Origin of the sequence: Streptomyces sp. NPDC002886, assembly GCF_042888445.1 — a bacterium.
Classification (GTDB): domain Bacteria; phylum Actinomycetota; class Actinomycetes; order Streptomycetales; family Streptomycetaceae; genus Streptomyces.
The window spans coordinates 228,242-682,447 of the sequence record NZ_JBIAPV010000003.1 but is presented as its reverse complement, the minus strand read 5'-3'; the positions used below and the strand labels follow the sequence as shown (position 1 = coordinate 682,447).

Sequence of the window (454,206 nt, the reverse complement as noted above, 5' to 3'; positions counted from 1 at the left end):
GCACCGAAGGCACCGAAGGCCCGGTGAACCCGTCCGCCCCGACCGCCCCCGCGGGGGCGGCTGCCGTACGGCAGCCCCTGCGCGTGGTCCTCGCCGAGGACTCCGTGCTGCTGCGCGAGGGCCTCGTCGGGCTGCTCGCCCGCTTCGGCCACCGCACGGTGGCGGCCGTCGGGGACGCCGCCGCGCTCGAAGCGGCCGTCGCCGAGCACCGGCCGGACATCGTCGTCACCGACGTGCGGATGCCCCCGGACCACACCGACGAGGGGCTGCGGGCGGCCGTGCGGATGCGCGAACTCCGGCCCGGCCTGCCCGTCTTGGTCCTCTCCCAGTACGTGCAGCGCTCGTACGCCGCCGAGTTGCTCGACTCGGGCGACGGGACGGCCGTCGGGTACCTGCTCAAGGACCGCGTCGGGCAGGTGGAGGAGTTCCTCGACGCCGTCGCGCGGGTGGCGGCGGGCGGGACCGTGGTCGATCCCGAGGTGGTGCGCCGGCTCATCAGCCGCCGGCGCGACCCCCTGGAGCGGCTGACGGTCCGCGAGCGGGAGGTGCTCGCCCTGGTCGCGGAGGGCCACTCCAACGCCGAGGTCTGCCGCCGGCTCACCCTCTCGGAGGCGGCGGTGGGCAAGCACATCGGGAACATCCTGATGAAGCTCGACCTGCCCCCGGCGCAGGAATCCCACCGCCGGGTCCTCGCCGTCCTGGCCTACCTGCGGGGCTGAGGGCCCCCGGAACCCCGGAGCCCGCGGAACCCCGGAGCCCGCGGAGCCCGGCCGCGGATCAGAAGCCGCGGACCGAGGCGACCGTGAAGACGGTCGGCGCGCCGGTGGAGGGCAGCAGCACCCCGCCGTCCTTGTCGAACTGGGACCGGACCACCAGCGTCCGCCCCGGGACCCGGACCAGCGTGGTCGGGATCTGGAGCGAGGGGTCCGTGACGGTGCGGACCAGGCGGGCCCGGGTGCCGTCGGCCGACACCTGCCAGCGGCTCAGGGTGTTGCGCGTGTTCTGGGCCGCGCGCAGGACCCCGCCGGGGGCGAGGTCGAGGCCGTCGGCGGTCTTCAGGTCCCCGCCGGTCAGGGCCACGCGGGACACCGCGCCGGAGGCCGGGTCGATGCGGTACAGGTCGCCCGCGGTCATGTCGACGGTGAGCAGGAACCGCCCGGCCGGGTCGGCCGTGATGCCGTTGAGGCTGAAGCTGCCCGCCGGGGACGGGGTGAGCCGCCCGCTCAGGTCGTACGCGGGCTGCAGCGGGCCGGATCCGGCGGCGAGCTGCTCCGGGGTGACCCGGTAGACCACCGCGCGGACGCTGTCGGTGAGGTAGGCGGTGCCGTCCGGGGTGACGGCGAGGTCGTTGAGGAAGCGCGGCGCGCTCCCGGGTATCTCGAAGTGGGCCAGCCGGGCCCCCGAGCGGGTGTCGTAGACCGAGACGCCCGCGGTGGAGTCGGTCACCCAGAGCCGGCCGTGCCCGTCCACCCGCAGCCCGTTCGCGGTGTGGCGGCCGTCGGTGCCCGCGGGCAGGAAGACCCGCGCCGCGCGCTCGCCGGGGCGGGCCCGGTAGACGGCGCCGGTCGTATAGGAGCCGACGTAGACCGTGCCGGTGCGGGGGTCGGCGGCTATGCCCTCCGGGAAGACCTTCTCGCCGGGCAGGGCGAAGGCGGTGGAGATGGCGGGGGAAGCGTCCGTACGGGCTCCCTCGGCCGGGGCCGCGCCGAGGGTCAGGGCGGCGGTCAGGGTCAGCAGAGCGGCGGGCAGGAACTTCTTCGCAGGCAGCATCATCAGACGTCCTCTTCTCTCTGGATGAGCACGAATGTAAGTTAGAGCTCTAATGCACGCAAGGGCTTTATGATGCGGGGATGACTTCGATGCCCGTCGAGCAGCGCCTCGGCTCCCACATCAAGCGCGCCGAACAGGCGCTCGTCGGGGCCAAGCACGCGGCGCTGAAGCCGGCCGCAGTAACGGTTCCGCAGTACGCCGCCCTGCTCTGGCTCGCCGAGAAGCCCGGGATCTCCGCCGCCTCGCTCGCGCGCCTGTGCGGGGTGACGCCGCCGACGATGAACACGGTGCTGAAGAACCTCTCGGAGCGCGGCCTCGTCGAGCGGACCCCGCACGAGCTGCACCGCAACGTCCTGGAGACCCGGCTCACCGACGAGGGGCGCTCCGTGATGGAGGTGGCCGACGCCGGGGCGGTGGCGGTGGAGCGGGCGCTCGCCGCCGAGTTCAGCGGCGAGGAGCGGGAGCTGCTGGTCGGCCTGCTCGGGCGGTGCGCGGGGGTCCTCGACGGGCTGAGGTGATGTGTCCCGGATTCGGATCATGATTTTGCGCTGATTTGGAACTTTCCGGGGGATTCACACATCAGGACTAGGGGAGCCCAGTCCCTTCTGTCCCACCGGGGGGCAGTCATGACCGTTCGGAGCGAAGTTCGTGCACCAGAACCCGCAGCGCCCGCGGCCCGATGACCAGCCTGACCAGTCGCACCTGCCGTACCCGTCGCACCAGTCGTACCCGGCGTACCAGCCGCAGCCGCCGCAGCCATCCGAGGGCGACCCGGCACACCGCGACGACGCGTACGTCCCCCCGCACATACCCGGGCCCCCCGGCGGCCCCGTTTCCCAGGAGCCCCCGCGCCGCTCGCGCCGCGCCGGTGGCCGCCCCCGCTCCCGCCGCGTGCTGTGGACGAGCGCGGGCCTCGCCTTCGTGCTTCTCGTCGGCGGCGGTGGCTTCGCCGCCTGGAAGCTGGACTGGTTCTCCGGCAACGGCTCCTCGGTGAGCTTCGGGCAGCCCTCGCCCCCCGCGGGCCCGGGCGCCGAGCGCGGAAACCCGGGGCAGACCCCCGCGAGCCCGTCCGCCCCGACCGGCGATCCGGACGTACAGCCGGCGACCGGCCCGGTCGCCGCGTTCAAGCAGACCGCCAAGCTGGACGACGGCACGGTCATCGCCAAGACCCGCCTCAAGGGCGCCAAGTCCGGTTTCGAGGGCGACGTCTGGGTGTGGACGCCGAAGGAGTACGGCGACCCGAAGTACGCCAAGAGCGGCTTCCCGGTGCTCATCGCCCTCCCCGGCGGCAACGGCTTCCCGGACAACTACTGGGCCGACCGCAGCCTCGGCCTCCAGAAGGCCATCGGCGAGGGCGTCAAGGCCGGCACCAGCCTGCCCTTCATCGTGATCATGCCGGTGCTCAACCCGGACGCGAAGTACTACTACGACGGCTCCGACATCCCGGGGAAGCCCAAGATGGGCACCTGGATCGCCGAGGACGTCCCGGACTTCACCCGCGCCAACTTCCGTACGTACAAGTCCCGCGACGGCTGGGCCTTCATGGGCTCCTCCTCCGGCGCCTTCGTCGGCATGAAGCAGGTGCTCCAGCACCCGGACCGGTTCAAGGCCGTGATCGCCAGCGGCGGCGAGATCCGCCCCGACTCCCCGTTCTGGAAGGGCCACCAGGCGGAGATGGACGCGAACAACCCCGAGAAGCTCGCCCAGAAGCTGATCGACACGGGCGGCCCCGAGGTCTACATCAACTTCCAGGTCGGGACCCGGGAGACCGGCAAGGAGCTCATGGCGCAGTTCCGGCAGAAGTACGGCAAGGGCCCGGTCAAGGTGACCATCCGGGACATCCAGAACGGCGAGCACAACGGCTGGCACTACGTGCGCGGCATGAAGGAAGGCTCACTGGAATGGGTCAGCAAGGTCCTCAAGGGTCCGAAGCCCGAAACGGGCTGACCGACGTGGCCCTCGCCACGTCCGCCCGTCCCGGGCAACCCATCCGGTCGTTCATACCTCTGTTAAGGATGTAAGGGGGGACCAATCGGTCCAGCCCGCGCTCCCAGGGGGCGCCGGAGAAGGAACGGGAACGATCCGTGCACCAAGACCTGCAGGGTGACAGGGCCGCCACCACCGGGGACGCCCCTGTCACGACCGAAGGCGCCCCCGCGACCTCCGCGGCGGACGGCGCCCCCGCGACCGCGGCCCGCCGCCCCCGGCGCCGGCTCCGCCGGATCCTGATCGGCGGGGGCCTCGGGCTCACCCTCCTGGCGGGCGGCGGGGCCGCCTACCAGTTCGGCCTCTTCTCCGACATAGGCGATCCCGTCTCCTTCGGGCAGCACCCGGCCGAGGCCTCCGCCGCCTCCGACACCGGGGCCGCGCCGGGCGTGCGGATGCCGACGGGGCCGAAGGCCTCGTTCGTCCGGACCTCCCGGCTGCCCGACGGCACCCAGATCGCCAAGACCACCCTGACGGGCAAGAAGTCCGGGTTCACCGGCGACGTCTGGGTGTGGGTGCCGAAGGAGTACGACGACCCGGCGTACGCCGACAGCGCCTTCCCGGTCCTGATCTCCCTGCCCGGCGGCCGCGGCTACCCCACGAACTACTGGGGCACGGGCCCCGGCCTCGGCCTCCAGCAGGCCGTGAGCGACGGGGCGAAGTCCGGCAAGAGCCTGCCCTTCATCCTGGTCATGCCGGTGCACAACGCCGACACCAAACACCACTTCGACGCCTCGGACATCCCCGGAGAGCCCAAGATGGGTACCTGGATGGTCGAAGACGTGCCGGATTTCACGAAGGCCAATTTCCGGACCTTCACCTCCCGCGACGGCTGGGCCTTCATGGGCTCCTCGGCGGGCGGATTCGGCGCCTTCAAGCACGTCCTGAAACACCCCGACCGCTTCAAGGCGGCCATCGCGAGCGGGGTCGACATCGTCCCCGATTCCCCGCTGTGGAAGGGGAACAAGCAGGCCATGGACGCGGACAACCCCGAGAAGCTCGCCGCGAAGCTGATCGCCGCGGGCGGCCCGGACGTCTACATCAGCTTCCAGATCGGCACCGCGGAATCCGGCCGTGAGAAGGCCGAGCAGTTCATGAAGGAGTACGGCAAGGGTCCCGTGCACACCACCCTGCAGGTGATCCAGGATGGTCAGCACAACGGGAAGTCCTACGTACGCGGGATGAGGGAGGGCGCACTGGAGTGGATCAGCAAGGTGATGTCCGCACCCACCCCGAAGCCCCGGCCGGCCCCGAGCGGCGGCGCGAGCGGCGCCGCCGCCCCGCGGTGAGCCCCGGCCTCAAGGGGATCGGGATCGGCTCGGCCGCCCTCGCGGGGGTCGCCGCGCTGCTCGCCGCGGTGTTCCTCAGGGACCCCGGCGGCTACGAGGACCACGGCGCCCTCGCCTTCCCCACCGTCGGCGTCCTCATGGCGGGCGGCGAGCACTGGTGCACGGCCAGCGTCGTCGACAGCCCGCGGGGCAACGTCGTCGCCACCGCCGCGCACTGCGTGGCCCCCGCCGGCGAGGACGGGCGGCCGGGCGAGGCCGCGCACGACGGGCTCGCCATCGGCGAGCTCGCCTTCGCCCCCGCCTTCACCGGGGAGGGCTCCGGGAAGCAGCCCCTCGGGGTGTGGAAGGTGCGCTCCGTCCAGGTCGACGAGCGCTGGACGAAGTGGGGCGAGGACACCGCCGATTTCGCCTTCCTCAGCGTCGAACCGGACGCGGACGGGCGCAGCCTGCAAGAGGTCGTCGGACGCGGGGAGGCCCCCAAGCCCGTCTGGACCTCCGGCTACGAACGCGAGGTGACCGTCGTCGGCTATCCGGAGTCCGAGCACAACCCCGAGAACAAGCCCGTCGCCTGTACGACGCAGAGCCGGCACGACGAGGACGACCCCGCCATGCTCTACATCAACTGCTCCGGGTTCTGGACGGGGACGAGCGGCAGCCCGTGGATCGCGGACCGGGGCGGGCCGGGACGGCCGGGGCAGCTCATCGGGGTGCTGAGCGGCGGGGACACCGACGTGGACTCCACGGCCGCCCTGTTCGACGACCGGGCCAAGGCCCTCTACGACCGGGCGGCGAAGTCCGCCGGCTAGGGCGTGTCCGGCGGATCATGGCGATGGCAGAGTGTGCCCGTGAGTTACGCCATCTTCCTGGTCCGGTTCGTGGACGGCGAGGTCGTCGCCCTGGACGCCGAACGGTTCCGGCAGGTGACGGAGCCGTACGTGGTGGCGGGCGGCCCGGAGGACGGCTTCTCCCAGATCCGCGCGGAGGACGGGGGCGAAGCGGACCTCCACCACGAGTCCCGGACCGGGGCCGGGATGCCGTGCGTGGCGGCGACGCGCTTTGCCCCCGGCGCGATGCTCGGCGTGCTTGTCCGGCTGGCGGCGGCTCTCGGAGCCTCGATCGTCCCCCAGAGCGGTGGCGCGCTGATCTTCCACGAGGAGGACCGCGGGCACCTCTCCGCGGACCTTCAGGAGACCGCGGTCGTCATCGCTCCCACGGCGGACGGGTTGCAGGCGGCGTTCGACGCGCGATGAGCGTCCGCGCCCCGACGGCGGATCATGGACGGACCCACCAGCGGATCGCTCGGGCGGCGAAGCCCGCCGGCTAGGCCGTCTCTTTCGGATCTTGCCGGGCCCGCGACGCCTGGCACCGCGCCTGGCCGCACTGCCGAGGCGCCCCCGTACGCCCAGTACGCGAGCGCCCCGACAGCACGCCCGGGCACGGCACCAGACGACGCGGACTCGGCCGACAAGATCCGAAAGAGACGACCTAGGGCGTGTCCTTCGGGTCGGGGCGGCGCTCGGTGCTCACGATGACGCACACCGCCGCCACGACGATCACGCCGCCGAGCAGGAGCGGCCAGGTCAGGGCCTCGTCGAGGATGAGCCAGCCGAGCGCGACGGCCACGACCGGATTCACGTAGGCGTACGTGGCCACCAGTGAGAGCGGAGCCGCGCGCAGCAGCCACACGTACGCGGTGAAGCCGACGAGCGAGCCGAACAGCACGAGGTAGCCGAGGGCCAGCCAGGACCTGGTGGAGTACGAGGTGAGGTCCAGCCCGTGCTGTTCGCCGCGGCACAGACCGACGAGGATCCCGCCGGTCCCGCCGGCGAGCATCTGGTACGCGCTGCCGGTGAAGGGGTTCGCCGGCAGGGTCAGCTTCGAGCCGGAGAAGGAGCCGAGCGACCAGCACACCGAGCCGGCCAGCACCAGGAGCACCCCGCCGAGCGCGATCTCCCCGCCGAGCCCCGGGCTGGTCAGGACGGCGAGCCCGCCGAGCCCCAGCAGCACCCCGGCCACGGTGCGGGGCGAGGGGCGGTCTCCGGAGCCGGCGCGCAGGACGACCAGCCACATCGGGACGGCGGCCACCAGGAGGGCGGCGAGCCCGGAGGGGATCGAGGTCTCGGCGAGGACGACGAGGCCGTTGCCGCCGAGCACCAGCAGCAGCCCGACCAGCACGGCGGAACGCACCTGCGCGCCGGTGGCCCTGAGGGCGGCCGGTCCGTCGCGCCAGGCGACGAGGCCGGCCAGGAGGAGGCCGGCGGTGATGAAGCGGGCCCCGGCCGAGAGGAACGGGGGCATGGTCTCGACGACGATGCGGATGCCGAGGTAGGTCGAGCCCCAGACGACGTAGACGAGGGTGAGGGCGAACCAGACACGGGCCGATGGGGTGCGCATGACGCGGAGCCTATGTCGTTGGCCCGTGCACCCATCGCGGGGTCCCCGGAGCGGGGCGCCCCGGCCGGGAGGCCGTCGGGCGGTCGGTCGGACGCCCGCCCGCCCCGGTCGGTCGGACGCCCGCCCGCCCCGGTCGGTCGGACGCCCGCCCGCCCCGGTCGGTCGGACGCCCGCCCAGGGCAGTCGGACGCCGCTCCGGTCGGCCCCCCGTCAGCCCGCCGGCGCCGCCAGGCCCGTCTTGGCGCCCGCCCCGCAGAGCGGGACGACGGCGGTGCGGCCCTGGAGGGGGTCCTCGGGGGCGGTGGGCCCGACCGCGGCCCAGCAGGCGGCGGCCGTGGGTTCCACGAAGAGCCCGCGCCGGGCCAGGTCGAGCTGCGCCGCACGGACGCGGTCGTCGGTGACGGTCAGGAAAGTGCCGCCCGCCTTCCGGACGGCCGCCAGGATCTGGCGGGCCCGCGGCGGAGCCGGGATCGCGATCCCCTCGGCCAGGGTGGGGAGTTGGGGTACGGCCGCGGCGTCCTCGGCGCCCGCGTGGAAGGCGGAGGCCAGCGGGGCGACGGCCGCCGACTGGACGGCGATCAGCGTCGGCGGGCGGACCCCGCGGCGGGCCAGCTCCTCCACCGCCAGCGCGGCCCCGAGCAGCAGCGTGCCGTTGCCGACCGGGACGACGATCACCTCCGGGAGGTGGCCGCCCAGCGCTTCCCAGATCTCGTAGACGTACGTCTTGGTGCCGTGCAGGAAGTACGGGTTGAAGACGTGGCTGGCGTAGAACACCCCCGGCAGGTCCGCCGCCTCGCGGGCCGCCACCGCCGCCGCCTCGCGTCCGCCCGGCACCACCGTCACCGTCGCGCCGTGCGCGCGCATCTGCTCCGTCTTCTTCGCCGAGGTGCCCTCCGGCACGAAGACCTCGCAGCTCAGCCCGGCCCGTGCGCAGTAGGCCGCGAAGGCGGTCCCGGCGTTGCCGCTGCTGTCGGCCACCACCCGCTCCGGTCCCAGCCGGCGCGCGACCTCCGCGAGCATCACCGCGCCGCGGTCCTTGAAGGACAGCGTGGGCATCAGGAAGTCGAGCTTGGCGTGCACCCGCTCCGACAGCGGTACCAGCGGGGTGTTCCCCTCGGCCAGCGTGACCGAGAACGCCCCGGTGAGCGGCAGTGCGGGGCCGTAGCGCCAGAGCGAGTGGGGGCCGGCCGCGGGATCCAGCACGGCGTCCGGGTCGGGGACGAAGTCGAGGTCCCACGGGCCGCCGCACATCGGGCAGCACCAGGGGGCCGTCCGGGCGTCACCGCGGGTGCCGTCTTCGGCGCAGACGTAGCCGGGTAGTGCGTGCGTCATGTGCGGTGAGCCTTTGCTCGTTCATGGCCGAGGTATGGCACGGATGTTACGCGTTCGTTGTCCTCTTGTGGTGGAGCGACTCCGTGGGTCAACCTTTCGTCAGCGGCGCATCGTTGGGCCGAATTGATTGACATGGGCATGTCTAAAAACATGCCCTGACGGCATCGCCCACCGGCCGCGCACCCCCCGCAGCGCACCACCTATGAGGAGGACCCTCACATGTCCGCGACGCGTCACACCCGCCGGAGGATCGCCGGCATCGGAGCGACCGCCACACTGGCCCTCGCCCTCGGAGCCACCCTCGCCTTACCCGCCTCGGCGGCCCCGAGCGCCCCGCAGGGCGTCATCGAGAACGCCGGCGCCGAAGGCACCGTCTCCGGCAGCTACATCGTGACCCTGCACGACTCCGCGGCGCGCTCCACCGCCGCCAGCGGGAAGGCCGTGGCCAAGCGGTACGGCGCGCGGATCGACCGGACCTACAGCGCCGCCCTCAACGGCTACTCCGTCGAGGTCTCCGAGGCGCAGGCCAGGAAGCTCGCCGCCGACCCCGCCGTCAAGTCCGTCGTGCAGAACCGGGTGTTCACCGTCGACACCACCCAGCCGAACCCGCCGTCCTGGGGCCTGGACCGGATCGACCAGACGGCCCTCCCGCTGAACCAGAGCTACACCTACCCGGACAAGGCCGGGGAGGGCGTGACGGCGTACATCATCGACACGGGCGTCCGGAAGACCCACCAGGACCTCGGCGGCCGCGCCTCCGACGGCTTCGACGCCATCGACAACGACAACACCGCCCAGGACGGCCACGGCCACGGCACGCACGTCGCCGGCACCGTCGCGGGCACCTCGTACGGCGTGGCCAAGAAGGCGAAGATCGTCGGCGTGCGCGTGCTCGACAACAACGGCTCCGGTACGACCGCCCAGGTCGTCGCCGGCATCGACTGGGTGACGGCGCACGCCGTCAAGCCGGCCGTGGCGAACATGTCCCTCGGCGGCGGCGCGGACTCCGCCCTCGACACCGCGGTCCGCAACTCCATAGCCAGCGGCATCACCTACGGCGTCGCGGCGGGCAACGAGTCCACCAACGCCAACACCAAGTCCCCGGCCCGCGTGGCCGAGGCCATCACCGTCGGCGCCACCACCAACACCGACGCCAAGGCCAGCTACTCCAACTACGGCGCGATCCTGGACCTCTTCGCCCCGGGCTCCAACATCACCTCCTCGTGGGGCACCGGCGACACCGCCACGAACACCATCTCCGGCACCTCGATGGCCACCCCGCACGTGGTCGGCGCCGCCGCCCTCTACCTCGCGGCCAACCCCGCCGCCACCCCGGCCCAGGTCTCCACGGCCCTGGTGAACGCGGCCACGCCGAACGTGGTGACCAGCCCCGGCACCGGCTCCCCGAACCGGCTGCTCAACATCGGCACCTCCACCACCCCGCCGAACCCGGGCACCCGCTTCGAGAACCTCGCCGACTACGCGATCGCCGACAACGCCACCGTCGATTCGCCGATCACCGTCAGCGGGATCTCCGGCAACGCCCCGGCCGCGCTGAGCGTCTCGGTCGACATCAAGCACACGTACATCGGTGACCTGAAGGTCGACCTCGTCGCCCCCGACGGCACCCTGTACAACCTGCACAACCGCACCGGCGGCAGTGCGGACAACATCATCAAGTCCGTCACGGTCAACGCCTCCTCCGAGGTCGCCAACGGCGTGTGGAAGCTCCGGGTCAACGACAACGCGAACGTCGACACCGGCAAGATCGACTCCTGGGCGCTCCAGTTCTGACGCCCGGGCGCCAGTGACATGCGATGACGTGACGCGATGAACCTCGGGGGCGACCGTTTCGGCGGTCGTCCCCGATGCGTACCATTCGCGCATTCGTTCGCCCCGTTCCTGGAGCCCCGTGAGCACCCAGCCCCCCTACCAGTGGCCCGCCCCGCCCCCGCAGGGGTACGCGTACGGTCCGCCGCCGCTCAACGGCTTCGCGCTCGCCTCCCTGCTCGTGGGGCTGCTCTGCTTCCCGCCCCTCGGGATCGTCTTCGGGATCGTGGCCCTCGTGCAGATCGGGAAGAAGGGCGAGCGGGGCAAGGTGCTCGCCGTCCTCGGCCTGGTGGTGTCGGTCCTGATGTCCGGTGTGCTGGTCCTCGGCGCGGAGCGGGCCGCGGACACCTTCTTCGCGCGGGCCCGTGCGATGGGCGCGGCCGAGCCCTACGAGGACGTCGAGGGCCGGCCGGCCGACCTCGGCGAGCTGGCCGTCGGCTCCTGTTTCAACGTCCCCGGCGGGGACCTGCTCGACGAGAACCCCTTCGTGTACCGGATCGCCTGCTCGCGGGTCCACGACGCCGAGGTCACCCTCGCGCGCGAGCTGGGCGGGACGCGGTTCCCGGGCGAGGAGGAGCTGAAGGAGTCGTCGGCCGAGGACTGCTGGCGCGCGCAGGACGCGTACGCGATGGACACCTGGGCGCTGCCCCCGTACGCGGAGATGTTCTACTTCGCGCCCTCGCGCGAGCGGTGGGAGGGCGGGGACCGGCTGCTCGTGTGCGTGATCGGCACGGCGGAGCAGGAGCAGCGGGGCAGTCTGCGCAAGGATGCGGGGGTGCTGGCACCGGACCAGGTGGCCTTCCTGAGGGCGATGAACGCCGCCGATCTGGCCCTGGGCCACGCGCCCGACGCGGAAGTGGACGAGGCGCTGGAGGAGTACCGGGCCTGGGCGCGGGAGATGGACGGGGTGCTGGCCGCGGAGTCGCGGATGCTCGACGGGGCGACGGCGGCGCGGCCGCAGGTGGCCGGGCCGGCGGGAGTGCAGCGCGAGCGCGTGGAGGCGGCGCGGCAGGAGTGGCGGCGGGCCGCGGAGGCGAAGACCGGGGACGGCTTCACGAAGGCCTGGGACCGGGCGCTCGCGGAGCTGCCGGTGGCGCCGGAGAAGGCGCTGCGCGGGGCGTACGGTCTGTCGACGACGGTGCCGGAGTGGCTGGAGGAGCCGCAGGGCGACGCTTCGGGCGGGCCGTCCGTGGAACGGGCGTCGGCGTGATTGGTGCTGCTGTGACGCGTGGGTTTGAGTGACCAGGCTTCATCACTTCGGGTGAAACTCTGGCCCTTGCTTGCGGGGGACAACCGTCGGTTGCCAGGGTGTAGCTGTCTGTCAACCTGATGGGAGTGGCCTGTGACTTTCGGCGAGCAGCCGGCCTATCTGCGCGTCGCCGGTGATCTGCGACGGAAGATCGTCGATGGGTCCCTGCCTCCGCACGCCCGGCTCCCTTCGCAGGCCCGGATCCGCGAGGAGTACGGGGTCTCCGACACGGTGGCACTGGAGGCGCGCAAGGTCCTCATGGCGGAGGGCCTGGTCGAGGGCCGGTCCGGATCCGGCACGTACGTACGAGAGCAACCCGTCCCGCGGCGCGTCGCCCGTTCCGGCTACCGCACCGGCGGGGTCTCGACCCCCTTCCGGCAGGAGCAGGCGGAGGCGGGCGCGCGCGGCACCTGGGACTCCAGCAGCGAACAGGCCGCCGCCCCGGAGGACATCGCGAAACGGCTCGGCATCGAGCCGGGCGAGCGGGTCATGCGGACGCGGTACGTGTACCGCGACGCGGGCGAGGCGATGATGCTGTCGACCTCCTGGGAGCCGCTGACCGTGACCGGGCGGACGCCGGTGATGCTGCCGGAGGAGGGACCGCTCGGCGGCGCGGGGGTCGTGGACCGGATGGCGGCGATCGACGTGGTCGTCGACAACGTGGTCGAGGAGGTCGGGGCGCGACCGGGCCTGGCGGAGGAGAGCATGCAGCTCGGCGGGGTGCCGGGGCACGTGGTCCTGGTGATCGGCCGCACGTACTTCGCGTCCGGCCGCGCCGTGGAAACCGCGGACGTCATCGTCCCGGCCGACCGCTACCGCCTGGCGTACCACCTGCCGGTGAGGTGAACCCGGCGCCCGCAACGGCGGCGAGCCGGGACGCAGCGGCGGAGCCCGCCGCACCGGACAGCGGACAGGGGGTCCGCGGGGTGTAACCCCGCCGTGACGCGGAGGCCGTGGGCGTAACCGCCGGGCAACGCCGGAGGGTGAGGGGCCGTCACGCGCGGGCCCTACCTTCCGGCGGTATGACCGATACCGTCACCCCGGCCCCGGCGCCCGCGCCACCCCGCCGGAGCTACGCCAAGCTCGCCGCCGACGAGAGCCGCGAGGACTACTCGCTCAGATACGCGCCCCACTCCTTCCGCCGCTGGGGCCCCGGCACCGTCGCCGGCACCGCCCTCGGCGGGATCGCCTACCTCGCCGACTTCGCCATCGGCGCCTCCATCGTCTTCGCCTACGGCTTCACCAGCGGGGCCGCCGCGATCCTGGCCGCGGCCGTCGTCATCTTCCTGACCGGCATCCCCATCGCCCGCGCGTGCGCCAGGTACGGCCTGGACATGGACCTGGTGACCCGGGGCGCGGGCTTCGGGTACTTCGGCTCCACCCTCACGTCCCTCATCTACGCCTCCTTCACCTTCATCTTCTTCGCGCTCGAAGGCTCGATCATGGCCCAGGCCATGCACCAGGCCGTCGGACTGCCGGTGGAGATCGGGTACCTGCTCACCACGCTGATCGTCATCCCGATCGTCTTCAAGGGCATGGGCGCCCTCGCCAAGGTGCAGGCCTGGACCCAGCCGATCTGGCTGATCGGGCTGGTCCTGCCCTTCCTCGTGCTCGCCTTCGAGGCCCCCGACTCCTGGGGCGCCTTCGCGCACTTCGGCGGGACGGAGGGAACCGGTTCCGGGTTCTCGTGGATCGGCTTCGGATTCGGCACCGGCATCGCGCTCTCGCTCATCGCGCAGATCGGCGAGCAGGCCGACTACCTGCGGTTCATGCCCGCCAAGACCCCGGCCAACAGCCGCCGCTGGAACCTCGCCGTGCTCGCCGCCGGCCCCGGCTGGGTGATCATCGGCGCCGCCAAGCAGCTCGGCGGGGCCTTCCTCGCCTTCGTCGCCCTGGAGGCCGTCGGCAAGACCCACGCGCTGGAGCCGATCGCCCCGCAGCTGGAGGCGCTGCGCCCCTGGCTCGGCGGACTCGCACTGCCCGTCGCCGCGCTGTTCGTCATCGTGTCCCAGATCAAGATCAACGTCACGAACGCCTACAGCGGCTCGCTGTCCTGGTCGAACTTCTTCTCCCGCGTCACCCACCGCCACCCCGGCCGCGTCTGGTACATCTTCCTCAACCTCGGCATCGCGCTGACGCTGATGGAGCTGAACATGTTCGCGATGCTCGGCAAGCTGCTGGGCTTCTACTCCAACGTCGGCATCGCCTGGATCGTCGCCGTCGCCGCCGACCTCGTGATCAACAAGCGGCTCGGGCTCAGCCCGCCGTACATCGAGTTCAAGCGGGCCTACCTCTACTCGGTCAATCCGGCCGGTTTCGGCTCGATGGTGATCGCTTCCACCGTTTCGATCCTCGCCTTCTTCGGCCTTTTCGGGACATACGCGGAGGCCTTCTCCACCTTCATCGCGGCCGGACTCGCGCTCGTCCTCTGCCCGTTGATCGCCTGGGCGACGAAGGGGAAGTACTACCTGGCCAGGCCGAACACGGTCAACGGCCCCGACGTGGTCGTCGAGGACGTCACCGCCACGCACGTCTGTTCCGTCTGCGAGTCCGCGTACGAGCTCCCGGACATCGCCGACTGCCCCGTCGTCTCCGGCGCGATCTGCTCGCTCTGTTGTTCCCTCGACGCCACCTGCGGGGACGTCTGCCGCAAGGGGAACCCGGGCGGCGCCGTGATCCTCCCGCTGCCGACCGTGCGCGGGGTCTGAACCGGCGCGCACGGCCCACTCGTACGCATGGCCGGATGCGTACGCCTGCGAGGTACCTCTTCGTGAAAAACCGTATCCGCTGAGTAAAGGTCGGGCGTAGGCTCGGGCATATGCGCAATGCGGTTTCCCGGGCAGGTACGTCGGCGGAGGGTGAAACGCGATGAACGACAGCGGTGCCCTGCTCCCGTGGCTGGTCATACGTGAGGACGACAACGGCAACCGCTACCGGGTGGGCCGGTACGCCACCCGGGCCGAGGCCCAGAAGGTCGCCGACAGCCTCGAAAGCAGAGGACACAAGCAGCTCTACTGGATCGAGCGGTTCGGCCAGCTCGGCCAGGACACCACCGCCGGCCGGACCGGCACGAGGAACTGAGCGGTGCGGCGCACCGTCGCCGCTGCCATAGGCTCCGTCCCATGACTGTACGAGTGGTCGTGGGCGGAGCCCTTTGTCATGAGGGGCGCCTGCTGGCCGCCCGCCGGAGCGCGCCCCCCGAGCTCGCCGGCCGCTGGGAGCTTCCCGGCGGCAAGGCCGAGCCGGGTGAGTCCGTACCCGAGGCGCTCGTGCGCGAGCTGCGCGAGGAGCTCGGCGTGGAGACCGAGGCGCTGGAGCGGATCCCGGGGGAGTGGCCGCTGAAGCCCGGCCTCGTCCTGCACGTGTGGACGGCCCGGCTGCTCTCGGGCGATCCGCTCCCGCTGGAGGACCACGACGAGCTGCGCTGGCTGGGGCCGGAGGAGCTGGACTCGGTGGACTGGCTGGACCAGGACCGCCCGGCCGTCGCCGAGGCGGGCCGCCGGCTGAGCGCCGAAGCCCGGGACGGCGTCCGCGGGGGCGCGTGACGCGCACGCGCTAGGCCGTCTGCGCCACAGTGCGCCGTTCCGTGGGGGACCGAGTGGTACGACGCCCCGAATATCGGGTATGTCGCTATTAATCCCTATCTTCAACGTGTACGCGAGGCTCTGTTCTCCCTGTCGAACCGGACTGGGGTCGCCAGCCGGCCCGGGAAGTGATCGGCGTGATCGACACAGACGGTGAATGCGCCGAATGGGCCTTTCCCGCCGAACCGGGTGCCGTCCGCACCGCCCGCCACGCGGTGCGCGGCACGCTGCGCGACTGGGGTCTCGACTCCGTCGGCGACGTCACCGTCCTGCTGGTCAGCGAGCTGGTCACCAACTCCCTGCGGTACGCCTCCGGCCCCATCGGAGTCCGTCTGGTACGGCGCAATCCAGCCGTCGCGGACGCTCCTTCGGGTCCGGCACTTCTCGTGGAGGTTTCGGATCCGCTTCCGGATCCACCCCGCGAACGTGTGGCCGAGCCCGACGATGAGGGGGGTCGCGGGCTCCACCTCGTGGCCGTCTCCGCACAGCGCTGGGGGACCCGTCACGGGAAGTCGGGCAAGACCGTGTGGTTCGAATTGGCTCTTCCTGGTGAGTAACAAGGTGAGGGCCCGTCGACGATCACAAGGGTTGGCCGGAAAACAACGGGATCTTTTTGTGATCGCGAAGGCCGTGTCGTAGAGCGCCGTGGTGCTGAATACTTCGGTCATGGCCGGTCCGGTTGCGGTGAGCTGGAGGGGACGGTCGCGTGAGCGAGATACCTGTACAGGCACATCAGGCCCGTGTGCCCGGGGACGCGTCGGGGGAGACCTGGCGCGACTCCCTGTGGCACAGCAGCCCGCCTGGCTCGATATATGACTACATAAAGGTCGCTTCCTTCTCGATCGGGCCCGACGGGCTGATCGACCAGTGGAGTCTGCGCGCCGAGGAACTCTTCGGGCTGACCGCGGCCGAGGCCGTCGGCCGCGACCCCGTCGACGCCTTCATGCCCCCGGAGCTGCGCGCCGGCGCGCACCGCCGGGTGGCCGAGATCCTCGACGGCAAGGAATGGACCGGCCTGATCCCGTTCCGGATCCCCGGCGGCGATGGTGCGCACGGGGTGGCCGAGATCTATGTGATGCCGACCCAGACCGAAACCGCCGAGCGGGCCGCGCTCTGCGTCGTGGTCGACGTCCGCGCGCTGCGCCGGATCGAATCCGATCTGGCCGCCTCGCAGGCGATTTTCGGTCAATCTCCCTTCGGGTTCCTGCTCTTCGGTACGGACCTCACCGTGCAGCGGGCCAACCGCCGCTTCGCGACCGTCTTCGGCGGCGCCGCCGAGGAGCACCGCGGCCGCACCGTCCACGACTACCTCCCCGCGCACGAGGCCGACCGGATGGCCGAGGCGCTGCGCCGGGTCCTGGAAACCGGCGACTCGGTCAACGACCTCCAGATCACCGGCGCCGCCCCCGGCAGCCGGGACAACCGTCACTGGTCCATCAACCTCTACCGGGTCCACGGCGGCACCGGCCGGCCCATCGGAGTCGCCGGCATCGGCATCGACGTGACCCGCCGCCACCTCGCCGCCCGCGAGGCCGCCGGGGTCCGGCGCAACCTGGCCCTGCTGAACGAGGCCGGACACCGCATCGGCAACTCCCTCGACCTGGAGACCACCGCCCGCGAACTCCTCGACGTCACCGTCCCGGGCTTCTGCGACCTGGCCGCGGTCGACCTCTACCAGGGGCTGCTGCTCGGCGACGACGACCGCCCCGCCCGCCCCCAGGGCCCGGGCGTGCCCAGCCTGCCCGGCTACGGACCCGGACGCGCCCCCTCGGCGCCGCTGCGCCGGGTGGCCTTCTCCTCGGCCGTGTCGGACGCGCCGCTGTCGGGTCCGGGCGCGCTGGTCTCCGTAGGGGAGGTGCACCGCTACCCGGCCGGCTCGCCGGGGGCCTTCGCCCTGCGGACGGCGCGGCCCCGGCTGGTGGAGGGCGGCGGACCCGAGTCCGGGGACCTCGTGCAGTCCACGCTCGTCGTCCCGCTGGTCGCGCACGACACGGTCGTCGGGCTCGCGCAGTTCTCCCGCACCAAGGGCAGCGAGCCCTTCGGCGAACGGGACCGGGCGGTCGCGGTGGAGCTCGCCGCGCGAGCCGCCGTGTGCATCGACAACGCCAGGCTCTACCGGCGCGAACACGAGCGCGCGCTGATACTCCAGCGCAGCCTGCTGCCCCCCGGCGACCCGGAGGCCGCCGGCCTCGACATCGCCTGCCGCTACCTGCCGGGCAACGCCGCCACCGAGGTCGGCGGCGACTGGTTCGACGTCATCGAACTGCCCGGGCACCGTACGGCACTGGTCGTCGGCGACGTCATGGGCCGCGGACTGCGGGCCGCCGTCGCCATGGGCGAACTGCGCACCGCCGTACGGACCCTCGCGCTGCTGGACCTGGAACCGGCGGAGGTGCTGACCGCGCTGGACGAGATCGCCCGGGGCCTCGGCGCGCCCGGCGGCTCCCAGCAGGCCTCCCGGGCCGCACTGCACTCGCGGGACGCCGACCGCTCCGAGGTGTACCTCGCGACCTGCGTCTACGCCGTCTACGACCCGGTCACCCGGCGCTGCACCATCGCCAACGCCGGCCACATGCCGCCCGTGCTGGTGGAACCGGTCGAGGAGGGCGGCACGCCACGCCCCGGACTGCTGCTGGAGATCCCGACCGGGATGCCGCTGGGCGTGGGCGGCGAACCCTTCGAGGAGGTCGAGGTCGAACTCCCGGAGGGCGCACTGCTCGCGCTCTACACCGACGGGCTGGTCGAATCCCGGACCCACCCGCTGGAGGAGGGACTGCGCGGCCTGCGGGACGCGCTGGCCGACCCCTCGCGCCCGCTGGAGGAGGTCTGCGACCACGTCCTGAACACCCTGGACACCCGGCACGGCGAGGACGACATCGCGCTGCTGATGGCCCGGGTCCAGGGCCTTCCCGTGGACGCGGTCGGCGACTGGCAGCTCCCGCGCGAGGCCCGCTCGGTGGGCCGGGCCCGCGAGCTGGCCCGGGCGAAGCTGCCCGCGTGGGGCCTGGAGGGACTGCTCGACACCACGGAACTCCTGGTGAGCGAGCTCGTCACGAACGCCCTGCGGTACGGCGAGGGCGAGATCCGGCTGCGCCTCCTGCTGGACCGGACCCTGGTCTGCGAGGTCTGGGACGCCAACCTGGTCCAGCCCCGCCGGCGCCGGGCGCGGGACACCGACGAGGGCGGCCGCGGCCTCCAGCTGGTCGGGCTGCTGTCCGCCGGGTGGGGCACCCGCCGCACCCACCGGGGCAAGACGGTCTGGTTCGAACTCCCGCTCCCGGGCGCGGTGGCGGAATCGGTGGCGGAGCTGTCGGCGGAGCAATTGCTGAGCATGTACGGGTGAGGCCCGGCCGGACACGGGTGCGGGCCGCCCCCGGTGGGAGCGGCCCGCACCGGCAGGACGGTCAGGCGGCCTTGCCGGCCTTCAGGGCGGCCAGCCGGGCCTCGATCTCCGAGGTCTTGCCGAGGTCGTCCAGGGACTCGAACTGCGCGTCCAGGGAGGAGGCGGCCAGCTCCTGCTTGCCCAGGGCCATGGCCTCCTCGCGCCGGACCTTCTCCTCGAAGCGGCCGATGTCGCTGGTCGGGTCGAGCACGTCGATGTTCTTGACCGCGTCCATCATCGTGTTCTGGGCCTGAGCGGTCTTGGCCCGCGAAACCAGCTCGTCGCGCTTCGCCGTCAGCTCCGTCAGCTTGGTCTTCATCGAGTCCAGGCCCGACTTCAGCTTGTCGACCACCTCGGTCTGGGCGGCGATCGTCGGCGCGGCCGTGTTCGCCTCCTTCTCCGACTGCATCTGGCGGCCGAGCGCGACCTTCGCGAGGTTGTCGAACTTGTCGGCGTCGGCCGCCGACCCGGACGTCCGCAGCTCGTCGGCCTTCTTGCTCGCCGCGAGGGCCTTGCCGCCCCACTCCGCGGCCGCGTCCACGTCCTCCTTGTGGTCCGCCTCCAGCATCCGCAGATTGCCGATGGTGGTGGCGACGGCCTGCTCCGCCTCGGAGATGTTGTTCGTGTAGTCGCGGATGAGCTGGTCCAGCATCTTCTGCGGGTCCTCCGCCTGGTCCAGCAGCGAGTTGATGTTGGCCTTGGCGAGCTGGGTGACGCGGCCGAGGATGCTCTGCTTGCTCATGTGCTCTGTCTCCTTGGGAACCGGGGAGGGGGAGGGGGGAGTGGGTGTGAAGAGGGAGTGCGTGTCAGAAGCGGCCGCCGCCGCCCATGCGGCCGCGGGTGCCGCCGCCGCCGAAGGAGCCGGGGCCGCGTCCGCCGCCCCCGCCGAAGCCGCCGCCGAAGCCTCCGCCCCCACCGCCGCCGAAGCCGCCGCCGCCCCGGCCGCCGCCCAGGATCTCGCCGAGGATGATCCCGCCGAGCACCGCGCCGCCCATGCCGCCGCCCTGCTGCCGGCCGCCACCGCCGTACGGGTTCTGGTAGCCCCGTACGTCCTGCTCGGCCAGCTGCTGCGCCTGGCGCGCCAGGGAGTCCGCCTGCTGCGCCTCGGCGAGCGCGCCCGCCGGGTCCGAGGCCGCCAGGGACGTGGACCGCTCCAGGTGGCGCTGGGCCTCCGCCAGCCGGGTGCGGGCCTGGCTGCCGATCGCGCCCCGGCTGGTGGTGATGTAGTCCGTGGCCGCGCCGATCGCGCTGCGGGCCGTCAGCAGGGCCTGGTCGAGCAGGGCCGCGGCGCGCTGGCGGCCCGACTCCCGTTCGCGGGCCCCGGCCAGCGCCTCGTCGAGGGCCGCGTCGGCCTCCTCCACGCGGCGCAGCGCGTCCATCGGGTCGTACCGGCCGGCGCCCTGCTCCTGCCGTACGCCGGCCAGTACGGCCTCCGCCCGGCTGATCCGGCCGCGCAGATCGCCGGTCGAGCCCTCGGTGGTGCCGGTCAGCAGCCCGCGCGCGTCGGCGAGGTCCGTGTCCGTCTCGCTCAGTGCGCCCGGCAGCTTCCCGGCCGCCTCCGCCAGCTCCTGCGCGCGCCGCTCCACCGCGTCGACCAGGGTGGCCGCCTGGTCCACGGCGCCCTCGGCCGCCCGGACGTGCACGGCGGCCTTGCCGTTGTCGCCGGAGTCGATCGCGGCGCGGGCCTCGCCGAGGCTGGTCGTCGCGAACAGCAGCCGGTCCTTGGCCTGTTCGGGGTTGGCGGCCACCGGCGCCGCCGCGGAGTCCGCGTACTGGCGGCCGAGCGCCGTCAAGGTGGCCTCCGCCGTGGTCGTACGGCCCGTCAGGGCGCGGAAGTGGGCCTCCACGGTCGCCAGTGCCTGCGGGGCGTTCTTCTCCAGGTCCCGCAGCCGGTCGAAGTCCGCGGTCTCGGCGTCGAGCCGCCGGCTCGCCTCCGTACAGCGGGCCACGATCTCGTCGAGCATCCGGCGGCGGGTGGCGTCGTCCTCCGGGTACGCGTCGTCGAGCTGCTGGCGCAGCCGGAAGGCGGCCGTCAGCTCGCCCTTCCCGAACTCCACCGCCTGCGTGAAGGCCGCCACCGCCTCCTCGCCGAACTGCGCGGTGGCGAATCCCAGTTCCTCGGTGCTGGTGCGGATCGCGTCGTCCGTCTCCACCAGCATGGCCTTGGCCTTGGCGTCCAGCTCGGGCAGCGGAACGGGGGCGGGCCCCTGCCCCGGCCAGCCGGTGGTCTTCGAGCCGCCGCTGCCGCCGCCCGCCTGCTTGCGCTTGCGGCGGGTGTACGCGTACGCCCCGAGGGCGCCGGCCGCGCCGACCGCGACCACCGGGAGGACGAAGTCCCCGGCGCCGCTCTCGCCGCTCGCCGCGGCTCCTCCGGGATCCGCCTCGCCGGGGACGATGGCCGGCGCCGGTACGGGCAGCCCGCCCAGGACCGCGTCGTATCCGTTGGCGGCGCCGATCGCGGCGCCCGCCCAGTCGTTCTGCTTGAGGGCCGGCTCGATGGCGGTCTGCGCGACCGCCGCGAGCTGTGCCTCGGTGAATCCCGAGTCGACATCGGCCGAATAGGCGTACTGCCGGGCCCCGGTGGCGACGGCCAGCAGGACGTCGTTCTGGCCGAGGCCGTTCTTCTGGGCGGTCGCGTCGGCCCAGCTCTGCGCGGACCGGCCGGAGAAGTCGCGCACGTACGTGACGAACAGCTGGACCTTCCGGTCGGCGTAGAGCTTGTCCAGCGCGGCGGTGACCTCGGGCTTGCGGTCGCCCAGGGCGCCCACGCGGTCGGTGATCTGCCCCTGCTGGGACAGCGTGACCGGATCGTCGGCTCGGGCGGCCGGAGCGACGGCCGTCGCCCAGCCGCCGAGCGCGAGGCCGGCGGCGGCCAGGGCGAGGGCGGCCCGGAGGGATATCGCGGTGGTGGTGCGTCTCTTTGGCGGCGTCACATTTGGGAGCGTATGGGCCGTTTCATACACCCGCACCCGGAGATCGCCGCACGGGCCGGGGTCACGGCAGGGCGTACCCCGTGAGTTCGGGACGGGACAGGACGAGGCGGTCGCCGACCAGGAGGGTGTCCCCCTGGGCGAGCGCAGGCTCTTCCCACTGGCGGCGGGATTTGCCGGTCGCCGGGTCCAGGACCGTGACGAAGGGGTCCGCGGAGCGGCCCAGAAGGCCGCGCCGTCCGCCCCGCGGGACCTTGACGTACAGGCCGCCCGGGCGCAGCCCCAGCAGGTCGAGGGCGCACACCCGGCCCTCGCGCCGGGTCAGCGCCCGCTGCCAGCGCAGCGCACCGGTCCCGGCGTCGAGCGCGAAGACCAGGTCCGCGCCCTGGTCCGGGCGGTGCGCCGCCGCGTACACCGTGCCCCGCTCGATGAGCAGCCGCTCCGCCGGCGTGCCCAGCGCGAACCGCCACAGCTCCCGGCCGGTGGCCCGGTCCAGGGCCAGGAGCGCGCCCCCGTCCAGCAGGTGCACCGGGCCGCCGGACAGCTGGTGCCCGTGCAGCGCGCGCTCCTCCGGGCGGGCCCGGGGGAAGGACCACACCGGGCGGCCGGTCGGCAGGTGCAGGGCCTGGACCAGCCGGTCGTCCGCCAGTACCAGGCAGTCGCCCACCGCCGCGGGGGAGCGGGTGGCGGGGTCCGGGAGCGTCCGCCGCCACAGGACCTCGCCCGTCGCGGCCCGCAGCGCCGTCAGATCACCGGGCGCACCGAGCACCAGCACCGGCCCGGCGCTGCGCAGCGGCCGCTCCGCGGGCAGGTCCCGCCACCACCGCACCCGCCCGTCGCGCGGATCGCGCGCCAGCAGCCGCACCCCCGCCGCGTCGTCCCGCCGGACCTGGACGTACACCGTGGCCGCGTCCGCCTCGCAGGACACCAGCAGCGGCCCGGTCCCCGGCAGCGGCGGAGCGGCCGCGCCCTCGTCGGCGTACGCCGTCCAGAGCGTCGCGCCCGCGTCCACCCGTACGCAGCCCACCTCGGTCCCCTTGCGCCACACCACGCGCGCACCGGCCGCGGACAGGCCGGCCGGCCGGGCGCTCGTGTGCCACGCCCGAACACCGGGGGCCGCCGCGCGCCCGCGCAGCACGGTCCCGTCGCGACCGGTGACCGTCGTACCCGCCGGCAGGGGGCTCCCGGCATCGGCGGCGGTCTCCGGCAACCAGGGCACCCCGGCCGTCGCCACGCACTCCCGGGCGATCCGGGCCAGCGAGCGTGCCCGTTCCGCCGCGTCGGGCAGATTCCGGGCCCGTCCCGCGCGCTCCCGCGCCACGGTCGGGTCCAGCGGCGGCCGGCCCTCCCGCTCGACGGCGGCGCGGGCCGAGGCCACTGAGTCCAGGGCGTGGCGGGCCTTTTCGTCGGCGGCCTCCTGCGGGTGGCGGCGCAGCAGGCCGGAGGCCTGGTTCCGCAGCCGCTCCGCCTGTACGAGCCGTCCCTGCTCGGTGTGGTGCGCGGCCTCCTCGCGCAGCCAGGCCGCCCGCTCCTCCAGGAACCGGGGCAGCTCCTCCTCGGCCTGCTTCGGCGCCCGGGACCCGCCCGCCGCGTCCCCGGCCGCCGCGCGGTCGCGCGCCACCTGGCACAGCGCCAGCAGCCGGCCCCCGGCGGAGCCGATCCGCTCGCTCAGCCGCAGGGCCGCCGCCAGATCGTTCGGGGCGACGGCCAGCACCGTGTCGTAGGTGGCGGCCCCGCGCAGCCCGGCGTCCTGGATCAGCGCGAGGCGCAGTTCGGCCTCGGCGGGGTCGGCCGCCGCGACGGCCGTGGCGATGCGGGCGCCGAGCCGCTTCTCGGCCGGGCTGTCGGCGAAGTGGTCCGCCGCGATACGCGCGGCCTGCTCCGGCGCCACCCGGGCCAGCTCCTCCGCCACCGCGCGCAGCGGGCCCGACCGGTTGGAGCCGAACACCGTGAACAGCGCCTGCTGCGCGTCGGTCAGCAGCCGCCGGGCCCGGGCCGGGGCGTGCGCGGAGACGTCCTTGGCCAGCCCGGTCAGCAGCCGGGCCGCCCGAGCCCCGTCGCCCCCGTCGCCGGCCCACGCGGCGGCCTCGGCGTCGGCCAGCAGCCGACCGGCGAGCCCGCCGTCGAAGCGGGCCGCGGCATCGGCGGCGACGGCCAGCACCTCGATCCGCGCCTGGGCGCCGGCGGGCAGGGCCCGGAGCGACTCCTCGGCCTCCAGCAGCAGTTCCCGTACGAACTCCCGTACGGGAACGGGAACGGCCCCGGTGTCCGGCACGGCGGCCGCCGCGGGCACGCCCCCGGTGTCCGGCGCGGACACGGAGGCGGGCCCGAAGCCGTTCCCGGTGTCCGGGACGGACACGGACACGGGCCCGAAGCCGCCCCCGGCAGCGCCCGCCGGTGCCGGCCGGTCCGGCACGGCCCCCGGAGCCGCCGCACCGCCCGTCGCCGCCGGAGCCGTACGCCCCGCGGGCACCTCCGAGCCCACCGCAGCGCCCGCCCCCGCCCGCAGTAGCGCCCGCAGCTCCGCGGCCACCGCGTCCGCCGACTCCGGCCGGTCCGCCGGGGCCTTCTCCAGCAGCTGCCCCACCAGCCGCTCCACCTCCGGCGGAACCGGCGGGCCGGCCTCCCGCAGCGGGCGCGGCCGGTCCTCGATGTGCCGGCGCATCAGGACGTAGGGGACCTCCGCCTCCCCGAAGGGCGGCTCCCCGCTCAGCAGCGCGTACAGCACGCCCCCCAGCGCGTACAGATCGCACCGGGCGTCCACCCGCTCGCCCCGCCACTGCTCGGGGGCCATGTACGGCGGGCTGCCGAAGATCCGGCCGGTGACCGTCCAGCCGGCCGTGGCGTCCGAGGAGTGCGCGATGCCGAAATCGCAGATCTTCAGCCGCCCTCCGGGCAGCAGGAAGAGGTTGGCGGGCTTCAAGTCCCGGTGAATCACGGAGCGTTCGTGCGCGGCGGCCAGCGCCTCGGCGGTCTGGGCCGCGAGATCCAGTGCGACCGCCACCGGCAGCCCGCCCGGAGCCCGGGTCAGCGCCGTGCGCAGGTCCTCACCGGCGAGCAGCTCCATGACGATGAAGAGCCGCTCGTCCTCTTGGCCCACGTCGTGCACGACGGTGATGCCGGGATGCTGGAGCCGCGCCCCGATGGTGGCCTCGCGCCGGAAGCGGGCGACCGCCTCGTCGGACATGGCCGTCTCCAGGAGCACCTTCACCGCCACGGCCCGGTCCAGTGCCGTGTCGAACGCCCGCCACACCTCGCCGAAGCCGCCCTTGCCGAGCCGCTGTTCGAGGCGGTACCGGCCCGTCAGCTGATCCCCCACCCGCACCGCGAATGCCCCCTGACTCCACGTCAACGACGTTGCTCAGGGGGCATTCTGTCCTGCCAAGTGAACGATTGGGGGCGGCTATCGACCGGAGCGACGCCCGATCTTGCTCCCCAGCCACACGAGCGGGTCGTACTTGCGGTCCACGGCCCGCTCCTTCAGCGGGATCAGGGCGTTGTCGGTGATCTTGATGCCCTCGGGGCAGACCTCCGTGCAGCACTTGGTGATGTTGCAGAGGCCGAGCCCGTGCTCCTCCTGCGCCGTGCGCTTGCGGTCCAGGCCCGCTTCGGCCGCCGCGTCCAGCGGGTGCATGTCCAGCTCCGCCACCCGCATCAGGAAGCGCGGACCGGCGAAGGCGGGCTTGTTCTCCTCGTGGTCGCGCACCACGTGACAGGTGTCCTGGCACAGGAAGCACTCGATGCACTTCCGGAACTCCTGCGAGCGCTCCACGTCGATCTGCTGCATCCGGTACTCGCCGGGAGCCACCCCGGCGGGCGGCACGAACGCGGGCACCTCGCGCGCCTTCTGGTAGTTGAAGGACACGTCCGTCACCAGGTCGCGGACCACCGGGAAGGCCCGCAGCGGGGTCACGGTGATCGTCTCCTCGCGGGAGAAGGTCGACATCCGCGTCATGCACATCAGCCGCGGCCGCCCGTTGACCTCCGCGCTGCACGAACCGCACTTGCCCGCCTTGCAATTCCACCGCACCGCGAGGTCGGACGCCTGGGTGGCCTGGAGCCGGTGGACGATGTCCAGGACCACTTCCCCGTCGTTCACCTCCACGGTGAAGTCGCGCAGCTCACCGCCCTCCGCGTCGCCCCGCCAGATCCGGAACGCGGCATCGTAGCTACTCACTCGTACAGCTCCTCTTCGGCGAGGTACTTGACCAGCTCTTCCTTCTCGAAGAGCGCGAGCAGGTCCGGTCGGATGGGGTCGGTCCGCACCCGGGTCAGTTCGATCCGGTCCGCGGCCGGGTCGGCGGGAGCGAGGTTTCCCTCGGGCACGGCCACCGGCCGGCACAGCAGGTTCACCGGCCGCCAGGACCGCTCCATCGCCGGGCAGTCCTCACGGGTGTGCCCGCCCCGGCTCTCGGTGCGCTCCAGGGCCGCGCGGGCCACGCACTCGCTGACGAGCAGCATGTTGCGCAGGTCCAGGGCCAGGTGCCAGCCCGGGTTGAACTGCCGGTGCCCCTCGACCCCGGCCCGGGAGGCCCGTACGCGCAGGGTCGCGAGCTTCTCCAGCGCCTGGGCCATCTCGCCCTCCCGGCGGATGATCCCGACGAGGTCGTTCATCGCCGTCTGGAGCTCCTGGTGGAGGGTGTACGGGTTCTCCGCGCCCTCGGCGGCGTGGAACGGGGCCAGCGCCTCCGCGGCGGCCGCGTCGATCTGCGCCTGGGACACCTCGGGGCGCCCGCCGACGGCCGGGGCGTCGCGGGCCGCGTACTCGGCCGCGTGCAGCCCGGCCCGGCGCCCGAAGACCAGCAGGTCGGAGAGGGAGTTCCCGCCGAGCCGGTTCGAGCCGTGCATCCCGCCCGCGACCTCACCGGCGGCGAACAGGCCCGGTACCCCGAGGGTGGCGGCCGTGTCGGACTCGACCGCGATGCCGCCCATCACGTAGTGGCAGGTCGGGCCGACCTCCATCGGCTCGGCGGTGATGTCCACGTCTGCCAGCTCCTTGAACTGGTGGTACATCGACGGGAGCCGCCGCTTGATCCTCTCCGCCGGCATCCGGGTGGACACGTCCAGGAACACCCCGCCGTGCGGGGACCCGCGCCCGGCCTTGACCTCGGAGTTGATGGCCCGGGCCACCTCGTCGCGGGGGAGCAGCTCGGGCGGGCGCCGGTTGTGGTCCGGGTCCTCGTACCAGCGGTCGCCCTCCTCCTCGGACTGCGCGTACTTCTCCTTGAACACGTCCGGGATGTAATCGAACATGAACCGCTTGCCCTCGCTGTTGCGCAACACCCCGCCGTCGCCGCGCACCGACTCGGTGACGAGGATGCCCTTGACCGAGGGCGGCCAGACCATGCCGGTCGGGTGGAACTGCACGAACTCCATGTTCAGCAGCGGGGCCCCGGCGAGCAGCGCCAGCGCGTGGCCGTCGCCCGTGTACTCCCACGAGTTCGACGTGGTCTTGAAGGACTTCCCGATCCCGCCCGTGGCCAGCACCACCGCCGGGGCCTCCAAGACGAAGAACCGCCCGGTCTCCCGCTCGTAGCAGAAGGTCCCGGAGACCCGCTCGCCGTCCTTCAGGACGCGCGTGACCGTGCACTCCTGGAAGACCTTGAGCCGGGCCTCGTAGTCCCCGTACTCCTTGAAGTCCTCCTGCTGGAGCTGGACGATCTTCTGCTGGAGGGTGCGGATCAGCTCCAACCCGGTCCGGTCGCCGACGTGCGCGAGCCGCGGGTACTCGTGCCCGCCGAAGTTGCGCTGCGATATCTTCCCGTCCGGCGTGCGGTCGAAGAGCGCGCCCCAGGTCTCCAGCTCCCAGACCCGGTCCGGGGCCTCCTTGGCGTGCAGCTCCGCCATCCGCCACTGGTTCAGGAACTTCCCGCCGCGCATCGTGTCGCGGAAGTGCACCTGCCAGTTGTCGCCCTCGTTGACGTTGCCCATGGAGGCGGCGATCCCGCCCTCCGCCATCACGGTGTGGGCCTTGCCGAAGAGGGATTTGCAGATCACGGCCGTACGGGCGCCCCGCTCGCGCGCCTCGATCGCCGCCCGCAGCCCGGCACCGCCGGCCCCGACGACGACCACGTCCCACTGCTGCCGTTCCACTTGGGTCATTTAGAAGAACCTCGGATCGGTGAAGGCGCCACTGGCCACCAGGTACACGTAGAAATCGCAGGCGGCGACGCTGATCAGCGAGGCCCAGGCCAGCTGCATGTGACGGGTGTTGAGGCGGCTGATCCAGCCCCACAGGCGGTAGCGCACCGGGTGCTGGGAGAAGTGCTTCAGGCGGCCGCCCATGATGTGCCTACAGGAGTGGCAGGACAGGGTGTACGCCCAGATCAGCCCGATGTTGACCAGGAACAGCAGCGTTCCCAGGCCCATGTGGCCCCACGCGTAGTGCTCGTCGCGGAAGGTCAGCACGGTGTCGTAGGTGAGGATGCCCGCCACCGGCAGCGCCGCGTAGAAGAAGTAGCGGTGCATGTTCTGGAAGATCAGCGGGAAGCGCGTCTCACCGCTGTACGAGGCGTGCGGCTCGGCGACGGCGCAGGCGGGCGGCGAGGCCCAGAAGCCCCGGTAGTAGGCCTTGCGGTAGTAGTAGCAGGTCAGCCGGAAGCCGAGCGGGAAGACCAGGATCAGCAGCGCGGGGGACAGGCCCCACCAGCTGCCGAAGAGGTCGAGGTTCGGGCCGCCGCGCATGTCCGCGCAGTTCTCCGCGAGGCACGGGGAGTAGAACGGGGAGACGTACGGCGCCGCGTAGTAGTCGGCGTTGGCGAAGGCCCGCCAGGTCGAGTAGACGATGAAGGCGAGCAGCCCGGCCGCGGTGCCGGCGGGCGAGAGCCACCACCGGTCGGTCCGCAGGTGCCGGGCCGGTATCGCGGCCCGCGAGGCGTCGTGGACGCCGCCGGGCCGCTGTGGCGATGGTTGGGTGCCTGTGGCCAAGAGGGACTCCGGGTGGAGTGATGAGGGGTGCCCCGGGGGACCCGGCCGCCGTCGCTGCGGGTGACCGGGTCCGGTGGGGCGGTGGGGTGTGCGGGAGGCGCGCGTCAGGGGGCGCGGCGGTCGCGGGCTCCGAGACCTTCGTCGTCGGCGTCCGTCCACAGCGTGCTGTCGTACGGGGTGTCCGGGACGCTGATCATCCCGCCCTCCCCGGGAGGCCGGGAGGCGGCCGGTGCCTGCCGGGCAGCGCCCTTGAGGCCCTGCTCCAGCTGCTCCACGGAGCGGACCAGCTCGTTCAGGTTGCGCCGTACGGCGGTCAAATCGTCTTGCAGGGACATGACTTGCCCTCACTTCCGCTGGGTGCGGTGGCAACGCTCATGTGCGCCTGCGAGTGTCGCGCCTCACATCCCCCGTTGTGAAGGGACGTGCAGCGATTGCGGGCGTGCGGTCGCGAACCGTGCGCCCCTCCCGTACCCGTTCCCGTCCCTCGTACGGGGGAACGCCGGCCCGGAAAGCAAGCCGGATTGGTCCGCACGGGTGGGGTTCGCGGCGTGGCGAGGGTCGGCTGCGGTGGGTGCGGCGGGGTGTCGATTTCAGTGGGTTTCGGCACCCAGTGTGATCAGCTCCATATACCGCCGAACGTGATCAAAACATCCCCTTTCACGGCTCCCCCCACGCCCCGTCCCGGAGGTACCACCCATGTCCCAGAGAAGGCGCAGGTCCTTGGCGCTCCTGACCTCGGGAGTTCTTGCACTGCCGCTGCTCGCGGGCTGCGGCGCGGGTGACGACGAGGGCGGCCCGGCCGCCGCCGGGCAGGACATCGCGGCCACCACCCGCGACAAGGTCAAGGACGGCGGGGTGCTGCGGTGGGCGGTGGACTCCATGCCGGGCACCCTCAACGCCTTCCAGGCCGACGCGGACACCACCACCAACCGGATCGCCGGGGCGGTACTGCCCCAGCTGTTCGTGCTGGACGGCAAGGGGCGGCCGGTGGCCAACCCCGACTACCTGGAGAAGGCCGAGGTCGTCGAGCGGGAGCCCAAGCAGGTCGTCCTGTACAAGCTCAACCAGCAGGCGGTCTGGAGCGACGGCCGCGAGATCGGCGCCGCCGACTTCGTCTCCCAGTGGCGGGCGCTGAACGGCAAGGACTCCGCGTACTGGACGGCGCGCAACGCCGGGTACGACCGGATCGAGAAGATCGAGCGCGGCAAGACGGACCTGGAGGTCAAGGTCACCTTCGTCCGGCCGTACGCCGACTGGCGCTCCCTCTTCAGCCCCCTTTACCCCAAGCAGGTCACCGGCACCCCGGAGAGCTTCAACGAGGGGGCCCGGGGCGCCCTGAAGGTCACCGCGGGGCCCTTCGGGCTGGGCGCCATCGACAAGAAGACGGGCACGGCCTCGCTGACCCGCAACCCGCGCTGGTGGGGCAGCCCCGCCAAGCTCGACACCCTCGTCCTCACCGCGGTGCCCCGCTCCGAACGCCCCGCCGCGCTGGCCGCCGGCAAGCTCGACCTGGCGGAGATCGACCGCACCGGGGCCGACCGGATCGCCCTGGCCCGCCGCGACGCCGCCAAGGCCGACGGGGCCCACGGCCCGGCCGCCTCGGTGACGGCCGCGCAGGCCACCCTCTCGTGGGCGCTGGCCTTCGGCCTGGACGAGGACAAGGCCAAGGAGGCCCAGGCCACCCGCCAGAAGCACGCGGAGTCGGTGAAGCGGTACGCCGAGGAGCAGGGCGCCCTGCGCGGGTTCACCGTCCGCAAGTCCCTCGAGCCCGCCTACACGCAGCTCGCGATGAACGGGGCGAGCGGCCCCCTCGCGGACGAGCGGGTGCGCCGCGCCGTGGCCCGCGCCCTGGACCGTCAGGCGCTCGCCGACATCGTCCTCAAGCCGCTCGGCCTGCCCGCGAAGCCGGTGGGCAGCCACCTCGCACTGGCCGGGCAGCAGGCGTACGCCGACAACAGCGACGCCCTGGGCGGCCAGGACCCCCAGGCCTCGCAGGCCCTGCTCGCGGACGCCGGCTGGCGCCGCGGCGGCAAGATCACCGAGCCGGCCGGCGCGAAGGCGGGCTCGGAGGCCTCCAAGGAGACGGACGACTCCAAGACTCCCTCCGTCCCGGCCGCGGGCCCGGGCACCGGGAACGACGGCCTCTACATCGTCGGCCAGGACGACGGACGCAACGGCGACGGGCAGCCCGACGGGCAGCCCGACGGGGAGATCGTCGACGCCGACGCCTTCGCGGCGGAGGGCCGGAGCGGGCAGAGCCACCCCTCCCCGGTGCTCGCCCCGGCCCCCTTCGCCGACCTCCAGGAGCAGCACCTGCGCGCCCAGGCCGAGGCCCAGTCCCAGGCCGACGCCGCCAACGCCGTGGACGACGGCAAGCGCAGCCCGGCCCTCGACGCCGAGACCGCGGCCGAACCGGCGGACCCGGCCAAGGCCAGCCCCGCCCCGGCCCCCGCCAAGCAGGCCGTGCGCACCTCCGGGAACATGCTCGCCAAGGACGGCAAGCCCCTCGCCCTGCGCTTCGTCCTGCCGGCCGGCCCCGGCTCGGAGGCGCTGCGCACGGTCGGCGAGCGGATCGCGCAGATGCTCCACAAGGTCGGCGTGCAGACCGAGCTGGTCAAGGTGGCCGACGAGAGCTTCTTCAAGGACCACATCGCCTCGGGCCAGTACGACCTGGCGCTCTACTCGTGGCCCGCGACCGCCTACCCGGCGACCGACGCCCGGCCCATCTTCGCCAAGCCGGAGCCGGCCGCCGACGGCTCGCTCCTGGTCGAACAGAACTACACCCGGGTCGGCACCGACCACATCGACCAGCTCTTCGACCAGGCGCTCGGCGAGCTGGACGAGGCGGCCTCCCGCGACCTGATGCGCAAGGCCGACGCCCGGATCTGGGCGACGGCCGGATCCATCCCGCTCTACCAGCGTCCCGAGCTGGTGGCCGTGAAGCCGGGTCTCACCAACGCGGGCGCCTTCGGCCTCGGAGCTCCGCGCTACCAGGACATCGGCTGGAAGAAGCCGGCGCAGGCGGCCAAGGACAAGAACGCGAAGAACTAAGACGGGAAGCAACGCGAAGAAGTGATGACGAACGGGTGCATCCGGGGTTGATTCGAGGATCTCAAGCTCAGATGTGACTCAAGTCCCTTGCCCGCCGGAACACCCGGCGGGCAAGGTCGTACGTACCCGTTGACCCGCGTGTTTACAGGTTCCACCCAGGGCCGAGTCCCCCCACCCAGGACCCGGCCGTGCTCAGTCGTCCGGCCTCTTGACAGACCCCCCGGCAGGCAGTTCCCGCCAGCCGACGTACGATGGGGTAAGGCCGTGGCAGGTTTTCCGCCCGGTCGAGGCGCGCGTGCCGGACCGTACGCGTCGCCATCCACGATCCCGGGAGAAGCGCCGAAGTGCCCACGCGCCACGACATCCGTAACGTCGCCATCGTCGCCCACGTCGACCATGGCAAGACGACCATCGTCGATGCCATGCTCAAGCAGGCCGGTGCCTTCGCCGCCCACCAGCACCTCGACGACCGCATGATGGACTCGAACGACCTGGAGCGTGAGAAGGGCATCACGATCCTCGCCAAGAACACGGCGGTGAAGTACCACCCCAAGGACGGCGGGGCGCCCATCACGATCAACATCATCGACACCCCCGGCCACGCCGACTTCGGTGGTGAGGTCGAGCGCGGTCTGTCCATGGTGGACGCGGTCGTCCTGCTGGTGGACGCCTCCGAGGGTCCCCTGCCCCAGACCCGCTTCGTCCTGCGCAAGGCCCTGCAGGCGAAGATGCCGGTCATCCTCTGTATCAACAAGACGGACCGCCCGGACTCCCGGATCGACGAGGTCGTCAACGAGACGTACGACCTCTTCCTCGACCTGGACGCCGACGAGGACCAGATCGAATTCCCGATCGTCTACGCCTGTGGCCGTGACGGCGTGGCCTCGCTGACCAAGCCGGAGGACGGCACCGTCCCCGCGGACAGCGACAGCCTGGAGCCCTTCTTCTCCACCATCCTGGCCCACGTCCCGGCCCCGGTGTACGACGACGAGGCGCCCCTCCAGGCCCACGTCACCAACCTGGACGCGGACAACTTCCTCGGCCGCATCGCGCTGGTGCGCGTCGAGCAGGGCGAGCTCCGCAAGGGTCAGACCGTCGCGTGGATCAAGCGTGACGGCACCATCTCCAACGTCCGCATCACCGAGCTGATGATGACCGAGGCGCTCACCCGCAAGCCGGCCGAGGTGGCGGGCCCGGGTGACATCTGCGCGGTCGCCGGTTTCCCCGACATCATGATCGGCGAGACCCTGGCCGACCCGGAGAACCCGATCGCGCTCCCGCTGATCTCGGTCGACGAGCCGGCGATCTCCATGACCATCGGTACGAACACCTCCCCGATGGTCGGCCGCGGCGGCAGCGGCAAGGGCGCGGACGCCAAGTCCGCGGTCAAGGACCGCAAGGTCACCGCCCGCCAGGTCAAGGACCGTCTGGACCGCGAGCTGGTCGGTAACGTCTCGCTCCGCGTCCTCGACACCGAGCGTCCCGACGCCTGGGAGGTCCAGGGCCGTGGTGAGCTCGCGCTCGCCATCCTGGTCGAGCAGATGCGCCGCGAGGGCTTCGAGCTGACCATCGGCAAGCCGCAGGTGGTCACGCAGGTCATCGACGGCAAGGTGCACGAGCCGGTCGAGCGCATGACGGTCGACGTCCCCGAGGAGCACATGGGCGCGGTCACGCAGCTCATGGGCGTCCGCAAGGGCCGCATGGACAACATGTCGAACCACGGCTCCGGCTGGGTCCGCATGGAGTTCGTCGTCCCGTCCCGCGGCCTCATCGGCTTCCGTACCGAGTTCCTGACCGGTACGCGCGGCACGGGCATCGCCCACTCGATCCACGAGGGCCTCGAGCCGTGGTTCGGCCCGCTGGTGACCCGTAACAACGGTTCGCTGGTCGCCGACCGCTCCGGTTCGGTCACGCCGTTCGCGATGATCAACCTGCAGGAGCGCGGCGTCCTGTTCACCGAGCCCGGCACCGAGGTGTACGAGGGCATGATCGTCGGCGAGAACTCCCGCGCCGACGACATGGACGTGAACATCACCAAGGAGAAGAAGCTCACCAACATGCGTGCGGCTTCGGCGGACAACACCGAGAACGTGGTGCCCCCGCGCAGGCTCTCCCTGGAGCAGTCCCTGGAGTTCTGCCGCGACGACGAATGCGTCGAGGTGACCCCGGAGGCCGTCCGCATCCGCAAGGTCGTCCTGGACCAGAAGGACCGCTCGCGCACCGCTTCGCGCGCCAAGTCCGGCAAGTAGTCGCCTGGGACCTAGGTCACACTTGGGTCCTGCCCGGCGTCGACTCAAGTGAACAGCCCCCTCCGTCACGTTCACCGTGACGGAGGGGGCTGTTCGCTTTTGTCAAGCGGATTATTTCGGTCCGGTGTCCGCATACCGACCGTGACACTCCGGAAGAAGAGCTAACAGTCCGTTTCGTTCATGTCTGTCTCCTATCCGTTTGTCCGGATTTCGGGTTTTAGCCGTAGTGCGATGTTGTGAAAACGAGACCACTTAAGTGTGGTTTACGGTCAGGACGTCCTCGAGGATGGCTCCATTGAGCTCGGGTCAATGGGTCACACGCTGTGGGGAGCGTCGACTCACGAGCACACTCGGGGCACCGGTCCTATCGCCGTCAGGGGTGTCGGCGAAACACACCTGTGTCCTTCACATCAGACAGTGGACTCATGAGGAGGAAACCCATGCGCGGTGCCAAGAGCGCCAAGTGGGTAGCGGGCGCGATTGTCGTCGCCCTGGCAGCGACTGCCTGTGGCGGCGGAGATGGCGACAACGCCGGCGCCAAGGGTGAGGTTGACCCGAACGGCATCTACTCGATCGAGGTCGGCGAGCCGGAGAAGCTTCTCCAGCCGGCCGACACGATGGAGTCCAACGGCTCGATCGCGATGTCGGGCCTGTTCGCCCAGCTCGTCGACTACGACGCCGACGGCAAGATCGTCAACGTGAACGCCGAGTCGGTCACGAGCACGGACAGCAAGCTGTGGACCGTCAAGCTGAAGCCGGGCTGGACCTTCCACGACGGCACCAAGGTGACCGCCGAGTCCTACGTCAAGGCGTGGAACTGGGCCGCGAACATCAACAACAAGCAGGGCAACGCGTCCTGGTTCGCCGACATCAAGGGCTTCGAAGCCCTGCACCCCGAGGCGGAGGGCGCCAAGCCCACCGGTGACGCCCTCGAGGGTCTGAAGATCGTCGACGAGAACACCTTCACCATCGAGCTCGCCAACGCGGTGCCGTACTTCGCGTACAAGCTCGGCTACGAGGTCTTCTCCCCGCTGCCCGCCTCGTTCTACGCGGACCCCGCGGCCGCCGGTGAGAAGCCGATCGGCAACGGCCCGTACAAGTTCAAGTCGTGGGAGCACAAGAAGCAGATCGAGCTCACGCGCTTCGACGACTACAAGGGCGCGGACAAGGCGAAGAACGGCGGTGTGATTCTCAAGAACTACACCACCCTCGAAACCGCCTACGAGGACCTGAAGTCGGGCAACGTCGACGTCCTGCGTCAGATCAGCCCGAAGGACCTCCCGGTCTACCGTGCCGACCTCGGTGACCGCGCCGTGGACCAGGCGTACTCCGCCGTCCAGACGCTGGCCATCGCGTACTACGCCGACCAGTGGAAGACCCCGAAGAAGGTCGACCCGAAGGTCATCCAGGGTCTGTCGATGGCGATCGACCGCGACACCATCACCAAGACCGTGCTCCAGGGCACCCGCGAGCCGGCGACCGGCTGGGTCGCCAAGGGCGTCCTCGGCTACACGCCGACCGGCTCCGGTGACGTCACCAAGTTCGACCCGGCGAAGGCCAAGGCCCTCATCGCCGAGGGCGGCGGCGTTCCGAACAACGAGATCTTCATCCAGTTCAACTCGGATGGCGGTCACAAGGAATGGGTCGAGGCCGTCTGCGGCAGCATCACCCAGGCCACCGGCGTCAAGTGCACCGGTGACGCCAAGCCGGACTTCCAGGCCGACCTCCAGGCCCGCAAGTCCAAGCAGGTCAAGTCGATCTACCGCTCCGGCTGGGTCCTCGACTACCCGGTGAACGCCAACTTCATCAGCGACCTGTTCCGTACGGGCGCCGGCGGCAACCAGGGTGGCTTCACCAGCCCCGAGCTCGACGCCAAGATCGCCGCGGCCGACAGCGCCGCGACGCTCGACGAGTCCGTGAAGGCCTACCAGGCCATCGAGAAGGACCTCGTCAACTACATGCCTTCCATCCCGCTCTGGTACTACAAGGTCAACGCGGGCTACTCCGAGAAGGTCCAGAACGTGAAGTACGCCCAGGACGGCGACCCGATCCTCGACCAGGTCGAGGTCAAGAAGAAGTAAGTCCTACCGCGTAATTCCTTTCGACGGATGTGGGCCGGCGGGGAGCCGGCCCACATCCGGGCCTACATGCAGCGCCCGGGGGGCCCTTTCGCGACGCAGTGACGGAACCGTCACGCGCGTGCGTGGCGAAAGGGCCCGTCCGGCTGCGCCTGCCGCATCTTCTACGGAGGCATGATGGGGCGCTATGTCGCACGACGACTGCTCCAGATGATCCCGGTCTTCTTCGGGACGACCCTGCTCATCTTTTTGATGGTGTACAGCCTGCCCGGCGACCCCGTGGCCGGACTCTTCGGGGACAAGGGCACCGACCCCGCAACGCTGGCCGCCCTGCGTCACCAGCACGGTCTGGACCTGCCGCTGTGGCACCAGTACTACAACTACATAACCGGCATCCTGTTCCACTTCGACTTCGGGTCCCAGATCCGCAGTGGGCGTGAGATCACCGAGGTCGTCGGGGCCGCCTTCCCGGTCACCCTGCGCCTGGCCTTCCTGGCCTTCGCGATCGAGATCGTCCTGGGCCTGGCCCTCGGCATCGTGGCCGGCCTCAAGGCCGGCAAGTGGGCCGACAACCTGATCCTGATCCTCACGCTGCTGATCATCTCGATGCCGGTCTTCGTCCTCGGCTTCATCGTCAAGTCGGTGTTCGCCTTCCAGCTGGGCTGGATCGAGCCGAACGTCAGCAACGACGAGACCTGGGGTGAACTGGTCGCGCCGGCCATCGTGCTGGGCTCGCTCTCGCTCGCCTACGTGGCCCGCCTGACCCGCACCTCGATGGCCGAGAACCTGCGCGCCGACTACGTCCGCACCGCCGTCGCCAAGGGCCTGCCCAAGCGTCGCGTCATCGGTGTGCACCTCATGCGCAACTCGATGATCCCCGTCGTCACGTTCCTCGGCACCGACATCGGCGCCCTGATGGGCGGTGCCCTCGTCACCGAAGGCATCTTCAACGTCCACGGCGTCGGCGGTCTGATCTACGAATCGGTCGTCCGCCGCGAGGGCCAGACCGTGGTCGGTGTCGTCACCGTCCTCGTCGTGATCTACCTGATAGCCAGCCTGCTCGTCGACCTCCTCTACGCGGTCATGGACCCGAGGATCCGGTATGCCTGATCTGACCAAGACCGACATCGTGGCGGCCGAGACCTCCGCGGCGCCCGGCGCCCCGGTGGAGCCGGTGAAGGCCGAGAAGGCCCGCAGCCTCTGGGGCGACGCCTGGGCCGACCTGCGTCGCAACCCGTACTTCGTCGTCTCCTCCGGGCTGATCTTCGTACTCCTCGTGATCGCCGCCTTCCCGGGCTGGTTCACCAGCATCGACCCCACCAAGGGCGACCTGGTCCACCACTTCCTCGGCAAGCCGGAACTGAGCAAGGTCGGCTCTCCCGAGTGGCTCGGCTGGGACGGCCAGGGACGCAGCGTCTACGCGCGCCTCATCTACGGCACCCGCGCCTCGGTCATCGTCGCGATCTCCGTGACCGCGATCGTCACCGTGCTCGGCGGCATCACCGGAATGATCGCCGGCTACTTCGGCGGCATCACCGACGCGATCATGTCGCGCGTCACCGACATCTTCTTCGGCATCCCGTTCCTGCTCGGCGCGATGGTCGTCCTCCAGGCCTTCACCGACCGCACCGTGTGGACGGTCGTCTTCGCCCTGGCCTTCCTCGGCTGGACGCAGATCAACCGCGTCATGCGCGGCGCGGTCATCACCGTGAAGCAGGCGGACTACGTACACGCCGCCAAGGCCCTGGGAGCCGGCACCACCCGGATCCTGTTCCGGCACATCCTGCCGAACGCCATGGCCCCGGTGATCGTGGTCTCCACGATCGCGCTCGGTGGTTACATCGCGGCGGAGGCCACCCTGTCCTACCTGGGTCTCGGCCTCGCCTCCCCGACCATCTCGTGGGGCGTGGACATCTCCGCCGGTGCTTCGCAGATCCGAGTGGCCCAGCACATCCTGCTGTACCCCTCGATCATGCTCAGCATCACCGTCCTCGCCTTCATCATGCTCGGCGAAGCGGTCCGCAACGCCCTCGACCCCAAGCTGCGCTGAGGAGGGCGTAAGTGATCACCATGGACAACACCTCCAGCCTTCCCTCCCCGCGTGACGGGGACCCGCAGACGCCGCTCCTCGAAGTGCGCGACCTGCACGTCGAGTTCCACACCCGCGACGGTGTGGCCAAGGCAGTCAACGGCGTCAACTACTCGGTGAGCGCCGGCGAGACCCTCGCCGTCCTCGGCGAGTCCGGCTCCGGCAAGTCCGTGACGGCCCAGGCCATCATGGGCATCCTCGACATGCCCCCCGGCAAGATCCCGCAGGGCGAGATCCTCTTCCGCGGCCAGGACATGCTCAAGATGAGCTTCGAGGAGCGGCGCAAGCTGCGCGGCCGGAAGATCGCCATGATCTTCCAGGACGCCCTGTCCTCCCTGAACCCGGTGCTCACCGTCGGCTACCAGCTGGGCGAGATGTTCCGCGTCCACGAGGGCATGTCGAAGAAGGACGCCCGGCTCAAGGCCATCGAGCTGATGGAGAAGGTCAAGATCCCGGCGGCGAAGGAGCGGGTCGACGACTACCCGCACCACTTCTCCGGCGGTATGCGCCAGCGCATCATGATCGCCATGGCGATCGCGCTGGAGCCCGACCTGATCATCGCGGACGAGCCGACCACCGCTCTGGACGTCACCGTCCAGGCCCAGGTCATGGACCTGCTCGCCGAGCTCCAGCGCGAGCTCAACATGGGCCTGATCCTGATCACCCACGACCTCGGCGTGGTCGCCGACGTCGCGGACAAGATCGCCGTCATGTACGCGGGCCGGATCGTCGAGACCGCTCCGGTCCACGAGATCTACAAGCGCCCGGCGCACCCGTACACCCGGGGCCTGCTGGACTCGATCCCGCGCCTGGACCAGAAGGGCCAGGAGCTCTTCGCGATCAAGGGCCTGCCGCCGAACCTGCTGCGCCTGCCCACCGGTTGCTCGTTCAGCCCGCGCTGCCCCGCCGCGCAGGACATCTGCCGGTCCGAGATCCCCGCCCTGCAGCCCGTCAGCGAGCAGGACGGCAGCGAGCTGGCCGGCCGTCACAGCGCCTGCCACTTCTGGAAGGAGCAGCTCCATGGCTGAGCTCACCAACGCCCCCGCACGGGAGCCGATCCTCCAGGTCCGCGGCCTGGTCAAGCACTTCCCGCTGACCCAGGGAATCCTGTTCAAGAAGCAGGTCGGCGCGGTCAAGGCCGTCGACGGGATCTCCTTCGACCTGTACCAGGGCGAGACCCTGGGCATCGTCGGCGAGTCCGGCTGTGGCAAGTCCACCGTCGCCAAGCTGCTGATGAACCTGGAACGCGCCACCGCCGGCGAGGTCTTCTACAAGGGCCAGGACATCACCAAGCTGTCCGGTCGCGCCCTGAAGGCCGTCCGCCGCAACATCCAGATGGTGTTCCAGGACCCGTACACCTCGCTGAACCCGCGCATGACGGTCGGCGACATCATCGGCGAGACCTACGACATCCACCCCGAGGTGGCCCCCAAGGGCGACCGGCGCCGCAAGGTGCAGGAACTCCTCGACGTCGTCGGCCTGAACCCGGAGTACATCAACCGGTACCCGCACCAGTTCTCCGGCGGCCAGCGCCAGCGCATCGGCATCGCCCGCGGCCTCGCGCTCAACCCGGAGATCATCATCTGCGACGAGCCGGTCTCCGCGCTCGACGTATCGGTGCAGGCCCAGGTCATCAACCTGATGGAGAAGCTGCAGGAGGAGTTCAACCTCTCCTACATCTTCATCGCGCACGACCTGTCGATCGTCCGGCACATCTCGGACCGCGTCGGCGTCATGTACCTCGGCAAGATGGCCGAGATCGGCACCGACGAGCAGATCTACGAGCACCCGACCCACCCGTACACCCAGGCGCTGCTCTCCGCGGTGCCGGTGCCGGACCCGGCCGCCCGCGAGGGCCGCGAGCGGATCATCCTCACCGGTGACGTCCCCTCGCCGGCCAACCCGCCGTCGGGCTGCCGCTTCCGCACCCGCTGCTGGAAGGCCGAGGAGAAGTGCTCCGTGGAGGAGCCGCTGCTCGCCATCCCGGAGCGCTTCAAGGGCTCCAAGTCGCTGGCCGCGCACGACTCGGCCTGCCACTTCGCGGAGGAGAAGGCCGTCCTGGCCGTCTGACCTCCCCGAAGGCACACAGCGACACAGCGACACAGCGACACCACGGGCGCCCGTCACCGGATCCTTTCCGGCGGCGGGCGCCTTGGCATCGGCGCACCCCGGCGTTCGCGCGCCGTGCGCCCCCGCCGGGCTGACGGAGCCCCGACGGCCCGCATGGTCTGATGGCCCGCATGCTCACCGTACGGCCCGCCGGGCCCTCAGACGCCGGGGACATCTGCGGGCTCCTCAACGCCATCGACCGCATCGAGATCGGCCGCCCCGAAACCGACCTCGGCGCGGTGGAGGCCGATCTGCACCACCCCGACGTGGACCTGGAGGCGGACTCCTTCCTCGCCTTCGAGAGCGGCCGCCTCCTCGGCTACGCCCTGGTGTGGGCGGACTCCGGCCCCGGCCGGGCCGACTGCCACTTCCGGGTCCTGCCGGGGCGCAGCGCGGCCGCCGTCCGGCTGCTGGAGCGGGTGGAGGCCAGGGCCCGCGAACTCACCGCCGGAGCCCCGCACGCCTACCTGTGGCTCTCGCCCAGCGGGGGGCGCACCCTCGACCCCGACCTGCTCCCCGGCCGCGGCTACCGCACGGTGCGCAGCTTCCGGGTGCTGACCCGCGCGCTGGGACCCGCCGACACGCCCCCGGAGCCGCCCGCCGGGCTCGTCCTTCGCCCCTGCGACGGCGACGAGAGCGAGCGCCGGCGCGCGCACGCACTGATCGAGGAGACCTTCGCGGAGCACTTCGGGCACGTGGAGCGCCCGTACGAGCCGTGGCTGGACCAGATCGACGGCCGCGGCCTGGACTGGTCGCTGGTGTGGATCGCGAGCCTGCCCGTACTGGGCGACGTAGGGGTACTGCTCACCCGCGACGACCGCACCAGCATGGGCTGGCTCAGCTACCTCGGCGTACGCGCGCAGGCCCGCGGCCGGGGCGTCGGAGCCTTCCTGCTGCGCCACTGCTTCGCCGCCTACGCCGCCCGGGGCCGCGCGACACTGGGCCTCGACGTGGACGCCGCCAACGCGAGCGGAGCGCTGCGGCTGTACGAGGCGCACGGCATGACCACGCACCACACGGTGGCCACCTGGGAGCTGACGCTTCGACGGTCCGCTTTGCACTCGCAGGGGTGACAGGCGGGGGGCGCGAGGGTGCAATCGGTCCAACCAGGAGTGTGCGGGACCCCACATAGGGTGACATTGGGCCCTAAGTGAGTCTTGGGATCCATGAGGAGGCACTCCATGCGCGGAGCCACCCACGCCAAGTGGGCCGCATGTGCGGCGGCCGTCGCCCTCGCGGCGACCGCCTGCGGCGGCGGAAGCGACAGCGGCGGAGGCGGCGCGGACGGCATCGTCAGCTCCTCGTGGGGAGACCCGCAGAACCCGCTGGAGCCCGCCAACACCAACGAGGTGCAGGGCGGCAAGGTCCTCGACATGATCTTCCGGGGGCTCAAGCGGTACGACCCCGAGACCGGCGAGGCGAAGAACTTCCTCGCCGAGAAGATCGAGACCACCGACAGCCAGAACTTCACGATCACGCTGAAGGACGGCTGGAAGTTCAGCAACGACGAGCCGGTCACCGCGCAGTCCTTCGTGGACGCCTGGAACTACGGCGCGGACGTCACCAAGAAGCAGAACAACTCGCCCTTCTTCTCCGACATCGTCGGCTACGCGGACGTCCACCCGGAGAAGGGCGACCCCAAGTCCAAGACCATGTCCGGCCTGGTCGTCAAGGACCCCAAGACCTTCACGGTCGCCCTCAAGGAGAAGTTCTCCACCTGGCCCGAGACCCTCGGCTACCAGGCGTTCTCGCCCCTGCCCAAGGCCTTCTTCACGGACCACGACGCCTGGCTGAAGAAGCCCGTCGGCAACGGCCCGTACACGGTGGACTCGTACACCAAGGGCACCGGCATGAAGCTGCGCACGTGGGACGCCTACCCGGGCGAGGACAAGGCGGTCAACGGCGGAGTGGACCTGAAGGTCTACACCGACAACAACACCGCCTACACCGACCTGATCTCCGGCAACCTCGACCTGGTCGACGACGTCCCGGCGCAGCAGCTGAAGAACGTCGCGAACGACCTCGGCGACCGCTACATCAACCAGCCGGCCCTCATCATCCAGACCCTCACCTTCCCGCTGTACGACCCGCAGTGGAGCAAGGAGGGCATGGACAAGGTCCGCCGGGGCATCTCGATGGCGATCAACCGCGACGAGATCACCAAGCAGATCTTCCGCGAGACCCGCACCCCGGCCAAGGACTGGACCTCCCCGGCCCTCGGCGACAAGGGCGGTTTCTCCGCCACCGCCTGCGGCGAGGCCTGCTCCTTCAACCCCACCGAGGCCAAGAAGCTCATCCAGGAGGCCGGCGGCCTGCCCGGCGGCAAGGTCTCGCTGACCTCCAACGTGGACACCGGCTCGCACCGCGAGTGGATGGACGCCGTCTGCAACAGCATCAACAACGCGCTCGGCGAGGGCCCGGTCTGCACGGTCAACCCGATCGGCACCTTCGCCGACTTCCGCAACCAGCAGAGCAGCTTCAAGCTGACGGGCCCGTTCCGCTCCGGCTGGCAGGCCGACTACCCCCTGATCCAGAACTTCCTGGAGCCGCTCTACTACACCGGCGCGTCCTCCAACTACGGGAAGTTCAGCAACCCGGAGTTCGACAAGCTCGTCGACGCGGCGAACCGCGAGAGCGACGCCGCCAAGGCGACCGGCCTCTTCAAGGACGCCGAGAAGATCCTCGCCGAGCAGATGCCGTCGATCCCGCTCTGGTACCAGAACGGCAGCGCGGGCTACGGGGAGCGCGTCTCGGACGTGAAGCTCAACCAGTTCAGCGTCCCGGTGTACGACCAGATCAAGGTCAGCTGACCCTTCAGACGGATCGAACCTGGAGCAGTCCATGGGACGTTATGTGATCCGGCGACTGCTCCAGATGATCCCCGTGTTCATCGGCAGCACGTTCCTGATCTTCTTCATGGTGTACGCGCTCGGTGACCCGGTCGCCGCCCTCTTCGGCGACAAGGCCCCCGACCCCGCCACCGCCGCGCGCATCCGCAAGGACCTCTACCTCGACCAGCCCCTGTGGAAGCAGTACCTGCACTACATGGGCCAGATCTTCCAGGGCGACTTCGGCACCGCCTTCAACGGCCAGAAGGTCACCGAACTCATGGCCTCGGCCTTCCCGGTGACCCTGCGCCTGACCATCGTCGCCATCGCCATCGAGATCGTCGTCGGCATCACCCTCGGCGTGATCAGCGGCCTCAAGCGCGGCAAGTCCATCGACAGCGGCGTGCTGGTGCTCACCCTCGTCGTCATCTCGGTGCCCACCTTCGTGACCGGCTACCTCCTCCAGTTCGTCTTCGGCGTCAAATGGGGCTGGGTGCGCCCCACCGTCTCCCCGGACGCCCCCTTCAGCGAACTGATCCTGCCCGGCATCGTCCTCGCGCTGGTCTCCCTCGCCTACGTCACCCGGCTGACCCGGACCTCCATCGCCGAGAACGTCAAGGCCGACTACGTCCGCACCGCCGTGGCCAAGGGCCTGCCCCGCCGCCGGGTCATCACCCGCCACCTGCTGCGCAACTCGCTGATCCCCGTGGTCACCTTCATCGGCACCGACATCGGCGCCCTGATGGGCGGAGCGATCGTCACCGAGCGGATCTTCAACATCCACGGGGTCGGCTACCAGCTCTACCAGGGCATCCTGCGCAACAACTCCCCGACGGTGGTCGGCTTCGTGACCATCCTCGTGATCGTCTTCCTGCTGGCGAACCTGCTCGTCGACCTGCTCTACGCGGTCCTGGACCCGAGGATCCGTTATGCCTGAGCCCGATCCCGAGCGCGCCGCCTACGATCCGCTGGCACCCGGCCCCCACGAGTCCATCGCCCCCACCGGACAAGGGGGCGCCATGGATCTCGCCCTGGAGGAGGGGGAGTCCCTGGAGAAGGAGCTCGGGGGAGGCCCGGCGGGCCCCGCGGGGGCCCAGGAGAAGCCCCGCTCCCTGTGGTCCGACGCCTGGCACCAGCTGCGCCGCAACCCCGTCTTCCTCGTCTCCACGCTGCTGATCCTCTTCCTCGTGGTCATCTCCATCTGGCCCCAGCTCATCGCGAGCGGCGACCCGCTCCAGTGCGACCTGTCCAAATCGCAGCAGGGCTCCTCGCCGGGACACCCCTTCGGCTACGACACCCAGGGCTGCGACGTGTACACCCGTACCGTCTACGGGGCCCGCGCCTCCATCACCGTCGGCATCTGCGCCACCCTCGGCGCGGCCCTCCTCGGCTCCGCCCTCGGCGGGCTCGCCGGATTCTTCGGGGGCTGGGGCGACGCGCTGCTCTCCCGGGTCGCCGACATCTTCTTCGGCATCCCGGTGGTCCTCGGCGGCCTGGTCTTCCTGTCCGTGGTCACCAGCACCACCGTCTGGCCCGTCGTCGGCTTCATCGTGCTGCTCGGCTGGCCCCAGCTGGCCCGCATCGCCCGCGGCTCGGTCATCACCGCCAAACAGAACGACTACGTCCAGGCCGCGCGGGCGCTCGGCGCCGGCAACGGCCGGATGCTGCTGCGGCACGTGGCGCCCAACGCCATCGCGCCCGTCATCGTCGTCGCCACCATCGCGCTCGGCACCTACATCGCCCTGGAAGCCACCCTGTCCTTCCTCGGCGTCGGCCTGCGGCCGCCCACGGTCTCCTGGGGCATCGACATCTCCAACGCCGCCTCCCAGATCCGCAACGCCCCGCACATGCTGCTCTACCCGGCGGGCGCGCTCAGCATCACCGTGCTCGCGTTCATCATGCTCGGCGACGCGGTGCGCGACGCCCTCGACCCCAAGCTGCGCTGAGGAGCCCCGCACATGCTGCTCGAAGTGCGCGATCTGCACGTGGAATTCAAGACGCGGGACGGCGTCGCCAAGGCCGTCAACGGGGTCAACTACTCCGTGGCCGAGGGCGAGACGCTCGCCGTGCTCGGCGAGTCCGGCTCCGGCAAGTCGGTCACCGCCCAGGCCGTCATGGGCATCCTCGACATGCCGCCGGGCCGCATCGCGGGCGGCGAGATCCTCTTCAAGGGCAAAGACCTGCTGAAGATGAAGGAGGAGGAGCGCAGGAAGGTCCGCGGCGCCGAGATGGCCATGATCTTCCAGGACGCCCTGTCCTCCCTCAACCCGGTCCTGAGCGTCGGCGCGCAGCTCGGCGAGATGTACGAGGTCCACCGCGGGATGTCCCGCAAGGACGCCCGGAACAAGGCCGTCGAGCTGATGGACCGGGTGAAGATCCCGGCGGCCCGGGAGCGGGTGGGGGACTACCCGCACCAGTTCTCCGGCGGCATGCGCCAGCGCATCATGATCGCGATGGCGATGGCCCTGGAACCCTCGCTCATCATCGCGGACGAGCCGACCACCGCCCTGGACGTCACCGTCCAGGCCCAGGTCATGGACCTGCTCGCCGAGCTCCAGCGCGAGCTCAACATGGGCCTGATCCTGATCACCCACGACCTCGGCGTGGTCGCCGACGTGGCCGACAAGATCGCCGTCATGTACGCCGGCCGGATCGTCGAGGCCGCGCCCGTCCACGAGATCTACCGGAATCCCGCCCACCCCTACACCCGGGGCCTGCTGGACTCCATCCCGCGCCTGGACCAGAAGGGCCAGGAGCTGTACGCCATCAAGGGCCTGCCGCCCAACCTGCTCGCCATCCCGCCCGGCTGCGCGTTCAACCCGCGCTGCCCGATGGCCCAGGCCGTCTGCCGCACCGACGTACCGCCGCTGGCCGAGGTCGGACCCGACCGCGCCAGTGCGTGCTTCTTCTGGAAGGAGTGCCTCGGTGGCTGAGTCCATCCTCGTGGTGGAGGACCTGGTCAAGCACTACCCGCTGACCCAGGGCATCCTCTTCAAGAAGCAGGTCGGCGCCGTCAAGGCCGTCGACGGGGTCTCCTTCGACCTGCGGGCCGGCGAAACCCTCGGCATCGTCGGGGAGTCGGGCTGCGGCAAGTCCACCGTCGCCAAGATGCTGGTCAACCTGGAACGCCCGACGGCGGGCTCGATCACGTACAAGGGCGAGGACCTCGCCAAGCTGTCCGCCAAGGGCCTCAAGGCCGCGCGCCGCAACATCCAGATGGTGTTCCAGGACCCGTACACCTCGCTGAACCCGCGCATGACGGTCGGCGACATCATCGGCGAGCCGTACGAGATCCACCCCGAGGTGGCCCCCAAGGGCGACCGGCGCCGCAAGGTGCAGGAACTCCTGGACGTGGTCGGCCTGAACCCGGAGTACATCAACCGGTACCCGCACCAGTTCTCCGGCGGCCAGCGCCAGCGCATCGGCATCGCCCGCGGCCTCGCCCTCCAGCCCGAGATCATCGTCGCCGACGAGCCCGTCTCCGCCCTCGACGTCTCCGTCCAGGCTCAGGTGGTCAACCTCCTGGAGCGCCTCCAGGACGAGTTCGACCTCTCCTACGTGTTCATCGCGCACGACCTCTCGATCGTCCGGCACATCTCCGACCGGGTCGGCGTCATGTACCTGGGCCGGATCGTCGAGATCGGCACCGACACCCAGATCTACGACCACCCCACCCACCCGTACACCCAGGCACTGCTCTCCGCGGTGCCGGTCCCCGACCCGTCGGCGCGCGCGGGCCGCGAGCGGATCATCCTCTCCGGCGACGTGCCCTCCCCGGCCAACCCGCCGTCGGGCTGCCGCTTCCGCACCCGCTGCTGGAAGGCCGAGGCGCGCTGCGCCTCGGAGGTCCCGCTCCTGGAGATCCCGGCCTTCCTCCCGGGCGGCCCGACGGCCCATCCCTCGGCGTGCCATTTCGCATCCGAGCGGGTCGTCCCGCCGCCTTCGGGGCCGTCCTCGGCCCCGCCTTCGGACCCGCCCTCGGACCCGCCTTCGGGGCCGCTGACCAAGGAGTGAGCCAAGGGCCCCCGGGACCGCTCATTTCTCGCCACAGCTGTGAACGGCACTCCGCATCCCGGTAACTCGGTTTACACGCAGGCAACTTGACCGTTTCTGTCCCGAGATCTGGGCCGGGCAGCCTGGATTCGTGCGGCCGTGCGGGTGCCGACAGCCGGCCGGGGAGGCACACAGCTGCCCCGGCCGGCACTTCTGTGACCCCGGGCGTGCGCGGCGTGCGCCCCTCGTGCTGCCGGAATCGATCGATGTGGCGGTACGGATAGTTATGATCCGTAGCGCACGGTGGGTATGACTCTGCCGAGCACCGAGTTGCGAGTACGCGAACCCGATGTCCGCTCGACGTGGAGGTGAAACGCCGTGGCACTATCGATCTCGGCCGTGGTGCTGCTGGCAGTCGTCGTCTTCCTGTTGGTCCGGCGTTCGGGCCTGAAGGCGGGTCACGCAGTGGTCTGTGTACTGCTCGGCTTCTATCTGGCGAGCTCGACCGTGGCTCCGACGCTCTCCCAGCTGACCAGCAACGTGGCGAGCATGATCAGCGGCCTCAAGTTCTAGCGGGGCCCCGGTTCGGGGGACGGAGCCGCCGTTTCTCGTAGGGTGACCCCCATGAACGGTCTTCCCGCCCGTCGGCTCCTGCTCGTGCACGCGCACCCGGACGACGAGTCGATCAACAACGGCGTCACCATGGCCAAGTACGCGGCCGAGGGCGTCCATGTCGCGTTGGTGACCTGCACCCTCGGCGAGGAGGGCGAGGTCATCCCGCCCGGCCTCGCCCACCTGACGGCCGATCGCGACGACACCCTCGGCGCCCACCGCGTCGGCGAACTCGCCGAGGCCATGAAGGAACTGGGCGTCACCGACCACCGCTTCCTCGGCGGCCCCGGCCGCTTCCGGGACTCCGGGATGATGGGCGCCGAACAGAACCGCCGGCCCGGCGCCTTCTGGTCGGCCGACGTGGACGAGGCGGCGGGGTACCTCGTGGAGGTGATCCGCGAACTGCGCCCCCAGGTCCTCGTCACCTACGACCCGGACGGCGGCTACGGCCACCCCGACCACATCCAGGCCCACCGCGTGGCCACCCGCGCCGCCGAACTGGCCGCGGAGCCCACGTACCGCCGGGACCTCGGGGCGGCGCACGCCATCCAGAAGCTCTACTGGAACCGCGTACCGCGCACGGTCGTCGAGGAGGGCTTCGCCCGGCTGCGCGAGGCCGGGGGCGAGGTGCCCTTCCCGGCGCCCGCCGCGCCGGACGACGTACCGGGTGTGGTGGCCGACCAGCGGATCACCGCCGAGATCGGCGGGGACGAGGCCGCCGAGCAGGCGTTCGTGGCCGCGAAGACGGCGGCGATGCGCGCCCACGCCACCCAGATCGCGGTGGACGGGCCCTTCTTCGCGCTCTCCAACGACCTCGCGCAGCCGCTGTTCACCCACGAGTACTACGAGTTGGCCGCCGGCCGGCCGGGCGTCCCGGCGGGCGAGCGCGAGCGCGACCTCTTCGCGGGGGTACGGGCGTGACCGGGGCGGCGGCCCTCGGGAACGGGGCGCGGATCGCCGTCCTGCTGGGCCTGTTGGCGGCCGGGGTGCTCACCGGCGCGGCCGGCTGGCTCGTGGTCGACCTGTGGTTCCCCGGCGGACTGGCGCTCGCACTCCTCGCGCTCTTCGGCCTGTTCCTCGGCTCCCGGCTCGCGCTGGGCACCGGCATCGGCGTGGGAGCGGCGACGGCCGGCTGGTTCCTCTCCTACGTGCTCCTCGGTGTGCCCCGGCCTGAAGGGGACTTCCTGCTTGGTTCGTCCGGAATCGGCATGTACGTCTACCTTTTGGGTGGAGTCGTACTCGCTGTGATGTGCGCCACGATGAACCTCCCGGGGGACCGGCCGCTTTCGGCCGCCGGGAAGGCCAAGTGACGCGGCGTCGGCCGCGCCCGACGCCTTGACGAGCGGCTCGGCCGGTGCGTGCGCGCGCCCCCGGCAACCGGGCGACAGGTGCTCAGAAGGGGTACGGAGGGGGCGCGCAGGAGCTCAAGGGGAACCCTTCGTTCCCGGCGGCCGGGTGCACGCGGGCGGTGGCCAGTATGGTGGACCGGCCGCCGAGCTGCCCGCGCACGCTATGACGGGCGGCGGAGCCGATCGGGAGAACCTGCCTTGAGCCGTGAAACTGACAGTCCGCCCGCCGGGCCCAACGGGCGCGGCGAAGCCGCCCACCCCTCAGGTGGGCCGCCGTACGGATCAGGCCAGTATCCGACCACGACAGTGCCCCCCGGTCCGGGTCCGGGCACGGCGACCATCCCGGAGGAGAGTTCAGTGACCGCACCGCCCGCGAAGCCGTCCACACCCGATTCCGACGGGCCGAAGACGGAGACCCAGCTGACGACCCGGATCCGGATCAACATCCCGGGTTCGCGGCCGATTCCGCCCGTGGTCGTACGCCAGACCATGCCCGAAGCCGAGGCGACCGCGCCCGAGCCCGCGGCGGCCCCGCCGGCCGCCCCCGAACCGAGTACGGGCGAGGAGACGGCCAGCAACTGGTTCGCTCCGCGCAAGGCGGCCCCCGCGCCCGCCCCGGCCCCCGCGCCCGCCCCGCAGCAGGCTCAGGCCCCGGCGCGCGGCCCGGCTCCCGCCCAGCCCGGCGGCCCGCGCTTCGACGGGCCCGCGCAGCAGGGCTTCGCCCAGGGCCCGGCCGGTCCGCGCTCCGGCGCGCCGATGGGCCCCGGCCCCGGTGCGCCGATGGGCCCCGGTCCGGGCGCGCCCATGGGCCCCCGCCCGGGTGGTCCCGGGCCCGCTCCGGCCCAGCCCGGCGGCCCGCGCTTCGACGGGCCCGCGCAGCAGGGCTTCGCCCAAGACCCGGCCGGTCCGCGCCCCGGCGCGCCGATGGGCCCCGGCCCCGGTGGCCCCGGCGTCGGCACCGGGCCGGGCGCCGGTTACCCCGCGCCGCCCGCCGGACCCGGTGGTCCCCGTACGGGTGCGCAGGGCCCCGGCCCCGGTCCCGCCGGGCCGCCGCCCGGCGCCGGAGCCGCGTACGGCCCCGGCTCCGGTCCCGTCGCCCAGGCCCTGGGCACCCCCGTGCCGCCGGCTCCCGCCTGGCCCGGCACCGGCCCGGGCCGCGTCCCGGACGGACCGACGGGCGGGCCCGCGCTGGGCTCCGTACCCGGGGGGCAGGAACCGAGCTGGCCCGGCCCCGAGCTGGACTCCACCGGACAGCTTCCGCACGTGCCCGCCCCGGCGCCCGCGAACAAGGCCAGGCCGCAGGCTCCCGCGCCCGCCCCGGCCCGGCCCGCCAAGAAGGGCCGCAACAAGCTGGTCCTCGTCGGCGGAGCCCTCTTCGGGCTGATCGGCGTGGCCTACGGAGCCGGGCTGCTCCTGAACCACTCCGACGTCCCCAAGGGCACCACCGTGCTCGGCGTCGAGATCAGCGGTACCCGCGACGAGGCCGTCGCCAAGCTCCAGACGTCCTTCGGCAACCGCGCCGCCGCCCCGCTCAAGCTCACCGTCGGCGGCAAGGAGGTCGAGCTGAAGCCGGAGAAGGCCGGCCTGAGCCTGGACAGCCAGACCACCGTCCGCAACGCGGCGGGCAGCGACTACAACCCCGTCACGGTCATCGGCTCCCTGTTCGGCAGCGTGCGCGAGGCCGAGGCGGTCATGCCCACCGACGAGGAGAAGCTGCGGGTCGCCCTCCAGGAGCTGGCCGGCACCGCCGGCTCCGTGACCGAGGGCACCATCACCTTCGACACGGGCAAGGCCGTCGCCGTGCCCGGCAAGGCCGGTTCCACGCTCGACGTGGACGGCTCCGTCACCATGGTGACCAAGGCCTTCCACGACATGGTCGCCAGCGGCAAGTCCGACCCCGTCGTCCTCCCGGTCGCCACCAAGGACCCGGTCGTCGACAAGGCCGAACTGGACCGGGCCATGAAGGAGTTCGCCCAGCCCGCGATGTCGGCCCCGGTCCTCGTCAAGGCCGGCGGCAAGTCCATCCCGCTCGGCGCCAAGTCCCTGCCGAAGATCCTGAGCATGCAGGCCGTGGACGGCCACCTCGTCGAGAAGTACGACCTGGAAGCCCTCAAGACGGCCTACGGGAACACCTTCGACGGAGTCCTCATCATGCGCGGCACCGGCCAGAAGACCGCCGTCACCCCGCAGGACGTCGTCGGAGTCCTGGGCAAGGCCCTCCGCGGCAAGACCACCGCCGAACGCACCGCGGTCATCGAAACCAACCCGAGCTGACCCGCACAGCCCGCGAACCGGAGCCCCTCCCCGAACCCGGGCGAGGGGCTCCGGGCTTGCCCTCCTCAGCCGCCCGGCGCTGGAGCCCCAGGGGCTCCGGGTGCAGCCAGGCACTCCTTCCAGCCGTCCGGCGCTGGAGAACCGGGGTCCTGGGCGGAGCCCCAGGGGGTCCGGGCGCAGCCCGGCACTCCTCCAGCCGTCCGGCGCTGGAGAACCGGGGTCTGGGGCGGAGCCCCAGGGGGTCCGGGCGCAGCCCGGTACCCCGCTCTCCAGCCGGTCCGGCGTTTGAGGACCGGGGTCCGGGCAGCGCCCGGGGAACGGTGGAAGGGCGGGTAGGGGAACTCCGGCCCCGCGCAGCGGCAAGGGTCGCAGCAGGGGACTTCGCCCCGCGCAGCGGCACACTCGCAGCCGGGCCGACGGCCTAGTTCAGCAGGGACCGCGCGGCCAGCGCCTCGGCACGAATCCGCACCGCCGACGGCGGATCGATCACGTCCACGACCACCGCGTAGGACTCCATCTCCGCCGCCCCCGCCGCGAACTCCCCCCGCTCCACGAGCAGCTTCGCCCGCTCGTACCGCAACGCCGCCGGATGCGAGGGCAGCAGCAGCGCCAGGTCCAGCGCCCACAGCGCCACCCCCGAGTGCTCGGGCCGCGTCGATGCCCAGGCCCGGATGTTGTTCAGGATCCGCAGGACGATGTCCATCGTGCGCGCCGCGGTCCGCGGCCCCGCCGCCAGCTCCGCCGGACCCGCGCCCAGCGAGGCGCCCCCCGCGAAGGGGTCGACGACCACGCCCTCCTCCGGATCCCCGAAGCCCACCACGAAGTGCCCCGGCAGAGCCAGCCCGTACACCGGAGCACCGGCCCGCCGGGCGACCTCCAGCCACACCACGGACAGCAGGATCGGCAGCCCACGCCGCCGCCGCAGCACCTCGTGCAGCAGCGAGGACGAGAGCCGGTCGTAGTCGGCCGGGGTGCCGTGGAAACCCATCCGCCCGCCGAGCAGTTCGGACACCGCCGAGGCCCACGCGCGAGCGCCCCGCAGCCCGTACGGCAGCATGCCCGCCAGCCGGTCCAGCTCGATCTGCGCCCAGTCCATGGCCCGTTCGTCGAGCTCCGGGTCCCCCTCCGCGGCCAGCAGCAGGCACAGCGTGGCCAGGTCGGGCCGCTCCGCCCGCGCCTCGGCGGCGAACCGCTCGCGCCAGGGCGAGGTCACAGGGCCGCCCGGCGGTAGTGGTGGTACGTGTGGTGCGTCCCGAAGCCCATGCGCCCGTACAGCCCCAGGGCCCCGGCGTTGTCGCTCTCCACCTGGAGCCACGCGGCCGACGCGCCCTCCTCCAGCGCGCGCCGCGCCAGCGCCGCCATCACGGCCGAGGCGAGGCCGCGGCGCCGGTGCTCCGGGTCGACCTCGACGGCCGCGAACCCGGCCCACCGGCCGTCCACCACGAGCCGACCGATCGCCCGGCCGGGTACCGTCGCGAACCACACCGAGGGCCCGGCCGTCAGGACGCGGCGCGCGGTCTCCGGGTCCTTGACCCGTCCGTAGCGGGAGAGCCAGTCCTCGTCCGGAGCACGGGTCAGCCGTACGCCCGCGACCACGGCGTCGTCCACGTCCAGGTCCGCCACCGCCGCCAGCCCGCCGACCTGGACCTGCGCCGACACCTCGCGGACCCAGCCCCGGTCCTCCAGGCCCGCGCACAGCGACTCCTGCGTGCCGGCGGCCCCCGTGGAGGTCTGGAGGTAGGCCGGAAGACCCCGCCGCGCGTACCAGGCCGTCACTCGCTCGAGTGCATCGTCCAGCGGAACCCCGGGATCGCCGAGCGGCAGTACGGAGTTGGCCCGGCGGGTGAATCCGCCGGCCGCGCGCAGCGTCCACTCGCCCAGCGGCTCGCTCTCCAGCGGCACCCAGGCCCGTGCGCAGACCCGCGCGAGCTCCTCGAAGGAGGCCGCGGGCCCCCTGCGGCGGGCCGGCGCGGCCGGTACGACCTTGCCCGCCACCAGCGATGATTCCGCGATGCGGACGGACTCGCCGGTCTTTCGTGTGATCGTCACCACACCGTCGTTCCAGGATGTGAGAACCCCTACGGTGTCCGTGAAACAGGGGGCCCCGGTCGAGCCGCCCTCCACCCGTCGCACAGAGACTCGTTTACCCACGTCAGCGGGTGTAATCCGGATCTCCAGCCGTCCACCGGCAGTGATTTCCACAGCTCTGTCCGCCCCTCCTGTTCGGATCGTGCCCGGGAACGGAGATACTAGAGCCGGGCATCGACGACGCCGCGCTCCCGCGCGATATGGAAAGCCCTTATGAGGAGGAACGAGAGCGTGACCTACGTCATCGCGGAGCCTTGTGTCGACGTCAAAGACAAGGCATGCATCGAAGAGTGCCCCGTCGACTGCATCTACGAGGGCCAGCGGTCCTTGTACATCCACCCGGACGAGTGCGTCGACTGTGGTGCGTGTGAGCCGGTCTGCCCGGTCGAGGCCATCTTCTACGAGGACGACACTCCGGAGGAGTGGAAGGACTACTACAAGGCGAACGTCGAGTTCTTCGACGAGCTCGGTTCGCCCGGTGGTGCCTCCAAGCTCGGCCTGATCGAGCGCGACCACCCCTTCGTCGCAGCGCTGCCCGCCGGCATCAACGGCGAGCACTGACCTCTCAGGCAGGAGCGCCCCTCGGTCCCGTACGGCTCTCAGCCGCACGGGACCGAGGTGTTTCGACCCTTTCGACAGCACAACGAAGACCTCCTGGAAAGCACGTAATGCCCGGAAAGCGAGAGCACAGCGTGGCCGCAGTCTCAGCCCGTCTCCCCGTCTTCCCCTGGGACAAGCTGGAGCCGTACAAGGCGACGGCGGCGGCCCACCCGGACGGCATCGTCGACCTCTCCGTCGGCACCCCCGTCGACCCGGTGCCGGAGCTGATCCGGCGCGCCCTGATCGAGGCCGCGGACTCCCCGGGCTATCCGACGGTGTGGGGCACTCCCGCCCTGCGCGACGCGATCACCGGATGGGTGCGCGGCCGCCTCGGCGCGAGCGACGCCGGGCACCGCAACGTCCTGCCGGTCGTCGGCTCCAAGGAACTGGTGGCCTGGCTGCCCACCCAGCTGGGCCTCGGCGCCGGCGACCAGGTGGCGTACCCCCGGCTCGCCTACCCGACGTACGAGGTCGGCGCGCGGCTGTGCGGCGCCGAGCCGGTGGTCTACGACGACCCCACGACCGATCTCGACCCGGCCCGCGTGAAGCTGCTGTGGCTCAACTCCCCGTCCAACCCGACCGGCAGGGTCCTCCCCAAGGAGGAGCTCGCGGCGATCGTGGCCTGGGCGCGCGAGCACGGGATCCTGATCTTCAGCGACGAGTGCTACCTGGAACTGGGCTGGGAGGCCGAGCCCGTCTCCGTCCTGCACGACGAGGTCTGCGGAGGCTCCTACGAGGGCATCGTCGCCGTCCACTCGCTCTCCAAGCGGTCCAACCTGGCCGGCTACCGGGCGGCCTTCGTCGCCGGTGACGCCGACGTCCTGGGCGAGCTGCTCCAGATCCGCAAGCACGGCGGCATGATGACCCCGGCGCCCGTGCAGGCGGCCACGGTCGCGGCCCTGGGCGACGACGCGCACGTCGAGGAGCAGCGGGTGCGCTACGCGGCCCGCCGCGCGGCGCTGCGCACGGCCCTGGAGGCCCACGGCTTCCGCGTCGAGCACAGCGAGGCCAGCCTCTACCTGTGGGTGACCCGCGACGAGCCCTGCTGGGACACCGTCGCCCACCTGGCCGGCCTGGGCATCCTGGTCGCGCCGGGCGACTTCTACGGCGAGGCGGGCGCGCGCTTCGTCCGCGTCGCCTTCACGGCCACGGACGAGCGCGTCGAGGCGGCGGTCAAGCGGCTGGCGCCGTAGCCGCAGGACACGCCCGAGGGGCCCGGGAGTTCGTGCTCCCGGGCCCCTCGGCGTTCGTGGCGGCGGCTGCTAGCCGAGGCCGGGCAGCCCGCCCGGGAGACCCGCGGGGACGCCGGCCGGGAGACCGCCCGCCAGCCCGCCACCGGCGAGCGGCAGCCCCGCCAGCAGGCTGCCCGCGGCGCCGGTCACCTCGCCGGCGGGTGCGGGGGCGGGGGCCGGAAGGGTGGAGGCGGCGGTGTCGCCCGCGGCGGAGACCGTCGCGTCCGGCGAGGTGAGCGCGCCCAGCTGCGGCACGGACTCCAGGCCCGCGGCACTGGCCGCGCCGGCCGCACCGACCACGGGCGCTGCCCCGGCTGCCAGCAGCAGCGCGGCACGGGCGATCCGACGGGTCAGGGAGGTGGACATGTTGCTCCTAAGCGGTAGCGGCTGAGTACGCCGTGACAACCGCTCGCAGGGGGGCGCGAGTTGCGGAGCCGGTGGGTAAAGGATCAGTAACGGATCGTTTAATCGGCTTCCGGTCCGACCGCTCGGAACAGGCGCCGACCTGCGGTTGCGTGCCCGCCGGAGCCCTCGTGTCCGCCGTACGGGTCACCCCCGAACGGGTGATGTCCCGTACGCCCGTCCACCGGGACAACCCCGGACATCGGGCGCGCACGGAGAGCGGCCGCGCAGGGGGATCAGCCGCGCATGAGGGTCGGCCGCGCACGGGACTCAGCCGCGCACGAAGATCCGTACCTGGCCCGGACCCGCGGCGGCGGGATCCCCGGCGCCGTTCCCGCCGGCCGCGGCGCCCCGCTCCCGCCAGCGGTCGCCGTCCTTGCCCGCGACCCAGGACTTCCCGTCGTACGAGACCCGCGTGATCCCCAGCTCGCGGGAGCCGGCCACCGCCCACTGCGCGAGCACCCGGCCGGTCCGCGCCGCCGGATCCCCGCCGCCGGGCTTCGCCACCAGGGTCACCTCGGACTCGGCGCCCTCCCCGGACCGGTCGCCCGCGGGCGGCAGCGCGTACAGGGGGTTCTTGCCGAGCAGCCGGGTCAGCTCCGCCCGGACCTTCGCCGGATCGCCGGCCCGGACGGGCGCGGGCCCGGTGCAGGTCAGGTGGCCGGCGCCGGTGAAGGCCGCGGTCAGCACGGTGGCGTCCGGCTCGTGCTTCGCGTAGGCCTGCGGGAAGCCGCTCAGCTGCACCTTCTGCGCCGCCACCGTCAGCGGGAGCCGCGAGTACCCCTTGATCTCGGCCAGCCGGTCGTAGAAGATCCCGGCCGAGTACACCGGGTCCATGATCTGATCCGGCGTGCCCCAGCCCTGCGAGGGCCGCTGCTGGAACAGGCCCAGCGAATCGCGGTCGCCGTGGTCGAGGTTGCGCAGGGCCGACTCCTGCATCGCGGTCGCCAGCGCGATGGTCACGGCCCGGTCGGGCATCCCCTTGGAGACCCCGACGGCGGCTATCGTCGTCGCGTTCGCCGCCTGCTCGGGGGACATCTCGTCGAACTGGCCGGAGGCCTTCGCGCCGCTCGTCCCGTCGGCCGAAGCCGTGCAGTACGGCACCCCGGCGTTGTCGTTCGACGCGCGCTGCACGACGAAGTACCCGGCGACCGCCACCAGCACCAGGAACCCCGCGGCCCAGCGGAACGGGCGCCGGCGGCGGCGAGGGCGGGAGCGATCGGTCTGCGGCACGCCGCCCACCGTACTTGAGCCATATGACGCGTCCATCGGCCGGACGGACAAGGCTTCGCCGCAGTCCGGGGCGTTAGGGTCAGCTCCATGTCCGAATCCGAGCTGGACCTCACCCTGGACGCCGCCGAGCTGACCGCCCGGCTCGTCGACATCCCCTCCGTGAGCGGCGACGAGAAGGTACTCGCCGACCTCGTGGAACACACCTTGCGCGGCCTGCCGCACCTGACCGTGGACCGCTTCGGCAACAACGTGGTCGCGCGCACCCACCTGGGCCGCGCCGAACGCGTCGTGCTCGCCGGGCACCTCGACACCGTGCCGATCGCCGACAACGTGCCCTCCCGCCTCGACGAGAACGACGTCCTGTGGGGCTGCGGCACCACCGACATGAAGTCGGGCGTGGCCGTGCAGCTGCGCATCGCCGCCACGGTCCCCGAGCCCAACCGCGACCTCACCTTCGTCTTCTACGACCAGGAAGAGGTCGCCGCCGACCTCAACGGCCTCGGCAAGGTCGCCGAAGCCCACCCCGACTGGCTGACCGGCGACTTCGCCGTCCTCCTCGAACCCTCCAACGCCGAGGTCGAGGGCGGTTGCCAGGGCACCCTGCGCGTCCTGCTCCGCACGTCCGGCGAGCGCGCCCACTCCGCGCGCAGCTGGATGGGCTCCAACGCCATCCACGCGGCGAGCCCGATCCTGGCCACGCTGGCGGCGTACGAGCCCCGCAAGCCCGTGATCGACGGCCTGGAGTACCACGAGGGCCTCAACGCGGTCCGCATCGACGGCGGCGTCGCCAACAACGTCATCCCGCACGAGTGCACGGTGACGGTCAACTTCCGCTTCGCCCCCGACCGCACCACGGACGAGGCGATCGCCCACGTCCGCGAGGTCTTCGCGCACTGCGACATCGACGAGTTCGTGATCGACGACCTCTCTCCCGGCGCCCTCCCCGGCCTCTCCCACCCCGCGGCCGCGGCCTTCATGGAGGCCGTCGGAGGACACGCCATGCCGAAGTTCGGCTGGACGGACGTCTCCCGCTTCAGCGCCCTGGGCGTTCCGGCGGTCAACTACGGCCCGGGCGACGCCCTGCTGGCCCACAAGGCCGACGAGCGAGTGGAAACGAAGGCGATCCTCCACTGCGAGGAACGACTCCGCGCCTGGCTGACCTCCTGAATTCCGCTTCTCGTCACCTTTGTGCGCCTAACCTGATCCAACGATCAGCAGGAGGGAGCACATCATGGGCAACCCTGAAGGGTCCGCTCGTCGTCGGCCCGAGGAGCAGCAGCTCGGGCCGGTGCTGAGGAGGCGGGGCCAGGTGCAGGCCGGCAGTACGACGGACCAGCGGCTGCTGGATTCGGCCGGGCCCTCCGAGTGGGTGCACACCGATCCGTGGCGGGTCCTGCGCATCCAGTCGGAGTTCATCGAGGGCTTCGGCACGCTGGCGGAGCTGCCGCCGGCGATCAGCGTGTTCGGCTCCGCCCGGACGCCGGTGGGCTCCGCGGAGTACGAGGCGGGCGTGCGGATCGGCGGCGCGCTCGTGGAGGCCGGCTTCGCGGTGATCACGGGCGGCGGCCCGGGTGCGATGGAGGCGGCGAACAAGGGCGCGCGGGAGGCGAACGGCCTCTCGGTCGGCCTGGGCATCGAGCTGCCCTTCGAGCAGGGGCTCAACGAGCACGTCGACCTCGGGCTGAACTTCCGCTACTTCTTCGTCCGCAAGACGATGTTCGTGAAGTACAGCCAGGGCTTCGTGGTCCTGCCGGGCGGACTCGGCACCCTCGACGAGATGTTCGAGGCCCTGACCCTGGTCCAGACGCAGAAGATCACCCGCTTCCCGATCGTGCTGTTCGGCACGGCGTACTGGAGCGGGCTCATCGACTGGCTGAAGAACACGGTCATCGCCCAGGGCAAGGCCTCGGAGAAGGACCTCTACCTCTTCCACGTCACCGACGACGTGGACGAGGCGATCGCGCTCGTGACGAAGGAAGTCGGCCTGTAGCAGCCGCCGACGACTACGCCAGCCCCCGGCGGGCGACCGCCGGGGGTCGGTGGCCCTGGATCGCCCGGACCATGTCCAGGACCTGCTTGGTTTCCGCGACCTCGTGGACGCGGTAGACCTGGGCGCCCAGCCAGGCCGAGACGGCCGTCGTGGCCAGGGTGCCCAGGAGGCGCTCCTTGACCGGCTTGTCGAGGGTCTCGCCGACGAAGTCCTTGTTGGAGAGGGAGACCAGGACGGGCCAGCCCGTCTCCGTCATCTCCGAGAGGCGGCGGGTGGCCTCCAGGGAGTGGCGGGTGTTCTTCCCGAAGTCGTGGCCCGGGTCGATCATGATCGACTCGCGGGGTACGCCCAGGGCCGCCGCGCGCTCGGCCAGGCCGACCGTGACGCGGAGGATGTCCTCCATCACGTCCTCGTACGCGGTCCGGTGCGGCCGGGTCCGCGGCTCGACCCCGCCCGCGTGCGTGCAGACGATGCCCGCGCCGTACCGCGCGGCGACCTCCGCGAGCTTCGGGTCGACCCCGCCCCACGCGTCGTTGAGGAGGTCCGCCCCGGCCTCGCAGACGGCCTCTCCGACCTCGTGGCGCCACGTGTCGACGCTGATCACCACGTCGGGGTGGCGGCGGCGTACCTCGGCGACGAAGCCCACCGTGCGCCGGGCCTCCTCCACCGCGTCCACGTGCTCGCCGGGACCGGCCTTCACCCCGCCGATGTCGATGATCGCCGCGCCCTCGGCCACCGCCTGCTCGACCCGGTCCAGGGCCGGCTCGTCGCGGAAGGTCGCTCCCTGGTCGTAGAAGGAGTCAGGGGTCCGGTTCACGATGGCCATGATCACCGGCTCGTGGTCGTCGAACTCGCGCCTGCCCAGTCGCAGCATCCCGCTCTTTCCTCCTTCGGCGACCCTCGCGCCTCGCCTGCGACCTTAACCTGGTGGCCGGAGTCTCTCAGGGGAGTTGATCGTGTTCGCGTTCTTGCTCATCGCGCTGGTCGTGGTCGTCGCGGGAGTCACCCTCGCGGTGGCCGGCGGGGGGTCCGAGGCCGTGCTGCCGGATGCCGAGCCCGACCGGCTGTCCGACGCCCTGCCGGAGAACCGGCCCGTCGTACGGGCGGACATCGACGAGCTGCGGCTGCCCGTGGCCCCGCGGGGCTACCGGATGTCCGACGTGGACGACGTACTGGAGCGGCTGGCGGCGGAGCTGGCGGAGCGTGACGCCCGCATCGCCGAACTCACCGGGGCGGCCGCGCCCGCGCCCGCCGCCGGGCCCGCCGAGGGCGCCGTGGACCTGATCAAGGGCGACGGGCAGTGAGCGGAGTGCTCGCCGGCCCCGACGGGGGTCTGCGGTGTCCCTGGGGGCTGGCCACCGAGGACTACATCGCGTACCACGACACGGAGTGGGGCCGGCCGGTCCACGGGGACGACGCGCTGTACGAGCGGCTGTGCCTGGAGGCCTTCCAGTCGGGGCTGTCCTGGCTGACGATCCTGCGCCGGCGCGAGGGGTTCCGGGCGGCCTTCGCGGGCTTCGAGATCGCCCAGGTGGCGGAGTTCGGGGCGGCGGACGTGGACCGGCTCCTCGCCGACGAGGGGATCATCCGCAACCGGGCCAAGATCGAGGCGACCCTCGCCAACGCGAAGACCCTGGCCGGGTGGGAGGCGGGCGAACTCGACGCCCTCGTCTGGTCCCACGCCCCGGCGCCGGGGCGGGCCCCGAAGAGCACCACCGAGATCCCGGCGGTGACCCCGGAGTCCACGGCCCTGGCCAAGGCCCTGAAGAAGGCCGGCATCCGCTTCGTGGGGCCCACGACGGCCTACGCCCTCATGCAGGCCTGCGGCCTCGTCAACGACCACTTGTCCCGCTGCGTGTCCCGCGACCTGCCCTGACCGGGCCCGGCCCGGTCCGGCCGGGCCCCGCCGGGTGATGCGGTCGGCGGAGCCGCTAGCGGCCCAGGTAGCGCGGAGCTTCCTTCGCGAGGAAGGCGGCCACGGCGATGCCGTGGTCCTCGGAGGCCCCGGCACGGGCCTGGAGGACGTCCTCCTGGTCCAGCGCCTCGGAGAGCGAACGGGAGGCCCCGTACGCCAGGGACTCCTTCAGCGCCGCGTAGGCGACCGTCGGACCTTCGGCCAGCCGCCGGGCCACGGCAAGCGCCTCGGCCGCGAGCTCGTCCGAGGGAACGACGCGGTTCGCGATGCCCAGGTCCAGCGCCTCCGGGGCCTTCACGGACCGGGGGAAGAGCAGCAGATCGGAGGCGCGGGAGCCGCCGATCAGGCGGGGCAGCGTCCAGGAGACGCCCGAGTCGGCCGTCAGGGCGACCCCCGCGAAGGAGGTGTTGAAGGAGGCGGTGTCCGCGACCACGCGGAAGTCCGCCGCCAGGGCGAAGCCGAAGCCCGCGCCCGCCGCGACGCCGTTCACGCCCGCGACCACCGGCTTCGGCATCTCCGTCAGCGCCCGGACGATCGGGTTGTAGTGCTCCGCGACGGTGTTCATGGTCAGCGAGGAGCCGTGCTCCCGGTCGGCCGCGAGGAACCCGACGTGTTCCTTGAGGTCCTGGCCCACGCAGAACGCCCGGTTGCCCGCCGCGGTGAGCAGGACCGCCCGTACCGCGGGATCCGCGGCCGCCGCCCGGGCCGCGTCGCGCAGGGCGACCTTGGCCTCGGTGTTCATGGCGTTCATGGCCTCGGGACGGTTGATCGTGATGGTCGCGAGTCCGTCTGTCACTTCGTAGAGCACGCTGTCGGCCATGGCGGGGGTCCCCCTTCGTCGCGGGCTGGCTACCGGCCGGTACCGGCCGGTGCAAAGGTCAGCATGGCGGACCGGACGGGGGTCGCACATGTGATGTGCGTCAAATAAACGGAAGGGCAGAGTCGTGCCGCGGCGGCGAAGTATCGCAGGCGTGTCCCCGAAATGAGTGGTTTTGGTCAAGCGCGTTGCACAAGCGTTCCCGGCCGATGTTGGTCATCGGGTCCTGACATGCGGGATAATGGCCTGGAAGCAATGTGTTCGATGCCGGGTATTAGGCGCCTGAATGGGGCCGTCGGCTGACGATGAACTGGTTTCAGGAAGGGGAACGAGCATGGCGGCCATGAAGCCGCGGACGGGCGACGGCCCGCTCGAGGTCACCAAGGAGGGGCGGGGCATCGTCATGCGCGTACCGCTCGAGGGCGGCGGTCGGCTCGTCGTCGAGCTGACTCCGGACGAGGCGGACGCCCTGGGTGACGCCCTGAAGAAGGTCGTCGGCTGATCCCCAGGTCCACCAGGGATGACTGACAGTACTTTCGCTGCATTCTCTGCACTGCCCCGGCCGCGATCTGCGGTCGGGGCAGTGTTGTGTGCCCGAGCCGAACCAGCCCCTGCTGGAACCCGACCGTGATCGTGATCGCTGGAGCCGCGCCGTGTCCTTCTCCCCGCCCGCCCCGCCCGCCTTCGCCGACTGCACGCCCCGCGAGAGGACGGCCCGGGTCCTGACGGAGGCCCTGGCACCGGCGAACCTGGTGGTGGCCCAGCTCTTGCTGATCGGCTGGCACAGCACGGGATCGTGGTCCGGTCTCGGCTGGGGGCTGCTCGCCGCCCTGTTCTGCGGAGTGGTCCCGATCGGGATCGTCATGCTCGGGGTCCGGCGCGGCGCGCTGACCGACCAGCACATCCGGGTCCGGCGCCAGCGGGTCGTTCCGATGGGGCTGAGCCTGGTCTCGGTCGTCGCCGGGATCACCCTCCTGCGGGTGCTCGGCGCCCCGGCCGACGTCTTCGCGCTGGTCGTCGCGATGCTGGTCGGCCTCGTCTCCTCGCTGCTGGTGACGGTCGGCTGGCAGATATCCATCCACATGTCGGTGGCCGGCGGCACCGTGATGGTCCTGCTGCTGGCCTTCGGCCCGGTGGTGCTCCCCGCCGTACTGATCGCCGCCGGCGTGGGCTGGTCCCGGCTGGTCCTGAAGGCGCACACCGCGGCGCAGCTCCTCGCCGGCACCGCCCTGGGCGGTACGGCCGCGCTGACCTTCGCGCTACTGCGCTGACCTGAGCCGACCTGCTGCGCCGACCTTCGAGCTGTCGCGCCGACCCGCCCGGCTCAGCGCCGGACCGCGCACAGCAGGCCGTCGCCCACCGGGAGCAGTGCGGCCTCCAGGGCCGGGGTCTCGCGGACGGTGCGCAGCAGTTCGCGGACGCGGAGCACTTCCACCGGCTGGGCCGCGGAGTCGACCGTACGGCCGTCCGAGAAGACTCCCTCGAAGCAGACGAGTCCGCCGGGGCGGAGCAGGCGCAACGATTCAGCGAGGTAGTCGAGGGACTCGGACGGGTCTCCGTCGCAGAAGACGAGGTCGTATCCGCCGTCGGCCAGCCGGGGCAGTACGTCCAGGGCGCGGCCCGGGATGAAGCGGGCGCGGTTGCCGGCGAAGCCGGCCGCGCGGAAGGCCTGGCGGGCGAAGGCCTGCCGGTCCGCTTCGGGATCCACCGTGGTCAGGACCCCGTCCGCACGCATTCCGTGCAGGAGGTGGATGCCGGACACGCCGGTTCCGGTGCCGATCTCGGCGACCGCCTTGGCGTCCGCGGTGGCGGCGAGCAGGCGCAGCGCTGCCCCGGTGCCGGGAGAGACGGAACGCAGTCCCGCTTCCCTGGACCGGTCGCGGGCCCATCGCAGAGCGTCGTCTTCGGCGACAAACGCGTCGGCGAACGCCCAGCTCGTCTGCCGGTTGCCGGTAATGACCCTCTCCTGTCCCCATAGTTGGCGCAACGGTGACTGTATCCGCTGGAGTCGGGAACCCGCAGATGGGACCGGGCGTTGAGAGCAGTAGAGACGCAAGAACGGCCTGGGGCCCGGAGCCCGTGCAAAGTTACTGCAAAAATGCTTATCCAGAGCTGACGGGAGGGGTGGCTATGGTAGGGATTCCGCTGGACACCACCAGAGCCGACAGGGGAGGTGCGGCTGCGCCTGTGGATCGTGGGGGTGTCCTCCGACGCCTCTTCTGGTCGGCCGGTGAGCCGAAATCCGTGACCAACATTGCTGACCGTTTCCGCACCGTAGACACCGCAACCACCGCGACGTTCGCCGCCGATGCGGGCTCCCAGGCGTGGACCCCTCCCTCGTGGGAGGAGATCGTCAGCACGCACAGTGCGCGGGTCTACCGCCTCGCCTACAGGCTGACGGGCAACCAGCACGATGCCGAGGACCTGACGCAGGAAGTGTTCGTCCGCGTCTTCCGCTCGCTGTCCACGTACACGCCCGGCACGTTCGAGGGCTGGCTGCACCGGATCACGACGAACCTCTTCCTCGACATGGTCCGCCGTAAGCAGCGGATCCGTTTCGACGCCCTCGCCGACGACGCCGCCGAGCGGCTGCCGAGCCGTGAGCCGTCTCCGCAGCAGGTGCTGCACGACACGCACTTCGACGCCGACGTGCAGCAGGCGCTGGACACCCTCGCGCCCGAGTTCCGCGCGGCCGTGGTGCTCTGCGACATCGAGGGTCTGTCCTACGAGGAGATCGCCGCCACGCTCGGCGTGAAGCTCGGCACCGTGCGCAGCCGTATCCACCGAGGCCGTTCCCACCTGCGCAAGGCGCTCAAGCACCGGTCTCCCGAGGCCCGTGCGGAGCAGCGCGCGCTGGCCGGTGTGGCGGTGGGCGCCCCCGGCGCCGGGGGAGAGGGCGGAGCCGAGTGAGCGGGATCAGTCCGTCCTCCCCGTCGCCCGCCGAACAGGCTTCCTCCGCCGAACACCATCTGGGCGACCGGCTCGCCGCCCTCGTGGACGGGGAGTTGAGCCACGACGCGCGCGAGCGGGTCCTGGCGCACCTGGCGACGTGTGCCCGGTGCAAGGCCGAGGCCGATGCGCAGCGGCGTCTGAAGACCATGTTCGTGGAGAGCGCGCCGCCTCCGCTGTCGGCCGGGCTGCTGGCGCGGTTGCAGGGGCTGCCCGGAGGCGGCCCCGAGGGCCCGAGCGGGCCGTCAGGGCCTGCCGGCCACTTCGGTTCGCCTGTGGGCGCCGACCCCTTCCCGTCCTTCGGCTACGCGCCGCCCGCGGCCGCCGCGCCGCAGCAGCAGGGCTTCCGGATACACGAGGTGGGCCGCCAGCGGCGCCGCTTCGCCTTCGTGGCCGCCGGAGCGGTGTCGCTCGCCGCGATCGCGCTGGGCGGCTCGCTGCCGATCGAGTCGGTCGAGCCCAATGCCCGGGGCGAGGCTCCGGCCGCGCGTCCGGGACCCGTCGTCCCGGTGTTCGACGCGGTGGTCCGGGAGAACCGGCTGCCGAAGCCGGGCACCATCCCGACGCTCCACCCGGTCAACCCCCTCGCGACCCCGGCACCGTCCCGACCGACCGCGACGGCCTCCGCCCGCCCGGTCTCCCTGTACCGCTAGGCCGTCGATTCCGGGCCGTGCCCGTCCTGGCCGTCCGGTGCGCCCCGTCCCGTTCGGGTGCCCGTGCCGCCCGCCGGGGCGGGCGGCACGGGCGACCTGGTTGAATCTCCGCCAGATGCGCCGCCCCGGGCGGCCGGCGGAGACCGACAGGTAGGCGGGGAGCGCCCATGTCCGACAGTCAGCAGACCGATCCGGCGGCGGATCCGGTCCCCGCCCTGCTGCCCCGGTGGTGGAGCCGGCCCGCGGCGCCCGCCGGCGCGCAGGAGGCCTCCGTACCGCCTCCCCGGTCCGCGTCTCCCACCGGTCCGGATCCGGAGACGGCCCCGGCCCCCGCGCCGGTGCCCCAGTGGTGGAGCCGGCCCGCGCAGCCCGTCCCCGCGCGCGAGGAACCCGTACCGCCCCCGCCGGCCGTGCCGGAAGCGGCGACCGAGCCGCGGTACGACCCGTGGGGTGTGCGGCCGCTCCAGCCGGTGGACCACGGCAGGACGGGCTCCCGTCGGCCGCGGCTGCGCCACAGCGTCCTCCTCGCCGTCGGGATCGCCCTCCTGGCCGGCGGCATCGGCGGCTACGCCGGCGTCCTCGCCGAGCGGCAAGCCGGCACCCGCCTCGAACTCCCGCAGGCGGCCCCCGCCGACCGCGGCCGCGCTCCCGACAGCGTGGCCGGGATCGCCGCCACCGCGCTGCCCGGCGTGGTCACCCTGCACGTCAACGGCGCGGAGAGCAGTTCGACCGGCACCGGCTTCGTCCTCGACGGGCAGGGCCACATCCTGACCAACAACCACGTGGTCAACGGGGCCCGGACGATAACGGTCACCTTCAGCACCGGCGAGAGCGTCGCCGCCGAACTGGTCGGCGGCGACACCGGCTACGACCTGGCCGTGGTGAAGGTCGACGGGGTACGGGGCCTGCGGCCGCTCGCGCTCGGCAACTCCGAGAACGTCAAGGTCGGAGACCCGGTGGTGGCCATCGGGGCCCCCTTCGACCTCTCCAACACGGTCACCGCCGGAATCATCAGCGCCACCGGCCGCCCCATCACCGCGGGCGGCGACAAGGGCGACGGCAGCGACGTCAGTTACGTCGACGCGCTCCAGACCGACGCCCCCATCAACCCCGGCAACTCCGGCGGGCCGCTCCTCGACGCCAGGGCCCAGGTCATCGGCATCAACAGCGCCATCCGCGGAGGCGACGGCGGGGACAGCTCCGGACAGCAGCGCGGCAGCATCGGCCTCGGCTTCGCCATCCCGGTGAACCAGGGCAAGCGCGTCGCGGAGGAGCTGATGCGCACCGGCCGCGCCACCCATCCCGTCATCGGCGTCACCCTGGACATGGACTACTCCGGCGAGGGGGCCCGGGTGGGGGAGAAGGGCGAGGGCGGGAAGCCGGCGGTCACCGCGGGCGGGCCCGGAGCCCGCGCCGGGATCCGGCCGGGCGATGTGATCACCAAGGTCGACGGGGTACGGGTGCACGGCGGCGACGAACTCGTGATCAAGATCCGGGCGCACCGGCCGGGCGACCGGCTCACCCTCACCGTGCTGCGCGAGGGACGGGAGCGCACGCTGGAGGTGGTCCTCGGATCGGCGAACGGTTCGTGACGGGCGGGTGAAAGCCGAACCCGGCCGGTAATCAGCCGGTCCTGGTGTATTGGCCTGTGGACCCGGCCGGGTACCGTGTGACAGGCCTGACGTGAAGAGAGCCGAGGAGCGGGGCAAGGTGTTCAACGACATAGGCGCACTCGAGCTGGTCACGATCGTGGTGCTCGGCATTCTCATCTTCGGCCCGGACAAGCTGCCCAAGGTCATCCAGGACATCACGGGCGTCATCCGGAAGATCCGCGCGTTCTCCGACAGCGCGAAGCAGGACATCCGCTCCGAGCTCGGCCCGGAGTTCAAGGACTTCGAGTTCGAGGACCTGAACCCGAAGAACTTCATCCGCAAGCAGCTGACCGAGAACGAGGACCTCAAGGAGATCCGGAGCAGCTTCGATCTCCGCAAGGAACTCAACGACGTCACCGACGCGGTCAACGGCACGGAGGCCGACGCGGCCGCCGGCCCCCTCCCCGCCGCCACGCCGGGCGCCGGACCGGACATGGTCAAGAAGCCCGCGACACCGGCGCAGGAGCAGCTCACGCGCTTCGACGCCGACGCGACCTGACGCCACCCGGGACCACGCGCGCGCCCGCCTGCCCGGCGAACCGCGGTCCGGTGGCTATCCTCCTTTGAGTCCGGATCCAGGACGCCCGAGGGGGGTGGGCCGTTCCGGAGCCCACGGAACGAGAGGCCGTATCGATGGAGACGACGCGCAGTAGCCGGGTAGGCACGCAGCCCGCCGAGGCGCAGACGCCCGCCCCCGCACTAGCAGAAGACCCTCAGCAGTCCCCGGACGCGGCTGCCCCGCCCGTCCCTGCCGCCCGCCGGGCGGCCGAGGGGTACCTACGGGCGGACTTCCCCTGGTACGGCCTGGACGGGGCCTTCACCGGCCCCCGCTGGCTGATGCAGGTCGCCGCCGGTGCCGACGGCAGCGTGGAGCACGGCTCGACCGGTCACGGGGACGAGCCCTCCGCCCGCGGCGAGATCGCCACCGGGGAGAAGGAGCGCTTCGCGGTGGTCGTCACCGTGGCCAGCAACCCGCTGCGGCGCACCCCCGACGGCACCGGCGTCTTGGAGGCCACCTCGGTCTCCTCGGCGGCCTGGCTGGCCGGCTCGGGGCTGCTGGCCTACAGCTGGCCGGGGCAGATGGACCACAGCTTGCGCGACGACTGGCTCGACCAGCAGACCGAGGCGGCGTGGGAGCTCGCGGACGATCTCGCGGGGCCGGACTGGTCGACGCTGTCGCTTCCGGTGGACGGGGAGCCGACGCCGTTCCACTACCGCGAGTCGGAGTTCGGGTGGGTCCTGGCCGGATCCACCGGGAGCGGGGTGCACCTCGGAGCCTACGGGCGCGGGATGAGCGCGTACGGGCTCGGCTTCTCCGTGATCGGGGACCTGGCGACGTACGAGTAGGACGCGTGAGGAAGGGGCCCGCGGCCATGGAATTCCATCGCCGCGGGCCCCTTCCTCATGTCAGAACTTGTTGCGCGGGGTGATGCCCAGGGACATGCCGGCCAGGCCGCGGGCGCGGCCGCCGAGCTTGCCCGCGATGGCGCGCAGGGCCGCGCCGGCGGGGGAGTCGGGGTCGGACAGGACGACCGGGGTGCCGTCGTCGCCGCCCTCGCGCAGGCGGACGTCGATCGGGATCGAGCCCAGCACGGGTACGGCCGCGCCGACCGTCTTGGTCAGGCCGTCGGCGACCTTCTGGCCACCGCCGGAGCCGAACACGTCGACCATCTCGTCGCAGTGCGGGCAGGGCAGCCCGGACATGTTCTCGACGACGCCGACGATCTTCTGGTGGGTCTGCACGGCGATCGAGCCGGCCCGCTCCGCGACCTCGGCCGCGGCCTGCTGCGGGGTGGTCACGACGAGGATCTCGGCGTTCGGCACGAGCTGGGCCACGGAGATCGCGATGTCGCCCGTGCCCGGCGGCAGGTCGAGCAGCAGCACGTCCAGGTCGCCCCAGTACACGTCGGCCAGGAACTGCTGGAGGGCCCGGTGCAGCATCGGACCGCGCCACACCACGGGCGCGTTGCCCGGGGTGAACATGCCGATGGAGATGACCTTCACGCCGTGCGAGGACGGCGGCATGATCATGTTCTCGACCTGGGTGGGGCGGCCCTCGACCCCGAGCATGCGCGGCACGCTGTGGCCGTAGATGTCGGCGTCGACCACGCCGACTTTGAGGCCGTCGGCCGCCATCGCCGCCGCCAGGTTCACGGTGACCGAGGACTTGCCGACGCCGCCCTTGCCGGAGGCGACCGCGTAGACGCGGGTCAGCGAGCCGGGCTGGGCGAAGGGGACCTCGCGCTCGGCGGTGCCGCCGCGCAGGGTCGCCGCGAGGTCCTTGCGCTGCTCGTCGCTCATCACGTCCAGCGTGACGGCGACCGAGGTGACGCCGGGTACCCGCTGCACGGCCTCGGTGACGAGGTTGGTGATGGTCTCGCGCATGGGGCAGCCCGACACGGTCAGGAACACGGTGACGGCGACCTCGCCGCCGTCACCGATCTCCACCGATTTGACCATGCCCAGCTCGGTGATCGGCCGGTGGATCTCGGGGTCGTTCACCGTCGCCAGCGCGTCCAGGATCGCGTCCTGTTCGGGCAAGGCAGCGGCGGAGGCGGAGCTTGTGTCGGTAGCCATGCCCCGATGGTACGGCGCGGTGGCGGGCCTCAGGAAAGCCTGCTAGCGGTCGCCTTCGTCACTCTCGGCGGGGAATAGCCGCCGCTCGTCCATCTCCTTGATCAGATCCTGGAACTCGGACCTGATCCAGTCGCGCGTGGCGACCTCGCCCAGACCCATCCGCAGGGCCGCGATCTCCCGGGTCAGGTACTCGGTGTCGGCCAGCGAGCGCTCGTTCTGCTTGCGGTCCTGCTCCAGGTTGACCCGGTCCCGGTCGTCCTGGCGGTTCTGCGCCAGCAGGATCAGGGGGGCCGCGTAGGAGGCCTGGAGCGAGAGCATCAGCGTCAGGAAGATGAAGGGGTACTGGTCGAAGCGCACGCTCTCGGGCGCAAAGATGTTCCACAGCACCCAGATGATGATGACGACGGTCATCCAGACGATGAACCGGCCCGTGCCGAGGAACCGCGCGACCCGCTCCGAGAGCCGCCCGAAGGCCTCCGGGTCGTATTCGGGCAGCAGTCGCCGGCGGGCCGGACGCGGCAGGTCGAGCCGGGTGCGCGAGCGCGTCAGCGCGCTCGACCCGGTCGACTGGCCGGCCTTCGCCCGCTCGCCGCGTTCGAAGGAGGAACGTTCCGCCCGCTCCGCGGCCGCCTCCGCCAGCCCGTGCTCGCGGGCCTGCGCCCGCGCCTGGTCGCGCCGCTCCCGGATCTGCTCCCTGCGCCGCTCGCGCGGCTGCTCGCCGCGCCCCCGCTCAGTCCCCACGGAGGGCCCCTTCCGCACGCTCGGAATCCTCGGGACCCCCGGGGCCCTCCGAATGGAAGTCCGTCTCCCGCCAGTCGTCCGGCAGCAGGTGGTCCAGTACGTCGTCCACGGTGACCGCGCCCAGCAGCGAGCCGCTCTCGTCGACGACCGGGACCGCGACCATGTTGTACGCGGCCAGGTAGCTGGTCACCACCGGCAGCGAGGAGTCCGGCCGCAGCGGCGCCAGGCCCGTGTCCACGATCGAGCTGACCAGGGTGAACGGCGGATCGCGCAGCAGCCGCTGGAAGTGCACCGTGCCCAGGTACTTGCCCGTCGGCGTCTCGTCCGGCGGCCGGCACACGTACACCTGCGCCGCCAGCGCCGGCGACAGGTCCGACTGCCGTACGCGGGCCAGCGCGTCGGCGACCGTCGCGTCGGGGCGCAGCACGATCGGCTCCGTGGTCATCAGACCGCCCGCGGTGTTCTCCTCGTACGACAGCAGGCGCCGCACGTCGGCGGCGTCGTCCGGCCGCATCAGCGTCAGCAGCCGCTCCTTGTCGTCCTCCGGCAGCTCCGAGAGCAGGTCGGCCGCGTCGTCCGGGTCCATCGCCTCCAGGACGTCGGCGGCGCGCTCCTCCTTCAGCTTTCCGAGGATCTCCACCTGCTCGTCCTCGGGGAGCTCCTCCATGACGTCCGCGAGCCGGTCGTCGTCCAGCGCGCTCGCCACCTCGGCACGCCGCTTCGGCGTCAGGTGGTGCAGGACGTTCGCCACGTCCGCGGGCCGCATCTGCTCGAAGGTGGCGACCAGGTTCTCGGCGCCCTGCCCGTGCTCCTCCAGCGAGAAGCCCGTGACCGCCGACCACTCCACGGTCAGGGTCTCGCCGCGCCGCCGCAGCGCGCCCGACTTGCCCTTCCGTACGAAGATCCGGTCGATCTCCCAGTCGCGCCGGGCCGGCAGCTGCTGGATGGCCACGTCCAGGACGGTGACCTCCTCGTCGTCCGCGACCAGGCGCACCCGCCGGTCCAGCAGTTCGCCGAGGATCAGCCGCTCGGTGGGGCGCTGCTCGAAGCGCCGCATGTTGACCACGCCGGTGGTGATGACCTGGCCGGACTCGACGCCCGTGACCCGGGTCATCGGCAGGAAGATCCGGCGCCGGCTGACCACCTCGACCACCAGGCCGAGCAGCCGGGGCGGCCGGCCGCCCACGCGGAGCATCGCGACGAGGTCGCGGACCCGGCCCACCTGGTCGCCGTTGGGGTCGAAGACGGGCACACCCGACAGATGCGAGACGAAGATCCGTGGGGCGCCTGCCGCCATCCGAGCGCCTCCTACGAGCTGCGTCATCCGTCGATCACCGGTACTGCCGTCCCTCAGGTTAGCCCGTACCGCACACAACCTCCTGGTGGGGCCGTCCGCCCGGGCATGGCCCCGGCGGCCCCGCCCCGTCCGCGCCCCGTCCGCACCCCTTCCGCGCCCCGCCCCCGCCCCGCACACGAGACCTCCGCACGCGCGTCCCCACGAGCTGTGTGCGGGCGCCGCGCGGGGGTCCGAGTACGGGCGGGTACGCTGCCAGCTGCTCGCCGACGCAACGAGAGGGGCACCTGCCCGTGACCGCCTATTTCCCCGCCCCGCGGCTGCGCCGGGCCGCCTTCGTCAGTGCCCTGTGCGCGGGCCTGGCCGTCGTCGGCACGGGGTGCGGAGCGGACCCCGACGAGGGGACGAACGGAGTCGGGAAGCTGTCCGCCGAGCAGATCCAGGACAAGGCCAAGACGGCCGTCACCGGGGCGCAGTCGGTCCATCTCTCGGGCACGCTCGTCAGCGGGGGCAAGTCCTTCACCCTGGACATGCGGCTCGGCGCGGACGGCGGCTCCGGCGAGGTGAAGTCGCAGGACGACACCACCTTCCAGCTGCTGCGGGTCGGGGAGCAGCTCTACCTCAAGGCGGGCGCCGCCTTCTGGGGCCAGTCCGAGGCGGCCGGCAAGCTCGGTGACAAGTTCGTCAAGGTGCCCGAGGGCGACCCCTCCTACAAGCAGTTCCGCGGGTTCACCGACATGCAGGTCATGCTCGACGGGCTGCTCGGACTCGACGGGAAGCTCACCAAGGGCGAGGACTACACCAAGGTCGGCCTCACCCGGGCCGTCCAGGTCTCGGCGGACAAGGGCAAGGGCGGCAAGCTCTCGGTCTCCCTGGAGGGCACCCCCTACCCGCTCCTCATGGAACGCGCGGGCGGCGCGGGCCGGGTGACCCTCGCGGAATGGGGCGCGCCCGTCGAGCTCACCGCGCCGGAGCCGGACCAGACGGTGGACTACGGAAACCAGCTGCCCACGACCAAGGGCCAGGAGGGCGGCTCCGGCCAGGGATCCGGCCAGGGCGCCAACCCGCAGGGCTAGGTCGTCTCTTTCGGATCTTGTCGGCCGAGTCCGCGGTGCCAGGCGTCGCGGGCCCGGCAAGATCCGAAAGAGACGGCCCAAGCCGTGCGGCGGGAGGAGACCCGGCCTAGCGGTCGGCCTTCTTCTTCCGCTTCAGCAGCAGCTTCGGCAGTCCGGCCGGGATGGGCCGCCGGGTCGTCGCGGGGGAGCCCAGCGGAGCCGCCGCCAGCGAACCCCCGGGGAGCTCGGCCCGGACCGACTCCGGCTCCAGGCGCAGCAGCCGGCACTCCCGGGCCCAGCGGTCGGTCATCTCGGCGGAGTCGGGCGCGTTGAGCCGCTTGCCCTTGAGCTCGGCCACCGCCGCCTCCCAGGGCTCGCTGCCGGGCACGAGCTCGCGTACGGTCGCCGTCCACGCGACGAGCCGGCCGCCCTTGTCCTTGCTGCGCACGGTCACCTCCGCCGCCGCGCCGTCCGCGAGCCCCGGGAACGGCTGCTCCCCGGGCCCGTCGCCGAGCACGTGCGCCGCGCCGTCCACCCAGGCGTGCCACAGGCCGCGGTCGGCCCCGGAGCCGCGGACCCAGATGAGGCCGGACTTCTTGGTGGCCTCCTCGACGAGGGCCAGTTCGAGCGCGCTGAGAGTCATGCGCACAGGGTAGCCAGCGGCCTCCGGCCCCTCACAGTCAGTGCGTCACAGCCGGTGCGCTCGCGGCCGGTGCGCTCAGAGCCAGCCGTGGCGGCGCAGGGCGCGGTGGATGGTGAAGCAGGTCCCGGCGATGGTGACCATCACCATCGGATAGCCGTAGCGCCACTGGAGCTCCGGCATGTGCTCGAAGTTCATCCCGTACACCCCGCAGATCATCGTGGGCACGGCGATGATCGCCGCCCAGGAGGTGATCTTGCGCATGTCCTCGTTCTGCGCGACGGTCGCCTGCGCCAGGTTGGCCTGCAGGATGGAGTTCAGCAGCTCGTCGAAGCCGACGACCTGCTCGTGCACCCGGGCCAGGTGGTCGGCGACGTCGCGGAAGTACTTCTGGATGTCGGGCTCCACCAGCCGCATCGGGCGCTCGCTGAGCAGCTCCATGGGGCGCAGCAGCGGGGAGACGGCCCGCTTGAACTCCAGCACCTCGCGCTTGAGCTGGTAGATGCGGCCCGCGTCGCCTCCGCGCGCACTGCCCTTGGCGGGGGCGGCGAAGACCTCGCTCTCCACCTCGTCGATGTCGTCCTGGACGGCCGCGGCGACGGCGATGTACCCGTCGACCACGTGGTCCGCGAGGGAGTGCAGGACGGCGGACGGGCCCTTGGCGAGGAGCGCCGGGTCGTCCTGGAGGCGGTGGCGCAGGCCCTTGAGGGAGCCGTGTCCGCCGTGCCGGACGGTGATGACGAAGTCGGGGCCGGTGAAGCACATCACCTCGCCGGTCTCCACCACCTCGCTGGTGGCGGTGAGCTCGGCGTGCTCGACGTAGTGGATCGTCTTGAAGACGGTGAAGAGGGTGTCGTCGTAGCGCTCCAGCTTCGGCCGCTGGTGTGCGTGCACCGCGTCCTCCACCGCGAGCGGGTGCAGCCCGAACACCGCGGCGATCCCGGCGAACTCGGCCTCCGTCGGCTCGTGCAGGCCGATCCACGCGAACCCGCCGTCCTCGCGGACCTCGCGCAGCGCCTCACGGGGCGTCAGGCAGGAACCGCCCTGCGCGCGTCCGCCGCGCCGCCCGTCGCGGTAGACGGCGCAATCGACCACCGCGCTGTTCGCGGACGGGTCACGGGTGGTGTCGTAGCCGGGCTGGGCGGGCGTGGACCTGCGCAGCGCGGGGCGGACGGCGGCACGGAGGTAGGGCAGCATCGACATGGCAGGCTCCTTCGCGCGCACGGCTGCGGACCGTACGGGTGGGAGGTCCTTCCGGATGACGCGCTCACCGCGGTCGGCGGGCCGGGCGGGCAGGCGGAAGGATCAGGACGGGAGGACACAGTTCTTCCGTCGCTCTTCGACCGATCCGGCGTGTGGATCCGAAAACGCGCGGATCAAAGCGGGCGCGGCGCGCCCGTCGGCGAAGTGGAAGAGCGAGAGGTACCGCACGTACTGTGCGATCGACTTCGATGCACCGCAGCCCCACCTCCTCCGGCCGGTCCCCCGTAAGGGACGTCCTGTCGCCGGGGCACTGAAACTTCTCTTCTGAGAGCGTCCCCGACCAGCGGTCAACGATATCAGCCGACGGATGGTCAAGAGCCGCTCTTTACCCGGCTGATACGAGTTCTATGCTCGCTCCATGGCAGAAATTCTGGCCCTTGTGGAAGCCCGGCTGCGCGCCGCGCTCGGCGAACCCGACGCCCGCGCCGCCGTCACCTTCCTGGGCACCGACCGTTTCGAAGTCCTGCGCTTCACCGAGGGCGACCTGGTGCGGTACGCGACCCTCGGTATGTCCGCCCACCCCATGGGTGACCCCACGGTGGTGGTCGCGGATCCGCTGCGCGGCCCGCGCGCGGAGCTGGTGCTGACCGTACGGGGCGGGCTCGCGCCCACCGACAAGCTGCTGCGGCCGCTCGCCGTACTGGCGGCGTCGCCCCAGGTGGAAGGACTCGTCGTGTCGCCCGGCGCCTCACTGGACGTGGGCGAACCCCTGTGGGACGGGGCGCCGTTCACCTCCGTGCTCGTGGCGGAGCCCGGCGGCCTGGTCGAGGACGTCGTCCTGGACGACCCCATGGACCCCGTCTCCTTCTTCCCCCTCCTGCCGATGACGGCGAACGAGGCGGCGTGGAAACGCGTCCACGGCGCGGCCGCCCTCCAGGAACGCTGGCTCGCCCGCGGCACGGATCTGCGGGACCCCCTGCGCACGGCGGTCGCACTGGACTGAGCCTCCGGCCGCCGGCGCCGGCCGCCGCCCGGCCGCCCGGACGGGTGACCACGTCTTGACGGGGCGCGCGGTGGGGAGGAGCGTGGCTTCTTATGAGGGGCGAACCGAGTTGCCCGAAGTGTGGTGGCCGGGTCAGGGCGCCCGGTCTTTTCGCCGACTCCTGGCAGTGCGCGGCGCACGGCACCGTCCACCCCCTGCAGCCCGTGATCCCGCCGAGCGTCGAAGGCCTGGGCGTGGTGGTGAACCGGGCGCAGGTACCGGTCTGGATGCCGTGGCCGCTGCCCGTCGGCTGGCTGTTCACCGGGATCGCCTCCGCCGGTGACGACCGCAGTGGCGGTCGGGCCACCGCCGTGGCCTGCTCGGGTCCCGGTCCGCTCGGCGGCATCGGCGAGCTGCTGCTGATCGCCGAGGAGCTGGGCGTCGGCCTGGGCGCGCGGTTCGCCGGCCTCGACGCCCCCGACCCGGGCCCCTTCATGAACGTCTCCGCCGCGCCGCACGCCAAGGTGGTCGCCGCGGGGCGCCCGACACCGCTCTGGCACGTCACCGGCGTCCCCGAGGACCGGGCCGTGTTCGCGGGCGAGGCGCGCGGGCTGTGGCTGTGGGCGATCGTCTGGCCGGAGCAGTCGGGCCTGCTGATGTACGACGAGCTGGTGCTGACCGATCTGCGCGACGCGGGATCCGAGGTCGAGCTGCTGCCCTGCGGAGCCCTGAGCCCGCGCATCCTCTCCTCCTGACGCACCGCTCGCGCGGCTCGGCCCTGGCGGGCCTCCCCGGCTTCGCGGTGCTGCGCCGGACTCCGTCCGGCGGTCCCGGCGCGGTGAGCCCGTGCGACCCCCGGCGCGGCCATGCAGGTGGGGGCCCGTAGAGGGAAAAGCGGACGGTATCCTGGAGTGTCCCCCCGTCCGCGTGTGAACCCTGGAGTTTGGCTGTGCGCATCGACCTGCACGCCCACTCCACGGCCTCCGACGGTACGGACAGCCCTGCCGAGCTGGTGCGCAATGCCGCCGGTGCGGGGCTCGACGTGGTGGCGCTGACCGACCACGACACCGTCGCCGGATACCGCGAGGCCGTCGCCGCGCTGCCCGCGGGGCTGACCCTGGTGACCGGCGCGGAGCTGAGCTGCCGTCTCGACGGCATCGGCATGCACATGCTGGCGTACCTCTTCGACCCGGAGGAGCCCGAGCTCTTCCGTGAGCGGGAGCTCGTGCGCGACGACCGCGTTCCGCGCGCGCGGGCCATGGTGGGCAAGCTGCGGGACCTCGGCGTGGAGATCACCTGGGAGCAGGTGGACCGGATCGCCGGTGACGGCTCCGTGGGCCGCCCGCACATCGCCGCGGCCCTCGTCGAGCTGGGTGTCGTGCGCACCGTGTCGGACGCGTTCACCGCGGACTGGCTCGCCGACGGCGGCCGCGCGTACGCCGAGAAGCACGAGCTCGACCCCTTCGACGCGATCCGCCTGGTCAAGGCGGCCGGCGGGGTCACCGTCTTCGCCCACCCCGCCGCCGTCAAGCGCGGCACCTGCGTGCCCGAGAGCGCGATAGCCGCCCTCGCGTCGGCCGGCCTCGACGGCATCGAGGTCGACCACATGGACCACGACGCCGCCACGCGCGCGCGCCTGCGCGGCCTGGCCGCCGATCTCGGTCTGCTGACCACCGGGTCCAGCGATTACCACGGCAGCCGCAAGACCTGCCGCCTCGGGGAGTACACGACCGACCCCGAGATCTACGGCGAGATCACCCGCCGTGCCACCGGGGCGTTCCCGGTCCCCGGCGCGGGTGGACGCGTAAGCGGCTGACCGGCTGATCCCTGCCGCGGCCCCCTCCCCCTTCTGCCCTTTTTCGTGACACCCCTCTCCTGCAAGGCATCACTGTGCTCGATTTCGCCGTCTTCGGATCCCTCTTTCTCACGCTTTTTGTGATTATGGACCCTCCGGGGATCACGCCCATCTTCCTCGCGCTGACCTCCGGCCGCCCCGCCAAGGTGCAGCGCCGCATGGCCTGGCAGGCCGTCTGCGTCGCCTTCGGCGTCATCGCCGTCTTCGGGATCTGCGGCCAGCAGATCCTCGACTACCTGCACGTCTCCGTGCCGGCCCTGATGATCGCGGGCGGGCTGCTGCTCCTGCTCATCGCCCTCGACCTGCTCACCGGCAAGACCGACGAGCCGAAGCAGACCAAGGACGTGAACGTCGCGCTCGTCCCGCTCGGGATGCCGCTGCTCGCCGGGCCCGGCGCGATCGTCTCGGTGATCCTGGCGGTGCAGAAGGCCGACGGGTTCACCGGTCAGTTCTCCGTCTGGGCCGCGATCGTCGCGATGCACGTCGTGCTGTGGGTGGTGATGCGCTACTCGCTCGTCATCATCCGCGTGATCAAGGACGGCGGCGTGGTCCTCGTGACGCGCCTGGCGGGCATGATGCTGTCCGCGATCGCCGTCCAGCAGATCATCAACGGCGTGCTCCAGGTGATCGAGAGCGCGTAGCGCCGAGCGCCGCGCATGCGAACGCCCCCGCACCGGATCGGTGCGGGGGCGTTCGGCGAATAGGTGGACGCGGTCAGTTGGACACGGTCTCAGCCGGTCGGATCAGGATGCGCTGGCCTACGGCCGCGGCCTGCTGCACGATCCGGTTGACGGAGGCCGCGTCCACGACGGTGCTGTCCACGGCAGATCCGTCGACGTCGTCCAGGCGCAGAATCTCGAAGCGCATGGGGCTTCTCCCTTCGTCAGTGTTTCTTCCTTGTACAGGGTTAACGAAGTGTAAGCCGCAAACATTCCCTACGCTAAGGAAATTTTTTCCTTGTCTAACTACTAACGGGTGTCGGAGACGTCAGAGGACCCCTCGGAGCCCCTCCAGAACGCCGCCACGGCGGCCGCCGTGGCCGCCGGATCCTCGGCGTTCGGAGAGTGTTCCGTCCCAGGGATGACCACCCGCGCCGCGCCCAGCCGCCGGGCCATCGCGTCCATCTCCGACACCGGCCACACCGGGTCCGACTCCCCGGACAGCACCAGCTTCGCCGGCCCGGGCGCCGCGGCGGCGAGCTCGTCGATCCGGTCCGGCTCCTCGATCAGGGCCCGGCCGGTGACCATCAGCTGCTCGGGTACGGTCCCCAGCCAGCGGGCGCGCAGGAAGGCCGCCAGGGCCGGGTCCTCGGGCGGCGCGTCGCGCGGATCCATGGCGCGCATCGCCGCCCAGATGCCGGGCATGTCGTCGCCCATCGCCTCCAGCGCCGAGATCAGCAGCTTCGTACGGCCCTGCTGTTCCGCGCAGACCGCGCCCGGGCCGCTGCTCAGCAGCGTGAGGGTGGCGTAGAGGGCCGGGTCGCGGACCACGGCCGCCCGGACGATCAGCCCGCCCAGCGAATGCCCGAGGAGGTGCACCGGACCGGCCGCGCCCAGGGCGGCGGTCTGCGCGAGGACGTCCCGCGCCAGTTCCGCCAGGGCGTACGGGGCCTGCGTGCGCGGGCCGCCGCTCTCGTGCTGCCCGCGGCCGTCGACGGCGACCACCCGGTACCCGGCGGCCGCCAGCGGCCCGAGGAGACCGATGAAGTCCTCCTTGCTGCCGGTGTAGCCGGGCACCAGCAGGGCCGTGCCGCGGGCCGGCCCGGCGGGCACGGCCTCGTGCGCGGCGAACTCGCCACGGGCCGTGGCCAGGCGGTACGCGCGGGCGCAGGGCGGGAGCGTGAGGGTCGGCGGCTTGCTCATGGCCCGAGGTTACCGGCCCGTACGCCCGTAGGGGAGCTCCGCAGGGCCCCGGGTACGCCGATGGCCCCGGCCCCCTCGAAAGGGGACCGGGGCCATCGGAAGGGCGTTACGCCTCCGGGGTCTCCACCGCGGCGACGGCCTTGCGGGTCCGCGTGCGCTTCGGCTTGACCGGAGCCTCCTCGGCGGCCGGAGCGGCGGCCTCGGCGGCCGGAGCCTCCGGGGCGGCGGCCGCGACCTTGCGGGTGCGGGTGCGCTTCGGCTTGACCGGAGCCTCCTCCGCCACCGGAGCGGCGGCTTCGGCGACGACCTCGGCGGCCGGGGCGGCGGCGGCGACCTTGCGGGTCCGCGTGCGCTTCGGCTTGACCGGGGCCTCCTCGACCGCGACCGCGGCGACGGCCGGAGCCTCGACGACGGCGACCGGAGCCTCGACCACGGCGGCCTGCGCCACGATCTCGACCACCGGGGCGGCGGCCGGAGCGGCCGCGGCCTTGCGGGGGGCGCGGGCACGCGGGGCGCTCGAGCGGGGTGCGCTGGAGCGGGGCGCGCTGGAGCGGCGCTCCCGGACCGGCTCGACCGGCGGGGCGATCTGGAAGTCGGGCTCCGGCTCCCTGACGAACGGGGCCAGGGGCTCCAGCTTCGCCGCCGCCGGGGCGACGAAGGTGGCGGCCGGAGCGGCCGACCGGGTCCGGCGACGGCGCGGCTTGCGTGCCTCGTCGGAGGCCGGAGCCTCGGGGGCCGAGACCGCCGGAGCGGCGGCGACCGGGCTGACCGGAGCGGCGGCGACCGGGCTGACCGGGGCGGCCTCGGTGGTCACCGGGGTCAGGAGCTCGGCGCCCTGGTCCGAGCCGCTGCGGGTACGGCGGCGCTGGCGCGGGGCACGGGCGGGACGCTCCTCGGCGGCGACCGGGGCGGCGGCACCGCGGCCACCGTCGCGGCCGCCACGGCCACCATCACGACCGGAGTCACGACCACCGTCGCGGCCGCCACGGCCACCGCGACCGCCGGTCTCGCCCAGGTCTTCCAGGTTCTCGGCCTTCAGGCCGGCCCGCGTGCGGTCGGCGCGCGGCAGGACACCCTTGGTGCCGGCCGGGATGTTCATCTGCTCGTACAGGTGCGGGGACGTGGAGTACGTCTCCACCGGGTCGTGGAAGTCCAGCTCCAGCGCCTTGTTGATCAGCTGCCAGCGCGGGATGTCGTCCCAGTCGACCAGGGTGACGGCGATGCCCTTCTTGCCCGCGCGGCCGGTGCGGCCCACACGGTGCAGGAAGGTCTTCTCGTCCTCGGGCGTCTGGTAGTTGATGACGTGGGTGACACCCTCGACATCGATGCCGCGCGCGGCGACGTCGGTGCAGACCAGCACGTCGACCTTGCCGTTGCGGAAGGCGCGCAGCGCCTGCTCGCGGGCGCCCTGGCCCAGGTCGCCGTGGACGGCGCCGGAGGCGAAGCCGCGCTTCTCGAGCTGCTCGGCGATGTCGGCCGCCGTGCGCTTGGTGCGGCAGAAGATCATGGCGAGCCCGCGGCCTTCGGCCTGCAGGATGCGGGAGACGAGCTCCGGCTTGTCCATGTTGTGCGCACGGAAGACGTGCTGCGTGGTGTTGGCGACGGTCGCGCCCTCACCGTCCTCCGAGACGGCGCGGATGTGCGTCGGCTGGGTCATGTACCGGCGGGCCAGTCCGATGACGGCGCCCGGCATGGTCGCCGAGAACAGCATCGTCTGACGCTTCGCGGGCAGGTAGGACATGATCCTCTCGACGTCGGGCAGGAAGCCCAGGTCGAGCATTTCGTCGGCCTCGTCGAGGACGAGGGCCTTGACCTTGGAGAGGTCGAGCTTCTTCTGCCCGGCCAGGTCGAGCAGGCGGCCCGGGGTGCCGACGATGACGTCGACGCCCTTCTTGAGCGCCTCGACCTGCGGCTCGTACGCGCGGCCGCCGTATATGGCGAGGACGCGGACGTTGCGGACCTTGCCCGCGGTGAGGAGGTCGTTGGTGACCTGGGTGCAGAGCTCGCGGGTCGGAACCACCACGAGGGCCTGCGGGGCGTCGGTCAGCTGCTCCGGAGTGGAACGGCCGGCCTCGACGTCCGCGGGGACGACGACGCGCTCCAGCAGGGGGAGGCCGAAACCGAGCGTCTTGCCGGTACCGGTCTTGGCCTGGCCGATGACGTCCGTGCCGGACATGGCGACGGGGAGGGTCATCTCCTGGATCGGAAAGGGGGACACAATGCCGACGGCCTCAAGGGCTTCGGCCGTCTCGGGAAAGATCCCGAGGTCTCGGAACGTAGTCAGGGTGCTGCCTCTTCTGTGAGACGCGGCGCGAGGCGGCGAAGGGGGTCGTACCGTGCCGGGCTTGCAGTACTACTACGTACGTACGAAGCTGCGCGGGACCACGAGCCATCGCTCAGGCGCTTTATGCCGCTGAGGGGGCCCCTCGTGGGAGGCGGTACGTATGAACGTACGCATCACGCCGAGGGCGGTCGGGTGGAGCCGATCGGGCCACCGACCGGGCATCCTCATTCGGATGGCCCGCCGAGTGTTCGGCAGGCGCATTACCACTGTACCCCGGAATCTCGCAGCTGTGTCGGGTGAATTCACCAGGTAGGCGCGTTTACGTGGACTGAGCAGGTGGTTCACGGTGCCTTTCGGCGAGCTATTGTGCGGTGCATGTCGACCGTTGAAAACGCATCGCCCGCCGACGAAAGCGCCCCCGCCGAGGCAGTCGGCATCGCCGCCCAGGACTGGGCCACGGCCTCCGCCTCGCCGCAGTACCGGGCGGCCGTGGTGGATCTGCTCGGTGCGCTCGCGTACGGCGAACTCGCGGCCTTCGAACGCCTCGCGGAGGACGCGAAGCTCGCGCCCACCCTCGGGGACAAGGCCGAGCTCGCGAAAATGGCCTCCGCCGAGTTCCACCACTTCGAGCGCCTGCGCGACCGGCTCGCCGCGATCGACGAGGACGCCACCGCCGCGATGGAGCCCTTCGCGAAGGGCGTCGACGACTTCCACCGCCAGACCGCGCCGTCGGACTGGCTGGAGGGCCTGGTCAAGGCCTACGTCGGCGACTCCATCGCCAGCGACTTCTACCGCGAGGTGGCCACCCACCTCGACACCGACACCCGCGGGCTCGTCGTGAGCGTGCTCGACGACACCGGCCACGGCGGTTTCGCCGTCGAGAAGGTGCGCGCCGCCATCGAGGCCGACCCGCGCTGCGGCGGCCGGCTCGCGCTGTGGGCCCGCCGGCTGATGGGCGAGGCCCTGTCGCAGGCCCAGCGCGTGGTCGCCGAGCGCGACGCGCTCTCCACCATGCTCGTCGGCGGCGTCGACGGGATGGCGGCCGGCTTCGACCTGGCGGCCGTCGGCGAGATGTTCACCCGGATCACCAAGGCGCACACCAAGCGCATGGCGGCCCTGGGCCTGGCGGCCTAGCCCGACCGGGACGGGCGTAGACGTACCTCGGCCCCCGCGCGGAAACTCCGCGCGGGGGCCGACGTCATGCGTCAGTGGGGCCGTCTAGCCCCTCGTCGGAACCGAAAACGGAGTCCGGACGGACGGCCTCGCAGTCCGGCCCGGGGGCCGCAGCAGCAGGGACACGACCACCGCCGACACCAGGGCGCCGCCGATGAAGGTCGCGAAGAGGTTGTTGTGCCCGGGGCCCAGCGCGGTGTGCGTCAGATAGGCCCCGAAGAGGGCGCCCGCCACCGCGCTCACCAGCACCACCCGCGAGGAGGGCAGCCGCGGGCCGAGCACACGGACGGCCGCCCCGGCCAGGGCGAGGCCCAGGAGAGCGGAGCCGAGCGCCTCGATCAGCAGCATGGGGGTTCCTCTCGGACGGCGGATGGACCGGGTCGTACGGGAAGCGTGTCTCACACCGGTCCTACCCGAAGCGGAGGAAACGGAAACGGCCCGGCGGAGTGGTCCACCGGGCCGTTCTCGGTACTTCTGGGTACTTCGTGGTGCTCGGAGCCCTCGGCTCGGAGCCCTCGGCTCAGAGCGCGCCGAAGCCGACCTTGCGCACGCTGGGCTCGCCCAGGTCGACGTACGACAGGCGCTCGGACGGCACCAGGACCTTGCGGCCCTTGATGTCCGTGAGGCTCAGCAGCGGCGCCGAGCCGGACAGGGCGGCGGTGACGATGCTCTCCAGCTCCTCGGCACTCAGGTCGCTCTCGAGCACGATCTCCCGGGGTGCGTGCTGCACGCCGATCTTGACCTCCACGGCCTTGTCCCTCCGACGGTCCGGTTCGCGCGATCAGCCGCGCCGTTACCCGGTCCACATTAGCCCGGAGAGAGGACGTGTCCGCCGCGCGGCGAAAACGCTCGCAGCGAACAGCCGCCGGTCAGGCCGTCGGGGACCGCCGCGACCGGCCCGGCGAGCCGGGCCGGCGCAGGTCAGACGTCCGTCAGACGTCCGTCGGGTGCAGCGGGAAACCGGCGATTCCGCGCCAGGCCAGCGAGGTCAGCAGCCCCACCGCGGTGTCACGGGCGACCGGGCTCTCGCTCGACAGCCAGTACCGGGCCACGACCTGCGAGACCCCGCCCAGGCCCACGGCCAGCAGCATCGACTCGTCCTTCGACAGGCCGGTGTCCTCCGCGATGACCTCCGAGATGGCCTCGGCGCACTGCAGCGAGACGCGGTCGACGCGCTCGCGCACCGCCGGCTCGTTGGTCAGGTCCGACTCGAAGACGAGCCGGAAGGCGCCGCCCTCGTCCTCGACGTAGGCGAAGTAGGCGTCCATCGTCGCGGCGACGCGCATCTTGTTGTCGTTCGTCGACGCGAGCGCCGTGCGCACGGCGAGCAGGAGGGCCTCGCAGTGCTGGTCCAGGAGCGCCAGGTAGAGGTCGAGCTTGCCGGGGAAGTGCTGGTAGAGCACCGGCTTGCTGACTCCGGCACGCTCCGCGATGTCGTCCATGGCCGCGGCGTGGTAACCCTGCGCGACGAAGACCTCCTGGGCGGCGCCCAGGAGCTGGTTGCGCCGGGCCCGGCGCGGAAGTCGCGTGCCCCGCGGACGCGCTGCCTCGGTCTGCTCGATGGCTGTCACGCCGCCTCCCACTTTCTCTAGAACACAGTGCGCCTTGCGCCGCGCGGCCATCGTACTTTTCGGTAACCGAATCTGGTGGGGCAAGCCGAGTTTTCTCGCGGTACGGACCGTCGGTTACACGCCGGACATGCTGGTCAGCGCTGGCTCAGCGGTAATCGTCCTCGTCCAGGGTCACCACCCGGGTCTGCTCGGCCGCGTCCCCGGCGGAGGCTTCGCGCTGGCCCACGGGGGTGAGCGGATCGTCATCGACCGGATTCAACTCCGCGTTCTGCTCCGCCGCGTCCGCCTCGGGGGCTTCCACATCGAGGCTTTCCCGCAGCTCCGACTGGAAGGTGTCCGGTTCCGCAGGGTCGACAGTCATGGAGCACCCCTTTCCACTTCCCCTTACGAGCCTAGGAGGCTCGCGCATACCCCGCTAGGCGGTTCCGCAAGCATCTGTGACCGCGAACACAAGAGGAGCCGCGTGATCGTCTCGTAACATTGCCCCATGTCTTCGACCGAGCTGCCGGGTGTACGGTCCGCCGACCCCTCGTCCTCCGGCCAGTCCTCCCAGGTGGGAGCCGTGCGTCTGGCCGAGGGTGAGCGGCTGCGCACCGACCGGCTGCCCGGGCTGGAAATGAACGTACGGGTACGCCACGCGGCCCGTGCCGGTCTGCCGGCCGCGCTGTTCGTCCACGGGCTCGGCGGATCCTCGCAGAACTGGTCCGCGCTCATGGCGTGCCTGGAGGATTCCGTCGACGGCGAGGCCCTGGACCTGCCCGGCTTCGGCTGGTCCCCGCCGCCCGCCGACCGGGACTACTCCGTCACCGGGCACGCGCGCGCCGTCATCCGTTACCTCGACGCCGCCGGACGCGGACCGGTGCACCTGTTCGGCAACTCCCTCGGCGGGGCCGTCTCCACCCGGATCGCGGCCGTCCGGCCCGACCTGGTGCGCACGTTGACGCTGGTCTCCCCGGCCCTTCCCGAACTGCGCGTACAGAGGTCGGCCGTGCCGACCGCGCTGCTCGCCGTACCCGGCATGGCCGGGGCCCTGGACCGGCTCACCCGCGGCCTGAGCGCCGAGCGGCGCACCCGGGGGCTGACGGAGCTGTTGTACGGAGACCCCGCGCGGGTGAAGCCCGAGGTGTTCGAGGCGGCCGTCGAGGAAATGGAACGGCGGCTCGCGCTCCCGTACTTCTGGGACGCGTTGACCCGTTCCTCGCGCGGCATCGTCGACGCGTACACCCTCGGCGGCCAGCACGGACTGTGGCGTCAGGCGCAGCGGGTGCTCGCTCCGACGCTGCTGGTCTACGGTGGCCGGGACCAGCTCGTCTCGTACCGTATGGCGCGCAAGGCCGCCGCGGCCTTCCCGGGTTCGCGGCTGCTGTCCCTGCCGGAGGCGGGACACGTGGCGATGATGGAGTACCCGGACGTGGTCGCGGCCGCCTTCAGGGAGCTGCTGGCCGCAGATGGCGGCAGCGTGAACGGCGCGAACACCGTGAAGACCGTGAAGACCGTGACCACCGTGCACACCGACGAGGACGGCAAGGGCTGAGGACGTGGGACGACATAGTCGCAAGGAGCCCGGCCGGGCTCCCGGCCCCGGCTCAGGCCATCCGGAGCCGGCCGAACAGGCCGGCGCCCGGGCCGCCGCCCCGGCCCCGGCCGGGTGGGCCGAACCGGCCGCCGCCCCCCGCGGGCAGGCGGCCCCGCCGCGCCGCGAACCGGTGTCCGGCGTGCGCGGCGGCCATCCCGAACAGCACGAGTCCGGCGGAGCCTGGGGCGCGAGCGCCGGTACCGGTGTGACCTACGGGGACTGGCGCGGCGTCCCGCGCACCCCGGTCCATGACGGCCCGGTCCATGACGGCCCGGCCTATGACAGCCAGGCCTACGACAGCCCGGCCTACGGAACTCCGCTCTACGAGGCCCCGGTCTACGAGACCCCGGCCTTCGGTACTCCCGCGGTCGGCTTCCCGCAGGTCGGCTTGGACTCGCCGATGACCGCGACGGGTTCGCACCGCGCGGTCCCCGTCGCCGAGGACCTCTTCACCACGACCGGTCCGCACCGCCGGATCCCGGTCCACGAGGACGTCTTCGCCACCACGGGCTCCTTCCACGCGGTCCCGGTCGCCGAGGACGCCTTCACCGCGACGGGTTCGCACCGCGGTGTGTTCCCGGCCGCCGGGGACGTCTTCCCCGAGGACGCCTTCACCTCCAGCGGTTCGCACCGCCGGATCCCCGCGCCGCGCGCGCCGGTCGTCGCCCCCGCCGAGGAAGCACCGGAGGCGCCGCCCGCGGCCGGACGGTCCGGCAAGGGCCGCACGTACGCCGGGATGGCCGCCGCGGCCGTCACCGTCGCGCTCGCCGTCATCGTCGCGGGCCAGGCGGCCTCCGAGAGCGACAGCGGCAAGAACACCGTGCGCGCCTCCGACGAGGGCAACAGCCACACCGCACAGGGCAACTCCGCCGCCTCCCGCTCCGACGACCGGCCCACCCCGGACGCCTCCGCGGCGATCAAGGCCGCGCCGGAGCTCACGTACGACCAGAAGATGGCGCAGCAGTTCCCGATCGACGAGAAGCTGAAGGGCCCCGGTGCCTTCGACACCGTGCCCGGTGTGGCGAAGGCGCCCGGCAAGGGGAAGGTGGTCCGCTACCGCGTCGACGTGGAGCAGGGACTCGGCCTCGACGCCCAGCTGTTCGCCGAGGCCGTGCACCGCACGCTGAACGACGACCGGAGCTGGGGTCACGGCGGTACGAAGACCTTCGAGCGGGTGCCGGGCGGCGAGGCCGACTTCGTGATCACCCTGGCCAGCCCCGGGACCACGGGGGTCTGGTGCAAGAAGTCCGGACTCGACACCACGATCGACAACGTCTCCTGCGACTCCGCGTCGACCGACCGCGTGATGATCAACGCGTTCCGCTGGGCACAGGGTTCGGTGACCTTCGGCCCGGACCAGATGTTCGCCTACCGCCAGATGCTGATCAACCACGAGGTCGGCCACCGGCTCGGCCACGGCCACGTGAGCTGCCAGACACCGGGCGCACTCGCCCCGATCATGCAGCAGCAGACGAAGTCCCTGGACATCAACAACATCCACTGCAAACCCAACCCCTGGGTGTATCCCGGGAATTGATCAATCGCTTTGACAAATTGTTCGATGGTCGGTCATTGTTCTCCGCATGTCGCACATTCACACCACCACCGCGAGCGCCGCCATTGAGCTGGCGCTGCTTGGTGTGACCGCGCACAGCGTGGCCGACATCCTCTGTCGCTGACGCCTCCCTGAGCGCGCGACGTCCCTTTCTCGATCGTTTTTCCGATCGTTCCGCCGCGCCCGGGGCTTCCAGCCCGCAGGCGCGGCTTCTTCCGTTCTTCCGTCCCCGCCGTCGGCGCGCCGCCGACCGCCCCGACGTGGACCGCTGCCCCTCGCGTGGCCTTTTCCGCATCTCCCTTCACGCCGAGAGGTCCCTTTTCCCATGGCCCGTCAGTCCCTCATATCGCGCCGCGTGGCCGCGGTCGCCGTCAGCGTCGTTCTGGCCGGGGGCGCCGCCGCCTGCGGGCCCAAGGACGGCACGGACAAGGCGTCCGCCGGTGACAAGCCGGGCGCCGCCGGGGCCGCCCCGCAGAAGGGCGGCACCCTGACCGTCCTCAACAACGAGCCGCAGAGCGACTTCGACCCGGCCCGCCTGTACACCTCCGGCGGCGGCAACGTCCCCTCGCTCGTCTTCCGCACGCTCACCACCCGCAACCGCGAGGCGGGCCCGGCCGGCGCCAAGGTGGTGCCCGACCTGGCCACCGACCTGGGCAAGCCCAACGCCGATGCCACCGAGTGGACGTACACGCTCAAGGACGGGCTGAAGTACGAGGACGGCTCGCCCATCACCAGCGCCGACATCAAGTACGGCATCGAGCGGTCCTTCGCCGCCGAGCTGTCCGGCGGAGCGCCGTACCTGCGCGACTGGCTGGTCGGCGGGGACACCTACGAGGGCCCGTACAAGGACGGCGGCAAGGGGCTCGACTCGATCACCGTGCCCGACGCGAAGACGATCGTCTTCAAACTCCGCAAGCCCGAGGGGGAGTTCCCCTTCCTCGCCACGCAGACGCAGTTCGCGCCGGTGCCCAAGGCCAAGGACACCGGGGTCAAGTACGAGGAGCACCCGGTCTCCTCCGGCCCGTACAAGGTCGTCAAGAACGAGAACGACGGCGAACACCTCACCCTGGAACGCAACGAGAACTGGGACGAGAAGACCGACGAGGAGCGCAAGGCCTACCCGGACAAGATCGACGTCCGCTCCGGGCTCGACGCGGCGGTCATCAACCAGCGCCTGTCCACCAGCTCCGGCGCCGACGCGGCAGCCGTCACCACGGACACGAACCTCGGGCCGGCCGAACTCGCCCAGATCGGCGACAACAAGGAGCTGAACGGGCGGGTCGGCACCGGGCACTTCGGCTACGTCAACTACCTGGCCTTCAACCCGAAGGTCGCCCCCTTCGACAACCCGAAGGTCCGCCAGGCCATCTCCTACGCGATCAACCGCACCAGCGTGATCAACGCCGCCGGCGGCTCCGCCCTCGCCGAGCCCGCCACCACCTTCCTGCCCGAGCAGGAGGCCTTCGGCTTCACCCCGTACGACCACTTCCCGGCCGGCAAGACCGGAGACCCGGCCAAGGCCAAGGCGCTGCTGGCCGAGGCGGGCTTCAAGGACGGGCTGACCATCACGCTCACCCACTCCAACGCCCAGAACCGGCAGACCAGCCCCGAGGTCGCCACCGCCGTGCAGCAGGGCCTCGCCGCCGCAGGGATCACCGTCAAGCTCGAGGGGCTGGAGAACAACGCCTTCAACGAGAAGCGCTGGGACGTCAAGAACACCCCCGGCTTCTTCCTCTCCCGCTGGGGCGCCGACTGGCCGTCCGGCGCACCCTTCCTCGCGCCGATCTACGACGGCCGCCAGATCGTCACCAACGGCTCCAACTACAACCACGCGCAGCTCAACGATGCGGCGGTCAACACCGAGATCGACGAGATCGCCAAGCTGACCGACCTCGCGGCGGCCGGCAAGCGCTGGGGCGCCCTCGACAAGAAGATCGGCGAGCAGGCGCTCGACGTACCGCTCTTCCACCCGGTCTACAAGCGGCTCGTCGGCAAGGACGTCAAGAACGTCGTCATCAGCGACTGGACCGGCGTCCTCGACGTCTCGCAGGTCGCGGTCAAGTGACGCTCCTCGCCCAGCGGTCGGCGCCCGGACCCGGGGTCACCACCCCGGGTCCGGGCGCCGGACGGCAGGTCTGGCGGCGGCTGCGCGCCCGGCCCTCGGCCGTGGCGGCGGCCGCCGTCCTCGCGCTCCTCGTCCTGCTCGCCCTCACCGCCCCGCTGTTCGCCCACCTCACCGGCCAGGACCCGAACGCCTACCACGACGAGCTCGTCGACTCCGCGCGAGGGGGCGTCCCGCTCGGCTCCTTCGGCGGGATCTCGGGCGAGCACTGGCTCGGCGTCGAACCGGGCACCGGCCGCGACCTGTTCACCCGGCTGCTCTACGGAGCCCGGGTCTCCCTGCTCGTCGCGCTCGGCGCCACCGCCGTCCAGGTCCTCGTCGGCGTGGGCGTCGGGCTCGCCGTCGCGCTCGGCGGGCGGTTCGCGGGCCAGGTCGTCAGCCGGTTCACCGACGTGATGATCGCCCTGCCCCTGCTGGTGATCGCCATCGCGCTCACCGCCGTCGTCCCGCCCGGGTTCCCGCGGCCGCTGCTGCTGATCCTCGTCATCGGGCTGCTCGACTGGGGCGGCGTCGCCCGGATGGTGCGCGCCCAGACCCTCTCCCTCAAGGAGCTGGACTTCGTGGACGCCGCCCGGCTCTCGGGCAACGGCACGCTGCGGATCGCCCGACGGGAGCTGCTGCCCTCGCTGGCCGCGCCCGTCATCACCCTCGCCGCGATCAAGGTCCCGACCGCCATGGTGGTCGAGGCCTCCCTGTCCTTCCTCGGGGTCGGCGTGAAACCGCCCACCCCCTCGTGGGGGCAGATGCTGTCCAGCGCCCAGACCTGGTTCCGCGCCGACCCCGCCTACGTCCTGCTCCCCGCCGGGCTGCTCTTCGTCACCGTGCTCGCCTTCACGGTGCTCGGCGACGCCGTCCGTACGGCCCTCGACCCGCGCGAGGACTCGCGGCTGCGGGTCGGCACCAGAAAGGAGCGCAAGGCGTGACCCGCTTCGTGCTCAAACGGACCGGCGGCGCACTGCTCGTGCTGCTCACCCTGTCCGTCGTGATCTACGCCCTCTTCTACCTGGTCCCCGGCGACGCCGCCCGCCTCGCCTGCGGGGAGCGCTGCAACCCGGCGCAGATCGCCCAGGTGCGCGAACAGCTCGGGCTGAACGAGTCGGTGGTCGCGCAGTACCTGCACTTCCTCCAGGGCCTGCTCGTGGGCCGCGACTCCTCCGGCGGCGCCGGGCTCGTCCTGCACTGCGACGCGCCCTGCCTCGGATTCTCGTACCAGAACGACCAGCAGGTCACCGAGCTGCTGCTGGAGCGGCTCCCCGCCACCCTGTCGCTGGCGCTGGGCGCGCTGGTCATCTGGCTCGTGATCGGCGTCGGCACCGGACTGCTGTCCGCGCTGCGCCGCGGCGGCTTCACCGAGCGGGCCCTGACCGTGGTCACCCTCGCCGCCACCGGCACCCCCGTCTTCATCCTCGGGCTGCTGCTGCTCATGGCCGTCTGCGCCTACCTCCAGTGGCTGCCCTTCCCCACGTACGTACCGCTCGGCGACGATCCCGAGCAGTGGGCGTGGAACATGCTGCTGCCCTGGGTGACCCTCGGCTTCTTCGAGAGCGCCAAGTACGCCCGGCTGAGCCGCAGTTCCATCCTGGAGACGCTCGCCGAGGACCACATCCGCACCTTCCGCGCCTACGGGGTGGGGGAGCGGGCCGTCGTGACCCGGCACGCCGTGCGGGGCGCGGTGGCCCCGGTGATCGCGCTCAGCGCGGTGGACTTCGGCACGATGATCGGCGGCGCCGTGCTGACCGAGTCGCTGTTCGGGATCCCCGGACTCGGCAAGACCCTCATCGACGGCGTACGCGTGGTGGACCTGCCCGTCGTGGTGGGCGTGGTGCTCGCGATCGGCGCGGCCGTCGTGCTCGCGGGCGTCGTCGCCGACGTGCTGTACGCCGTCGCGGACCGAAGGGTGGTTCTGGCATGACCGACACGACGACCGGTACGACCGGTTCGCTGGTGGACGTCACCGGCCTCACCGTCGACTTCCCGGTCGGCCGGCCGGGGGAGTACCTGCGGGCCGTCGACGGGGTGTCCTTCACCCTGGAGCCCGGCCGCGCCCTGGCCATCGTGGGCGAGTCCGGGAGCGGCAAGTCCACGGTCGCCGCGGCCCTGTTGGGGCTGCACCACGGCACCGGAGCACGGCTCGGCGGCACCGTCCGGGTCGGCGGCACCGACGTGGGCACGGCCTCCCCGGCGCAGCTCCGGGAGCTGCGCGGGGCCGTCGCCGCGATGGTCTTCCAGGACCCGCTGAGCTCCCTGGACCCGTACTACGCCATCGGCGACCAGATCGCCGAGGTGTACCGGGTGCACGCCTCCGTCTCGCGGCGGGCGGCCCGGGCCCGGGCGGTGGAGGTGCTGGACCGGGTGGGCATACCCGACGCGGTACGCCGCTCCCGCGCGCGGCCGCACGAGTTCAGCGGGGGCATGCGGCAGCGGGCCCTGATCGCGATGGCGCTGGCGTGCGAACCGAAGCTGCTGATCGCGGACGAGCCGACCACGGCGCTGGACGTCACCGTCCAGGCGCAGATCCTCGACCTGCTGCACGGACTGCGGGAGGAGCGGGGGCTCGGGCTGCTGCTGGTCACGCACGACGTGGGGGTGGCGGCGGAGAACGTGGACGCGGTGCTGGTGATGCGGGACGGGGGTGTCGTGGAGCGGGGCCCGGTGGAATCGGTGCTCTCCGCTCCGGCCGATCCGTACACCGCGGCGCTGCTGGCGGCCGTGCCGCGGCTCGACGCGGTGCGGGTGCCCCGGCCGGGGGCGGAACGGGCGCTGCCCGTGCCGGTGCCCGTGCCCGCGCCTCAAGCGTCGGCGGGGCTGGAATCGCCCCGGGCGAGGCGGGAGGCGGCGCCGCTGGAGCCCGCGCCCGTCGTCGAGGCGTTCTCCCTGCGGAAGGAGTTCGGGCGGGGGAAGCGGCGGGTGGCGGCCGTGGGCGGGGTGTCGTTGTTCGTGCGGGGCGGGGAGACGCTGGGGATCGTCGGGGAGAGCGGCAGCGGCAAGAGCACCCTCGGGCGGATGCTCGTCGGGCTGCTGGAGCCCGGTTCCGGGCAGGTGCGGCGGGACGGGGTCGAGAGCGTCGGGGTGGTGCCCGGGGTGCAGATGGTGTTCCAGGACCCGGTGTCCTCCCTCAACCCGCGCCGCTCCATCGGCGAGTCCATCGCGGATCCGCTGCGCGCGGCGGGGGAGCGGGACCAGCGCGCGATCCGGGCCCGGGTCGGTGAACTGCTGGTCCGGGTGGGCCTGGAGGAGGCGCACTACGACCGGTACCCGCACGAGTTCAGCGGAGGCCAGCGCCAGCGCGTCGGCATCGCCCGGGCCCTCGCGCCCCGGCCCCGGCTGATCGTCTGCGACGAGCCCGTCTCGGCGCTCGACGTGACCACACAGGCGCAGGTCACCGCCCTGCTGGCCGAACTCCAGCGGGAGCTCGGCATCGCGCTGGTCTTCATCGCGCACGACCTCGCGGTGGTGCGTCAGGTGAGCGACCGGGTCGCGGTCATGCGGGGCGGGGTGATCGTGGAGGAGGGCCCCGTCGACGAGGTCTACGACCGGCCGGCGCACGCCTACACCCGGGAGCTGCTGGCCGCCGTCCCGTCCCTCGATCCGGCCCTGGCCGCCGCCCGCCGGCTCGGCCGGCGCCGCTCCGGGGGCGTGCTCGCGGGAGCCTCGTAGACCGCTCCGCGCGGCCCTTGTGTCTTCTTAGCGCGCTCGAACGCGAACCGTACGGGAAAGTTACGACTCTTCACCCCTTCCGGTGGCGCGACGGACAACCGTCCGTCGCGCCTTCGGCATATCCGCTTGAGTTCGTATCCGGCGGGTCGCCGGACCGACGGAGACCGCCTGAAACGGGAGATCGGGGGTGCCACTCGTGCGGATCGGACTGCTCACGGAAGGTGGTTATCCGTATGCCACGGGGGAAGCGAGGCTGTGGTGCGACCGGCTCGTGCGCGGGCTTCCCCAGCACGAGTTCGAGCTCTACGCCCTGAGCCGCAGCGCCGAGCAGGAGGAGCGCGGCCGGGTGCCGCTGCCCTCCCACGTCACCCGGGTGCGGACCGCCCCGCTGTGGGCTCCGGCCGACGACGGGCGCAGCTACCGGCGCCGCGAGCGCCGCCGCTTCGCCGCCGCCTTCACGGAGTTGGTCCGCGGGATCTGCGGAGCCGACCCCGTGCGGTTCGCGGACGGGCTGTACGGGCTGGCCGCCCTCGCCTCGGAACAGGGCGGGCTGTACGCGGCACTGCGCTCCGAGACGGCCGTACGGGCGGTGGAGTCCGCCTGCCGCGCCCCGGAGGCGAGCAGGGAAGTGCAGCGGGCGCAGGTCGCGGACCTGCTGGAGTTCGTGGACGAACTGGAGCGGATGCTGCGGCCGTTGTCCCTGGACTGGTACGAGGAGCTCAGCGAGGTCGACGTCTGCCACGCCGCCGCGGGCGGTGTCGCGGCGCTGCCCGGGCTCCTGGCCAAACGCTTCTTCGGAGTACCGCTCCTGGTCACCGAGTACGGGGTCCAGCTCCGGGCCCACTACCTCGCGCAGTCCGCGCGGGACGAGCGGCCGGCCGTACGGGCCCTGCTCGCGGCGTTCCACACCCGGCTGGCCGGCGAGATCTACGCCCAGGCCGACCTGCTCACCCCCGGCAACGCGCATGCCCGGCGCTGGCAGGAACGCTGCGGGGCCTCCCGCGAGCGGCTGCGCACGGTCTACCCCGGGATGGAGGCGGACCGATTCGCCGCGGTGGGCGAGGACCCGGCCTGCGGGGACCCGCACACGCTCGTCTGGGTCGGCCGGGTGGACCCCGCCAAGGACCTGATCGCGCTGCTGCACGCCTTCGCCGAAGTGCGCAGGGCCGAACCGCGCGCCCGGCTGCGGATCTTCGCGACCTCGGTCGGGACGGGCCCGGGCGGTGCGGGCCCCGGTGCGGGTCCCGGCGGCGGGCACCACGAGGTCGGGCACGGCTACCTGGCCGACTGCCGCTCGCTCGCCGCGCAGCTCTTCCCCGACGAGGCCGCCGACGCGCACGCGGTCGGCGAGAACCCGGTCACCTTCGAGGAGATCGGCGGCCCCGACGTGCCGTCACCGGCCCACGCGTACGGCTCCGGGCGGGTGGTGGTGCTCTCCTCCGTCATCGAGGGCTTCCCCATCACCCTGGCCGAGGCGATGTTTTGCGGCCGGGCCACGGTGTCCACCGACGTCGGCGCCGTCGTCGAGGTGATCGGCGGGACCGGTCTCGTGGTGCCGCCGCGCAATCCGCGCGCGCTCGCCGAGGCCTGCGTCACGCTGCTGCGGGACCCCGAGCGGGCCCAGCGGCTCGGGTCGGCCGCCCGGGCACGGGCCCTCGAACTGTTCACCGTCGAGCAGAACGTCGCCGCCTTCCAGGACGCCTACCTGCGACTGCTGGCCCACGGCCCGGCCCGCCCCGACGGCGCGGGGGTGCCCTTCGAGCAGCCGCCCGAGGCCCGGGTCCCGGGCCACTGGGCCACCCCCACCTGGGCCGCGCCCCACTCCGGATCCGTACCCCCGTCCGCCCCTTCCGAGGGCCGGGCCGCCGGTCCGGCCTCGGATCCGGCCGCCGGTCCGGCCTCGGCTCCGGTCTCCGGTCAGGTCGACGCGCCGGCCGGGGGCGCCGCCGCCGGCCCGCAGGCCGACGTGACCGGGGCTCCCGACCCGGGCCGGGCCGCCGTCCCGGGGCCGGGCAGTGCCCCCGACGCCGGCCCCGCCGGGCACGGCGCAGGCCGGGCCGCCGACCGGGCCCCGCACGCCGACCAGGTCTCGCACCCCGACCCGGCCCCGTACGCGGACCGCGTCATGGTGCCCGCCGCGCGGGCCGCGCGCGCCGCCGGTTCGGAGGCCTCCGCGTGACCGTGCCCCTGGACGCAGCCATCCCCCCCTTGGACCCGCCCCCGCCCCGCCGGGCCCGCTCCGCCGGGGATCCCGTCAAGGCGCTGCTCCACCGCCACCGGGAGCTCTGCGAGCACGCCGTGGACCCGCTGGAGATCGCCGCCGGGCTGGAGGCGCACGGCATCACCGACCGTACCGCCGCCCGGTTCCGCCACCGCGACGTCTTCTCCCTCGCGGAGGAGCTCTACGCCCGGACCCCCCGCGACGGCACCCCGCCCGCCCCGCCGGCCGGGATCCCGGACCGCGCCAGGGCCGTACGGGGCTTCGGCTACGCGCTGCTGCCCGGGGCCCTCGCCCTCGGCACGGCCGCCGCCGGGGTGCCCTGGGCCGGAGCCCTGGCGGTGCTCGTCACCGTCGCCGCGCTCGGCCGGCCCGGCCGAGCCGCCGGAGGCCGGTTCCCCGCCGCCGTGTACCTCCTGGCCGCCGCCGCCCTCGGCTGGGCCGTGCACCGCCACGGCACCGCGCTCGGCGTCGCGTTGGCCGTGGCCGCCGCCCCCGGACACCTGGCCGGCGCCGTCTTCGCGGCCCGCGCCCGGAGCCGGCTCGCCGGGAGCCGGGCCCTGGAGGACTTCGCCGACGGGGTGAGACCGCTGCTCCTCGGGACGCTCGCGCTGTACGCCGCGGCCGCCGCGGGAGCGGCCGCCCTGGCCGGGACCCCCCTGGCGGTGGCCGTACCGCTCGCGGTGCTGCTCCTCCTGACCCGGCTGCTGCTCGGCCACGGAGCCCCCCGCGGAGCCCTCGCGGCGGCCCTGGCCCTCGTACTCGCCCTGCTCCCGGTCCCGGCGGCGCCGTTCGCCGCCGCGGTGGGAGTCCTCGTACCCGCCGTCCTCGCGCTGTCGCGGGCCTCCGCGCACGCGCAGCGGCCCTGAAACCTTCGGAAGCAGACACCGAAGCGCCCTACCCCCCCACCCCCTATCCACCCATCCAGCAAGGAGACACAGGACATGACCGGCCAGCCAACCAACCAAGGGGCCGCGCGATGAGGGTGCTGCTGATCGGAGCCAACGGATACCTCGGACGCTACGTCGCGGACCGGCTGCTCGCCGACCCCGCGGTCCAGCTCACCGCGCTCGGCCGCGGCGACGACGCGGACGTGCGCTTCGACCTCGCCACCGGCAGTCCCGGTGCGCTCACCCGGTTCCTCGACGCCGTCCACCCGGGCGTCGTCATCAACTGCGCCGGAGCCACCCGGGGCGGTGCCCGCGAACTCACCCGGCACAACACCGTCGCGGTGGCCACGATCTGCGAATCGCTGCGCCGCAGCGGCTGCGGTGCCCGGCTCGTCCAGCTCGGCTGCGCCGCCGAGTACGGGCCCAGCCAGCCCGGGTCCTCCACGGCCGAGGACGCCGTCCCCAGACCGGGAGGGCCGTACGGAGTCAGCAAACTGGCCGCCACCGAGCTCGTGCTCGGCTCCGGGCTGGACGCCGTCGTCCTGCGGGTCTTCTCGCCCGTCGGCCCCGGCACCCCCGCCGGATCCCCCCTCGGCCGGCTCGCCGAGGCCATGCGGCGCGCGATGCAGTCCGGGGACGGCGAGCTCAAGCTCAGCGGGCTCGGCGTGCAGCGCGACTTCGTCGACGTACGGGACGTGGCGCGGGCGGTGCACGCCGCGTCGCTGTCGGCGGCCCAGGGCGTCGTCAACATCGGCACCGGCCGGGCGGTCCGGCTGCGCGACGCGGCCGGGGTGCTGGCACGGGTCGCCGGGTACGGAGGCTCGCTGCACGAGATCGACGTACCGCAGCACGCCCAGCACCCGCAGGCGCACGGGCACCTCGGGCGGCCCGCCGGGCTCGCCGCCATCGGCTCCCCGCGCTCCGAGGCCACGGCCGAGCAGCTCGCCGCCGCGACGGCCCAGCCCCCGTACCCCTACCCGGACGGGTGCGGAGCCTGGCAGCAGGCGGACGTCCGTACCGCCCGCGACCGGCTCGGCTGGCGGCCGCGGATCAACCTGGAGGAGTCCCTCGCGGACATCTGGATGGAGGCGGCGTGCCGCATCTGACCACCCCGCCGGTCACCGGCCAGGCGGCCACCGAGGCGGGCAGGCTGGGGTTGGGGGTCCCCGGGTACGCGCATCCGCTGCTCGCCCCGGTGGAGTGGGCCGAGCTGACCCGGCCCGGCACCCCCCTGCACTGGGCCGTCCTCAACGTCACGGACGGCCCGGGCGGCCGGCCCGACCCGCACTGCACGGAGGCCGCAGCGAAGCTCCGTCACGCGGGCGGCGAGGTCCTCGGCCATCTCGCCATGCGAGACGGCGAGCGGTCCTTCGGGGAGCTGATCTCCGACGCCCACCGCTTCCGGGACTGGTACGGAGCCGACGGCTTCTACCTCGCCGACGCCCCGGCGGGGAAGGCGGAACTGGCCTCCGTGCGCCGGGTCGCGGACACCCTGCGGGGCCTCGGCGAGGACCTGCGGATCGTCCTCGGACACGGCACCCATCCCTACGAGGGATATACGGAGACCGCCGACCAGCTGGTCACCTTCTCCGGGAACTGGGCCGACTACCGCTGGTCGCAGGTGGCGGAGTGGACGGCGGACCACCCGCCGGAGACGTTCTGTCACCTCGTGCACGGGGTACCGCGCACGCATCTGGAGGAGGCGCTGCGGATCGCTCGCTGGCAGGGCGCGGGGACCATCTGGTTCACCGACCGGCGCGGGGCCGCGGACCGGGATCCCTGGGCGTCGATGCCCGGGTACTGGGACGAAATCGTCTCGCGGATCGGACCGGGTGTCTCGGAATGAAGGAGGGCGTGGCAGTGTTACGGGAAGAACCACCGTTAAGACTTAATCATCTACGGAGTCCCCGTGTCGCTGCCACCCCTGGTAGAGCCAGCTGCTGAGCTCACCGTTGACGAGGTCCGTCGGTACTCCCGCCACCTGATCATCCCCGACGTGGGGATGGACGGCCAGAAGCGCCTGAAGAACGCCAAGGTGCTGGCCGTGGGCGCGGGCGGCCTCGGCTCGCCCGCCCTCATGTACCTGGCCGCGGCCGGTGTCGGCACGCTGGGCATCGTGGAGTTCGACGAGGTCGACGAGTCGAACCTCCAGCGCCAGATCATCCACAGCCAGGCGGACATCGGCCGTTCCAAGGCCGAGTCGGCCCGCGACAGCGTGCTGGGCATCAACCCGTACGTGAACGTGGTCCTTCACGAAGAGCGGCTCGAAGCCGACAACGTGATGGAGATCTTCAGCCAGTACGACCTCATCGTCGACGGCACGGACAACTTCGCCACGCGCTACCTCGTGAACGACGCCTGCGTGCTGCTGAACAAGCCGTACGTCTGGGGCTCGATCTACCGCTTCGACGGCCAGGCCTCGGTCTTCTGGTCCGAGCACGGCCCGTGCTACCGCTGCCTCTACCCGGAGCCGCCCCCGCCGGGCATGGTCCCGAGCTGCGCCGAGGGCGGCGTGCTGGGCGTGCTCTGCGCGTCCATCGGGTCCATTCAGGTCACCGAGGCCATCAAGGTCCTCACGGGCGTCGGCGAGTCGCTGGTCGGCCGCCTGATGATCTACGACGCCCTGGAGATGCAGTACCGCCAGGTCAAGGTCCGCAAGGACCCCGACTGCGCGGTCTGCGGTCCGAACGCGACCGTCACCGAGCTCATCGACTACGAGGCCTTCTGCGGCGTCGTGTCGGAGGAGGCCCAGGAGGCCGCGCTCGGCTCGACGATCACTCCCAAGCAGCTCAAGGAGTGGATCGACAACGACGAGCCGATCGAGATCATCGACGTCCGCGAGATCAACGAGTACGAGATCGTCTCGATCCCCGGCGCGAAGCTGATCCCCAAGGGCGAGTTCCTGATGGGCACCGCCCTCCAGGACCTGCCGCAGGACAAGCGCATCGTCTTGCACTGCAAGACGGGTGTCCGCAGTGCGGAAGTCCTCGCGGTCCTGAAGTCCGCGGGCTTCGCGGACGCGGTCCACGTCGGCGGCGGCGTCATCGGCTGGGTCCACCAGATCGAGCCCGAGAAGCCGGTCTACTAGAAGTCACCGGAAGGGGCCGTACCTCGCTCGCGCGAGGTACGGCCCCTTCGCCGTGTTCCGGTGCGTTCCGTGTGTCGCGGGCCTAGGGTCTGTTGCGAAAGTGGATCTTGTTCCTTCATGATCACGTCTCGTGGGACGTGGAGATCTGACGAACGGCCAGTGGGCCCGGCTTGAGCCGTTGCTGCCGCAGGGCATCAAGTCGGGCCGGCCGCAGGTGTGGACGCGCCGGCAGCTGATAGACGGCATACGGTGGCGGACCCGGACCGGTGCTCCGTGGCGGGACGTGCCCGAAAGATACGGGCCCTGGGACCGGGTTTACGACCTGTTCCGACGCTGGCAGCGGGATGGAACCTGGACCGGGATCCTCACCCGGCTCCAGGCCGAGGCGGACGCGAAAGGCCTGATCACCTGGGACGTGAACGTCGACTCCACCGTCTGCCGGGCCCACCAGCATGCCGCCGGGGCGGCGAAAAGGGGGATCTCCAGAAGGAGCCGCCCGGCGGAGTCTTCATTGAGCCCTCCGACCACGGCATCGGACGTTCCCGCGGCGGGCTGAGCACCAAGATTCACCTGGCCGTCGAGCAGGGACAGAAGCCCTTGTCCCTGGTGATCACGGCCGGGCAACGCGGCGATTCCCCGCAGTTCGAGCCGGTCATGGAAGCGATCCGGGTGCCCCGGCTCGGCCTGGGCAGGCCGCGCAAGCGCCCGGACCGAGTGCGGGCCGACAAGGCGTACGACTCCCGCAGCAACCGCTCCTACCTGCGCAGACGCGGGATCAAGGCCACGATCCCGCTCCCGGCGGACCGGATCCGCAACCGGCAGGGACGTGGCTCGCACGGAGGTCGGCCGCCGAAGTTCGACCGAGACGACTACAAGCAGCGGCACGCGGTCGAGTGCGGGATCAACCGCCTCAAGCGCCACCGAGCCGTCGCCACCAGGTACGACAAACTCGCCGTCCGCTACGAAGCGACCGTCCTGGTCGCAGCCATCAACGAGTGGCTCTGACACTGCCGACCGGAAGTAGATCACCCATTCCTTCCCCGCCTGCCGTCGGCCAGGATGACCGGGTGATACTCCATGTTGTTCTCGCTGGCGACCACGTCCGCCTTCCGGAGTCTGCCCCCCTTCCTGCAGATTTCGCCCCCAAAGGCATCATCCCCGCGGCGGTCATACGGGACGCCGACCCGGATGTCTCCCCACCGGAGATCCGGACTGTCTCGGGAGAGACCGTCTTCGTCTCGGCCAAACGGCGTACCGAACTGGAACGCTTCTGCATCGACAACCGGATTCCCCGACGGTCCAGGCCCGACGTGTGGGGCGACCTTCTCGAGCCCTTCCTCGACACCGAGTTCACCAACGAGCGCCAAGCCGCCACTCAGGCCCGCCTGGACCAGGCCGGCCTGGGACCCGACGAAGTGGCCGGCATCCGGTACAAGGTCGCCCCACTGATGCGCGCCTACAACACTTTCTACGAGGACTGGCACCACCTCGGCCTGGCGGACCTCCTGGACGCTGCAACCGCAGACTCGGTTCCTCAGCACCAGCAAATGAAGCCCAGCGAGATTGCCGCCTTCTGTGCGTGGGCGATGAAGATTGCGGACCTCGGCCACTTTCACAACAGGCCCTAGACGGGTGCGGTCGGCGTCGGGGACTTCGACGCCGTGCAGACCGTGCCCCCGCCTGGCACCTTCCCGTCGAGCAGGTAGGAGTTCACGGCCTGTTGCACGCAGGGGTCGCCGCTGTTGTAGGCGCCGTGCCCCTCGCCCTTGAAGGTGAGCTCCACGCCGACGCCGGGGCCGAGCCGCTCGACCATCTTGCGGGCGCCCTCGTACGGGGTCGCCGGGTCACCGGTGTTGCCGATCACCAGGATCGGCGCCGAGCCGGGGGCGGAGACGTCCGGGGTGTTCCAGGCGCCGGCGACGGGCCAGTCGGTGCAGCCCATCATGGCCCAGCCGAGGAAGTCCCCGAAGACGGGCGAGGCGGCGCGGAACTCCGGCAGCTTCGCCTTGGTCTGGGCGAGGGTGTACCGGTCCTTCGAGTCGGCACAGCTGATGGCGGTGTTGGCCGATCCGATGTTGCTGTAGGTGCCCTTCGGGTCTCGGCCGTTCAGCGCGTCGGACATGGCGAGCAGCAGCTGCCCTTGGCCGCCTTCGGCCTCGTCCAGGCCCTGTTCCAGCAGGGGCCAGGCCTCCTTGGAGTACAGGGCGAAGGCGATGCCGTTGGTCGCGGCGTCGTCCGTGAGCAGCCGGTCGCCGGAGCCGGGGATGGGCTTGACCGCCAGCTCCTTCTGGAGCTTGATGATGTTCGCCTCGATCTCCTTGACGGTGCTGCCCTGGAGTTGGCAGGAGTCGCCGCGGTTCACGCAGTCCTGGGCGAAGTTGTCGAGCGCGAGCTGGAAGCCCTTGGCCTGGCCGAGGGCGCTCTGCTCGGAGTTCTTGGTCGGGTCGACCACGGCGTCGAAGACGGCCCGGCCGACGTTCTTGGGGAAGAGGTGGGCGTAGACCCCGCCGAGCTCGGTGCCGTAGGAGATGCCGAAGTAGTTCAGCTTCTCGTCGCCGAGGGCCTGGCGGAGCCGGTCCAGGTCACGGGCCGCGTTCTCCGTGCCGACGTGCGGCAGCACCTTGCCGGACTTCGCCTCGCAGGCTTCCTTGTACTTCTTGGAGGTGGCGAGGAACTGCTTCTCCTCCTCCGGCGTCGTGGGGCTCGAGTCGGCGGCGTAGTACGCGTCCAGCTGCTTGTCGTCCTCGCACAGCACGGGCGCGCTGCGGCCGACCCCGCGCGGGTCGAAGCTGACCAGGTCGTACCGCTCGCGCAGGGCGCCGTAGTCCTTCGCCGCGCCGGGCAGGGTGCTGATGCCGGAGCCGCCGGGGCCGCCGAAGTTGAAGACGAGCGAGCCGATCCGCTTGTCCTTGTCGCGGGCCTTGGCCCGGATCAGCGCCAGCGGGATCGTCTCCCCTTCCGGCTCGGCGTAGTCGAGGGGCACGTCGAGGACGGCGCACTGCCAGTCCTTGCCGGGAACCTGCCCGACCCCCTCGGCGGGGGTGGGGGCCTCGCACTCGCCCCACTTGGGCTTCTTGATGCCCTGAGCGGCGCCGTCCTTGCCCCTCTTCTCCTTGCCTCCGCCGTCGGAACAGGCACTGGTGGCGAGCAGCGCGGCGGCAGCGGCGGCGGCAGCGGCGACCCGCAGGGCGTGTGTGGGCATGTCTTCATCCTGTGCGCGTGTCGCGCGCCCCGCCCCCGCGCTGACCCATCCGGGTCACGGGGGCGGGGCGCGCGGTCGGTCACGTCCGAGCGGTCAGGTCCGATCGGTCACTGGGCGGCCGTGGCGGCGGGGATGTCGACACCGGCGGCCCGGCGGGCCGGCCACAGGGAGGCGAGCAGGGCGCCGGCCAGGGCGAGCAGCACACCGAGGGCCAGCTGTCCCCAAGGGATGACCAGGGCGTATCCGGCGACGCTCTCCTGGAGGGTGTTGCCGAGGGCCCAGCCCGTGAAGACGCCCATCACGGTGCCGACGGCCGCGCCGAGCGCGCCGACGAGCAGGGCCTCGATGCGGATCATCCGGGTCACTCCGGCGCGGTCCAGGCCGAGGGCGCGGAGCGTGCCGATCTCCTTGCGGCGTTCGAGCACGGACATCGCGAGGGTGTTGGCGATGCCCAGGGCGGCGATCACCAGGGCCATGCTGAGCATCGCGTAGAAGATGCTCAGCTGGTCGCCGATGCCGCTGGTGTCCTCCGCGCGGATGGCCTCCTTGTCGAGGACGGACAGGGCGGGGTTGTCGCCGAGCGCCTTGACCAGGCTCGCGAGCTGGGCCCGGCCGGGGCCGCCCGCGGTGGCCACGACGATCGCGTCGGTGTACGGGGTGGCGTCGAAGCGGGCGACCAGGGAGTCGGGCGCGGTGATGCTGGGCAGCACCTTGCTCTGCTCCTCCGCGTGGTAGATCGCCCCGATGGTGACCTCGCCCTGCTTGTCCTGCCGCTTCACGGGGAGGCTCTGGCCGACCTTCCAGCCGTTGGCCTTGGCCTTGTAGTCGGCGACGGCGACCTTGCCCTGGCCGAGGCTGTCGAGGGAGCCCGCGGTCACCTCGTAGCGCAGGAGGCGGCCGATGGCGGCGGGGTCGACGCCGGTCAGGACGGAGCGGACGCCGCCGATCTCGTACTCGGTGGACTGGTTGAGGGGGCTGAAGGTGGCGCCGGTCAGCTTCTTGAGGGGCTCGGCGGTGGCGGGGGTCAGCCGCTGCCCGCCCGAGGGGGCCTGCACCAGGTAGTCGCCGGTGATGTCCCGGGTGGTCGCGCCGTCGAGGTACTGGGTGGCGGAGGCGCCGAGGACGGACAGGCCCGAGGCGAGCGCGAGGGCGATGGCGAGCGCCGAGGCGGTGGCGCCGGTACGTCGCGGATCGCGCACGGTGTTGCGGGCGGCGAGGTCGCCGTGCACCGGGCTGAGGCGGAGCAGCAGCGGGCGGAGCAGGGCGGTGAACGGCCGGGACAGCAGGGGGATGAGGGCGAGGGCGCCGGACAGGGTGAGGGCCGCGCCGAGGGCGATGACGGTGCGGGCGTCCTTGGTGTCCGACGCCGTGAGGGCTCCGTACAGGGTCGTGGCCAGGCCGGTGAGCAGCAGGGCGGCGCCGATCCCGGTGCGCAGGGAGCCGGCCCGCGCGGGGGCGGCGGGTTCGGCGGCGCCGAGCGCGGCGACGGGCGGGATGGCCATGGCCCGGCGGACCGGTACCCAGGCGGCGATCACGGGCAGGGCGGTGCCGACCAGCAGCGCGATGATCACGGTGGAGGGGAGCAGGGTCAGCGGGGCGTCCGGGCTGTCGGCGGAGGAGAAGACGGCCTGGAGCAGGGCGGCGACCCCTGTGCCGGTCACGATGCCGGCCACGGAGGCGATCAGGCCGACGAGGACGGACTCGGTGAGCAGGATCCGGCGGACCTGCTTGCGGGTGGCGCCGACGGCCCGCATCAGGGCCAGCTCCCGGGTGCGGCGGGAGACCAGCATGGTGAAGGTGTTGGAGATCAGGAAGGTGGCCACGAACAGGGCGACCGCGGCGAAGCCCACCATGATCTGACTCATGGTGTCGCTGCCGGTGGAGGCCATGTTCGCCTGGATCCGGGCGAGCTGGGCACCGGTGACCGCGGTGGAGTCCTTGGGGATCACCGCTTGGACCCGGCCGAGGAGCTCGGTCACGTCGGTGCCGGGGGCGGCCGTGATCTCGATGTCGGTGTAGTGGCCGGGCTGGAGGAACAGCTTCTGCGCGGTCGTGTCCGCGAACAGCACCAGGCTGCCGCCGGGCGACAGCTTCGAGGCGTCGGTACGGAAGACGCCGCTGAGCCGGTAGGACGCGGCGCCGGTGCTCGTGCCGACGCGCACGGTGTCACCGACGCGGTAGCCGCCCTTGGTGGCGGAGGCCTCGTCGAGGGCGACGGCCTTGCCGTCGCCCGGGCCGGAGCCCTCCGTGAACGCGTAGGCGGGGTCCTTTCCGTCCTTGGCCGGGGCGAAGTTGCCGCCCTTGCGGAAGTCGGCACTGCCCAGCAGCCGGCCCTCGGGGTCGGCGACGGCGGCGAAGCCGTTGACCCGGCCCGCGGCGGCGGCGACGCCGGGGACCTCGGCCAGGGAGGCCGCGGTACGGGAGTCGAGGGTGGTGGGCGGGCCGCCCGGCACGGCGTTGGGCGAGACGTTGAGGGAGATGCGGTCGTAGCCGGCGCTCGCCCGGTCGGTGTTGGCCTGCTTCTGGCTGTCGCCGTAGACGAGGCTGCCGGTGACGAAGGTGACGCCGAGCATGACCGCGAACACGGTCATCAGCAGGCGGGCCTTGTGCGCGAGCACGTTGCGCAGGGCGGTACGGAACATGGGATGCGGATCCTGGAGGGGCGGGCCCGGGGGGAGCGGGCGGGCGGCTGGTTCGGTGCGGGACGCGGAGGGGTCAGCTCGTGCGCGAGCGCGCGTCGAAGGCCTTCATCCGGTCCAGGACCCGGTCCGCGGTGGGCTGCTGCATCTCGTCGACCAGGCGGCCGTCGGAGAGGAAGACCACCCGGTCGGCGTAGGCGGCGGCGACCGGGTCGTGGGTGACCATGACCACGGTCTGGCCCAGCTCGCGCACGGAACTGCGCAGGAAGCCCAGGACTTCGGCTCCGGCACGGGAGTCGAGGTTTCCGGTGGGCTCGTCGCCGAAGATGATCGCGGGGCGGGAAACCAGCGCCCGGGCCACCGCCACACGCTGCTGCTGCCCGCCGGAGAGCTGCCCGGGACGGTGGCCGAGCCGGTCGGCGAGTCCGGTCATCGACACCACGTGGTCCAGCCACTGCCGGTCGGGCTTGCGGCCGGCGATCGTCAGCGGCAGCGTGATGTTCTCCAGCGCGGTCAGGGTCGGCAGCAGGTTGAACGCCTGAAAGATGAAGCCGATCCGGTCCCGGCGCAGCCGGGTGAGCTGCTCGTCGTTCAGGGAGCCCAGCTCGGTGGTGCCGATGCGCACGGAGCCCGCGGAGAAGGAGTCGAGCCCGGCGGCGCAGTGCATCAGGGTGGACTTGCCGCAGCCGGAGGGGCCCATGATCGCGGTGAACTCGCCCTCGCGGAAGGCGATGTCGACCCCGTCCAGGGCGACGACCCGGGTGTCACCGCTGCCGTAGACCTTCGAGAGGCCGGTGGCGGCGGCCGCGACGCCGGTCGGCGCGTGGTGCGGGTGCGGGGCAAGGGGGGCGGTCACGGGGACTCCTCTTCGGGCGCGGGAAGCTGCACTTCGAAGGGTGTCCGGGGGAGGTATCGGGGCTTGGACCGCGTCGTATCGGCGTCCGCTCCGGCCTGTATCGATCGTGTAGCCGACGGGCTCTCAGCCCGGCAGGCGCAGCGTCGCGACGGCGCCGCCGTCCGGGGCGTTGGCGAAGCGGAGTTCGGCTCGGAGCACCCGGGCCTGGCCCGCGGCGATGGTCAGTCCCAGGCCGTGGCCCGTACCGCGTTCCGCCGCGCCCGTCTGGAACCGGCGCGGGCCGTCGCGCAGCAGGTCCGGGGGGAATCCCGGGCCGTGGTCGCGTACGACGACCGTACGGTCCTCGACGGTGACCCGCACCGGGCCCTTCCCGTGCCGGTGGGCGTTGACGACGAGGTTGCCGACGATCCGTTCGAGGCGGCGCGGGTCGGTCTCCACGTGCTCGCCCTGCCCGGTGACGTCGACCTCGGTGGTCAGGCCGGTGCGCGTCACCGCCTCGGCGACGACCGCGCCGAGCGGAACCCGGGCGTGCACCGCCCATTCGGCCCCGGCGTCGAGCCGGGAGATCTCCAGGAGGTCCTCGACGAGGCCGCGCAGATCGCGCACCCGGGCGCGGAGCAGATCCTCGGTCTCCCCGTCCGGGAGCAGATCGGCGGTGACGAGCAGGCCGCCGACCGGCGTGCGCAGTTCGTGGGCCACGTCGGCGGTGAACCGGCGCTCGTCGCGCAGGCGGCGGCCGAGGGTGTCGGCCATGCGGTCGACGGCCACGGCGATGTCGGACACCTCGTCGCCGCCCCTGGTGGGTCCGGTCCGGGCGTCCAGGTCCCCGTTGGAGACCTGCACGGCGGTCTCGGAGACCCGCCGGAGCCGGCGGGCGAGGGCCCCGGCTCCCAGGGCCGCCACGGGAGTGGTCACCGCCAGGGCGATCAGCGAGGCCACCGCCATGGTCAGGTCGAGCCGGTGCAGCTCGCTGAACTCGTTGTTGATGGTGATCTGGACGGCCACCAGGGGGCTGCCGGGACCGCTGACCCGCTGGGCTCCCCAGACGGTCGGGTCGGTGCTTCCGGGTACGTTCCCGCCGTAGGACACGTGCGGCTCGTCGTCGGTGGGCTTGCTCAGGGCGTAGGGCAGGTCGGCCGGATCGAGCCGGGCATCGCCGGCCAGCGTCCCCGACCGGCGGTAGACGTCGGTGGCCGAGATCACGTCGTCGAGGGCCTGCCGTTCGGCCCGGTGCCGGATGTCGTGCTTGGTCCACACGTGCACGAGCAGGCCCACCACCAGCGCGACCATGCAAGCCGTGGCCGCCGCGAGCGCGGCGATCTTCCAGCGCAGCGTCACCCGGGGCCCCGGTGACCGGTACGGAGAGGACACCGTTCTCAACGCCTGAGCTTGTAGCCGAAACCGCGGACCGTTTCGATCCGGTCCCGGCCGAGCTTGCCGCGCAGCCGCTGCACGCACAGGTCCACGACCCGGCTGTCGCCGTCCCAGCCGTAGTCCCAGACGTTGCGCAGCAGGGTGTGGCGCTCCAGCACGATGCCCGGGTGGGCGGCGAACTCCAGCAGCAGCTTCAGCTCGGTCGGGGTGAGCGCCACCGGGGTTCCGCCGACGGCCACGTCGAGGCCGCCGGTGTGGATGGTGAGGTCCCCGAAGGCCAGCAGTTCGCCCTCGGCCGGTCCCGCCCCTTCCTCCGGGGCCTGTCCGGCCGCCGGTGCGGGGGCGTAGGTGGCCCGCCGCAGCAGCGAACGGATGCGGGCCACGAGCACGTTGGTGTCCACCGGCTTGACCACGTAGTCGTCCGCCCCGGCCTCCAGGCCGGAGACGATGTCCAGCCCGTCACCGCGCGCCGACATCATCAGGACCGGGACCAGGCTGGTCTCCCGGACCTTGCGGCACAGGCCGATCCCGTCGAGGCCGGGCAGCATCACGTCGAGGATCAGCAGGTCGAAGTCCTCGTCGCGGAAGGATTCGAGGCCGGTGAGTCCGTCGGCGGCGGCCCGCACGGTGTACCCGTAGCGCTCCAGGGAGACGGTGAACGAGCGGCGCATCAGCTCGTCGTCCTCCACCAGCAGCACGCGGACGGGCCGCGGGGCGGCGTGAGCCGGGGTGGGGGAGGACACGGGGACGACTCCGTTTCGGCGGGCGGGGCGGGTACCTGGAAGGAACGATAGGGCCGCGGAAGCCGTGATTCCCTTCGTCACGGCCCCGCGGACCGATCAGATGAGGAATCAAGCGTTCTCTGATACCCGCCCGATACGAACGGCCGGGGGTTCGCTACGGCTGCGCCAGGACCTGCTTCGCCGCAGCGCGCCCCGTCGCGACGCAGGCGGCCACGCCCACGCCCTCGTACGCCGCTCCGCACAGGGCGATGCCCGGGAGCTTCCCGGCGGCCTCGCGGATGCGGGCGACGCGCTCGCGGTGTCCGACGCCGTACTGGGGCAGGCCCCGGTCCCAGCGGGTGACGCGGGTGGCCAGGGGTTCGCCCATGGGGCCCACCGCGTGGTGGAGCTCGGCGATGGCCGAGCGGACCAGGTGGCGGTCGGGGCGGCCGAGCAGCTCGTCCTCGCCGATGCGCCCGATGGAGGCGCGGAGCACGAAGGTCTCGGGGGCCGAGTCGTGCAGCCAGGACCACTTGTTGGAGAGGAAGGAGGCGGCCTTCAGGGTGTGGCCGTCGACCGGCGGGACCAGGAAGCCGTTGCCCTCGGGGAGGAAGTGGGCCTGGGCGCGGGAGAAGGCCATGGTGATGACGGCGGTCGAGGCGTGCGGGATCGAGGAGAGTTCGGCCTCGGCCAGCGGGGAGTGCGGGCGCAGCAGCTCCGCCGCCGCGAAGGCGGGCAGGGCGAGGATCACCGCGTCGGCCTCCATCGTCAGCGCGCCGTCGCCGGTCATCGCCTGGACGCGCCAGCGGTCGCCGGCGATCCGCTGGAGCGAGCGTGCCGTCGTCCCGGTGAGGATGCGCGCTCCGCAGGCTTCCGCGACGGCCGCCGGGAAGCGCCCGGTGCCGCCGACGACGCCCTGGACGGCCACGGCCCCCGAGCGGGGGGCGCCCGCCGCGCGCATCCGGCGCAGGGCCGGGAGGAGCGGGGTGCCCTGTTCCGCGAGGGCCGCGATGCGGGGCATGGCCGCGCGCAGCGAGAGCCGGTCGGCGAGGCCGGCGTAGACGCCGCCGAGCATGGGTTCGATGAGCCGGTCCACGGCCTCCTGGCCGAAGCGGCCGGCCAGGTACGCGGTGACCGAGCAGTCCTCGGTGAGCGGGGTGGCCGGGAGGGTCTCCTCGGCGGCGACGCGTGCGACGCCCTCGGGGGAGAGCAGGCCGGTGCCGATCAGCGCGGAGGGGTCGGTGGGGACGCCCATCACGTGTCCGGCGGGCAGCGGGCGCAGGGCGCCGTTGGTCCAGATGGTGGTGGCGGCCTTCGCGGGATCGCAGAGGGCCTCGCCGAGTCCGACGGCGGCGGCCAGTTCCACGGCCTCCGGGCGCAGGGCCATGAGGGATTCGGCGCCCTCGTCGACGGTGATGCCGGCGATGGTGCCGGTCCGGAGCTTCCCGCCGACCTTGGCGTGGCTCTCCAGGACGGTCACGTCGGCCTGGCCGCGCAACTGCCACGCGGCGGCCAGACCGCTGATCCCGCCACCGATGACGATCACTGAACGCATTGTGTTCTCCCGTGGCCGAGGCCGTGGTCGATATGTTCCCACATGCAACATATGTGAGCGGAGCGGTTCAGCGCCTCATGCTTTCGGCCAGAGCCCTGATGTCCTCCGGATACGGGAAGCTGCCGGGCTCGTACGCGCAGTACGGGTCCGCCTCCAGCACGTCGCGCGTGAAGCCGTACGCCCGGGAGCGCGAGCCCCCGCACACCGTCTTGAACTCGCACGCCCCGCACTTCCCGCGCAGCAGCGAAGGGTCGCGGAGCTTGGTGAAGAGCGCCGAGCCCCGGTAGATCTCGGTCAGCGGGTGGTTCTTCACGTTGCCCGCCGACAGGGGCAGGAAGCCGCTGGGGTGCACCTCGCCGGTGTGCGAGATGAAGACGAAGCCGCGGCCCGAGGAGACGTCCATGGGCGGCCGGCGCACGGCCCGCCGCTCCCCGTCGAAGACGCCCAGCTCGCGGGCGCGGGCCGAGAGGCGCTCGTACAGTGCGCCCAGGACCGGCTTCTCGCCGCGCGCGTCCAGGACGGTGCGCTGCATCACGACCCGCCGGAAGTGGTGGCCCTCGGTCGTCTTGGTGGCCATCACCGCCCCGCAGTCGTACAGGAAGTGCAGGACGTCCTCGATCTCGGCGGCGGTCAGCGAGTCCAGCTGTTCCCCGCGCCCGGTCGGGACCAGGACGAAGCCCGACCAGAGCATCGCGCCCTCGCGCTTGACCAGTGCCGCGATGTCGGCGAGGTCCTCCAGGCTGTCGCGGGTGACCGTGGTGTTGATCTGCACCTTGAGCCCGAGCTCGCGGGCGGCCCGCCAGCCCTCCAGCGTCCAGTCGTAGACCCCGGGCACCCCGCGGAAGGCGTCGTGCCGCTCCGCCGACGAACCGTCCAGGGAGAGCGAGAGCGCGATGGCCCCGGCCTCCCGCACCGCTACGAGGTTCTCCCGGGTCAGCGTCGGCGTACCCGACGGGGACACCGCGACCCGCAGGCCCAGCGAGGTCCCGTACGCGACGAGGTCGGTGAGGTCGGCGCGCTGGAAGGGGTCCCCGCCGGTGATCACGAAGAGCGGACTGGGCTTGCCGAAGGCGGCGATCTGGTCCATCACCCGGCGGGCGTCCGCCCCGTCGAGCTCCTCGGGGTGGCGCAGGGTCTGGGCCTCGGCCCGGCAGTGCAGACAGGCCAGCGGGCAGGCCCGGGTGGCCTCCCAGATGACGATGAAGGGCCGGTCGGAGACCGCGTGGCGGGGCTGCCGCACCACGGTGTGGGAGGACCGGGCGGTGTGTTCGGGGCGGGGATTCACGAGACCCGCTCCCAGCCGCGCTTGCTCGCGCGGTTGGCGAGCTGCTTCGGGTCCCGCTTGCGGTAGACCACGTACGGCCGGAACAGGTACTTCAGCGGCACCGAGAACATGTGCACCAGGCGCGAGTACGGGATCAGCGCGAACAGCGTGAAGCCGAACAGGATGTGGATCTTGAAGGCGAGCGGGGCGCCCGCCATCAGGTGGTAGTCCGGGGTGAAGGTGAACAGGCTGCGGAACCACACGGAGATGCCGTCGCGGTAGTTGTACCCGTCCGTCATCCCGGCCGAGTTCATCAGGGTGGCCGTCAGCCCGAGGACCATCGCGCCCAGCAGGAACGAGTACATCAGGTGGTCGCTGCGCAGTGTCGCCCTGCGCACGGCCGGCACCTTGAAGCGCCGGTAGACCAGGATCCCGATGCCCGCGGCGGCCGCCACGCCCGCGACGGTGCCGGTGGCCAGCGCCATCAGGTGGTACGCGTGGTCGCTCAGGCCCACCGCGTCGGTCCAGCTCTTGGGGATGAGCAGACCGACCACGTGGCCCACGATCACGAAGAGCATGCCGAAGTGGAAGAGCGGCGAGCCGATCCGCAGCAGCCGCGACTCGTGCAGCTGCGAGGAGTGCGTGGTCCAGCCGAACTTGTCGAAGCGGGCCCGCCAGACCGTGCCCGCGATCAGCAGGGCGATCGAGACGTACGGCAGTACGCCCCACAGGAGGAGGTCCATCAGGCGGGCATCCTTTCGGAGGCGGAAGCAGCGGCTCGGGAAGCCGTCGTGGGCCAGGGGAGGTCGGTCGGGGCCCCGAGGGGCAGGTCTGCCGGCATGTCGAGGCCGGGCCCGAAGGGCTCCAGCGCCGAGCCCGCGCCCACCAGCTCCTGCGGCGGCCCGTTCTTCGCGAGGGCCTTCGCCTCCGCCTTGGTCTCGGGGGAGGGCCCGGGCAGCGTCGCGCAGACGGCTTCCAGTACCCGGGCGTACGGGGACCCGGACTCGGTGAGCGCCAGGCGCAGCAGCTCCAGTCCGGCCCGGTGCTCCTGGAGCAGCCGGGTGCCCGCCTCCTCCTCGCGGGCGGCGAACTCCAGGGCCACCGGCAGGAAGTCGGGCAGCTCCTCGCCCGCGAACTCCAGCCCGAAGTCCCGGTAGATCCGCTTCAGCCGGACCAGGGACAGTCCGCGCCGGCGGGTGTCCCCGTCGATCCACCAGGTGAGGTAGAGGCAGCGCCGGTTGCGGGTGTCGAAGGTCGAGGTGTACTGGGAGCAGAGCTCGATCGGGGTCTGGGGCTCGGCCTCGTCGAGGAACGCCCCGAGCAGTGCGGCCGGTTCGGCGGGCGCCCCGGCGAGGGCCGCACGGAGCCGCGGGAGTTCGTCGTGGAAGTAGTCGCCGGGGTACTGCAGTACGCAGCCCGCGACCAGACGTACCAGTGCATCGCCACTCATCGGTTGCCGGATCACGAACGCCTCCTCGTATCACCGAGGTTGAGCATCACCCGGGGTTCGGGCAGGGCGCTCACGGGACAGCCCTGATCGGTGTCGTTCAGCGGGTGGGAGTCGGCCAGCGCGTCGGCGTCGGCGCGCGCGGCGCTGGGGATCACGAAGCGGTCCTCGATCTTGGCGATGGCGAGGAGCCGGAACATGTCCTCCATCTCCTGCCCGGACAGCCCGACGGCCCGCGCGATCGACTCGTCCCGCTCCTCGCCCAGGTTGACGCGGCGCATGTAGGCGCGCATGGCGGCCATCCGGCGCAGCACCGCCTCCACCGGCACGGTGTCGCCGGCGGTGAGCACCGCGGCGAGGTACTCGACGGGGATGCGCAGGGACTCGATGGCGCCGAACAGGTTCCCGGCGTCCTCGCCGTCGCTGCCGGTGGCGGCGACCGCCTCGACGACGGGGGAGAGCGGCGGGACGTACCAGACCATCGGCATCGTCCGGTACTCCGGGTGGAGCGGGAGGGCGACCTGGTAGGTGGCGATCAGGTCGTAGACCGGGGAGTTGCGGGCCGCGTCGAGCCACTCGTCGGTGATGCCGGCCGCGCGGGCGGCGGCGATCACGGCGGGGTCCGAGGGGTCCAGGAAGCACTCCACCTGGGAGGGGTACAGATCGTGCTCGTCCTCGACGGCGGCGGCCTCGGCCACCTTGTCGGCGTCGTAGAGCATCACGCCGAGGTAGCGCATCCGGCCCACGCAGGTCTCCGAGCACACCGTCGGCATGCCGACCTCGATGCGCGGGAAGCAGAAGGTGCACTTCTCGGCCTTGCCGGTCTGGTGGTTGAAGTACACCTTCTTGTACGGGCATCCGGTCACGCACATCCGCCAGCCGCGGCACTGGTCCTGGTCGACCAGGACGATGCCGTCCTCCTCGCGCTTGTACATCGCGCCGGAGGGGCAGGAGGAGACGCACGCGGGGTTGAGGCAGTGCTCGCAGACGCGCGGGAGGTAGAACATGAAGCTCTGCTCGAACTCGAAGCGGATCTTCTCGCCGACCTCGTCGCGGATCTTCTCGATCATCGGGTCCTGCGGGGCGTGCGTGGGCGCGCCGCCGAGGTTGTCGTCCCAGTTCGGACCCCACTCGATCTTGTCGATGGGCTCGCCGGTGAGCTGCGAGACGGGCCGGGCGGTGGGCATGTCGTCGCCCGCCGGGGCCTCGGTCAGGTTCTTGTACTCGTAGGTCCAGGGCTGGTAGTAGTCGTCGATCTCCGGCAGGTCCGGGTTCGCGAAGATCTTGCCCAGCTTGGCGAGGCGGCCGCCCGCCTTGAGGCGGAGCTTGCCGGAGCGGGTGCGCTCCCAGCCGCCCTTCCACTTCTCCTGGTCCTCCCAGCGGCGCGGGTATCCCTGGCCGGGGAGGGTCTCCACGTTGTTGAACCAGACGTACTCGGTGCCCTGCCGGTTGGTCCACGCCTGCTTGCAGGTGACCGAGCAGGTGTGGCAGCCGATGCACTTGTCGAGGTTCATGACCATGGCTACTTGGGCCATAACGCGCACGATTAGAACTCCACCTTCTGGTCGCGGCGGCGGATGACCGTCACCTCGTCGCGCTGGTTGCCGGTCGGGCCGAGGTAGTTGAAGGCCCAGGTGAGCTGGGCGTAACCGCCGATGAGGTGGGTGGGCTTGAGCATCACCCGGGTCAGGGAGTTGTGGATGCCGCCGCGGCGGCCGGTCTTCTCCGTCTTGGGGACGCCGACCGTGCGCTCCTGCGCGTGGTTCATGTAGACCGTGCCGGGCGGCATCTTGTGGGAGACGATCGCGCGGGCGGTGATCACGCCGTTGCGGTTGACCGCCTCGATCCAGTCGTTGTCCGCGACCCCGATCGCGTCGGCGTCCTGCGGGGACATCCACACCGTCTGCCCGCCGCGGCCCAGCGTCATCATGTAGAGGTTGTCCTGGTACTGGCTGTGGATCGCCCACTTGTTGTGCGGGGTCAGGTACCGGACGGCCACCGACTTCGCCTTCTCGTCGACCGTGCCGAGCTCGGGCTCCCCGTACAGGGTGTGCATGTTCAGCGGCGGCTTGTAGACGGGGAGGGACTCCCCGACCTCGTGCAGCCAGTCGTGGTCGATGAAGAAGTGCTGGCGGCCGGTGAGGGTGTGCCAGGGCTTGAGGTGCTCGGTGTTGATCGTGAAGGCCGTGTACCGGCGCCCGCCGGACTCCGAGCCCGACCACTCGGGCGAGGTGATCACCGGGACCGGGCGGGCCTGGGTGTCGGCGAAGGTGATCCGCTTGCCCTCGGCCTCGGCGGCCAGGTGTGCCATCGGGGTGCCGACCTTCTTCTCCAGCGTCTCGAACCCCTGCGTGGCCAGGCGGCCGTTGCTGGTGCCGGAGAGGGAGAGGATCGCCTCGCAGGCCTGCTGCGCGGTCTCCAGGCGCGGGCGGCCGTCGGCGACGCCGCCGCGGACCGTGCCGTTCTTCGCGCCCAGGTAGGCGATCTCCTCGGCCACGTCGAAGGTGACCGCCTTCGTGGTCACGCCCAGCTTGTCCACGAGCGGGCCGAGCGCGGCGAACTTCTCGCCGACCGCCCCGTAGTCCCGCTCCACGACCGCCAGGTTGTACATGGTCCGGCCCGGTACGGGCTCGCACTCGCCCTTCGACCAGTCCAGCGCGACCCCGCCGGGCTGCGCCATCTCGCCGCCCGGGGTGTCGTGCTGGAGGGCGGTGGCGACCAGGTCCTTGCGCACGCCCAGGTGGGTCTTGGCCAGCTCGCCGAAGCGCTCGGCCAGGGCCTTGAAGGCGTCGTAGTCCGAGCGGGCCTGCCACGGCGGGTCCACGGCCGGGGTGAAGGCGTGCAGGAAGGGGTGCATGTCCGTGGAGGACAGGTCGTGCTTCTCGTACCAGGTGGCCGCCGGGAACACCACGTCGGACAGCAGCGTCGTGGACGTCATCCGGAAGTCCATGGACATGAGCAGGTCGAGCTTGCCCTCCACGTCCTCCTCCCGGTACGTCACGTCCTTCGGCGTGCAGCGCGGCCCGTCCTCGGGCAGGTTGGAGTGGGTGCCCAGCAGGTGCTTGAGGAAGTACTCGTTGCCCTTGGAACTGGAGCCCAGCAGGTTGGCCCGCCATACGTTGAGCACGCGCGGCCAGTTGCCCGGGGCGTCCGGGTCCTCGCCGGCGAAGCCGAGCTCGCCGCTCTTGAGCTGCCGGACCGCTTCGCCGACCGGGTCCTCGGCCTCGCCCAGCTCCAGCGGGTTGCGGTCGAAGGTCGGGTACGAGGGCATCCAGCCCATCCGGGTGCTCGCCGCCAGGCAGTCCGATCCCGTCATGCCCTCGAAGGCGCCCTTCGCCAGCGGGGAGGCCAGCGCCTCGGCCGGCAGGGTGTCGTAGCGCCACTGGTCGGTGTGCAGGTAGAACCAGGCCGCGCCGATCATCTGGCGCGGCGGGCGCGACCAGTCGGAGGCGGCGGCCAGCGTCGCCCAGCCCGTGACCGGGCGGCACTTCTCCTGGCCGACGTAATGGCCCCAGCCGCCGCCGTTGCGGCCCTGGCACCCGGTGAGGGTGAGCAGGGCCAGGAAGGAGCGGTAGATCGTCTCGGAGTGGAACCAGTGGTTGGTGCCGGCGCCCATCAGGATCATGCAGCGCCCGTTGGACTGCTCGGCGGTCTGCGCGAACTCCCGTGCCACGCGCGCCGCCTGGGCCGCCGGGACCGAGGTCAGCGACTCCTGCCAGCCGGGGGTGCCCGGGGCGCCGGCGTCCTCGTAGCCGGTGGGCCACACGCCGGGCAGGCCCTCGCGGCCGACCCCGTACTGGGCGAGCATCAGGTCGAAGACGGTGGTGACGAGCTTGCCGCCCAGCCGCCGTACGGGCACGCCGCGGCGGATCGTGCCGCGCGGTTTCCCGTCCTGGTCCACGCCCTGCTCGTCGTCCTCGAAGCGGGGCAGGACGATCTCGACGTTCTCGTCGGCGGTGCCGTGGAGGGTCAGGCGCGGGACGGTGTCGCCGAGTTCGAGGTTCCACTCGGGCTTCTCGTTCTCGCCCCAGCGGTGACCGAGGGTGCCGTTCGGGACGACGGCCTCGCCGGTCGTGTCGTCGATCAGGACGGTCTTCCACTGCGCGTTCTCGGTGGCCTGGCCGAGATCGGCGGCGGTGACGAACTTCCCCGGAACCAATCCCTGTTCGGTCTCGGTGAGGGAAACCAGGAAAGGCAGGTCCGTGTACTGGCGGACGTAGTCCGTGAAGAAGGGGGTCTGCTTGTCGACGAAGAATTCCTTGAGGATGACATGGCCCATCGCGAGGGCCAGCGCACCGTCCGTACCGGGGTGCGGGTGCATCCATTCGTCGGCGAATTTGGTGTTGTCCGCGTAGTCCGGGGAAACGGTGACGACCTTCTGGCCGCGATAGCGGGCCTCGGCCATCCAGTGCGCGTCCGGGGTGCGCGTGACGGGGACGTTCGAGCCCCACATCATCAGGTACGCGGCGTCCCACCAGTCGCCCGACTCCGGGACGTCCGTCTGGTCCCCGAACACCTGCGGGGAGGCGACCGGGAGATCGGCGTACCAGTCGTAGAAGGACAGCATCGGCGCGCCGATGAGCGAGTGGAAACGGGCGCCGGCCGCGTGCGAGGCCATCGACATCGCCGGGATCGGAGAGAAGCCGGCGACCCGGTCCGGGCCGTGCTCCTTGATCGTGTGCACGTGCGCGGCGGCGACGATCTCCGTCGCCTCCTCCCACGTCGCCCGCACCAGCCCGCCCTTGCCGCGCGCTTGCTGGTACGTACGCCGGCGGATCGGGTCTGACTGGATGTCGGCCCAGGCCTCGACCGGGTCGCCGAGGCGCGCCTTGGCCTCGCGGTACATCTCCAGCAGGGCGCCGCGCACGTACGGGTAGCGCACCCGGGTGGGGGAGTAGGAGTACCAGGAGAACGAGGCGCCGCGCGGGCAGCCGCGAGGCTCGTACTCGGGGCTGTCGGGGCCCACGGAGGGGTAGTCGGTGGACTGGGTCTCCCAGGTGATGATCCCGTCCTTGACGTAGACCTTCCACCGGCAGGAGCCGGTGCAGTTCACGCCGTGGGTGGAGTACACGACCTTGTCGTGGCTCCACCGGTCGCGGTAGAAGGCCTCCGCGGCGCGGCCTCCGGTGTGGTGCACGGTCCGCAGGTCGTCCGAGACCTCCGCGGTCCTGAAGAAGCTGCCCGCCCTGATCAGCGATTCGGCGGCGTCCTGGTGCCGGTCGCGTCCATCGCGTTCGTGGCGCTCGTTCAAGGCGACCCTCCAGGCCGGAAACAAAAAGCGGTGCTAAAGGCGGTACTAAAGGCGGTGCGCGGGTCCGGACAAGAGGACCCAGACACGACGCTACGCCCGGCGCGGAGGCGAATCCGATGACAAAGGTCCCGTACGGGCGTGACCTAATTCCGGTCTTTCACAGGTCGAGTGGGTGCCACGCTGGAACGGTCCAACTCCTTTGCGCGGCCGGAAAATTACGAGCTCGCATACCAATTACCGAAAGGAAGGCTGGGAGCGTGCCGCCGAAGAAGGCCTCCTGGATCCCGGACCAGCACGGGGCGTGGGCGATGCTCACGGTGCCCTTCCTCGCGGGTACGTTCCTGGCGCCCCGGCCCGGCCCGCAGCACGCCCTGCTCCTCGCGGCCTGGCTCCTCGGCTACGCCGCCGTCTTCCACGCCCAGCAGTGGCTGCGCCTGCGCCGGGTCGCCGCCCGCCGCCCGGCCGTGGCCCGGCGGCACGTCCGCCCGGCGCTCGTCCTCGGCGCGGCGACCGCCCTCGCGGGGATCCCGCTCGCGGCGCTCCACCCCTGGCTGCTGCTCGCGGGCGCGGCGGCGGCGCCCTTCGTGGCGGTGAACTCCTGGTTCGCGCGGAACAACCGCGAGCGGGCCCTGGTCAACGGACTGGTGGCCGTGGTCCCGGCGTGCGGGATGCTCCTGGTGGCGGCGCGGCTGGGCGGCGGCGGCCTGCCCTGGGCCCCGGCCGCCGCCTGCCTGCTGTACTTCGCGGGCACGGTCCCGTACGTGAAGACCATGATCAGGGAGCGGAACTCCCGTACGTACTACCGCGGTTCGGTGACTTACCACGCGTCGGCCACCCTCCTGGCGGCCTGCCTCTCCCCATGGCTGACCCTCCCCTTCGCGGCCTACCTGACCCGGGCCGCGGTGCTCCCCGGCCGCGGGCTCAAGGTGGCGGTGGTCGGCGCCGTCGAAGTCCTGGGGTCGGCGGCGCTGCTGGCCTCGCTGCTGCTGGTCTTCTGAGGGGCAGCGGGGGTCAGAGGGGCAGTGAGCGGAATTCGTCCAGGATGGCGAAGCCCGTGTTGTCGTAGAGGCTCATGGCCACCTCGTTGCCGCCGAAGACGTTGAACATCATCGCCTCGTCGCCGCCCTGCCGGGCCGCCCATTCGCCGACGGACATCGCGGCCCGGCCGTAGCCCTTGCCGCGGTGCTCCTCGTACACCTCCAGCGAGAAGCCGAAGGTGACGCCCGGCAGGTAGCCGTGGTTCACCCAGCCCGTGCCGATCACCTGCCCGTCGGCCTCCATCGCGTAGAAGGCGTGCCCGGGGGTGCGGTAGCCCTGCGGGAGGTGGCGGGCGAAGTCCTCGTCGGACTTGACCTTGGCCTGCTCCGGGGTGAGGGCTCCGGCCCGGACGATGTCCGCGACGTACGCGGCCTCCTCGCCCGCGTACCAGCCGGGGTACTCCTCCTCGGTGAGCGGGCGGACGCCGAGGCCCGGCGGCAGCTCCGGCCGCTCGGCGGCGGCGCGCATCCGGTTCTGGCCCCGTACGGGGTAGTCGGCGAAAACCGCGTGCGCCTCGTCGGCGGCGCCCGTGAGGCGGACCTCCACCCGGCCGGCGCCCCGCTCGGCGCACCAGCGCTCGGCCCACTCCCGGGCGGCCACCGCGGCCGGTCCCTGCACCGCCGTCAGGTCGTGGATCCGGCCCACGGCGGCCCCGTTGTCCTCCGACACCCCGACCGCGATCCATCCGGCGCCGTCCGTGGCCACCGTCCAGCCGTCGACGCCCTTCAGCGCCCGCTCCAGCAGGGCCCGGGCGAGGGGATCCGAGCACCCCGCGGCCCGGTACCCGGCGAGCACCCGCTCCTCGAAGCCGGCCCGCCACTCGGCCCGGTCGGTCACGATCCGTATGTCGTTCATCCGGCCAGCCTAGGCCGGGCCTCCGACAGGGCTCCAGGGGATTTGGATCGCCAAGGGGTTCAGATCGGCTGGGGGTTCAGATCGCCAGAGGGGTCAGATCGCTTCCTTGCGCGTGAGGAAGTTGAAGGAGATCCATCCCGGCAGCACCGGCAGCCAGAACGTCACCACGCGGAACAGCAGCACCGCCGAGAACGCCACCTGGCCGTCCAGCCCCGCCGCGACCAGACCCAGGGTCAGCGCGCCCTCCACCGCTCCGATGCCGCCCGGTGTCGGCGCGGCCGAGCCCAGGGCGTTGCCGGCGAGGAAGACCACCGCGATGCTCGCGTAGCTGATGTCCTCGCCGCCCCCGAAGGCGCGGATCGAGGCGTCCAGGCACATCACGAAGCAGCCCGTCAGCAGCAGCATCCCTCCGATGCCGGTCAGCAGCTTCTGCGGGCGCTGGAGCACGTCCAGCATGCGCGGTACGACGCCGGCGAACAGGGCCCGTACCCGGGTCGCCACGAACTTCCGCAGGAAGGGCACGGCCGTGACCACCAGCACCAGCACGGCCACCGTCAGCAGACCGGCGATGACCGTCCTCGACGGGGTCATCTCGGGGGTCTTCTCGGTCCCCGTCAGGTAGCCGAAGGACAGCAGCAGCAGGATGTGGCTCGCCAGTCCGAAGAGCTGCGAGGCGCCCACGCTGGCCACCGCGAGCCCCGGCCGGATGCCCGCCCGCTGGAGGAAGCGAGTGTTCAGCGCGACACCGCCGACCGCGGCCGGAGCCACCAGCTTCACGAAGGATCCCGCGACCTGGGCCAGTACGGTCCGCAGGAACGGCACCCGCTCGGGTACGAAGCCCAGCAGGCTCATCGCCGCCGCGAAGTAGGTGAGCGCCGAGAAGGCGAGCGCCACCCCGACCCAGCCCCACTGCGCGTCGCCGATGGTGGTGGCGAAGTCGACGTGCGCGATCTGGGTGACCAGGAAGTACGCGCCGAACGCGCCCGCGATGAACGACACCAGCGTGCGCGGCCGGATCCGCTCCAGCCGGGCCGGTTCCACCGGCGCCTGCGGGCGGATCAGCAGCACCTGCTGGCGGATCTGGCTCAGCAGATCCTCCTCGCGGGCCCCGTCGAGCGCGTCGTCCAGGGCCTTCTTCTCGGCCTTCTTCTCGACCTTGTCGACGGCGGAGCGCGCCGAGGCGGAGGCGGAGTCCGCCCCGCGCGCGGCCTTCGCCGCCCGCGAGGACTCCAGTACGGCTTCCCGCTCCCGGTCCGCCCGCTCCCGCGCCAGCTTGCGCAGCGTCGCCCGCGTGGAGCGGCTCAGCGCGATCGGCTGGAGCAGCGGCAGGCAGTCCGCCACCGCGTCCGGGCCGAGCACCGAGACCGCCGAGGCGACCGAACGCTCGGCGCCGACCCGCAGGCCGAGGGTGGTGAGCAGCTGCGCGATGTCCATGCGCAGCACGAGGTCGCCGGCCGCGATCTCGCCGCCGCGCAGGTCGGTCAGGGTGATGGTGTCCGCGGCAGGTTCGCCCGCGGCGGCGCCGCTGCCGGAACGATCCACCACGAGGGCGTCCCCGGTCAGCCGCCGGTGTGCGATCCGCCGGGACTGCAGGGCCCGTACCTGCTGCCAGGCGTTGCGGCTCAGCTCGTCGGTGATCTCCTCGTCGGCCAGCGAGTCCAGGCTCCGGCCGCCCAGGTGCTCGTAGACGAGCATCACGGCGTCCGGACCCAGCTCGGAGGTGGCGATGAGCTTGGGCGCGTTGGCTCCGGCGGCGATGGCCGCGTAGGCGAGCAGCGCCTCCTGCTCCAGCGCCTGGCGCAGGGACTGCAGACTGCGCCGGGTGGTGATCCCGCGCAGCGTGAGGCGGCGCCAGACCCGGTAGTAGAAGCCCTGGGCCTGCTGCTCCCGGTCCACGACGGTGACGTCGAGCGGCGGACCGTCCTCCAGGGTGACGTGGTAGCGCCGCCCGCGGTCGCTGACCTCGGTGCTGTCGCCGCCCTCCGGGGACTCGGCGCGCATCGCGCTGACCGGCTGGAAGCCGACCCGGCGCAGGCCGGCGAGGAGGTTCTGGCCGGTGGGGCGGACGTTCGGTGAGCCGACCGCGTACAGGGTTCCGTACGCGACGCTCCAGCCGATCAGCACGGTCAGGATGATCGAGAAGGGTGTGGTGTAGCCGCCGACCAGCATCGCGAAGGCGTCCAGCAGCAGGACCACCCACAGCGCGACGCGCCAGCGCGGGCGCCGGGTCATCCCGACGGCGGTCATGTACGCGATCACGGGCGCGAGGTAGCCGTGCACCGGATCGGTGAGGGCCCCGCCGGCCCCGGTGGGACGGGTCAGGGCCTCCTGGATGGTCTCGGGGGCCCCCTGGGAGACCCACAGGTCGGTGGCGAGGGTCACCCCGTGCGCGAGGACGGCGGCGAGCACGCCGTCGGCGATGCGCAGTCCGTCGCGTTTGATCAGCCGCTCGATGGCGAAGGCCACGGGGACGAGGAGCACGGCGATGCTCGACACCAGCCCGGCGACCTTGATCAGCACGTCGGGCGCCTGCCCGGTGCCGTTGCTGATGTCGGCTTCCAGACCCGCGGTGGTGCCGTGGGCGAAGGCGGCGATGGCGAGGACCACGGCGATGCCGAGGATCCCGACGAGGAGGCGGACCAGGTCCGAGGGGCGGTGCACGCGGGCGGCGAGCAGCGGCTCGTCGACCTCGACCTGGTCGGCGGCCGTGGGAGCGTGGCCGTGCGGGGTCTCGATGTCGTGGGAGGCCGGGGCCTCTGCGGCCGGGGCCGCTGGGGCCGCCGGGGCCGCCTTCCGAAGCGGGGACGGAGCCGGCGGCAGGTCCGCGTGGGGGTCCGCGGGCAAGCCCGCTTGCGGGTCCGCGAGCAAGTCCGCTTGCGCGTCCGCGTGCGTGTCCTCGCGACCCGGTGTCGGGCCTTCGTCTGGGCGCGCGCCGTCGTCCGTCGCCGCGCCGTCCGGAGGACTCACACCCTGCTCCCTTCCCGTCACTTCCGTCTCTTCTTGATCACGTATCACGCGTCACCGCCCGGAAGATGGTGGCACGGACCGACGGCCGTGGGGGGCAGCAGGGTGCGAGCCGGTCCGGAACGCCGGCTTCCATGCCCGTGCCGCCTCCTTGTCGGTCCGGTGCGGCACCATGGGCCGAATGAGCGAAGAGCTGCCGGCGTACGCGGAGCGGGTGCTGGAGGCGGCCGAGCGGATTCCGCCCGGCCGGGTGATGACCTACGGCGACATCGCGGAGTGGCTCGGCGAGGGCGGGCCGCGTCAAGTGGGCCGCGTCATGGCGTTGTACGGGGGAGCGGTGCCCTGGTGGCGCGTGGTGCGGGCGGACGGCCGTCCGCTGCCCGGCAGCGAGCGCAGGGCGCTGGAGAACTACCGGGCCGAGGCCACCCCGCTGCGGCTCACCGGCGACGGCGAGCCGCGGCTCGACATGCGGCGGGCGCGCTGGGACGGCGGCGCCGGGCGGGATGAAGGTCACATGTGACAGCTTCGGCCATGCGCGGCCCGGAGGGGTGGCCGAAGAGACGTGCGAAGCCCCGTACGGGGGACGCGCGGGACCGGATGGCAGTGGGGGCGGAAGCGCGCACGGGAGGACGGCCTGGGGCCCGGACGGGACTCCCGGGGAAACTGCGCCCGCCGCGCGCCGTGCCGTAGCGTTGCCCCTTCGACTCCGACCCGCGCCTCGGCCACCGCCCGGGACGTCACCCCAGGAGCGGCAGCAGCAACCGCTGCGGCAGCGACCGCCGCAACGGCAGACCCACCAGGACCGGCACCCCACGTGAACACCTCTTCCTCCGACGGCCACCGCTCCGAGCGGCGGCGTACGCGGAACCCGGACGCGTACCGCCTGGTGCGTACCGGTGCGGAGCGGGTGGATCCCCCTGTGCTGGACGCAGCGCAGCGGGCGGTGGTTGAGCACACCGGCGGCCCGCTGCTGGTCCTGGCCGGACCGGGCACCGGGAAGACGACCACGCTGGTCGAAACGGTCGCGGCCCGCGTGGAGTCCGGGGCCGACCCCGCGCGCATCCTGATCCTCACCTTCAGCCGCAAGGCCGCGGTGGAACTGCGCGACCGGACCGCACTGCGGCTCGGCGGCGCGCGCGCCCCGCAGGCCACCACCTTCCACTCCTTCTGCTACGGCCTGGTCCGGGCGCACCAGGACGCGGAACTCTTCGCGGACCCGCTGCGACTGCTCTCCGGCCCGGAGCAGGACGTCATGGTCCGCACCCTCCTCGAAGGGCAGCGCCGGCTCCGCTCGATCCGCTGGCCGGACGACCTGCGGGCCGCGCTGACCACGCGCGGCTTCGCGGACGAGGTCCGCGCGGTGCTCGCCCGCGCCCGCGAGCTGGGCCTGGGCCCGCAGGCCCTCTCCGACTTCGCGTCCCGGCTCGGCCGGCCGGACTGGAAGGCGGCGGCGGCCTTCCTCGCCGAGTACCTGGACGTACTGGACCTCCAGGGCACCCTGGACTACGCGGAACTGCTCCACCGCGCCGTCCTCCTGGCGGAACGCACCCCCTCGCTCTCCTCCCTGTACGACGTGATCTACGTGGACGAGTACCAGGACACCGACGCCTCACAGCTGCGCCTGCTGCGCGCACTGGCGGGCCCCGGCGGCCGGCTGACCGCCTTCGGCGACCCCGACCAGTCGATCTACGCCTTCCGCGGCGCGGACATCAACAACATCCTGGACTTCGAGGCCTCCTTCCCGGGAGCGGAGGTCCGCGCCCTCACCACGTCCCGCCGCTCGTCCTCGGTCCTCCTCACCGCCACCCGCCACCTGACGACCCGCATGCCCTTGCCGCGCCTGCCCTCGGCGGCCGTACGGGCCCACCGCGCGCTCGCGTCGACCCGCGAGGGCGGCCGGGTCGAGGTGTTCACCTACCCCACGGCCGGCGCGGAACTGGACAACATCGCCGACGTCCTGCGCCGGGCCCACCTGGAGGAGGGCGTGCCGTGGCAGGACATGGCCGTCCTGGTCCGCGCGGGCGGCCGCACCCTGCCGCAGATGCGCCGCGCCCTGATCGCGGCGGGAGTCCCGGCCGAAACCGACGGCACGGACTCCCCCCTCCGGCACGAGCCGGCCATATCCCCCCTCCTGACGGCCCTCCGCACCCTCGCGGAATCCACCGCGGCGGGCCCCGCCGACGTCGACACCGAGCCGCCCGCCCCCGAGCCCGGCACCGGGCCGTCCGGATCCGAGTCCGGCACCGGGCCGTCCGCCCCCGAGTCCGGCACCGGGCCGTCCGCCCCCGAGTCCGTGCCGGGCTCCGCCGGTGACGCGGCGGAGGCCGGGGGCGTGCTGCCGGACGAGGCCGGCTCCGCCGGCGCCGGGGTGGGCGAGCCTGCCCGCGAGGACGCCTCATCCGCCGCCGAAGGCGGTACCGGCCGGTCCGGCGCGGAGGCCGTGCCCGGCTCCACCGACGGGGGCACGCCCGCCGCGGGCGAAGGGTGGATCGGGGTCGAGGCCGCCCTCGAGCTGCTGTCCTCGCCGCTCGGCGGGATGGACGCCGCCGACCTGCGCCGCCTCGGCCGTGCCCTGCGCGACGAGGAGCGGGCCGCCGGGGTCAAGACGCCCGCGCCCTCCGACGTACTCCTCGCCAGAGCCCTCGCGGAGCCCGAGCGGCTCGTCGCCCACGACCCCGCCTACGCCCGCGGAGCAGAGCGCCTCGGCCTGCTGCTGCGCAAGGCCCGCGAGCTCCTCGCCGGCGGCGGCACCGCCGAGGAGGTGCTGTGGACCCTCTGGGACGGCACCCCCTGGCCGCAGCGCCTCGAGCGCAGCGCCCGCCGCGGCGGCCCCGCCGGCCGCAACGCCGACCGCGACCTCGACGCCGTCTGCGCCCTCTTCGACACCGCCGCCCGCGCGGAGGACCGTACCGGCGGCCGAGGCGCCCTCAACTTCCTCGAACAGCTCGAGGCCGAGGACATCGCCGGAGACACCCTCACCCCCCGCGCCGTCCGCCGCGAAGCCGTCCGCCTCATGACAGCGCACCGCTCCAAGGGCCTGGAGTGGGGACTCGTCGTCGTCGCGGGCGTGCAGGAAGGGCTCTGGCCCGACCTGCGCCGCCGCGGCTCCCTCCTCGAAGCCGACCGCATCGGCCGCGACGGCCTCGCCGAGCCCCTCACCCCCGGCGCGCTCCTCGCCGAGGAGCGCCGCCTCTTCTACGTCGCCGCCACCCGCGCCCGCGACCGCCTCGTCGTCACCGCGGTCAAGGCCCCCGCCGAGGACGGCGACCAGCCCTCCCGCCTCCTCACCGAGCTCGGCGTCCCCGTCAAGGACGTCACCGGCCGCCCCCGCCGCCCCCTCGCGGTCCCCGCGCTCGTCGCGGAACTGCGCGCCACCACCGTCGACCCCGACGCCTCGCCCGCCCTGCGCGACGCCGCCGCCCGCCGCCTCGCCCGGCTCGCCGTGCTCACCGACGACGAGGACCGCCCGCTCGTCCCCGCCGCGCACCCGCAGCGCTGGTGGGGGCTGTACGAGCCCACCCTCAGCAGCGTCCCGCTCCGCGACCGCGACCACCCGGTCGCCCTGTCCGGCTCCGCCCTGGAGCAGCTCGCCAACACCTGCTCCCTCCAGTGGTTCCTGGGCCGCGAGGTCAAGGCCGACGCCCCCTCCACCGCCGCCCAGGGCTTCGGCAACGTCGTCCACGTCCTCGCCGACGAGGTCGCCTCCGGACGCACCCCCGCCGACCTCGCCGTCCTCATGGAACGCCTCGACTCCGTGTGGGACTCGCTCGCCTTCGACGCCCCCTGGAAGTCCCGCCAGGAGAAGGACAACGCCCGCGCCGCCCTGGAGCGCTTCCTGCGCTGGCACACCACCGATCGCGGGGGCCGGGCGGCCGTGGCCACCGAGCACGACTTCGACGTCACCCTCGAAGCGGGGGAGTACGCCGTCCGGGTCCGCGGCTCCATGGACCGCGTCGAGGCCGACGCGCAGGGCCGCGCGTACGTCGTCGACTTCAAGACCGGCAAGGCCGCGCCGACCGCCAAGGAGGTCGAACGCCACCCGCAGCTCGCCGTGTACCAGCTCGCCGTACGCGAGGGCGCCGTCGACGAGGTCTTCGACGGCCTGCGCCCCGCACCCGGCGGCGCCGAACTCGTGCAGCTGCGCCAGGGCGCCGCCCAGCGCGACGGCGGGGACACGGTGCCCAAGATCCAGGCGCAGCAGGCCCTGGAGGGGGGCGCCCCCGGCGCCTGGGTCGGCGACCTGCTCGCCACCGCGGCCGGCCGGGTCCTCGACGAACGCTTCGCACCCGCCCTGGGCAAGCACTGCGACCACTGCTCCTTCCGCGCCTCGTGCAGCGCCCGCCCGGAGGGCCGCCAGACGGTGGAGTAGCCCGCCGGGCCGCACGGTCCCGGCCACGCGTCCGGCGGCCGCGCGAGGCGTGGCACGGGGGTGGACCCTCTCCAGCCCGTCCGGCGCGTGAGGACCGGGGTCCGGGCGGAGCCCGGGGAACGGGGGAAGGGCGGGTAGGGGAATCCGTCCCGCAGGGCCGCCCCGCCCCGCACGGTCGGTGCCGCCACCCGCGCTCCCCCCGCCCCCGCCGGAGGCCCGCGCGGCGGGGACTGTCGGTGCGGGCGGCTAGCCTTTTCAGGTGTCCGCGCGTCCGTCCGTCCCGCCGTCCCCGCCGCCCGCCCCGCCCGCACAAGCGCCGCAGGCACCGGCACCGGCCCTCACCGATCCCGAGCAGCTCAAGGAGCTCCTGGGGATCCCCTTCACGCCCGAACAGATGGCCTGCGTCACCGCCCCGCCCGCCCCGCAGGTCATCGTGGCCGGCGCCGGATCGGGCAAGACCACCGTCATGGCCGCCCGCGTGGTCTGGCTGGTCGGCACCGGCGCGGTCGCACCCGAGCAGGTCCTCGGTCTGACCTTCACCAACAAGGCCGCCGGCGAGCTCGCCGAGCGGGTACGGACCGCCCTCGCGCGCGCCGGGATCACCGATCCGGACCCCTCCCCGGCCGAGACCGGCTCCGCCGGCGGCGAACCGCGGATCTCCACGTACCACGCCTTCGCCGGGCAGCTCCTCAAGGACCACGGCCTGCGCATCGGCCTGGAGCCCAGCGCCCGGCTGCTCGCCGACGCCACCCGTTTCCAGCTCGCCGCCCGCGTGCTCCGCGAGGCCCCGGGGCCGTACCCCTCCCTCACCAAATCCGTTCCCGACCTGGTCAGCGACCTGCTCGCGCTCGACGGGGAGCTCTCCGAGCACCTCGTACCGCCGGAGCGGCTGCGCGCGTACGACACGGAGCTCCTCTCCGCCCTCGCCGACGTCAAGCTCAGCAACGAGGACCTGCGCAAGGTCCCCGAGGCGGTCCGCGGCCGCCTGGAGCTCCTGGAGCTGGTCTCCCGCTACCGCGCCGCCAAACACTCCCGCGACCTCCTCGACTTCGGCGACCAGATAGCCCTCTCCGCGCGGCTCGCCACCACCCGGCCCGAGGTCGGCGCCCTGCTGCGCGAGGAGTTCCGCGTCGTCCTGCTCGACGAGTACCAGGACACCTCGGTCGCGCAGCGGCTCCTGCTGTCCGGGCTGTTCGGCGCGGGCACCGGGCACGCGGTGACCGCCGTCGGCGACCCCTGCCAGGCCATCTACGGCTGGCGCGGCGCCTCCGTGGCCAACCTCGACGACTTCCCCGAGCACTTCCCGTACGCCGACGGCAGCCCCGCCACCCGCTTCTCCCTCAGCGAGAACCGGCGCAGCGGCGGCCGCCTCCTGGACCTGGCCAACGAGCTCGCCGCCCCGCTGCGCTCCCTGCACGAGGGCGTCGAGGCCCTGCGCCCCGCTCCGGGCGCGGAGCGCGACGGCTCCGTCCGGTGCGCCCTCCTGGAGACCCACGCCCAGGAGCTCGACTGGATCGGCGACTCCATCTCCCACCTGGTCCGTACGGGTACGGAGCCGCGCGACATCGCCGTACTGTGCCGCTCCGGCGGCGACTTCGCGCGGATCCAGGCGGCCCTCGTCGAGCGCGACGTCCCCGTCGAGGTCGTCGGCCTGTCCGGCCTGCTCCACCTCCCGGAGGTCGCGGACCTCGTCGCCGTCTGTGAGGTCCTCCAGGACCCGGGCGCCAACGCCGCGCTCGTCCGGCTGCTCATCGGACCGCGCTGGCGCATCGGCGCCCGCGACCTGGCCCTGCTGGGCCGCCGGGCCCGCACCCTGATCTCCCGCTCCCCCTCCTCCGACTCCTCCTCGGACGACGACCGCCTCGCGGCGGCGGTGGAGGGCGTGGACCCGGCGGAGATCGTGTCGCTGGCCGACGCCCTGGAAACCTTCCTGGACGGCGCGGGCCGGTCCGCCCCCGACCAGCTGCCCTTCTCCGCCGCGGCCCGGGTGCGCTTCGCGCACCTCGCCCAGGAACTGCGCGACCTGCGCCGTTCCCTCTCGGACCCGCTGATGGACGTCCTGCACCGGGTCCTGTCGGCGACCGGCCTCGACGTGGAGCTGGCCTCCTCCCCGCACGCGCTGGCGGCCCGCCGCCGGGAGACCCTGTCGAGCTTCATGGACGTGGCGGCCGGCTTCGCCTCCCTCGACGGCGAGGCCTCCCTCCTCGCCTTCCTCGCCTTCCTGCGCACGGCCGCCCAGTACGAGAAGGGCCTGGACCACGCCCTCCCCGGAGGCGAGAACACGGTCAAGGTCCTGACGGCCCACAAGTCCAAGGGCCTGGAGTGGGACGTGGTGGTGGTGCCCGACCTCTCCGCGGGCTCGTTCCCGAAGGAGAAGGCCCCGGAGGCCTGGACCTCGTACGCGAAGGTCCTTCCGTACGCCCTGCGCGGGGACGCGCCGACGCTCCCGCCGACCCCGGAATGGACCTCGCCGGGCCTGCGCGCCTTCAAGGCGGCCCTCAAGTCGCACAAGGCCGTCGAGGAGCTCCGCCTCGGCTACGTCACCTTCACCCGCCCGCGCTCGCTCCTCCTGGCCTCGGGCCACTGGTGGGGCCCGACGCAGAAGAAGCCGCGCGGCCCGTCCGCGTTCCTGACCGCCCTGTACGAATACTGCGCCGCGGGCAACGGCGAGATCGAAGCCTGGGCCGACACCCCGGCCCCGGACGCGGAGAACCCGTCCCTGGCCACGGACTCCACCCCGGACCACTCCTGGCCCCTCCCCCTGGACCCCGCCTCCCTCGCCCTCCGCCGGGCCGCCGCCACCCTGGTCGAGTCCTACCTCCACCCGCCCCGCGAGACCCCCCGGGCCGCCCCGGAGGACGCCTACCTCTGGCCCCCGCACTGCGAAGACCCCGCCTACGACGAGGAGCCCCCGGCGCCGTGGCCGGACCCGGAGGACGGGCCGACCGGCACGGCCGCCACCCGGCCGCAGGCCGGGCCGGGCCGGGGCGCGCCCGCCGGCCGACCCGGCCCGGCCGTGCCCGCCGCCGCGGGCGGCGGCGCCGAGGACCTGTGGCCGCAGGACGCGGACCCGTCGTGGTCCGCGTCCCGCCAGCGCCCCGCCGCACCCGGCGCCGCAGAGGACGACCTGTGGCCGGAGGACGCGGCCGGGTCCGGGGGCGCCGACTGGGCCGCGTCCAAGCCCCGCCCGCGCCCCGCCGCGCCCGACGACGACCTGTGGCCGGAGGAAGCCGACTGGGCCGCGTCCAACCCCCGCCCGCGCCCCGCCGGGCCCGACGACGACCTGTGGCCGGAGGCAGCCGACTGGGCCGCGTCCAACCCCCGCCCGCGCCCCGCCGGGCCCGACGACGACCTGTGGCCGGAGGCAGCCGACTGGGCCGAGCCCGCGCCCGGGCCTCGCCCGCGCCCCGCGACACCCGGCGGAGCCGTGCCGCGGCCCGGCCCCGCGGCCGTACCCGGTACCGGCCCCCTCACCCCCGAGGACGCCAGGGCCATCGCCTCCTGGGACCGGGACCTCGACGCCCTGGAGGGCGAGCTCCGCCGTGCCCGCGCGGCCGTCCGCGACGTGGAGCTCCCGGCGGCGCTCTCCGCCAGCCAGCTGCTGCGCCTCGCCTCCGACGAGCAGGGCTTCGTACGCGACCTCGCCCGCCCCATGCCCAAGCCGCCGCAGCCCGCCGCACGCCAGGGCACCCGGTTCCACGCGTGGGTGGAGTCCCGCTTCGACGAGCTCCCGCTGCCCCACCTCGACGTCCTCGACCCCCTCACCGACCTCCCCGGAGCCGCGGCCCCGTCGGGGGACGGCTCCGCGGACGCCTCCGACCAGGACATCGCCGACGAGGCCGACCTCGACTCCCTCAAGGCGGCCTTCGAGCGGAGCCCGTACGCGGACCGGACCCCGTACCGCATGGAGGTCCCGGTCCAGCTCACCCTCGCCGGCCGGGTGATCCGCGGCCGGATCGACGCCGTCTACCGCACCGCGGACGCGGACGGCACCGCCACCGGCTACGAGATCGTCGACTGGAAGACCGGCCGCACCACCGAGGCCGACCCCCTCCAGCTGGCCGTCTACCGCCTGGCCTGGGCGGAAGCCACGAACACCCCCCTCGCCCAGGTCACGGCCGTGTTCCTGCACGTCCGCAGCGGCCGCGTCATCCGCCCCCGCAACCTCCCCGACCGCGCCCGTCTTGAGCAGATCCTCCAAGGCAAAACGGACACGGAAAGTGACCATCGAACGGACGGCTAGGCTCGTGGTCATGAGCGACACCCCGGCGGACAGCGTCGTCCGCACGTACATCGACACACACCGCGCCGCCTTCCTCGACGACCTCGCCGACTGGCTCCGCATCCCCTCCGTCTCGGCCCAGCCCGAGCACGCGGACGACGTACGGCGCAGCGCCGACTGGCTGGCCGCGAAGCTCAAGGAGACCGGTTTCCCGGTCACCGAGGTCTGGCAGACGGCCGGCGCTCCCGCCGTCTTCGCCGAATGGCCGAGCGAGGACCCCGCCGCCCCCACCGTCCTCGTCTACGGGCACCACGACGTGCAGCCCGCCGCCCTCGCCGACGGCTGGCACACCGACCCCTTCGAGCCGGTGATCAAGGACGGCCGGATGTACGGGCGCGGCGCCGCCGACGACAAGGGCCAGGTCTTCTTCCACACCCTCGGTGTCCGGGCCCACCTCGCCGCGACCGGCGCGTCCGCCCCCGCCGTGCACCTCAAGCTGATCGTCGAGGGCGAGGAGGAGTCCGGTTCCCCGCACTTCCGCGCCCTCGTGGAGCGCGAGGCGGCCCGCCTCGCCGCCGACGTCGTGGTGGTCTCCGACACCGGCATGTGGTCCGAGACCACTCCCACCGTCTGCACCGGCATGCGCGGCGTCGCCGACTGCGAGATCGACCTGTTCGGCCCCGACCAGGACATCCACTCGGGTGCCTTCGGCGGCGCCGTGCCGAATCCGGCCACCGTCGCCGCCCGCCTCGTCGCGGCCCTGCACGACGCGGACGAGCGGGTCACGATCCCCGGCTTCTACGACAACATCGCCGAGCTCACGGACGCGGAGCGCGAGCTGATCGCCGAGCTCCCCTTCGACGAGAGCGAGTGGCTCCGTACGGCCAAGTCGTACGCGGCCTCGGGCGAGGCCGGCTACTCCACCCTGGAGCGCGTCTGGGCCCGCCCGACCGCCGAGGTCAACGGCATCGGCGGCGGCTACCAGGGACCCGGCGGCAAGACGATCGTGCCCGCCTCGGCGCACCTGAAGCTGTCGTTCCGACTGGTCTCGGGGCAGGACCCGTACGAGGTCGAGACGGCCGTCACGGCCTGGGTCGCGGAGCGCGTCCCGGCCGGAATCCGGCATTCCATCACCTTCGGCGCCCCCACCCGGCCGTGCCTGACCCCGCTGGACCACCCGGCGCTGCAGTCGGTCGTACGCGCCATGAGCAGGGCCTTCGGCCAGAAGGTCCGCTTCACCCGCGAAGGCGGTTCGGGACCGGCGGCCGACCTCCAGGACGTGCTGAACGCCCCCGTCCTCTTCCTCGGAATCTCCGTACCCTCCGACGGCTGGCACTCGCCGAACGAGAAGGTCGAGCTCGACCTGCTCACCAAGGGCGTCGAGACGGCCGCCTACCTCTGGGGCGACCTGGCCGCCCACTGGAAGCCGGCGTCGGCTTGAGTACGCCCCACACACCCCACACGCCACCGCACACCCGTCCGTCCTGCTGAGCCTGCCTGTGTCCCACCACCGGGGGAGTTGGAAGTACCTGTGAGCACCCATACCGAGTCCGAGCGCCCGATCTCGCTGGCCGCGCCCAGCGGCATCGACCGCGCCGCGCACCACCGCCTCGACGAGGCGTGGCTCGCCGCGGCCTGGAGCCACCCCAGTACCCGCGTCTTCGTGGTCTCGGGCGGCCAGGTCCTGATCGACGACACCCCCGACGGCGGTACGGCGATCGTGATGACCCCGGCCTTCGAGGCCCCGGTCACCGAGACCCACCGGTACTTCCTGGGGACCGACGAGGACGGCGTACGGTACTTCGCGCTGCAGAAGGACTCGCTGCCCGGCCGCATGGACCAGTCGGCCCGTCCCGCCGGGCTGCGCGAGGCCGGAATGCTGCTCTCCCCGCGGGACGCCGGGCTGATGGTGCACGCGGTGGCGCTGGAGAACTGGCAGCGCATGCACCGCTTCTGCTCCCGCTGCGGCGAGCGCACGGTGGTCGCCGCCGCCGGGCACATCCGCCGCTGCCCGGGCTGCGGGGCGGAGCACTACCCGCGGACCGACCCGGCGGTGATCATGCTGGTCACGGACGACCAGGACCGGGCGCTGCTGGGCCGCCAGGTGCACTGGCCCGAGGGACGCTTCTCCACCCTCGCGGGGTTCGTGGAGCCGGGCGAGTCGATCGAGCAGTCGGTCATCCGCGAGGTCTGGGAGGAGGCGGGCGTCAAGGTCGGCGAGGTCGACTACGTCGCCAGCCAGCCCTGGCCGTTCCCGTACAGCCTGATGCTGGGCTTCACGGCGCGCGCCGTCACCTTCGACATCGAGGTCGACGGGGACGAGATCCAGGAGGCCCGCTGGTTCTCCCGCGACGACCTGCGCACCGCGATCGAGGCCGGCGAGGTCCTCCCGCCGGCGGGCATCTCCATCGCGGCCCGTCTGGTCGAGCTCTGGTACGGCAAGCCCCTCCCGAAGCCGGTCGCCGCGACCGCCTGACCCGCGCCGCACCCCGGACACCGACGAAGGCCCCCGCCGCGGCGGGGGCCTTCGTACGTCCGCGGACTTCGTCAGGTCATGTTCAGGTACGGCAGCGGGCCGGCCGGCTGCGCGGCGCTCACGCGGCGGATGACCGCGATCGCGAGGACCGAGCACAGGATGTTGAGGCCCTCGTCCACCGGGTTGCGGTAGTCCGTGTGGTGGAGCACCAGGAAGTGGAAGGCGACCGAGAGCGGGCCGTCGAGGAGCCAGACGAGCCACCAGGCGTTGATCAGCCAGGCGTCGCGGGGCGGGCCGCCGGCCCGGTGGACGTCGAGGGTGATGCGCCGCGGCAGCCACCACATGGCGAGCGGGATGATCCAGGCGCCGAGGGCGAATCCCGGGGTGTACTTGTGGCTGCCCGGTGCGAGGACCTCGGCGTTGCAGCGCACGCGCCGGAACCAGACGAGGAACGCGATCCAGCAGGCCACCTGGAGCACGCCCGGGAACGGCACCATGTCCTCGGCGAGCCAGGGCGAGTCCTTGCCGCCGGTCGCGATGACGTAGACGTCGGTCAGGGCCGAGGTCGCGATCAGCGACTGGGCCACGAGCGCCGGTCCGGCCGGGTTCCGGAAGAGGTACCGGGGCCCGCGTACCGCGGCTTCCCCCACGGGCACGTTGTACTGGCTCATTCCCGCTCCCCCTGGTTCCCCTGCTCCCCGTTCTTCCCTTCGCCCTCGCCTGCGCCCGCGCCGGACAGCCGGTCGAGGCGGGTCCGCTGGGCTTCGGTCAGCCGGAGGCCTTCCGCGGCGAGGTTCTCCTCCAGGTGGGCGATCCGGGACGTGCCCGGGATCGGCAGGACGACCGGCGAGTGGCCGAGCAGCCAGGCGAGCGCGACCTGTGTGGGGGTGGCTCCGGCCTCGGCCGCCACGGCGGCGATCTCGGCCGTCGCCCCGGACTGCCCCCAGGCGACGGTGGCCCAGGGCAGGAACGCGATGCCCGCCGCCTCGCAGGCCGCGAGCACCGGCTCGTGCGTCCGGTCGAGCAGGTTGTACCGGTTCTGCACGCTCGCGATGTCGGTGATCTCCCGGGCCGCGGCGAGTTCCCCGACGGTGACCTCCGACAGCCCGATCCGGCCGATCTTGCCCTCGGCCCGCAGGTCCCGCAGCGCGCCGATCTGGTCGGCGAGGGGCGTCCGCGGATCGATGCGGTGCAGCTGGAGGAGCCCGATGTGCTCGACGCGCAGCCGGCGCAGCGCCTGCTCGACCTGCTCGCGCAGCGCGTCCGGCCGCGCGTCCTGCGTCCACTCGCCCGACGGGACGGATCGGGCGATGCCGACCTTGGTGGTGATGTGGACCCCGTCCGGGTAAGGGTGCAGGGCCTCGGCCAGCAGTTCCTCGTTGGCGCCCCAGCCGTACATGTGGGCGGTGTCGATCAGCGTCACGCCCAGCTCGACGGCCCGCCGGGCCACCGCGAGGGAGTTCTCGCGGTCCGGGCCCGGGTCCGTTGGCAGGCGCATGGCCCCGAAACCGAGCCTGCGCACTTCCAGATCCCCGCCGATGCGGAACACGGTCGTACTCACGTGTTGTTTCCTCCCCCTTGATCGAACCGATCAAGGGGCCACGCTAACAGGGCAGTTGACCTGCCCCTCAGACGCAGAAGCCCCCGCCGGGGCGGGGGCTTTCCGTGCGTGGTGCTCAGCACTCAGCACGTCGGAGGGCGGGACATCACACCGCGAGGGCCTGCTTGACCTGGGCCAGGCTCGGGTTCGTCATGACCGACTCGCTGCCGGCGACGGAGGTGACGAGGACGGTGGGAACCGTCTGGTTGCCCCCGTTCGCCTTCTCCACGAACGCCGCGGACGCGGGGTCGTGCTCGATGTTGATCTCGGTGTAGGCGATGCCTTCCCGGTCCAGCTGCTTCTTCAGCCGGTTGCAGTAGCCGCACCAGGTCGTGCTGTACATCGTGACGGTGCCCGTGTCCTGCATGCTGCGCTCTCCTCTGTGAAGGCTGGTTGGTCCGAGTACTCGAACGTACGGGACCGCGCGCCCATTCCCGGCCCCGGCCCCGGGGCCCTGTCAGGTTCAGCGCCCCGCTCCGGTACGACCGTGCTCCTGTAGGACGAGATTCCCGTCGGACTAGCGCGGGCGGCCTGTGGACGGATTTCCCGGCCTCCCCGGGAGACCTGGCAAGCTGGCTGGGTGACATCAGCAACGCACTCCTCATCCTTCACGGCCGGCGCCGACTCGGCCGACGCGGTGCTCCTGGGCCTGGACCCGGAGCAGCGCGAGGTCGCGACGACCCTGCGCGGACCGGTGTGCGTGCTCGCGGGCGCCGGTACGGGCAAGACCCGGGCGATCACCCACCGCATCGCCTACGGGGTCCGCTCCGGCCAGCTGATGCCGGCCAGTGTGCTGGCCGTCACGTTCACCAACCGCGCCGCCGGCGAGATGCGCGGCCGGCTGCGCGAGCTGGGCGCCGGCGGGGTGCAGGCGAGGACCTTCCACTCCGCCGCCCTGCGCCAGCTCCAGTACTTCTGGCCCAAAGCGGTCGGCGGCGACGTGCCCCGGCTGCTGGAGCGCAAGATCCAGTTCGTCGCGGAGGCGGGCGCGCGCTGCCGCATCCGCCTCGACCGGGGCGAGCTGCGCGATGTCACCGGCGAGATCGAGTGGGCGAAGGTCACGCAGACCGTGCCCGCCGACTACCCGGCGGCCGCCCGCAAGGCCGGCCGCGAGGCCCCCCGGGACGTGGCCGAGATCGCCCAGATCTACGGGATCTACGAGCAGCTCAAGCGCGACCGCGGCATGATCGACTTCGAGGACGTGCTCCTCCTCACCGTCGGCATCCTGCAGGACCGCCACGACATCGCCGAACAGATCCGCACCCAGTACCAGCACTTCGTCGTCGACGAGTACCAGGACGTCAGCCCGCTCCAGCAGCGGCTGCTGGACCTGTGGCTCGGCGAGCGCGACACCCTCTGCGTGGTCGGGGACGCCAGCCAGACGATCTACTCCTTCACCGGCGCCACCCCCGACCACCTGCTGAACTTCCGCACCAAGTACCCGCAGGCCACCGTGGTCAAGCTGGTCCGCGACTACCGCTCCACCCCCCAGGTGGTCCACCTCGCCAACGGGCTCCTCGCCCAGGCCAAGGGCCGTGCCGCCGAGCACCGCCTGGAGCTGGTCTCCCAGCGCGAGACCGGCCCCGACCCGGTCTACGCCGAGTACTCCGACGAGCCCGCCGAGGCCGAGGGCGTCGCCCACCGGGTCCGGGACCTCGTCGCGGCCGGCGTCCCGGCGGGCGAGATCGCCGTGCTCTACCGCATCAACGCCCAGTCCGAGGTCTACGAACAGGCCCTCGCCGACGCCGGAGTCCCCTACCAGCTGCGCGGAGCCGAGCGCTTCTTCGAGCGCGCCGAGGTCCAGAAGGCGATCCTCGCCCTGCGCGGAGCCGCCCGCTCCGGCGGCAACGACCGGCTGCTCGACGACGTCGTGGAACTCGGGTCCCAGGTCCGGGCCGTGCTCAGCTCCACGGGCTGGACCAGCGCACCGCCCGCCGGTTCCGGCGCCGTCCGCGACCAGTGGGAATCGCTGGCCGCGCTGGTCCGGCTCGCCGAGGACTTCGCCCGCGGCCGGCCGGCCGCGACCCTGGCCGACCTCACGGTCGAACTGGACGAGCGCAAGGCCGCCCAGCACGCCCCGACCGTCCAGGGCGTCACCCTCGCCTCGCTGCACGCGGCGAAGGGCCTGGAGTGGGACGCGGTGTTCCTCGTGGGCCTGACCGACGGCATGATCCCGATCACGTACGCGAAGACCGACGAGCAGGTCGAGGAAGAGCGCCGGCTGCTCTACGTCGGCGTCACCCGCGCCCGGCACCACCTGACGCTCTCCTGGGCCCTCTCCCGGACTCCCGGCGGCCGCGGGTCGCGGCGTCCCAGCCGCTTCCTGAACGGCCTGAGGCCGGGCTCCCTGGCGCCGGGAAGCAGGCCGGGCGGTCCGGCCGAGCCCGGGGTCCGCAAACGGGGCCGCCGCGGACCGGCCGTGTGCCGGGTCTGCCGCAAGACCCTGACCGACGCGGGCGAGCTGAAACTGATGCGCTGCGACGACTGCCCTTCGGACATGGACGAAGGGCTCTACGAGCGGCTGCGCGACTGGCGCGCCGTCCAGGCGAAGGAGCAGGGCATGCCCGGCTACTGCGTCTTCACGGACAAGACGCTGATGGCCATCGCGGAGGCCGCGCCCTCGCAGGAGGGAGAGCTCTCGATGATCTCCGGCGTGGGTGCCCGGAAGCTCGAGCGGTACGGAGCCGATGTCCTGGCCATCTGCGCAGGTGAGGCGCCTGGGACGGAAGATCCTGACGACGCGTAGAAACTCGTCGGAAAAATAGTTTGCACATGCCCAGCGAAGCCCCATAGGTTCTTAGCAACGGAAACGGTGGCTTCTCCGAAGCCCCTGATCCGTGCTGTACTTATCCGAATACGCATGGGACCAGGCCTCCGGGCCGAAGTCCCCGAGACGCCGAGAGGAGGCGAGACCAGTGACCAGCTTCATCACCACCACCAAAATGACCGATCGCTCGGTCGTCGCTTCCCGCACCCTCGGCTCCTCCACGCTCCTTGCCCTCACGGGTACCGGTCTTCCGGTCACCGGTCTGTCCGCCATCTGCGCTGACAGCCCCGTCCGGAACGCCGCGCCGAGCGCGCTGCCGGTCCGTGACCGCAATGAGCGACCGATCCAGGCACCGGTGGCAGTACTGGCAGCAGAAGCCCAGGCGCATGGCGCCTATGCCTTTGCGGCCGCAGCCGGTGCCGGATCTAAGACGCAGACGAAGAAGCAGCACCACCTGATGTGGGCCTACCGCGGGCTCGAACCCTGGAGTGATCCAGTCTGATCTGACGATCAGGCCGGCGCCTTCAGGGCCGCGGAACCCCACCCGGGATCCGCGGCCCTTCTGTTTGTCCCCGAACAGGGGACGACGGACCGAAGGGGCGAGGTACCCCAGCCGCCCCCGGCCGACCGGCCGGAACGACTAGACGAACAAGACGAGGAAAAAACCACCGTGCAACTCGAAGCGCACGCCCCGTCCGTACCGAAGACCCAGACCCTCTCCCCGCCCGCAGTAGTCCCGGAGGACTCCACCTTGACTCCCCTCACCGCGCTGACCGCGCTCGACGACGCCATCGAGAACCTCGGCGTGCCCGTCGCCTGTCGCACCTACGACCCCGAGGTCTTCTTCGCCGAGTCCCCGGCCGACGTCGAGTACGCGAAGTCCCTCTGCGGCACCTGCCCGCTGGTCGAGGCCTGCCTCGCCGGTGCGCTGGAGCGCCGCGAGCCCTGGGGTGTCTGGGGAGGCGAGCTCTTCGTCCAGGGTGTCGTCGTCGCCCGGAAGCGTCCCCGTGGCCGTCCGCGCAAGAACCCGGTTGTCGCGGCATGACCGCCAACGGAACCATCGACCGCCCCCTCACGCACGACCCCCTGAAGCAGGCCCTCATGTCCCCCCACGCCACCACGAGCGAGCAGCCGCACGGCGCCGCCACCGCAGACTTCATCACCGCAGGCGCGAACACCTCGCGTCAGAACAGGACCCGCGAAATGCAACTCATCCCAGAAGCCCTGGCTCGTGCCCATATGGACGACCGCATGCGTGAGGTCGACGCCGAGCGTCGCGCCGTACGCCTGGTCACCGCGCGGCGCATGCAGCGTCGAGCCGAGCGCGTCTCGCTGCGCGCCCGGCGCGCGCTGGCCATGGCCGTCATGCACTGATCGAGAGCCTGAGACGGCTCGGAGCAAAAGACCGGGGGGACCGGCCCGAAGGGGCCGGTCCCCCCGGTGCGTTGCGGACCCGGCCCCGGCCCCCGCGGGGATATCGTCTGGAGGTGGACCAGCCGACTCCCCACCCGGCGCCGCCGGGAACCGAGGCCCCGCCCGTCGTCTGCGCGCGCTGCGGCGCCCAGGCCCCGGCCGGCCCCCCGCCCACCTGGACGTGCTCCGTGGAGAACGGGACCAGACAGTACTTCTGCGTCGACTGCGCGCGTGCGAACCTCCGTGCCATCGAAGGCCGCCTCGACTCCGCCTGGTGGTGAGCGCCCGCGCCCGCCCGCCCGCGTCCGCCGCGGCCCGGCTCAGCCCTCGTCGGGCAGGAACCCCGGCAGCCAGGAGTCCAGTTCCTCGCGGAGCCTGACCGTGGCGCCGAGCTGGCACAGCACCCCGATGGTGCTCAGCGTCACCCGGTGGATCAGCAGATAGGAGGGCGGCAGATTTATCTGCCGGCCCAACTGGTGCGCGGGGGAGCGGGGGTCGGCGATCCGCGCCGCCTGGCCGCGCAGCCAGGTCCGGGTGAAGGTGAACTCCTCGGCTTCGGCGGGTTCGAGCATCGGCCTCAGGTAGTCGAGCACCGCGTCGGCTTCCAGCTCGATGGACTCGCGCACGAACCCTTCCCCGCGCAGGTGCCCGTAGACCCCCTCGGCGTCGCCGTCCAGCGCCATCCGCAGCGACCGGCCGATGGGCTTGGGCCAGCCGCCCGGCAGCCGGTCGACCGTCCCGAAGTCCAGTACGCCCAGCCGCGTCCGCCCGTCCGCCCCGGAGATCAGCCGGAAGTTGCCCGGGTGCGGATCGGCGTGCAGCAGCCCGGTGCGCGCGGGGCCGGAGAAGAGGAACCGGGCCAGCAGCTGTCCGGCGCGGTCGCGCTCCTCCGGGGTGCCGTCGGCTATCACCTCCGACAGCGGAGTCCCCTCGATCCAGTCGGTCACCAGCACCTGGTCGCCCTGGTGCACCACGTCCGGCACGACCACGTCCTCGTCGTCGACGAAGGCGTCCGCGTGCGTCCGCTGGGCCTCGGCCTCCAGCTCGTAGTCCAGCTCCTCCGCGACCCGGTCGCGCAGCTCCTTGATCAAGGGCTTGATGTCCATGCCCGGAATCAGCGGCCCCAGCAGCCCCGCGAAACGGCTCAGCTGCTTCAGGTCCGACAGCAGGGCCTCACCGGCCCCCGGGTACTGGACCTTGACCGCCACCTGGCGGCCGTCGTGCCACACCGCCCGGTGCACCTGTCCGATCGAGGCCGCCGCCGAGGGCTTGTCCTCGAACTCCTCGAACAGCTCCCGCCAGTCCGCGCCGAGCCGCTCCGACAGCACCTGGTGGACGGTGGCCGCGGGCAGCGGCGGGGCCGCCTCCTGGAGCTTGGTCAGCGCGGCCCGGTAGGGCCCGGCGACCTCTTCGGGCAGCGCGGACTCGAAGACCGAGAGCGCCTGGCCGAACTTCATGGCGCCGCCCTTCAGCTCTCCCAGTACGCGGAACAGCTGCTCGGCGGTGCGCTGCTGGAGCTCGCGCGCCACTATCTCCGCCGACTTGCCGCCGAGCCGCTTGCCGAGCCCCCAAGTGGCCCGGCCCGCTATGCCGAGCGGCAGCGCGGCCAGCTTGACGGTACGAGTGACCGCCTTCCGGGGAAGATCAGACATGCGCCCCTCCAATTCCCAGACAGCTGAGCCGCAAGCGACGGTCCGGGGGAGCCCCCCGAAGGCCCTTCCCGGCCAAAGGCATCCTGTCATGACCCTCCGAGCCCACCCCGTTCGCGTGCCGTGCTCTCCACCCCGGCACCCGGTGGGAATCCACCGGCGCGGCAGACGGCGCCGGGCTCCGCGGGCCGGCATGGACGGATGGCGGGCCGCGGACGGGTCGTGGGAGGGCTGGGGGATGGCGGGGCGGGGACCATCGAGGCAGGAACTGATCCGGCGACGCCGTTCCGTCGGCTTCACCGGCCGACAGGGCGAGGCCGCGCCTTCCCCCTCGGCCGAACCGCCCCCGTAGCCCCCTCACGCCCCCACCTCCTGCCCGGCCGGGACCTTCGACGCCTCGCACGGGCAGTCCGGATGCGGACGCACGGGGGTGGACCGCCAGTGGAGGGTCGGGAGGGAGGCCTCCCAGCGGGTGGCGGTGGAGGCGGGGAGTTCACCGTCGAGGAAGGACAGGGCGTGGGCCGCGGCCAGGCCGGCGACGGCGGTGGACAGGCCCAGATCGCAGGCGGCGGCGGTGCGGCGGCGGTGGGCCGAGCGCCACTGGACCAGCATGCGCGGCCAGGCCGGGTCCCGGTCGATCCGGTCCCGCTCCATACAGCCGGCGCACGCCGAGGCTCCGGGGAGGACCAGCGGTCCCACCAGCCCGGTCCCCTCCAGTACCCCCGCGTAGAGGTGAGGGGTGCCGGTGGTGATCCAGTCGGCCGCCGTCTGGGGGTCGGGGGCCCAGGACTGCAGGCCGTCCCGGGGCGCGACCACCACCAGGGCCAGCCCCGGCTCCGGCCCCTCGCTCTCGCCGGCCCGGGGCCCGCGTCCGGGGGCCGCGTCGCGGACCGCCGTCCGCGCGGCCTCGGCGCGCAGTCGTCCCACGCTGCCGGCGCCCAGACCGCCCGGCGCCACGTCCGCCGGCTGGGTGCGGCCCCCGTCGAGCACCTCGACCCGGCCGATGCCCGCTCCGGCCAGGACCGAGGCGATCACCGCGCCCACCCTGCCGCTCCCGCGCACCTGAACCCGTATCACCCGGCGGGCGGCGACACCCTGTAAGTCCCCGCCCGGCCGGGGGCGGACCAAGGACAGCGACCCCAGGTCCGGGCCCAGCCGCTCCAGGGTCTCCGGCCGGTTGCGCACCGCCTGGGCGTGCGGGCCGCCGGCCGTGGCGTCGTCGAGCAGCCCGGCCGCCGCCAGCCTGCGCACCACCTCGTCGACCCGGCCGTCCGGGAGTCCCATCACCTTGCCCTCGGACCGGAGCAGCTCCATGCCCCGCGTCCCGTCGATCAGGTCGAGGAGCGAGCCCGTCGCCGTGTCCACGGGGCCGAGCACCACCGCGTGGGCGGGCGTCACCCCGAATTGCACCGTCTGCAGATCCCGCCACGCCCGCGCCAGCGCCGGCTTCACCTTCGGATACATCGCGGCCCTCCCTCGATTCGCGGTTCGATTCGCGCGCCGCATTCCGCCGGGAGCGCGTCGCTTTCCGCAAGATTGCCCGCCCGGCGAAAAGCCTGCGCAAGTTTGTCCACAGGTGAGGGGTATTAGGTATATGAAATGAATGGTGCCGCCGACTGCGCAACGGTTCGTGTTCGACCCGGGGAGGGGCGGGACTTCCGCCGTGGCGAGCGGGTACCGTCATGGCGTGTCAGCCGATCCACCGCAGCGCGCCGTCGAAGTCCGCCGGAGCGCGCGCCGCCGAAGGACCGTATCCGCCTACCGCGAGGGTGATCGTACGGTCGTCCTCATCCCTGCCCGGATGTCCGAGGCCGAGGAACAGCGCTGGGTGGGCGTCATGCTCGACAAGCTGGCGGCGCAGGAGAGCAAGCGCACCTTCGGGGACGCGGAACTCGCCGAGCGCGCGGAGCGTTTGTCCGGGCAGTACTTCAGCGGCCGCGCCCGCCCCCGCACGGTCCGCTGGGTCACCAATCAGAACACCCGCTGGGGCTCCTGCACCCCGGCCGAAGGCAGCATCCGGCTCTCGCACCGCATCCAGGGGATGCCGGAGTATGTCGTCGACTACGTGCTGCTCCACGAGCTGGCGCACCTTCTCGTTCCCGGCCACGGTCCCCGTTTCTGGGAACTGCTGGAGGCGTACCCGCGCACGGAGCGGGCGCGCGGGTACCTCGAAGGGGTCGTCGCCGCCGAACGCCTTCCGAAAGTTCCGGCCGCCCGCGAGGAATGATCCGCATTTAATCGCCATTTGTCCGGGATGTCACACCTTGTGATATGTACCGGGTCGGTACCGACTTGGCCGGATGTCCGAGGTTGGCGTTAGCCTGAGCGGCACGTATTCACAGTCGGGATGGGGGACGGTCTTACGTATGGCCAGGGAATTCCAACGCGGTCACAAGGCCAAAATCAGTGATCTGACGGCGGGCACGGACCTCTACGTGGGTGTCCAGATCGCCGGGCCCGGGCTCGCAATCGACATCAGCTGCTTCGGCCTCGACGCCAACGAACAGCTTTCGGACGACCGCTACTTCGTCTTCTTCAACCAGCCGAAGTCGCCGGAGGAGTCCATCCAGCAGCTCGGCGCGCAGTCCGGCGACACGGAGTCCTTCCGGGTGACCCTGGACCGCATTCCGGCCAACATCCACAAGCTCTCCTTCGCCGCCTCGATCGACGGCGCCGGGCAGATGTCGCAGGTCGGCCCCGGCTACATCCGCATCGTGGCGGGTGGCGAGGAGGTCGTCCGGTACTCCTTCTCGGGCTCTGAGTTCAGCACCGAGCGCGCGCTGATGATCGGCGACTTCTACCTCAAGGACGTGTGGCGCTTCGCCGCCGTCGGCCAGGGCTTCGACGGCGGGCTCGCCGCGCTGCTCCAGAACTTCGGCGGCGAGGTCGCCGAGGAGGAGCAGCCCGCACCGCAGGCGCAGGCCCCGGCCGGCGCGCCCGGCTTCGCCCCGCCGCCGCAGGGATCCGCCCCGGCGCCCTCCTTCGGAGCTCCCGCCCAGGCGCAGCCCCCGGCCCCGGCGCCCGCCTTCGGCGGGCCGCCCCAGGCCCCGGCGCCCGCCCAGGCCCCGGCCCCCGCGCCGTACCAGCAGCCCGTCCACGCGGCCCCCACCATGGCCGCACCGATGGGCGCGCCCCTGGCTCCGCCCGCCCCGGCGCCCTACGGGCAGGTTCCGCCGCCCGCCCCGGCCCCGGCCCCGTACGGGCAGCAGCCGCAGCCCTCGTACGGCCAGGTCCCCGGCCAGCAGCAGCCCCCGTACGGCCAGCAGCCCCCGGGCCAGCAGCCCGGCTTCGGGCAGCAGCCCCAGGGCTACGGCCAGCCCGCCCAGGCGGTTCCCGCCGCCGGCGCCGGACTCGCCGCCGCCCTCCAGCCGTACAAGGAAGCGCCCACCGGCGCCCGCTGGACCCCGCAGAACCAGCAGCTCATGCGCGTCGACCTGGCCATGGGCGGCCAGGCCGTCCTCGCCCGCCAGGGCAGCATGGTGCTCTACCAGGGCAAGGTCGACTTCAGCTACAAGGGCGCGGGCTTCGCCGGCCGCGTCGTCGGCAACGCCACCGGCCAGGAGATGCAGCTGATGCGCTGCACCGGCCGCGGCCAGGTCTTCCTCGCGGAGAACGGCGCCCACCTGCACGCCATCGAGCTCCAGGGCGACGGCATCTGCGTCTCCGCCGAGAACGTCCTCGCCTTCGACGAGTCGCTCCAGCACGAGATCCGCCGCATCGAGGGCCACGGCATCCCGGGCGGCGCGCTGTTCACCATGCAGTTCCAGGGCACCGGCACGGTGATCGTCAAGACGCACGGCGTGCCCGTCGTCCTGCCCGTCACCCCGACCACCTTCGCGGACAGCAACGCCATAGTCGCGTGGTCCTCGGCCGCCCAGGTGATCATCTCCAGTCAGGTCCGGCTGCGCCGCAACGCCTACCCCGGCCACAGCGGGGAGACCGTGAACCTCCAGTTCCGCGGCGCTCCCGGCAACTTCATCGTCGTCCAGCCGTACGAGGTCTGAGGGAGCCCCACATGAATGCCATGAACGCAATGAACCAGCAGCTCGCGGGCTACGCCCCGACCCCCGTCACGGCCCGCATGGAGAACCACGGCCGCGCGATGCTCAAGGTCGCCATGCAGAGCGGCCAGGACCTCTTCGCGCGCACCGGATCGATGGTCGCCTACGAGGGCTTCGTGCAGTACGAGCCCAACCCGCCGGCCGTCCGCCAGATGGCCTCGCAGTGGCTCACCGGCGAGGGCGCCCCGCTCATGAAGTGCACGGGCGACGGCCTGCTCTACCTCGCCGACTACGGCGCGGACGTGGTCGTGATCAACCTCAACAACGACTCGCTCTCCGTCAACGGCACCAACCTCCTCGCCTTCGACGCCCACCTCCAGTGGGGCGTGGAGCGGGTCAAGGGCATGGCCAAGTTCGCCGGACAGGGCCTGTTCAACGTGTCGGTCGCCGGCACCGGCTGGGTCGCGATCACCTCGCGCGGCACCCCGATGGTGGTCGACTGCGGCCGCGGTGAGGACGAGACGTACGTCGACCCCGACGCGCTCGTCGCCTGGTCCCCGAACCTCAAGGTCAAGGGCAAGCGCAGCTTCAAGGCCTCGTCGATGATCGGCCGGGGCAGCGGGGAGGCCTACCAGATGGCCTTCTCCGGCCAGGGCATCGTCGTCGTACAGCCCAGCGAGGACAGCACCGACCGGCTCCGGGCCCGGGGCTGAGGGGGAGAAGACACACCATGCAGAGCTCACTTTTCGCCCACGCCGAGGCGCAGACCCAAGAGCGGTACGCCGTCCAGAACCCGCAGCTGCTGCGGGTCTCGCTGACCGGCTCCGACGACGTGCTCGCCCGCAAGGGCGCGATGGTCGCCTACCAGGGGATCATCGACTTCGACGGCGAGTACCAGAGCACCACCCAGCGCAATGCCCGCGCCCGCACCGGTGAGGGCCTCGACCTGATGCGCTGCTCCGGACAGGGCACGGTCTACCTGGCCAACCTGGCGCAGTACGTCCACGTCGTGGACGTGGACCAGGAAGGCCTCACGGTCGACAGCAGCTACGTGCTGGCCCTGGATTCCACCCTGCACACCGAGGCCATCGCGGTGGACAGCCAGTACGGGATCTCCGGCTCCGGCAAGTACCAGCTCAACATCACCGGCCGCGGCAAGGTCGCGCTGATGACCTCCGGGCAGCCGCTGATGATGCAGGTCACGCCCGACAAGTACGTCAACGCCGACGCGGACGCCATCGTCGCCTGGTCCACCTCGCTGCGCGTGCAGATGCAGGCCCAGACGCACTCCACCGGCGTCTGGCGGCGGCGCGGCAACACGGGCGAGGGCTGGGAGCTGAGCTTCCTCGGCACCGGTTTCGCCCTGGTCCAGCCCAGCGAGGCGCTCCCGCCGCAGAACGCCCAGATCGGGCAGGGCGCGGCCGCGCAGTTCGGCATGGGCCAGCACGGCGCCCACGCGCAGAACCAGAACAACGCCTGGAACTGATCCGGGTCCGGACGGCGACGTCCGCGTACGCACGGACGGAAAGGGGCGGCCCCGCATCGGCGGGGCCGCCCCTTTCCGTGTCCGGCCGGCTAGAGCCGCGCCAGGGTCGCCTCCAGCAGCCGCACCACCGAGGCGTCGGCCACCTCCGCCACCTGGGCGTACGGGAACCAGCGCAGGTCCAGCGACTCGTCGCTGATCGCTTCGAGGGCACCGGCGGGCGCCAGCACGGCGTACTGCACGTCCAGGTGCCAATTGCACGGAGCCGGGATCGGGTGCCGGTCCAGCCGCACCGGGCCGCCGGGCACCAGGGTCAGTCCCTCCGAGATGCCCGACTCCTCCACGGCCTCGCGCATCGCGGCCCCGGCGATGGTCGTGTCACCGGGCTCGCAGTGGCCGCCCATCTGGAGCCACATGCCGAGCTTCTTGTGCAGGGTCAGCAGGACGCGCTCGTGCTTCGGGTCGATCACCAGCGCGCTCCCGGTGATGTGCCCCGCCTGGCAGGGCTTGTAGACCCCGTCCGGGTGGGCGGCCAGGTGCTCCAGGTACAGGTCGCGCAGCTCGGGCTGGTCCTCGTAGGACTTCAGGACCAGCACCGTGTCGTCGTACAGGGTCACTTCTTGTCGTCGCCGTCCTGCTCGCGCTTCTGGGCGGCCTCGCCCAGCATCTTGTCGATCTCGGAGAAGTCCAGCTGCTCGCGGTGCACGAACCCGTCCGGGTCGTCCAGGTCGGAAGCGGTCGGCAGCATGTCCGGGTGCTCCCACAGCCCGTCGCGGCCGTCCACACCGCGCGCGTCCGTGAGCGAGGCCCACAGCCGGGAGGCGTCGCGCAGCCGGCGCGGCCGCAGCTCCAGCCCGATCAGCGTCGCGAAGGTCTGCTCCGCCGGGCCGCCCGAGGCGCGCCGCCGGCGCATGGTCTCGCGCATGGCGTCGGCCGAGGTCAGCCGGGGCTTGGCGGCCTCGTGCACGACCGCGTCCACCCAGCCCTCGACCAGCGCGAGCGCCGTCTCCAGACGGGCCAGCGCGGCCTTCTGCTCGGGGGTGTCCTGCGGCTGGAACATGCCGCCCTGGAGGGCTTCCTGAAGCTGCTCCGGGTTCGACGGGTCGAGCTGGCCGACCACGTCCTCCAGCTTCGAGGTGTCGACCTTGATGCCCCGCGCGTACCCCTCGACCGCGCCGAAGAGGTGCGAGCGCAGCCACGGCACGTGCGCGAAGAGCCGCGCGTGGGCGGCCTCGCGCAGGGCCAGGTACAGCCGCACCTCGTCGGAGGAGACGCCCAGGTCCTTGCCGAAGCTCTCGATGTTCAGCGGCAGCAGGGCCGCCTTGCCGGCCGGGCCCAGCGGCAGCCCGACGTCGGTCGAGCCCACGACCTCGCCCGCGAGGGTGCCCACGGCCTGGCCGATCTGCTGGCCGAACATGGCCCCGCCCATGGAGCGCATCATGCCGAGCAGCGGGCCCGCCATGGCCTGCATCTCCTCGGGCAGGACGCTGCCCATGGCCGCGCCGACGCGCTCGGCGACCGGGTCCACGAGCTCCTTCCACACCGGCAGGGTCGCCTCGACCCATTCGGCGCGGCTCCACGCCACGGCCGTGGCTGCGCCCGACGGCAGCGAGGTGACGTCGTCGAGCCAGTGGTCGGCGAGGCGCACGGCCTCCTCGACCGCCGACTTCTCGGCGAGGCCCACGCTGGCGTCCTTGACCCCGTCCGAGGTGCCCTGCGCCACGGTCTGGCGGGCGATGTCCTTGGCCATGTCCCAGTTGACCGGACCGCCCTCGTAGCTCAGCATCTGGCCGAGCTGCTGGAAGGCGGCGCCGAGGTCGTTCGGGTTCATGGAGCCGAACATCGCGGCGAAGGGGTTGTCGGCGTCGCCCGGACCGCCGGAGCCGCCGGGCAGGCCCGTGCCGAACCCGAACGGAGTCGGGCCGCCCTGACCGCCCTGGTTGCCCTTCTTCTTGCCCTCGTCGCCGTTGTCCGGCTCCTCGGGCGGAAGGCCGAATCCGAATGGGGTGTCGCTCACGGGTTTCCTCGGCTCGTAGGGCCGCCGGCGGGAGCCGGCGGGCAATGGTTCGACAACAGTGCTTCGACAACACCACCCAGCGTAGACACCAGACCCGCTTCAGGGCTCGGTGCTCCGCTGACTCCTGGGCTGCGGCAGGATGGACATCGACTGGTGGGTGCGCGTTACGGCGCGTCCCTACTGAAGACAACCGCTGGAGACGCCTGGTGAGTTCCCCAGATCCGCACGCTTTGGACGAGCAGGGCCCGGAAAACCGCCCTGAGCACGGCGAGGACGCCCAGGGCGTTCGCCGCACGCGAAACCCGGGCGGTTCCGCGCGCCGAGGCCCCGTGATCGCCGTGACCGGCGCCGCCTCGGGAGTCGGGGCGGCCCTGGTGACGAGGCTGGCCGCGTCGGAGGAGGTCAAGCAGGTCGTCGCGATCGACGAGCGGCGCGGGGAGTGCGCCGACGCGCAGTGGCACCTCCTGGACGTACGGGACCCCGCGATCGCGGAGAAGCTGCGCGGCGCGGACGTCGTGGTGCACCTGGCCCTCGACCTCGACCTGGAGACGGACCCGGCGGCCCGTACGGCGTACAACGTGCGGGGGACCCAGACCGTGCTCACCGCCGCCGCGGCGGCCGGAGTGCACCGGGTCGTGCTCTGTACCTCGGCCATGGTCTACGGGGCCCTGCCGGACAACGACATCCCCCTCTCCGAGGACGCCGAGCTGCGCGCCACCGCCGAGGCGACCGGCGTCGGCGACCTGCTGGAGATCGAGCGGCTGGGCCGCCGGGCGCCGCGCGCGCACCCCGGCCTGAACGTCACCGTGATCCGCCCGGCGGTCCTGGTCGGCGGTACGGACACCGCGCTGACCCGCTACTTCGAGTCCCCGCGCCTGCTGGTGGTGGCGGGCTCCCGCCCGACCTGGCAGTTCTGCCACGTCGAGGACCTGGTCAGCGCGCTGGAGTACGCGGCCCTGGAGAAGGTCGAAGGAGAGCTGGCCGTCGGCTGCGAGGGCTGGCTCGAACAGGAGGAGGTCGAGGAGCTGAGCGGCATCCGCCGCATGGAGCTCCCCTCCGCCGTGGCCCTGGGCGCGGCGGCCAGGCTGCACCGCATCGGCCTCACCCCGTCCCCCGCGGGGGACCTGGCGTACACGATGCACCCGTGGGTGGTCAGCGTCAGCGGGCTGCACGCGGCGGGGTGGCGGCCGCGCTGGACCAACGAGGAGGTGCTGGCGGAGCTCCTCCAGGAGGTCGCGGGCCGGCACACCGTCGCGGGGCGCCGACTGGGCCGCAAGGACGCCACGGCGGCCGGCGCCGCGGGTGCGACGGTCGCGCTGCTGGGCGCCGCCGCGGCGATCCGCGCAGCCCGCCGGCGCCGGGGCATCTGACGGGGCCGGGGCGGCCCTCCGGCCCGGGCCGCCCTCCCGTGGCCGGCGGGTTTCTGTAGGAGGCTCCCAAGGGGGCCGGTGGGGCCCTGGTGAAACTGCTATTCCGCCGGGTCGGCGGCTAGGGCACGATGGAAGGTATGGCACCGCACTTCGACCACCCCGGCGAGCACGCCGCTCCGGACCCGATCCGGCTGCTCGAAATCCGTGAGACCGCGCTCTCGATCGACGAGGTCTTCCAGGCCGTCGGCGACGACGCGACGGGCGGCACGACGCTCTTCGTCGGCACGGTGCGCGACCACGACAGCGGGGCGGACGTCGACCAGCTCGGCTACTCCTGCCACCCCTCCGCCGAGGCGGAGATGCGCCGCGTCGCCGAGCGGGTCGTGGAGAAGTACCCGGTCCGCGCCCTCGCTGCCGTCCACCGCATCGGCGACCTGGCCGTCGGCGACATCGCGGTGATCGTCGCCGTCTCCTGCCCGCACCGCGGCGAGGCCTTCGAGGCCGCCCGCATGCTGATCGACGACCTCAAGCACGAGGTCCCGATCTGGAAGCACCAGACCTTCTCGGACGGCACGGAGGAGTGGGTCGGGGCCTGCTGACGCGGGGGGCCGGCGGGCCGGCCCGTGGGGCGGCAGTGAAAGATGGGGCTTGCCCCGTTCGGACGCGCAACACGCCCTCGATTTGCGTAACCCCCTCCCGGGCAGCAGCGTTGAAGCCACCAACAACAGGTAACTCGGGGTAGGGAGACACGCCCATGGCGTCTTTGGCGTGGTTGCTGATTCCGCTGTTCGCCGCGATCGGTGCGGCGATATGGGGCAGCTGGGCGGCACGCGACCGCACGGCAGGCGACATATCCGAGCTCGCCGGCTACGCGCGGTTCCGCGAGGCCATGGGCCAGAGCGAACCGGGCGCGGCGAAGGCGGGCGCGGACGCGCAGCGCAAGAAGGACACCGTCGACTCCGTCTGACTCGGCGGCGGGCCCCCGTACGGACCGGCCCCGGGGGCCGCTCGTCAGGGCCGTCACGTACTGTCGATCCATGCCACGCCGCACTGCGACGATGCTCGCCTCCACCCTCATGCTCTTCGCGCTGCTCTGCGCGGGAGTGTTCATGAAGGCCCCGTACTCCGAGATGAGTCCGGGCCCGACCGTGAACACGCTCGGGGACTCGCACGGCGAGCCCGTCCTGAACATCTCGGGGCACAAGACGTACCCGACCACCGGGCACCTGAACATGACGACGGTCCGCGTCACCAGTGCGGACTACGACATGAACCTGCTGGAGGCCGTGTACGGCTGGGCGTCGGGCGACAACATCGTCGTACCGCACGAGAACCTGTACCCGGACGGCAAGACCGAGCAGGAGTCCACGCAGGAGAACGCCGAGGAGTTCAGCCAGTCGCAGGAGAGCGCCAAGGTGGCCGCCCTCAAGCAGCTCGGCATCCCGGTCGCCGCCCGCGTGATCGTCGCGTCCGTGGTCAAGGACAGCCCCTCCGAGGGCAAGCTGCACGCCGGGGACGTCATCAAGGCCGTGGACGGCACCCCCGTCAAGGCTCCCGAGGACGTGGCCAAGCTGGTCACCCGGCACAAGCCCGGCGAGCCGGTCGTGTTCACCATCGTGCCCGCCGCCGAGGCCGCCGAGGCCGAGAAGGCGCACCGCGAGCCCACCGGCACCACGAAGGTCACGATCATCGCCGGCAAGGCGGAGGGCGACGGTCACGCCATCGTCGGCATCCGGGCCGGGACCGACCACACCTTCCCGTTCACCATCGACATCAAGCTCGCCGACGTCGGCGGCCCCAGCGCCGGCCTGATGTTCGCGCTCGGCATCGTCGACAAGCTCACCCCGGAGAACCTGACCGGCGGCAAGTTCGTCGCGGGCACCGGCACCATCGACGACGCGGGCAAGGTCGGCCCGATCGGCGGCATCCAGATGAAGACCATCGGTGCCCGCCAGGCCGGCGCCCAGTACTTCCTGACCCCCGCCGAGAACTGTGCCGCCGCCGCGGGCGACGTGCCCGACGGGCTGACGCTCGTGAAGGTCTCCACCATCGACGACGCCGTGAAGGCGCTGGAGAAGATCGGCAAGGGGGACACGGCCGGGCTGACGCAGTGCAGCGCCAAGCCCTGACCGCCCCCCGTCACGGACTCAGTCGAGGAAGGTCGCGGCCAGCGCCTCGGCGAGACCCGGCACCAGCGTCGCGCCGGTCAGCACCTCGTTCGCCGAGTCCTTGTCCCGCAGCCGTACGGCCGACTCCCGCGACCCGTCGCGCAGGACGCCCACGGTCAGCCGGACCTCCTGGCGCTCCGGGTGGGTGGCGACCCACTGGGTGAGCTGCTTGTCGGTGAGCCCCTCCGGTACGGAGGACTCCGCCGACGGCGGCAGCATCAGCCGCTCCACGGTCAGCGCGCAGCCCAGGATCGACGGGGGCCAGGCGATGGTTCCCAGGAACTTGTCCAGCGGGGTCCCGGCCGGTACCTCGTCCTGCTCGATCGGGGTGAGCTGGTTCTTGCCCGTGTCGTCCTGGTCGAGGCCGAGCTGGCGGGCGACGCCCGGCGCCTCCTTGCGCAGCCTGGCCGTGTCGACCAGGGCGAAGAGCCGGGCGGGCTTGTCCCAGCCGAGGGTGGAGGCGTACTCGTCGATTTCGAGGACGGCACGGGTCAGCGGGCTGGCCGCCATAGGGGTGCCGGGGGACGGCGAAAGGTTGGACATGGGCAACATCCTGCCTCCTTTCCACCGGATACCGGGAACTGACTAAAGCCTCAGTAAGTTGCATGAGTGGGTTCTACGATCGGGGGCCCATGCTTTGAAAACTCATCGCATCACTTACACACAGCGACTTTCGAGGTGCGCACCTTGGCTTTCCAGATGCCGGACCGCGGCGGAGGCCCCTCCGGGCCACGGATGAGAGTCGGCCGCCCGTCCCGGCGCGCCCGGACTCTTCTGATGACCTTGGGCGTGCTTGCCGTCCTGGCCATGGCGTTCATCATGTTCGCCGGCTTCTGGACGGACTGGCTCTGGTTCCGCTCCGTCAACTACTCCACCGTCTTCACCACCACCCTGTGGACCAAGGTCGGCCTCTTCGCCGTCTTCGGTCTCCTCATGGCCGGTGCCGTCGGGCTGAACATCTGGCTGGCCCACCGGCTGCGGCCGCCGCTCAGCGCGATGTCGATGGAGCAGCAGAGCCTCGACCGCTACCGGATGACCGTCGCGCCGTTCCGCAAGTGGCTGCTGCTCGGCATCTCCGCGCTGGTCGGCCTGATCGCGGGCGCCTCGGCGGCGGGCCAGTGGAAGACCTGGCTGATGTACGTGAACGGGGTGCCCTTCGGCACGAAGGACCCCCAGTTCAACCTGGACGTGTCGTTCTACACCTTCGACCTGCCCTGGTACCGCTTCCTGCTCGGCTTCGGCTTCGCCGCGGTCGTGCTCTCGGTGATCGCCGCCGCCGTCGTGCACTACCTCTACGGGGGACTGCGCGTCACCAGCCCGGGTGCGCGGGCCACCGCCGCTGCCACCGGTCACCTGTCGGTGCTGCTCGGCCTCTTCGTCACGCTCAAGGCGGTCGCGTACTGGCTCGACCGGTACGGCCTCGCGGTGAAGTCCAGCGACTTCAAGGCCGCGGACAACTGGACCGGCCTGCGCTACGTCGACGCCAACGCGTACCTGCCGGCCAAGACGATCCTGGTCGCCATCGCCGCGATCTGCGCGGTGCTGTTCTTCGCGACGCTGTGGCGCCGCACCTGGCAGCTCCCGGTCATCGGCTTCGGCCTGATGGTGCTCTCGGCGATCCTGATCGGCGGGCTGTACCCGGCGATCGTGCAGAAGTTCCAGGTCCAGCCGAACGAGCAGGCCAAGGAATCCCCGTACGTCCAGAAGAACATCAAGGCGACGCGCGACGCCTACGGGGTCGCCGACGCCTCCGTCAAGGACTACCCGGGCCTGCCGGACCCCAAGGCGGACAAGAAGGTGCTGCGCCAGGAGGCCAACACCACGGCGAGCATCCGCCTGCTCGACCCGAACATCGTGTCCCCGGCCTTCCAGCAGCTCCAGCAGAACAAGGGCTACTACGGTTTCCCGGCCACGCTGGCGGTCGACCGGTACAAGGGCCAGGACACGGTCATCGGGCTCCGTGAGATCAACCTCGCGGGCATCCCGAAGAACAACTGGATCAACGACCACTTCCGTTACACCCACGGATTCGGTGTGGTCGCGGCCAAGGGCACCGAGGTGACCGCGAACGGCGAGCCGCTGTTCACCGAGTCGGGCCTGCCCGCGGCGGGCGACCTCGGCGAGTACGAGCAGCGGATCTACTACGGCGAGCAGACGAAGCAGTACTCGATCGTCGGCGGACCGCAGAAGGAGCTCGACTACGCCAACGACTCGGGTGAGAAGGAGACCACCTACAAGGGCGACAGCGGGGTGAGCCTGAGCAACCCGGTCAACCGTGCCGCGTACGCCCTGGCCTTCAGCGAACCGCAGATCCTTTACTCCGGCGCCATCGGCGACGGTTCGAAGATCCTCTACAACCGCACGCCCAAGGAGCGGGTCGAGGCGGTCGCCCCGTGGCTGACCATCGACGGAGCCGTCTACCCGGCGGTGATCGACGGCCGCGTCCAGTGGATCGTGGACGCCTACACCACGACCAACGGCTACCCGTACGCGTCCCGCACGCAGCTCGGGGACAGCACGGCGGACTCGCTGACCAACTCCCAGCGCGCCGTGGTGGCGCAGGAGAACCAGGTCAACTACATCCGCAACTCCGTGAAGGCCACCGTCGACGCCTACGACGGCACGGTGAAGCTGTACCAGTGGGACACCAAGGACCCGGTCCTCAAGACCTGGATGAAGGCGTTCCCCGGCACGGTGAAGGACAAGAAGGACATCTCGCCGACCCTGATGGAGCACCTGCGCTACCCGCAGGACCTCTTCAAGGTCCAGCGCGAGCTGCTGACCCGGTACCACGTCACGGACCCGCAGACCTTCCTCAGCGGCAGTGAGGTCTGGGCCGTCCCGGACGACCCGACCACCAAGGCGGGGACGGCGGTTCCGCCGTACTACCTCTCCATGAAGATGCCGGGCCAGAAGGAACCCGACCAGGCCTTCTCGCTCACCACGACGCTCACGCCGAACGGCAGGGACAACCTGAGCGCCTTCATGGCGGTCAACGCCGATCCCACCACCGCGGACTACGGCAAGATCCAGTTGCTGAAGCTGCCCACGCAGAACCCGGTGGACGGGCCGAAGCTGGTCCAGGCGAGGTTCAACTCCAAGCCGGAGATCGCCCAGGAGATCAACATCCTGAGCCGGGGCGATTCCCAGGTGGAGTACGGCAACCTGCTCACGGTCCCGCTCGACAAGGGAATGCTCTACGTCGAGCCGGTGTACGTGCGCGGCGGCGGCCTCAAGTACCCGCTGCTGAAGAAGGTCTTGGTGACCTACGGGGACCAGACGGCCTTCGAGGACACGCTGGAGAAGGCGCTGAACGTGGTGTTCGGGGCCGAGTCGGCGACCCGGCCCCCGGGTGACGGCACGACCACTCCGCCGGGCGACGGGACCACCACCCCGCCGCCGGCCAGCCAGGACCCGACGGTCAAGGCGGCCCTCGCCGATGCGCAGAAGGCGGTCGACGACGCCGACAAGGCGCTGAAGGCCGGCGACTGGACGGCGTACGGAAAGGCCCAGAGCGATCTGCAGGCCGCCCTGAAGCGGGCGATCGAGGCCGAGGCGAAGGTGACGCCGCCCGCGGCGACGCCCACCCCCTCCGGGTAGCGGTAATGGTTCCACCCCGCGTCGTGCTACTGTTGGTTTACCGACGCGGGGTGGAGCAGCTCGGTAGCTCGCTGGGCTCATAACCCAGAGGTCGCAGGTTCAAATCCTGTCCCCGCTACTGAAGACGAAGGCCCGGATCCGATGGATCCGGGCCTTCGTCATGCCCAATCGAGTTTTTCGCCGACTCGGGGTCACTGGGGTGGGTGAGTTGGGGTGTGAGCGTGTTTGACTTGTCTCTCTGTGGGCATGTCGACAAAACGCTGTAGTGACCTCACTGGCTGCGACATACCAGGTGTACGCGGGTAGCAGGTGATGCGACGATGGGATTTATGGGGGACAGGTCAACTCTGCTGGAGACAGGGCGGTTTGTGAGGGCGGACTCCGAATCGGATGCGGAGGCCGATGGGGCGGCTCAGGCCGTTGACGTGCGGACCGCGATGACCACGCGGGCAGCACGGACCACGGCCGCGGCGCCGACCACGCCGGACGTGTCGGACGCGTCAGTCGACGCGTTGTTCGACGACGCGGTCTTCGGGCTGACCGACGCGGCCGGCGACGCCGCGCTGGAGGCCCGGCACCGGGTCGCCGCCGACAAGGGGGACCCGGGCGCGATGAGCGTACTGGGAGCCCTCCTGCTGCGCCGCGGCGACCTCGCGGGAGCCGAGCCGTACCTGCGCGGGGCGACCGGCGCGGGCGACCGCGCGGCCGCCAACAACCTGGGCGTGCTGCTGCACCAGCGCGGCTACCCCGAAGAGGCCGCCGGCTGGTGGCGGGTGGCCGCCGTGGCCGGATCCGCTCCCGCCGCGCACGCCCTGGGCCGCCACTACCGCGAGCGGGGCGACGAGCCCGCCGCCGAGTACTGGATGCGCCAGGCGGCGGAATCCGGCCATGCCCTGGGGGCCTACGGCCTCGCCGACCTGCTGGAGCACCGCGGGGACAAGGGCGTCGAGCGCTGGTTCCGGGCCGCCGCGGAGCAGGGGCACCGCGAGGCCGCGTACCGGCTGGCCCGGCACCTGCGCAAGGGCGACCCGGCCGAGGCCGAGCAGTGGTACCGGCAGGCCGCCGCGCGCGGCCACCGGCGCGCCGGGCTGCACCTGGGCGCGCTGCTGGAGGCGCGCGGGGAGCTGAAGGAGGCCGGGCGCTGGTACCTCACCTCCGCCAAGCAGGGCGAGGCGCGGGCGGCCTGCGCCCTCGGCTTCCTGCTGCGCGACGCCGGTGACGAGGAGAACGCGGCCACCTGGTGGCTGCGCGCCGCGCAGGACGGCGACGGCAACGCGGCGAACGCGCTCGGCGCCCTGCACGCCGCGCGCGGCGAGACCCAGACGGCGGAGAAGTGGTACCGGGCCGCGATGGACGCGGGCGACCAGAACGGGGCGTACAACCTCGCGCTGCTCTGCGCCGCCCAGGAGCGGACCGGGCCGGCCGAGCAGTGGTACCGGCGCGCGGCGTACGCGGGACACCGAGAGGCGGCCAACGCGCTGGCCATCCTGCTGCTGCAGGGCGGTGACGCGGAGGGCGCCGAGCCGTGGTTCTCGAAGGCCGCGGAGGCGGGGAGCGTGGACGCCGCCTTCAACCTCGGCATCCTGTTCGCCAGCCGGGACGAGGACCGCACGGCCCTGAAGTGGTACGAGCGGGCGGCCTCGGCGGGACACACCGACGCGGCGCTCCAGGTCGGCATCGCGCTGGTCCGCGACGGCGAGGAGCGGGCGGCGGAGCGGCACCTGCGCTGCGCGGCCGGCGGCGGCAGCGCGGAGGCCGCCTTCCGGCTGGCCGCGCTGCTGGAGTCCCTGGCACCGCCGCCGGAGCCGGTGGCGCTGGGCGAGCCGGTGGGCGGAGCCGCGCGCACCGAGAGCGAGGAGTGGTACGAGCGGGCCGCCGAGCTGGGGCACCGGCGTGCCCAGGTCCGGGTCGGCATGCTGGCGGCCGCGCGGGGCGAGCTGGGGGCCGCGGCGCGGTGGTACCGGGAGGCGGCGGAGGCCGGCTCGCGCAACGGCGCCTTCAACCTGGGGCTGCTGCTGGCGCGCGAGGGCAACGAGCCCGAGGCGGCGCTGTGGTGGACCCGGGCGGCGGTGGCCGGTCACGGGCGGGCGGCGCTGCGGCTGGGCCTGCTCGCGGCCCGGCAGGGAGACCTGACGGAGGGCCAGAAGTGGTGCGTGCGCGCCATGGAACTGGGCCCCGCGGAGGTCTCCGAGCGGGCGGCCCGACTGCGCGAGGCGCTTGCCGAGGAACTCTCGGCCTGACCCTGACCCGTCCGCTCCCTGCCACCCGGGGCCCAGGCGCTGGGTTCGTACAGCCATGACGTGGCGCGGGGGTGGGCGTAGCGCAGGAAGGGCCCTGGCCATGCGGGCGGTGCGGGGGCACGGCCTCCGGGGCCCCGGGGGAGGGGGCCGCGGAGGGGCCTTCGGAAGGGACCCGTTAACCGATTTGCATCTGCTCGCCCCGCTCCCGTAGAGTCAGGTTTACCGACGCGGGGTGGAGCAGCTCGGTAGCTCGCTGGGCTCATAACCCAGAGGTCGCAGGTTCAAATCCTGTCCCCGCTACTGAAGAACCGAAGGCCCGGATCCCCTGGATCCGGGCCTTCGGTCGTTCTCGTGTAGGAAGACGGCAAAGAGGGCCGGGGCTCGATGAGCCCCGGCCCTCCTTCGCTCGCTACGCCCCCGTCACGCCCCGGCGCAGTTGGGGCACACGCCGCGGTACGTGACCTCGACCGTCGACACCGTGAAGCCGAAGCGCTCCGTGTCCGGCAGGTCGGCCAGCGGGTTGCCCGCCGGGTGCACGTCCCGGATCGCCCCGCACTGCGCGCACACCAGGTGCTGGTGGGGGCGGTGGGCGTTCGGGTCGTACCGCTTGGCGCGCCGGTCCGTGGACACCTCCAGGACCTCGCCCAGGGTGACGAGCTCGCCCAGCGTGTTGTAGACGGTCGCGCGGGAGATCTCCGGCAGCCGGTCCACGGCGCGCGCGTGCACCTCGTCGGCCGTCAGGTGAACGTGGTCACCGTCGAGCACCTCGGCCACGACGCGCCGCTGTGCGGTCATGCGCCATCCGCGTCCGCGAAGTCGTTCCAGCAGGTCACTCATGTACGCAGCCTAACAGCGAGGGGATTCGATGTAACTCCCGAACGTGTGTCGACTTGGATGCTTACTTGACTTAGACAAAGTCCATCGTAGGATCGGTTACGTTAGGGCGCAGGACAGGTTTGCAGCAAATTTACGCAGGAGGCGCATAGTGACGACGCAGGGACCGCTCACCACGGAGGCCGGAGCTCCGGTAGCTGACAACCAGAACAGCGAGACCGCCGGTATCGGCGGCCCCGTTCTGGTTCAGGACCAGCTGCTGCTGGAGAAGCTCGCGCACTTCAACCGCGAGCGCATCCCGGAGCGCGTGGTGCACGCCCGTGGCGCCGGTGCCTACGGCACGTTCACGCTGACCCGTGACGTCTCGCAGTGGACCCGGGCGAAGTTCCTGTCCGAGGTCGGCAAGGAGACCGAGACCTTCCTGCGCTTCTCCACCGTCGCCGGCAACCTCGGCTCCGCCGACGCCGTGCGCGACCCCCGCGGCTGGGCGCTGAAGTTCTACACCGAAGAGGGCAACTACGACCTCGTCGGCAACAACACCCCGGTGTTCTTCATCAAGGACGCCATCAAGTTCCCCGACTTCATCCACACCCAGAAGCGCGACCCGTACACGGGCTCGCAGGAGGCGGACAACGTCTGGGACTTCTGGGGTCTGTCGCCCGAGTCCACCCACCAGGTGACCTGGCTGTTCGGTGACCGCGGCATCCCGGCGTCCTACCGCCACATGAACGGCTTCGGCTCGCACACGTTCCAGTGGAACAACGAGGCCGGCGAGGTCTTCTGGGTCAAGTACCACTTCAAGACCGACCAGGGCATCAAGAACCTCACCCAGGCCGAGGCCAACCAGCTCGCCGGCGAGGACCCCGACTCGCACCAGCGCGACCTGCGCGAGTCGATCGAGCGCGGTGACTTCCCGTCCTGGACCGTGCAGGTCCAGATCATGCCGGCGGCCGAGGCGGCCGGGTACCGCTTCAACCCGTTCGACCTCACCAAGGTGTGGCCGCACGCGGACTACCCGCTGATCGAGATCGGCAAGCTGGAGCTCAACCGCAACCCGGAGAACGTCTTCGCCGAGGTCGAGCAGTCGATCTTCTCCCCGGCGCACTTCGTCCCCGGCATCGGTCCGTCCCCGGACAAGATGCTCCAGGGCCGTCTCTTCGGCTACGGCGACGCCCACCGCTACCGCGTCGGCATCAACGCCGACCACCTGCCGGTGAACCGCCCGCACGCCACCGAGGCGCGCACCAACTCCCGCGACGGCTACCTGTACGACGGCCGCCACGCGGGCGCCAAGAACTACGAGCCGAACAGCTTCGGCGGCCCGCACCAGACGGACCGTCCGCTGTGGGTCTCCTCCGCCGTCACCGGTGGCACGGGCAACCACGCCGCGCCCTCGCACTCCGAGGACAACGACTTCGTCCAGGCGGGCAACCTCTACCGCCTGTACTCGGAGGACGAGAAGACCCGTCTGATCGAGAACCTCTCCGGCTTCATCGCCAAGGTCTCCCGCGACGACATCGTCGAGCGCGCGATCAACAACTTCCGCCAGGCGGACGGTGACTTCGGCAAGCGTCTCGAGGCCGCGGTCCAGGCCCTCCGCGCCTGATCGACGCCTTGCCGTAGCAGGCCGACGGGCCGGTGCTCCCCGCGAGGGGGCGCCGGCCCGTCGGCCGTTCCTACGCGGGCACGGAGGCGGGCACGGCGGTGCGCCGCGCCGGGGCCCAGCAGCGGATGACATCGCGCACGGACACGATGCCCACCGGGCCGCCGTGCTCCAGGACGATCAGATGACGGAAGCCGCCGTGGGCCATCGCCTCGGCGGCTTCCTGCACGGTGGCGTCCGGGGTGCAGAAGACCACGTTGTTGGTGGTGTGCGCGCCCACGGACTCCCGGTCGGGATCGTGGCCCGCGCCGATCGAGTTGAGGATGTCGCGCTCGGTCAGGATGCCGATGCCGCTGTGTTCGGGATCGAGGACCACGGCGGCGCCGACGCGCCGGCCGGACATCAGGCAGGCCGCCTGCCGCAGGGTGTGAGTGGGGCCGAGGGTGAGGATCACGGTGCTCATGGCGTCGCGGACGAGCATGAAGAGAGCCACCTCCTGGTGAGTCCCTCCGCTTGGGTGGGTGCGCGCGAGGGGCCGCACTTAGAGAAGCCCTTCACAAGCGCACAAGCGGAGGAGTCTCAGATTCCCACGCGCACGGAGTGTCAGCAAGGAGGCGCGTAAGGGGCACATTCGGCACGTACGGGCGCAGGCCACCGCCGCGGCGGCGCGCGCCCGTCGCGCGGACGTCAGCCGCGCGGGCGCAGCAGGTCGAGCATCTCCGTGTGCAGCAGCCCGTTCGAGGCCGCCGCGTTGCCGCCGTGCACGCCGTCCACCCCGTCGAGCGAGGTGAAGCGGCCGCCGGCCTCCTCCACCACGACCGCCAGGGCCGCCATGTCCCACAGGTTCAGCTCCGGCTCGGCGCACAGGTCGAGCGAGCCCTCGGCGACCATCATGTACGGCCAGAAGTCGCCGTAGCCCCGCGTGCGCCAGCACGCGCGGGTCAGGTCCAGGAAGCCGGGCAGCCGCCCCTGCTCCTCCCAGCCGCTCAGCGAGGAGTAGGCGAAGGAGGCGTCGCCGAGGGCGGCGACCTTCGAGACGCCGAGCGCGGTGGTCGCGCCGAGCGCGCCGCCCGCGTAGGCCCCCCGGCCGCGCGCCGCCCACCAGCGGCGGCCCAGCGCCGGCGCGGACACCACGCCGACGACGGGACGGAAGGCGCCGTCGGCCTGCTCCTCCATGAGGGAGATCAGCGTCGCCCACACCGGAACGCCGCGCACGTAGTTCTTCGTACCGTCGATCGGGTCCACGACCCAGCGGCGCGGGCCGTCGCCCTTGAGGCCGTACTCCTCGCCCAGGATGGCGTCGGAGGGCCGCGCGGCGGCGATCCCGGCCCGGATGATCTCCTCGGTGGCGGTGTCGGCCTCGCTCACCGGGGTCATGTCGGGCTTGGTCTCGACCTTCAGGTCGAGGGCGCGGAACCGCTCCATCGTGGCGGCGTCCGCCGCGTCGGCGAGTTCGAGGGCAAGGCGCAGGTCATCGTCATACTCGGGCATGCCAGAACCCTACCGAGGCGGCCGGGACGGCGGGGCGGGCGTCCACGGTGCGGCACGGGCACCCTTGACAGGATCTGTCGGTCCGTCAACTCTGGCGGAGACGTCGACCGGAGGTCTCACAGGGGAGGCGACGGTGCCCACGGCCCGGGAGTCCTTGCTCGAAGCGGCGGGAGCGGCGCTCGCGGCGCGTCCGTGGCCGGCCGTGCGGATGATCGACGTGGCGGCCGCCGCCGGGGTCTCGCGGCAGACCCTCTACAACGAGTTCGCGGGCAAGACGGGCCTGGGCCACGCCCTGGTGCGGCGCGACGCGGCCTGGTACCTCGACGGTGTGGACCGGGCCCTGTCCGCCCCGGGTGTTCCGGTCCTTCCGGGCGCTCCGGGCGGGAGGGTGGCGGCGGTCGCGGAGTGGACCGTGCGCGCGGGCCGCGAGCGCCCCCTGGTACGGGCCTTGCTGACGGGGTGCTGGAACGGCAACTTACCCGTCCCGGCCGGCCGCGGGGTCCGGCCGGGACTGCCCGCGCTGGGGCCCGACGAGCTGATCCGAGGGGTCCGCGAGCGGGCCCGCGCCGTGTTCGGGGCGGGGGTGGGGGCCTGGGACGGAGCGGGGAGCGGGGCGGGCGACGGGGCACAGGAAGAGGCCCAGCGGTGCGAGCTCGCCGTGCGGCTCGCGCTGTCCTACCTGATCGCCCCGGCCGAGCCGCCGGGGGCGGACCGGGCGGGGCTGCTGCGGCTGCTCAGTGGGACGAGCCCGAGAGCTGCAGCCCGATGACGCCGAGGATCACCAGCGAGATCGAGACGAGCTTGAGGGTGGAGACCAGATCCCCGAGGAAGACCATCCCGTAGATCGCCGTTCCGGCCGCCCCGATGCCGGTCCACACCGCGTAGGCCGGGCCCACGTCCAGCTTCTTCAGGGCCAGCGTCAGCAGACCGAAGCTGCCGAGCGCGAAGCACGCGAAGGCGATCGTCGGCCACAGCCGGGTGAAGCCGTGCGAGAGTTTGAGGCAGACCGCGAACCCCGTTTCCAGGATCCCGGCGACCACGACCAGCAGCCACGCCATGGCGTATGCCTCCCCGCGTCATGTGACGCGCTCACGGGCCGGGCCCGGGCGTCACTTGGTGCGATTATGCATTTACCAGACATCGGGGGCGGCAAACCCCGCCGGTCCTTCACCCTTCGATCAGGCGCCCGCCCGATCAGTTGCCCGCCCGGTCGGTCATCCGCTCGGTCAGTCGCCCTCGCGGCGCTCGCGCGTCTCCAGCAGCCGCCGCAGCGAGTACAGCCGCGCCGGATCCGCGTGGCCGTCCTCCACCCACTTGTCGAGCGCGCAGTCCGGTTCGTCGTGGCTGCACGCGCGCGGGCACCCCTCCGTCCCCGGCACCAGCTCCGGGAAGGCCAGGATGACCCGGGACGGGTCCACGTGGTGCAGGCCGAAGGACCGTACGCCCGGGGTGTCGATGACCCAGCCGTCCCCGCCCGGCAGCGGCAGCGCGAGCGCGGAGGTGGTGGTGTGCCGGCCGCGGCCGGTCACCGAGTTGACGACGCCGGTCGCGCGCTGGCGGCCCTCGGCGACCAGCGAGTTCACCAGCGTGGTCTTGCCGACGCCGGAGTGGCCGACGAAGGCGGTGATCCGGCCGTTCAAGCGCTCGCGCACCCGTTCGGCCGCGTCGCCCGTCGCCAGCTCCTCGCGGTTGGTGACCACGTAGTTCAGGCCGAAGGTCGAGTAGATCTCCAGGATCTTGTCCGCGGAGGTCAGGTCGGACTTCGTGAGCACCAGCAGCGGTTCCAGCCCGGCGTCGTACGCGGCCACCAGGCAGCGGTCGATCATCCGGGGGCGGGGTTCCGGGTCGGCCAGCGCCGTCACGATGGCCAGCTGGTCGGCGTTGGCGACGACGACGCGCTCGTACGGATCGTCGTCGTCGGCCGTGCGCCGCAGGACGGACTTGCGCGCCTCGATCCGCACGATGCGGGCGAGGGTGTCCTTCTTGCCGGACAGGTCACCGACGATCCAGACCCGGTCCCCGACCACCGCCGCCTTGCGGCCCAGCTCGCGGGCCTTCATCGCGTGCACCGGACGGTCCTCGACCAGACAGGTGAGCCGGCCGCGGTCCACGGTCAGGACCATGCCCTCGGCCGCGTCCTCGTGCTTGGGGCGGATCGTCGTACGCGGCCGGTTGCCCTTGGGGTTGGGCCGCTGGCGGATGTCGTCCTCGTCGGTGTTCTTGTTGTACCTGCGCATGGCGGGCCCTACGCTCCCACGCCTGCCGGAGCCGCGTCGGCCCGGGCGAGCATGTCCGCCCACATCCTCGGGAAGTCCGGCAGGGTCTTCGCGGTCGTCCCCACGTTCTCGATGAGCACGCCCTCCACCGCCAGGCCGATCACCGCGCCGGCCGTGGCCATCCGGTGGTCGTCGTACGTGTGGAACGTGCCGCCGTGCAGCGTGCGCGGCCGGATCCGCAGACCGTCCGCGGTCTCGGTGACATCGCCGCCGAGGCCGTTGATCTCCTTGGTGAGCGCCGCCAGCCGGTCCGTCTCGTGCAGCCGCAGGTGCGCGACCCCGCGCAGCACCGACTCCGAGTCGGCCAGCGCCGCGACCGCCGCGATGCCCGGGGTGAGCTCCCCGACCTCGCTCAGGTCCACGTCGATGCCGTGGATCTTGCCGGTGCCGGTGAAGACCAGGCCCGCGTCCGTCAGCTCACAGGAGCCGCCCATCTCCGTGAAGATCCGGCGCAGCGCGTCACCGGGCTGGGTGGTGCGGCGCGGCCAGTCGGGGATGGTGACCGTGCCGCCGGTGATCAGGGCCGCCGCCATGAAGGGCTGTGCGTTGGACAGGTCCGGCTCCACGACCAGGTCGCGGCCGAGCAGGGCGCCGGGGGCGACCCGCCAGACGTTCTTCTCGCCGCCGGACTCGGGGGTGTCGACCTGCGCGCCCGCCGCGCGCAGCATCTCCACCGTCATCCGGATGTGCGGCATCGACGGCAGGTTGGTGCCCACGTGCCGGACCTCGACGCCCTGGTTGAAGCGCGGGGCGGAGAGCAGCAGCGCGGAGACGAACTGCGAGGAGTTGCTCGCGTCGATCTCGACGGTCCCGCCCTCCAGGGCGCCGCCGCCCTGGACGGTCAGGGGCAGTGCCCCGCGGCCGTCGTCGTCGATGCGGGCGCCGAGCGTGCGCAGCGCCGTGATGACCTGGCCGAGGGGGCGCTCGTAGGAGCGCGGGTCGCCGTCGAAGCGGATGTCGCCGGAGGCGAGGGTGGCGACGGGCGGCAGGAAGCGCATGACCGTGCCCGCGTTGCCGACGTCGACCGTGGCCGGTCCGTGCAGCGCGGTCGGGATGATCCGCCAGGCCTCACCGGCCTGGCCCTCGCCGGCGGAGCTGGAGGAGACCGTCTCCTCGATGCCCACGCCCAGCGCGCGCAGCGCGTCGGACATCAGCTGGGAGTCGCGCGAACGCAGCGGGCGGCGCACCCAGCCCGGCTCGGAGGCGAGCGCGGCGAGCACGAGGGCGCGGTTGGTGACCGATTTGGACCCGGGCACGGTGACGGTGGCCTGGACGGCGGTGTCGGCGAGCGGGGCGGGCCAGAGGGCGGGGAGCGCGGGGGTCTCGGTCATGGCCACCACTTTAGTGGCTTCCCATGGCCGCAGATCTTGATCACCGGGGGAGTCTCGGCGGTCGGACGTCCGGCGACCCCGGCCGGTCCGCGGTGGGGCGGCGGTGGGGCGGGGCCGAGCCGCGGTCGGTCAGAGGGCGAGCAGCCAGCGGCCGCCGCCGACGAGCGAGCACAGCGCGACCACGTGGAAGAGCAGCAGCCACACCACCGGGTGCACGTGGGTCAGCCGTCCGAGCTGGTCCGCGTCGGAGTCCGGAGCCGCGCCGCCCCGGCGCTTGGCCCCCAACTCGAAGACCGGCCGGACGCCGCCGAGGAGCAGGAACCACACCACGGCATAGGCGAAGACCGCCTGCACGTCCGCCGGGGCCAGCCAGGAGACCAGGACGAAGGTGGCGCCCGTGAGCAGCACCGTCAGCAGCCCGTACGCGTTGCGGATCATCACCAGCACCGCCAGCAGCAGTGCCGTCGCCGCCCACAGCAGCAGGGTGATCCGGTGTGCCGAGAGCAGGGCCGCCCCGCCGAGACCGAGCAGGGAGGGCGCCGTGTACCCGGAGGCGGCGGTGAGGACCATGCCGAGGCCGGTGGGCTTGCCGCGGCTGACGGTGACCCCGCTGGTGTCCGAGTGCAGCCGGATCCCGTCCAGGCTGCGGCCCGTCAGCAGGGCCAGCAGTCCGTGACCGCCCTCGTGGGCGATGGTGATGGCGTTGCGCGACAGCCGCCACACCGGTCGAGGGCCCACCGCCACGAGCGCCGCCAGCCCCGTCGCGATCACCAGCCACTGGTCGGGCGCCGCCTGTATGCCGGTGAGCCGGTCCCACAGGCCGGCCGTGGTGCTCGTGTTCATGAGGTGGCGGACTCCTTGCGGTGGCGATCGGGTGACATGGCAGTGTGGCAGCCATGTGCGGAAGGTATGCGGCCAGTCGTGGGCCGGAGGAGCTGGCCGAGGTCTTCGGGGTGGAGCGGTGGGAGCCGGAGGAGGTGCTGGCTCCGGACTGGAACGTGGCTCCGACGAAAGAGGTCCACGTCATCCTCGACCGTCCTTTGAAGGACGCTCCGAGCAGGCGTCCGGTTCGCCAGCTGAGGGTCCTGAAATGGGGGCTGGTCCCTTCCTGGGCGCAGAACCCCGACGGCGCCGCCCGGATGATCAACGCCCGGTCCGAGACCATCGCCGAGAAGCCCTCCTTCCGCCGCCCCTTCGCGCAGCGCCGCTGCATCGTCCCGGCGGACGGCTACTACGAGTGGGTCACCGCCCACGACGAGCGGGAGCTCGAGGTCGAGGGCAAGAAGAAGCGGGCGCGCAAGCAGCCCTACTTCGTCCTCCCCTCCGACGGCTCCGTCTTCGCCATGGCCGGGATATACGAGTTCTGGCGCGACCGGACCCTGCCCGGCGAGCATCCGCTCGCCTGGTGGGCCACCTGCTCCGTGATCACCGCCGAGGCCGAGACCGGCCCGCTCGGCGTGGCCCCCGCCGAGGGTCCGCGCTCGCTCGCCGACATCCACCCCCGGATGCCCCTGATGCTCACCCCGGACCGGTGGGACGCCTGGCTGGACCCGGCGCGGACCGACCCCGACGAGCTCCAGGCCCTGCTGGCGCCGCCGCCCGGCGGGCTGATGCGCGCCTATCCGGTGTCCACGGCCGCGAGCAACGTCCGCAACAACGGGCCCGAACTGCTGGAGGAGCTGGACGGGCCGGAGGAGGGCACGCTCTTCTGACGATCCGATCCGGTCCGGCCTCTGACGGCCCCGCGCGCTCCGGTCGGACCCGGCGCTCCGGCGGGCCCCGGCGTCACCCCCACGGCCGTCGCGGACCGGCATGATCGGGGCATGAGCAGCACGCGCACCGAGACGATCGACACCCCGGCGGGCGCGGCCCGCATCACCTGGCACCCGGCCCCGGCGGGCAAGGCCCGCCTGGTGCTCGCCTTGGGCCACGGAGCCGGAGGCGGGATCGAGGCCCGGGACCTCCAGGCCCTGGCCGCCGCCCTGCCCGCCCTGGGGGTCACCGTGGCGCTGGCCGAGCAGCCCTGGCGGGTCGCCGGGAAGAAGGTCGCCGCCGCGCCCAAGGTGCTGGACGCGGGCTGGACCGCCCTGTGGCCCGCCTTCGCGGAGCCCGGGCTGCCCGTCGTCGCGGGCGGCCGCAGCGCCGGGGCCCGGGTGGCCTGCCGGACCGCCGCGGAGCTGGGCGCGGCCGGGGTGCTCGCGCTGGCCTTCCCGCTGCACCCGCCGGGCCGGCCCGAGAAGTCCCGGGCCGAGGAGCTGCTGGGGGCCGGGCGGCCGGCGCTGGTGGTCCAGGGCGGCCGCGACGCCTTCGGGCGGCCGGAGGAGTTTCCGGAGCGGGGAGCGCGCGGAGCCTCGTACGAGCTGGTGGAAGTGGAGGGCGGGGACCACGGGTTCGCCGTGCCGAAGCGGACCGGCCCCACGCAGGAGGAGGCCCTGGCGGTGATCACCGGGGCGGTGGCCGAGTGGCTCCGCCGGCTGCCGGTGTGACCTATGTCCGGCCGCCGGGGTGACTTTGGTCCGGAAACCGGGCTCCGCCGGGGAATGTGCCGCAGCGGCCTTCTGTTGTCCCGGATGTCGGTACGCACAGGAAGACGTCGGAGGAGAGGCACCGCATGACCCAGGTCATCAGCCAGAACCGTCCGCAGGCCGCTGACCTGGACTGGACAGTGCTGCCCGCGCCCAAGCGCGGCTCGGTTCGGGCGGCGGGCGACCGGGAAGGTCGACTATTCTCCGATTCGAGCGGGTCCGCTTTCGGAGTCGCCACGCAGTCGGAGGAGGTGGGTCCTGTCGCTGGGACCGACGAAGGCCACGCGGAGGAGACGACCCCGGAGCGCAATGCGCGTTTCGAGAGGGACGCCCTCGGCTACCTCGACCAGATGTACTCGGCCGCCCTGCGCATGACGCGCAATCCGGCCGACGCCGAGGACCTGGTCCAGGAGACGTACGCGAAGGCATACGCGTCGTTCCACCAGTTCCGCGAGGGCACCAACCTGAAGGCGTGGCTGTACCGCATTCTGACCAACACCTTCATCAACTCGTACCGCAAGAAGCAGCGCGAACCCCAGCGCAGTGCGGCCGAGGAGATCGAGGACTGGCAGCTCGCGCGCGCCGAGTCGCACATGTCGACGGGCTTGCGTTCCGCCGAGTCGCAGGCTCTCGATCACCTGCCCGATTCCGACGTGAAGGAAGCTCTCCAGGCCATTCCGGAGGAGTTCCGCATCGCGGTCTATCTTGCCGACGTAGAGGGCTTTGCGTACAAGGAGATCGCGGACATCATGGGTACACCCATCGGTACGGTCATGTCGCGACTGCACCGTGGCCGCCGTCAACTCCGTGGAATGCTTGAGGACTACGCCCGTGAGCGCGGGCTCGTCCCGGCCGGCGCGGGAGAGTCGAACGACCTGAAAGGCTCGGGCTCATGAGCTGCGGAGACGCACACGAGACGGAGTGCTCCGAGGTCCTGGACCACCTTTATGAGTTCCTGGACCAGGAGATGCCCGACAGCGACTGCACGAAGTTCGAGGCGCACTTCGGCGAGTGCAATCCCTGTCTGGAGAAGTACGGCCTGGAACAGGCCGTGAAGAAGCTGGTCAAGCGCTGCTGCGGATCGGACGACGTACCGACCGATCTGCGCTCGAAGGTGATGGGACGGATCGAGCTCATCCGTTCGGGTCAGGCCGTGCCGGATCATGACATCACGGCCGCGCCGCCCGAGCCGGCCGTCGCCGCCGAGCCGGTGCCGGGATCAGCGACGAGCTGAATGCCGAAAATCGGCCGAGTCCGCCGATGAAGTAGTACCTGATTGAACGATCTCGAACGGCCGCCCCCGGATGGGTACTTCCTTCACTCGAAGGTGGTAATCCGGGGGCTTCCGCATGGCGCAATGCAAAAATGTGGCCCACCTCGCTCCCGGGCCCACTTATTCTCCCCATTCGGTACTGGTTTGATTCGTACCTGACTTGCACGGCTCAGGGGGAGGAGAGCGCCATGCGGGTACTTCCGCCGTTGGCGCGCGCCTACGTCGTGTGCGCCGTCCTGGCGGCCTGCGCGTGCGTCGCCCCGGCCGTCACCGGCTCCGCCACACCGTGGCCCTCCATCGGCCTGCTCTCCGTGCTCTACCTCGGCTGCGAACTCGTCAAGGTGTGCCCGCTCATGGGCCGCCGGGTGCCCGAGGGCCTCGGCTCCTTCTTCCCGGTGGTGCTGGCCGCCGTCTTCCTCCTGCCGCCGGCCGCCGCGGCCCTCGTCGCGCTGCCCGGCGGACTCGCCGGGACCGTGACGGCCCGGCCCGCGGGGGTGCGGCGCGTCTGGCACGGGGCGCAGCAGTCCATAGCCGCCTGGACGGCCGGGCAGGTCTACGGCCTGCTGGGCGGACCCGGGGCGCTGGGCGCGGGCTCCTTCGGCGGCACCGGTCCGCGGGGGCCGGACGGGACCGCGGGAGCGGTCGGAGCGGCGGGAGCGGCCGGACCGGCCGCCTGGGTCGCCGACTTCCCGTACGTGATGCTCCCCGCCGCCGCCGCGGCCGTCGTCTTCTGCCTGGTGCTGACCACCCTCGACGGCTGCATCCTGGCCGCCGCCGAACGCCGCCCCGCCACCACCGCCTGGCGGGGCCTGCTGACCCGGTCCCTCGCCCCGCACTGCGTGCACGGTCTCGCCGGGCTGATGATGGCCGTCATGTGGCGCAGCCCGTACGGACTCCCGGCCGCACTGCTCGTCATGCTGCCGATGTACATCTCCTGCTGGGTCTTCGCCCAGTACCACCGCGAGCGCGCCGCCCACCAGGCCACCATCCGGGCGCTGGTCCAGGCCGTGGACATCAAGGACCGCTACACGCGCGGCCACAGCGAGCGGGTCGGGCAGGCCTCGGCGATGATCGCCCGCGAACTGGGCATGGGCGAGGAACGCCTCGAAGTCGTCCGCATCGCCGGAATCCTGCACGACGTGGGCAAGCTCGGCGTCCCGACCCGGCTGCTGCGCAAGGACGGACCGCTGACCCCCGAAGAGCGCAGGATCATCGAACTCCACCCCGAGTACGGACACGAGATGGTGCGCGGCATCGGGTTCCTCGGGGAGGCCCGCGCGGCGATCCTGCACCACCACGAGCGGGTGGACGGCTCCGGCTACCCGTACGGGCTGACCGGGGAACAGATCCCCGTGCTCGCCCGGGTCGTGGCGGTCGCCGACGCCTTCGACGCCATGACCTCGACCCGCTCGTACAGCAGGGCCCGGCCGGTACCGGTCGCCCTCGCGGAGCTGGAGCGGTGTGCGGGGGCCCAGTTCGACCCGGACATGGTGCGGGCGCTGGTCGAGTCGATCGGCCGCCAGGGCTGGCATCCGAAGGTGACCTCGGACGACGACCTCCAGGTGATCCCGGCCGGCGCCGGTGAGGCCACCGCGGCCGGAGCGCAGGGGGCCGTACGGGAGCCCGTGCCCGCCGGTGCGGCGCTGACCGGACTGCCCGCCCAGGCCGCCCCGGCCGCGGCCGCGCTCCAGGCCCGCCCGGCCGGGAGTCCGCCCCCCGCCGCCGGATTCGGGGACCCCTGCCACTGCGTGCCCGGGCCCGCCGCCGAGCCCGGAGCCGCCGCCCAGGGGGCGACGGGAACCCCCGGCTCCCCGTCCGCGCCCGCGGCGGGAGCGGGCGCGTGAAGGGCTGGGCCGTCGCCGTCGTGCGCGGGGCCGCCGCGGTGCTGACCGTGGCCGCCGTCGGGCACACCGTGTGGAACGGGCTGACCGATCCGGGCATCGCGCTGGCCTTCGGCGCACTGATCACCATCGGCGAGCTCGCCCGCCGGGACAGCGGCGACGCCGCCCGCCAGCAGCCCGCGCCGCTCGGATCCGCCGGGGCGCTCGGGTACGCCCTGCTCGGGCAGAACGCCGGAGCCCCCACCCACCACGGGGTCCTGCAGATCGTCGCCGTGGTGGTCACCGCCGCGCTGCTCGGGATCGTCCCGCACATCGCCCGGGGCCGCGGCCCGGCCCTCGACCACCTGGCCCGCCGCGTCCTCACCGTCACCTTCGCCGCCGTCTGCTTCCAGCCGCTCTACAACTCCGGGCAGCTGGAGCACCAGGTCGGCCAGGGCCCGTACCTCGTGCTCTTCCTGGTCTTCGTCCTCGGGCTCACGGCCCTGTGCGACGCCGTCCTCGGCGCCGTCCTCGCCGGGGCCCGGACCGGCTGGCCGTTCGCCCCGCTGCTGCGCGACGAGCTCCGCGCCCAGCTGGGCATCGGCTCCGCGATCTGCGCCACGGGCGTGGTCATGGCCCTCGGGGTCGCCGTCGCCGGCCTGTGGGCGGTGCCCGTCTTCAGCGTGCCGCTGCTCCTGACCCAGATGTCCTTCCACCGGATCACCGCCATCCGCACCACCTACCGCCAGACCATCACCTCCCTGGCCCGCGCCACCGAGATCGCCGGCTACACCCGGCCGGGCCACTCCCGCCGGGTCGCCGCGCTCAGCGTCGCCGTGGGGCGGGAGCTGGGCCTCTCGGAGCGGGAGATCACGGTGCTGGAGTACGCCGCCCTGATGCACGACATCGGGCAGCTCTCCCTCGTCGACCCGGTCCCGGCCGGGGCCACCGCCGAGCTGCCCGAGGCGGAGGCCCGCCGGATCGCCGGGCTCGGCGGGGAGGTGGCCCGCCAGACGGGGGTCCCGGCCGAGGTCGCGGTGGTGGTGGAGCTGCAGGCGGATCCGTACCGTGACCAGCCCGTCGCCGCCCGGATCGTGCGCGCGGTCAACGCGTACGACGACCTCGTCGGCGGCGCCCGTCACCCGGGCGGCTCACTGGAGGCCCTGGAGCGGCTGCGCCTGGGGACGGGGCACGACTATCAGCCGGAAGTCGTGGAATGTCTCGCCAGGGTGCTCGCCCGGGGCGGACGTGCCAGAGTCGTACCCGTCCCACCTGGGTAACCCATGGGTAATGAGCGGCCGTCCGAGTGGGCATGGTTGGATGCCAGTGAGAGTGTTCCCAGGAGAAGTGTTCGCAGCAGGAGTGTCCGGCAGGCGGGAATCGTGAGGATCTTCGGGAAGGTACGGCACCGGCCCTCCGCCTCGTGGCGGCAGGCCACCGACCGCGCGTTCACCCTGATCGGCGACGGTCGGTACGAGGACGCGGGTGCGCTCCTGACCAGGGCGGCGGACCTGGAACCCTGGCTGTCCGAGTCCTGGTTCAATCTGGCGCTGCTCCACAAGTTCCGCCACGACTGGGAGCAGGCGCGGGCCGCCGGGCTGCGCGCCGTGGCCCTGCTCGACCGGGAGACCGGCGCCCCGGACTGGTGGAACGTCGGCATCGCCGCGACCGCGCTGCAGGACTGGCCGCTGGCCCGCCGCGCCTGGCAGGCGTACGGGCTGAAGGTGCCCGGAGACCCGCACGCCGCGGGCTCCGGCGGCGCTCACGCCAACGGCGAACCGGTCGGCATGGAGCTCGGGAGCGCGGCCGTGCGGCTGTCGCCCGAGGGCGAGGCCGAGGTGGTCTGGGGCCGCCGGCTGGACCCGGCCCGCATGGAGGTCCTGTCGATCCCGCTGCCCTCCTCGGGGCGGCGCTGGGGCGAGGTCGTGCTGCACGACGGGGTCCCGCACGGCGAGCGCGTGACCGCGGCCGGGCCCTCGTACCCCGTCTTCGACGAGATCGAGCTGTGGGCCCCCTCTCCGGTGCCGACCTGGGTGGTGCTCCTCGAGGCGGCCACCGAGGCCGACCGCAACGCCCTGGAGCAGCTGGCCTCCGACGCCGGCTTCGCCGCGGAGGACTGGTCCTCCTCGGTGCGGCTGCTGTGCCGGACCTGCTCGGAGAGCGCGATGCCGAGCGGTGAGGGCGACGGCGAGCACCTGGACCCGCACGACCACAGCGAACCGGGTCACCCCGGCCCGCTGGGCCACCGTACGAACGGGTCCGGATCGCTGTGGGTGCCCGAGCGGGAGTGCGGGATCGCGGCGCCGGCCGGCCTGGTGCGCGGGCTGCTCGACGGCTGGGTCGCGGACAGTCCGGACAGCCGGGAGTGGCGGGATCTCGAAGAGGTCTGCTGAGCGGGGGCCGTAGTCTGTACCGGCACATCGGTGACTGGTGGACTTACGGAAGGCGTACGGCGGACATGGCGCAGCAGGAGAACGACGTTGTCGAGAGCGTGAACGACGGATACGTCGTGGACACCGAGGACTGTGAGGCGCGCGAGCTCGCCCACCGCGAGCGCGGCACCGCCCGCCCCATCACGGTGGTCGGCAACCCGGTCCTGCACCGGGAGTGCAAGGACGTCACCGAGTTCGGCGACGAGCTGGCGCAGCTGATCGACGACATGTTCGCCAGCCAGAAGGCCGCCGAGGGCGTGGGCCTCGCCGCGAACCAGATCGGCGTCGACGCCAAGGTCTTCGTCTACGACTGCCCGGACGACGACGGCAACCGCCACACGGGCGTGGTGATCAACCCCAAGCTCGTCGAGCTGCCCGCCGCCGCCCGGATCCTGGACGACTCGAACGAGGGCTGCCTGTCGGTCCCCACCGCCTACGCAGCGCTGGCCCGCCCGGACTACGCCGAGGTGACCGGCCAGGACGCGCAGGGCAACCCGATCAAGGTGCGCGGCACCGGGTACTTCGCGCGCTGCCTCCAGCACGAGACGGACCACCTGTACGGCTACCTGTACATCGACCGGCTCTCCAAGCGCGACCGCAAGGACGCGCTGCGGCAGATGGAAGAGGGCACCCCGCGCTACGAGACGGTTCCGAACGCGTAGCCCCCGCTCCCACAGGCGAAAGGCGCCCCGCTCCGGTCAGGAGCGGGGCGCCTTTCACGTGGTCGGCGGGCACGAGTCCCAGCCGAAGTCGCCGCGGCACGTCATGAAGGCCCCCTGTGTAGTCAGAACCTCCAAACCCTATCGAAGATGATCAAGGTCGGGGAGTCCGGGCCATGGGCTTCAGGCCGCGGCCGGCCCCCGGAACGTGCGGCGGAAGGCGTTCGGGGTGGTGCCGAGCGTCCGCAGGAAGTGGTGGCGCAGAGCGGCCGCGGTGCCGAACCCGCAGCGCCCCGCGATCGCGTCCACCGTCTCGTCGGTGGCCTCCAGCAGCTCCTGCGCCAGCAGGACCCGCTGGCGCAGCACCCACTGGTACGGGGTGGTCCCCGTCTCCTGCAGGAAGCGCCGGGCGAAGGTCCGCGCGGACATGTGGGCCCGCTCCGCGAGCTGCTCGACCGTGATCTCCTCCTCCAGGTGGCGGGCCATCCAGCCGATCACCTCGCCCACCGTGTCGCAGGAGGTGCGGGGCAGCGGGCGCTGGATGTACTGCGCCTGCCCGCCGTCCCGGTGCGGCGGTACGACCATCCGCCGGGCGATGGTGTTGGCCACCTCGGCGCCCTGCTCCTGCCGGACGAGGTGCAGGCACGCGTCGATCCCGGAGGCGGTGCCGGCCGAGGTGATCACCTGGCCCTCGTCCACGTAGAGCACGTCCGGGTCGACCCTGGCCCGCGGGAAGCGGCGGGCCAGGGCCGGGGCGTGCATCCAGTGCGTGGTGCAGCGCCGGTCGTCCAGCAGCCCGGCCGCGCCGAGCATGAAGGCCCCGCTGCACACGCTCAGCACCCGCGCGCCCCGGTCCACGCCCCGCCGCAGGGCCTCCAGGAGCGACTCCGGGTACACGCGGGTGGGGGCCTCGCGGTCGGCGGGCAGACAGATCAGATCCGCCTCCTCCAGCCGCTCGGGCCCGTGGGGGAGCGTGAGGCTGTAGTGGCCGTCGCCGGCGGTGATCGGGTTCTCCTCCATCGCGCAGAGGGCGAAATCGTAGGTCGGCAGGCCCATGCCGCTGCGGTCGATCCCGAAGACCTCGCAGAAGATGCCCATCTCGAAGGGGGTCACCCCGTTCACCACGGCCACGGCCACGTTGCTGAGGGAGGAAGGCTTCACCATGACCCCAGTGTGGCAGTAATTCGCTCTTTCATGACAGTCCTGCCACTGTCCGGTTTCGGCCGCCCTGGCGAGAGTGGAGTCATGAACACCTTCCTCGACTACCTCGTCGTCCTGACCGTCGCCGCCCTCCTCCTGGGCCCCGCCCTCTACGGGGCCGCGCGCGAGCGCCGCCTCGACCGGCAGCTCCGCGCGGCGGCCGAGCGCACGATCGGGCGGGCAGAGGTCATCCGAGCTCCGGATCCCGGGTCGCGGTCACGGGCCATCCGGGGTGCTGGACGGACCGGGCCTCCACCCGGCGGGTCAGCGGCCATCCGGACGCGGCCAGTGCGGATGCCGTCGGCAGGCGCAGGACCCAGGACAGCAGCGCGGAGGTGAGGGCCAGGGTGACCGGCGCGAGCACAGCGGACGCGTCATGGCGGCCGCCGCGAACAGCAGAGCGCCCCCGCCCGAAAACTTGGCAACCCAAGTCGATCTCCCCATGGGCGGGGACGCCGGCAAACGGCGCTGTCGAGCGGGACGGGGCCTAGAAGTCCTCGTCCAGGTCGACCGTGCCCTCGACCGCGACCTGGTAGGCCGACGGGCGGCGCTCGAAGAAGTTCGTCAGCTCCTGGACGCCCTGCAGCTCCATGAAGGAGAACGGGTTCTGCGAGCCGTAGACCGGCGCGAAGCCCAGGCGGACCAGGCGCTGGTCCGCGACGCACTCCAGGTACTCGCGCATGGACTCGGTGTTCATGCCCGGCAGGCCGTCACCGCACAGGTCGCGGCCGAACTGCAGCTCCGCCTCCACGGCCTCCTTCAGCATGTCGACGACCTGCTGCTGGAGGGCGTCGTCGAAGAGCTCCGGCTCCTCCTTGCGGACGGTGTCCACGACCTCGAACGCGAAGTTCATGTGCATGGTCTCGTCGCGGAACACCCAGTTGGTGCCCGTCGCCAGGCCGTGCAGCAGGCCGCGCGAGCGGAACCAGTACACGTACGCGAAGGCGCCGTAGAAGAACAGGCCCTCGATGCACGCCGCGAAGCAGATCAGGTTCAGCAGGAAGCGGCGCCGGTCGGCGGCCGTCTCCAGGCGGTCGATCTTCTCGACGGAGTCCATCCAGCGGAAGCAGAACTGCGCCTTCTCGCGGATCGACGGGATCTCCTCGACCGCGTCGAAGGCGGCCGCCCGGTCGTCCGGATCGGGCAGGTAGGTGTCGAGCAGCGTCAGGTAGAACTGGACGTGCACGGCCTCCTCGAAGAGCTGGCGCGACAGGTACAGGCGCGCCTCCGGGGAGTTGATGTGCTTGTAGAGGGTGAGGACCAGGTTGTTCGAGACGATCGAGTCGCCCGTCGCGAAGAACGCGACCAGCCGGCCGATCATGTGCTGCTCGGAGGGCGTCAGCTTCGCGAGGTCCGCGACGTCCGAGTGGAGGTCGACCTCCTCGACGGTCCAGGTGTTCTTGATCGCGTCCCGGTAGCGCTCGTAGAAGTCCGGGTAGCGCATGGGGCGGAGCGTGAGCTCGAAGCCCGGGTCCAGGAGGTTCTTCGTGGTGTCGGTGGAGCTCATTACTGGCAGGCCTCGCAGGACTCGGGGTTTTCAAGGGAGCAGGCGAGCGCTTCCGCGGCGGCCGCTTCGGCGGCGGCGTCGGCGTCGAGGAGCTCGACGGGCTGTGGGAGCGCCGCCGGGACGGCGGAGCCGGACGCGGCGCGGGCGATCTTCGTCGCCGGGCGCGAGCGCAGGTAGTACGTGGTCTTCAGCCCCTGCTTCCAGGCGTACGCGTACATCGAGCTGAGCTTGCCGATGGTGGGCGTCTCCAGGAACAGGTTCAGCGACTGCGACTGGTCCAGGAAGGGGGTGCGCGCGGCCGCCATGTCGATCAGGCCGCGCTGCGGGATCTCCCACGCGGTGCGGTACAGGTCGCGCACCTCCGCCGGGATCCAGCCGAAGCCCTGGACCGAGCCGGAGGACTCGCGCAGCGCCTCGCGGGTCTGGGCGTCCCAGACGCCGAGCCGCTTGAGCTCCTGCACCAGGTAGCCGTTGACCTGGAGGAACTCACCGCTCAGGGTCTCGCGCTTGAAGAGGTTGGAGACCTGCGGCTCGATGCACTCGTACACGCCCGCGATGGAGGCGATGGTCGCCGTCGGGGCGATGGCGAGGAGCAGGGAGTTGCGCATCCCGGACTTCGCGACCCGGGCGCGCAGCGCGTCCCAGCGCTCCGGCCAGTTCAGCTCGACGTCGTAGTGGTCCGGGTGCAGGACGCCACGGGCCGTGCGGGTCTGCTCCCACGCGGGGAGCGGGCCGCTGCGCTCGGCCAGGTCGCAGGAGGCCTCGTACGCCGCGAGCATGATGCGCTCGGAGAGCTTCGTGGACAGGGCCTTCGCCTCGGCGGAGTCGAAGGGCAGCTTCAGCTGGAAGAAGACGTCCTGGAGGCCCATCGCGCCCAGGCCCACCGGGCGCCAGCGGGCGTTGGAACGGCCGGCCTGCTCGGTCGGGTAGAAGTTGATGTCCACGACGCGGTCGAGGAAGGTGACCGCGGTGCGGACGGTCTCGTCCAGGCGCTCCCAGTCGATGTCGCCCCGGCCGCCGCCGGCTCCTGTGAGCACGAACGCGCCGAGGTTGACCGAGCCGAGGTTGCAGACCGCCGTCTCACCGTCGTTGGTGACCTCGATGATCTCGGTGCACAGGTTCGAGGAGTGGACCACGGTGCCCGGCTCGGCGGTCTGGTTCGCCGTGCGGTTCGAGGCGTCCTTGAAGGTCATCCAGCCCTGGCCGGTCTGCGCGAGGGTGCGCATCATCCGGCCGTACAGGTCGCGGGCGGGCATGGTCTTTCGGGCCAGGCCCGACTCCTCGGCCTTGCGGTAGGCGGCGTCGAACTCGTCGCCCCACAGGTCCACCAGCTCGGGGACGTCGGCCGGGGAGAACAGCGACCACTCGGCGTCGGCGTTCACGCGGCGCATGAACTCGTCCGGCACCCAGTGCGCCAGGTTCAGGTTGTGCGTGCGGCGCTGGTCCTCGCCGGTGTTGTCGCGGAGCTCCAGGAACTCCTCGATGTCCGCGTGCCAGGTCTCCAGGTAGACCGCGGCGGCGCCCTTGCGGCGGCCGCCCTGGTTCACGGCGGCGACGGAGGCGTCGAGGGTCTTCAGGAACGGCACGATGCCGTTGGAGTGGCCATTCGTGCCGCGGATCAGCGAACCGCGGGCGCGGATGCGGGAGTACGAGAGGCCGATGCCGCCGGCGTGCTTGGACAGGCGCGCCACCTGGTGGTAGCGGTCGTAGATCGAGTCGAGCTCGTCCAGCGGGGAGTCCAGCAGGTAGCAGGAGGACATCTGCGGGTGCCGGGTGCCGGAGTTGAAGAGGGTGGGGGAGGACGGCAGGTAGTCGAGGCGGCTCATCAGCCGGTAGAGCGAGGCCACTTCCTCGACGGCCTGGACCGAATCGTTCTCGGCGAGGCCGCAGGCCACGCGCAGCATGAAGAACTGCGGGGTCTCGATGACCTGGCGGGTGATCGGGTGGCGCAGCAGGTAGCGGCTGTGCAGGGTGCGCAGGCCGAAGAAGCCGAAGCGGTCGTCGGCGTCCTCGGCGAGCGCGTGTCCGACGAGCGCGTCGAGCCGGCTCGCGTGCAGGCGTACGAAGTCGGCGGTGCGGTCGGCGATCAGGCCCTCGCGGTGGCCGACCTCGACGGAGCCGGAGAAGGAGGTGGAGCCCTGGCCGGCGGCCTCGTCGCGGACGGCCAGCGTCAGCAGGCGGGCGGCGAGGCGGGAGTACGCCGGGTCCTCGGAGATCAGCCCGGCGGCCGCCTCGGTGGCGAGCGTACGGAGCTCCGCCTCGTCGGCGGCGGCGCTGCGGCCGCGCAGCGCGGCGGCGGCGACCCGGCCGGGGTCGGTGTCGGGCAGGTCGGCGGTCAGCTCGGTGAGCGTGCGCAGGAGCGCGGCCCCCGGACCCTCATAGGCGGACGGGTCGGACTCGGCGCGCGGTGCGGAAGGCGCGATGGTCACGGGGGGAGCTCTCCCTCGCTCGGCTCCGGGAACACCTTTGGTGCGGGGCGCGAGGGGGCGCACGTGGGGGAGCGCGTGCCTGGCAGGGCAGTGCGCGTGCGCCACGTGGCGTCCACCGGCCCAACCGCGAGGCCCGGACGTGTCTGCACCCGGTTCGGTCGAACCGGGAGCACTGTCGACAGGTCCTCGGACTTGCGGATGCGCCGATCGAGTCGGTGCATTTCATACCGTTGCGGGACAGTTCCGGATTCTCACCGGATTCCCCTGCGACGACAGCGAGCATGAGCATACATGTGGGGGCCGGTGCTTGCGTTGGGCCCCACATGTTGTGTCGCTCCGCGAGACCGTCCGTGACTACAGCTGGACTACAGCTCCAACCGGTAGGTGAGCAGGGGGAGGCCCGGAACCGGGTACCAGTCCCGCTCGGGGGTCCGTACGAAGCCCAGCCGGTCGTAGATCCGGTGTGCCCCGAGCATCTTCCGCGTGGTCGACAGCACCAGGTGGTCCACGCCCTCCAGCTCCCGGGCGCGGCTCACGCAGGCCCGTACGAGGGCTTCGCCCGCGCCGCGGCCGCGCGCCGCGGCGGAGACGGCCAGCATCCGGAACTCCGCCTCGCCGGGGCCCGCGATATCGCACAGCGGGCTGCCGGGAGGGGCGAAGGTCACACCGCCGAGCAGCGTGCCCTCGTACTCCGCGACGAGGACCTCGCCGTCGGGGGCCCGGCCGGCGACATCGCGCAGCCGGTTCAGGTAGGGGTCGTCCTCGGAGGAGTGCAGCAGTCCGTCGTCGAGGTACGCCCGTGCGGTGATCTCGCCGAGCTCTTCGTATTCGGCGGCCGCCGCCGTCCTGATGATGATGTCCATGGCATCGAGTGTGCGCCAGGGAAAGAGGAGGGGCCGCCGCGTTCCGTCGGGTGGACGGCGGAACGCGGCGGCCCCGGGGGCCCGGCCGTTCAGCGGCGGCGGTCGGCCCCGGGGGCCCACCGGTTCAGCAGCAGCGGAACCCTTCGCGCGGGTCGCCCTCGCGGGCGTCCGTACGGGCCCGTTCGAAGGCGCGGCGCGACTGGACCGGAGCGTCCGGGTCGTGCGTACGGGCGTGGGCGACGTAGTGGTCGTAGGCCGCCTCGCCCGAGAACTCCCGTACGAAGAACCGGGCCCGGCCCAGCGCGTGGCGCAGGCGCGTCACGCGACCGGCTCCTTCACGCGGCCCCCGCCCGAGTCGAGGCCGGCCGCGGCCAGCTCGGCCCGCTCCTCGGCGGTGGGGATGAGGCCGGCCGGGGCGACGAGCTTGGACTCGGTCCACGGGACCTCGACCAGGGTGACCGACTCGGGCTTGCGGATGGCCTTGAGGCAGGTCCGGGCCGCGTCGACGAGCACGATGATGATCAGCAGGGCGAAGAACACCGACAGGACGCCGTCCACCGTGGCGTTGGTGACCACGGTGTGCATCTCGTCCATGTTCTTGGCGGGCTTGAGGACCTTGCCCGCGTCGATCCCGTCCTGGTAGAGGTCCCGCTGCGCGAAGAAGCCGATCTTCGGGTTGTCGGAGAAGATCTTCTGGTAGCTGGCGGTGAGCGTGACGGCCAGGTCCCAGGCCAGCGGAACGCCCGTCACCCAGGCCCACTTGAGCCGGCCGGACTTGATCAGCAGGGTGGTGCAGACGGCCAGGGCGACCGCCGCGAGCAGCTGGTTCGCGATGCCGAACAGCGGGAAGAGCTGGTTGATGCCGCCCAGCGGGTCCTTGACGCCGACCCACAGGAAGTAGCCCCAGCCGCCGACGACGACCGCGCTGGCGAACCAGACGCCCGGCTTCCAGCTGACGTCCTTGAAGGACTTGTGCACGTTGCCGAGGGTGTCCTGGAGCATGAAGCGGCCCACGCGGGTGCCCGCGTCGACCGTCGTCAGGATGAACAGGGCCTCGAACATGATCGCGAAGTGGTACCAGAACGCCTTCATCGAGGAACCGCCGACCACGGCCGAGAAGATCTCCGACATTCCGAGTGCGAAGGTCGGAGCGCCGCCCGTACGGGACAACAGGCTGGTCTCCTCCACGTCCTTCGCGGCTTGCGCGAGGGCCTCGGGGGAGATGGCGAAGCCGAAGTTCGTGACGGCCTGCGAGGCCGTCTCGACGGTGGCGCCGACGACCCCGCCGGGGGAGTTGATGGCGAAGTACAGGCCGGGATCGATGATGCAGGCCGCGATGATCGCCATGATGGCGACGAAGGACTCGGTCAGCATCGCGCCGTAGCCGATGACCCGGACCTGGGTCTCCTTCTGGATCATCTTCGGGGTGGTGCCCGAGGAGACCAGGGAGTGGAAGCCGGACAGCGCTCCGCAGGCGATGGTGATGAAGACGAACGGGAACATCGAGCCCGCGAAGACCGGGCCGTCGCCGCGCGAGGCGAACTCGGTGACCGCCGGCATCTTCAGCGTCGGCATGGCGATGACCACGCCCACGGCCAGCAGCCCGATGGTGCCCACCTTCATGAAGGTGGAGAGGTAGTCGCGCGGGGCGAGCAGCATCCACACCGGCAGGACGGACGCCACGAAGCCGTAGGCGATCATCCAGATGACCAGCGTCTCCTTCTCCAGGGTGAAGGTGTCCGCCAGCGAGGACTCGGCGACCCAGCCGCCCGCGACGATGGCGAGCAGCAGCAGCGCGACACCGACGACGGAGACCTCGGTGACCTTGCCCGGGCGCAGGACGCGCAGGTAGAACCCCATGAAGAGGGCGATCGGGATGGTCATGCCGATGGAGAAGACGCCCCACGGCGAGTGCGCCAGCGCGTTGACGATGACCAGGGCCAGCACGGCCAGCAGGATGATCATGATGGCGAAGACGCCGATCAGCGCGGCGGCGCCGCCGACCGGGCCGATTTCGTCCCGGGCCATCTGGCCGAGCGAACGGCCGTTGCGCCGGGTGGAGAAGAAGAGCGTGACCATGTCCTGGACGGCGCCCGCGAAGATCACGCCCACGACGATCCAGATGGTGCCGGGCAGGTAGCCCATCTGCGAGGCGAGAACGGGACCCACGAGCGGTCCGGCGCCGGCGATGGCGGCGAAGTGGTGACCGAAAAGCACCCGTCGGTCGGTCGGGTGGAAGTCGACACCGTTGTCAAGGCGTTCGGCGGGGGTGGCGCGGGTCTTGTCCACCTTCAGTACGCGGTTCGCGATGAAGCGCGCGTAGAAGCGGTAGCCGATCGCGTACGAGCCCAGCGCGGCGGCGAGCAGCCAGGCGGCCGAGATCTCCTCGCCGCGGGAGAGCGCCAGCACGCCCCAGCCGATGGCTCCCACGAGCCCGACCAGCACCCACACGGCCACGGCCTTGGGGGACATGCCACCCGAAGGAGAAGGCGAGCCCGGCGTGATGCCCGGACTCGCCGCGTTCCGTACCGCCCCGGTGGCTTCCGGCTCTGCTTTTCCCGGACCTGGTTCCGTCATGATCCTCGTCCCCTCGTTGATCATCTGCGCAAGCGCAGGGAATCTACGGGGGACCGCCCGCTAGACGTAAGCCCCCGTCCGTATAGCGGAACGAGAGTCAACTACGAATCAGACGGCTGGACGCTGGAGTCGGGCGACGAACTTGTAACGATCGCCGCGGTATACGGAACGCACCCACTCGACGGGCTCCCCGTCGGCGTCCAGGGAATGGCGGGAAAGCATCAGCATCGGCAGACCGACGTCGGTGCCGAGCAGCCCGGCCTCCCGCGGAGTGGCCAGCGAGGTCTCGATGGTCTCCTCCGCTTCGGCGAGACGCACGTCGTACACCTCGGCGAGGGCGGTGTAGAGGGAGGTGTACTTGACCAGCGAACGGCGCAGCGCGGGGAAGCGCTTGGCCGACAGGTGCGTGGTCTCGATGGCCATCGGCTCCCCGCTGGCCAGGCGGAGCCGCTCGATGCGCAGGACCCGCCCGCCGGTGGCGATCTTGAGGAGACCGGCGAGGGTGTCGTCGGCCGTCACGTAGCCGATGTCCAGGAGCTGGGAGGTCGGCTCCAGGCCCTGAGCCCTCATGTCCTCGGTGTACGAGGAGAGTTGGAGCGGCTGGGAGACCTTCGGCTTGGCGACGAAGGTTCCCTTGCCCTGGATCCGTTCCAGCCGGCCCTCGACCACGAGCTCCTGGAGAGCCTGTCGGACCGTGGTCCGCGAGGTGTCGAACTCGGCCGCGAGCGTGCGCTCGGGCGGCACCGGTGTGCCAGGTGGAAGGGTTTCGGTCATATCGAGCAAGTGGCGCTTGAGCCGGTAGTACTTGGGCACGCGTGCCGTGCGGGTGGCCGCCCCGCTGTCCGGCTCCGTGATCGCCCCTTCGGTGGCCATCGCCGCCCGCCTTCCCGACTCCAGTTTCGTTGCCGTCACCGGCTCCTCCGATATGTGCGGTCACATCGTGACACGGGAGGGAGGGCGGGCCTCCTCCCTCCCCCAGGTGTCGGTCCGATAACGGACCGATCACCCGCTCATTAGACCCTTGACACCCCTAAAGGTCTAGGCCAAGCTCCAGCTACTGGTCTACACCAATATGGATCGGATCCCGGCCCCACGGGCAGTACTTGGTGCTTTTTGAGTCACCGCGGCGGGCAAGGGAAGTTGCAGGCAGCATCCCTGAGGAGGGTGGCGTGAAGCGCAAGCTCATCGTGGCGGTCAGTGTCGTAGGCATGATGGCCGGACTCGCGGCGTGCGGTAACGGCGACGACGACAAGGCCAAGGCCGACGCGGGCCCCAAGGAGATCACCGTCTGGGTGATGGACGGTTCTGCGCCGAAGGCCTGGATCGACGCGGTCAACGCCGAGTTCTCGGCCAAGCACCCCGGCGTCACCGTCAAGGTCGAGACGCAGCAGTGGAAGGGCATCCAGGAGAAGGTCACGACGGCCCTCTCCGAGGACACCCCGCCGGACGTCCTGGAGCTCGGCAACACCCAGACCGCCGGTTACGCGGTCACCGGTGGCCTCGCCGAGCTGACGAAGGACAAGGCGAAGCTCGGCGCGGACGCCTGGGCGAAGGGCATGCTGGCCTCGGCGGAGATCGACGGCAAGCTGTACTCCGCTCCGTGGTACGCGGCCAACCGCGTCGTGGTCTACGACAAGAAGGCCTACGCGAAGGCCGGCGTCACCCCGCCGACCACCCGCGACGAGTGGGTCGCCGGTCTGGAGAAGCTGAAGGCGGCCGACCCCAAGTCGCAGCCGATCTACCTGCCCGGCCAGAGCTGGTACGTCCTCGCGGGCTTCATCTGGGACGAGGGCGGCGACCTCGCCGTCAAGGACGGCGCCAAGTGGAAGGGTGGCCTCGCCACCCCCCAGGCCGCCTCCGCGGTCGAGTTCTACAAGAAGCTCCAGTCCTTCTCCACCGCCCCGAAGGACAAGGACGAGGCGACCCCGCAGCAGTCCACCGACATCGTTCCCAAGGGCGGCGTCTCGTCCTGGATCGGTCTCGGCTGGGAGGCCGGCGGCGCGGAGAAGGCGCTGAAGGACGCGGGCAAGGAAGCCGACTTCGGTTACTTCCCGATCCCGGGCAAGACCGCCGACAAGCCGGGCACCGTGTTCCTCGGTGGCTCGAACCTGGCGATCGCCGAGCGTTCCAAGAACAAGGACCTCGCCAAGGAGTGGCTGGCCCTCGCCGCAGGCAAGGACCAGATGACCAAGTACGCCGCCGAGACCAAGGGCGCGCTGCTCCCGAACCAGGTGGGCGCGAACTTCGCCCCGCCGGCGGGCTCCTTCGCCGAGGCCATGGCCAAGGCCGGCGCCAACGGCAAGATCACCCCGGTGACCCCGGGCTGGGCGAACGTCGAGACCGAGCCCAACCCGATCAAGGACTTCATGACCAAGGTCCTGAACGGCACCGACCCGGCCAAGGCCGGCGCGGAAGCGGACACCGAGATCGCGAACCGCATCAACAAGTAGCACGGCCGAAGTACCGCATCACCTGAAGTGCGCAGTACCAGCAGTACAGCAGTGATCGCACCGGGGGGTGCGGCGGGCGCCCCGAGCGTCCGCCGCGCCCCCGGTCGCGCATTGACAGAAGTAAGCGCCGCCTGCTCCGAGCGGGGAAGCGGGTGCGGGTCGCCACAGTCAACCGCGAGGAAGCCAGACATGACCGTGCACTCCCAGGGAGCGGCGACCTCCGCTCCACAGGACGCACCACAGAAGTCCGTCGGGGTGGCCAAGACGTCGCCGCCCGCCGGAGCCCAGGCAGCGCCCAAGTCTCCTCGCGGGGGCAGAAAGTCGCTCCCTGCAGGGTGGTGGCCCTACCTCCTGGTCGGGCCGGCCGTGCTCAGCATGGCGGGCCTGCTGCTGTATCCGCTGATCAAGAACATCATCCTGTCGTTCCAGACGGTCGACAAGATCGAGTTCATCCAGCGGAAGGCTCCGTTCGCCGGTCTGGACAACTACACCCAGCTGCTGGGCGATTCGCAGTTCTGGACCGTTGTCGTCCGAAGCTTCGCCTTCACCGCGGCCAACGTCGCGCTGATCATGATCATCGGCAGCCTCATAGGCATCCTGCTGAACAAGCTCGGCAAATGGATGCGCCTGGTCCTGTCGATGGCGCTGGTGATGGCCTGGGCCATGCCGATCGTCGCCTCCGTGACCGTCTTCCAGTGGCTGTTCGACGAGCAGTTCGGCGTCATGAACTGGCTGATGCGCACGCTCGGCTTCTCCGGCTACGACCAGCACAACTGGTTCGGCACCGGCTTCTCCACCCTCGTGATCGTGACGGTCCTGGTGGTCTGGGGCTCGATCCCCTTCGTCGCCCTCAACATGTACGCCGGTCTGACCACGGTCAGCGGCGAACTGTACGAGGCCGCCCGCATGGACGGCGCCAACGGCTGGCAGACCTTCTGGAAGGTCGTCTTCCCGAACCTGAAGTCGTTCTTCCTCGTCACCACGTTCCTCGAGGTGATCTGGGTCTTCAAGGCCTTCACCCAGGTGTACGCGATGAAGGCCGGCGGTCCCGACCGCGGCTCCGAGATCCTGCCGGTCTTCGCCTACGTGGAGGGCCAGAGCCAGTTCCACTACGGCCTGGCCGCGGCGATCTCCGTCCTGACGATCCTGATGCTCGTGATCGTCATGTCCTTCTACTTCCGTCTGATCCTGAAGCAGGAGGAGGAGCAGTGACCACCACCACCGCCCCGAAGCCCGCGCCGTCCACGACGCCCGCGAAGCCCGCACAGGTGCGCAACCGCCGCCCGGTCCGTCCCGGCGCCATCGCCAAGAACCTCGGCGCCCTGCTCCTGGCCGTCGTCTTCGTCTTCCCCGTCTACTGGATGTTCTCCTCGGCGCTCAAGCCGTCCAGCGAGATCCTCTCCAAGGACCCCGTCTTCGTCTTCACCCCGACGCTGGACAACTTCACCAAGGCCACCGGCGTCGACCTGTTCTGGACCTACGTCACGAACAGCCTGATCGTCACCGTCGGCGCCGTCGCGCTGGCCCTGCTCGTCGCCCTCGCCGCGAGCTTCGCCATCGCCCGGATGAAGTTCAAGGGCCGCAAGGGCCTCGTGCTCGCCGTGATGCTGGCCCAGATGGCGCCCTGGGAGGTCATGGTCATCGCGATGTACATGATCGTCCGCGACGCCGAGATGCTGAACAACCTCGGCGTGCTGACCGCGATCTACTTCGTGATGGTCCTTCCCTTCACCATCTGGACCCTGCGCGGCTTCATCGCCGCGGTCCCGGTGACCCTGGAGGAAGCCGCCCAGATCGACGGCTGCACCCGCGGCCAGGCCTTCCGCAAGGTGATCTTCCCGCTGCTGGCCCCCGGCCTGATGTCCACCTCGCTCTTCGGCTTCATCACGGCCTGGAACGAGTTCGCGATGGTCCTGATCCTGCACAAGGACAAGGCCGCGCAGACCCTGCCGCTGTGGCTCACCCAGTTCCAGACGGCCTTCGGCAACGACTGGGGCGCCACCATGGCCGCTTCCTCGCTCTTCGCGGTCCCGGTGCTGCTCATCTTCGTCTTCCTCCAGCGCAAGGCCGTCGGTGGCATGACCGCCGGCGCCGTGAAGGGATAACGGCCCATGACTGTCCTTGCGCACCGCACAGACACTCTCACCCGGGACGCCCTCGCGGTCCTCCAGCCCGGTTTCGAGGGCACCACCGCCCCCGCCTGGCTGCTGCGCCAGGTCGCCGAGGGTCTCACCGCCGTCGGCCTCTTCGGCCGCAACATCACCTCGCCCGAGCAGCTCGCCGCGCTGACCGCGCAGCTGCGTACCGAGCGGGACGACGTCCTCGTCGCCATCGACGAGGAGGGCGGCGACGTCACCCGCCTGGAGGTCCGGAGCGGCTCGTCCTTCCCCGGAAACCTGGCCCTCGGCGCCGTGGACGACGTGGACCTGACCCGCGACGTCGCCCGCGAGCTGGGCCGCCGGCTCGCCGAGTGCGGGGTCAACCTCAACTGGGCCCCGTCCGCCGACGTCAACTCCAACCCGGACAACCCGGTCATCGGCGTACGGTCCTTCGGCGCCGACACCCACCTCACCGCCCGGCACACCGCCGCGTACGTCGAAGGCCTCCAAGCCGCCGGCGTCGCCGCCTGCACCAAGCACTTCCCGGGCCACGGCGACACCAACGTCGACTCGCACCACGCGCTGCCGCGCATCGACGTGGACCTCGACACCCTGGCCGCGCGGGAGCTCGTACCCTTCCGGGCCGCCATCGAGGCCGGCACCAAGGCCGTCATGAGCGCCCACATCCTGGTGCCCGCCCTGGACCCGACCCGCCCGGCCACCCTCAGCCCGCAGGTCCTGACCGGTCTGCTGCGCAAGGAGCTCGGCTACGAGGGCCTCATCGTCACCGACGGCATGGAGATGCACGCCATCGCCGGGACGTACGGGATCGAGCGCGGCTCGGTGCTGGCCATCGCGGCCGGCGCCGACGCCATCTGCGTCGGCGGCGGGCTCGCCGACGAGGGCACGGTCCTGCGCCTGCGTGACGCGCTGGTCGCGGCCGTCCGCGACGGATCGCTCCCCGAGGAGCGCCTCGCCGAGGCCGCCGCCCGGGTCCGCTCACTGGCCGAATGGACCCGCCAGGTCCGCCTGGGCGCGCGGCCGGAGGGGAGCAGCGCGCCCGGCATCGGACTGGCGGCGGCCCGCCGCGCGGTGGTCGTGACGGGTTCGCCCAAGGCGGCCGCCCCGGTGAACGCCCCGTACATCGCCACGCTCAGCCCGGTGGCGAACATCGCCGTCGGCGACGAGACCCCGTGGGGGGTGGCCGGGGAGGTGTCCGCGCTGATCCCGGGCACCGAGGCGGGCGTGTACCCGCAGGGGTCGACCGCGGCCGAGGTCCTGGCCGCGGCGGGGAACCGCACCGTCGTCGCGGTGGTCCGCGACGCGCACCGGCACCCCTGGATGACCGAGGCCCTGGACGCGCTCGTCGCGGCGCGGCCGGAGACGATCGTGGTCGAGATGGGCCTGCCGCGGGCCGAGCCGCGCGGCGCGCTGCACATCGCGACGCACGGCGCGGCCCGGGTGTGCGGGCGCGCCGCCGCGGAGATCATCGCGGGCGTCTAGCAGGGCGCCTGGCAGGGCGAGCGGACCGGAGCCGGGCACCCGTCACGGGGGTGCCCGGCTCCGCCGCGTCCGGGCCCGGTGCGCGCACGGAGAAGGGCCGGGCTCCCCCTGCGGGGAGCCCGGCCCTTCTTCGCGTACCGGTACGGCTTACAGACCCTGCCACGCGGGCTTGTTGGCGAAGGCGTGGCGGAAGTAGTCCGCCAGCTTCAGCTTGGACGCGGCGGCCTCGTCCACGATCACCGTGGCGTGGCGGTGCAGCTGGAGCGCCGAGGCCGGCACGAGGGCGGACAGCGGGCCCTCGACGGTCTGCGCGACGGCCTCGGCCTTGCCCTCGCCGGTGGCCAGCAGGACCAGGTGGCGGGCGTCGAGGATGGTGCCGATGCCCTGGGTGATGACGTGGTGGGGCACCTGGTCTATGTCGTTGTCGAAGAAGCGCGCGTTGTCCACGCGGGTCTGCTCCGTCAGCGTCTTGATGCGGGTGCGGGAGGCGAGCGAGGAGCAGGGCTCGTTGAAGCCGATGTGCCCGTCCGTGCCGATGCCGAGGAGCTGGAGGTCCACGCCGCCGGCGGCGGCGAGCGCGCGGTCGTAGGCGTCGCAGGCGCCGACGATGTCCTCGGCCGAGCCGTCCGGGCCCATGAAGGAGGACTCGGACAGGCCGAGCGGCTCCACGACCTCGCGCAGGACGACGGCGCGGTAGGACTCCGGGTGTCCGGCCGGCAGGCCGACGTACTCGTCGAGCTGGCAGACGCGGGCCTTGGAGGCGTCGACCAGTCCGGCCTTCACCTTGGCGGCCAGCGCCTCGTAGATGGGCAGCGGGGTAGAGCCGGTCGCCACGCCGAGCAGGGCCTCGGGCTTGCGGCGGACCAGGGCGGCCATGGCCTCCGCGATGAGCTCGCCGCCTGCCTTGGCGTCCGGGACGATGACAACTTCCACGCGGGGCCTGCCGATCTGGAGTGTGACGTTGTGGTATAGACCAATCTAGCAGAGGCGAGGCCCCGTTGTCGGGTCTTCGCACACACTCCATGGTGGGCCGGATCCGCCGCCCCGGCCTCCCGGGCCCGGGGCGGCGGGCGTCCCCTACAGCAGGGAGAGCTGGAGTCCGCCCGTGACCGGAAGGTGCTGGCCCGTGACCCAGCGGGAGTCCGGGGAGGCCAGGAAGGCGACCACGTCCGCGACCTCCTGCGGGGTGCCGAGCCGGTCGAAGACGGAGCGGGAGGCGGCGTGCGCGCGGGCCGCCGGGTCCGCGAGCCAGGCGGCGTTCAGCTCGGTCTCCACGATCCCGGGACCCACCGAGTTCACCGTGATGTTCCGGGGCGCGAGCTCGGCGGCCAGCGAGACCGTCAGCGCGTTCACCGCGCCCTTGGCCATGACCGTCGCGAGGATCGCGGGCAGGGCGATGTCCGGGGTGCCGGTCACGTTCACGATCCGGCCGCCGTCCCGCAGCCGCTCCAGGCCGTGCCGGATCACGAAGAACGGCGCCTTCGCGTTGAGCGCGTGCGCCCGGTCGTACGTCTCCTCGTCGGTGGCGTCGATTCCGGCGAAGGTGGCCCCGCCCGCGTTGTTCACCAGGACGTCGACCCCCTCGGTGGCCAGCGGGTGGGCGGCGTACGCCGCCCAGAGGGCCTCCGCGCCGCCCGGGACGGCGAGCTCCGCCCCCAGCGCGAAGGCGCGGCCCCCGGCCGCCTCGATGGCCCCCACGGTCTCCTCGGCCGCCGCCTCGTTGGATCCGTAGCCCACCGCGACCAGTGCTCCGTCGCGGGCGAGGCGCTCCGCGATGGCCCGCCCGATGCCCCGGCTGCCGCCCGTGACCAGCGCCGTCTTCCCCTTGAGCACGCCCATGGCGCACCCCCCTTTTGATAGTGGTCGCTACAGAAAGAACCGTATCAGGTTTCGTAGCGACCGCTATAGAATGAGCGCATGGTGACCGGACAGCGCGGCAGGCCCCGCTCCTTCGACCGTGACGCGGCCCTCGACAAGGCGATGTTCGCCTTCTGGGAGCGCGGCTACGAGGCGACGTCGATCTCCGATTTGACCGCCTCGCTCGGGATCAGCGCCCCGAGCCTCTACGCGGCCTTCGGCGACAAGCGCAAGCTCTTCGACGAGGTCGTGGTGGTCTACGGAGGCCGCTACGGGGACTTCGCGGCCGTCGCCCTCGCCGAGGAGTCCACCGCCCGCGCGGCGCTGGGGCGGATCCTGCACGAGGCGGCGGAGGTCTACACCGACCCCGCCCACCCGCCGGGCTGCATGGTGATCAGCGCGGCGGTGAACACCACCTCGGACGAGGTGGCGCAGGCGCTGCGGGTACGGCGCGAGGCCAATCTGGTGGCGTTCGAGAGCCGCATCCGGGCCGATGTCGCCGCAGGGGTCCTGCCGGCCGGTACGGACACGTGGGCGCTGGCGCGCTACGCCGGAGCGGTGCTTCAGGGGATGTCCCAGCAGTCGCGCGACGGCGCGGGCCGGGAGGAGCTGGAGGCGGTGGCGGAGCTCGCGATGCGGGCCTGGCCGCAGTAGGGGCCGGGGCCGCATCACCCGGCGGCACGTTCCGACGCCGCATTCCGACGGTGCGGTCCTCTGGGCCACGGTGCCGAACGGGACCCTCAGCCCGCCCGGCACCGTAGCCCGGAGTACTTACGGCCATCGGGTGTGCGGTGCCCGACAGCCGGTGGGAGGTGACGCGCGGTCAGGGCAGAGCGCGCGGCTTACCTCGATCCGTCCTCCTGTGCGGGGAGGGCGGAAGCTTGATGTAATTGTGGACTAGACCAATCTGTTCTGTCCATCCAATGGCGCGACCCGTGGTCCCGTCACTTCCTCCAAGCCTACGCGGAAGCGGGGTCTCCTGGATACTCCATAGTCACTTCGGAGAATCGCGCTGAGGAAAGTCATGGCCCGTACCCGGGGTACGCTCGCCACGTGCCCTCCATGAACGACCTCGTACGCCAGCACACCGCTCTCAGTGAAACCGACCTGGAGTGGCTCCACCTGCTGGTCTCGGAGTGGCAGCTGCTCTCCGACCTCTCCTTCGCGGACCTCGTGCTGTGGGTTCCCACGCTCGACGGCAGCCGCTACGTCTCGGTCGCGCAGATGCGCCCGAACACCGGCCCCACCTCGTACCAGGACGACATGGTCGGCCACCTGGTCCCGCGCGGCCGCCGTCCGCTGCTCGACGCCGCGCTCGACGAGGGCCGCATCGTGCGCGAGGGCGACCCGGAGTGGCGCGAGGAGGTGCCGGTCCGCGTCGAGTCGATCCCCGTGCGCCGCGAGGGCCGGGTCCTCGGAGTGATCGCACGCAATACCAACCTGCTCACTGTGCGTACACCGAGCCGGCTGGAGCTCACCTACCTGCAGTCCGCCTCCGACCTGGCCCAGATGATCGCGGCGGGCTCCTTCCCGTTCCCGGGCCAGCAGGTCGACATGGACGCCTCCCCGCGCGTCGGCGACGGCCTGATCCGGCTCGACGCCGAGGGCGTGGTGACGTACGCGTCCCCGAACGCGCTCTCCGCCTACCACCGACTGGGCCTCGCCTCCGACCTGGTCGGCCAGCACCTGGGCACCATCACCTCCGAACTCGCGCCCTCCCGGGGCCCGGTGGACGAGGCCCTGGTCAAGCTCGCCAGCGGCTGGGCGCCGCGCGAGACCGAGGCCGAGGGCAGCGGCGGGGTCATCCAGCTGCGGGCCATCCCGCTCAAGCCCAAGGGCACCCGGATCGGCTCGCTCGTCCTGTGCCGCGACGTCACGGAACTGCGTCGTCGCGAACGTGAATTGATCACCAAGGACGCGACCATCCGGGAGATCCACCACCGGGTCAAGAACAACCTCCAGACGGTGGCCGCGCTCCTGCGCCTACAGGCCCGCCGAATGGATTCGCCGCAGGGGCGCGAGGCGCTGAACGAAGCCGTCCGCCGTGTCGGTTCGATCGCGATCGTGCACGAGACGCTGTCTCAGAACCTGGATGAGCGGGTCGAGTTCGACGAGATCGCCGACCGCGTGATCGCGATGGTCGCCGAGATCTCCCCGGGCAAGGTCGCCTGCCGGCGCACCGGCCGCTTCGGCATCCTGGACGCGGAGGTCGCCACCCCGCTGTCGATGGTGCTGACGGAGATCCTCCAGAACGCCCTGGAGCACGCCTTCACCCAGGGGGAGGGCGGCACCGTGGAGGTGTCCGCGGCCCGCTCGGGCAGCGGCCGCGACGATGCCCGGCTGCTGATCTCGGTGGTCGACGACGGCTGCGGTCTGCCCGAGGGGTTCGACCCCCAGCGGGCCGGCAACCTCGGGCTGCAGATCGTGCGGACCCTGGTGGAAGGGGAGCTCGGCGGCACCTTCGACATGGTCGCGTCCGAGCCGCGCGGCACCAAGGTCGTCCTCGACATACCGGCCAGCCCGCAGAAGTAGCGCACCGTCCCGGTGACTCAGGGTGACGTCATGGGGTGGTCGCGGCAGCCGCCGCCGACCCCGGACAGCACTGAACCCCGGACCGAATGGTTTTCGGTACGGGGTTCAAGAGCACGTTGCTGAGCGCTTATATGGGTACTACGCGCTGCGGCTCGAGGCTCGAAAGTCGATGTCAGGCGGTTGCGTTGCGCGCCCGATTGCGAGCGGCGCGGCGCTTCATTGCGCGGCGCTCGTCCTCGCTGAGACCGCCCCAGACACCGGAGTCCTGACCGGACTCGAGCGCCCACTGCAGGCACTGCTCCATGACGGGGCAACGGCGGCAGACGGCCTTGGCTTCCTCGATCTGCAGCAGCGCAGGACCGGTGTTGCCGATGGGGAAGAAGAGTTCCGGGTCTTCCTCGCGGCAAACGGCGTTGTGACGCCAGTCCATGGCTGCTCCATCTCCTTGTATTGCGGGCAGGTTGCTTGTGAATGTGAACGCTTTCACGAATCCCTTCGTGAGGGAAGGGAGACCGCCCAGTTTGGGGAAAAACTCGCCCTGGGCTGCCGGAGATTCGTGGAGGGGTTCTGGCGGTCTGTGTGGGTGCCGGGTTCTGCGGGCTGTCCCGATCGCCATGTAGAGATTCGCAAACCTCGGACGGGGATACAACCCCTTCCGGAAAGTTTTTTTTGATTCGTCGGTGTCTACTAGGTCACAGCCCTACTTCCTAGGGGTGGACCGGCGTGTAAACGTTCGAGTGGAAGGACTTTCGGCCCTTCCACTCACACAATCACACGCAGTGCACGGCGTACGCCTGTGAACCGAACGCTGGTGCGCAGCCCGAGGTGGTCGCCGTCCATCTGGAACGGAAGCGGCACCTTCGAATGCAAGGTGAAGTCCGTCAGATCGTGCAGAGACACCGCGTGCTTTCCGTGCGGGCCGCGCTCGGGAGTCGAGGTCAGGAGCTGTGTCGCGTAGCGCGCGACCGCCGGAGTTGACAAACGGTCCAGCGCCAACACGTCAAGTGCCGTGTCGAACGAGGCCTCCGGGGAGGCGTAAAGCGGCCGGTTGCCCAGGTATGTCCAGGGTGACGTGTTGCACACTATCGACAGGACCAGATTCGTCACCGGATCCGCGCCGGGCCGTTCCAGTGTCACCGTGCCGTGCCGGCGGTTGGGCTCTTCCCAGAACTGACGCATCAGCTGTCGCACGTACAGGGCATGGGTCGAACGCTTGCCCCGTTCCCGCTGCTGCTCCACGCGACCCACGACACCCGCGTCGAAGCCGAAGCCGGCGCAGAAGGTGAACCAGCGCGCCGGGACCGACTCGTCCTCCGTGCCCGGGGTGCCGGCCGCGAGCCCGAGGCCGACCGTCCGCTCGCGCCGCTCGCGCAGCGCGTCCAGCAGGGCCCCGGTCGCCTCGACCGCGTCATTGGGCAGCCCGAGCGCGCGGGCGAAGACATTGGTGGAGCCGCCGGGGACCACCGCGAGTCCGGGCAGCCGGTCCGGATCGGGTCCCTCGTGCAGCAGTCCGTTGACCACTTCGTTGACGGTGCCGTCACCGCCCAGGGCCACGACCAGGTCCACACCGGTCTCGGCCGCCCTGCGGCCCAGGTCCCGGGCGTGGCCGCGGTACTCGGTGGTGACCGCCTCCAGCTTCATCTCGCTGGCGAGCGCGTGGGTCAGGACGTCGCGCGTGCGCGCACTGGTCGTCGTCGCTGCTGGGTTGGCCACGAGGAGTGCACGCATGGGCGTCAGCCTACCGACCCGTTCGGACGCGGCCCATACTGGCCGTCCCCTTCGGGGCGGGAGGGGCGCGGCTACCCTGCTGGGGTGAGTACGAAGCCCAGCCCCACCGTGTCCGCCGTCCCCGTCCCGCTGCCCCGCCGGCTGACCGCGGCCGCCGCGCTGACCGCGCTGGAGGGGCTGGCCCTGGCCGGGCCCGGCGTCGCCGACCTCTACACGGCCGTCTTCGGCGGGGGCGACTCCCTGCAGGCCGCGACCGGCGGGGTCACCCTGCTCGTCCTGGCCGCGCTGCCGCTGGTCGCGGCGCGCGGACTGCTCCTGCGCCGCCGCTGGAGCCGCGGCCCGGCGCTGATCACCCAGCTGATGTCGCTGCCGGTCGCCTGGATGCTGTGGACCGCGGGAGGGTCGATGAGGATCGCCGCCGCGGCCCTGGCCCTGGCCGCGGTGGCCGTCACGGCCCTCCTGGTGAACCAGAAGGCCACCGAAGCGCTGGGCATCGGGCCCGCGGAACAGGCCCGATAGCCCCGGCGGGCCGCGCTGCTCCTCTTCGGAGACTCGCTCGGCCACTCCCCGGCTACTCCCCGGCTACTCCTCGACCAGGAGCTTCTCGCGGAGCTGGGCCAGGGTGCGGGCCAGCAGCCGGGAGACGTGCATCTGGGAGATGCCGACCTCCTGGGCGATCTGCGACTGGGTCATGTTGCCGAAGAACCGCAGCAGCAGGATCCGCTTCTCGCGCGGCGGCAGCCCTTCGAGCAGCGGCTTCAGGGACTCGCGGTACTCGACGCCTTCCAGCGCCTCGTCCTCGGAGCCCAGGGTGTCCGCGACCGCCGGCGACTCGTCGTCGGTGTCCGGGACGTCCAGCGAGAGCGTGCTGTAGGCGTTGGCCGATTCCAGGCCCTCCAGCACCTCCTCCTCGGAGATCCCCAGTCGTTCGGCCAGTTCGTGCACCGTGGGGGAGCGGCCGTGCTGCTGGGACAGTTCCGCCGTCGCCGTGGTCAGCGAGAGCCGCAGCTCCTGCAGGCGCCGGGGGACCCGTACGGCCCAGCCCTTGTCGCGGAAGTGGCGCTTGATCTCGCCGACCACCGTGGGCGTGGCGTACGTGGAGAACTCGACCCCGCGGTCCGGGTCGAAGCGGTCCACCGACTTGATCAGGCCGATGGTGGCCACCTGGGTCAGGTCGTCCAGCGGCTCGCCGCGGTTGCGGAAGCGCCGGGCCAGGTGTTCGACCAGCGGCAGGTGCATCCGTACGAGCCGGTTGCGCAGCTCCGCCTTCTCCGGCGAGCCGTCGGGCAGGGCCCGGAGCTCGATGAAGAGGGCCCGCGCGCCGCTGCGGTCGCGCGGATCCGGGAGCGGCAACGGCGCGGTGAACACCGGGGCCGCGAAGGCTCCGGGGGTGTCCGCGGCAGATGCGTCCGCGGACGGTGTGTCCGAGGCCGGGGTCACCGGCGGGGCCGTGGCAGCGGCCCCCGGTGGCTGGACCGGCAGTGTTTGGTCGTGCTGGTTCTCGCTCACAGGGCCCGCCCGTCGCTCCGCCGAGTCCAAAAAGCCGTTTTCCGCATCCGTGTCAGCCGGGTGCGGCCGGGCGTGCTGCTGCTCCGGAATGCCGCCGTCGACCTCGTGTCCTACCCGGGGCCGATCCCCGCCCCGCACCGGGACCTCCCCGCCGCTCACGCCGGGCCTGGTCCCGCGCCGCGCTGTTTGTAGAGGCTGATGCTCACCGTCTTGTTCTCCTCGACCGTGGCCTCGACCTTCCCGGCCAGCGCCGAGAGGACCGTCCACGCGAACGTGTCGCGCTCCGGTGCCCGGCCGTCGGTGGTCGGGGCGGAGACGGTCACCTCCAGCGAATCGTCCACCAACCGGAAGACGCAGCTGAGGACGGAGCCGGGCACGGCCTGCTGGAGCAGGATCGCGCAGGCCTCGTCCACCGCGATGCGGAGGTCCTCGATCTCGTCGAGGGTGAAGTCCAAACGTGCCGCGAGGCCGGCCGTGGCCGTCCGCAGCACCGACAGGTAGGCACCCGCAGCGGGCAGCCGGACTTCCACGAAGTCCTGGGTCCCGGGCTCGCCTGCGATCTGGGACACCCTCACCTCCAAGGTGGTACGAGCTGTGTTCGCCGGTGACGCTATCGCGATCCGGGCGATCGTGTCGCGGCACCCCTGTCGCAGGGTGCAGAACCCCTTTGAACCTAGCTGCACAGAGCCGGCCGAAAGGCCGCACCTGCGACCAGTGACTGATGGTAAGCCCATGGGGACGCACAGTGGCTAGAGGTCTGCGGGCCCAAATCAGGGGAACCGGCGGAGGGTTGATCTACCCCGGTTCAGACGATCGAACCGTCGACAAAACACCATCGCCAGGTCTCGCCCGGTTCGAAGCTGCGCATCACCGGATGTCCGGTCTCCCGGTGGTGCGCCGTGGCGTGCCGGTGCGGCGAGGAGTCGCAGCAGCCGACGTGCCCGCACCCCAGGCACATCCGGAGCTGGACGGGATGGCTGCCGAGTGCCAGACATTCGGGGCAGGTCTGGGCAAGCGGGACCGGCTCGGGGCGCGGCAGTTCGGGAACGTGGGTGCACTCGCTCATGATGGCCAGCGTACTGAGGTGCGGGCGCCCGGGATGACATGACTCAAGCGAGGATGATCTTCGATGGAGGTATTGCCGCTGGTGGCGCTGGTCGCCGGCTGTGCGGTCGTCGCGGGCCTGGCCCGCCGGACCCCGGTGCCGGCGCCGCTGCTGCTGGTCGCCGCCGGGCTGGCCGCGGCCTACGTGCCGGGCGTGCCGGAGTACGACCTGGACCCGCACATCGTGCTGCCGCTGCTGCTCCCGCCGCTGCTCTACACGGCGGCGGTGGACAGTTCGTACCTGGACCTGCGGGCGAACATCCGGCCCGTGGCGCTGCTCTCGGTGGGGTACGTGCTCTTCGCGACGGTCGCCGTCGGGTACGTGGCGTACCTGGCCGTGCCGGGGCTCTCGCTGCCGGTGGCGCTGGTGCTGGGGGCCGTCATCGCCCCGCCCGACGCGGTCGCGGCGACGGCCATCGCCCGCAAGCTCGGGCTGCCGAACCGGATCACGACCATCCTCCAGGGTGAGTCCCTGGTCAACGACGCCACCGCGATCACCGCGTACAAGGTGGCGCTGGCGGCGGCGGTCGGGGCGAGCGCCGGCTGGACGGACGGGATCCGGGAGTTCCTGGTGGCCTCGGTCGGCGGGGTCGCGATGGGTCTGCTGCTGATGGTCCCGATCCACGTCCTGCGCACCAAGCTGCGCGAACCGCTCCTGCAGAACACCCTGTCGCTGCTGATCCCCTTCGTGGCCTACGCGGCCGCCGAACGGGTGCACGCATCCGGTGTGCTGGCGGTCGTGGTGGTCGCGCTGTACCTCGGGCACCGCAACTGGCAGGTCGACTTCGCGACCCGGCTCCAGGAGGAGGCGGTCTGGAAGATGGTCGCCTTCATCCTCGAATCGGTGGTCTTCGCGCTGATCGGACTCCAGTTGCCGGTGGTGCTGAAGGGGCTGGGGGAGTACGAGGGCACGGCGGCGGCGGGCTACGCCGTGGTGGTGTTCCTCGTCGTGGTCGCGGCCCGCTTCGCGTGGGTCTTCCCGGCGACCTTCCTGCCGAGGTTCTCGCGGCGGATCCGGGCGCGCGAGCCGGAGACGAACTGGAAGGCCCCGGTCGTCGTGGGATGGGCGGGCATGCGGGGCGTGGTCTCGCTGGCGATCGCCTTCTCCGTGCCGATGAGCGTGCCGCACCGCAACCTGATCCTGTTCCTGACCTTCACCACGGTGATCGGCACGCTGGTGGTCCAGGGCCTGACCCTGCCGCCGCTGATCCGGCTCCTGCGGCTGCCGCCCAAGGACGCCCACGCCGAGACCCTGGCGGAGGCCCAGGCCCAGAGCGAGGCCTCGCGGGCGGCGGAGGACCGGCTGGCGGAACTCCTGGACTCCCCCGCGAACGCCCTCCCGCCCCCGCTGGCGGACCGGCTGCGCACGGTGCTGGAGCGGCGGCGCAACGCGGTGTGGGAGCGGCTGGGAGAGGTCAACGCGGTGACGGGGGAGTCCGCGGACGACGTCTACCGCCGCCTGGCGGGGGAGATGATCGCGGCGGAACGCGAGGTCTTCGTCTCCCTGCGCGACGCCCGCCGCATCGACGACGAAATGCTCCGGGCCCTGCTGCGCCGCCTGGACCTGGAGGAGGCGGCGGCGTACCGGGAGGAAGCGGGCTGACGGGGCGCGCGTCCTGACGGGCCGCGCGGCGCCCGGGCCGCGCCCGGAGGGCGGCCGCGGCTACGGGCGGCCCGTGACCACCGCCGCCAGGGTGGTGCCGCGCGGGAAGGCGCCCGCGCGGGTCAGGTCGAGCAGGGCCCACAGGAGCTTCGCCACGTAGATCCGCTCCACCGGCAGGCCGTGGCGGGACTCGAAGTCCGCCGCGAACTCCTCCAGCTCCGCGGGGACCCGGGCGTAGCCGCCGTGGGTGTAGCCCTCGGCCAGCGACCAGTCGCCGGCCGGACCGCCGAAGGCGGCCGTCTGGAGGGAACGTATCTCCGCCTCCAGGAAGCCGCCCCCGACCACCGGCACCCCCAGGGCCCGCTGCCCCGCGCCGAGGCCCGCCGCCAGCCCGGCCAGCGTGCCCCCGGTCCCGCAGGCCACCGCGGCCACGTCGCAGGCACCGGCCAGCTCGCGGCCCAGCTCGGCGCAGCCCTGCAGTGCGAGGGCGTTGCTGCCGCCCTCGGGGATCGCGTAGGCCCCCTCCGCGCCCGCCAGCGCGGGCAGCGCGGCCTTGTCCCGGTAGGCCGACCGGGTCACGAAGTGGAGCCGCATGCCGTCCGCCGCACACCGGGCCAGCGAGTCGTTCAGCGGCCGCCCCGCGAGTTCGTCGCCCCGTACGATCCCGACCGTGGCCAGCCCCAGCAGCCGGCCGGCCGCGGCGGTGGCCCGCAGGTGGTTGGAGTAGGCCCCGCCGAAGGTCACCAGCTCCGGGTACCCGCCCGCGACGGCGGCCCGCAGATTCGGCGCGAGCTTGCGCCACTTGTTGCCGGGCAGCTCCGGATGGACCAGGTCGTCCCGCTTGAGCAGCAGCCGTACGCCCCGCGCGGCGAACCGCTCGTCCGGGGCTTCGGTCAGCGGGGAGGGCGGGCGGGGCCGCAGGATCGGGGCCGGGTCGACTGGACGTTCCACCCGCCCATTGTGTGCCGAGGTGCGCCGGGTCCGCCCGCGCCGCCGATTCGCGGGCGGTGCGCCGGTGCCCAGGGGTTCTTCACTTGGTGCGGGGCATCGGTGATGATGGGCCGTCATATTTCATTGGTGGTGGGGGAATCGTGAGCAGTGACACGGGTTCGTTCGGCGTGGTCGGGCTCTTAGTCGTGGTCCTGGCCTATTTCATTCCGACGCTCGTCGCCTTCGGGCGGGGGGTGCCCAACAAGGGCTCCGTCCTCGTGATCAACCTGTTCCTCGGCTGGTCCGTGGTCGGCTGGGTGGTCGCGCTGGCCATGGCCGCGCGCAGCAGGTAGCGCCGGGGCGCCGGCTACTTCAGGCGCTCCTCGACGCGTGAGCGCATCGAGGCCATCGTGAAGCCCTTCGGGTCGATCTTGCCCGGGCGCCATTCCAGGTGGCCGATCACCGAGCGGGCCGTCCAGCCGTGGGCGCGGCACAGTGCGGCCGACGCACGGGCCATCGCGTCGAGCTGGGCGGCCGGCCAGGGGTCCTCGCCGTCGCCGAGGTTCTCGCACTCGAAGCCGTAGAAGTGGCGGTTGCCGTCGGTGTCCGCGTGCTGGTCGGGCGGGAGGCGCTTCTCCGCGATCACGGCCGCCAGCACGCCGGAGTCGCCCGCTCCGGCGTGGTTGGCGCGGCCGCGGCCGACCAGGTGGACCCGGCCGTCCTTGGTGATTACGCCGTGGCAGAGCGGGCCGGGGAGGTCCGGGCGGCCGTCGCGGCAGAGCTGGACGGTGTACGCGGTCCCGTGCGTGACGGTGTGGTGGAGCATCACGCCGTGCACCGGACCCCAGGGGCCCTTGTGGTCGCGGTTGTGGGTGCGCCAGCCGCCGACTTCGACGACCGTCAGGCCCTCGCCCCGCAGGGCGCCGATGAACCGGTTCGCGGACAGGGGTGCGGACATGACCGCCTCCTTGGCTGTGAGTAGCCGAATGGTTACCCAACGTTTAGTGGAGGCGGTCATTCCGTCGCAAGGGGCGCGCACCCGGCGCACGGTTCACGCCGAGGCGAGCCACAGGTCGGGGCCGAAGACCTCATAGGCGATGTCCGCGGGCGCCACGCCCTTGGCGATCAGCTGCTCGCGGGTCGCCCGCATGAAGGGGAGCGGGCCGCAGAGGTAGGCCTTGGTGCCCGGGGCGACCGGGACGGCGGTGAGGTCGAGGAGGCCCTCGTGGTCGCCGGGCTCGGCGCCGGCCTCGTACCAGAAGTGCGCGGAGGCGTCGGCGAGCTTGCCGGTCAGGTCCCGGTGGCCGGCGCGCAGGGCGTGATCGGCGGGGGAGCGGTCGGCGTGCAGGACGGTGACCGGGGCGGTGTGCGCGGTGTCGGCCAGGTGTTCCAGCATCGAGAGCATCGGGGTGCAGCCGATGCCGGCGGAGGCGAGGATCACCGGCGCGGCGGAGTCCTGGAGGACGAGGTCGCCGTAGGGGGTCGAGACGCGCAGGGCGTCCCCGGTGCGGATGTGGGCGTGCAGGTGGTTGGAGACCTCGCCGTCGGGCGCGGCGGCGGCCGGGCCGTGGACCCGCTTGACGGTGATGGAGCGGACGGGGGAGCCGGGGGCGCTGGAGAGGCTGTACTGGCGGATCTGGCGGGCGCCGTCGGGGAGTTCGACCTGGACGGAGACGTACTGGCCGGGCTTGAAGCCGGGCGCGGGGGCGCCGTCGGCCGGGGTCAGGTGGAAGGTGGTGCAGTCCGCGGTCTCCTCGACCCGGGCGGCGACCGTCCAGTCGCGCCAGACGTCTCCGGCCAGGACCCGCTGTTCGGCGTAGAGGCGCTCCTCGATGGTGATGAGGGCGTTCGCCATGAGCCAGTAGACCTCGTCCCAGGCCTCGGCGACCTCGGGGGTGACGGCCTCGCCGAGGATCTCCACGATCGCCTCGAAGAGGTGCTTGTGGACGATCGGGTACTGCTCGCGGGTGACGCCGAGGGAGGCGTGCTTGTGGGCGATGCGGTTCAGCATCACGTCGGGGCGGGTGTCCGGGTGGGCGACGAGGTGGGTGGCGAAGGCGGCTATGGAGCCGGCGAGGGCCTGCTTCTGGAGGCCGGCGTTCTGGTTGCCGCGGTTGAAGAGGTCGCGGATCAGCTCGGGGTGGGCCGCGAAGAGCTTCCGGTAGAAGAGCTCCGTGATCTCGCCGATGGCCGCACCGACGGCGGGCAGGGTGGCTCGTACGGTCGCGGTCGACTTCTCGGAAAGCATCGGTGACTCCTCGGGTCGTGGGTGGATCACATAAGTGGAATATGAGATACGCATTTATGGACGGGGGTATGGGCGTCCACAGGGATACGGATTTCTGTTCGAAGTGTCGGTGGACATCAGGCTATGCGGGTCGAGTGCCGGTGTGAACCGGCCATCCGGCCCCCGCCGTCAGGGCCTTCCGGCCCCCGGCGATCCGCCCGAAATGCCCAGCAGGAGCGGCCCGGTCGGAGCCGCGACCAGGTCGTTCACCGTCAGCGGGTCCAGGGAGGCGAAAAAGGCCTCCTGGGCCCGGCGCAGCGCCCCGCGCAGGACGCACGCGCTCCGCAGCGGGCACGGGACGGTGCCGTCGCAGTCCACGACGTCGCCGGCGCCCTCCAGTTCGCGGATCACCCCGCCCACCGAGGCGGCGCGCCCGGCGGGGGTCAGGGTGAGGCCGCCGCCGCGTCCGCGGCGGGCTTCGACCAGACCGAGATGCTGCAGCTTGGCGACCACTTTGGCGGTGTGGGTGTAGGGGACCTCCATGGTCGCCGCCACCTCGCGGGTGGTGGGGAGGTCCTCCTCCGCGACGGCCAGGCGCATCAGGACGCGCAGGGCGAGGTCGGTGAATCGGGTCAGCCGCATGGGTCCAGCGTAGAAAACTTGCATCCAGCGTGCAAATTTAATGGAGGCCCATCGCGCGGGATGGCCGAAACGGGTGGGGTCCAAGTGCCGTGTGGGGCGGGAGATGAACTCAAGACAGTGCCCAGCCACGAACGGAGTAGTCCCACCCTTTTGTGTAATGGTCCCACCACGTTCCGTGCTGAAAGGCTCCTCCCGCAGATTCATGGAGTGATCGAAGGGGAAAACATGTCGGTCCAGGCAGGTTCCGAATCCGAGACCCAGGCACCGCAGCGGAGTCTGGGAACCACGGCCGCGCGGAACTTGGCAACCACGACCAAGTCCGCGCCGCAGATGCAGGAGATCACCTCGCGGTGGCTCCTGAAGATGCTCCCCTGGGTGTCCGTCCAGGGCGGCACGTACCGGGTGAACCGGCGGCTGAGCTACTCCGTCGGCAACGGAATCGTGGAGTTCATCAAGACCGGCACGCAGGTGCAGGTGATTCCGGCCGAGCTGGGGGAGCTCCCGGTACTGCGCGACTACGACGACCCCGACGCGCTGGCCGAACTCGCCGCCCGCTGCCACCAGATCGACTTCGAGCCGGGCCAGGAGCTCACCTCCTTCGGCAGCCCCGCCGACAAGGTGTTCCTGCTCGCCCACGGCCGCATCGACCAGATCGGCCCCGGCCCGTACGGTGACGACGCCGTCCTGCAGACCGTCGCCGACGGGGCCTTCTTCGGCGAGGACGCCCTCGTCGACGAGGAGGCCATCTGGGAGTACACCGCCCGCGCCGCCACCGCCGGCACCGTGCTCGTCCTCTCCCGCCAGGACTTCCAGATCCTCGCCGACCGGGTGGACTCGCTGCGGGCGCACCTGGACTCCGTACGGGCCCTGCCGGAGCAGCGCACCAACAAGTACGGCGAGGCCGCGATCGACCTCTCCGCCGGACACCAGGGCGAGGCCGTGCTGCCGGGCACCTTCGTGGACTACGAGGCCAGGCCGCGCGAGTACGAACTCTCCATCGCCCAGACGGTCCTGCGCGTCCACACCCGCGTCGCCGACCTGTACAACCAGCCCATGAACCAGACCGAGCAGCAGTTGCGGCTCACGGTCGAGGCGCTGCGCGAGCGCCAGGAGCACGAGATGCTCAACAACCGCGACTTCGGCCTCCTGCACAACGCCGACTACGACCAGCGCATCCAGTCCCACGACGGGGCGCCCAGCCCCGACGACATGGACCAGCTGCTCAGCATGCGGCGCGGCTCCAAGTTCTTCCTGGCCCACCCCAAGGCCATCGCCGCCTTCGGCCGCGAGTGCAACAAGCGCGGGCTGTACCCGGAGTCGGTCGAGATCGGCGGTCACCGGGTGCCGTCCTGGCGCGGGGTCCCGATGTTCCCGTCCAACAAGATCCCGATCAGCGACGCCCGTACGACCTCCATCCTCTGCATGCGCACCGGCGAGGAGGAGTCGGGCGTGATCGGCCTGCACCAGCCCGGGATCCCGGACGAGATCGAGCCGAGCACCTCGGTGCGGTTCATGGGGATCAGCGAGCAGGCGATCATCTCGTACCTGGTCACCACCTACTTCTCCGCCGCGGTGCTGGTGCCGGACGCGCTCGGCGTCCTGGAGAACGTCGAGATCGCCCGCTGGCGCTGACCCGGCCGGCTCCGGCGCCGACGCCGGAGCGGAGGGCTCGAGTCAGACGGGGCGGGACGGGACAGGACGGGACGGAGCGCACACGCCATGTCGACCACTGAGGCGACCACCACCAGCGAGGGGCAGGAAGCCGCCGTCCTGCTGGAGCGGACCAGGGAAACGGTCCATCCGGAACTGCGCCGGGCCGTGGAGAGCCTGCCCGGCTCGATGCGGCACGTGGCGATGTACCACTTCGGCTGGGAGCACGAGGACGGCACCCCGGCCGCGGGCGGCACCGGCAAGGCCATCCGGCCCGCCTTGGTGCTCGCCGCCGCACAGGCCCTGCGGGGGGACGGGATGGCCGGGGAGGCCGTACGGGCGGCGGTGGCGGTGGAGCTGGCGCACAACTTCACGCTGCTGCACGACGACGTCATCGACAAGGACGTCCGCCGGCGCGGCCGGCCCACGGCCTGGACGGTCTTCGGGACCCCGGACGCGATCATCACGGGCGACGCCATGATGGCGCTCGCGCTGCGGCTGCTCGCGGAGGATCCGCATCCGGCCTCGGCGGCGGCCTCGGCGCGGCTCGCCGCCTGCATCGTCGAGCTGTGCGCGGGCCAGCAGGCGGACTGCGCCTTCGAGCAGCGCCGCAGCGTCTCCCTCGACGAGTGCCTGACCATGGCGACGGCCAAGACCGGAGCCCTGCTGGGCTGTGCGTGCGCGCTCGGCGCGCTGTACGCCGGGGCCGGACCGGACGAGGTCGACGCGATGGACGCCTTCGGCCGGGAGGCCGGGCTGGCGTTCCAGCTCATCGACGACCTGATCGGCATCTGGGGGGACCCCGGTCACACCGGCAAGCCCGCCGGAGCCGATCTGCTGGCCCGCAAGAAGTCCCTCCCGGTCGTGGCCGCCCTCACCTCGGGCACCCCGGCGGGGGAGGAACTGGCCGGGCTGTACGCGGGTCCCATGACCGGGGACGACGTGAACAGGGCGGCCGCCGCGGTGGAGCGGGCCGGCGGGCGGGACTGGGCGCAGGCCCATGCCGCCGACCGGATGGGGCGGGCGGTGCAGCAGCTGTCGCGGGCCGTCCCGGACCTCGGGGCGGCGGGCGGGCTGCTGGCGCTGGCGGAGTTCGTGACGCGGCGTACGAAGTGACCGCGTAGGGGAGACGGGTCCGCCGTCGACGAGGGGGAGGCCTGTTCCGGCACCGCACGGTGCCGGAACGGGCCTTTCTGCGTAGGTGGGGCAACTCTAGGATCACTCACGGTTGTTGACGCGTGAGTGATGTGAAGGGTGTGACCCATGGGGCTGGAGATACGTCAGGCCGGACCGTCGGACCGGGACGCCGTGGCGCGGCTGCTCGACGAGGCCTTCCGCAGTGATCCCGTGAGCAGCTGGGTGTTCCCGGACCCGGAGCACCGGGCCGCGGTGCACGCGAAGTTCCTCGGCGTCTTCGTGGACGTGGCGCTGGCCGAGGGCCGGATCGACTACGCGGCGGACGGCTCGGCGGCGGCGCTGTGGCTGCGGATCCCGGCGGCCGATCCGGAGGCCGGGCACGTCGAGGACGAGGTGCCGGCGAAGATGCGGGCCGTCGCCGACCCGGACAACGAGCGGTGCGAGCTGGTGGGCCGGCTCACCGGCGAGGTGCACCCGATGGCGGAGGAGCACGAGTACCTGCTGATGATCGCGGTCGCTCCCGGGCGGCAGGGCGAGGGGCTGGGCACGGAGCTGATCCGGCCGGTGCTGGAGCGCTGCGACCGCGAGGGCGTGCCGGCGTACCTGGAGGCGAGCAGCGAGCGCAGCAAGGGGCTGTACGAGCGGCTGGGCTGGCAGTTCACGGGCGAGGCCGTGCGGCTGCCCGAGGGGCCGCTGATGTGGCCGATGTGGCGCAAGCCGCAGTGACCGGTCCGGCGGGTCCTGCGGGCCCTGCCGGTTCTGCGGGTTCTGCCGGTCCGGCCGGTTCTGCGGGTCCGGCCTCCTTCGGTAACCCCTTGCGAGACCACTTCGTCTGAAGTACTTTGATCGACGTGCCTCGATGGGGGCGCACTGTCGAACGGAAGAGAATCGCTTGCGCAAGCTCACGTACTTCGTCGCCACGTCGGTCGACGGCTTCATCGGGGCCCCGGACGGCGACGCCGCATTCATCTACGGCCACCTCGACCGGGAGTTCATCGACCACCTCAAGGCCGAGTACCCGGAGACCATCTCCACCCCCGGGCGCGTCCAGCTGGGGATCGAGGACGCCGAACCCGGGCACTTCGACACGGTGCTCATGGGGCGCGGTACGTACGAGCCCGGCCGCAAAGAGGGCCTGACCAGCCCGTACGCGCACATGCGCGAGCAGTACGTCGTCTCGCGCTCGCTCACCGAGGCGCCCGACCCCGCGGTGCGGCTGATCGAGGGCGACCTGGTGGCCAAGGTCCGCGAGCTGAAGGCCGAGGAGGGGCTCGGCATCTGGCTGTGCGGCGGGGCGGACCTCGCGGGGCAGCTGATCGACGAGATCGACGCGTTCGTCGTCAAGACCTACCCGGTCTTCGTCGGCACCGGCATGCCGATGTCGCGCGCCGGATTCGGGGCGCGCCCGCTGGAGCTGACCGGGTTCAAGGTCCTCGGCGGCGGCCAGACCATCACCTCGTACGCCGTCAAGCGCTGACCCGCCGAACCGGCGAAACCGGCCTACCGTGGAGGTATGGCCGGTGAACAGCGGGACCAGCAGGCGCACGGGACGGTCGCCCCGCGGGCCGGGCACGACCAGCAGTCGTGCCCGGCCTGCGGGAGCCCCGTCGACACGATGGTCGGACGGCGCAAATCCCTCGGGATCTTCGTCCCGGTGTGGACCCCCGGTCCCTGCCGGAACCGGGAGTGCACGGCGTACGAGCCCGGGGCCGGCGGGTCCCGGACCGACGGGGCTTAGCCCTTCGCGTCCAGGCCGGACGCGACGAGGCCGTTCGCCCAGAGCTGGTTGACGCGCGAGCGCTCGGCGGAGTTCGGGTTGGGGTTCGTGCAGGAGGTGCCGGGGCCGCCGCCGGACATCAGCTCGCTGCACGGGCCCGAGTAGTGGTCCGGCAGTCCGAGCACGTGGCCGGTCTCGTGCGCGGTCACGCGGGTGGAGTTGTACTGCTGGTTCTGCCGGTAGTCCAGGAAGATGTAGCCCTGGCCGTGGCCGTTCGTGCTGGCGTAGGAACCGCGCGAGTCGTTGCCCTCGTAGTACGCGAAGTTCCCGCCCGAGGACACCTCCTGGAGCTTGACGTTGGCCACCGAGCTGTTCCATATCTGCGTGGAACGGGCGATCTGGGTGCGGAAGCTCGGCGCGTTGCGGGTGTTGTAGGTGACGGTCACCGCCGCCAGGCCCGGGGTGGCGGCGCGCTGCTCCGCCACCGAGCGCTGCACGGCCTCGAAGAAGGCGCGGTTGGCGGCCTGGTTCTCCTTCGACTGCTCGTACGCGGCGTACGTGGCCGGGCTGCCGGCGCCCGGGGAGGCCGAGGCGGTGGTGCCCGGGACGACGGCGCCGAGGACGGCGGCGACGCCGAGGCCGACGGCGGACAGAGTGGTCTTGCGGGAGTGGCGCATGTGGGGGACTCCTGCTCATCCGGTGCGGTGGGGGGTCGTTCGGTACCGGAGTCTGCGGGAGCGGAAGGGGTCGGCGGATGATGTCAGGACCCGATAGCGCCGAGTTATCGGGGAGATTTCGGAAGCCCAACTACCGTGAGAATGGCGGGATTCGAGGGGATACCGGTTACTGGTGCGGTCGGCTCGGCCCGGCCTACCCTCGGGGCATGGAGCTTGAGGTCAGGCACCTGCGCGCCCTGTGCGCCATCGCCGACGCCGGCAGCCTGCACAAGGCCGCGCGGCAGCTCGGCGTGAGCCAGCCCTCCCTGACGACCCAGCTGCGGCGCATCGAACGGGCCCTGGACGGGGAGCTGTTCCTGCGCGAGCGCACCGGATGCAGGCCGACTCCCTTCGGGCGCACGATACTCGGGCGGGCGCGGCCGCTGCTGGCCGAGATGGCCGCCCTGGTCGCGGAGGCCCGGTCGCTGTCCCAGGGGCCCCGGCTGCGGATCGGTTCGACGGCCAGCCGCGCCCTGCCCGGCTGGCTGCGGCGGCTGCACCGGCGGCTGCCCGACACGGAGACCGATCTGATGGTCGACGTGTCCGCCAACGCGCTGCTGCGGATGACGGCTTCGGGCCGGCTCGACGTCGCCTTCGTGCACGAGGTGGAGGGCAGCCCGCTGCGGGTGCCGGCCGGGCTGGAGTTACGGGTGCTGATGGAGCGCGAACCGCAGTTCGTGTCCATGTCCCGGGACCATCCCGCGGCGGCGCGGGCCGTGGTGGAGCTGCGGGACCTCGCCGCCGACCGGTGGACCGTGGACCCGTCGGTGGACGGCGAGTGGGACGGCCTGCGCCGGGTCCTCGCGGGGGCCGGCCTCGACCCGCCGCTGCTGCACGCCGATTACCACACGGCCACCTCGCTGATCGTCTCCGGCGAGGCCGTCGCCCCCTGCCAGCCCACCTCCGGACCGCGCGAGGACATGGCGATCCGCCCGCTCTCGGGCGACCCGCTCGCCGTACGCCTCCTCCTCGCGACCCGCCCCGGGGTGCAGGCGCAGATGTCCGAGGGGGTCTACGAGGACCTCCGCGCGGCCTACCGCGAAGCGGCCCTGGGGACTCCGCCTTACCGCGCCTGGCTGGCGCGCAACGCCAGCCCGCTGCTGGCGGCGTAGGGGCCCGGCAAGATCCGAAAGAGGCGGCCTAGACCCGGCGGCGGGCCCGGTCGTAGGCCAGGGCGGCCGCGCCGTGGGCCACCAGGACGGTGCCCGCGGCCAGCCAGCCCGGGCTGCGGCGGCGGGCCGCCCACAGCATCAGGGGGGCTCCGGCGGCCAGTTGGGCGGCGCCCGCCAGACGCGCCTTGGGGCCCCGGAGCCACGGGCCCAGGGGGCTGTCCTCGACCACCGCGAGCTCCGCCCGCACCGTGTCGCGCCAGCCCGCCCACTCCACCCGCTCCGCCGCCGGGGCGACCCGGGCCGCCTCGCGCAGCCGGTCGGCCGGTTCCCCCGGGTTCAGGCCGGCGGGCAGCGCCAGCCCCGCGCGGGCCAGCAGCGCGATGACGCCGAGCAGCCGGGACGCGCCGTCGGCCGCCGGGTCGGGGCGGGTGAGGCGCTCCAGTTCCTCCAGGTCCAGGACCGGGTCGAGCCCGAGCCGCGCCGCGAGCACCCGCATGGTGTCGGGATCCGGCTCGCCGTGCGGACGGCCCTCCGCGTCCCATGCGTAGGCCGCGGACCGGCGGAAGCCGGATGAGAGGACGAAGCCGGTCCGGCCCTCCTCCCACCACAGGCTCAGCACCGGCCAGTTGGAGCTCAGTGCGACCGCCGCGCCCCATCCCGCCAGGACTTCGGCCACGGATTCCGCTCCGCCGAGCCAGGGCTTGGCCTCGGGCACCAGCACGCTCCACTCGCCGGCCGGGGCCAGCAGCAGGCGTTCGCGCAGGATGTGCGCGGCGGGTCGGGCGGCGAGGGGTTCGGCGCGGCAGAGCAGCAGGCCGCCCGCCGTGGTCTGGGAGATCGACATGCCCACACGCTAAGCCAAACCAGCCCAAACTGATGATTTTGGATCATCCGGACGGCCTTGACTTCCCGCAACCGCGATATATCGTGTTGGGCAGAAGACGCGATATGTTGCGTGCAGGGACGCCGAGGAGGGCCAGCACCATGCCAGAGGCAGCGCAGAATCCGCAGAGTCCGCCGCAGGTCTGGTCGGTCGCCGGACCGCAGAAGCTCAGCTTCGAGGAGCCGGTGACCGAGGTCCGCGTCCGGGTGGTCGGCGGCACGGTCAACGTCGTCGCCGCGGCCGACGACGGCCCGGCCCGGCTGGAGGTGTCCGAGGTCGACGGCCCGCCCCTGCACGTGGTGCAGGAGGGCGGCATCCTGACCGTCTCCTACGAGGACCTCCCCTGGAACGGTTCCCAGGGGTTCAAGGAGTGGTTCGACGCCAAGCCCTGGAAGACCTGGTCCTCCGCTGGTTTCGGCCGCAAGGCCTGGGAGCGCAGCGCGACCGTGACCCTCACCGTCCCGGCCGCCGCCCGCGTCCAGCTGGCCAGGGTCGGCGCCACGGTCTTCGTCTCCGGCATCGAAGGCGGCACGGACATCCACGGGGTCTCCGGCGAGACCACGCTCGTCGGCCTCTCCGGCAAGGTCAAGGCGCACACGGTCTCGGGCGGGGTCGAGGCCCAGTCCGTGAGCGGCGAATTCGGCTTCCACTCGGTGTCCGGCGGCCTGACGGTCGTGGACGGCGCCGTGGGCAACGTACGGGCCGACTCGGTCAGCGGGGACATGCTGATCGACCTGGCCCTCGACGACCGGCTCGAGCCGCGACCGGTCGACATCTCCCTCACCTCCGTATCCGGGCAGGTCGCCATCCGCCTCCCGCACCCGGCCGACGCCCGCGTCGAGGCCAACACCGCCACCGGCGGCGTCTCCAACGCCTTCGAGGACCTCCAGGTCTCCGGCCAGCTGGGCGCCAAGCGGATCACCGGCACCCTGGGCGCCGGCGCCGGCACGCTGCGCGCCACCACGGTCTCCGGTTCCATCGCGCTGCTGCGCCGCCCGGCCACGGACGCGGCCGCCCCGGCCGCCCCCCTCGCGCTCGACAAGAAGGTGCTCTGACATGCCGCCCGTCTTCGCCCACGGCCGCCTCCGCCTCTACCTCCTCAAGCTGCTCGACGAGGCCCCGCGCCACGGGTACGAGGTGATCCGGCTGCTGGAGGAACGTTTCCAGGGGCTGTACGCACCCTCCGCGGGCACGGTGTACCCGCGCCTGGCGAAGCTGGAGACCGAGGGCCTGGTCACGCACGCGACCGAAGGCGGGCGCAAGGTGTACTCGATCACCGACGCGGGCCGCGCCGAACTGGCCGACCGCGGCGGCGAACTGGCCGACCTGGAGCTGGAGATCCGTGACTCGGTCTCCGAGCTGGCCGCCGAGATCCGCGCCGACGTGAGCGGCGCGGCGGGCGATCTGCGGCGCGAACTGCGGGCCGCGGCCAGCGCGTCGGCCACGCAGGTGGAGGGCGAGTCCTGGACGGCCGCCAAGGAGGAGTTCCGCAAGGCGAAGGCCGAGTGGAAGGAACAGGCGCGCCGGGCGAAGGACGAGAGCCGCCGGGCCCGCGAGGAGGCCCAGCAGGCGCGCCGGCAGGCCAAGGAGGCGCAAGAGCGGGCGCGCGAGGAGGTCCAGCGCATCGCCGGCCAGTTGCAGGAGCAGTTCGCGAAGTCGGGCGGGGTCCTGGGCAGCCTGGCGGGAGCCTGGCTCGGCGGCTCCGGCTCGCCGACGGCTCCGTCCGATCCGACGGCTCCGTCCGCTCCCTCGGCTCCGTCCGCTCCCTCGGCTCAGGCGGCCGCCCCGGACACGGACTGGGCGCGTGACGTACCGCCGACGGGGGACCCGGCCCGCGACCTGGACCGGCTGCTGGACCGTTTCCGCGACGACATCCGCGACGCGGCCCGTGACCGGGGGATCGGCGAGGACCAGCTGGCGCAGGCCCGTGCCCACCTGGCGGAGGCGGCCGCCCGCATCGCCACGGCCCTCGGGCCGCAAGGCTAGGTCGTCTCCGCACAAGCCGAAGGGGCGGCCAGGGCCGCCCCGTCCGGATTCCTCGCCGCGGCCGACCCCTGTACGGCCGCGGCGAGGCGGTTCAGCGCGCGGAGCCCGCGCGGCGCATCCGGGCGGCGAGCAGGAGACCCGCGCCGGCGACGAGCGCCGTGCCGCCGCCGACCGCGATCAGGGTGGAGTCGTCGGCGCCGGTGGAGGCGAGGGGCGGGGTGGCGCCGCCCTGGGGAGTGACGGCGTTGTTGCCGCCGCCGGTTCCGGAACCGGAGCCGGGATCCGAGCCGGCGCCGGGGGCGTTCTCGTCCTGCTCGCCCTTCCCCTGCTCCTGCTGCTCTTCCCCGGCCTTCTTGTCCTTGGCGCGCGCCTCGTGTTGGCCCGTCTTCAGGAACGCGGTGCGGTCGGCGGCGGTACCCGCCAGCGCGGCGCGGCCGGCCTTGACCAGCTCCGGGCCCGCACCGCCACCATTGATGATCTTCATGATCTCGACGCGGTTGTCCTGGTCGCGCAGCTCGTACTGGGTCACTTCGAGGAAGTGGCGCAGCTCGGCCGGGGTCGCGGAACCACCGAGGATCTTGCTGATGGCCCCGCTCAGCAGGGGGCCGTCCCAGGCCTCGTCGATGCGGGCGAGCTCGGCCCGGTCGTCGGCGGCCTGTGCGAGGTACTGCCCCGTCTTCAGGAAGGCGATGCGGTCGGCGGGCGTGCCCTTCAGGGCCTTCTTCCCCGCTTCCCGCACGGCGGGGCCGCCGATGCCGACGATCCGGGAGATGTCGACCTTGTTGTCTTCGTCGCGCAGTTCGTGCTGGGTGACCTCGTAGAAGTGGCGCAGCTCGTCCAGGGTCGCGCCGCTCCGCATGATCTCCTTGATCCCGCCCATCAGGCCGGGGCCGGCCTCGTTCGCCAGGCGGCTGATGAGGACCCGGTAGTCGTCGCGGCGGATGACGTACTGGTCGGTCTCGATGAACGTGCGCATCGCCGCCGGGCCGTCGGCGATGGCCTTGTTGCCGGCTTCCTTCATGTCATCGCCGGCCATCGGGTCGGCGATGATCGCGAGGATGGTCCTGCGGTCCTGCTCGGCCTGGTCCGCGCCGTCTTGGTCCTCCCCGGCCGGGCCGCCCGCGCTCCGGCCGGGTGCGGCCGGAGCCGTCATGTCGACGGACGCGGCGGACCCCTGGCCGGTGGCGAAGGCCGGGGACGCGAGCAGGACCGCCGGAGCCAGCGCGGCAGTGGTGATCGCGGCGGCGATACGGGACAGCTTCACGGACAACCCCCGGCAGGAAACGTTCTTTCGCAGCTCAAGACTGACAAGCCGGGCCGATGGTTGTACGAGGCCGAGAAGAAGCCGGAGGGGCTGTGCCCGCTCCTCAAGCCGTCAGGGCCGCCTCGGCGCCCGCGTAGGTGACCCCGTGGTCCGCGAGGACCTCGGCGGGCGTACCGGGGCGGGAGAGGAGGGCGAGGAGCAGGTGGAGGGTGGAGATGTGGCGCTCCTTGCGGCCCAGGGCGATCCGCAGGGACTGCTCCAGGACCTTCTTGGCGCCCGGGGAGAAGCGGGTGCGGCCGGCGCGGCCGCGCGGGGCCGGGTCCGCCAGGGCGCCCTCGCCGTGGGTCTCCTCGACGCGGGAGACGATCTCGGTGAGGTCGATGCCGAGCCCCGCGAGGGCTTCCTCGTCCGCCTTGGACATGCCGCCCCGGCGGCGGGCCGTCGCCAGGTCGGCGCCGACCACGGCCCGGTCGACGCCCAGCGGGTCGAGCGTGCCCAGGGAGAGCAGGGCGAGCAGCAGGTGCTCCTCGCCGACGCGCTGCGCCCCGGTCCGCTCGGCCTCGGCGACCGCGCCCGTCACGGTGGAGCGGGCGTCCTGGGTGAAGCGTTCGAACATCAGAGCCTCCCGTGCTTCTTGTGTACGGCCTGCCGGCTGACGCCCAGCTCGGCCGCGATCTCCTGCCAGGACCAGCCCTGTGCGCGGGCCCCGCGTACCTGTACGGCTTCCAGTTGCTCCAGCAGTCGCCGGAGGGCGGCCACGGCACGCAGGCCCACGCGCGGGTCACGGTCACCGGCGCGTGCCGCCAGATCGGTAGCTTCGGTCATGGGTGTCAATGTAGGTTGACGAACGGGAGGGCGTCAACCCACATTGACATCGGGGGCGCCGGACGCGGAGCGATGCGGCGCGGAGCGGCGTGGTGCCGAGCGGAGCGCTAGACGGTGAGGACGACCTTGCCGAACAGGTCGCCCGATTCCAGCTTCTCGAAGCCCTCGCGGGCCCGGTCCAGCGGCAGGGTCTCGTCGATCACCGGGCGGACGCCGGTCGCGGCGCAGAAGGACAGCAGGTCCTCCAGCTCGTCCTTCGAGCCCATCGTGGAGCCGACCACCTTGAGCTCCAGGAAGAAGATCCGGGTCAGCTCGGCGTGCGCCGGGCGGTCCCCGCTGGTGGCGCCCGAGATGACCAGGGTGCCGCCGGGGCGCAGGGACTTCACCGAGTGCGACCAGGTGGCGGCGCCGACCGTCTCGATGACCGCGTCGACCCGCTGGGGGAGCCGCGCGCCGGGCTCGTAGGCCTCCACGGCGCCCAGCTCGACCGCGCGCTTGCGCTTGGCCTCGTCGCGGCTGGTCGCGAAGACCCGCAGGCCGGCCGCCTTGCCGAGGGCGATGGCCGCGGTGGCCACCCCGCCGCCCGCGCCCTGGACCAGGACGGAGTCGCCGGGGCGGACGCCCGCGTTGGTGAAGAGCATGCGGTACGCGGTGAGCCAGGCGGTGGGCAGGCAGGCGGCCTGCTCGAAGGAGAGCTCCGCGGGCTTGCGCAGGACGTTCCAGGCGGGGACGCTGACCTGCTCGGCGAAGGTGCCCTGGTAGCGCTCGGTCAGGATCGAGCGGGGCTCGTCGGGGCCCACTCCGTGGCCGCTCTGGCCGATGACGGAGTGCAGGACGACCTCGTTGCCGTCCTGGTCGATCCCGGCGGCGTCGCAGCCGAGGATCATGGGGAGCTTGTCCTCCCCGAGACCGACCCCGCGCAGCGACCACAGGTCGTGGTGGTTGAGGGAGGCGGCCTTGACGTTCACGGTCACCCAGCCGGGGCGGGCCTGCGGTGCGGGGCGTTCGCCCAGCACGAGGCCGTTCAGCGGCTGGTCACGGTCGATTCGGGCGGCGTAGGCAGCGAACATGGCCGCGAGGCTACCGGGCGGTAGCCCTGGGATCCAGGCCCCGCCCCGCCCGGCGGCCGGGCCGGGCCGGGCTGGGGCGGGGCGGACGCGAGCGAGGCCCGGCCGAATGGTTCGGCCGGGCCCCGCTTCGTACGGCTGGTGCGGTGCCTACGCCAGGCGGGCCACGCCGTCGGCCTTGGCCGCCGCGGCGACCGCGGCCGTGACGGCCTCGGCGACGCGGGCGTCGAACGGCGAGGGGATCACGTAGTCGGCGGCGAGCTCGTCACCCACGACGCCGGCGATGGCGTCGGCGGCGGCGATCTTCATGCCCTCGGTGATCCGGGTCGCGCGGACCTTCAGCGCACCCGCGAAGATGCCGGGGAACGCCAGCACGTTGTTGATCTGGTTCGGGAAGTCCGAGCGGCCCGTGGCCACGACCGCCGCGTACTTGTGCGCGACGTCGGGGTGGACCTCGGGGTTCGGGTTGGCCATGGCGAAGACGAAGCAGTCCTTCGCCATCGTCGCCACCGCGGCCTCGGGGACCGTACCGCCGGAGACGCCGATGAAGACGTCCGCGCCGACGAGGGCGCTCTCCAGGGAACCGGTCTGGCCGGTCTTGTTCGTCAGGCCCGCGATCTCCGCCTTGACGTCCGTCAGGTCGGAGCGGTCGGCGGAGACGACGCCCTTGCGGTCGGTGACGCACACGTCGCCGATGCCCGCGTCCACGAGGATCTTGGCGATCGCGATGCCCGCGGCACCGGCGCCCGAGATCACGGCGCGCAGGTCGGCGAGGGTGCGACCGGTGAGCTTCGCGGCGTTGCGCATGGCGGCCAGCGTCACGATGGCCGTGCCGTGCTGGTCGTCGTGGAAGATCGGGATGTCCAGCGCCTCCTGGAGGCGGCGCTCGATCTCGAAGCAGCGGGGCGCCGAGATGTCCTCCAGGTTCACCCCGCCGAAGGACGGCGCGAGGCGGATCACGGTCTCGATGATCTCGTCCGTGTCCTTGGTGGCGAGCGCGATCGGAACCGCGTCGACGCCACCGAACTGCTTGAAGAGAATGGCCTTGCCCTCCATCACGGGGAGGGAGGCCTCGGGCCCGATGTCACCGAGTCCGAGCACGGCCGTACCGTCGGTGACGACGGCGACCACGTTGGACTTCCAGGTGTACTCGTTCACGAGCTCCGGCTGCTCGGCAATGGCGCTGCAGACCTTCGCAACGCCGGGCGTGTACGCCAGGGACAGGTCGTCCTTGTTGTGGACCGGCACGGTGGCCACGATGGCCATCTTGCCGCCCCGGTGCAGCGCGAACACAGCATCCGGGTTGTTGTCCGTCACGCTGTCGCTGCGAGGATTGACGATCTCCGCTGCCACTGTCTTAACCCCTTATGTCTTTGAATCGTTGAGGGTGGCCACTCCTTGTTAAGGGGTGGGCGGGCACCGCGTCCGTCTTCTTGGCGACGGTTGTAGGTCCGTCTCCGCGAAGGGGAGGTTCGTACGCGCGGGCGCGCCGCACGCGCGCCCTGAGCCCCGGATGAGGGGTGTAAGGATCTGTTCTACCCGAAGAACACTCACCCAGACGAGTCGATTCCCGCTCAAGTGTCAGGCCCTTGTCCCGGTTTTGGCGAAAAGTCCAAACCTCTCTGTCCGATGGGCGAGACGCGCCGTAAATCATGCGGCAAAAGGCCCAGGTCACGGCTGTTCGTGCGGCTCTGAGGGGCCTTGTCCGCAGTCCTGTTGGGTACGAAGCGGCTGCCGTTATCCGATTTTGACCTGACGGGCTGCCTGAATGACTCAGTCCGAATGGCAAGATGCCCCTAATCACACAAGGTCGCGACACTCGATGGGGCGTGCCCGACCGCATTTCGACGCTTTCCACCTGCCGGAGGAACCAGCTCATGACCGCAAGCACCACCCGCCGTACGACCGCCGCACGGTCCCGGATCGCCGCGGTCGGCGCGATCGCGGTCGCCGGCGCCCTGATCCTCACCGGCTGTGGAGACCAGACCGAGAAGAAGGGGTCCGGGGACGCCACCAAGTCCAACGCCGCCCCCCTCTTCTCCGCCCTGCCGAAGAAGATCCAGGACGCGGGCGTCATCAAGGTCGGCACGGACGCGGCGTACGCGCCGATGGAGTTCACCGAGGGCGGCAAGATCGTCGGTGTCGACCCCGACATCGCCGAGGCCCTGGGCAAGCAGCTCGGTGTGAAGTTCGAGTTCGCCTCGGGCAGCTTCGACGGTCTGATCACCTCGATCTACACCGGCCGCCAGGACGCGATCATGTCCTCCATCACGGACAACGAGAAGCGTCAGAAGGGCCTCGACGACGACGGCAAGCAGATCGGCAAGGGGATCGACTTCGTCGACTACTTCTCCTCCGGCGTCTCGCTCCTCGTCAAGAAGGGCAACCCGCAGGGCGTCAAGTCCCTGGACGACCTCTGCGGCAAGACGGTCGCCGTCCAGCGCGGCACGACGTACGAGGACACCTTCAAGGCCCAGGCCACGAAGTGCGGTGACAAGAAGCTCACGATCGAGGCCTTCGACACCGACGCCGAGGCCCAGACCCGCGTCAAGGCCGGCGGCGCCGTGGCCGACCTGAACGACTTCCCCATCGCCGCGTACGCCGCGAAGACCTCCGGCGGCGGCAAGGACTTCGAGGTCGCGGGCCAGCAGTCCGACGTCGGCCTCTTCGGCATCGGCGTCAGCAAGGAGAACACCCAGCTGCGCGACGCCCTCAAGCAGGCCCTCGACGCGATCATCAAGGACGGCTCCTACGCCAAGGTCCTGGAGAAGTGGAACGTCAAGGACAGCGCCGTGCAGTCGGCGACGGTCAACGCAGGCAAGTGACCCGTGCGGACCGGGGGCGCCCACGCCCCCGGTCCCTGGTTCCTGAGCTCCACTGAAGGGCAGTCATCGTGACTGACAAGATCGACAAGGATCCGGCCGCGACCCCGCCCGCCGGACCCGGCGCCTCGGGTACCCCGTACGAGGCCATCAAGGCAATCCCCGTGCGGCACTACGGCCGCTGGATCAGCGGCGCGGTCGTCGTCGTCCTGCTGGGCTGGCTCGTCTACGCCTTCTCCCAGGGCAACGTGATCTGGGGGACGGTCGGGGACAAGCTCTTCGACCCCTCGATCATCGCGGGCCTCGGCAACACCGTGATCATCAGCGTGTCCGCGATGGCGCTGGGCCTCGTGCTCGGCATCCTCTTCGCGGTCATGCGCCTCTCGAAGAACCCGGTGACGAACACCGTCGCGTGGCTCTACATCTGGTTCTTCCGCGGCACCCCGGTCTACGTACAGCTGCTGGTGTGGTTCAACCTGTCGCTGATCTTCCAGTACGTGAACCTCGGCCCGATCTACAAGCAAGAGACCGTCGAACTGATGACCCCGTTCATGGTCGCGCTCCTGGGCCTCGGCCTGAACGAGGGCGCGTACATGGCGGAGATCGTCCGTGCGGGCATCCAGTCCGTCGACGAGGGCCAGAGCGAGGCCTCGCACGCACTGGGCATGACCCAGACGCAGACCATGCGCCGCGTGGTGCTCCCGCAGGCGATGCGCGTGATCATCCCGCCGTCGGGCAACGAGTTCATCAACATGCTGAAGACCTCGTCCCTGGTCTCCGCCGTGCAGTACACCGAACTCCTGCGGGCCTCGTCGAACATCGGCTCCACGGCCGGCGCCATCATGGAGATGCTGTTCGTCGCCTCCATCTGGTACCTGGCCCTGACCAGCGTGTTCAGCGTCGGCCAGTACTACCTGGAGCGCCGCTACGCCCGCGGGTCGCTGCGTTCCCTGCCGCCCACGCCGTTCCAGCGGCTCAAGGCCAACCTGAACATGTTCCGCCGTACGGAGGTGGCGAAGTGACCGCCCAGCCGATGGTCAAGGCCGAGGCCGTCCACAAGTCGTACGGCCCCGCCCACATCCTGCGGGGAATCGACCTCGAGGTCGCCCCCCGCGAGGTGTTCTGCCTGGTCGGCCCGTCCGGCTCCGGCAAGTCCACCTTCCTGCGCTGCATCAACCACCTGGAGCGCATCAACGCCGGCCGGCTCTCGGTCGACGGCCAGCTGGTCGGCTACCGCGAGAAGGCCGGAAAGCTCTACGAGCTGAAGGACAGCGAGGTCGCGGCCCAGCGCCGGGACATCGGCATGGTCTTCCAGCGCTTCAACCTCTTCCCGCACATGACGGCCATCGAGAACGTCATGGAAGCCCCGGTCATGGTCAAGGGCGAGAGCAAGTCCGTCGCCCGGGCGCGCGCCGTCAAGCTCCTGGACCGCGTCGGCCTCGGCGACAAGGGCGGGAACTACCCCACCCAGCTCTCCGGCGGCCAGCAGCAGCGCGTGGCCATCGCCCGCGCGCTGGCCATGGAGCCGAAGCTGATGCTCTTCGACGAGCCCACCTCGGCGCTCGACCCTGAGCTCGTCGGCGACGTCCTCGACGTCATGCGGGACCTGGCCGAGTCGGGCATGACCATGATCGTGGTCACCCACGAGATGGGCTTCGCCCGCGAGGTCGGCGACAACCTCGTGTTCATGGACGGCGGTGTCGTGGTCGAATCCGGCCACCCCCGCGAGGTCCTGGGCAACCCGCAGCACGACCGCACCAAGGCCTTCCTCTCGAAGGTCCTGTAAGGGCGGCGGCGCTCCACGCGTGAGGGGCGGTACGGATCCCCGTACCGCCCCTCACGCATGCCCGGCCCGCGCGCGGGCCGGGGCCTACTTCAAGGCCAGCACCAGTCCGTCGGAGGGCGAGCGCCAGACCGTACGGGCCTCCGCGAAGCCGGCGTCGCGCAGCGTGGCCGCGTGCCAGGAATCCGGCGGGGTGTCGCCGTCGGCGTGCTCCCCGTAGATCTCGAAGCGGGCCTTGGTGGGCTCGGCGAGCGCCGGGTCGGCGGCCGCGAGCTCCCACCATTCGCGCCAGTCCAGGGCCCCGCCCGCCTTCGCCCGGTCCATGCCGGCGTGCCGGTGGGCGCGCTCGGCGGCGTTGATCCGGGGGGTGGCGGGGTCGGGCATGTGGTCGGCGTTCATGAACACCCCGCCGGGGCGCAGCAGGGGCGCGAGCTGCCCGTACAGGACGGCGAGGTCCTCGCTGGGCAGCCAGTGCAGGGCGGTGGCCGTCAGGACGGCGTCGAAGGAGCCCGCCGGGAGGGCCGCGCGCCAGTCGGGGTCCTTGAGGTCGGCCGTCACGAAGGTGACGCGGGGGTCGCCGGCGAAGTGGCCGCGGGCGATCGTCAACAGCGCGGGGTCGAGGTCGACGCCCGTACTGGTGGATTCCGGGAACCGCTTGAGGACGCGGTCCGTGATACTTCCCGTACCGCACGCGAGATCGAGGACCCGGGGGGCGGTGCCGACCAGCGCCTCCACCATGTCCAGCATCACCCGGAACCGTTCCTCGCGGTCCGGCATGTACCACTCCTGCTGCCGGTCCCAGCTGTCCTGCCAGGCCTGCCAGGCCTGCCGGTCGGGCGAAGCCGTACCGGAGCGTGCCGCGGTGCCGGAGTGAGTCGTTTCCGCCACGAATGCCTCCATGCGTAATACCCTCGAACATGTCTCAGTCGTTACCCGAGACACTAATCCGCAGCCGTAAGGACTACAAGTGGAACTGGCCCATTACTCGGACTATGCCGTGCGCCTGGTCAACACCGAGGAGCCGGCCCGCAACAAGGACTCGCTGACCTCCGTGGACGCCGTCCGCGCCCTCTTCGGCGCCAGCGTGCAGATGGCCCGCCGGGTCACGGACGGCGACGTCACCCGCTTCCGCAACGTCCGCGGCCGGCTGCGCACCGTCTTCGAGGCCGCCGACGGCGGCGACCACGTCCTCGCCGTCGACCTGCTGAACTCCCTGCTCATGGAGTTCCCGGTGAGCCCGCAGGTCTCGGGGCACGAGACGCTCGGTGAGCACGGCGGCCCGAACTGGCACATCCACCTGGCCGACCACCCCTCCAACGCCTCCGCCGGCTACGCCGCGATCGCGTGCTTCGGGCTGGCCTTCCACCTCACCGAGCACGGCCCCGACCGGCTCGGCCTGTGCCAGGCCCCGCCCTGCCGCAACGCCTACCTCGACACCTCCACCAACCGCTCCCGGCGCTACTGCTCCGACCGGTGCGCCACGCGCGCCAACGTCGCCGCCTACCGCGCGCGCAAGCGGCTGGAGGCCGAGGAGTCCGCCCGCAGCGGACGCAGCGCCGTGGAAGCCCAGGAGAGCCACGCCCTCAGCGAGCGCTGATCGCCCGCCGCGTGCTCCGGCCGGGGGCGCGGCCGGAAGCGGACCAGGGCGGTCGCCAGCACGAGCTCGTCGGGGACCGCCCCGTAGTCGTTGCTGTCGCCCGTCGCGTTGTACGGGTTGTCGCCCAGCACCCACCAGCCGCCCGGCCGCCGCTCCGCCGCCCGCTTGACGACCAGCAGGTCCTGCTGGAACGGATGGCGCAGCACCACCACGTGGCCCGGCCGCACGGGGGCTCCGTAGCGGACCAGCACCTGGTCGCCGTTCTCCAGGGTCGGCGCCATCGAGGGGCCCCTCACCTCCACCGTGCCGATGCTCTTCAACGGCGATTCCCACTCCCGCGCCCGGCCGCGCGAGCGCGTGCTCCCCGCCATCCGTGGCCTCCTCACCCGTGCCCGTGCACTCTCCGTGCCCTCCCGCATGCTGCCGCACTCTTCCGTACATTCGGTCACCGGCCCGGGCACACCCCTGGACTTTTGTCCCAACCGCACGGGGGCGCCCGCGAAATCGTCTTTCTCACGGAGTAATCTCCCCCTTGAGAAGACGATCACGAGGAGGACAAACTCCATGCTTTCCCGCCTCTTCGCCCCCAAGGCGAAGGTCTCCGCCCACTGCGATCTTCCGTGCGGCGTGTACGACCCTGCCCAGGCCCGCATCGAGGCCGAGTCCGTCAAGGCCGTGCAGGAGAAGTACCAGGCCAACGACGACGCCGACTTCCGCGCGCGCGCCATCACCATCAAGGAGCAGCGCGCCGAGCTCGCGAAGCACCACGTTTCCGTGCTGTGGAGCGACTACTTCAAGCCGCCGCACTTTGAGAAGTACCCGCAGCTGCACACCCTGGTCAACGACACCCTGAAGGCCCTCTCGGCCGCCAAGGCGTCGAACGACCCGGCGACCGGCGCCAAGGCGCTGGAGCTCATCGCCGAGATCGACCGCATCTTCTGGGAGACCAAGGCCGCCTGATCGGACTCTCCAGTCCGATCGGATCCGCCTTGTCCCGCGGGACGATGACGAAGGGGCCCGACCGCATCGCGGTCGGGCCCCTTCGTCGTGCGCGGGGGCCTACTCGGCCCACCAGGCCTACCAGGCCTACTCGTCCTCGTCGTCCTCGTCGTCCAGGCGGGCCAGCCACGTGGCGAGGCGTTCCACCGGGACCTCGAAGTCCGGGTTCAGATCGACGAAGGTGCGCAGCTGCTCGGCGAGCCACTCGAAGGTGACCTCCTCCTCGCCGCGCCGCTTCTCCAGCTCCTCGATGCCGCGATCGGTGAAGTACAAGTCGGGCTCCGTGCGGTGGTCGGGTGTTCGGGTGTGTCCCGTCAGGATAATCCGCCCCCCGCGGGGGCCGGACCCGACCTGACCGCTTTCCGCCGTTCGCGGAGCCCCTCCCCAGGGCAGGGATGGAGGGTCCGCGGCGGGAGGCATGCATGGAACACCCCGAGCCGAGCGACGGCGTGCTGAGGGCCCTCGGTTCCACCGAGCCGTCCGCCGAGGGCACCGCGCTGGTGTGCGGCGTACGGCGGGCCCGGCGGCTGCGGCTGCTGGGGGAGCTCGCGCGGCTGCCCGGCGCCCGCGCCGGGGAGGCGGCCGAGCGCTGGGCCCTGCTGGAGGAGGCCGGACGGCGCGACCCCCGTGCGGTGGGCGACGTGGTGCACTATCCGGCCACCGGGCTGTGGGCCGAGGAGACGCTGGGCCGGCTGCGCACGCGGCACGGACCGCCCGCCGACCTCGGACACCTCGGGGCACTGGCCGCCGCCGCGGCGCTGCGCGCCGGGATCGGCTTCAAGATCACGCTGCGGCCCGCGCACGGACGCCTGGTCCTGCCCACCCTCGGACTGCTGCGCCCGGACCGGCCGGGCCCGATCGCCCTGACCGAGGGCTCCTGGGACCCCGGCAACCCGGAGGCGCTGGCCCTGCACGCGCTGCCCGACGGCCGTACCGCCCTGGACGACCTGGACCCGTACCGCGCCCCGGGTACCGTGCCCGCCGCCCGCCGGCTCACCCCCAAGGGGCACAAGCGCTGGGACACCCAGTGGTCCGGGGCCCTGACCCTGCTGCGGCGCTACGACACCGCCCGCGCGGAGGAGACCGGCAGGCTGCTGCGCTGCCTGGTCCCGCTGTCCGGCAGCTCCCGCTCCTACGGCGGAACCCTGCCCGGGGCGGCGGGCTCCGTCCTGGCGCGGGCGCAGCCGCCGCCCGCGCTGGCCGCGACCCTCGTCTTCGAGGTGCAGCACGGGAAGCTCGCGGCCCTCGCGGAGGCGCTGCCGCTGCACACCGCCGACCGCACGGCACGCTACTGGGCCCCCTGGAGGGACGATCCACGGCCGCTGGAGGGGCTCCTGAGGGGCGCGTACGCGCATCTCGGGCTGGCGGGCTACTGGCAGCGCGCGGCGCTCTACGGGGCCAGGGGGGCGTGGGCGCAGCACGCGCGGGTGCGGGCGCAGGTGGCGGCGGTGCTGCCCGTCCTGGACGCCTGCCCGGAACTCACCGCGGGCGGCCGGGTGTTCGTCGGTGCGATGGCCGCGGCCGAGCGGGCCATGGACGGGGTGGCGGCGCCGGGCACGCGGTACGCGGTGGCCCGCGGGGTGGTGGACCGGGACCGGGCCGCCTGGTGCGAGGCCCACCCGAACCTGGCCCCGTACGCGGCCGGCTGACGCCCGGTGGGCCGCTGCGCGGGGCGAGGTCCCCTACCCGCCCTTCCACCGTTCCCCGGGGCTCCGCCCCGGACCCCGGACCTCCGGTCCTCAAGGGCCGGATGCGGCCGAGCATGCCGGAAGGCCCGGCCCCCCAGAGGGGCCGGGCCTTCCGCCGTTCGAGCAAGCGTGGCGCTTAGGCCTCGAAGACCTCGTTCAGGAGGAGCTGCTGCTCCGCCTGGTGGCGCTTGGCCGAGCCGACCGCCGGGGACGAGCCGTGCGGGCGGGAGATGCGCCGAAGGCGCTCGCCGGCCGGGACGTCCGCGCCGACCGCCAGGTCGAGGTGGTCGATCAGGTTGAGGGCGATGAAGGGCCACGCGCCCTGGTTCGCCGGCTCCTCCTGGGCCCAGATGTACTTCGCCGCGTTCGGGAACTTGGCGATCTCCGCCTGGAGTTCGGCACCCGGGAGGGGGTAGAGGCGCTCGATGCGGATGATCGCCGTGTCGGTGATGCCCCGCTTCTCGCGCTCGGCCTCCAGGTCGTAGTAGACCTTGCCCGCGCAGAAGACCACCTTGCGCACCGCGTTGGGGTCCACGGTGGAGTCGCCGATGACCGGACGGAACGAACCGGTCGTGAACTCCTCCGCCTTCGACGCCGCCGCCTTCAGACGCAGCATCGACTTCGGGGTGAAGACGATGAGCGGCTTGTGGTGCGGGTTGTGGACCTGCCAGCGCAGCAGGTGGAAGTAGTTCGACGGGAGCGTGGGCATGGCCACCGTCATGTTGTCCTGCGCGCACATCTGCAGGAAGCGCTCCGGGCGGGCGGAGGAGTGGTCCGGGCCCTGGCCCTCGTAGCCGTGCGGCAGGAGGAGCGTGACGCCGGACGTCTGGCCCCACTTCTGCTCGGCCGAGGAGATGAACTCGTCGACGACGGTCTGCGCGCCGTTGACGAAGTCGCCGAACTGGGCCTCCCAGAGGACCAGCGCGTCCGGGCGGGCCAGCGAGTAGCCGTACTCGAAGCCCATGGCCGCGTACTCGGAGAGCAGCGAGTCGTAGACGTTGTAGCGGGCCTGCTCGTCCGACAGGTAGAGCAGCGGGGTGTAGTCCTCGCCCGTCTCCCGGTCGATCAGGACCGCGTGGCGCTGGCCGAAGGTGCCGCGGCGGGAGTCCTGGCCGGACAGCCGGACCGGGGTGCCCTCCATCAGCAGCGAGCCGAAGGCCAGGGTCTCGCCCATGCCCCAGTCGATGGTGCCGTCGTCGATCATCGCCGCGCGGCGCTGCAGCTGCGGCAGCAGACGCGGGTGGACGGTGACCGTGTCAGGGATGTTGACCTGGGCCTCGGCGATCCGCTTGACGACCTCCTGGGAGATCGCGGTGTTCACGAAGACCGGGAACTCCTGCGCGACCTGCGCGGGCGCCACCGGGGCGACCGCGGGCTGCGTGGCGGCTTCGCGGACCTCCGCGAAGACCTTCTCCAGCTGGCCCTGGAAGTCCTGGAGCGCCTGCTCCGCCTCTTCCAGGGTGATGTCGCCGCGACCGATGAGGGACTCGGTGTACAGCTTGCGCACCGAGCGCTTCTTGTCGATCAGGTCGTACATCAGCGGCTGCGTGAACGCCGGGTTGTCCGACTCGTTGTGACCGCGGCGGCGGTAGCAGATGAGGTCGATGACCACGTCCTTGTTGAACGCCTGACGGAACTCGAAGGCGAGCCGCGCGATGCGGACCACGGCCTCCGGGTCGTCGCCGTTCACGTGGAAGATCGGCGCCTCGATCATGCGGGCCACGTCGGTCGCGTACATCGAGGAACGCGAGGACTCCGGGGCGGCGGTGAAGCCGACCTGGTTGTTGATGACCACGTGCACGGTGCCGCCGGTGCGGTAGCCGCGCAGCTGCGACATGTTCAGCGTCTCGGCGACGACGCCCTGGCCCGCGAAGGCCGCGTCGCCGTGCAGGGCGACGGGCAGGACCGTGAAGTCCGTGCCGCCCTTGTTGATGATGTCCTGCTTGGCGCGGACCACGCCCTCCAGGACCGGGTCCACCGCCTCCAGGTGCGAGGGGTTCGCGACGAGCGAGACCTTGATCTGCTCCCCGTCCAGGCCCGTGAAGGTGCCGTTGGCGCCCAGGTGGTACTTGACGTCGCCGGAGCCGTGCATGGACTTCGGGTCGAGGTTGCCCTCGAACTCGCGGAAGATCTGCGCGTACGACTTGCCGACGATGTTGGCCAGCACGTTCAGGCGGCCGCGGTGGGCCATGCCGATCGCGACCTCTTCGAGGCGGGCCTCGGCGGCCGAGTCGATGACGGCGTCGAGCAGCGGGATGACGGACTCGCCGCCCTCCAGGGAGAAGCGCTTCTGGCCGACGTACTTCGTCTGCAGGAAGGTCTCGAAGGCCTCCGCCGCGTTCAGCCGGCGCAGGATCCGCAGCTGCTCCTCGCGCTCCGGCTTGGAGTGCGGGCGCTCGATGCGGTCCTGGATCCAGCGGCGCTGCTTCGGGTCCTGGATGTGCATGAACTCGACGCCGGTGGTGCGGCAGTACGAGTCGCGCAGCACGCCGAGGATGTCGCGGAGCTTCATCATCGACTTGCCGGAGAAGCCGCCGACCGCGAACTCGCGCTCCAGGTCCCACAGGGTGAGGCCGTGCTCGGTGATGTCGAGGTCGGGGTGCTTGCGCTGCTTGTACTCCAGCGGGTCGGTGTCGGCCATGACGTGGCCGCGGACCCGGTAGGAGTGGATCAGCTCGAAGACGCGGGCGGCCTTCGTGACGTCGTCGTCGTGCGAGGCGTCGATGTCCCGGAGCCAGCGGACCGGCTCGTACGGGATGCGCAGCGCCTCGAAGACGTCGTCGTAGAAGCCGCTCTCGCCGAGCAGCATGTTCGCGACGACGCGCAGGAACTCGCCGGAGGCCGCGCCCTGGATGACCCGGTGGTCGTAGGTCGAGGTCAGGGTCATGACCTTGGAGATGCCCAGCTTGTTCAGGGTGTCCTGAGAGGTGCCCTGGAACTCGGCGGGGTAGTCCATGGAGCCGACGCCCATGATGACCGACTGTCCGGGCATCAGGCGGGGCACGGAGTGGACGGTGCCCAGGCCGCCGGGGTTGGTGAGGGAGACCGTCACCCCGGTGAAGTCGTCCATCGTCAGCTTGCCGATGCGGGCCCGGCGGACGATGTCCTCGTAGGCCTGCCAGAACTCGAAGAAGTTGAGGGTCTCGGCCTTCTTGATGCCGGCGACGACGAGCTGGCGGTCGCCGTTGGGCTTCACCAGGTCGATCGCGAGGCCGAAGTTGATGTGCTCCGGCTTGACCAGGGTCGGCTTGCCGTCCTTCTCCGCGAAGGAGTAGTTCATCGACGGCATGGCCTTGATGGCCTGCACCATCGCGTAGCCGATGAGGTGGGTGAAGGAGATCTTCCCGCCCCGGGCCCGCTTCAGGTGGTTGTTGATGACGATGCGGTTGTCGAACAGCAGCTTCACCGGGACGGCGCGGACGGACGTGGCCGTCGGCACTTCCAGCGAGGCGTTCATGTTCTTGACCACGGCCGCCGCCGGGCCGCGGAGCGTCACCAGTTCGGGGCCGGCAGGGGCCTCGGTGGCGGGCGCGGCCTTCTGGGGGGCTACGGAGGGGGTGGCGGCCGGAGCCGGGGAGGCGGGGGCTGCCGGTGCGGCGGCGGCCGGGGCCTGGGAGGTGACAGTCACAGCAGGGGCACCAGAGGGGGTGGCAGGTACAGGGGCAGGTGCTGACACGGGCGTCGTGGGCGCTGCGACGGGGGTGGCGGGCGCGGGGCTCGCAGTCCCTGGGGCGGCGGCGTCGGAAGCCTGCGGAGCCACGGCGGTGACGGGGGCGGCGGCCTGTGCGGAGGCGCCGTCCGTCGTCGTCGAGGCAGGGGGAGCGGGCCGGTCCGTGGGCTTATCCGCCTTCACCGGAGCGACAGCGCCACCCGGCTTGTAGTCGGCGAAGAAGTCCCACCAGGCCCGGTCGACCGAGTTCGGGTCCTGGAGGTACTGCTGATAGATCTCGTCGACGAGCCACTCGTTCGCGCCGAAGCCCGGGGCGGGGTTCTTCCCGCCTGATCCTGCTTCGGTCGTGGTGCTCGGGTTACTGGGGGACTGTGGCGACACGGCGGCAACCGCCCTCTTCCGCTTCACAAGGTATGGACAGCGGGAATAAAGGCTACGCCTCCCGGGCCGTGTGATGCAGACCGGGCGGGACTTACGTCGCGTAGGTCACATCGAACGGCGGGTTTCACCACCAGGAATGGCGGGAAACAAGCGTGGTTCGGGCAGGAGACACCGCGGTTGCGGCCCCCTGGCTTCGCACCCCTGACGGACCCCGGCGCGTGTGGCCGAGATCATGTCCTTCCCACTCGAACCCTACGTCAACTCGACGCCTGGGAGCTGCCCGGAAGTGTGACAAGGATCCGGCAGCCTCGCGATGATTCGGCCACTCCGATGTGGCCCCCGTGCAGGCCGACCGCCCAGCGGGCGATGGCCAGGCCCAGCCCCGTGCCGCCGTCGCCGCCCCGTGCGCTGCCCCGGTTGAACCGCTCGAAGACCCGGTGGCGCTCCGACTCCGGAATGCCGGGACCTTCGTCCCGAACCTCCAGCGCGAGGCTTCCGGGCGCGTCGCCCGCCCGGGCGTGGACCGTGACCCGGCCGTGCGGGGGGCTGTGCTTGACCGCGTTGTCGATCAGGTTCGCCACGACCTGGTGCAGCCGCTCGGCGTCCGCGTGCGCCGTCAGGTCCGGCGGGGACACGTCCAGGTGCAGGTGGACGTCGTTGCGGGTGTGCCCGCCCGAGCCGGAGGACAGGCCCGGCCGGCCGGCGGCCGCCAAGCCCGACTCCTTCAGTACTCCCGACAGGTACGGCCACACCTCGAAGCGGCGCGCCCGCAGCGGCACCACCCCGTTGTCCACGCGGGAGAGGTCCAGCAAGGTCTCCACCAGCCGGCCGAGCCGCTCGGTCTGCTTCAGGGCCGTGCGCATGGTCTCCGGATCGGCGGCGGAGACCCCGTCCACCACGTTCTCCAGCACCGCCCGCAGGGCCGCGATCGGGGTGCGCAGCTCGTGCGAGACGTTCGCCACGAGCTCCTTGCGGTGCCGGTCCACCGCCTCCAGGTCGTCGGCCATCAGATTGATGGTGGAGGCCAGGTCGCCCAGCTCGTCGCGGCGGCCCGCCCCGCGCACCCGGCGCGTGTAGTCCCCGTGGGATATCGCACGGGCCACGGTGGTCATGTCGTCCAGCGGCGCCGTCAGACTGTGCGCCACGAACTGGGTGATCAGCATCGAGGCGATCACCGAGAACACCGTGATGAAGCGCACCTCGGTGGCCGTGCGCAGCGCCACCATCAGCAGACCCGTGGTGATGAAGACCGACACCACCACGAGCGTGCCCAGCTTGGTCTTGATCGAGAACGGGGAGAAGGGCCGCAGCACCCCGGGCGGTCGCTGCCCCGGCGGCCGGTAGCCGCTCACGACTGCGCCGGGGTCTCCAGGGCGTACCCGACGCCGTGGACCGTACGGATCCGCTCGGCGCCGATCTTCCGGCGCAGCGCCTTGATGTGGCTGTCGACCGTACGGGTCCCGGACGCGTCGGCCCAGTCCCACACCTCCGCGAGCAGCTGCTCCCGCGAGAGCACCGCCCGCGGGGTCCCGGCCAGGCACACCAGCAGGTCGAACTCCGTCGGCGTCAGGTGCACGTCCTCGGTGTGCACCCGGACCCGGCGCTGCGCGTGGTCGATCTCCAGATCGCCGAGGCGCAGCGTGGCCCCGCGCGGGGCGTGCGCGGCCAGCGTGGCCCGCTCCACCCGACGCAGCAGTACGTGGACCCGCGCGGCCAGCTCGCGCATGGAGAAGGGCTTGGTCATGTAGTCGTCGGCGCCGACCCCGAGGCCGACGAGCATGTCGGTCTCGTCGTCCCGGGCGGTGAGCATCAGCACCGGAACGGGCCGCTGCGCCTGGACCCGGCGGCAGACCTCCAGGCCGTCGAAGCCCGGCAGCATGACGTCCAGGACCAGCAGCTCCGGCAGCCAGCCCTCGGCCGCGGCGACGGCCGCCGGTCCGTCCGCGGCCGTCTGCACCTGGAAGCCCTCGGCGCGCAGCCGGGCCGCGATCGCCTCGGCGATGGTGTGGTCGTCCTCGACGACGAGTACCCGGCGTTGCGCGCCCGGGGTGGCCGCGGCGCCGTTGTGGGTGGTGGTGTGCGTCTGTTCCATGTCCCGCCCCTGAAGATCCCGCGTGGTAGGGGTGCAGCGTAGAGGAGCGCTCGGGCTCCGGCTATGACGGGTTCGCTGCGCGGGTTCGTCGCGGGGGCCTTTGCCCCCGGACCTGCACTTCAAACGCCGGCGGGGCTGGAAAGTCCAGCCCCGCCGGCGTGGAGGCGCGGGGTCCGGGGCGCAGCCCCGGGGAACGGTGGAAGGGCGGGTGGGGGACTTCGCCCCGCGGGGCCGCCCCGCTCCGGGGCTACAGGGTCAGGCCGTGGCCGTGCGGAAAGACCGGGTCGGCGGTGTCGTTCGGAACATCGGGCCGGGAGGCCGCGACGGCCTCCATCGAGCGCGGGAGCTCGAAGGGCAGGCGCCCCGCGGCCACGGCCCGGCCGAAGGCCACGTCCAGGAGGGCCGCGTCGGAGGCGCCGTAGTCCGCGATCAGCGCGGCCGCCCGCTCCGCGATCTCGGGGATCACCGCGGCCCGCTCCAGGTTGATGCAGACCAGGGTCGGGACGGCGTCCAGGAGGGACAGGATCTCGGCGAGTTCCGGCTCGGGGAAGGCCAGCGAACCCGAGTGGAAGAACGACTCGAAGATGTTCGTGCGGGGCTCGTGCGGCGTGCGCAGCCGCAGCACCGCCAGGTCCGCCTCGGCCGGGTCGGACACGACGTCCCCGTACGCCGCCGCGACGTCCGCGTCCACGTCCTTGACGTACAGCTTCGGCCGGCCGGACACCGGCAGGGTCTCCCCGGTGTTGGTGAGCACCGTCAGGGAGCGCCGCTGGGCCGCCGCGCCGGCCGCCGTGAAGTCGGCGCGGCCGACGGTCGCCGCCGCCGCGTCCGGGTCCACGTACGGGTTCTCGAAGAGGCCGAGGACGAACTTCTCGCGCAGCAGCCGGCGCACGGACGCGTCGATCCGGGCCTCGGTGACCCGGCCCGAGCGGACCAGCTCCACGACCACCTCGGGGCACTGCTCGCCGCCGAACTGGTCCGAACCCGCCTCCAGCGCCAGGGCCGCCCGCTCGGCGACGCTCAGGTGCTCCACGCCCCAGGCGCGGGCCGGGTGCGCCTCGCCGAAGATCACCGAGTCCGTGATCAGGCCCCAGTCGGTGCACACGATGCCCTGGAAGCCGAGCTGCTCGCGGAGCAGGCCGGTGACGACGCCCTTGTTGAAGCCGAAGCCGACCTCTTCCCAGTCGGTGCCGAGGGGCTGGCCGTAGTACGGCATTATCTGCGAGCAGCCGGCCGCGATGGCCGCCTTGAACGGCTCCAGGTGGTGCTCGCGCATCCCGCCCGGGTAGACCTGCTCCTTGCCGTGCGCGAAGTGCGGGTCCTCGCCGTCCTTCTGCGGGCCGCCGCCGGGGAAGTGCTTGACCATCGCGGAGACCGAGGCCGCGCCGAGCGTCTCGCCCTGCAGGCCCCGTACGTACGCCTGGACGAGCTCGCCCGTCAGCTTCGCGTCCGAGCCGAAGGTGCCCGACTGGCGGGCCCAGCGGGGCTCCGTGGCCAGGTCGATCTGCGGGTGCAGGGCGACGCGGAAGCCGACGGAGAGGTACTCGCGCCGCATGATGTCGGCGAACTCGAAGACCAGCTCGGGGTCGCCGATCGCGGCCAGGCCGATCGCCTCGGGCCAGGCGGAGAAGGCGCCGGCGTTGAAGGAGGCGCCGACGTTGTCGGTGAAGGAGTGGCGGGGGTCGGTGGACAGGGTCACCGGGATGCCGAGGCGGGTGGCGGCGGCCATCTCCTGCACGGCGTTCTGCCATATCGCCATCTCGCGGGCGCCGTAGCTGCCGAGGAGGTTGAAGTGGGTGAGGTGGCGGTCCTCGATCAGCTCGGGGGTGGTGAGCGGGAGGATCGAGCCGTCGGTCTCGGTGACCGGGGTGCCGTCCGGGTTCATCATCAGCATCGAGTGGAAGAGCTGGCCGGCCTTCTCCTCCAGGGTCATGCGGGAGAGCAGGTCCTCGACGCGCTGGTCGACGGGGAGGGCGGCGTCCCGGTAGGGGAGGGGGCTGGTGGGGGTGGCCGGGGTGGCGTTCATGGCGGGGCTCCTGAGGAGGTCGGTCGCGCGGGAGGTCGCGGGGGTGGACGACTGATGGAGTGGGGGTCTGGTCGCCGGTGCGTGGGCGCGGGCCGGGGCGGCGCCGGGCCCCGTCGGGTGGCGGGCCGTCACTTCACCGAACGGATCAGCTGTACGAGGGCGGCGCCGACGGCCGCCGCGATGCCGCCGACGAGGAAGAGGGCGCCGTAGTTGCCGCCTCCGCCGATGGCGAGGACGAACGGCGCGAGCATCGGGACGAGGGACTGCGGGAGGGCGTTGGCGATGTTGAGCACGCCCATGTCCTTGGCGGCGGTCTCCGGGTCGGGCAGGACGGCGGCGGCGAGCGCCACGTCGACCGCGAGGTAGAGGCCCTCGCCGAAGCCGAAGACGGCCACGGCGAAGAGGAACATCCCGAAGGTGCCCGACGTGGCGATCAGCAGCAGCCCGACGCCGATGACGAAGGCGGAGGCGAGCACGAAGGGCTTGCGCCGGCCGGTGGCGTCGGACAGCCAGCCGCCGGCGAGGGAGCCGACCACGACACCGCCGACGGTGACGAGGGTGGTGGTGAACATCTTCGAGGCGACCTCGCCCTCGGCGACCCCGAGGCGGTCCATCAGGAAGTACACCTGGTAGCTGGTGACGCAGGCGATGCCGATGAAGACCAGGAAACGGCTCGCGAAGTTCCACGCGTAGTCGGGGTTCTTGCGCGGGTTCACCCAGAAGCTGTGCAGGAACTCCCGCCACCCGTACGGGGCCACGGACTCGGCGCGGGCCGGCCGGTCGGGCATCACCGCGGCCAGCACGCACACCCCGAGGACGCCGACGGCGGCCGGGACGATGAAGGCCAGCGCCATGTCGTCCGTGAAGAGCTGCGCGAGAAAGCTGCCCGCGACCATCGAGACGGACAGCATCATGCCGACCATGCCGGAGACGCGGCCGCGCTGGTGGTCCGGGATCAGGTCCGGGATGCAGGCGGTGACCATGCACAGGGCGGCGTTGCAGCCGAGCTGCGCGATGGCCCAGCCGATGAGCAGCGTGGTGACGCTGGAGCCGAGGCCGACGACGGTCAGCCCGACGGCGGCCATCGTCATGCCGCCCACGAGCCAGGGGCGGCGGCGGCCGAACCGGCTGGTCGTGCGGTCGGAGAGGGCGCCGAAGAGCGGGTTGCCGACGAGGGCGAGCAGCGCTCCGACGGAGAGCACCTTGCCGAGGGCGGCGCCGCGCTCGGCTTCCGGGACGATCTGGGCCACGCGCAGGGCCAGGGTCACGACGATCGGGGTGAAGACGGCGATGCAGACGCCGAGCTGGGCGGCGACCAGGCCGAAGATCAGCTTGGCGGGGGCGTCGGCGGGGGTGCCGACCAGGGCGTGGGCCGGGGCGTGGGCCGGGGCGGAGGCCGGGGTGGCCGGATCGGGTCGGTCGGCGGTCGCGTCGCGTGCGGTTCCGGGGTCCTGCGTGAGCGGCATGGGGGCTCCAACGTCTCCGCGTCGGCCTCGTCGCCGACCGGGCGATTTCACCGTAGGCGCGAAAACCACGTACCCACTAGGTTTTCGAACAGTGAGCTGGATCACTCCATCGGGATGGCCGGAAACAGTCGGGTTTAGGGTGGTCCGCATGGCACAGGACAAGGGTCGAACGGCCCCCAAGGCGGCGACCGCCCGGGGCGGCTACGCGGTGGGCGACGCCCGTCGGCAGAAGATCCTCGACACCGCCGTCGAGCACTTCGCGCAGTGGGGCTTCCACGCCTCCTCGCTGGCCCGGATCGCCAACGACTGCGGGATCACCCAGGGCGGCCTGCTCCACCACTTCCGCGGCAAGGAGGACCTGCTGCTGTCGGTCCTCGCGCAGAGCGAGCAGCACGACGTCGAGCGGCTCTTCAGCGGGCCCGCGGAAGAGGTGCCCGCGGTCTCCGCGCACTTCGCCGCGGTGGTCGCCCTCGCCGAGGAGAACGCCCGCCGGCCCGGGCTCGTACGGATGTACAACACGCTGGTCGGCGAGTCCGGGAACCCGGGGCACCCCGCGCACGCCTACTTCCGGCAGCGCTACGACCGGGTGCTCGGCTACAGCGTCGACCTGCTCCGGGCGGGCGTCGCGCGCGGGGAGGTGCGGCCGGACACGGACTGCGAGGCCGTCGGCCGCGAGACGATCGCGGTGATGGACGGGTTCCAGATCCAGTGGGTGCTGGACCCGGAGGGCGTGGACATGGCGGTCCTGCTCCGCGGCTACCTGGACCGGCGGCTGCGGGAGATCACGGTGGCGGGAACGGGGCTGTGACGGGGCGGCGCCGCATCGGCGCGGCCCGGCCCGTCGAACCCGTCGAGCCCGTCGGGCTCATAGGACTCATTGAGCTCATCGGGCGCGTCGGCCCCGGCGTACTCGGTCAGCGCGGCTCGAAGGGCGGCAGGGAGCTCAGGACCCCCTCCAGGGGCCGCGGCAGCGTGGTCTGGGCGGCGGCGACCTCGTAACCGCCGTGCCGGAAGGCGTACGTGAACGCGTCGGCGACCGGCTCGGAGGGCATCGAGATCCGTGGCAGCCGGGGGAAGTCCGCCTGCTGGAGCGCGGTGCGCAGTTTCGCGAGGGCGGCCGCGGAGAGCTTGTCGCGGTCGACCGTCTCGGCCTTGGAATTCAGCCGCTGGAACGATCCGTCACCCTTGATGATCAAGGTGCTGGTCCTTCCGCCGAGGCCCCCGCTGCGGGTGACCGCGAGCAGGGTCTCGCCGGCGCCGGGCTGCGAGGCGCTGGGTGCGGGGGCCGGCGCGGAGGCACTGGGCGCGGGCTGCGGGGCCGGGCCGGTGGTACCGGCGCTCTGGCCGGGGGACGCGGTCCCCGGGGCGTCCGTCGCCGTCCCGGAGGGGGCGGTGGTGGCGGGGCCGGTGCCGCTGCTCGTGCCCGGGCCCGTGCCTGTGCCCGTGCTCGGCTTCGGTGAGGCTCCGTCCCGCGACCCGTCGGAGGAACAGCCGCCCAGGGCCGTCACCACGGCCAGCGCCGCGGCCGCCGTCGCCAAGCCCACTCGTCCACCACGTGCTCGCACGCCCCACCCCCGCAGGTATCCGGCTCGAACCCCGAGTATGGAGTCGGCACCACCCGCACGGATAGCACCCGGAGGCAGACATCCGCCGCATCGCCCCTTGGCGCTGGCTGCCGCCCCTCGCCGCATTCGCCCTCGGCCTCTGGGGCCTCGCGCGGGGCGGCTCCCTGTGGCGCGACGAGTCCGTCACGTGGCAGGTCGCGCACCGCCCGCTCGGGGAACTCTGGGAGCTGCTGGGCCAGGTGGACGCCGTCCACGGCCTCTATTACCTCCTGATGCACGCGGTGTTCGCGGCGACGGGCACCGCCGCTTCCGACCCCGGCCTCTGGGCCCTGCGCCTCCCCTCGGTGGCCGCCACGGCCCTCGCGGCCTCCGGCGTGGCCGCGGTGGCCCACCACCTGACGGGTCCGCCGCCCGGCGGGGGGTCCTCCCGCCCGGGCGCGCCCGACCGGTCCGGCGGCCCGGCTCGACCGGGTCGGCGCGCCGGTCCTGCCGACCGGGTCGCGGTGTCGGCCGGGGTCGCGTACGCCCTGCTGCCGCCCGTGCAGATGTACGCCCAGGAGGGGCGCTCGTACGCGTTCGTCGCCGCGGCCGTCGTCTGGGCCACGTACCTGATGCTGCGCGAGCGCTGGGTCGCCTACGCGGCGGTGCTGGTGCTGGGTTGCTGGCTGCACGAGTTCGCCGTACTGGCGCTGCCCGCGCATGCCCTCGCCGCCCGGCGCTCCCGCGGCTGGCGGCTCGCCGCCGGGGCGGTGGTGGCCGCGCTGCTGCCGCTCGCGCTGGTCAGCGCGCGGCAGGCGCAGACGCAGCTGGGCTGGCTCGGGCGGCCGAGCTGGCAGGACTGGGCGGCGTACGGGGTCCTCGCGGCCACCTCCCTGCTGCTGGCCCGGGGGGCCGCGCGGGACCTCGTACGGGTCGCCCTGCCGCTGGCGCTGGTGCCGCCCGGGCTGCTGCTCGCGGTCTCGCTGGTGCACCCCTGGTACGTGGACCGGTACGTCCTCTACGCCCTCGCCGGCCTCGCCCTCCTCGTGGGGGCGCGGCTCGCCGCGGCGCGGGGGTGGTGGGTGTGGCCGCTGGTCGGGGTCCTCCTCGTCCCCGTGGGGTTCTGGTCCGCGTGGCTGCGTACCCCCGAGAGCCGCAAGGACGACGCGCGGGCCGTGGCGGCGGCCGTCGCCGAACTCGCCCGCCCGGGCGACGAGGTGCTGTTCCTCCCCTCGCGGCGGCGCGAATGGCTGCTGTCCTCGCCGGAGCTCTACGGGTCCCTGAGCGACCTCGCCCTGTCCCGCACCCCGGCGGCTTCGCGGAGCCTCCAAGGCGTGGAGCGGACCCCGGAGCAGATCCGGGCGGCCCTGCTGGACCCGGCCGTCGACCGGGTGGTCGCCCTGCTGGACCCGGCGGGGCAGCCGCTGGACGGCTACCCGGCGGAGGCGGTGAAACGCCAGACGCTGGTCTCCCACTTCGACCTGTGCTCCGTGATGGACGTACGCGGCGCCCGCGTGGCGCTCTTCGCGAGACCGGGCGGCTGCCCGTAGCTCCCGCCGGGTCGGTGGGTCAGTGGGTTCGGTGGGTTCGGTGGGTCGGCGGGGCCACCGGTGAACAGGTGCGACCGCATGATCGTCATGAGGGAGTCCCGCAGTGCGGAACCGAAGGGGTGGTGACGGATGAGGGTGTTGTTCTTCCCCGGCGAAGGCGGGGTGGACCTCTCGGGCAGCGCGTCGGAGCTGGTCGCCGTGGCCCGCGCTCTCAGTGCGGGGGGCGGCGTCACGGAGGCTTCGGCTTCCACCGAACCGAGCTTCGGCGGCACCGAACTGACCTCGGTCGAGGTCCTGGCCCGCAGCGGATCGGGTGTCCGCGTCGGAGTCGACCCGGCACGCCGCGCCCTGCTGATCGAGGGCGACCGCACGGCATTGGGCGCTCTCGCCGATGAACTGCGGTCCACGGCGGAGATGGAGGACGGCGGGCACCAGCACATCGAGTACTACCCGGGTCACGACTACCTTGCCGCCGGATCACTGGCCATGGTGCTGAACAGCCCGCACGGGGGAATGCCGGCCCGTTGAACCACCCGGGTCGAGGGGCGGCCCGCCCGGGCAAGCCGCTCCCGCAGCAGGGGCGTTCGCGGAACGCGAGGGCGCGGGGGAGAGGATGGGAGGCGGGGCGCCGATCGTGCCGGGGCCCGTCGGATCCTGTCGGAGGTGCCTCATGGAAGCAGCCCACTCCCACTCCCGCGGTCTCGTGCCGCCCGGCCCGCTCGTCGGCGGGAGCTGGCTCGCGGAGCGGCTCGGGACGCCCGGACTCGTCGTCTTCGACGCCTCCGTCGGGGCGCACCGCGACTCGGACCGGCGGATTCCGGGGGCCCGCCCCTTCGACCTCGACGGCGCGCTGTCCGACCACACCGCCGCCGCCCCGCACACCATGCCCGGCCCCGCCGCCTTCGCCGAGGCGATGCGGGCCCTCGGCGTCGACGACACCAGCACGGTCGTCGCGTACGACGGCGCCGGGATCTATTCCAGCGCCCGCGCCTGGTGGATGCTGCGCGCCATGGGCTTCGGCCGGGTGGCCGTCCTCGACGGCGGGCTGCCCGCGTGGCTCGCCGCCGGGCGGCCGGTGGAGCGGCGCCGACCGGGTTACGAGGGCCCGCGCGGCTCCTTCACGGCCCGGCCCCGCGCCGGGCTGCTGGTGGACGCAGCCGCCGTCTCGGCGGCCCTGGCCGACCCGGCCGCCGCGGTGCTGGACGCCCGGACCCGCGAGCGCTTCGCCGGCGTCGCCCCCGAACCCCGCCCGGGCCTGCGCGGCGGCCACATGCCGGGCGCGGTCAGCCTCCCCTTCGGCGAACTCCAGCACCCCGACGGCCTGATGCGCCCCGCCGCGGAACTCCGTACGGCCTTCGGGGCGGCGGTGGGCGAGCGGGAACGGCTCTACTTCAGCTGCGGATCCGGCGTCACCGCCTGCGTGCTCGCCCTCGGCGCGGACCTCGCCGGGTACGAGGACCTCGCCGTGTACGACGGCTCCTGGAGCGAATGGGGCGTGCCGTCCCCGGACCGGCCGGTCGTGGCGGGGAGTTGAGCCGGGGGAATTGAGCCGGGGGGTCGGGCCGCCGCCGGGCGGGTGCCGGGCGGACGGCCGGTGCCCGCGCGGGTCAGCCGAGCACGGCGGTCACATCACGGCGGGCTGGCTCCGACAGCAGGGGGGACCACCGGGTGAACAGTTCGAGCAGACCGGCGCCGTTGCGTTCGCGGAAGGACGCGTTCACCTTGGCCAGGTCCAGCTCGTTGGCCGCCGTGAGTTCGGCGAAGTCGCGGCGCTGCCGAGGGGACGGAACGAACTCCTCGCCCGTGAACCGGTCCCGGAAGACCGCCGACGCTTCGTCCGGTGCGGAGAGGCCGGGGTAGGAGGCCTTGCGGTCGCAGCTCGCGTAGAAGTAGACGAGCTCCTCGGCCTCCGTACCGATCGCCTCGGTGAGGCGGGCCCGTTCGGAAAGGTCCAGGAGTATCAGTGGCAGTCCGTCGGTGCCGTAGAAGGCGTGGCACAGGGCCGCGGTCCGGAGCGCCGGCCGACCGCCCCAGGCGGCGACCAGTGCCTCGACGCGCAGCAGGTGGGTCAGGAGCGTCCCGCCCGAGTGCTTGGTGGTCTCCGCCCCCACCTCCTTGAGCAGGGCGATCGCCGGTGAATCGGTGGGTGCGTGCTTGTCGTGCTTGTCGTCGCTGGGCGTCATGCGCCCATCATGACGAGGCACCCGGGTCCGGCGCCCGACGCGATCGCCATGCGGACATCCGGCCGGCGACGAGTGTTCGCCCCCGGCGAACGGCGCTTGGGGAACATCGGGAGGCGCCCGCGCATTGAGTCGGCATAGCTCAACTTCACTGCCGGAGGGAACATCATGGCTTCGACGTCCGTAACGCTCACCCTGCCCGTGCTGCCGCTCGACGACGAGGTCGTGCTGCCCGGGATGGTCGTTCCGCTGGACCTGTCCGACGCCGAGGTGCGGGGCGCCGTCGAGGCGGCCCAGGCCGCCGCCGGGGACGGCAAACCGAAGGTGCTGCTCGTGCCCCGGGTCGACGGGAAGTACGCCGGTACCGGGGTGCTCGGGACCGTGGAGCAGGTGGGGCGGCTGTCCGACGGGGATCCCGGGGCGCTGATCCGGGGCCGCGGCCGGGTCCGCATCGGGGCCGGGACGACCGGCCCCGGGGCCGCGCTCTGGGTCGAGGGCGAGACGGTGGACGAGGTCGTCCCCGATCCGCTGCCCGGGGCCGTTGCCGAGCTCGTCAAGGAGTACAAGGCGCTCGCCACGACCTGGCTCAAGAAGCGCGGGGCCTGGCAGGTCGTGGACCGGGTGCAGCAGATCGAGGGGGTCGGGGCCCTCGCGGACAACTCCGGGTACTCGCCGTTCCTGACCGTCGAGCAGAAGGTGGAGTTGCTGGAGACGGCCGACCCGATCGCGCGGCTGAAGCTGGCGGTCAAGGCCCTCAGCGACCACCTCGCCGAGCAGGACGTCGCCGAGTCCATCGCCAAGGACGTCCAGGATGGTGTCGACAAGGTCCAGCGCGAGTTCCTGCTCAAGCGGCAGCTCGACGCAGTGCGCAAGGAACTGCGCGAGCTCGGCGGGGAGAAGGAGGGCGAGGAGTCCGACGACTACCGGGCCCGCGTCGAGGCCGCCGACCTGCCCGAGAAGGTGCGGGAAGCCGCCCTCAAGGAAGTCGACAAGCTGGAGCGCTCCAGCGACCAGTCCCCGGAGGGGTCCTGGATCCGCACCTGGCTGGACACCGTGCTCGAACTGCCCTGGAACGAGCGGACCGAGGACGAGTACGACATCCGGGGAGCCCGCGCCGTCCTGGACGCGGAGCACGCCGGGCTGAGCGACGTGAAGGACCGGATCACCGAGTACCTGGCGGTGCGCAAGCGCCGCTCCGAGCGCGGGATGGGCGTCGTCGGCGGGCGCAGGGGCGGGGCCGTGCTGGCGCTCGTAGGCCCTCCCGGCGTCGGAAAGACCTCCCTCGGGGAGTCCGTGGCCCACGCCATGGGGCGCAAGTTCGTCCGCGTGGCCCTCGGCGGAGTCCGCGACGAGGCCGAGATCCGCGGGCACCGGCGCACCTACGTGGGCGCGCTGCCCGGCCGGATCGTACGGGCGATCAAGGAAGCCGGGTCCATGAACCCGGTCGTCCTGCTCGACGAGATCGACAAGGTCGGCTCCGACTTCCGGGGCGACCCGGCCGCGGCGCTGCTCGAAGTCCTCGACCCGGCCCAGAACCACACCTTCCGGGACCACTACCTGGAGGTGGAGCTGGACCTGAGCGACGTGGTGTTCCTCGCCACCGCGAACGTGCTGGAGTCCATCCCCGAAGCTCTCGCCGACCGTATGGAACTGGTCCGCCTCGACGGCTACACCGAGGACGAGAAGGTCGTCATCGCCCGCGACCACCTGCTGCCCCGGCAGCTGGAGCGCGCCGGCCTGGCCGCGGAGGAAGTGGTCCTGGAGGAGGACGCGCTGCGCAAGCTGGCGGGCGAGTACACCCGGGAGGCGGGCGTGCGCACCCTGGAGCGTTCCCTCGCCCGGCTGCTGCGCAAGGTGGCCTCCCAGCACGAGCTGGGGGAGCGGGAGCTGCCCCTGCGGATCGGCGCGGACGACCTGCGGGCGCTCATCGGGCGGCCGCACCACGTGCCGGAGTCCGCGCAGGACCCGGCCGAGCGGCGCACCGCGGTACCGGGCGTGGCCACCGGCCTCGCCGTGACCGGGGCGGGCGGTGACGTCCTGTTCGTCGAGGCCTCGCTGGCCGATCCCGAGACGGGTGCGGCCGGGCTCACGCTGACGGGCCAGCTCGGAGACGTGATGAAGGAGTCGGCGCAGATCGCGCTCAGCTTCCTGCGCTCCCACGGCGCCGAGCTGGAACTCCCGGTCGCCGACCTGAAGGACCGGGGCGTGCACATCCACTTCCCGGCGGGCGCGGTGCCCAAGGACGGCCCGAGCGCGGGCATCACGATGACGACGGCGCTGGCCTCGCTGCTGTCGGGCCGGCAGGTCCGCACGGACGTGGCCATGACCGGGGAGGTCTCGCTGACCGGGCGGGTCCTGCCGATCGGCGGGGTCAAGCAGAAGCTGCTGGCCGCGCACCGGGCCGGGCTGACCACCGTCATCATTCCGAAGCGGAACGAGGCCGACCTGGACGACGTTCCCGCGGAGGTGCTGGCGGGGCTGTCGGTGCACCCGGTGACGGACGTACGGCAGGTCCTGGAGCTGGCCCTGGCCGCGGACGGGGTTCCGGTGGCCGCGGCGGCCTGATCCGGGCACGAGGCGTCCGGCCGCCGACCGTCCGGCCGTCGACCGGCCGCCCCGCCGGGCATCCGCGCGGGCCGGGGGCCCGGGGTCTCCCGCTCCGGCGGGGCCCCGGGCCCCCGGCGTACCCGCTGCGAAATACTGGTGGCCCACCCACCAGCGAAGGAGCCGTCCGTGCACGGGACCGAAGACCAGGAGTTCCTTGCCCTGGAGCGGGAGCTGTCCGTCTTCCTCCGACGGGCCCGCGCCTCCTCCGGGGAGATGGCGCGCGAGCTGCACCCGGAACTGGAACCGGCCGCCTACGGGCTCCTCGTACGGCTGGAAGCCGCCGGACGGCAGCGGGCGACCGAGCTCGCCGCGTACTTCGGGGTCGGCAAGGCCACGATGAGCCGGCAGCTTCGGGCCCTGGAGGTACTGGGCCTGCTGGCCCGCGAGCCGGACCCGGCGGACGGGCGGGCCTTCCTGGTCGGGCTCACCGAGGAGGGCCGGGAGCGCTTCCTGCGCGTCCGGGGCGCCCGGCGCGAGCAGTACATGCGCAAGCTCGCGGACTGGGACCGCGGCGAAGTGGCGGAACTGGCGCGGCTGCTCAACCAGTTGAACGCGGGCGCGGAGTAGCCCCCGGGGGCGGGACACACGAGCCCCCGGACCGGGACACACGAGCCCCCGGACCGGGACACACGAGCCCCCGGCGCTCGGGGCAACCCCTACAGCTCCGCGTAAGCCGCCGACGCGTCGTCGTGGCGCTTTTCGCGGCGGTGCGCCCGGCCCGGATCCGATTCCAGCGAGCGGACCCGGTCGATCAGGGACTGCGCGCCTTCCTTGCGCAGCACCGCCAGGCATTCGGCCCAGTCGCCCTCCCCGAACGTGTCCGTCCACCGGCTGGCGCCGTCGGTGAGCGCCGCCACCGCCCGGACCCGCGCGCGCGGCGTCCGCCCGGTCACCGCCCGGTCGGCCACCTCCGGGTCCGCGGCGGCGGTGAAGAAGCCGCCCTCCGCGTTGCGCAGCGTGTCGGCGGAGGCCTCCGTACGCAGCAGCTCGCGCGGGATCCGGTCCAGCCGGTCGTCGAGGACCGCGCGCACCTCGCCCCCGGGCGCCTCGAGCAGGAGCACGGAGTCCGAGAGCACCAGGTGTTCGACGCAGGAGGCGTCCCAGCGGACCACGACCACCGTGGCCTGCGGGGTCCGGACGTGAGAAAGGTCACAGGTGTCGCGATGGGCGTCCGCGGTGACGCGGATGGCCTCCGCCAGGACGCGGTCGAGGGGCATGTCCCGGCGCGATCCGGACAGTTCGGTCAATCGGCCGCCCAGCCGGGCCGCGAACCACGGCACTCCGTGCGTGCATCCGACCTCCCCCGGCGGCGGGGTGACCCCGTCGAGGGCGACCAGGACTCCGCCGCCCGAGGCGGGGATCGCGGCCGACAGCCAGTCCTCGTTGGGGCGTTCCGGATTGCCGGGGGCGGAGGAGAGATCGATGCGCATGCGGACATTCTGCCCGGGCGGGCCTCCGTAGGGGTGGGAAGGGCCGGGGAAGGTACGGACCAAAGCGGCGGGAGGGGGGAGGGAGCGGACTTCCGGGTTCCGTGGGCCGCCCCTCGGCGATGTGGGCGGGCATCCTGCCAAAAGCCGCATCGATCTTTCAACCACCCGTCCACGGCCGGGCCCTGACAGCCGATCGCCGAGTTGGTCGCCAACTCCTCCGTGCTGTTCACTCCTTCGTGTGGCCGGGCGGGCGATGTGCGGCCCCCTTCCCAACTCACTGCGAGGGTCTGAGGCGGTACGGCGGTGGACGCGCGCAAGCGGCGCGTACCGCGTGACACGTACGGGCATCAGGCAACGAGCACGAGCAGCACACGTAAACAGGATTGCGAGCACCGGTGCAGAAGAAGCGGCCTCGGAAGAACGGCACCGTCGCGAACGGCACCGCACCCGACGGCACCGCACCCGACCGACGAGCCCCCGGCGGCCCGGTCGCCGCGGCCGCTCCCACCGGGCGCCGCGTCCGCGTGCGCAGCAGGCTGGTCATCGGGGTCGCCGTGGCAGGGCTCGCCGTGCTCGTGGCGGGAGCGCCCGCCGTCCTGTCCGCCTCCGCGGACCTGAAGGACTCCCAGCAGCTGGTCACCCTCGCCGACCGGAGCCGGCAGACCCTCACCCTCGCCCACCTGCTCGGGGACGAGCGCGACGCCGTCACCGCGTACGTGGCCAAGGGCCGCCCCGGCGGCCCCCGGGGCAAGCAGGCCGCCGCGGTCCAGCAACGCGCCGCGGGCACCGACCGCCAGCTCGCCGAGGTGCAGGCGGACGCCGACGAGGAACTCGCCGAGGCCCTCGGCAGGATCGCAGCGGTCCGCACCGAGGCCATCGAGGGCAGGGACAGCGCCCTCACCGCCCACCAGGCCTACTCCGGGGTCATCGGCGAACTCCTCGCACCGGGCGACCGGCTCACCGAGCTGACCCCGCCGCGCGCCACCGACGCCCTCGTCACCACCCGCCCGCTGGCCGCCCTCGGCCAGGCCGCGGAGCAGGCTTCCGCCACCCGCGGACTGCTCCTGTCCGCACTGTCCGTGCCCGGTGGCGACCGGCAGCCGGGCGCCGCCTTCGTGGACGAACTCACCGCCGCCGCCCAGCGGGCGCGCGTACGGGAGCAGGGCGCGCTCGACGACTTCGCGCGGGCCGCGCGTCCCGACGTGCGCCAGAGCCTCACCGCCACCGTCACCGGACCCGAGGTCAAGACGGCCGACGACTACCTCAAGCGGCTCACCGACCGGCCGACCCTTTCCGCCGCCGACCGCAAGCTCGACCCCGGCGCCGTCGGATCGGCCCTCACCGCCCGCGTCGACCGGATGCGCTCGGTCGAGGCCACCCTCGCCGGCCAGCGCGCCACCGCGCTCGCCGCGCTGCGCGACGACGACGTGACCGCGCTGGAGCTCATGGTCGCCTTCCTCGGCGTGCTGTTCCTCGTCACCCTCGGCATCTCCACCGCCATCGCGCGCTCCCTCACCCGCCCGCTGTCGGTCCTGCGGCGCGGCGCGGCCCGGCTGGCCACGCCGGAGGGCTCGGTGGAACCGGTCCGGTTCACAGGCCGCAACGACGAGTTCGCCGAAGTGGTGCGCCACCTCAACGGGGTGCGTGACCAGACGGTCTCCCTGCACACCCGGATCGCCGGACTCGACGCCGACCGGCGCCGCCTCATCGGCCGCAACGAGGCGCTCTCGGCCGGCCGGGAAGCGCTGGAGGAAGAACTCGCGCAGCTGCGGGCGGGGCTGGAAGAGCACCGCCGCATCATGTCGACGACGTCCGTGTCGCTCTCCCTGCGGACCCTGGGGCTCGTCGAGCGCCAACTCGCCGTCATCGAGGAGCTGGAGTCCGAGGAGCCGGATCCGGACCGCCTCTCCACCCTCTTCAAGCTCGACCACCTGGCGACCGTGATGCGCCGCCACAACGAGAACCTGCTCGTCCTCGCCGGCCAGGAGCACGGCCACGGCCAGGGCCTGCCGGTGCCGCTGGTCGACGTCATGCGGGCGGCGGTCAGCGAGATCGAGCGCTACGAGCGCGTCGACCTCGGCGCGCTGCCCTCGTACACGCAGGTCGCCGGGCACGCCGCCGACGACATCTCGCACGTGCTGGCGGAGCTGCTGGAGAACGCGACGACCTTCTCGCCGCCGGACGCCAAGGTGAAGGTGTCCGGGTGGCTGCTGGACTCCGGCGACGTGGTGCTCTCCGTCGTCGACGAGGGCATCGGGATCACCGGTGACCGGCTGGCCACGCTCAACGAGCGGCTGGCCACGCCCGAGGCGTACGACGAGGAGCCCGAGTCCGAACACGGCCTGGGCCTCGGCCTCTACGTGGCGGGCCGGCTCGCGGCCCGGCACGGGGTGAGCGCGGAGCTGCGCATCCAGCGGCACGGCGGCACGGAGGCCCTGGTCGTCGTACCGGCGGCGCTGCTGCCCGTCGCTCCGCCGGCGTCCCCGGTCCACGCCATGGGCGCACCGGGCGCCCCCGCGCTGCAGCTGCCCGGGGTGATCGCGGAGGCCAACGAGAACACCCTCCCCTCGCGTCTACGGGGCCCTGCCGCTCCCGCCCCCGAAAGCCCGGCGGAGCCGGAGGCCCCGGTGGCCCCGGCCCGGCCGGAGCCCGTCTTCCCGGCGGAGCCGGCCCCGGAGGCGTTCGCGGAGCCGGGCCCGGAAGCGCTCGCGGAGGCGGACCCGGAAGCGGAATCGCTCGCGGAGCCTGAGTTCCTCGCGGAGCCTGAGTTCCAGGCGGAGCCGGAGGCCCTGGCCCCCGGAGCCTTCCCCGAGCCGGCCCCCGCAGCCTTCCCCGAGCCTGAGCCCGCGCACGGCGCCGCGGAAGACACCGCGGACGCGGACGACACCCTCGCGGAGCCGCCCGCCCGGGTGGCGCCGGAGCCCGCTCCGGCGGCGTTCGCGCCCCCGGCCGGGCAGCTGCCGCCCACGGAGCAGGTGTTCCGGGTTCCGGCGCCGGTCGAGGTGCCGGCCGAGCAGGTGTTCCGCGTACGGCCGCAGGCCCAGGCCGGTGCCGAGGCCGCCGCCGAGGTCCCGGCCGCCGCCGAGGCGCCCGGGGACGTACCCGCCGAGCAGGTGTTCCGCGTACCGCCGCAGGCCGAGGCGCCCACCGGGCAGCCGCTCCGGGACCCGGCCGCCGCCCCGCGGGGGAGCGAGCCGCAGGAGGTCCTCACCGACAAGGGGCTGCCCAAGCGGAGCCCCCGCACGGTGGCCGCCGGGCGCGGGGACGAGGTGCGTCCGGTGCCGGGCCGGGTGGACGCCGACGAGCTGCGCCGCCGTCTCGGCGGGTTCTACCGGGGAGCCCAGGACGGGCGCCGCGTCGTGGAGGCCGAGCTCGCGCAGGACTCCCGCCAGGACCCGCCACAGGACCCGCCGCACGACCAGGGGCAGACCGACCGGGGGGACACCGCACAGGAGGCACGCACATGAACGCGTCCAGCACGTACGGACTGAGCTCCCAGGCCCGCAACCTTCAGTGGCTGCTGACCGACCTCGTCGAGGAGGTGCCCGGGGTCAACTCGGTGGCCGTCGTGTCCTCGGACGGGCTCCTCCTGCTGTCCTCCGATCCGGTGGCTCCCGACACGCCGAATCCGTCCCCCGCCGCACCCGCCCGACCAGCGGGCCCCCGCGGCGCGTCCGCCGATCTCGCGACCATCGTCTCCGGCCTCGGCTCGCTCACCACGGGCGCCGCCGCCCTGATGGACGGCGGCTCGGTCAAGCAGACGATGGTGGCCATGGAGCACGGTTCCGTGTTCGTCATGGCCATCAGCGACGGCTCGCTCCTCGGCGTGCACGCCACGCCGGACTGCGACATGAGCGTCGTCGCGTACCACATGGCCTTGTTCGTGGGCCGCGCCGGCCACGTCCTGACCCCCGAAGTCCGCAGTGAGCTGCGCCAGTCGATGGAGAACACCCCGTGAGGAGTCCGGCCTCCGACCGGCTGCCGATACGCGGCGCCGACCGCCGCCCCGCCCGTGTACGCCCCTACTCCCTGACGGGCGGCCGCACCCGCTTCACGCAGGTCCTGCACGTCGAGACCTTCGTCGCGGCCCTGGACACCAAGGTGTCCGAGCCGCGCAAGGCCGACCGGATGCCGGAGATGCCGGCGATCGTCGAGGTCTGCCGCCGCATGCGGACGATCGCCGAGATCGCCGCCCTGCTGAAACTGCCGCTCGGCGTGGTCCGCGTCCTGGTCAGCGACCTCGCCGACCAGGGCAGGATCCGTGTCTACGGGACCGGGCACGGCAGTGGCCGTCCCGACCGCGCTCTGCTCGAAAGGGTGCTCAGTGGGCTCCGCCGTCTCTGAAACCGGTCTCTTCTCCACCAGCCCGGCCGCGGATCGGGACACCGATCCGGACGAGCCCGCACAGCCCTGGCAGTACGACCGCTCGCGCGCGCCCGTCGCCGTGAAGGTGCTGGTGGCGGGTGGGTTCGGGGTGGGCAAGACCACGTTCGTCGGTTCCGTCTCCGAGATCCGGCCGCTGCGCACCGAAGCGGTGATGACCGAGGCCGCCGCACCGACCGACGACCTGTCCGCCACTCCGGACAAGCACACCACCACCGTCGCCATGGACTTCGGGCGCGTCACGCTCGACGACGACCTCGTCCTGTACGTGTACGGGACCCCCGGCCAGGAACGCTTCTGGTTCATGTGGGACGACCTGGTGCGCGGCGCCGTCGGCGGGATCGTCCTCGCCGACACGCGGCGGCTGCGCGACTGCTTCCCGGCGCTCGACTACTTCGAGAGCTGCGGGCTGCCGTACGCCGTGGCCGTCAACCACTTCGAGGGCACGCGCGCGTACGAACCGGAGGACGTGCGGGAGGCGCTGACCATACCGGCGCACGTACCCGTCGTGATCATGGACGCGCGGCGCCGGGTCACCGTACTGGAATCCCTGATGACCCTCGTGGGCCACGCCCTCGACTCGACTCCCGAATAGAGAACGTGCACATGCGCAAGATACTCGTCGTCGGCGCCGGCCAGTCCGGTCTCCAGCTCGCCCTCGGACTCCAGGCGAAGGGGTACGAGGTCACCCTCATGTCCAACCGGACGGCGGACGAGATCCGCACCGGGCGGGTCATGTCCACCCAGTGCATGTTCGACACGGCGCTCCAGCACGAGCGGGACCTCCAGCTGAACTTCTGGGAGCAGCAGGCGCCGAAGATCGAGGGTCTGGGCGTCTCGGTCTCCGCCCCCGACGGCAGCCGCCCCATCGACTGGCTCGGCAAGCTGAAGGGCTTCGCCCAGTCCGTTGACCAGCGCGTGAAGATGGCCGGCTGGCTCGACACCTTCGCGCAGCGCGGCGGCCAGCTCGTCATCCACGGGGCGTCCGTATCCGACCTGGACTTCTTCTCCCGCACGTACGACCTGGTGCTCGTCGCGGCCGGCAAGGGCGAGCTGGTCTCGCTGTTCGCCCGCGACGCGGCCCGCTCCCCGTACGACGCCCCGCAGCGCGCGCTCGCCGTGTCGTACGTGCACGGGCTGGCGCCGCGCCCCGAGCACCCGGAGACGGAGGCCGTGCGCTGCAACCTGGTCCCGGGCGTCGGCGAGCTGTTCGTGATGCCGACGCTGACCACCTCGGGCCGGGCCGACATCCTGTTCTGGGAAGGGATCCCGGGCGGACCGCTGGACGTCTTCGGCGGCGTGAAGGACCCGGCGGACCACCTCGCGCTGACGCTGGACCTGATGGAGAAGTTCACGCCCTGGGAGTACGCGCGGGCGACGAAGGTGGAGCTGACGGACGCGGGCGCCACGCTCGCCGGGCGCTACGCCCCCGTCGTCCGCAATCCCATCGGCCGGCTGCCGGGCGGCGGGCTGGTCCTGGGCGTCGCGGACGTGGTCGTCGCCAACGACCCGATCACCGGGCAGGGTTCGAACTCCGCCGCCAAGTGCGCGGCCTCGTACCTCTCGTCGATCCTCATGCACGGGGACAACCCGTTCGACGAGGCGTGGATGAAGGCGACCTTCGACAAGTACTGGTTCACCAGCGGCAAGCCCGCCACCCAGTGGACGAACGCCATGCTCGGCGTCCCGCCGGAGCACGTGCTGAACCTGATCGGCGCGGCCGGGCAGCTCCAGCCGGTGGCGGATCGATTCGCCAACGGCTTCGACAACCCGGCCGACTTCGACGCGTACTTCTACGACCCCGAGGACGCGGCGGACTACCTCGCGGAGGTCTCGGGCGCCTAGGGCGCTCAGGACTTCTCGGATTCCTCGGATTCCCGGGACTTCTCGGATTCCCCGGATTCCTCGGACGTCTTCGGCGCCCCGGCCTCCGAGTACCCCGTGTCGTCGCCCGCCGTAGAACCTTCGGGCAGCGGCGGCGGGGTGAAGGCGCGCAGCGGCGCCCCGTCGGGGTCCGGCCGTACCGCGCCGAGCAGCGGATTCGCCGCGATCGGCGAGACCTTCACCTTCGCGCCCGGCCGGGGTGCCTGGATGACCTTGCCGTCGCCGACGTACAGGGCCACGTGGGTCGCGGTCGGGAAGTACACCACCAGGTCGCCGGGGCGCAGCTCGTCGAGCGGCACCCTGGGCAGCCGGGCCCACTGTTCCTGACTGGTCCGCGGGATCTCGCGGCCCGCGTGCGCCCAGGCCTGGGAGGTCAGCCCGGAACAGTCGAAGGAGGCCGGACCCTCGGCGCCCCAGACGTACGGCTTCCCGATCTGGGCGGCCGCGTACGTGAGGGCCGTGCCGCCGGCCGCGGTGGGGGTGCGGAGCTGGGGCCCGGCACTGCCCAGCTTCCCCGAACCGATCAGCTCCCGCTGGGCGGTGGCGGTCTCCTCGGCTTCGCGGGTGCCCAGCTCGGTGAGCTGGGCGGGGCTGAGCGAGGCCAGCATCCGCTCGACCTCTTTGAGCTGGGCGGAGGCCTCCTCCTTGCGCTTCTTGGTCTCCGCGGCCAGCTTCTGCTCGGAGTCCAGGGCCTTGCGGGCCGCGGTGGCGAGGAGGTCTGCCTTCTTCTCGCCCCGGGTGAGCCGCTCCAGCGCGGCGGCCCGCCGGGCCCCCTCGCGCTCCGCGACCCGGCGCTGTTCCAGGGCGCCTTGGGGGTTCCCGGCGAACAGCATCCGGGCGTACGGGGAGAACCCGCGGGCCCCCTTGTACTGCTCGCGCGCCAGCCGGCCCGTGGTGGCGTGGGCCTCGGTGACGGCGGTACGGGCCTTGCCGAGCTCGGTGCTGAGCCGGCTCTCCTCGCGCTGCCGGGAGGTGAGGGCGGTCTCGGCGGCGTTGTAGGCCTCGGTGGCCTGCTCGGCGCTCTGGTAGAGGCCTTGGAGGCGGGTGAGGAGGACTCCGACGGGCTCTGCGGGTTTGTCGGGGGCGTCCGGTGCGGTGGGGGCGTCGGGGGCGTCCGGTGCTGCGGGGGTCTCCGGTACCGAGGGCGTTTCCGGTGCCACGGGGGCGGTGGGCTCGGCGTGGGTGACGGGGAGCGGGCCGGCCGTGACGAGGGCTGCGGCGAGGCACGCGGCGCGAAGCAGCCGACGTCTGCGTCGTCGTGACATGAGGTCACCTCCTGGCGGCCGATGCTGCCATGTGCGGTATGACAAATCGCCCACCCGGGGCGGCCGTGCCGCGCCGCTCACCCGGTCGGCGTACGCCCGCCGGCCGCACCCGATGAAACGCTTGACGCGGCTTTCGCCAAGTACGGGGTGAGGGGCCGACGGGGCCTCGCGAACCAGGGGAGGACCGGGTGAACAGCGCACACGAGAACGGCGCGGGGGCGGGCGCCACGCAGGCGGGCGGACCGAAGGCGGGCGGCGCGCGGGCGGCGAGCAGGGGGAAGGGCGCCGGGTGGGCGGGGGCCGGGCCACCGGATCGCAGGCCACCGGATCCCGGGCCACTGGATCTCCGGACGCCGGAGGGGTTCGGCGCGTTCTACGAGGAACACATCGACGCCGTGCTCGGGTTCGTCACCCGGCGGGTCGCCGACCCGCACCTGGCGGCGGACCTCACGGCCGACATCTTCCTCGCCGCCTTGAAGGACGTGGCGGGCTACCGGCCCGACAGGGGAGTGCCGATCGCGTGGCTCTACGGCATCGCGCGCAACGTCCTGGCGAGCCACGCCCGTGAGGGTGCCCGCGAGCGCGGTGCGATGCAACGGCTCAGCGGCCGGAGGCTGCTCGACGACCAGGACGTGGCGGCCCTGGAGGAACGGATAGACGCACAGCGGGCCTTCCGCGACCTGGCCGAGCGGCATGCCGCCCTGTCGGAGCCCCTGCGGGCCGCGCTCGACCTGGTCGTGATCGACGGCCTCACCCCGGCCGAGGCCGCCCAGGCCCTCGGTGTCACCCAGGCCACCATCAGGGTCCGCCTGCACCGCGCCCGGCGCGCGCTGCGGACTCCGGCCGATCCCGCCGCCTCCGCCGCGGCGCAGCACTTGGAGGTAGCACGATGAGCAGCAGGCCCACCGCGTTCGAGGCGCGTCTGAAGACGGAGCTCGTGGCGATAGCCGCCGACCGGGCGGGGTCCGGGGGCGGGGTGGACCTCGTCGCCGGCCGGCCTGCCCGGAGACCGCGAATACCGATGGCCGTCGGGACGGCGGCGCGGGTGACGAGGGTGGTGGGGGCGGCCGGCGCGGCGGGGATCCTGAAGGCGGTGAGGGCGGCCGGGGGTCTGATCGCGCTGCGGAAACCGGAGGGGCTGAAGGGTCTTCCCCAGGAGTAGGCGACCGGGCCGGTCAGTCGGCCAGGAGCCGGGCCTTGGCCGCCGAGAACTCCTCCGGGGTGAGCAGTCCTTCGCGGGCCAGCGCGGCCAGCTGGGTCAGTCGGTCCGTCAGATCGGCCCCGGGAGGGGCCGGTACGGCACCCCCCTGGCCGGTGTGGGGAGCCGGGCGGGCGGCAGCGGGCTCCCGGTGGGCGGAGGGGGCCGTCGGGGACGAGGGGGCCGGACCGGGGTGCGCGCCCGGAGCCGGAGCCGGGGTCGCGCCCGGGGCCGGAGTCGTGCCGGGGGGCGGGGCTGTGCCCGGTGCCGGAGTCGGAACCGTGTCCGCTGCCGTGCCTGGTGCCGTGCCCGGTGCCGTGCCCGGGGCCCTGTCGTCCCCGGGCTGTGGGGCGGCCGCCGCCGGGTGCTGGGCCGCGTCCCACACGTAGGCTCCGCGCGCCAGGATTCCGCGCAGCAGGGGGTGGCCCGTGGGGCGCCGGGAGGGGTTCACCACGGAACCGATGGGGCGGATGAACATCAGGCCACCCCCAGCCGGTCGGCCGGGAGGCGGACCGCTCCGGCGATCCGGCCGCCCGCCGCGCGGACGGCGATGGCGGCGTCCTCGGCCCAGACGTGCTCGACGACCAGGAGGAGGGCGCAGCTGCCGCGGTCCATCAGTTCGGCCGATTCCCTGACGTCCTCGGGGCCGATCAGCGGGGCCGCCTCCCGGTGGGCGAGCAGGCCCCGGAGTTCGACGAACTCGTCGAACTCCGCCGACAGCACCTCGCCGCCGGCGGTCTTGGTGGCCACCAGCCCGTCGATCAGCCGCACGACCCCGGCCTTGCGCAGCCCCATCACCGCCTCGACCGCCGCGACCCGTAGCTGTTCTTCCGGAAAGGCCAGGACGATGAACTCCGCAGGTCCCATGAGGGGAGACTCCTGATCCGCTACTTCATTTCCGACCAGTTCTGACGACTCTTCGGCACACTATGACATAAGCGGACATACGGCCCGCCTCCTTGCTACGTTTCCCCGTATGACCGCTCTGACGGCGAAGGTGACGGAACCCGCCCCGCCACCGCCACCCGATGCCCGCGCGCCCAAGCGTCGTGGAGTCGAGCTGTCGCTGCTCTTCGGCGCCGTCCTGATCGCCGTCATCGGCCACCTCTACGTGGGGCTCACCACCACCGGCCGGATCCCGGCACCCGCCGCCCACTACGCCGCCGGCCTCGCCGTGGCCGCGCTCGTCGCCCACCTCGCCGTCCGGCTGTACGCCCCGTACGCCGATCCGCTGCTGCTCCCGATCGCCGTCCTGCTCAACGGCCTCGGGCTCGTCCTCATCCAGCGCCTCGACGTCACCACCCCCGGCAACGCCACCGCCGGCGAGCAACTGCGCTGGTCCGCCCTCGGGGTGGTGCTCTTCGTGGTCGCCGTCGCGCTGCTGCGCGACCACCGGGTGCTGCAGAAGTACGCGTACCTGTCCGTCGCCCTCGCGCTGGTTCTGATGCTGGTGCCCGTCTTCTTCCCGGCCGTGAACGGCGCGCACATCTGGATCCGGTTCGCCGGGCTCTCCTTCCAGCCGGGGGAGTTCGCCAAGATCCTGCTGGCCGTCTTCTTCGCCTCCTACCTCGCGGCGAACCGCACGGCCCTGGCCCTCACCGGGCGCACCCTCTTCTGGAAGCTGAGGCTGCTGCCCGGCCGGGTGCTCGGCCCGATCCTGGCCATCTGGCTGCTCTCGGTCGGCGTGCTCGTCCTGGAGCGCGACCTCGGGACCTCGCTGCTCTTCTTCGGCCTCTTCGTGATCATGCTGTTCACGGCCACCGGCCGGATCGGCTGGATCGCCATCGGGCTGCTGCTCGCCGCCGTGGGCGCGTACGCCGTCGGGACGTTCGAGCCGCACGTGCACAGCCGTGTGGACGACTGGCTGAATCCTTTCGCCTCCATCGAGCGCGGCGACGGCCCCGGCCAGCTCGCCCAGTCCCTCTTCGCCTTCGGGGCCGGTGGGCTGCTCGGCGCCGGGCTCGGCCACGGCCAGTCCTTCCTCATCGGGTTCGCCGCCAAATCGGACTTCATCCTCGCCACCGCCGGGGAGGAGCTCGGCCTCGTCGGCCTCACCGCGATCCTGCTCCTCTACGGGCTCCTCGTCGCCCGCGGTTTCCGGACCGGGCTGGCGCTGCGCGACCCGTTCGGGCGGCTCCTCGCCACCGGACTCGCCTCGATCGTCGCGCTCCAGGTGTTCGTCATCGCCGGCGGAGTCACCGGTCTGATCCCGCTGACCGGCATGGCCATGCCCTTCCTCGCCCAGGGCGGCTCCTCCGTGGTCACCAACTGGATCATCGTCGCCCTCCTCGTCCGGCTCAGCGACAGCGCCCGCAGGCCCGGACCGGCCGAGGAGGCCGACGCGTGATCCGCTACATCCGCTGGTGCGCGTACTTCTGCGCCCTGCTGCTCGTCGCCCTGCTGGTCAATGTCGGCCGCGTGCAGGTCTGGGAGGCCGCCGGCTACGGCGCGAACCCGGCCAACAAGCGCCCCGCCATCGCGCGGTACGCCGAACCGCGCGGGGACATCACCGTCGACGGCCGTCCCGTCACCGGCTCCCGGGACAGCCGCCAGACCCTGCGCTACGAGCGCACGTACAAGAACGGCCCGCTCTACGCACCCGTGACCGGCTTCGCCTCCCAGACCTACGGGACCAGCTTCCTGGAACGCGCCGAGGACCCGGTCCTCTCCGGCACCGACCCCGGACTGTCGGCCTTCCCGCTCTGGTACGAGCTCTCGCGCGGCCGCCCCGGCGGCGGCAACGCCGCCACCACCATCCGGGCGAAGATGCAGCTGGCCGCGTACACAGGGCTCGCCGGCAAGCGGGGCGCCGTCGCCGCCGTGGAGCCGTCCACGGGAAGGATCCTCGCGCTGGTCAGCAGCCCCTCCTACGACCCGGCGGTGCTCTCCGGCACCGGGCCGGGGGTCAAGGCGGCCTGGGAGAAGCTCAACGCGGACCCCGCCAAGCCGATGCTCAACCGCGCGCTGCGCGAGACGTACCCGCCCGGCTCCACCTTCAAGATCGTGACGGCCGCCGCCGCCCTCGACGCCGGCGTGGTCACGGACGTGGACGCGCCGACCGAGACCCCGGACCCGTACCCGCTGCCCGGCACCAGCACCCTGCTGCCGAACGCGGGCACGGGCTGCGCCGACGCCTCGATGGCGGACGCGATCCAGTGGTCGTGCAACACGGTGATGGCGAAGATCGGCGTACGGGTCGGGCTGCGCGGGATGACCGAGGCGGCCCGGCGGTTCGGGTTCAACGACGCCGGGCTGCGGGTGCCCGCCTGGGTGTCCCGGTCGAACTTCGACACCGACATGAGCCCCGACCAGCTGGCCCTGTCCTCGATCGGGCAGTTCAACACCAAGGCCACCCCGCTCCAGATGGCGATGGTGGCGGCGGCCGTCGCCAACGGCGGGGAGCTCAAGGCCCCCTACCTGGTGGACCGTACGACCCAGGACGATGGCGACCCGGTCCGCCGGGCCGACCAGCACAGTCTCGGCCGGGCCATGACCCCGCTGACCGCGATGCGGATGCAGGAGCTGATGGTGAAGGTGGTGGAGAACGGCACGGGCCGCAACGCGGCGATCCCCGGCGCCGTGGTCGGCGGCAAGACCGGCACGGCCCAGCACGGGGTCGGCAACGCGGGGACCCCGTACGCCTGGTTCATCTCCTGGGCCGCGCCCGAGGGCGGCCGGCCGCCGGCCGTCGCGGTCGCGGTGGTCGTCGAGGACGCGTCGGCCGTCCGCGGGGACATCAGCGGCAACGGCGCCGCGGCGCCGATCGCCCGGGCGGTGATGGAGGCGGCGCTGTCCGCCCGGTGACCCCGTACGCGTTCGCCGTCCCCGGCCCTACCCGCCCGCGCCCTCCGTGATGGTCTCCGCGACCTCCGCCACCCGCTGCTCCTCCTCGGCCGCGAACCGCTCCCGGTCGAGGGCCTCGGCGATCTCCTCGTCCTGGCTCATCAGCAGGTCCAGGTTGGAGTTCCCCATCTCGAAGACCCCCATGTCCAGGTACGCCTTCTGCAGCCGCTCGCCCCACAGCCCGATGTCCTTCACGCACGGCACGATCCGGCTGAACAGCAGCTTGCGGAAGAGCGCCAGGAACTCGGAGCGCTCGCTGAACTCCTCCGCCTCCGTGCGCGAGATGCCGAAGTTCTCCAGCACCTCCACCCCGCGCAGCCGGTCCCGCATCAGGTAGCAGCCCTCGATCACGAACTCCTCGCGCTGGCGCAGCTCGGCGTCCGACAACTGCTTGTAGTAGTCGCGCAGGGCCATCCGCCCGAACGCCACGTGGCGTGCCTCGTCCTGCATCACGTAGGCCAGGATCTGCTTGGGCAGCGGCTTGTTCGTGGTGTCGCGGATCATCCCGAAGGCGGCCAGCGCCAGCCCCTCGATGAGCACCTGCATGCCCAGGTACGGCATGTCCCAGCGGGAGTCGCGCAGGGTGTCGCCGAGCAGTCCCTGCAGGCTGTCGTTGATCGGGTAGAGCATCCCGATCTTCTCGTGCAGGAAGCGCCCGAAGATCTCCGCGTGCCGGGCCTCGTCCATGGTCTGCGTGGCGGAGTAGAACTTGGCGTCCAGGTCCGGCACCGACTCGACGATGCGCGCCGCGCACACCATCGCGCCCTGCTCGCCGTGCAGGAACTGGCTGAAGTTCCATGCGCTGTAGTGCCGGCGCAGCTCGCCCCGGTCCCGCTCGGTGAGCTTGGCCCAGTGGCGGGTGCCGTGCAGCGGAAGCGCCTCGTCGGGGGTGCCCAGGGGATCGTACGGGTCCACCTCGATGTCCCAGTCGATGCGCTTGGCGCCGTCCCACTGCTTGTCCTTGCCCTTCTGGTACAGGGCCAGCAGCCGCTCGCGGCCGCCGTCGTACTCCCAGCTGAAACGGGCGTTGCCGGATGCGGGCACCGGCCAGACGGTCTCGCCCGGATCGTTGGTGTAGAGCTCGTGCGTCGACACTGACGCCCCCTCGTCTCACGTAACCGCGCATGGCGTAGCCGCGTACTTCCTTACGGGACCGGACAGTTGGCAGCGTCACACGTTGGTAGACGTGCGGTCAACAAGTCGTGTGCGGGGGATTGACGGTCTTGCTGACAAGCAGTCTCATAAGAGGTGACCGCCGGTAACTCGACGACGAGGTGTCCGAAGCCATGACCACCGTGACCGAACGAGCCGAGCTCCGCGACGCCCTCGGCCTGCTCAAGGACCGCGAGCAGATCGCCGAGCGGCTACTCGAATCCTCGGAGAAGCACTCCTTCGACCCCGACAAGGAACTCGACTGGGACGCCCCGCCCATCGACGGCAAGTACTACTGGCCGCCCGAGCTGCTCTCCCTCTTCGACACCCCGCTCTGGAAGAAGATGGGCGAGGAGCAGCGCATCGAACTCTCCCGCCACGAGGCGGCGGCCCTCGGCTCGCTGGGCATCTGGTTCGAGATCATCCTGATGCAGCTGCTCACCCGGCACATCTACGACAAGTCCCTGACCAGCAATCACGTCCGGTACGCGCTCACCGAGATCGCCGACGAGTGCCGCCACTCGATGATGTTCGCCCGCATGATCAAGACGGGCGGCGCCCCCGAGTACCAGGTCTCCCGGACCAACCACAACCTCGCCCGCGTCCTGAAGACCGTCTCCACCACCCCCGGCTCCTTCGCCTGCACCCTCCTCGGCGAGGAGGTCCTCGACTGGATGCAGCGCCTGACCTTCCCGGACGAGCGCGTCCAGCCCCTCGTGCGCGGAGTCACCCGCATCCACGTCATCGAGGAGGCGCGCCACGTCCGCTACGCCCGCGAGGAGTTGCGGCGCCAGATGCTCACCGCCCCGCGCTGGGAGCAGGAACTGACCCGCGTCAGCTGCGGCCAGGCCGCCCGGGTCTTCTCCCAGGCCTTCGTGAACCCCCAGGTCTACGACAACATCGGCCTCGACCGGCGCGAGGCACTCGCCCAGGTCAAGGCGAGCGGCCACCGCCGGGAGGTCATGCAGACCGGAGCCAAGCGGCTCACCGACTTCCTGGACGACATAGGCGTGCTGCGCGGAGCCGGCCGCAGGCTCTGGAAGAGCTCGGGCCTCCTGGCCTGAACCCGCCTGAACAGCCCTCACCCCAGGGCCGCGGGGTGGGGCTACCCTGCGGACATGACAGCCGTACGGGCGTACCGCAGGATGAGCGTCGAGGAGCGCCGGGCCCAGCTCCTCGACGCGGCCCTGACGTTGTTCGCACACCGGGCGCCGGAGGAGGTCTCCCTCGACGACGTGGCCGAGGCCGCGGGCGTCTCGCGCCCCCTGGTCTACCGCTACTTCCCCGGCGGCAAGCAACAGCTCTACGAGGCCGCCCTCGGCTCGGCCGCCGACGTCCTGCGGCTCTGCTTCGCCGAACCCCAGGCCGGTCCCCTGACCCGGCGGCTCTCCCGGGCCCTGGACCGGTACCTCGCCTTCGTCGACGAACACGACGCCGGCTTTTCCGCCCTCCTCCAGGGCGGCAGCGTGGTCGAAACCTCCCGCACCACCGCCACCGTCGACGGAATCCGCCGGGCCGCCGCCGAGGCGATCCTCTTCCACCTCGGCGTGCCGGCCCCCGGCCCGCGCCTGCGCATGATGGTGCGCACCTGGATCACGGCGGTCGAGGCCGCCTCGCTGATCTGGATCGACGAGGGCAAGCAGCCGGAGACCGAATCGCTCCGGGACTGGCTGGTGGACCAGTTCATCGCCCTCCTCACGGCCACGGCCGCCACCGACCCGGAGACGGCCGCGGCGGCCCGTGCCGCCCTCGCGCTCGAATCGGCGGACGGTCCGGTGGGGGTCCTGGCCCGGCGTGTGATCCCGGTGGTCTCCGAGGCGGCCCACCTGCTGTGACTCCCGAACCGCTGTGACTCCTGAACCGCTGCGCCCCCCGAACCGCTGTGACGTCCGAGAAGCTGTGAGACTGGAGGGGTGAGAAGCCAACCCACCCCCTTCGAGGGCGGTCCGATGGACGGCCGGAGCCTGCCGATCCTCCTCGGCCCGACCGGCCACCCGTCCAAGTGGTACGAGATCCCGGTCCCGGCCCCGGACGGCGGCGCCCCCACGGTGCTGCTCTACGAGCGCGTCCCGGCGGGGTACTCCAAGCGCCTGGGCCTGCAGCGGGGCTGGAAGTACGTCTACGCCCCGGACGGCCAGAAGCCGAAGCTCCGCTGGCCCTGGACGAAGCCGACCCCGCCGGCGGCGCCGGGGGAGTGACGGACGCCGGGGGTCGCCTCACGGAGGCCGGGCGTCACCTCGGGGAGGCCGGGCGTCACCTCACGGCAGCCGGGCCTCGACCAGGGTGAGTACGGCCTCCGCCCCGCCTCCCGCGTCCGCCGCCTGCCGGAACACCAGCCGGGCCCCGATGACCTCCGCCTGTCCCACCGCGATGGTCAGCCCGAGCCCGTGCCCCTTGCTCCCGCCCCCGGTGCGGAACCGCTGGGGCCCGTGGGTCACGAGGTAATCGGGATAGCCGTCACCGTGGTCTCGTACGGTCACCACCGGCCCGTCCACCGTCATCACCACCGGAGCCCGCCCGTGCTTGTGGGCATTGGCGACCAGGTTTCCCAGCACCCGCTCGAGGCGCCGCCGGTCCGTCTCCACGTGAGCGTCCCGCACCACGACCACCTCGGTGTCGGTCCCCGACGCCCGCACCACCCGCCGCGCGAGGCGTCCGAGCTGGTGCAGGTCCGTCTCCACCACCTCGCTGCCCGAGTCGAGCCGGGAGATCTCCAGCAGGTCCTCCGTCAGCTGGCGCATCGTGCGCACCCGCTCCTGGACCAGCTCCGTCGCCCGCCCCTCCGGAAGCAGCTCGGAGGCCGCCTGCAGACCGGTCAGCGGAGTGCGCAGCTCGTGCGCCACGTCCGCCGTGAACCGCTGCTCGCGCTGGAGCTTCGTCTGCAGGCTGCCCGCCATGGTGTCCAGGGCCGCCGCCACCGTCGCCACCTCGTCCTGGTGCCGCGAGGAGTCCTTCGTCCGCGGATCCCCGACCCGTGCGTCCAGGTCGCCCTGGGTGATCCGGCGGGCCACGGTCGCCGTCTGGTGCAGCCGCCGCGTCACCCGCGTCACCGCGAAGGCGCCCACCAGCAGCGTCCCGCCGATGGCCAGCACCGACGAGCCGATGATCGCGTTGTCCAGCCCGGTGATCGTCCGTGCGCTCTGCCCGAAGTCGACGGCCACGGCCAGCGCCTTGCCGTCCGCCGGGGCCGCCGCCCACATCAGCTGCCGGTCCCCGTCCTTCGGGTCCTTCGCCACGAGCGTCCCGCGCTGCCCGGCCAGGGCCAGCGCGCGCAGCCGGTCCGGCAGCCCGGCCGGATCCAGCCCGGACTCCGGCGGCAGCACCTCGCCGGCCTCGTAGGCGCGCGAGGCGTCGGTCAGCTTGCCCAGCGCCTTCTCGCGGGCCGTCGCCACGGTCTGCCGGGTCACCTCCACGTGCACGAGCACGCCCAGCACCGCCGCGAGCGAGCAGCACATCAGCACGATGAAGCACGCCGACTTCCAGGTCAGCGTCGCCGTCCACGAGGGCAGCCGGAGCCTCACCGCGCCGCTCCCGGCGCGTCGGGGCTCGGGGACGGCGCCGGGGCCTTGGCCGGCCCGGTGCTGCCGGGCACCCGTACGATCTGCTCCCACGTCGGCAGCATCGAGCGCTGCGTCTCGTCCCAGGACCAGGTGGTGTTCACCTCGTAGCCGGCGTTGCCGCTCGGGACGCGCAGGATCACGTCCCGCCCGGCGAGCTCGACGCTGATGACGGTGTCGGTCGTCGCCATGATCCGGTTGAGCCGGCCCTCGGTGTCCGCCGTGTACACGCGCACGGACATCTGCTGCTCCGGGTACTCGATGCCGACGATCAGCTCGTCCTTGCCGTTGCCGGTGAGGTCCCGGTAGTAGGGCGTCAGCACCGGACACTTCTTCGGATCGGACCCGTCCGCCCCGCAGGCCTCGATCGCGGCGATGGTCTCGGGCGGCATCCCGTCGGGACCGGTCTGCACGTTCGGATGGGCCCGCAGCTCCGCCTGCACCAGCGTCGCCGGGTCGATCCCGTGCACGTTCTGGTCCCGGACGGGCGCGATTCCGGGCACGTACTCGGGCGGCGCGCCCCCGGGATCGGCGGGCGGTACGACGGCCCCCGCGCGCCCCGGCCACAGATGTACGGGCCCGCTCGCGGTCGGGGTCGCCCCGGCACCGGCCAGCTCGCCGGTGTCACCGCAGGCGCCGGCCAGCGGCAGCAGCAGGACGGCGAGCAGCGCGGCCCGGCGACCTCGGCGCCGGGGGCCGCCGGAGGGAACGGATCCGATCACCCGTCCGCCCTCCTCTCCCATGAGCATGTGCCCGTCCACAGTAGGCAGAGCCGCATCGTTTCTGCCCGTGAGCCCGCGCGCGGGGGCACGCGTCAGGGCCGATGGGAGGGGGTCCTAGGGGGTCCTACGCGTCCGTACGCCCGCGGCGCAGCATCGCGAAACCCAGCCCGGCGGCGCCGACCGCCGCGATGCCGCCGCCCGCGGCGAGCAGCAGCATGCCGTCACCCGGGCCGTCGGCCAGCGTGTGCAGACCCAGCGCCTCGACGGTCCCCGCACCCGAGCGCGGGCCCGGGGCGGAAGCGGGGACGACCCGCCCGTCGCGGCTCGCGGTCTTGTACCCGGAGCTGATGATGGGGTCCCCGCCGCCGGCCGCCCCGCCACTCCCGGCCCAGGAACTGAGCCGGCCGTCGGACCGCAGCGCGAGGTGCATCTCCCCGGCGTCGCCGAAGCCGGTGCTGCCGTCACGGCTGATCAGGGTGGCGGCCGTGGAGCCGTCGGGGTTCAGGACGTCGGCTTGGTAGGCGCCCTTGGCCACGCGGTACACGTGCGCCGTGGAGACGCCATCGGCCAGGGACAGGGTCTTGACCAGGGTCCGCGGGGCGGTCACGCCCTGCGCGGAGGAAGCCGACGGCACCCCGTCGGCGAGCGCGGCCGCCGCGGGGAGTGCCAGCAGGGTGCCGGCACCCACGGCCACGGCGGCGGCGCGTACGAGCGGGCGTCGGCTGCGGCTGATGGTGTTCACGGGAGGTCCTTCGGTGCTGGTCAGGCCCTGGGCCGTCCAGGTGGGATAAACGTATGCACCGGCCGTTGCGGTAACCCGTTGCTTCTGTAACAGCCGTGCCTCGGCGACCCGGCGGAGTCGTTACACGCCGTGCCGGCCACGTGGACCCCACCGGGGGATTGCCGCGGGCCGCCCGGGCTGTTCCCATGGACGGCGGGGGTGAGGGCGATGGCTTCGAGGGCACTGAAGGTCCTGCCGAGCGGGCGGCCGGGCCGCGGCCGGCTGTACGTGAACCTGCCCGACGGCCGGGCGGTGGCCTGGTACGACCGGCGGGCCAACCGGATCAGCGTGCTGGCGGACGAGCGCCGGGAGGAGATCCTGGCGGCGTTACGCCCCTACCTCACCGGAACCGTGGCCATCGGCCCGCCACCCGTCCCCACGGCCGAGGACCTGCTCCGCCTGTCCCTCCCGCCCGACGAGGACCTGGCCCCGAACCGCCCGGGGGAGGACCTGCTCGGCGCCCTCACCTACGGCACCGCGGGCACCCGCGCCCGGCACCGGCTCCGGCAGGAGCTCACGGTGAGGCAGCGGATGGGCGACGTCCTCGACGCCCTGGCGGAGACGGAGGACTGGAAGGTCCTGCACTCGATCCACGCCATCGCGGACCACCTGCTCATCGGCCCGCCCGGCGTCTTCTGCATCCGCACGGTCCAGGGCCGCCGCCAGCGCACGGTGATCGGCGACCTCCTCCTCACGGTGGGCCGGGCCGACCCCACCCCGGACCCCCGCGAGGCCCGCCGCGCGGCGGCGTCCGCGACCCGAGCCCTCGCGACTCCCGTGACCGCGGTCCTGGCCGTGGTGGACGCGACCCGCCTGGAGATCGCCCCCACCCTCAGGGACGTCCGCATCCTCACCCCACCCACCACGGCGACCTTCCTGACGAGCACCGCCACCACCCTCAAACCCCCGGACGTGGAAGCCCTCCACACCAAAGCCAGGGACCGCCGAACCTGGCACTAGGCCCCTGGCTTCAGCCGTCCGGCGCGGGAGGCCCTGGGTCCGGGTACTCTCAGCCGTCCGGCGTTCGAGGACCGGGCTCCGGGGCGGAGCCCCGGAGGGTCCGGGCGCAGCCCGGGACCCCTTTCCGGCCCGCCCGCGCTACTTCAGCCGTCCGGCGTTTGAGGACCGGGGTCTGGGGCGGAGCCCCGGGGGGTCCGGGCGCAGCCCGGTACCCCTGCTCTTCAGCCCGTCCGGCGTTTGAGGACCGGGGTCCGGGCAGAGCCCGGGGAACGGTGGAAGGGCGGGTAGGGGACCCAGCCCCGCAGGGCCGCCCAGCACCCCCTCAAGCGGAACTCCGCTTGCGCGGCGTCACCGCCTTCTTCGCCGCGGCCCGCGCGGGCTTCGCGTCCGCGGCCTTGGCCGAAGCGGTCTTCTTCGCAGCCGCCGCACCGGCCTTCTTCTTCGCCGCGGCGGCAGCCGTGGACTTCTTCGCGGTACCGGCACCGGCCCCCGCCGCCGACGTGGTCGACTTCTTCCCGCCCACGGCCTTCGGCGCAGCCGCCCCGGTCCCCGCCGCGGCCTTCTTCCGCCGGATCGGCGTCACCTCCGCCCCAGCTCCCTCCGCCTCCGGCGGCGCGGCCGCCCCCGCCTCCGCCCGCGAAGCCTTGGCCGCCCGCACACTGTTCTCCAGCGCCGCCATCAGGTCGATGACCTGCGCGCCCGCTCCCTCCGCCGGCGGCCCCGGCGCCACGACCGTCTCCCCACCCGCCTTCGCCGCGACCATCGCCTCCACCGCCTCGCGGTAGTCGTCGCGCAGCGAGTCCATGTCCACTTCTCCCAGCGTCGCCATCAGCGCGTCCGCCAGGTCCAGCTCGGCCTCCCGCACCGACACCTCGCCCTCGGGCGCGACCCCCTCCGGCACCCGGATCTCGTCCGGCCACAGCAGCCCGTGCATCGCGATCACATCGTCGACGACCCGCAGCATGCCCAGCCGCTCCCGCCCCCGCAGCGCGTACTTCGCGATCGCGACCTTCCGGCTCCGCTTCAGCGCCTCCCGCAGCAGCGTGTACGGCTTGGCCGCCGTTGCCCCGCTCGCCGCCAGGTAGTACGCCGCGTCCATCTGCAACGGATCGATCTGATCAGCCGGCACGAACGAAACGATCTCGATCGTCTTCGCGGTGGCGATCGGCAACTGCGCCAGATCCTCATCGGTGATCGGAATGATCGACCCGTCCGCCTCCTCGTACCCCTTGCCGATCTCGGCGGTCGGCACCTCCTCCCCGTCCAGCTCGCAGACCTTGCGGTAGCGGACGCGTCCGCCATCGCCGATGTGGATCTGGCGGAAGGAGATCGAGTGGCTCTCTGTGGCGTTCACGAGCTTGATCGGAATGCTGACCAAGCCGAAGGAGATCGCCCCGTTCCATATGGATCGCACGGTTCCTCCTGATTCGTGGCAATCTCATCGTATGACGCCGATCACCCTGGTGGAGGGCCGTCGCATTTCGCTCAGCAACCTCGACAAGGTCCTCTACCCGGAGACCGGCTTCACCAAGGGAGAGGTCCTCCACTACTACGCCACGGTCGCGGGCCCCCTGCTCGCCCACATCCACGACCGCCCGGTGTCCTTCCTGCGCTATCCCGACGGCCCGGACGGACAGCTCTTCTTCACGAAGAACCCGCCGCCCGGTACCCCCGCCTGGGTGAACACCACGCCGGTGCCCCGCTCGGAGGACCTCCGGGCCGAGCAGGTGGTCGTCGCCGACCTGCCCACCCTCATGTGGGCCGCCAACCTCGTCGTCGAGTTCCACACCCCCCAGTGGCCGGCCGGGGCCCCCGCCCTCGCCGACCGGCTGATCCTGGACCTCGACCCGGGGGCCCCCGCCACCGTCGTCGAATGCTCCGCCGCGGCCCTCTGGCTCCGGGACCGCCTCACGGCCGACGGCCTCCACGCCTACGCCAAAACCTCCGGCTCCAAGGGCCTCCATCTGGCGGTACCCCTCGAACCGACTCCCTCCGAGCACGTGTCGGCGTACGCGAAGACCCTCGCCCAGGAAGCCGAGCGCGCGCTCCCCGAGCTCGTCGTGCACCGGATGACCAAGGCGCTGCGCCCCGGGAAGGTCTTCGTCGACCACAGTCAGAACGCCGCCGCCAAGACCACGGCCGCCCCGTACACCCTGCGCGCGCGCACCCTGCCCACGGTCTCCGCCCCCCTCTCCTGGGCGGAGGTCGAGGCCTGCCGCACCCCCGCCGACCTGGTCTTCCTCGCGGACGACATCGCCCCCCGGCTCGCCCGCGACGGAGACCGTTTCGCTCCCCTCCTCGACCCCTCCCGGGCCGGACGGCTCCCGTGATCACCGTCGCCCTCGCCGCCGCCGTACGGACCCTGCCGTGCGGGCCCGGTCTCGCGTACGAGCCCAAGTTCGACGGCCACCGCCTCGTCATCGTCCGCACCGACCGCGCCGTCGACGGGGTGGTCCTCCAGGCCCGCTCCGGACGCGTCGTCACCGCGGCCTTCCCCGACCTCGCGGCGGCCGCCCACCGCCTGCCCGCCGGAACCGTCCTGGACGGGGAGGTGGTCGTCTGGCACGCGGGCCGCACCGACTTCGCGCTCGTACAGCGCCGGGCCGCCGTCGCCTCGGCCGCGCGGGCCGCCGTACTGGCCCGGACGCTGCCGGCCTCGTACGCGGCGTTCGACGTCCTGGAACTCGCCGGCCTGGACCTGCGCGCCCGTCCGTACGAACGCCGGCGCGCCCTCCTCGTGGACCTCCTCCTGCCCCTGGGCCCGCCGCTCCAGCCGGTCCCCATGACCACGGACCCCGAGCTGGCGGAGACCTGGTACGAGACCCTGCCCGCCAGTGGCATCGAGGGCCTGGTCGTGAAACGGATGGACGAGGCCTACCCGGCCGGCCGCCGATCCTGGCGCAAGCTCCGCCACACCAACGTCCGGGACGCGGCGGTGATCGGCTACACGGGCACCGCCCGCCGCCCCCTCGCCCTCGTCCTGGTCCTGCCGGTCGGGGACGAGACCCCCCTGGTGTCGAGCCCCCTGACGGCGCCGCTCCGCACCGAGGTGGCGGCGGCGGTCGCCACCCGGGCCCCGAAGGACGCCGGGGGCGCCACCGTCACGGCCATCGGACTCGGCGAGGTCCCCTTCCACCCCCTGGACCCGCCGCTGACGGCCGAGGTCCGCCACACCTCGACCCGGCACCCGCCACCGGAGGTCCTGCGCCTGCGCACAGACCTGTGACCCGCGGCGGGGCCGCGGGTCACGGTCAACGGGTCGCTTCGGACGGGCTCAAGCGTGCGTCCCGCCCGTCAGGCGGGCTTGGCGCCGCCAAGGGGCGGCAGGGTCGGCGGCTGCTTTCCTGCGGGCCGCGGATTCGGGTGCTCGTACCCGGATTCCCTCTCGGCCCGCGCATCGTCCTGATGGCTGTGGGTCCGGGAGCCGAAGTTCCCGTACCCCTGCATTTCGTGTGGGCGCAGTCCGCTCTCGGGGAATTCGACGTACTCCCGCTCCTCGGAGACCTCGTGCACCGCACCGCCGTCGGGCAGGTGCGGCTGGCTCTCGGGAGAGGGGGGTGCGGGTTCCTGTGCCCGGACCCGCTTGCCCAGCAAGAAGCCGCCGAGCAGGAAGCCGACCACGATGAGCCCGACGACCAGGAACCACGCGATGTTGGTCAGTGTTCTGTCCACCGCGAGGAAGATCAGAGTCGTGTCCATACAACCCATTTTCCCGCATAGGCCTTCATTTCACCCGATCACGCCCGCGAGCTGGGCCCTCACCCCTTGAGGGGGCCGTCCGCGTCCCGCACCCCACGGACTTCCCTGCCCCCGAGCACCGCCAGGATCTCCGCACAGATGGCCAGCGCGGTCTCCGCCGGCGTCTGCCCGCCCAGATCCAGCCCGATCGGCCCGTGCACCGTCCGCAGCAGCTCCTCGCCCACCCCCGCCGCGAGCAGCCCCTCGCGGCGCCTCGCGGTGGTCTTCCGAGAGCCCAGCGCACCGACGTAGGGGACGCCCAGCGCGAGCGCGGTCCGCAGCGTCGGCACGTCGAACTCCGGATCGTGGCTCAGCATCGCCAGACAGGCGGCGTCCCGCCGCGCCCCGAGCAGCTTCTCGGCCCCACCCACATCGGTGACGACACTGACCTCCCACCCGAGCAGCCGGGCCTGGGCCTCGATGACCTCGGCCAGCTCACCGCCGCCGCCGATCACCACGTACGGAGCCGACGGGTACGCCTCCACGAGCACCAGCCCGGACCCCGCGTACAACGCGTCCCGCCCGGGCCGCCGTGTCCTCAGCAGTTCCCCGGCCCGCCGCTCGGCGTCACCGGAAGGCTGATCGGCCCCCCGCACGACCACACTCACGGCCTGATCCGCCCGCTCGTTCAACTGGGTCACGAGCGCGACCCCGACCCCCTGCCCGAGCAGCTCCCACCACTCACCGGGAATCGCCGCCAGCGGCTGCAACAGCACCTCGGCCTGCCCGCCACACGTCAGCTTGGCCTCGACGGCCTCCCCGGCGCCCACGGACACCTCACACACCCGAGCGGTCTCCCCGCCCCCCATAGCGGCGGCCTCCGCCACCAACTCGGCATCGAACACCCCCCGGTACAGGGCCCCGACACACTCGCCCTTCACCTCCACGAGCACGGCGCCGGCCGGATCCCGCGGCCCGAACCCCTGCTCGGTCACGGGCCGCGCCAGAAACCCGACCCGCCCCTCGGCCACCCACCGCCGCGCCGTCTCCACCAAGTCACGCATTCCGCGCCGCCTCACAGTCAGAGCACGCCACAAAGCCCCAGACCAGCAACCCAAAGTGGCCTCCCCACCAACCTACGCACGCCCACCCCCGCCCCCCACCCCCCAAAACCCACAGACCCACCCCCACACCCTTCGTACGGACCACCGGAACGGGGTCCACCAAGATCAGGAAACGCGGTGGGCCGATGCCGGAGGTACACGCGATCGGACAGGGAACCGCCGAACCACTACCGGGCGCGCAGATGCGCCTCACCGGGCCGAGAGTCGACGGGCAACCGCTCGACGACCGATCACCCGCCCCCCACCAACCTGTTGAGGGCCGGAGCTGTGCACAACGCATCACGGGTCAACATCATTTGCGCCTGCGGCAAGCGTGGTCACGTCCACGAGACCCCTCAGGCCATCGACCCGCCTCGCCGCCCACCATCCGCATACGACTGCACGGCAGGGCAGTTGGCGCCACAAACGCGAAGACCCCGCTTCAGCGAACTCGCTGATGGCGGGGTCTTTGGGCACTTCCTGCGAAGTGCCCCCGGCAGGATTCGAACCTGCGCACACGGCTCCGGAGGCCGTTGCTCTATCCCCTGAGCTACGGGGGCGCTGTCGCTGGTGTTGCTGCGACGGGTTGAACACTACCAGCTTCCCGGTGGTGATCAGGAACGGATTGAGGGGGAGAGGCGGCCGGGTCGCTCGGAGGGGGTGGAAGTGGCGAAAACCCGGACGCGGGGCCGGGGGTCGACCTACTCTCGAGTTGTGTCGGGCGCCTCGGGCCGGGTGCTTGTTGTCGACGACAACAAGGTCATCCGGCAGCTGATCAAGGTCAATCTCGAGCTGGAGGGCTTCGAGGTCGTGACCGCGAACGATGGTGCCGAGTGCCTGGACGTCGTCCATCGTGTGATGCCCGATGTGATCACTCTTGACGTGGTCATGCCCCGACTGGACGGGTTCGGGGCAGCCGCGCAGTTGCGGGCCGACCCGCGGACGCGGCATCTGCCCGTCGCGATCGTGAGCGCCTGTACGCAGAACGAGGTCGAGGCCGGGATCGCCGCCGGTGTGGACGCCTTCCTCGCGAAGCCCTTCGAGCCCGCGGAGCTCGTGCGGGTCGTGCACCGGCTCATCGAGCGCCGGGACAGGAGAGAGAGGAAGGGCGCTCCCGCCGGGAGGGGGAGGGGATGATCCTCGGGAGGGGCGATCCCCGGGAGGGATGGACCCGCCCCGGTCGGTGCGGCAGGGCCTTCCGGCGGGGCCGCATTTCACATGGCGAAACCCTTCGCGTGACCTGGAGGCTTCTCCCCTAGGCTGGTCACGTGACCCCCGTCGACCTCTCCCGTTCCGTCGTGCGCGCCCTGCGCCGCGCCGTCGAGGACGGTGAGCTGCCCGCCGGTGTGGTCGTGCCCGAGCGGGTCGTCGTCGAGCGGACCCGGCCCGGGGGAGTGGGGGACTACGCCTCGCCCGTCGCGTTCGGGGTGGCGAAGGGGGCTGGACCCGGAGTCGCGCCCCGCGCGGTTGCCGAGGTGCTGGCCTCGCGGCTGGCGGGCCTGGACGGGATCGAGCGCGTGGAGATCACCGGCGCCGGGTTCCTGAACTTCGTCCTCGCCGAGGGTTCGGTGGGGGAGTACGTACGCAGCATTCGAGCCGGTGGGGCCGCCCTGTACGGCTTCGCCCCGGAGGGACGCGAGACCCCCGGTGCGGCCGAGCTCGCCGGCGGGCCCGCCGCGGGCCTGCGCGAGCGCGTCGTGCGGGGGGCCGTGCAGCGGATCGCGAGCAGCCAGGGGGTGGGGGGAGAGAGCGTCCTCGACGCCCGCGTCGCCCCCGTCGCCAAGCGCGACGGGGACGTCCGCGCCCGCTTCGGCGCCGGCGCCGCCGCCTGGGCGATGCTGTCCGTGCCCGGGCCCGAGACCCCCGTGTTTCCGGCGTGGCTGCTCGTCCAGGACGAGTCGAGCGAGTACTTCCGGGTGCGGTACGCCCTCTCCCGGGCGCGGGCGCTGACCCGCAACGCCGGGCAGTTGGGGTTCCGTGCGGAACCGGGCGAGGTGGACGGCGCCGGTGTCCTGCTCGCGGCCCTGCGCGACCAGCCCCTCGTGCTCGAAGCCGCCGCGCACCACCGGGCGCCCGAGCGGCTGGTCCGGCAGCTCGTCGTCATCGCCGACGCCCTGCTCGACTTCCAGTACCACGTCCTGCCCAAGGGGGACGAGAAACCCTCGGCCGCCCACCGTGCCCGGCTGGCCCTTGCCGAAGCCACCGGGACGGTGCTGGCCGGCGGCCTGGCCCTGCTCGGTATCGGTAGGGACGCGGACGCGTTCGACCCCACCCTGTGAAGCCCGTGACGCGCGTGTGATCCGATGTGATTCGCCTGCGATCCGGATGATTTGCGAAGAGAGAATGCCGAGATGAGCCGTTCCGCACACCCCGCCGGGCCCCGCCACGCCGACGTCCTGCCCGAGGGCCACTACTCCCCGCCGCCCGCCGACCTCAACGCGCTCGACGAGAAGGTCTGGGCGCGGACGGTCAGCCGGAACGAGGACGGGGTCGCCACCGTCGGCGGGATCGAAGTGACCCGGCTCGCCGAGGAGTTCGGGACGCCCGCGTACTTCCTCGACGAGGAGGACTTCCGGGCGCGCTGCCGTGCCTGGGCGCACGCCTTCGGTCCGGACGCCGACGTCTTCTACGCCGGCAAGGCGTTCCTCTCCAAGGCCGTCGTGAAGTGGCTCAAGGAGGAAGGGCTCAACCTCGACGTGTGCTCCGGCGGGGAGCTCGCCACCGCGCTCGCCGCCGGGATGCCGGCCGCCCGGATCGCCTTCCACGGCAACAACAAGTCGACGAGCGAGATCACCCGCGCCATCGAGGCCGGTGTCGGCCGGATCGTGCTCGACTCCTTCCAGGAGATCGCCCGCGTCGCCCACATCGCCCGCGAGCTCGGCGTGCGCCAGCCCGTGCAGATCCGCGTCACCGTGGGCGTGGAGGCGCACACCCACGAGTTCATCGCCACCGCGCACGAGGACCAGAAGTTCGGGATCGCCGTCGCCGACGGGTCGGCCGCCGAGGCCGTCCGGCGCGCGCTGGGCCACGACAGCCTGGAGTTGCTCGGCGTCCACTCCCACATCGGCTCGCAGATCTTCGACATGGCCGGCTTCGAGGTGTCCGCCAAGCGCGTCGTGCGCCTCCTCGCCGCCGTGCGCGACGAGCACGGGGTGGAGCTGCCCGAGATCGACCTCGGCGGCGGACTGGGCATCGCGTACACCTCGGCCGACGACCCGCGCGAGCCGCACGAGATCGCCAAGGCTCTGCACGAGATCGTCGCCCGCGAGTGCGAGGCCTCCGGCCTGCGCGCCCCGCGGATCTCCGTGGAACCCGGACGGGCGATCGTCGGTCCGACCGCCTTCACCCTGTACGAGGTGGGCACGGTCAAGCCGCTCGAGGGCCTGCGGACGTACGTCTCCGTCGACGGCGGGATGTCCGACAACATCCGGACGGCCCTCTACGACGCCGAGTACTCGGTCAGCCTCGTCTCCCGGACCTCCGACGCCGAGCCCATGCTCGTGCGCGTCGTGGGCAAGCACTGCGAGAGCGGCGACATCGTGGTCAAGGACGCGTTCCTGCCCGCCGACATCGCCCCCGGGGACCTCCTCGCGGTCCCGGCGACCGGTGCGTACTGCCGTTCGATGGCCAGCAACTACAACCACGTGCTCCGCCCGCCGGTCGTCGCCGTGCGGGACGGCGGGGCGCGTGTCATCGTCCGCCGGGAGACGGAGGAGGATCTCCTGCGCCTCGACGTCGGCTGATGTGCATTCTTCTGGGGGACGGCTCCCGGACCCCCGAATAGGTGTCTCACTCAATGGACCGAGGGTGGAAACTGTTGTCCATTGAGTGAGACTGGTTCACACCTGGGGTGCAAACCGCGCACCAGGTACTGCTGTGAAGATCGAAAGGCGTAGGTCGAATGATGCGTACGCGTCCGCTGAAGGTGGCGCTGCTGGGCTGTGGAGTGGTCGGCTCGGAAGTTGCCCGCATCATGACGACGCACGCCGACGACCTGACGGCCAGGATCGGCGCGCCCGTCGAGCTCGCGGGCGTGGCCGTGCGCCGCCCCTCCAAGGTGCGCGAGGGCATCGACCCGGCCCTGGTCACCACCGATGCGACCGCGCTGCTCAAACGCGGCGACATCGACGTCGCGATCGAGGTCATCGGCGGCATCGAGCCGGCCCGCACCCTGATCACCACCGCCTTCGAGCACGGCATCTCCGTGGTCTCCGCGAACAAGGCGCTGCTCGCCCAGGACGGCGCCGCGTTGCACGCCGCCGCCGAGGCGGCCGGGCTGGACCTGTACTACGAGGCCGCCGTCGCCGGCGCCATCCCGCTGGTCCGCCCCATGCGCGAGTCCCTCGCGGGCGACAAGATCAACCGGGTGATGGGCATCGTCAACGGCACGACGAACTTCATCCTCGACAAGATGGACTCCACCGGCGCCGGGTACCAGGAGGCCCTCGACGAGGCCACCGCCCTCGGGTACGCCGAGGCCGACCCCACGGCCGACGTGGAGGGCTACGACGCCGCCGCCAAGGCCGCGATCCTGGCCGGCATCGCCTTCCACACCCGGGTCCGCCTCGACGACGTCTACCGCGAGGGCATGACCGAGGTCAGCGCCGCCGACTTCGCGTCCGCCAAGCGCATGGGCTGCACCATCAAGCTCCTCGCCATCCTGGAGCGCGCCGCCGACGGCGAGTCCGTCACCGCCCGCGTCCACCCGGCGATGATCCCGCTGACCCACCCGCTCGCCTCCGTCCGCGAGGCGTACAACGCCGTCTTCGTCGAGGCGGAGGCCGCCGGGCGGCTGATGTTCTACGGGCCCGGCGCGGGCGGTGCTCCGACCGCGTCGGCGGTCCTCGGCGACCTCGTCGCCGTCTGCCGCAACAAGCTCGCCGAGGCAAAGGGGCCGGGCGAGTCGGCTTACACCCAGCTGCCGGTCAGCCCCATGGGGGATGTCGTCACCCGCTACCACATCAGCCTCGATGTGGCGGACAAGCCGGGCGTGCTCGCCCAGGTGGCGACCACCTTCGCGGAGCACGGTGTCTCGATCGACACCGTCCGCCAGCAGGGAAAGGACGGCGAGGCCTCCCTCGTCGTCGTCACTCACCGGGCACCCGACGCGGCCCTCTCCGGGACCGTCGAGGCGCTGCGGAAGCTGGACACCGTCCGCGGTGTGGCCAGCATCATGCGTGTTGAAGGGGAGTAAGGACCCATGAGCAGCAATCGCACCCACCAGTGGCGCGGCATCATCGAGGAGTACCGGGACCGCCTGCCGGTCACGGCCACGACTCCGGTGGTCACGCTCCGCGAGGGCGGCACTCCCCTCGTCCCCGCCCAGGTGCTCTCCGAGCGCACCGGCTGCGAGGTACACCTCAAGGTCGAGGGGGCCAACCCCACCGGGTCCTTCAAGGACCGCGGCATGACCATGGCGATCACCAAGGCCAAGGAGGACGGCGCCAAGGCCGTCATCTGCGCCTCCACGGGCAACACCTCGGCCTCCGCCGCCGCCTACGCGGTGCGCGCCGGGATGGTCTCCGCGGTGCTCGTGCCCCGCGGCAAGATCGCGCTGGGCAAGATGGGCCAGGCCCTGATCCACGGCGCCAAGATCCTTCAGGTCGACGGCAACTTCGACGACTGCCTGGACCTGGCCCGCGCGCTGTCCGACAACTACCCGGTGGCGCTGGTCAATTCCGTCAACCCGGTACGCATCGAGGGCCAGAAGACGGCCGCGTTCGAGATCGTGGACGCGCTCGGCGACGCCCCCGACATCCACGTGCTGCCCGTCGGCAACGCCGGCAACATCACCGCGTACTGGAAGGGCTTCAAGGAGTACAAGGCCGATGGCCTGGCCTCCCGTACGCCCCGCGTGTGGGGTTTCCAGGCCTCCGGTTCCGCGCCGATCGTGCGCGGCGAGGTCGTCAAGGAGCCGCACACCATCGCCACCGCGATCCGCATCGGCAACCCGGCCTCGTGGGACTACGCCCTGCAGGCCCGGGACGAGTCGGGCGGCTTCATCGACGAGGTGACGGACCGCCAGATCCTGTCGGCCTACCGCCTGTTGGCCGCTCAGGAGGGCGTCTTCGTCGAGCCCGCCTCGGCCGCGTCGGTGGCCGGCCTGCTCAAGGCCGTCGACCTCGGTCTGGTCGACCCCGGCCAGAAGATCGTGTGCACCGTCACCGGCAACGGCCTGAAGGACCCCGACTGGGCGGTCGCCGGAGCTCCGCAGCCGGTCACCATTCCGGTCGACGCCGAGGCGGCCGCGATCCGTCTCGGTCTCGTCTGACCCGGTCGGTAGAGAAGTAGTGCAGTAAGTGCAGTAACCGCGTTGCCGGATTCCGGAAGCCTTCTCCAGGCCGAGGAATCCGGCAACTCGTGCCCGTACGGTACAAAAGGCCACGGAATCCCGGCAGATGTCCCGGTGGGAAGCCGATGGATCCGGTGGGAGCCCACGACACGCATCGTGCGCCTGCCGTGCGCCCTATGTCGGAGAAGAACCTTCCTTCGATAGGCTGTACTTACATCCGCCGCCGCGCTTATGACCGCGGTGCTGCCCACAGGGCCTTCGGGTGTCGTACGTTCTCCAGTACATTCACAGCGAGCCAGCGAAGATCCCGTCTCGCACAGTCACAAGGAGTGTCATCGGAAGATGGCCGGTCCCGCCTTCCGCGCCGCCGCCGTACGGGTGCGCGTTCCCGCCAGCAGTGCCAACCTCGGCCCGGGCTTCGACGCCTTCGGGCTGGCCTTGGGGCTCTACGACGACGTCGTCGTACGCGTGGCCGATTCCGGCCTGAACATCGACATCGCGGGCGAAGGTGCCGACACCCTCCCGCGGGACGAGAGCCACCTCCTCGTACGCTCCATGCGCACCGCCTTCGACCTGCTGGGCGGCCAGCCGCGCGGCCTCGAGGTCGTCTGCGCCAACCGCATCCCGCACGGCCGCGGCCTCGGGTCCTCCTCCGCCGCCATCTGCGCGGGCATCGTGGCCGCCCGCGCCGTGACGATAGGCGGAGAGGCCAAGCTCGACGACACGGCGCTGCTGGAGCTCGCCACCGAGATCGAGGGCCACCCCGACAACGTCGCCGCCTGTCTGCTCGGCGGCTTCACCCTCGCGTGGATGGACGGCGGCAGCGCCAAGGCGATCCGTATGGAGCCCGCCGATTCCATCGTTCCGGTGGTCTTCGTCCCCTCCAAGCCGGTCCTGACGGAGACCGCGCGCGGCCTGCTGCCGCGCACCGTCCCGCACGTGGACGCCGCCGTCAACGCGGGCCGCGCGGGTCTGCTCGTAGAGGCCCTGACCAGGCGTCCCGAGTTCCTGCTGCCGGCCACCGAGGACCGTCTCCACCAGGAGTACCGGTCCCCGGCGATGCCCGAGAGCGTGGCGCTCGTGGCCCGACTGCGGGCGGACGGCATCCCCGCGGTGATCTCCGGCGCGGGCCCCACGGTCCTTGCGCTGGTCGACAACGGTGCGGCCGACAAGGTCGCACGGCTCGCGGGCGAGGGGTGGGCGGCCAACCGGCTGGCACTCGACGCAGCGGGCGCGAGCGTACTTCCGCTGGGAACCCAGGGCGGCTGATCCGTTCAGTAGAGGACACAGCCGGCCAGGGGCGGGCGGCCAGGGCAGGCCGCCCGCGCGGAGCCCGCGCGGAACTTGCGCGGAAGGGCTCTAAAGCCGGTGATGGAGAGGGGGAATGTCTGTTGGATCCGGTAGTGTTAGTCTCAAGTGCGCATCCGAAGCCGCCATGGCTTGGTGCTCAGTGTCCCTATCAGGGACCACCTTTCTTCCGGGAGCCTCCCCGACTGCTTTGATCGATGCCAGCAGTTTCGAGCACGCTCCGGAATCGGCGTGACATTCCCACGCTTTCAGCTCGGGGGCTTCTCGCCGGAACCACCCACGCACATGCACGTTTCTCTCCGCCGTATCTCTATCGGCGGACCACCGCCCCGGCTGCAGTCCACACCTCCTCAGGTCACGGACTGCCGTCGGACAGCACAACCGGTCGCCGAGCCAGACAGGCCGACGTCCGCTCCAGGGAAGGACCCTTCGTGAGCGACACCACCGATCTGATGGGCGCTGCCGACACCAACGTCGACACCAGTGCCCCCGCCGAGGGCGCCGCGCCGACCAAGCGCCGCCGCTCCGGCACCGGCCTTGACGGCATGGTCCTGGCCGAGCTCCAGCAGGTCGCGTCGGGCCTCGGCATCAGGGGCACCGCGCGGATGCGCAAGGGCCAGCTGATCGAGGTCATCAAGGAGGCGCAGGCGGGAAGCAGCGCCCCCAAGGCCGCGGCCTCCGCGCCGGCCGCCGCGTCCGCCGACAGCGGCGAGACCAAGCCGAAGCGCCGCGCCACCAGCAAGGCCCGTACGGGCGAGGCCGCCGCCGAGGCGCCCGCCGAGAAGACCGCCGCGCAGGCCCAGATCGACATCCCGGGCCAGCCCGCCAGCGAGGACGCCCCGGTCGGCGAGCGCCGTCGCCGGCGCGCCACCGCCCCCTCCGGCAGCCCCGAGGGTTCGGCCCCCGCCGCCGCCGTGCAGGTGGAGCAGAAGCCCGAGACCGTCGCTCCGGCCGCACAGGCCGAGGCGAAGGCCGAGGCCGCCACCGCTCCCGCCGGCCAGGGCCAGGCCCAGGAAGGCGAGGGCCGCGGCCGTCGCGACCGCCGCGAGCGGGGCAACGACCGCGCCGACGGCCGCCGCGAGCGCCGTGACCGCGGTGCCAAGGCCGACGACCAGGGCCAGGGCGCCCAGGGTCAGGGACAGGCCGGCCAGGGTGGTCAGGGTGGTCAGGGTCAGAACCAGGGCCAGGGCCAGCAGGGCGGCCGCCAGGACCGGACCGACCGTCAGGACCGCCAGCAGGGCGGCCGCGGCCAGGGTCAGGGCCAGGGCCAGCAGGGTGGTCGTCAGGACCGGGACCGTCAGGACAACGGTCCCCAGGACGACTTCGACGAGGACGGCCGTCGCGGCCGGCGCGGCCGCTACCGCGACCGCCGTGGCCGTCGCGGGCGCGACGAGTTCGCCCCGGTCGAGACCCCGGTCGCCGACGACGACGTCCTGATCCCCGTCGCGGGCATCCTGGACATCCTCGACAACTACGCGTTCATCCGGACCTCGGGCTACCTGCCCGGCCCGAACGACGTGTACGTCTCCCTCGCCCAGGTCCGCAAGGCCGGTCTGCGCAAGGGCGACCACACCACCGGCGCCGTCCGGCAGCCCAAGGACGGCGAGCGCCGCGAGAAGTTCAACGCGCTCGTGCGCCTGGACTCCGTCAACGGCATGGCGCCCGAATCCGGCCGAGGCCGACCGGAGTTCCAGAAGCTGACCCCCCTGTACCCGCAGGACCGGCTCCGCCTGGAGACCGACCCGGGCGTGCTGACCACCCGCATCATCGACCTCGTGTCGCCGATCGGTAAGGGCCAGCGCGGTCTGATCGTGGCCCCGCCGAAGACCGGTAAGACCATGATCATGCAGGCGATCGCCAACGCGATCACGGTCAACAACCCCGAGTGCCACCTGATGGTCGTCCTGGTCGACGAGCGTCCGGAAGAGGTCACCGACATGCAGCGGTCGGTGAAGGGCGAGGTCATCTCCTCGACCTTCGACCGCCCGGCCGAGGACCACACCACCGTCGCCGAGCTGGCCATCGAGCGCGCCAAGCGTCTCGTCGAGCTCGGTCACGACGTGGTCGTCCTGCTGGACTCCATCACCCGCCTGGGACGCGCGTACAACCTCGCCGCACCCGCCTCCGGCCGCATCCTGTCCGGTGGTGTCGACTCGACCGCGCTGTACCCGCCGAAGCGCTTCTTCGGTGCCGCGCGCAACATCGAGGACGGCGGCTCGCTGACCATCCTGGCCACCGCGCTGGTCGACACCGGCTCGCGCATGGACGAGGTGATCTTCGAGGAGTTCAAGGGCACCGGCAACATGGAGCTCAAGCTCGACCGGAAGCTCGCCGACAAGCGCATCTTCCCGGCCGTGGACGTGGACCCCTCGGGCACCCGCAAGGAGGAGATCCTCCTCAACAGCGAGGAGCTCGCCATCGTCTGGAAGCTGCGCCGGGTGCTGCACGCGCTCGACTCGCAGCAGGCCATCGAGCTGCTCCTCGACAAGATGAAGCAGACGAAGTCGAACGCCGAGTTCCTCATGCAGATCGCGAAGACGACCCCGTCGGGCAAGAACGACGACTGACGTCTCTCCGTAGCACCACCCGCATGACCACGACCGCCCCCGCCGCACCCGCGACGGGGGCGGTCGCGTCGTACGGGGGTCCGTCGGTCTGCGTACGGGAGCCCCGTCGTTCCGCGCAGAGCGGTCTACGGGACTTCGTGCACGGGTGCGACCTTGGCCACATTCCGTATCCCCCGCGGCCCCGTGCGCCACCGCCGAGCCCGCGGGGGAAACCGCAGGTAGGCGCCGGATTACGGGGTGTTTCCACCAGGCGGCCCGGGGGGCGCACGCGACAGCACGCACATGGGGCGCACAGGCGGCCGTGGAACCCTGGAAGGCGGCCGACCGTCTCTGACAGAGGGAAAACGGGCAACCGGGCCGCACACAGACGGGCAGAGCAGAGCATGAGCCAGGACAACAGGGGCCGCGGCCGAAGGGCCGGCGCGGGCCGACGCCGACGGAAGCCGGCCGCGCGCCGCAGGGCCGTCGTCATCGCCGCGTGGACCGCCGCGGGCGTGGTCCTCCTGGGCGGTGCGGGGCTCGGCTACTTCTACTTCAAGTTCAACGGCAACCTCAAGACGGTCGACATCGACGCCGCCCTCGGCGCGAACCGCCCGCAGAACGTGGACAACGGCTCGATGGACATCCTCGTCCTCGGCTCCGACTCCCGCGGCGGGGCCAACGGGGAGTACGGCCAGGACGACGGCGGCTCCGCGCGCTCCGACACGGCGATGATCGTCCACCTCAACGAGGGCCACACCAAGGCCACCGTCGTGTCGATACCCCGCGACACCCTCGTCACCCGGCCCTCCTGCAAGCTCCCCGACGGCAAGAGCGACCTGGGCGGCCCGCGAAAGATGTTCAACGAGTCCTTCACCGTCGGCGGGGCCGCCTGCGCGGTCGCGACCGTGGAGAAGATGTCGGGGATCCGCATGGACCACTACCTCGAAGTCGACTTCACGGGCTTCAAGGAGATCATCGACAAGCTCGGCGGCGTCGAGGTGACGACCACCAAGCCGATCAAGGACGACTACAGCCACCTGAACCTGCCCGCCGGGACGAACAGGCTCACCGGAGAGCAGGCCCTCGGCCTCGTCCGTACCCGCCACGGCGTCGGCGACGGCGGCGACCTGGGCCGAATACAGCTCCAGCAGGCCTTCATCAAGGCGCTGATCAAGCAGGTCAAGAGCATCGGCGTCTTCGACAACCCCAAGAAGCTGCTCGACCTGGCCGACACCGCCACCAAGGCCGTCACGACGGACAAGGCGCTCGGCGACGTGAAGTCCCTCATGGGCTTCGCCCAGGGCCTGGAGGGCATCAGCCCCGAGAACATGCAGATGATCACCCTGCCGGTGACCGGCGACACCCGTGACCCCAACCGGGTCGTCCCGCTCACCAAGGAGTCCAAGATGGTCTGGGAGGCCCTGCTGGCCGACCGGCAGGTCCCCGCCGAAGCCACCGCGAACTCAGCCGGCGACAAGGGCACCGCCGGCACGGTCGTCCGGTAGCCCCGGCCGGTCATGGTCGTCCGGTACGCCTGAACCGCCTGGTCGGACGGGTTCCGGCCGGCCGTGGAATAGATGCCGGACCCCTGCCGTTGAGGGAGGCGTCCTCAGAATTTTGACAGGCAGCCCGGTCCTGGCAGACTGGTCTGTCGGCCCCGGTTCACGCAGCGCGCAATTCGGCTCCTGCGACCCGGCGCCCTCCCGAATCTAGGAGACACCTTGAAGCGCGATGTTCACCCCCAGTACGTCGAGACCCAGGTCAGCTGCACCTGTGGCGCGTCGTTCACCACCCGTAGCACCCTGACCGAAGGCTCCATCCGAGCCGAGGTCTGCTCCGAGTGCCACCCGTTCTACACGGGCAAGCAGAAGATCCTCGACACCGGTGGCCGCGTGGCCCGCTTCGAGGCCCGCTTCGGCAAGGCTGCACAGAAGTAGCGAGCCTCAGGCGCCGGGTTCCGGCTGCACCCTGTTCGCACGGGGGCAGCCGGACCGGCGCCTTTCTCGTCCCGCAGCCCATTTCTTCACATTCACCATCTTCAGGAGCCCCCGATGTTCGAGGCGGTCGAGGAACTGATCGGCGAGCACGCCGATCTTGAGAAGAAGCTCGCCGACCCTTCGGTCCACTCGGATCAGGCCAACGCGCGCAAGCTGAACAAGCGCTACGCGGAGCTGACCCCGATCGTCGCGACCTTCCGTGCCTGGAAGCAGTCCGCCGAGGACATCGAGACGGCGAAGGAGTTCGCGGCCGACGACCCGGACTTCGTGGCCGAGGTCAAGGAACTGACCGCACAGCGCGAAGAGCTCACCGAGAAGCTCCGCCTGCTGCTCGTTCCGCGCGACCCCAGCGACGACAAGGACGTGCTCCTGGAGGTCAAGGCGGGTGCGGGCGGCGACGAGTCGGCCCTGTTCGCCGGCGACCTGCTGCGCATGTACCTGCGCTACGCCGAGCGCGTGGGCTGGAAGACCGAGATCATCGACGCCACCGAGTCCGAGCTCGGCGGCTACAAGGACGTCCAGGTCTCCGTCCGCACCAAGGGCGGCAACGGGGCCACCGAGCCCGGCCAGGGCGTCTGGGCCCGCCTGAAGTACGAGGGCGGCGTGCACCGCGTCCAGCGCGTGCCGGCCACCGAGTCCCAGGGCCGCATCCACACCTCCGCCGCCGGCGTGCTCGTCACCCCGGAAGCCGAGGAGGTGGAGGTCGAGGTCAACATGAACGACCTCCGCATCGACGTGTACCGCTCCTCGGGCCCCGGCGGCCAGTCCGTCAACACCACCGACTCGGCCGTGCGCATCACGCACCTCCCGACCGGCGTGGTCGCCTCCTGCCAGAACGAGAAGAGCCAGCTCCAGAACAAGGAGCAGGCCATGCGCATCCTGCGCTCGCGCCTGCTGGCCGCCGCCCAGGAAGCCGCCGAGCAGGAGGCCTCCGACGTGCGCCGCAGCCAGGTGCGCTCCGTGGACCGCTCCGAGAAGATCCGGACGTACAACTACCCGGAAAACCGGATCTCGGACCACCGGACGGGCTTCAAGGCGTACAACTTGGACCAGGTGCTCGACGGAGACCTCGACTCGGTCATCCAGGCCTGCGTCGACACGGACTCCGCCGCCAAGCTCGCGTCCGCGCACTGAGTCCTCCCGCAGGACCCGCACCACCCCCGCAGGACCCCGCACCACCCCCCGTACGACAGCAGCCCGGAGGACCAGCGTGAACTTGCTGCTTGCCGAGGTGGCCCAGGCCACCCAGCGGCTGGCCGCCGCCGGCGTGCCCTCACCGCGTTTCGACGCGGAGGAGCTCGCGGCCTTCGTGCACGGCGTCAAGCGGGGGGAACTCCACCACGTCAAGGACGCGGACTTCGACGCCCGGTACTGGGAGGCCGTCGCCCGCCGCGAGGCGCGCGAGCCGCTCCAGCACATCACCGGCCGCGCCTTCTTCCGCTACCTGGAGCTCCAGGTCGGGCCCGGGGTCTTCGTGCCCCGGCCCGAGACCGAGTCGGTCGTGGACTGGGCCATACAGGCCGTCCGGGCGATGGACGTCGTCGAACCGCTGATCGTGGACCTCTGCACCGGCTCCGGCGCCATCGCGCTTGCCATGGCGCAGGAGGTGCCGCGCTCGCGCGTGCACGCCGTCGAGCTGTCCGAGGACGCCCTGCAGTGGACCCGTAAGAACGCCGAAGGCTCCCGGGTCACCGTTCACCAGGGCAACGCGCTCAGCGCGCTGCCCGAGCTGGACGGGCAGGTCGACCTGGTCATCTCCAACCCGCCGTACATCCCGCTCACCGAGTGGGAGTACGTCGCGCCCGAGGCCCGCGACCACGACCCCGAGATGGCGCTGTTCTCCGGCGAGGACGGCCTGGACACCATCCGGGGCATCGAGCGCACCGCCCACCGGCTGCTGCGGCCCGGCGGCATCGTCGTCATCGAGCACGCCGACACGCAGGGCGGACAGGTCCCGTGGATCTTCGCCGAGGAGCGGGGCTGGGCCGACGCCGCGGACCACCCCGACCTCAACAAGCGCCCGCGCTTCGCCACCGCCCGCAAGGCCATGCCGTGACCGGCCCCGCCGTGACCGGTGCCGCCCCGGCCGGTGCGGTCACCGCGCGCATTCCCGCCACCACCCCGCTGCACGAGGAGGCCCGCTGATGGCCCGGCGATACGACTGCAACGACGCGACGGACCGCAAGACGGGCCTGCGCGAAGCCGCCTCCGCCGTACGTCGCGGCGAGCTCGTCGTGCTGCCCACGGACACCCTGTACGGGATCGGCGCGGACGCCTTCAGCGCGGAGGCCGTCGGCGACCTGCTCGCCGCCAAGGGGCGCGGCCGCAACATGCCCACCCCCGTCCTCATCGGCTCCCCGAACACCCTGCACGGCCTGGTCACCGACTTCTCCGAGCAGGCGTGGGAGCTCGTCGACGCCTTCTGGCCCGGCGCGCTGACCCTCGTCGCCAAGCACCAGCCCTCGCTGGCGTGGGACCTGGGCGAGACCGGCGGCACGGTGGCCGTACGCATGCCCCTGCACCCCGTCGCGATCGAGCTGCTGACCGAGGTCGGCCCGATGGCGGTGTCCTCGGCGAACCTGACCGGACACCCGGCGCCGGAGGACTGCGACGCGGCCCGCGAGATGCTCGGCGACTCCGTGTCCGTGTACCTGGACGGCGGTCCGACCCCGGGCATGCAGCCCTCGTCGATCGTCGACGTCACCGGGAAGGTTCCCGTCCTGCTGCGCGAGGGGGCGCTGACCGCCGAGCAGCTGCGGGAGGTCGTACCCGACCTCGAGGTGGCCCCGTGAGCCCTGAGGGGCGTGGCATAGCCGGGGACAGCACCTTCCGCATACTCCACGTCAGCACCGGCAACGTCTGCCGCTCGCCCATCACCGAGCGGCTGACGCGGCACGCGCTGTCCCACCGGCTCGGGGGCCCCGTCACCGGCGACCTGATCGTGGAGAGCGCGGGCACCTGGGGCCACGAGGGCGCGCCCATGGAGGCCAACGCGGCCGCCGTGCTGGCCGACTTCGGGGCGGACGCCTCCGGGTTCACCGGCCGGGAACTCCTGGACGAGCACGTCATACGCGCGGACCTGGTCCTGACCGCCACCCGCGACCACCGCGCCCAGGTGATCTCGATGGGGCACTCGGCGGGGCTGCGCACCTTCACCCTGAAGGAGTTCACCCGGCTGGTGCGGGCGATAGACCCGGCGACGCTGCCGCCGCTGGAGGACGGGATGGTGGAGCGGGCCCGAGCGCTGGTCCGTGCCGCCGCCGCTCTACGCGGGTGGCTCCTCGCGCCGTCCCCGGACGCGGACGAGGTGTACGACCCGTACGGGGCGCCGATCACCTTCTTCCGCTCGATCGGCGACGAGATCAACCAGGCGCTGGACCCCGTGGTCACGGCCCTGACGGGCGTCACCGCTTCCCGCTGACGGGTGCCGCAGGGCGGGATGCGCACGGGCGGCCTACAGTGGCTGGTACCCGGTATGCGGTACCCCCCTGGAGTCGCGCCATGAGCGTCATCACCCAGCCCCTGGACCTGCTGCGGCAGCAGGATCCGCAGATGGCCGACGTCCTCGACGGGGAGCGGCAGCGGCAGGCGGAGGGGCTGCAGCTGATCGCCGCCGAGAACTTCACCTCGGCCGCCGTGCTCACCGCACTCGGATCGCCGCTCGCCAACAAGTACGCCGAGGGGTACCCCGGCGCCCGCCACCACGGCGGCTGCGAGTACGCCGACCTGGCCGAGCGGATCGCCGTCGAGCGGGCCCGCGCCCTCTTCGGCGCCGAGCACGCGAACGTGCAGCCGCACTCCGGATCGGCCGCAGTGCTCGCCGCGTACGCCGCGCTGCTGCAGCCCGGGGACACCGTGCTGGCGATGGCGCTCACCTCCGGGGGACACCTCACCCACGGGTCGCCCGCGAACTTCTCCGGGCGCTGGTTCGACTTCGTCGGGTACGGCGTGGACGCCGAGACCGGGCTCATCGACTACGCCGAGGTGCAGCGGCTCGCGCACGAGCACCGGCCCAAGGCCATCGTGTGCGGGTCCATCTCCTATCCGCGGCACCCCGAGTACTCCGCGTTCCGGGAGATCGCCGACGAGGTCGGGGCCTTCCTCATCGCCGACGCCGCCCACCCCATCGGCCTCGTGGCCGGCGGGGCCGCGCCCAGCCCCGTGCCCTACGCCGACATCGTCGTGGCCACCACCCACAAGGTGCTCCGGGGTCCGCGCGGCGGGATGATCCTGTGCGGGGCCGAGTTCGCGGAGCGGATCGACCGGGCGGTGTTCCCCTTCACCCAGGGCGGCCCGCAGATGCACACCATCGCCGCCAAGGCCGTGGCCTTCGGTGAGGCCGCCGGGCCCGCCTTCACCTCCTACGCGCACCGGGTGGTCGCCAACGGCCGCGCCCTGGCCGACGCGCTCGCCGCCCGCGGCTTCGCGATCACCACGGGCGGGACCGACACCCACCTGATCACCGCCGACCCCGCACCGCTGGGCCTCGACGGCGCGGGCGCCCGGGGCCGGCTCGCCGCCGCCGGCATCGTGCTGGACACCTGCGCCCTTCCTTACGGTGATCAGCGCGGCATCCGCCTCGGCACCGCGGCGGTGACCACGCAGGGGATGGGGGAGCCGCAGATGGGCCGGATCGCCGAGCTGTTCACGGCCGCGCTGACGGGCGGGGAGCCGGCGAAGATCCGTAGGGACGTCAACGAGCTGGTGGTCAGTTTTCCGCCGTATGGGGTTTAAGCGGGGCAAGTGCGACGTACCGCAACCGGGATACCGCCCCTGCGCGTCCCCGACAGTGAGTACATCGCAGCTAGTGTGTGGGGCTGAGATGGCCGGCGATACATCTGGGGCAGCCCGTGCGTGAATATCTGCTGACGCTTTGCGTCACGGTCGCGGTGACTTATCTACTCACCGGGCCCGTGCGGAAGTTCGCGATCGCCGTGGGCGCGATGCCGGAGATCCGTGCGCGCGACGTGCACCGGGAGCCGACTCCGCGGCTCGGCGGCATCGCGATGTTCGGCGGACTGTGCGCCGGCCTGCTCGTCGCGGACCACCTGCAGAACCTCAACGGGGTCTTCGAGCTGTCGAACGAGCCGCGGGCCCTGCTCTCCGGGGCGGCCCTGATCTGGCTGGTCGGCGTACTCGACGACAAGTTCGAGCTCGACGCCCTGATCAAGCTCGGCGCGCAGATGATCTCCGCCGGCGTGATGTGCATGCAGGGTCTGACCATCCTGTGGATTCCGGTTCCCGGCATCGGCTCGGTCTCGCTCACCCCCTGGCAGGGCAACCTGCTCACCGTGGCCCTCGTCGTGATCACCATCAACGCGGTGAACTTCGTGGACGGCCTCGACGGCCTCGCCGCCGGCATGGTCTGCATCGCGACCTGTGCGTTCTTCCTCTACGCGTACCGCATCTGGTTCGGCTACGGGATCGAGGCGGCCGCGCCCGCGACCCTCTTCGCCGCCATCCTGATGGGCATGTGCCTCGGCTTCCTGCCGCACAACATGCACCCCGCCCGGATCTTCATGGGCGACTCCGGCTCGATGCTCATCGGCCTGGTGCTGGCCGCCGCCGCCATCTCCGTCACCGGACAGGTGGACCCGGACGCGATGGCCCTGTTCGTGGGCGGCGAGCGCAACGCGACCCACGCGATGCTGCCGGTCTTCATCCCGCTGATCCTGCCGCTCACGATCATCGCGATCCCGATGACGGACCTGGTGCTGGCCATCGTGCGGCGCACCTGGAAGGGCCAGTCGCCCTTCGCCGCGGACCGCGGGCACCTGCACCACCGACTGCTGGAACTCGGGCATTCGCACAGCCGGGCCGTGCTCATCATGTATTTCTGGTCAGGATTGATCGCCTTCGGCACCGTGGCGTATTCGGTGCATTCCGCCTCCATGTGGATCGTGCTGGCGATTTCCGCACTGAGCGCCGTGGGCCTGTTGCTGCTCCTGCTGCCCCGGTTCACCCCGAGGGCCCCGCGCTGGGCGGAGCGGCTGGTCCCGCCGCGCTACCGGCACGCCGAACGGGCCGCGGAGGCAGCCCTGCAGGACGCCTCGGCGGCGGAGCCGGAGCCGGCCCGGCCGATCGCGGCGGGAGTGTCCGGCGTCAACGGGGCGACCGCCATCGGCCCCCGTTCGCGCTTCCCCGACCGGCGTAAGGCCGGATCCTCCCGCTGACGTCCTGGACGCATGTCGGACATGAACGCCCTTTACCAGACAAGCCACTTGCGTGTCGCGCACACACGCGCAGGGTCACTCTCATGTGTGACAGTCCGCACACCCTCCGAGTAAAGCTCTCATCAAATACTTTGTGATACCGTTCACTAAACCCGGCGACAGAGCCGAAGGACCGTAGTGCGACGGTCCATTGGCCCGAGGTTCCCTCTCGGACCGGGCTTACGCTCGTCCTGTACGAGTCCCAGTGCCCCCACCACCACGCGGAGCAAACCGCCATGCGGTCAGATGACGTCCGATCCCTCCTGCAATCCGCCGTTCCCACGGCCGTCGCCGGCGCTCTCGCCGCCGTCATCAGTGGGATCGTCGCCGGTGGCAAGGGGGCCGTGGGCGCCGTCGTCGCGACGGTCGTGGTGATGCTGTTCATGGGCATCGGATTCCTCGTACTGCAGCGCACGGCGAAATCACTTCCGCACCTGTTCCAGGCCATGGGGCTCATGCTCTACACGGCCCAGATCCTGCTGCTCTTCGTCTTTCTCGCCGTGTTCAAGAACACGACGCTGTTCAACCCCAAGGCCTTCGCCATCACGCTCGTCGTCACCACCCTGGTGTGGATCGCCGCACAGGCGCGTGCTCATATGAAGGCCAAGATCCTCTACGTCGAACCTGACTCGATGAAGGGCGACAAGCCCGGAAATTCGGGCCAGAAGCCGTGAGGGGTAGGGGCGAAATAAGTACGCGTTCGGGATGCTGCTATCGTCCGGTTTCAACTGTGGCAATGCTGGCGCGGGCATCTGAGCTGACGCCTGTCCCATCGCGAGGCTCGATGCCCGAACGCCGCCCCCACATCCGTTACACCAGTCCAGTGCCGAACAGCGGCTGTCCGCCGCGCCGACACAACGAGGTTGCCGTACCTATGCGCCACGCTGAAGGAGCCCGCGGTGAGTGCTGACCCGACGACGGTGCTCGCCTTCGAGACCGATTGCCACATCTTCGACGGTTGTGGTTTCCCGGCTCCCGGCCTGCACTCGTTCCTGTTCGAGCCGATCTTCGGGGACGGTGACAGCAACGCGTACTTCAACAAGACGATGCTGCTCGCCCTGCTCGGCACGGTCGTCATCGTCGCCTTCTTCTGGGCCGCCTTCCGCAAGCCGAAGGTCGTCCCGGGCAAGCTGCAGATGGTGGCCGAGGCCGGCTACGACTTCGTGCGCCGCGGCATCGTCTACGAGACGCTGGGCAAGAAGGAGGGCGAGAAGTACGTCCCCTTCATGGTCTCGCTGTTCTTCTTCGTCTGGATCCTGAACCTCTGGTCGATCATTCCGATCGCCCAGTTCCCGGTGACGGCGATCTTCTCGTACCCGGTCGGCCTCGCGCTGATCGTCTACGTGATCTGGATGAGCGTGACGTTCAAGCGTCACGGCTTCGTCGGCGGCTTCAAGAACCTGACCGGCTACGACAAGACGCTCGGCCCGGTCCTGCCGCTGGTCATGGTCATCGAGTTCTTCTCGAACGTGATCGTCCGCCCCTTCACCCACGCGGTCCGACTGTTTGCGAACATGTTCGCCGGTCACACGCTGCTGCTGCTGTTCACCATCGCCAGCTGGTACCTGCTGAACGGGATTGGCATCGCTTACGCGGGCGTCTCGTTCGTCATGGTCGTCGTGATGACCGCGTTCGAACTCTTCATCCAGGCTGTCCAGGCGTACGTCTTCGTTCTCCTGGCCTGCAGCTTCCTGCAGGGCGCGCTCGCCGAGCACCACTGAGCCACGGCTCGCTCCTGCAATCCCCCCGAATCGTCCGGTGGCCAACCCCCACCGGTCCATGAAAGAGAAGGAAGAACTGGCATGTCCCAGATCCTCGCTGCTGCCACCGAAGGCGTCACCGGCTCCCTCAGCTCTGTCGGCTACGGCCTCGCGGCCATCGGCCCCGGCGTCGGCGTCGGCATCATCTTCGGTAACGGCACGCAGGCTCTTGCCCGTCAGCCCGAGGCTGCCGGTCTGATCCGCGCCAACCAGATCCTCGGCTTCGCCTTCTGTGAGGCGCTCGCCCTCATCGGTCTGGTCATGCCGTTCGTCTACTAAGACGAACCCAACGACTAGTCCGAATCGACGAAAGGCACTGATGTGAACCTCCTGGTTCTCGCGGCTGAGGGTAAGGAAAACCCCCTCATTCCGCCGATCCCCGAGCTCGTCATCGGTCTGATCGCCTTCGTCATCGTCTTCGGTTTCCTCGCGAAGAAGCTCCTCCCGAACATCAACAAGGTTCTGGACGAGCGCCGCGAGGCCATCGAAGGCGGTATCGAAAAGGCTGAGGCCGCTCAGACCGAGGCTCAGAGCGTGCTGGAGCAGTACAAGGCCCAGCTCGCCGAAGCCCGGCACGAGGCCGCTCGCCTGCGCCAGGACGCTCTGGAGCAGGGCACTGCGCTGAAGGAAGAACTTCGCGCAGAGGGCCAGCGGCAGCGTGAGGAGATCATCGCTGCCGGTCACGCCCAGATCGCGGCTGACCGCAAGGCCGCCTCTTCCGCCCTCCGTCAGGACGTCGGCAAGCTGGCGACCGACCTGGCCGGAAAGCTTGTCGGCGAGTCCCTCGAGGACCACGCCCGACAGAGCCGCACGATCGACCGTTTCCTCAGCGAGCTTGAGGAGAAGGCCGAGGCCGCCCGATGAACGGAGCGAGCCGCGACGCGCTGGCCACCGCCCGCGAGCGTCTCGACGCGCTGACGGACAACACGTCCGTCGACGCGGCGAAGCTCGCCGGCGAGCTGGCGGCCGTCACCGCGCTGCTCGACCGTGAGGTCTCGCTGCGTCGGGTCATCACGGACCCGGCGCAGTCCGGCGAGGCCAAGGCCGAGCTGGCAGGCCGTCTGCTCGGCGGCCAGGTGGGCGGGGAAACCCTCGACCTGGTGTCCGGCATGGTCCGGTCCCGCTGGTCGCAGTCCCGTGACCTGGTGGACTCGCTCGAGGTCCTGGCGGCCACCGCCGACCTCACGGCGGCCCAGGCCGCCGGTGGCCTCGACGACGTCGAGGACGAGCTGTTCCGCTTCGGCCGGATCGTCACCTCGAACACCGAGCTGCGCGCAGCACTGACCGACCGGTCGGCCACCGCCGCCGCCAAGAGCCAGCTGCTCCGCAGCCTGCTCGGCGGCAAGGCGAACGCCGTCACCGAGCGGCTGGTCACGCGTCTCGTCACGCACCCGCGTGGACGTAGCCTGGAAGCGGGCCTCGAGTCCCTTTCGAAGGTCGCCGCCGAGCGTCGTGGCCGCATGGTCGCCACCGTGACCACCGCGGTTCCGCTCAGCGACGTCCAGAAGCAGCGTCTCGGCGCGGTGCTGGCCAAGCTGTACGGCCGCCCGATGCACCTGAACCTCGACGTGGACCCCACGGTCCTCGGCGGGATCTCGGTGCGGGTCGGCGACGAGGTCATCGACGGCACCATCGCGGACCGCATCGCCGAGGCGTCGCGCCGCATGGCCGGCTGACCAGCCACACATTAGAAAAAAGTATTGCTAGCGGCCCGGTTGGGCCGTGCAGAACTTGCAGAAGATTCCTGGGGGTCGCCCCCAGACCCCTAAGAAGCTTCAGGCCCAACAAGGAGAGCAGGGAACCCAGATGGCGGAGCTCACGATCCGGCCGGAGGAGATCCGGGACGCACTGGAGAACTTTGTCCAGTCGTACCAGCCGGACGCGGCCTCGCGCGAGGAGGTCGGAACGGTCAGCGTTGCCGGCGACGGCATCGCGAAGGTGGAGGGCCTGCCCTCCGCCATGGCGAACGAACTGCTGAAGTTCGAGGACGGAACCCTCGGTCTCGCCCTGAACCTCGACGAGCGCGAGATCGGCGCCGTCGTCCTCGGCGAGTTCAGCGGTATCGAAGAGGGCCAGCCGGTGCAGCGCACTGGTGAGGTGCTCTCCGTCGGCGTCGGCGAGGGTTACCTCGGCCGCGTCGTCGACCCGCTCGGCAACCCGATCGACGGCCTCGGCGAGATCGCGACCGAGGGCCGCCGCGCCCTCGAGCTGCAGGCCCCCGGCGTCATGGTCCGCAAGTCGGTCCACGAGCCGATGCAGACCGGCTACAAGGCGATCGACGCGATGGTGCCGGTCGGCCGTGGTCAGCGTCAGCTGATCATCGGTGACCGTCAGACCGGCAAGACCGCTCTTGCCGTCGACACGATCATCAACCAGCGCGACAACTGGCGCTCGGGCGACGTGAACAAGCAGGTTCGCTGCATCTACGTCGCCATCGGCCAGAAGGGCTCGACCATCGCGTCCGTTCGCGGCGCCCTGGAAGACGCCGGTGCGCTCGAGTACACGACGATCGTCGCCGCCCCGGCGTCCGACCCGGCCGGCTTCAAGTACCTGGCGCCGTACACCGGTTCGGCCATCGGCCAGCACTGGATGTACGCCGGCAAGCACGTCCTGATCATCTTCGACGACCTGTCGAAGCAGGCCGACGCCTACCGCGCCGTGTCGCTGCTGCTGCGCCGTCCGCCGGGCCGCGAGGCCTACCCGGGCGACGTCTTCTACTTGCACTCCCGTCTGCTGGAGCGTTGCGCCAAGCTCTCCGACGACATGGGTGCCGGTTCGATGACCGGTCTGCCGATCGTCGAGACCAAGGCGAACGACGTGTCGGCGTTCATCCCGACCAACGTCATCTCCATCACCGACGGCCAGTGCTTCCTTGAGTCCGACCTGTTCAACGCGGGCCAGCGCCCGGCGCTGAACGTCGGTATCTCGGTCTCCCGCGTCGGTGGCTCGGCCCAGCACAAGGCCATGAAGCAGGTTTCCGGCCGTCTGCGCCTGGACCTCGCCCAGTACCGCGAGCTGGAGGCGTTCGCCGCCTTCGGTTCCGACCTGGACGCCGCCTCGAAGGCCTCGCTGGAGCGCGGCAAGCGTCTGGTGGAGCTGCTGAAGCAGGGCCAGTACCAGCCGATGCCCGTCGAGGAGCAGGTCATCTCCGTCTGGGCCGGCACCACCGGCAAGATGGACGAAGTCCCGGTCAACGACATCCGTCGCTTCGAGTCGGAGCTGCTGGAGCACCTGCGCGTCTCGCGCAAGGACCTCCTCACCTCCATCGCGGACGGCGGCAAGATGTCGGACGACACCCTCACCTCCATCGCTGACGCCATCGCTGACTTCAAGCGTGGGTTCGAGACCTCGGACGGCAAGCTCCTGGGCGAGGACGCGCCGGCCGTCAACGTCTCCAAGTGACGACGGAAGGAAGCTGACTCATGGGAGCGCAGCTCCGGGTCTACAAGCGTCGTATCCGTGCCGTCACGGCGACCAAGAAGATCACCAAGGCGATGGAAATGATCGCCGCCTCGCGCATCGTCAAGGCGCAGCGCAAGGTGGCGGCATCGATGCCGTACGCGACCGAGCTCACCCGTGCGGTGACCGCGGTGGCGACCGGTTCGAACACCAAGCACGCCCTGACGACCGAGGTCGAGGCACCGGTGCGTGCCGCGGTCCTGCTCATCACGAGCGACCGCGGTCTGGCCGGCGGCTACTCCTCGAACGCCATCAAGCAGGCGGAGCGGCTCACCGAGCGGCTCCGCGGCGAGGGCAAGGAGGTCGACACCTACATCGTCGGCCGCAAGGGTGTCGCCTACTACGGCTTCCGTGAGCGCAAGGTCGCGGAATCGTGGACCGGCTTCACCGACAGCCCGGCCTACGCCGACGCCAAGCGCGTCGCGGCGCCGCTGATCGAGGCCATCCAGACGGTCACGGCCGAGGGTGGCGTCGACGAGCTGCACATCGTCTACACGGAATTCGTGTCGATGATGACGCAGAACGCGGTGGACGGCCGGATGCTGCCGCTCAGCCTCGACAAGGTCGAAGAAGAGACCGGCGCGAAGGGCGAGATCCTTCCGCTGTTCGACTTCGAGCCGTCGGCGGAGGACGTCCTCGACGCCCTTCTGCCGCGCTACGTCGAGAGCCGCATCTACAACGCACTGCTGCAGTCGGCCGCTTCCGAGCACGCCGCCCGCCGCCGCGCGATGAAGTCGGCCACCGACAACGCCGGGGATCTCATCAAGAGCCTCTCCCGGCTTGCCAACGCGGCCCGCCAGGCCGAAATCACCCAGGAAATCAGCGAGATCGTCGGTGGCGCCAGCGCCATGGCAGACGCGACCGCGGGGAGTGACAAGTAATGACGACCATTGAGACGGCCGCCGCCACGGGCCGCGTCGCCCGGGTCATCGGCCCGGTCGTCGACGTGGAGTTCCCCGTCGACGCCATGCCCGAGATCTACAACGCCCTCAAGGTCGAGGTCGCAGACCCGGCCGAGGACGGCAAGCTCAAGACCCTGACCCTCGAGGTCGCGCAGCACCTGGGTGACGGCCTCGTCCGTACCATCTCGATGCAGCCGACCGACGGTCTGGTCCGCCAGGCCACGGTGGTCAACACGGGCGAGGGCATCACCGTCCCCGTCGGTGACTTCACCAAGGGCAAGGTCTTCAACACCCTGGGTGAGGTGCTGAACTACCCGGAGGAGAACGCCAACGTCACCGAGCGCTGGCCGATCCACCGCAAGGCCCCTCGCTTCGACGAGCTCGAGTCGAAGACCGAGATGTTCGAGACCGGCGTCAAGGTCATCGACCTTCTCACCCCGTACGTCAAGGGTGGAAAGATCGGTCTGTTCGGTGGTGCCGGTGTCGGCAAGACCGTTCTGATCCAGGAAATGATCTACCGCGTCGCCAACAACCACGACGGTGTGTCGGTCTTCGCGGGCGTCGGTGAGCGTACCCGTGAGGGCAACGACCTCATCGAGGAAATGGCCGAGTCCGGCGTCATCGACAAGACGGCGCTTGTCTTCGGTCAGATGGACGAGCCGCCGGGCACGCGTCTTCGCGTCGCGCTGGCCGGTCTGACCATGGCGGAGTACTTCCGCGATGTGCAGAAGCAGGACGTGCTCTTCTTCATCGACAACATCTTCCGTTACACCCAGGCCGGTTCGGAGGTGTCGACCCTTCTGGGCCGCATGCCGTCCGCCGTGGGTTACCAGCCGAACCTGGCTGACGAGATGGGTCTGCTGCAGGAGCGCATCACCTCGACCCGCGGTCACTCGATCACCTCGATGCAGGCGATCTACGTCCCCGCGGACGACCTGACCGACCCGGCGCCGGCCACCACCTTCGCCCACCTCGACGCGACGACGGTTCTTTCCCGTCCGATCTCCGAGAAGGGCATCTACCCGGCCGTGGACCCGCTGGACTCGACGTCCCGCATCCTCGACCCGCGGTACATCGCGGCGGACCACTACGCCACGGCGATGCGCGTCAAGGGGATCCTGCAGAAGTACAAGGACCTCCAGGACATCATCGCGATCCTCGGTATCGACGAGCTGGGCGAGGAGGACAAGCTCGTTGTCCACCGTGCCCGTCGTGTCGAGCGCTTCCTGTCGCAGAACACGCACGTCGCCAAGCAGTTCACCGGCGTCGACGGTTCGGACGTTCCGCTCGACGAGTCGATCGTGGCCTTCAACGCAATCTGCGACGGAGACTACGACCACTTCCCCGAGCAGGCGTTCTTCCTGTGCGGTGGCATCGAGGACCTGAAGGCGAACGCCAAGGAGCTGGGCGTCTCCTGAAGCCGCGCTCATCCGTGAGCACAGCTGAATGACGGAGAGGGGCGGGTGTGTCCCGTCCCTCTCCTCACGCCCATTAGAATTTGACCCAACACCCGGCCATACCGCCGGGTGGTGACCCGAGGAGCCACCATGGCTGCTGAGCTGCACGTCGAGCTGGTCGCGGCGGACCGGAATGTCTGGTCCGGCGAGGCCACCCTGGTTGTCGCCCGCACCACGTCCGGCGACATCGGCGTCATGCCCGGTCACCAGCCGCTTCTCGGTGTGCTGGAATCGGGCCCGGTGACCATCCGCGCCGTCGGGGGCAACACTGTTGTCGCCGCGGTGCACGGCGGATTCATCTCGTTCGCGGACAACAAGTTGTCGCTGCTGGCCGAGATCGCCGAGCTTGCCGACGAGATCGACGTCGAGCGGGCGGAGCGGGCACTGGAGCGCGCGAAGTCGGAGACCGATTCGGCCTCCGAGCGTCGCGCCGATGTCCGGCTGCGCGCGGTTTCGGGGCGCTAAGCCCCGGTACTGTTAAGAGTTTCAAACCTCAGCCGCGGCCTGTTCCGGAATTTTCCGGACCGGGTCGCGGCTGAGGCGATGCGGGTCCGCACCAGACTCCGTCTGGTAGGAACGCTGTCGTCCGGGTTTTTTCGATGAGCGAGGAGGTCGGTGAAAGATGCTCCTCGCTCTGCTTGTGAGCGGCCTGGTCGTCGTAGCCCTGGTGGTGATCGGGCTCTTTGTGTTCGGGCTGCGCCGCAGGCTGATCCAGCGCTCCGGCGGCACCTTCGACTGCAGCATGCGCTGGGGCGTGTCCGAGGAACCGGACGTCTCCGGCAAGGGCTGGGTGTACGGGGTCGCGCGCTACAGCGGTGACCGCATCGACTGGTTCCGTGTCTTCAGCTACTCCCCGCGGCCGCGCCGGCTGCTGGAGCGGTCCTCCATCGAGGTCGTCGCCCGCCGTGCGCCCGAGGGCGAGGAGGAGCTGGCCCTGCTCTCCGACGCCGTCGTACTGTGCTGCGCGCACCGCGGCACCCGCCTGGAGCTGGCGATGAGCGATGACGCGCTGACCGGTTTCCTGGCCTGGCTGGAGGCCGCGCCCCCCGGGCAACGGGTGAACGTGGCCTGAGGGCCGGTGGCGCCGGGTCGTTCCCGCCGGACGGAGTCCGGCGCGGCGGCGCGAAGCCGGGGAGGCCCCCGGGGCCGAGCCGTGCGAGCGGCGGGTGAAGAAGGAGAAGCCGGGGAGACGGGGGCGGACCCGTCTCCCCGGCTTCGTCTTTCACCGGGCCGTGCGGTCAGGGGTTACGAGAGACCGGCGTGGACCGCCTGGGCCAGTTCGCCGTTCGCGGTGTCGCCGCTGAACTCCCAGTAAAAGGCTCCCCTGAGACCCTGCTGCTTCGTCCAGGTCATCTTCGAGGCGATGGTGGCGGGGGTGTCGTAGCTCCACCAGTTGCTGCCGCACTTGGCGTACGCCGTGCCCGCGATGGTGCCGGTCGAGGGGCAGCTGCCCTTGAGGACCTTGTAGTCCTCGATGCCCTGCTCGTAGGTGCCCGGGGCCGGGCCGGTGGCGGTGCCGCCGGGCGTGGCCTGGGTGACGCCGGTCCAGCCGCGGCCGTAGAAGCCGATGCCGAGGTTGAGCTTGGAGCCGGCGATGCCCTTGCCCTTGAGCTTGGTGATCGCGGCCTCGGAGTTGAATCCGGCGATCGGGATGCCGGTGTACGAGGTGAGCGGGGAGTGCGGGGCCGTCGGGCCCTGCGCCGCCCACGCGCCGAAGAAGTCGTAGGTCATGACGTTGTAGAAGTCGACGTACTGGGCGGCGCCCGCGTAGTCGGCCGCGTCGAGCTTGCCGCCGTTGGAGCCGTCGGCGGAGATGGCGGCGGTCACCAGGTTGCTGCTGCCGAACTTGGTGCGCAGCGCGGAGAGGACGTTCTTCAGGGAGGCCGCCCCGCTGGTGTCGCAGGACAGGCCGCAGGCGTTCGGGTACTCCCAGTCGATGTCGATGCCGTCGAAGACGTCGGCCCAGCGCGGGTCCTCGACCAGGTCGTAGCAGGACTGGGCGAAGGCGGCCGGGTTGGCCGCGGCCTGGCCGAAGCCGCCGGACCAGGTCCAGCCGCCGAAGGAGTAGAGGACCTTGATGTTCGGGTACTTCTTCTTCAGCTGGCGCAGCTGGTTGAAGTTGCCCGCGACCGGCTGGTCCCAGGTGTCGGCGGTGCCGGACACGCTGGAGCCCGCGTCGTAGGTCTTCTGGTAGTCGGCGTAGGCGTCACCGATCGTGCACTTTCCGCCCTGGACGTTGCCGAAGGCGTAGTTGATGTGCGTGATCTTCGCGGCGCTGCCGGAGGTGACCAGGTTCTTCACGTGGTAGTTGCGCTGGTAGACGCCCCAGTTCGTGAAGTAGCCGAGCTTGACCGCGGATCCCGGGGTGCCGGGGTCGCCGGGGTCGGTTCCGCCGCCGCCGGTGGTGGTCACCGAGAGGGAGCCGGAGGAGGGGCCGGTCTGGTCGATGGTGTCGCGGGCGGTGACCGTGTAGGTGTAGGTGGTGCCCTTGGTCAGGCCCGAGTCCGTGTACGAGGGGCTGGTGACGGTGGCGATCTTGGCGCCGCCGCGGAAGACGTCGTAGTTCTTGACGCCCTTGTCGTCGGTGGCCGCGGCCCAGCCGAGGGTCAGCCCGGTGTCGGTGACGCCGCTGGCCGTGGGGGTGCCGGGGGCGCTGGGCGGGTTGTCCGTGGGGGTGGTGCCGCCGTCGCAGGTGCCGCCGTTGATCTTGCAGCCGCTGGGGGCGCCGGAGCCGGTGCCGTTGAAGCCGAAGCTGACGGTGGCGCCGGGGGCGAGGTTGCCGTTCCAGCCGAGGTTCTTGCCGGTCCAGTGGGTGCCCGAGCTGGTGACGGTGGCGTCCCAGGCGGAGGTGACGGCGGTGCCGGCCGGGTAGTCCCACTCCACGGCCCAGCTGCTGAGGGTGGTCGTGCCGGTGTTCTTCACCGTCCACTTGCCCTCGAAGCCGGAGCCCCAGTCGGAGACCTTGGTGTACGTCGCGGTGGCCGAGGCGGCCGCCTCGGCGGGACCGGCGATGGCCACGAGTCCGGCGACGGGCAGGGTGAGGACGGCCAGTGCGGCCGCGACTCTTCGAAACAGCGGTGCGCGTCGTGGGGGTGCTGTGCTCAAGGGTGCTCCTCCGAGGTCCGCAGCGGACGTGGGGACGGCCGCTGCATGGGGGTGGGACCTGCGCCGCCCGTGAGCGCGGCCGTGACGTCTTGTCATGGCACGCTCACCACAGTTGTGCGTGAGAGTAGAAAGGTCTGGACCAACCGTCAAGAGGTCCAGACCTCCCGTAGCGGCCTCGGATTCATTTCCGGCCGGATTCGACTAGAGCCCCAACTCCTGCGCCAGAACGGCTGCTTGGACCCGGCTGCGCAGCTCCAGCTTGGCCAGCACCCGGCTGACGTGGGTCTTCGCCGTGGCCTCCGCCATCTCCAGACGCACCGCGATCTCCGCGTTCGACAAGCCCTCGCCCAGGCACCCCAGCACCTCCCGCTCGCGCGGGGTCAGGGATTCCACCGTCGCCGGTACGGGCACCCGTACGGGCCGCGGGTCCGCGAACTCCGCGATCAGCCGCCGGGTCACCGCCGGGGCGATCAGGCCCTCCCCGCGCGCGACGGTCCGTACCGCCCCGAGCAGCTCCGCCGCGTCCGCGTCCTTCAGCAGGAAGCCCGCCGCGCCCGCGCGCAGGGCGCCGAAGACGTACTCGTCGTGGTCGAAGGTGGTGAGCACGAGGACGTCGGCCAGGCCCTCCGCGACCACCTGGCGGGTCGCCGACACCCCGTCCAGGCGGGGCATCTGCACGTCCATGAGCACCAGGTCGGGCCGCAGCTCGCGGGCCAGGCGCACGGCCTCCTCCCCGTCGGCGGCCTCGCCCGCCACCTCGATGTCGCCGGCGCTGCGCAGGATCAGGACCAGCCCGGCCCGTACCGCGCTCTGGTCCTCCGCCACCACGACCCTGATCGTCACGTCCGTACCGCCTCTTCTTCCACGGGCAGCGACGCCCGGACCCGCCAGACCGCGTCCGCGCGGCCCGCTTCGAAAGTTCCGCCGAGCAGTTCCGCCCGCTCGCGCATGCCGATCAGACCGGCGCCCGAGCCGGGGGCGCGGGGGCCGGGGCGCTCCCCGTAGGGGGAGTCGACCGCCACGCGCAGCGCGCCGGCCCCGGCCCTGCCCCCGCCCGCGGGGCGGTCGCGGGCCAGCCGGACCGTGACCGTGCCGGGGGCGGCGTGCTTGAGGGCGTTGGTCACCGACTCCTGGACGATCCGGTACGCCGCCAGCTCCACCGGGGCGGGCAGGGGCTCCCCGGACGGCCGGTCGCCACGGAGTACGAAGTCCAGCCCGCTCGCGGCCCCGTTCGTACGGGCCTGCGCCAGCAGGGCGTCCAGCCCGTCCAGCGAGGGCGTGGCGACGGCCTCCTCCCCGGCGCCCGCGTCACGCAGCAGCCCGATCAGCCGGCGCATCTCGGCCAGTCCCTGGACGCTGTTCTCGCGGATCACCCCGAGGGCCTCGCGGCTGGTGGCGGGGGAGTCGATGGAGAGCGCCGCGGTGGAGTGGATGGCGATGGCGGAGAGATGGTTGGCCACCATGTCGTGCAGTTCGCGTGCCATCCGGGCCCGCTCGGCGATGACCGCCTGGGACCGGTCCATTTCGGCCAGCAGCGCGGTCTGCTCCGCGCGCAGCCGGGCGGCGATGGCGGCCTCGCGGTGGTTGCGCAGGGTGGCCCCGGTCAGCGCCGGGCCGAAGCTGACGATGCCCGTGACCACGCCGATCAGCAGGGCCTGCGGGGTCCGCAGCCAGGCCACGGCGGCGATGGTCACGGCGACGGTGATCAGGCCGGTCTGGACCGGGAGTCGGCGGGCCATGGCCGGTTTGCCGTAGACGACGGCCGCGTACATCAGGTCGGTGAAGATCAGGACGGTGGCCAGGTTCCCCACGGTGAACTGGTCGGCGATCAGCCCGGCCGTGCCGACCGCCAGGGTCACCCGGGGCATGCTGCGGCGCAGCAGCTCCATCGGGCCGAGGACGAGGAGCGGGACCAGGGCCGCCCAGGCCGGGAACAGGTCCCGGCTGGGGGAGCTGTGCACCCCGAGCGACCACAGGACCAGGCCGGCGGCCACGCTGGCCAAGGCGAGCAGCACGTCGTCTCGGTGCGGTGGCGGGATCTTGAGGGTCACGGTCCCATCCAACAGGCTGCGGCGCGGGCGGGCGTCGCCATCGCGGCCGTCTTTCGGTCGGGCGCCCGTACATCGAAGGATGCAGGGCGGCCGCCCTGCATTCGTCACTGGCGACGAGGAAACGGCTCCCGGCGGGCGGGAAGCTGGAGTCATCCCCCCACCACAGGAACGGAGACTCCCGTGCTCGTCACCTTGATCATCGCCTGTGAAGTCGGCTTCTGGGTGCTGCTGGCCGGCGGTCTGGCCCTGCGCTACCTCGCGAAGATGCCGAAGACCGGCGCGGCCGTCCTGCTGTGCGAGCCGGTCCTGGAACTGGTGCTGCTGGTGGCCACCGCCGTGGACCTGCGCGGCGGCGCCGAGCCGGACTGGAAGCACGGGCTCGCCGCGCTCTACCTCGGCTACACCGTCGCCTACGGGCACTACACCGTGCGCTGGCTCGACGGCCACGCCGCGTACCGGCTGGCCGGCGGCCCGAAGCCGGCCGGCGTCGGCTACGGCGGGGCGCGGGCCGTCCACGAGTGGAAGCTGGTCGCGCGGACCGTCCTCGCGGCGGCCGTCGCGGCAGGCCTGCTGCAGGCCGCGATCTGGTACGTCGGCGCTTCGGGCGACACCGCGGCGCTGCGCGGGTGGCAGCTCACGGCCCTGCGGATGGTCGGCATCCACACCCTGATCGCCGTCACCTACACGGTGTGGCCGAAGCGGGCACCGGCGGCGAAGGCCGGCCTGCGCGACTCCGCGGACGCGCCCTAGGGCGTCTCTTTCGGATCTTGCCGGCCGAGCCCGCGTCGTCCGCCGGGGGACGGCCTCGTTCTGTCGCTGACGACAGGTCCTAGCGGTCGCCGCCCGGGACCCACAGGACGTCGCCGACCTCCTTGTTGGCCGTGCGGGCCAGGATGAAGAGGAGGTCGGAGAGGCGGTTGAGGTAGGTGGCCGTGAGCGGGTTCATGACCTCGCCGTGCGCCTCCAGGGCCGCCCAGGTGGAGCGCTCGGCGCGCCGGACCACCGTGCAGGCCTGGTGCAGGAGGGCCGCGCCGGGAGTGCCGCCGGGGAGGATGAAGCTGCGGAGCTTCTCCAGCTCGCCGTTGAAGAGGTCGCAGTCGGCCTCCAGCTTGTCCACGTAGAACTGCTCGACGCGCAGCGGCGGGTACTCGGGGTTCTCGGCGACCGGGGTGCAGAGGTCGGCGCCCACGTCGAACAGGTCGTTCTGCACACGGACCAGGACCTTCACGACATCGGCGGGCAGCGAGCCGAGCGCGATGGCCGTTCCGATGGCCGCGTTGGCCTCGTTGGCGTCGGCGTACGCCGAGATCCGCAGATCGGTCTTGGCCGTGCGGCTCATGTCGCCGAGCGCGGTCGTGCCCTTGTCGCCGGTACGGGTGTAGATGCGCGTGAGGTTCACCATGCCGCCACCCTAGTCCGGGTCAACTACGGTCCTCCGCCGCACTGCTGGGCCGTCCCGGTGTGATGTCCGTCATCTGAGACGTGACGCGTGTTACTTCGCGGTCACTGGGCCCCTCGCGGACGCTAGTCTCCGCCGGAGAACGAACGAGGCTGTGCCGTATCTGAGGCCGTGTCCTAGAAGAACGTGGGGTGTGCAGTGGCTGGGAAGCTCGCCGTCATCGGTGCCGGACTGATGGGTTCCGGAATCGCTCAGGTCTCCGCTCAAGCGGGTTGGGACGTCGTGCTGCGCGACGTCACCGATGCCGCTCTGACGCGCGGCACCGACGGGATCAAGGCCTCGTACGACCGGTTCGTCTCCAAGGGCAAGCTGACGGCCGAGGACGCCGAGGCGGCGCTCGCCCGCATCACCACGACCACCGAACTGGAAGCGGTCGCCGACGCCGACATCGTCGTCGAGGCCGTCTTCGAGAAGCTCGAGGTCAAGCACGAGATCTTCCGCGCCCTCGACAAGATCGTGCGCGAGGACGCGATCCTCGCCTCCAACACCTCCGCCATCCCGATCACCAAGATCGCGGCCGTGACGGAGCGTCCGGAGCGGGTCGTCGGCGCGCACTTCTTCTCGCCGGTCCCGATGATGCAGCTGTGCGAGCTCGTGCGCGGCTACAAGACGAGCGACGAAACCCTCGCCACCACCCGGGCGTTCGCCGAGTCCGTCGGCAAGACCTGCATCGTCGTCAACCGCGACGTCGCCGGCTTCGTGACGACCCGTCTCATCTCCGCGCTGGTCGTCGAGGCCGCGAAACTGTACGAATCGGGCGTCGCCTCGGCCGAGGACATCGACATCGCCTGCAAGCTCGGCTTCGGGCACGCCATGGGCCCGCTGGCCACCGCGGACCTCACCGGCGTCGACATCCTGCTGCACGCCACCAGCAACATCTACACGGAGTCGCAGGACGAGAAGTTCGCGCCGCCGGAGCTGATGCGCCGCATGGTGGACGCGGGCGACATCGGTCGCAAGAGCGGCCAGGGCTTCTACAAGCACTGAGCACCCGTTCGAATACCTGCACCCCACAGGGTGAATTAGGTATCGGTTCGCTCACGGTCGGCAACTTCCCCGCCCCCGAGGCAGTCAGTTGCAGTGAGAGTTGCCGACCAACGAACCAGTCGGACCATACGCAATCAGTACCGCGCTGCCGGGAGTACACATGCACATCAGGGGCGACCACGCCGAACTCGCTGTCGGGGGTCGCCTCGACGTGCGCAGCGCGGCGGACGCCCGTACGGTCCTGCACACCGCCCTCGACGACGGTCACGGCGACCTCGTGCTGGACCTCACCGGGCTCGACTCCTGGGACGCGACGGGCCTCGGCGTGATCATGGGCGCCCACCGCCGGGCCGGCCGGACCGGCCGGCGGCTCGTCCTGCGCGGAGTACCGCCCCAGATGCAGCGGCTGCTCGTGGCCACCCGGCTGCACCGGATCCTCGCGATCGAGGGCGGGCTGGAAGCGGAGTCGCTGCCGCGCGCGTGACCCCCGTACGCCGTCCGGACGCGGTCCGCATGCGGAGGCTGTGCGCCCCGCTCCACAGGGCCGACGCAAACGTAACGGTCCGGTGGTGAAGGCACCCCTGCGGTTCACGCCCCACCGGGCACGGTCTAGGGTTCGGGCGGAAACCGGACCACTAGCGACAGCGGCGTGAGCGAAGGCCGGGCGAGACGAGGGCGCACGGCGCGATACGGGGGACTTGGTCATGGACCGCAGCAGCACACAGGGGCAACCCGATCCGGTGGAACCTCCGGCGCGCGTGGTGACGCTCACGTCCGGGGACTTCACCCTCACCGTGAACCCCGTCGACGGCAGCGAGATCGTCCGCACGCACCGCCCCGGCGGCGAGCCCGCCCCCACCCCGGTCAAGCGCACCCCCGCGGCCCGCGCCTCCGCGGCGGCCGCCGTGCGGCCGCCCGTACCGCCGGGCGCCCCGGCCGGTGCGCGGACCCTGCTGGGCCGGGAGGAGGAGCGCGAGCGCCTCGTACGCCTCCTCGCGCGCGGCCGCTCCGTACGGCTGACCGGTCCGTCCGGATCCGGGCGCACGGCGCTGCTCGACGCGGTCGCCGAGGCCTGCGCGGACCTCGCCCCCGACGGGGTCGTACGGATCAGCGCGCAGGGCCACCAGCAGCCCGGCGAGCTGCTCCAGGCGCTGTACGCCACCGTGTACGAGGCTCCGGCCGAACGCCCCGACCGGGCCGTTCTCCTCGCCCGGGTGGCGGAGATAGGCGCCGTCGTCGTGATCGACGACCTCGACATGGGCGGCACCGCCCTCGACGACCTGCTGCGGGCCACGCCCGAGTGCGCGTACCTGCTGGCCGCCACCCCCGACAGCAAGGCCCCCTCCGACGACTCCCACCTCGAAGAGGTCTTCCTCGGCGGGCTGTCCCGCGCCCACTGCGTGGCCCTGCTCGAAACGGGCGCCGGACGGGCGCTCACCGACGAGGAAACGGCCTGGGCGGCCGACCTGAGCTTCGCCTCCGAGGGGCTGCCCCTGCGCTTCGTCCAGGCGGCCGCGCTGCTGCGACAGCGCGACGCGCTCAACCGCACCGGCTCCGAAGACGAGGCCGACGAGGGCGAGGAGCCCGGCGTCTTCGAGGAGAAGCCGCGCGACACCGTGTTCGTGCCGCTGCCGACGCTCGCCGAGGGCGCCGCCCCGGCGGAACTGCTCGCCTCACGGGTCAGCGAGTCGGCGCGCGCCGCGCTGCGGATCGCCTGCGCGCTGGGCGGGGAGCTGCCGCACCACGCGCACCTGCCCGCGCTGGTCGGCGACACGCACGCCGACACGGCCGTCGCCGAGCTGCTCGACTGCGGGCTGCTGACCCCCGTCGGGCCCCGCTACCAGCTGGCCGCCGGGGTCGCGCGGCAGCTGGAGGAGATCGGCTACGGGGACACCGCGGCCGAGGAGGCCCGTACGGCCGCCCGGCACTACGCCTGGTGGACCGGGCACACCTCCGTGAGCCCCGAGCGGGTCGCGGCGGAGGCCGACGCGGTGCTCGCGGCGCTGGCCGGGGCCGATGTCGTGGCCGCGGTCCTGCTCGCGCGGACGGCGGCACCGGCGTTCGCCGCCTCGCTGCGCTGGGAGGCCTGGGAGCGGGTGCTGCGCGCGGGCGCGGAGGCCGCGCGGAAGGCCGGCGAGGTCGCGGAGCAGGCGTACTTCCATCACGAACTGGGCGTACTGGCCCTGTGCGAGGGCCGGCTCGACCGGGCACGTGCCGAGCTGGAGGCCTCTACCGGGCTGCGCGGCGCGCTGGCCGACAAGCGGGGGACCGTGTCGGGACGGCGGGCCCTGGCCCTGGTCACCGACCGGGAGGCGGCGGGGACCCCGGTCTCGCCGCCCCTGCGACTGGCTCCGCCGGCGGCGCCGGGTGGTCCGGGTGCCCTGCCGGGTCCCGGTGGTCCGGGCGTTCCGGCGGCTCCCGGGGCTGCCGGGAGTCCACTTCCTGCCGGGCTCGCCGGGCTTGCCGGGCTTCCTGGGCCTCCCGGGCTTCCCCAGACCGGCCCGAAGCCGCAGTTCCCCGCACTTCTCGGAGCTCCGGGGTCTCCCTTCGGTCCCAGGGGCGCCGCGGCGCCGCGGTCTCCTGGGGGTCCGGGTGCCGCCGGTGTTTCCGCTGCCGCGGGGAGCGCGTTGGCCGCTGGTGCCGCTGGTGCCGCTGGTGCCGCTGGTGCCGCTGGTGCCGCTGGTGCCGCTGGTGCCGCTGGTGCCGCTGGCACCGCTGGTGCCGCCAGTGCGGCTGGTGCGGCTGGTGTGTCCGGAGCCGCGGGGAGCCCGTTGGCTGCCGGTGCTGCCGGTGCTGCCGGGTCGGCGTTGGTTCCCGGGGCTCGTAGTGCGGCCGGGGCGGCGTCCGCTCCGGTGGCGCCCTCGGCTCCCGTGACTCCGGCGACCCTGTCGAAGGCCCTCGCCGCCCTGCCCGAGGCGGGCTCCGGGGCCGCCCCCGGACCCGAGCGTGCGGCGGTGCGGGTTCCGGACGGCTTCACGACGGTCGTGCCCGCGGTGGCTCCGCCGGGCTCCGTCGCGCCCGCGACCCTGGCCGAGGTGTTCGAGGACGCCTTCCCGCTCACTCCCGAGCCGGCCCCGGCGCCCGGTGCGCTGCCCGAGCCGAAGCCGAGGCCCAGCCGCAAGCCGCTGCTGCTGGCCGCCGCCGGGGCGGTGACCGTCGTGGTGCTGGGCACGGTGGTCGCCCTGGCGATGACCACCGACGAGAAGAAGCCGCCCGTGCAGGCGCCGGCGGTGTCCACGGCCCCGAGCTCGGACGAGGCGCAGCCGCAGCCGAGTTCGGGGGATCCGAGCGGAGGCGATCCCTCGCCGGAGCCGTCGGCCTCGTCCGCGACGTCGCAGGCACCGGGTACGACCCCGACGCCGAGCAAGTCCCCCTCGGGGACGCCGAGCCCGACGCCGACTCCGTCGTCGTCGACCTCGGTGGTACCGCCTTCGCCGCCGGTGTCGAGCTCGCCCCCGCCGGTGAGCAGCCCGCCGCCTTCCCCGAGCCCGTCCGGCTCCGCGTCCCCGTCCGCGACACCGTCTCCCACGCAGACGGGGCCGACGGCCGTGCAGCCGAAGCCCCCCACGGATGCCGAGGGCGAGACGGAGACGGCGACTCCCTGAGGGCTTAGAACAGGCGGAGCTTGTCGTCCTCGATGCCGCGCATCGCGTTGTAGTCGAGGACGACGCAGTCCATGCCGCGGTCGTTCGCGAGGACGCGGGCCTGGGGCTTGATCTCCTGGGCCGCGAAGACGCCCTTGACCGGCGCCAGGTGCGGATCGCGGTTCAGCAGTTCCAGGTAGCGCGTGAGCTGTTCCACGCCGTCGATCTCGCCGCGGCGCTTGATCTCCACCGCCACCGTCGCGCCGGAGGCGTCCCGGCACAGGATGTCCACGGGTCCGATCGCGGTCATGTACTCGCGGCGGATCAGCGTGTAGCCCTCGCCGAGGGTCTCGATCCGGTCGGCCAGAAGCTCTTGCAGATGGGCCTCGACCCCGTCCTTGATCAGACCCGGGTCGATGCCCAGCTCGTGCGAGGAGTCGTGGAGGACTTCCTCCATGGTGATGATGAGCTTCTCGCCCGCCTTGTTGACGACGGTCCAGACGCCGGCCTCATCACCGCTCCCCTCCTTGAGGGTGCACGGCGGCGACATCCAGTTGAGCGGTTTGTACGCTCGGTCGTCCGCGTGGATCGAGACACTGCCGTCGGCCTTCACGAGGATCAGACGGGGTGCCGAGGGCAGATGGGCGGTGAGCCGGCCCGCGTAATCGACGGAGCAGCGGGCAATGACGAGACGCATGGTCGGCAACGCTACTCGACGAGAAGGCCTGTACGCGATTCGCCCCCGAAAGCCCCGTTCGAGGATGGCGCGTTGTATGCGCATTCTCCTGGTGCGGTACCCAATGGGCGCCTACCGTGGTGAGCGGGAGGTTGCGAAGCGTGCACGCTGCGTCGCGATCTCCCTCCCTGCCCGTAAGGCTCCGGCAACCCAATCGGCCGGAGTCGCGAGAGGAGAACCCATGTCGCTCGACGTCTCACCGGCCCTACTCGAACAGGCCGAGCGAGGCGAGGTCGACGAAGCCGCTTTCGTCGACTGCGTCCGGACCTCCCTGCCCTACGCATGGGAGATGGTCAGCTCGCTGGTGGCCCAGCTCAAGGTGGACGGCGGACAGTTCGCCGACAACCAGACGCCGCCGCCGGACGAGCAGGCGCGTGGCCAGCTGCTTCGCGCCCTCGCGAGTGACGCGATACGGGGTGCGCTGCAACGCCACTTCGGAGTGCGCCTGGCATTCCAGAACTGCCACCGGGTAGCGGTCTTCCCGCTGGATTCCTCGGTGGACGACCGGCTGGCCAAGTTCACTTCGATCCGTGGTCAGCTGCTGAACCAGTCGCCCGAGATGCGCGACTGTTAGCAGGAAGATCCGCACGACCAGTACGCCCGCACCACCGCACCTCGGTACCACCGCACCTCGGTACCACCGCACCTCCGTACGACCGCACTCCGCACCGCCGTACCACCGCACGACCGGTACCTCGCTGCCGCTCCGGTGCCAACGGAGCGGCAGCCCTGGTCTCAGCCCAGCCGGGGCAGCACCTCGGCGCCGAGGCGCCGGACGTTCTCCTCGGTCGAGGCGAGATCACCCGATCCCTCCGTCAGCAGGGCGAACCGCGTGATGCCCGTACGCTCCGACGTGGCCGCGAGCCGGTCCGCCGCCAGTTGCGGTGTGCCCACGGGATGCAGATCGCACAGGAGCTCGGTGTACGCGACCGGGTCCCGCATCGCCCGCTGCCGTCCGTCCACCGTGACGTGCGCGTCCAGGCCCTGCTTGAGCCAGCCCGGCATCGCCTTCAACAGCGTTTCGCGGGCGTCCGCCGTCCGGTCCGCCAGCTGGCAGACCCCGGCCGATACGTGGCCCGCCTCGGGCGAACGCCCCGCGGCCCGCGCCGTACGCCGCCACAGCTCGACCATGGCGGCCTTGTCCTCGTCCCCGCAGTGCATGCCCAGCAGCATGGGCAGTCCGCGCTCCGCGGCCATCCGGACCGAGCCGGGGGAGGTGCAGGCGACGATCAGTTCCGGCCCCGTCCCGTCGCCGTGCAGCGCCTCCGAAGCGCGCGGTACGACGGCCACTTCGCGGAAGCCGTACCGGCCGCCGGCCGCGGCCCCCGTCGCCGCCGGCGTCCCCACGCGCGGCTCGGCCAGCCAGCGCCGCAACAGGTCCAGATCCTCGGGGAAGCGGTTCTCGTACGCGTCGAGCCCGCCGCCGAAGACCTCCAGGTCCACCCAGGGCCCACCCCGGCCCACCCCCAGGGTGAACCGCCCCTCCGAGGTCAGGTGCAGCAGGGCCGCCTGCTCGCCCAGGGCCACCGGGTGGGTGCTCGGCAGCACGCTCACCGCCGTGCCCACGCGCAGCCGCCGGGTGCGGCCCAGCATCAGGGCCGCCAGCGTCACCGCGGACGGACAGACCCCGTACGGGACGAAGTGGTGCTCGGCGAGCCAGACCGAGTCGAGCCCGGCCTCCTCGGCGACCTCGGCCGTCCGCACCGCCCGGTGCAGTGCCTCGCCCTGTCCCTGGCCCGGGAACTGGGCCGCCAGTACAAATGCTCCTACGCGCATCGCCTTTAGCCTCCTCGCGGCTGACGCGGCCTCCCCCAGGCGGACCGGTTTCCTCATCGGCAACAACGTCTGACACGTGCCAAAGGCACGGCCTCACCGGAAAGTTATTGGGATTGTCAGGCCAGTCGCGCCAACCGGCCGCCCGGTACGGTGGTCGTCCTTCGGCCACCCTGCGGGTACCCCGTCTCGCTGCGCGTAGTCTGGGAGAAAGTCACTGCCGTCCGCCCATCCGTGAGGTATACGTGTCACCGCGCCACAACCGCCCCAGGGGCGGCGAGAATCCCGCCGATCGTTCGGACCAGGGCTCGGGCCCGGGAGCGGGAGGTCTGGACAGGTACGGCCTGGAGCGCACGGAGGAGTACCAGGGCGAGGACTGGAAGGTCCGGCACGTCGCGGGCGCGAGCGCCGCGGGCAAGCGCTACCGCTGCCCCGGCTGCGACCAGGAGATCCCCTCCGGTACCCCGCACCTTGTGGCCTGGCCCGAGTACGGCGGGGTCGACGACCGCCGGCACTGGCACAAGGCGTGCTGGAACGCGAAGGACCGCCGCACTTCCAAGGTGCAGCGGTCCCGCAACGCTCCCAAGTACTAGCCGCCCCCGGCGAAGGTGCCGTACTCGCCGTACTAGACGTCCCGGCGGCCGACCACCACGTACGAGGCGGCGACCGCGGCGCCCGTCACCAGCAGGATCAGCGCCATGTGGTTCAGGCCCCCCGGGAGCGCCATGCTCGCGCCCGACGACGGGTCGGAGGCGTTGGTCGGCATGCCGAACAGCTCCATCATCGCCACCGGCACGTTGTACTGGAGCAGCAGCCGGCCGACCGGGGCGACGGCCTCCCAGATGCTGAGCACCGCCCCTATCACCGGCGGCAGCGTGACGACGCCGAGCATCACGGCGATCGCCCCCGCCGAGTGCCGCACCAGCGCCCCCACCGCCAGCGCCAGGACGCCGAGCAGGGTGACGTACAGGCTGCCCACCAGCCCGGAGGCCCATTCGGAAGCCGAGTGCGCCCCGGCTTCGGCGCCGTCGCGCAGGATCGAGGCGGTCAGCCCCACCAGGCAGACCGAGCCGGCCGTGGTGAGGAACGCGGTGAGGCCGAAGACGAGGTACTTCGCGGTGAGCACCCGGTACCGGTCGGGGGCCGCCGTGAAGGTGGTGCGGGCCAGGCCCGTGCCGTGCTCGGAGGTGATCGTCAGCACCCCGAGCACCATCACGGCGAGCTGGCCGACCAGCAGTCCGAAGAGAGCGGGAGCGATGAACGGCATCTGCTCGTAGTCCACGTCCCGGGTCTGCACGATGACCGTGCCGCCGATGCCGACGACGAGCAGCACCAGCGAGCCGAGCGTCCACATCGTGGAGCGCACCGAGGTCAGCTTCGTCCACTCCGAGGCCAGCGCGTGCCCCAGGTGCGGCCGGGGCGTCGGCAGGGGCGAGGTGTAGCCCGCCGGGCCCTGGTCCCCGGCGGTCGCGGTCGTCGGGGCGGTCATCGCGAGTCCTCGGGCTTCTGCGCGGGGGTGCGCACGGGGTCGGGGGAGGGCTCGGCCGCGGGGGACGCGGCCCCGGGCCCGGCGAGCTCGCCGGGGCTGCCGGGCATCAGGAACGGCCGGTCGCCGGTCCCGGGCGGCGGGGGAGCGAAGAAGCCCGCCTGCGGGACCTGGAGGGCCTCGGCGGCCTCTTCCTCGTCCCACTTCGGCACGCTCAGCGGCTCGGGCTCCCACAGCTCGTTGCGCGGGTCCTCGGTGGAGGTGTACTCGACGGAGGACTGGGTCATCCGCATGTACGCCTCCTCCAGCGAGGCCCGGTGCGGCGACAGCTCCCACAGCCGGACGCCGGCCGCGTGCGCGAGGTCGGAGATCCGCGGCAGCTCCAGCCCGGTCACCCGCAGTGCCCCGTCGGGCTCCCGCAGGACCCGGCCGCCCGCCCTGGTGAGGACGGAGCCGAGGGTGTCCCAGCCACCGGGGTCGGTGTCGGCCGTGCGGACCCGGGCGAATCCGGCCGAGTTGTGGGTGATGAAGTCCTGGGTGCCCATGTCGGCGAGCAGCCGGCCCCGGCCGATCACGATCAGGTGGTCGGCGGTCAGCGCCATCTCGCTCATGAGGTGCGAGGAGACGAAGACGGTGCGGCCCTCGGAGGCGAGCCGGCGCATCAGATTGCGGACCCAGAGGATGCCCTCGGGGTCGAGTCCGTTGACCGGCTCGTCGAAGAGGAGCACCTGGGGATCGCCGAGCAGGGCGGTCGCGATGCCGAGCCGCTGGCCCATGCCGAGCGAGAAGCCCTTGGCGCGCTGCCGGGCCACGTCCTGGAGGCCCACGACGCCCAGCACCTCGTCCACCCGCTTCTCCGGGATCCCGGAGAGCTGGGCGATCGACAGCAGGTGGGTGCGGGCCCGGCGGCCGCCGTGGACGGCCTTGGCGTCGAGCAGGGCGCCTACGTGCCGCTGGGCGTTCGGGAGCTCGCGGAAGGGCAGGCCGTTGATCGTGACCCGGCCGGCGGTGGGCCGGTCCAGGCCGACGATCATGCGCATCGTGGTGGACTTCCCGGAGCCGTTGGGCCCCAGGAATCCCGTCACGTGACCGGGCTTGACCTGGAAGGACAGGTCGTCGACAGCGGTCTTCGCGCCGAAGCGCTTGGTCAGGCCGACTGCCTCGATCATCTTTGCTGCCCCTTGCCAGGCCGGGACGACTCTCGCCCGCGTAAGGGTTAAGAGGATATCCAGTCCCTTGCGGTTCCACGTCGTCCCGGACCCTGAGCTACCCCTGAGGTTCGACCCGGGGATCCCCCGTAGTACGTCAGGCGTCCCTCTTCTTGAGGACGAGGTAGCCGCCGAGGACCGAGGCGGCCACCCACAGGACCATGATCCCGAGGCCGCCCCAGGGGCCGTAGGGGGTTTCGGGGCTGCCCATGGCGTCCGGCACCACCTGCATGATCTTGGACCCGGCCTTGTCGGGCAGGTACTGGCCGTACTTGCGGGTCGTCTCGAAACCGCTGAGGACGTTCGAGACGATCAGGAAGAACGGGATCAGGATGCTGATCGAGGCGACCGAGCTGCGCAGCATGGTGGCCACGCCCATGGAGAACAGGGCGAGCAGGGCCATGTACACGCCGGCGCCGGTGACCGCCCGCAGGACGTTGTCCTCGCCGATGCCGATGCTCCTGCCGCCCAGGATCGCCTGGCCGAGGAAGAAGGACACGAAGCTGGTCAGCAGGCCGACCACCAGGGCCAGCGCCGTGGCCACGGCGAACTTGCCCATCAGGAAGGCGCCGCGCCGGGGCACGGCGGCCAGCGAGGTGCGGATCATGCCCGAGCTGTACTCGGTGCTGACGACCATCACCCCGAAGACGATCATGGCCAGTTGACCGAACTGCATGCCGGTGAAGCTCAGCAGGGTGGGGTCGAAGGTGGCCTGCTCGACCTCGCTCAGGTCGCCGAAGGTCGCGTTGACCAGGGCGGCGAATCCGGCGCCGAGCCCGACGGTGACGAGGAAGGCGAGGGCGAGGGTCCAGCTGGTCGAGGCGACCGTGCGGATCTTGGTCCACTCGGACTGGAGGACGGCGGGGAAAGCCATGATCACTCGCCGCCCTTGCGCTTCGCCTCGAAGCCGGCGCCCCACGCGGGTACGTCGGCCGGCCGGGCCGGATTGTCCAGCGCCATGCCGGGTGCCGGCGGGAGCCCGCCCGCCCCCGGTGCGTGGGCGTGGTACTCGACGGAGTCCGCCGTCATGCGCATGAACGCTTCCTCCAGTGAAGCCCGCTGCGGGCTGAGTTCGTGCAGCACGATCTGGTGCTGGGCGGCCAGCTCGCCGAGCCGCTCCGACTCCACGCCGTCGATCTCCAGCGCGCCGGTGGCCGGGACGCTGATCGCGTCGATCCCGGCCTCGTGCAGGACGTCCTTCAGCCGTTCCTGTTGCGGCGTGCGGACGCGTACGTAACTGCGGGAGTTCTGCTGGATGAAATCGGCCATGGACAGGTCGGCCAGCAGTTTTCCCTGTCCGATGACGACCAAATGCTCCGCGGTCAGGGCCATTTCGCTCATCAGATGGGAAGAAACGAAGATCGTCCTTCCTTCCGCCGCGAGCCCCTTCATCAGATTGCGGATCCAGAGAATTCCCTCCGGGTCCAGACCATTGACGGGTTCGTCGAACATCAGGATCTCCGGGTCGCCGAGCAGCGCGGAGGCGATGCCGAGCCGCTGGCCCATGCCCAGGGAGAATCCCTTCGACTTCTTCTTCGCCACGGCCGTCAAGCCGACCAGGTCCAGCACCTCGGAGACCCGGCTGCGCGGGATCCGGTTCGACTGGGCGAGGCAGAGCAGGTTGTTGTACGCGCTGCGGCCGCCGTTCATCGCCTTCGCGTCCAGCAGTGCCCCGATGTACTTCAGCGGCTCCGGCAGGTCCCGGTAGTGCTTCCCGTCGATCCGGACCGTACCGCTGGTCGGGTTGTCGAGGTCGAGCATCATGCGCATGGTCGTGGACTTGCCGGCCCCGTTGGGGCCGAGGAAGCCGGTGACCACCCCCGGTCTGACCTGGAAGCTGAGGTGGTCCACGGCGGTCTTCACGCCGAATCGTTTCGTAAGGCCCTCAAGCTCGATCATTACGCCACGCTAGAACGCGCGAAGGCCCTCCGCCACCTCTCACAGGTGACGAAGGGCCTCGGTGTCGAAGCGGATTGTTGGCTTCCGACCGCTGGTGCCGGAAGCCTTCCCGCGACTAGCGGCTCTGCTGCGCCGGAACGCCGCGGGTGACCGGCTCGTCGTCGATCGGCGCGGAGGCGGCGGCGACCGCGGCACCCGTCAGCGTCGCGAGCATCTCGCGGACGTTGGTGAGCTGCGCGTTGATCGAGTCGCGGCGGTTGGTGAGCGCCGCCAGCTCGCGCTCGGACTCGCTGCGGATCCGGTCGGCCTTGGCGTTCGCGTCGGCCACGATGTCCTCGGCCTGGCGCTGCGCGGTCTCCACGGTCTGGCGGGCGCGGCGCTCGGCGTCCGTACGGAGCTTCTCGGCCTCCAGGCGCAGCTGCTCCGCGCGGTGCTCGATCTCCGCGAGACGCTTCTCGGCCTTGGCCTGACGGCCCGCCAGGTCGCGCTCGGACTGCTCGCGGCGCTTGGCCAGGTTGGTCTCGAAGTCCGCGGCGGCCTGGGCGGCCTTGGCGCGGGTCTCCTCGAAGAGCGCGTCGGCCTCCTCGCGCTTGGAGGCCGCGTCCTTCTGGGCCTCGGTGCGCAGCGAAGCGGCGTCGCCCTTGGCCTTCTCGACGATCCGGACGCCCTCGTCCTCGGCGGTCGACTTCCGGTCGGCGGCGAACGACTCGGCGTCGTTGCGCACCTGCTGGGCGGCCGACTCGGCGAGCTCGCGGTGCTGCTCGGCCGCGCGACGGGCCTCCTCACGGAGGTCCTTCGCCTCCTCCTCGGCCAGGCGCAGGATCTTCTCGACCCGGGCGCCGAGGCCGGCGTACGACGGCTCGGCGTCGTTCACCTGAGCCTGGGCGTTCTGCGTCTCGAGGTGCAACTCCTCGATCCGCTTTTCCAGAGAGTTGATACGTCCGAGGGCGCTGTCACGGTCGGAGACCAGCTTGGTGATGCGGTCGTCCACCTGACCGCGGTCGTAACCACGCCGCACGAGCTCGAAGCCGAAGGGGGAGGATGTGTCGCTCATGGGGTTCCTGTCGAATGAGACCGATGAGGTGCTACGCGGGGTGTTAGGTGTTAAGGGGAATCCTAGGCGCCAAGACGGCGTGTCATCGAGTCAATCCGCGTTTGATCTGGACAATGACACCCCTTTTGAGTGGCAAGGCGACAGAATGCTTGTCACTCGTTCGCCTGAACCTCCATCAGGAGCACAGAGTCGAGTGCGCTGACTAGCCCTCTGACGTCTTGCCACCCGATCGAGTGGAACCCGCTGTCGCACCGGCCTTCACGCCCCCCGCGCCCTGGCCGCCGACCCCGGGCTTTCCGCCACCCGAAGGCGCCTCGAATGATTCCAACGCCTCAAGAACGTCCTGGACACGGGAGATCTCCGCCTGAATGTCCTCGCGCCTGCGCACGAGGACCTCCAGCTCGCGCCTGCCCTCGTCGACGAGCCGTTCGGCCTCCGCCGTCGCCTCCGCGAGCTTGCCCTCGGCGACCCGCACCAGCTCGGCCTTCTTCTGCTCGGCCTCCTTGAGCAACGCCTCCGCCTTGCGCACCGCGGCGATGCGGACCTTGCTCGCCTCGCTGCTCGCGTCCGACACCAGCTCCTTGGCCTTCGCGTCGGCCTCGACGCTCTGCTCGGTCGCGGCCCGCACCAGCTTGTCCACGCGCTCGCCGGCCGACTTCATCTGCTCGGCCGACTCCCGGCGGGCCCGCTGGTGCAGCTCCTCGACCTCCGCCTCGACGCGGCCGCGCAGCTCCTCCGCCCGATCCCTTATGGCGGCGGCGTCGCTGCGCGCTCCGACCAGCAGCTCGTCGGCGTCCGTACGGGCCTTCTCCACCAGGGAGTTGCCCTCCACGGTCGACTCCGAGGTGATCCGCGCGGCCTCCTTGCGCGCCGCGTCGACCATCGCGTCCGCCTGCTCCTCGGCCGCCGTCGTGGCGGCCAGTGCCTGCTTCTGCGCGTCCCCGGTGAGCTTCTCGGCCTCCGAGGAGGCCTCCGTGATGAGCCGGTCGACCTGGGTCGCGGCCTCGCTCCGGCGCTTGTTGGCCTCTTCGCGGGCCTCGTCCAGCACCCGCTCCGACGCGGTGCGCGCCTCGGTACGGATCCGCTCCGCCTCGGTGGCGGCCTCGGCCTTGACCCGCTCGGCCTCGGACCGGGTGCGGGTCGCGTGCTCCTGCGCCGAGGACAGTGCCTCGGACGCCTCGGCGCGCAGCCGCTCGGCCTCGTTCGCCGCTTCGCCGACCGTGCGCTCGGTGTCCTTGCGGGTCTGCTCGGTGAGCCGGTCCGCCTCCGCGACGGCCTCGCCGACCAAGTGGTCCGCCTGTTCGGCGGCCTCGGTACGGACCCGGCCCGCCTCGGCGCGCGCCTCGTCCAGGGTCCGCTCGGACTCCCGCTCGGCCCCGGCCAGGGTCTCGTTCGCCGCGACCGTGACCCGGTCCGCCTCCGCGGTGGCCTCGCCGATGATCCGGCCGCCCTCCGCGCGGGCGTCGTCCAGCGTGCGCGCCGCCTCGGCGCGCTGCCGGTCGGCCTCCGCGGCGGCCTCGCCGACGGTGGCCTCGTTGGCCTTGCGCGTCTCCTCGACGAGCCGGTCGCCCTCGGTGCGCGCGTCGATCAGGATGCCCGTCGCGTCCCGCTCGGCCCCGGCCAGCGTCTGCGCGGCCTGCTCCTTGAGCCGCTCCGCCTCCGCCTTCGCCCCGTCCAGGGTGGCGGCGGCCTCGGCCCGCAGCGCCTCGGCCGCGGCCTCGGCCTCGCCGACGGTCAGCGCGTTGGCCGCGCGGGTCTCCTCGGTGAGCCGGTCGGCCTCCGCCGCCGCCTCGGTGATCAGGCGGTCCGCCTGCTCGGCCGCCTCCGTGCGCAGCCGGTTCGCCTCGGAGCGGGCCTCGTCCAGGGTGCCCGCGGCCTCGTCGCGGGTCGCCTCGGCGGCGGCCTCGGCCTCGGCCGTGAGCCGCGCCGCCTCCGCGGCGGCCGCGGCGACCGTGGCTTCGTTGGCCGCGCGGGTCTCCTCGGTGCGGCGTTCCGCCTCGGCCGTGGCCTCCGCCACGATCCGGCCGCCCTCGGCGCGGGCGGCCTCCAGGGACTCCGCGGCCTCGCCGCGGATCCGGTTGGCGTCGTCGCGGGCGTCGGCCTTCGTACGGGCCGCGTCGCGCTCGGAGGCGGCCAGCGCGTCGGTGGCCTCCGTGCGCACCCGCTGCGCGTACTCCGCCGTGTCCGTGCGCAGCTGCTCGGCCTCGGCGATCGCGTCGCCGACGGTGCGCGCGGCCAGTTCCTTCGCCGCGTCCGTCTCCGTGCGCGCCTCGCTGCGGATCCGGTTGGCGTCCTCGGTGGCCCGCTCCCGCTCCGCGTACGCGTCGGCGCGGACCCGGCCGGACTCCTCCTCGGCCTCCGTCTTCGCGCGCTCCGCCGCGTGTTCGGCCGCGCTGCGCAGCCCCGCGACCTCTTCCTCGGCCTGCTCGTGCAGCCCGGCCACGGCTTCGCGCACCTGCTGGGCGGTGGCCTCGGCCGCCGCGACCACCTCGGACGCGCGCCGCTCGGCCTCCTCGGTGAGCCAGACGGCCTCGGCCGTGGCCTCCTCGGACCGCTTGCGGGCCTGGGCGAGGAGCTCCTCGCTCTCCTCCCGGGCCTGGGCGCGCTCGCTCTCCGCGTCCGTACGCGCCGAAGCCAGGGTCTCCTCGGACTCCCGGCGGCGCCGGGCGGCCTCCTCCTGGGCGGCGGCCAGCGCCTCGGCGGCCTCCTGCGCGACCCGCTCGGCGGCGGCCTTGGCCTCCGCGCGCAGCCGGTCCGCGGTCTCCTGCGCCTCGGAGCGCAGCCGCTCCGCCTCCGCCTCGGCCTCGCCGGTCAGCCGTACCGCGTTCTGCTCGGCCTCGGCGCGGACCCGGCCGGCGTCCTCGGCGGCGTCGGTGCGCAGCGTCTCCGCCTCCGCCTCCGACTGCGCCTGCAGCGCGCGGATCCGCTCGGCGGACTCCGCGCGGAGCCGGTCGCTCTCCTCGGTGGTCTCCTTGCGGACGTTCTCCGCGGCCGCCCGGGCGTCGCGCAGCGTCTGCTCGGCCGTCGTCAGGCGGCCCTCGGCGTCGGTGTGCAGCCGGACGAGCTCCTCGTCGGCCTCCGCCCGCTTCGCCGCCAGCGCCCGCTCGGTCTCCTCGCGCCGCACGGCAGCCGCGGCGTCCGCCTCGGCGCGTACCGACTCGGCTTCTTCCTCGGCCTCCGCGCGCAGCCGGTCGGCCTCGGCGCGGGTCCGCTCCAGGGTCTCCTCGGCCTGCTTGCGCAGGGTCGTGGCCCGCTCGACGGCCTCGCCGCGGACCCGCTCGCTCTCGGTGTTCGCCGCCGAGCGCACCTCGTCGGCGTCCGCCCGGGACTTGCCCAGCAGTTCCTCGGCGGTGCGGGCCGCCTCCTCGATCTGCTGGACCGCCTCGCGGCGGGCCTCGCCGCGGATCCGCTCGCCCTCGGCGACGGCCTCCGCGCGCAGCTGCTCGGCCTCGCCGCGCAGCCGGCGGGCCTCCTCCTGGAGTTCGACCGTACGGGCCCGGTACTCCTCCGTGTCGTCCTTCGCGGCGCCCTTGAGCTCATCGGCCGTGGCCGCGGCCTGGGCGCGCAGCCGCTCGGCCTCCGCCTCGGCCTCGCCGCGGATCCGCTCGGCCTCCTCGGACGCCGCCCGGGTGGTGGCGCGGGCGTCCTCCGAGGCCTTGTTCAGGACCTCCTCGGCGGTGCGGGCCGCCTTCGCCAGCTGGGCCGCCGTGTCCTCGGCCGCCGCGGTACGGGCCTGCTCGCCGGCCTCCTTGCGCAGCCGCTCGGTCTCCGCACGGGCGTCGGCGAGCGCCTGCTCGGCCTCGGCCTTGAGGGTCTCGGCCTCCTTGTTGGCCTGGCCGACCAGCCGGGCCACCTGCTCCTTGGCCGTACGGGTGCGCTGCTCGTTGACGGACTCCGCCGAGGCGAGCTGCCGCGCGGCGCTCTCCTTGGCCTCCGCGAGCAGCTTCTCCGCCGCCCCGCGCGCCTCGCGCAGGGCCCCTTCGGCCTCCTGGGTGCGCTGTTCGGCGACCCGGCCCAGATCCATCGTCTGGCGACGGGTCTGCTCGGCCTCCGCGGAGGTGGTGGAGCGCAGCCGCTCCGCGTGCTCGGTGGCCTCCTGGGCCTGCGCGGAGGCGGCGGTCAGCAGCCGCTCGGCCTCCTTGCGGGCTCGCAGGAGCGTCGACTCGGCCTCGGCGCGGGCGGATTCGTTCTCCGAGGCGAGCCGGCGGGTGGCCTCGGAGGCGACGCGCGCGGCCTCGGCGCGGGCGGTGTTCAGGGTCTGTTCGGCCTCGACGCGGGACTCGTCCATGAGCCGGCGGGCCTGGGCCTCGGTGCGGGCGCGCAACTGCTCGGCCCAGGCCACGTTCTCGTTGACGTGGGCTTCCACCGTCTGGCGGCGCTCGCTCAGCTCCTGGTCCAGGCGCTGGCGGCGGTTGACGGCCTCGGCGTGCAGCTCGGCCTGGAGCCGTGCCTGGTGCTCGGCGTGCTCCTGGAGGATGCGCTGGGTCTGCGCCCGTACGTCGCGCAGTTCGCGCTCGGCGTCGGAACGCATCTGGTCGGCCTGGATCTGGGCATTACGGAGCAGCTGCTCCGCCTGATACCCCATGTCCGCGCCGTCGTAGGCGGGGCGGGACGCCAGGTTGCGGCGTACCTCGTGGAGCTTGGCGCGCAGCACCTCGACCTGGTACCCCAGGTCATCGGCGTGCTGGACGGCCTTCCCGCGTTCCTTCTTCAGCCGCTCCATCTCGGCTTCGAAGCGCGAGAGATGGTCGGCCTCGGCCTGATGGCTCTCCTGGCTTTCGTAGCCCCGCACAGCGCGGTCCCATCCGTCCCCTGGTCGCAAGCCCGATCCCAAACGAGCGCCGTCCGCCCGCTGAACGACGCCCCCGGGGAATGGTGTCAGATCCAGGGTCGGGCGATACAGGCCCCGTCCCCGTCCCCGCACCGAACCCCGGCCGAGCCAAAGCCACTCTACCGGCCGGGGAAACGGGACATCAGTGGTCGGGGCTGCTCGTGACCAGTTCGGTGAGGACGCCGTGGCAGTCCTTGGGGTGCAGGAAGGTGATCGAGGAGCCCATCGAGCCGGTGCGGGGCTGGTCGTAGAGGACGCGGACGCCCTTGCCGCGGATGGCCTCCGAGTCGCCCAGGACGTCCTCGGTGCCGAAGGCGATGTGGTGGACGCCCTCGCCGTTCTTGGCCAGCCACTTGCCGACCGCGGAATCCTCGCGGGTGGGCTCCAGGAGCTGGATGTAGGAGGCTCCGCCGTCGGAGGTCCCGTTGATCTTCAGCATGGCCTCGCGGACGCCCTGCTCCTCGTTGATCTCGGAGTGGAACACCTCGAAACCGTACGTGGCACGGTAGAACTCAACCGTCTTGTCCAGGTCGAAGCAGGCGATCCCGATGTGGTCGATTCTTGTCAGCATGGACACAGTGCAGCGCCAGCGGAGCGGTTACGCAACGTGCGCGCGATCACACTGGCGTGCCGGTGACGGCACGGGTACCGCTCAGTACATTCGGGTAAACCCTCGTTCACTCCTCATCTCAAGGGGCTGTGCTCCATGTCCGGAACGAACAACACCACGTCAGTGATCGTCGCCGGGGCCCGCACGCCCATGGGGCGGCTGCTCGGCTCGCTGAAGTCCTTCTCGGGTGCCGACCTCGGCGGCTTCGCCATCAAGTCCGCGCTGGAACGGGCCGGGATCTCCGGCGACCAGGTCCAGTACGTGATCATGGGCCAGGTGCTGCAGGCCGGAGCGGGCCAGATCCCCGCCCGCCAGGCCGCGGTCAAGGGCGGGATCCCGATGAACGTGCCCGCGCTCACCATCAACAAGGTGTGCCTCTCGGGCCTCGACGCCATCGCGCTGGCCGACCAGCTGATCCGCGCCGGGGAGTTCGACATCGTGGTCGCGGGCGGCCAGGAGTCCATGACCAACGCCCCGCACCTGCTGCCGAAGTCCCGCGAGGGCTTCAAGTACGGCGCCATCGAGATGCTCGACGCGATGGCCTACGACGGTCTCACCGACGCCTTCGAGAACATCCCGATGGGCCTGTCCACCGAGACGCACAACGCCCGTCTGGGCATCGAGCGGGCCCCGCAGGACGCCTTCGCGGCCACCTCCCACCAGCGCGCCGCCGCCGCGCAGAAGAACGGCGTCTTCGAGGCCGAGATCACCCCGGTCGAGATCCCGCAGCGCAAGGGCGAGCCGGTGGTCTTCTCGCAGGACGAGGGCATCAGGGCCGAGACCACGGTCGAGTCCCTCGGCAAGCTGCGTCCCGCCTTCGCCAAGGACGGCACCATCACGGCCGGCACCTCCTCGCAGATCTCCGACGGCGCCGCCGCCGTGGTCGTGATGAGCAAGGCCAAGGCCGAGGAGCTCGGCCTGGAGTGGCTCGCCGAGATCGGCGCCCACGGCAATGTGGCGGGCCCGGACAACTCGCTCCAGTCGCAGCCCTCCAACGCGATCCTGCACGCGCTGAAGAAGGAGGGCCTCGGCGTCGAGGACCTCGACCTCCTCGAGATCAACGAGGCCTTCGCGGCGGTCGCCGTGCAGTCGATGAAGGACCTCGGAGTGGCCCCGGAAAAGGTGAACGTCAACGGCGGCGCCATCGCCCTGGGTCACCCGATCGGCATGTCCGGCGCCCGTGTGGTGCTGCACTTGGCGCTGGAGCTCAAGCGCCGCGGCGGCGGGGTCGGTGCGGCCGCCCTGTGCGGCGGCGGCGGGCAGGGCGACGCCCTGATCGTCCGCGTCCCGTAGGGGAGGGGCGGCCGGAAGGCCGCCCGCACCCTTGCTCGTACCCGTTACCCGTAAGAGAACCGAGGAGCGCAGCACGTATGACGGTGGTGGACGTCCCCCAGCTGGTGGCCCAGGCCCGTGAGGGCAGGCCGCGAGCGGTCGCCCGGCTGATCTCGCTGGTCGAGGGGGCGTCCCCGCAGCTGCGCGAGGTGATGGCGGCGCTGGCGCCGCTCACGGGCACCGCGTACGTGGTGGGCCTCACCGGCTCCCCGGGCGTCGGCAAGTCCACCACCACCTCGGCGCTGGTCTCCGCGTACCGGCAGGCCGGCAAGCGGGTCGGCGTCCTGGCCGTCGACCCGTCCTCGCCGTTCAGTGGGGGCGCGCTGCTGGGCGACCGGGTGCGGATGTCGGACCACGCCTCCGACCCGGGGGTCTACATCCGCTCCATGGCCACCCGCGGCCACCTGGGCGGGCTCGCCTGGGCCGCCCCGCAGGCGATCCGGGTGCTGGACGCGGCCGGCTGCGAGGTGATCCTGGTCGAGACCGTCGGGGTCGGGCAGTCGGAGGTGGAGATCGCGGCGCAGGCGGACACCTCGGTGGTGCTGCTGGCCCCGGGGATGGGTGACGGGATCCAGGCCGCGAAGGCGGGCATCCTGGAGATCGGCGACGTCTACGTGGTGAACAAGGCCGACCGGGACGGCGCGGACGCCACCGCCCGGGAGCTGAACCACATGCTGAGCCTGGGGGAGTCCCGGGGCAAGGGCGACTGGCGGCCGCCGATCGTGAAGACGGTCGCGGCGCGCCTTACCGGCATCGACGAGCTGGTCGAGGCGCTGGAGAAGCACCGGGCGTGGATGGACGAGCGCGGGGTGCTGGCGCAGCGGCGTACGGCCCGGGCCGCGCGCGAGGTGGAGACCATCGCGATCACCGCGCTGCGGGCCCGGCTGGCCGACGTGCACGGCGACGCCCGCCTGGACGCGCTGGCGGGGCGGGTGGCGGCGGGCGAGCTGGATCCGTACGCGGCCTCGGACGCGCTGCTGGCGACGCTGACGGAGCCGGCGGAATAGGCGGACCCGGCGGACCCGGCGGAATCGGCGGAATCGGTGGATCCGGCGGAACCGGATGCGGAGCCCGCGGGCCGGTCATAGACTGGCGAACGCCCGGAATGCCCCAACGCAGGGAGGTTTCATGGCGAAGCGCGGCAACAAGAAGCGAGCCCGCAAGAAGAAGAAGGCCAACCACGGAAAGCGTCCCAACAGCTGACCGTGAGCACAGACCACACACGGAAGCCGCACCCCTCCACGGGGTGCGGCTTCGGTGCGTGGGGGGCCGGGCCGGACCCTAGCCGTTGTCGTTGTCGTTCTCGTCGTCGTTGTCCGAGTGGGAGACGGTGGCCTTGCCGGACGTGGGGTCGACGTGGACGTTCGTCGTGCTGCCGCCGGACTTGATCTCCACGTTCCAGTAGTCGACGTTCTTGGCGTTGTCGTCGTCGTTGTCCCACTCCACCGAATAGACCTGGCCGGGATGGGCGGCGACCGCGGCCTTCATGGCCTGCTGGGCGGTGACCTTCGCGGCGACGAGGGCGGCGTCCTCGTTCCCGTCGTCGTCGTTCTCGTCCGCGTTCTCGACGGTGACCGCTCCCGTGGCCGCGGTGACGAGCAGCTCCGTGTGGGTGCCGTCCTTGCCGATCACGTTGACGTGCCAGACCGAGCCGTCCCTGTCGAGGGACTCGATGACTCCGGGGTGGCTCTTGAGGGCCGCGGCGGCGGCCCCCTCGGCATCGACCGCGGCGCGCAGGGGCGCGGAGACGCCGCCGGTGACCGCTTCGGCCGTGGACGCGGCGGCGACCGCCACCGGCCCCGCGACCAGCAGGACCGCGGCGGCCGCGGCGGACGAGACGTACAGGGTGCGCTTCATGGCATGACCTCCTCAGGCCGGCCATGGCGCTTACGGTTGCTCGGCGGCGGCCGGCGAGCGAGCGTTACCGCCCATTCTCCGGCCTGCGGCCGAGGTCCGCCGCTCGGGGCCCGGGCCTCAGGCCTTGCCGCGGCCCGCGCGCAGGTGCTCGGCGACGGGTCCCAGCGCGGCGCGCAGCGCGGCGAGGGCGTCCGGGGGGAGCAGGTCGATGAAGTGCCGGCGGACGGACGCCACGTGGTGCGGGGCGACCTTGCGCATCGTCTCCATGCCCTCGGGGGTGAGGACGGCGTAGAGCCCGCGGCGGTCGGACTCGCAGTTCACGCGGCGGACGAGGCCCGCCGATTCCATGCGGGTGATCTGGTGGGAGAGCCGGCTCTTGGACTGCAGCGTCGACGTCGCGAGATCGCTCATCCGCATCCGGTGTTCCTCGGATTCGGAGAGGTTCACGAGGATCTCGTAGTCGTTGTTGGTGAGCCCGAAAGGCTGGAGGTCCTTTTCCAGCTGGTGCGACAGCAGTCTGCTGACGTCCAGGTGGGTGCGCCAGGCGCACTGCTCGGCGTCGGTCAGCCAGCGGGTGGCCGTCTCGGTCTCGATGGTCTCCATGAAAGAACTCTACCTAAGAAGTTGAATTGCGTACAAAAATGCGGCGAGGTGAGACGTTTCCTACAGTCTCGGCGTCACAGCCCGAAGCGCCTCTGGAGATCACCCAGCTGCCCCGGCATCCGCGGTACGCCGAGCTGCCCCAGCGGCCCCTGCCCCTGTCCGGGCACGCCGTGCGCGTTGCCCGAGGCCGCTCCGGGACCCACCGCCCCGATCGCCTGCTCCGGCATCAGCATCTCCGAGGACTGGAGCAGGACCGTACCCGCGCCCACGAACTCGAACTGGTGCTCCTCGCCCGAGGAGCCCCCGATGCCCGTCAGCGAGCGCAGGCCGCCGAGCACGCCCGACATGTACCCGTGGTCGTAATGGTGGCAGGGGGAGGGGCAGTCCGCCCACCCCACCAGCGCCTGCGGGTCCACGCGCAGCGGCGGCTCCATGAACACCACCGGACCGCTGGAGGCGGCCACGAACTTGCCGGTCCCGATCAGCGTGAGGAAGCCCGGGACGATCGACTGCTTCAGCGCGAGCGAGGGCTGGTAGGCGAGCAGGTTCCCCGACCGGATGGTCAGGTTGCCGTTGTCCAGGTCGTACGAGTTCACGTCGAAGGCCCGGTCGGCCAGCAGCATCTTGCCCTGGCCCTCGGCCACCACCCAGTCGCTCGCGTGCAGCGGCGAATGGAAGCTGGTGCGCAGCAGCCGGTCGAACCGGCCGTGGCCGATGCCGTTGAACTCGATGCGCCCGTAGTAGGCGATCATCTTGCCCTTCTGCAGGAACCACTGGCTCCCCTTGAGCTCCACGCAGAAGGTGTAGGCGTTGACGTTGTCGTCCGACGGCAGGGTGTACGGGTCGAAGACGGTCGGACCTCCCGGTCCACCGGTCACGGGACCAAAGTTCACAGCTTCTCCTCCGAGGCCTGTACGTACACCGCGCCCTGACCGGACAGCTCCAGCTGGAACGCCTCGCCCGAGCCGCGCCCGACCATGTCGCGCCAGCCCAGCGCCGTGGACAGCTTGTTGCGGACCTCGCCGTGGTGGGCGACGTAGGCCTGCGGGTCCACGTGGATCGGGCGGTTCGGGGTGATCGGCAGCTCGATGACCCCGCCGTGGGCCATCACGGCCACCGAGCCGTGGCCCTTGAGGGTGGTGGTGAACAGGCCCTGGCCGGTGACCTGGCCGCGCACCATGCCCATGACCCCGCCCTGCGCGCCCATGAACATCGTGCCCTGCTGGAGGGTGCCGTCGAAGGCGAGCAGCCGGTCGGCCTCCACATAGAGCGTCTCGCCGGTGAGGCTGATGACCTGGATGTGGTGGCCGCCGTGGCCGAACATCACGGTGCCGCTGCCCTCGACCTCCATCAGCGGGGTCTGCTCGTTCGCCACGCGGCGCCCGATCATGCCCATCACGCCGCCCTGGCCGCCGGTCAGGCTCGGGGTGAAGGAGACCTCGCCGCGGTACGCGAGCATCGCGCCGCGCTGGCTGTACATCTTCTGGCCCGGGATCACCTGGGCCTCGACCATCTTCGAGTTGATCTCGCGGAACGGCATCAGACGTCGCCCCCGATGGTGTTGCGCTCGCTGGGCTGCACGTACACCAGGCCCTCGCCCTCGAAGCGGATCTGGAACGCCTCGCCCGAGCCCTCGCCGATCAGCGTGCGGAAGGTCACGCCGGACTGGAAGGACTGCTGGAGGTTCCCGGTGTGCGCGATGTACGCGCCCGGGTCCACGGAGAGCGGGTACTGGGAGCTGACGCGCAGCACGACGGCCGGGCCGTCGGAGGTGATCGCCGCCTGCCCGTTGCCCTCGACGGTGGTGGTGAACAGGCCGTTGCCCGTCGTCGCGCCCCGCAGGCCGGTGAAAGTGGTGCCGGTGCGCAGGCCGGCATCGGTGCACAGCAGGTTGCTGGACTCGACGTACAGCTTCTCGCCGCGCAGATTGACCAGATTGATCTCACTCGCCCGGTCGGCGAAGAAGCAGGTGCCGTGACCCTGCACTTCCATCACGGTCATCTGCTCGCCGGTGAGCCGCCGGGTCACCATTCCGCGGAGGCCTTCGCCGCCGCCGGTCATCTTCTTGAAGGCCATCTGGCCGTCGTACGCGACCATGGCGCCGTTTTTCGCTTTCACGGCGTCCCCGGTCAGGTCGACGGCGAGCACCTTGCTGCCTTGGAGTCGGAACTGAGCCACGAGAAGACGTTATCCGCAGCGGGCGGCACCGAACAGGGCCCGTTGGCCGATATGCGTCACGGTCCGCCCCGGTCCGCGGGGACCCCGGGCCCCGCGCCAAGATCGCCCGGGGCGGCTGAGACACTGGGACGGACCCCCGGCATCCACCCCGAAGGTTCCACGTGGACATCAAGACCGCTTCCGCCCTGCACCGACTGCGCCTCATCTCCGTACCGGAGGCGCTCTCGTTCCCGGCGCTGCTGCTCTTCGGCTCGGTGCTGAGCCGGATCTCGGACATCGACTACCTGATGATGCCGCTCGGCGTCATCCACGGGATCCTGTTCGTCATCTACGGCGTCTTCCTGCTCGACGTCTGGTTCAAGGCGAAGTGGCCGCTGAAGAAGGTCGCGCTGTTCTTCCTGCTGTCGCTGATCCCCTTCGGCGGACTCTACGGCGACCGCCTGCTCAAGCGTGACGAGACGGCCGGCGTGCTCGCCGCCCGTGCCCGTGAGGCGGCCCGCGCATGATGATCGCGTTCTCGGTGACCCCGCTGGGCGTCGGTGAAGAGGTCGGCGAGTACGTGGCGGACGCGGTCCGCGTCGTCCGTGCGTCGGGGCTGCCGAACCACACGGACGCGATGTTCACCACCATCGAGGGGGAGTGGGACGAGGTGATGGACGTGGTCAAGCGCGCGGTCGCCGCCGTGGAGGAGCGCGCCCCGCGGGTCTCCTTCATCCTCAAGGCCGACATCCGCCCCGGAGTCACGGACGGCATGACGTCCAAGATGGAAACGGTGGAACGCCACCTCGCCGGGGGCTGAGCCACCACCGGCGGGCCCCCGCCGAGGCCGCCCGGGGCGGGCGGCCTCCCGTAGAGCAGACTCTGGACGCATGACCGCCTCCACGATCAAGCACGCCGTCCCCTACTACTCCCAGTGGGAGTCCGCCGCACTCGTGCCCGGGTTCGTCGCGGGCGCCGACGCGGCGGGGGATCCCCTGTGGGCCGGGTCCGGGGCCGACTCCCCCGAGGAGTACGCCTTCTGGGCGCCCCGCATGTGCGGAGTGGCCTGTCTGCGGATGGCGCTGGGCCGCCTGGGGGTCCCCGTACCGCCTTCCGTGGAGCTGGTGAAGGAGCTCTGCGCGGCCGGGGCGTACGTGCGGGACGGGGACGCCGTGCAGGGGCTGATCTACCAGCCCTTCGCGGAGTACGTGAACGCCCGCTGGGGCCTGGACGCGCGCTCGGAGCCCCGGCTGGACCACGGCACCGTCCGGGACGTGCTCGCGGGGGGCGGGCTGGCGATGCTGTCGGTCCACTGGTCGATCCGCACCCTGGTCCCCGCGGGGGCGGCCCGGGGCGGTCACCTGGTGCTCGCCGTCGGCGCCACCGAGGACGCCGTCCTGGTGCACAATCCCTCCGGCTTCCCCGACGGTTCGCAGCGGTACGCGCCCGTCCCCTGGGCGGAGCTGGACCGCTTCTACGCCGGACGCGGCATCCTGCTCGCCGGCCGCGCCGGCTGAGCGGCGCCGGCCCCGGTGACCTGTTCGGCCCCGTCCGCCAGGGCACGGAACGGAACCGCCCAGTCGGGTGCATCCCGTTCGACAACCTGAGGTATCTCCCCTTTCGTTGGGATACGTACCCCGGTTTCGAGCGCTGGAGGAAACCGTGCGGCAGGAAGCCTTCGACTACGAGACCCACAGCGGGCTGGCCGGCCCCCTCGAGGAGCCGGACCCCGCCGTCGCCTACCGCGTGAGGTACCGCTCCCTGCTCGCGCGCGAGCACCTCCGGACCCGAATACGGGCCGTCGCGCTCATGACCCTCGCCCCCGTCGCCGCCACCGGGCTGCTGCTCTACCTGCTCTGGCCCACGCACCGCACCGTCCGGGAGGGCGGCGAGGGCTGGCTCGTGCGGCTCGACGGCGTGATGCTCGGATCCGTCGCCCTGATCATGCTCTTCATGGTGGTCAACGTGGTCTCCATCGCCCACGCCACGATGGTCGCCCGGGACCCCGTCCCGGTCCCCGCCGAGCCCGGCACCCGCGTCGCCTTCCTCACGACCTACGTCCCCGGCAAGGAACCGCTCTCCATGGCGGCCGCCACCCTGCGCGGGGCCGTGGCCGTCCGCCACGACGGGCCGCTCGACGTCTGGCTCCTCGACGAGGGCGACGACCCCGGCGCCAGGGAGCTGTGCGCGGCGCTCGGCGTGCGCCACTTCACCCGCAAGGGCGTCCCCGAGTGGAACACGGCGAAGGGGGCGCACCGGGCGAGGACCAAGCACGGCAACTACAACTCCTGGCTGGCCCGGCACGGCGGGGACTACGACTACTTCGCTTCCGTGGACACCGACCACGTGCCGCTCCCGCAGTACCTGGAGCGGATGCTCGGCTTCTTCCGCGACCCCGACATCGCCTTCGTCGTCGGCCCGCAGGTCTACGGCAACTACACCTCCTCGGTCACCAAGGCAGCCGAGTCCCAGCAGTACCTCTTCCACGCGCTGATCCAGCGCGCGGGCAACCGCTACGGCGCCCCCATGTTCGTCGGCACCAACAACGCCGTCCGGATCAGCGCCCTGCGCCAGGTCGGCGGGCTCTACGACTCCCTCACCGAGGACATGGCCACCGGCTTCGAGCTGCACCGCAGCCGCAACCCCGCGACCGGCCGGTTCTGGCGCTCCGTCTACACCCCCGACGTGCTCGCCGTGGGGGAGGGGCCGAACACCTGGACCGACTTCTTCACACAGCAGCTGCGCTGGTCGAGAGGGACGTACGAAACCCTCCTGCGGCAGTACTGGCGCGGCTGCTTCCGGATGCCCCCGGGCCGCTGGCTCAACTACACCCTGATGCTCGTCTACTACCCGATGACCGCCGTCAACTGGCTCCTCGGCGTCCTCAGCTGCGTGCTGTTCCTGTGGTTCGGCGCCTCCGGCACCCAGGTCTCCTCCGAGGTCTGGCTGATGCTCTACACCGACGCCGCCGCCCTCCAGGTCGGCCTGTACCTGTGGAACCGCCGCCACAACGTCTCGCCCCACGAGCCGGAGGGCTCCGGCGGGCTCGCCGGCATGGCGATGTCGGCCGTCTGCGCGCCGGTCTACCTGATGTCGCTCGGCTCGGCGGTGCTGCGCACCCGGGGCCGTTTCATCGTCACCCCCAAGGGCGGCACCGCCAGCCCCGACCGGCCCGCGACCTTCCGCATCCACCTCTTCTGGGCCGCCGTCCTCCTCGTCTCCCTCGCGGCCTCCGTGCGCTACGAGCACACCCACGCGGCCATGCGGATCTGGGCGGTGCTCGCCCTGGCCGTCACCCTCGCCCCGCCGGCCGTATGGGCCGTGACGGAGCTGCGCGCCCGGACGGCCCGGGGTGCGCCCGGCGAGGGCTCCGAACCGGGCGAGGAGCCGGAGCAGGCGTTCGCGACCACCGCGGGAGGGAACTGAGCCATGGACTACCGGCCTTCGAAGCAGTTCAAGAAGACGGCCCTGGGCGCCTCGGCAGCGGCCCTGCTGCTCGCGCTCAACGCGCCCGCCGCGCTCTCCTTCGCCGGGGACCGCTACCACTCGTACAAGATCGGGCAGGCCGGCTACCGCGCGCAGTACGGCTCGTGGGGGCTGATCGGCCTCCCCGAGGAGTACCGGATCAACGCCATGCACGCGGCGCTGCTGCGCACCGGCAAGGTGCTGCTGATCGCCGGCTCCGGCAACGACCAGCGCAACTTCGACAAGGGCACCTTCTCCACCGTCCTGTGGGACCCGGAGGACGACAGCTTCAAGCGGATCCCGACCCCGGAGGACTTCTTCTGCTCCGGCCACAGCCAGCTCCCCGACGGACAGCTCCTGGTGGCCGGCGGAACCGCGCGCTACGAGGTGCTCGGCGGGAAGGTCACCCGGGCCGGCGGCGGCATGCGGGTCAAGAACGAGAGCCCCGACAAGGCGGTCACCCTGCCGAAGGGCACCGTCTTCCGCTCCCCGTCCGGCGTCGAGTACGTGTCGAAGTTCGCCGTCACCGTCCCCAAGGCCACCCGGCGGTTCGAGATCGCCTACGGGCGCGGCGGGCAGATGATGCCGTGGAAGACCAAGGTGGTCGCCGCGGAGGCGCGCGTCTTCGTGGAGGCCGTCCGCGAGGGCGCCGCGGGACTGACGACCCAGGCCGCCCAGTACGCGGTGGCCGGGCTCACCGGCAAGGACGCCGCCGACGTCTACGGGCTCGCGGAGCGGCTCAGCGCCGACAAGCAGGACTTCCAGGGCATCAAGTCCGCCTACGAGTTCGACCCGGTGGCGGAGAAGTACGTACCGGTCGACCCGATGAGGGACGCCCGCTGGTACCCGACCCTGGTGGGCCTCCAGGACGGGCGGGTCCTCGCCGTGTCCGGGCTCAACGACGTGGGCGACGTGGTCCCCGGCGACAACGAGTACTACGACCCGAAGACGAAGAAGTGGTCCAAGGGGCCCTTCCGCTACTTCCCGACCTACCCCGCGCTCTTCCTCACCCAGGGCGGCAAACTGCTCTACACCGGCTCCAACGCGGGCTACGGGCCCAAGGGCAAGGGGCGCGAGCCCGGAGTCTGGGACCTGGCGACGAACCAGTACCGCAAGGTCGGCGGACTGGCCGACGCCGACCAGCTGGAGACCTCCTCGTCGGTCCTGCTGCCCCCGGCCCAGGACCAGAAGGTGATGGTGCTCGGCGGCGGCGGAGTCGGCGAGTCCCGGCTGTCCACGGACCGGACGGCGGTCGTGGACCTCACGGCGGAGGTGCCGGTCTTCCGGTCGACGGCCCGGCTGCCGCAGGGCGTGCGCTACCTCAGCAGCGTGCTGCTGCCCGACGACTCCCTCTTCACCACGGGCGGCTCGGCCGACTACCGGGGCCGGGGCGCCAGCGACATCCGCAAGGCGCAGTTCTACTACCCGCGCACCGACACCTTCGTGGCCGCCGCCGCCCCCAAGGTCGGGCGCAACTACCACTCCGAGGCGCTGCTGCTGCCCGACGGGCGGGTGGCGACCTTCGGCTCCGACCCGCTCTTCGCGGACAAGGACAACACCAGACTGGGCCGGTTCGAACACCGGCTGGAGGTCTACAGCCCGCCCTACCTGTACCGGGACCCGGCGCTGCGGCCGGTCCTGGGGGAGGGGCCCCAGGAGGTCGGGCTCGGCGGCCGCGCCACCTTCCGGGCGCCGAAGGCGGAGCGGATCCAGCGGGCCCGGCTGATGCGGCCGAGCGCGGTCACGCACACCACCGACGTGGAGCAGCGGTCGATCGAGCTCGGGCTGGAGAAGACGGCGGACACGGTGACGGTGGCCGTACCGGCCGACCCGACGCTGGTGCCGCCCGGCTGGTACATGCTGTTCGTGACGGACGCGGACGGGACCCCGTCGGTGGCGAAGTGGCTCCGGGTGCGGCCGGCCCCGGAGCCGACGGCACCGAAGCCGCCCCCACCCCCGGCTTCGCGGGACGGGTGGCTGAGCTAGGCCGTCGCGGACCGGGCCGGGGTCCGGTCAGGCGGACAGGGCGCGGAACTGGGTGATCGCGGTGAGCACGGGCACCCCGGCCTCTCCGATGACGGTGGCGATCCGGAGGACGGTGTCGAGCGCCCGGCGCACGGCACCGGGCGCCGCGGCCTCGCCCTCGCGGACGGTCTCCAGGGACGCGTCGATGTCGGCGAGGTCGTCGCCGGAGACCTGGCCGCGGAGAACCTCGATGAGCCTGATCAGGTCCTGCAGGGCCGGGGGCTGGGCCTGGGGCGCGTGGTGGGTGTTCACGACCTTCCCGATGTTGCCCGTACCGGAGACGTCGATCCGGTCGCCGATGTGGTGGACCCTCCAGAGGGGCTCTTCGCCGGTCATCCGACCACCTTTCCGCGATTTCCCGTACCGGCGACGTTGATGGTGTCGCCGATCTGCCCGATGTGGTTCTCGATCCTGATCGCGAAGGCGGCTTTCGGATCGTCGATCGCGTCCGTGATCCTCGCGACGAGGTCCTGGACCTCAGCGATGTCGACGCTGGCCAGGGCGTGGTGGGCGGCGCCGCCCGTCTCGATGAGCAGGATGTAATAGGTCTTGTCGCGCAGTACCGAAACCAGCCGTGCCACCAGGATCGCGGCGATGATGGCGGCCGCGACGCCCACGGCGGATTCCGCCGTGGCCATGTCGCGGTACATGGCCACACCGCCGGCGGTGACGAGCGCCAGGAGGATCACGGACCTCACGAAGGCCCAGACGGCCGCCCTGCGGGCGGGGGTCGAGCTGAGCGCGCTGACCCGGGTGATGTTGGTGACGGGGAACGCGTCGGCCCCGACCCAGAGCATGCGTCGTGCGACGCGGACTTCGATGACCTCTTGCCCGGCTATGACGGACCCCCCGGTGCCGTGTGCGTAGCGCACAGGATCTACCCCAACTACCGCCGGAGCAAGGGGAATCGGGCCAACTTAGTCGGTGGCGCGGCGGGCCAGGCCTAGGGCGTAGTCCGGCCACCACTTCCCCGCCGGGGGGCCGCCGCGGCAGGTGCCGTCCGATTCGCCGGGGCGCTTGACCCAGAGGTACGCGTCCACGAGCGGGTCGCCCGTACCGTCGGTCGGGGGCGTGCCCAGCGCCCGGCCGGGCGGGTTGCACCAGGCCTGGTCGCGGTCGCCCCGGAGCGGGCCGTCGCCGTTGCGGCTGGTGTCGATGACGAAGTGCTTGCCCTTGGTGGCCTTGGAGAGGGCGGCGCCGTACTCCCGGCCGGCCGCGCTGGGCTGGAAGTTGGAGACGTTGAGGGCGAAGCCGTCGGCGCGCTCGAGTCCGGCCTTGTAGAGGGGATCGACCAGCTTCCGCTGGTCCGGGATCCAGGCCGGATTGCCGGCGTCCAGGTAGACCTTGGTGTTCTTGTTGCGCTTGAGCCGGTCGACGGCCTCGGAGAGCAGCCGCAGCCGCTCGTCGCGGTGCCCGGCCCCGGTGCAGCCGTCCACGAGGTGCGGGACCGCGTCCGGCTCCAGGACGACCAGGGCCTTGGTGTCGGCGATGTTGTCGGCGAAGGCGCCGATCCAGCTCCGGTACGCGGCGGCGTCCCGGGCGCCGCCCGCCGAGTGCTGCCCGCAGTCCCGGTACGGGATGTTGTACGCGACGAGGACCAGCGTGCGGCCCGCCGCGCGGGCGCTCGCCCCGGCCCGGCGGATCTCCGGGCCGGGATCGCCGGCCGGGCCCCACAGGGCCATCGGCCGGTCGGCGATGCGGCGCAGCACCTGGGCGTCGCTGTTGCGGCCCTGCGCCTCCCAGGCGGCGACCTGGCGGGCGGCGTCGCTCTGCGGGTCCACCCAGAACGGGGAGTCGTCGACGAGGCCGACCCCTGCCGGGTGGTGGGGCGGGGCGGATTCCGGCTGGGCGGTGGGGGCGGGCGTGCAGGCGGCTGCCGCCGTGAGGGCGAGGGCTGCGGTGAGGAGGGTGGCAGGGCGGCTGCGGGGGGCTGGCATCCGGCTTCCTCGGGGCGAAGGGGCGGGCGGCGGGCGCGGCCGCGGGCCGGGTCATCGTGACATGGGGGCAGGTGGGGCGGGGTGTGACAGCGCCGCGTGCGTATGGGTGCTGGTGTGGGGGAGTCGGTCCCCCACCCGTCCTTCGCCCGTCCCCGGGCTGCGTCCGTTCCCCGCCCCTCGCCCGTTCCCCTGGCTGCGCCCGGACCCCTTCGGGGGCTCCGCGCCCGGACCCCCGCGCCTCACCCGCCGCCGGATCCGCCCGTCAGGGCGATGGCCAGGGGGGTGCGTTCGTACAGGATCTGGTGGCCGTGGCGGGAGGGGATGAGGAGGCCGGCCTGGTGGAGGGTCTTCAGGTGTGCGGAGACCGTGGAGGGGGCCAGGGACAGGCGGTGGGCCAGGGCGGTGGTCGAGGCCGGCTCGGTGAGGGCGCATAGGACGTCCGCACGGGCGCGCCCCAGGAGCCGGGCCAGGGCCTCGGGGGCCGGGCCCGCGGGGGCCGTCCACAGGGCGCCGATGCCGCGGGCCGGGTACACCAGGGTCGGCTGCCACGGCGGGTCGTAGCCGCCCACCACCTCCGGCCAGACGAAGGCGCTCGGCATGAGGAGCAGTCCCTGGCCGTCGAGGGAGCGGTCGTGGTGGCCCCGGCGGGCGATGGTGAGGGTGTTTCCCGACCAGCGCAGATCCGGGTGGAGCCCGTCGAAGAGGGCCTCCAGCCCGCCCGCGGCCAGCCGCCGGGAGTGGAACAGGACGTCCGCCTCCAGCAAGGCGCGCAGCCGGGGCCAGTGCGGGGCGACCAGCGCCCGCCAGGCCTGCTCGTAGAGGTCGGCCAGCTCCTGGACCGCCCGCTCCGGATCGGCGAGCATCCGTTGCCCGGCCGCGCTCTCCAGGGCGCCCGGGGTGCAGATCAGGGAGCGCCGCAGGTCCTCCCGGGCCGCCTGCGGATCGGCGGCGCGGACCCGTGCGAGTTCCTCCTCGAAGGTGACCGACGGGCCCGTCGGCGGCGGGCTGAGAAAGTCCGGATTGTGCCCCGTGCGCGGCATCAGCAGCCACAGCGGCCGCAGGTCCAGCCCGGCGGCCGCGGTGCGGATCCCGCGGAGCCAGGGCAGGTGGTAGGCGTGGCGGCGCTGGTCCAGGAGGACCCGTACCGCCTCCTGGGTCTCCCAGCGGGGCGAGATCGAGAACCGGCAGCGCAGCAGGTCGGCGGGGCCGAAGCGGAAGTGGAACGGCACGGGCCCCTCCGGGGGTGGGACGGGACGGCCGGGCGGGCGGCGGGCTGCCGGGCGGCGCTCGGCGGGTCGGGGTGACGGGCCTCCGGGCGGCGAGGGCGGGGCGGGTGTGCGGCCGACCTCCCCGGCTGCCGTGCCGGAGGCGGGTGATTCGGGTGGGGGCGAATCTCTGGTGCCCCAGCCTAGGTGCCGCCACGGTGCACCGTATGACCACCGCCAACCAGGACGCACCCGCCGCCGAGCCGCATCCCGTCCCCGGGCCGCCCGAGGGGGCCCCCGTCGGATACCGGGCCGTCTTCCGGGTCGGGGAGTTCCGGCCGGTCTTCGCCGCGCACCTGCTCTCCGTGCTCGGCGTCGTCATCGCCGAGATCTCCCTCACCGTCCTCGTCTACCGCGCCACCGGCTCCCCCCTGATGAGCGCGCTCACCTTCGCCCTCGGTTTCCTGCCCTACGCCCTCGGCGGCACGCTCCTCGCGCCGCTCGCCGACCGGCTCCCCGCCCGCCGGGTGCTCGTCGGCTGCGACCTCGTCTGCGCGGCCTGCGCGGCGGCCATGGCCGCGCCCGGCACCCCGGTCGCGCTGCTCCTCGTACTGCGCTGCGCGATGGCTTTCGTCGCGCCGCTGTTCCAGGGCACCCGCAGCGCCTCCCTCGCCGACGTGCTCGGGGCCGCGGACGCGTACGTCCTGGGCCGCTCGCTGCTGCGCATGGTGGCCCAGAGCGCGCAGCTCATCGGCTTCGGGCTCGGCGGGCTGCTCCTCACCGTGCTGGCCCCGCGCGGGGCGATCCTCCTCACGGCCGCCGGTTTCCTCGGCTCCGCGGCCCTGCTGCGCCTGGGGACCCGGGCCCGCCCCGCCCGGTCCGCGGGCGCGGGTGCGCGGGTCTCCCCGATCGCGGGACTGCGCGCCGTCCTGGGTCACCGCCGGCTGCGCGCCCTCACCCTGCTGTCCTGGCTGCCGCCGCTCTTCGTGGTCGTACCGGAGGCCCTGCTGACCCCGTACGCCACCGGCCTGGGCATCTCCACCGCCGGGCTCGGGCTGCTGATGTGCGCGATGCCCGCCGGCGCCATCGCCGGGGAGGTGTGGGCGGGTTCGGCGCTCACCGCCCGAACGCGTTCGCGGATCACGGCCCCGCTCGCGGCGCTCTCGCTGCTGCCGCTGCTCGGGTACGCCGTCCGGCCCGGCCTCCCGCTCCTGCTGGGCACGCTCGTCCTGGCCGGGCTGGCCCACGCGTACACCCTCGGGCTCGACCAGTGGTACGTCGAGGCCGTGCCCGAGGAGCTGCGCGGCCGGGCGATGACCCTGCTCAGCACCGGGCTGATGACCCTTCAAGGCGTCGGCATGGCGCTCGCCGGGGTCGCGGCGGAGTTCCTGCCCGTGCACGTGGTCGTCACGTCGGCCGCGGCCGTGGGCACCGGGGTCGTCCTGCTGCTGCTCGCCGAGGTGCGCCGGACGGGCGGGCCGAGGCGTGAGACGGATCCCGCCGCCAAATGACCGCCCGGTAGGGTCTGGTGCGTGCCCAAGCCGCTCAGCCTTGCCTTCGACCCGATCGCCCGCGCCGACGAACTCTGGCAGCAACGCTGGGGTCCGGTGCCCTCGATGGCCGCGATCACCTCGATCATGAGGGCGCATCAGATCCTGCTCGGCGAGGTCGACGCGGTCGTCAAGCCGTACGGCCTGACCTTCGCGCGGTACGAGGCGCTCGTGCTGCTGACCTTCTCCAAGGCCGGGGAACTGCCGATGTCGAAGATCGGCGAGCGGCTGATGGTGCACCCGACGTCGGTGACGAACACCGTGGACCGGCTGGTGAAGTCCGGGCTCGTGGCCCGGCGCCCGAACCCGAACGACGGGCGCGGCACCCTCGCGTCGATCACGGACAAGGGCCGCGAGGTGGTCGAGGCGGCCACCAAGGCGCTGATGGAGATCGACTTCGGGCTGGGCGCCTACGACGCCGAGGAGTGCGGGGAGATCTTCGCGCTCCTGCGCCCGCTCCGGGTGGCCGCGGCCGACTTCGAGGAGAAATAGCGGCAGCCCGAGGCCCGCGACGGCGCCGAAGGCGGCGTCCGCGCGGGCGGCGTACGCTCGGCAGGTGGGCCCCGACTGGACCGCGGGAGGGCCGATGACGGCGCTCGGTGACCTGATCGAGATCGACGAACGGACCGTACTGGTCCTCGGGCAGGGCCTGGACCTCGACCGCGGGCAGCCCGACGTCGCCAACGCCCTGGTGCACCGGGCCGGCGAGACCCTGGTGCTCGTCGACACCGGAGTCACGGAAGCGTTCCGCGCGGCGCTGCTGGAAGCGGCCGCCCGGGTCGGGCCCTGGTCGCGGGCGCTGGTGCTCACCACGCACGGCCACCTCGACCACGTCGGCAACAACGACCTGGCCGACGGACTGGGCGTGCCGGCCGAGCACTGGGTGCCGGCCCCCGACCTCGACCAGATGCGGGACCCGGTGGACTACTGGGTGCGCTCCTTCGCACGCGTCGCCGGACCCGCGGCGCTGCCCGACCCCGCGCGGACCGCGGCCCGGGTGGTCTCCCTCTTCTCGCCGATGCGCCCCTTCGGCCGGACGACCCGGACCTACGAGGAACGGCCGCCGGAGCGGTTCAGGACCGGCCCGCTGCGCTCCACCGGCTGGACCTTCGCCGACGGCGCGGTCCGGGTGCTGCGCAGTCAGGGCCACTGCGCCGGGCACGTGATCGTGCACCTGCCCGGCCCCGGCGTCCTGCACCTGTCCGACGAGGGCAACGGCCCCTGCGGCGCCATGGCGGACGCCGACCAGCTCAAGATCCAGACCGTGCTCGGCTCCGCGGCCCTGCTCCTCGAGGCGGGGGAGGCGGGAATCCTCACCGACGGGCACACCTTCGCCGTGCGCCGCGGCGCCGAAGCGGTGGCGCACCTGGAGGGGCTGCTGGAGCAGGCCGCCGCCCTGGGGGAGGCCGCGCTCGGGCTGGTCGGGGAGGGGAAGCCGGTCACCCCGGGCGGCTTCGCCGCCCGCTACGGGCGGGCCATGGCCGACCTGGGCATCGGCGGAGCGAACCCGAACACGCTGTTCACCGCCATGTCGGCCGTCAACCAGCTCCGCGAGCTGGGCCTGCGCCCGGAATCCGGCGCCGTCGACGCGCCCTGGTCCCGGCCCCCGCTGCGGAACCCGGAGCCGGCCGCCCCGCCCACCGGCTGACCCGGCCCCGGCTGACCCGCCCCGCCCGACCCGGTCCCGCCTGACCCGGCCCCCGTCAAGATCGTGCAAACCGGACGGCTAGGCTCGACGCCATGAAACGAAGCGTGCTGACCCGCTACCGCGTCATGGCCTACGTGACCGCGGTCATGCTCCTGATCCTCTGTGCCTGCATGGTGGCGAAGTACGGCTTCGACACCGGCGCCGACCTGACCTTCGCGGTCTCGCAGGCGCACGGTGTGCTGTTCATGGTCTACCTGGTGTTCGCCTTCGACCTGGGCTCCAAGGCCAAGTGGCCGTTCGGCAAGCTCCTGTGGGTCCTGGTCTCCGGCACCATCCCGCTCGCCGCGTTCTTCGTCGAGCGCAAGGTCCGCGCCGAGGTGGAGCCCCTCGTCATCGGCGCTCCGGCCGCCGCCCGCGCCTGACCTCAGGCGCTCCACGGACCCCGGGCGACCTGCCTGGAGTGATCCACCTGGAGTGATCCACCCACCCCCGGGGCGACTCCCCGGGGGTTGGCCATCGACATTTACTAGGACGTCCTAGTAAATTCAGAGGCATGGACGCTGACGCCATTGAGGAAGGCCGCCGTCGCTGGCAGGCCCGGTACGACAAGGCCCGCAAGCGCGAGGCCGATTTCACCACGCTCTCCGGCGACCCCGTCGATCCCGTCTACGGACCCCGGCCCGGCGACTCGTACGAGGGCTTCGAGCGCATCGGCTGGCCAGGGGAGTACCCGTACACCCGGGGCCTGCACGCCACCGGATACCGGGGGCGGACCTGGACCATCCGGCAGTTCGCCGGCTTCGGCAACGCCGAGCAGACCAACGAGCGCTACAAGATGATCCTGGCCGCCGGCGGCGGCGGGCTCTCGGTCGCCTTCGACATGCCCACCCTGATGGGGCGCGACTCCGACGACCCCCGCGCGCTCGGCGAGGTCGGCCACTGCGGGGTGGCCATCGACTCCGCCGCCGACATGGAGATCCTCTTCAAGGACATCCCGCTCGGCGACGTGACCACCTCCATGACGATCAGCGGCCCCGCCGTCCCCGCCTTCTGCATGTACCTGGTGGCCGCCGAGCGCCAGGGTGTCGACCCGGCCGTCCTGAACGGGACGCTCCAGACCGACATCTTCAAGGAGTACATCGCCCAGAAGGAATGGCTCTTCGAACCCGAGCCGCACCTGCGCCTCATCGGCGACCTCATGGAGTACTGCGCGAACGGCATTCCCGCCTACAAGCCGCTCTCCGTCTCCGGCTACCACATCCGCGAGGCCGGGGCCACGGCCGCGCAGGAGCTCGCCTACACCCTCGCCGACGGGTTCGGGTACGTGGAGCTGGGCCTCTCGCGCGGACTCGACGTGGACCACTTCGCGTCCGGGCTCTCCTTCTTCTTCGACGCCCACCTCGACTTCTTCGAGGAGATCGCCAAGTTCCGCGCCGCCCGCCGCATCTGGGCCCGCTGGATGAAGGAGGTGTACGGGGCGAAGTCCGAGAAGACGATGTGGCTGCGCTTCCACACCCAGACGGCCGGGGTCTCCCTCACCGCCCAGCAGCCTTACAACAACGTCGTGCGCACCGCCGTGGAGGCCCTCGCGGCCGTTCTGGGCGGGACGAACTCCCTCCACACCAACGCCCTCGACGAGACCCTCGCGCTGCCGAGCGAGCAGGCCGCGGAGATCGCCCTGCGCACGCAGCAGGTGCTGATGGAGGAGACGGGCGTGGCCAACGTGGCCGACCCGCTGGGCGGCTCCTGGTTCGTCGAGCAGCTCACCGACCGCATCGAGGCCGAGGCCGAGAAGATCTTCGAGCAGATCAAGGAGCGCGGTCTGCGCGCCCACCCGAACGGGCAGCACCCGATCGGGCCGATCACCTCGGGCATCCTGCGCGGCATCGAGGACGGCTGGTTCACCGGGGAGATCGCGGAGTCGGCCTTCCAGTACCAGCGCTCGCTCGAGAAGGGCGACAAGCGGGTCGTCGGCGTCAACTGCCACCACGGCTCGGTCACCGGGGACCTGGAGATCCTGCGGGTCAGCCACGAGGTGGAGACCGTCCAGGTCCGCGAGCTCGCGGAGCGCAAGGCCGGCCGGGACGACGCGAAGGTGAAGTCGGCGCTGGACGCCATGCTGGCCGCCGCCCGCGACGGGTCGAACATGATCCCGGCCATGCTGGACGCGGTGCGCGCCGAGGCCACGATGGGCGAGATCTGCAACCTGCTGCGGGACGAGTGGGGCACGTACACGGAGCCGCCGGGCTTCTGACGGCCAGTCGGCCCGTCGCCCGTGACGCGCAAGGACACGCCCTAAGGTGGCGGCCATGACAGGCCGCCACCTTCCCGTCCCCGTGTACGGGGTGACCGCCCGCGTGCTCATGCAGACCAACTGCGGGCCGTACGCGTACATCGCTGCCGACTTCGAGCCGCCCGGCCCGGGAGGGCTGACGGAGGTCCTGAACGCCGTACCGGACGAGCGCCGGCTGCCCGAGGTGTACGCCGCCTGCGTGCGGGCGGGCATCGTCCGCGGCCTCGACGGGGTGGCGGCCTCGGTGCTGCTCACCGACGCCCATCTCCACGAGGTGGACGCCTCCGAGTACGGCTACCGGCTCGCCGGGCTCGAGGCCGGGCGGGCGGCCCTGGTGGCCTGCGGGCTGCTGCCGCCGGAGGAGGCCGACAGCCTGCGCTGGGCCGACTGGCCGGGGCGGCCGAGGCCCTGGCCGGGCCACAACCCGCGCTCGGACGCGCTGACCGCGTCGGCCCCGGCCTGGTGCGCGGACTTCCTGCCGCTGTCGGACGGCGGCCGGCCCGCGGTGGTCACGCCGCCGGAGCGGGGCCGGAAGGGCCGGAAGAGCCGACGGGGGAGCCCTGGAGGCCGTACATGAGCAGCGCCGTGAAGGTGGCCACCCACAGCTCGTCCACCGGCTCGGAACTCACGAGCGCGCGGTGCACCACGGTGCCCGCGATCACGTCGAAGATCAGGTCCGTGGTGTGGGCGGCGAGGGACGCGTCCTCCTCGTAGGGGAGTTCGCCCCGGGCCTGCGCGCGTTCGCGCCCCAGTACGACGAGACGTTTCTGCCGGTCCACGATCGCCGACCGGATCCGGTCCCTGAGCGCCTCGTCCCGGGTGGACTCGGCGACGACCGCCATCAGGGCCGTACGGGCCTCCGGGCGCCTCAGCAGCGCCGCGAACTGGAGCACCACGTACTCGATGTCGCCTTCGAGCGAGCCCCGGTCGGGGAGTTCGAGGGAGTCGAAGAGCTCCGCGACGGCGTCCACGACCAGTTCGCTCTTGCCCGACCAGCGCCGGTAGAGGGTGGTCTTCGCGACCCCGGCCCGCGCCGAGACGTCCCCCATCGTCAGCTTCGACCAGCCCAGCTCCACCAGCGCGTCCCGGGTCGCGGCGAGGATCGCGGCGTCCGCCGCCGCGCTGCGCGGGCGTCCGGTGCGACCGGGCGGGCAGGAGGTGTCCGAGCTGGGGTTGCGCATGGCCGAGACCATACCCGCCGGTAGCAGGGCCGATCGGCCCCCCGGCCGTGTGGTTCAGATCACGGCCCGCGGGCGGCCGGGGGGAGTTACGCTACGACTCGTAGCGTAAGAGCGACAACCACGCGAAGAGCTACCGGCGCCAGGTGGGGACCCGGCGCCACAGCAGGACACGGCAGTACACGTCAGGACGCGGCACACAGCAGGTACAGCACGACAGGTACCGCGATCGGTTCGTTTCGGCCGATCTTTTTCGTCGGCGCGCGCACTCGGGGGAGGATGTACGCATGCAGCCCAGAAACATGTCCATGAGCGGCGTCGTCGACCTCGCCGCGGTGAAGGCGGCCGGTGAGGCCAAGGCCAAGGCCGAGCAGGCCCGCGCCGAGGCGGCCCGGAAGGCCGCTCAGGGCGGTGCGCCCGCGCCCGCCGGGGCCGTTCCGCCGTCCGCGCTCGTCTTCGACACCGACGAGACCCGCTTCGAGAGCCACGTCGTCCCGCTCTCGGGCGAGGTTCCGGTCATCCTCGACTTCCGCGCCGAGGGCTTCGAGCAGGGCCGGGAGCTGAGCCTGCTGCTGGAGCGGCTCACCATCGAGGCGAACGGCCGCCTCGCGCTGGCCGCGCTCGACGTCGCGGCCAACCAGAACCTCATCCGCGAGTTCCGCGTCCAGGCCCTCCCGGCCGTGTTCGCCGTGGTCGCCGGCCAGGCGATGCCGCTGTTCCAGGACTTCGTGTCCGAGGGCGAGGTCCGCGGGGTCCTGGCCCAGCTGGTCCAGATCGCCGAGGAGCGCTTCGGGGTCATCGGCGTCGAGGTGGACCCGGGCGCCGAGGGCGCCGCCGGTTCGGGCGCGGACGCCGAGGATGCCGAGGAGCCGGCCGGTCCGTACGACGCGCTGCTCGACGAGGCGATCGAGGCGCTGGACGCCGACGACCTGGACGGGGCGGTGCGCGCCTACAAGAGCGTGCTGGCGGCCGATCCCTCCAACTCCGACGCCAAGCTGGGCCTGGCCCAGACCGAGCTGTTCGTCCGGGTCAAGGACATGAACCCGCAGGCGGTGCGCGCCGCGGCGGCCGAGAACCCGAAGGACCCGGCGGCGCAGATCGCCGCGGCCGACCTGGATCTGGCCGGCGGTCACGTGGCGGACGCCTTCGGGCGGCTGGTCGACACCGTGAAGGTGACGTTCGGTGAGGATCGCGACGCGGTGCGCGTGCGGCTGCTGGAGATGTTCGAAGTGGTCGGCCCGGACAACCCGCTTGTCACCTCGGCCCGTACGGCCCTCGCGCGGGTGCTCTTCTAGCACCTGTTCCCGTACCGGCACCGTACCGGCACAAGACCGGCACACCGCCGGTGATTTGTTGACACGGAGATAAACAGCGGCCGCGCTTTGCCAAAACTTGGCAATCGCGGCCGCTGTTACTCGCAGTAAATCGAACCCCGTGAACTGTCCGGTGTGTTCGCACTTCCGCCGTTCTGTCGTGGCCCTTGGTGACACCCTGTGTTGCGGCCCGGCAGGGGCAGGACTCCCTCAGGTTATCTGGCCGTTACCCGCCAGTAACGAACCCCCTTGTGCCCCGGCCGTGAATGGACCACGATCGGCGACGCTCGGTCCTTCCCGCAGAGCCGCTCATCCGGAGCCGCGGTGGAGGGTCCCCACCGGGCCGGCCGGTGGCAGTGGCACCGGCCGTGGGACAGGGGGGTCTCCGTCACACGGCGGGGCCTGTCCCCCCAGGTTGCGCGAACGCGTGGCCAAGTGGTTGTCGCTCGGGGGTGAACGCCGGTGTACGGACGCGGTTTCGCCGCGGCTCGGCCGCTCGCGCTCCTTCCCGAGGACGTAGCACTTCTCCCATCCCAGGACGGGCACCGCCCGGACCGGAGATGTACGTCCGAGAAGGAGGAACGAACATGATTTCCCAGATTCGTGGCGGGACCAGATGGAAGCGCTTCGCGCTCGTCATGGTGCCGAGCATCGCCGCCACGGCGGCGGTCGGTGTCGGCCTGGCGCAGGGTGCCCTCGCGGCGTCCTTCAGTGTGTCCGGCCAGGACTTCAAGGTCAGTGCCGACTCGCTCGTCGGTAGCGACATGATCCAGTACGGCAGCGTGGCCCAGGGCGCGACCCTGGATTCGGACAAGAAGTCCTACCACCCGGTGATCATCTCTGGCTTCAAGGAAGCCAAGATCACCAACATGTGCCAGTCGCTGGTGACGAAGACGCCGCTCGGCAACATCACCATGCAGCTGCGGACGGGTCACAAGGGCTCGCCCGCCGTCGCGAAGAACATCTACCTCGACGTCGCCGAGCTCGACGCGGACGCCGTCCTCGGCGACCTCGACATCGGTGTCGCGGCTGGTGACGGCTCGCACGCCACCAAGCCGAAGGAGGGCACGCTGGCGGACGGCGCCCTGTTCTCGCAGCGTGCCAAGACGGCCACGCTGACGAACGTGCGCCAGAAGGCCTGGGCGACGACGGCGGGTACCTTCACCCTGCCCGACCTCAACCTGCGCCTGTTCAGCGGTGACAAGCCGTGCTACCAGGACGAGAAGTAGTCCGTCCGGACTCCTGACCGGACGGGCCGGGGGCGACGGCCACCGTCGTCGTCGGCCCGTCCGGGCTCCACATCGTTCTCCGTACCACCCGTTTTCAGGGAGCTGTTGTCCATGAACCCCCAGGCCCCGGTTTACGTGCGCGCCGAAGACGACGCCTGGCTCACGGTGGCGTACTACCACTTCCACGCCTGGAGCGGTCGCCGCCCCTTCTGGGCCGGTCTGGTCACCCTCCTCGGTGGCCTTCCGATCGGCTACATCCCGTACGCGGACGTCCGCCTCGGCAACGTCACCTTCGCGATGGCGACGACGGCCGGCGCCGGCTCACTGATCATCGGCGTCCTGCTGGTCACCCTGGGCCTCGCGCTCTGGTTCCAGCAGGGCATCCGGGTCTTCGCCGGAGTCGCCGCGATCCTGCTGGCGCTGGTGTCCCTGCCGGTGTCGAACCTCGGTGGCTTCGGCGTCGGGTTCATCCTCGCGCTGGTCGGCGGCGCCCTCGCGCTGGCCTGGGTGCCGGGCGGGCCGGTCGAGGCCGTGCAGGCACAGCCCGTGCAGGCACAGGCCGTGGACCTCGGCAAGGACGCGGGAGGTTCGCTGCCGCAGGAGACGCAGCAGACGATCCCCCAGGCCTTCCCGGGACAGCGCGAGACGGAAACGACGGCATACGCGAGCGAGACGACTGCCCACGCCGATGGCGGGAGGAACAGTGCGGGGTGACGAAACGCAACGGAGCGAGGCTCCGGGTGCGGAGTCCCGTGAAAGGAAGGGCCCGCGTCACGCGGCGCCCAGGAAGTCGCTGCTGACCAAGATCCAGATACCTGTCGGCAAGACGATGGCGCTGGCCGCCATGCCGACCGCGGTGTTCGTCGGCATGAGCATGGCGCCGAAGCTGGCGGTGGCCGACGACAAGGAGATCCCCTTCGCGCCCGGACCGTGCGTGACGCGGTCCGACGAGCCCGCGGAATCGGCCTCCCCGTCGGCGAAGACGCCTTCCAAGACGCCTTCCAAGACTCCACGGACGACGCCCGCACCGGGCAAGTCGCCCACCGCGGTGCCTTCGCCGGGCGCCAGCCCCTCGGCCACCAAGCCGGTGGCGAGAACCGCGGAGAAGCCCGCCCAGAAGCCGGGCCTCATGCCGGTGGCGGGCTCCGCGGCCAAGCAGACGAACCCGCTGGACCCGCTCGGCGTCGGTGACGCCGTCAAGGGGCTGGTCGACGCCCTCGGCAGGCCGCTGACGGGAACCCCGTCCGCGCCGGCCCCGACCGCGACCAAGGCCACCGCGCCCAAGACCGCCGCGCCGGACCCGGCCGCGGACGCGATCCGCGACGCCGCCAAGCAGGCCGGCGCCACCGTCTCGGAGCTCTCCGAGGAGGTCAAGGGCACCAAGGCCACCCCGAAGGACGAGACGGGCAAGACGGCCAAGCCGAAGCCGAAGCCGGAGCCGGAAACGGCGACGGAGGGCCCGAAGGACAAGGGCAAGGGCAAGAACGGGAAGGAACCCTTCCCCTGCCCGACCTACGACGCCAAGGCCCTGGCCGACGCCGAACTGGAGCCGGGCATCCCGCTGCTCCCGGACGAGCCCTGGTACCTGGACAGCTCGCTGCTGACCCTCTACGGCCTCGACTACGAGGGCATCGTCGAGGTGAAGACGGCGAGCGGCAAGATCAAGACCGTCCTGAAGTTCACCGCGGACTCCCTGGACATCAAGGACCTCTACCAGACGGTCGGCACCGGCAAGAACGTCGCCCACCTGAAGTCCCGTCCCGGGTCCACCTCGAAGATCCGCGGGGCCAAGGTGACGATGTACACCGAGAGCCTCAAGGGCAACCTCTTCGGTCTGATCCCGATCGAGTTCACCCCGAAGAGCCCGCCGCCCCTGAACGTCCCCTTCGCGTTCTTCACGAACGTCAAGGTCGTCCAGGCCGGCCAGTTCGGCGGCACCCTGACCGTCCCGGGCCTCAAGAACTACATCGGCCCGGCGGAGTAGACCCGTACGTACGGCCTCGCGCGGCCGGACGCACCGAGGGCGGCACCCCGGATCCTCATCGGATCGGGGTGCCGCCCTCGGTCTCTGTGCGGCAGAGTTCCAGCACGGTACGGCGGGTGCGAGATCAGTCGCGGGCGCCGCTGCCCAGGTGGTGGACCCGGACCATGTTGGTGGTGCCGGGGACGCCGGGGGGCGAGCCGGCGGTGATGATCATGGTGTCGCCCTTGTTGTACCGCTTGAGCTTGAGCATCTCCACGTCCACCAGGTCGACCATGGAGTCGGTGTTGTCCACGTGCGGGACGACGTAGGACTCGACGCCCCAGCTCAGCGTGAGCTGGTTGCGGGTGCCCTCGTCCGTGGTGAAGGCCAGGATCGGCTGGTTGGTGCGGTAACGCGACAGGCGGCGGGCGGTGTCACCGGAGTGGGTGAAGGCGACCAGGGCCTTGCCGTCCAGGAAGTCCGCGATCTCGCAGGCCGCGCGGGCGACGGAGCCGCCCTGGGTGCGGGGCTTCTTGCCCGGGACCAGCGGCTGCAGGCCCTTGGACAGGAGCTCCTCCTCGGCCGCCTCGACGATCCTCGACATCGTCTTGACGGTCTCGATCGGGTAGGCGCCGACCGAGGACTCGGCGGACAGCATGACCGCGTCCGCGCCGTCGAGGATCGCGTTGGCGACGTCGGAGGCCTCCGCGCGCGTCGGGCGCGAGTTGGTGATCATCGACTCCATCATCTGGGTCGCGACGATCACCGGCTTGGCGTTGCGGCGGCACATCTCCACGAGGCGCTTCTGCACCATCGGGACCTTCTCGAGCGGGTACTCGACGGCGAGGTCGCCACGGGCGACCATGACCGCGTCGAAGGCCGCGACGACGCCCTCCATGTTGGCGACGGCCTGCGGCTTCTCGACCTTGGCGATGACGGGGACCCGGCGGCCCTCCTCGTCCATGACCTTGTGGACGTCCTTGACGTCGTTGGCGTCACGCACGAAGGAGAGGGCGACCATGTCGCAGCCCATCCGCAGGGCGAAGCGCAGGTCGTCGATGTCCTTTTCCGACAGGGCGGGGACGTTGACGGCGGCACCCGGCAGGTTGATGCCCTTGTGGTCCGAGATGACACCGCCCTCGATGACGATGGTCTTGACCCGGGGGCCCTCGACCTCGGTCACGCGGAGCTCGACGTTGCCGTCGTTGATCAGGACCTGGTCGCCCTTGGAGACGTCGCCCGGCAGACCCTTGTAGGTCGTGCCGCAGATCGACTTGTCACCCGGGACGTCTTCGGTGGTGATGGTGAACTCGTCACCGCGGACGAGCTCGACGGGACCCTCGGCGAAGGTCTCCAGGCGGATCTTCGGGCCCTGGAGGTCGGCGAGGACGCCGACGGCGCGCCCGGTGTCCTCGGAGACCTTCCGGACGCGGTCGTACCGCTCCTGGTGTTCTGCCTGGGAGCCGTGGCTGAAGTTGAATCGGGCCACGTTCATACCGGCCTCTACGAGAGCTTTCAGCTGCTCGTAAGAGTCGACGGCGGGGCCCAGCGTGCAGACGATTTTGGAACGGCGCATGGAGCGGATCCTATCGGTTTGTTTCGTAGCGGAATATTCCACCTGGCGGAAAGTCCAAAGTGACTAGCCGGTAACCAGCGCGTACGTCTGGCTGGCGATCTCCAGTTCCTCGTCCGTCGGGACCACGGCCACCGCCACCCGCGCGTACTCCGCGGACACCAGGCGCGGCTCGGGGGACCGTACCGAGTTGGCCTCCAGGTCGAGGGCCAGGCCCAGTTCGGCCAGACCGGCCAGGGCCATCTCCCGGATTTCGGAGGAGTTCTCGCCCACGCCCGCCGTGAAGGCGACCGCGTCCACCCGTCCGAGTACCGCCGAGTAGGCGCCGATGTACTTCTTCAGACGGTGGATGTACGAGGCCAGCGCCAGCCGCGCGGAGGCGTCGCCCTCCGCCGCCCGCCGCTGGACCTCGCGCATGTCGTTGTCGCCGCACAGACCCAGCAGACCGCTCTTCTTGTTGAGCAGCGAGTCGATCTCGTCGACGGACATGCCCCCGACCCGGGCCAGGTGGAAGACGACCGCGGGGTCCAGATCGCCCGAACGGGTGCCCATGACCAGACCCTCCAGCGGGGTCAGTCCCATGGAGGTCTCCACGCAGACCCCGCCGTGCACGGCCGAGGCCGAGGCGCCGTTGCCCAGGTGGAGCACGATCACGTTCACGTCCTGCTCGGCCTTGCCGAGGAGCCGCGCCGTGGCGCGGGCGACGTAGGCGTGCGAGGTGCCGTGGAACCCGTACCGCCGGATGGAGTACTTGTCGGCCGTCGCGGTGTCGATCGCGTACCGCGCCACGTGCTCCGGCATGGTCGAGTGGAAGGCCGTGTCGAAGACGGCGACCTGCGGCAGGTCGGGGCGCAGCTCCCGCGCCACCTCGATGCCGGTCACGTTCGCCGGGTTGTGCAGCGGGGCGAGCGGGATCAGGGCGCGGATCTCGGCCAGGACGGCGTCGTCGACCAGCGTCGGGTGCGTGAACTTGGTCCCGCCGTGCACCACCCGGTGGCCCACGGCGGCCAGCTCGGGCGAGTCCAGACCCAGCCCGTCGGCGGCGAGCTCCGCCGCGACGGCGCGCAGCGCCGCCCCGTGGTCGGCGATCGGACCGTTCGTCACGCGCTTGCCGCCCGCGGCCCCCGGCCCGGTCAGCGGCTCGTGACTGAGCCGGGAGGTCTCCTCGCCGATGCGCTCCACCAGACCGACCGCCAGGCGGGAGGAGTCCGCCATGTCGAGCAGCTGGTACTTCACCGACGAGGAGCCGGAGTTGAGGACGAGTACGCGCGATGCGGTCACGATGAGGGTCTTTCCTTTGCGGTGGGGGCTCGGGGGCTCGGTGGTGGAGGGCTCAGCCGGCTGTGGGCTGGGGGCGGGACTGCGCCTGGATCGCGGTGATGGCCACGGTGGTGACGATGTCCTGGACCAGAGCGCCGCGCGAGAGGTCGTTCACGGGCTTGCGCAGACCCTGCAGGACCGGACCGACCGCCACGGCGCCGGCCGAGCGCTGCACGGCCTTGTACGTGTTGTTGCCGGTGTTCAGGTCGGGGAAGATCAGCACCGTCGCGCGGCCGGCCACCTCGGACTCGGGCAGCTTGGTCGCGGCGACCGAGGGCTCCACGGCGGCGTCGTACTGGATCGGACCCTCGATCAGCAGGTCGGGACGGTGCGCGCGGACGATCTCGGTGGCCTTGCGGACCTTGTCCACGTCCGCGCCGGAGCCGGAGGTGCCGGTCGAGTACGAGAGCATCGCGATCCGCGGCTCCAGACCGAACGCGGCGGCGGTGGTGGCCGACTGGACGGCGATGTCGGCGAGCTGCTCGGCGTTGGGGTCCGGGTTCACGGCGCAGTCGCCGTACGCGAGGACCTTGTCGGCCAGGCACATGAAGAAGACCGAGGAGACGATGGACGCGTCGGGCTTGGTCTTGATGATCTCGAAGGCCGGGCGGATGGTGGCGGCGGTGGAGTGCACCGAGCCGGAGACCATGCCGTCGGCGAGGCCCTCCTGGACCATCAGGGTGCCGAAGTAGTTCACGTCGGTGACCACGTCGTGGGCCAGTTCGACGGTCATGCCCTTGTGGGCGCGGGCCTTGGCGTAGTACTCGGCGAACCGTTCCCGCAGCGGGGAGGTCGCCGGGTCGATGAGCTGGGCGGCCGAGATGTCGATGCCCAGGTCGGCGGCCTTCTTCAGGATCGCCTGCTCCTCGCCCAGCAGGGTGAGGTCGCAGACCCCGCGGCGCAGCACCACGTCCGCGGCGCGCAGCACGCGCTCCTCGGTGCCCTCGGGGAGGACCACGCGGCGGCGCTCGGCACGGGCCTGCTCCAGCAGCTGGTTCTCGAACATCATCGGCGTGACCCGCTCGGAGCGGGCCACCGAGAGCACCTCGCGCAGCTCGGCGGTGTCCACGTGGCGTTCGAACAGGCCGAGCGCGGTCTCCAGCTTGCGCGGGGTCGCGGAGTTCAGCCGGCTCTGCAGCGAGAAGAGTTCGGCGGCCGTCGGGAAGCTGTTGCCCGCCACCGACACCACCGGGGTGCCCGGAGCCAGCTTGGAGGCCAGCGTCAGGATGTCCTGGCCGGGGCGCTCGTTCAGCGTCAGCAGCACACCGGCGATCGGCGGGGTGCCCGAGGTGTGCGCGGCGAGCGCGCCGATGACCAGGTCGGAGCGGTCCCCGGGGGTGACGACCAGGCAGCCGGGGGTCAGGGCGTTGAGGAAGTTGGGCAGCATGGCCCCGCCGAAGACGAAGTCCACGGCGTCACGGGCCAGTCCGGCCTCGTCGCCGAGGAGCACCTCGCCGCCGAGCGCCCGGGTGATCTGGGCGACCGTCGGGGCGGACAGGTGCTTGTCGTCCGGCAGGACGTAGCAGGGCACGGGGAGCCTGGCGGCGAGGCGCTCGGCTATCACCTCGCGGTCCTCGGCGGCCACCCGGTTGACGACCATCGCGCCCACGTGGCAGCCCAGGGCCTCGTACGCGCGGTAGGCGTTGCGGGTCTCGGCGCGCACGGCCTCGGCCGGGTGCTTGGTGCCGCCCACGACGGGGATGACCAGCGCGCCCAGCTCGTTGGCGAGGCGGGCGTTGAGCGCCAGCTCGTCCGGGAGGTTGGTGTCGGCGTAGTCGGTGCCGAGGACCAGCATGACCTCGTAGTCGCGCGCCACCTTGTGGTAGCGGCCCACGAGCTGGGAGACCAGTTCGTCGGTGCCCTTCTCGGCCAGGATGGCGGAGGCCTCGTGATACTCCATGCCGTACGCCGTGGCGGCGTCCTGCTCGATGCGGTACCGGCCCTTGAGGAGGTCGAACAGCCGGTCGGGCCCGTCGTGCAACAGGGGGCGGTAGACGCCCACCCGGCCTGTCTGGCGGGTGAGGAGCTCCATGATGCCCAGCTCGACGACCTGTCGGCCGTCCCCCCGCTCGATACCCGTCACGTACACGCTGCGCGTCACGCGTGCTCTCCGTCCCAATTCGAGTCGGTTGTCCCATTTAATGTGGGCTTGACCTCTTGACAATACCCCTGTGATTCCGTAGGTCGCCCGCCGGGAGAAGGGCCTGCCGGAGGGGGCCGAAAGGCCCTGTGGGCCCCCCTGGGGCGGAGTGCCACGGAGCGCGCTCCACCCGGAGCCCGTGGAACAATCGGACAGGCTTCACCAATACGCCCTTCATATGTACGACTGTGCGCCCGCACGCGAACAGTCACGTACGACCAGGAGCAGGAGACACAGCACGATGCGTATCGGAGTTCTCACCGCAGGCGGCGACTGTCCGGGCCTGAACGCTGTCATCCGGTCGGTCGTACACCGTGCCGTGGTCGGGCACGGGGACGAGGTCATCGGCTTCGAGGACGGCTTCAAGGGTCTCCTCGACGGCAACTACCGCCCCCTCGACATCAACGCGGTCAGCGGCATCCTCGCCCGTGGCGGCACGATCCTCGGATCGGCCCGCATGGAGCGCGCGCGCCTCCACGAAGCGGCCGAGAACGCCGTGGAGCTGGCCAAGCGCTACGGCATCGACGCCCTGATCCCGATCGGCGGCGAGGGCACCCTGACCGCCGCCCGGATGCTGTCGGACGCCGGCATGCCGGTCGTCGGCGTACCCAAGACCATCGACAACGACATCTCCTCCACCGACCGCACCTTCGGCTTCGACACCGCCGTCATGGTCGCCACGGAGGCCATCGACCGTCTCAAGACCACCGCCGAATCGCACCAGCGCGTCATGGTCGTCGAGGTCATGGGCCGGCACGCGGGCTGGATCGCCCTGGAGTCCGGCATGGCCGGCGGCGCCCACGGGATCTGCCTGCCGGAGCGCCCCTTCGAGGTGGACGCCCTGGTCAAGATGGTGGAGGAACGGTTCGCCCGCGGCAAGAAGTTCGCCGTCATCTGCGTGGCCGAGGGCGCGCACCCCGGCGAGGGCTCCATGCCGTACGAGAAGGGCGCGATCGACCAGTACGGCCACGAGCGCTTCGCCGGCATCGGCAACCGCCTCGCCGTCGAGCTGGAGCGGCGCCTGGGCAAGGAAGCCCGCCCGGTCATCCTCGGTCACGTCCAGCGCGGCGGCACCCCCACCGCCTACGACCGCGTCCTCGCGACCCGCTTCGGCTGGCACGCGGTCGAGGGGGTCCACCGCGGCGACTTCGGCAACATGACCGCCCTGCGCGGCACCGACATCGTCATGGCCCCGCTGGCCGACGCCGTCACCGAGCTGAAGACGGTCCCCGAGGACCGCATGTACGAGGCCGAGTCCGTCTTCTGACGGTCCCGGCCGGGACTTCCGTCCCGAATCCGCCGCCGAACGGCCCGTCCCGCATCACCCCTCCGGGGGCCCGGGGCAGCGGCCACCCGGCCCCCGGGGCGGGACCACCGCCCCGACTTCGGGCGCCGAAAGGCCCCGATCGCGTCCTCGTCCGGACGCGGTCGGGGCCTTTCCCGTAGGGAGCCCGCGGGCGAAATGTGTCCTACGCCGCACCCCCGGCGAGGCTCCAGAACCGCTCCACGATGTCGGTGAGGTACTCGCGTCCCGCATCGCCGTTGCCGGCCTCGCCCCCGCCGCCGCCCCAGCTCAGGGTCGCCACCATCCGCGACTGGTACTCGCCGTGCAGCTGCTCCAGGACCCGCTCCAGGTGCGCCTTGGGCACCGGAAGCAGTTTGGCCAGCGGCTTCCCGTACGCCTGCCAGCGCGTGGTCACCGCGCTGCGGAGCAGCTCGGCCAGCTCCTCGTGCTTGCCGGTCGCCGTCACGAACTGGGCCAGGGTCAGCCCGAGCGCCGTGGCCAGCGCGGCCGACTGCCGCTCGTTGCCCTTCCAGCGGCCGGCGTCCTCCATCTTCTGGTACGCACCCGCCTCCACGCCGACCCGGCGGGCGAGGTCGTCGGCGCCCAGGCCCCGGGCGATGCGGTGCTCCCGCAGGGTGACGGGCTCGGCGAGCAGCTCGCCGGGGGAACACCAGAGCACGCCCGCCAGAGCGGTGAGCTCGGCGGAGGTGGGCGAAATCTCGCCACGCTCCCACGCCATCACCGTCTCGGGAGTGACGATCAGTCCGTACTGGGCCCGCAGGCCATAGGCGACATGACCGGGAGCCATGCCCAGGGCCGCGCGGAGACGACGCGCGGCGGGGGCATTGAAGGGGGGGCTGGAGTGCACATGGCACACCGTAGGAGTGGCCGAGGCGTGGCGACTACAGACCAAACAAACAAGCCCATACCTCGTAGGAACGTCCTATCAAGTTAAGGGCTTTGGACGGTTTTCCCTGCGACTGTCCGGTAATCGGTGTGAGCGGTGATCCACTTCCTAGCGTACGTTTCCGGCCGCCCGCAGCGATAGCCCCGTGCGCGATCCCCTTGCCTTGACGTCGACGTCAAGGATTACCGTCGGGGCCATGCGAATCGGCGAACTGGCGGAGCGTGCGGGCACCAGCACCCGGACGTGTCGCTACTACGAGTCGCGGGGACTGCTGCCCGCGCGGCGCGACGCGAACGGCTACCGCACCTACGACGAGGAAGACCTGCGGCTGCTCCGCCAGATCCGCACGCTCCAGGACTTCGGCTTCGACCTGGAGGAGACCCGCCCGTTCGTGGAATGCCTGCGCGCCGGGCACCCGTCCGGCGACTCCTGCCCGGCCTCGCTCGCCGTCTACCGGCGCAAGCTCACCGAACTGGACGGCCTCATCGGCCGCCTCGGCGAGGTGCGCGACCAGGTCGCGAGCCAGCTCGCCGAAGCCGAGGCCCAGGCCCAGGCCCAGGCCGAGGCCGAGGACGAGACCGGAGCCGAGACCGGTGCCGAGACCGGAGCGACACCGCCCAGATGCGAGATGACCGGCTGATCCGGCCGGTCGCGACGAGAGGGGAAGCACATGATCAAGGCCCACGGCGTGGCCGAAGTGACCGACGCGGACTTCGAGGCGGAGGTGCTCGCCGAGCGCGGCCGGCCCGTCCTGGTGGAGTTCACCGCCGACTGGTGCGGCCCGTGCCGCCAGCTCGCACCCGTCCTGTCCGCCGTCGCCGCGGAAGAGGCCGGCCGCCTCAAGGTCGTGCAGATCGACGCGGACACCAACCCGGAAACGGTGGTGCGCCACGGGGTGCTGTCCATGCCGACCCTGCTCGTCTTCCGCGACGGGGAGCCCGTCCTGCAGCTGGTCGGAGCCCGCGCCAAGCGCAGGCTCCTCCAGGAGCTGGAAGGGGTCCTCGCGGTTACCGCGGGGGCATCGGCCTGAACCAGACCGTGGACAGGGGCGGGAGGGTCAGGCGCAGGCTCGCCGCCCGGCCCTGGGCGGGCACCGGTTCGGGGCGCAGCGGCTGGGTGTGGTGGACGCCGCTGCCGCCGTAGGACTCCAGGTCGGTGTTGAGCACCTCCCGCCACAGCGGAACCTCCTCCGGGACCCCGATCCGGTACCCGTGCCGGACCACCGGCGAGAAGTTCGAGACGCACAGCAGCTGCGAGCCGTCCTGCGCGAAGCGGAGGAAGGCGAAGACGTTGTCCTCGGCCGCGTCCGCCTCCACCCACGCGAAGCCCTCCGGCACGCTGTCCCGCTCCCACAGGGCGGGCGCCGCCCGGTAGGTGCGGTTCAGGTCCCCCACGAGGCTGCGTACGCCCCGGTGGTCACCGGCCGCCGCGTACGAGGAGTCCAGCAGCCACCAGTCCGGGCCGTACGTCTCGGACCACTCCGAGCCCTGGGCGAACTCCTGCCCCATGAAGAGCAGCTGCTTGCCCGGGTGGGCCCACATGAAGCCCAGGTACGCACGGTGTATGGCCCGCTGCTGCCACCAGTCGCCGGGCATCTTCGACACCAGCGAGGCCTTGCCGTGCACCACCTCGTCGTGGGAGATCGGCAGCACGTAGTTCTCGCTGAACGCGTAGACCATCCCGAAGGTCATGTCGTGGTGGTGGTACTTGCGGTGCACCGGGTCCTTCGAGGCGTACCGCAGGGTGTCGTGCATCCAGCCCATGTTCCACTTCAGGCCGAAGCCGAGCCCGCCCCCGTCGGTGGGCCGCGTGACGCCCGGCCACGCCGTGGACTCCTCGGCGATCGTCACCACGCCCGGGCAGCGCCGGTAGACGGTCGCGTTCATCTCCTGGAGCATCGCCACCGCGTCGAAGTTCTCCCGGCCGCCGTGCTCGTTCGGGGTCCACTCGCCGTCCTTGCGGGAGTAGTCCAGGTAGAGCATCGAGGCCACCGCGTCCACGCGCAGCCCGTCCACGTGGAACTCCTGGCACCAGTACACGGCGTTGGCCACGAGGAAGTTGCGCACCTCCCGGCGCCCGTAGTCGAACTCCAGCGTCCCCCAGTCCGGGTGCGCGGCCCGCTGCGGGTCGTGGTGCTCGTACAGCGGCCGCCCGTCGAACTCGGCGAGCGCCCAGTCGTCGCGCGGGAAGTGCGCCGGCACCCAGTCGACGATCACCCCGATCCCGGCCCGGTGCAGCGAGTCCACGAGGAAGCGGAAGTCGTCCGGGGTGCCCATCCGGGAGGTCGGCGCGTAGAAGCCGGTGACCTGGTAGCCCCAGGAGCCGCCGAAGGGGTGCTCGGCGACCGGCATCAGCTCCACGTGGGTGAAGCCGAGCTCCGTCACGTACGCGGGCAGCTGCTCGGCCAGCTGGCGGTACGAGAGACCGGGCCGCCAGGACGCCAGGTGCAGCTCGTACACGGAGAAGGGGGCTTGGTGCGGCGCGATCTCCCCGCGCCGCGCCATCCAGTCCGCGTCCTGCCAGACGTAGGAGGAGGCCGTCACCACCGAGGCGTTGGCCGGCGGGACCTCGGCGTGCTTGGCCATCGGGTCGGCGCGCAGGGTGTGCGAGCCGTCCGGGCGGGTGATGTCGTACTTGTACAGGGCGCCCTCGCCGACGCCGGGCAGGAACAGCTCCCACACGCCGGTCGCCCCGAGCGAGCGCATCGGGTAGGCGACCGAGTCCCAGTACGAGAAGTCCCCGCTGACCCGCACGCCCTGGGCGTTCGGCGCCCACACCGTGAACCGGGTGCCCGCCACGCCCTGGTGGACCATCGGCTCCGCGCCGAGCGCCGTCCACAGCTCCTCGTGCCGGCCCTCGCCGATCAGGTGCAGGTCGAGCTCGCCGAGCGCGGGCAGGAACCGGTAGGGGTCGTGGACTTCCACCTCGTCGCTGTCGTACGTCACCAGCAGCCGGTAGTCCGGCACCCCGGCCAGCGGCAGCAGCCCGGAGAACAGCCCGTCGCCCTCGTCGAGGAGTTCGGCCCGCAGCCCCTTGGCGACGACGGTGACCGCCTTCGCGTACGGACGCAGCACCCGGAAGGACACCCCGCCCCGCTGGGCGCGGGCTCCGAGCACCCCGTGCGGATCGTGGTGGCGGCCCTCCAGCAGCCGGGCCCGCTCCTCCGCGTCCAGTGCCGGAACCGGCCGGACCCCGCGCGGCGGGGCCGCCCGCCGGGCCCTGGGGGCCCGGGGCTTCTTCACGGGCTCGGCGGCTTCGACCGTGCCGATGGCGGGCTTGGCTTCGTCGCGGACGGTCGGTGACGGCTGTCGTGCGGCGCTCACGCGAGCGGCCTCCTCGGGGGCTTCGGGTGGAGGGTGGGGGATCCTGGGGCGGGGAGCTGCGTGCGGTGCGAGGGCGGACGCTGCGGCTCCGAGAGCCGCCGGATCGCCGCCATCGGCACGTGCAGCCAGTCGGGCCGGTGCCGGGACTCGTAGCGGGCCTCGTACACCGCCTTGTCGGTCTCGTAGGCGCGCAGGAGCACGGGGTCCTCACGCGGGTCCCGGCCGGTGGTGCGGGCGTAGCCCTCGCAGAAGGCGGCCCGGCAGTCGTCCGCCCAGGCGGGGGCGAACGGCCGGTGGGAGCGGGCCGCGTAGTCGAAGGAGCGCAGTATCCCGGCGATGTCCCGCACCGCCGGTTCGGGGCGGCGCCGGTCGGCCAGGGGCCGGGCCGGCTCGCCCTCGAAGTCGATCAGCGCCCAGCTGCCGTCCACGGTGCGCAGGGTCTGGCCCAGGTGCAGGTCCCCGTGGATCCGCTGGGCGGACACCCCCGCCCCGCGGGAGGCGGCCAGCGCGTCGAAGGCTCCGCGCAGCCCCGCCTCGTAGGGCCGCAGGGCCGGCACCTCGCGGGCGGTGGCGGCGAGCCGGGCCGTCATCCCGGCGGCCAGCCGGGCCGTCTGCTCCGGGCCCAGCGCGACGGTGGGCAGGGCTCCGGCCAGCGCGCTGTGCACCTCGGCGGTGGCCCGGCCCAGCGCGTGCGCCTCGGCGGTGAAGTCGGCTCCGGTGCGCAGCCGGTGCAGCGCGAGCTGCCAGCCGTCGTCGGAGCCGCGCAGGTACGGCTGGAGCACGCCCAGGGTCAGCGGTTCGGAGCCGGGCAGCTCGGCCTCGTACCAGGCGACCGGCGCGGGCACCCGGGCGCAGCCGGCGGCGGCCAGGGCGCGGGGCAGCTCCAGGTCGGGATTGACCCCGGGGCCGACCCGTCTGAAGATCTTCAGGATGTACGAATCCCCGTAGATCAGCGAGGAGTTGGTCTGTTCCCCGGACAGCGGCCGGGGGGTGGGGGCCTCGGGGATCACGACGGCCGGGTCCCGGTCGAAGCGGAGCGGGCCCAGGGTGCCGGGGGAGCGCAGCCGCTCCAGCAGCAGCGAGGCGAGCCGCGGATCGCCGAGGCCCTCGTAGACCGACTGGCCGGTGTACGGGCCCTGCTCGGGGTGGCCGATCAGCGCGGGCGCCAGGGCCGGCGGCAGCGGGCTCGGGCGGATCCCGAGCAGGAGCTGGTAGCAGTCCCCGTCCACGTCCAGCAGCAGGTGCAGCAGCCCGGGCGCGGACCCGGGGGGCAGCAGTTCGGCCGCCGAGACGGTCCTGAGCCGTCCGATGGCGCGGCCCTTGCCGGCGAACCATCGCTGCGCGGGCAGCCAGGTCCGCAGCATGGGCTCCAGTGGACCGAGTCCGATCCCGGGCCCGAACCCGGGCCCGATCCCGGTGGCCCGGTCGGCGGTGAGCCGATTCCGGGCGGATGCAGCCTCCGACATGGCGTCGCGTCCTTTCCCCGGGCCGTCAAAGAATGCGCATTGTGTCCCGGATCGCGCTGGTTGCTTCTCCGGTGTGTGCGAGTGTCGGGTCAGGATGATCCGTACAGGGGCGGGCGGTTGACCCATTCGCCGCGCCCGCCCCGGGCCGGCCGCTACTCCGAGCGCAGGCGGAACCAGTAGAAACCGTGGCCCGCCAGCGTCAGCAGGTACGGCCATTCGCCGATCGGCGGGAAGCGGACGTCGCCGGTGAGTTCCACCGGGACCCGTCCGTTGAACGACTGCAGGTCCAGCTCGGTGGGCTGCGCGAAGCGCGAGAAGTTGTGCACGCACAGCACCAGGTCGTCCCCGTATTCACGGAGGAAGGCCAGCACCGCCGGGTTCGTCGACGGCAGTTCGGTGTACGAGCCGAGTCCGAAGGCCGGGTTGGCCTTGCGGACCTCGATCATCCTGCGGGTCCAGTGCAACAGCGAGGACGGTGAGGCCATCGCCGCTTCCACATTGGTCACCTGGTACCCGTGGACCGGGTCCATGATGACCGGCAGGTTGAGCCTGCCCGGATCGCACGAGGAGAAACCGGCGTTGCGATCCGGTGTCCACTGCATCGGCGTGCGCACGCCGTCGCGGTCGCCGAGCCAGATGTTGTCGCCCATGCCGATCTCGTCGCCGTAGTACAGCACCGGCGAACCGGGCAGCGACAGCAGCAGGGCGGTGAACAGCTCCATCTGGTTGCGGTCGTTGTCCAGCAGCGGGGCGAGCCGGCGCCGGATGCCGATGTTGGCCCGCATCCGCGGGTCCTTGGCGTACTCGGCGTACATGTAGTCGCGCTCTTCGTCCGTGACCATTTCGAGGGTGAGCTCGTCGTGGTTGCGCAGGAAGATGCCCCACTGGCAGCGGTCCGGGATCGCCGGGGTCTTGGCCAGGATCTCGGAGACCGGGTAGCGCGACTCTCTTCGCACCGCCATGAAGATGCGCGGCATGACGGGGAAGTGGAACGCCATGTGGCACTCGTCCCCGCCCTTCTCGAAGTCCCCGAAGTAGTCGACGACGTCCTCGGGCCACTGGTTGGCCTCGGCGAGCAGCACGGTGTCCGGGTAGTGCGCGTCGATCTCGGCGCGGACCGCCTTGAGGAGGGTGTGCGTGCGCGGCAGGTTCTCGCAGTTGGTGCCCTCCTCGGCGTACAGGTAGGGCACGGCGTCGAGGCGGAAGCCGTCGATGCCGAGGTCGAGCCAGAAGCGGAGCGCGGAGACGATCTCCTCGACGACCGCCGGGTTCTCGTAGTTGAGGTCCGGCTGGTGGGAGAAGAACCGGTGCCAGTAGTACTGCTTGCGGACCGGGTCGTACGTCCAGTTCGAGGTCTCGGTGTCGACGAAGATGATGCGGGCGTCCTGGAACTGCTTGTCGTTGTCGGCCCACATGTAGTAGTCGCCGTAGGGCCCGTCCGGGTCCTTGCGGGACTGCTGGAACCACTCGTGCTGATCGCTCGTGTGGTTCATGACGAAGTCGATGATCACCCGCATGCCGCGGGTGTGCGCCGCGTCCACGAACTCCACGAAGTCGGCGAGGTCGCCGAATTCGGGCAGCACTGAGGTGTAGTCGGCGACGTCGTAGCCCCCGTCGCGCAGGGGCGAGGCGAAGAACGGCGGGAGCCACAGGCAGTCGACGCCGAGCCACTGGAGGTAGTCCAGCTTCGCGGTGAGCCCCTTGAGGTCACCCACGCCGTCGCCGTTGCTGTCGTGGAAGGACCGTACGAGGACCTCGTAGAAGACCGCCCGCTTGAACCAGTCGGGATCGCGGTCCTTGGCGGGGGTGTCCTCGAAGGTGTCGGGAACGGGATCGTTGATCATCATGAGATGGGTGACCCTCCGGTGGGCGGGGACGGTCGCAGAGCCGCCAGAACGTGCGCGGGCGTGCGGCCCGGTTCCAGGCGCACGTAGTTGGCCCTGCCCCAGTGATAGGTCTCGCCGGTGAGCTCGTCGCGCACAGCGAGGGACCCGTGCCAGTCGAGGCCGAGTACCGGCATGTCCAACGAGACCGTCGCCTCCTGGGTGTGGTGCGGATCGAGGTTGACGACCACCAGTACGGAATTGCTCCCCGCGTGCTTCGAATAGGCGATCACCTGTTCGTTGTCGGTCGGGTGGAAATGAATGTCGCGCAGTTGCTGGAGGGCGGGGTTGCGCCGGCGCAGCCGGTTCAGGGAGGTGATCAGCGGGGCGATGGAGCGGCCCTCGCGGTCGGCGGCGGCCCAGTCGCGCGGGCGCAGCTCGTACTTCTCGGAGTTCAGGTACTCCTCGCTGCCCTCCTTGACCGGGGTGTTCTCGCAGAGCTCGTATCCGGCGTAGACCCCCCACGTGGGGGAGAGCGTGGCGGCGAGGACCGCGCGGACCTCGAAGGCGGGGCGGCCGCCGTGCTGAAGGTAGGCGTGCAGGATGTCCGGGGTGTTGACGAAGAAATTCGGCCGCATGACGGAGGCGGAGCGGGTGTCCGCGAGCTCGGTCAGGTACTCGGTCAGCTCGGCCTTGGTGTTGCGCCAGGTGAAGTACGTGTAGGACTGCTGGAAGCCGACGGCGGCGAGCGCGCGCATCATCGCGGGGCGGGTGAAGGCCTCGGCGAGGAAGATCACGTCGGGGTCGGACTTGTTGATGTCCGCGATCACCTTCTGCCAGAACACCACCGGCTTGGTGTGCGGGTTGTCGACCCGGAAGATGCGGACGCCGTGCTCCATCCAGTGCCGCAGGATCCGCACCGTCTCCTCGACGATGCCGGCCATGTCGGAGTCGAAGTGGATCGGGACGATGTCCTGGTACTTCTTCGGCGGGTTCTCCGCGTACGCGATCGTCCCGTCGGCGCGGTGGCGGAACCACTCCGGGTGCTTCTCCACCCACGGGTGGTCCGGGGAGCACTGCAGGGCGAAGTCGAGCGCCACCTCGATGCGCAGCTCACGGGCCCTGGCGACGAAGGCGTCGAAGTCCTCCAGGGTCCCGAGCTCGGGGTGGACCGCGTCGTGGCCGCCCTCGGTGGAACCGATGGCCCACGGCACGCCCGGATCCCAACTCCCCGCCGACAGCGTGTTGTTCGGGCCCTTGCGGTACGTGCTGCCGATCGGGTGGATCGGCGGCAGGTAGACCACGTCGAAGCCCATCGCGGCGACGGCGGGAAGCCGCTCGGCGGCGGTCCTGAACGTCCCGCTGACCGGAGCCTCGCCGGGCTCCAGCACCGCCCCCTCCGACCGGGGGAACATCTCGTACCAGGAGCCGAAGAGGGCCCGCTTGCGCTCGATCAGCAGCGGCAGCGGCTTGGAGGCCGTCACCAGCTCCCGGAGCGGGCGCTTGGCGAGCAACGCGTCGATCCGGGGGGCGAGGGCGGCGGCGTACCGCTCCGCGACCGGCCGGTCCTCGTCGCGCATCACGTCGGCGGCGGCCAGTACGTGCTCGCGGCCGTCCCGCTTGGGAATCTTCGCGGCGGCCCGCTCGTAGAGCTCGGCGCCCTCCAGCAGGGTGAGACCGGTGTCGATCCCGGCCGGGATCTTCACCGCCGCGTGGGCCCGCCAGGTGCCCACCGGGTCGCTCCACGCCTCGACGGTGTACGTCCACCTCCCCTCGACCTCGGCGGACACCCGCGCCCCCCACCGGTCGGTGCCGGGGGCCAGCTCGGACAGGGGCACGGGAGGCCGCAGCCGCCCGCTCGGATCTCGCATGACGACATGGGCCGCCACGGCGTCGTGTCCCTCGCGGAACACGGTGGCGGAAATCTCGAATACCTCGTCCACGACCGCCTTGGCGGGTCTGACGCCGCAGTCGACGGCGGGGCGGACGTCCAGCACGGGAATGCGACCGATCATGATGGGATCACCTGGGGGCAGTTCGCAGGGCTCGGTGACAACAGGCCAGCCGCCGGGGCAGCTGGTAGTGCACGCTCTGTTCGCTCTGTTTCTAGCCGCTCGGAAGACGGCTGGGCTGCGGGCATGGCCGCTCCTGTCCGCGTTCACTCGGGTGGCGGGGAGGCGGTTCCTGGGTGCGCCGTGCGCTGTACCCGAGGAGCCCTTCCCACTCCAGCCCGGCCCAACCCGGGCGCTCGGTTAACTACTCGTACGTACTGGAACGCGTGCCCGCGCTCGGCGGCCCAACACCCGCCGATGCTCAGTCAACTCGGATGGGACTAACGGATGTTCACACCCCCGCTGTTCCATTACGTGGGACCGCCCGAACTCGCCGAGGCCTTACGGCCCGGAGCGCGCGGGCGGCCCGTCCGCACGGCGGCGGACCTGGAGGGCGACCCGGGCGAGCCGCACACGTACGTGGTGGACACCTCGGGCGCCCTGCGGATCGCCCCGCGCCGCAGCGAGCACGTCGCGTGCGCGGGCGGCGCCCCGGTCCGCGCGGCGGGTGAGATCACCTTCACGCACGACCCGGCGACGGGCTGGACGGCGGCGGAGGTGAGCAACCTGTCCACCGGCTACTGCCCCGACCTGACGGCCTGGCCGGCCGTCGCCGCCGCCCTGGACCGGGCGGGCATCGGGCACCCGGCGGCCTTCACCCACGCGGTGGTCTTCCGCCGGTGCACGTCCTGCGGCGAGTGCAACGTGGTGCGCGACGACTGGTTCGTGTGCGTCTTCTGCGACGGTGAACTGCCGCCGGAATGGAACGTGGGCGCCGGGTCGGGCCCCGCGTGACCTCGGAGTCAACGGCTCGGGCGGGGCGAGCAGTCGGTGCGGCGGGCGGTGAGGGCGCGCTCGAGGCGCCATGGCCGGGTGGGGCGGGCGGCGCTAGCCTTCCGAGGGTGACGCTCGCGGTGCACAGCGTGGTGCGGCCGCTCCGACCCGTAATCCCCTGCGAAGGTGGAACGCGTGAAGGCTATCCGTCGATTCACCGTGCGCCCCGTCCTCCCCGAGACCCTCTCGCCGCTCGCCGACCTCGCGCGCAACCTGCGCTGGTCCTGGCACGGCGAGACCCGTGAGCTGTTCCAATCCGTCGATCCCGAGGGCTGGCAAGCCGCCGGCGGGGATCCCGTCCGGCTGCTCGGCGCCGTGTCCGCCGCGCGGATCACCGAGCTCGCCGGTGACCGGCGGTTCCTGAGGCGGCTCGCCGTCGCCGCCGCCGACCTCGATGACTACGTCCACGGCGGGAGGTGGTACCAGAGCCACGAGGCGGCCGCGGAGCTGCCCGCCGGCATCGCCTACTTCTCGCCCGAGTTCGGGATCACCGCCGCCTTGCCCCAGTACTCCGGCGGGCTCGGGATCCTCGCCGGGGACCACCTCAAGGCCGCCAGCGACCTCGGCGTCCCCCTCATCGGTGTCGGGCTCCTCTACCGGCACGGGTACTTCCGCCAGTCCCTCTCCCGGGACGGCTGGCAGCAGGAGCACTACCCGGTGCTCGACCCCAACGAACTGCCCCTCGCGCTCGTGCGCGAGGAGGACGGGACCCCCGCGCGGGTGTCCCTGAGCCTCCCCGGCGGCCGGGCCCTGCACGCGCACGTCTGGCAGGCCCGCGTCGGCCGGGTGCCGCTGCTGCTCCTCGACTCCGACGTCGAGGACAACGACGCCGTCGCCCGCGAGGTGACCGACCGGCTGTACGGGGGAGGCAGCGACCACCGGCTGCTCCAGGAGATGCTGCTGGGCATCGGGGGAGTGCGGGCCGTCAGGGCCTACTGCCGGATCACCGGGCATCCCGACCCCGAGGTCTTCCACACCAACGAGGGCCACGCCGGCTTCCTGGGGCTGGAGCGCATAAGAGAACTGGAGGGGCAGCAGGGACTCGGCTTCGACGCCGCCGTCGAAGCCGTCCGGGCCGGCACCGTGTTCACCACGCACACCCCCGTCCCCGCCGGCATCGACCGCTTCGACCGAGCCCTGGTCGCCCGCCACTTCGGCGACGGCGGCGAACTGGCCGGCGTACCCGTCGACCGGATCCTGGCGCTCGGCGCCGAGACGTACCCCGGCGGCGACCCCGGGGTGTTCAACATGGCGGTGATGGGCCTGCGCCTCGCCCAGCGGGCCAACGGGGTCTCCACCCTGCACGGCGCCGTCAGCCGCGGGATGTTCGCCGGGCTGTGGCCGGGCTTCGACCCCGCCGACGTGCCCATCACCTCGGTGACCAACGGCGTGCACGCCCCGACCTGGGTGGCGCCCGAGGTGGTGAAGCTCGGCGCGAAGCAGATCGGCGCCGGCCGCACCGAGGACGCGCTCTCCGTCGGCGGCTCGCAGCGCTGGGACGCCGTCGCGGACATCCCCGACCAGGACGTCTGGGACCTGCGCAGGGTGCTCAGGGAGCAGCTCGTGCAGGAGGTACGGGACCGCCTGCGCGCCTCCTGGCGCCAGCGCGGGGCCGCCGAGGCCGAGCTTGGCTGGGTGGACTCGGTCCTCGACCCGGACGTGCTGACCATCGGCTTCGCCCGCCGGGTGCCGTCCTACAAGCGGCTCACGCTGATGCTGCGCGACCCCGACCGGCTGCGCCGCCTGCTCCTGGACCCGGACCGGCCCGTGCAGATCGTGGTCGCGGGCAAGGCGCACCCCGCCGACGACGGCGGGAAGCGGCTCGTCCAGGAACTGGTGCGCTTCGCGGACGATCCCCGCGTGCGCCACCGGATCGTGTTCCTGCCCGACTACGGCATGGCCATGGCCCAGAAGCTCTACCCCGGCTGCGACGTCTGGCTCAACAACCCGCTGCGCCCGCTGGAGGCCTGCGGCACCAGCGGGATGAAGGCGGCGCTCAACGGCTGCCTCAACCTCTCCGTCCTGGACGGCTGGTGGGACGAGTGGTTCGAGCCGGACTTCGGCTGGGCCATCCCGACCGCCGACGGACTCGGCGCGGACGAGGACCGCCGCGACGACCTGGAGGCGAACGCCCTCTACGACCTGATCGAGGGCCGGGTCGCCCCCCGGTTCTACGACCGGGCCGGACAGGCCGGACTCCCGGTGCGGTGGATCGAGATGGTCCGGCGCACCCTGGTCTCCCTGGGGCCCAAGGTGCTCGCGGGCCGCATGGTGCGGGAGTACGTGGAGCGGCTCTACGCTCCGGCCGCGCTCTCCCACCGCGCCCTCACCGCGGACGCGGCGCGGGACCTTGCCTGGTGGAAGGGGCGGGTCCGCGCGGCCTGGCCGCAGCTCACCGTCGAGCACGTGGAGGCCCTGACCGCGGGCCCGGTCGGCGGCACCGCCGAACTCGGGGCCACCCTCACCCTGCGCGTGCAGGTCTCCCTCGACGCCCTCGCGCCCGAGGACGTGGAGGTGCAGGCCGTCGCGGGCCGGGTCGACGCGCAGGACGTGATCCAGGGCGGGCGGGCCTTCCCGCTCAAGCCCGCCGGCGGACCCGACCTGGAGGGCCGCTGGCTGTACGAGGGCCCGCTCGCCCTCGACCGTACGGGGCCCTTCGGCTACACCGTACGGATCCTGCCGGCGCACCCGCTGCTGGCGACCCCGGCCGAACTGGGCCTGGTCGCCGGGCCCGCCACGGGCACGGACACCGACGCGGCGGGGGGCGGTGTGGTGCTGCGGTAGCCGCCCCGGCGGTTCAGGGGGCGGGCGGCGGGTCCACCAGCCGCCCGTCCTCCACCAGCATCCCCGCCCGCTTGACGCTGCGCAGGACCGGGATCACCTCCACCTGCCCCACGCCCTCCACGGCTCCGATCCGCTCGGTCAGGTAGGTGTACAGCTCGTCGGTGTCCCGGCACACCACCACCGCCATCAGGGAGGCGGCCCCGGTCACGGCCGCCGCGAACGCCACCTCGCGGTGGCCCGCCAGGGCCGTCCCCACCTGCGCCAGGCGGGCCGGCGGGACCGTCAGCACCAGCGTCGCCTCCGCCTCGTAGCCGAGGAGCGAGGGCGCGAACTCCACGTCGAAGAAGATCGCCCCCAGATCGCGCAGCCGCTCCAGCCGGCGCCGGGCGGTGGACTCCGACAGGCCGGCGGCGCGCGCCAGTTCCGGGTAGCCCGCGCGGCCGTCCCGGCCCAGCACCGCGAGCAGCGCGAGCTCCGGCTCGTCCAGCGCGTACCGCTGCGGCCCCGGCTCGACGGGCGGCCGTTCCAGGGCGGCGATCTGGTCGGGGCGCAGCAGGTCCATGCCCGCCCAGGCGTCCGGCCCGCCGAAGAACTTGCGCAGGATGGTGTGGGCGCTGATGCCGGTCACCCGGCGGGTGCTCGGCAGCTTCTCCAGCAGCAGGGTGTCGCGGTCCCGGCGGGTGCGGGCCCGGGTCATGCAGTGGATCTCGGTGCCGCCCGCGTTCAGGTTGACCCACGCGATGTCCGGGCGGCGGGCCAGTGCCTCGGCCACCGGGAGCGCCGCGTCGGGGGCGCACTGGATCCGCAGCCAGGACTCGAACAGTCCGACGCGGCTGCCCAGGGGCAGTCCGACGACCCGGATCAGGCCGGTGGTCCGCAGGCGCCGGTAGCGGCGTACGACGGTCTGGTCCGAGACCTCCAGCACCTCGGCGAGCCGGCTGAAGGGGGCCCGGCCGTCGATGGTGAGGGCCTGGATCAGCGACCGGTCGAAGGCGTCCAGCTCCAAGTCGTGCATGGTTTCCATCATCCCAGAAGCTCCCATGAGGGAAATCCGTCGGCAGGGGGCCGCTGGGTGGGGGATGGGGGCCGGTCGCTGCGACCTTGGGTCCACCGGGTCACCGCCCCCGGTTCCTGCCCCTCCGTGACCCGAGGAGAAACTCCCATGCGCAAATGGCTGCCGTTGACGGCGGTGTGTCTCGGAGCCTTCATGCTCTTGGTCGACGTCACGATCGTGACCGTCGCCCTGCCCGACATGGCCGCCGACATGCACACGGGCTTCTCCGGCCTCCAGTGGGTGATGGACATCTACGCCCTCGCCCTCGCCGCCCTGCTGCTGGGCGCCGGTTCGCTCGCCGACCGGATCGGCCGGCGCCGCGTCTACCTCGGCGGGCTCGGGCTCTTCGCCGCCGCCTCCCTCGCCTGCGGTCTGGCGAGCGGACCTGCCGCGCTGATCGCCTTCCGCGCCGTCCAGGGCATCGGTGGCGCCGCGATGTTCGCCACCACCATGGCCCTGCTCAGCTCCGCCTACCAGGGACGCGACCGGGGCGTCGCCTTCGGCGTCTGGGGCGCGGTCAACGGGGCCGCCGCCGCGGCCGGTCCGATCATCGGCGGGCTGCTCACCGAGCAGTTCGGCTGGCGCTGGATCTTCTTCATCAACCTGCCGGTCTGCGCCCTCGCCGTGTACGTCACCCTCAAGGCCGTCGCCGAGTCCCGCGACCCGCACGCCAAGGGCCTGGACCTGCCCGGCATGGCCACTTTCACCACCGGCGCCGGAGCGGTCACCTATGCCCTGATCCGGGTCGGCGAGAACGGCTGGAGCTCCGCGACCACCCTGGCCCTGTTGGCCCTGAGCGCCGCCGCCTTCGCCGCGTTCGTCCTGGTCGAACTGCGCAGCTCCCGCCCGATGCTGGACCTCTCGCTGTTCCGCAGCCCGACCTTCGTGGCCGTCATGGCCGCCGCGCTGCTGATGTCCGGCGCCGCCTTCGGGTACATGATGTACGTCTCGCTGTGGCTGCAGAGCGCCGAGGGCATGGGCCCGGTCGCCGCCGGTCTGACGATGCTGCCGATGAGCCTGGCCGCCTTCGTGGTCGCCGCCGTGACCGGCAAGCTGATGCACGGGGCCCCGGCCCGGATCACCATCGGCGGCGGGTTGTTCCTGATCGGCGCGGGCGCTCTGCTCATGGGCTGGATGCTGGACGCCGGGGACGGCTGGACGGCGCTGGTCGCCGGACTGGCGATCACCGGTCTGGGTGTCGGCATGATCTCCCCGGCCCTCGCGGCCGCCGCGATGGGGGCCGTGCCCCCGGCCCGGGCGGGCATGGCGGGCGGCGCCCTCAACACCGCGCGCCAGCTGGGCATGGCCCTGGGCATCGCGGTGCTCGGCGCGGTCTTCCAGTCCGGCCTGGAGGACGGTCTGGCCGGCTCCGGCCAGCCGCACGGTACGGCCGAGGCACTGGCCGGCGGCGGGGCGGGACAGCTGCTGCACGCGGCCCCGGCGGCCCGGCACTGGGTGGAGGCGGCCTTCGCGAGCGGGCTGCGCGACACCTTCTGGGTCTCGGGGGCGATGGGCATGGCGGGGGCGCTGATCCTGATCGTGCTGGTCCGCCGTCCGGCGGCCGGGTCCGGGTCCGGTGGCAAGGGCTCGGTGCCGGTGCCGGGCCAGGGCTCCGCGCCGGTGGAGCGGGCAGCCGTCTGAGTCGCCCGCCGCGCGCCGTACGGGGCTTCGCGCGAAGCCCCGTACCGAACGGTCCGCAGGCCCTTCCGGCCTCCTCGGACGCCCCGGATCCCCTGCGGATGCGGGGCGTTCGCACGTTCCACGACGGAAGGGACCGGGAGGGTGAACCTTCGAACGGACTGCCGTGCCGAACCGTTTCGTCCAGCTGGTCCGCTCCTACGCTGCCCGCGGATGCCGACCGGACCTGGCATCCGAGACACCCGAGGAACGGACTTCCCCATGCGTCTTCGCACCACCGCCATCGCCCTCACGGGCGCCCTCGCGCTCGTCCTGCCGACCGCCGGACTGTCGTACGCCAACGACCACGACGACCGCGAGGACCTCGGCACGCTGCACTACCGGTACAGCGACGACGGTGACACGCGGCACGGCCGGATCGAGCCCGCCGACAACGACACCTGCTACCAGCTGACGAACGCCTCCCGGAACCACCCGGCCTATTGGGTGCGCAACGACACGGACTCGCTGGCGGTGCTGTTCGAGGACCGCTCCTGCGGCGGCCACGCCGTGGAGACGCTGGAGCCGGGCGAGCGGGCCGACGACCTGGAGGTCCGCTCGGTCTACTTCAAGCCGACCGACGACTGGGACCACCACGGCCGCCACGACGGCCGTCACGACGACGACCGCCGTGACGACCGCCGTGACGACTGGCGCGACGACGAGGACCGCAGCATGGGCGGACGCGCCGCCGCCGCACCGGCCGACGGGACCTCGGCCATCCTCGACTCGGTCTTCCGCTCCATCGGCTGATCCAGGACCGCCGAGCGGGAAGGGCCCGGCTCCCCAGGGGAGCCGGGCCCTTCACCTGCTCCGGGGTCTCAGCGCCCTCCGGGCCGGTCCGCGCCCGCCGCGAGCCAGTGCACCACGTCGGCGGCCGTGTAGGGCTCCGCGTCGGGAGCGAGCCGCGGGAGGAAGGACAGGTCCTTGCCGATCGTCACCAGCGGGGGCTCCACCCTGCCGTGCGGCCGCCGCTGGGCCAGCCCGATCGTGGCCAGCAGCCCGTTGCACAGGCACTGGCGGCCCTTGGTGTCGGAGGCCTGGCCGCCCTTGCGGACGTACGCGGCCACCGGCTCGGCCGCACACCGGTAGACCAGTCCGCGCGGACCCCGTACGGGAGTGCGCAGGAACCCGAGGTCGCAGACCCGGCGCCGGGCCTCGGACACCTCCGGCTCGGAGACCGTCCCCGGCAGCTCCGCCACCTTGAACGGGAAGGACGTCGGGGAGGCCTCGGGGTCGTTGCGGACCGAGAGGGTGCCGGAGTGGGCCCGCTCCAGCAGCTCCTCGCGCAAGTGGCGGGCCATGCCCGACTCCTCGCACAGGGCGAAGGCGCTGCCGACCTGGACCCCGGTCGCACCCTCGGCGAGCGCCCCGGCCACGGCCTCGGGGCTGGCCTGGCCGCCGGCGAGCCAGAACGGCAGCCCGAGCGCCGTCATCTTGGCCAGGTCGGGGTTGTCGCGCGGACCGTAGACCGGTTCGCCGTCCTCGTCGAGCTTCATCGGCCCGCGCGGCGGGGCGCTGTGGCCGCCGGCCTGGCTGGTCTCGATCACGAAGCCGTCGGGCCGGGTGATCTCGTCCCGGGCCAGGTAGGTGGCCAGGACCGGGAGCGAGACGATGGCCAGTACGTGGGGGCGGCGCAGCGGGCCGGGCAGGTGCCCGGCGAGCAGGGCCGCGGGGTCGAAGAGGTGCGCGAGCTCCTCCTCGTCGCCCTCGACGTGGATCTTGCTCACGCAGCGTTCGTAGCGCGCCAGCCTTGAGGCGAGGGCAGGGATCTGACCGGGGACTCCCGCGCCCACGAGCACGTAGTCGACGCCTGCCAGGATCGCGCCGAACATCGCGGGGGCCGTGGCGAGCTGGATCTTCTCCAGGTAGTTGATGCCGATGACACCGTCATGTCCCTCCTTGGCGAGCCAGACCTCGACGAAGTTGCCGAGGACGGTGAGGATCTCGGCCTGCGATCCGCCCGTCGCCCGCAGTCGCGGGGTGGTGCGCATCGCCACGCCGTCCGCGAGGCCTTCCTCGCGGAAGTAGAGGTCGAGGGCGGACTGGGCCAGCTCCGGCAGCGGGAAGGCCGCCAGGGCCCGGCGGGCGTGGCCGCCGGGGTCCCCGGTCTGCAGCACGCGGGCCAGTACGACGTCCAGGGCCGTGCCCGAGACCACGCCCAGCTGGCCCTCGCCGGAGACGGCCCGGGCCAGCCGCCAGCCGGAGACGCCGACGCCCATGCCGCCCTGGATGAGCCAGGGGTGCTGCGCGGCGGGGGCGTTCGTGGGGGTCTGCGGCATGGGTCACGTCCTCGGAATCACCCGAACCTACGGTTCCGTAGGTTCGCTGAATTCCACTATGACCCCGCGGCCGCCCACCGGATGGCGCCGAAGGTCCCGGCCCTCAGGGGCGCCGGACCCTCTCGGGCCGGGGCCAATGGAACAGGGCCGCCCGGGGAGGTCTTCTCCCGGGCGGCCCCGTGGTCTAGCGGATCAGCTCTCGTTCACCCGCGGCCCCGGTGGGGGTCAGAAGGTGAGCTTCCAGCTGTCGATCTTGCCGGTGTCGAGGTTCGCGTTGTCGTTGACCCGGAGCTTCCAGACGCCCTGGGCGACCTCGGAGGAGGCGTTGACCGTGACGGACTTGATGATGTTGTCCGCGCTGCCGCCGGTGCGGTTGTGCAGGTTGTACAGGGTGCCGTCGGGGGCGACGAGGTCGACCTTCAGGTCACCGATGTACGTGTGCAGGATGTTCACGTCCACCTTGAGCGTGCTCGGGGCGTTGCCCGTGCGGTTCACGGTGAGCGGGGAGTCGACCGTCGCGTTGTCGGCGATCGCGTAGTCGGTGGTGTTCTCGAACACCGTCTGCTGCGAGGTGCCGACGGTCCAGACGAAGGACGCCGTACCGGTCTGGCTCGCCGAGTCCGTCACCGTGACCGTCGTGTTGTACGTACCGGCGGTGGAGGCGGTCCCGGAGATCAGGCCGGTCGAGGAGTTGATCGACAGACCGGTCGGCAGACCGGTCGCCGCGTAGCTCAGGGCGCCGGCGTTGGTGCTGCTGGCCTGGATCTGGAGGCTGGCGGCGCTGCCCGTGACGGTGTTCTGGTTACCGGGGTTGGTGACCGAGACACCGGCGACGATGCGGGGACCGACGTTGATGGCCGCCCACGCGTTGGCCGCGTTGTTGTAGGTGGTCGAGCCCAGACCGTAGAGGTCCGCCGCGGCCTTCAGCGTCTGGACGCGGGCGTCGGCGTAGTTGGTGGTCGACTTGAAGTAGCCGACCGTCAGCGCGCGGAACCAGATCTTCGAGGCGGCGTCGCGGCCGATCGCGGTGACCGGCAGGCCGTCGGAGGTCGGCGAGTCGTAGCTCACGCCGTTGATGACCTTGGCGCCGGAGCCCTCGGAGGCCAGGTAGTACCAGTGGTTGGCCGGACCCGAGGAGTAGTGGACGTCGACGGATCCGATGCCCGAGTACCACGCGTCCTTGGACGAGCCGTCCTTGCTCGGCTTGTCCATGTAGCGCAGCGGGGTGCCGTTGCCGTTGATGTTGATCTTCTCGCCGACCATGTAGTCGCCGACGTCCTGCGCGTTGTTGGCGTTGAACTCGACGGCCGCCGCCATGATGTCGGAGGTCGCCTCGTTCAGGCCGCCGGACTCACCCGAGTAGGTCATGTTGCCGGTGACCGAGGTCAGACCGTGGGTCATCTCGTGCGCGGCCACGTCGATCGAGGTCAGCGGCTTGGTGTTGCCCGAGCCGTCGCCGTAGGTCATGCAGAAGCAGGAGTCGCTCCAGAACGCGTTGACGTACGCGTTGCCGTAGTGGACCCGGCTGTACGGGGCCACGCCGTCGTTGCGCAGGCCGTTGCGGCCGTGCACGTTCTTGTAGTAGTCCCACGTCAGCTGGGCGCCGTAGTGCGCGTCCGCGCCCGCGGTCTCCCGGCTGGAGGCCGCGCCGGTGCCCCAGATGTCGTCCGGGCCGGAGAAGAGGGTGCCCGTGCCGCTGCCGGTGCCACCGTTGAGGTCGTAGGTCTTGTGGCTGCCGCGCCCGGCGTCGGTCAGCGTGAAGTTGCTGCCCGAGGGGGAGGTGCCCAGGGTGACCTGACCGCTGTACATGGTGTTGCCGGTGCCGGTCTCGATGGCCTGCCACTGGGTGATCTTCGCGCCGGTCTTGGCGTTGCTGATCACGTGCAGTTCGCTCGGCGTGCCGTCGTGCTGGACTCCGCCGACGACCGTCTCGAAGGCGAGGACCGGGACGCCGTCGGCGGCCCAGATCACCTTGCGGGCGCCCTTGGACGCCTTGGCGTCCTTGGAGCCCGCCGCGTTGGCGGAGGAGACCGCCGCGGCGTCGGCCGAGGCCGGGGTGACGGTGGCGGTGGTGTCCGCGACCTTGATGTCGGCGTTGGTGGCCTTGGTGACGCTCTTGGTGACGCCGCCCTTGGCGTGGACGGTCAGGTCACCGCCGAGCACCGGTATGCCGTTGTAGGTGCGCTCGTACGTGGTGTGCGTGGTGCCGTCCGCGTCCTTGACCACGTCGCGGACGATGAGCTTCTCCGTGCCGGCGAGGCCGAGGGCCTTGGCCGCCTGCGCGGAGGTGGAGTTGGCCTCGGCCAGGAGCGTCGCACGCTCCGAAGCGCTGAGTGCGCGGTTTTCCGCGCCCGGGTTGACCTGGGCGACCGAGGCGGCCTTCGACGCGGTGGCGTCGGCGGTGGCGGTTCCGGTCTGGATGCCTACGGCGAGGAGAGCGGCCGCGGCAACAAGCGCGCCGGCCGTGGTGGCACGCCGCTGGGGGGTGGGACTCAACGCAGACTCCTTCTGCAAGGGGGGTTCCGGATGGCTGGGTGGGCCTCCGGGCAGATCGGGCTGGTGCGAAGAACGGTCGAAGAGTGCCACTTGAGCGGCGTGATGTCAGGGCCGCGTCAAAAGGTTGGCCGGAAATCGTTCGTTGTCCGAAGAGACGTATCCGGTATGCGGAACATTCACTTTGGAATGAGAGAGGGGCCGTCCCGGGGGCGTCCGGGGGGCGGAATGCGGACCGCCGACCGCTAACGCTTGAGCAACAAGATGTCCGGTTCCCGGAAACGGCATTTAACGTACGGGCGTTTGTCGTACTGTTTCCCGGTGCGTCTGATGTCCGCTGCCTGGGGAAGCCGGGGACTCGCGCCACCGTCTGAAAGACCACGTGCCAGGGGGGCCCATGAGGCATGTCCATATACCTGTGCAAAGAGTGGCCGGTGCGGCCCGGTTGGCGGCCATGCCGGCGCGGGGCCTCGGTGACAAGGCCCGTTGGTACCTGCCCGCCGCGGTCGCCGCGGACCTGATCGGCGCGGGAGTCCCCGTCGGCCTGGTCTTCGGGGCCGCCGAGCAGGCCCGGCCGCTGTTCTGCGCTCTCGGCGCGGCCCTGGCATGGACCGGCGTGCAGCTGGTGCGCCGGCGCTACGCGGGCCGCGTGCTGGGCGAATCCCGGGGAGTTCTGCCGGTCGTACACGACTGGCTGATTCTGATCGGCGTGCTCGCCGTGGCCCGGGTGGTCACGGGGGAGAACACCCCCCGGCTGTCCGCACTCGGCGCCCTCGTACCCGCTCTGCTCCTCACCGTCGCCTGCCACAAGCTGACCTACCGCCACCTCTCCGCCACCCGGCGCGAGGCCCAGGCGGTGAGCCGGGTGCTGGTCATTGGCGAGCCCGCCGCCGCCGAGTCCGTCATCGGGCACCTCGCCGCGCGCACCGACCACCCGTACGTGGTGGTCGGCGTGGTCCCGGTGGGTCCCGGCGGACTCGACAGCGGGGTCCCCGTGGCCGCGCGGCTCGGCTCCGCGACAGCGCAGACCCCGAACGGGGACTCCGCCGCCGTGCTCGGCGCCGTCGCCACCCACCGTGCCGACCTGGTGCTCGTCGCACCGGGAGCGCAGCTGGCGGGGGAGCGGCTGCGGCGGATCTCCTGGGCCCTGCACGACGCCGGGCTCGAACTGGCGATCTTCCCCGGCCTGGTGGAGGTCTCCGTCAAGCGGCTGCAGACCCTGTCCGCGGGCGGTCTGGCCATACTGCGGGTGGCGCCGCCGGTGAGCCGCGGCATGCAGCCCCTGCTGAAGTCGGTACTGGACCGGGCGGGTGCGGCGCTCGGACTGGTCCTGCTGTCGCCGGCCTTCCTCGCGATGGTCCTGGCCATCCGCTTCGGCTCGCGCGGACCGGCCTTCTACCGGCAGCGGCGCATAGGCCGCGACGGGGTCCCGTTCGTCATGTGGAAGTTCCGCACGATGGTCGTGGACGCCGATGCGCGCAAGGCCGAGCTGTCCGGGGCCAACGAGAACGACGGCCACATGTTCAAGATGCGCCGCGATCCCCGGGTGACCCGCGTGGGCCGGCTGCTGCGCCGCACGTCCATGGACGAACTGCCCCAGCTGATCAATGTGGTGGCGGGCAACATGTCCCTGGTCGGCCCGCGCCCGCCGCTTCCGGAGGAGGTGGCGGAGTACGACGAGGTCGAACTGCGCCGGCTCGCGGTGCGGCCGGGGATGACCGGGCTGTGGCAGATCAGCGGGCGCTCCGACCTCTCGTGGGACGAAACCATCCAGCTCGACCTGCAGTACGTGGACAACTGGTCGTTCACCAGTGACGTCGACGTCATGGGCCGCACGCTCCGCGCCGTCGTCGACGGTCGCGGAGCGTACTGAGGCGCCGGGGCACCTCGCTTGGGATCAGCTCCGCGCGCTCGTCCGGCCGTCGCTCTGCCCGCTGCTCGGCCCGTCGCTCTGCTCGCGCCACCAGGCGTACGTGGAGGCGATGCCCTCGCGCAGCGGGATCGCGGGCTTCCAGCCGAGCCCGCGCAGCCGGGTCACGTCCAGCAGCTTGCGGGGCGTCCCGTCGGGCTTGGAGGTGTCCCAGGCGAGCCTGCCCCGGAAGCCCGTCACCTCGGCGACGGTCTCGGCGAGGGCCTTGATGGTCAGGTCCTCGCCGCAGCCGATGTTGACCGGCTCGGCGCCGTCGTACTCGCGCAGCAGCACGGCGCAGGCGGCGGCCAGGTCGTCCACGTGCAGGAACTCCCGCCGGGGCGTGCCAGAGCCCCACAGCGTGACCTCCTCGCGGCCCTCGGCGGCGGCTTCGTGGAAGCGGCGGATGAGGGCGGGCAGGACGTGCGAGGACTCCAGGTCGAAGTTGTCGCCCGGGCCGTAGAGGTTCGTGGGCATGGCGGAGATGTACGAGGCCCCGTACTGCTTGCGGTACGACTGGACCTGGACGATGCCGGCGATCTTCGCCAGCGCGTACGCCTCGTTCGTCGGCTCCAGCGGGCCGGTCAGCAGGGCGTCCTCGCTGATGGGCTGCGGGGCCAGCTTGGGGTAGATGCAGGAGGAGCCGAGGAACAGCAGCCGGCCGACCTCCGCGGCGTGCGCCCCGGCGACGACGCTCAGCTGGATCCTGAGGTTGTCCTCCAGGAACTGCACCGGGAACGTGCTGTTGGCCATGATCCCGCCGACCTTGGCGGCGGCCAGGACGACGGCGTCGGGCCGGACGTCCCGCAGGTAGGCCGCGGTCGCGGCGGCATCGCGCAGGTCGAGGTCGGCGCGGCCGCGGGTGAGCACCTCGTACCCGTCGGCGGTGAGCCGGCGGACGACCGCGGAACCCACGAGGCCGCGGTGTCCGGCGACGAAGACGCGGGCGTTCGGGGGCAGGAACGGCGAACTTGTCATACCGCCGATGATGCCAGTCCGCTGGCCGCGGCTTTACGGGGGAGCCCCCGGCCCGGGTCGGCTCCCGCACGCGCCGGGGCGCGGTCGCGGGCCCCGGCGGGCAGGCGGATTTGGGGTGCCGGCGGCCAGTCCGGTACATACCGCCCCGCAAGGGGGCGAGGGGGCCCGATCCGGCGGGAGGGGCTCCGGACGGAGCGTGTACGGTACCCATCCGGTACCCGTCTCCAGCCCCCTGGCGGCGGACCGCACAGCATCCCGGGCCCGGCCCCACTCCGCATCCGGCGGCCGGCCCGAACGCCGGTGGCGCGGCCCCGAGCCGCACTCCGGTGCCCGACCCGGACCCCGGGCGTAGCCCCGAGCCGCGCCGGGGCCCCGCACGACGAGGCGTGACCCCGGCCCGCAGCCGGGGTCGCGCCCCGAGCCACACCCGGGGCGCCCGCCCCGAACCGAACGGCTCCGGCCCGCACCCCGGGGCGCAGCCACGACCGCACCGCATCGCAACGATCCCCAGGGGGACCCAATGGGCAAGACCGCGCTGATCACCGGCGTCACCGGGCAGGACGGCTCGTACCTCGCAGAGCTCCTGCTCTCCAAGGGCTACACGGTGCACGGGCTCGTGCGGCGGTCCTCCAGCTTCAACACGGAGCGGATCGACCACATCTACCAGGACCCGCAGACGGCGAACCGCTCCCTCGTCCTGCACCACGCCGACCTCTCCGACGGCGTCGCCCTGGTGAACCTGCTCCGCGAGATACGCCCCGACGAGGTCTACAACCTCGGCGCCCAGTCCCACGTCCGCGTCTCCTTCGACGCCCCGCTCTACACCGGCGACGTGACCGGCCTCGGCGCCCTGCGCCTGCTGGAGGCGATCCGGGCCAGCGGCGTGGACACCCGCATCTACCAGGCCTCCTCCTCGGAGATGTTCGGCGCCACCCCGCCCCCGCAGAACGAGGCCACCCCGTTCCACCCGCGCAGCCCGTACGGCGCCGCGAAGGTGTTCGCGTACTGGACGACGGTGAACTACCGCGAGGCGTACGGAATGTTCGCCGTCAACGGGATCCTCTTCAACCACGAGTCCCCGCGCCGCGGCGAGACCTTCGTGACCCGCAAGATCACCCGCGCGGTCGCCCGCATCAAGGCCGGTCTCCAGGAGAAGCTCTACCTCGGCAACCTCGACGCCGTCCGTGACTGGGGCTACGCCCCGGAGTACGTGGACGCCATGTGGCGCATGCTCCAGCAGGACGAGGCCACCGACTACGTCGTGGCCACCGGAGTCGCCGCCACCGTCCGCGAGTTCGTCGAGGCCTCCTTCGCGCACGCCGGTCTCGACTGGAACGAGCACGTGCGCTACGACCCCAAGTACGAGCGCCCCAGCGAGGTCGACGCCCTGATCGGCGACGCGTCCAAGGCCCATGACCTGCTCGGCTGGAAGCCGACCGTCCTGGTGGCCGAACTGGCCCGGATCATGGTGGATTCCGATATCCGGCAGGTCGAGGACCAACTGGCGGGCGCCAGCGTCCGCATCGACCGCTGAGGCCATATATTTCGCCTACGATTTGCCGTGTCCCGGTCATTCACGCAGCTAACGGCGGGCATGACCGGGGCAAATCTGCCGTATGTCCGTAGTGCTCCATCCACACCGGACCCGTTGATTCCAAGTTGGTATGCAATGGGTCAAGGGTGGTGACCAGGCCTTCGCGTGAGCCCTAGTCTGCGCCAGTACATATGGCTGTTCCGATAGATGCCGAACCAGCCATTCAAGCCGGGCAATTGCCCTGGGGGGCTCATGCGTAGATCCAGAGGGCTGACTGCTGCCCTCGCCCTGTCACTGGCCGGGGCCGGCACCGCGATAGGTCTGGTGCTGATACCCGAGGCGTCGGCCATCACGCAGCCGGTGGCCTTCACCGCCGACAACCTGCCGACGTGGCAGCCCAACGGGATCGTCTGGGCGATGGCCGAGGCCAACGGCACCGTCTTCGCCGGCGGTACCTTCTCGGCCGTCCGCCCGCCCACCGGCGGGGCCGGCGCGGAGCAGGAAGCCGTGAACTTCGTCGCGCTCGACGCGGCGACCGGCGCCCCCACCTCCTGCAAGCTCTCCTTCACCGGCGGCGACGGCAGCGCGACCGTGCGCGCCCTCACCGTCTCGAAGGACAAGAAGACCCTCTACGCGGGCGGCTACTTCGGTGCCGTCAACGGAACCCCGGTCTCCAGCGTCGCCGCCATCGACATCGCGACCTGCACCCCCAAGGCCTCGTTCGACCCGAAGTTCCCGGCCACCGTGCGGGCGCTCGCCGTCACCGACAGCACCCTGTACGCGGCGGGAGACTTCACCACCGTCGAGGGTTCGAACCGTGAGCGGTTCGCCGCGGTCGACGCCACCTCCGGTGCGCTCAAGCCGTTCACCGCCAACGTCGACGAGCCGGGCCGTGCGCTCCAGCTCAGCAACGACGGCAAGAACATCCTGCTCGGCGGCGACTTCTTCACGGTCAACGGCTCCCAGAGCCACGCGCTGGCCGTCGTCAACGCCACCACCGGGGCCGTCACCAAGACGTACGGCACCATCCCCTCGACGTCGGTCATCAAGTCCATCACGGCCGACTCCACGGGCTACTACACCGGCGCCGAGGGCACGGGCGGCTTCGACGGCCGCGTCGCCCTCGCCACCGACTACAGCGAGAAGTGGCGCGACCAGTGCCTGGGTGCCACCCAGGCCGTGCTGCCGTACGACGGAGTGCTCTACAGCTCCTCGCACGCGCACAACTGCAGCTCCGAGGGCCAGTACCCCGACGGCAAGCGCCACTTCCTGCTGGCGCAGCTGACCGACTGGGGCAACGGCGGCCTCGACGCCCCCTCCGCCGTGAACGGCTTCGTGCGCAGCCCGGCGAAGCTCGGCTGGCACCCCACCGCCAACGACGGCCTCGGCGAGGGCATCGGCCCGCGCGTGATGGCCATCGCGGAGAAGGACTCCACCAAGTACATGTGGGTCGGCGGTGAGTTCACCCTCATCAACGGCAAGGCCCAGCAGGCCCTGACCCGCTTCGCCTCCACCGGCGACGTCGGCGCCCCGACCACCCCGGTCTCCAGCGTCTCCAGCGTCAAGCCCGGCGAGGTCCAGGTCCGCTGGCGCGCCAGCTACGACGCGGACGACAGCAAGCTGACCTACCGCATCTACCGCAACGGCTCCGCGACCCCGATCGCCACCGTCAGCGCGAGCTCCCTGGAGTGGCTGCGCCAGCAGGCCTCCTGGACGGACACCACGGTCAAGGCCGGCGCGTCCTACAGCTACCGGGTCACCGCCACCGACGCGGCGGGCAACACCAGCGCCCTGTCGGCCACCACCTCGGTCTCGGTCCCGACCGCGGTCAGCGCGTACCCGAACCAGGTCCGCGAGGACGGCGCCAACCTGTACTGGCGCTACGACGACGTCGTCAGCCCGTACGTGGCCGACTCCTCGGTCTCGGGCAACACCAGCGGCATCCAGCTCAACGCCCCGGCGCTGCGCCAGACCCCGGGCGCGGTCACCGGAGCCAGCACGGCCATGGGCTTCAACGGCACCAGCCAGCAGGTGTACAGCGACCACCGCCAGACGGTCGGCAGCAGCTACACGCTGGAGACCTGGTTCAAGACGAACACCACGCGCGGCGGCAAGCTGATCGGTTTCGGCAACAACCTGGACCGCAACAGCAACCAGTACGACAAGAACATCTACATGACCAACACCGGACGGATCTTCTTCGGGGTCAACCCGGGCTCGACGAAGACGATCTCCACCGGCCTGTTCGACACGTTCAACGACAACAAGTGGCACCACGTCGTCGCCACCCAGGGCCCCTCCGGCATGGCGCTGTACGTGGACGGCAAGGCCAAGGACAGCTCCAGCACCACCGGCTCCCAGGCGATCGAGGGCTACTGGCACGTCGGCGGCGACAACCTCGCCGGCTGGTCCTCCCGCCCGACCAGCAACTTCTTCGCCGGCCAGATCGACGAGACGGCCGTCTACCCGAAGGTGCTGACCGAGGCCCAGATCAAGAACCACTACACCCTGGCGAAGTCCGCCACCGACACGGTCTCCAAGGTCACCGCGACCGAGGACACCTACATCAACCAGGGCGCACCCGGCACCGCCTACGGCACGTCCACCTCGCTGGCCGTCCGCGGGACCCAGGCCTACGAGACGTACCTGCGCTTCGACATCCCGGCCGCTCCGGCCGGCACGGTGCTGAAGTCCGCGTCCCTCCAGGTCAAGACCACGACCTCGGCGACCGCCGGGACCGTCGACACCGTCTCCGTGGTCCCGGTCACCGGTACCTGGAGCGGTGCGGGAACGACCTTCAAGAGCAAGCCCACCCTGGGCACCACCCCGATCGGCTCCTTCGCGGGCCTGCCGGACGGGTCGGCGGTCCAGAGCACGCCGCTGGACACCGCGGCGCTCTCCGCGGTGCTGGGCAGCAGCTACAGCCTGGGCCTGACGAGCACGGGTACCGACCCGCTGTGGATCTGGTCCTCGGAGTCCACGGCCGTGGACGCCAAGCCGCAGCTGACCCTCACCTTCGGCGCGAAGTAACCGCTTGACGGAGTGCGGGGCCCGGCCGTTTCGACGGCCGGGCCCCGCACACCCATCTCATACGTACGGGAGCCACCTCATGTACCGACGCTCCGCAGCGGCCGCCGTCCTGCTGGCCGCCGCCCTGACGCTGACGGCCTGCAGTTCGGGCGGCGACGGCAAGGCCGAAGCCTCGGCCGCCTCGCCCAAGCCGCCGGCCGCCTCCTCGGCGCCCGACCCGGCCGACGCCTCGGTCGCCCCGTCGCAGCCCCCGGCGGACGCGAAGCCGACGGGTCCCGTCCTGCCGGACACGAAGCTCGTCCCGAAGACGGGCAGCTTCACCGCTCCGCAGAAGCAGTACCTGAGCGGCCGGGTCCCGGAGAAGACCGACCCCGCGGCGGTCCTGCAGAGCGGCCAGGAGGCCTGCCAGCGGGTGGAGCGCACGGCGAAGCGGGACAAGGACGCGGCGGTCGGCGCCCTCGTGGCCGGGGAGATCCCGGGCGCGAAGGACGCGATCACCTACCTCTGCCCCGAGCAGAAGCCGCTCCTCGCCGTGGCCGCGAAGGGCTACCCCGACGGTACGAAGCAGTCCCCGGCGGCGGGCACCTACCGTGCGCTGACCCAGAGCACCACGTGCGTCTGGGAGGCCAAGGGCAAGGACGGCGCCGCCCTCGCCTCGGGCCCGCAGACCCCGCCGAAGCCGGGCGAGAAGATCACCGCCAAGATCCCGGCGGGCACGTCCCAGTTCGTCTCGAACGGCTGCTACGCCTGGATCCCGGCGTAGCCCGCATCACACGCCAACGCCCCTGCCGCCCGAACTCCCGGGCGGCAGGGGCGTTTTCGTGTCCGCATCGGGGGCATCCGCGCCTCAACAGGGCGGGGCTGGACCCCGTCCCCAATGCTGGAGGCGAATCCCATGAGGGGCATCAGCGGTTGCATAGGACTGATCGTGGTGGGGGCCATCCTCACCTTCGCGAGCGACTGGCAGCTGCGGAGCGTCAACCTCGACCTGGTCGGAGTCATCATGATGGTCGCGGGCGGCATCGGCCTCGCGGTCTACGCGAGCGTGGCCAAGCGCCGCCGCGTCGGCGCCCTCCCGGTGGTCGACGAAACCCGCCGCGGACTCTGAGACAGGACCGACCGAGGGCCGGGCTCCTCAGCGGGAGATGCGCTCGTACACCGGCAGCAGGGTGTCCAGGACCGCGTCCATCGAGAAGGCGGACGAGGCCAGTGCGCGGGCGGCCTTCGAGGCCGTGGTGTTCTCGGCCGGGTCCAGGAGGGACAGGACCGCTTCCGCGACGCCGGCCGGGCCCGGGTCGACCGCGCGGCCGGCGCCCGCGCGGGCGATGTCGCGGGCCAGGCCGTTGGAGTGGGTCACCACCGACGGGACGCCCACCGACAGGGCCTCCAGGACCGACATCGGGAACGGCTCGTCCACGGAGGGCAGTACGTAGACGTGGGCGCGGCGCAGCTCCGTCAGGACCTCCGCGCCGGACAGGGCGCCCGGCACGGAGAAGCGGGCCGAGAGGCCCAGCGCCGTGATCCGGGCGCGGACCGCCGCGAGCTCGCCCTCGTCGGGGCCGGCCACCACGAACTCCGCGTCCGGGTGCGCCGCCAGGACCGCCGGGGCGGCGTCCACGAAGTCCACCGGGCGCTTACGGGCCTGCAGGCGGGCCGAGTAGAGGATCCGCGGGGGCCCGGACAGGGCGGGGCGCTCCTCCTGGGCCGGGGTGCCGTTGACGAGCCGGACGGTGTTCGGGAGCGGCGCCCCGACCACCGCGTCGAGGCCCTCGCGCTCGTGCGGGGTGAGGTACAGCAGCGCGTCGGCGCCGCGCAGGAGGCGGCGTACCGCCAGCGCGTCCAGCACCTTGGCCAGCAGCTTCCCGCTCGGGTCGACCATGCCGTGGGTCTGCAGGACGAGCGGTTTGCCGGCCCGCAGCGCCGCCAGGGCGACGGGCAGGGTGACCAGGTCCCGCGCCAGGTGCACGTGCACCACGTCCGCGCCCCGCACCAGGCGGCCCGCGGAGGCGAGCAGCGCCGGCGAGGTCATCCCGCTGAAGCCGAGGGGCAGCAGGCGCCGGGCGGGGAAGAGCTTCGCTGGGACCCCTTCCACCGAGGTCGGCCAGGGCTCCGGGAACCCCTCGCCCAGCGCCAGCAGGTTCGCCTCGTGCCCGCGGGCCCGCAGCCCCTTGGCCAGGTTCAGCGCGACCCGTACCGGCCCGCCGAAGGCGTGTGTGGGGGAGTGCAGGGTGACGGCGTGCAGAACTCTCAAGGCGGCACTCACTTCGGTTCCTCGACGGGGCGGCGGTGCCCGTCCTGGGTCTGCAGGGTCAGTGCGGGGAGGTCCTTGTGGACCACGGATCCGGCGCCCGCGACCGCGCAGCGGCCGATGGTCACGCCGGCCAGCACGGTGGCCCGTACGGCCACCCACGCGCCCTCCCCGATGGTGATCGGCGCGTTGCGGTAGCGGAAGTCGGCGGCCCGGTGGTCGTGCGAGCCGGTGCACAGCAGCGCTTCCTGCGAGAGGCAGGCGTGCGCGCCGATCGTCACCGGCTCCAGGTTGAGTATCCAGGCGCCCTCGCCGATCCACGCGTGGTCGCCCACGGTCAGCTTCCAGGGCCACAGCACCCGCACCTTGTGGCGGATCAGCACCCCTTCGCCGATCCGCGCCCCGAAGGCGCGCAGCAGCGCGACCCGCAGCCGGGCGGGGCACAGCCAGCTCATGAAGAGCGTGTTCATCACGGCGAACCAGAGCGCCTGCGTCAGCCGCCCGCGCCCCTTGTCGTATCCGGCGAGCGTGAAGGCAGGAAGATCACGCACGGGCACCCCCTCACAGTCCGGCCCCCGACGGCGCCTCCCGAGGCGCCTCCCCGGACGCCGACCGCGTCAGACTAGACTGCGGCCGGATCAGGCACAGGGGGTGGGGGCAAGCGTGGCGACCGACATACGTGGGACCGTCGCCCGGCCGGTACCTCCGCGCCCGGGTGACGAGAAGGCCTGGGGCAGGGTCACCACCCCGCGGACCCTGCTCTCGCGGGCGCTCTCCGTCCCGCTGGCCCTCGGGTTCACCGTCTTCCTGCCGCTGTTCGTCGCGGTGCAGAAGGGTGCCGGCCAGCACGACGCGGCCTTCTGGCTCCAGCTCCTGCTCACGATGTACGCGGGCGCCCGGCTCTCGGCGATGGTCCTGACCAGCCGCCGCAAGCTCCTCCAGGGCTCCTTCTGGCTCTTCGTCTACATGGCCATGGGCGTGGCCCCCCTCGCCCAGGCCGTCCTCGGCCAGGTCCCGACCCCCGTCGTCGGCCCGCGCTCCGACCTCACCGCCGCCATCGGCCTGGTCCTGCTGGGCTGCGCCGCCTTCGACGTGGGCGTGCTGCTGGCCCGGCACCGGCCGGCGGGCCGCGCGGGAGGCTCGCTGAAGGAGCCGCGCCCGGTCATGGCGCACCGGCGGCGCCTGTACCTGCTCACGGCCGTGGCGTTCCTGGGCAGCGCGGCCCTGATCGTGAAGCTGGGCGGCCCGGCGGTGTTCTTCTCCAGCCGCCAGGAGATCATCGCGGGCATCGAGGAGGCGGGCGTCTCCCAGGACGGCCAGGCGGGGCAGGCGCTGCTGCGCGGCTTCGGCACGGTCCCCGCCCTGCTGGCGCTGCTGCTGTACACGCGCTGGCTGATCACCTCGAAGTTCGCCCGCCGCAAGATGTCGATCATCGTCACCTGGTCGGCGCTCATGGTCCTCAACCTGATCGTCAACAATCCGATCTCGAACCCGCGCTACTGGTTCCTGACGGTCATGTTCGCGATGCTCTTCACCGTCTTCCCGGTGAGCGCCGCGATGTACCGGGTGGCGCTGTCCATGGCCGTGGTGGTCGCCCTCCTGATCTTCCCGTTCGCGGACCGCTTCCGCTACGACGAGAAGAACTACAAGCCGGTCGAGACGACCTCGTTCCTGGAGCCGATGGCGCTCAAGGACTACGACCAGATCGGCATGTTCGCCAACACCATCACCTTCTCGGAGTCCGGTCCCGGGCACTCCTACGGGCGCCAGCTCGCGGGGTCGGTCTTCTTCGCGGTGCCGCGCTCGGTGTGGTCGGGCAAGCCGCGCGACACCGGCGTGATGGTCGGCCAGTGGATGGGCACGGTCAACACCAACCTGTCCTCGCCGATCTGGGCCGAGCTGTGGATCGACTTCGGGCCGCTGGGCATGGGGGCGGGGCTCCTGGGGATGGGGTACGCCTCCGCCCGCGTCGACCGGCGCTACGCGAAGCGGGCCCGGCGCAGCTCGCCGCCGGGCAGTCTGATCTCGACGGTGGTCCCGCTGGTCGCGGGGTACTCCTTCATCCTGCTGCGCGGGCCGCTCCTCCAGGCCTCGGGCCGGATCGCCATCGCGGGGATGTGCCTGGCGCTCGTGGCCACGTACCGGCAGGACCGGGCCACCTCCCTGCGCTGACCAGGGAGCTTCCGTAACTGCTCCACAAGTGCAGTCGGTCAACTTGTGCACCGGATACGTGCCGTCGGTACAGTGGTCCCATGACCGAGACAGTGGGGCGCCGCGAGCGCAAGAAGGCCCAGACCCGCAAGGCCCTCGCCGATGCCGCGCTGCGCCTGTTCCTGGAGCGCGGGTACGACAAGGTCGGCGTCCGTGACGTGGCCGAGGAGGCCGACGTCTCGGTGACCACGCTGTTCAAGCACTTCCCGAGCAAGGAAGCCCTGGTCTTCGACGAGGACGAGGACATCGAGGCCGCGCTCGTCTCGGCGGTACGGGACCGCGCGCCCGGGCAGTCGGTCCTGCACTCCCTGCGCGAGCACTTCGTGGAGACCCGGGCGACCCGCCGGATCGACGATCCGGCGGTGATCGCCCACCTCACCCTGGTCCGGGAGACGCCGGAACTGGTGGAGTACTGGGACCGGATGTGGCGGCGCCACGAGTTCGCGCTCGCCGCCGCCATCGCGGCCGAGGCCGGAGCCCCTGAGGGCGACCTCAGGTCCGCGGCGCTGGCCCGGTTCGTGATGGACACCGCGAGCCTGATCCGCGGCCAGGAGGACCAGCGGCAGGCGATGCGGGACCTGTTCGCCCTGATCGAAGCGGGCTTCGGCGACACGCCGGCCTGACCGGGACACCGAGGCCTGACCGGGACACTCAGGCCTGACCGGGACACCCAGGCTGGACCCGGCCACCGAGGCCTGACCGGGACGCCCATGCCTGACCGGGAGTCCGGCCTCAGGCCGCCCGGACCCCGTCGGCGGTGGTGGCCGCCGCGGCTTCGGGGGCCGGCAGCCGGGCCACGCGCAGCCAGCCGGCCGCGGCCTTCGAGGCGGAGCCGAGGGCGAGGCCCCACGCGGCCCCGGCCACGCCCCAGACGGCGTACCCGCCCAGCAGCAGCCCGACCGACAGCAGCGAGAAGACCACCTGGAGCGAGAGGGTGGCCTTCGGGTTCAGCACCCGCAGGGTCAGCAGCGCGCAGGTGCCGAGCCCCATGACGGCGTACTGGGCGCCGGTCGCGGGCAGCAGCGCGGCCGCCGCCTGCCAGGTGTCGCCGAGCAGTGCGCGGCCGGCCCGCTCCGGCAGCGCGTACAGCACGGCCCCCCACGCGGCGCCGGTCACCGCGAGCGCGCCGCCCATCAGGGCGGTCAGCCGCACCACGCCCCGCTTCCCGGAGGCCCGGCCGACGACGGGCGGGCCGAAGGAGTTCGCGGAGTTGAACAGCACGTTCAGCGGCCCGAAGAGGGTGGTGGCCCCGCGCAGCGCGCCCACGGCCAGCGGGGTCGCGAAGACGCCGAGTCCGAGGACCGCGAGCTGGCTGGAGCCGTTGCCCACGGCGAACTCGACCACGAACCGCTGCCCCAGGTACCCGCGCCGCAGGTACGGCCTCAGGTCGGTGGCGCCGGCCGCGCCCCGCACCGAGGGCCGCAGCAGCCACAGGCCGAGCGCCAGCGCGGGCAGCGCCGAGACCCCCCACACCAGCACCAGCCGCCCGGCCGAGGCCCCCTCGGGCTGGAGCAGCAGCGCGCTCACCACGCAGGCGAGGCGCAGCGCGTCGGCGGCCAGGGCCCGTTCGGGAGCCCGCAGGGCGGAGAAGCAGTAGCGCAGCCCGTCCTGCAGCAGCACCAGGGGCAGTACGAGTCCCAGCGCGAGGAACGCCCACCCCGTCGTGCCGGGCAGCAGCAGTCCCAGGAGGGCCAGTACGGCTCCCACCGCCGCCGAGGCGGCGCCGGTGAAGGCGAGGCCCGAGCGGCAGGCCGCGGCGAGGCGGTCCGGATCCTTCTCCAGCACCAGGGTCTGGCCGACGTAGGCCATGTTCAGGCCGAGCAGCACGGTGAAGGTCACGTAGACCATCGAGAAGTCGGCGAAGCCGGCCGCCGAGGAGAGCCGGGCGGCCAGCACCAGGACCAGGATGTTCGTGGCGCTGGACGCGGCCTGGTCCAGTACCGAGGCGACCGCCGCGAGGCCGCGCCGGCTCACCGCCGGCCCGTGCGGACCGTACGCAGGGCGACCGTGTCGGTGCCGTCGCCCGGGATGTGCTGCGAGGTGTCGGCGGAGGCCACCTCGTACGGGATCGGCTGCGGCTCGCGCGAGCGGGCCGAGGGCGGGGGCGGGGAGGACGCGGGCCGCGGGTGCTCGGCGGCGGGGCCGCCGCCCTTGGGGGCCCGGCCGAGGCCGCGCTTCTTCTCGCCCGGCAGCGGCGCGTGCAGGACGGCGCCGAGCACCGTGCCGCCGGCCCCGCTGATCAGCTCGCGGATGCGGGAGAGGTCGGTGCGGCGCACCGCACCGGGGTTGCAGACCACCAGGACCCCGTCGACGCGGTCGACGAGCGCGAGGGCGTCGGCGTAGGAGAGCACGGGCGGGGCGAGCACCACGACGGTGGAGTTGGGGGAGTCGGCCTCGGAGATCAGCCGGGTGGCCCTCTGCGAGGTCAGTGCGCGGGGCACGTTGCGCACCCGCTCGCCCGGGATCAGGTCGAAACTGCCCGACTCCCCGGCGTCCACCAGGAGCTGGCGGCCGTCGGGCCACTCGGTCTCCGCGTGCTGCGCGCCCGCGCCGCCCTTGGACTTGCTCCAGTTGGGCCGGCCGGAGGCGTCGGTGGGCAGCTGGCTGGCCAGCACCGGGGTGCGCAGGTCGGCCTCGATGAGGAGCACGTCCTTGCCGGTCTCCGCGAAGGAGGCGGCCAGGTTCACCGCCACGGCGGCGGCGATCTCGCTGCTGCCGCGCGGGGCGACCACCAGGAGGCGGCGCCGGTCCGCGAAGCGGGCGTCGTAGGCGAGCCGGAAGGCCACCGAGCGGAACTCCTCGGCGAGCCGGGGGTCCTCCTCGCCCGCGGCGAGCAGCGGCCCGCCGTCGGCCTTGCCCCGCGGCAGGGAGCCCAGGACGGGCGCGCGCAGGGCGCGGGCGACGTCGCCCTCGGAGCGCGGAGCCGGGTCGAAGACGAGGCGCACCCAGGCGCCGAGCAGGCCGAGGGCCAGACCCACGGCCGCGCCGAGCGCGAGCGACATGGGCAGTCCGGGGCCGTCGGCCCCGTGGGGCGGGACGGCGGTGCTGGTGACCCGGCCCGGGGTCATGTCCAGGGCCTTGAGCTTGGCGATGTTGCCGTTGAGCGTGTTGATCTTGCTCTGCTGGTCGGTCTTCGCGGCGTACGCGGCGTCGCGCGCCGGACCGGCCGGCATGCCGGTGGTCTGCTTGGTCAGGTCTTCGAGCTGCTTGGCCACCGGATCGCGCTGCTCCTGGTAGCCCTTGACCATCTTGTCGCGGGTGACGTCGAGGGCCTCCTGCCGCTTGAGCAGGTAGGCCTCGGTCATCGCGTTGGCGCGGGTGGCGGCCTCGGCGGGGGAGGCGGCGGTGTAGGTGAAGCGCAGCACCATCGTCTGAGGGGGGTTGGTCACCTGCAGACCGGCGCGCAGGGCCGAGAAGTCGGTGGCCGAGACCCCGAGCTTCTTCGCGGCCTCGTTGGCTATGGAGCTGGAGAGCGCGACCTGCCGCTCCGAGCCGATGTTGATCGCCTTGTCGGGGGCGAGGCTCGGGTTGAAGGGGTCGTCGGTGGGCGCGCGCAGCACGATGTCGGCGGTGGCCACGTAGGTGTCCGCCGTGGAGACGCCGAGGTAGACCCCGCCGAGCAGGCCGATTCCCACGCCCGCCAGGATGAGCCGGCGGTAGCGCAGGAGCTGGCGGAACTGGTCCCGGAGCAGGTCCGGTTCGTCCTCGGCCGGAGCCGCTGCGGGGCGGTTGGTCTCGATCACGGCCGGGTTCCCCCAAGTGCTTCGTCCATCAGTGCGTCGATGCGGGCCAGGCCCGCCTCACGGCTCAGGTGCGCCGCCACGTGGCGCGGTCCGGCCGCCCCCAGCGCGTCCGCGCCCGCGGGGTCCTCGGCCAGCGCCCGTACGGCCTTGAGCAGGGCCTCCGGGTTCTCCGGCGGTACGAGCACCCCCGCGCCCGAGCGCTCCACTTCCTGGGCCGTCCCGCCCAGCGCCGCGACGGAGGCGACGACGGGACGGCCGGCCTGGAAGTACGAGGTCAGCTTGGACGGCACGCTCATGTCCATCACGGCGGCGTGCTGCGTGACCGCGAGCACGTCCGCCGCGGCGAGGATATCCGGGAACTCGCCGTCGGCGGCAGGGGGGATGATGTCGAGATTGGGGACGTCGGCCGCCAGGTCGGCGAGGGCGGAGCGCTGGCTGCCGTCGCCCATCAGCACGAACCGGACGCTCGGGTCCAGCCGGGCGGCGCCGACGAGGACCTCCAGGCCCTGCTTGAGCCCCATGTTCCCGGAGTGCAGGACGACCGTCTGGCCGGGGGCCCATCCGAGGTGGTGGCGGGTCCGGCCGCGCGGCTTGGTGGGCAGTGCCACGTGGGACCAGTTCGGCACGAGCCGGATCCGCCGGGGGTCCACGCCCATGCCCACGACCCGGTCGACGAATGTCTCGTGGATCACACCGACGAGGGCCGCCCGCTTCAGGGCGTGGGCCTCGGCCCGCCCCGCGTACTTGGCGGCCTTGTCCCCGCCGCTGATCCCGCTCTGCGCGGCGGCGGCCCCCATCAGGTCCTGGACGACCGGGACGAAGGGGACCTTCCAGCGCGCGGCGAGGCGCGCGGCCAGCAGGCCGCCGGCCAGGCTCGGCATCTGGGCGAGGACCGCGTCGGGCTTGCCCATCCGCGGCGGGGCCACGGAGCCGTGCAGCAGAATCGATCCTTCGAAAAGGGCCCGGCGGACGGCGGTCTGGCGCGGGGGGACCGTGTGCGCGCGCCGGTGCACGGTCACGCCCGCGCGCTGTTCGGTGCGCCGGAGCGCCCCCTTGTACTCCGGCTCGACGGACCACGCCGGGTAGTGGGGCATGCCCGCCAGGACGTGGGTCTCGTGGCCGAGATCCGCCCAGTGCTCCGCGATTTGGGTGGCGTACGGGCCGATGCCCGTGTGCTCGGGGGCGTAATTCGTGGAAACCAGCAGTAGGCGTCGCTGACCGGATTTCGACACTGGACGTCCCCCTCTCACCAGGATGATGCGCACGTCACCCTATTCGTTCACCGGCAACACAGGGAACGTGCACGCTATTGTCTGCTAATCCGCCACACCGAGGTGTGCGGCTTCTGGGGGATATCACGTGACGGAGAAGGATTTGTCCGAATTTGCTGAGCCTGGGCGTAGACCTCACCGCGTCGGCTACGCACCGGGTGCCTACGACCTCTTTCACATCGGACACCTCAACATCCTTCGCCATGCCCGGAGTCAGTGCGACTACCTGGTGGCGGGGGTCGTGTCCGATGAGATGGCGGAACTCGCCAAGGGGCGCCGCCCGGTGATACCGCTCGTCGAGCGGCTGGAGATCGTCCGCAGCGTCCAGTACGTGGATGCGGCTTTTGTGGAGACCGTCCCGGACAAGGTCGAAACGTGGAAACAAGTCCGTTTCGACGTCATATTCAAGGGCGACGACTGGCGCGGCACCCCCAAGGGTGACCAGCTGGAAAGGGACTTCGCCGTGCACGGGGTCGAGGTCGTCTACTTCCCGTACACGGTCCACACCTCCAGCACCCAGCTGCGCCGGGCCCTGGACGTGCTGTCGCAGCCGCTCGCCAACGAACAGCGGGGCTGAGCGGAGCGACGGCGGGGCCGGGCCGCGACACGGCGGCCGGCGCCGCCCGGATCACCTGGGTACGGCGCTGAGTTCCCGGAACCACTTCGCGAGGAACGCCACCAGGAACAGCGCGGCGATCGCGCCGGCCCCCGCGTACGCCCAGCGGAACACGCCGCTCGCGCCGAGGAGCAGGAACACCAGGCAGAACACCCCGTAGTCCACGGGCAGCAGCGCCACCGCGCGCAGGGCCGAGGGTGCGGCGGCCGCGCTTCCCGGCTCCGGCTTCGGCTTGAGCTTCTCGGTCAGCAGTCCGCCGAAGAAGGTGACGACCGCGGCGAGCTGGAAGCCGAGCGGCACCAGCAGCCAGCCGGCCGAGGCTCCGTGCGCCCCGCCGCCGACCCCGTAGGCCTCGGGGAAGCGGTAGAAGGCGATCAGTACGCAGGTGTGCAGCGAGGTGAGCTTCGCGCAGTCCACGACGTGGTCCAGCCACTCGCCCGCCGCACTGCCGCCCCCGCGCAGCCGCGCGAGCTGCCCGTCGGCGGAGTCGAAGGCGAAGCCGACCGCGAGCAGCGCCCACACCCCGACGCCCAGCCCCCACGAGGGCGAGGTCAGGGCGACGGCGGCCGCGCCCGCGAAGCTCAGGGCGGCGCTGATCAGGGTCACCTGGTTCGGGGTGAGCCCGAGCGCGTACGACCCGGCGGCCAGGTACCGCCCGACGGGCCGGTTGACGAACCGGGAGTAGAGCGACACTCCCTTCGCCGACTTCTGCGCCCCGCGCAGCTCCCGCAGCGCGGTCCCGACACTCGCCATCGACACAACCCCTCGAACATCCGTATATGCGTGCGTGCGTGCGATCCGTACGAAGGCCACATCATCGCAGGGCGTTCGGAGGCTCCCGCCCCGGGTCCACCCCGGGGTCATCCCGGGTCCACCCCGGGTCCACCCGGGGCGCGGACCCGCGAACGCCCGCGCGCCGAAAGCCGAACGCCCGCCGCGCCCCCGCCGAACGCCTACGCGCCCCCGCCCACCACCTTCAGCAGCAGCACCGCGCGGGCCGGGACGGTCACGCTCTCGCCCCCGCGGTGCACGGTGGCGGGCGCCGCCGCCTGGTCCTCCCGGGAGGTGTCCAGGACCAGTTCGTACGCCCGGCCCCACGGCGGACCCGGCAGTGTCCAGGCCACCGGCCGGTCCCCGGCGTGCAGCAGGGCCAGGAAGCTGTCGTCCGTGACCTGGCGCCCGCGCTCGTCACGGCCCGGGATGTCCTGCCCCGACAGGTACAGGCCCACCGACCCGGCCGGGGCGTACCAGTCCCGCTCGGTCATCTCCACGCCCGCCGGGGTGAACCAGGCCAGGTCGCGCAGCCCGTCCGCCCCCTGGGAGCGCCCCGAGAAGAACGCCCGGCGCCGCAGCACCGGATGGTCCCGGCGCAGCGCCAGCAGCCGCCGGGACAGCGCGAGCAGCGCCTGCCAGGACGGGTCCTCCAGCAGCGACCAGTCCACCCAGCTCGTCTCGTTGTCCTGGCAGTACGCGTTGTTGTTGCCGCCCTGCGTCCGGCCGAACTCGTCGCCCGCCACCAGCATCGGCACCCCGGTGGACAGCAGCAGCGTGGTCAGGAGGTTGCGCAGCTGGCGCCTGCGCAGGGCCGCGATCCGCGGATCCGTGCCCTCCTCGGGCTCGCCCTCCACCCCGCAGTTCCAGGACCGGTTGTCATTGGTCCCGTCGCGGCCCGCCTCGCCGTTCTCCTCGTTGTGCTTGGACTCGTACGAGACCAGGTCGCGCAGGGTGAAACCGTCGTGCGCGGTGATGAAGTTCACCGAGGCGTACGGCCGCCGCCCGCCCCACGCGTACAGGTCGCTCGACCCCGACAACCGGTACCCGAGGTCCCGTACGTCGGGCAGCGCGCCGCGCCAGAAGTCCCGTACGGCGTCCCGGTAGCGGTCGTTCCACTCCGTCCACAGCGGCGGGAACGCCCCCACCTGGTATCCGCCCGAGCCCACGTCCCACGGCTCGGCGATCAGCTTCACCCGCCGCAGCACCGGATCCTGGGCGATCACCGCGAGGAACGGCGAGAGCATGTCCACGTCGTGCATCGAACGGGCCAGCGCCGCCGCCAGGTCGAAGCGGAAGCCGTCCACCCCCATCTCCGTCACCCAGTACCGCAGGGAGTCGGTGATCAGGCGCAGCACGTGCGGCCGCCCGGCGTGCAGGGTGTTGCCGCAGCCCGTGTAGTCGGCGTACCGCCGCTGGTCCGACTGGAGCCGGTAGTACGCGCGATTGTCGATCCCGCGCAGCGACAGCGTAGGGCCGAGCTCGCCGGCCTCCGCCGTGTGGTTGTAGACCACGTCGAGGATGACCTCGATCCCGGCGGCGTGCAGCGCCTTGACCATCCGCTTGAACTCGCCGACCTGCTGGCCGGCCGTCCCGCTGGAGGAGTACCCCGCGTGCGGGGCGAAGTAGCCGACCGAGTTGTAGCCCCAGTAGTTGCGCAGGCCCCGGCGCAGCAGGTGGTCCTCGTGCGCGAACTGGTGGACCGGCAGCAGCTCCACCGCCGTCACCCCGAGCCCGGTCAGGTGCTCGATCGCCGCCGGGTGCGCGAGGCCCGCGTACGTGCCGCGCAGGTGCTCGGGGATGCCCGGATGGCGCATCGTGAAGCCGCGCACGTGCAGTTCGTAGATGACCGAATCGGCCCACGGGGTCTTCGGCCGGACGTCGTCCGCCCAGTCGTCGTCATCGTGGACCACGACCCCCTTCGGGACGTGCGGGGCCGAGTCCCGGTCGTCGCGCACGGTGTCCGCGATGTACTGCTGGGGCCAGTCGCGGACGTGCCCGTACACCTCCGGCGGCAGCAGGAAGTCCCCGTCCACGGCCCGCGCGTACGGATCCAGGAGCAGCTTCGCCGGATTGTGGCGGGCCCCCGTCCACGGGTCCCAGCGCCCGTGCACCCTGAATCCGTACCGCTGTCCGGGCCGCACGCCCGGCAGGAAGCCGTGCCAGATCTCGTGGGTCAGCTCCGTCAGCGCGCAGCGGCTCTCGGAGCCGTCCTCCGCGAAGAGGCAGACCTCCACCGCCTCCGCGCCCTGGGCCCACAGCGCGAAGTTGGTCCCGGCCGTCCCGTCCGGCCCCTGGTGGAACCGGGCCCCCAGCGGATGCGAGGACCCGGGCCACACGGGCGGTCCGGGTCGGGTCCGCTCCCGTACGGCCGCGGCATGGGCTCTGACCATGCCGCTTAACGTCCCGGTCCCGGTCCCCTTGCCCGTTCCCTTGCCGTTTCCGCTCCCGTTCCCGTTCCCGTTTCCGGTCCCAGGCTCAGTACCGGTCCCGGTCCCGTCGGGATGCCCCGTCCCGTTCGGATGTCCGGTCCCCGCGACGGTTTCCACCGCCTCTTGCTCGGCTGCGCTCGACACTGCCCGCCTCCACGGCTCTCGGTACCTGCGGGGGTGGGGGAGATGCGGCCCCGGCGTCCCGGCCGGGGCCCGCCCCCGTCTGGTCCTTCCCACTGTTCTGCCCGGACTGTCCTGCCTGGAACGTGGGCCGCGCCCACGTTTCCCCCGGAGGGGGCCGGTCGTTGGAGGAACGTGACTCTTCTGACGAGGCGGGCAGGGGCGGGCTTGGCCGCCGTGGCGGTATGGGCGGGCCTCCTCGGAGGCCTGGCCGGATGCACCGAGAACGGCGGCTCCCCGATCGAGATCCAGCTGCCCGGCAAACCCCGGTCACCGGACGAGGCGATCAGGATCAGTCCCGAGGACAATACGAAGGGGGTGCCGGCCGAGGGCCCGCTGAGGGTCACCGTGCCCGAGGGCCGCCTGGAGCGGGTCGTGGTCACCAAGGTGGAGGACGCCCAAGAGGAGACGGTGCCCGGCGCCATCGCCGTCGACGGGCTCAGCTGGAGCCCCGACCCGGCGCAGGGCCGGCTCGCGCTCGCGGCCAAGTACACCGTGGACGCGGTCGCGCTCGACGGGCACAACCGCCGCCAGGCCCGGCACACCACCTTCACCACCTACGTTCCCGAGGAGCGGTTCATCGGCTACTTCAAGCCCGAGAACCGGTCGACCGTCGGCACCGGCATGATCATCTCCTTCGGGTTCAGCCGGTCCATCGAACGCCGCGCCGATGTGGAGCGGGCCATCACGATCACCTCGGACCCGGCCGTGGAAGTGGTGGGCCACTGGTTCGGCGACGAGCGCCTGGACTTCCGGCCCAAGACCTACTGGAAGCCCGGCACCGAGGTCACCGTCAAGCTCGGCCTGCGGGACGTCGAGGGGGCGCCCGGCTCCTACGGCATCCAGGACAAGACCCTGCGCTTCACCGTCGGCCGCTCCCAGATCTCCACCGTCGACGCGGCCGCGCACACCATGGAGGTCCGGCGCGACGGCGAACTGCTGTCCACCGTCCCGATCACCGCCGGGGCTCCGAAGAACATGACCTACAACGGGAAGATGGTGGTGATGGAGCTCTTCGACGTCACCCGGATGAACGGGCAGACGGTGGGCTTCGGCGGCGAGTACGACATCCCCGACGTGCCGCACGCCATCCGCCTCACCCGCTCCGGCACCTTCCTGCACGGCAACTACTGGGCCAGCCCCGACACCTTCGGCGCCACCAACGTCAGCCACGGCTGCATCGGCCTGCGCGACAACAAGGGCGGCGGCTCGGACACCCCGGCCGGCTGGTTCTTCGACCGGACCCTGGTCGGCGACGTGGTGGAGGTCGTGAACTCGCAGGACAAGACGGTCGCCCCGGACAACGGCCTGGGCGGCTGGAACATGTCCTGGCCCGCCTGGGTCGCGGGCTCCGCGATCGGCTGACCCTTCCCGGGTCATCGCCCGGGGACCGCCGGATGCGGAGGCCGGCGCGCGGGGCCGGTCGCCGTCGCCGGGAAGGACATGGAGGTCCGGGGCGACTCGGACGGTACGCGCAGGGAGTTCAGGCTCTACTCACACCCCAGTCGAGTGATTGTCGTACCGGAATGCCGTAGTGGGGGAGTGTCGGTCCGCCCGGCTCGCCGGAGCCCGCCGCCAGCCTGTACGGGCCCGCCCGCACGCGGCGGCGGGCAACGGACGGAGCGTCATGTCAGCAAGGAAGTGGACCCTCGGGCCCCTGGGGCTCGCCCTCGGTGCCGTACTGGCCGCAGGTGCCCCGGCGGCCCTGGCGGCGCCGGCCGCACCGGGCCCCGGCGGACAGCAGCCGGCTCCGGCCCGGCAGGCCGCGGCCCTGCGGGCCCCGCTGCCGGGCGGGCTGGGTCCCTGCCTGGGGGCCGGGTGCCCGCCCGTCTTCCCGCCGATCGAGGTCGGCACCGACCCCAACGGCTACGACGAGGGCATCAACATCTTCGTCGGCGCCGACTTCCTCGTCCGTGAGCGCGCCGCCGAGGCCGAGGGCAAGGTCGTCGTCCTCGGCAGCTTCGACCAGAACAAGAACCTGGCGGCGGGCGGCGGTTACAACATCGGCGTCGTCGGCGCGGGTTCGCTCGTGCGGCCCCCGTCGGGATCCGACTTCCTCACCACCGGCCGCAACGTCAACATCGCCGTCGACCAGCGGCTGATCTCGGACGACGGAGTCGTCCGCCACGCGGGCACCGCCCCCGGGCCCGGCACCGTCACCGGCCCGCTGGTGGCCGACCCGGCCGCGATCACCCCGTACGCCGGCCTGCGCGACCAGCTCACCGCGGCCAGCCGGTGCTACGCCCGGGTCGACGGCAGCCCGCGCCCGGCCACGGGCACCGCCGTCAACCAGGACGGCACCACCGTCTTCACCGGGGACAATTCCTCCCCGCTCCAGGTCTTCAACGTGGACTTCGACCTGGTCGGCGCGGGCAACGGAGCCATCGGCATCCGCTTCGACCGGATCCCGGCCACCGCCACCGTCCTGGTCAACGTCACGGGCGCCAGCCGTACGATCAACACCTACGGCGGCAGCATCAACGACACCGGAGCCGGCGCCGACCCCTGGAACGGCTACCGCACCCGGCTGCTGTGGAACTTCCCCGACGCCACCACCGTCCAGCTGGGCGGCAGCGGGCAGTTCCAGGGCAGCGTGCTCGTCGGCGAGCAGGCCTCGACCACCACCGTCACCCTGCCCGGGACCAACGGCCGCTTCTTCACCACCGGCGGGCTCGTCCACACCAGCACCGCGGGCGGCGGCCAGGAGTTCCACGCGTACCCGTTCAACGGGGATCTGCCCGACTGCGGGAACACCGTCCCGGTCACGGGCAAGGTCTCGGTCCTCAAGCAGGACACCGGCGGCCTGCCGCTGGCCGGAGCCACGTACGAGCTGTGGCGGGAGACCAACGGCACCCCCGGAGCCCAGTTCACGAGCCCGGGCGGGGACACCAAGGTCACCGACTGCGTCACCCCGGCGGACGGCATCTGCTCCGACACCGTGGCACCCGGCACGTACTACTGGCGCGAGACCAAGGCCCCGGACGGCTACGAGCTCGCCGCGAACCCCGTCGCGGAGCTGACGCTGACCGCGCAGAACGCGGCCGCGGGCGTGAGCGCCACCATGAGCAACACCAAGCTCCCGGGCAGCGCCGAAGTGGTGCTGCGCAAGTCCGACGCGGACGGCGGGGCGCTGCTGCCCGGCGCCCGCTTCGAGCTGTGGCGCGAGGCCAACGGCGTTACGGGTCTGCAGACCGGCGGAGCCGACCCCGACGTGCAGCTCGCCGGGTCCTGCACCACCGACGCGCAGGGAAGCTGCACGGTCCAGCTCCCGGTCGGCGAGCGGTACTACTGGCGGGAGACGCAGGCACCGGCCGGCTACGACCTGCCGGCGAACCCGGTCACGCCCTTCGACCTCGACGAGAGCCACGTGACGACCGGCCTCGTCGTCGGTGTCACGGACGAGCGGACCGAGCAGCCCGACCGCGACGGCTTGATCGAGGTCCTGAAGAAGGACGCGAAGACGAAGCGCCCGCTGCGCGGGGCGGTCTTCGAGGTGTGGAAGGAGACCAACAGCACCGTCGGCCTCCAGACGCGCGGCATCAACCCCGACCGCAAGGTGACGGAGGGCTGTGCGACCGACGGGGCCGGGGAGTGCTCGTTCCCGAACCTGGAGGACGGCTGGTACTACGTGGTCGAAACGGCGGTCCCGGAGGGCTACGTCCTGCCGCGGAACCGGGTCACGGGTCCGCTCCACCTGGACGAGAACACCCCGGACCACCGTGTGGTGATCACCCTGGAGAACAAGCGGGACGAGCACGGCAAGGGCGGCAAGGGCGGCAAGGACAAGGGCAAGGGCAAGGGCGGCAAGGACAAGGGCAAGGGCCCGAAGCGGCCCGCCGAGTAGGCCGCCCGGGTGGGCCGGTGACCCTGCCGGCCCACCCGGCGCGCCGGGGCCGGGCGGGTCCGGTTGGCTCGGACCCGACGGCCCGGCCGGCGGGCGCGAGGAGGCCCGTATGAGCACAGGGTGTGCGGTAGGCGCGATCGGCAGGGCGGCCGCGACGGCCGCGATCCTCGCGGCGGCCGCCCTCGCCCCGCCGCAGACGGCGGCCTTGGCGGCCCCGTCCCCCTCCCCCTCCCCGTCGGCCCCCGCCGAGGCGGCGTGCACCGCCGGGACCGGCCCCTACCAGCGCGAGCTGGAGCGCCACCTGCGCCGGACGGCCGACGGGACACAGGACACCGGGGACTGCGAGGCGATCCGCACCTTCCAGCGCGCCCACGCGATCCGGCCCGCCGACGGCTACGCCGGGCTGGTCACCTTCCGCACCATGGTCGCGGTCGCCGCCCGCGCGAACCCCAACGCCGCCGGCGACTGTCCGGTCCGCTCCCACCGGGTGACCTGCGTGGACCTGGAGCGCCAGATCCTGTGGGTGCAGCGCGGCCGCACGGTGGTCTTCCCGCCCGTGCCCGTCCGTACCGGACGCGACGAGGAAGAGACCCGCACCGGCTGGCACGAGGTCTACTGGCGCAGCGAGGACCACGTGTCCACGCTCTACCCCGACTCCCCGATGCCCTACGCCCAGTTCTTCGACGAGGGCCAGGCCCTGCACGGCCGCCCCGGCAACCTGTACGCGCACGGCGGCTCGGCCGGCTGCGTCAACCTCACCGTCCCCGACGCGCGGCGCCTGTGGGACCTGCTCACCGAGGGCGACGCCGTCTACGTCTGGGGCACCAAGCCCGGCACGGAGGACTGACTCCCGGCGCCCGCACCACTCTTGGGACGGAACGGTGACACGACCGTACTGTCTCGTGATCCCCCATGTGATTTCCTGGCGATGAAGCGCGCGACTGTCCGCGCGCGGGGGACATGGGGAGAACAAGAGTGAACCTGCAGCCGATACGCGGCCGCGCCCGCACCGGCCTGCCGGCCCTTCTGCTGGGCGCGGCCCTGCTGTTCACCAGCGCGTGCAGCGGTGGCGGAAACGCGGGTGGCGACGGCGGGAGCGGTGGCGGAGACGGGCTGACCGGTACGACCGGTACCGAGGCGTCGAAGGCCGTCGTGAGCGTCAAGCCGGACGACGGGGCCAAGGAGGTCGCCACCAGCGGCATCCTCAAGATAACCAGCACCGGCGGCAAGCTCACCACGGTGACGGTCGCCGACACCAAGGGCAACGCGGTGGAGGGCAAGCTCGCCGCGGACGGCGCGAGCTGGGAGCCCGCCCGCAACCTCGCCTCCGCCACCGAGTACAAGGTGCACGCGGTGGCCAAGGACGAGGCCGGCCGCGAGTCCGCGAAGGACACCACTTTCACGACGCTCACGCCCGCCAACACCTTCATCGGCCAGTACACCCCCGAAGACGGATCGACGGTCGGCGTGGGGATGCCGGTCTCGATCAACTTCTCCCGCGGCATCACCAACCCCGAGGCCGTCGAGAAGGCCATCACGGTGACGGCCGATCCGGCCGTGCCGGTCGAGGGCCACTGGTTCGGCAACGACCGCCTGGACTTCCGCCCCGAGAAGTACTGGGCCGCGGGCACCAAGGTCACCCTGAAGCTGGAGCTCGACGGAGTCGAAGGCCGCCCGGGGGTCTACGGCAAGCAGACCCGTACGGTCACCTTCAAGGTCGGCCGCTCCCAGGTCACCACCGTCGATGCCGCCGAGCACCAGATGAGCGTGGTCCGCGACGGCGCGGTGCTCAAGAACATCCCGATCACCGCCGGCGCCCCCGCGAACACCACGTACAACGGGCAGATGGTCATCAGCGAGAAGTACAAGGTGACCCGGATGAACGGCGCCACCGTCGGCTTCGGCGGGGAGTACGACATCTCCGACGTCCCGCACGCGATGCGGCTGACCACCTCCGGCACCTTCGTCCACGGCAACTACTGGGCCTCGTCGGGCACGTTCGGCTCAGAGAACGTCAGCCACGGCTGCGTGGGCCTGAAGGACGTCCGCGGCGCCGGTGACGGCAGCCAGCCCGCGGCCTGGTTCTTCAACGAGTCGATCATCGGTGACGTGGTCATCGTGAAGAACTCCAAGGACAAGACCGTCGCCCCCGACAACGGCCTCAACGGCTGGAACATGGACTGGGCGGACTGGATCAAGTAGGAACACGCACTCCGTAGTTCCGGTGGCCCGGTGCTGTGACCCACAGCACCGGGCCACCTTGCGTTAACCGGCGCTAACCTTCCCCGTATGACCATCTCTCTCGAAGTCTCCGAAGGTGTCGGCGTCATCCGGCTGGACCGGCCGCCCATGAACGCCCTGGACATCGCCACCCAGGACCGGCTGCGCGAGCTCGCCGTGGAGGCGACCGACCGGGCCGACGTCCGTACGGTCGTCATCTACGGCGGTGAGAAGGTGTTCGCGGCAGGCGCGGACATCAAGGAGATGCAGACGATGGACCACGCGGCCATGGTCGCCCGGTCCCGCGGACTGCAGGACGCCTTCACCGCCGTGGCCAAGATCCCCAAGCCCGTGGTCGCGGCCGTCACCGGCTACGCGCTGGGCGGCGGCTGCGAGCTGGCCCTGTGCGCGGACTACCGCATCGCCGGAGACAACGCGAAGCTCGGCCAGCCCGAGATCCTGCTCGGCCTGATCCCCGGCGCGGGCGGCACCCAGCGGCTGTCCCGGCTGATCGGCCCCTCCAAGGCCAAGGACCTCATCTTCACCGGCCGCATGGTCAAGGCCGACGAGGCGCTGGCCCTCGGCCTCGTGGACCGCGTGGTCCCGGCCGCCGAGGTCTACGAGCAGGCGCACGCGTGGGCCGCGAAGCTCGCGCAGGGCCCGGCCCTCGCGCTGCGCGCCGCCAAGGAGTGCGTGGACGCGGGGCTGGAGACCGACATCGACACCGGGCTGACCATCGAACGGGGCTGGTTCGCGGGCCTGTTCGCCACCGAGGATCGCGAGCGCGGGATGCGCAGCTTCGTCGAGGAGGGTCCCGGGAAGGCGAAGTTCCTCTAGGCCGCGGGGGGATCCTCCCTGCGGGTGGATTAGCCAGGCCTTAAGGCAGCCTTAAGAGGAGCCGGTGATCCACTCAGGGTGATCATCGGTTTGCGGTGTGTCACCGCAGGTCAGGGGCGTCTGGCGACCCCCGAGTTGCCGATTGCATATGCCAGGAGGGCCCCCCGGGATCGACGATCCCGGGGGGTCTTTTCCTGCGGAACGGCCCGAACGGCCCGGGTGGCCCTCCATGATGGGTGCATGGCGGGTCTGGAGGGTGTGGAACAGCCGCGGCAGCGCAGTAGCGCTTCCGCCGTACGGCTCACGGCGGCCCTTGAGGACGAACTGGGCCTCAAAGCGCTGGAGTTGTACGGAAACCCGGCCGAGGCGGAGGTGACGCTGCCCTCGATGCCCGAGTCGGCGAGCACCGCCCGCCGGCTGACGCAGTGCGTGGTCGTGCGCCTGTGGGGGCTGTCACCGCAGATCGCCGAGCACACGGTCCTGCTGGTCTCGGAGCTCGTGGGCAACGCCGTCCGGCACACCGGAGCCCGTTCCTTCGGTTTACGCATGCTCAGGCGGCGCGGCTGGATCCGCGTGGAGGTGCGCGACCCCTCGCGCGGGCTGCCCTGCCTGATGCCGGTGCACGAGATGGACACCACCGGGCGGGGGCTGTTCCTCGTCGACAAGCTCTCGGACCGCTGGGGCGCGGACCTGCTGCCGCGCGGAAAGATCACCTGGTTCGAGATGCGGGTCGCCGACCGCCAGGGCCCCTGAACGCCAGAAACCCCCTGTCGCCGTTGTGGGGCGCTGCGGGGGTTTCATGGGGGTGCCGAGGATCGAAGGGGGTGTGATCCTCGGCAGGGACTTCGCTCGGGTCAACGGGAAGCCGTGGTTCCGACTATGGCAGACGAGGGACCAAATGCCAAAAGTCCCAAGTTGGACATAAGTGTGCATATCCTAAGACTTTCTACCTAAATCTTAGGTGAGATGGCCCACCGACCTCGTAATTAGCGCATAAATATCAACTGCTGTGAGTGAATCGTTGATCACATAGCGGATGGTCGCCGGGTGGCACCGGTTCGGCCGAAGGTCCTGAATTGGGTCAATCAATAGCTAGACGGGCATCCGCCCCTTAAATGGGCGGGTGCTCTGCTACCCGGACCGCCGATCCGCTCTCCGTGCCGGCGCGGCGGTCGCCGCCGGCGCCCTCGCCGCCGCCTGTAGTGCCCCCGTCGGCCCCGCGGCCCCGGCGAAGGCCGCCCCGGACAGACCGGCGGCCCCGGACAAGGCGGCCCCGGGCAAGGCCGCTCCCGCGAAGGCGGCCCCCGCCCCGCGCCGGTTCGCCGGTCAGCCCGTGGAGATCGGGCACGGTCCCCGCGGCGGGTCCGGCGTCGCGCTCACCTTCCACGGCAACGGCGACCCCGCCATCGCCAAGGCGGTGCTCGCCGAGGCGGAGCGGGCGGGCGCGCGGGTCACCGTCCTGGCCATCGGCGCCTGGCTCGACGCCCACCCGGAGATGGCCCGCCGGATCCTGGACGGCGGCCACGAGCTCGGCAACCACACCCAGCGCCACCTCGCGATCAACACCCTGCCCGAGGAGCAGGCGTACGCCGAGATCACCGGCTGCGCCGACCGGCTCAAACGGCTGACCGGATCCATCGGCACCTGGTTCCGCCCGTCCCAGACCCAGTACGCCGCCCCCCTGGTGCGAAAACTGGCCCAGCGGGCGGGCTACCCGCACGTCCTCTCGTACGACGTGGACTCCCTCGACTTCACCTCGCCCGGTGCCGCGACCGTCGTCCGCACCGTCATCGGCCCGATCCAAGCCGGATCGGTGGTGAGCCTGCACTTCGGCTACGCGGACACGGTCGACGCGATGCCGCCCCTCCTCGAAGAACTCGCACGCCGCAAACTGCGCGCGGTGACCACCACGGAGCTGCTGACCCCATGACGACCACCCGCCTTCCCCGGAAGGCCACCGCGCTGCTGGCCGGCCTGGTCCTCGCCGCCCTCGCCGGCTGCGGAGCGGCCGACAAGGGACCCGCCGAGGCGCTCGGCACGAAGGGGCCCGCCGTGCCCGCCAAGGCCGTGCCCGCCGTGCCGCCGGGCCTCGCCGGCATGCCGCCGCTCCTCGATCCGAACGACGTCTACGCGGCCGACCGGCCGAACAAGCTCTCCCCGGTGGTCAAGGACTTCCCGTCCCGCGTCTACGTGCCGAACACCAGCTCCAACACGGTGTCCGTCATCGACCCGGTCACGTACAAGGTCATCGACACCATCCCGGTCGGCATCCAGCCCCAGCACGTGGTCCCGTCCTGGGACATGAAGACCCTCTGGGTCAACAACAACCGGGGCCACACGCTCACCCCGATCAACCCGGCCACCGGCGAGGCCGGCAAGCCCGTGGAGGTGCACGACCCGTACAACCTGTACTTCACGCCCAACGGCAAGTACGCGGTGGTCATGGCCTCCATGGACAAGGAGCTGGTCTTCCGCGATCCGCACACGATGGACCGCGTGAAGACCGTCCCGGTGACCTGCTTCGGCGTCAACCACGCGGACTTCTCCGCGGACGGCCGCTACTTCATCGTGAGCTGCGAGTTCTCCGGCGAACTGCTCAAGGTCGACACCGAGAAGATGGAGGTCGTCGGCCAGCAGAAGCTCCCCTTCGAGGGCGCGATGCCGCAGGACGTCAAGGTCTCGCCGGACGGAAAGACCTTCTACGTCGCGGACATGATGGCGCACGGCATGTGGGTGCTCGGCGGCGACAAGTTCGAGACCCCCAAGCTGCTGCCCACCGGAAAGGGCTGCCACGGCCTGTACGTCAGCCGCGACTCCAAGGAGATGTACGTCTCCAACCGGGGCGAGGGGTCCGTCTCCGTCTTCGACTTCACGCAGAACAAGCTGACCAAGAAGTGGGAGCTGCCCGACGGCGGCAGCCCCGACATGGGCGGCGTCTCCGCCGACGGCAAGGTGCTGTGGCTCTCGGGCCGTTACAACTCCGAGGTCTACGCCATCGACACCACCACCGGCAAGCAGCTCGCCAAGATCCCGGTGGGCGGCGGCCCGCACGGCCTCGCCGTCTACCCGCAGCCCGGCCGCTACTCCCTCGGCCACACCGGCATCTTCCGGTAGGCCCCGAGCGCGCGAGCGCGTAGGAGACGGGTGTGCCCCGGGAGCTCGCACAGCTCCCGGGGCACTTCGGACCGCTCACCACCGCCTCCTCACCAGGCGACGGGGAGCCGCTCGGGAAGGCGCTTGATGAAGCCGGTCCGCCACACGAGGTTCTCCGCCGGCACCGCGAGACGCAGCTCGGGCAGCCGCTCGACCAGCACCTCCAGCGCGATCTCGGCGTGCGCCCGGCCCAGCGCGGAAGCCGGGCAGAAGTGCCGGCCGGCGCCGAAGGCGAGATGGGCGTGGGAGCTCTCGCGCTCCAGGTCCAGCTCGTCGGGGTTCTCGAAGGCCTCGGGGTCGAAGTTGGCCCCCTCCAGCAGGACCAGCACCAGCTCGCCCTCCTTGACCAGTACGTCCCCGACCTGGATGTCCGCCATCGCGATGCGCGGCAGGCCGTCGCCGACGGACAGGTTCCAGCGGAGCAGCTCGTCCACGGCCTTGCCCATGCGCTCCGGGTGCTTGCGCAGGTACCCGATGAGCTCGGGCTTCTGCAGCAGCGCCAAGACCGCCAGGGTCAGGAACGCGGAGGTGGAGACGGCGCCGGCCCCGAACAGCGAGACGGCGACGGTGGCGAACATGTCGTCGGTCAGGTGGGCCGACTCCGGGTCGGCCTCCTTCAGCTCGGCGAACTTGCCGAGGAGCCCCGTACGCTCCTCGGCAGGAAGCGCCAGCTGCGCCTTCAACTGCTGCTCGAAGTAACCGACGTCCTTGTACCAGTTGAGCGCGGAGTCGGCGAACGGTTCGCGTGCGGTCATGAACGCGACGTCCAGCCCCGACATCAGCCGGCGCCAGTCCTCGAACGGCACGCCCAGCACCTGGCAGTGCATGGCCGCCGAGAAGGGATCGGCGAAGCCGGCCCGCAGGTCGGCGGGCCCCCCTTCGGCGAGGAGCTGGTCGATGAGCTCGCCGGCCGTGGCGCGCAGCCGGTCCTGCAGGCCCTTCTGGCGCGGGTTGAGCGCCTTCATGACCGCGTTGCGCAGTCCGGCGCTGTTGATGTTGCCCATGTTGTTGACGACCTCGGGCGGGATCGTCAGGGCGTACTGGCGCGGGACGCCGGCGTTGGCCGTGTCCTTGAGGCTGAAGCGCTCGTCCTCCAGCACCTGCTTGGCCAGCGCGTAGCTGCTCACCAGCCAGGCCGGGTCCCCGGTGAGGGTGCGGACCTTCGCGACGGGCGCCTTCTCGCGCAGCCAGGTGCACTCCTCGGGGAGCACGTCACCGCGCCGCGAGAGGGGGAAGTCGATGAGGGGTTCGGTGGTCTGTCCGCCCCCCTGGTCGGAACGGGCCTCAAGCTGCTCGACGCTCATCGACGGTCCCTTCGGTTGGTGCGGTGTGCGCGTTCGTGTGCGTGCTCGTGTTCGGGTGGTTCGGGTTGCCCCGTACCATTTCGCCCGCCTCGGGGCGCACCACGGCGTATGCCTGGTTCCTCGTCGCGCGCAGTCCCCCACCGCGCGCGAACAGGAGGTCGGTCATCGGCATCTTGACGTGGTAGGCCGCCACGGAGGACGGCACGTCGAGAATGCTCGGGGTGTCGATGAAGAACGGCAGCTCGGCTGCCATGTAATCGAAACACACCTGCAACTGTGCGTCGGTGATTGATTCACCTTCCGGCAACTTGGAACCGACAAAGTGCAGGGCCATTTCCTCGCAGCCCTTACGGAATTCCCCGTCGGTCTCCAGGAAATGGAGCACGCGCCGGTGCAGAAGTTGGTAGACGGGGTTCTCCTGGAACTCCGACAGTGCCCTCACTCGGATCTCGGCGTGCGGAGGTCCTGATTCCTCCACACCCTTCAGAATCCTTCGCCGGACTGCCTTGATTTCCTTCGTCGCACGCTTCTCCGCGTGTTCCCGGGTGTAGCCGAAGGCGGCGAACATCCTGTCCACGTGGAGGTCTGCGTAGACGAAGTCGACCTGTGCGAAGCGGGTCGTGGCCCATCGGGCGAGGCTGGTTATGCGCTCGGAGCTGAAGTAGCTGTTTCCGGGACTCACTCCGATGAGCACATGGTCGCCGTCTTCCCAGATGTGGTGGCAAGTGCGGGTGAAGGGCAGAACTTCGAATGATGCGTCAGCTGTGATCGTCACCTGTGTGATCGCCCTTGTTGCCGCTTGTCCCTGGGAGCCCTGCGCTCCCGGTGTGGCGGCAATGTCGCTACGTTATGCGGTGGTCCCGGAGCGTGACAAGTGGGGGCTTGAATTGTTGGCTGGAATTATCGCTTCCGCACTACGGAAGAGTAATTGAATTTCTATCTGCCGCTCGAACGGGACCCGGGGCGTGAGGGGGGCGGGCATGCCGCTACCCTGAGCCGGTCAACAAGCACCAAGAAGGGGTGGACCCAGTGGCGGACATCGAGAGCGCACGGACGACGTTCGGCAAGTTCGACGTGAACGGTGACGGCTTCGTGACGGCCGACGAGTTCCGTTCGGCGATGGCGGCGATGGGCGACCCGTTCGTCACCGGCCCGGTCGCGGAGGCCGTGATCGCCGCGAAGGACTCCAACGACGACGGCCTGCTGAGCTTCGACGAGTTCTGGGCCTCCCTGAACAAGTAAGCCCCCGCGCTGCCCCCTGGCCCCCTGCCGGGCCGGGGGTGCGCGTCAGGTCTGCCGACCGGTCCCGCCGGCCATGCCCTCGACCTCGGCGAGGGCCTCCTCCAGCCAGCGCAGCCAGAAGGTCTCCAGCCCGGTTCCCGCGTGCAGCACGACACGCCGCAGCCGGTCCTCGTCGGAGTCCCGGCCGGCCGGGAAGTCCTTCTCCTCGATGCCCTCGTACACGGCCAACTGGGCCCGGTGCAGCTCCAGGTGCCGCCGCAGCTCCGCGGCCAGGCCCTGCGGCCCCACGACCGCGGCCGCCCGGATCCGCAGCAGCAGGGGATCCCGCACCGGCTTGGGATCCTGACGCTCCCCGACCCACCGCGCCAGCTCCCCGTTCCCGGCGGGCAGCACCTCGTACTCCTTCTTCTGCCCCCGTACGGGCCCCTCGCTGGGCAGCGCCCGGATCAGCCCGGCCTCCTCCAGCCGGCCGAGCTCCCGGTAGATCTGCTGGTGCGTCGCGGACCAGAAGTACCCGATCGACTTGTCGAACCGCCGGGTCAGCTCCAGCCCCGACGAGGGCTTCTCGAGCAGGGCGGTGAGGATGGCGTGCGGGAGCGACATGCGGCCATCCTAGGTTTGCGGGAGATCGAGGACCGCGATGCCGGTCTCCAGGGCCACCGCGAGACGGGTCCCGTCGGGGTGGAGGGCGGTGACGGCGGAGGGAGTGTCGGTGACCCCGTAGGCCCCGTCCCGGTGCCGCACGCCGATCTCCGGCCATTGCCGCAGGACGCGGCCCGTAGTGGCGTCGACCAGCCGGGGGTGCCCGGTCAGCGAGACCACCAGGTTCCCGCCGCACGCGACCAGGGTTCCCCAGCCGCCCGCTCCGGCGCTGCGGTACAGCCAGCGGCCGTCCCGGCACGACCACACGCCGAGCTGCCCGTCCTGGAGGGTGGAGGCCTCCTCGTCCCCCGGGCCCTCGCCGGTCCCCGAGACGGCGACCCGGTCCGCGTCGAGCCAGCAGGCGGAGCCGACCTCGGCGTAAAGGGCCGTCGGGCCCAGGAGGTCCCCGTCCCGGTCCAAGGCGGTCGCGTCGGCGAACGCGGCCGCCAGGTCGTAGACGTTGGCGACCCCGAAGGGGTGCCATACCCAGCCGGCCACCAGGAGCTTGCGGCCGTCGGGGGAGACGGAGAGCCGCGACTGGAACGTACCGGGGGTGGTGCGCTCGCCGGTGGTGAGCCGTTCGCCCGTGGAGACGTCCTCGACCTCGAGGACGTCGTACTCCTCCGGGCAGCTCACGAGCACTTCACGGCCGTCCGGCAGCGCGCCGAGGGCCACCGCGTGGTCGTAGTCCTCGGGGAGGTTGTCACCCCGTGGCAGCTCGCGCGCGATCCGCTCGCCGTCCAGCAGGACGGCCCTGGTGCCGCGCTCCTCGTAGAGCACCGTCCAGCGCCCCGAAGGGGAGCGCACCGCGCGGTCGTACGCGGGGGAGGCCGGGCGGCGAGCCGGGTGCTCCCGGCCGTCCGGGGTCCAGCGGCGGAAGCCGCCGACCGGGTCGACGAGGTCCGCGCCCTCCCGGCCCGCCCAGAACAGGGACTGCGGCTCCGAGGTTGCCTTCAGCGTCTGCATGGACGGGCAACCTACCTACTGCCACGCGGCCAGCGCCTCCGGATTGCGGGGTCCCGGGGCGTCCGCCGCCAGCAGTCCGTGGGCCCGCAACAGCGCGGCCACCGCCGGGGACCAGGCCGGGCGCAGGCCCGCCGAGGTGAGGAGGGACGGGTCCGAGAGGAGGGCTTCGGCCGGGCCGAAGCGGATGCCCGTCGGGGTCAGGACCGCCGCGTCGTCGGCCCAGCGGACCGCCAGGTCCACGTCGTGGGTGGCCATCACCACCGTCGTGCCGGCAGCGCGCAGGCCCGCCAGGACGTCGAGGAGCCGCTCCTGGCCGTCCGGGTCGAGCCCGGCCGTCGGCTCGTCCAGGATCAGCACCCGCGGAGCCATCGCCACCGCCCCGGCGATCGCCGCGCGCTTGCGCTGACCGTAGGAGAGCAGGTGGGTGGGGCGGTCCCGGAGCGGGGTGATGTCCAGGGCGGCGAGGGCCGAGTCCACGCGGGCGCGGACCTCCGGAGCGGGGAGCCCCAGGTTCATCGGGCCGAAGGACACGTCCTGCTCGACCGAGGCCGCGAACAGCTGGTCGTCGGGGTCCTGCACCACGAGCTGGACGGACGTGCGCAGCCGGGTCAGCCCGGCCCGGTCGTACGAGACCTCCGTGCCGTCCAGCCGCAGCGATCCCGCGCCGGGCCGCAGGCCGCCGCTGAGCAGCCGCATCAGCGTGGTCTTGCCGCTGCCGTTGCGGCCCAGCAGGGCCAGCGCCCGGCCCGGCACGATGGCGAAGTCGACGCCGGTCAGGACCGCCGGGCCGTCCTCGTAGGCGTAGCCCGCGCCGGACAGCTCGATCAGGGGGGTGGCCACCGGGTTCACAGGAAGAGCCCCTTCAGGGTGAGGGTCAGGGTGATCAGGACCGCCAGCAGGCCCGCGGTGGCCGTCAGGAAGCGCCACGACAGGGCCGCCTCCGGTACGAGGACCCGCAGGGCGCCGTCGTAGCCGCGTCCGGCCAGCCCCGCCTGGAGCTTGGCCGCGCGGTCGAAGGCCCGTACGAAGGAGGTGGCGGCGAGCCCCGCCAGGGAACGCCACACCGCCGCCCGGCCGGTGTGCCCGAGCCGGGCCGCCTGGGCCCGGCGGACCTGGGCCATGGAATCGAGCAGCAGGAAGCCGATCCGGTACATGACCAGGGCCACGTCCACCACCGGGGCCGGGACCCCGGCCCGGACCAGCCGGGGCAGGACGTCGGAGACCGGGGTGGTGAACGCGAACAGCAGCAGTCCGAGCGAGGCCGCCGAGGTGCGCAGCAGCAGTTCGGCGGCGGTCCGGGGGCCGTCGGGGGCCAGGGAGACCGGCCCCGTCGGGCCGCCGACCGCGAACAGCAGCGGCAGCGCCCCGGTGAAGCAGAAGCCGAGCGGGATCCGGAAGGCCCGCCAGAGCTGCCGGCCGGCCACTCCGGCCGGGCCGAGCAGCACGGCGAGGGTGGCGGCGGCCACCAGCGGCCCGCCGGGCCAGGGCGGCAGGCACACGGCGGTGACCGTCAGCCCGACCCCGAGCAGGGCCTTCTCCAGCGGGTGCCGGCCGCGCCAGCGACTGCCGTGCGCGGCCACGTCGATCGGCAGCACCGCCTAGGCCTCCGGGCCGGTGGCGGCGGAGGTGGTGGCGGCAGCGGCGGCGGCAGCGGCCCCCTGGCGGCGGCCCTTGCGGACGCCGAAGTAGTACGCGAGCACGCCCGCGCCCAGTGCCGCCTGCAGGGCGAACAGCGCGGACTCGACCTCGCCGGAGGGGGGTTCGTAGAGAGGGGAGAACCAGGGCTCGTAATCCGGCTTCAGCTCGGTGATGGCGGCCTCCGCCTGCGCGTCGGCGCCCGCGAAGGGCTCCTCCTTGCCCTCGCCCAGCCCCAGGGCGATCGGCAGCACGGCCAGCGCCGCCACCAGGAGCAGCAGCAGGCCGTTGATCTTCGTGTTCTTGGACATGCCGCTCATCAGGCCGCCGCCTTCTCTTCGGTGGCGGTATCGGTACCGGTACGGGTGGCCGTCAGCTTCGCGACACCCAGCCTGACCAGCTCCGACTTGCTCGACGCCATCAGCAGCCGCATCACCAGGACGGTCAGCAGCCCCTCGCTCACGGCCAGCGGGATCTGCGTGACGGCGAAGATCCCCCCGAACTTCGCGAGCGAGCCCGCGAAACCGGAGGCCGGGTCGGGGAAGGCCAGGGCGAGCTGCACGCTGGTGACGCAGTAGGTGATCAGGTCGGCGAAGAAGGCGCCGAAGAAGACGGTCACCATCAGCGGGAGCCCGGACGTGCGCAGCAGCCGGTAGACGGCGTAGCCCGCCCACGGGCCGGCGATGGCCATCGAGAAGACGTTGGCGCCGAGGGTGGTGAGCCCGCCGTGCGCCAGCAGCAGGGCTTGGAACAGCAGGGTGATCGTGCCCAGCACCGCCATGATCGGCGGCCGGAACAGGATCGCCCCGAGCCCGGTGCCCGTGGGGTGCGAGCAACTGCCGGTCACCGACGGGATCTTCAGGGCGGACAGGACGAAGGTGAAGGCCCCGGACGCCCCGAGCAGCAGCGTGCTCTCCGGGTTGGCCTTCACCTCTCGGGTGAGCGCGCGGACGCCGTGGACGACGAAGGGGGCGGACGCGGCGCCCCAGGCGACCGCGTGCAAAGGGGGCAGGAACCCCTCGGCTATATGCATGGGTAGGAGACCTCTCCAGCACCTCGTGGATGGACAACGCACCCCGGCCGGTCTCCTGGCTCACGGGTTGACGTCCATGCCCCGCCTTCCCGGGCAGCGCGGAACCTCCCGCGCAGCCCAGTGGCTTTCCCGCAGGAGTGGAGCCGGACTTCCCGATCACAGTGGCGAGGGCCGCACCGGTTTCCCACCGGTTTCCCGAACACCAAGGCCCGCTGACCCTAGTCGGCCGCACGGACCGGGAACAACCCGCCCCAATCGCGCCGGGCGGCGACCGGATTCCGCTTGTGTGTCACGCCATGTGTCCACGCCGCCACTATCTGCCTCAATAGCCCCACCTGAAAAGGGAGTTCCTCATGTCCGTGACCGCCGAAGACTGGCTGCCGTGCGTCGCCGCGCTATTCCGTACGTAGGACCTGGACGGGGGCGGACACCTCGGCCGCGAGGACCTCATCGCCTACGCCGGCCGCCTCGCCGAGTGGCTCACCGAGCCGGGAGACACCCGCCGCGGGGCCGCCCTCCACGACGCCTGCTCCGAGCTGTGGACGCAGCTGCAAGGCGCCCCGGACACCGACCGGGGCGGGCGGATCAGCGAGCAGGAGTTCGTCGCGGCGGCCGCGCGCCACGCCTTCGACGGCGACCGCTACTTCCGCGAGTCCACCCTGCGGGCCCTCGACGCCCTCGCCTACGCCCTCGACCGGGACGGCTACGGCCGCATCGACCGCGCCGAGTACGAGCGCCTGTTCGGGGCGATCGGTCTCGACGGGTCGCTCGACTCCCTCTCCTTCGACCGGGTCGACGCGGACGGCGACGGCTCGATCAGCCGCGAGGAGCTGCGTGCCGCCGCCGTGCACCTCTACCCGCTGGCCGACCCGACCTGGCTCACCGCGGCGAGCGGCTGCAGCGACCGCCCGCGCGGCATCGCCCTGGTCGCCCACGACGCGCGCAAGGAAGCCGACCCGCTCGCCTGGACGGACCGCAAGGCCGCCGAGCTCAAGCCGCACCGGCTCTACGGAACCGGCACCACCGGCTCTACGGAACCGGCACCACCGGCACCCTGATCAACCGGCGGCTCGGCCTGGACGTCGCCCCGCTGCGCAGCGGCCCGCTCGGCGGAGACCAGCGGATCGGCTCGCTGATCACCCAGGGGCAGATCGACCTGTCGGCCCCTACCCGTGCTGCGCCCGGACGGGCGCGGCCCGGTGGCGGGGCTGTCGGGCTCCGGCGAGGCTGGACGGGTGGCTACCGACCCCGCGCAGGACCTCGACTACTCCGACCTGACCGCCGTGTACGTCAACTGCACGCTCAAGCGATCGCCCGAGCCCAGCAACACCGAGGGCCTGATCGGGAAGAGCCGCGCGGTGATGGAGGCGGCCGGGGTCCGGACCTCGCTCATCCGGGCCGTCGACCACGACATCGCGACCGGTGTCTGGCCCGACATGACCGACCACGGCTGGGACGAGGATCAGTGGCCGGTGCTCTACAGCCAGATCATGGACGCCGACATCCTGGTGCTGTGCGGCCCGATCTGGCTCGGGGACAACAGCTCGGTGATGAAGCAGGTCATCGAGCGGCTCTACGCCTGCTCCTCGATCCTGAACGACCAGGGCCAGTACGCCTATTACGGGCGCGTGGGCGGGGCGCTGATCACCGGCAACGAGGACGGCGTCAAGCACTGCGCCATGAACATCCTCTACAGCCTCCAGCACCTCGGCTACGCGATCCCCCCGCAGGCCGACGCCGGATGGATCGGCGAGGCCGGACCCGGGCCCTCCTACCTGGACCCCGGATCCGGCGGTCCCGAGAACGATTTCACCAACCGGAACACGACCTTCATGAGCTGGAACCTCATGCATCTGGCCGCCCTGCTCAAGCGGTCCGGCGGGATGCCGGCGCACGGCAACCAGCGCTCACTGTGGGACGCGGGCTGCCGCTTCGACTTCCCGAACCCCGAGCACCGGTAGCGGCCGGGCCCCGTCTCCCGCCGGCGGGTGCGCGTTCAGCAGACGTTCGGGTGCGCGACGTCCAGGACGAAGCGCTCCGGGGCGTGCAGCTTGAACGAGGTGTAGGCGGGCTTGGTGTCGAAGGCGGCGCCGAGGGTGACGTACCCCTCGTAGTCGCCGGTGAGGGCGAGGCCCTTCAGCTTGGGCAGGTAGATCTTGACGAGCTTGGGCCCGGCGTAGACGTTGTTGCCCGCTTCGTCGTGTCCGGCGGCGGGGTGCAGGCGGATCTCCAGGAAGTACCGCCCGGCCAGCGGGACGGGCTTGCCGGACCCGTCGTAGACCAGCTTCGGGACGGGGGTCACGGTGACCTCGGGTACGTATCCCTGCAGGTCGACGACCACCCGGTCGTACGTGCAGTGACCGCCCCAGCGGGCATTGACGACGAGCGGAGTGGCGGTGGTGGTGGGTGTGGCCGGCTTTGCGGTCGTGGCTGCGGCGGAGGCCGGTGCGGCGAAGGCCAGAGTGGCGGCGAGCAGTGTGCCCAACCCCAGTGCGGTGGCCTGCCGGCGGCGTGGACGGTTCATGGCGTCCCCTCGATTCCGAGAGACGGGGAACGATGTCATCCGTGAAGACGCGCCCGGTACGGCCGTGGTTGCACCGGGTCCACCGGGTTCGGCCGGTTCAGTCGGCTCGGCCGGTTCAGCTGGGCAGGAGGGCGCTCAGTTCGGCGTCGAGGTCGTAGTACAGGCGTTCCCGGCCGCGCGGCACCAGCTCGGTCATCCGGCGGCACAGCGCCTGTACGTCCTTGGCGCGGGCGGACACCACACAGGACTGCGCGCCGTTGCTGAAGGCGAGGAACACCCGCGGCTCGGTGCCCTTCCAGCGCGGCCACACCTGGATGTCGCCCTCGCCGGTGGCGCAGACCTGGCCGTCGAGCAGCAGCTCCCGGGAGAAGACCCAGTGGGCGAGGTGCATCCCGGCACCCTCGAAGTCGAGGGAGATCTCGTAGGGCCGGTCGCTGCGGTACACGAAGACGCCCCGGACCGGGACGGGCGCGGGCGCGGCCTCCAGGCGGAGCGGGAGGACGCGGTGTTCGGTGCCGGTCATGCGGGGCGCCTCTCTCTCGGGGTGGGGTCCCGCCGGCGCACGTGCGGCAGGCCCACTTGGGCAAGCTAGCCCACCCCCGGGCCGCCCATCCGTGGCCGAAGGTCCCCTTCGTCCGGGCCGCTCGACCCCTCTTCGCCCGACGCGCCGAGCCCCGCCCTCCGGGGGGAGGGAGGGGCTCGGTGGAAGGGCGTGCGCGACCGGGGCGGGGCCCCGGCCGGAACTACGGGAGGGGGTTGTAGATGAAGGACTCGTGCGAGTTGGACTGGCCGATCGCGGTGAAGCCCGAACCGTTGGCCTGGGCGCCGTTGTTCTGGTTGGAGGCGCCGAAGCCCGAGGCGACCTGCTGGGCGGTGGAGGAGTTGCCGGCGTTGCTGCCGCCGACCCCGCTGCCGAGGACCCCGGCGAGGGCCGCGTTCGACGCGGTCCCGGCCGCACCGGCCCCGTTGTCGGCCTGGGCGACGCCCGAGAGGAGCGCGAAGGCGAGGGGGAGCGATGCGGCGGCCGCCATCAGGCGGATGCTGCGGGTGCTTGCCATGATTCAAGTCCTCCAGTTAAGCAAAACGGCTGTGGTCCAAGACGGTTGGCCGACCGCCGGGGGTGTGGACGCGACGTCGTGCCCCCACCCTGGCGCAGGTGATCATCAAGAAACCAGCCCAGACCGCCTTGTTCCCCCTCAAGCGTGATCAACTACCCGTCAAACCTCACATCCCACCCAATCTCGAACGAAGTTACTGGCGTAACCCACCCATGGATGCGCGTGGGTTACGCGGGGGTGCTGGTGGCTCAGGCTGCCGCGCAGGGGAAGGTGGCGAAGTTGCCGAACGCCGATGGGGCGTGACTCGAAGAGTCACGCCCCATCGGCGTTCAGCGGGGTTACGCGGGAGGGCGGGTCAGCATTCGATGACGTTGACCGCCAGGCCGCCGCGGGCCGTTTCCTTGTACTTGACCTTCATGTCGGCGCCCGTCTCCTTCATGGTCTTGATGACCTTGTCGAGGGAGACCTTGTGGCTGCCGTCGCCGCGCATCGCCATCTTGGCCGCGGTGACGGCCTTGACCGCCGCCATGCCGTTGCGCTCGATGCACGGGATCTGCACGAGGCCGCCGACCGGGTCGCAGGTCAGGCCGAGGTTGTGCTCCATGCCGATCTCGGCCGCGTTCTCGACCTGCTCCGGGGTGCCGCCCAGGACCTCGGCCAGCGCGCCCGCCGCCATCGAGCAGGCCGAGCCGACCTCGCCCTGGCAGCCGACCTCGGCGCCGGAGATCGAGGCGTTCTCCTTGAAGAGCATGCCGATCGCGCCCGCCGCGAGGAGGAAGCGGACCACGCCGTCCTCGTCGGCGCCCGGCACGAAGTTCATGTAGTAGTGCAGGACCGCGGGCAGGACCCCCGCCGCGCCGTTCGTCGGGGCGGTGACGACCCGGCCGCCGGCCGCGTTCTCCTCGTTGACCGCCATCGCGTAGATGGTCGCCCACTCGCTGCGGTGCATCATCGGGTCGCCCTCGGTGCGCAGCTGGCGCGCCGTGGAGGCGGCCCGGCGCTTGACCCGCAGGCCGCCGGGGAGGATGCCCTCGCGGGACATGCCGCGCGAGACGCAGGCCTGCATGACGCGCCAGATCTCCAGCAGACCCTCGCGGATCTCGTCCTCGGTGCGCCAGGCCTTCTCGTTCTCCAGCATCATCGAGGAGATCGACAGGCCGGTCTCGTTCGCGAGGCGCAGCATCTCGTCACCGCTGCGGAAGGGGTACTTCAGCGGGGTGTCGTCGAGCTTGATCCGGTCCTCGCCGACCGCGTCCTCGTCCACGACGAAGCCGCCGCCGACCGAGTAGTAGGTCTTCTCCAGCAGCGGGTTGCCGGTCTCGTCGTACGCGAAGAGCGTCATGCCGTTCGCGTGGTACGGGAGCGAACGCCGGCGGTGCAGGATCAGCTGGTTCGGCTCGTCGAAGTCGATCTCGTGGCCGTCACCTATTTCGGTGCCCAGCAGGCGCAGGCGGCCGCTCTGGCGGATGCGCTCGACCTCGGCGTCGGCGGTCTCCACGTTCACGGTGCGGGGCGAGTGGCCCTCCAGGCCCAGCAGCACCGCCTTGGGGGTGCCGTGGCCGTGGCCGGTGGCGCCCAGCGAGCCGAAGAGCTCAGCGCGCACCGAAGCTGTCTGCGCGAGGACGCCGTCCTTCTTGAGCCGGGTCACGAACATGCGCGCGGCGCGCATCGGTCCGACGGTGTGGGAGGAAGAGGGACCGATGCCGATCGAGAAGAGATCGAAGACGGAGATGGCCACGGTTGCGGACTCCTATGTCTGCTCGTGGGTGGGAAGCGTGGGCAGGAGGGGTGGAGAGGGGTGATCTGCGGATTTTGTCCGGCAGCCGAGCTTAACGCGGTGAGGTGAACAGCTCGGCCGCCGGACGAGTCGGGAAGGGAATGCTCAGGCGTGGGTCAGTTCGCGCTCCGGTGCGGCTGCGGCGTCGGACTCCCCGGCGGGGGCGTCCAGGACCGGGTCCGGGCCCGGCAGGCCCGCGTAGTGGGCCTTGACCCCGGACCGTACGGCCCAGAAGTAGAAGCCCAGGGCCGAGACGCCCACGAGGGCGATGTCCACGCCGCCGGGGATGATGCCGTGGCCGCCGAACTCCTTGCTGCCGAGTGCGGAGAGCGTGCCCAGCCACAGCAGGAAGGCGATCATCCACCAGGCCGGGGCGAACTGCCTGGCCAGGTCCTTCTCGCCCTTGCGCTTGAGCACCACGGCCGCGATCGGGGCGGCGACCAGGGTGAGCAGCACCACCTTGCCGGTGTCCGGCCACTTGGACCAGTACAGGGCGCAGGCGGCGAAGGCGAAGGTGATCGGGCAGAGGATGCTCGCCGCCGGGAGGCGGAAGGGGCGCGGCAGCTCGGGCTTCGTCTTGCGGAAGACGCCGACCGCGATCGGGCCGATCAGGTACGAGACCACCATCGCGGCGGAGACCACGCTGGCCAGGGCCTCCCAGCTGTGGCCGACGGTGACCAGCAGCAGGACCGAGAAGCCGAGGTTCAGCCACATCGCGGGACGCGCGGTGCCGTACTTCGGGTGGACCTCGCGGATCTTCTTCGGGAAGAAGCCGGTGTCCGCGAGGTTCTGCGCCATGTACGAGGCCGAGGCGACGTTGCCGATGTTGGCGCCGGACGGGGAGATGAAGGCACCGAACTGGAGCATCGTGACGACCCAGTGCAGCATCAGCATCTTGGCGAGGTCGGCGAACGGCGAGGAGAAGTTGATGCCGTTCCAGCCGCCGGCCTCGGCGAGCTTCTCCGGCGGGACGCCGCCGATGAAGGCGATCTGCAGGGCCAGGTAGATGACCAGGCCGAGGGAGAGCGCGCCCACCAGGGCCAGCGGAATGGCGCGGCCGGGGTTCTTGGCGGCGCCGCCGAGGTTGACGACGGCCTGGAAGCCGTTGAAGGCGAAGACCACGCCGGAGGTGGTGACGGCGGTCATGACGGCGGACCAGCCGTTGGGGGCGAAGCCGCCGTGGTCGGTGAAGTTGCCGGTGTGGAAGCCGGAGGCGATCAGGGCGATCACGGCGAGCACCGGGATGGCGAACTTGACCAGGGTGAGGAGGTTGTTCGCCTTGGCGAGCAGCGCGACCGACCAGTAGCAGGCCAGCCACAGGGCCACGGTCAGGAACAGCGCCATCGCCATGCCGGAGGTGGTCAGGCCGCCGTTCTCGACCAGGCCCTTGGCCCAGCCGAAGTTCCAGGAGGACATGTACTGCGTACCGGCGATGGACTCGATCGGGATCAGCGCGGCGATGGCGATCCAGACCGCCCAGCCGGTGATGAAGCCGAGCACCGGCCCGTGCGAGATGGTGCCGAAGCGGGCCATCGAGCCGGGCAGCGGGTAGGCGGCGCCCACCTCCGCGTAGGACATGGCGATCATGCCGATGAAGACGGCACCGATGACCCAGGCGACGATGGCCGCAGGTCCTGCGACGGCGGCCGCCTGGCCGGCGCCGAAGAGCCACCCCGATCCGAAGATCGAGCCGAGGCCGATCATGATCAGGGCGAAGAGACTGAGTCCCTTCTTGTTCGCTGCGCTCATGTCCATGGGGTGTGCTGTCCGTCCTGCCAGGGGGTGCGGTCTTTCCTTTATCCGGAGCCTATTTGCCATCTATTGGAATATTCGGTGGCACTAGGTCGCCTCCACCTGGGGCTTTGGTCATGAAGAAGGCCCGGCCCTGTGCAAAACAAGGCCGGGCCCTCTCAGGCCGGCGCCTAGAGCGTCGGGTACAGCGGGAACTTCGCGGCGAGCGCCGAGACGCGCGCCTTCAGGTCATCGGCGTCGTAGGCGGGCTTCAGCGCCTGCGCGATGATCTCGGCGACCTCGGTGAAGGCCTCGGCGTCGAAACCGCGGGTGGCCAGCGCCGGCGTACCGATCCGCAGACCCGAGGTGACCATCGGAGGCCGCGGGTCGTTCGGGATGGCGTTGCGGTTGACCGTGATGCCGACCTCGTGGAGGCGGTCCTCGGCCTGCTGACCGTCCAGCTCGGAGTTGCGCAGGTCGACCAGGACCAGGTGCACGTCGGTGCCGCCGGTGAGGACGTCCACGCCCACGGCCTTGACGTCGTCCTGGACCAGGCGGGCGGCGAGGATCTTCGCACCCTCCAGGGTGCGCTCCTGGCGCTCCTTGAACTCGGGCGAGGCCGCCACGAGGAAGGAGACCGCCTTGGCCGCGATCACGTGCTCCAGCGGGCCGCCCTGCTGACCCGGGAAGACCGCGGAGTTGATCTTCTTGGCCAGCTCCTGCGTCGACAGGATGACACCGCCGCGCGGACCGCCGAGGGTCTTGTGCGTGGTGGTGGTGACGACGTGGGCGTGCGGCACCGGGTTCGGGTGCAGACCCGCGGCGACCAGGCCGGCGAAGTGCGCCATGTCGACCATCAGGTACGCGCCGACCTCGTCCGCGATGCGGCGGAAGGCGGCGAAGTCCAGCTGGCGCGGGTAGGCGGACCAGCCCGCGACGATCAGCTGCGGCTTGGACTCCTTGGCGAGGCGCTCGACCTCGGCCATGTCGACCTCGCCGGTCTCGTCGACGTGGTACGGGACCACGTTGTAGAGCTTGCCGGAGAAGTTGATCTTCATGCCGTGGGTCAGGTGACCACCGTGGGCCAGGTTCAGGCCCATGATCGTGTCGCCCGGCTTGATCAGCGCGAACATCGCGGCCGCGTTGGCCTGCGCGCCCGAGTGGGGCTGCACGTTCGCGGCCTCGGCGCCGAAGAGCGCCTTGATGCGGTCGATGGCGATCTGCTCGACCACGTCGACGTGCTCGCAGCCGCCGTAGTAGCGGCGGCCGGGGTAGCCCTCGGCGTACTTGTTGGTCAGGACCGAGCCCTGGGCCTCCATGACGGCGACCGGAGCGAAGTTCTCCGACGCGATCATTTCCAGGGTGGACTGCTGGCGCACGAGTTCGGCGTCGACGGCGGCGGCGACGTCCGGGTCGAGCTCGTGGAGGGGAGTGTTCAGTACAGACATCAGGGTTCCCTGGGTCAGTTGCCGGCGGTGAGCTTGGCGTACTCGTCCACGGAGAGCAGGTCGGCCGGCTCCTCCGTGACGCGCACCTTGAAGAGCCAGCCGCCCTCGAACGGAGCCGAGTTCACCAGCGCCGGGTCGTCGATGACGTCCTGGTTGGACTCGACGATCTCGCCGGTGACGGGGGAGTACAGGTCGCTGACCGACTTGGTCGACTCCAGCTCGCCACAGGTCTCGCCCGCGGTCACGGTGTCACCGACCTCGGGAAGCTGGGCGTAGACGACGTCACCGAGCGCGTTGGCCGCGAACTCCGTGATGCCGACCGTCGAGACGCCGTCGACGGCGTCCGACAGCCACTCGTGCTCCTTGCTGAAACGCAGCTGCTGGGGGTTGCTCATGACCTGATTCTCCTGGATGCGGGGGAGTGGATACGAACGTGGTCGTGCGGGGGTCCTGCGGGGGTCCCGCGGGGCGGCGCCAAGCGCCGACGGGCGGTGCGGTGCGGTACGGGGCTACTTCTGCCGCTTGTAGAACGGCAGGGCCACGACCTCGTACGCCTCATGCGTACCGCGAATGTCCACGCCGACGCCGGAGGTGCCGGGCGCGGCGTGCGCCGCGTCGACGTAGGCCATCGCGATCGGCTTGCCCAGCGTCGGGGACGGGGCGCCCGAAGTGACCTCGCCGACGACCTGGCCGTCGAAGGTCACGGAGAAGCCGGCGCGCGGAACGCGGCGGCCCTCGGCGATCAGGCCGACCAGCTTGCGCGGCGGGTTGGAGGCGGCGCGCTCGGCGGCGGCCTCCAGGGCGGCGCGGCCGACGAAGTCGCCCTCCTTCTCGAACTTCACGACCCGGCCCAGACCCGCGTCGAACGGGGTCAGGGAGGTGGTCAGCTCGTGCCCGTACAGCGGCATGCCCGCTTCCAGGCGCAGGGTGTCGCGGCAGGACAAGCCGGCCGGAACCAGGCCGACGCCCTCGCCCGCCTTGGTCAGCGCCTGCCACAGCTCCACGGCGTGCTCGGGCGAGACGAACAGCTCGAAGCCGTCCTCGCCGGTGTAGCCGGTGCGCGCGATCAGCGCGGGCACCCCGGCGACCGTGCCGGGCAGGCCGGCGTAGTACTTCAGCCCGTCCAGGTCGGCGTCGGTGAGGGAGGCGAGGATGCCGGGGGACTCCGGACCCTGGACCGCGAGCAGCGCGTACGCGTCGCGGTCGTCGCGGACCTCGGCGTCGAAGCCGGCGGCGCGCTCGGTGATCGCGTCCAGGACGACCTGGGCGTTGGAGGCGTTCGCGACGACCATGAACTCGGTCTCGCCCAGGCGGTAGACGATCAGGTCGTCGAGGATCCCGCCGTCCTCCTGACAGATGTGCGTGTAGCGGGCACGGCCGACGCCGACGGTGGAGATGTTGCCGACCAGCGCGTAGTCCAGGACCTTGACGGCCTCGGGGCCGGTCAGGGTGATCTCGCCCATGTGGGAGAGGTCGAACAGGCCGGCCTTGGTGCGGACGGCGTTGTGCTCGTCGCGCTCGCTCCCGTACCGCAGGGGCATGTCCCAGCCCGCGAAATCGGTCATGGTCGCACCGAGGGAACGGTGCAGCGCATCGAGGGCGGTCAGGCGGGGGGCAGTGCTCATGGGTGTGGCTCCCGGGTCCCAGGGCATGACATGACGAGGAGGAGTTCCTCCCCATCTGTCATCGGAACCTGAGAGGTTCGCCGAGAGTTCCCCGCTTCCAGGGGAAGGCCTTCGACTTGCACCTTGGGTGGAACCGTCGCCGGGGCCCTCACGGGCGGTGGCGCGGCTCGCTTTTCAGATCTGCCTCATCCACGCGGTACGGGGCCTGAGAGATTCAAGGGAGGTACTTGCTCCTTCGGCGCCCGGGCACCGCCTTGCGGCGTGCCGGGACTCTCCCGCGCGGATTCAAGCGGCCGGTATGCAGTTAGGTGTCCAGATGGCGCACATCATTGCACGGCGTGCGGCCGAATGGGGGAGGGGGTCCGCGAGCCGAGCGGAACCGGAGCGGATCGGGAGCGGAACCGGAGCGGAACCGGACACCCCGGATTACCGTCTCTTTACACTCAGGGGGAACGGGTCCAGGTGACCCGGCGGGGGAGGCGAGCACTGTGCGGAGATTCGGAGTACTGGCGGCGACGAACACCGGCACCGTCGAGGGTGCGGTCGGCGGCGTGCCGTCGCAGCGCGGCCTCGTACGGGACCCGGCGGAGACCGGGGCGCCGGCGGAGCCCGGAGCGGTACGGGACCTGCGCGGGGCCGAGGGCCCGCGGCGGCTCCGCTTCGCCGAAGGGGACGTCGTGGTGGTCTCCGGACTGCCCGGCGGAGGCAAGAGCACCCTGATCAAGCGGGCCGCCGAGGGCGGCGGCATCGACTCCCAGGACGCCCGCGAGCGGTGGGAGCGCCGGATGCCGGCCGCCCTGCCCTACGCGGTGTACCGGCCGGCGGTCCGGATCGCGCACTACTGGGGCCTGTGGCGGGTGCTCCGCTCCGGTGCCCCGGCCGTGGTCCACGACTGCGGCACGCAGAGCTGGGTCCGGGCGCTGCTGGCCTCGGCGGCCCGGCGGCGCGGCCGCGCGCTGCACCTGGTGCTGCTGGACACCACCCCCGAGGAGGCCCGGGCCGGGCAGGCGGCGCGGGGCCGGGGGGTGTCGGCGTACGCCTTCGCCCGGCACCGCGGCGCGGTGGCCCGGCTGCTGCGCGAGGCCGAGGCGGGCCGCCCGCCGGCCGGCTGCGCGTCGGTGACCCTGCTGGACCGCCCGGCGGCGTCGCGGCTGACCTCGATCGCCTTCCGCTAGGCCTTCTCTTTCGACCTGGGGCGGCCGGGCGGGGCACCCGGCGGGGGCGCCGCGGGCGCCCGTTAATCTCGGGAATCCCGGGAACCTCTGCTCGAGAAACCCGGGCCGAGACCAAGGCGAGCGAGCGGAGACGTACATGTGGCCGGGTAACGAGCTGGAGCAGGTGCTCGGGGCGGCGCTCGGGCAGGCGGACGCCGGGGGGCGGATCCTGGAGGTCCTCGGGCGCAGCGACCTGTGGATCCCGCTGCCCGGCGGGGTGAACAGCCTGAGCCTGCCCACCATGGACATCGGCGGCGCCGCGTACGTGCCCGTCTACAGCTCCGAGGAGCAGTTCCGCGCCTGCGCCGGGCCCGGCATGGACTTCGCCGTCGCCCCCGCCCCGGAGTTCGCCCGCGGCCTGCCCCCGCAGCTCGGCATCGCGGTCAACCCCGAAGGGTCCGTCGGCGTGCCGCTGCCCCCGCCGGCCGTCGCCGAGCTCTGCCGCGCCGGCCGCGACCCGCTCGACGGCCCGGCCACCGGTGGCCGGGTCCGGCTCTACGAGCCCGACTGGCAGGAGGACCCGGTCGAGTTCCTGGCCGCCGCCGCGGAGGAGTTCCGGGCGACCGGAGTCGTCGCCTCCGCACACCGCTGCCTCGCCAGCGTCGAGGGCGGCACGCCGGAGCTTTACATCGGCGTCCACCTGTTGGGATGGGAGCCCGGGATGCGAAACGCCCCGATGGACGCGCTGGGCCGGGCCCTGACCCGCGTACCACCGCCCTGGCCGGTGCAGTTGATCCTGCTCGACGCCGCGGAAGACCCGGTCGTCGACTACATCGTCACGCGCGTACGCCCCTTCTACCTGCCGTAGTGACGCTTAAGCTGGTGGCCGACACGCGTGGACGACGGGCGGACGAACAGACGAAGAGGGGTACCGGGTGAGTGCGTCAGGCACGGCCGCGGTCGGGCAGGTCGAGCACATGCTGCGCCAGGTGACTCCCGGGCGCTACGAGAGCTACGAGTCTCTCCTGCACGCCCTGGCCGAGGGACGGTTGTGGATGCTCCTCTGGCAGGGGCAGCCCGGCTCCCCCGAAGCCCAGTACGGCGGTATGGAGGTCGAGGGCCTCGGGTACGCGCCCTGCGTGACCTCCCCGCAGGAGCTGGCCGCCAGCGGCTGGAACCGCGGGTACGAGGTGGTCACGGGCCGGGACATCGCCCGCGCCCTCTACCCCGACCGCTGGGGGCTGTGGCTCAATCCGCACGCCCAGGGCGGCGGCGTCGGCCTTCCCTGGGCCGACCTGCGCCGGATCGCCACCGGGCTGGACCGGATGCCGGCCGGCCCGCTGCGGCTGTCCGAGCCCGCCATCGAGCTGCCGCAGTTCTACGGGCTGCTCACGCAGCACGCGCACCGCACGCCCGCCGTCCGGTCGCTGCGCCGCGCCTGGGTGCAGCCCGCGCTGGGGTCCCCGTACCTCGCCGTCGGGCTCGACCTGTACGACGCCTCCGCGCACGCCCTGGAATCGGTGCGGGAGATGATGCGCCAGTCGGTCGGGGCGGTCCCCGAGGGGGTGCCCGTGTGCACGGTCGCGCTCGCGGACGAACACGATCCCGTGGCGATGTGGCTCCGGGCGCAGACCAGGCCCTTCTACGACCGCGAGGGACAGGCGCCCGCCTACTGAGACATCGGCATTTAGCCACCCGAGGCCGCACGGAACAGTCGTTCCGTGCGGCCTTTGCGTTGTCCTGATTTCGACGCTGATGTACGCCCAATAGGCGCACTAGTACGCCGAGTTGGGCGCCATGTCCGATTCCGTACCGAACAGGATGTCTTGCTCCGCTCAGGCGGCAGCGAAGTCCGGATAACGGGAACTCGACCCTCAGATCACGGTTGCGCATCCATTCACCTGCGGGTCTGGCGGCTGATCGAGCGCCCGATGAAGACTCCCCACCCAAGAGCGGGTCAGTCCTCCAGGCGTTGCCTGGGTTTGCCCCGCCGCAGGAAATTCGCGCACCCGTACCTCGCAACCTCGCACTCCGAGCGCCACTCCGCACCAACGCCGCCACAGCGGCGGGCATGGGCCGGCCCACCCGTCGGCCGAGAGGGGTCCCCACCACGATGACGGCACCACTGCACGACATGAGCGCGGAGACACCCGCACCCGTGTCCGTAGCCGACGTCCCCGCCAAGGCCATCGAAGGCCGTTCGCCCGGCCGCATCGCCTGGATGCGGCTCAAGCGCGACAAGGTCGCGCTGGCCGGCGGTTTCGTCGTGCTCCTGCTGATCCTCGTCGCACTTTTCGCGCCGCTGATCGTCGGCGTGTTCGGCCACCCTCCGGAGGAACTGCACGAAGACCTGCTGGACCCGCTGCTGGGCCTGCCGGCCGGCGACTACGGCGGCATGAGCGGCGACTTCCTGCTCGGCATCGAGCCGGTCAACGGCCGCGACGTGTTCAGCCGCATCGTCTACGGCGCCCGCATCTCGCTGCTGGTCGCCTTCCTGTCCGCCTTCGTGGCGGTCTCGATGGGCACCTTCTTCGGCATCGTCGCCGGCTACTTCGGCGGCTGGGTCGACGCGGCCATCAGCCGGGTCATGGACCTGCTGCTCGCCTTCCCGCAGCTGCTCTTCATCATCGCGCTGATCTCGGTCGTCCCTGGCAAGCTCTGGGGCTTCGAGGGCTCGGGCCTGCGGATCGCCGTACTGGTCCTGGTGATCGGCTTCTTCGGCTGGCCCTACATCGGCCGCATCGTCCGCGGACAGACCCTGTCGCTGCGCGAACGCGAGTACGTCGAAGCCGCGCGGAGCCTGGGCGCGGGCCGGATGTACATCCTCTTCCGCGAGCTGCTCCCGAACCTGGTCGCACCGATCACCGTCTACGCGACGCTGATGATCCCGACCAACGTGCTGACCGAGGCGGCGCTCAGCTTCCTGGGCGTCGGCGTCAAGCCGCCCACGCCGTCCTGGGGCGAGACCCTCTCGACGGCCGTGCGGACCTACGAGGACGATCCGCTCTTCATGATCTTCCCCGGCACGGCGATCTTCATCACCGTGCTGGCCTTCAACCTCTTCGGCGACGGCGTCCGTGACGCCCTCGACCCGAAGGGCTCACGTTAGCCGTCCTCGCAGGTCATCCCGCAGGGCACCCGCAGGTCAGAACCGCAGGGCACACCGGAACCCGGCTTCGAACCGGAATCACAACGGAGGGTTGCGAGCATCGTGACTACCCATCGCATGTCCAAGCGCCGGCTTGCCGCCGGCACGGCCGTCGTGATCGCGACGATGCTGGCCGCGACCGCCTGTGGCGGCGACGACGGCAAGAAGAACGAGGACAAGCCGGCCGCGGCGGGCGGCTTCAACGCCGCCATCGGCAAGGTCGCGAACACCTCGACCAAGGCCGGCGGCGAGCTGAAGTTCGTCGGTACGCAGGAAGCCGACTCGTGGGACCCGCAGCGCGGTTACTACGGCTTCATGTGGGACTTCTCCCGCTACTACACCCGCCAGCTGATCAGCTTCAAGGCGGAGCCGGGCTCCAAGAGCACCGAGCTGGTCCCCGACCTGGCCACCGCGAACGCGGAGATCAGCGACGGCGGCAAGACCTACAAGTACACCCTCAAGGACAACGTGACCTGGGAAGATGGCACCCCCATCACCGCCCAGGACATCAAGTACGGCATCGAGCGCACCTGGGCCCAGGACGTCATCTCCGGCGGCCCGGTCTACCTGATGCAGGTCCTCGACCCGAAGACCGAGTACCCGGGCCCGTACAAGGACACCAGCCCGGACAAGCTCGGCCTCAAGCAGATCGAGACCCCGGACGCGAAGACCATCATCTTCAAGCTCCCCGCGCCCAACGGCGACTTCGAGCAGATGCTGGCCATGCCGGCCGCCAGCCCGGTCAAGCAGGACAAGGACACGGCGGCCAAGTACGGCCTCAAGCCCTTCTCCAGCGGCCCGTACAAGATCGACTCGTACGAGCCCAACAAGAGCATGAAGCTCTCGCGCAACGCGAACTGGAAGGCCGAGTCGGACACGATCCGCAAGGCGCTCCCGGACTCCATCTCGGTCACGTTCATGGCGAACGCGGACGACATGGACAAGCGCCTGATGAACGGCGAGTTCGACCTGGACATCAACGCGACCGGCATCGGCCAGGCGGCCCGCGCCACCGCGCTGAAGGACCACAAGGACAACCTGGACAACGGCCAGACCGGCTTCATCCGGTACGCCGTCATGCCGCAGACCGTCGCGCCGTTCGACAACATCGAGTGCCGCAAGGCCGTCATCTACGCGGCCGACCACAAGTCCCTGCAGACCGCCCGCGGCGGCCCGCAGGCCGGTGGCGACATCGCCCCCAACATGCTCCCGCTGGGCATCAAGGGCGCCGACGGCAAGTACGACCCGTACGGTGTCCTGACGAACGACGGCAAGCCGGACGTCGAGAAGGCCAAGGCCGCCCTGAAGGCCTGTGGCAAGGAGAGCGGCTTCAAGACGACCATCGCGGTCCGCAACAACAAGCCGGTCGAGGTCGCCACGGCCGTCTCCCTGCAGAACGCCCTGAAGCAGGTCGGCATCGAGGCCGACGTCGACCAGTTCGACGGCGCCCAGACCTCCGGCATCATCGGTTCGCCGAAGGTGGTCAAGGAGAAGGGCTACGGCATCATCATCATGGGCTGGGGCGCCGACTTCCCGACCGGTCAGGGCTTCTCCCAGCCGCTGGTCGACGGCCGCTTCATCCTGCAGAGCGGTAACAACAACTTCTCCGAGCTCAACGACCCGGCGATCAACGCGCTGTTCGACAAGGCCATCGCGGAGACCGACCCGAACAAGGCCGGCGACATCTACAAGCAGATGAACCAGAAGGTCTCCGAGGCCGCGGTCTACCTGCCCTTCGTCTACGACAAGACGATCTCGTGGCGCAGCAGCCGTCTGACCAACGTCTACACCTCCGACGCGTACAACGGCCGGTACGACTACGCCTCGCTCGGCGTCCAGTAGAAAAACCGTCCGATTCAGTTCCAGTGCCACACCCGCTAGGCACGAAGGGCAGGTGATGGCCGCGGCGGCGGCTCGGGGGCGCTCTCCAGAAGAGGGCGTTCCCGGGCCGCGGTCAGGCCGAGCGCAGTGCTTGCATATCTCATCCGGCGGATCTTCGCCGTCATCGTCATGCTGTTGGTCATCACGCTGGTGACCTTCGGAATCTTCTTCCTCTTCCCGAAGATGATCGGGACGGACCCGGCCCTCTACTTCGTCGGCAAGCAGTCCGACCCCGCCGCCATCGAGGGCATCCGGCAGAAGATGGGTCTCGCCGACCCGATCCTCGTCCAGTTCGGCAAGTTCGTCGTCGGGCTGGTGGCGGGTCGTACGTACGCCAACGGCAACGACGTCACGCACTGCGCCGCGCCCTGCTTCGGATACTCCTTCAAGAGCGAGCAGGAGGTGTGGCCGCTGCTGACCGACTGGCTGCCCGTCACCCTCTCGCTCGCCGCCGGTGCCGTCGTGCTCTGGGTGATCGGCGGTGTCGCCGCAGGCGTCATCTCCGCCCTCAAGCGCGGTACGGTCCTGGACCGTTCGGCGATGGGTCTCGCCCTCGCCGGCGTCTCCCTCCCGATCTACTTCACGGGCATGCTCGCCATCGCCCTCTTCTCCGACCAGCTCGGCTGGTTCGGGCGGCCGGAGAAGACCTTCGCGGAGGATCCGGGGACCTGGTTCAACGGCATGGTCCTGCCGTGGATCTCCCTGGCCTTCCTCTACGCGGCGATGTACGCGCGGCTCACCCGCGCGACCATGCTCGAAGTGCTCAACGAGGACTACATCCGCACCGCGCGCGCCAAGGGGCTGACGGAACCCGTCGTCATCGGCAAGCACGCGATGCGCTCGACCATGACGCCGATCCTGACCGTCCTGGGCCTCGACCTGGGCGCGCTGATGGGCGGCGCGGTCCTCACCGAGTACACCTTCTCGCTGCACGGCCTCGGCTACAGCGCCGTCCGCGCCATCAGCGAGCACGACCTGCCGGTCATTCTCGGCATCACCTTGATCTCCGCCTTCTTCGTCGTCGCGGCCAACCTCGTCGTCGACCTCTTGTACGCGGTGATCGACCCCCGAGTGAGGCTGTCATGACCGATTCGACGACGCCCGCCGTGACGGGCGCACTGAACGAGCCCGTCGCCTCCGGCGCGCCGGGCACCGCGTTCCTCGACGTACGCGACCTCAAGGTGCACTTCCCCACGGAAGACGGCCTGGTCAAGTCCGTGGACGGGCTCTCCTTCACGCTGGAGAAGGGCAAGACCCTCGGCATCGTCGGCGAGTCCGGCTCCGGCAAGTCGGTGACCTCGCTGGGCATCATGGGCCTGCACCGGGTGGGCCAGTACGGCCGCCAGCGGGCCCGGATCTCCGGCGAGATCTGGCTCGACGGCAAGGAACTGCTCTCCAGCCCCGAGGAAGAGGTCCGCAAGCTGCGCGGCCGGGAGATCGCGATGATCTTCCAGGACCCGCTGTCGGCGATGCACCCCTACTTCACCGTGGGCAAGCAGATCGCCGAGGCCTACCGGGTCCACAACAAGGCCGACAAGAAGGCCGCCCGCAAGCGGGCCGTCGAGCTCCTGGACCGCGTGGGCATCCCCGAGCCGCACAAGCGGGTCGACAGCTACCCGCACGAGTTCTCCGGCGGCATGCGCCAGCGCGCGATGATCGCGATGGCCCTGGTCAACAACCCCGAACTGCTCATCGCGGACGAGCCCACCACCGCCCTCGACGTCACCGTCCAGGCACAGATCCTCGACCTGATCCGGGACCTGCAGAAGGAGTTCGGCTCCGCGGTCATCATGATCACGCACGACCTCGGCGTCGTCGCCGAGATGGCCGACGACCTCCTCGTGATGTACGGCGGCCGGTGCGTGGAGCGGGGCAGCGCGGAGAAGGTGTTCTACGAACCCCGGCACCCGTACACCTGGGGCCTGCTCGGCTCGATGCCGCGCATCGACCGGGAGCAGACCGAGCGCCTCATCCCGGTCAAGGGCTCGCCGCCCAGCCTCATCAACATCCCGAGCGGCTGCGCCTTCAACCCCCGGTGCCCGTACGCCGACCTGCCCAAGGGCGAGGTCACGCGGACCGTACGGCCCGAGCTGTCCCTGGTCGACACCGCCGCGGAGGGCGCCGGACGGCACTGGGCCGCCTGTCACCTCTCCCCGGAGCAGCGGGACCGGATCTGGACCGAAGAGATTGCGCCGAAGCTGTGACCGACATGAGCAAGAGCGAGAAGGCGGCGACGGTCGTCGTCCCGGCCCAGGCGGTGGACTCCCCGGAGCCGCTGCTCAGGGTGACCGGACTGGTCAAGCACTTCCCCATCTCCAAGGGGCTGCTGCGCCGCCAGGCCGGGGCCGTGAAGGCCGTCGACGGCATCGACTTCGAGGTCTACCCCGGTGAGACCCTCGGCATCGTCGGCGAGTCCGGCTGCGGCAAGTCGACCATGGGCCGGCTGATCACCCGGCTGCTCGAACCGACCGGTGGAAAGGTCGAGTTCGAGGGCAAGGACATCACGCACCTGGGCGTGTCCGGCATGCGCCCGATGCGCCGCGACGTGCAGATGATCTTCCAGGACCCCTACGGATCGCTGAACCCGCGGCACACGGTGGGCACCATCATCAGCGCCCCGTTCAAGCTCCAGGGAGTCCAGCCCGAGGGCGGCCTCAAGGCGGAGGTCCAGCGGCTGCTGTCCCTGGTGGGCCTCAACCCGGAGCACTACAACCGCTACCCGCACGAGTTCTCCGGCGGTCAGCGCCAGCGCATCGGCATCGCCCGTGCCCTGGCCCTGAAGCCGAAGCTCGTGGTGGCGGACGAGCCGGTCTCGGCGCTGGACGTCTCGATCCAGGCGCAGGTGGTCAACCTGCTGGACGACCTCCAGGAAGAGCTCGGCCTCACGTACGTGATCATCGCCCACGACCTGTCGGTCATCCGGCACGTGTCGGACCGGATCGCGGTCATGTACCTGGGCAAGATCGTCGAGCTCGCCGACAACAAGTCCCTGTACACGGCGCCCATGCACCCGTACACCACGGCCCTGATGTCGGCCGTCCCGGTGCCGGACCCGCGCCGGCGCGGGGTCAAGAGCGGCCGCATCCTGCTCAAGGGGGACGTGCCCTCCCCGATCTCCCCGCCGAGCGGCTGCCGCTTCCATACCCGGTGCTGGAAGGCCACCCAGGTCTGCACCACGCAGGAGCCCCCGCTCATCGCGCTGAAGACCGGCCACCAGGTGGCCTGCCACCACCCGGAGAACGCCCCTGACCAGGTCCCGGGCGACCCGGCCCTGCCGGGCGCGGCGGACGCGGTGGCCGGCCCGACGGTCTGAGGCCACGCCGGTTGCCGGCGGGGCGCGTCAGCCCCGCCGGCAACCGCTCGGGCAGGATCCGGCCCCGCCGGCAACCGCTCGGCCAGGATCCGGCCCCGCCGGCCTTCGAGGCGCGGGGGTCTGCGGCGTGGCCGCGCCACACGCGTTCGAGCGTGCCGCGGGTGACCGGCAGAATGTTCCCGTGATCCACGATCTCTTCCCGCCCGGAGTCCAGCACACCTTGGACCTCATGGGCATCTTCGTCTTCGCCACGGCCGGCGCCCTGCTCGCCGTACGCAAGAACTTCGACGTCTTCGGCATCGTCGTCCTCGCGCTCGTCACCGCCCTCGGCGGCGGCCTGTTCCGCGACATCGTCATCGGCGCCACCCCGGCCGCCGCCTTCAGCGATCTCGGGTTCTTCGTCACGCCGCTGGTAGCCGCCGCGTGCGTCTTCTTCCTGCACCCCGAGGTCCAGCGGATCAACCGCGCGATCAACGTCTTCGACGCGGCCGGCCTCGGGCTCTTCTGCGTGACGGGCACGACCAAGGCGTACGAGTACGGCCTCGGCCTCACCGCCTCCGCCGCGCTCGGCGTGGCGACCGCCGTCGGTGGCGGCGTCCTGCGCGACGTCCTCGTGAACGAGGTGCCCTCGCTGCTGCGCGACCGCGAGATGTACGCCGTGCCGGCCCTCGTCGGCGCCTCGATGGTGGCGCTCTTCATCAGCTTCGACCGTCTGAACGCCCTCACGACGGGCCTGGCGATCGTCACCACCTTCGTGCTGCGGCTGCTGGCCATGCACTACCACCTGCGGGCGCCCCTCGCCTGGAACCGCCGCTCGTCGGTGGCGGAGGAGCCGTAGCGGTCGCCACACCCAGGAAAGCTACCGCTTAGTAGGGGTCGGGTGTACGGTCGTTCCATGTCACACGCAGCTGCCAAGGCCTCCATCGGCGACAGCGAGTTCGACCGCGACACCACCATCACCGCCCGTGCGGGCGAGCCCGGTGTGTACGACGCGGACCTCTCCGCCGGGTGGACGATCATCACCGCCGTCAACGGCGGATACCTTCTCGCCCTCGTCGGCCGCGCCCTGTCGGCGGCCCTGCCGCACCCGGACCCCTTCACGGTCTCCGCGCACTACCTGACCTCGTCGGTTCCCGGCCCCGCCGTGATCCGTACCGAGGTCGTACGGGTCGGCCGTACGCTCTCCAGCGGGCAGGCCTCCCTCTTCCAGTTCGACGAGAGCGGCGCCGAGATCGAGCGGATCCGCGTGCTCGCCTCCTACGGGGACCTCGCCGCGCTCCCGGACTCCGTCCACACCACGGCCCTCCCGCCCGTGATCCCCGCCTACGAGGACTGCCTCGGCCCCGAGGCCGGCCCGGCCCCGATCCCCGGCAGCTCCGCCATCGTGGACCGGCTCCGGCTCCGCCTGGACCCGGCGACGGCCGGCTGGGCCGTCGGACAGCCCTCGGGCAAGGGGGAGATGCGCTCCTGGTTCGAGCTCGCGGACGGCCGCGACGCGGACCCCCTCTCCCTCCTCCTGGCGGTGGACGCGCTCCCGCCGACCTCCTTCGACCTCGGCCTGCTCGGCTGGACCCCGACGGTGGAACTCACCACCCACATCCGCCAGCGTCCGGCGCCCGGTCCCCTCCGGGTGTCGATCACCACGCGGAACCTGGCGGGCGGCTTCCTGGAGGAGGACGCGGAGGTCTGGGACTCGGCGGATCGCCTGGTGGCCCAGTCCCGCCAACTGGCCCGGGCGCCCCGCACCTGACGTAGCCCCACGCCGGAGGACGGCCCGCGCCGAGGTTCGCGAACCTCGGCGCGGGCCGTCCTCATGTTGGGTCCGCTTTGGTCCTCATGTTTGGTCCGCGCGCGGAACGGCTGCGGAGGACGCGTCCGCGTGAACCCCTGGGCCGAGGCCGGCCGGGGGAGGGCGCGGCAGGCGGGCGCGGGGCGTGCGGAGGGGGCCGGGGCGACCCGGGTCCGGGGGGAACGGGGCCGTGGCCGGTGCCGCACGGCGGACCGGCGGCGCGGGGCCCCGGCGGGGGCTCGTAGAATCGGGGGATCATGGCCTACCTCGACCACGCCGCCACCACCCCGATGCTGCCTGAGGCCGCTGCGGCGATGACCGCGCAGTTCGCCGTCACCGGCAACGCGTCCTCCCTGCACGCCGCCGGCCGCCGCGCCCGCCGCACCGTCGAGGAGGCCCGCGAGGCCCTCGCCGACGCACTCGGGGCCCGTCCGAGCGAGGTGGTCTTCACCGCCGGCGGCACGGAGGCCGACAACCTCGCCGTCAAGGGGCTCTACTGGGCCCGCCGCGACGCCGATCCCGCCCGGACCCGCGTCCTCGCCAGCCCCGTGGAGCACCACGCCGTGCTCGACGCCGTGCACTGGCTCGCCGAGCACGAAGGGGCGCGGGTCGAGTACCTGCCCGTGGACCGCTACGGACGCGTGCACCCCGAGGCCTTCCGCGAGGCGGTCGAGCGGAACCCCGACGACATCGCGCTGGCCACCGTCATGTGGGCCAACAACGAGATCGGCACCGTCATGCCGGTCGCCGAACTCGCCGCCGTCGCACGCGAGTACGGCATCCCGCTGCACTCCGACGCCGTCCAGGCCTTCGGGCAGCTCGACGTCCGCTTCGGCGACAGCGGCCTCGCCGCGATGACCGTGAGCGGCCACAAGGTCGGCGGGCCGTACGGGATCGGCGCGCTGCTGCTCGGCCGCGACCAGAGCCCCGTACCCGTCCTGCACGGCGGGGGACAGGAGCGGCACGTGCGCTCCGGCACCCTCGACGTCCCGGCCGTCGCCGCCTTCGCGGTGGCCGCCGTCCTCGCCGCCGAGCGGCGCGAGCGGTTCGCCACCGAGATCGGCGCCCTGCGCGACCGGCTCGTCGCCGCCGTGCTCCACGAGGTCCCCGACGCCGTCCTGGGCGGCGACCCCGACGGCCGGCTCCCCGCCAACGCCCACTTCAGCTTCCCGGGCTGCGAGGGGGACTCCCTGCTGCTCCTGCTCGACGCCCAGGGCATCGAGTGCTCCACCGGCTCCGCCTGCACGGCCGGGGTGGCGCAGCCCAGCCACGTGCTGCTGGCCACCGGCACCGACCCGCGGCTGGCCCGGGGGACCCTGCGCTTCTCGCTCGGCCACACCTCCACACAGGCCGACGTGGACGCGGTCGCCGCCGCCATCGGCCCGGCCGTCGCCCGGGCCCGTACGGCGGGCCTCAGCTAGGGCGGTCTCAGCTAGGGCGGGCCTCGGCCAGGGTGGTCTAGGCCGCCTTGGCGCCCGAGGCACCGGCCTCGTTGACCATGCGGAGGTAGCGGTCCCAGTCCCAGTGGCGGCCGGGGTCCGTGTGGTCGGCCCCCGGCACCTCGGAGTGGCCGAGGAAGTGCTTGCGGTCGGCGGGTATGCCGTACCGCCTGCACACGTCGGCGGCGAGCCGCGCCGAGGCCCCGTACATCGCGTCCGTGAAGTCCCTCGGCCGGTCCACGAAGCCGACGTGCTCGATGCCGACGCTGCGCTCGTTCATGGAGCGGTTGCCCGAGTGGAAGGCGACGTCGAGCTCGCGCACCATCTGCTCGATGTGGCCGTCCTGGCCGACGATGTAGTGAGCCGACGCCCGGTGGAAGGGATTCTTGAAGGCGTCCACCGAGGACTTGAAGCCGCCCTGGGTGACATGCACCACGATCCGGTCCACCCGGTAGTCCGCGGGCCGGTCCGCCAGCCGCCAGTTCGCCGGAGAGGCCGCCGTCCAGGAGGCCCCCGCGTGGTCCAGCTCGCCGTCCTGCCGCGGCTTGGACACCCCCGGCACCAGCCACCAGGCCCGCCCGATCTCATCGCGCCCGGCGACCGCCGCGGCCGCCACCACCCCGAGCCCGCCGAACAGCACCGCCCTGCGGGTCCGCCCGGGCCGTCGTGTGCCGCCCGTACCGCCCTTGTCGCTCGCGCTCCCCATGTGATCCACCCCCTGCCACCGAGAACGCGCTGTGACCCCGCGCGGTTCCCCCGTACCCTGGACGGTGCTATGACTGAGAACCTGCCGAGCGTCCCCCGCCCCCTCCGCGTCCTCGCCGCCATGTCCGGCGGAGTGGACTCCGCCGTCGCCGCCGCCCGCGCGGTCGAAGCCGGGCACGACGTGACCGGCGTCCACCTCGCCCTCTCCGCGAACCCGCAGTCCTTCCGGACCGGGGCCCGCGGCTGCTGCACGATCGAGGACTCCCGCGACGCCCGCCGCGCCGCCGACGTCATCGGCATCCCCTTCTACGTCTGGGACCTCGCCGAGCGCTTCCGCGAGGACGTCGTCGAGGACTTCATCTCCGAGTACGAGGCCGGGCGCACCCCGAACCCCTGCCTGCGCTGCAACGAGAAGATCAAGTTCGCGGCGCTGCTCGACAAGGCCCTCGCCCTCGGCTTCGACGCCGTCTGCACCGGCCACTACGCCACCGTCGTCCTGAACGAGGACGGCACGCGCGAGCTGCACCGCGCCTCCGACATGGCCAAGGACCAGTCGTACGTCCTCGGCGTGCTCGACGAGAAGCAGCTCGCCCACGCGCTGTTCCCGCTCGGCGACACCCTCACCACCAAGGAAGAGATCCGCGCCGAGGCCGAGGAGCGGGGTCTGGCCGTCGCGAAGAAGCCCGACAGCCACGACATCTGCTTCATCGCCGACGGCGACACCCAGGGCTTCCTGGCCGGCCGCCTCGGCAAGGCCGAGGGCGACATCGTCGACGAGGCCACCGGCGAGAAGGTCGGCACCCACGAGGGCGCCTTCGGGTTCACCATCGGCCAGCGCAAGGGCCTGCGGATCGGCCACCCGGCCCCCGACGGCAAGCCGCGCTACGTCCTCGACATCTCCCCGGTGAACAACACCGTCACCGTCGGCCCCGTCGAGGCCCTGGACGTCTCCGCCCTCACCGCGATCCGCCCCCGCTGGTGCGGATCCACCGCCGCCGCCCCGGGCACGTACACCGCACAGCTGCGCGCCCACGGCGGCGAGACCGAGGTCTTCGCGGAGCTGGTGGAGGACGAACTGCGCGTCCGCTTCACCGAGCCGGTCCGCGGCGTGGCCCCCGGCCAGGCGATCGTCCTCTACGACGGCACCCGCGTGGTGGGCTCCGCCACGATCGCCACCACCACCCGGTCCACGGCGCCCGCGTCCGTCTAGTCGGGCGGCCGGTCGGCCGGGTCGGCCGGGTCGGCCAAGTCGGCCCGGTCCGCCCGCTCAGACCACCGTCAGGACGATCTTGCCGGTGGTCCGGCCGAGCTCGCCGATCTCGTGGGCCTTCGCGGCCTCGGCCAAGGGGAGCACCGTGTCGACCAGCGGCCGCAGCAGGCCCCGGTCGGCCAGGTCGGCGATCTCCCGCAGGCCGCCGAGGTCCGGCTCCACCAGGACCCAGGCGGCGTGCACGCCCGCCGTGTCGGCCGGGATGCCGTCCGGGCCCGGCAGCGTGACCAGGTGGCCGCCCGGCTTGAGCACCTTCAGCGAGCGTGCGGTGTACTCCCCGCCGACCGCGTCGACCACGATGTCCACGCCGGAGACGGCCTCCTCGAAGTCCGCGGTCCGGTAGTCGATCACCTCGTCGGCGCCGAGCTCGCGCAGCAGCCCGTGCTTGGCCGCGCTGGCGGTGCCGATCACGTACGCGCCGCGGGCCTTGGCGATCTGCACGGCCAGATGGCCGACCCCGCCGGCCGCCGCGTGCACCAGCACCCGCTGTCCGGCCGACACCCCGGCGGTGTCCACCAGTGCCTGCCAGGCGGTCAGGGCCGCCAGCGGCAGGGCCGCCGCCTGGACGTGATCCAGGGAGGCGGGCTTGCGGGCGAAGTGCCGGGCGGGCGCGGTCACGTACTCGGCGTACCCGCCGGCCTGCTCCGGGAAGCGGGGCATCCCGTACACCTCGTCGCCGGCCCGGTACAGGGTCACACCCGGTCCGACGGCCTCGACCGTGCCCGACACGTCCCAGCCGACCATCGGGACGGGCCCCCAGGGGATGAGGGCGCCGCTGGCGCGGGTCTTCCAGTCGACCGGGTTCACCCCGGCCGCGTGGACCCGTACCAGGATCTCGCCCAGGCCCGGCTCCGGACGGTCCAGCTCGGTTTCGGTCAGTACCTCGGGTCCGCCCCACTGGCTGACGACGATGGCGCGCATGAATGTCTCCCTGGTCTTTCTGGTTGCTTCTGGTCGTTCTCGGTCTGCTGTGACCTGCCGGTTTCCCCGGCGATGGCTCCAGCTTGGCCCTGTCCGGGACCGTGTGGTGGTGGCCGAATGGCCACCCTGTGACAGAATCTGGCCATGCACCGTGTAGCCGTACTCGCCCTCGAAGGCGTCGCCCCGTTCGAGCTCGGCATGCCCTCGCGGGTCTTCGGGAACGCCCGCGGCCCGGGCGGGAGCTTCCTGTACGAGGTCACCGTCTGCACCGTGGACGGCCTGCCCGTGGCGACCGACGCGGGCTTCACCATCGGCGTCGGCGCCGGGCCCGAGGCCCTCGCGGAGGCCGACACCGTGATCATCCCGCCCACCCACTCCCTGCCCGGGCTCCTGCGCGGGGAGCCGCTGCCGCCGGCCCTCGCCGACGCCCTCGCCCGGATCCGCCCGGGCACCCGCGTCGTGTCGATCTGCACCGGTTCCGAGGTGCTCGCCGCCGCGGGGCTGCTCGACGGGCGGCCCGCCACCACACACTGGATCCACGCGCCGGAGTTCCGGCGGGCCTTCCCGCGCGTCGATCTCGACGAGGACGTCCTCTTCGTCGACGACGGCGACATCCTCACCTCGGCCGGGGTGGCCGCGGGCATCGACCTGCTGCTCTACCTCGTCCGCGCCGACCACGGCAGCGCCGTCGCCAACCTCGCCGCGCGGCTGTGCGTGGTCCCGCCGTGGCGCGACGGGGGGCAGGCCCAGTACATCGTGCGGCCCGTCCCCGAACCCACCGTCGCCACCACCACCGCCACCCGGGCCTGGGCCCTGGAACGCCTCACCGAACCGATCACCCTGGCGGAGCTGGCCGCCCACGCCCGGATGAGCCTGCGCACCTTCACCCGGCGCTTCCGCGACGAGGTCGGCATGACCCCGGTGCAGTGGCTGACCGGCCAACGCCTGGAGCTCGCACGTCATTTGCTGGAGACCAGCGACCTCCCCGTCGACCTGGTCGCCCACCGCTCCGGCTTCGGCTCCGCGAACTCGCTGCGCCAGCACATGCGTTCCGCGCTCGGCATCTCACCGATCGCCTACCGGCGCACCTTCCAGCCCAACTCGCCCGTGCTCGCCGGTCATTGACGCCCCGGCAGGCCGGCGGTGCGCCCCGCCGATGACCCGGGAGGTAATCGCCTCCGGGGCCACCGACGGGCAGGATCGGATCAACAAGCCGATCCCGCACGGAAGAAGAGGCCCGAGATGACCGCCTACGCCATCGGCCACATACGCCCCGAGAGCATGAACGAGGACGTCCTGCGCTACATCGAGGAGATCCAGGCCACCATGGACCCCTTCGGGGGCCGGTTCCTCGTGCACGGCCGCCAGGTGGAGGTCATGGAGGGCGCCTGGCCCGGCACGATCGTCATGATCGCCTTCCCCGACCTGGAGGGGGCCCGCGCCTGGTACGCCTCCGCCCCCTACCAGGCACTGATCCCGCTGCGCGCCGACCACATCGCGGGCGACATCATCCTCGTCGACGGCGTCCCTGCGGACTACGACGCCTCGAAGACGGCCGCGGCCCTGCGCGAGGCGGCGGGGCTGTAGCCGATCCGCCCCCGCCGGGGGTGGACAGTGAGGCGGGGCGGGGCCGGGGTGCGAGCATGGCGGCATGCCTACTCATCTCATCACCGGCGCCGGCTCCGGGATCGGTGCCGCCGTCGCGGCCCGGCTGCACGCCCGCGGCGACGACCTCGTCCTCCTCGCCCGCGACGCCGCCCGCGCCCGGCAGCTCACCGACCGGTACCCCGGATCGAGCGCGCTCGTCGGGGACCTCGCCGACCCCGACCGGCTGTCGTGGGCCTTCTCCAAGCAGGCCGTCCCGGAGCGCATCGACTCGCTCCTGCACATCGCCGGCATCGTGGACCTCGGCCCGGTGGGGGAGCTGCGCCCCAAGACCTGGCACCAGCAGCTCAACGTCAACCTCATCGCCCCCGCCGAGGTCACCCGGCTCCTGCTGCCCACCCTGCGGGCCTCGCACGCCACCATCGTCTTCGTGAACTCCGGCGCCGGACTCGCCGCCCACGCCGACTGGAGCGCGTACGCCGCCTCCAAGCACGGGCTGAAGGCCCTCGCCGACTCGCTCCGGGCGGAGGAGAAGGAGAACGGCATCCGCGTCACCTCCGTCTACCCCGGCCGCACCGCCACCCCCATGCAGATGAAGGTCCGCTCGCAGGAGGGCGAGTCCTACGACGCCGCCGACTGGATCGACGCCGAGTCCGTCGCGACCACCATCGTGATGGCCGTCGACCTGCCCCGCGACGCCGTGGTCAGCGACCTCACCGTCAGGCCCGGCCGATGAGCGTGAGCCGCACCGGCGGGGCCACCGGGATCGGCTCGCTCCCCGGTGGCGACGCCCGCGAGGCCGCCAAGACCGTCACCGGCTCCTTCGAGGAGTTCCCGTACCTCGCCGAGCTGCCCGCCCGGGGCCCCGGCGCGGACATGATCGGCCGGTCCCTCGGGCTGCTCGTGGACATGTACGCGCACGTCGAGCCCAGCGGCTGGCGGATCAGCGACCGCCCCGGCCGCGACAGCAAGCGGGCCCGCTCCTGGCTCGGCGAGGACCTGGACGCCCTGGAGGAGTTCACCCAGGGGTACGAGGGCCGGCTCAAGGTCCAGGCCGTCGGGCCGTGGACGCTGGCCTCCTCCCTGGAACTGCACGGCGGCGAGTCCGTCCTCCAGGACCCGGGCGCCTGCCGGGACCTGGCCGGGTCCCTCGCGGAGGGCGTGCGCGAGCACCTGGCCGACGTGCGCAAGCGGATCCCCGGCGCCGAGATCGTCCTGCAGTACGACGAGCCCTCGCTCACCGCCGTCCTGCTCGGGCGGGTGCGCTCCGCCAGCGGCTACCGCACGTACCGCGCCGTCGACCGGCAGGTCGTCGAGGGGACCCTGCGCGAGCTGTTCGCCGTCCACGACGGGGAGGTCATCGTGCACTCCTGCGCCCCCGAGGTCCCCTTCGGTCTGCTGCGGCGCGCCGGGGTCTCGGGCGTGTCGTTCGATTTCTCCTTGCTCACCGAGCGCGAGGATGACGCCATCGGGGAAGCCGTCGAAGCCGGTACGAAACTCTTCGCCGGAGTGGTGCCGGGGACCGACGGCCCGTTGTCGGACCCGGGCGGTAGCGTCATGGGTGTCAGGAAGCTCTGGCGCAGGCTGGGGCTGACCCCGGGGACTCTGGCGGAGTCCGTCGGGGTCACCCCTTCGTGCGGTCTGGCGGGCGCTTCGCCCGCCTACGCGCGGGCTGTTCAGGCCCACTGCGTCAGGGCGGCGAGGTCGCTCGCCGACAACCCTGAGTGATGGATCGAGACGGGTCACGGGAGGACACGGCATGGCAGCCGAACAGAAGCAGGGCAGCGAATCGACCGTACCGGCGGAACTGCGCGAGCAGCACGCGCTGATCGCCGAGCAGGTCGAGGAGCACCGCTTCCGGTACTACGTGAACGACCAGCCGGTCGTCAGCGACGCCGAGTTCGACAAGCTGCTGCGCTCGCTGGAAGCGCTGGAGGAGCAGTACCCGGAGCTGCGCACGCCCGATTCGCCCACCCAGAAGGTGGCCGGGGCGTACGAGACGGACTTCGCCTCCGTGGAGCACCGCGAGCGGATGCTCTCCCTCGACAACGCCTTCGACGACGAGGAGCTGGCGGCCTGGGCCGAGCGCGTGGCCCGGGACGCCAACACCTCCGACTACCACTACCTGTGCGAGCTCAAGGTGGACGGCCTCGCCGTCAACCTCACCTACGAGAACGGCCGCCTGACCCGCGCCGCCACCCGCGGCGACGGCCGCACGGGCGAGGACATCACGCCCAACGTCCGCACCATCGCCGACGTCCCCGACCGGCTGAAGGGCGACCGGATCCCCGCCCTGGTCGAGATCCGCGGCGAGGTCTACTTCCCGATGGAGAAGTTCGAGGAGCTCAACGCCCGGCTCGTCGAGGCCGAGGGCAAGCCCTTCGCCAACCCGCGCAACGCGGCGGCCGGTTCGCTGCGCCAGAAGGACCCGAAGGTCACCGCGAGCCGCCCGCTGCACATGGTCGTGCACGGCATCGGCGCCCGCGAGGGCTTCGAGATCGAGAACCAGTCGCAGGCCTACGAGCTGCTGCACGAGTGGGGTCTGCCCACCGCCCAGCACAACAAGGTGGTCTCCACGCTCGCCGAGGTCCGGGAGTTCATCGCCCACTTCGGCGAGAACCGCCACTCGGTGGAGCACGAGATCGACGGGGTCGTCGTCAAGCTCGACGAGATCGCCCTCCAGGGCCGCCTCGGCTCCACCGCGCGCGCCCCGCGCTGGGCCATCGCCTGGAAGTACGCCCCCGAGGAGGTCAACACCAAGCTGATCGACATCAAGGTCGGCGTGGGCCGCACCGGACGCGTGACCCCGTACGCCCAGGTGGAGCCGGTGACGGTGGCGGGCTCCGAGGTGGAGTTCGCGACCCTGCACAACCAGGAGGTCGTCAAGGCCAAGGGCGTGCTCATCGGGGACACCGTCGTGCTGCGCAAGGCCGGCGAGGTCATTCCCGAGATCCTCGGACCGGTGGTCGACCTGCGGGACGGCAGCGAGCGGGAGTTCGTCATGCCGGCCGAGTGCCCGGAGTGCGGGACGCCGCTGCGGCCGATGAAGGCGGGGGACATCGACGTCCGGTGCCCCAACGCACGGTCCTGTCCGGCCCAGTTGCGCGAGCGGGTCGGCTACCTGGCCGGTCGCGACAGCCTGGACATCGAGAACTTCGGCATGGTCGCGGCAGCCGCGCTGACCGGACCGCTGGAGCCCGCCGTCCCGCCGCTGCTCGACGAGGGCGACCTCTTCGACCTCACCATCGAGCAGCTGCTCCCGATCAGGGCCTACGTGCTCGACCCGGACAGCGGGCTGCCCAAGCGGGACCCGAAGACGGGCGAGGAGAAGATCGTCACGGTCTTCGCCAACCAGAAGGGCGAGCCGAAGAAGAACGCCCTGTCGATGCTGGAGAACATCGCCGCGGCCAAGGACCGCCCGCTCGCCCGCATCATCAACGGCCTGTCGATCCGTCACGTCGGCCCGGTCGCGGCGGAGGCCCTCGCCCGTCAGTTCCGTTCGATCGACGCCATCCGCAGCGCCACCGAGGAGGAACTCACCTCGGCCGAGGGCGTCGGCGACATCATCGCCGCCTCCCTCAAGGAATGGTTCGCCGAGCCCTGGCACGAGGAGATCCTGCGCAAGTGGCGGGCGGCCGGCGTCCGGATGGAGGAGGAAGGTTCCGGCGAGGACGAGGGGCCGCGCCCGCTGGAAGGGCTGACCGTCGTGGTCACCGGAACTTTGCAGAGCCACACGCGGGACGGCGCGAAGGAGGCCCTGCAGAGCCGCGGCGCCAAGGTCACCGGATCCGTCTCGAAGAAGACCTCCTTCGTCGTGGCCGGCGACAACCCCGGCTCGAAGTACGACAAGGCCGTGCAGTTGAAGCTCTCCATCCTCGACGACGCCGGATTCGCCGTCCTGCTGGAGGAGGGCCCCGACGCGGCGCGTGAGGCCGCGCTCCCGGTGGACGGCGACGCCGCAGCGGAGTAGCGAAGGCGAACGGATGCGTGGCGTGCGGCCGTACGAGCGGGCGCGCGCCGGGCGCGGCCGGCGGTGGCACCCGGTGGGCCACGGCCGGTACCCGGTCCCCGTGAGGCCGGTACAAGGCTGGTGGCGGGCCCACGACCTGTCGGATCATCGGACGGGCGGCCGGTGGGCCTGGTCCAAACTCACCCGTTCGGCGGATACCGTACTGATGAGGATGGCTGGGTCGTATTCGGGCAACCGCCGCCGACCGCTGCCCCTGGGCGCCTCCCGCGTCCTACTGTTGAGGGGTGCGCCTGTCGTGCACGGCTGCTTGACGCGCTTCCAGCCGTGATGGCACGGCATCGGGGCCATCGCGTGGCATCGGCATCGCCGGCTGTGAGAGGGACGGGCATGAAACCCACCGAAAGCGCCGACCCGTCACCAGATTTCGGCGGGGAGTTCCCGTCCATGCGGACGGGCCGGCTCGGTGTCCTGGGCGCCAGGACACCGTATGCGCGACCGCTCGACACCGGCGTGGGCGCGGGCCGGGCGGATCGCGGCGCCGTGCTGCCCCTCGCCATCGTCGGTCTCGCCGCCGTCGTGCTCGGCGTCGGCATCGTCACCGCACTGACCAGCCGTCACGCCCTGTTCCCCGGCGGCCCGGTCGGCTGGGCGCTCGCCCTGCTCACCGGCATCATCGTCGGCCACCTCGTCGCCCTCGGCCGCGACCGCTGGTGGGGCGGCACCGGATCGGGCGCGGCCCTCACCCTCGGCGTCCTCATCCTCTACGGATGGGTCCCCGCGGGCCTGGTCTCCCTCGCCGTGGTCTCCCTCGTCGGCGCCGCCCGCAGACACCGCTGGCGCCAGGGCCTGCTGCACGGAGCCACCGACGTCCTCGGCATCGGCGCGGGCGCCCTCGTCCTCGCCGCGTTCGGCGAGTCGCCCTCCGTGGAGGCCCCGTGGCGGCCCACCGGCTGGGAGCTCGACGCGGTACCCGAGGTCATCCTGGTCGCGCTCGCCTACCTGCTCGTCACCCGCGTCCTGCTGTGGCTCGCCCTCGCCCCGAGCGGCGGCGGACTGCCCACGGTCGCCCGTACCGCGCTGCTGCGCCAGGCGCTGGTCGCCGTGGCGCTCCTCGGCATCGCCCCGCTGATCTGCGTGGTCGCCGAATCGCAGCCGGTGCTGCTGCCGCTGTTCGCCGTACCGCTGATCGCCCTGGACTCCACCCTGTGGATCGCCCGCGCCCGCGCCGAGGAGCAGCTGCGGGACCCGCTCACCGGACTGCCCAACCGCCAGTGGCTGCTGGAGCGCGCCTGGAGCGCCCTCGACCAGGCCGAACGTTCCGGCAACCGTGCGGCGCTGGTCCTGATCGACCTGGACCGCTTCCGCGCGGTCAACGACACCCTCGGCCACCTCGCCGGCGACCGCCTGCTCCTGCAGATAGCGGACCGGCTGCGCCAGGCCCTGCCCCCGGACGCCGAGGCGGCCCGCCTGGGCGGCGACGAGTTCGCCGTCCTCCTCCCCATCGCCGACTCCACCACCAGCGCCCAGCGGATCGCCCGCAACCTCGTCGCCGAACTCAGCTCCCCCCTCGACCTGGACGGCCTGACCCTGGTCCTGGAGGCCAGCGCCGGCCTCGCCGTCTTCCCCGACCACGCCCTGGACGCGGAGGGGCTGCTGCGCCGCGCCGACGTCGCCATGTACCAGGCGAAGCGGGACCGCACCGGGGTCGAGGTCTACGAGTCCAAGCGCGACAGCAACACCCCCGACCGGCTCGGCCTGCTGGGCGACCTGCGCAGGGCGCTGGACGCGGGCGAGGTGGAACTGCACTACCAGCCGAAGGTCCGCTTCGACGGCAAGGTGGCCGGGCTCGAAGCACTGGTGCGCTGGGTGCACCCGGAGCGCGGGCGGGTCCCCCCGGACGAGTTCATCGCGATCGCCGAGACCTCCGGGCTGATGCCGCACCTGACGGAGTACGTACTGGAGACCGCGCTCGCGCAGGTCGCCCGGTGGCGGGCCCAGGGCCTCAAGGTCCCGGTCGCCGTCAACGTGTCGCCGCGCGACGTCCACACCCCCGGCTTCGCCGGCGCCGTGGCCGCGCGCCTCGCCCGGCACGGGGTCCCGGCGAGCGGGCTCCAGCTGGAAATAACGGAACACGTCCTGCTGGAGGACCCGCAGCGGGCCGCCGACACCATGGCCGGACTGACCGGCCACGGCGTGAAGATGTCGCTGGACGACTTCGGCACGGGCTACTCCTCCCTCGTCCACCTGCGGCGGCTGCCCGTCAGCGAGCTGAAGATCGACCGCTCGTTCGTGGCGCGGCTCGCCGTGGACGCCCAGGACGCCGAGATCGTCCGCTGCACCGTCGACCTCGCCCACTCGCTCGGCCTGCTGGTCGTCGCGGAGGGCGTCGAGGACGACGAGACGTGGGAGCGGCTCCGCGACCTGGGCTGCGACGCCGTCCAGGGCTGGCTGGTCGCGGCCGCGATGCCTCCGCAGGAGGCGACGGCCTGGCTGCTGGCCCGCGGCGAGCGCGGCTGGCGGCGGCCGGCGGACATCACGGCGGAGCTGGCCGCGGAGGCGGCGTCCGCCGCGGCGGCGCAGACCCCGTGAGGTACGTGGAGGCCCCGGCGGTGCACCGGCCCGCGCCGGGGGATCCGCCGTCCGTCTTCCTGGCGGGCGGGATCACCCACTGCCCGCGCTGGCAGCCGGAGGCGGCGCGGGAGCTGGCCGACTTCGTCGTGCTCAACCCGCGGCGGGCGGACTTCGACGTGTCCGACCCCTCGCAGACGGACGTCCAGATCGCCTGGGAGTACGCGCACCTGCTGCGGGCGGACCTCACCCTCTTCTGGTTCCCCGCATGCGAGGCGTCCCTCACGGTCCAGCCGATCACCCTGTACGAACTCGGCGCGGCCGCGGCCACCCCGGGCCGCCGCCTGGTCGTCGGCGCCGACCCCGGCTACCCGCGACGCGCGGACGTGGTCACGCAGCTGGGGCTGTCGAGGCCGGACCTGACGGTCCACTCCACCCTGCCCGAAACCGTGGCGGCCGCCCGCGCCGAGCTGACCGTCCCGGTCTGACGCTGAGCACATCCAGCCTCGCCGGCGTTTGAGGCGCGGGGTCCGGGCGCAGCCCCGGGGAACGGGCGAAGGGCGGGTAGGGGAACGTCGGCCGCGCGGCGGCAAGGGTCGCGGCGGGGAACTTCGCCCCGCGCAGCGGGACACCCGCAGCGGCCGCACGCAGCCGGGCGCGGGCTCGGGGCTCCGTGCAAGCCGCCGCAGGCGGCCCCGTCGCGGAGCGGAATCCGCCCGCCGGGGGGCTTCGTACCGCCCCGGGGGGAAACCGGGGCGTCGGGCGGGGGCGGGGCCCCATAGGATTGGGGCCGAAACCTACACACCCGAACCCCCAGAGGATCGCTGCATGCCTGGCATCACGCGCGAGGAGGTCGCCCACCTCGCTCGGCTGGCACGTCTGGAGCTGAAGAGCGAAGAGCTCGACCACTTCGCTGGACAGCTCGACGACATCATCGGCGCGGTCGCCCGCGTTTCCGAGGTCGCCGACCAAGACGTCCCGCCGACCTCCCACCCGCTGCCGCTGACGAACGTCATGCGCGCGGACGAGGTCCGTCCGTCGCTCACCCCCGAGCAGGCGCTTTCCGGCGCTCCCGCCCAGGAGCAGCAGCGTTTCAAGGTGCCGCAGATCCTGGGGGAGGACTAATCACCATGGCTGACATCAACAGCACCATCGACATCATCCGGCTCACGGCCGCCCAGACCGCCGAGAAGATCGCCTCCGGCGAGCTCACGGCCGTCGAGGTCACCGAGGCCCACCTGGCCCGCATCGGGGCGACCGACGAGAAGGTCAACGCCTTCCTGCACGTCGACCGCGAGGGCGCCCTCGCCCAGGCCGCCGCCGTCGACGCCAAGCGCGAGCGCGGCGAGAAGCTCGGCCCGCTGGCCGGCGTACCGCTCGCCCTCAAGGACATCTTCACCACCGTCGGGATCCCGACGACCGTGGGTTCGAAGATCCTCGAAGGCTGGATCCCGCCGTACGACGCCACCCTGACGCGCAAGCTGAAGGAAGCCGACGTCGTCATCCTCGGCAAGACCAACATGGACGAGTTCGCCATGGGGTCCTCCACCGAGAACAGCGCCTACGGGCCCACCGGCAACCCCTGGGACCTCACCCGCGTCCCCGGCGGCTCCGGCGGCGGCTCCGCGGCCGCGCTGGCCGCCTTCCAGGCGCCGCTGGCCATCGGCACGGACACCGGCGGCTCCATCCGCCAGCCCGCGGCCCTCACCGGCACCGTCGGCGTGAAGCCCACCTACGGCGGCGTCTCCCGCTACGGCATGGTGGCCTTCTCCTCCTCCCTCGACCAGGGCGGCCCCTGCGCCCGTACGGTCCTGGACGCGGCCCTCCTCCACGAGGTCATCGCCGGCCACGACCCGATGGACTCCACGTCCATCGACGCCCCGGTCCCGCCGGTCGTCGAGGCGGCCCTGAGCGGCTCCGTCGCCGGCATGCGCGTCGGTGTCGTCAAGCAGTTCGCCGGCGAGGGCTACCAGGCCGGTGTCGTCCAGCGGTTCAACGAGTCCGTCGCCCTCCTCAAGGAGCTCGGCGCCGAGATCGTGGAGCTGGACTGCCCGTCCTTCGACCTCGCGATGGCCGCGTACTACCTCATCGCGCCGTCCGAGTGCTCCTCGAACCTGGCCCGCTTCGACGCCATGCGCTACGGCCTGCGCGTCGGCGACGACGGCACCAAGTCCGCCGAGGACGTCACCGCGCTGACCCGCGAAGCCGGTTTCGGCGACGAGGTCAAGCGCCGCATCATCCTCGGTACGTACGCGCTCAGCTCCGGCTACTACGACGCGTACTACGGCTCCGCCCAGAAGGTCCGCACGCTCATCACGCGGGACTTCGAGAAGGCCTTCGAGCAGGTCGACGTGATCGTCTCGCCGACCACGCCCACCACCGCCTTCGCGATCGGTGAGCGCACCGACGACCCGCTGGCGATGTACCTCGCCGACCTGTGCACCATCCCGACCAACCTGGCCGGCAACTCCGCCATGTCGCTGCCCTGCGGCCTGGCTCCGGAGGACGGTCTCCCGGTCGGGCTCCAGATCATCGCCCCGGCGATGAAGGACGACCGGCTGTACAAGGTCGGTGCCGCCGTCGAGGCCGCCTTCGTCGAGCGCTGGGGCCACCCGCTGCTTGAGGAGGCTCCGTCGCTGTGAGTTCCAATACGAGTGCGCTGTCCAAGGCCAAGGGCTTCAGGAAGTCCAAGTCCGGTACGTACCTGTCGATCGGCACCACCGCTTTCGGTGCCCTCAGCGTGGTCAAGCAGGCCAAGAAGGCCCGCACCGAGCACGACACGCTGAAGCTGATCGACGCCGTCGTGTCCGCCGCCGCCATCGTCACCGGCCTCGCGATCCTGTACCGCGAGCTGAAGCGTCTCGGCGACGACGACGTCCTGCTGGGCTGAGAGGGAATTTCCACTGTGACTGCCATTGAACTGCTGTCGTACGAGGACGCCCTCGCGTCGTACGACCCCGTCATGGGCCTCGAGGTCCATGTCGAGCTCGGCACGAAGACCAAGATGTTCTGCGGCTGCTCGACCGAGCTGGGCGCCGAGCCCAACTCGCAGACCTGCCCGGTCTGTCTCGGCCTGCCCGGCGCGCTGCCGGTCGTCAACGAGATCGGCATCGAGTCGGCCATCAAGATCGGTCTCGCGCTGAACTGCGAGATCGCCGAGTGGTGCCGCTTCGCCCGGAAGAACTACTTCTACCCGGACATGCCGAAGAACTTCCAGACCTCCCAGTACGACGAGCCGATCGCCTTCAACGGCTTCCTCGACGTGCAGCTGGAGGACGGCGAGATCTTCCGCGTGGAGATCGAGCGCGCCCACATGGAGGAGGACACCGGCAAGTCGCTGCACGTCGGCGGCGCCACCGGTCGCATCCACGGCGCGTCCCACTCGCTGCTGGACTACAACCGCGCCGGCATCCCCCTCATCGAGATCGTCACCAAGCCGATCGAGGGCGCCGGAGTCCGCGCCCCCGAGGTGGCCAAGGCGTACGTCGCCGAGCTGCGCGAGGTCATCAAGGCGCTCGGCGTCTCCGAGGCCCGCATGGACAAGGGCCAGATGCGCTGCGACGTCAACCTGTCGCTGCGCACCAGCCCCGAGGTGCCCATGGGCACCCGCAGCGAGACGAAGAACGTCAACTCGCTGCGTTCCGTCGAGCGCGCCGCCCGCTTCGAGATCCAGCGCCACGCGGCGGTGCTCTCCTCCGGCGGCTCGATCGTGCAGGAGACCCGGCACTTCCACGAGGAGGACGGCTCCACCACGGCCGGCCGCATCAAGGACAACGCCGAGGACTACCGGTACTTCCCGGAGCCCGACCTGGTCCCGATCGCCCCGGCCCGCACCTGGGTCGAGGAGCTGCGCTCCGGTCTTCCGGAGATGCCGCGCGCGCGCCGCAACCGCCTCCTCCAGGAGTGGGGCGTCACCGAGCACGACATGCAGTCGATCCTCAACGCGGGCGCGGTGGACTCCATCGTCGCCACCATCGAGGCCGGCGCCGACTCGACGGCCGCCCGCAAGTGGTGGATGGGCGAGCTGGCGCGCAACGCCAACGAGCAGGGCGTCGTCGTCGACGAGCTGCCCATCACCCCCGTCCAGGTCGCGCGCGTCGCGGCCCTGGTGGCGGCCGGCGAGCTCAACGACAAGCTGGCCCGCCAGGTCCTCGAAGGCGTCCTCGCCGGCGAGGGCACCCCGGACGAGGTCGTCGAGAAGCGCGGCCTGAAGGTCGTCTCGGACGAGGGCGCGCTCGGCGCGGCCGTGGACGAGGCCATCGCGGGCAACGCGGGCATCGCCGACAAGATCCGCGGTGGCAAGGTCGCCGCGGTCGGCGCGCTGGTCGGAGCGGTCATGAAGACCACCCGCGGCCAGGCGGACGCGGCCCGCGTCAAGGAGCTCATCCTGGAGCGCCTGGGCGTCTCCGAGTAGCGGAGACCGCTCCCGCCGTACGTACGAAGGCCCCGCACCGGTGTTCACGGTGCGGGGCCTTTCGTGCGCCGCGTGAGCGCCCCGGCGTCAGCGCTTGAGCTGGGGTGCCGCGATGACCACGGTTCCGCTGTTGCAGCCCTTGTCGGCCTTGACGCGCAACCGCAGGGCGCCCGTCACGTCGAGGCTGCGGGTGAGGGGCTTGCCCAGTTCCAACTGCTCGGAGAAGACGGCCGGCTGGCCGTCGACGGAGATGGTGACCCGTCCCCGCTCGTAGCGGGAGCCGTCGAGGATGCCCGCGGTGAACTCCAGCCGCTTCCACTCCCGGTTGAGGTCGAACTCCGTGTACGAGTCCGAGTTGCAGGTCACGGTGGTGACGAAGGCGGCCCCGTACGTCTTCGTGTCGATCTTGGCGGACTCCACCTCGAAGCCGCCGAGGTCGTTCACCGGGCTCATGACGGTCAGATCGGCCACGTTCACCCCCGGAGCCACCCCGGACGGGGGTGAACCCGTGCCCGTGGGCTGGGCCGTCGTGTCGTCGGACGGGGAGGCGGACGCGGTCGGGTCGGAGGGCGTCGGGCTGGGCGTGGACGCCTGGCCGGCGGGTGTCGAGGCCGACGAGGACGAGGCCGGCTTGTCACCGCCGCCCGCCGCCTTGTCGGCGTCCTTGTCCTTGTCGAGCATCCGTACGCCGACGACCGCGCCGGCCGCCACCACCAGGACGGCGAGCAGCGCACCCAGCAGCAGTCCGGTGCGCCGCTTCTTGCGCGGCGGCGGTTCCGGTGCCGCCTGCGCGGCCAGCGTGGCCGTGGGCGCCGGGCCGTACCCGTCCGGCACGCTGGCCTGGACCGGGGGCGGGGCGTAGACCGGTTCGGTGGGCGGGGGCGTGTACACGGGCGGCGGGGTGTACACCGGGGGAGCCGCCGGGGCAGCCGCCGGGACGGTCGGGGCCGCCACCGGGGCGGCCGGCGGCTGCGAGGGCTGCTGGGGCGGCGCCACGGGCTTCGGCGGAGCGGAGGCCGGAGCCGGGGGAGCCGCCGGGGGCACCGGCACCGGCACCGCGTCCTGGACCACCCGCTGCGAGGTGGACGTGGTGGTGGACACCACCGCGCGGCGGATGTCCTTCATCCAGCCCGCCAGGTTCAGCGGACGCTTCAGCGGATCGGCGGCGTAGATGGAGGCGATCCGCGCCCGCTGCTCCGCGTCCAGTACCGCGAACTGCGGCAGCCGTACGAGGGCCCCAGCCAGCAGCTCGGGCGTCGAGGGCGGGGATTCCCCGCTCAGCAGGAAGTACGCGATGGCCCCGAAGGCGTACCGGTCCGCGCCCGGGGTGCGCTTGCCCTCGAAGACCTCCGGCGCCGCGTAGCCCTGGGTGAACCACACCTCCGCCGTCTGGTGGTCGGCGGTCAGTTTGCTCAGGCCGAAGTCCACCAGGGTGGCCTGCCCGTGCGCGTCGACCATGACATTGCCGGGCGACAGGTCGCCGTGGATCACCTGGCGCCCGGAGGGGGTGGCCTTCCCCGAGTGGAGCCAGTCCAGTACGTCGGCCAACTGCTCCAGCGTGCGCATGACTTCGCGCCGCTCGGCGGGCGTGGCGAGGGTCCGCTCGGCCCGCCAGTCGCGCAGGTCGAGTCCGTCGACGTGGTTCATGACCAGGACCAGGGCCCGCCCGGTCAGCGTCGAGGACTCCCCGGGCCGGTGGATCGGCGGCCCCTCGAAGTGCTCCCGCACGCCCACGACGCCCGGCCGGTGGACGAAGCGCAGCAGTTCCGCCTGCTCGTTCCACTTCTGGCTGATCCGGTCGAAGACGTCCGGGGTGATCGTGGTCTTGGAGTCGAGCACCTTCACGACGACGGGCTCGGATCCTCCCGCGAGCTCGATCTCCGCGAGATAGAGCACGGCCTCCCCGCCGCGCCCGATGGCCCGGAGCAAGCGGTAGCGGTCCGCTGCCGCGTCTGGGCCGATGTGCAGATTCTGGCTGGTCAATTTCCCCCCAGCGCCGAGTGTTTGAGTGGGGATCAGCTTCCCGTGCGGTGGTTGGCGGGGTCAATGGGAATCGGCCCGCACACCCCTTTTCGGGGATCAACGGGAAGGGGGTCGGGCAGACTGGGCGCGGGGCAGGCGAACTGGGGCGGACTGCGTCGGACGGGGGCGGGGGAACGGTGGAGATCGGTGCGATGGTGATCGCCGTGGCGGGCGTCGCGGGCACGTTGGGCGCCGCACTGCTCACCCAGCGCGGCGCGGCGCGCGGGAAGGCCCGGGAGATCGAACTCGTGCGCAGGCACGAAGTGGCGCGCGAGAACCTGCAGTTGCGGCGCACCTGCTACGCGGACCTCAACCGGGAGGCCCGGCAGTTCACCACGGCCCTCAACCAGCATCTGCACACCCTGCGCGAGCGCCGGGTCCAGGACGCCGACCGGGTCGCGCTCGACGCGGCGAAGGACGCCTTCCGCGACCGCTATTCCGAGGCGCAGATGGTCGCACCCGACCCCGTCCTCACCCCCGCGACCGTGGTCCACCATGCCCTGACGGCGGTCTACGGGCAGGTGAAGCGCCTGGAACGGGGCGCCCCCGACCCGGGCGAGTCGATGGAGGCCGCAGGCGAAGCCCAACAAGGCATCTGGGAACCGCTCCGGGTGATGCGGGCGGCGATGCGGGCCGACCTCGGGGTATCGGGCGGGGAGTCGGCGCCGCCGCCCGCGCGAAGGACGTAACGGCACCGCCCCGCCGCTCGAACTGGACAAACTCGCGGCCCAGTTGGTCGCCGCCGCCGATGCCGAGGGGCTGGAGCGGTTCGCCGTGCTCGGCTACTCCCTCGGCGGGAACGTCGCCGTGCGCATCGCCGCCCGGTACCCGGAGCGGGTCACCGCGCTCGTGCTCACCGCCACCTTCGCGCGGGCCGGCCAGTGGCTCGGGAGCATCACCGACCTCTGGTCGGAGCCGGCCCGGCGCGGGGAAGCCGAGCTGCTCGCGCGGCTCCTCGTGCCGCTCACGCTCAGCCCGCAGGCCCTGGAGGGGCTCACCGACGAGCAGGTGGAGGCGGCCGTCCGGGCGACCGCTGCCTCCTTCCCGCCCGGCGGCGGGGATCACGCCGCGCTGGTGAAGGGGGCCGACCTGAGCGCCGACCTCGCACGGGTGGGCGTACCCGCGCTCGTGATCGCGACCACCGCCGACCGCCTCGTACCGGTGGAACTCCAGCGGGCGGTGGCGGACGCGCTGCCCGGCGCGCGGTGGGCGGAACTGCCCACCGGGCACCTCCCGTTCGTGGAGCGCCCGCAGGAGTGGGCCGCCCTGGTCACCCGATTCCTGGCGGAGCTCCCGGAACTTCCGGAGCTCCCGGAACTTCCGGAGCTTCCGGCGCATCGGGGGTGAGCCGGCGGGTGTCCGCCGAAGTCCGTGGTGGGGCCGCTCACGCGCCCGTGGTGCCGTCGACGGCCTCGCGGAGGAAGTCCGCGTGGCCGTTGTGGCGGGCGTACTCGTGGATCATGTGCAGCATGAGCAGGCGCAGCGAGGCGTCCTCCTCCCACTTCTCCACCCGCACGGTCACCTCCAGGGACTCGGCGGCCTCCTCCACCGCGCGGGAGTGCTCGACCTCCGCCCGCCAGGCCGCGAAGGCCTCGGCGCGGGTCGAGCCGGAGGCGTCGTAGGCGGCCTGGAAATCGTGGGTGTCCGACCACAGGTGGGGGACGTCCGCCCCGCCGAAGGTGCGCCGGAACCAGTGCCGCTCCACCTCCGCCATGTGCCGGACCAGCCCGAGCAGCGACAGCGTGGAGGGCGGGGACGCCTGGCGGCGCAGCTCCTCGTCGGTGAGGCCCTCGCACTTCCAGGCGAGGGTGGCCCGGTGGAAGTCGAGGTACGCGCGGAGCGTCTCGCGCTCGCTCCCGGTGAGGGGAGGGGCGGTGCGGTGGGCGGATTCTGTGGCAGCCATGGCTGAGATCTTGCCCCGTTGGTCCCGGGGGGTGGAAGGCGTTCGCCCCTACGGCGTTCCGTTTTTTGTTCCTAAAGTGAACATATGCCGCCAAGTCGTACCCACATCACCCATATCTCCCACCTGAAGACCCTCGGAGCCGTGCTCCTCATCGGCATCGGAGCGGGCGTCGGAGCCGTGCTCTTCCGGTGGATGGTGATCGGGGCGACCGAACTGCTCTCCGGCCACGCCGACTACGCGGGCGCCGGCCACGCGGCCAACCCCGGCGCACGCTTCCTCGGCCCGTACTTCGTGCTGCTCGCCCCCGTCGTCGCCGGCCTCGTCTACGGCCCGCTCGTCCACCGCTACGCCCGCGAGGCCCGCGGGCACGGGGTCCCCGAGGTCATGCTGGCCGTCGCCCACAACGGCGGCCGGATCAAGGGCCGCGTCGCCGCCGTCAAATCCCTCGCCTCCGCCCTCTGCATCGGCGGCGGCGGCTCCGTCGGCCGCGAGGGCCCCATCGTCCAGATCGGCGCCGCACTCGGCTCCACCCTCGGACGCCTGCTGAAGTCCGACGAGAAGCACACCAAACTGCTCCTCGCCTGCGGCGCGGCCGGCGGCATCGCGGCCACCTTCAACGCACCGCTCGCGGGCGTCGTGTTCGCCATGGAGCTCATCCTCCGCCGCTGGACCTCCCGCACCTTCGGGTACCTCGCCCTCGCCTCCGTCACGGCCTGCGCCCTCGCCCGCGCGGTCTTCGGCGACCGGCCGTTCCTGGTCCTGGAAGCGATGCACGTGGACCACCCCGGGCAGTACCTGCTCTTCGCCGCCCTCGGAATCCTCGCGGGCACCGTCGGCATCGGCTTCACCCGCTTCCTGTACGCGGCCGAGGACCTGTGCGACCGGCTGTGGCGCGGCCCGGAATGGCTGCGCCCGGCGGTGGGCGGGCTGCTGCTCGGCCTGATCCTGCTGGCGCTGCCCCAGATGTACGGAGTCGGCTACCCCGTCCTGGAGGGCGCGGTCCACGGGAAGTACGCCCTGGGTCTGCTGATGCTCCTGATGCTGGGCAAGATCCTGGCGACGAGCACCACGATGGGCATCGGCGGCTCGGGCGGGGTCTTCGCCCCGTCCCTCTTCATCGGAGCCACCCTCGGCGCGGCCTTCGGCCTGGTGACCTCCCCGGCGGACGTGCCCGCCTTCGCGCTGGTCGGCATGGCGGCGGTGTTCGCGGGCAGCGCGCGGGCCCCGGTCACGGCGGTGGTCATCATGGTGGAACTCACCGGCGAGTACACCCTGATCGCCCCCTTCATGCTGGCGGTGGCCCTGGCGACGGGCGTGAGCCGCCTGCTCAGCAGGGACACGGTGTACACGCTGAAGCTGACGCGCAGGGGGATCGACCTGGCGGCGTAGCAGGGGACAGAGGACAGGGGACAAGAGGCCCGGATCCGGTGGGCTACGCTGTGCGGCCATGACTACCGGGACGGCCTCGCGCCACACACGGATCGGTGACCCGGGGCTCTTCTGAGCGCCGTACGGGCCGGTGCGGGCCCGCTGTTCGATCGAGTTCCTCGCGCTGCCGCGCGGGCTCCGCCTTCGTCGTGTTGATCACAGGTTCTGTACATCAACCACGACAGGAGCATGCATGCGTACCAAGACGTTGCTGATTCCCACCCCGGACGGCCAGGCCGACGCCTTCGCCGCCTTCCCCGACCACAGCGAGCGGCACCCGGGGGTGCTGATGTACGCGGACGGCTTCGGCATCCGGCCCGTGGTGCGGGCGATGGCCCGCGAACTGGCCGGGCACGGCTACTACGTGCTCGTCCCCAACTCCTTCCACCGGCACGGCCCGGCACCGTTGGTCGAGCTTCCCGAGCACATCGGCGAAGAGGTCCGGCCCGTGCTCTTCGACCAGCTGATGCCCCTGATCGAGGCGCACACCGCCGAGCGCGTCCTGAGCGACGCCGACGCCTACCTCGGGTTCCTCACCACCCAGCCCGAAGTCGGCGCCGGACCGGTCGCGGTGACCGGCTACTGCATAGGCGGCCTCTATGCGATGCGCACCGCCGCGGCCCACCCCGACCGCGTGGCGGCCGTCGCCGCGTTCCACGGCCCCGTGGGTGTCGATGGGGCCGACCTCTTCTCCAAGCTCACCGCCCAGGTCCACCTCGGCCACGCCGAAGGCGACATGACACCCGCGGCCCTCGGCGAGCTCAACCGGGCCCTGGACGCGGCAGGCGTCGGCTACACCTCCGAGATCTACCCCGGCACCCGCCACGGCTTCACCATGTCCGACACCGACGCCTTCAGCGCCTCCGGGCGGAAGCGCCACTGGGACCGACTGCTCCCCCTCCTGGACCGCACCCTGGCCGGCGGCTGAGGCTCCGGCCCGGAAACCACGGCTGAAACGGCCGGGACCGGCAGGCGGCCTGGCGGGCCGGACGCTCTCACCGGTCCCGCTCGTCCGCCCGGCCGGCCCTACTCCTTCCCCTCCCAGATCCAGGGCACCGTCACTCCCAGGACGCCGAAGCCCAGCCGTTCCAGGATCGGGCGGCTGTCCTGCGAGGCGTCGACCTGGAGGTAACGGATGCCCCGGTCGGCCGCCACGCGGGCGCGGTGGGCCACCAGGAGGCGGTAGATGCCGCGGCCCCGCCATTCCGGGACCGTGCCGCCGCCCCACAGGCCTGCGAAGGGGCTCCCCGGGCGCATCTCCATCCGGGCCGCGCTCACCGGGGTGTCGCCCGCCATCGCGACGACGGCTTCGATCGTGTCCGGCTCGTCCCTGAGCAGGTTCAGCATCAGGTCCCTGATGCGCGGGCGGTCCGAGCCGAAGGCCCGGCGGTGGGCCTCCATCATCAGGTCCACCCCGGCCTCGTCGGTCACCACCCGCAGCGTGATCCCTTCCGGCGGCTCCACCGACAGGGTGGCGAGATCCGCCACCCGGGCCACCAGCACGGTTTCCTCGGGCTCCGCCACGAAGCCGGCCGCGCGCAGCCGGTCTCCGAGGTCCGCGGGGCGGTCGTGGCCGTACAGCTTCCACTCGAACTCCGCCGACGGGACCTCGCCCCGGGCGGCCAGCGCGGTGAAGAACGCCACCTGCTCCGAGATCGCCGCGTCCGCCGTGTGCTCGTCGAGGTCCGACCAGAGCACGGTGTTCCCTCCGGATCCGGGCACGATCTGCCGTACGACCGCGCCCGCCCGTTCCACGCGCGCGTCACTGGTGTCGGGCAGGGCCTC

Annotated in this window: 409 protein-coding genes, 3 tRNA genes, 1 pseudogene and 3 riboswitches (2 of these 416 only partly in view); of the genes and pseudogenes, 244 read left to right on the top strand and 169 right to left on the bottom strand. The window is 71.9% G+C overall.

Annotation, left to right across the window (positions count from 1 at the left end):
* Positions 1 to 27: the 3' end of a sensor histidine kinase gene (locus ACFYYB_RS15320; protein WP_389435708.1), read on the top strand. The gene continues 1,302 nt to the left of window position 1, outside the view; the window shows 27 of its 1,329 coding nt (coding positions 1,303-1,329); its start codon lies off the left edge, out of view; it ends in the stop codon at positions 25 to 27.
* A 50-nt stretch (positions 28 to 77) separates the two neighbouring features.
* Entirely contained in the window at positions 78 to 719 is a 642-nt protein-coding gene (locus tag ACFYYB_RS15315; protein ID WP_389436209.1) for a response regulator, read from the top strand.
* A gap of 58 nt (positions 720 to 777) precedes the next feature.
* Here the strand turns inward: ACFYYB_RS15315 and ACFYYB_RS15310 are convergent, their stop codons facing one another.
* Positions 778 to 1,773 carry an SMP-30/gluconolactonase/LRE family protein gene (locus ACFYYB_RS15310; RefSeq protein ID WP_389435707.1) on the bottom strand — a complete coding sequence of 332 codons (996 nt, stop codon included), beginning with the start codon at positions 1,771 to 1,773 and terminating at the stop codon, positions 778 to 780.
* A gap of 77 nt (positions 1,774 to 1,850) precedes the next feature.
* On the opposite strand from ACFYYB_RS15310, the gene ACFYYB_RS15305 reads away from it, so the two are divergent.
* The 5 genes from ACFYYB_RS15305 to ACFYYB_RS15285 all read left to right on the top strand — a co-directional run bounded on the left by ACFYYB_RS15305 (position 1,851) and on the right by ACFYYB_RS15285 (position 6,295).
* Positions 1,851 to 2,288 carry a MarR family winged helix-turn-helix transcriptional regulator gene (locus ACFYYB_RS15305; RefSeq protein ID WP_389435706.1) on the top strand — a complete coding sequence of 146 codons (438 nt, stop codon included), beginning with the start codon at positions 1,851 to 1,853 and terminating at the stop codon, positions 2,286 to 2,288.
* A gap of 130 nt (positions 2,289 to 2,418) precedes the next feature.
* Positions 2,419 to 3,717, top strand: a complete 1,299-nt coding sequence (locus ACFYYB_RS15300) for an alpha/beta hydrolase-fold protein (RefSeq protein ID WP_389435705.1) — start codon at positions 2,419 to 2,421, stop codon at positions 3,715 to 3,717.
* A gap of 275 nt (positions 3,718 to 3,992) precedes the next feature.
* Positions 3,993 to 5,045 (top strand): alpha/beta hydrolase, encoded by a 1,053-nt coding sequence (locus ACFYYB_RS15295; protein ID WP_389436208.1) that lies wholly within the window; start codon positions 3,993 to 3,995, stop codon positions 5,043 to 5,045.
* Complete coding sequence (locus ACFYYB_RS15290; RefSeq protein ID WP_389435704.1) at positions 4,958 to 5,851, top strand: trypsin-like serine peptidase; 894 nt, start codon at positions 4,958 to 4,960, stop codon at positions 5,849 to 5,851. The genes ACFYYB_RS15295 and ACFYYB_RS15290 overlap by 88 nt, the downstream gene beginning before the upstream one ends.
* Positions 5,852 to 5,890: 39 nt before the next feature.
* Positions 5,891 to 6,295, top strand: a complete 405-nt coding sequence (locus tag ACFYYB_RS15285; protein ID WP_389435703.1) for a hypothetical protein — start codon at positions 5,891 to 5,893, stop codon at positions 6,293 to 6,295.
* A 235-nt stretch (positions 6,296 to 6,530) separates the two neighbouring features.
* Here the strand turns inward: ACFYYB_RS15285 and ACFYYB_RS15280 are convergent, their stop codons facing one another.
* Both ACFYYB_RS15280 and ACFYYB_RS15275 read right to left on the bottom strand, forming a co-directional pair.
* Positions 6,531 to 7,439 (bottom strand): EamA family transporter, encoded by a 909-nt coding sequence (locus ACFYYB_RS15280; RefSeq protein WP_389435702.1) that lies wholly within the window; start codon positions 7,437 to 7,439, stop codon positions 6,531 to 6,533.
* 210 nt (positions 7,440 to 7,649) lie between these two features.
* Entirely contained in the window at positions 7,650 to 8,771 is a 1,122-nt protein-coding gene (locus ACFYYB_RS15275) for a threonine synthase (RefSeq protein WP_389435701.1), read from the bottom strand.
* 219 nt (positions 8,772 to 8,990) lie between these two features.
* On the opposite strand from ACFYYB_RS15275, the gene ACFYYB_RS15270 reads away from it, so the two are divergent.
* The 8 genes from ACFYYB_RS15270 to ACFYYB_RS15235 all read left to right on the top strand — a co-directional run bounded on the left by ACFYYB_RS15270 (position 8,991) and on the right by ACFYYB_RS15235 (position 18,777).
* Positions 8,991 to 10,565 carry a S8 family serine peptidase gene (locus tag ACFYYB_RS15270; RefSeq protein WP_389435700.1) on the top strand — a complete coding sequence of 525 codons (1,575 nt, stop codon included), beginning with the start codon at positions 8,991 to 8,993 and terminating at the stop codon, positions 10,563 to 10,565.
* A gap of 118 nt (positions 10,566 to 10,683) precedes the next feature.
* Positions 10,684 to 11,811, top strand: coding sequence for a DUF4190 domain-containing protein (locus ACFYYB_RS15265; RefSeq protein ID WP_389435699.1), 1,128 nt, complete (start codon positions 10,684 to 10,686; stop codon positions 11,809 to 11,811).
* Positions 11,812 to 11,943: 132 nt separating this feature from the next.
* On the top strand, positions 11,944 to 12,696 hold the full coding sequence (locus tag ACFYYB_RS15260) for a GntR family transcriptional regulator (protein ID WP_389435698.1): 753 nt from the start codon (positions 11,944 to 11,946) through the stop codon (positions 12,694 to 12,696).
* Between the two features lie 176 nt (positions 12,697 to 12,872).
* Positions 12,873 to 14,558: a purine-cytosine permease family protein gene (locus ACFYYB_RS15255; protein WP_389435697.1), complete on the top strand. Its 1,686-nt coding sequence runs from the start codon at positions 12,873 to 12,875 to the stop codon at positions 14,556 to 14,558.
* Between the two features lie 160 nt (positions 14,559 to 14,718).
* On the top strand, positions 14,719 to 14,931 hold the full coding sequence (locus tag ACFYYB_RS15250) for an SPOR domain-containing protein (RefSeq protein WP_389435696.1): 213 nt from the start codon (positions 14,719 to 14,721) through the stop codon (positions 14,929 to 14,931).
* 41 nt (positions 14,932 to 14,972) lie between these two features.
* Positions 14,973 to 15,395, top strand: coding sequence for a (deoxy)nucleoside triphosphate pyrophosphohydrolase (locus tag ACFYYB_RS15245; protein ID WP_389435695.1), 423 nt, complete (start codon positions 14,973 to 14,975; stop codon positions 15,393 to 15,395).
* Positions 15,396 to 15,562: 167 nt separating this feature from the next.
* Complete coding sequence (locus tag ACFYYB_RS15240; protein ID WP_327304782.1) at positions 15,563 to 15,991, top strand: ATP-binding protein; 429 nt, start codon at positions 15,563 to 15,565, stop codon at positions 15,989 to 15,991.
* Positions 15,992 to 16,176: 185 nt separating this feature from the next.
* On the top strand, positions 16,177 to 18,777 hold the full coding sequence (locus tag ACFYYB_RS15235; RefSeq protein ID WP_389436207.1) for a SpoIIE family protein phosphatase: 2,601 nt from the start codon (positions 16,177 to 16,179) through the stop codon (positions 18,775 to 18,777).
* A gap of 61 nt (positions 18,778 to 18,838) precedes the next feature.
* On the opposite strand, the gene ACFYYB_RS15230 is transcribed toward ACFYYB_RS15235, so the two are convergent.
* The 7 genes from ACFYYB_RS15230 to ACFYYB_RS15200 all read right to left on the bottom strand — a co-directional run bounded on the left by ACFYYB_RS15230 (position 18,839) and on the right by ACFYYB_RS15200 (position 29,008).
* Positions 18,839 to 19,558 carry a PspA/IM30 family protein gene (locus tag ACFYYB_RS15230; protein ID WP_389435694.1) on the bottom strand — a complete coding sequence of 240 codons (720 nt, stop codon included), beginning with the start codon at positions 19,556 to 19,558 and terminating at the stop codon, positions 18,839 to 18,841.
* Between the two features lie 64 nt (positions 19,559 to 19,622).
* Positions 19,623 to 21,749 (bottom strand): TPM domain-containing protein, encoded by a 2,127-nt coding sequence (locus ACFYYB_RS15225; protein WP_389435693.1) that lies wholly within the window; start codon positions 21,747 to 21,749, stop codon positions 19,623 to 19,625.
* Positions 21,750 to 21,810: 61 nt separating this feature from the next.
* The gene (locus ACFYYB_RS15220) at positions 21,811 to 25,065 is read right to left on the bottom strand and encodes a protein kinase (protein ID WP_389435692.1); all 3,255 of its coding nucleotides are present in this window, start codon (positions 25,063 to 25,065) and stop codon (positions 21,811 to 21,813) included.
* 84 nt (positions 25,066 to 25,149) lie between these two features.
* Entirely contained in the window at positions 25,150 to 25,923 is a 774-nt protein-coding gene (locus ACFYYB_RS15215) for a succinate dehydrogenase/fumarate reductase iron-sulfur subunit (protein ID WP_327304779.1), read from the bottom strand.
* Positions 25,920 to 27,848: a fumarate reductase/succinate dehydrogenase flavoprotein subunit gene (locus ACFYYB_RS15210; RefSeq protein ID WP_389435691.1), complete on the bottom strand. Its 1,929-nt coding sequence runs from the start codon at positions 27,846 to 27,848 to the stop codon at positions 25,920 to 25,922. The genes ACFYYB_RS15215 and ACFYYB_RS15210 overlap by 4 nt, the downstream gene beginning before the upstream one ends.
* Positions 27,849 to 28,673, bottom strand: coding sequence for a hypothetical protein (locus ACFYYB_RS15205; RefSeq protein ID WP_389435690.1), 825 nt, complete (start codon positions 28,671 to 28,673; stop codon positions 27,849 to 27,851).
* Positions 28,674 to 28,777: 104 nt separating this feature from the next.
* Positions 28,778 to 29,008: a hypothetical protein gene (locus ACFYYB_RS15200; RefSeq protein WP_389435689.1), complete on the bottom strand. Its 231-nt coding sequence runs from the start codon at positions 29,006 to 29,008 to the stop codon at positions 28,778 to 28,780.
* 361 nt (positions 29,009 to 29,369) lie between these two features.
* On the opposite strand from ACFYYB_RS15200, the gene ACFYYB_RS15195 reads away from it, so the two are divergent.
* The 17 genes from ACFYYB_RS15195 to ACFYYB_RS15115 all read left to right on the top strand — a co-directional run bounded on the left by ACFYYB_RS15195 (position 29,370) and on the right by ACFYYB_RS15115 (position 51,305).
* On the top strand, positions 29,370 to 31,724 hold the full coding sequence (locus ACFYYB_RS15195; protein ID WP_389435688.1) for an ABC transporter family substrate-binding protein: 2,355 nt from the start codon (positions 29,370 to 29,372) through the stop codon (positions 31,722 to 31,724).
* A gap of 344 nt (positions 31,725 to 32,068) precedes the next feature.
* Positions 32,069 to 33,973 carry a translational GTPase TypA gene (gene typA / locus ACFYYB_RS15190; protein ID WP_327304774.1) on the top strand — a complete coding sequence of 635 codons (1,905 nt, stop codon included), beginning with the start codon at positions 32,069 to 32,071 and terminating at the stop codon, positions 33,971 to 33,973.
* 440 nt (positions 33,974 to 34,413) lie between these two features.
* A complete protein-coding gene (locus ACFYYB_RS15185; RefSeq protein WP_389435687.1) occupies positions 34,414 to 36,054 on the top strand; it encodes an ABC transporter substrate-binding protein in 1,641 nt (546 codons plus the stop codon).
* Between the two features lie 174 nt (positions 36,055 to 36,228).
* Positions 36,229 to 37,161 carry an ABC transporter permease gene (locus ACFYYB_RS15180; protein WP_389436206.1) on the top strand — a complete coding sequence of 311 codons (933 nt, stop codon included), beginning with the start codon at positions 36,229 to 36,231 and terminating at the stop codon, positions 37,159 to 37,161.
* On the top strand, positions 37,154 to 38,101 hold the full coding sequence (locus tag ACFYYB_RS15175; protein WP_389435686.1) for an ABC transporter permease: 948 nt from the start codon (positions 37,154 to 37,156) through the stop codon (positions 38,099 to 38,101). The genes ACFYYB_RS15180 and ACFYYB_RS15175 overlap by 8 nt, the downstream gene beginning before the upstream one ends.
* Positions 38,102 to 38,121: 20 nt before the next feature.
* A complete protein-coding gene (locus ACFYYB_RS15170; RefSeq protein ID WP_385370351.1) occupies positions 38,122 to 39,168 on the top strand; it encodes an ABC transporter ATP-binding protein in 1,047 nt (348 codons plus the stop codon).
* Positions 39,161 to 40,210, top strand: a complete 1,050-nt coding sequence (locus ACFYYB_RS15165; protein WP_389435685.1) for an ABC transporter ATP-binding protein — start codon at positions 39,161 to 39,163, stop codon at positions 40,208 to 40,210. The genes ACFYYB_RS15170 and ACFYYB_RS15165 overlap by 8 nt, the downstream gene beginning before the upstream one ends.
* 170 nt (positions 40,211 to 40,380) lie before the next feature.
* Entirely contained in the window at positions 40,381 to 41,322 is a 942-nt protein-coding gene (locus ACFYYB_RS15160) for a GNAT family N-acetyltransferase (protein ID WP_389435684.1), read from the top strand.
* Positions 41,323 to 41,430: 108 nt separating this feature from the next.
* Complete coding sequence (locus ACFYYB_RS15155) at positions 41,431 to 43,059, top strand: ABC transporter substrate-binding protein (RefSeq protein ID WP_389435683.1); 1,629 nt, start codon at positions 41,431 to 41,433, stop codon at positions 43,057 to 43,059.
* 31 nt (positions 43,060 to 43,090) lie between these two features.
* Positions 43,091 to 44,014 carry an ABC transporter permease gene (locus ACFYYB_RS15150; protein WP_327304767.1) on the top strand — a complete coding sequence of 308 codons (924 nt, stop codon included), beginning with the start codon at positions 43,091 to 43,093 and terminating at the stop codon, positions 44,012 to 44,014.
* Complete coding sequence (locus ACFYYB_RS15145; RefSeq protein ID WP_389435682.1) at positions 44,007 to 45,023, top strand: ABC transporter permease; 1,017 nt, start codon at positions 44,007 to 44,009, stop codon at positions 45,021 to 45,023. Before ACFYYB_RS15150 ends, ACFYYB_RS15145 begins: the two co-directional genes overlap by 8 nt.
* Before the next feature lie 12 nt (positions 45,024 to 45,035).
* Complete coding sequence (locus ACFYYB_RS15140) at positions 45,036 to 46,010, top strand: ABC transporter ATP-binding protein (protein WP_389435681.1); 975 nt, start codon at positions 45,036 to 45,038, stop codon at positions 46,008 to 46,010.
* Positions 46,003 to 47,091 (top strand): ABC transporter ATP-binding protein, encoded by a 1,089-nt coding sequence (locus ACFYYB_RS15135; protein WP_389435680.1) that lies wholly within the window; start codon positions 46,003 to 46,005, stop codon positions 47,089 to 47,091. The genes ACFYYB_RS15140 and ACFYYB_RS15135 overlap by 8 nt, the downstream gene beginning before the upstream one ends.
* Before the next feature lie 357 nt (positions 47,092 to 47,448).
* Positions 47,449 to 47,643 carry a hypothetical protein gene (locus ACFYYB_RS15130; RefSeq protein WP_266904827.1) on the top strand — a complete coding sequence of 65 codons (195 nt, stop codon included), beginning with the start codon at positions 47,449 to 47,451 and terminating at the stop codon, positions 47,641 to 47,643.
* A 51-nt stretch (positions 47,644 to 47,694) separates the two neighbouring features.
* Complete coding sequence (mshB, locus tag ACFYYB_RS15125; protein WP_389435679.1) at positions 47,695 to 48,603, top strand: N-acetyl-1-D-myo-inositol-2-amino-2-deoxy-alpha-D-glucopyranoside deacetylase; 909 nt, start codon at positions 47,695 to 47,697, stop codon at positions 48,601 to 48,603.
* Positions 48,600 to 48,992 carry a DUF6113 family protein gene (locus ACFYYB_RS15120; protein WP_389435678.1) on the top strand — a complete coding sequence of 131 codons (393 nt, stop codon included), beginning with the start codon at positions 48,600 to 48,602 and terminating at the stop codon, positions 48,990 to 48,992. Before mshB ends, ACFYYB_RS15120 begins: the two co-directional genes overlap by 4 nt.
* Before the next feature lie 396 nt (positions 48,993 to 49,388).
* Positions 49,389 to 51,305, top strand: coding sequence for a hypothetical protein (locus tag ACFYYB_RS15115; protein WP_389435677.1), 1,917 nt, complete (start codon positions 49,389 to 49,391; stop codon positions 51,303 to 51,305).
* A gap of 421 nt (positions 51,306 to 51,726) precedes the next feature.
* Here the strand turns inward: ACFYYB_RS15115 and ACFYYB_RS15110 are convergent, their stop codons facing one another.
* Both ACFYYB_RS15110 and ACFYYB_RS15105 read right to left on the bottom strand, forming a co-directional pair.
* Positions 51,727 to 52,518 (bottom strand): tetratricopeptide repeat protein, encoded by a 792-nt coding sequence (locus ACFYYB_RS15110; RefSeq protein WP_389435676.1) that lies wholly within the window; start codon positions 52,516 to 52,518, stop codon positions 51,727 to 51,729.
* The gene (locus ACFYYB_RS15105; RefSeq protein ID WP_389435675.1) at positions 52,515 to 53,507 is read right to left on the bottom strand and encodes a GNAT family N-acetyltransferase; all 993 of its coding nucleotides are present in this window, start codon (positions 53,505 to 53,507) and stop codon (positions 52,515 to 52,517) included. The genes ACFYYB_RS15110 and ACFYYB_RS15105 overlap by 4 nt, the downstream gene beginning before the upstream one ends.
* 117 nt (positions 53,508 to 53,624) lie before the next feature.
* Between ACFYYB_RS15105 and fdxA the strand changes: the two genes are divergently transcribed.
* Complete coding sequence (gene fdxA, locus ACFYYB_RS15100) at positions 53,625 to 53,954, top strand: ferredoxin (protein WP_030011906.1); 330 nt, start codon at positions 53,625 to 53,627, stop codon at positions 53,952 to 53,954.
* Between the two features lie 131 nt (positions 53,955 to 54,085).
* Entirely contained in the window at positions 54,086 to 55,186 is a 1,101-nt protein-coding gene (gene dapC / locus ACFYYB_RS15095; protein ID WP_389435674.1) for a succinyldiaminopimelate transaminase, read from the top strand.
* A gap of 69 nt (positions 55,187 to 55,255) precedes the next feature.
* On the opposite strand, the gene ACFYYB_RS15090 is transcribed toward dapC, so the two are convergent.
* Complete coding sequence (locus tag ACFYYB_RS15090; protein WP_389435673.1) at positions 55,256 to 55,591, bottom strand: ATP-binding protein; 336 nt, start codon at positions 55,589 to 55,591, stop codon at positions 55,256 to 55,258.
* A 306-nt stretch (positions 55,592 to 55,897) separates the two neighbouring features.
* Positions 55,898 to 56,869 (bottom strand): hypothetical protein, encoded by a 972-nt coding sequence (locus tag ACFYYB_RS15085; RefSeq protein ID WP_389436205.1) that lies wholly within the window; start codon positions 56,867 to 56,869, stop codon positions 55,898 to 55,900.
* A gap of 78 nt (positions 56,870 to 56,947) precedes the next feature.
* Between ACFYYB_RS15085 and dapE the strand changes: the two genes are divergently transcribed.
* Both dapE and ACFYYB_RS15075 read left to right on the top strand, forming a co-directional pair.
* Entirely contained in the window at positions 56,948 to 58,027 is a 1,080-nt protein-coding gene (gene dapE, locus ACFYYB_RS15080) for a succinyl-diaminopimelate desuccinylase (RefSeq protein WP_389435672.1), read from the top strand.
* Positions 58,028 to 58,091: 64 nt separating this feature from the next.
* Positions 58,092 to 58,850 carry a TIGR00730 family Rossman fold protein gene (locus ACFYYB_RS15075; RefSeq protein WP_389435671.1) on the top strand — a complete coding sequence of 253 codons (759 nt, stop codon included), beginning with the start codon at positions 58,092 to 58,094 and terminating at the stop codon, positions 58,848 to 58,850.
* Between the two features lie 13 nt (positions 58,851 to 58,863).
* Here the strand turns inward: ACFYYB_RS15075 and folP are convergent, their stop codons facing one another.
* On the bottom strand, positions 58,864 to 59,724 hold the full coding sequence (gene folP / locus ACFYYB_RS15070; protein WP_389435670.1) for a dihydropteroate synthase: 861 nt from the start codon (positions 59,722 to 59,724) through the stop codon (positions 58,864 to 58,866).
* Between the two features lie 76 nt (positions 59,725 to 59,800).
* On the opposite strand from folP, the gene ACFYYB_RS15065 reads away from it, so the two are divergent.
* Together ACFYYB_RS15065 and ACFYYB_RS15060 are read left to right on the top strand one after the other, a co-directional pair.
* On the top strand, positions 59,801 to 60,154 hold the full coding sequence (locus ACFYYB_RS15065; protein ID WP_389435669.1) for a DivIVA domain-containing protein: 354 nt from the start codon (positions 59,801 to 59,803) through the stop codon (positions 60,152 to 60,154).
* On the top strand, positions 60,151 to 60,726 hold the full coding sequence (locus ACFYYB_RS15060) for a DNA-3-methyladenine glycosylase I (RefSeq protein WP_389435668.1): 576 nt from the start codon (positions 60,151 to 60,153) through the stop codon (positions 60,724 to 60,726). The genes ACFYYB_RS15065 and ACFYYB_RS15060 overlap by 4 nt, the downstream gene beginning before the upstream one ends.
* A 55-nt stretch (positions 60,727 to 60,781) precedes the next feature.
* Here ACFYYB_RS15060 and ACFYYB_RS15055 read toward each other — a convergent pair whose 3' ends face one another.
* Positions 60,782 to 61,585, bottom strand: coding sequence for an enoyl-CoA hydratase/isomerase family protein (locus ACFYYB_RS15055; RefSeq protein ID WP_389435667.1), 804 nt, complete (start codon positions 61,583 to 61,585; stop codon positions 60,782 to 60,784).
* A gap of 331 nt (positions 61,586 to 61,916) precedes the next feature.
* Here ACFYYB_RS15055 and ACFYYB_RS15050 point away from each other — a divergent pair, with 331 nt between their 5' ends.
* Both ACFYYB_RS15050 and ACFYYB_RS15045 read left to right on the top strand, forming a co-directional pair.
* Positions 61,917 to 62,084, top strand: coding sequence for a DUF3117 domain-containing protein (locus ACFYYB_RS15050; RefSeq protein WP_003966491.1), 168 nt, complete (start codon positions 61,917 to 61,919; stop codon positions 62,082 to 62,084).
* Positions 62,085 to 62,235: 151 nt separating this feature from the next.
* Entirely contained in the window at positions 62,236 to 62,853 is a 618-nt protein-coding gene (locus ACFYYB_RS15045; protein ID WP_389435666.1) for a hypothetical protein, read from the top strand.
* Between the two features lie 53 nt (positions 62,854 to 62,906).
* On the opposite strand, the gene ACFYYB_RS15040 is transcribed toward ACFYYB_RS15045, so the two are convergent.
* Positions 62,907 to 63,569, bottom strand: coding sequence for an O-methyltransferase (locus ACFYYB_RS15040; RefSeq protein ID WP_250741749.1), 663 nt, complete (start codon positions 63,567 to 63,569; stop codon positions 62,907 to 62,909).
* A gap of 143 nt (positions 63,570 to 63,712) precedes the next feature.
* Between ACFYYB_RS15040 and sigE the strand changes: the two genes are divergently transcribed.
* The 5 genes from sigE (at position 63,713) to ACFYYB_RS15015 (ending at position 68,183) form a co-directional block, all read left to right on the top strand.
* A complete protein-coding gene (sigE, locus tag ACFYYB_RS15035) occupies positions 63,713 to 64,492 on the top strand; it encodes an RNA polymerase sigma factor SigE (RefSeq protein ID WP_243335949.1) in 780 nt (259 codons plus the stop codon).
* Positions 64,489 to 65,184 carry an anti-sigma factor family protein gene (locus ACFYYB_RS15030; RefSeq protein ID WP_389435665.1) on the top strand — a complete coding sequence of 232 codons (696 nt, stop codon included), beginning with the start codon at positions 64,489 to 64,491 and terminating at the stop codon, positions 65,182 to 65,184. The genes sigE and ACFYYB_RS15030 overlap by 4 nt, the downstream gene beginning before the upstream one ends.
* A 167-nt stretch (positions 65,185 to 65,351) precedes the next feature.
* Positions 65,352 to 66,776: a trypsin-like peptidase domain-containing protein gene (locus ACFYYB_RS15025; RefSeq protein ID WP_389435664.1), complete on the top strand. Its 1,425-nt coding sequence runs from the start codon at positions 65,352 to 65,354 to the stop codon at positions 66,774 to 66,776.
* 118 nt (positions 66,777 to 66,894) lie between these two features.
* Complete coding sequence (locus ACFYYB_RS15020; protein WP_389436204.1) at positions 66,895 to 67,335, top strand: sec-independent translocase; 441 nt, start codon at positions 66,895 to 66,897, stop codon at positions 67,333 to 67,335.
* A gap of 134 nt (positions 67,336 to 67,469) precedes the next feature.
* Positions 67,470 to 68,183, top strand: a complete 714-nt coding sequence (locus tag ACFYYB_RS15015; RefSeq protein WP_389435663.1) for a hypothetical protein — start codon at positions 67,470 to 67,472, stop codon at positions 68,181 to 68,183.
* 60 nt (positions 68,184 to 68,243) lie between these two features.
* On the opposite strand, the gene ACFYYB_RS15010 is transcribed toward ACFYYB_RS15015, so the two are convergent.
* From ACFYYB_RS15010 to ACFYYB_RS15000, 3 genes are all read right to left on the bottom strand, one after another.
* Positions 68,244 to 69,413: an Mrp/NBP35 family ATP-binding protein gene (locus ACFYYB_RS15010; RefSeq protein WP_327304703.1), complete on the bottom strand. Its 1,170-nt coding sequence runs from the start codon at positions 69,411 to 69,413 to the stop codon at positions 68,244 to 68,246.
* Between the two features lie 42 nt (positions 69,414 to 69,455).
* Positions 69,456 to 70,052: a DUF1003 domain-containing protein gene (locus ACFYYB_RS15005; RefSeq protein ID WP_389436203.1), complete on the bottom strand. Its 597-nt coding sequence runs from the start codon at positions 70,050 to 70,052 to the stop codon at positions 69,456 to 69,458.
* 91 nt (positions 70,053 to 70,143) lie between these two features.
* Positions 70,144 to 71,451 carry a magnesium transporter MgtE N-terminal domain-containing protein gene (locus ACFYYB_RS15000; RefSeq protein WP_266880959.1) on the bottom strand — a complete coding sequence of 436 codons (1,308 nt, stop codon included), beginning with the start codon at positions 71,449 to 71,451 and terminating at the stop codon, positions 70,144 to 70,146.
* 290 nt (positions 71,452 to 71,741) lie between these two features.
* On the opposite strand from ACFYYB_RS15000, the gene ACFYYB_RS14995 reads away from it, so the two are divergent.
* Complete coding sequence (locus tag ACFYYB_RS14995) at positions 71,742 to 72,524, top strand: hypothetical protein (RefSeq protein WP_389435662.1); 783 nt, start codon at positions 71,742 to 71,744, stop codon at positions 72,522 to 72,524.
* Positions 72,525 to 72,630: 106 nt separating this feature from the next.
* Here the strand turns inward: ACFYYB_RS14995 and ACFYYB_RS14990 are convergent, their stop codons facing one another.
* Entirely contained in the window at positions 72,631 to 73,146 is a 516-nt protein-coding gene (locus ACFYYB_RS14990) for a hypothetical protein (RefSeq protein ID WP_389435661.1), read from the bottom strand.
* Between the two features lie 75 nt (positions 73,147 to 73,221).
* Positions 73,222 to 74,346, bottom strand: coding sequence for a magnesium and cobalt transport protein CorA (locus ACFYYB_RS14985; protein ID WP_389435660.1), 1,125 nt, complete (start codon positions 74,344 to 74,346; stop codon positions 73,222 to 73,224).
* A gap of 418 nt (positions 74,347 to 74,764) precedes the next feature.
* On the opposite strand from ACFYYB_RS14985, the gene ACFYYB_RS14980 reads away from it, so the two are divergent.
* The 4 genes from ACFYYB_RS14980 to ACFYYB_RS14965 all read left to right on the top strand — a co-directional run bounded on the left by ACFYYB_RS14980 (position 74,765) and on the right by ACFYYB_RS14965 (position 77,824).
* On the top strand, positions 74,765 to 75,349 hold the full coding sequence (locus ACFYYB_RS14980; RefSeq protein WP_389435659.1) for a suppressor of fused domain protein: 585 nt from the start codon (positions 74,765 to 74,767) through the stop codon (positions 75,347 to 75,349).
* A gap of 92 nt (positions 75,350 to 75,441) precedes the next feature.
* Positions 75,442 to 76,083, top strand: a complete 642-nt coding sequence (locus ACFYYB_RS14975) for a DUF6758 family protein (RefSeq protein ID WP_327304698.1) — start codon at positions 75,442 to 75,444, stop codon at positions 76,081 to 76,083.
* Between the two features lie 194 nt (positions 76,084 to 76,277).
* Positions 76,278 to 77,144, top strand: coding sequence for a PHP domain-containing protein (locus ACFYYB_RS14970; protein ID WP_389435658.1), 867 nt, complete (start codon positions 76,278 to 76,280; stop codon positions 77,142 to 77,144).
* A 74-nt stretch (positions 77,145 to 77,218) separates the two neighbouring features.
* Positions 77,219 to 77,824 carry a MarC family protein gene (locus tag ACFYYB_RS14965; protein WP_327304696.1) on the top strand — a complete coding sequence of 202 codons (606 nt, stop codon included), beginning with the start codon at positions 77,219 to 77,221 and terminating at the stop codon, positions 77,822 to 77,824.
* 73 nt (positions 77,825 to 77,897) lie between these two features.
* Here ACFYYB_RS14965 and ACFYYB_RS14960 read toward each other — a convergent pair whose 3' ends face one another.
* The 3 genes from ACFYYB_RS14960 to ACFYYB_RS14950 all read right to left on the bottom strand — a co-directional run bounded on the left by ACFYYB_RS14960 (position 77,898) and on the right by ACFYYB_RS14950 (position 81,239).
* On the bottom strand, positions 77,898 to 78,050 hold the full coding sequence (locus tag ACFYYB_RS14960) for a hypothetical protein (protein ID WP_243335969.1): 153 nt from the start codon (positions 78,048 to 78,050) through the stop codon (positions 77,898 to 77,900).
* 101 nt (positions 78,051 to 78,151) lie between these two features.
* Positions 78,152 to 79,045 (bottom strand): alpha/beta fold hydrolase, encoded by an 894-nt coding sequence (locus ACFYYB_RS14955; protein WP_389435657.1) that lies wholly within the window; start codon positions 79,043 to 79,045, stop codon positions 78,152 to 78,154.
* Positions 79,046 to 79,151: 106 nt separating this feature from the next.
* On the bottom strand, positions 79,152 to 81,239 hold the full coding sequence (locus tag ACFYYB_RS14950) for a DEAD/DEAH box helicase (RefSeq protein ID WP_389435656.1): 2,088 nt from the start codon (positions 81,237 to 81,239) through the stop codon (positions 79,152 to 79,154).
* 465 nt (positions 81,240 to 81,704) lie between these two features.
* Between ACFYYB_RS14950 and ACFYYB_RS14945 the strand changes: the two genes are divergently transcribed.
* The gene (locus ACFYYB_RS14945; protein WP_327304693.1) at positions 81,705 to 82,463 is read left to right on the top strand and encodes a ferritin-like fold-containing protein; all 759 of its coding nucleotides are present in this window, start codon (positions 81,705 to 81,707) and stop codon (positions 82,461 to 82,463) included.
* A gap of 84 nt (positions 82,464 to 82,547) precedes the next feature.
* On the opposite strand, the gene ACFYYB_RS14940 is transcribed toward ACFYYB_RS14945, so the two are convergent.
* The 4 genes from ACFYYB_RS14940 to ACFYYB_RS14925 form a co-directional block, all read right to left on the bottom strand.
* A complete protein-coding gene (locus ACFYYB_RS14940) occupies positions 82,548 to 82,850 on the bottom strand; it encodes a hypothetical protein (RefSeq protein ID WP_389435655.1) in 303 nt (100 codons plus the stop codon).
* A 172-nt stretch (positions 82,851 to 83,022) separates the two neighbouring features.
* The gene (locus tag ACFYYB_RS14935) at positions 83,023 to 83,250 is read right to left on the bottom strand and encodes a DUF3107 domain-containing protein (RefSeq protein WP_250741766.1); all 228 of its coding nucleotides are present in this window, start codon (positions 83,248 to 83,250) and stop codon (positions 83,023 to 83,025) included.
* A gap of 184 nt (positions 83,251 to 83,434) precedes the next feature.
* Positions 83,435 to 84,073, bottom strand: coding sequence for a TetR/AcrR family transcriptional regulator (locus ACFYYB_RS14930; protein ID WP_266880971.1), 639 nt, complete (start codon positions 84,071 to 84,073; stop codon positions 83,435 to 83,437).
* Positions 84,074 to 84,218: 145 nt separating this feature from the next.
* On the bottom strand, positions 84,219 to 84,434 hold the full coding sequence (locus tag ACFYYB_RS14925) for a hypothetical protein (RefSeq protein WP_389435654.1): 216 nt from the start codon (positions 84,432 to 84,434) through the stop codon (positions 84,219 to 84,221).
* A gap of 126 nt (positions 84,435 to 84,560) precedes the next feature.
* On the opposite strand from ACFYYB_RS14925, the gene ACFYYB_RS14920 reads away from it, so the two are divergent.
* The 14 genes from ACFYYB_RS14920 (at position 84,561) to ACFYYB_RS14855 (ending at position 100,807) form a co-directional block, all read left to right on the top strand.
* Positions 84,561 to 85,607, top strand: a complete 1,047-nt coding sequence (locus tag ACFYYB_RS14920) for an alpha/beta fold hydrolase (protein ID WP_389435653.1) — start codon at positions 84,561 to 84,563, stop codon at positions 85,605 to 85,607.
* 4 nt (positions 85,608 to 85,611) lie between these two features.
* A complete protein-coding gene (locus ACFYYB_RS14915; protein ID WP_389435652.1) occupies positions 85,612 to 87,186 on the top strand; it encodes a DUF3152 domain-containing protein in 1,575 nt (524 codons plus the stop codon).
* Positions 87,187 to 87,232: 46 nt separating this feature from the next.
* Complete coding sequence (locus ACFYYB_RS14910; RefSeq protein WP_327304688.1) at positions 87,233 to 87,328, top strand: Ms4533A family Cys-rich leader peptide; 96 nt, start codon at positions 87,233 to 87,235, stop codon at positions 87,326 to 87,328.
* A gap of 201 nt (positions 87,329 to 87,529) precedes the next feature.
* Complete coding sequence (locus ACFYYB_RS14905) at positions 87,530 to 89,269, top strand: ABC transporter substrate-binding protein (protein WP_389435651.1); 1,740 nt, start codon at positions 87,530 to 87,532, stop codon at positions 89,267 to 89,269.
* A complete protein-coding gene (locus tag ACFYYB_RS14900; RefSeq protein WP_389435650.1) occupies positions 89,266 to 90,249 on the top strand; it encodes an ABC transporter permease in 984 nt (327 codons plus the stop codon). The genes ACFYYB_RS14905 and ACFYYB_RS14900 overlap by 4 nt, the downstream gene beginning before the upstream one ends.
* A complete protein-coding gene (locus tag ACFYYB_RS14895; RefSeq protein ID WP_389435649.1) occupies positions 90,246 to 91,238 on the top strand; it encodes an ABC transporter permease in 993 nt (330 codons plus the stop codon). Before ACFYYB_RS14900 ends, ACFYYB_RS14895 begins: the two co-directional genes overlap by 4 nt.
* Complete coding sequence (locus ACFYYB_RS14890) at positions 91,235 to 92,983, top strand: dipeptide ABC transporter ATP-binding protein (protein ID WP_389435648.1); 1,749 nt, start codon at positions 91,235 to 91,237, stop codon at positions 92,981 to 92,983. The genes ACFYYB_RS14895 and ACFYYB_RS14890 overlap by 4 nt, the downstream gene beginning before the upstream one ends.
* A gap of 196 nt (positions 92,984 to 93,179) precedes the next feature.
* Complete coding sequence (locus tag ACFYYB_RS14885; RefSeq protein WP_389436202.1) at positions 93,180 to 95,162, top strand: DUF3492 domain-containing protein; 1,983 nt, start codon at positions 93,180 to 93,182, stop codon at positions 95,160 to 95,162.
* Positions 95,159 to 96,070, top strand: a complete 912-nt coding sequence (locus tag ACFYYB_RS14880) for a hypothetical protein (RefSeq protein WP_389435647.1) — start codon at positions 95,159 to 95,161, stop codon at positions 96,068 to 96,070. The genes ACFYYB_RS14885 and ACFYYB_RS14880 overlap by 4 nt, the downstream gene beginning before the upstream one ends.
* 110 nt (positions 96,071 to 96,180) lie before the next feature.
* Entirely contained in the window at positions 96,181 to 97,197 is a 1,017-nt protein-coding gene (locus tag ACFYYB_RS14875) for an NAD-dependent epimerase/dehydratase family protein (RefSeq protein ID WP_389435646.1), read from the top strand.
* Positions 97,185 to 97,937 carry a spherulation-specific family 4 protein gene (locus ACFYYB_RS14870; protein WP_389435645.1) on the top strand — a complete coding sequence of 251 codons (753 nt, stop codon included), beginning with the start codon at positions 97,185 to 97,187 and terminating at the stop codon, positions 97,935 to 97,937. The genes ACFYYB_RS14875 and ACFYYB_RS14870 overlap by 13 nt, the downstream gene beginning before the upstream one ends.
* Positions 97,938 to 98,000: 63 nt before the next feature.
* A complete protein-coding gene (moeZ, locus tag ACFYYB_RS14865) occupies positions 98,001 to 99,179 on the top strand; it encodes an adenylyltransferase/sulfurtransferase MoeZ (protein WP_266880979.1) in 1,179 nt (392 codons plus the stop codon).
* Between the two features lie 130 nt (positions 99,180 to 99,309).
* A protein-coding gene (locus ACFYYB_RS14860) for an IS5 family transposase (protein ID WP_389435644.1) occupies positions 99,310 to 100,184 on the top strand; the annotation gives its coding sequence in 2 pieces (ribosomal slippage) (positions 99,310 to 99,699 and positions 99,702 to 100,184; 873 coding nt in all).
* 62 nt (positions 100,185 to 100,246) lie between these two features.
* Positions 100,247 to 100,807 (top strand): hypothetical protein, encoded by a 561-nt coding sequence (locus ACFYYB_RS14855; protein WP_389435643.1) that lies wholly within the window; start codon positions 100,247 to 100,249, stop codon positions 100,805 to 100,807.
* On the opposite strand, the gene ACFYYB_RS14850 is transcribed toward ACFYYB_RS14855, so the two are convergent.
* The 11 genes from ACFYYB_RS14850 to ACFYYB_RS14800 all read right to left on the bottom strand — a co-directional run bounded on the left by ACFYYB_RS14850 (position 100,804) and on the right by ACFYYB_RS14800 (position 117,489).
* Positions 100,804 to 102,381 carry an alpha/beta hydrolase gene (locus ACFYYB_RS14850; RefSeq protein ID WP_389435642.1) on the bottom strand — a complete coding sequence of 526 codons (1,578 nt, stop codon included), beginning with the start codon at positions 102,379 to 102,381 and terminating at the stop codon, positions 100,804 to 100,806. The two genes, ACFYYB_RS14855 and ACFYYB_RS14850, sit on opposite strands and share 4 nt — an antisense overlap.
* Before the next feature lie 107 nt (positions 102,382 to 102,488).
* Complete coding sequence (locus tag ACFYYB_RS14845; protein WP_389435641.1) at positions 102,489 to 105,023, bottom strand: ABC transporter permease; 2,535 nt, start codon at positions 105,021 to 105,023, stop codon at positions 102,489 to 102,491.
* A gap of 73 nt (positions 105,024 to 105,096) precedes the next feature.
* Complete coding sequence (locus ACFYYB_RS14840) at positions 105,097 to 105,876, bottom strand: ABC transporter ATP-binding protein (RefSeq protein WP_389435640.1); 780 nt, start codon at positions 105,874 to 105,876, stop codon at positions 105,097 to 105,099.
* Positions 105,877 to 105,999: 123 nt separating this feature from the next.
* Positions 106,000 to 107,214, bottom strand: a complete 1,215-nt coding sequence (locus ACFYYB_RS14835) for an ATP-binding protein (RefSeq protein ID WP_389435639.1) — start codon at positions 107,212 to 107,214, stop codon at positions 106,000 to 106,002.
* A gap of 38 nt (positions 107,215 to 107,252) precedes the next feature.
* Complete coding sequence (gene cseB, locus ACFYYB_RS14830) at positions 107,253 to 107,993, bottom strand: two-component system response regulator CseB (protein ID WP_389435638.1); 741 nt, start codon at positions 107,991 to 107,993, stop codon at positions 107,253 to 107,255.
* A 154-nt stretch (positions 107,994 to 108,147) separates the two neighbouring features.
* Positions 108,148 to 109,527: a protoporphyrinogen oxidase gene (gene hemG, locus ACFYYB_RS14825; RefSeq protein ID WP_389435637.1), complete on the bottom strand. Its 1,380-nt coding sequence runs from the start codon at positions 109,525 to 109,527 to the stop codon at positions 108,148 to 108,150.
* 67 nt (positions 109,528 to 109,594) lie between these two features.
* Positions 109,595 to 110,812 carry a TIGR04053 family radical SAM/SPASM domain-containing protein gene (locus ACFYYB_RS14820; protein ID WP_389435636.1) on the bottom strand — a complete coding sequence of 406 codons (1,218 nt, stop codon included), beginning with the start codon at positions 110,810 to 110,812 and terminating at the stop codon, positions 109,595 to 109,597.
* Positions 110,809 to 111,534, bottom strand: a complete 726-nt coding sequence (gene narI / locus ACFYYB_RS14815) for a respiratory nitrate reductase subunit gamma (RefSeq protein WP_389435635.1) — start codon at positions 111,532 to 111,534, stop codon at positions 110,809 to 110,811. The genes ACFYYB_RS14820 and narI overlap by 4 nt, the downstream gene beginning before the upstream one ends.
* A complete protein-coding gene (gene narJ, locus ACFYYB_RS14810; RefSeq protein ID WP_389435634.1) occupies positions 111,534 to 112,241 on the bottom strand; it encodes a nitrate reductase molybdenum cofactor assembly chaperone in 708 nt (235 codons plus the stop codon). Before narJ ends, narI begins: the two co-directional genes overlap by 1 nt.
* A gap of 11 nt (positions 112,242 to 112,252) precedes the next feature.
* Positions 112,253 to 113,782 carry a nitrate reductase subunit beta gene (gene narH, locus ACFYYB_RS14805; protein WP_389435633.1) on the bottom strand — a complete coding sequence of 510 codons (1,530 nt, stop codon included), beginning with the start codon at positions 113,780 to 113,782 and terminating at the stop codon, positions 112,253 to 112,255.
* 2 nt (positions 113,783 to 113,784) lie between these two features.
* Positions 113,785 to 117,489 carry a nitrate reductase subunit alpha gene (locus ACFYYB_RS14800; protein ID WP_389435632.1) on the bottom strand — a complete coding sequence of 1,235 codons (3,705 nt, stop codon included), beginning with the start codon at positions 117,487 to 117,489 and terminating at the stop codon, positions 113,785 to 113,787.
* 257 nt (positions 117,490 to 117,746) lie between these two features.
* Between ACFYYB_RS14800 and ACFYYB_RS14795 the strand changes: the two genes are divergently transcribed.
* The gene (locus tag ACFYYB_RS14795; protein ID WP_389435631.1) at positions 117,747 to 118,487 is read left to right on the top strand and encodes a YwiC-like family protein; all 741 of its coding nucleotides are present in this window, start codon (positions 117,747 to 117,749) and stop codon (positions 118,485 to 118,487) included.
* 13 nt (positions 118,488 to 118,500) lie between these two features.
* On the opposite strand, the gene ACFYYB_RS14790 is transcribed toward ACFYYB_RS14795, so the two are convergent.
* On the bottom strand, positions 118,501 to 119,382 hold the full coding sequence (locus ACFYYB_RS14790) for a GNAT family N-acetyltransferase (RefSeq protein ID WP_389435630.1): 882 nt from the start codon (positions 119,380 to 119,382) through the stop codon (positions 118,501 to 118,503).
* A gap of 93 nt (positions 119,383 to 119,475) precedes the next feature.
* Positions 119,476 to 122,349 carry a YbhN family protein gene (locus ACFYYB_RS14785; RefSeq protein WP_389435629.1) on the bottom strand — a complete coding sequence of 958 codons (2,874 nt, stop codon included), beginning with the start codon at positions 122,347 to 122,349 and terminating at the stop codon, positions 119,476 to 119,478.
* Between the two features lie 178 nt (positions 122,350 to 122,527).
* On the opposite strand from ACFYYB_RS14785, the gene ACFYYB_RS14780 reads away from it, so the two are divergent.
* The 5 genes from ACFYYB_RS14780 (at position 122,528) to nudC (ending at position 133,413) form a co-directional block, all read left to right on the top strand.
* Positions 122,528 to 122,866 (top strand): MGMT family protein, encoded by a 339-nt coding sequence (locus tag ACFYYB_RS14780; RefSeq protein WP_389435628.1) that lies wholly within the window; start codon positions 122,528 to 122,530, stop codon positions 122,864 to 122,866.
* Between the two features lie 294 nt (positions 122,867 to 123,160).
* Positions 123,161 to 126,715 (top strand): UvrD-helicase domain-containing protein, encoded by a 3,555-nt coding sequence (locus ACFYYB_RS14775; RefSeq protein WP_389435627.1) that lies wholly within the window; start codon positions 123,161 to 123,163, stop codon positions 126,713 to 126,715.
* 367 nt (positions 126,716 to 127,082) lie between these two features.
* Positions 127,083 to 130,958, top strand: coding sequence for a UvrD-helicase domain-containing protein (locus ACFYYB_RS14770; RefSeq protein ID WP_389436201.1), 3,876 nt, complete (start codon positions 127,083 to 127,085; stop codon positions 130,956 to 130,958).
* 10 nt (positions 130,959 to 130,968) lie between these two features.
* Positions 130,969 to 132,378 (top strand): dipeptidase, encoded by a 1,410-nt coding sequence (locus ACFYYB_RS14765; RefSeq protein ID WP_327304664.1) that lies wholly within the window; start codon positions 130,969 to 130,971, stop codon positions 132,376 to 132,378.
* Between the two features lie 78 nt (positions 132,379 to 132,456).
* Positions 132,457 to 133,413 carry an NAD(+) diphosphatase gene (gene nudC / locus ACFYYB_RS14760; RefSeq protein WP_389435626.1) on the top strand — a complete coding sequence of 319 codons (957 nt, stop codon included), beginning with the start codon at positions 132,457 to 132,459 and terminating at the stop codon, positions 133,411 to 133,413.
* A 71-nt stretch (positions 133,414 to 133,484) separates the two neighbouring features.
* On the opposite strand, the gene ACFYYB_RS14755 is transcribed toward nudC, so the two are convergent.
* The 3 genes from ACFYYB_RS14755 to ACFYYB_RS14745 all read right to left on the bottom strand — a co-directional run bounded on the left by ACFYYB_RS14755 (position 133,485) and on the right by ACFYYB_RS14745 (position 135,380).
* Positions 133,485 to 134,084, bottom strand: a complete 600-nt coding sequence (locus tag ACFYYB_RS14755) for a DUF4328 domain-containing protein (RefSeq protein WP_389435625.1) — start codon at positions 134,082 to 134,084, stop codon at positions 133,485 to 133,487.
* The gene (locus ACFYYB_RS14750) at positions 134,081 to 134,974 is read right to left on the bottom strand and encodes an aldo/keto reductase (RefSeq protein ID WP_389435624.1); all 894 of its coding nucleotides are present in this window, start codon (positions 134,972 to 134,974) and stop codon (positions 134,081 to 134,083) included. The genes ACFYYB_RS14755 and ACFYYB_RS14750 overlap by 4 nt, the downstream gene beginning before the upstream one ends.
* Before the next feature lie 145 nt (positions 134,975 to 135,119).
* Entirely contained in the window at positions 135,120 to 135,380 is a 261-nt protein-coding gene (locus tag ACFYYB_RS14745) for a mycoredoxin (protein WP_327304662.1), read from the bottom strand.
* A 213-nt stretch (positions 135,381 to 135,593) separates the two neighbouring features.
* On the opposite strand from ACFYYB_RS14745, the gene ACFYYB_RS14740 reads away from it, so the two are divergent.
* The 5 genes from ACFYYB_RS14740 to ACFYYB_RS14720 all read left to right on the top strand — a co-directional run bounded on the left by ACFYYB_RS14740 (position 135,594) and on the right by ACFYYB_RS14720 (position 139,474).
* On the top strand, positions 135,594 to 137,759 hold the full coding sequence (locus tag ACFYYB_RS14740) for an ATP-dependent DNA helicase UvrD2 (RefSeq protein ID WP_389435623.1): 2,166 nt from the start codon (positions 135,594 to 135,596) through the stop codon (positions 137,757 to 137,759).
* A 169-nt stretch (positions 137,760 to 137,928) separates the two neighbouring features.
* On the top strand, positions 137,929 to 138,282 hold the full coding sequence (locus tag ACFYYB_RS14735; protein WP_389435622.1) for a hypothetical protein: 354 nt from the start codon (positions 137,929 to 137,931) through the stop codon (positions 138,280 to 138,282).
* 168 nt (positions 138,283 to 138,450) lie between these two features.
* Positions 138,451 to 138,825: a WhiB family transcriptional regulator gene (locus ACFYYB_RS14730; protein ID WP_266881030.1), complete on the top strand. Its 375-nt coding sequence runs from the start codon at positions 138,451 to 138,453 to the stop codon at positions 138,823 to 138,825.
* Entirely contained in the window at positions 138,822 to 139,154 is a 333-nt protein-coding gene (locus ACFYYB_RS14725; RefSeq protein ID WP_389435621.1) for a hypothetical protein, read from the top strand. The genes ACFYYB_RS14730 and ACFYYB_RS14725 overlap by 4 nt, the downstream gene beginning before the upstream one ends.
* 113 nt (positions 139,155 to 139,267) lie before the next feature.
* Positions 139,268 to 139,474 carry a hypothetical protein gene (locus ACFYYB_RS14720; protein WP_389435620.1) on the top strand — a complete coding sequence of 69 codons (207 nt, stop codon included), beginning with the start codon at positions 139,268 to 139,270 and terminating at the stop codon, positions 139,472 to 139,474.
* A gap of 39 nt (positions 139,475 to 139,513) precedes the next feature.
* Here the strand turns inward: ACFYYB_RS14720 and ACFYYB_RS14715 are convergent, their stop codons facing one another.
* Complete coding sequence (locus ACFYYB_RS14715; RefSeq protein WP_389435619.1) at positions 139,514 to 140,845, bottom strand: ABC1 kinase family protein; 1,332 nt, start codon at positions 140,843 to 140,845, stop codon at positions 139,514 to 139,516.
* 354 nt (positions 140,846 to 141,199) lie between these two features.
* Entirely contained in the window at positions 141,200 to 142,306 is a 1,107-nt protein-coding gene (locus ACFYYB_RS14710; RefSeq protein ID WP_389435618.1) for a TOMM precursor leader peptide-binding protein, read from the bottom strand.
* Positions 142,307 to 142,445: 139 nt separating this feature from the next.
* Here ACFYYB_RS14710 and ACFYYB_RS14705 point away from each other — a divergent pair, with 139 nt between their 5' ends.
* The 4 genes from ACFYYB_RS14705 (at position 142,446) to ACFYYB_RS14690 (ending at position 146,329) form a co-directional block, all read left to right on the top strand.
* Complete coding sequence (locus ACFYYB_RS14705) at positions 142,446 to 143,069, top strand: M48 family metallopeptidase (protein ID WP_389435617.1); 624 nt, start codon at positions 142,446 to 142,448, stop codon at positions 143,067 to 143,069.
* Positions 143,070 to 143,208: 139 nt separating this feature from the next.
* Positions 143,209 to 144,846, top strand: coding sequence for a TerD family protein (locus ACFYYB_RS14700; protein WP_389435616.1), 1,638 nt, complete (start codon positions 143,209 to 143,211; stop codon positions 144,844 to 144,846).
* A gap of 29 nt (positions 144,847 to 144,875) precedes the next feature.
* Positions 144,876 to 145,556, top strand: a complete 681-nt coding sequence (locus tag ACFYYB_RS14695) for an AIM24 family protein (protein ID WP_327309266.1) — start codon at positions 144,876 to 144,878, stop codon at positions 145,554 to 145,556.
* Positions 145,557 to 145,573: 17 nt separating this feature from the next.
* The gene (locus ACFYYB_RS14690; RefSeq protein WP_327304653.1) at positions 145,574 to 146,329 is read left to right on the top strand and encodes an AIM24 family protein; all 756 of its coding nucleotides are present in this window, start codon (positions 145,574 to 145,576) and stop codon (positions 146,327 to 146,329) included.
* Between the two features lie 89 nt (positions 146,330 to 146,418).
* Here ACFYYB_RS14690 and ACFYYB_RS14685 read toward each other — a convergent pair whose 3' ends face one another.
* Together ACFYYB_RS14685 and ACFYYB_RS14680 are read right to left on the bottom strand one after the other, a co-directional pair.
* Complete coding sequence (locus ACFYYB_RS14685) at positions 146,419 to 146,943, bottom strand: NUDIX hydrolase (protein WP_389435615.1); 525 nt, start codon at positions 146,941 to 146,943, stop codon at positions 146,419 to 146,421.
* Positions 146,940 to 148,343: a zinc-dependent metalloprotease gene (locus ACFYYB_RS14680; protein ID WP_389435614.1), complete on the bottom strand. Its 1,404-nt coding sequence runs from the start codon at positions 148,341 to 148,343 to the stop codon at positions 146,940 to 146,942. The genes ACFYYB_RS14685 and ACFYYB_RS14680 overlap by 4 nt, the downstream gene beginning before the upstream one ends.
* 206 nt (positions 148,344 to 148,549) lie before the next feature.
* On the opposite strand from ACFYYB_RS14680, the gene ACFYYB_RS14675 reads away from it, so the two are divergent.
* From ACFYYB_RS14675 to ACFYYB_RS14660, 4 genes are all read left to right on the top strand, one after another.
* Positions 148,550 to 149,713, top strand: coding sequence for an SDR family oxidoreductase (locus ACFYYB_RS14675; RefSeq protein ID WP_389435613.1), 1,164 nt, complete (start codon positions 148,550 to 148,552; stop codon positions 149,711 to 149,713).
* 137 nt (positions 149,714 to 149,850) lie between these two features.
* A complete protein-coding gene (locus ACFYYB_RS14670; protein ID WP_389435612.1) occupies positions 149,851 to 150,312 on the top strand; it encodes a molybdenum cofactor biosynthesis protein MoaE in 462 nt (153 codons plus the stop codon).
* A gap of 155 nt (positions 150,313 to 150,467) precedes the next feature.
* A complete protein-coding gene (locus ACFYYB_RS14665) occupies positions 150,468 to 150,680 on the top strand; it encodes a hypothetical protein (protein ID WP_389435611.1) in 213 nt (70 codons plus the stop codon).
* A 70-nt stretch (positions 150,681 to 150,750) separates the two neighbouring features.
* Positions 150,751 to 151,842 (top strand): PDZ domain-containing protein, encoded by a 1,092-nt coding sequence (locus ACFYYB_RS14660; protein ID WP_389435610.1) that lies wholly within the window; start codon positions 150,751 to 150,753, stop codon positions 151,840 to 151,842.
* 18 nt (positions 151,843 to 151,860) lie between these two features.
* Here ACFYYB_RS14660 and ACFYYB_RS14655 read toward each other — a convergent pair whose 3' ends face one another.
* Positions 151,861 to 152,433, bottom strand: a complete 573-nt coding sequence (locus tag ACFYYB_RS14655; protein ID WP_327304647.1) for a PPA1309 family protein — start codon at positions 152,431 to 152,433, stop codon at positions 151,861 to 151,863.
* A gap of 126 nt (positions 152,434 to 152,559) precedes the next feature.
* Between ACFYYB_RS14655 and ACFYYB_RS14650 the strand changes: the two genes are divergently transcribed.
* From ACFYYB_RS14650 to ACFYYB_RS14635, 4 genes are all read left to right on the top strand, one after another.
* The gene (locus ACFYYB_RS14650; RefSeq protein WP_389435609.1) at positions 152,560 to 155,481 is read left to right on the top strand and encodes a UPF0182 family protein; all 2,922 of its coding nucleotides are present in this window, start codon (positions 152,560 to 152,562) and stop codon (positions 155,479 to 155,481) included.
* A gap of 44 nt (positions 155,482 to 155,525) precedes the next feature.
* A tRNA-Met gene (locus tag ACFYYB_RS14645) sits at positions 155,526 to 155,599 on the top strand.
* 202 nt (positions 155,600 to 155,801) lie between these two features.
* A complete protein-coding gene (locus tag ACFYYB_RS14640; RefSeq protein ID WP_389435608.1) occupies positions 155,802 to 157,721 on the top strand; it encodes a tetratricopeptide repeat protein in 1,920 nt (639 codons plus the stop codon).
* Between the two features lie 226 nt (positions 157,722 to 157,947).
* Positions 157,948 to 158,021 (top strand) — tRNA-Met (locus ACFYYB_RS14635).
* 120 nt (positions 158,022 to 158,141) lie between these two features.
* Here ACFYYB_RS14635 and ACFYYB_RS14630 read toward each other — a convergent pair.
* Positions 158,142 to 158,558, bottom strand: coding sequence for a Fur family transcriptional regulator (locus ACFYYB_RS14630; RefSeq protein WP_266881047.1), 417 nt, complete (start codon positions 158,556 to 158,558; stop codon positions 158,142 to 158,144).
* A gap of 148 nt (positions 158,559 to 158,706) precedes the next feature.
* Between ACFYYB_RS14630 and ACFYYB_RS14625 the strand changes: the two genes are divergently transcribed.
* A complete protein-coding gene (locus ACFYYB_RS14625; protein WP_389435607.1) occupies positions 158,707 to 160,161 on the top strand; it encodes a catalase in 1,455 nt (484 codons plus the stop codon).
* Between the two features lie 70 nt (positions 160,162 to 160,231).
* Here ACFYYB_RS14625 and ACFYYB_RS14620 read toward each other — a convergent pair whose 3' ends face one another.
* A complete protein-coding gene (locus ACFYYB_RS14620) occupies positions 160,232 to 160,639 on the bottom strand; it encodes a cyclic nucleotide-binding/CBS domain-containing protein (protein WP_389435606.1) in 408 nt (135 codons plus the stop codon).
* 206 nt (positions 160,640 to 160,845) lie between these two features.
* Entirely contained in the window at positions 160,846 to 161,649 is an 804-nt protein-coding gene (hisN, locus tag ACFYYB_RS14615; RefSeq protein ID WP_389435605.1) for a histidinol-phosphatase, read from the bottom strand.
* 133 nt (positions 161,650 to 161,782) lie between these two features.
* On the opposite strand from hisN, the gene ACFYYB_RS14610 reads away from it, so the two are divergent.
* Entirely contained in the window at positions 161,783 to 162,418 is a 636-nt protein-coding gene (locus tag ACFYYB_RS14610; RefSeq protein ID WP_389435604.1) for a TetR/AcrR family transcriptional regulator, read from the top strand.
* Here the strand turns inward: ACFYYB_RS14610 and ACFYYB_RS14605 are convergent.
* The 4 genes from ACFYYB_RS14605 to ACFYYB_RS14590 form a co-directional block, all read right to left on the bottom strand.
* Positions 162,384 to 162,707: a multidrug efflux SMR transporter gene (locus ACFYYB_RS14605; protein ID WP_112447780.1), complete on the bottom strand. Its 324-nt coding sequence runs from the start codon at positions 162,705 to 162,707 to the stop codon at positions 162,384 to 162,386. The genes ACFYYB_RS14610 and ACFYYB_RS14605 overlap by 35 nt on opposite strands.
* A gap of 168 nt (positions 162,708 to 162,875) precedes the next feature.
* Positions 162,876 to 163,886 carry a ribosome small subunit-dependent GTPase A gene (gene rsgA / locus ACFYYB_RS14600; protein WP_389435603.1) on the bottom strand — a complete coding sequence of 337 codons (1,011 nt, stop codon included), beginning with the start codon at positions 163,884 to 163,886 and terminating at the stop codon, positions 162,876 to 162,878.
* A gap of 8 nt (positions 163,887 to 163,894) precedes the next feature.
* Complete coding sequence (aroA, locus tag ACFYYB_RS14595; protein WP_389435602.1) at positions 163,895 to 165,256, bottom strand: 3-phosphoshikimate 1-carboxyvinyltransferase; 1,362 nt, start codon at positions 165,254 to 165,256, stop codon at positions 163,895 to 163,897.
* A 129-nt stretch (positions 165,257 to 165,385) separates the two neighbouring features.
* On the bottom strand, positions 165,386 to 166,099 hold the full coding sequence (locus ACFYYB_RS14590; RefSeq protein WP_389435601.1) for a M50 family metallopeptidase: 714 nt from the start codon (positions 166,097 to 166,099) through the stop codon (positions 165,386 to 165,388).
* A gap of 53 nt (positions 166,100 to 166,152) precedes the next feature.
* On the opposite strand from ACFYYB_RS14590, the gene ACFYYB_RS14585 reads away from it, so the two are divergent.
* The 8 genes from ACFYYB_RS14585 (at position 166,153) to def (ending at position 173,968) form a co-directional block, all read left to right on the top strand.
* On the top strand, positions 166,153 to 166,968 hold the full coding sequence (locus tag ACFYYB_RS14585; RefSeq protein WP_389435600.1) for an SOS response-associated peptidase: 816 nt from the start codon (positions 166,153 to 166,155) through the stop codon (positions 166,966 to 166,968).
* Between the two features lie 111 nt (positions 166,969 to 167,079).
* On the top strand, positions 167,080 to 167,742 hold the full coding sequence (locus ACFYYB_RS14580) for an alpha/beta family hydrolase (RefSeq protein ID WP_389435599.1): 663 nt from the start codon (positions 167,080 to 167,082) through the stop codon (positions 167,740 to 167,742).
* A gap of 290 nt (positions 167,743 to 168,032) precedes the next feature.
* Positions 168,033 to 168,677, top strand: coding sequence for a sigma-70 family RNA polymerase sigma factor (locus tag ACFYYB_RS14575; protein WP_008741505.1), 645 nt, complete (start codon positions 168,033 to 168,035; stop codon positions 168,675 to 168,677).
* A complete protein-coding gene (gene rsrA, locus ACFYYB_RS14570) occupies positions 168,674 to 169,015 on the top strand; it encodes a mycothiol system anti-sigma-R factor (RefSeq protein WP_389435598.1) in 342 nt (113 codons plus the stop codon). Before ACFYYB_RS14575 ends, rsrA begins: the two co-directional genes overlap by 4 nt.
* Positions 169,016 to 169,242: 227 nt before the next feature.
* Positions 169,243 to 170,898, top strand: a complete 1,656-nt coding sequence (locus tag ACFYYB_RS14565; RefSeq protein ID WP_389435597.1) for an HD-GYP domain-containing protein — start codon at positions 169,243 to 169,245, stop codon at positions 170,896 to 170,898.
* Positions 170,895 to 172,154 carry an HD-GYP domain-containing protein gene (locus tag ACFYYB_RS14560; RefSeq protein WP_389435596.1) on the top strand — a complete coding sequence of 420 codons (1,260 nt, stop codon included), beginning with the start codon at positions 170,895 to 170,897 and terminating at the stop codon, positions 172,152 to 172,154. The genes ACFYYB_RS14565 and ACFYYB_RS14560 overlap by 4 nt, the downstream gene beginning before the upstream one ends.
* A 102-nt stretch (positions 172,155 to 172,256) precedes the next feature.
* Entirely contained in the window at positions 172,257 to 173,267 is a 1,011-nt protein-coding gene (locus ACFYYB_RS14555) for a tetratricopeptide repeat protein (RefSeq protein WP_389435595.1), read from the top strand.
* 65 nt (positions 173,268 to 173,332) lie between these two features.
* Positions 173,333 to 173,968 carry a peptide deformylase gene (def, locus tag ACFYYB_RS14550; protein WP_389435594.1) on the top strand — a complete coding sequence of 212 codons (636 nt, stop codon included), beginning with the start codon at positions 173,333 to 173,335 and terminating at the stop codon, positions 173,966 to 173,968.
* 180 nt (positions 173,969 to 174,148) lie between these two features.
* On the opposite strand, the gene ACFYYB_RS14545 is transcribed toward def, so the two are convergent.
* The 8 genes from ACFYYB_RS14545 to ACFYYB_RS14510 form a co-directional block, all read right to left on the bottom strand.
* Positions 174,149 to 175,129, bottom strand: coding sequence for a helix-turn-helix domain-containing protein (locus ACFYYB_RS14545; protein WP_389435593.1), 981 nt, complete (start codon positions 175,127 to 175,129; stop codon positions 174,149 to 174,151).
* A gap of 223 nt (positions 175,130 to 175,352) precedes the next feature.
* The gene (locus tag ACFYYB_RS14540) at positions 175,353 to 175,529 is read right to left on the bottom strand and encodes a hypothetical protein (RefSeq protein ID WP_389435592.1); all 177 of its coding nucleotides are present in this window, start codon (positions 175,527 to 175,529) and stop codon (positions 175,353 to 175,355) included.
* Between the two features lie 123 nt (positions 175,530 to 175,652).
* Complete coding sequence (locus ACFYYB_RS14535) at positions 175,653 to 176,672, bottom strand: ribonucleotide-diphosphate reductase subunit beta (RefSeq protein ID WP_389435591.1); 1,020 nt, start codon at positions 176,670 to 176,672, stop codon at positions 175,653 to 175,655.
* Positions 176,672 to 179,101: a ribonucleoside-diphosphate reductase subunit alpha gene (locus ACFYYB_RS14530; protein WP_389435589.1), complete on the bottom strand. Its 2,430-nt coding sequence runs from the start codon at positions 179,099 to 179,101 to the stop codon at positions 176,672 to 176,674. The genes ACFYYB_RS14535 and ACFYYB_RS14530 overlap by 1 nt, the downstream gene beginning before the upstream one ends.
* Positions 179,102 to 179,282: 181 nt before the next feature.
* Positions 179,283 to 179,365: riboswitch (cobalamin riboswitch) on the bottom strand.
* Between the two features lie 101 nt (positions 179,366 to 179,466).
* On the bottom strand, positions 179,467 to 179,964 hold the full coding sequence (locus ACFYYB_RS14525) for a GNAT family N-acetyltransferase (protein ID WP_389435588.1): 498 nt from the start codon (positions 179,962 to 179,964) through the stop codon (positions 179,467 to 179,469).
* A 124-nt stretch (positions 179,965 to 180,088) separates the two neighbouring features.
* Positions 180,089 to 180,286 carry a YbdD/YjiX family protein gene (locus ACFYYB_RS14520; RefSeq protein ID WP_327304624.1) on the bottom strand — a complete coding sequence of 66 codons (198 nt, stop codon included), beginning with the start codon at positions 180,284 to 180,286 and terminating at the stop codon, positions 180,089 to 180,091.
* Positions 180,283 to 182,436 (bottom strand): carbon starvation CstA family protein, encoded by a 2,154-nt coding sequence (locus tag ACFYYB_RS14515; RefSeq protein WP_389435585.1) that lies wholly within the window; start codon positions 182,434 to 182,436, stop codon positions 180,283 to 180,285. The genes ACFYYB_RS14520 and ACFYYB_RS14515 overlap by 4 nt, the downstream gene beginning before the upstream one ends.
* A 213-nt stretch (positions 182,437 to 182,649) precedes the next feature.
* Positions 182,650 to 183,414 (bottom strand): GntR family transcriptional regulator, encoded by a 765-nt coding sequence (locus ACFYYB_RS14510; RefSeq protein WP_250750353.1) that lies wholly within the window; start codon positions 183,412 to 183,414, stop codon positions 182,650 to 182,652.
* Positions 183,415 to 183,710: 296 nt separating this feature from the next.
* Here ACFYYB_RS14510 and ACFYYB_RS14505 point away from each other — a divergent pair, with 296 nt between their 5' ends.
* The 4 genes from ACFYYB_RS14505 (at position 183,711) to ACFYYB_RS14490 (ending at position 188,593) form a co-directional block, all read left to right on the top strand.
* On the top strand, positions 183,711 to 184,991 hold the full coding sequence (locus ACFYYB_RS14505; protein ID WP_389435584.1) for an extracellular solute-binding protein: 1,281 nt from the start codon (positions 183,711 to 183,713) through the stop codon (positions 184,989 to 184,991).
* 189 nt (positions 184,992 to 185,180) lie between these two features.
* A complete protein-coding gene (locus ACFYYB_RS14500) occupies positions 185,181 to 186,203 on the top strand; it encodes a carbohydrate ABC transporter permease (RefSeq protein ID WP_389435583.1) in 1,023 nt (340 codons plus the stop codon).
* An 89-nt stretch (positions 186,204 to 186,292) separates the two neighbouring features.
* Positions 186,293 to 187,096, top strand: a complete 804-nt coding sequence (locus ACFYYB_RS14495) for a carbohydrate ABC transporter permease (RefSeq protein ID WP_389436200.1) — start codon at positions 186,293 to 186,295, stop codon at positions 187,094 to 187,096.
* Positions 187,097 to 187,102: 6 nt separating this feature from the next.
* On the top strand, positions 187,103 to 188,593 hold the full coding sequence (locus ACFYYB_RS14490; protein WP_389435582.1) for a glycoside hydrolase family 3 protein: 1,491 nt from the start codon (positions 187,103 to 187,105) through the stop codon (positions 188,591 to 188,593).
* 147 nt (positions 188,594 to 188,740) lie between these two features.
* Here ACFYYB_RS14490 and nagB read toward each other — a convergent pair whose 3' ends face one another.
* Positions 188,741 to 189,526: a glucosamine-6-phosphate deaminase gene (gene nagB / locus ACFYYB_RS14485; RefSeq protein WP_389435581.1), complete on the bottom strand. Its 786-nt coding sequence runs from the start codon at positions 189,524 to 189,526 to the stop codon at positions 188,741 to 188,743.
* 144 nt (positions 189,527 to 189,670) lie between these two features.
* Entirely contained in the window at positions 189,671 to 190,432 is a 762-nt protein-coding gene (locus ACFYYB_RS14480) for an SDR family oxidoreductase (RefSeq protein WP_389435579.1), read from the bottom strand.
* 78 nt (positions 190,433 to 190,510) lie between these two features.
* Between ACFYYB_RS14480 and ACFYYB_RS14475 the strand changes: the two genes are divergently transcribed.
* Together ACFYYB_RS14475 and ACFYYB_RS14470 are read left to right on the top strand one after the other, a co-directional pair.
* The gene (locus tag ACFYYB_RS14475; RefSeq protein WP_389435578.1) at positions 190,511 to 191,104 is read left to right on the top strand and encodes a TetR/AcrR family transcriptional regulator; all 594 of its coding nucleotides are present in this window, start codon (positions 190,511 to 190,513) and stop codon (positions 191,102 to 191,104) included.
* Between the two features lie 408 nt (positions 191,105 to 191,512).
* Positions 191,513 to 192,982 (top strand): sensor histidine kinase, encoded by a 1,470-nt coding sequence (locus ACFYYB_RS14470; RefSeq protein WP_266882204.1) that lies wholly within the window; start codon positions 191,513 to 191,515, stop codon positions 192,980 to 192,982.
* Between the two features lie 172 nt (positions 192,983 to 193,154).
* Here ACFYYB_RS14470 and ACFYYB_RS14465 read toward each other — a convergent pair whose 3' ends face one another.
* Both ACFYYB_RS14465 and ACFYYB_RS14460 read right to left on the bottom strand, forming a co-directional pair.
* Complete coding sequence (locus ACFYYB_RS14465) at positions 193,155 to 193,412, bottom strand: WhiB family transcriptional regulator (RefSeq protein WP_004937597.1); 258 nt, start codon at positions 193,410 to 193,412, stop codon at positions 193,155 to 193,157.
* Between the two features lie 332 nt (positions 193,413 to 193,744).
* Positions 193,745 to 194,710 carry a diacylglycerol/lipid kinase family protein gene (locus ACFYYB_RS14460; RefSeq protein ID WP_389435577.1) on the bottom strand — a complete coding sequence of 322 codons (966 nt, stop codon included), beginning with the start codon at positions 194,708 to 194,710 and terminating at the stop codon, positions 193,745 to 193,747.
* Positions 194,711 to 194,794: 84 nt separating this feature from the next.
* Between ACFYYB_RS14460 and ACFYYB_RS14455 the strand changes: the two genes are divergently transcribed.
* Positions 194,795 to 195,229, top strand: a complete 435-nt coding sequence (locus ACFYYB_RS14455; RefSeq protein ID WP_389435576.1) for a hypothetical protein — start codon at positions 194,795 to 194,797, stop codon at positions 195,227 to 195,229.
* Positions 195,230 to 195,292: 63 nt separating this feature from the next.
* Here the strand turns inward: ACFYYB_RS14455 and ACFYYB_RS14450 are convergent, their stop codons facing one another.
* From ACFYYB_RS14450 to ACFYYB_RS14440, 3 genes are all read right to left on the bottom strand, one after another.
* A complete protein-coding gene (locus ACFYYB_RS14450; protein WP_389435575.1) occupies positions 195,293 to 196,378 on the bottom strand; it encodes an RNA polymerase sigma factor SigF in 1,086 nt (361 codons plus the stop codon).
* Complete coding sequence (locus ACFYYB_RS14445) at positions 196,375 to 196,788, bottom strand: anti-sigma regulatory factor (RefSeq protein ID WP_214949331.1); 414 nt, start codon at positions 196,786 to 196,788, stop codon at positions 196,375 to 196,377. Before ACFYYB_RS14445 ends, ACFYYB_RS14450 begins: the two co-directional genes overlap by 4 nt.
* A gap of 236 nt (positions 196,789 to 197,024) precedes the next feature.
* Positions 197,025 to 197,285, bottom strand: coding sequence for a UBP-type zinc finger domain-containing protein (locus ACFYYB_RS14440; RefSeq protein ID WP_383952157.1), 261 nt, complete (start codon positions 197,283 to 197,285; stop codon positions 197,025 to 197,027).
* Positions 197,286 to 197,348: 63 nt separating this feature from the next.
* Between ACFYYB_RS14440 and ACFYYB_RS14435 the strand changes: the two genes are divergently transcribed.
* Positions 197,349 to 198,926, top strand: coding sequence for a Na+/H+ antiporter (locus ACFYYB_RS14435; RefSeq protein WP_389435573.1), 1,578 nt, complete (start codon positions 197,349 to 197,351; stop codon positions 198,924 to 198,926).
* A gap of 60 nt (positions 198,927 to 198,986) precedes the next feature.
* On the opposite strand, the gene ACFYYB_RS14430 is transcribed toward ACFYYB_RS14435, so the two are convergent.
* Positions 198,987 to 199,877, bottom strand: a complete 891-nt coding sequence (locus tag ACFYYB_RS14430) for a 1-aminocyclopropane-1-carboxylate deaminase/D-cysteine desulfhydrase (RefSeq protein ID WP_389435572.1) — start codon at positions 199,875 to 199,877, stop codon at positions 198,987 to 198,989.
* Between the two features lie 140 nt (positions 199,878 to 200,017).
* On the opposite strand from ACFYYB_RS14430, the gene ACFYYB_RS14425 reads away from it, so the two are divergent.
* Positions 200,018 to 200,209: a superinfection immunity protein gene (locus tag ACFYYB_RS14425; RefSeq protein WP_389435571.1), complete on the top strand. Its 192-nt coding sequence runs from the start codon at positions 200,018 to 200,020 to the stop codon at positions 200,207 to 200,209.
* Positions 200,210 to 200,223: 14 nt separating this feature from the next.
* Here ACFYYB_RS14425 and ACFYYB_RS14420 read toward each other — a convergent pair whose 3' ends face one another.
* The 3 genes from ACFYYB_RS14420 to ACFYYB_RS14410 all read right to left on the bottom strand — a co-directional run bounded on the left by ACFYYB_RS14420 (position 200,224) and on the right by ACFYYB_RS14410 (position 202,725).
* A complete protein-coding gene (locus ACFYYB_RS14420) occupies positions 200,224 to 200,814 on the bottom strand; it encodes an N-acetylmuramoyl-L-alanine amidase (RefSeq protein WP_389435570.1) in 591 nt (196 codons plus the stop codon).
* Between the two features lie 93 nt (positions 200,815 to 200,907).
* Positions 200,908 to 202,104 (bottom strand): globin domain-containing protein, encoded by a 1,197-nt coding sequence (locus tag ACFYYB_RS14415; RefSeq protein ID WP_389435569.1) that lies wholly within the window; start codon positions 202,102 to 202,104, stop codon positions 200,908 to 200,910.
* Between the two features lie 168 nt (positions 202,105 to 202,272).
* Positions 202,273 to 202,725: an Rrf2 family transcriptional regulator gene (locus ACFYYB_RS14410; RefSeq protein WP_327304609.1), complete on the bottom strand. Its 453-nt coding sequence runs from the start codon at positions 202,723 to 202,725 to the stop codon at positions 202,273 to 202,275.
* A 225-nt stretch (positions 202,726 to 202,950) separates the two neighbouring features.
* Between ACFYYB_RS14410 and ACFYYB_RS14405 the strand changes: the two genes are divergently transcribed.
* The 5 genes from ACFYYB_RS14405 to ACFYYB_RS14385 all read left to right on the top strand — a co-directional run bounded on the left by ACFYYB_RS14405 (position 202,951) and on the right by ACFYYB_RS14385 (position 207,250).
* A complete protein-coding gene (locus ACFYYB_RS14405) occupies positions 202,951 to 204,357 on the top strand; it encodes a family 2B encapsulin nanocompartment shell protein (RefSeq protein WP_389435566.1) in 1,407 nt (468 codons plus the stop codon).
* Between the two features lie 87 nt (positions 204,358 to 204,444).
* Positions 204,445 to 205,491 (top strand): family 2 encapsulin nanocompartment cargo protein polyprenyl transferase, encoded by a 1,047-nt coding sequence (locus tag ACFYYB_RS14400; protein ID WP_389435565.1) that lies wholly within the window; start codon positions 204,445 to 204,447, stop codon positions 205,489 to 205,491.
* A gap of 147 nt (positions 205,492 to 205,638) precedes the next feature.
* The gene (locus tag ACFYYB_RS14395) at positions 205,639 to 206,238 is read left to right on the top strand and encodes a GNAT family N-acetyltransferase (RefSeq protein WP_389435563.1); all 600 of its coding nucleotides are present in this window, start codon (positions 205,639 to 205,641) and stop codon (positions 206,236 to 206,238) included.
* Between the two features lie 166 nt (positions 206,239 to 206,404).
* The gene (locus ACFYYB_RS14390; protein WP_389435561.1) at positions 206,405 to 206,989 is read left to right on the top strand and encodes a dihydrofolate reductase family protein; all 585 of its coding nucleotides are present in this window, start codon (positions 206,405 to 206,407) and stop codon (positions 206,987 to 206,989) included.
* A 36-nt stretch (positions 206,990 to 207,025) separates the two neighbouring features.
* Entirely contained in the window at positions 207,026 to 207,250 is a 225-nt protein-coding gene (locus tag ACFYYB_RS14385) for a hypothetical protein (RefSeq protein ID WP_389435559.1), read from the top strand.
* On the opposite strand, the gene snpA is transcribed toward ACFYYB_RS14385, so the two are convergent.
* Positions 207,247 to 207,906: a snapalysin gene (gene snpA / locus ACFYYB_RS14380; RefSeq protein ID WP_389435557.1), complete on the bottom strand. Its 660-nt coding sequence runs from the start codon at positions 207,904 to 207,906 to the stop codon at positions 207,247 to 207,249. The two genes, ACFYYB_RS14385 and snpA, sit on opposite strands and share 4 nt — an antisense overlap.
* Positions 207,907 to 208,112: 206 nt before the next feature.
* On the opposite strand from snpA, the gene ACFYYB_RS14375 reads away from it, so the two are divergent.
* Positions 208,113 to 209,057 carry a LysR family transcriptional regulator gene (locus ACFYYB_RS14375; RefSeq protein WP_389435555.1) on the top strand — a complete coding sequence of 315 codons (945 nt, stop codon included), beginning with the start codon at positions 208,113 to 208,115 and terminating at the stop codon, positions 209,055 to 209,057.
* A gap of 28 nt (positions 209,058 to 209,085) precedes the next feature.
* Here ACFYYB_RS14375 and ACFYYB_RS14370 read toward each other — a convergent pair whose 3' ends face one another.
* Positions 209,086 to 209,895, bottom strand: coding sequence for a hypothetical protein (locus ACFYYB_RS14370; protein ID WP_389436199.1), 810 nt, complete (start codon positions 209,893 to 209,895; stop codon positions 209,086 to 209,088).
* 146 nt (positions 209,896 to 210,041) lie between these two features.
* On the opposite strand from ACFYYB_RS14370, the gene ACFYYB_RS14365 reads away from it, so the two are divergent.
* Entirely contained in the window at positions 210,042 to 210,995 is a 954-nt protein-coding gene (locus tag ACFYYB_RS14365) for a DUF4097 domain-containing protein (protein WP_389435553.1), read from the top strand.
* A 1-nt stretch (position 210,996) separates the two neighbouring features.
* The gene (locus ACFYYB_RS14360; RefSeq protein WP_389435551.1) at positions 210,997 to 211,926 is read left to right on the top strand and encodes a helix-turn-helix transcriptional regulator; all 930 of its coding nucleotides are present in this window, start codon (positions 210,997 to 210,999) and stop codon (positions 211,924 to 211,926) included.
* A 91-nt stretch (positions 211,927 to 212,017) separates the two neighbouring features.
* Here the strand turns inward: ACFYYB_RS14360 and ACFYYB_RS14355 are convergent, their stop codons facing one another.
* The 5 genes from ACFYYB_RS14355 to ACFYYB_RS14335 form a co-directional block, all read right to left on the bottom strand.
* Positions 212,018 to 213,190 carry an ALF repeat-containing protein gene (locus tag ACFYYB_RS14355; RefSeq protein ID WP_389435549.1) on the bottom strand — a complete coding sequence of 391 codons (1,173 nt, stop codon included), beginning with the start codon at positions 213,188 to 213,190 and terminating at the stop codon, positions 212,018 to 212,020.
* 103 nt (positions 213,191 to 213,293) lie between these two features.
* Complete coding sequence (locus tag ACFYYB_RS14350; RefSeq protein ID WP_389435547.1) at positions 213,294 to 213,806, bottom strand: Clp protease N-terminal domain-containing protein; 513 nt, start codon at positions 213,804 to 213,806, stop codon at positions 213,294 to 213,296.
* Positions 213,806 to 214,015, bottom strand: coding sequence for a helix-turn-helix domain-containing protein (locus tag ACFYYB_RS14345; RefSeq protein WP_266881092.1), 210 nt, complete (start codon positions 214,013 to 214,015; stop codon positions 213,806 to 213,808). Before ACFYYB_RS14345 ends, ACFYYB_RS14350 begins: the two co-directional genes overlap by 1 nt.
* Positions 214,016 to 214,122: 107 nt before the next feature.
* Positions 214,123 to 215,085, bottom strand: coding sequence for a zinc-binding dehydrogenase (locus tag ACFYYB_RS14340; RefSeq protein ID WP_389435545.1), 963 nt, complete (start codon positions 215,083 to 215,085; stop codon positions 214,123 to 214,125).
* Positions 215,086 to 215,232: 147 nt separating this feature from the next.
* Entirely contained in the window at positions 215,233 to 216,435 is a 1,203-nt protein-coding gene (locus tag ACFYYB_RS14335; RefSeq protein WP_389435543.1) for an NADP-dependent malic enzyme, read from the bottom strand.
* A gap of 524 nt (positions 216,436 to 216,959) precedes the next feature.
* Here ACFYYB_RS14335 and ACFYYB_RS14330 point away from each other — a divergent pair.
* The 3 genes from ACFYYB_RS14330 (at position 216,960) to ACFYYB_RS14320 (ending at position 219,690) form a co-directional block, all read left to right on the top strand.
* Complete coding sequence (locus tag ACFYYB_RS14330; RefSeq protein WP_389435541.1) at positions 216,960 to 217,907, top strand: ABC transporter substrate-binding protein; 948 nt, start codon at positions 216,960 to 216,962, stop codon at positions 217,905 to 217,907.
* A 68-nt stretch (positions 217,908 to 217,975) separates the two neighbouring features.
* Positions 217,976 to 218,926: an amino acid ABC transporter permease gene (locus ACFYYB_RS14325; RefSeq protein WP_389435539.1), complete on the top strand. Its 951-nt coding sequence runs from the start codon at positions 217,976 to 217,978 to the stop codon at positions 218,924 to 218,926.
* Positions 218,927 to 218,937: 11 nt separating this feature from the next.
* Entirely contained in the window at positions 218,938 to 219,690 is a 753-nt protein-coding gene (locus ACFYYB_RS14320; protein ID WP_389436198.1) for an amino acid ABC transporter ATP-binding protein, read from the top strand.
* 84 nt (positions 219,691 to 219,774) lie between these two features.
* Here ACFYYB_RS14320 and ACFYYB_RS14315 read toward each other — a convergent pair whose 3' ends face one another.
* Positions 219,775 to 220,587, bottom strand: coding sequence for a methyltransferase domain-containing protein (locus ACFYYB_RS14315; RefSeq protein ID WP_389435537.1), 813 nt, complete (start codon positions 220,585 to 220,587; stop codon positions 219,775 to 219,777).
* A gap of 67 nt (positions 220,588 to 220,654) precedes the next feature.
* On the opposite strand from ACFYYB_RS14315, the gene ACFYYB_RS14310 reads away from it, so the two are divergent.
* Positions 220,655 to 221,284: a CGNR zinc finger domain-containing protein gene (locus tag ACFYYB_RS14310; RefSeq protein WP_389435535.1), complete on the top strand. Its 630-nt coding sequence runs from the start codon at positions 220,655 to 220,657 to the stop codon at positions 221,282 to 221,284.
* On the opposite strand, the gene sodX is transcribed toward ACFYYB_RS14310, so the two are convergent.
* Complete coding sequence (gene sodX / locus ACFYYB_RS14305; protein WP_389435532.1) at positions 221,188 to 221,655, bottom strand: nickel-type superoxide dismutase maturation protease; 468 nt, start codon at positions 221,653 to 221,655, stop codon at positions 221,188 to 221,190. The two genes, ACFYYB_RS14310 and sodX, sit on opposite strands and share 97 nt — an antisense overlap.
* Before the next feature lie 193 nt (positions 221,656 to 221,848).
* Between sodX and sodN the strand changes: the two genes are divergently transcribed.
* On the top strand, positions 221,849 to 222,244 hold the full coding sequence (sodN, locus tag ACFYYB_RS14300) for a superoxide dismutase, Ni (RefSeq protein WP_030709803.1): 396 nt from the start codon (positions 221,849 to 221,851) through the stop codon (positions 222,242 to 222,244).
* Between the two features lie 126 nt (positions 222,245 to 222,370).
* On the opposite strand, the gene ACFYYB_RS14295 is transcribed toward sodN, so the two are convergent.
* Positions 222,371 to 222,556: a DUF6104 family protein gene (locus ACFYYB_RS14295; protein WP_010061466.1), complete on the bottom strand. Its 186-nt coding sequence runs from the start codon at positions 222,554 to 222,556 to the stop codon at positions 222,371 to 222,373.
* Positions 222,557 to 222,705: 149 nt separating this feature from the next.
* Here ACFYYB_RS14295 and ACFYYB_RS14290 point away from each other — a divergent pair, with 149 nt between their 5' ends.
* Positions 222,706 to 223,932, top strand: a complete 1,227-nt coding sequence (locus ACFYYB_RS14290) for an aKG-HExxH-type peptide beta-hydroxylase (RefSeq protein WP_389435530.1) — start codon at positions 222,706 to 222,708, stop codon at positions 223,930 to 223,932.
* Positions 223,933 to 224,107: 175 nt separating this feature from the next.
* On the opposite strand, the gene ACFYYB_RS14285 is transcribed toward ACFYYB_RS14290, so the two are convergent.
* The 5 genes from ACFYYB_RS14285 to ACFYYB_RS14265 all read right to left on the bottom strand — a co-directional run bounded on the left by ACFYYB_RS14285 (position 224,108) and on the right by ACFYYB_RS14265 (position 233,606).
* The gene (locus ACFYYB_RS14285) at positions 224,108 to 228,022 is read right to left on the bottom strand and encodes a multifunctional oxoglutarate decarboxylase/oxoglutarate dehydrogenase thiamine pyrophosphate-binding subunit/dihydrolipoyllysine-residue succinyltransferase subunit (protein WP_389435528.1); all 3,915 of its coding nucleotides are present in this window, start codon (positions 228,020 to 228,022) and stop codon (positions 224,108 to 224,110) included.
* A 257-nt stretch (positions 228,023 to 228,279) separates the two neighbouring features.
* Positions 228,280 to 229,374, bottom strand: a complete 1,095-nt coding sequence (locus ACFYYB_RS14280; protein ID WP_389435526.1) for an ATP-binding protein — start codon at positions 229,372 to 229,374, stop codon at positions 228,280 to 228,282.
* Complete coding sequence (locus tag ACFYYB_RS14275) at positions 229,371 to 230,114, bottom strand: response regulator transcription factor (protein WP_389435525.1); 744 nt, start codon at positions 230,112 to 230,114, stop codon at positions 229,371 to 229,373. Before ACFYYB_RS14275 ends, ACFYYB_RS14280 begins: the two co-directional genes overlap by 4 nt.
* Before the next feature lie 247 nt (positions 230,115 to 230,361).
* Complete coding sequence (locus ACFYYB_RS14270; RefSeq protein WP_389435523.1) at positions 230,362 to 232,140, bottom strand: glycoside hydrolase family 3 protein; 1,779 nt, start codon at positions 232,138 to 232,140, stop codon at positions 230,362 to 230,364.
* 128 nt (positions 232,141 to 232,268) lie between these two features.
* A complete protein-coding gene (locus tag ACFYYB_RS14265) occupies positions 232,269 to 233,606 on the bottom strand; it encodes an MFS transporter (protein WP_389435521.1) in 1,338 nt (445 codons plus the stop codon).
* A gap of 148 nt (positions 233,607 to 233,754) precedes the next feature.
* Here ACFYYB_RS14265 and ACFYYB_RS14260 point away from each other — a divergent pair, with 148 nt between their 5' ends.
* Complete coding sequence (locus ACFYYB_RS14260; RefSeq protein WP_389435519.1) at positions 233,755 to 234,414, top strand: TetR/AcrR family transcriptional regulator; 660 nt, start codon at positions 233,755 to 233,757, stop codon at positions 234,412 to 234,414.
* Positions 234,415 to 234,520: 106 nt separating this feature from the next.
* On the opposite strand, the gene ACFYYB_RS14255 is transcribed toward ACFYYB_RS14260, so the two are convergent.
* Positions 234,521 to 235,150, bottom strand: a complete 630-nt coding sequence (locus tag ACFYYB_RS14255; RefSeq protein WP_389435517.1) for a hypothetical protein — start codon at positions 235,148 to 235,150, stop codon at positions 234,521 to 234,523.
* A gap of 260 nt (positions 235,151 to 235,410) precedes the next feature.
* On the opposite strand from ACFYYB_RS14255, the gene ACFYYB_RS14250 reads away from it, so the two are divergent.
* The 3 genes from ACFYYB_RS14250 (at position 235,411) to ACFYYB_RS14240 (ending at position 238,234) form a co-directional block, all read left to right on the top strand.
* On the top strand, positions 235,411 to 236,700 hold the full coding sequence (locus ACFYYB_RS14250) for a hypothetical protein (RefSeq protein WP_389435515.1): 1,290 nt from the start codon (positions 235,411 to 235,413) through the stop codon (positions 236,698 to 236,700).
* A gap of 129 nt (positions 236,701 to 236,829) precedes the next feature.
* The gene (locus ACFYYB_RS14245) at positions 236,830 to 237,228 is read left to right on the top strand and encodes a hypothetical protein (protein ID WP_389435513.1); all 399 of its coding nucleotides are present in this window, start codon (positions 236,830 to 236,832) and stop codon (positions 237,226 to 237,228) included.
* A gap of 142 nt (positions 237,229 to 237,370) precedes the next feature.
* Complete coding sequence (locus tag ACFYYB_RS14240; protein ID WP_389435511.1) at positions 237,371 to 238,234, top strand: sulfurtransferase; 864 nt, start codon at positions 237,371 to 237,373, stop codon at positions 238,232 to 238,234.
* Positions 238,235 to 238,307: 73 nt separating this feature from the next.
* On the opposite strand, the gene ACFYYB_RS14235 is transcribed toward ACFYYB_RS14240, so the two are convergent.
* A complete protein-coding gene (locus tag ACFYYB_RS14235; RefSeq protein WP_389435509.1) occupies positions 238,308 to 238,883 on the bottom strand; it encodes a DUF6817 domain-containing protein in 576 nt (191 codons plus the stop codon).
* Positions 238,884 to 239,048: 165 nt separating this feature from the next.
* Between ACFYYB_RS14235 and lon the strand changes: the two genes are divergently transcribed.
* Both lon and ACFYYB_RS14225 read left to right on the top strand, forming a co-directional pair.
* Positions 239,049 to 241,445: an endopeptidase La gene (gene lon / locus ACFYYB_RS14230; RefSeq protein ID WP_389435507.1), complete on the top strand. Its 2,397-nt coding sequence runs from the start codon at positions 239,049 to 239,051 to the stop codon at positions 241,443 to 241,445.
* Positions 241,446 to 241,613: 168 nt separating this feature from the next.
* Positions 241,614 to 242,054, top strand: a complete 441-nt coding sequence (locus ACFYYB_RS14225) for a MarR family transcriptional regulator (RefSeq protein ID WP_327304578.1) — start codon at positions 241,614 to 241,616, stop codon at positions 242,052 to 242,054.
* 89 nt (positions 242,055 to 242,143) lie between these two features.
* On the opposite strand, the gene ACFYYB_RS14220 is transcribed toward ACFYYB_RS14225, so the two are convergent.
* Positions 242,144 to 242,917 (bottom strand): hypothetical protein, encoded by a 774-nt coding sequence (locus ACFYYB_RS14220; RefSeq protein WP_389435503.1) that lies wholly within the window; start codon positions 242,915 to 242,917, stop codon positions 242,144 to 242,146.
* Positions 242,918 to 243,312: 395 nt separating this feature from the next.
* Between ACFYYB_RS14220 and ACFYYB_RS14215 the strand changes: the two genes are divergently transcribed.
* The 5 genes from ACFYYB_RS14215 to ACFYYB_RS14195 are packed head-to-tail and all read left to right on the top strand — an operon-like array spanning position 243,313 to position 249,145.
* A complete protein-coding gene (locus ACFYYB_RS14215; RefSeq protein ID WP_389435501.1) occupies positions 243,313 to 246,384 on the top strand; it encodes a nitrate- and nitrite sensing domain-containing protein in 3,072 nt (1,023 codons plus the stop codon).
* A complete protein-coding gene (locus ACFYYB_RS14210) occupies positions 246,381 to 246,875 on the top strand; it encodes a roadblock/LC7 domain-containing protein (RefSeq protein WP_327304575.1) in 495 nt (164 codons plus the stop codon). The genes ACFYYB_RS14215 and ACFYYB_RS14210 overlap by 4 nt, the downstream gene beginning before the upstream one ends.
* Positions 246,872 to 247,261: a DUF742 domain-containing protein gene (locus ACFYYB_RS14205; RefSeq protein ID WP_266881114.1), complete on the top strand. Its 390-nt coding sequence runs from the start codon at positions 246,872 to 246,874 to the stop codon at positions 247,259 to 247,261. The genes ACFYYB_RS14210 and ACFYYB_RS14205 overlap by 4 nt, the downstream gene beginning before the upstream one ends.
* Positions 247,242 to 247,895, top strand: a complete 654-nt coding sequence (locus ACFYYB_RS14200) for an ATP/GTP-binding protein (protein WP_389435498.1) — start codon at positions 247,242 to 247,244, stop codon at positions 247,893 to 247,895. The genes ACFYYB_RS14205 and ACFYYB_RS14200 overlap by 20 nt, the downstream gene beginning before the upstream one ends.
* A gap of 11 nt (positions 247,896 to 247,906) precedes the next feature.
* Positions 247,907 to 249,145 carry a styrene monooxygenase/indole monooxygenase family protein gene (locus ACFYYB_RS14195; RefSeq protein ID WP_389435496.1) on the top strand — a complete coding sequence of 413 codons (1,239 nt, stop codon included), beginning with the start codon at positions 247,907 to 247,909 and terminating at the stop codon, positions 249,143 to 249,145.
* Positions 249,146 to 249,150: 5 nt separating this feature from the next.
* Here ACFYYB_RS14195 and ACFYYB_RS14190 read toward each other — a convergent pair whose 3' ends face one another.
* Positions 249,151 to 250,449 carry an NlpC/P60 family protein gene (locus ACFYYB_RS14190; protein ID WP_389435494.1) on the bottom strand — a complete coding sequence of 433 codons (1,299 nt, stop codon included), beginning with the start codon at positions 250,447 to 250,449 and terminating at the stop codon, positions 249,151 to 249,153.
* 188 nt (positions 250,450 to 250,637) lie between these two features.
* Between ACFYYB_RS14190 and ACFYYB_RS14185 the strand changes: the two genes are divergently transcribed.
* Positions 250,638 to 251,342: an RNA polymerase sigma factor gene (locus ACFYYB_RS14185; RefSeq protein WP_389435492.1), complete on the top strand. Its 705-nt coding sequence runs from the start codon at positions 250,638 to 250,640 to the stop codon at positions 251,340 to 251,342.
* Complete coding sequence (locus ACFYYB_RS14180) at positions 251,339 to 251,611, top strand: hypothetical protein (RefSeq protein WP_389435490.1); 273 nt, start codon at positions 251,339 to 251,341, stop codon at positions 251,609 to 251,611. Before ACFYYB_RS14185 ends, ACFYYB_RS14180 begins: the two co-directional genes overlap by 4 nt.
* Before the next feature lie 13 nt (positions 251,612 to 251,624).
* On the opposite strand, the gene ACFYYB_RS14175 is transcribed toward ACFYYB_RS14180, so the two are convergent.
* A complete protein-coding gene (locus ACFYYB_RS14175; RefSeq protein WP_389435488.1) occupies positions 251,625 to 252,125 on the bottom strand; it encodes an SHOCT domain-containing protein in 501 nt (166 codons plus the stop codon).
* Positions 252,125 to 252,514, bottom strand: coding sequence for a DUF6325 family protein (locus ACFYYB_RS14170; RefSeq protein ID WP_266881121.1), 390 nt, complete (start codon positions 252,512 to 252,514; stop codon positions 252,125 to 252,127). The genes ACFYYB_RS14175 and ACFYYB_RS14170 overlap by 1 nt, the downstream gene beginning before the upstream one ends.
* Positions 252,515 to 252,623: 109 nt before the next feature.
* Between ACFYYB_RS14170 and ACFYYB_RS14165 the strand changes: the two genes are divergently transcribed.
* A complete protein-coding gene (locus ACFYYB_RS14165) occupies positions 252,624 to 253,994 on the top strand; it encodes an FtsW/RodA/SpoVE family cell cycle protein (RefSeq protein ID WP_389435485.1) in 1,371 nt (456 codons plus the stop codon).
* Positions 253,991 to 255,451, top strand: a complete 1,461-nt coding sequence (locus ACFYYB_RS14160; protein WP_389435483.1) for a penicillin-binding transpeptidase domain-containing protein — start codon at positions 253,991 to 253,993, stop codon at positions 255,449 to 255,451. The genes ACFYYB_RS14165 and ACFYYB_RS14160 overlap by 4 nt, the downstream gene beginning before the upstream one ends.
* A 27-nt stretch (positions 255,452 to 255,478) precedes the next feature.
* Here the strand turns inward: ACFYYB_RS14160 and ACFYYB_RS14155 are convergent, their stop codons facing one another.
* Positions 255,479 to 256,585 (bottom strand): ferritin-like domain-containing protein, encoded by a 1,107-nt coding sequence (locus ACFYYB_RS14155; protein ID WP_389435481.1) that lies wholly within the window; start codon positions 256,583 to 256,585, stop codon positions 255,479 to 255,481.
* 191 nt (positions 256,586 to 256,776) lie between these two features.
* On the opposite strand from ACFYYB_RS14155, the gene ACFYYB_RS14150 reads away from it, so the two are divergent.
* The 3 genes from ACFYYB_RS14150 (at position 256,777) to ACFYYB_RS14140 (ending at position 258,840) form a co-directional block, all read left to right on the top strand.
* Entirely contained in the window at positions 256,777 to 257,706 is a 930-nt protein-coding gene (locus tag ACFYYB_RS14150; protein WP_389435479.1) for a diiron oxygenase, read from the top strand.
* 54 nt (positions 257,707 to 257,760) lie between these two features.
* Positions 257,761 to 258,477, top strand: a complete 717-nt coding sequence (locus ACFYYB_RS14145; protein WP_389435477.1) for a TetR/AcrR family transcriptional regulator — start codon at positions 257,761 to 257,763, stop codon at positions 258,475 to 258,477.
* Between the two features lie 78 nt (positions 258,478 to 258,555).
* Positions 258,556 to 258,840 carry a hypothetical protein gene (locus ACFYYB_RS14140; protein ID WP_327304561.1) on the top strand — a complete coding sequence of 95 codons (285 nt, stop codon included), beginning with the start codon at positions 258,556 to 258,558 and terminating at the stop codon, positions 258,838 to 258,840.
* A gap of 60 nt (positions 258,841 to 258,900) precedes the next feature.
* Here ACFYYB_RS14140 and ACFYYB_RS14135 read toward each other — a convergent pair whose 3' ends face one another.
* The 3 genes from ACFYYB_RS14135 to ACFYYB_RS14125 all read right to left on the bottom strand — a co-directional run bounded on the left by ACFYYB_RS14135 (position 258,901) and on the right by ACFYYB_RS14125 (position 261,663).
* On the bottom strand, positions 258,901 to 260,163 hold the full coding sequence (locus ACFYYB_RS14135; protein WP_389435474.1) for a histidine kinase dimerization/phospho-acceptor domain-containing protein: 1,263 nt from the start codon (positions 260,161 to 260,163) through the stop codon (positions 258,901 to 258,903).
* The gene (locus ACFYYB_RS14130; RefSeq protein ID WP_389435472.1) at positions 260,160 to 260,948 is read right to left on the bottom strand and encodes a hypothetical protein; all 789 of its coding nucleotides are present in this window, start codon (positions 260,946 to 260,948) and stop codon (positions 260,160 to 260,162) included. The genes ACFYYB_RS14135 and ACFYYB_RS14130 overlap by 4 nt, the downstream gene beginning before the upstream one ends.
* A gap of 97 nt (positions 260,949 to 261,045) precedes the next feature.
* Complete coding sequence (locus ACFYYB_RS14125) at positions 261,046 to 261,663, bottom strand: hypothetical protein (RefSeq protein ID WP_389435470.1); 618 nt, start codon at positions 261,661 to 261,663, stop codon at positions 261,046 to 261,048.
* Positions 261,664 to 261,870: 207 nt separating this feature from the next.
* Between ACFYYB_RS14125 and ACFYYB_RS14120 the strand changes: the two genes are divergently transcribed.
* Positions 261,871 to 262,662: a nuclease-related domain-containing protein gene (locus ACFYYB_RS14120; protein ID WP_389435469.1), complete on the top strand. Its 792-nt coding sequence runs from the start codon at positions 261,871 to 261,873 to the stop codon at positions 262,660 to 262,662.
* A 322-nt stretch (positions 262,663 to 262,984) separates the two neighbouring features.
* On the opposite strand, the gene ACFYYB_RS14115 is transcribed toward ACFYYB_RS14120, so the two are convergent.
* Positions 262,985 to 264,076, bottom strand: a complete 1,092-nt coding sequence (locus ACFYYB_RS14115; RefSeq protein ID WP_389435466.1) for a Ku protein — start codon at positions 264,074 to 264,076, stop codon at positions 262,985 to 262,987.
* Positions 264,077 to 264,107: 31 nt separating this feature from the next.
* Here ACFYYB_RS14115 and ligD point away from each other — a divergent pair, with 31 nt between their 5' ends.
* Both ligD and ACFYYB_RS14105 read left to right on the top strand, forming a co-directional pair.
* Positions 264,108 to 264,992: a non-homologous end-joining DNA ligase gene (gene ligD / locus ACFYYB_RS14110; RefSeq protein ID WP_389435464.1), complete on the top strand. Its 885-nt coding sequence runs from the start codon at positions 264,108 to 264,110 to the stop codon at positions 264,990 to 264,992.
* Positions 264,992 to 265,888, top strand: a complete 897-nt coding sequence (locus ACFYYB_RS14105; RefSeq protein ID WP_389436197.1) for an ATP-dependent DNA ligase — start codon at positions 264,992 to 264,994, stop codon at positions 265,886 to 265,888. Before ligD ends, ACFYYB_RS14105 begins: the two co-directional genes overlap by 1 nt.
* Positions 265,889 to 265,956: 68 nt before the next feature.
* Here the strand turns inward: ACFYYB_RS14105 and ACFYYB_RS14100 are convergent, their stop codons facing one another.
* From ACFYYB_RS14100 to ACFYYB_RS14090, 3 genes are all read right to left on the bottom strand, one after another.
* Complete coding sequence (locus tag ACFYYB_RS14100; protein WP_389435462.1) at positions 265,957 to 266,361, bottom strand: DUF6479 family protein; 405 nt, start codon at positions 266,359 to 266,361, stop codon at positions 265,957 to 265,959.
* Positions 266,362 to 266,420: 59 nt separating this feature from the next.
* Positions 266,421 to 267,404: an XdhC family protein gene (locus ACFYYB_RS14095; RefSeq protein ID WP_389435460.1), complete on the bottom strand. Its 984-nt coding sequence runs from the start codon at positions 267,402 to 267,404 to the stop codon at positions 266,421 to 266,423.
* Positions 267,405 to 267,931: 527 nt separating this feature from the next.
* A tRNA-Arg gene (locus ACFYYB_RS14090) sits at positions 267,932 to 268,003 on the bottom strand.
* A gap of 100 nt (positions 268,004 to 268,103) precedes the next feature.
* Between ACFYYB_RS14090 and ACFYYB_RS14085 the strand changes: the two genes are divergently transcribed.
* From ACFYYB_RS14085 to ACFYYB_RS13965, 25 genes are all read left to right on the top strand, one after another.
* Positions 268,104 to 268,580 (top strand): response regulator, encoded by a 477-nt coding sequence (locus ACFYYB_RS14085; protein ID WP_389436196.1) that lies wholly within the window; start codon positions 268,104 to 268,106, stop codon positions 268,578 to 268,580.
* A 131-nt stretch (positions 268,581 to 268,711) separates the two neighbouring features.
* Positions 268,712 to 269,722: an ArgS-related anticodon-binding protein NrtL gene (nrtL, locus tag ACFYYB_RS14080; protein WP_389435458.1), complete on the top strand. Its 1,011-nt coding sequence runs from the start codon at positions 268,712 to 268,714 to the stop codon at positions 269,720 to 269,722.
* A gap of 72 nt (positions 269,723 to 269,794) precedes the next feature.
* Complete coding sequence (gene lysA, locus ACFYYB_RS14075) at positions 269,795 to 271,186, top strand: diaminopimelate decarboxylase (protein WP_389435456.1); 1,392 nt, start codon at positions 269,795 to 269,797, stop codon at positions 271,184 to 271,186.
* Positions 271,187 to 271,347: 161 nt separating this feature from the next.
* Entirely contained in the window at positions 271,348 to 272,637 is a 1,290-nt protein-coding gene (locus ACFYYB_RS14070) for a homoserine dehydrogenase (RefSeq protein ID WP_266912707.1), read from the top strand.
* A gap of 6 nt (positions 272,638 to 272,643) precedes the next feature.
* Positions 272,644 to 273,714, top strand: coding sequence for a threonine synthase (gene thrC, locus ACFYYB_RS14065; RefSeq protein WP_389435455.1), 1,071 nt, complete (start codon positions 272,644 to 272,646; stop codon positions 273,712 to 273,714).
* A 363-nt stretch (positions 273,715 to 274,077) separates the two neighbouring features.
* Positions 274,078 to 275,004: a homoserine kinase gene (gene thrB, locus ACFYYB_RS14060; protein WP_243336217.1), complete on the top strand. Its 927-nt coding sequence runs from the start codon at positions 274,078 to 274,080 to the stop codon at positions 275,002 to 275,004.
* Positions 275,005 to 275,474: 470 nt separating this feature from the next.
* Positions 275,475 to 277,610, top strand: a complete 2,136-nt coding sequence (gene rho / locus ACFYYB_RS14055) for a transcription termination factor Rho (RefSeq protein ID WP_389435452.1) — start codon at positions 275,475 to 275,477, stop codon at positions 277,608 to 277,610.
* Between the two features lie 383 nt (positions 277,611 to 277,993).
* The gene (locus ACFYYB_RS14050) at positions 277,994 to 279,097 is read left to right on the top strand and encodes an LCP family protein (RefSeq protein WP_389435450.1); all 1,104 of its coding nucleotides are present in this window, start codon (positions 277,994 to 277,996) and stop codon (positions 279,095 to 279,097) included.
* 216 nt (positions 279,098 to 279,313) lie between these two features.
* Positions 279,314 to 279,529 carry a 50S ribosomal protein L31 gene (gene rpmE, locus ACFYYB_RS14045; protein ID WP_112448418.1) on the top strand — a complete coding sequence of 72 codons (216 nt, stop codon included), beginning with the start codon at positions 279,314 to 279,316 and terminating at the stop codon, positions 279,527 to 279,529.
* Between the two features lie 114 nt (positions 279,530 to 279,643).
* Positions 279,644 to 280,723 carry a peptide chain release factor 1 gene (gene prfA / locus ACFYYB_RS14040; RefSeq protein ID WP_327304520.1) on the top strand — a complete coding sequence of 360 codons (1,080 nt, stop codon included), beginning with the start codon at positions 279,644 to 279,646 and terminating at the stop codon, positions 280,721 to 280,723.
* A 76-nt stretch (positions 280,724 to 280,799) separates the two neighbouring features.
* Complete coding sequence (gene prmC / locus ACFYYB_RS14035) at positions 280,800 to 281,645, top strand: peptide chain release factor N(5)-glutamine methyltransferase (protein ID WP_389435447.1); 846 nt, start codon at positions 280,800 to 280,802, stop codon at positions 281,643 to 281,645.
* Between the two features lie 88 nt (positions 281,646 to 281,733).
* Positions 281,734 to 282,381, top strand: a complete 648-nt coding sequence (locus tag ACFYYB_RS14030) for an L-threonylcarbamoyladenylate synthase (RefSeq protein ID WP_266881144.1) — start codon at positions 281,734 to 281,736, stop codon at positions 282,379 to 282,381.
* Positions 282,378 to 283,010 carry a protein-tyrosine-phosphatase gene (locus ACFYYB_RS14025; RefSeq protein WP_266881145.1) on the top strand — a complete coding sequence of 211 codons (633 nt, stop codon included), beginning with the start codon at positions 282,378 to 282,380 and terminating at the stop codon, positions 283,008 to 283,010. The genes ACFYYB_RS14030 and ACFYYB_RS14025 overlap by 4 nt, the downstream gene beginning before the upstream one ends.
* Positions 283,011 to 283,090: 80 nt before the next feature.
* A complete protein-coding gene (glyA, locus tag ACFYYB_RS14020) occupies positions 283,091 to 284,323 on the top strand; it encodes a serine hydroxymethyltransferase (RefSeq protein WP_389435444.1) in 1,233 nt (410 codons plus the stop codon).
* Between the two features lie 104 nt (positions 284,324 to 284,427).
* Positions 284,428 to 285,762 carry an MraY family glycosyltransferase gene (locus tag ACFYYB_RS14015; protein WP_327309258.1) on the top strand — a complete coding sequence of 445 codons (1,335 nt, stop codon included), beginning with the start codon at positions 284,428 to 284,430 and terminating at the stop codon, positions 285,760 to 285,762.
* A gap of 275 nt (positions 285,763 to 286,037) precedes the next feature.
* Complete coding sequence (locus ACFYYB_RS14010) at positions 286,038 to 286,475, top strand: hypothetical protein (protein ID WP_389435442.1); 438 nt, start codon at positions 286,038 to 286,040, stop codon at positions 286,473 to 286,475.
* Between the two features lie 210 nt (positions 286,476 to 286,685).
* Positions 286,686 to 287,522 carry a F0F1 ATP synthase subunit A gene (atpB, locus tag ACFYYB_RS14005; protein WP_389436195.1) on the top strand — a complete coding sequence of 279 codons (837 nt, stop codon included), beginning with the start codon at positions 286,686 to 286,688 and terminating at the stop codon, positions 287,520 to 287,522.
* A gap of 81 nt (positions 287,523 to 287,603) precedes the next feature.
* Positions 287,604 to 287,840, top strand: a complete 237-nt coding sequence (locus tag ACFYYB_RS14000; protein ID WP_266955157.1) for a F0F1 ATP synthase subunit C — start codon at positions 287,604 to 287,606, stop codon at positions 287,838 to 287,840.
* Between the two features lie 42 nt (positions 287,841 to 287,882).
* The gene (locus ACFYYB_RS13995; protein WP_327304516.1) at positions 287,883 to 288,425 is read left to right on the top strand and encodes a F0F1 ATP synthase subunit B; all 543 of its coding nucleotides are present in this window, start codon (positions 287,883 to 287,885) and stop codon (positions 288,423 to 288,425) included.
* Positions 288,422 to 289,237, top strand: a complete 816-nt coding sequence (locus ACFYYB_RS13990; protein WP_389435440.1) for a F0F1 ATP synthase subunit delta — start codon at positions 288,422 to 288,424, stop codon at positions 289,235 to 289,237. Before ACFYYB_RS13995 ends, ACFYYB_RS13990 begins: the two co-directional genes overlap by 4 nt.
* A gap of 130 nt (positions 289,238 to 289,367) precedes the next feature.
* A complete protein-coding gene (gene atpA, locus ACFYYB_RS13985; protein WP_266881149.1) occupies positions 289,368 to 290,963 on the top strand; it encodes a F0F1 ATP synthase subunit alpha in 1,596 nt (531 codons plus the stop codon).
* A gap of 20 nt (positions 290,964 to 290,983) precedes the next feature.
* Positions 290,984 to 291,901: a F0F1 ATP synthase subunit gamma gene (locus ACFYYB_RS13980; protein ID WP_266904423.1), complete on the top strand. Its 918-nt coding sequence runs from the start codon at positions 290,984 to 290,986 to the stop codon at positions 291,899 to 291,901.
* Positions 291,901 to 293,340: a F0F1 ATP synthase subunit beta gene (atpD, locus tag ACFYYB_RS13975; RefSeq protein ID WP_266881151.1), complete on the top strand. Its 1,440-nt coding sequence runs from the start codon at positions 291,901 to 291,903 to the stop codon at positions 293,338 to 293,340. Before ACFYYB_RS13980 ends, atpD begins: the two co-directional genes overlap by 1 nt.
* A gap of 129 nt (positions 293,341 to 293,469) precedes the next feature.
* Positions 293,470 to 293,844, top strand: coding sequence for a F0F1 ATP synthase subunit epsilon (locus tag ACFYYB_RS13970; protein WP_389435438.1), 375 nt, complete (start codon positions 293,470 to 293,472; stop codon positions 293,842 to 293,844).
* A 157-nt stretch (positions 293,845 to 294,001) separates the two neighbouring features.
* Positions 294,002 to 294,451 carry a DUF2550 domain-containing protein gene (locus tag ACFYYB_RS13965; protein ID WP_266881152.1) on the top strand — a complete coding sequence of 150 codons (450 nt, stop codon included), beginning with the start codon at positions 294,002 to 294,004 and terminating at the stop codon, positions 294,449 to 294,451.
* 173 nt (positions 294,452 to 294,624) lie between these two features.
* Here the strand turns inward: ACFYYB_RS13965 and ACFYYB_RS13960 are convergent, their stop codons facing one another.
* The 3 genes from ACFYYB_RS13960 to ACFYYB_RS13950 form a co-directional block, all read right to left on the bottom strand.
* On the bottom strand, positions 294,625 to 296,484 hold the full coding sequence (locus ACFYYB_RS13960; protein ID WP_389435435.1) for a glycosyl hydrolase family 18 protein: 1,860 nt from the start codon (positions 296,482 to 296,484) through the stop codon (positions 294,625 to 294,627).
* A 201-nt stretch (positions 296,485 to 296,685) separates the two neighbouring features.
* On the bottom strand, positions 296,686 to 297,327 hold the full coding sequence (locus tag ACFYYB_RS13955; RefSeq protein ID WP_389435433.1) for a response regulator: 642 nt from the start codon (positions 297,325 to 297,327) through the stop codon (positions 296,686 to 296,688).
* Positions 297,324 to 298,535, bottom strand: coding sequence for a sensor histidine kinase (locus ACFYYB_RS13950; protein ID WP_389435431.1), 1,212 nt, complete (start codon positions 298,533 to 298,535; stop codon positions 297,324 to 297,326). Before ACFYYB_RS13950 ends, ACFYYB_RS13955 begins: the two co-directional genes overlap by 4 nt.
* Positions 298,536 to 298,715: 180 nt before the next feature.
* Between ACFYYB_RS13950 and ACFYYB_RS13945 the strand changes: the two genes are divergently transcribed.
* Positions 298,716 to 299,285 (top strand): hypothetical protein, encoded by a 570-nt coding sequence (locus ACFYYB_RS13945; protein ID WP_389435429.1) that lies wholly within the window; start codon positions 298,716 to 298,718, stop codon positions 299,283 to 299,285.
* A 79-nt stretch (positions 299,286 to 299,364) separates the two neighbouring features.
* Here ACFYYB_RS13945 and ACFYYB_RS13940 read toward each other — a convergent pair whose 3' ends face one another.
* The gene (locus ACFYYB_RS13940) at positions 299,365 to 299,937 is read right to left on the bottom strand and encodes a cob(I)yrinic acid a,c-diamide adenosyltransferase (RefSeq protein ID WP_266881157.1); all 573 of its coding nucleotides are present in this window, start codon (positions 299,935 to 299,937) and stop codon (positions 299,365 to 299,367) included.
* 195 nt (positions 299,938 to 300,132) lie between these two features.
* Here ACFYYB_RS13940 and ACFYYB_RS13935 point away from each other — a divergent pair, with 195 nt between their 5' ends.
* The 3 genes from ACFYYB_RS13935 (at position 300,133) to ACFYYB_RS13925 (ending at position 304,586) form a co-directional block, all read left to right on the top strand.
* Positions 300,133 to 300,981 carry a 3-hydroxyacyl-CoA dehydrogenase family protein gene (locus ACFYYB_RS13935; protein ID WP_327304509.1) on the top strand — a complete coding sequence of 283 codons (849 nt, stop codon included), beginning with the start codon at positions 300,133 to 300,135 and terminating at the stop codon, positions 300,979 to 300,981.
* 160 nt (positions 300,982 to 301,141) lie between these two features.
* Positions 301,142 to 301,465 carry an STAS domain-containing protein gene (locus tag ACFYYB_RS13930; protein WP_243336243.1) on the top strand — a complete coding sequence of 108 codons (324 nt, stop codon included), beginning with the start codon at positions 301,142 to 301,144 and terminating at the stop codon, positions 301,463 to 301,465.
* Between the two features lie 274 nt (positions 301,466 to 301,739).
* A complete protein-coding gene (locus ACFYYB_RS13925) occupies positions 301,740 to 304,586 on the top strand; it encodes an ATP-binding protein (RefSeq protein WP_389435426.1) in 2,847 nt (948 codons plus the stop codon).
* A gap of 4 nt (positions 304,587 to 304,590) precedes the next feature.
* Here ACFYYB_RS13925 and nucS read toward each other — a convergent pair whose 3' ends face one another.
* Entirely contained in the window at positions 304,591 to 305,262 is a 672-nt protein-coding gene (gene nucS / locus ACFYYB_RS13920) for an endonuclease NucS (RefSeq protein ID WP_327304507.1), read from the bottom strand.
* 220 nt (positions 305,263 to 305,482) lie between these two features.
* Between nucS and ACFYYB_RS13915 the strand changes: the two genes are divergently transcribed.
* Entirely contained in the window at positions 305,483 to 305,875 is a 393-nt protein-coding gene (locus ACFYYB_RS13915) for an SCO5389 family protein (RefSeq protein WP_267752094.1), read from the top strand.
* 161 nt (positions 305,876 to 306,036) lie between these two features.
* Here ACFYYB_RS13915 and ACFYYB_RS13910 read toward each other — a convergent pair whose 3' ends face one another.
* Positions 306,037 to 307,077: an LLM class flavin-dependent oxidoreductase gene (locus ACFYYB_RS13910; RefSeq protein WP_389435423.1), complete on the bottom strand. Its 1,041-nt coding sequence runs from the start codon at positions 307,075 to 307,077 to the stop codon at positions 306,037 to 306,039.
* A gap of 242 nt (positions 307,078 to 307,319) precedes the next feature.
* Between ACFYYB_RS13910 and ACFYYB_RS13905 the strand changes: the two genes are divergently transcribed.
* Positions 307,320 to 307,667 (top strand): ATP/GTP-binding protein, encoded by a 348-nt coding sequence (locus ACFYYB_RS13905; protein WP_389435421.1) that lies wholly within the window; start codon positions 307,320 to 307,322, stop codon positions 307,665 to 307,667.
* Positions 307,668 to 307,699: 32 nt separating this feature from the next.
* Here the strand turns inward: ACFYYB_RS13905 and ACFYYB_RS13900 are convergent, their stop codons facing one another.
* From ACFYYB_RS13900 to mce, 7 genes are all read right to left on the bottom strand, one after another.
* Complete coding sequence (locus tag ACFYYB_RS13900) at positions 307,700 to 308,563, bottom strand: ABC transporter permease (RefSeq protein ID WP_389435419.1); 864 nt, start codon at positions 308,561 to 308,563, stop codon at positions 307,700 to 307,702.
* Positions 308,560 to 309,729, bottom strand: a complete 1,170-nt coding sequence (locus ACFYYB_RS13895) for an ABC transporter ATP-binding protein (protein WP_389435417.1) — start codon at positions 309,727 to 309,729, stop codon at positions 308,560 to 308,562. The genes ACFYYB_RS13900 and ACFYYB_RS13895 overlap by 4 nt, the downstream gene beginning before the upstream one ends.
* A gap of 136 nt (positions 309,730 to 309,865) precedes the next feature.
* On the bottom strand, positions 309,866 to 310,645 hold the full coding sequence (locus tag ACFYYB_RS13890; protein WP_389436194.1) for an ABC transporter permease: 780 nt from the start codon (positions 310,643 to 310,645) through the stop codon (positions 309,866 to 309,868).
* Positions 310,645 to 311,667 (bottom strand): ATP-binding cassette domain-containing protein, encoded by a 1,023-nt coding sequence (locus ACFYYB_RS13885; RefSeq protein ID WP_389435415.1) that lies wholly within the window; start codon positions 311,665 to 311,667, stop codon positions 310,645 to 310,647. The genes ACFYYB_RS13890 and ACFYYB_RS13885 overlap by 1 nt, the downstream gene beginning before the upstream one ends.
* 115 nt (positions 311,668 to 311,782) lie before the next feature.
* The gene (locus tag ACFYYB_RS13880) at positions 311,783 to 312,721 is read right to left on the bottom strand and encodes a cellulose-binding protein (protein WP_243336252.1); all 939 of its coding nucleotides are present in this window, start codon (positions 312,719 to 312,721) and stop codon (positions 311,783 to 311,785) included.
* A 202-nt stretch (positions 312,722 to 312,923) separates the two neighbouring features.
* Positions 312,924 to 317,513, bottom strand: a complete 4,590-nt coding sequence (gene scy, locus ACFYYB_RS13875) for a polarized growth protein Scy (protein WP_389435413.1) — start codon at positions 317,511 to 317,513, stop codon at positions 312,924 to 312,926.
* A 181-nt stretch (positions 317,514 to 317,694) separates the two neighbouring features.
* On the bottom strand, positions 317,695 to 318,123 hold the full coding sequence (mce, locus tag ACFYYB_RS13870) for a methylmalonyl-CoA epimerase (protein ID WP_389435411.1): 429 nt from the start codon (positions 318,121 to 318,123) through the stop codon (positions 317,695 to 317,697).
* 135 nt (positions 318,124 to 318,258) lie between these two features.
* Here mce and ACFYYB_RS13865 point away from each other — a divergent pair, with 135 nt between their 5' ends.
* The 3 genes from ACFYYB_RS13865 to ACFYYB_RS13855 all read left to right on the top strand — a co-directional run bounded on the left by ACFYYB_RS13865 (position 318,259) and on the right by ACFYYB_RS13855 (position 320,697).
* The gene (locus ACFYYB_RS13865) at positions 318,259 to 319,455 is read left to right on the top strand and encodes an acetyl-CoA C-acetyltransferase (protein WP_389435409.1); all 1,197 of its coding nucleotides are present in this window, start codon (positions 318,259 to 318,261) and stop codon (positions 319,453 to 319,455) included.
* Between the two features lie 83 nt (positions 319,456 to 319,538).
* Positions 319,539 to 320,501 (top strand): methylmalonyl Co-A mutase-associated GTPase MeaB, encoded by a 963-nt coding sequence (gene meaB / locus ACFYYB_RS13860; protein WP_389436193.1) that lies wholly within the window; start codon positions 319,539 to 319,541, stop codon positions 320,499 to 320,501.
* A gap of 121 nt (positions 320,502 to 320,622) precedes the next feature.
* A complete protein-coding gene (locus ACFYYB_RS13855; RefSeq protein WP_383947182.1) occupies positions 320,623 to 320,697 on the top strand; it encodes a 50S ribosomal protein bL37 in 75 nt (24 codons plus the stop codon).
* Positions 320,698 to 320,775: 78 nt separating this feature from the next.
* Here ACFYYB_RS13855 and ACFYYB_RS13850 read toward each other — a convergent pair whose 3' ends face one another.
* The 5 genes from ACFYYB_RS13850 to ACFYYB_RS13830 all read right to left on the bottom strand — a co-directional run bounded on the left by ACFYYB_RS13850 (position 320,776) and on the right by ACFYYB_RS13830 (position 324,132).
* On the bottom strand, positions 320,776 to 321,351 hold the full coding sequence (locus ACFYYB_RS13850; RefSeq protein ID WP_389435407.1) for a PepSY domain-containing protein: 576 nt from the start codon (positions 321,349 to 321,351) through the stop codon (positions 320,776 to 320,778).
* A gap of 117 nt (positions 321,352 to 321,468) precedes the next feature.
* Positions 321,469 to 321,945, bottom strand: coding sequence for a MarR family winged helix-turn-helix transcriptional regulator (locus ACFYYB_RS13845; protein ID WP_389436192.1), 477 nt, complete (start codon positions 321,943 to 321,945; stop codon positions 321,469 to 321,471).
* A gap of 83 nt (positions 321,946 to 322,028) precedes the next feature.
* On the bottom strand, positions 322,029 to 322,832 hold the full coding sequence (locus ACFYYB_RS13840; protein WP_389436191.1) for an AIM24 family protein: 804 nt from the start codon (positions 322,830 to 322,832) through the stop codon (positions 322,029 to 322,031).
* Positions 322,833 to 322,843: 11 nt separating this feature from the next.
* Positions 322,844 to 323,494 carry an AIM24 family protein gene (locus ACFYYB_RS13835; protein ID WP_327304497.1) on the bottom strand — a complete coding sequence of 217 codons (651 nt, stop codon included), beginning with the start codon at positions 323,492 to 323,494 and terminating at the stop codon, positions 322,844 to 322,846.
* Positions 323,494 to 324,132 (bottom strand): AIM24 family protein, encoded by a 639-nt coding sequence (locus ACFYYB_RS13830; RefSeq protein ID WP_327304496.1) that lies wholly within the window; start codon positions 324,130 to 324,132, stop codon positions 323,494 to 323,496. The genes ACFYYB_RS13835 and ACFYYB_RS13830 overlap by 1 nt, the downstream gene beginning before the upstream one ends.
* Before the next feature lie 161 nt (positions 324,133 to 324,293).
* Between ACFYYB_RS13830 and ACFYYB_RS13825 the strand changes: the two genes are divergently transcribed.
* From ACFYYB_RS13825 to ACFYYB_RS13805, 5 genes are all read left to right on the top strand, one after another.
* Positions 324,294 to 324,638: a DUF3817 domain-containing protein gene (locus ACFYYB_RS13825; RefSeq protein WP_389435404.1), complete on the top strand. Its 345-nt coding sequence runs from the start codon at positions 324,294 to 324,296 to the stop codon at positions 324,636 to 324,638.
* The gene (locus tag ACFYYB_RS13820; RefSeq protein ID WP_266904380.1) at positions 324,635 to 324,931 is read left to right on the top strand and encodes an MTH1187 family thiamine-binding protein; all 297 of its coding nucleotides are present in this window, start codon (positions 324,635 to 324,637) and stop codon (positions 324,929 to 324,931) included. Before ACFYYB_RS13825 ends, ACFYYB_RS13820 begins: the two co-directional genes overlap by 4 nt.
* A 70-nt stretch (positions 324,932 to 325,001) precedes the next feature.
* Complete coding sequence (locus tag ACFYYB_RS13815; protein ID WP_389435402.1) at positions 325,002 to 325,628, top strand: C39 family peptidase; 627 nt, start codon at positions 325,002 to 325,004, stop codon at positions 325,626 to 325,628.
* Positions 325,629 to 325,773: 145 nt separating this feature from the next.
* Positions 325,774 to 327,537 (top strand): glycosyltransferase family 2 protein, encoded by a 1,764-nt coding sequence (locus ACFYYB_RS13810; RefSeq protein WP_389435400.1) that lies wholly within the window; start codon positions 325,774 to 325,776, stop codon positions 327,535 to 327,537.
* A 3-nt stretch (positions 327,538 to 327,540) separates the two neighbouring features.
* Positions 327,541 to 329,562, top strand: a complete 2,022-nt coding sequence (locus tag ACFYYB_RS13805; RefSeq protein WP_389435398.1) for a galactose oxidase-like domain-containing protein — start codon at positions 327,541 to 327,543, stop codon at positions 329,560 to 329,562.
* A 27-nt stretch (positions 329,563 to 329,589) separates the two neighbouring features.
* Here ACFYYB_RS13805 and ACFYYB_RS13800 read toward each other — a convergent pair whose 3' ends face one another.
* The 4 genes from ACFYYB_RS13800 to ACFYYB_RS13785 form a co-directional block, all read right to left on the bottom strand.
* Complete coding sequence (locus ACFYYB_RS13800; RefSeq protein WP_389435397.1) at positions 329,590 to 329,937, bottom strand: hypothetical protein; 348 nt, start codon at positions 329,935 to 329,937, stop codon at positions 329,590 to 329,592.
* The gene (locus ACFYYB_RS13795) at positions 329,934 to 330,473 is read right to left on the bottom strand and encodes a DUF6232 family protein (protein ID WP_389435396.1); all 540 of its coding nucleotides are present in this window, start codon (positions 330,471 to 330,473) and stop codon (positions 329,934 to 329,936) included. Before ACFYYB_RS13795 ends, ACFYYB_RS13800 begins: the two co-directional genes overlap by 4 nt.
* Positions 330,474 to 330,518: 45 nt before the next feature.
* Positions 330,519 to 331,538 (bottom strand): glycoside hydrolase family 6 protein, encoded by a 1,020-nt coding sequence (locus tag ACFYYB_RS13790; protein ID WP_389435395.1) that lies wholly within the window; start codon positions 331,536 to 331,538, stop codon positions 330,519 to 330,521.
* Positions 331,539 to 331,777: 239 nt separating this feature from the next.
* Positions 331,778 to 332,767 (bottom strand): DUF5937 family protein, encoded by a 990-nt coding sequence (locus ACFYYB_RS13785; protein ID WP_389435394.1) that lies wholly within the window; start codon positions 332,765 to 332,767, stop codon positions 331,778 to 331,780.
* A gap of 203 nt (positions 332,768 to 332,970) precedes the next feature.
* On the opposite strand from ACFYYB_RS13785, the gene ACFYYB_RS13780 reads away from it, so the two are divergent.
* The 6 genes from ACFYYB_RS13780 (at position 332,971) to ACFYYB_RS13755 (ending at position 338,811) form a co-directional block, all read left to right on the top strand.
* The gene (locus ACFYYB_RS13780) at positions 332,971 to 334,254 is read left to right on the top strand and encodes an MFS transporter (protein WP_389435392.1); all 1,284 of its coding nucleotides are present in this window, start codon (positions 332,971 to 332,973) and stop codon (positions 334,252 to 334,254) included.
* Positions 334,255 to 334,275: 21 nt separating this feature from the next.
* Positions 334,276 to 334,785, top strand: a complete 510-nt coding sequence (locus ACFYYB_RS13775; RefSeq protein WP_389435391.1) for a MarR family winged helix-turn-helix transcriptional regulator — start codon at positions 334,276 to 334,278, stop codon at positions 334,783 to 334,785.
* Between the two features lie 94 nt (positions 334,786 to 334,879).
* Entirely contained in the window at positions 334,880 to 335,941 is a 1,062-nt protein-coding gene (locus tag ACFYYB_RS13770) for an MBL fold metallo-hydrolase (protein ID WP_389435390.1), read from the top strand.
* 92 nt (positions 335,942 to 336,033) lie between these two features.
* On the top strand, positions 336,034 to 336,363 hold the full coding sequence (locus tag ACFYYB_RS13765; RefSeq protein WP_389435388.1) for a DUF3817 domain-containing protein: 330 nt from the start codon (positions 336,034 to 336,036) through the stop codon (positions 336,361 to 336,363).
* Positions 336,364 to 336,494: 131 nt separating this feature from the next.
* Positions 336,495 to 338,195: a methylmalonyl-CoA mutase gene (locus tag ACFYYB_RS13760; RefSeq protein ID WP_389435387.1), complete on the top strand. Its 1,701-nt coding sequence runs from the start codon at positions 336,495 to 336,497 to the stop codon at positions 338,193 to 338,195.
* A 55-nt stretch (positions 338,196 to 338,250) separates the two neighbouring features.
* Complete coding sequence (locus ACFYYB_RS13755; protein ID WP_389435386.1) at positions 338,251 to 338,811, top strand: hypothetical protein; 561 nt, start codon at positions 338,251 to 338,253, stop codon at positions 338,809 to 338,811.
* Here the strand turns inward: ACFYYB_RS13755 and ACFYYB_RS13750 are convergent.
* Positions 338,744 to 339,415, bottom strand: coding sequence for a TetR/AcrR family transcriptional regulator (locus ACFYYB_RS13750; protein ID WP_389435385.1), 672 nt, complete (start codon positions 339,413 to 339,415; stop codon positions 338,744 to 338,746). The genes ACFYYB_RS13755 and ACFYYB_RS13750 overlap by 68 nt on opposite strands.
* Before the next feature lie 284 nt (positions 339,416 to 339,699).
* Between ACFYYB_RS13750 and ACFYYB_RS13745 the strand changes: the two genes are divergently transcribed.
* The 4 genes from ACFYYB_RS13745 (at position 339,700) to ACFYYB_RS13730 (ending at position 343,938) form a co-directional block, all read left to right on the top strand.
* Positions 339,700 to 340,707: a tetratricopeptide repeat protein gene (locus ACFYYB_RS13745; RefSeq protein ID WP_389435383.1), complete on the top strand. Its 1,008-nt coding sequence runs from the start codon at positions 339,700 to 339,702 to the stop codon at positions 340,705 to 340,707.
* A 605-nt stretch (positions 340,708 to 341,312) separates the two neighbouring features.
* Complete coding sequence (locus ACFYYB_RS13740; RefSeq protein ID WP_389435382.1) at positions 341,313 to 341,954, top strand: DUF6230 family protein; 642 nt, start codon at positions 341,313 to 341,315, stop codon at positions 341,952 to 341,954.
* Between the two features lie 111 nt (positions 341,955 to 342,065).
* The gene (locus tag ACFYYB_RS13735) at positions 342,066 to 342,668 is read left to right on the top strand and encodes a DUF6114 domain-containing protein (RefSeq protein WP_389435381.1); all 603 of its coding nucleotides are present in this window, start codon (positions 342,066 to 342,068) and stop codon (positions 342,666 to 342,668) included.
* Entirely contained in the window at positions 342,658 to 343,938 is a 1,281-nt protein-coding gene (locus ACFYYB_RS13730; protein ID WP_389435379.1) for a hypothetical protein, read from the top strand. Before ACFYYB_RS13735 ends, ACFYYB_RS13730 begins: the two co-directional genes overlap by 11 nt.
* Positions 343,939 to 344,062: 124 nt before the next feature.
* Here the strand turns inward: ACFYYB_RS13730 and pyk are convergent, their stop codons facing one another.
* The 3 genes from pyk to pta all read right to left on the bottom strand — a co-directional run bounded on the left by pyk (position 344,063) and on the right by pta (position 348,911).
* On the bottom strand, positions 344,063 to 345,493 hold the full coding sequence (gene pyk / locus ACFYYB_RS13725; protein WP_266904344.1) for a pyruvate kinase: 1,431 nt from the start codon (positions 345,491 to 345,493) through the stop codon (positions 344,063 to 344,065).
* 63 nt (positions 345,494 to 345,556) lie between these two features.
* Positions 345,557 to 346,771, bottom strand: a complete 1,215-nt coding sequence (locus ACFYYB_RS13720) for an acetate/propionate family kinase (RefSeq protein WP_389435377.1) — start codon at positions 346,769 to 346,771, stop codon at positions 345,557 to 345,559.
* A gap of 52 nt (positions 346,772 to 346,823) precedes the next feature.
* Positions 346,824 to 348,911: a phosphate acetyltransferase gene (gene pta, locus ACFYYB_RS13715; RefSeq protein WP_389435375.1), complete on the bottom strand. Its 2,088-nt coding sequence runs from the start codon at positions 348,909 to 348,911 to the stop codon at positions 346,824 to 346,826.
* Positions 348,912 to 349,191: 280 nt separating this feature from the next.
* On the opposite strand from pta, the gene ACFYYB_RS13710 reads away from it, so the two are divergent.
* Positions 349,192 to 350,217, top strand: coding sequence for an ATP-dependent 6-phosphofructokinase (locus tag ACFYYB_RS13710; protein WP_383952623.1), 1,026 nt, complete (start codon positions 349,192 to 349,194; stop codon positions 350,215 to 350,217).
* Positions 350,218 to 350,419: 202 nt separating this feature from the next.
* Here the strand turns inward: ACFYYB_RS13710 and ACFYYB_RS13705 are convergent, their stop codons facing one another.
* The gene (locus ACFYYB_RS13705; RefSeq protein ID WP_389436190.1) at positions 350,420 to 351,043 is read right to left on the bottom strand and encodes a helix-turn-helix domain-containing protein; all 624 of its coding nucleotides are present in this window, start codon (positions 351,041 to 351,043) and stop codon (positions 350,420 to 350,422) included.
* Positions 351,044 to 351,338: 295 nt separating this feature from the next.
* Between ACFYYB_RS13705 and ACFYYB_RS13700 the strand changes: the two genes are divergently transcribed.
* Complete coding sequence (locus ACFYYB_RS13700) at positions 351,339 to 351,782, top strand: MerR family transcriptional regulator (protein WP_389435373.1); 444 nt, start codon at positions 351,339 to 351,341, stop codon at positions 351,780 to 351,782.
* Positions 351,783 to 351,812: 30 nt separating this feature from the next.
* A complete protein-coding gene (locus ACFYYB_RS13695) occupies positions 351,813 to 352,172 on the top strand; it encodes a thioredoxin family protein (RefSeq protein ID WP_389435372.1) in 360 nt (119 codons plus the stop codon).
* Here ACFYYB_RS13695 and glgB read toward each other — a convergent pair.
* The 4 genes from glgB to ACFYYB_RS13675 form a co-directional block, all read right to left on the bottom strand.
* Positions 352,150 to 354,465, bottom strand: coding sequence for a 1,4-alpha-glucan branching enzyme (glgB, locus tag ACFYYB_RS13690; protein ID WP_389435370.1), 2,316 nt, complete (start codon positions 354,463 to 354,465; stop codon positions 352,150 to 352,152). The genes ACFYYB_RS13695 and glgB overlap by 23 nt on opposite strands.
* The gene (locus tag ACFYYB_RS13685; RefSeq protein WP_389435368.1) at positions 354,462 to 355,931 is read right to left on the bottom strand and encodes a maltokinase; all 1,470 of its coding nucleotides are present in this window, start codon (positions 355,929 to 355,931) and stop codon (positions 354,462 to 354,464) included. Before ACFYYB_RS13685 ends, glgB begins: the two co-directional genes overlap by 4 nt.
* Before the next feature lie 152 nt (positions 355,932 to 356,083).
* On the bottom strand, positions 356,084 to 357,778 hold the full coding sequence (treS, locus tag ACFYYB_RS13680; RefSeq protein ID WP_389435366.1) for a maltose alpha-D-glucosyltransferase: 1,695 nt from the start codon (positions 357,776 to 357,778) through the stop codon (positions 356,084 to 356,086).
* Positions 357,775 to 359,769 carry a maltotransferase domain-containing protein gene (locus ACFYYB_RS13675; RefSeq protein WP_389435364.1) on the bottom strand — a complete coding sequence of 665 codons (1,995 nt, stop codon included), beginning with the start codon at positions 359,767 to 359,769 and terminating at the stop codon, positions 357,775 to 357,777. The genes treS and ACFYYB_RS13675 overlap by 4 nt, the downstream gene beginning before the upstream one ends.
* A gap of 324 nt (positions 359,770 to 360,093) precedes the next feature.
* On the opposite strand from ACFYYB_RS13675, the gene ACFYYB_RS13670 reads away from it, so the two are divergent.
* Together ACFYYB_RS13670 and glgP are read left to right on the top strand one after the other, a co-directional pair.
* Positions 360,094 to 360,600, top strand: a complete 507-nt coding sequence (locus ACFYYB_RS13670; RefSeq protein WP_389435362.1) for a hypothetical protein — start codon at positions 360,094 to 360,096, stop codon at positions 360,598 to 360,600.
* A 174-nt stretch (positions 360,601 to 360,774) separates the two neighbouring features.
* A complete protein-coding gene (glgP, locus tag ACFYYB_RS13665) occupies positions 360,775 to 363,423 on the top strand; it encodes an alpha-glucan family phosphorylase (protein WP_389435360.1) in 2,649 nt (882 codons plus the stop codon).
* Between the two features lie 13 nt (positions 363,424 to 363,436).
* Here the strand turns inward: glgP and ACFYYB_RS13660 are convergent, their stop codons facing one another.
* Complete coding sequence (locus ACFYYB_RS13660) at positions 363,437 to 364,438, bottom strand: Lrp/AsnC family transcriptional regulator (protein WP_389435358.1); 1,002 nt, start codon at positions 364,436 to 364,438, stop codon at positions 363,437 to 363,439.
* A 147-nt stretch (positions 364,439 to 364,585) separates the two neighbouring features.
* Between ACFYYB_RS13660 and ACFYYB_RS13655 the strand changes: the two genes are divergently transcribed.
* Positions 364,586 to 366,118, top strand: coding sequence for an MFS transporter (locus ACFYYB_RS13655; RefSeq protein ID WP_389435356.1), 1,533 nt, complete (start codon positions 364,586 to 364,588; stop codon positions 366,116 to 366,118).
* Positions 366,119 to 366,376: 258 nt separating this feature from the next.
* Entirely contained in the window at positions 366,377 to 366,907 is a 531-nt protein-coding gene (locus ACFYYB_RS13650) for a hypothetical protein (RefSeq protein ID WP_389435355.1), read from the top strand.
* 68 nt (positions 366,908 to 366,975) lie between these two features.
* Here the strand turns inward: ACFYYB_RS13650 and ACFYYB_RS13645 are convergent, their stop codons facing one another.
* Both ACFYYB_RS13645 and ACFYYB_RS13640 read right to left on the bottom strand, forming a co-directional pair.
* Positions 366,976 to 368,436 carry a nitronate monooxygenase gene (locus ACFYYB_RS13645; protein ID WP_389435353.1) on the bottom strand — a complete coding sequence of 487 codons (1,461 nt, stop codon included), beginning with the start codon at positions 368,434 to 368,436 and terminating at the stop codon, positions 366,976 to 366,978.
* A 225-nt stretch (positions 368,437 to 368,661) separates the two neighbouring features.
* Positions 368,662 to 370,932 (bottom strand): M4 family metallopeptidase, encoded by a 2,271-nt coding sequence (locus tag ACFYYB_RS13640; RefSeq protein ID WP_389435351.1) that lies wholly within the window; start codon positions 370,930 to 370,932, stop codon positions 368,662 to 368,664.
* Between the two features lie 394 nt (positions 370,933 to 371,326).
* On the opposite strand from ACFYYB_RS13640, the gene ACFYYB_RS13635 reads away from it, so the two are divergent.
* Positions 371,327 to 372,802, top strand: a complete 1,476-nt coding sequence (locus ACFYYB_RS13635; RefSeq protein WP_389435350.1) for a sugar transferase — start codon at positions 371,327 to 371,329, stop codon at positions 372,800 to 372,802.
* 24 nt (positions 372,803 to 372,826) lie between these two features.
* Here ACFYYB_RS13635 and ACFYYB_RS13630 read toward each other — a convergent pair whose 3' ends face one another.
* Complete coding sequence (locus tag ACFYYB_RS13630; RefSeq protein ID WP_389435348.1) at positions 372,827 to 373,816, bottom strand: GDP-L-fucose synthase family protein; 990 nt, start codon at positions 373,814 to 373,816, stop codon at positions 372,827 to 372,829.
* A gap of 520 nt (positions 373,817 to 374,336) precedes the next feature.
* On the opposite strand from ACFYYB_RS13630, the gene gmd reads away from it, so the two are divergent.
* From gmd to ACFYYB_RS13610, 4 genes are all read left to right on the top strand, one after another.
* The gene (gene gmd, locus ACFYYB_RS13625) at positions 374,337 to 375,350 is read left to right on the top strand and encodes a GDP-mannose 4,6-dehydratase (protein ID WP_327304460.1); all 1,014 of its coding nucleotides are present in this window, start codon (positions 374,337 to 374,339) and stop codon (positions 375,348 to 375,350) included.
* A 252-nt stretch (positions 375,351 to 375,602) separates the two neighbouring features.
* On the top strand, positions 375,603 to 378,380 hold the full coding sequence (locus tag ACFYYB_RS13620; protein WP_389435346.1) for a LamG-like jellyroll fold domain-containing protein: 2,778 nt from the start codon (positions 375,603 to 375,605) through the stop codon (positions 378,378 to 378,380).
* A gap of 79 nt (positions 378,381 to 378,459) precedes the next feature.
* Positions 378,460 to 379,143 (top strand): hypothetical protein, encoded by a 684-nt coding sequence (locus ACFYYB_RS13615; protein WP_389435344.1) that lies wholly within the window; start codon positions 378,460 to 378,462, stop codon positions 379,141 to 379,143.
* Between the two features lie 132 nt (positions 379,144 to 379,275).
* The gene (locus tag ACFYYB_RS13610; protein ID WP_327304457.1) at positions 379,276 to 379,488 is read left to right on the top strand and encodes a hypothetical protein; all 213 of its coding nucleotides are present in this window, start codon (positions 379,276 to 379,278) and stop codon (positions 379,486 to 379,488) included.
* A 27-nt stretch (positions 379,489 to 379,515) separates the two neighbouring features.
* On the opposite strand, the gene ACFYYB_RS13605 is transcribed toward ACFYYB_RS13610, so the two are convergent.
* Both ACFYYB_RS13605 and ACFYYB_RS13600 read right to left on the bottom strand, forming a co-directional pair.
* Complete coding sequence (locus ACFYYB_RS13605; protein WP_389436189.1) at positions 379,516 to 380,631, bottom strand: glycosyltransferase; 1,116 nt, start codon at positions 380,629 to 380,631, stop codon at positions 379,516 to 379,518.
* 8 nt (positions 380,632 to 380,639) lie between these two features.
* Positions 380,640 to 381,179 carry a WcaF family extracellular polysaccharide biosynthesis acetyltransferase gene (locus ACFYYB_RS13600; protein ID WP_389435342.1) on the bottom strand — a complete coding sequence of 180 codons (540 nt, stop codon included), beginning with the start codon at positions 381,177 to 381,179 and terminating at the stop codon, positions 380,640 to 380,642.
* Between the two features lie 112 nt (positions 381,180 to 381,291).
* Here ACFYYB_RS13600 and ACFYYB_RS13595 point away from each other — a divergent pair, with 112 nt between their 5' ends.
* Together ACFYYB_RS13595 and ACFYYB_RS13590 are read left to right on the top strand one after the other, a co-directional pair.
* Complete coding sequence (locus tag ACFYYB_RS13595; protein ID WP_389435341.1) at positions 381,292 to 382,800, top strand: hypothetical protein; 1,509 nt, start codon at positions 381,292 to 381,294, stop codon at positions 382,798 to 382,800.
* Positions 382,801 to 382,880: 80 nt separating this feature from the next.
* The gene (locus ACFYYB_RS13590; protein ID WP_389435339.1) at positions 382,881 to 383,462 is read left to right on the top strand and encodes a TetR/AcrR family transcriptional regulator; all 582 of its coding nucleotides are present in this window, start codon (positions 382,881 to 382,883) and stop codon (positions 383,460 to 383,462) included.
* A 109-nt stretch (positions 383,463 to 383,571) separates the two neighbouring features.
* On the opposite strand, the gene ACFYYB_RS13585 is transcribed toward ACFYYB_RS13590, so the two are convergent.
* From ACFYYB_RS13585 to ACFYYB_RS13575, 3 genes are read right to left on the bottom strand one after another with little or no spacing between them, the layout of a single operon-like run.
* The gene (locus ACFYYB_RS13585) at positions 383,572 to 384,813 is read right to left on the bottom strand and encodes a hypothetical protein (RefSeq protein WP_389435338.1); all 1,242 of its coding nucleotides are present in this window, start codon (positions 384,811 to 384,813) and stop codon (positions 383,572 to 383,574) included.
* Entirely contained in the window at positions 384,810 to 386,582 is a 1,773-nt protein-coding gene (locus ACFYYB_RS13580; protein ID WP_389435337.1) for a lipopolysaccharide biosynthesis protein, read from the bottom strand. Before ACFYYB_RS13580 ends, ACFYYB_RS13585 begins: the two co-directional genes overlap by 4 nt.
* On the bottom strand, positions 386,579 to 387,784 hold the full coding sequence (locus tag ACFYYB_RS13575) for a glycosyltransferase family 4 protein (protein WP_389436188.1): 1,206 nt from the start codon (positions 387,782 to 387,784) through the stop codon (positions 386,579 to 386,581). The genes ACFYYB_RS13580 and ACFYYB_RS13575 overlap by 4 nt, the downstream gene beginning before the upstream one ends.
* A 172-nt stretch (positions 387,785 to 387,956) precedes the next feature.
* Between ACFYYB_RS13575 and ACFYYB_RS13570 the strand changes: the two genes are divergently transcribed.
* Positions 387,957 to 388,430: an adenylyltransferase/cytidyltransferase family protein gene (locus tag ACFYYB_RS13570; RefSeq protein WP_327304452.1), complete on the top strand. Its 474-nt coding sequence runs from the start codon at positions 387,957 to 387,959 to the stop codon at positions 388,428 to 388,430.
* Between the two features lie 51 nt (positions 388,431 to 388,481).
* On the opposite strand, the gene ACFYYB_RS13565 is transcribed toward ACFYYB_RS13570, so the two are convergent.
* Positions 388,482 to 389,222 (bottom strand): CDP-alcohol phosphatidyltransferase family protein, encoded by a 741-nt coding sequence (locus ACFYYB_RS13565; protein WP_389435335.1) that lies wholly within the window; start codon positions 389,220 to 389,222, stop codon positions 388,482 to 388,484.
* A 200-nt stretch (positions 389,223 to 389,422) separates the two neighbouring features.
* Positions 389,423 to 391,633, bottom strand: a complete 2,211-nt coding sequence (glgX, locus tag ACFYYB_RS13560; protein ID WP_389435333.1) for a glycogen debranching protein GlgX — start codon at positions 391,631 to 391,633, stop codon at positions 389,423 to 389,425.
* A 387-nt stretch (positions 391,634 to 392,020) separates the two neighbouring features.
* Here glgX and ACFYYB_RS13555 point away from each other — a divergent pair, with 387 nt between their 5' ends.
* The 8 genes from ACFYYB_RS13555 to ACFYYB_RS13520 all read left to right on the top strand — a co-directional run bounded on the left by ACFYYB_RS13555 (position 392,021) and on the right by ACFYYB_RS13520 (position 401,867).
* The gene (locus ACFYYB_RS13555) at positions 392,021 to 393,217 is read left to right on the top strand and encodes an Ig-like domain-containing protein (RefSeq protein ID WP_389435331.1); all 1,197 of its coding nucleotides are present in this window, start codon (positions 392,021 to 392,023) and stop codon (positions 393,215 to 393,217) included.
* Between the two features lie 262 nt (positions 393,218 to 393,479).
* Entirely contained in the window at positions 393,480 to 395,696 is a 2,217-nt protein-coding gene (locus ACFYYB_RS13550) for a choice-of-anchor A family protein (RefSeq protein WP_389435330.1), read from the top strand.
* A gap of 109 nt (positions 395,697 to 395,805) precedes the next feature.
* The gene (locus ACFYYB_RS13545; protein WP_389435328.1) at positions 395,806 to 396,543 is read left to right on the top strand and encodes a L,D-transpeptidase family protein; all 738 of its coding nucleotides are present in this window, start codon (positions 395,806 to 395,808) and stop codon (positions 396,541 to 396,543) included.
* A 113-nt stretch (positions 396,544 to 396,656) separates the two neighbouring features.
* Complete coding sequence (locus ACFYYB_RS13540) at positions 396,657 to 397,898, top strand: Ig-like domain-containing protein (protein WP_389435326.1); 1,242 nt, start codon at positions 396,657 to 396,659, stop codon at positions 397,896 to 397,898.
* A gap of 87 nt (positions 397,899 to 397,985) precedes the next feature.
* A complete protein-coding gene (locus ACFYYB_RS13535) occupies positions 397,986 to 398,753 on the top strand; it encodes an enoyl-CoA hydratase-related protein (protein ID WP_327304445.1) in 768 nt (255 codons plus the stop codon).
* A gap of 240 nt (positions 398,754 to 398,993) precedes the next feature.
* Positions 398,994 to 399,506, top strand: a complete 513-nt coding sequence (locus tag ACFYYB_RS13530; RefSeq protein ID WP_389435324.1) for an ATP-binding protein — start codon at positions 398,994 to 398,996, stop codon at positions 399,504 to 399,506.
* Positions 399,507 to 399,876: 370 nt separating this feature from the next.
* A complete protein-coding gene (locus ACFYYB_RS13525; protein ID WP_389435323.1) occupies positions 399,877 to 400,683 on the top strand; it encodes a polysaccharide deacetylase family protein in 807 nt (268 codons plus the stop codon).
* Positions 400,680 to 401,867 (top strand): YncE family protein, encoded by a 1,188-nt coding sequence (locus tag ACFYYB_RS13520; RefSeq protein ID WP_389435321.1) that lies wholly within the window; start codon positions 400,680 to 400,682, stop codon positions 401,865 to 401,867. The genes ACFYYB_RS13525 and ACFYYB_RS13520 overlap by 4 nt, the downstream gene beginning before the upstream one ends.
* Positions 401,868 to 401,956: 89 nt before the next feature.
* Here the strand turns inward: ACFYYB_RS13520 and ACFYYB_RS13515 are convergent, their stop codons facing one another.
* Together ACFYYB_RS13515 and ACFYYB_RS13510 are read right to left on the bottom strand one after the other, a co-directional pair.
* Complete coding sequence (locus ACFYYB_RS13515) at positions 401,957 to 403,210, bottom strand: cytochrome P450 (protein ID WP_389435319.1); 1,254 nt, start codon at positions 403,208 to 403,210, stop codon at positions 401,957 to 401,959.
* Positions 403,191 to 403,985: a tRNA-dependent cyclodipeptide synthase gene (locus ACFYYB_RS13510; RefSeq protein ID WP_389435317.1), complete on the bottom strand. Its 795-nt coding sequence runs from the start codon at positions 403,983 to 403,985 to the stop codon at positions 403,191 to 403,193. Before ACFYYB_RS13510 ends, ACFYYB_RS13515 begins: the two co-directional genes overlap by 20 nt.
* A gap of 254 nt (positions 403,986 to 404,239) precedes the next feature.
* Between ACFYYB_RS13510 and ACFYYB_RS13505 the strand changes: the two genes are divergently transcribed.
* Positions 404,240 to 404,452, top strand: coding sequence for an EF-hand domain-containing protein (locus ACFYYB_RS13505; RefSeq protein WP_327304439.1), 213 nt, complete (start codon positions 404,240 to 404,242; stop codon positions 404,450 to 404,452).
* 45 nt (positions 404,453 to 404,497) lie between these two features.
* Here ACFYYB_RS13505 and ACFYYB_RS13500 read toward each other — a convergent pair whose 3' ends face one another.
* From ACFYYB_RS13500 to ACFYYB_RS13470, 7 genes are all read right to left on the bottom strand, one after another.
* Entirely contained in the window at positions 404,498 to 405,055 is a 558-nt protein-coding gene (locus ACFYYB_RS13500; RefSeq protein ID WP_389435315.1) for a PadR family transcriptional regulator, read from the bottom strand.
* A 9-nt stretch (positions 405,056 to 405,064) separates the two neighbouring features.
* On the bottom strand, positions 405,065 to 406,060 hold the full coding sequence (locus tag ACFYYB_RS13495) for a hypothetical protein (protein ID WP_389435313.1): 996 nt from the start codon (positions 406,058 to 406,060) through the stop codon (positions 405,065 to 405,067).
* A 15-nt stretch (positions 406,061 to 406,075) separates the two neighbouring features.
* Positions 406,076 to 406,900 (bottom strand): energy-coupling factor ABC transporter ATP-binding protein, encoded by an 825-nt coding sequence (locus ACFYYB_RS13490; RefSeq protein WP_389435311.1) that lies wholly within the window; start codon positions 406,898 to 406,900, stop codon positions 406,076 to 406,078.
* A gap of 5 nt (positions 406,901 to 406,905) precedes the next feature.
* A complete protein-coding gene (gene cbiQ / locus ACFYYB_RS13485; RefSeq protein ID WP_389435309.1) occupies positions 406,906 to 407,655 on the bottom strand; it encodes a cobalt ECF transporter T component CbiQ in 750 nt (249 codons plus the stop codon).
* Positions 407,656 to 407,658: 3 nt separating this feature from the next.
* On the bottom strand, positions 407,659 to 408,006 hold the full coding sequence (locus tag ACFYYB_RS13480; RefSeq protein WP_389436187.1) for an energy-coupling factor ABC transporter substrate-binding protein: 348 nt from the start codon (positions 408,004 to 408,006) through the stop codon (positions 407,659 to 407,661).
* A gap of 8 nt (positions 408,007 to 408,014) precedes the next feature.
* Entirely contained in the window at positions 408,015 to 408,728 is a 714-nt protein-coding gene (locus ACFYYB_RS13475; protein ID WP_389435308.1) for an energy-coupling factor ABC transporter permease, read from the bottom strand.
* Between the two features lie 27 nt (positions 408,729 to 408,755).
* Positions 408,756 to 408,950: riboswitch (cobalamin riboswitch) on the bottom strand.
* 173 nt (positions 408,951 to 409,123) lie between these two features.
* The gene (locus ACFYYB_RS13470) at positions 409,124 to 409,579 is read right to left on the bottom strand and encodes a hypothetical protein (RefSeq protein ID WP_389435306.1); all 456 of its coding nucleotides are present in this window, start codon (positions 409,577 to 409,579) and stop codon (positions 409,124 to 409,126) included.
* Here ACFYYB_RS13470 and ACFYYB_RS13465 point away from each other — a divergent pair.
* Complete coding sequence (locus tag ACFYYB_RS13465) at positions 409,466 to 409,786, top strand: hypothetical protein (RefSeq protein WP_389436186.1); 321 nt, start codon at positions 409,466 to 409,468, stop codon at positions 409,784 to 409,786. The two genes, ACFYYB_RS13470 and ACFYYB_RS13465, sit on opposite strands and share 114 nt — an antisense overlap.
* A 177-nt stretch (positions 409,787 to 409,963) precedes the next feature.
* Entirely contained in the window at positions 409,964 to 410,689 is a 726-nt protein-coding gene (locus tag ACFYYB_RS13460) for a flavodoxin family protein (RefSeq protein ID WP_389435304.1), read from the top strand.
* Positions 410,690 to 410,724: 35 nt separating this feature from the next.
* Here ACFYYB_RS13460 and ACFYYB_RS13455 read toward each other — a convergent pair whose 3' ends face one another.
* The 8 genes from ACFYYB_RS13455 to gcvT form a co-directional block, all read right to left on the bottom strand.
* Complete coding sequence (locus ACFYYB_RS13455) at positions 410,725 to 411,252, bottom strand: hypothetical protein (RefSeq protein ID WP_389435302.1); 528 nt, start codon at positions 411,250 to 411,252, stop codon at positions 410,725 to 410,727.
* Between the two features lie 115 nt (positions 411,253 to 411,367).
* Positions 411,368 to 411,775, bottom strand: a complete 408-nt coding sequence (locus ACFYYB_RS13450) for an SsgA family sporulation/cell division regulator (protein ID WP_389435300.1) — start codon at positions 411,773 to 411,775, stop codon at positions 411,368 to 411,370.
* Between the two features lie 220 nt (positions 411,776 to 411,995).
* A complete protein-coding gene (locus ACFYYB_RS13445; protein WP_327304429.1) occupies positions 411,996 to 412,310 on the bottom strand; it encodes a hypothetical protein in 315 nt (104 codons plus the stop codon).
* A gap of 355 nt (positions 412,311 to 412,665) precedes the next feature.
* The gene (locus tag ACFYYB_RS13440) at positions 412,666 to 414,048 is read right to left on the bottom strand and encodes an L-serine ammonia-lyase (protein ID WP_327304425.1); all 1,383 of its coding nucleotides are present in this window, start codon (positions 414,046 to 414,048) and stop codon (positions 412,666 to 412,668) included.
* Between the two features lie 144 nt (positions 414,049 to 414,192).
* A complete protein-coding gene (locus ACFYYB_RS13435) occupies positions 414,193 to 415,842 on the bottom strand; it encodes an APC family permease (protein WP_389435298.1) in 1,650 nt (549 codons plus the stop codon).
* Between the two features lie 167 nt (positions 415,843 to 416,009).
* Positions 416,010 to 417,266 carry a serine hydroxymethyltransferase gene (glyA, locus tag ACFYYB_RS13430; RefSeq protein WP_266881241.1) on the bottom strand — a complete coding sequence of 419 codons (1,257 nt, stop codon included), beginning with the start codon at positions 417,264 to 417,266 and terminating at the stop codon, positions 416,010 to 416,012.
* 14 nt (positions 417,267 to 417,280) lie between these two features.
* Positions 417,281 to 417,661 (bottom strand): glycine cleavage system protein GcvH, encoded by a 381-nt coding sequence (gcvH, locus tag ACFYYB_RS13425; protein WP_254384336.1) that lies wholly within the window; start codon positions 417,659 to 417,661, stop codon positions 417,281 to 417,283.
* 114 nt (positions 417,662 to 417,775) lie between these two features.
* Positions 417,776 to 418,891, bottom strand: a complete 1,116-nt coding sequence (gcvT, locus tag ACFYYB_RS13420; protein WP_389435295.1) for a glycine cleavage system aminomethyltransferase GcvT — start codon at positions 418,889 to 418,891, stop codon at positions 417,776 to 417,778.
* Positions 418,892 to 419,075: 184 nt separating this feature from the next.
* Positions 419,076 to 419,179: riboswitch (glycine riboswitch) on the bottom strand.
* A gap of 200 nt (positions 419,180 to 419,379) precedes the next feature.
* On the opposite strand from gcvT, the gene ACFYYB_RS13415 reads away from it, so the two are divergent.
* The 11 genes from ACFYYB_RS13415 (at position 419,380) to ACFYYB_RS13365 (ending at position 431,597) form a co-directional block, all read left to right on the top strand.
* On the top strand, positions 419,380 to 420,066 hold the full coding sequence (locus tag ACFYYB_RS13415; RefSeq protein WP_389435294.1) for an AAA family ATPase: 687 nt from the start codon (positions 419,380 to 419,382) through the stop codon (positions 420,064 to 420,066).
* A 136-nt stretch (positions 420,067 to 420,202) separates the two neighbouring features.
* Positions 420,203 to 420,913: an enhanced serine sensitivity protein SseB gene (locus ACFYYB_RS13410; protein ID WP_389435292.1), complete on the top strand. Its 711-nt coding sequence runs from the start codon at positions 420,203 to 420,205 to the stop codon at positions 420,911 to 420,913.
* Between the two features lie 67 nt (positions 420,914 to 420,980).
* Positions 420,981 to 421,721: an enhanced serine sensitivity protein SseB C-terminal domain-containing protein gene (locus tag ACFYYB_RS13405; protein ID WP_389435290.1), complete on the top strand. Its 741-nt coding sequence runs from the start codon at positions 420,981 to 420,983 to the stop codon at positions 421,719 to 421,721.
* Positions 421,722 to 422,158: 437 nt separating this feature from the next.
* The gene (locus tag ACFYYB_RS13400; RefSeq protein ID WP_327304420.1) at positions 422,159 to 423,154 is read left to right on the top strand and encodes an ABC transporter permease; all 996 of its coding nucleotides are present in this window, start codon (positions 422,159 to 422,161) and stop codon (positions 423,152 to 423,154) included.
* Between the two features lie 102 nt (positions 423,155 to 423,256).
* Positions 423,257 to 425,035, top strand: coding sequence for an ABC transporter substrate-binding protein (locus ACFYYB_RS13395; RefSeq protein ID WP_389435288.1), 1,779 nt, complete (start codon positions 423,257 to 423,259; stop codon positions 425,033 to 425,035).
* A 126-nt stretch (positions 425,036 to 425,161) separates the two neighbouring features.
* Positions 425,162 to 426,160 (top strand): ABC transporter permease, encoded by a 999-nt coding sequence (locus ACFYYB_RS13390; protein ID WP_327304419.1) that lies wholly within the window; start codon positions 425,162 to 425,164, stop codon positions 426,158 to 426,160.
* A complete protein-coding gene (locus ACFYYB_RS13385; RefSeq protein WP_389435286.1) occupies positions 426,157 to 427,278 on the top strand; it encodes an ABC transporter ATP-binding protein in 1,122 nt (373 codons plus the stop codon). Before ACFYYB_RS13390 ends, ACFYYB_RS13385 begins: the two co-directional genes overlap by 4 nt.
* Before the next feature lie 5 nt (positions 427,279 to 427,283).
* Positions 427,284 to 428,387, top strand: a complete 1,104-nt coding sequence (locus ACFYYB_RS13380) for an ABC transporter ATP-binding protein (RefSeq protein WP_389435284.1) — start codon at positions 427,284 to 427,286, stop codon at positions 428,385 to 428,387.
* Positions 428,388 to 428,616: 229 nt separating this feature from the next.
* Positions 428,617 to 429,225, top strand: coding sequence for a trimeric intracellular cation channel family protein (locus tag ACFYYB_RS13375; protein ID WP_389436185.1), 609 nt, complete (start codon positions 428,617 to 428,619; stop codon positions 429,223 to 429,225).
* 57 nt (positions 429,226 to 429,282) lie between these two features.
* Positions 429,283 to 430,137 (top strand): thioesterase family protein, encoded by an 855-nt coding sequence (locus ACFYYB_RS13370; protein WP_389435283.1) that lies wholly within the window; start codon positions 429,283 to 429,285, stop codon positions 430,135 to 430,137.
* Positions 430,138 to 430,433: 296 nt separating this feature from the next.
* Positions 430,434 to 431,597 (top strand): cysteine desulfurase family protein, encoded by a 1,164-nt coding sequence (locus ACFYYB_RS13365; protein ID WP_389435281.1) that lies wholly within the window; start codon positions 430,434 to 430,436, stop codon positions 431,595 to 431,597.
* Between the two features lie 37 nt (positions 431,598 to 431,634).
* Here the strand turns inward: ACFYYB_RS13365 and ACFYYB_RS13360 are convergent, their stop codons facing one another.
* Positions 431,635 to 432,321 carry an N-acetylmuramoyl-L-alanine amidase gene (locus tag ACFYYB_RS13360; RefSeq protein ID WP_389435279.1) on the bottom strand — a complete coding sequence of 229 codons (687 nt, stop codon included), beginning with the start codon at positions 432,319 to 432,321 and terminating at the stop codon, positions 431,635 to 431,637.
* A gap of 69 nt (positions 432,322 to 432,390) precedes the next feature.
* Between ACFYYB_RS13360 and mnmA the strand changes: the two genes are divergently transcribed.
* On the top strand, positions 432,391 to 433,530 hold the full coding sequence (mnmA, locus tag ACFYYB_RS13355) for a tRNA 2-thiouridine(34) synthase MnmA (RefSeq protein ID WP_389435278.1): 1,140 nt from the start codon (positions 432,391 to 432,393) through the stop codon (positions 433,528 to 433,530).
* A 57-nt stretch (positions 433,531 to 433,587) separates the two neighbouring features.
* On the opposite strand, the gene ACFYYB_RS13350 is transcribed toward mnmA, so the two are convergent.
* Complete coding sequence (locus ACFYYB_RS13350) at positions 433,588 to 434,511, bottom strand: NADP-dependent oxidoreductase (RefSeq protein WP_389435277.1); 924 nt, start codon at positions 434,509 to 434,511, stop codon at positions 433,588 to 433,590.
* Positions 434,512 to 434,655: 144 nt separating this feature from the next.
* Between ACFYYB_RS13350 and ACFYYB_RS13345 the strand changes: the two genes are divergently transcribed.
* The 11 genes from ACFYYB_RS13345 to gatB all read left to right on the top strand — a co-directional run bounded on the left by ACFYYB_RS13345 (position 434,656) and on the right by gatB (position 447,068).
* Positions 434,656 to 435,636 (top strand): GlxA family transcriptional regulator, encoded by a 981-nt coding sequence (locus ACFYYB_RS13345; protein WP_389435275.1) that lies wholly within the window; start codon positions 434,656 to 434,658, stop codon positions 435,634 to 435,636.
* Positions 435,637 to 435,753: 117 nt separating this feature from the next.
* On the top strand, positions 435,754 to 436,098 hold the full coding sequence (locus ACFYYB_RS13340; protein ID WP_389435273.1) for a DUF1330 domain-containing protein: 345 nt from the start codon (positions 435,754 to 435,756) through the stop codon (positions 436,096 to 436,098).
* A 64-nt stretch (positions 436,099 to 436,162) separates the two neighbouring features.
* On the top strand, positions 436,163 to 436,852 hold the full coding sequence (locus ACFYYB_RS13335) for an SDR family oxidoreductase (RefSeq protein ID WP_327304408.1): 690 nt from the start codon (positions 436,163 to 436,165) through the stop codon (positions 436,850 to 436,852).
* Positions 436,849 to 437,844 (top strand): methionine synthase, encoded by a 996-nt coding sequence (locus tag ACFYYB_RS13330; protein WP_389435272.1) that lies wholly within the window; start codon positions 436,849 to 436,851, stop codon positions 437,842 to 437,844. The genes ACFYYB_RS13335 and ACFYYB_RS13330 overlap by 4 nt, the downstream gene beginning before the upstream one ends.
* Positions 437,845 to 437,875: 31 nt before the next feature.
* Positions 437,876 to 440,086, top strand: a complete 2,211-nt coding sequence (gene ligA, locus ACFYYB_RS13325) for an NAD-dependent DNA ligase LigA (RefSeq protein ID WP_389435270.1) — start codon at positions 437,876 to 437,878, stop codon at positions 440,084 to 440,086.
* A gap of 387 nt (positions 440,087 to 440,473) precedes the next feature.
* Positions 440,474 to 442,675 (top strand): putative bifunctional diguanylate cyclase/phosphodiesterase, encoded by a 2,202-nt coding sequence (locus tag ACFYYB_RS13320; protein WP_389435269.1) that lies wholly within the window; start codon positions 440,474 to 440,476, stop codon positions 442,673 to 442,675.
* On the top strand, positions 442,672 to 443,142 hold the full coding sequence (locus ACFYYB_RS13315; RefSeq protein ID WP_389435268.1) for a nucleoside 2-deoxyribosyltransferase domain-containing protein: 471 nt from the start codon (positions 442,672 to 442,674) through the stop codon (positions 443,140 to 443,142). The genes ACFYYB_RS13320 and ACFYYB_RS13315 overlap by 4 nt, the downstream gene beginning before the upstream one ends.
* A gap of 340 nt (positions 443,143 to 443,482) precedes the next feature.
* Positions 443,483 to 443,779, top strand: a complete 297-nt coding sequence (gene gatC, locus ACFYYB_RS13310) for an Asp-tRNA(Asn)/Glu-tRNA(Gln) amidotransferase subunit GatC (RefSeq protein WP_007266718.1) — start codon at positions 443,483 to 443,485, stop codon at positions 443,777 to 443,779.
* 5 nt (positions 443,780 to 443,784) lie between these two features.
* Positions 443,785 to 445,296 carry an Asp-tRNA(Asn)/Glu-tRNA(Gln) amidotransferase subunit GatA gene (gene gatA, locus ACFYYB_RS13305; RefSeq protein ID WP_389435266.1) on the top strand — a complete coding sequence of 504 codons (1,512 nt, stop codon included), beginning with the start codon at positions 443,785 to 443,787 and terminating at the stop codon, positions 445,294 to 445,296.
* A complete protein-coding gene (locus ACFYYB_RS13300; RefSeq protein WP_266904189.1) occupies positions 445,293 to 445,544 on the top strand; it encodes a hypothetical protein in 252 nt (83 codons plus the stop codon). Before gatA ends, ACFYYB_RS13300 begins: the two co-directional genes overlap by 4 nt.
* Positions 445,545 to 445,559: 15 nt before the next feature.
* On the top strand, positions 445,560 to 447,068 hold the full coding sequence (gatB, locus tag ACFYYB_RS13295) for an Asp-tRNA(Asn)/Glu-tRNA(Gln) amidotransferase subunit GatB (protein WP_389435264.1): 1,509 nt from the start codon (positions 445,560 to 445,562) through the stop codon (positions 447,066 to 447,068).
* A gap of 87 nt (positions 447,069 to 447,155) precedes the next feature.
* On the opposite strand, the gene ACFYYB_RS13290 is transcribed toward gatB, so the two are convergent.
* Entirely contained in the window at positions 447,156 to 449,051 is a 1,896-nt protein-coding gene (locus ACFYYB_RS13290; RefSeq protein WP_389435263.1) for a protein kinase, read from the bottom strand.
* A gap of 191 nt (positions 449,052 to 449,242) precedes the next feature.
* Between ACFYYB_RS13290 and ACFYYB_RS13285 the strand changes: the two genes are divergently transcribed.
* Both ACFYYB_RS13285 and ACFYYB_RS13280 read left to right on the top strand, forming a co-directional pair.
* The gene (locus ACFYYB_RS13285; RefSeq protein WP_389435262.1) at positions 449,243 to 449,779 is read left to right on the top strand and encodes a hypothetical protein; all 537 of its coding nucleotides are present in this window, start codon (positions 449,243 to 449,245) and stop codon (positions 449,777 to 449,779) included.
* A 43-nt stretch (positions 449,780 to 449,822) separates the two neighbouring features.
* Positions 449,823 to 450,437 (top strand): alpha/beta fold hydrolase, encoded by a 615-nt coding sequence (locus ACFYYB_RS13280; RefSeq protein ID WP_389435261.1) that lies wholly within the window; start codon positions 449,823 to 449,825, stop codon positions 450,435 to 450,437.
* 37 nt (positions 450,438 to 450,474) lie between these two features.
* On the opposite strand, the gene ACFYYB_RS13275 is transcribed toward ACFYYB_RS13280, so the two are convergent.
* Positions 450,475 to 450,993, bottom strand: coding sequence for a DinB family protein (locus ACFYYB_RS13275; protein WP_389435259.1), 519 nt, complete (start codon positions 450,991 to 450,993; stop codon positions 450,475 to 450,477).
* A gap of 84 nt (positions 450,994 to 451,077) precedes the next feature.
* Between ACFYYB_RS13275 and ACFYYB_RS13270 the strand changes: the two are divergent.
* Positions 451,078 to 452,373: pseudogene (locus ACFYYB_RS13270) on the top strand (chloride channel protein); the annotation flags it as partial.
* A 241-nt stretch (positions 452,374 to 452,614) separates the two neighbouring features.
* Complete coding sequence (locus ACFYYB_RS13265; RefSeq protein ID WP_389435257.1) at positions 452,615 to 453,349, top strand: dienelactone hydrolase family protein; 735 nt, start codon at positions 452,615 to 452,617, stop codon at positions 453,347 to 453,349.
* A gap of 98 nt (positions 453,350 to 453,447) precedes the next feature.
* Here ACFYYB_RS13265 and ACFYYB_RS13260 read toward each other — a convergent pair whose 3' ends face one another.
* On the bottom strand, positions 453,448 to 454,206 hold the 3' portion of the coding sequence (locus tag ACFYYB_RS13260) for a GNAT family N-acetyltransferase (protein ID WP_389436184.1). The gene runs 57 nt beyond the window's last position; 759 of the gene's 816 nt are visible here — the last part of the coding sequence; its start codon lies beyond the right edge, outside the window — the gene reads right to left on this strand; it ends in the stop codon at positions 453,448 to 453,450.

What these genes read in the sequence shown, in the direction of transcription:
- ACFYYB_RS14700 (WP_389435616.1), top strand. Translation starts at nt 143,209, where the DNA reads ATGGCCAGGGAATTCCAACGCGGTCACAAGGCCAAAATCAGTGATCTG.
- glgX (WP_389435333.1), bottom strand. Translation starts at nt 391,633, where the DNA reads ATGGTCAGAGCCCATGCCGCGGCCGTACGGGAGCGGACCCGACCCGGA.
- ACFYYB_RS14605 (WP_112447780.1), bottom strand. Translation starts at nt 162,707, where the DNA reads ATGGCGTGGCTGCTGGTCGTGGTCGCCGGGATCCTGGAAACGGGGTTC.
- ACFYYB_RS14190 (WP_389435494.1), bottom strand. Translation starts at nt 250,449, where the DNA reads ATGTCACGACGACGCAGACGTCGGCTGCTTCGCGCCGCGTGCCTCGCC.
- ACFYYB_RS13805 (WP_389435398.1), top strand. Translation starts at nt 327,541, where the DNA reads ATGGACTACCGGCCTTCGAAGCAGTTCAAGAAGACGGCCCTGGGCGCC.
- gcvT (WP_389435295.1), bottom strand. Translation starts at nt 418,891, where the DNA reads ATGAGCACTGCCCCCCGCCTGACCGCCCTCGATGCGCTGCACCGTTCC.
- ACFYYB_RS13655 (WP_389435356.1), top strand. Translation starts at nt 364,586, where the DNA reads ATGCGCAAATGGCTGCCGTTGACGGCGGTGTGTCTCGGAGCCTTCATG.
- ACFYYB_RS14620 (WP_389435606.1), bottom strand. Translation starts at nt 160,639, where the DNA reads ATGCTCGTCCGCGACGCCATGAGCACCGTGATCCTCACCCTCGGCCCC.
- ACFYYB_RS15170 (WP_385370351.1), top strand. Translation starts at nt 38,122, where the DNA reads ATGGACAACACCTCCAGCCTTCCCTCCCCGCGTGACGGGGACCCGCAG.
- ACFYYB_RS14790 (WP_389435630.1), bottom strand. Translation starts at nt 119,382, where the DNA reads ATGAACGACATACGGATCGTGACCGACCGGGCCGAGTGGCGGGCCGGC.
- ACFYYB_RS14630 (WP_266881047.1), bottom strand. Translation starts at nt 158,558, where the DNA reads ATGAGTGACCTGCTGGAACGACTTCGCGGACGCGGATGGCGCATGACC.
- ACFYYB_RS14440 (WP_383952157.1), bottom strand. Translation starts at nt 197,285, where the DNA reads ATGAGCGAGTGCACCCACGTTCCCGAACTGCCGCGCCCCGAGCCGGTC.
- ACFYYB_RS13835 (WP_327304497.1), bottom strand. Translation starts at nt 323,494, where the DNA reads ATGCCGTTCCGCGAGATCAACTCGAAGATGGTCGAGGCCCAGGTGATC.
- ACFYYB_RS14580 (WP_389435599.1), top strand. Translation starts at nt 167,080, where the DNA reads ATGAGCAGCACGCGCACCGAGACGATCGACACCCCGGCGGGCGCGGCC.
- gatC (WP_007266718.1), top strand. Translation starts at nt 443,483, where the DNA reads ATGCCTGGCATCACGCGCGAGGAGGTCGCCCACCTCGCTCGGCTGGCA.
- ACFYYB_RS14130 (WP_389435472.1), bottom strand. Translation starts at nt 260,948, where the DNA reads ATGCTCATGGGAGAGGAGGGCGGACGGGTGATCGGATCCGTTCCCTCC.
- ACFYYB_RS14345 (WP_266881092.1), bottom strand. Translation starts at nt 214,015, where the DNA reads ATGACCGAAGCTACCGATCTGGCGGCACGCGCCGGTGACCGTGACCCG.
- ACFYYB_RS13700 (WP_389435373.1), top strand. Translation starts at nt 351,339, where the DNA reads ATGCGAATCGGCGAACTGGCGGAGCGTGCGGGCACCAGCACCCGGACG.
- ACFYYB_RS13940 (WP_266881157.1), bottom strand. Translation starts at nt 299,937, where the DNA reads ATGGTGAACCTCACGCGCATCTACACCCGTACCGGCGACAAGGGCACG.
- ACFYYB_RS14500 (WP_389435583.1), top strand. Translation starts at nt 185,181, where the DNA reads ATGACCGTGCACTCCCAGGGAGCGGCGACCTCCGCTCCACAGGACGCA.
- ACFYYB_RS14240 (WP_389435511.1), top strand. Translation starts at nt 237,371, where the DNA reads ATGGAAGCAGCCCACTCCCACTCCCGCGGTCTCGTGCCGCCCGGCCCG.
- ACFYYB_RS13330 (WP_389435272.1), top strand. Translation starts at nt 436,849, where the DNA reads ATGAGCGTGAGCCGCACCGGCGGGGCCACCGGGATCGGCTCGCTCCCC.
- ACFYYB_RS14340 (WP_389435545.1), bottom strand. Translation starts at nt 215,085, where the DNA reads ATGTTCGCTGCCTACGCCGCCCGAATCGACCGTGACCAGCCGCTGAAC.
- ACFYYB_RS14120 (WP_389435469.1), top strand. Translation starts at nt 261,871, where the DNA reads ATGGCTTCGAGGGCACTGAAGGTCCTGCCGAGCGGGCGGCCGGGCCGC.
- ACFYYB_RS13370 (WP_389435283.1), top strand. Translation starts at nt 429,283, where the DNA reads ATGTCACACGCAGCTGCCAAGGCCTCCATCGGCGACAGCGAGTTCGAC.
- ACFYYB_RS15230 (WP_389435694.1), bottom strand. Translation starts at nt 19,558, where the DNA reads ATGAGCAAGCAGAGCATCCTCGGCCGCGTCACCCAGCTCGCCAAGGCC.
- ACFYYB_RS13475 (WP_389435308.1), bottom strand. Translation starts at nt 408,728, where the DNA reads ATGCATATAGCCGAGGGGTTCCTGCCCCCTTTGCACGCGGTCGCCTGG.
- ACFYYB_RS15200 (WP_389435689.1), bottom strand. Translation starts at nt 29,008, where the DNA reads ATGTCCCTGCAAGACGATTTGACCGCCGTACGGCGCAACCTGAACGAG.
- ACFYYB_RS15145 (WP_389435682.1), top strand. Translation starts at nt 44,007, where the DNA reads ATGCCTGAGCCCGATCCCGAGCGCGCCGCCTACGATCCGCTGGCACCC.
- ACFYYB_RS13285 (WP_389435262.1), top strand. Translation starts at nt 449,243, where the DNA reads ATGGTGATCGCCGTGGCGGGCGTCGCGGGCACGTTGGGCGCCGCACTG.
- ACFYYB_RS14375 (WP_389435555.1), top strand. Translation starts at nt 208,113, where the DNA reads ATGGAGCTTGAGGTCAGGCACCTGCGCGCCCTGTGCGCCATCGCCGAC.
- ACFYYB_RS13705 (WP_389436190.1), bottom strand. Translation starts at nt 351,043, where the DNA reads ATGGCTCCCGGTCATGTCGCCTATGGCCTGCGGGCCCAGTACGGACTG.
- ACFYYB_RS14365 (WP_389435553.1), top strand. Translation starts at nt 210,042, where the DNA reads ATGCCAGAGGCAGCGCAGAATCCGCAGAGTCCGCCGCAGGTCTGGTCG.
- ACFYYB_RS13660 (WP_389435358.1), bottom strand. Translation starts at nt 364,438, where the DNA reads ATGCACGACTTGGAGCTGGACGCCTTCGACCGGTCGCTGATCCAGGCC.
- ACFYYB_RS14460 (WP_389435577.1), bottom strand. Translation starts at nt 194,710, where the DNA reads ATGCGTGCACTCCTCGTGGCCAACCCAGCAGCGACGACGACCAGTGCG.
- ACFYYB_RS13980 (WP_266904423.1), top strand. Translation starts at nt 290,984, where the DNA reads ATGGGAGCGCAGCTCCGGGTCTACAAGCGTCGTATCCGTGCCGTCACG.
- ACFYYB_RS13520 (WP_389435321.1), top strand. Translation starts at nt 400,680, where the DNA reads ATGACGACCACCCGCCTTCCCCGGAAGGCCACCGCGCTGCTGGCCGGC.
- ACFYYB_RS13750 (WP_389435385.1), bottom strand. Translation starts at nt 339,415, where the DNA reads ATGCGCAACCCCAGCTCGGACACCTCCTGCCCGCCCGGTCGCACCGGA.
- ACFYYB_RS15075 (WP_389435671.1), top strand. Translation starts at nt 58,092, where the DNA reads ATGGGCAACCCTGAAGGGTCCGCTCGTCGTCGGCCCGAGGAGCAGCAG.
- ACFYYB_RS13615 (WP_389435344.1), top strand. Translation starts at nt 378,460, where the DNA reads ATGTACCGACGCTCCGCAGCGGCCGCCGTCCTGCTGGCCGCCGCCCTG.
- ACFYYB_RS14905 (WP_389435651.1), top strand. Translation starts at nt 87,530, where the DNA reads ATGGCCCGTCAGTCCCTCATATCGCGCCGCGTGGCCGCGGTCGCCGTC.
- ACFYYB_RS14330 (WP_389435541.1), top strand. Translation starts at nt 216,960, where the DNA reads ATGACCGCAAGCACCACCCGCCGTACGACCGCCGCACGGTCCCGGATC.
- ACFYYB_RS14315 (WP_389435537.1), bottom strand. Translation starts at nt 220,587, where the DNA reads ATGGAGGCATTCGTGGCGGAAACGACTCACTCCGGCACCGCGGCACGC.
- dapE (WP_389435672.1), top strand. Translation starts at nt 56,948, where the DNA reads ATGTCCGAATCCGAGCTGGACCTCACCCTGGACGCCGCCGAGCTGACC.
- sodN (WP_030709803.1), top strand. Translation starts at nt 221,849, where the DNA reads ATGCTTTCCCGCCTCTTCGCCCCCAAGGCGAAGGTCTCCGCCCACTGC.
- ACFYYB_RS13320 (WP_389435269.1), top strand. Translation starts at nt 440,474, where the DNA reads ATGAAACCCACCGAAAGCGCCGACCCGTCACCAGATTTCGGCGGGGAG.
- ACFYYB_RS13500 (WP_389435315.1), bottom strand. Translation starts at nt 405,055, where the DNA reads ATGTCGCTCCCGCACGCCATCCTCACCGCCCTGCTCGAGAAGCCCTCG.
- ACFYYB_RS15140 (WP_389435681.1), top strand. Translation starts at nt 45,036, where the DNA reads ATGCTGCTCGAAGTGCGCGATCTGCACGTGGAATTCAAGACGCGGGAC.
- ACFYYB_RS14765 (WP_327304664.1), top strand. Translation starts at nt 130,969, where the DNA reads ATGAGCGACACCCCGGCGGACAGCGTCGTCCGCACGTACATCGACACA.
- ACFYYB_RS14920 (WP_389435653.1), top strand. Translation starts at nt 84,561, where the DNA reads ATGTCTTCGACCGAGCTGCCGGGTGTACGGTCCGCCGACCCCTCGTCC.
- ACFYYB_RS13895 (WP_389435417.1), bottom strand. Translation starts at nt 309,729, where the DNA reads ATGATCGAGGCAGTCGGCCTGACCAAGCGCTTCGGCGCGAAGACCGCT.
- ACFYYB_RS13735 (WP_389435381.1), top strand. Translation starts at nt 342,066, where the DNA reads ATGAACCCCCAGGCCCCGGTTTACGTGCGCGCCGAAGACGACGCCTGG.
- ACFYYB_RS14385 (WP_389435559.1), top strand. Translation starts at nt 207,026, where the DNA reads ATGGCCGGTGAACAGCGGGACCAGCAGGCGCACGGGACGGTCGCCCCG.
- ACFYYB_RS14405 (WP_389435566.1), top strand. Translation starts at nt 202,951, where the DNA reads ATGTCGGTCCAGGCAGGTTCCGAATCCGAGACCCAGGCACCGCAGCGG.
- aroA (WP_389435602.1), bottom strand. Translation starts at nt 165,256, where the DNA reads ATGACCGAGACCCCCGCGCTCCCCGCCCTCTGGCCCGCCCCGCTCGCC.
- ACFYYB_RS14050 (WP_389435450.1), top strand. Translation starts at nt 277,994, where the DNA reads ATGAGCCAGGACAACAGGGGCCGCGGCCGAAGGGCCGGCGCGGGCCGA.
- ACFYYB_RS13530 (WP_389435324.1), top strand. Translation starts at nt 398,994, where the DNA reads ATGGCGGGTCTGGAGGGTGTGGAACAGCCGCGGCAGCGCAGTAGCGCT.
- ACFYYB_RS14710 (WP_389435618.1), bottom strand. Translation starts at nt 142,306, where the DNA reads ATGTATCCGAAGGTGAAGCCGGCGCTGGCGCGGGCGTGGCGGGATCTG.
- pyk (WP_266904344.1), bottom strand. Translation starts at nt 345,493, where the DNA reads ATGCGCCGTTCCAAAATCGTCTGCACGCTGGGCCCCGCCGTCGACTCT.
- ACFYYB_RS13990 (WP_389435440.1), top strand. Translation starts at nt 288,422, where the DNA reads ATGAACGGAGCGAGCCGCGACGCGCTGGCCACCGCCCGCGAGCGTCTC.
- glyA (WP_389435444.1), top strand. Translation starts at nt 283,091, where the DNA reads ATGAGCGTCATCACCCAGCCCCTGGACCTGCTGCGGCAGCAGGATCCG.
- ACFYYB_RS14755 (WP_389435625.1), bottom strand. Translation starts at nt 134,084, where the DNA reads ATGAGCCAGTACAACGTGCCCGTGGGGGAAGCCGCGGTACGCGGGCCC.
- glyA (WP_266881241.1), bottom strand. Translation starts at nt 417,266, where the DNA reads ATGTCTGTACTGAACACTCCCCTCCACGAGCTCGACCCGGACGTCGCC.
- ACFYYB_RS14990 (WP_389435661.1), bottom strand. Translation starts at nt 73,146, where the DNA reads ATGACTCTCAGCGCGCTCGAACTGGCCCTCGTCGAGGAGGCCACCAAG.
- ACFYYB_RS14270 (WP_389435523.1), bottom strand. Translation starts at nt 232,140, where the DNA reads ATGAACGCCACCCCGGCCACCCCCACCAGCCCCCTCCCCTACCGGGAC.
- ACFYYB_RS14655 (WP_327304647.1), bottom strand. Translation starts at nt 152,433, where the DNA reads ATGTTGCCCATGTCCAACCTTTCGCCGTCCCCCGGCACCCCTATGGCG.
- ACFYYB_RS13455 (WP_389435302.1), bottom strand. Translation starts at nt 411,252, where the DNA reads ATGAACCGTCCACGCCGCCGGCAGGCCACCGCACTGGGGTTGGGCACA.
- ACFYYB_RS14100 (WP_389435462.1), bottom strand. Translation starts at nt 266,361, where the DNA reads ATGGACACGACTCTGATCTTCCTCGCGGTGGACAGAACACTGACCAAC.
- ACFYYB_RS13365 (WP_389435281.1), top strand. Translation starts at nt 430,434, where the DNA reads ATGGCCTACCTCGACCACGCCGCCACCACCCCGATGCTGCCTGAGGCC.
- ACFYYB_RS14670 (WP_389435612.1), top strand. Translation starts at nt 149,851, where the DNA reads ATGGCACCGCACTTCGACCACCCCGGCGAGCACGCCGCTCCGGACCCG.
- ACFYYB_RS14660 (WP_389435610.1), top strand. Translation starts at nt 150,751, where the DNA reads ATGCCACGCCGCACTGCGACGATGCTCGCCTCCACCCTCATGCTCTTC.
- ACFYYB_RS14000 (WP_266955157.1), top strand. Translation starts at nt 287,604, where the DNA reads ATGTCCCAGATCCTCGCTGCTGCCACCGAAGGCGTCACCGGCTCCCTC.
- prfA (WP_327304520.1), top strand. Translation starts at nt 279,644, where the DNA reads ATGTTCGAGGCGGTCGAGGAACTGATCGGCGAGCACGCCGATCTTGAG.
- mnmA (WP_389435278.1), top strand. Translation starts at nt 432,391, where the DNA reads ATGACTGAGAACCTGCCGAGCGTCCCCCGCCCCCTCCGCGTCCTCGCC.
- ACFYYB_RS13445 (WP_327304429.1), bottom strand. Translation starts at nt 412,310, where the DNA reads ATGGCAAGCACCCGCAGCATCCGCCTGATGGCGGCCGCCGCATCGCTC.
- hisN (WP_389435605.1), bottom strand. Translation starts at nt 161,649, where the DNA reads ATGCCCGAGTATGACGATGACCTGCGCCTTGCCCTCGAACTCGCCGAC.
- ACFYYB_RS13590 (WP_389435339.1), top strand. Translation starts at nt 382,881, where the DNA reads ATGACCGAGACAGTGGGGCGCCGCGAGCGCAAGAAGGCCCAGACCCGC.
- ACFYYB_RS14360 (WP_389435551.1), top strand. Translation starts at nt 210,997, where the DNA reads ATGCCGCCCGTCTTCGCCCACGGCCGCCTCCGCCTCTACCTCCTCAAG.
- ACFYYB_RS14565 (WP_389435597.1), top strand. Translation starts at nt 169,243, where the DNA reads ATGCGGGTACTTCCGCCGTTGGCGCGCGCCTACGTCGTGTGCGCCGTC.
- ACFYYB_RS14070 (WP_266912707.1), top strand. Translation starts at nt 271,348, where the DNA reads ATGCGTACGCGTCCGCTGAAGGTGGCGCTGCTGGGCTGTGGAGTGGTC.
- ACFYYB_RS14265 (WP_389435521.1), bottom strand. Translation starts at nt 233,606, where the DNA reads ATGCCGCTCACGCAGGACCCCGGAACCGCACGCGACGCGACCGCCGAC.
- ACFYYB_RS13880 (WP_243336252.1), bottom strand. Translation starts at nt 312,721, where the DNA reads ATGAGCGACACATCCTCCCCCTTCGGCTTCGAGCTCGTGCGGCGTGGT.
- ACFYYB_RS14290 (WP_389435530.1), top strand. Translation starts at nt 222,706, where the DNA reads ATGGAACACCCCGAGCCGAGCGACGGCGTGCTGAGGGCCCTCGGTTCC.
- ACFYYB_RS13630 (WP_389435348.1), bottom strand. Translation starts at nt 373,816, where the DNA reads ATGACAAGTTCGCCGTTCCTGCCCCCGAACGCCCGCGTCTTCGTCGCC.
- ACFYYB_RS14245 (WP_389435513.1), top strand. Translation starts at nt 236,830, where the DNA reads ATGAGGGTGTTGTTCTTCCCCGGCGAAGGCGGGGTGGACCTCTCGGGC.
- ACFYYB_RS13765 (WP_389435388.1), top strand. Translation starts at nt 336,034, where the DNA reads ATGAAACGAAGCGTGCTGACCCGCTACCGCGTCATGGCCTACGTGACC.
- ACFYYB_RS14195 (WP_389435496.1), top strand. Translation starts at nt 247,907, where the DNA reads ATGCGCAAGATACTCGTCGTCGGCGCCGGCCAGTCCGGTCTCCAGCTC.
- ACFYYB_RS14955 (WP_389435657.1), bottom strand. Translation starts at nt 79,045, where the DNA reads ATGAGCAAGCCGCCGACCCTCACGCTCCCGCCCTGCGCCCGCGCGTAC.
- ACFYYB_RS14690 (WP_327304653.1), top strand. Translation starts at nt 145,574, where the DNA reads ATGCAGAGCTCACTTTTCGCCCACGCCGAGGCGCAGACCCAAGAGCGG.
- ACFYYB_RS14695 (WP_327309266.1), top strand. Translation starts at nt 144,876, where the DNA reads ATGAACCAGCAGCTCGCGGGCTACGCCCCGACCCCCGTCACGGCCCGC.
- sodX (WP_389435532.1), bottom strand. Translation starts at nt 221,655, where the DNA reads ATGGCGGGGAGCACGCGCTCGCGCGGCCGGGCGCGGGAGTGGGAATCG.
- rsgA (WP_389435603.1), bottom strand. Translation starts at nt 163,886, where the DNA reads ATGCGCAGGTACAACAAGAACACCGACGAGGACGACATCCGCCAGCGG.
- ACFYYB_RS14960 (WP_243335969.1), bottom strand. Translation starts at nt 78,050, where the DNA reads ATGCGCTTCGAGATTCTGCGCCTGGACGACGTCGACGGATCTGCCGTG.
- ACFYYB_RS13565 (WP_389435335.1), bottom strand. Translation starts at nt 389,222, where the DNA reads ATGGCGAGTGTCGGGACCGCGCTGCGGGAGCTGCGCGGGGCGCAGAAG.
- ACFYYB_RS14585 (WP_389435600.1), top strand. Translation starts at nt 166,153, where the DNA reads ATGTGCGGAAGGTATGCGGCCAGTCGTGGGCCGGAGGAGCTGGCCGAG.
- ACFYYB_RS13410 (WP_389435292.1), top strand. Translation starts at nt 420,203, where the DNA reads ATGTGGCCGGGTAACGAGCTGGAGCAGGTGCTCGGGGCGGCGCTCGGG.
- ACFYYB_RS15195 (WP_389435688.1), top strand. Translation starts at nt 29,370, where the DNA reads ATGTCCCAGAGAAGGCGCAGGTCCTTGGCGCTCCTGACCTCGGGAGTT.
- ACFYYB_RS14875 (WP_389435646.1), top strand. Translation starts at nt 96,181, where the DNA reads ATGAGGGTGCTGCTGATCGGAGCCAACGGATACCTCGGACGCTACGTC.
- ACFYYB_RS13515 (WP_389435319.1), bottom strand. Translation starts at nt 403,210, where the DNA reads ATGAGCGTCGAGCAGCTTGAGGCCCGTTCCGACCAGGGGGGCGGACAG.
- ACFYYB_RS13375 (WP_389436185.1), top strand. Translation starts at nt 428,617, where the DNA reads ATGGGCATCTTCGTCTTCGCCACGGCCGGCGCCCTGCTCGCCGTACGC.
- ACFYYB_RS13930 (WP_243336243.1), top strand. Translation starts at nt 301,142, where the DNA reads ATGCACATCAGGGGCGACCACGCCGAACTCGCTGTCGGGGGTCGCCTC.
- ACFYYB_RS13850 (WP_389435407.1), bottom strand. Translation starts at nt 321,351, where the DNA reads ATGAAGCGCACCCTGTACGTCTCGTCCGCCGCGGCCGCCGCGGTCCTG.
- ACFYYB_RS15150 (WP_327304767.1), top strand. Translation starts at nt 43,091, where the DNA reads ATGGGACGTTATGTGATCCGGCGACTGCTCCAGATGATCCCCGTGTTC.
- gmd (WP_327304460.1), top strand. Translation starts at nt 374,337, where the DNA reads ATGGGCAAGACCGCGCTGATCACCGGCGTCACCGGGCAGGACGGCTCG.
- ACFYYB_RS14180 (WP_389435490.1), top strand. Translation starts at nt 251,339, where the DNA reads ATGAGCAGCAGGCCCACCGCGTTCGAGGCGCGTCTGAAGACGGAGCTC.
- atpA (WP_266881149.1), top strand. Translation starts at nt 289,368, where the DNA reads ATGGCGGAGCTCACGATCCGGCCGGAGGAGATCCGGGACGCACTGGAG.
- ACFYYB_RS13480 (WP_389436187.1), bottom strand. Translation starts at nt 408,006, where the DNA reads ATGTCCAAGAACACGAAGATCAACGGCCTGCTGCTGCTCCTGGTGGCG.
- ACFYYB_RS13770 (WP_389435390.1), top strand. Translation starts at nt 334,880, where the DNA reads ATGACGGCGCTCGGTGACCTGATCGAGATCGACGAACGGACCGTACTG.
- ACFYYB_RS14745 (WP_327304662.1), bottom strand. Translation starts at nt 135,380, where the DNA reads ATGCAGGACACGGGCACCGTCACGATGTACAGCACGACCTGGTGCGGC.
- ACFYYB_RS15090 (WP_389435673.1), bottom strand. Translation starts at nt 55,591, where the DNA reads ATGTCCACCTCCCTGACCCGTCGGATCGCCCGTGCCGCGCTGCTGCTG.
- ACFYYB_RS15280 (WP_389435702.1), bottom strand. Translation starts at nt 7,439, where the DNA reads ATGCGCACCCCATCGGCCCGTGTCTGGTTCGCCCTCACCCTCGTCTAC.
- ACFYYB_RS13275 (WP_389435259.1), bottom strand. Translation starts at nt 450,993, where the DNA reads ATGGCTGCCACAGAATCCGCCCACCGCACCGCCCCTCCCCTCACCGGG.
- ACFYYB_RS13495 (WP_389435313.1), bottom strand. Translation starts at nt 406,060, where the DNA reads ATGCAGACGCTGAAGGCAACCTCGGAGCCGCAGTCCCTGTTCTGGGCG.
- ACFYYB_RS14220 (WP_389435503.1), bottom strand. Translation starts at nt 242,917, where the DNA reads ATGCGCATCGATCTCTCCTCCGCCCCCGGCAATCCGGAACGCCCCAAC.
- ACFYYB_RS13900 (WP_389435419.1), bottom strand. Translation starts at nt 308,563, where the DNA reads ATGACCGCCCCGACGACCGCGACCGCCGGGGACCAGGGCCCGGCGGGC.
- ACFYYB_RS15165 (WP_389435685.1), top strand. Translation starts at nt 39,161, where the DNA reads ATGGCTGAGCTCACCAACGCCCCCGCACGGGAGCCGATCCTCCAGGTC.
- ACFYYB_RS14975 (WP_327304698.1), top strand. Translation starts at nt 75,442, where the DNA reads ATGAGGGGCGAACCGAGTTGCCCGAAGTGTGGTGGCCGGGTCAGGGCG.
- ACFYYB_RS13740 (WP_389435382.1), top strand. Translation starts at nt 341,313, where the DNA reads ATGATTTCCCAGATTCGTGGCGGGACCAGATGGAAGCGCTTCGCGCTC.
- ACFYYB_RS14705 (WP_389435617.1), top strand. Translation starts at nt 142,446, where the DNA reads ATGGTGCCGCCGACTGCGCAACGGTTCGTGTTCGACCCGGGGAGGGGC.
- ACFYYB_RS13400 (WP_327304420.1), top strand. Translation starts at nt 422,159, where the DNA reads ATGACGGCACCACTGCACGACATGAGCGCGGAGACACCCGCACCCGTG.
- ACFYYB_RS15010 (WP_327304703.1), bottom strand. Translation starts at nt 69,413, where the DNA reads ATGGCTACCGACACAAGCTCCGCCTCCGCCGCTGCCTTGCCCGAACAG.
- ACFYYB_RS14665 (WP_389435611.1), top strand. Translation starts at nt 150,468, where the DNA reads ATGGCGTCTTTGGCGTGGTTGCTGATTCCGCTGTTCGCCGCGATCGGT.
- ACFYYB_RS14490 (WP_389435582.1), top strand. Translation starts at nt 187,103, where the DNA reads ATGACTGTCCTTGCGCACCGCACAGACACTCTCACCCGGGACGCCCTC.
- ACFYYB_RS14095 (WP_389435460.1), bottom strand. Translation starts at nt 267,404, where the DNA reads ATGCGTGACTTGGTGGAGACGGCGCGGCGGTGGGTGGCCGAGGGGCGG.
- ACFYYB_RS14175 (WP_389435488.1), bottom strand. Translation starts at nt 252,125, where the DNA reads ATGTTCATCCGCCCCATCGGTTCCGTGGTGAACCCCTCCCGGCGCCCC.
- ligA (WP_389435270.1), top strand. Translation starts at nt 437,876, where the DNA reads ATGGCAGCCGAACAGAAGCAGGGCAGCGAATCGACCGTACCGGCGGAA.
- ACFYYB_RS15245 (WP_389435695.1), top strand. Translation starts at nt 14,973, where the DNA reads ATGACTGTACGAGTGGTCGTGGGCGGAGCCCTTTGTCATGAGGGGCGC.
- ACFYYB_RS13675 (WP_389435364.1), bottom strand. Translation starts at nt 359,769, where the DNA reads ATGATCGGTCGCATTCCCGTGCTGGACGTCCGCCCCGCCGTCGACTGC.
- ACFYYB_RS15055 (WP_389435667.1), bottom strand. Translation starts at nt 61,585, where the DNA reads ATGGCCGACAGCGTGCTCTACGAAGTGACAGACGGACTCGCGACCATC.
- ACFYYB_RS14260 (WP_389435519.1), top strand. Translation starts at nt 233,755, where the DNA reads ATGGCACAGGACAAGGGTCGAACGGCCCCCAAGGCGGCGACCGCCCGG.
- mshB (WP_389435679.1), top strand. Translation starts at nt 47,695, where the DNA reads ATGAACGGTCTTCCCGCCCGTCGGCTCCTGCTCGTGCACGCGCACCCG.
- sigE (WP_243335949.1), top strand. Translation starts at nt 63,713, where the DNA reads ATGGTAGGGATTCCGCTGGACACCACCAGAGCCGACAGGGGAGGTGCG.
- ACFYYB_RS14420 (WP_389435570.1), bottom strand. Translation starts at nt 200,814, where the DNA reads ATGTCCGCACCCCTGTCCGCGAACCGGTTCATCGGCGCCCTGCGGGGC.
- ACFYYB_RS15175 (WP_389435686.1), top strand. Translation starts at nt 37,154, where the DNA reads ATGCCTGATCTGACCAAGACCGACATCGTGGCGGCCGAGACCTCCGCG.
- gatA (WP_389435266.1), top strand. Translation starts at nt 443,785, where the DNA reads ATGGCTGACATCAACAGCACCATCGACATCATCCGGCTCACGGCCGCC.
- ACFYYB_RS14525 (WP_389435588.1), bottom strand. Translation starts at nt 179,964, where the DNA reads ATGGACATCATCATCAGGACGGCGGCGGCCGCCGAATACGAAGAGCTC.
- treS (WP_389435366.1), bottom strand. Translation starts at nt 357,778, where the DNA reads ATGATGATCAACGATCCCGTTCCCGACACCTTCGAGGACACCCCCGCC.
- ACFYYB_RS13620 (WP_389435346.1), top strand. Translation starts at nt 375,603, where the DNA reads ATGCGTAGATCCAGAGGGCTGACTGCTGCCCTCGCCCTGTCACTGGCC.
- ACFYYB_RS14850 (WP_389435642.1), bottom strand. Translation starts at nt 102,381, where the DNA reads ATGCCCACACACGCCCTGCGGGTCGCCGCTGCCGCCGCCGCTGCCGCC.
- ACFYYB_RS13650 (WP_389435355.1), top strand. Translation starts at nt 366,377, where the DNA reads ATGCGTCTTCGCACCACCGCCATCGCCCTCACGGGCGCCCTCGCGCTC.
- ACFYYB_RS13755 (WP_389435386.1), top strand. Translation starts at nt 338,251, where the DNA reads ATGACAGGCCGCCACCTTCCCGTCCCCGTGTACGGGGTGACCGCCCGC.
- ACFYYB_RS14980 (WP_389435659.1), top strand. Translation starts at nt 74,765, where the DNA reads ATGGCAGAAATTCTGGCCCTTGTGGAAGCCCGGCTGCGCGCCGCGCTC.
- narJ (WP_389435634.1), bottom strand. Translation starts at nt 112,241, where the DNA reads ATGAGTGGCGATGCACTGGTACGTCTGGTCGCGGGCTGCGTACTGCAG.
- ACFYYB_RS14780 (WP_389435628.1), top strand. Translation starts at nt 122,528, where the DNA reads ATGAGCGAAGAGCTGCCGGCGTACGCGGAGCGGGTGCTGGAGGCGGCC.
- snpA (WP_389435557.1), bottom strand. Translation starts at nt 207,906, where the DNA reads ATGCGCCACTCCCGCAAGACCACTCTGTCCGCCGTCGGCCTCGGCGTC.
- ACFYYB_RS13760 (WP_389435387.1), top strand. Translation starts at nt 336,495, where the DNA reads ATGGACGCTGACGCCATTGAGGAAGGCCGCCGTCGCTGGCAGGCCCGG.
- ACFYYB_RS14515 (WP_389435585.1), bottom strand. Translation starts at nt 182,436, where the DNA reads ATGTCCCCCAAGGCCGTGGCCGTGTGGGTGCTGGTCGGGCTCGTGGGA.
- ACFYYB_RS13790 (WP_389435395.1), bottom strand. Translation starts at nt 331,538, where the DNA reads ATGCCAGCCCCCCGCAGCCGCCCTGCCACCCTCCTCACCGCAGCCCTC.
- ACFYYB_RS15185 (WP_389435687.1), top strand. Translation starts at nt 34,414, where the DNA reads ATGCGCGGTGCCAAGAGCGCCAAGTGGGTAGCGGGCGCGATTGTCGTC.
- ACFYYB_RS14890 (WP_389435648.1), top strand. Translation starts at nt 91,235, where the DNA reads ATGACCGACACGACGACCGGTACGACCGGTTCGCTGGTGGACGTCACC.
- ACFYYB_RS13695 (WP_389435372.1), top strand. Translation starts at nt 351,813, where the DNA reads ATGATCAAGGCCCACGGCGTGGCCGAAGTGACCGACGCGGACTTCGAG.
- ACFYYB_RS15305 (WP_389435706.1), top strand. Translation starts at nt 1,851, where the DNA reads ATGACTTCGATGCCCGTCGAGCAGCGCCTCGGCTCCCACATCAAGCGC.
- ACFYYB_RS13335 (WP_327304408.1), top strand. Translation starts at nt 436,163, where the DNA reads ATGCCTACTCATCTCATCACCGGCGCCGGCTCCGGGATCGGTGCCGCC.
- ACFYYB_RS14395 (WP_389435563.1), top strand. Translation starts at nt 205,639, where the DNA reads ATGGGGCTGGAGATACGTCAGGCCGGACCGTCGGACCGGGACGCCGTG.
- ACFYYB_RS14435 (WP_389435573.1), top strand. Translation starts at nt 197,349, where the DNA reads ATGGAGGTATTGCCGCTGGTGGCGCTGGTCGCCGGCTGTGCGGTCGTC.
- ACFYYB_RS14910 (WP_327304688.1), top strand. Translation starts at nt 87,233, where the DNA reads ATGTCGCACATTCACACCACCACCGCGAGCGCCGCCATTGAGCTGGCG.
- hemG (WP_389435637.1), bottom strand. Translation starts at nt 109,527, where the DNA reads ATGCGTTCAGTGATCGTCATCGGTGGCGGGATCAGCGGTCTGGCCGCC.
- ACFYYB_RS15275 (WP_389435701.1), bottom strand. Translation starts at nt 8,771, where the DNA reads ATGACGCACGCACTACCCGGCTACGTCTGCGCCGAAGACGGCACCCGC.
- ACFYYB_RS13610 (WP_327304457.1), top strand. Translation starts at nt 379,276, where the DNA reads ATGAGGGGCATCAGCGGTTGCATAGGACTGATCGTGGTGGGGGCCATC.
- ACFYYB_RS15160 (WP_389435684.1), top strand. Translation starts at nt 40,381, where the DNA reads ATGCTCACCGTACGGCCCGCCGGGCCCTCAGACGCCGGGGACATCTGC.
- ACFYYB_RS14400 (WP_389435565.1), top strand. Translation starts at nt 204,445, where the DNA reads ATGTCGACCACTGAGGCGACCACCACCAGCGAGGGGCAGGAAGCCGCC.
- ligD (WP_389435464.1), top strand. Translation starts at nt 264,108, where the DNA reads ATGACGCCGATCACCCTGGTGGAGGGCCGTCGCATTTCGCTCAGCAAC.
- ACFYYB_RS13800 (WP_389435397.1), bottom strand. Translation starts at nt 329,937, where the DNA reads ATGACCGGCGAAGAGCCCCTCTGGAGGGTCCACCACATCGGCGACCGG.
- rsrA (WP_389435598.1), top strand. Translation starts at nt 168,674, where the DNA reads ATGAGCTGCGGAGACGCACACGAGACGGAGTGCTCCGAGGTCCTGGAC.
- ACFYYB_RS13340 (WP_389435273.1), top strand. Translation starts at nt 435,754, where the DNA reads ATGACCGCCTACGCCATCGGCCACATACGCCCCGAGAGCATGAACGAG.
- ACFYYB_RS15155 (WP_389435683.1), top strand. Translation starts at nt 41,431, where the DNA reads ATGCGCGGAGCCACCCACGCCAAGTGGGCCGCATGTGCGGCGGCCGTC.
- thrC (WP_389435455.1), top strand. Translation starts at nt 272,644, where the DNA reads ATGAGCAGCAATCGCACCCACCAGTGGCGCGGCATCATCGAGGAGTAC.
- ACFYYB_RS13545 (WP_389435328.1), top strand. Translation starts at nt 395,806, where the DNA reads ATGAGCACAGGGTGTGCGGTAGGCGCGATCGGCAGGGCGGCCGCGACG.
- gcvH (WP_254384336.1), bottom strand. Translation starts at nt 417,661, where the DNA reads ATGAGCAACCCCCAGCAGCTGCGTTTCAGCAAGGAGCACGAGTGGCTG.
- ACFYYB_RS14715 (WP_389435619.1), bottom strand. Translation starts at nt 140,845, where the DNA reads ATGTCTGATCTTCCCCGGAAGGCGGTCACTCGTACCGTCAAGCTGGCC.
- ACFYYB_RS13385 (WP_389435286.1), top strand. Translation starts at nt 426,157, where the DNA reads ATGACCGATTCGACGACGCCCGCCGTGACGGGCGCACTGAACGAGCCC.
- ACFYYB_RS13745 (WP_389435383.1), top strand. Translation starts at nt 339,700, where the DNA reads ATGCAGCCCAGAAACATGTCCATGAGCGGCGTCGTCGACCTCGCCGCG.
- ACFYYB_RS13360 (WP_389435279.1), bottom strand. Translation starts at nt 432,321, where the DNA reads ATGGGGAGCGCGAGCGACAAGGGCGGTACGGGCGGCACACGACGGCCC.
- ACFYYB_RS14945 (WP_327304693.1), top strand. Translation starts at nt 81,705, where the DNA reads ATGTCGACCGTTGAAAACGCATCGCCCGCCGACGAAAGCGCCCCCGCC.
- ACFYYB_RS14030 (WP_266881144.1), top strand. Translation starts at nt 281,734, where the DNA reads ATGGCCCGGCGATACGACTGCAACGACGCGACGGACCGCAAGACGGGC.
- ACFYYB_RS14170 (WP_266881121.1), bottom strand. Translation starts at nt 252,514, where the DNA reads ATGGGACCTGCGGAGTTCATCGTCCTGGCCTTTCCGGAAGAACAGCTA.
- ACFYYB_RS13670 (WP_389435362.1), top strand. Translation starts at nt 360,094, where the DNA reads ATGTTCACACCCCCGCTGTTCCATTACGTGGGACCGCCCGAACTCGCC.
- lon (WP_389435507.1), top strand. Translation starts at nt 239,049, where the DNA reads ATGGCTTCGACGTCCGTAACGCTCACCCTGCCCGTGCTGCCGCTCGAC.
- ACFYYB_RS14590 (WP_389435601.1), bottom strand. Translation starts at nt 166,099, where the DNA reads ATGAACACGAGCACCACGGCCGGCCTGTGGGACCGGCTCACCGGCATA.
- ACFYYB_RS13820 (WP_266904380.1), top strand. Translation starts at nt 324,635, where the DNA reads ATGATGATCGCGTTCTCGGTGACCCCGCTGGGCGTCGGTGAAGAGGTC.
- ACFYYB_RS14510 (WP_250750353.1), bottom strand. Translation starts at nt 183,414, where the DNA reads ATGGCCACCGAAGGGGCGATCACGGAGCCGGACAGCGGGGCGGCCACC.
- ACFYYB_RS13915 (WP_267752094.1), top strand. Translation starts at nt 305,483, where the DNA reads ATGTCGCTCGACGTCTCACCGGCCCTACTCGAACAGGCCGAGCGAGGC.
- narI (WP_389435635.1), bottom strand. Translation starts at nt 111,534, where the DNA reads ATGGACCTCCTCCTGTGGGGCGTACTGCCGTACGTCTCGATCGCCCTG.
- ACFYYB_RS14925 (WP_389435654.1), bottom strand. Translation starts at nt 84,434, where the DNA reads ATGACTGTCGACCCTGCGGAACCGGACACCTTCCAGTCGGAGCTGCGG.
- ACFYYB_RS14480 (WP_389435579.1), bottom strand. Translation starts at nt 190,432, where the DNA reads ATGGGCGTGCTCAAGGGGAAGACGGCGCTGGTCACGGGCGGCAGCCGG.
- ACFYYB_RS14415 (WP_389435569.1), bottom strand. Translation starts at nt 202,104, where the DNA reads ATGCTTTCCGAGAAGTCGACCGCGACCGTACGAGCCACCCTGCCCGCC.
- ACFYYB_RS14210 (WP_327304575.1), top strand. Translation starts at nt 246,381, where the DNA reads ATGAACGCGTCCAGCACGTACGGACTGAGCTCCCAGGCCCGCAACCTT.
- ACFYYB_RS15270 (WP_389435700.1), top strand. Translation starts at nt 8,991, where the DNA reads ATGTCCGCGACGCGTCACACCCGCCGGAGGATCGCCGGCATCGGAGCG.
- ACFYYB_RS13535 (WP_327304445.1), top strand. Translation starts at nt 397,986, where the DNA reads ATGACCATCTCTCTCGAAGTCTCCGAAGGTGTCGGCGTCATCCGGCTG.
- ACFYYB_RS14320 (WP_389436198.1), top strand. Translation starts at nt 218,938, where the DNA reads ATGGTCAAGGCCGAGGCCGTCCACAAGTCGTACGGCCCCGCCCACATC.
- ACFYYB_RS14475 (WP_389435578.1), top strand. Translation starts at nt 190,511, where the DNA reads ATGGTGACCGGACAGCGCGGCAGGCCCCGCTCCTTCGACCGTGACGCG.
- ACFYYB_RS15210 (WP_389435691.1), bottom strand. Translation starts at nt 27,848, where the DNA reads ATGACCCAAGTGGAACGGCAGCAGTGGGACGTGGTCGTCGTCGGGGCC.
- ACFYYB_RS14950 (WP_389435656.1), bottom strand. Translation starts at nt 81,239, where the DNA reads ATGACCCTCCCCGTCGCCATGTCCGGCACGGACGTCATCGGCCAGGCC.
- ACFYYB_RS14640 (WP_389435608.1), top strand. Translation starts at nt 155,802, where the DNA reads ATGGGATTTATGGGGGACAGGTCAACTCTGCTGGAGACAGGGCGGTTT.
- ACFYYB_RS13635 (WP_389435350.1), top strand. Translation starts at nt 371,327, where the DNA reads ATGAGGCATGTCCATATACCTGTGCAAAGAGTGGCCGGTGCGGCCCGG.
- ACFYYB_RS13350 (WP_389435277.1), bottom strand. Translation starts at nt 434,511, where the DNA reads ATGCGCGCCATCGTCGTCAGCCAGTGGGGCGGACCCGAGGTACTGACC.
- ACFYYB_RS13380 (WP_389435284.1), top strand. Translation starts at nt 427,284, where the DNA reads ATGAGCAAGAGCGAGAAGGCGGCGACGGTCGTCGTCCCGGCCCAGGCG.
- atpD (WP_266881151.1), top strand. Translation starts at nt 291,901, where the DNA reads ATGACGACCATTGAGACGGCCGCCGCCACGGGCCGCGTCGCCCGGGTC.
- folP (WP_389435670.1), bottom strand. Translation starts at nt 59,724, where the DNA reads ATGCTGCGACTGGGCAGGCGCGAGTTCGACGACCACGAGCCGGTGATC.
- ACFYYB_RS13815 (WP_389435402.1), top strand. Translation starts at nt 325,002, where the DNA reads ATGACCGCCTCCACGATCAAGCACGCCGTCCCCTACTACTCCCAGTGG.
- ACFYYB_RS15025 (WP_389435664.1), top strand. Translation starts at nt 65,352, where the DNA reads ATGTCCGACAGTCAGCAGACCGATCCGGCGGCGGATCCGGTCCCCGCC.
- ACFYYB_RS13885 (WP_389435415.1), bottom strand. Translation starts at nt 311,667, where the DNA reads ATGATCGAGCTTGAGGGCCTTACGAAACGATTCGGCGTGAAGACCGCC.
- ACFYYB_RS14940 (WP_389435655.1), bottom strand. Translation starts at nt 82,850, where the DNA reads ATGCTGCTGATCGAGGCGCTCGGCTCCGCTCTCCTGGGCCTCGCCCTG.
- ACFYYB_RS13710 (WP_383952623.1), top strand. Translation starts at nt 349,192, where the DNA reads ATGCGTATCGGAGTTCTCACCGCAGGCGGCGACTGTCCGGGCCTGAAC.
- ACFYYB_RS15255 (WP_389435697.1), top strand. Translation starts at nt 12,873, where the DNA reads ATGACCGATACCGTCACCCCGGCCCCGGCGCCCGCGCCACCCCGCCGG.
- ACFYYB_RS13645 (WP_389435353.1), bottom strand. Translation starts at nt 368,436, where the DNA reads ATGCCGCAGACCCCCACGAACGCCCCCGCCGCGCAGCACCCCTGGCTC.
- ACFYYB_RS13685 (WP_389435368.1), bottom strand. Translation starts at nt 355,931, where the DNA reads ATGTCGGAGGCTGCATCCGCCCGGAATCGGCTCACCGCCGACCGGGCC.
- ACFYYB_RS13780 (WP_389435392.1), top strand. Translation starts at nt 332,971, where the DNA reads ATGACCACCGCCAACCAGGACGCACCCGCCGCCGAGCCGCATCCCGTC.
- ACFYYB_RS14985 (WP_389435660.1), bottom strand. Translation starts at nt 74,346, where the DNA reads ATGTCGATGCTGCCCTACCTCCGTGCCGCCGTCCGCCCCGCGCTGCGC.
- ACFYYB_RS14410 (WP_327304609.1), bottom strand. Translation starts at nt 202,725, where the DNA reads ATGCGGCTGACCCGATTCACCGACCTCGCCCTGCGCGTCCTGATGCGC.
- ACFYYB_RS13450 (WP_389435300.1), bottom strand. Translation starts at nt 411,775, where the DNA reads ATGACCGGCACCGAACACCGCGTCCTCCCGCTCCGCCTGGAGGCCGCG.
- ACFYYB_RS15180 (WP_389436206.1), top strand. Translation starts at nt 36,229, where the DNA reads ATGGGGCGCTATGTCGCACGACGACTGCTCCAGATGATCCCGGTCTTC.
- ACFYYB_RS14465 (WP_004937597.1), bottom strand. Translation starts at nt 193,412, where the DNA reads ATGGACTGGCGTCACAACGCCGTTTGCCGCGAGGAAGACCCGGAACTC.
- def (WP_389435594.1), top strand. Translation starts at nt 173,333, where the DNA reads ATGGCGCAGCAGGAGAACGACGTTGTCGAGAGCGTGAACGACGGATAC.
- lysA (WP_389435456.1), top strand. Translation starts at nt 269,795, where the DNA reads ATGAGCCGTTCCGCACACCCCGCCGGGCCCCGCCACGCCGACGTCCTG.
- ACFYYB_RS13910 (WP_389435423.1), bottom strand. Translation starts at nt 307,077, where the DNA reads ATGCGCGTAGGAGCATTTGTACTGGCGGCCCAGTTCCCGGGCCAGGGA.
- ACFYYB_RS14725 (WP_389435621.1), top strand. Translation starts at nt 138,822, where the DNA reads ATGACCGCCAACGGAACCATCGACCGCCCCCTCACGCACGACCCCCTG.
- ACFYYB_RS14145 (WP_389435477.1), top strand. Translation starts at nt 257,761, where the DNA reads ATGACAGCCGTACGGGCGTACCGCAGGATGAGCGTCGAGGAGCGCCGG.
- nucS (WP_327304507.1), bottom strand. Translation starts at nt 305,262, where the DNA reads ATGCGTCTCGTCATTGCCCGCTGCTCCGTCGATTACGCGGGCCGGCTC.
- ACFYYB_RS13865 (WP_389435409.1), top strand. Translation starts at nt 318,259, where the DNA reads ATGTCCGGAACGAACAACACCACGTCAGTGATCGTCGCCGGGGCCCGC.
- ACFYYB_RS14165 (WP_389435485.1), top strand. Translation starts at nt 252,624, where the DNA reads ATGACCGCTCTGACGGCGAAGGTGACGGAACCCGCCCCGCCACCGCCA.
- ACFYYB_RS13345 (WP_389435275.1), top strand. Translation starts at nt 434,656, where the DNA reads ATGCACCGTGTAGCCGTACTCGCCCTCGAAGGCGTCGCCCCGTTCGAG.
- thrB (WP_243336217.1), top strand. Translation starts at nt 274,078, where the DNA reads ATGGCCGGTCCCGCCTTCCGCGCCGCCGCCGTACGGGTGCGCGTTCCC.
- ACFYYB_RS15250 (WP_389435696.1), top strand. Translation starts at nt 14,719, where the DNA reads ATGAACGACAGCGGTGCCCTGCTCCCGTGGCTGGTCATACGTGAGGAC.
- ACFYYB_RS14350 (WP_389435547.1), bottom strand. Translation starts at nt 213,806, where the DNA reads ATGTTCGAACGCTTCACCCAGGACGCCCGCTCCACCGTGACGGGCGCG.
- ACFYYB_RS15310 (WP_389435707.1), bottom strand. Translation starts at nt 1,773, where the DNA reads ATGATGCTGCCTGCGAAGAAGTTCCTGCCCGCCGCTCTGCTGACCCTG.
- mce (WP_389435411.1), bottom strand. Translation starts at nt 318,123, where the DNA reads ATGCTGACAAGAATCGACCACATCGGGATCGCCTGCTTCGACCTGGAC.
- ACFYYB_RS14150 (WP_389435479.1), top strand. Translation starts at nt 256,777, where the DNA reads ATGACCACCGTGACCGAACGAGCCGAGCTCCGCGACGCCCTCGGCCTG.
- ACFYYB_RS14545 (WP_389435593.1), bottom strand. Translation starts at nt 175,129, where the DNA reads ATGGTGAAGCCTTCCTCCCTCAGCAACGTGGCCGTGGCCGTGGTGAAC.
- ACFYYB_RS14535 (WP_389435591.1), bottom strand. Translation starts at nt 176,672, where the DNA reads ATGAGCTCCACCGACACCACGAAGAACCTCCTGGACCCGGGCTTCGAG.
- ACFYYB_RS13970 (WP_389435438.1), top strand. Translation starts at nt 293,470, where the DNA reads ATGGCTGCTGAGCTGCACGTCGAGCTGGTCGCGGCGGACCGGAATGTC.
- ACFYYB_RS15050 (WP_003966491.1), top strand. Translation starts at nt 61,917, where the DNA reads ATGGCGGCCATGAAGCCGCGGACGGGCGACGGCCCGCTCGAGGTCACC.
- ACFYYB_RS14275 (WP_389435525.1), bottom strand. Translation starts at nt 230,114, where the DNA reads ATGGAACAGACGCACACCACCACCCACAACGGCGCCGCGGCCACCCCG.
- ACFYYB_RS13965 (WP_266881152.1), top strand. Translation starts at nt 294,002, where the DNA reads ATGCTCCTCGCTCTGCTTGTGAGCGGCCTGGTCGTCGTAGCCCTGGTG.
- ACFYYB_RS15000 (WP_266880959.1), bottom strand. Translation starts at nt 71,451, where the DNA reads ATGGCGGCAGGCGCCCCACGGATCTTCGTCTCGCATCTGTCGGGTGTG.
- ACFYYB_RS15015 (WP_389435663.1), top strand. Translation starts at nt 67,470, where the DNA reads ATGGAGACGACGCGCAGTAGCCGGGTAGGCACGCAGCCCGCCGAGGCG.
- ACFYYB_RS14235 (WP_389435509.1), bottom strand. Translation starts at nt 238,883, where the DNA reads ATGACGCCCAGCGACGACAAGCACGACAAGCACGCACCCACCGATTCA.
- ACFYYB_RS13550 (WP_389435330.1), top strand. Translation starts at nt 393,480, where the DNA reads ATGTCAGCAAGGAAGTGGACCCTCGGGCCCCTGGGGCTCGCCCTCGGT.
- ACFYYB_RS14470 (WP_266882204.1), top strand. Translation starts at nt 191,513, where the DNA reads ATGAACGACCTCGTACGCCAGCACACCGCTCTCAGTGAAACCGACCTG.
- ACFYYB_RS13435 (WP_389435298.1), bottom strand. Translation starts at nt 415,842, where the DNA reads ATGGACATGAGCGCAGCGAACAAGAAGGGACTCAGTCTCTTCGCCCTG.
- ACFYYB_RS14010 (WP_389435442.1), top strand. Translation starts at nt 286,038, where the DNA reads ATGCGGTCAGATGACGTCCGATCCCTCCTGCAATCCGCCGTTCCCACG.
- ACFYYB_RS13265 (WP_389435257.1), top strand. Translation starts at nt 452,615, where the DNA reads ATGCGTACCAAGACGTTGCTGATTCCCACCCCGGACGGCCAGGCCGAC.
- ACFYYB_RS13540 (WP_389435326.1), top strand. Translation starts at nt 396,657, where the DNA reads ATGGGGAGAACAAGAGTGAACCTGCAGCCGATACGCGGCCGCGCCCGC.
- ACFYYB_RS14845 (WP_389435641.1), bottom strand. Translation starts at nt 105,023, where the DNA reads ATGTTCCGTACCGCCCTGCGCAACGTGCTCGCGCACAAGGCCCGCCTG.